This window comes from Pseudomonas sp. QC2, from assembly GCF_002859085.1.
GTDB lineage: Bacteria > Pseudomonadota > Gammaproteobacteria > Pseudomonadales > Pseudomonadaceae > Aquipseudomonas > Aquipseudomonas petroselini.
The window spans coordinates 337,402-795,039 of the sequence record NZ_PKKS01000023.1; the positions used below are offsets into that span (position 1 = coordinate 337,402).

A 457,638-nucleotide genomic window follows, 5' to 3' on the forward strand; every position below is an offset into this window, starting at 1 on the left:
GCGCGCGGCTCACCCATGTAGCGTTCTTTCGGCGGTGGCGTCTGCAGCAGCTGGGTGATGATCGAGATCAGGAAGGCGGCGGTCTTGCCGGTACCGGTCTGGGCGCGACCGATGGCGTCTTTGCCGGCGAGGGTAAAGCCCAGCACCTGCGCCTGGATCGGCGTGCAGTACGGGAAACCCAGGTCTTGGATGGCGTGCATCAGTTCCGGGGCCAGTTTGAAGTCGTGGAAGCGGGTCTTGCCTTCCTGGGGCTCGACGACGAAGTCTTCGAGTTTCCATGGGATCACGGCCGGTTTTGGTGCACGTTCACGGCGTGGCTTGGGCGCGACTGGCGCGGGAGCGGCCTCAACCGGCTCTGCCTGTTCAGGCGGCTTCACGGTCGGCTTCTTCGGCGGGGTGACAGGTGCGGTCCGACCTGGCTGCTGACCGTCATTGCGGCTGCCGGGCGTGGGGGTTGGAGCACTGGAATCAGGCGCGAGCGGCTCAGCCTCGCTTTTGCCGAACATCTTCTTAAGTGCTTTGAGCACGGTGATCTCATTAATTGGTTAAGGAATGTACGCCGGCCAGTGTAATGCAAGAATCGGGCGCGGCGTAGTGCGTCTGTCATACGGCTACATAAACGCCGGGTTTCAGCCCAGGCGCGCGGTCAGCCAGGCGCCGATATCGTGTATCTCCTGGGGTAACACTTCGTGGCCCATTGGGTATTCCTGCCATGTCACGGTGACACCACGGATCTTCAGGTGCTCATACGCCGTGCGACCCATGGCGTTCTGTACCACTTCATCGTACTGGCCGTGCAGACACAGCGTTGGAATGCGCTGCTGGCTGGCAGATAACTCCAGCTCATTATCGAAGGTGGGCGCGTAGGTGGAGAGGGCAATGACGCCACCCAGGGGGCCTTCCCAATTAAGAAACGCCGTGTGGAATACCACCGCACCGCCTTGGGAAAAGCCTGCGAGAAAAATCCGCGAAGCGTCTATTCCGGTTCTCTTCTGTGCCTCGATCAAATCCGTGACCATTTTGGCCGACACTTCCAGCTCTTCCAGGCTGATCGACCGCGCCGGGCTCATGGCCTTGATGTCGTACCAACTGGGCATCTCGTAGCCGCCATTGATTGTCACCGGGCGGGTCGGTGCCTGGGGCAAAACGAAGCGGGTGGTCAGCAAGCTTTCCTGCAACGCTTCGGCCACCGGCAGGAAGTCGTAGCGATCGGCACCCAGGCCATGCAACCAGATTACGCAGGCGTCTGCGGGCTTGGCGGGCTGAAGAATCAAGGGTTCGGTCATGTCTGCTCCATTAATGTGCGTGCGCTCCGATTGGGTGCGTCGGAACGGTGCGCGATGGGTTGATCTGTTAAGAAGATGTCGCACGGTTGAATCTTTTTCTATTGACCGTGGGCTGAATCGACTCAGCCGGCACTCTGGTACGGGCCTTGCTATGTGTTGAACGATGTCAGCGCTATCTCAGGACGGTAACACTATCAGTGACTGCCGCTTGTGGGATAGCAACTGGATTGATCGCAACAACCTCATGCCGCTTGACCCCAAAAAAGCCAACACGGGTCGATATCGCCTCATAAGGGTGCGCTGAGGTTCGAGCTCCGACACAACAAGAGCAACTGGAGGTTTGAATGAAGGTATTGAAATCCACCCTGGCCATCGTTTCCGCGGCGGCTGTACTGGGTGTCAGTGGTTTCGCCCAAGCTGGCGCCACGCTGGACGCCGTGCAGAAGAAAGGCTTTGTGCAATGTGGCGTGAGTGACGGCCTGCCGGGTTTCTCGGTACCGGATGCCAGCGGCAAGATCCTGGGGATCGACGCTGATGTTTGCCGCGCTGTGGCGGCTGCCGTTTTCGGCGACGCGACCAAGGTCAAATTCAGCCAGTTGAACGCCAAGGAGCGTTTCACCGCGCTTCAATCCGGCGAAGTCGACATTCTGTCCCGTAACACCACCATGACCAGCTCCCGCGATGCCGGCATGGGCCTGAAATTCCCAGGCTTCATCACTTACTACGACGGCATTGGCTTTCTGGTAAACAACAAGCTGGGCGTGAAAAGTGCCAAGGAACTGGACGGTGCAACCATCTGCATCCAGGCCGGTACCACCACTGAGCTGAACGTTTCCGACTACTTCCGTGGCAACAACCTGAAGTACACCCCGATCACCTTCGACACCTCCGATGAAAGCGCCAAGTCGCTGGAATCCGGTCGTTGCGACGTACTGACTTCCGACAAGTCCCAATTGTTCGCCCAGCGCAGCAAGCTGGCCGCGCCGAAAGACTACGTGGTTCTGCCGGAAACCATTTCCAAGGAACCTCTGGGCCCGGTCGTGCGTAACGGCGACGACGAGTGGCTGGCCATCGTGCGCTGGGTTGGCTACGCCATGCTCAACGCTGAAGAGGCCGGTATCACCTCGAAAAACGTTGAGGCTGAAGCCAAATCCACCAAGAACCCGGACGTTGCACGTCTGCTCGGTGCTGACGGTGAATACGGCAAAGACCTGAAAGTGAAGAAAGATTGGGTCGTACAGATCGTCAAGCAAGTCGGTAACTACGGTGAAGTGTTCGAGCGCAACCTGGGCAAGAGCACCCCGCTGGAAATCGACCGTGGCCTGAACGCGCTGTGGAACAACGGCGGCATTCAATACGCACCACCTGTGCGCTGATCGCTGATGGTTCTGTCACCCGGTGGGCCAACCGCCGGGTGATGTTCTGTTCCATTATTTCCGGGGCACTTCATGCAAAATCAAATCGGCGCACCAAAGCAGAAGCTCAGCTTCAGCGATCCCAAAGTGCGTGCGTGGCTCTTCCAGATCATCACGATTGTGGCGGTGGTCTCGCTGGGCTGGTACCTCTTCAATAACACCCAGACCAACCTGCAACACCGAGGCATTACCTCGGGTTTCGACTTCCTTGAGCGCAGTGCCGGCTTCGGTATCGCGCAGCACCTGATCGACTACACCGAATCGGACAGTTATGCCCGGGTGTTTGTGATCGGTTTGCTCAACACCTTGCTGGTGACCTTTATCGGCGTGATCCTGGCGACACTGCTCGGGTTCGTGATCGGCGTGGCGCGGCTGTCGCCGAACTGGATGATCAACAAACTGGCGACGGTGTATGTGGAGGTCTTCCGCAACATTCCGCCGCTGCTGCAAATCCTGTTCTGGTACTTCGCGGTGTTCCTGACCATGCCGGGGCCGCGTAACAGCCACAACTTCGGCGATACCTTCTTTGTCAGCAGCCGTGGCCTGAACATGCCGGCAGCGCTTGCCGCTGACGGTTTCTGGCCGTTTGTGGCCAGCATCGTCGTCGCCATCGTGGCAATCGTGCTGATGGCGCGTTGGGCCAACAAACGCTTCGAAGCAACCGGCGTACCCTTCCACAAATTCTGGGCGGGCCTGGCGCTGTTCATCCTGATCCCGGCGCTGTGCGCCTTGATCTTCGGTGCACCGCTGCACTGGGAAATGCCCAAGCTGCAAGGTTTCAACTTTGTCGGCGGCTGGGTACTCATCCCGGAACTGCTGGCACTGACCCTGGCGCTGACTGTCTACACGGCAGCATTTATTGCCGAGATCGTGCGGTCGGGCATCAAGTCCGTCAGCCACGGCCAGACCGAAGCCGCGCGCTCCCTGGGCCTGCGCCCTGGGCCGACGCTGCGCAAGGTCATCATCCCGCAGGCTCTGCGGGTGATCATTCCGCCGCTGACCAGCCAATACCTGAACCTGGCGAAGAACTCCTCGCTGGCGGCCGGTATCGGTTACCCGGAGATGGTTTCGCTGTTTGCCGGCACGGTACTCAACCAGACCGGCCAGGCCATCGAAGTCATTGCCATCACCATGAGCGTGTACCTGGCGATCAGCATCAGCATTTCCCTGCTGATGAACTGGTACAACAAGCGCATTGCGCTGATCGAGCGGTGAGGAAACGCCCATGAGTACGCATACTTTCAAACCTGATATGCCGCCGCCGAACAAAGTGTTCGGGCCGATGGCATGGATGCGCGCCAACCTGTTCTCCAGCTGGCTCAACACGCTGCTGACATTACTGGCGTTCTACCTGATCTACCTGGTGGTGCCGCCGATCCTGAGCTGGGCGATCATCGACGCCAACTGGGTCGGCACCACGCGCGCCGATTGCACGAAGGAGGGCGCCTGCTGGGTGTTTATCCAACAGCGCTTCGGGCAGTTCATGTACGGCTACTACCCCGGCGACCTGCGCTGGCGCGTAGACCTGACCGTGTGGCTGGCCATCGTCGGCGTGGCGCCGTTGTTCGTCTCGCGCTTTCAACGCAAGGCGATCTACGGGCTGAGCTTTTTGGTGCTGTACCCGATCATCGCCTTCTTCCTGCTGCACGGTGGGATCTTCGGCCTGGCCAACGTGGCGACCAGCCAATGGGGCGGCCTGATGCTGACCCTGGTGATCGCCACCGTTGGCATCGCCGGCGCCTTGCCACTGGGCATTATGCTGGCGTTGGGGCGGCGCTCGAATATGCCGGCGATTCGTGTGGTCTGCGTGACCTTCATCGAATTCTGGCGCGGCGTGCCGTTGATCACCGTGTTGTTCATGTCGTCGGTGATGCTGCCGCTGTTCCTGCCGGAAGGCATGGGCATCGACAAGCTGCTGCGCGCACTGATTGGCGTGATCCTGTTCCAGTCGGCCTACGTGGCCGAGGTGGTACGCGGGGGCTTGCAGGCGATTCCCAAAGGGCAGTACGAAGCGGCCGCAGCAATGGGCTTGGGTTACTGGCGCAGCATGGGCCTGGTGATTCTGCCGCAGGCCCTGAAGATGGTCATTCCCGGCATCGTCAACACGTTTATCGCGCTGTTCAAGGACACGAGCCTGGTGATCATCATCGGCCTGTTCGACCTGCTCAACAGCGTCAAGCAAGCCGCCGCCGACCCGAAATGGTTGGGCATGGCCACTGAAGGCTACGTGTTCGCCGCCTTGGTGTTCTGGATTTTCTGTTTTGGTATGTCGCGCTATTCCATTCATTTGGAACACAAGCTCGACACAGGCCACAAGCGTTAGGAGTTGTTGTTATGAGCGAAGCGATCAAACAGCCTGTGAGCCCTGAAGGCATTATCCAGATGCAGGGCGTCAACAAGTGGTACGGCCAGTTCCACGTGTTGAAAGACATCAACCTCAACGTCAAGCAGGGCGAGCGTATCGTGCTGTGTGGCCCGTCGGGTTCGGGCAAATCCACCACCATCCGCTGCCTCAACCGTCTGGAAGAGCACCAGCAGGGCCGCATCGTGGTCGATGGTGTGGAACTGACCAACGACCTCAAGCAGATCGAAGCGATCCGCCGTGAAGTCGGCATGGTGTTCCAGCACTTCAACCTGTTCCCACACCTGACCATCCTGCAGAACTGCACGCTGGCGCCGATGTGGGTGCGCAAGATGCCCAAGCGCAAGGCCGAAGAAATTGCCATGCATTACCTGGAGCGCGTGCGCATCCCGGAGCAGGCCCACAAGTTTCCGGGGCAACTGTCCGGTGGCCAGCAGCAGCGTGTGGCGATTGCCCGCGCCTTGTGCATGAAGCCGAAAATCATGCTGTTCGACGAGCCGACCTCGGCACTCGACCCGGAAATGGTCAAAGAGGTATTGGACACCATGATCGGCCTGGCCGAAGACGGCATGACCATGTTGTGCGTGACCCACGAAATGGGCTTTGCCCGCACCGTGGCCAACCGCGTGATCTTCATGGACAAGGGCGAGATCGTGGAACAGGCGGCACCGAATGACTTCTTCGACAACCCGCAGAATGACCGGACCAAGTTGTTCTTGAGCCAGATTTTGCATTGATCGATGCTTGAAACGATAAACCCGGCCTGGTGCCTAATGCCAGTCAGTTAAGGGTGAGCACCGTACCTGTGGCGAGGGAGCTTGCTCCCGCTGGACTGCGCAGCAGTCCCATTTTTGGGGCCGCTTCGCGACCCAGCGGGAGCAAGCTCCCTCGCCACGGGTTACTTTTCGCTCATGCTGCTTCTTAACTGACTGGCATTAGGCCTGGTGCCGGGTTTATTTTTTGGGGTTAGGACACCTTGAGTGCTTGTGCTTCGTCGTTCACGGTGTAGGTGAAGGCGCCACGCAAATCAGCGCCTTCTGCCAGGATTTTCGCATCCGCAAGCAAATGTGGGTGACGATCCAAAAGCCGCATCAGCAGCACCAACGGTTTAGGGGCAAGCAACTCGCCACGTTCGTAGCGAGAGAATGCGTTGTGGCCGCCACCGGACAGTAATTCCACGGCTTCCTTTTGGGTAAGGTGCAGTTTGCGACGGGTACGTTTCATTTCGGTGCCGATCATTTTTCGGGCGGCGAGTGTCAGTGCATCTTTTGCTGCATCGTAGCGGTCGGTACTGTCGTTGTCTGGGTCCCAGAAACCATCACCGCATACTTTGCACTCCCACCCTGAAAGTTCGTCGACCCGGCGGTCCATACCTTTAATGCTGATGGTTTCGCTGCGGCCCTCGAAATAGGTCAATCCTCTGGGAGCGCCACAAATGTAGCAATCTTTTACCTTCATACGTTTTTCTCCTTGAAGGAGATCACCGGAGGGGCACCGTCTAAGGAGTAAGTGACCTTGATGTAAATCTCCCGATCTTTCACTTGCGTGTGGTACACGTCCTGCCACATTCGATGATTGCCGTAGGCAGTCATCGACTTGTACAACATCCTGTTTTGTAACTCGTAAATCACGATCTGCATTCCCTCGATACTAAAGCCGAGTTTCTCGCCGGACTCCTTTGCTGTCCTCGTGAACGCCCTGCTGCCAAGCCGCCTCACATCCGCCTTTATCACCGCCAAATCGTAATGAGGTGTGTACTTTTCCATAAGACACCTGAGTCCATAATTACCCTCAAAGGGTAATTTTACCAATCGAAAATACTGCTCCTTTACCCACCCAAGAACCCTAGTGCGTTGCCTTTGTAGGCAACTCCGAATAGCCTGTAGGAAAATTCATCCTATGATTGGACGAAAGCGCTGAACCCATGACAGACATCGCCCCGCTGATCAAACGCTCCCTGGTCGACCAGGCCCTTGAGCAGTTACGCCTGCGCATCACTGAAGGCCGATGGGCCATCGGTGAACGCCTGCCCACCGAGCCGGAGCTGTCCGCTGAGTTGGGTATCAGCCGCAACACCGTGCGCGAGGCCATGCGCGTGTTGGCGTTTTCCGGCTTGATCGAGATCCGCCAGGGCGACGGCAGTTATTTGCGTTCCATGACCGACCCGCTGGGCGCCATGCGCGCGTTATCCCACTGCACCCTGGAGCAAGCGCAGGAGACGCGGCAGATTCTCGAAGTAGAGGCCGTCGGGCTTGCGGCGTTGCGCCGTACCGAGGATGACCTCAATGCGTTGCGCGAGGCGCTCGAGACCAGCGGCGAGCTTTATCACGGTCATCTGGAGGCCTACATCAGTGCTGACCTGGTGTTTCACAAACACTTGGTAGACGCGGCGCACAACCCCGCGTTGAGCGAGCTGTACCAGTATTTCTCCCGCATCGTCGCTGCCCAGTTGCGCCAGACTCTGAACATTTCACCGCGTCGCCAGGCCGTATTCGACCTGCACATTGCCCTGCTCGACGCCGTGGAAAACCAAGACCCGGAACGCGCCAAATCCCTCTGCCGGCAGTTGATCAATGAACCTTGAAGCCAAGCGCACACCTGAACTCGACGAACTCTTGATCGACGCCGAAGCGGACGATGAGGTTGTCCAGCACAGCCAGCCGTTGGTGCGCCGCCCATGGTTGTTGCTGCTCGGCCTGATCCTGGTGGCGCTGAACCTGCGCCCGGCGCTGTCGAGCCTGGCGCCGCTGCTGGCTGATGTCTCACAGAGCCTGGGGTTGTCAGCGGCCAAAGCCGGCTTGCTGACGACCTTGCCGGTGCTGTGCCTGGGCTTGTTCGCGCCGCTGGCGCCCGTCCTGGCCCGGCGCTTTGGCGCTGAGCGCGTGGTGCTGGGGATCTTGTTGACGTTGGCTGCCGGGATCATCCTGCGCAGTTCGGTCGGTGAAGTCGGGCTGTTTGCCGGCAGCCTGCTCGCCGGTGCAAGCATCGGCGTCATCGGCGTGTTGCTGCCGGGTATCGTCAAGCGCGATTTCCCCAAGAAGGCGGGCGCCATGATGGGCGTCTACACCATGGCGTTGTGCCTGGGCGCTGCGTTGGCCGCCGGTGCCACGGTGCCGCTGAGCAAGGCCTTCGGCGACAGCTGGAACATCGGCCTTGGCTTTTGGGCGCTGCCGGCCCTGGTGGCGATGCTGTTCTGGTTGCCGCAAGTCGGGCAAAAGCACGGTGCCCATCACGTCGCTTACCGCGTGAAGGGGTTGCTGCGTGACCCGCTGGCCTGGCAGGTGACCTTGTACATGGGCCTGCAATCATCCTTGTCGTACATCGTGTTTGGCTGGTTGCCGTCGATCCTGATCGGCCGCGGCTTGAGTGCCACTGAAGCCGGGTTGGCGCTATCGGGCTCCATCATCGTGCAATTGTTCAGCTCCCTGGCCGCACCGTGGCTGGCCACCCGAGGCAAGGACCAGCGCCTGGCAATTGTGGTGGTCATGCTGCTGACCCTCGGCGGGCTGTTCGGTTGCCTGTACGCACCCCTCGACGGCTTGTGGGGCTGGGCGATTTTGCTCGGCCTGGGTCAGGGCGGCACCTTCAGCCTGGCGCTGACCTTGATCGTGCTGCGTTCGCGCGACGCTCATGTGGCCGCCAACCTGTCGAGCATGGCCCAGGGCTTTGGCTACACACTGGCGTCCCTTGGGCCGTTTGCAGTCGGGCTGGTCCATGACTGGACCGGTGGCTGGAACGCAGTGGGCTGGATCTTTGCGGTGCTCGGCCTGGGGGCGATTATTGCGGGTCTGGGAGCGGGGCGAGCGCGGTACGTCGCCGTCAGCAGCGAAAGCGTTTGAAGCCTGGCGTGGAAGAGGTGCATCACAGGTACACCACTTCCAGCGTCGCCGAACCATCCAGGGGTGTCTCCTCGCTGAGGTCAAGATTTTGCCGGGCGTTGAGGGTGGCTTCCAGTTTGACCGTGGTGCTCAGATTCTGCATCGATGAAGGCCCGGCCGTGCTGCCCTCCAGGTCGGTAAATCCCAGGTAGCTCCTGGAACCGATATCGATGGGATTGCTGTTGGAGGTGCGCCAGGCCAAGCCGCCGGTGGTGGACTCGGTCCCGTAGACCACCGGCAAACCATCGGCGGCGGTCTGTTTGGGGTCGAAGCTCAATGAATACACCCCAAGCTTGTTGCCGCTTCTATCCAGCCCCAGCCCATAGAAAATCTCGCTGTTTACGTGGGCAGTGCCGTCGCGGTTGTCACGCATGCGCAACGCGTAGCGTGTCGCGTTGTTGCAACCGACGGTCAGGCTCAGGTACCGCAGCGGCAGGCGTGTGCCTTTCGTCAGGTTGAGGTCATTACGTGAGATCTTGCCGAAGTCCACCAGCCCACCGCCGACAAACACCGGCGTGCAGGCCGTGGGCGTGATCAAGCCACTCACGCTCAGGTCGATGATGGAGGCGGCCTGTGCGGTGAGGCTGGTGCAGAGCACGGCCAGGGCGCTCAGGGGGATCAGAATCGCGTTCACTATGATGCTCCTACACAATGAGATGATTTCGGCGGTGTCACCCGCCTTACAGGTACTTCATGGACAGGGTCACGGAACCGTCGATGGGCACTTCATTTTCCAGGGACAGCGTGTTTGTCGGAGCGATGGTCGGCGCGATATTCAGCTCTGCATTGAGCACCTGTACCGGCGTTGGGACCAAGGTGCCGATAGCGGCGAATGACGTGAGGAAGTCGGGCGACAGGAGGGCGCTCGGAGCCCAGGTAAAGGGATCAGTCTGGCCGATCGGCCGCAGGGCGATGCCATCGGCAACCAGCGCTTGGAGGCGCAATACCATGTAACCGAGTTTCTGCTGGTCGTTGACCAGCCCCAGGCCGAATTTAAACGGTTTATCACTATCGTAGTTGGAGCCCAGGCGATTATCCCGAGGCTCCAGGGCCAGCAGGGTCAACGCCTCACAGGTGATCGCCATTTGTAGGCTGTAGGTGGGTAACGGTGTGGTCTGGTCGGCATTCAGGTCCCGCGCGGCGATTTTTCCCAAGTCATGCATGCCGCCATTGGACAGGCTGGGTTCACAGGCGCTGGGGGTGATCAGACTGTAGACACTCAAGTCCGTGGTGGACGCAGCCTGGGCCGGCAGAAGACTGCCCAGCCATGCCAATGCGATCAAAGGGGTTAACACTGTTCTGTTCATCGGTGAGTCTCTAGAGATAGATGATTTCCAAGGTGGCCGAACCGTCGAGCACTACATCGGTGCTCAGGTCCAGGGTGTTGGTCGGGGCGATGACCGCCTCCACGGTCACCCGACTCGACAGGTGTTGAATGGCGACCGGGCCCGCCTGGCTGCCGCCGATCGGGCTGAAACCCAGGTAACTGTTGGCACCTACCGGCAAGGGGCTGGCGTTGCTGAGGCTCCAGGCCACGCCAGCGGTGGTGGAGTCGGTGCGATACAGGCGCGGGAAACTGTCGGCTGAGGCGTCGGTGGGGTCGAAGACCAATGAGTACAGGCCGATGCGGTTGGCGCTCTGGTCCAGGCCCAGGCCGTAGTAAATCTCGCTGTTGACCGTGGCGCTGCCGTCGCGATTGTCTTGCATGCGCAAGGCGAACCGCGTCGGGGCATCGCAACCCAGGTTCAGCATCAGTGACTTGGACGGCAGGCGCGTCGATTGCCCGCTGTTCAAGTCGTTGCGTGAAATCCGGCCAAAGTCCACCATCCCCCCGCCTGACAGGCTCAGTTCACAGGCGGTCGGGGCGAAGGTGGCGCGCAATTGCAATTCGCGGCTGGCGGCCCCGGCCGACGCTTCGAACACCCCGGAGGTTTCCCAGACGAGCGCCTCGCGGACCCGCAGTGCCGGTTCCTCGGCCCAGGCACTGATGTCCAGTTGCACGGAGAAGGTCTTACCCTGCACCGGCGCACCTGCGCGCACCGGCACCACACCCACGGTAGGGCGCCAAGCCAACTGTGCGGCGATTTCGCCGGGCGGCTGGCCCTGACCGGCGATCACGCCCAGCTCCACCGCTTGCCCGTCCAACACGCCGTTGCGCAGTCGCAAGGCATATTCGCCGTGCTCGGCAAAACGAAAGCGTTCCGCCCCGTTGCTCACGGCGTTGTAGAACAGGCTCATGTCCGTGACGTGATCGCAGGCGAGGGTCAGGCTCAGGTGTTGCTCCCCCACCGGGTATTGCGTTGCCGGGGTGCTTTGCACGCTTCGATTGAACTGGCCGAAATCCACGGACGACTGGCTCAGGCTCAACCGGCATTCATCGCCCAGCGCCGGCGTGCCGAGGGCTACCCCGGCCAGCCATACAAGCCCGGCCAGCGGGCGACACAAACGGGAAATCACAGGCATTGCTCCTCAAGGGGTACGGCACTGGGCCGCAGCGGTTTCGTAGTACGACTGGGTGTCAGGCTTGGCCTGCAATTGGTAGTGCACTTCGCACGGTGGCTGCCCTGGCGCCTTGACCCACAGTGACGGTTGCTCCAGCGCGTTGGTCAGGAATACCTGGCCACCGTCCTGGACCAGGGTGATGAACTCACCGTCGGCACTGCTGACGGAGGCGCCCCTGGGCAGTGGTTTGCCGTCCACGGTGGTGACGCAGAGCAGGGCGCGGCGTGTCAGGCTGACGCCGAAGTCGACGCGGTCGACGGCACCGCGTCCGGCCGTGATCTGTGCCAGACCGTTGTTGATGTCGGCATTGCGCGGCAGGGTGCGGGTTTCAACTTCCACGGCGGTGCGGCTATAGGCCGACACCTGCGGCACGACGGCCTGGCCTTGCCAGTCGGTCCACACCGGGCCGCTGGGGGTGTTGACCTTGATCCCGGAAATGTCCGCCACCGACAGCACGGCAAACGTGTCGCGCACCGGGTACGGTGACAATGTCACACCGTCGCCATGCATCACTACCGCACCGCGGGCGCTGCCTTGATAGCTGTCGCGCTCGGCGTCATCGCGGCTGTAGTTCAGGTCCAGCTGGGTATAGCGCGGCAGCGCCGAAACCCCGAGGCTCGATTGCAGTTGCCGGTCACGGGAGTCGCGCTCGACGCCGGCGCGGTAGCTCAGTTGATCATTGAGCTGCTCGTTGAGCCCGACACCGATGCGGTGTTCGCCACCGGAGTTGCGCAGCCAGGTGCGGGCGCGACGGTTTTCGCCCAGGGGAATACTCAGGTTCAGGTAGAGGCTGTCGTCGCGACCCTGGCTGCCGCTGACTTGCCATTCGGCGCTGGCCGACACCGAGACATTGCCGACCCGCGTGCCCCAGGTGGCCAGCGCACGGCTGCTGTTGCGTCCGTCGAACAAGGTCGAGCGCGAGTAGCCGGTGCTGAAGGCGCCCATCCAGGGGTGGGACCAGGCCACGCCGGCGCTTTGCTGGTCGCGATAACGCTGATTGCGCTCGTCGGCGTAGCGCTCGGCGATGCTTTCTTGTAACTCGCGATAGCCCTCGGTGCGCTGGGATGTGCCGAGGTAGAACGACCAGCGATCGTTCAGCTGTTGCGACAGCAATAGATCGGTTTGTATGCCTCGTCGTTGTGTGTGGCGGCGCGCGTCGGTAGCGGTCAATGAGGCCTGCACGTCGGTGTTGGTCCACAGTTGGGTACCCAGGCTGATGCCGGCGGCCTGATAGCTGTCGGCGAGCAAGCTGCCACCGGCCAGGTTCACGCCCGGCAGCACGCCGCCGCTCCAGCCGGCGCTGACCACCCAGGGCTCGGCGCTTTGGTCGTGGCTGATATCGCGCACCCGGCCCGCCGCTACGGAATACCCGGGCGCGGGCAGGCCCACGCCGAGCATGGCCGCCGGCACAGTGAAACGGCGCTCGCTGCCGTCTATCTCCTTGACGGTGACTTCGACGTCCGAACGGCTGTCCAGGCGCCTGACATCACTGAGGGAAAACGGCCCGGCCGGCACCACCGTGGAGTGGATCAGCGCACCGTTCTGCCGCACCTCCACCTGGGCCTGGCTGTAGGCGATGCCGTCAATGGTCGAGCCCTGGTTTTCTTCTTGCAGGGCCTGCTCGGTGAGTACCTGCACGCCAGTGATCTGCGCGCCCGCCAGCACCGGGTTGTAGAGGTTGATCTGGCCGGCTTGCAGGACCAGTTGCTGCTGGGCAAAGGTGCGCTGGGCGTAGGCCTCCAGGTGGGTGGTGCGCGAGTCGTCGTCCTGCCAGGTTTGTACTTGGCGGCTGCGCACGATCCAGTCACCGGCGTTGAAGCCGACTTCGGTATTGGCCGAGCCGTAGCGACTGGTTTGATCGCCGTAGTGACTGTACAGCCCGGTCAGGTCGTAGTTGATCAAGCCGGCGAAGCCACCGGTTTCATAGCCTGAAAAATCCCGCACCACGGGGCGCAAGGCATCGGTGGGTACGATCAGCGAGAGGCCGAGGTTGGCGGTGTCCTGTTCGATCTGGGTGGTGGGCCAGCGCGTCATGAAATCATGGCAGCGCAGTGTTTCGTCGCTGTCGGGCACTGTGCCGAGCAGGTTGGCTTTATCCAGCAGCGACTGGTCGAAGCACAGTTCGCCGTCCGCGGTGAAGTGGGCGTTTACCCGTCCTTTCGGGCGGCCGTTGACACTTAACGTGACGGGATGACTGCCGCCGCCGAAACGCGGGGCCTGGACCAACAGCATGGCCAGTCCCGGGTCGATACCTCGTTGTTGCAGTGTGGTGGCGTCGAAGGTAGCTGCCGCTGGCTGGGCCACGGCCTCTGCCAGCCACAGGACGCCGGCCAGCGGGATGACGGACCGGGTTGCCGGGTGGATCAGGCCACGGCGCAGGGCGCGCGGCCGAATGACGGGCAAGGCTTCGCCGTCATGGCAAATCATGACTGTGTTCACAGAACTCACTCGGGTGTGGGCGCTGGTGGCCCAGGTTAGTGCTTGAGGAGGCTAAGGCCGGGCAGGTGTCAGGGGCGCGTCATAGGCGCTGACCGCGAAGCCGTACACGGTGGCGGGTTGAAACCGTACGGTGGTGGCGCCCGCGGCGTTTGCCTGGATCGGAATGTTTTCCCCAGGCAGCACATAGGCTCGCGGCAGCAGTGCCCTGTTGTCGCCGGGCAACAGTTGCAGCTCCTGAGCCAGGCGCACGACGTAGGGTGTGTCGTTGTGCACCCACAGTTGCTCACCTTGCAGCGACCATTTCAGGTCGGTCCAGGGTGTGCGGTTGGTGGCCAGGCCTTTGGGGTGCAGGATCACCGGCAAATTCTGGCGCACCGTGACACCTACACGTGCATGCCCGGCCTTGGCGGGTTTACGGTTGGCAGGTATGCCTTCAAACACCACCCGTTTCAGGCGTTGGGTGGTCAACGGTTGTTTGGTTTGCAGGATAAACCGCACCAGTTGACTCTTGCCGGGCTCCACCCTGGTCAGGGGCGGGGTCACGAACAGCAAGGGTTCAATGTCCTGGGGAATGTCCTCGAGGGTGACGTGCAGCAGGGCCAGGTCGGGGTCGGTGTTGGTGACGGCTACCGAGGTTTCACCGGCCTCCTCGTGCACGATCACCACCGAGGTGTCCGGCACCATGCCGTCAGCGGCAGCCGGCAGCGTCTGGAAACAGGCCAGCAGCGTGCAACCTGCGGCGCTTAAGCGACGCAGAGTAGTGAATAAAGGGGTCATGCAGACGTTCTCCAAATAGTCAGTAGCACGGATTACAGGTAACGCAACTCCAGGGTGATCAAGCCGTCCAGGGGCACTTCTTCCTTCAATGTCAGGTTGTTGGCCGGACTGATCGAGGTGTCCACTCGCAGATTGACCACCAGGTTCCTGAGGGGCACGGGTATCAGGCTGCCCGGTACGGCGAAGGCCATGAATCTGTTCGGGTAGGCGTTGGGCTCCACGTGCCAGGTAGCGCCTTGGTCGGATGAGGTCAAGGTTTGCATCGGTTGTGCGTCGGCCACAGGGCCGCGCAGCGACAGGGCCACCGAGCCCAGCCGCTCGGTGGGTGCCTGGTGGTTCATGCCCAGCCCGTAGAAAAAATCAGGTGCCAGGGACGAGTCGGCTTGATTGTCGACGCCCACGAGGGCGAACAGCACCGCTGCGTTGCAACTCACGCCCAGCGCCATGGGGAAACTCGGCAACACGGTGAACTCATCGAGGTTGAGTCGGCGTGCCGGAATCTTGCCGTGGTCCACCATGCCATCGTCCGACAGCGACACCAGACAGGCGTTGGGGGTAATCAGGCCTTCAACCTGCAGATCGACGCCCGAGGCGGCAAAGGTCAACGGCACACCCACGAGCAAAAACGCGAGTACCAGCGAGCGGAGAAGCATATTCATGACGATCAGTTACCTGGCGTGATTCGGGCTGGGCGGTCGAGGGGTTACAGGTAGCGCACGGTCAGTGTGGCGGAGCCGTCGATCGGGATTTCCGTGCCGCCGGGCAGGGCGTCACTGCGATTGATGATGGTGTAGACGGTCAGCATCGCGGACAGGTTTTGCACCGGGATGGGGGCGGCAAAGGTGGTCAGGCTGGGAGCGATCATGTAATTGGCAACCCATGCATCGTTGATGTCTTGCCAGAACCAACGGTCGCCATCCAGGGAGTAGACGAAGTCAGCGGGGACGGTATCGGCTACGGCCTTGGCGATGGTCAGGTTGAAGTAACCCAGTTTCTGGCTGCCGTTGACCAGGCCAATGCCGTAGCCGCCGTGGATGCCTGAGTCGGCACGGTTGTCAGTGGTTTGCAGAGCCATCAGGGTCTGGGCGTCGCATGCCACGGCCAGGTCGATGGTTTGTGCCTTCAGGTTGGTCGGGGTGGTCGGGTTGAGGTCCTTGAAAGCGATCTTGCCGTGGTCGATGGTGCCGGCGTTGGACAGCGTGGGGGTGCAGGCCGAGGGCACGATCAGCCCCTTGACGGTCAGGTCGACGGTAGACGCGGCAGCTGCCCATGGGCTGGCGATAGCCAGCAGAACAGTAGCGAGGACGCGGGGGGACAGGTTCATTTCAGTGGGGCTCCAGGGATACAGGGGGTTGGGTGAAACACTTGCGGGCTCGGGCTCAGAGGTAGTGCACGGTGATGGTGGCGCTGCCGTCGATGTTCATCTCTTGAGCCACGGGCAGGTTCTGCGCCGGGTTGATGTTGGTGTGGACCGCTAAGTCCATGCTCAGGTTTTGTACCGGGACGGGGATGCGTGGTCCTGCCGCGTCGCCGACCGACAGGAAAAAGTCCCACATATCGCTGTCGTCGGCGCTTTGCCAGGTTGTGCCATTGTCCCAGGACATCAGCATGCGCGGCGTGACGCCATCGGCGAGGACCTTGTCGTAGACCAGCGAATAGCCGCCCAGCTTTTTACCGTCGACCAAGCCGATGCCGTAGTTGTAAAAACCGGTTCCGGACTCCTTGCGATTGTCCGTGGGCATTAACGCCAACAGGGTTTTCGCGTCGCAATCAACCATCAGTTGCACGGTGATTGGGCGCAGGTAAGTGTTGGCGGCAGGCTTAAGGTCACCCACCGAAATTTTGCCGTGATCGACGATGCCGGCGTTGGACAAGCTGGGGGTGCAGGCCGCCGGTACAATCAGCCCCTTGACCGTCAGGTCGGTGGTGGAGGCCGCGAGTGCCGGTGTGGCGAAGCCGATCATCAGGCAAGAGCTGAGCAGGCGCGATAGAGGTTTCATGGTGAGCAGGGTCCAGGGTAGGGAGAACGGATCAGGGATTACAGGTAACGCAATTGAACAGTCACGTGACCGTCCAGAGGGACTTCGTCGACCAGGGTCAGGCTGTCGGAACGCGCGATCATGGTGTTGAGGCGCACGTCGGCATCCAGCTCCTGCACGGCGATCGGGGTGAGGCTGCCGGTGGCCGAGGCCACGGCGGTCATCGCGGTGTGACCCAAATAAGTGCCTTCGACCCAGGTGGCGCCGCCATCGGTAGACACGATGGTGCGCACGGCTTCGGTGTCGGCCACCGCTGTAGAAAGCCTCAGGGAGGCGCTGCCGAGTTTTTCGTCGTTGGCCGTCATCCCCAGGCCATGAAACCGGTCCTGAATGGCTGAGGTGCCTTCACGGTTATCCAAGGTGCTCAGGCTGAAAAGTGTCGGCCCGTCACAGCGCACATTCAGGCGCATCACCTGACGCTGCAGGGACGTGTGAGTGTCTGGGTTGAGGTCGCGGGCGGCCACTTTGCCGTGGTCGATCACGCCGCCGCCGGACAGTCTGGGGCTGCAAGCGCTCGGAATAATCAGGCCGGTTACGGCCAAGTCGGTGCTGCTGGCGGCCTCGGTTTGCGACGTCACGCCAATCAGCAAGGTGACCACTAGGGTCGAAGTACGAACATCCATATTCGGTGATGCCTCGGGTTGAGGAAAAAGGGCTTAGAGGTACTTCACTTCAAGGGTGGCGCTGCCATCGATCGGTACTTCGTTGGTCAGGTCCAGTCCTGAGGCGGGCGCGATAAGCGTCGAGACCTTGAGGTCGGCGGTCAGGTCTTTGATCGGGATCGGCGCCCAGTTGCCGCCGGACTGATTGCCAAAGCTGACCAGGTTCAGGGTCGACCAGACATCGCCGCCCATGGCGTCCCAGGTTTTACCGTCGTCGACGGACTTGAGCGTGGTGGCGGCGGCGGTGTCGGCCGAAGCGTTCAGCAGCTCCAGGGTGTAATGGCCCAGCGGCTGATTGCCGTTGATCAGGCCCAGGCCAAAGCCGTTCGGATTCGTGCTGCCGACGCTGTTTTCGATGCCCTTCAAGGCAAACAGGGTTTGCGCGTCACAGTTCACAACCATCTGCAGCGTGCTGGCGGGGAGCAGGGTCTGGTCGGTGGCACTCAGGTCCTTGGCCGAGATTTTTCCATGGTCCACCACGCCACCGCCGGACAGGCCGGGCGTGCAGGCGCTGGGTGTGATCAGTCCGGTGACGGTGAGGTCCACGCTGCTTGCCGCAAAGGTATGCCAAGGGGACGCGGCCATTAAGGTGGCGACAACTACGGTCAGGGTCTTTCTCATTTTTTGATGATTTCCGGTGCAAGGCCGTGGGCATTTCCCCAGGCGATAACGTTCGCGTTCACTGGGAGGCGGGTGTCCGTCCAAGAGGCCTCAAACACCAAGAGAACGAGGGCCCTCGAAGGACGCCGGGGAATTTATCGGGTGCCTGCAATAGGGGAAATACAACAAATACGACAATGGTTCGTGGCGACTCCGGCTGTCAGATAAAGACGTATTTATGCGTAAGGAGGGAATATTTCGTAGTTGTTGCATGGTTAAAAAATAATCCAAAAGAATATTATTTGACTAAATATGTAATCCATTTGAGTTGTTTTTTCGGGTTGTCGCGGCGGCACAGTGCACCTGCGTAATGGCTCATTCCTGGCCGGTCCATTCCGTAACGAGGTCATCATGCAGCCAGGTAGCCCACCCGGTGGGAACGCAGGGTCTGCGTCACTGCCGCTCGGCCCAATGACCTCTGGGCCCAAGGGATTGAGCGTGTTGGTGGTGGAAGATCATCCAGCCTATCGGATGCTGTTGGGGGGGATGCTGCATAAGCTGGGGTTCGACAGGGAAGTGGTGAACGACGGGCAGGCCGCTTTGACGGCGATGACCGACAGGCACTTCGACCTGATCCTCACGGACTGCCAGATGCCGGTCATGGATGGCTATGCCCTGGCCCGTGAGGTACGCCGTCGTGAGCGCCTGGCCCACACCGCGCCGGTGCCGATCATTGCCCTGACCTCGACCCTTGAGGCTGCCCAGATTCATCGCTGCCTGGAGGCCGGCATCAATGCCTGGCTGGTCAAGCCGCTGACCTTGATACAACTGCGCGAAATCCTGACGTTATGGGTGCCCCAGGCGGACACCCAGCGACCCGAGCCGGTTGCTCAAGACGTGCCCATCACCTGGCCCGCCCGCGCGACCCTGATAGAAACCTTTGGCTGTGCGGCAGTGGTAGAGCGCATGGTGGGGTGCTTGTTGGAGGAGGCGCAGGCGGATCTGGCAGCCCTAGACGACGCCCTCCTTAAACAGGATGCGACGGCGACGAGCCGACACTTGCATCGGTTGGTGGGTGGTCTTGCCTTTTTGGGGGCCGGGCAATTGGAGGACCGCGGCGCCCACTTGATCACTGCGGTGGCGTGTGAGGGCGTCGCGGCGAACTCGCGCTCACTTGGGCTTTTATACGCCGACTTGCGGCGTTACCTGCTGCGCCTGGCCGAGCTATGGCCTCAGGTTTAGTGAAGGAAGTTTCCCTCATCTTTGTAGTTCTATTCTGTAGGTGGCGTCTGTTTTTTCTGTGGGCCTAAAGTCGGGTTTCACTGATTGCTGGCTGAGGCCCGGAAACCGCCAATTTCGGCGGTTGTGGCTGAAAGCCATCAGCGCTATTTTGCCCGGACTCAATTGGCGATCCTGGTGGTGCCCATGCTTCGCGTAATTATTGCTGACGATCATCCCATCGTACGTATTGGTCAAAAAGTGGTCATTGAGGCCAACGGAAAGTGCAAAGTCGTGGGGGAGGCCGATGGACCCGATCAATTGCTGGCGCTGGTCCAGCGCACACCCTGCGACGTCTTGGTGACGGATTTTGCCATGCCGGGTAATCAACAGGCGGATGGCTACGGGTTGTTGGGCTTGCTGCATCGACAACACCCCGATTTGCCGGTGATTCTGGTCACCATGTTCGCCAACGTTGCCACGCTGAGGTCCTCGTTCTCCCATGGCGCGCGCGCCATCGTTGCCAAGAGTGCATCGGCCAGGGAACTGCCGCTGGCGATCAAGGCCGTGTGTGAAGGGCACACCTTTGTCAGCGAATGCCTGCGATTGCAACTTGAGGAGGCGGGCGTCGGTGACCAGCAGGGTATGCCGCAGTTGTCCGGCAAGGAGCGCGAGGTGGTACGCATGCTCGCCAGTGGCATGACCGTCAGCCAGATCGCGGCGCGGGTCAACCGCAGTATCTCGACCATCAGCAAGCAGAAAAGCACCGCGATGAGCAGGCTGTGCATTTCCACCGATGTCGATTTGTTCGCCTATGCGCGCAGCAGTGGCATGGTGCCCTGAGGCGGGCTATTTACCCGGCGAATGTCAGTAGCCTTGGCGGCGTTGACGGCTTATCGTGCGCCTACTCTTTTTCCTCACGCGGAGCCTGCCCATGAGTGATGCCCATAACGCCTTGATCAGCGAGTTTTACACGGCCTTTCAGCGCCTGGATGCCGAAGCCATGGCCGCCTGCTACACCGATGATGTGGTGTTCAGCGACCCGGCGTTTGGCGAGCTGCGTGGCCGTGATGCCGGTGATATGTGGCGCATGCTCACCACGCGGGCCAAGGACTTTTCCCTGACGTTCGACCACGTGCGCAGCGACGAGACCACCGGCAGCGCGCACTGGGTGGCGACTTACCTGTTCAGCGCCACCGGCAATACGGTGGTCAACGATATCGGCGCGCGGTTTGTGTTTCGCGACGGCAAGATCTGCGAGCACCACGACCACTTCGACCTGTGGCGTTGGTCGCGCCAGGCGTTGGGTGTGAAGGGGCTGTTGCTGGGCTGGTCACCTGCGTTGAAAAACGCCGTGCGCGCGCAGGCGCTCAAAGGGCTGAGGGCATTCCAGGCCAGTCGTTGATAAGATTGGCACTCTTCTGGTTTGCCGACATTGACCCGTGACTGATATTCCTGAACCCAAGCCCTGGTTCGTCTACCTGGTGCGTGCCGCCAATGGTTCGCTGTATTGCGGCATCAGCAACGACCCGGTACGCCGTTTTGCCTCGCACCAGAGCGGCAAGGGCGCGCGGTTCTTTTTATCCAGCCCTGCCGTGGCGCTGGTGTACACCGAGCAATGCGCGAGCAAGGGCGAGGCGCTGCGCCAGGAACGCTTGATCAAAAAGCTGAAAAAGAGCGCCAAGGAGTGCCTGGCGGCCAGCGGCTCATTGATTTGACTGATGGGTTCCCATCGCCCCCATGCGCGGTTTCGCAGGCTAAGCTAGTGGCTCATCTATTGAGCGGAGCCTGGCATGTCTGAGTTGATCCTGCACCACTACCCGCAGTCCCCCTTCGCTGAAAAAGCCCGCCTGCTGCTGGGCTTCAAAGGCTTGTCCTGGCGCTCGGTGTTTATTCCACCGGTGATGCCCAAGCCTGATCTGACCGCCTTGACCGGTGGCTATCGCAAGACACCGGTGTTGCAGGTCGGCGCCGATATCTACTGCGACACCGCGTTGATCGCCCGGCGCCTGGAGCAGGAGAAGTCCGGGCCGGCGCTGTTTCCGCAGGGTTTGGAACTGGTGACCCAGGGCTTCGCCGCCTGGGCCGATTCGGTGGTGTTTTCCCATGCCGTGGCGCTGGTGTTCCAGCCGGAATCCCTGGCGGTCAAGTTCGCCAAGGTGCCGCCGCACATGCTGCAGGTGCTGGTGGCCGACCGTACCCAACTGTTCAGTGGCGGCACCGCGACCCGGGTGCAATTGGAGGTGGCCAAGCATCAATGGCCGGCGATTGTCGGCCGAATCGACCAGCAGTTGCAGCACCAATCGGGGGATTTCCTGTTCGGCGAGCCGTCGATTGCCGACTTTGCCCTGGCCCATCCGTTGTGGTTCTTCAAAGGCTCTTCGGTGACCGCGCCGCTGGTGGACGCGTATCCCGCCGTCGCCGCCTGGCTCGACCGGGTACTGAGTTTTGGTCATGGCACCGCCAGTGAGATGAGCGCCGAGCACGCCTTGGACGTGGCGCGCAACGCCACCCCAGCGGCGTTGCCCGATGAAGTGTTCGAGGACTTGAATGGCTTCAAGGCCGGCCAGCTGGTGACCCTTTCGGCCACCGACTACGGCACTGACCCCGTGGCCGGTGAGCTGCTGTTTGTCGGGCGTGAAACCCTGATCCTGCGCCGTAGCGATGAGCGCGCGGGCACCGTGCATGTGCATTTCCCACGCATGGGCTTTCGCATTCAGGCGCAATAACGAAAAATATTTGCAAATAAAGGTGAGGTAAATCCACCGCTCAACCGTGTAGTGCTTGAAACTGCGATCTATTCGCATTAACAGCGTTTTCTACACGGGTTCTCACAGCATGAAGTCGACGGCGGGCGGTTGGATAAAACAGTGGCTGGGAGCCTCGGCATTGGCAGTCTCGGGGCTGGCGTTGTTGCCCCTGAGCGTGGCGCAGGCGCAGGAGCAGCAAAGCGCCCAGTTCAACTTTGCCCTGGCAGCCAAGCCGCTGCCCCAGGCCCTGAGCGATTTTAGCCGGGTCACTGGAATCAGCGTGATCTACACCGATGAAGCGCCCTACGGCCTGAGCGCCCCGGCGGTCAGCGGCCAGATGAGCGCAAACCAGGCCCTGCAACGGTTGCTGAGCAACACCGGCTTTACCTTCCGCCAGATCGACGCCCGTACCCTGGCCCTTGAGCCGGTGCCCACCGACGGCGCGGTGAACCTCGGCGCCACCACGATCAGCGGCGTTGGCCAGCAGGCCCAGGACAGCACCAGCTACCAGCCACCGCCCACCAGTTCGGTGATGCGCTCGGGTGGCTTGCTGCTGGAAACCCCGCAGACTGTCAACGTCGTGCCCGCCCAAGTGCTGCGCGACCAGACCCCGCGCAACCTGGATGACGCCCTGGGCAACATCAGTGGCATCACCCAGGCCAACACCCTGGCCAGCACCCAGGACGCGGTGATGCTGCGTGGCTTTGGCGACAACCGCAACGGTTCGATCATGCGCGATGGCATGCCGATCGTGCAGGGGCGTGCGTTGAACGCTACGGCGGAGCGGGTCGAAGTCCTCAAGGGGCCAGCATCCTTGCTGTACGGCATCCAGGACCCGGGCGGCGTGGTGAATATCGTCAGCAAAAAGCCTGAGCTGGTCCAGTCCACCGCCCTGACCGTGCGCGGCTCCACCTTCGGTGATGGCAAGAACGGTAGCGGCGGCAGCCTAGACACCACCGGCCCGATTGGCGACAGCGGCCTGGCCTATCGGCTGATCGTCGACCATGAAGACGAGGATTACTGGCGCAACTTCGGTACCCACCGCGAGAGCCTGATCGCGCCGTCGCTGGCCTGGTATGGCGACACCACCAAGCTGTTGTTCGCCTACGAGCACCGCGAGTTTCTCACGCCGTTTGACCGTGGCACCGCCATCGACAAGTCCAACCACCCGTTGGACATCCCGGCCACCCGTCGGCTGGATGAACCCTTCAACAACATGGAAGGGCGGTCCGACCTGTACCGCTTTGAAGCCGATCACGACCTCAACGATGACTGGAAGGCCCATTTCGGCTACAGCTGGAACCGCGAAACCTACGACGCCAGCCAAGTGCGTGTGAGTGCGGTGAATGACAACGGCACCCTGACCCGCAGAATGGACGGCACCCAGGGCGCGATCACCACCGACCGTTTCACCACGGCCAGCCTGGAAGGCAAGGTCAAGCTGCTGGGCATGCAACATGACCTGGTGTTCGGCCTGGATGACGAATACCGCAAGATCTACCGCGCCGACCTGATTCGCCAGGGCTCGCGGGGCACCTTCAACTACAACAACCCGGTGTACGGCAATGAAGTGGCGGGCACTACCGTCAGCGCCGTCGACAGCGCCCAGACCGACCTGCTGCGCAGCGACTCGCTGTTCTTCCAGGATGCCATCCACCTCAACGACCAGTGGATTTTTGTCGCCGGTGCGCGCTATCAGATGTACGACCAATACGCCGGCAAGGGCGTACCGTTCAAGGCCAACACCAACGGCAACGGCCAGGCCTGGGTGCCGCGTGCGGGCCTGGTGTATCGCTACACCGATGAATTGTCGTTCTATGGCAGCTACACCGAGTCGTTCAAACCCAACTCCACCATCGCCGCCTTGAACGATGGCAGCACCTTGACTGGCGACCTCACGCCTGAGGAATCCAAGTCCTGGGAACTGGGGGCCAAGCTCGACATCCCTGGGCGCATCACCGCCAGCGCGGCGCTGTTCACCATCGACAAGCGCAATGTGCTGGTGTCGGTCGGTTCCGGCGCGAATACGATCTACAGCATTGCCGGCCAGGTGCGCTCACGCGGCCTTGAACTGGACGCCACCGGCCAATTGACCGACAAGTGGAGCGTGATCGGCAGTTATGCCTACACCGACGCCGAAGACATCAAGGACAACGACCCGACGCTGGAGGGCAACCGCCTGCAGAACGTGGCCAAGCACACCGGCTCGCTGTCGGTGGCCTACGACTTTGGCAACGTCTTTGGTGGCGACCAGCTGCGCGTGGGGACCGGCGCACGGTATGTCGGCGAGCGCGCCGGCGATGCGGCCAACGACTTCAACTTGCCGGGTTATACCGTGGCGGACGCATTTGCTACCTACGACACTAAAATTGATGGGCAGAAGGTCAAGTTCCAACTCAACGTGAAGAACATGTTTGATCGCGTCTACTACACCTCGGCAGCCAGCCGGCTGTTTGTGTCCATGGGCGATGCGCGACAGGTATCGGTGTCGAGCACCCTGGAATTCTAAAGTAGGACATGACGCCTTGTGGCAAGCCCGCTCGCCACAGGGGGAGGGAGCTGGTAGCGTTGCCGCCACTGACAGCTTTGCGGACAACGCTACTGATGTACTTTGGAAAATGCTTACACACCCGCGGCATGCTGGTTGGCTTGAGCCTTTTGCTGGGGGGCTGCGCGAGTGTTTCCCAGACCTCCACCCCAGGCACCCTCGATCACCTGATGGCCGACCCGGCGCTCAACGGCGCCACTGTCTCCCTGATGGTGCGTGACGCCCGCAGCGGCAGCACGCTCTACCAACACAACCCGCGAACACGGGTCATTCCTGCGTCCAACCTCAAATTGCTCACCACTGCGGCGGCGATGGATGTGCTGGGGCCGCAATACCGGTTTTCCACTCAACTGCTGGGTAACGGCACCCAGCAGGGCGAGCGCCTCAGCGGCAACCTCTATTTGCGCGGCTTGGGCGACCCGACCACGCAATTCGCCGACTACCAGGCATTGGCGGCACAACTGGCGGGGCAGGGTGTGCGCCAGGTCCAAGGCGATCTTGTCTTCGACGACACCTGGTTCGACGCCGAACGGCTGGGCGTGGACTGGGCCCAGGACGATGAAAGCACCTACTACGGCGCGCAGATTTCGGCGCTGACCGTGTCACCCAACGCGGATTTTGATGCGGGCACGTTACTCGTCACGGCGAAGGCGCCCATCGCGGTTGGCCAGCCGGTGAGCGTGGTGGTGAGCCCGTCCACCGATTATGTGCAATTGAGCAACCGCGCGGTCAGCGGTCCCGGTAACACCTACGGCATCACCCGCCAGCACGGCACCAACCTGCTGCAACTCACGGGTGCGCTGGCGCCAGGCAAACAAAGCCGGCAGTGGGTGAGCGTGTGGGAGCCGACGCAACTGGTGGCCAATCTGTTTGAGCAGGCGTTGGCGCAGCAGGGCATCCAGGTACTGGGCCGACGCGTGATCGGTGGTACAAGCCCAGCGACGGCCAGGGTGCTGGCCGAGCATCAATCGGCACCGCTGCAGGAACTGATCACGCCGCTGCTCAAACTGTCGAACAACAACATGTCCGAGGCGTTGCTCAAGGCCATGGGGCGCAAGACAGCCAACGCGGGTACGGCGCAGGCCGGTGTCGCGGCAGTTGCGGATTTCATGCGGCGCCAGGGTTTGGACCCGATGACGCTGAGCCAGGTGGACGGTTCGGGTCTGTCGCGGCGTAACTGGGTGTCGTCGCAGAACCTGACCGACCTGCTGCTGGCCGCAGCCAAGCAGCCCTGGTTCGAAGCCTGGTACAACGCCTTGCCGATCGCCGGTGACCCCGACCGCATGACCGGCGGCAGCCTGCGCTACCGCCTGCGCGGCACGGCGGCGCAAAACAACCTGCACGCCAAGACCGGCTCCATGGCGGGGGTTTCCTCGTTGAGCGGCTACATCACCGACGCCGATGGCCGACGCCTGGTGTTTTCAATGATCAGCAATAACTATGTGAGTGACGCCACGCCCATCCGTGCGCTGGAAAACCGCGTGGCACTGGCACTGAGCCAATGGCACGACTAGCTCAGGGCTGATACCCCATCCGCCAACTCACGGCCTGGGTCGCCGCCAGCAAGCGCTGCGCCGCCGGGCCGTCTTCATCGGCGTGGAACAACGAGGTGGGGCCGACCACGGTCATCACCGCCGCCACTTGGCCGACAGCGTTGAACACCGGCGCCGACAACGCATCGACGCCGGGCATCAGCAAACCATGCACAAAGTGCAGGCCACGGCGGCGGATCTGTTCGCAGGCGGTCGCGTAAGCCTGGTCGTCCGCCAGGGCATGGGCGATGCCGGCCTGGATCTCGCGTTCACGCAGCTCTACGGTTTCCCGCGACGGCAGGAACGCACTGAACACCAACCCGGTGGACGAACTGAGCAGCGGCAACACCGAACCCAACTGCGTGACCACCGTCACCGCACGCACCGCCGGTTCGATCTGCACCACGGTCGCGCCCTGGTTACCCCACACCGCCAGGAAGCAGGTTTCATTCAATTCATCGCGCAACTCCGCCAGGGGCATCGCGCCGACCTTGAGCACGTCCATGCTGCCCAGCGCCGCCAGGCCCACACGCAAGGCTTCGCGGCCCAGGCCATAGTGATTGGTGGCGGTGTTCTGTTCGGCGAAACCTGAGGCGATCAGCGCCTGCAGGTAGCGGTGCACCTTGCTGGCCGGCATTTGCACGTGCTCGGCCAGGCGTGAAAGCGAGGTCGCCGGTGACAGTTCGGCCAGGGCCTTGAGGATGTCGGTGCCCACTTCGGCCGAGCGGACTTTCTGTTTACCGGTGTCGCGGGGCTTTTCCATGGAGGGGCGAGAATCCGAGAGATGAATGGGCGTCTTTATAGCTTGACGGTCGTTAGTGATCAAATTACGTTATGCGTAACTGGATTACGATAAAAACAACTTCCGTACAGAGGATGATCCATGAACCTCGAATACCTGTCGGGCTTCGGCAATGAGTTCGCCAGCGAAGCCCTGGTCGGCGCACTGCCGGTCGGCCAGAACTCCCCACAAAAAGCGCCCTATGGGCTGTACACCGAACTGTTCTCCGGCACGGCGTTCACCATGGCGCGCAGTGAAGCCCGGCGCACCTGGCTGTACCGCATTCAGCCGTCGGCCAATCACCCAGCGTTTATCAAGCTTGAACGGCAGTTGGTCGGTGGGCCGTTGGGGGCGGTGACGCCGAATCGCTTGCGCTGGAACCCGTTGGATATTCCAAGTGAGCCGACTGACTTTGTCGATGGGCTTGTAGGGATGGTCGCTAATTCCGGGTCGGAAAAACCCTCGGGCATCAGCATCTACAACTACCGCGCCAATCGTTCGATGGAGCGGGTGTTCTTCAATGCCGATGGCGAATGGTTGATCGTTCCCGAACAGGGCCGTCTGCGTATCGCGACTGAATTGGGCGTGCTGGAAGTCGAGCCGCTGGAAATCATCGTGCTGCCGCGCGGCCTCAAATTCCGCGTCGAACTGCTGGATGCGCAAGCGCGCGGCTACGTCGCCGAGAACCACGGTGCCCCACTGCGCCTGCCGGACCTGGGGCCCATCGGCAGCAACGGCCTGGCCAACCCGCGCGACTTCCTGACCCCGGTCGCCCACTACGAAGACCTGAAACAACCGACAACGCTGGTACAGAAATTCCTCGGCGAACTCTGGGCTTGCGAGCTGGATCATTCCCCGCTCAATGTGGTCGCCTGGCACGGCAACAACGTGCCGTACAAATACGACCTGCGCCGCTTCAACACGATAGGCACCGTGAGCTTCGACCACCCGGACCCGTCGATCTTCACGGTATTGACCTCGCCCACCAGCACCCACGGCCTGGCCAACCTCGACTTCGTGATCTTTCCGCCGCGCTGGATGGTGGCCGAGAACACCTTCCGTCCGCCGTGGTTCCATCGCAACCTGATGAACGAATACATGGGCCTGATCCAAGGAGCCTACGACGCCAAGGCCGAAGGCTTCGTGCCCGGCGGCGCGTCGCTGCACAGCTGCATGAGCGCCCACGGCCCGGACGGCGAAACCTGCACCAAGGCCATCAACGTGGCGCTGGCGCCGCACAAGATCGATAACACCATGGCCTTTATGTTCGAGACCAGCCAAGTGCTGCGCCCGACCCAGTTCGCCTTGGACTGCCCGCAACTGCAAAACACTTATGACGCGTGCTGGGCCTCGTTGCCCGCCACCTTCAACCCGAACCGGAGATAAACCCATGACGCAGCCAACACTCACCCGCAGCTGGGTGGCCTCCGCGAATGGTCACACCGATTTTCCGCTGCAGAACCTGCCGTTGGGCGTGTTCAGCGTCAACGGCTCCGCACCGCGCGCTGGCGTGGCGATTGGGGACTCGATCCTGGACCTGCACGCCGCGATCGATGCGTTCGACGGTGACGCCCGTCGCGCCGTCGAGGCGACCGCTGGTGGCCAACTGAACGCCTTCTTCGAACTGGGCCGTGGCCCGCGCGTGGCCTTGCGCGAGCGCTTGCTGACGTTGTTGGCCGAAGGCAGCACACTGCAGGCGCGTGAAGCGCAGGTGTTGCACCGTGCTGCCGATTGCCAGATGCACGTACCGGCGCGGATCAATGACTACACCGACTTCTACGTCGGTATCGAGCACGCGCAGAACGTCGGCAAACTGTTCCGCCCCGACAACCCTCTGCTGCCCAACTACAAGTACGTGCCGATTGGCTACCACGGTCGCGCGTCGACCATCCGTCCCTCGGGCACCGATGTGCGCCGCCCCAAGGGCCAGACCTTGCCCGCCGGCCAGGCCGAACCGATCTTCGGTCCGTGTGCACGCCTGGACTACGAGTTGGAACTGGGCGTCTGGATCGGCCAGGGCAATGAGATGGGCGATTCGATTGCCATTGGTGACGCGGCTGAACATATCGCCGGTTTCTGCCTGCTCAATGACTGGTCGGCACGGGATATCCAGGCCTGGGAGTACCAGCCGCTGGGGCCGTTCCTGTCGAAAAGCTTTATCACCACCATTTCACCGTGGGTAGTGACGGTCGAGGCACTTGAACCGTTCCGCACAGCGCAACCGGCGCGGCCTGAAGGTGACCCGCAGCCGCTGTCGTACCTGCTGGACCAACGCGACCAGGCAGCGGGTGCCCTGGATATCGAATTGGAAGTCCTGCTGACCACGGCCGCCATGCGTGAGCAAAACCTGCCGGCCTATCGCCTGGCCTTGAGCAACAGCCTGCATATGTACTGGACCGCCGCGCAATTGGTCGCGCACCACAGCGTCAACGGTTGCCAGCTGCAGGCCGGTGACCTGTTGGGTACGGGGACTTTGTCGGGGCCGCAAGCCGGTCAGTTCGGCAGCCTGTTGGAAATGACCGACGGCGGCAAAAAGGCCGTCGAATTGCCCTCCGGCGAGGTGCGCAAGTTCCTCGAAGACGGCGATGAAGTCATCCTGCGCGCTCGCTGCAGTCGTGAAGGATTTGCCTCTATCGGCTTCGGCGAATGCCGCGGCACTGTGGTCGCGGCGCGCTAGAAGGAGAGGGGGATGGAACTCTATACCTACTACCGTTCCACCGCGTCGTACCGGGTTCGCATCGCCTTGGCGCTCAAGGGCCTGGATTTCACTGCCGTGCCGGTCAACCTGCTGGTGCCGGCGGGCGGTGCCAATCGCCAACCCGAGTATTTGGCGATCAACCCGCAAGGACGTGTGCCTGCCTTGCGCACCGATGAGGGTGAGCTGTTGATCCAGTCGCTGGCGATCATCGAATACCTGGAGGAGCGTTATCCACAGGTGCCGTTGCTCTCCAACGACCTTGCGGCCCGTGCCCATGCGCGTGCGGTGGCGTCGATCATCGGCTGCGATATTCACCCGCTGCACAACTCCAGTACCCAGAACCTGCTGCGTCAGTGGGGGCATGACGAGGCAAAGGTGCTGGAATGGATTGGCCATTGGATCAGCCAGGGATTGGGCGCGGTGGAACAATTGATCGGCGATCAGGGGTATTGCTTCGGCGACCAGTCGGGGCTGGCCGACGCGTTCCTGATTCCGCAGTTGTATGCGGCCGAGCGCTTCAAGGTGCCATTGGCGGCGTACCCGCGCATCGGACGGGTGGCGGCGTTGGCGGCACAGCATCCAGCATTTGTGCAGGCACACCCCGCCAATCAACCTGACACGCCTTAGGACCCAATGTGGGAGGGGGCAAAAAATAACCTGTGGCGAGGGAGCTTGCTCCCGTTGGGCCGCGAAGCGGCCCCAGCTCTTTGTTTCAAAAGACTGGGACTGCTGCGCAGTCCAACGGGAGCAAGCTCCCTCGCAACAGGTACAGTGTTTGCCCTTAACTGACTGGCATTAGGGCTTGTCCCCTCCCTCATTTTGACCTTCGCCACCCTTATAAAAATAATAGGTACTTTGCGATGCACAATCAGCTTGCCAGCTTTCGCGCGGCACTCGACGCTCGTCCGGTCTCGCGCTACCAGTGGTTGATTCTTCTGTTGCTGGCACTGTTGCTGGTGACGGATGGCTATGACGCCCAGGTGTTGGGGTATGTAGTTCCAGCGTTGGCTCAGGATTGGGGGCTGGAAAAGGCCGCATTTGGGCCGGTGTTCAGCGCCAACCTGCTTGGGCTGACCTTGGGTTCGCTACTGGTCACGCCATTGGCGGATCGCTTTGGCGTACGACGCATCCTGCTTGGCTGCGTGCTGATCTACGCCAGCCTCACGGTGCTGATGGTGTTCGCCCACTCACTGACCACCTTGATGGCCGCCAGGTTTATCTGCGGTATCGGCATGGGGGGCGCCATGCCCAGTGCCATGGCGTTGATGTCGGACTACTCCCCACCGCGCCTGCGCACGTTGATGGTGACCCTGGCGGCCTGTGGCTTCTCGTTTGGTGGGGCAGCGGGTGGGTTTGTGGCGGCGGGGTTTATCGAAGGCTTCGGGTGGCAGGCAGTGTTTCTGGCGGGTGGCGTAACGCCGCTGCTGTTGTTCCCGTTTCTTGTGCGGTGGTTGCCGGAATCCTTGCCGCGCTTGCTGCGAGATGCGCCGCCGTATGCGCGGCTGCAGGCCGTGACGTCACGCATGTTGCCCGGCTGGCAAGCGCCGCCTGCGAGCGAGGCCGAGAACCAGCAGGAGCAGGGCAGCAAACTGACCGTCGTGGAGTTGTTCCGCAATGGCTATGCGCGTCCGACGCTGCTGATCTGGGCGACCTTTTTTGTCAGCTTGATCCTGCTGTATTTCATGATCAGTTGGTTGCCGTCGCTGCTGTTGGAAAGCGGGCTGGCGTTGAAAGAAGCCAACCTGGTGACGTCGATGTTCCTGTTCGCCGGCACCTTGGGGGCCATCGGCATGGCCTGGTTCGCCGACCGCTTGCAAAGCAAAGTGCGCCTCCTGTCCGGCGTGATGGCGACGGCGGCGGTGTGCACCATTCTGCTCGGTCTCAACCATGACAACCCGCGCTACCTGGTGGCCTGCGTGTTTGCGGCAGGGTTTTGCATCATCGGTGGCCAATTGACCCTCAACGCCTTTGCCAGCAATTTCTACCCGGCGCACGTACGCGCTACCGGAACGGGCTGGGCGTTGGGCGTGGGGCGGTTTGGCTCGATCCTGGGGCCGCTGTTTGGCAGCATACTGCTGGCGATGCATATCCCGGTGGAGCAGATTTTTTTCTTTTGCGCGATACCGGCGGTGATCGCGGCGTTGTTGATTATCCAGGTGCGTTCGCCTGGCGGTGTGAGGCTGAACGCCTCGCTGCCGGGCGATATTTTCAAGGCGCCGGGCAATCACTGAGCCAGCGTCAATCAGCGTGGAAGCGCTCGAGAATCGGGCGTCAGTGCACCACTGAATTGGGCGGCAAATGCCCCAGGCGCTCGGTCAGGCGCAGGCGTTGGATCGGGTCTTCGCTGAGCATCAGCGCGTGTTCCAAGTCAAAACGCTCGGCGTTGGGGCAGTCCAGGCGCTGGTACAGGCTGGCCCGTGCCAGGTAATCGGCGGCACTGGCATTGCCCAGCTCCAGCACGCGCTCGGCGTCGACCAAGGCTTCAAGCGGGGCGTCGTTGGCCAGGTGCAATTGCCGCAGGTTGCGTGACAACCGCTGCAGGATCGAACGTGGATCGGCGGTGTGCAGGTGGTCGGCCTGCAACTTGAGGTTGGGGCCGTATTGGCGTTGCAGCAGGTCACGGCAATCATTGGGGTACAGGCGTCGGCCGCCGCACGGGTCCAGAAGGTGATCGGCGCCGGGGACCCGCAGTAGAAAGTGGCCGGGGAAATTCACGCCGACCATGGGGATATCCAGGCGTCGTGCCAACTCAAGGGCGATCAGCCCCATGGCCAAGGGTTGTCCGCGTTTGCGCTGCAAGACCTTGTCCAGCAGCGCGGCAGCGGGGCGCAGTGGCGTGAACTCATCCTGGGCAAACCCCAAGTCATTCATGCGCCGCAACAACGTCTGGCCCAGTTCATCCGCCGGCACCATGGGCATGCCGAGGCTCACCTGCTGTTGCAGCAACGTCAGCTCCTGCAGGATCAGCAATGGCTGCACTGCCGGGTCATGCTCGGCGGCTATCCACAGCGCGGCTTCAAACAGCGCAGGGGGGGAGCGTTCCAGGCAGGCAAAAAAGGCTTTGCGGGGGTTCATTGCATTCTCCGGCGGATGCCCCCGTTTTAGCCTTGCTGGGAATTTTCGTCCAGTGGCTTAGGCGATAACCTGTGTGCTTATGTCGCAAGGCCTGCGAAATCGAGCGGCTTATTCCAGCGTATTTCGGCAGGTTTCTGCCGCAAGCCTATACTTGGCCCACTACCAGAAGTGATTCGGGAGCTTGACGATGTTTGCTCTCATGCACAGCACCCGCCTTGAATCGCTGCACTTGAGCGTCGACCCGGCTACCGGGCTGAAGGCGGTCATCGCCATCCATAACAGCCGCCTGGGGCCTGCTCTCGGCGGTTGTCGCTATCTCTCCTACCCCGACGACGAAAGTGCCGTGGCCGACGCTGCGCGCCTGGCCCAAGGCATGAGCTACAAGGCGGCATTGGCCGGTTTGCCGGTGGGCGGCGGTACGGCGGTGATCCTGCGCCCCGGCCATGTGGAAAACCGCGCGGCACTGTTTGAAGCATTCGGCCGTTGTATCGAGCAACTCGACGGCCGCTACATCACCGCCACCGACAGCGGCACCTCGGTGGCCGACATGGACTGCATCGCCCAGCACACCCGCTTCGTCACCAGCACCAGCGCGGCAGGCGACCCTTCGCCCCATGCCGCCATGGGCGTTTTCGCCGGCATCCGCACCACCGCCATGGCCCGCCTGGGCAGCGACAACCTAGAAGGTTTGCGCGTCGCCATCCAGGGCCTCGGTAACGTCGGTTACGCCCTGGCCGAACAACTGCACGCCGCGGGTGCCGAACTGCTGGTCAGCGACATCGACCACGGCAAGGTGCAGTTGGCCATGGAGCAACTGGGCGCGCACCCCATCGCCAACGACGCCTTGCTCAGCACCCCGTGCGACATCCTCGCGCCCTGCGGCCTCGGGGCCGTGTTCAACCGCCAGAGCGTCGGCCAACTGCGCTGCGCTGCCGTGGCCGGTTCCGCCAGTGCGCAATTGACCAACCTGCAAGTGGCTGACCAACTGGAAGGGCGCGGCATCCTCTACGCCCCTGACTACGTCATCAACTCGGGCGGCCTGATCTACGTCGCGCTCAAACACAGCGGGGCAGAACTGCCGACCATCACCGCGCACTTATCCAACATCGGCACGCGCCTCACGGAAATCTTCGCCCACGCCCAAGCCGAAAAACGCTCGCCCGCACGGGTCGCGGATGAATTGGCCGAGCGCCTGCTTTACCAATAGCCGGTTATTAAAAAGGCCCTGAATCGATGATTCAGGGCCTGTTCAATTCGGGCTTTATTCCGCCGGTGCGTTCAGCAACTCGGACAACGCGTCCGGCTGACTCTTGAACGCCTTGGCAAATACATCGCGGTTCTTCGCCATGTAGATCCCGGCTTCTTCCACCTGCTGCTCGCTCAGGGACGGCACGGCTTTTTGCAACACTTCTGCCAGCAACTCAGCGAGTTCAAGCATCTTGTCATGACGGTCAGCTTCGGCTTTATCCATGAACAAACGCTCCAGATCTCGGCTGCTGCGGTATACCACTTCGACGGCCATTCACCACCTCACATGCCTTCACGATAGTTGTCTTTCGCTACTACTGTATTCATATACAGTGAAAAGAGTAAGCCAAACCGTGGGGTTTGGGTAGCAGTTTTTTAATGTAGTCGGGAAATAGAGGTTTGCTACAACGGAAATTTCTGACAACACGGCGAGGTTGCCGGGTAATCCTACGGTGACACCCTCTTCAATGTGACCCCCAACGGGAGCAAGCTCCCTCGCCACAGGTTATGTGCCACTTAATGAATCTGTGTCTCATGTCATGCTGCCACCATCTCATTTCCCAGCCCTGGCCTTTTTTCTGCATGCAGAACAACCGTCACGTCCAACCCGCATTATCCGGTCGAGTCGACCTAAGGAAGCATCATCGTGAAAATCAACTGGGCCGAAAGGCTGCGCCAGCAAGTACATGGTCTGGCCGAGTCCCTGGGCAATCTGTTTGTCGAGTCGTTCCACTACCTGGCGCTGTTCGCCATTGGTGCGGTGACCGCGTGGGCGGCGGTGATGGAGTTTCTGGGGATGCTCGAGAATGGGCATATCAAGATCGATGACATCTTGCTGCTGTTCATCTACCTGGAATTGGGCGCGATGGTCGGGATTTATTTCAAGACCAACCACATGCCGGTGCGCTTTCTGATCTACGTGGCAATCACCGCGCTGACGCGTCTGCTGATTTCCAACGTGTCCCACCACAATCCACCCGACATCGGCATCATCTACCTGTGCGGCGGGATTCTGCTCTTGGCGTTTGCGATCCTGGTGGTGCGCTATGCGTCGTCGTCGTTCCCCTCCGTGAAGGTAGAAGGCCCGCGCCGCAAGGGCGAAGCGAGCCTGGAAACCGAGAAAGGTGAGCTTTAAAGCCCGACACTGAAGGGCAGGGGGCGGTTGGGCGGGCGCTGTAGTACTTTGTGATCGCCATCCGTCATCACCGCCAGGATTTCCATGGCGCTGTGACCCTGCTCGATGGCGATGCCGAATTGGATACTCTGCACCAGACGCTTCAGCCGCTTTGGATCATTGCGTTGTTCGGCGCTGATCATACGTTTGGCTACCACCCCTTGCTCGTTGGAGAGGGTCAGCATGATGCTGCCGTCCAGCCGCTGGATGCTCAAGTTGACACGGTATTCTGGCGTGAACGTGTCGGTGATGATCTGAAAAGGATTGTCCATGGTGCGTTACCGCCTGATAAGAACATGCAGTCATTGACGACCGGTGTCGGGTTTAGTTCGCGTCTCCTGACCACCGGCCACTCCGTCGCTGAAGCTTCACAAGATCCGTTTGCTTCAATGCTGTACAGCAAGGGGCGTGCCGTACAGAGATCTTTCAGACAGTGCGATTCCAATGTGGGAGGGGGCTTGCCCCCGATAGCAGTCTTTCCGCCGAGCATTTATTGGCTGACACACCGCCATCGGGAACAAGCCCCCTCCCACCGTTGTTTTGGGTTGCGTTTGAGATCGGTGACCTGTTTCAGGGCAGTACCGAGAAAACGATCGCAGACAGCGCAATCAACCCAATCACCACCACAAACACATTCGACAGCTGACCCGAATACTGGCGCAGAGAGGGCACGCGGCGGATCGCGTACATCGGCATCAAGAACAGCAGGCACGCGATGATCGGCCCGCCCATGGTCTCGATCATGCCCAAAATACTCGGGTTGAAAGTCGCCACGGCCCAGCAGGTCAGCACCATAAACAGCGCGGTGCAGCGTTCCAGCCATTTGGACGACATCGAACGGTTACGCCCGCGCAGGGATTTGACGATCAGGCCTTGGAAGCCTTCGCTCGCGCCGATGTAGTGACCGAGGAAGGATTTGGTGATGGCCACCAGCGCAATCAACGGCGCGGCGTAGGCGATCACCGGGGTCTGGAAGTGGTTGGCCAGGTACGACAGGATCGAGATGTTCTGGGCCTTGGCCGCTGCCAGGTCGGCCGGCGACAACGCCAGTACACAACTGAAGCAGAAGAACATCACGGTCACCACCATCATGCCGTGGGCGGTGGCGAGGATGCCGCTGCTTTTGCGCTCGGCCTGCGGGCCGTACATGCGTTTCTGGTCGACGGCGAACGCGGAGATGATCGGCGAATGGTTGAACGAAAACACCATGACCGGGATCGCCAGCCACAAGGTCTTGAAGAACATCGGCAGCGGCATGCCCTCGCTGGCAGAGGCGAAGAACGCACCGTTCCAGTTGGGGACCAGGCTCACGGCCAGCAGCAACAGGGCGGCAACGAACGGGTACACCAGCACGCTCATGGCCTTGACGATCACGCCCTGGCCGCAGCGCACAATGGCCATCAGTCCGAGGATCAGCACCAGCGACAGGATCGCCCGAGGCGGCGGGGCCATGTGCAGTTGGTGTTCCATGAAACTGCCGAGGGTGTTGGTCAGCGCCACGCTGTACACCAACAGGATCGGGAAGATCGCAAAGAAATACAGCAGGGTGATCAGTTTGCCGGCGCCGACGCCGAAGTGTTCTTCGACCACTTCGGTGATGTCGCCGGATTTGCCCGACAGCACAAAACGCGTCAGCCCACGGTGGGCGAAGAAGGTCATGGGGAAGGCCAGCAGTGCCAGCACGATCAGCGGCCAGAAACCGCCGACGCCGGCATTGATCGGCAAGAACAGGGTGCCGGCACCGATGGCGGTGCCGTAGAGGCCCAGCATCCAGGTGGTGTCGTGTTGGGTCCAGCCGGTGGTCACGGTGTTGTCTGAAACAGGATTTTCGGCAGCAGGTGTACGTACATCGGTCATCGTTATTGCCTCGTTATTATTTTTGCGCGGGCTCACGTTTGGGGCGGGTAGCAGTGCTCCGATCAGCACTCCACCCAGCTGACCGCCAGGCCGCCCCGTGAAGTTTCTTTGTATTTGTCATGCATGTCGGCACCGGTATCGCGCATGGTGCGGATCACCCGGTCGAGGGAAATGAAGTGTTTGCCGTCACCGCGCAGGGCCATTTGCGTGGCGTTGATCGCCTTGACTGCCGCGATGGCGTTGCGCTCGATGCACGGTACTTGCACCAAGCCGCCGACCGGGTCGCAGGTGAGGCCGAGGTTGTGCTCCAGGCCGATTTCGGCGGCGTTTTCCAATTGCTCGGGAGTGGCGCCGAGGATGTCGGCCAACCCCGCAGCGGCCATGGCGCAGGCCGAACCGACCTCGCCCTGGCAGCCGACTTCGGCACCGGAGATCGAGGCATTTTTCTTGCAGAGAATGCCGACAGCAGCAGCGGCCAGGAAGAAATTGACTACGTCGTCGTCAGACGCGTCGGCGTTGAACTTCATGTAGTAATGCAGCACGGCCGGGATGATCCCGGCGGCGCCATTGGTCGGTGCGGTGACCATGCGCCCGCCGGCGGCATTTTCCTCGTTGACGGCGAGGGCGAAGAGGTTGACCCATTCCATCGCCGACAAGGTTGAGGTGATCACATTCGGCTTGCCGATTTCCAGCAGGCTGCGGTGCAGTTTTGCCGCGCGGCGTGGCACGTCCAGGCCACCTGGCAGGATGCCTTCATCGCGCAGGCCTTGCTCCACGCATTCGCGCATCACCGACCAGATATGCAGCAAGCCGCTGCGGATGTCGGCGTCGCTGCGCCAAGCGCGTTCGTTGGCCATCATCAGTTCGGAAACCCGCAAGCCATGCTTGTTGCACAAGGCCAGCAGCTCCACGGCGCTGGAAAAGTCGTAGGGCAAATCAACATCGCTGGTCGGCGCAATGCCGGAGGCGGCTTCTGCCGCTTCGATGATGAAACCGCCGCCCACCGAGTAATAGGTTTGCTCACTCAACAGGCCATTTTCGCCATAGGCGTGCAGGGACATGGCGTTGGGGTGGTAGGGCAGGCTCTCGTCCAGCAGCAGGAGGTCTGTGTGCCAGTTGAAGGCAATGTCTTGTGTGCCTGCGAGTAGCAGACGGCCGGACTCGTGCAATTGCTGGATGCGGGGATTGATCGAGCTCGGATCAACCTGATCCGGCCATTCGCCCATCAGCCCCATCACGCAGGCGCGGTCGGTGGCGTGGCCGACACCGGTGGCGGACAGTGAGCCGTACAGGCGCACTTCCACGCGGCGGGTATCGGTCAGCAATTGTTGGTCGATCAGGGCTTGGGCGAAGGTCGCCGCCGCCCGCATGGGGCCGACGGTGTGGGAGCTGGAGGGGCCAATGCCCACTTTGAATAGATCAAAAACGCTGATAGCCATGCTAAAGCCTTACAAGCAATGGAGTAGAAATCGCTGCCATGTTTTGTAGAGCGAGCGGAATTGGCGCGATACTGAGCCTCTGGATCAGCACTGACCAACGAATTATCCTAAGACACACTTTAGCAGGACTAAACGCTATGACCCGGCCCCTTCATGGCCAGACGTATGTCTGGCTGCACGTTTTTTCCTGCGCTGCGCGGCATTTGTCGTTTACGCGTTGCGCCGAAGAACTGCACATCACGCCGGGTGCGGTGAGCCAGCAGATCCGCCAGCTGGAGGAGCGATTGGGTTTCCGTTTGTTTCATCGACGCGCGCGTGGGGTAGAGCTGAGTGCCGAGGGGCAGCGTTTGGCGACGACGGTGGGTGAGGCCTACGGCAGCATTGATGCCGAACTGCAGCGCTTGGACGCGGGGATGATCAGCGGCACGTTGCGGCTGCGTTCGATCCCGTCGTTTCTCGGCAAGTGGCTGACCCCGCGTTTGCCGCGCTTGCAGCAACGCTTTCCGGATATCCAATTGCGCATGGTTGCCGAGGACAGCAGCATCGCTCTGCATGAGGGCGATTTCGACCTGGCCATCGACTTGAACGACGGCAGCTACCCCGGCCTGTTATCCACAGCCTTGCTCGACGAGCAGATCTTCCCGGTGTGCGCCCCGAGCCTGCTACGCGGCAGGCCACCATTGCATGGCCCGGCCGACCTGGTGCATTTCCCGTTGCTGCACGACATCACCGCCTGGCGTGGGAGTTATGAGTACGCAGAGTGGGAGTTCTACCTGAATGCCATCGGCTATCACGACGCCGACGTGCGCCGTGGGCATACGTTCAATCGCAACCACCTGACCATCGAGGCGGCCATTGCCGGCATGGGCGTGGCCATCGCGCGGCGCACCTTGCTCAACGATGAATTGGAGCGCGGCACCTTGATCGTGCCGTTCGGCCTGGCCGTGCCCAATCACAAACGCTACGTGCTGCTCTATGCGCCGGGTGCACTGAGCCATCCGGGCGTGCGCGCGGTGCATGATTGGCTGGTGGAGGAAGCAGGGATTTTCCGCGGATTGCACCCGTTGGGAGAGGGGCAATTGTAAGGTTGGCTGAGCGTAAGAAGATGTAACCAACTCCCCACCCTAACAGCGTTTTTGCTTGTCGTCAGACTTAATTTGTAATGTGGGATTTATCTTTGCAAAGGGGTTGAATTGTTCTTCGGACTGCTCAATTGTGTAATCAAGAGGTCATGGTTTCACCACCCCGGTGTTGCAGTTTGTGACCTCTCGCGAGCTAGCTGAAATAAGGGAAGAACTATGCAAATCCAAGTCAATAGCGATAACCATATTGAAAGCAGCATCCGACTGGAGGAGTGGGTACGTACTACCATTGAGAGCACGCTCGAACGTTACGAAGAAGACCTGACCCGAGTGGAGGTCTACCTGCGGGATGAGAACGGCGACAAGCCCGGTCCCCACGATTTAAGTTGCCGCCTGGAAGCACGGCCAAAAGGCCATCAACCGCTGTCGGTACTGCACAAGGCCGATACCCTGGAACAGGCGATCGACGGTGCGGCGACCAAGCTGGACCATGCGTTGGAACATCTGTTTGGCAGACTGCAAGGCAAGCCACGCGCTGCCGGGAAAAGTCTGTCGGACACCAAGGTCAACGAAGATGAGCTTGAACAGGAGTTTCTGGAAAAAGAACGTGCTGTGTTTAACAGCTGATCACTGAGAGTTCTTTCATCCCCCACTGAACGGGCCTGCCATTGCAGGCCCGTTTTCGTTTAGTGTCCGCGCCGGAAGAAAGACCTGCTCAACCACGCCAACCCACACGCCCCCCCTCCCGCGAAGAGCATGGCCCAGCCGACGCCATGGCGCAGGGCTGCCTGGGCATCGGTGACGCTAAGGTCCATCGATGAAGCCAGTTTGCCCGCCGCAATGTTCTGGCTGATGGCCGCCCAATCCAGCACGGTGCTTTGGGGCAATACAGCAGCCAGTTGATGGCTGATCCCCAGCAACAGCACCAGCCCCATCAACGCGATGTTGAGCGCGAGGGTGATCAGCCGCGCGCTGAGGTCGATGCCCGAGGCCATGCCTGCACGGTCGGCCGAGACTGAACCGGTGGTGGTGTTGGTGGTGGGGGAGTTGGTCAGCGCCAATCCCACACCGGCCGCGATGCAACTGCTCAGCACCAGCACGATGCTTGGCTGCGCGGCAGCGTTTGCAGCGGCCATGCTCAAGAAACCTGCACCCATCAAACCTAACCCAAGAGGGATGATGCGTTCGGCGCCATAGCGCAGGGCCAGGCGTTCGGCCAGTGGCGGCACCAGCAGTGTCGGCAAGGTATAGGCGAGCAGGGCGCCGCCGGTGGTCAAGGTGTCGTAGCCCAGCCCGGCCTGGAAATACAGTGGCAGGTAGATCATGAACGGCCAGAAGCTGAAGTTCATGCCGATCGAGCCCATCAACGCGCCGTTGAAGCGCTGGATACGGAACACCGAGAAATCAAACATCGGGTGGGCGCTGCGCCGTTCGACAACGATGAACAGCAGCAGTGCGGCCACTGCCAGGCCCGCCCAGCCGAGCATGGCCGGGGTGCCAAAGCCGTGTTCGGTGCCTTGGGTGATGAAGTAGACCAGCGCGAACACCGACAGCGTCAAGGTGAGCATGCCGGCGATGTCCAGGCGATTGCCCGCCGGGTCGCGGGATTCCTGCACGCTGACGTGCAGCAGCACCAGGGTGAACACCGTGAGTGGCACGTGCACGAGAAACACCCAGCGCCAATCCGCCACCGCCAGGATCAACGCGCCCACCATCGGCCCGAAGCCCAGGCCCACGCCGGCAATCACGCCCCAGATCGCGAATGCTCGCGCCCGCGCTGCCGGTTCGCGGAACAAGTGCGACAAAATCGCGAACTGGCAAATCATCATCGCCCCGGCGCCGATGCCCTGGACGAAACGCGCGGCGATCAGCGTCGAAGCATGCTCCGCCAGCCCACAGGCCAGGGACGCTAGCCCGAACAGCCACAGGCACAGCACCAGCATGCGTCGGCGGCCAAAGCGATCGGCCAGGGTGCCGGCCGCCATCAACACGCTGGTGCAGGCCAGGGTGTAGGCATTCATGATCCATTGGGCGTCCTGGAAGCCGGTGCCCAGTTCCCTTTCAAGGGTGGGCAGGATGACCGGCACGCTGGAGATTTCCAGGCCGAACATCAGGGCGACCAGGCACACGGCGGTCAGCGCGAGACCATTTTTGGCGGTGCGCGGTGGGCTGGCGACCGATAACGTGGCAGCGGGTGGCATGGGGACTCTCCTGTCGTTGGGGTATCGGATTATTTTCAGGGGAATCTGGTTCTTTATTCGTGATAAGTTTTCCAGTAATACGGGAACCAAGAGCGACAATCGAGCCTATGACCACTCCACGTTTTGATGGCGTTGAACTCTTTCTGCAGATCGTCGAGAGCGGCAACCTGACCGAAGCCGCCGAGCGGCTGAATGTGACGCGCTCGGCAGTCGGCAAGGGCTTGGCGCGACTTGAGGCCCGCCTGGGCACGTGCCTGTTACAGCGCTCTACCCGTCGCCAACGGTTGACCGAGGACGGGCAGGCCTATTACGAGCATTGCCTGCGGGCGCTGGCGGAACTTGAGGCCGCCGAGTCCGTGCTGGAAAGCGGACGGCAACAACCTCGTGGGCGGTTGCGGGCCAGTCTGCCATTAGCGTTCGGGCACCACTATGCGGCGCCTGCGCTATGGGGGTTGATGGATAGATTTGCCGAATTGGAGATCGAGATTTCTTTCTCTGACCGGCTGATCGACGTTGCCCAGGAAGGCTTCGACCTGGCAGTACGCATTGGCGCGCTGCCCGACACCGACCGCTTGAGCGCCCGTCGCCTGGGCGAGCAGGCGATTGGCCTGTCGGCGTCACCGGCGTACTTGCAGCGCGTGGGTCAAATAGAGCGTATCGAGGACCTGGCCGGGCATCGCGGCATTGCTTATCGCTGCAGTGCCCCGCGCCTGGAGTGGGCGCTCAATGACGAGCAGGGCCGCCCACACCGTGCGCGGGTGGCCTCGCCGCTGATGATGGATGACCTCCAGGCCGTGGCCGATGCCGCCATCGCGGGCGTGGGCCTGGCCTGGTTGCCCAGTTGGCTGATCGCCCACTATGCGCTGCGTGGTCAGTTGCAAGCGGTACTGCCTGGTTACTGCGAGCAGCCCTCGCCGATCCACGTGATCTGGCCCACGGCGGCGCACATGCCGGCCAAGACGCGCTGTGCCATCGACGCGTTGGTGGCCGGCACGCCGTCGTGCCTGGCGGGCAGTTAAAACTCAGGATGAACATAGGCATTGTGGTGAGCGGGCTTGTTGTGGTGAGCGGGCTTGCCCCGCGCTGGACTGCGTAGCAGGCCCATTTTTCAGGGTCGCTGCGCAACCCGGCGCGGGGCAAGCCCACTCACCACAACAGACCTCTCACCACAGCAAGCCCCCTTGCCACAGGTTATTTGTGGCTCGAGCCGTTAGAACGCGATGGAGGTCTGCACATACACCGTGCGTGGCTCACCGACGTATTTGCCTTTGTTGTTATCGTCGAATGAACGTGTGTAGTACTGCTTGTTGAAGATGTTTTTCACTCCCACCGCCACGTTCAAATCAGACAGCTGCGGGCCGAAGTCGTAGGCGGCGCGGCTGCTGAACAGCATGTAGCCGGGGATGCGCCCGTTCGCACCGTCGGCGCTTTCGGCCTGGGTGTTGGCGTTGTCGGCGAACTGGCTGCTCTGGTAGCTGCTGTCCAGGTTGAGCTTCCAGCGGCCTTCGGTGTAGCCCACGCCGAGGGTGCCCTTGTGTTTTGACGAGAAGGGCACGCGGTTGCCTTTGTTCGGGCCGTCTTCGCGGATGGTGGCGTCCACGTAAGCGTAGCTGGCATACACATCGAACCCTGCCAGCGCCGGGCTCAAGCCGTCGAGGGCGTAGTTGATGCTGGATTCGATGCCCTGGTGACGGGTCTCACCACGGGCAATCACCGAATCATTGGTCTGGTTGCTTTCGTACTGGTTGTCGAAGTTGATCAGGAACGCGCCGATTTCCGCGCGCAGGCTGCCGTTGTCGTAGCGTGTGCCGAGTTCCCAGGTCCGCGCTTTTTCCGGTTTGACTTCGCCGCTGGTCACACGGTTGGGCATCTGGCTGTACTGCACGCTACCGAACGAACCTTCGGTGTTCGCGTAGAGGTTCCAGTCTTCGGTGAGGTGATAAAGCACGTTCAGTGCCGGCAGCGCGGTGTTGTAGTCACCCTTGTATTTAACGTTGCTCAGGTTGTTGGTTTGCTGGGACTCGATCATCTCGTAGCGAATGCCCGGGGTGATGGTCCACTTGCCGATATCAATCCGGTCATCGATGAAGAAAGCATTGGCCTCGGTGCCGCCACGGGTGTCGCGGTCATTGCGGCTGTCGGTGGTGGGGATTTGCTGGTTGGCGGCAATCGGCGTGCGGTAGCGCAGTTCGTGGCCGGCCTCGTTGATATAACGGTAGCCGACGCCCACTTCGTGGCTGGTCGGGCCCAGGTCAAAGCCTTGGGCGAAGCGCGTTTCCACGCCGCGCACCCAGTACTCGCGCGGGGACAGCGACAGGAACGTGCCTTGGTCGAGGTAGCCGCTGCGCAGCGTCTTGGTGAAGAAGCTGTTCACGGTGAATTCGCGACGGTCCTGCTCATAGCGATAGCCGACGTTGAACATCGTACGGCGGCCCCAGAACTTGTCGTAGGGACGGGTGGACTGATACGGATCGGCCTTGTAGTCCGCGACGTTCAAACCACCGGGCATATCGGCCTGGCCTTCGTAGTATTGCGCCATGGCGTTGAAGCTGTTGGCATCATCGAGCTGGTATTTACCCTTGAGGATCAAGTCGTCAATGCGCGTGTTGCTGTTCTCGCGCCAGTCGCCGCCTCGGGTGCCGGAGTACAGCAGCGCGCCGCCCAGGCCGTTGTCGGCGGTGCCGCCGGCGAGCAGGTTGCCGGTGGTCTTGAAGCCGTCGTGGCTGGAGGACGGGCTGGTTTCGGTCTGCAGGCCGCCTTTGACCGTGGGCGCATCCGGGATCGCGCGGGTCACGAAGTTGACCACGCCGCCGACGTTCTGCGGGCCGTAGCGCACAGCGCCGCCGCCGCGTACGACGTCTACCGCATTCATGTTGCCCATGCTGATCGGCGCGAATGAAAGCTGCGGCTGGCCGTAAGGCGCGAAAGGCACCGGGATGCCGTCCATCAACACTGTGGAGCGCGAGGCCAGGCGCGGGTTGAGGCCGCGAATGCCAAAGTTCAGCGCCATGTCGTGGCTGCCGGTGCCGTTGTTGTCCGGTGCGTTGACGCCGGGGATGCGGTTGAGCACGTCCTTGGCCTGGGTCGCGCCCTGACGCTCGAACTCTTCGCGGCGGATCACATCACGGGCGCCTGGGTGTTCGAATACGTTGGTTTGCGCCGCATCGCCGAGCCAGTCGCCGACCACGCTGGACGTGCCCAATTCGATACTGGCCGGTGCCGTGACCGGTTGCAGGCTGTAGGCATTGTCGCCCTCGGCGCGGGCTTGCAGGCCGGTGCCTTCCAGCAGTTTTTGCAGGCCGTCTGCGGCGCTGTAATTGCCGGACAGGCCACGGCTCTGTCTACCCGCCGTAACTTCGGAGCCGAAGGAAATCAGCACGCCCGCTTCGCGGCCAAACTGGTTCAACGCAGCTTCCAGCGATGTCGGGGCGATGTGATACGGCTTGGCATCGGCCGCCATCACCGGCGGCAGTACGGTAAGACTCAGGCTGGCGCCGAGTAGGAGTTGGCGCAAGGTGCGGGCGAGAAGCGTCGGTTGCTGGGGCATGAACAGCGGTCCTGAGAAGGAAGGATCAAGGTGGCTTTCCTTCTCTGTCACGCGAGGGGTGGAAAACGGCTCATCGGTTTTGAAATTAATCTCAGGCGCGTGCCTGCACGGTCACCCAATACCGCGTAAAACGCCTTACTTTCACCGGCAGGCTCACTTCCAGCAGGTCGAGAATGCGTTCGCTGTCATCCAGCGGGTAGCTGCCGGAGATCAGCAGGTTGGCCACCTGTGGGTCGCAATTGACCTGGCCACGACGATAACGGCCCAGTTCGCCGAGGAAATCTTCCAGGCGCATGTGGGATGCGACCAGCATGCCGTCGGCCCAGGCGCCGCTGTTGGCGTCGGTGGGGCGCGGGGTGTCCCAGCCTTTGCGGGTGAAGTTGACCTGCCTCGCAGCCTCGACCGTCAGCGGCAGGCCGCTGTAGGTGTTGGGCATCACCTCGGCGCGGCCATCGAAGACCGTCAGTTGGGTGTGATCGTTGAATTGGCGCACATTCAAGCGCGCCGCCTGGCTGGTGAGCAGGCCCTGGCCGGTCAAGACATTCAGCGGCGTATTGCCTGCGAGGCTGGTCAGCAGGATCTCGCCTTCAAGCAGGCGGATCAGCCGCTGCCGGCCATCGAAATGCACGTCTACCGCGCTGCCGGTATTGAGCTGCAATTGGCTGCCATCGGCCAATTGCACCTGGCGACGCTGGCCGACGGGGCTACGATAGTCGGCGGTCAGCGGCGGCAGGATATGTTGCTGGCGCAGGCTCCAGGCGGCGGCCGAACCGGCACCGAGGACCAACAGTAATTTGAGGGCCTGGCGGCGGCTGGTGGAGGTCGGCGCATTCAATGCGGCATGGGCCAGGGGCGAGGGCATGCCGCGCATGCGCTGATTCACGCGCTGCATATGGTCCCACGCGCGCTGGTGTTCGCTGTGGGCGTTCAGCCACTGCTGCCAGGCCGCTTGCTGGCGAGGGTTGAGCGCGCCTTGCTGCATTTCCATCAGCCAGTGCACGGCTTGTTCGGCGACTTGAGTGGAGAAATTCATAGGGCGAAATAGCAGCGCATGGCCGCTTTGTTCAGGTGGCGTTTGACGGTGGCGATGGAGATGCCCAGTTCAGCGCCGATTTGTGCGTAGGTCAGGCCATCCAGCTGGGCCAGCAGGAAAGCGCGTTTGACCTGCACGGGCAGGCCGTCGAGCAGCTGATCCAGCTCCACCAGGGTTTGCAGGATGATTGCGTGTTCTTCTTCCGACGGCGCGACGTGCTCGGGCATGTGCGCCAAGGCGTCGAGGTAGGCGCGTTCCAGGTCCTGGCGGCGGTAGAAGTTGAACAGCACGCGCTTGGCGACGGTGGTGAGAAACGCACGGGGCTCGATCAACGGGGGCGTTTCCCGTGCGGTGAGTACGCGAATGAAGGTGTCCTGTGCCAGGTCGGCGGCACTTTCCGGGCAGCCGAGCTTGCGTCGCAACCAGCCGGTGAGCCAGCGGTGGTGGTCGTTGTACAAAACTTCGACGGTGTTGGACGGGCTCAACGGGGACACTCCACAAGCATCGCCATGCTTTAGAGAACAAGAATTGTTCGCATTGTAGGGTGCGTGAGCGGCTTCGGCAATCCACCTGCGCAGGTGATTCATCCGTTCTGTTTTGCTTATGAGAATATTTATCATTAATATTGCGTACTGATGAACCTGGCGCTTCCCGCATGAAAAGCAAAACCTCGCTGCCTGTCTCCTATCGTCTTGCTGTGACCTCGCGCGTGCTGGCTGCCGTGGTGGGGGGGTACCTGATGGCTTCCCTGGCCAGTATCTGCCTGGCGCTGTGGATGCCTATTTCCCGTGCTGACGCAGTGATCACCGGGATGATGAGTTCGTTCGTGTTCTATCTGCTGGCCGTGCTCTGGTGTTTCGCCTGCCGCAGTGCCGCGCGCGCCTGGTTGGGTGTGATGCTGCCGAGCGCGGCTTTCGCCACGTTGGCGGGTGTGGGGTTCTGGATGGCACGCACATGAAAGAGGGCTTTCGCCAGGCCATGGCTTGGCTGCACACCTGGGCTGGGCTGATCTTTGGCTGGCTGCTGTTTGCGATTTTCCTGACCGGCACCTTGGCGTATTTCAAGGACGAAATCAGTCATTGGATGCAGCCTGAAGTACAGGCCCATCCGCTCGACGACACGCGCAGCCTCACGGTGGCACAGGCGTATCTGCAGCAGCAGGCACCGAATGCCGCGCGCTGGTTCATCACCTTGCCCGACAGCCGCGATCCTGGCCTGTCGGTGATGTGGCAAGACAAGGTCGACCCCGGCAAGCGCGGTAATTTCATCCAGAAAACCCTCGACCCAGTCAGCGGCCAGGCCGTGCAGGCCCGTGAAAGCATGGGCGGCGAGTTCTTCTATCGCTTCCATTTCCAGCTGCAGATGCCTCACCCGTGGGGCCGTTGGCTGTCGACCATTGCCGCGATGGTGATGTTTGTCGCGCTGATCACCGGCATCATTACCCACAAGAAAATCTTCAAGGACTTCTTCACCTTCCGCCCCCGCAAAGGCCAACGCTCCTGGCTCGACGGGCATAATGCGGTGGGCGTGCTGGTGCTGCCATTCCATTTGATGATTACCTACAGCAGCCTGGTGATCTTCATGAGCATGGTGATGCCGGCGCCGATTCTGGCTTCTTATGGCAACGACACCCGCGCCTTTTTCAGCGAGGTGTTCCCCAATACCAACAACGCGCCGGCCTTGGGCCAGCCAGGCACATTGCGGCCGCTGGTGCCGATGTACGAACAGGCACGGGCGCAGTGGGACGGTGGGCATGTGGGGCGCGTGGCGGTGAATAATCCCAGCGATGTAAACGCCTCGGTCAATGTGTTCCGCGCAGGTTCCGACAGCGTGGTGCACGATTTCGGCAGCACCGTTTCCTTCAACGGCAGCACCGGTGAGCTGTTGCGGGTGAGTGGCGGGCAGTCACTGCCGGCGGACATCGGCGGCAGTTTCTACGGCCTGCACATGGGCCATTTCGCCGGTCCGGTCCTGCGCTGGTTGTACTTTATCTGTGGCTTGGCGGGCACGGCGATGATCGGCACCGGGCTGGTGATCTGGCTCGGCAAACGCCAGCTCAAACACGCTAAAGCCGCGGTCATGCCGTTTGAACTGCGCTTGGTGGAAGTACTCAACATCGCCAGCATGTCCGGGCTGATGATCGCCATCGCGGTGTTTTTCTGGGCGAACCGTCTGCTCCCGGTGAGCTTCGCCGAGCGTTCCGACTGGGAAGTGCAAACCTTCTTTATCGCCTGGGGCCTGAGCCTGTTGCACGCCATCCTGCGGCGCGGGCGACAGGGTTGGGTCGAGCAGTTAAGCGTCGGCGCGCTGCTGTTTATCGCCATTCCGCTGCTCAATGCATTGACGACCTCGCACCACCTTGGCGTTTCGCTGGCCACCGGCGATTGGGCCATGGCCGGCTTCGACCTGACCTGCCTGGCCAGCGGTGTGTTTCTCGCCTGGGCCGCCTGGAAGATGCAGCATCGCACCGCGCCTGCGCCCAAGGCTGAACGCGCACGCCCGTTGACGCTCAAGCAGGAGACCAACTGAATGCTGCTCGCTCTGCTGATGTGCTACGCCGGGTTCACGGCGCTGTGCTTGTCCACTGACCGTCACCACGGCGAACTGCTGCACAGCAAACCCTCGCCCCGGCGGCGCCTGGGGTTGCGTGTGACCGGCTGGTTGCTGCTGACGCTGTCGATCTGGCCGGCGGTGAGTGTCGTCGGTTGGGGGCAGGGCCTGGTGGAGTGGTGCGCCGTGTTGATGCTCAGCGCGCTGCTGTTGGTGCTGTTGTTGCCGTATCGGCCAAGGCTGGCCTTGATCCTGGCAGGCGTCGGCCTGCTGGCCAGCCCGGTTGCGGCGTTTGCCATCCTTTGAGCCCACCTTGATGATCAGCACCCCACCCGAATCCCAGGACAGCCAGCACGCTGACGCGGCCGGTGGGCGTGCGCATTTCCTGCAGGTGTTCTTGTCCCAGCGTTCGCAGATGGAAGCCCTGGTAAGTCGACGCGTGGGGTGCCGCGCCACGGCGGCTGACCTGGTGCAGGACCTGTTCCTGCGCTTCTGGCGCCGGCCGCTGGTGCAGGTTGAAGAACTCAGCACCTACCTGTTGCGCTGCGCCGGCAACATCGCTATCGACCACCTGCGCAGCGAAGGCGCACGGGTGCGCAGCAGCGAAGGCTGGCGGCCCGAACAGCAAGACAACCAGGGCTCCGAACCCCAGGCGGCGCTGGAGGCAGGCAACGATCTGCGCCACGTCGAAGCGGCCCTGCGCAGCTTGCCCGAGCGCACGCGGCAGATTTTCCTGCTCAACCGCATCCACGGCCGCAAGTACGCCGAAATCGCCAAGGCCATGGGCCTGTCCCAAAGTGCCGTGGAAAAACATATGATGCGTGCCCTCGAAGCCTGCAAAGCCAGCCTTCGCGAACCTTCATCCCCCCGCACGCCAGGGAAAGCACCGTGAACGTCACCCCCACGCCCGCCCAGGAGCAAGCCGCACTGGCCTGGCTGAGCCTGCTGCACGACCAGCCCAGCAGCGGCGACCAGGCTACGTTCAGCCAGTGGCTGCGGGCCGACCCTGCGCACGTCGCGGCCTATTCCCAGGCGCAGGTGCTGTGGGAGTTGAGCGAAGTACCGGCGCGCAAGTTGGCGGGCGAGGAGGCGTTGGCATTGCAGGGCTACCTTAACGCCATGCATGCCTCAAAGCGTTCGCGGGTGGTGCGCTGGTCCGGGGCGCTGGCCATGGCCGCGTGCCTGGTGGTGATGATGTCGATGGGCGCCGGTTGGCAGCCGTCGCGCTGGGTCGATGACTTTGGCGCGGACTATGTGACGGCGCCCGGAGAAATCAAAACCGTCACCCTGGCCGACAAGTCCCAAATCACCCTCGATGCCGACAGCGCCATTGCTGTGGATTTCAACCATGGCGAACGGCATATCCAACTGCGTCGGGGCGCGGGTTTTTTCAGCGTGACCCACACCGGTGAGTCCTTCGTCGTGGCGGCGGGCAGTGGCGAAGCGCGGGTGCTGGGCACACAGTTTGAAGTCCGTCTGCAACCGGCAGGCGCCCAGGTAACGGTGTTGTCCGGGCGGGTTGGCGTGACGCCGTCAACGCAGGGCCAGCAGCAGATTCTTACGGCGGGCCAGCAAGTGGCCTACACCGATGGCATCGCCGATCAGATGCACGCGGTCGACAGCGAATCACGCCTGGCCTGGCGCGACGGCTGGCTCAACTACTACAAGGCGCCGCTGGCCGACGTGGTCAAGGACCTGGAGCGTTATTACCCTGGTCGCATCCTGTTGCTCAATGACGAGATGGGCGCCAAGCGCGTCAGTGGCAGCTTCCCGAGCCAGGATCCGCAGGCGGTGCTGAATGCATTGCAGGCGGTACTGGGTTTTGAACAGCACCATGTGCTGGGGCGAATGATCGTGGTGCGCTGATTACTTCAGCGCCGCCATGATTTTCTCCGGGCTGTAGTCGCGAATCAGCGTGCCGTTCACGTCCACGAACGGAATCCCGCCGCCGCCCAGCGCCTCGTACGCCTTGCGCGCCTGAGCGTCCTTCTCGATATCGAACGCCTGGTAGGGAATGCCTTTCTGGTCCAGGAACCGGCGGATCTGTTTGCAGTACCCACACCATTCGGTGGAATAGAGCACGACGCGCGCCGACGTGCGCACGTGCTCCGGCACCCCTTGCGAGGGGTTGAACACCCGCTCGATCTTGCCCCAGTTCTGGATCACCACCACGACCAGCAACACCAGCAGGACTTTCTTGAAAACCCCGCCCAGCATCAGTTGCGGCGCTTGAGCTGATCGGTCAGTTGGGTTGGCAGGCCCTTGATGATCAAGGTGCCGGCGGCTTCGTCGTACTCGATCTTGTCGCCCAGCAGGTGCGCTTCAAAGCTGATGGACAAGCCCTCGGCGCGGCCGGTGAAGCGGCGGAACTGGTTGAGGGTACGCTTATCGGCAGGGATCTCCGGCGACAGGCCGTAGTCCTTGTTGCGGATATGGTCGTAGAAGGCTTTTGGCCGATCTTCATCGATCAATCCGGAGAGCTCTTCCAGGCCCATCGGTTCACCGAGCTTGGCCTGGCTGCTGGCGTAGTCCACCAGGGTCTTGGTTTTCTCGCGGGCGGACTCGTCCGGCAGGTCTTCGCTTTCGACGAAGTCGCTGAAGGCCTTGAGCAGGGTGCGGGTCTCGCCCGGGCCGTCGACGCCTTCCTGGCAGCCGATGAAGTCGCGGAAGTATTCCGAAACCTTCTTGCCGTTCTTGCCCTTGATAAAGGAAATGTACTGCTTGGACTGCTTGTTGTTCTGCCACTCGGACACGTTGATGCGTGCCGCCAGGTGCAGCTGACCGAGGTCCAGGTGACGCGAGGGGGTCACATCCAGCTCGTCGGTCACCGCCACGCCTTCGCTGTGGTGTAGCAGGGCGATGGCCAGGTAGTCGGTCATGCCCTGTTGATAGTGGGCAAACAGCACGTGGCCGCCGGTGGAGAGGTTGGACTCTTCCATCAGCTTCTGCAGGTGCTCGACAGCGGTGCGGCTGAAGGTGGTGAAATCCTGCCCACCCTCGAAATACTCCTTCAACCAGCCGCTGAACGGGTGCGCACCGGACTCGGCATGGAAGAAACCCCAGGCCTTGCCTTGTTTGGCGTTGTAGCTCTCGTTGAGGTCGGCAAGCATGTTCTCGATGGCGGCCGACTCGGCAAGCTCGGAGTCGCGGGCATGGAGAACTGCAGGTGTGCCGTCGGGTTTTTTGTCGATCAGGTGGACGATGCAGTGACGGATCGGCATAGGCTTCTCGGCTGGTTGATAGGGGAGCGGTTGGCCTCCCCGAAAAGTCGCCAAGTGTACCGCACCATTGGCCAGGACGTGCTTCGAAGGGTGTTTCGAGCACCCTCCGACGGGCCATATGCCTTTTTTTCACGGTTTAGAGCGATAAAGCTGACCAAATGGGTAGGTAGAAGCGGATATTTCCCCGTCTCTGTGCTAGTTTTGCCCCGTCTTACGCCAAGTCTCGGCGATAAGCGTGCATTCAGCATCTGTCAGGTCGAACCAATCCCCGTTTCAAGCATCTATAACCCCGATCTCCGTGGTTATAGCCGGGGGTGCCAGGCCATGACGGTCGGGCTCGACGGCTGACACTGCACTCTGCAATCCATATGAATTTGATAGGGAAGGAACACCACAATGGCTATTACTAAAGACCAACTGATCGCTGACCTGGCTGAAGCAGTAGACGCACCGAAAACTACCGTGCGCGCTCTGCTGGACCAACTGAGCCAAGTTGTTGCTGACCAGCTGGAAAACGGCGGCGAAATCACTCTGCCAGGCGTTGGCAAACTGAAAGTGACCGAGCGTCCTGCCCGTACTGGCCGTAACCCTTCGACTGGCGCTGCCATCGAAATCGCTGCCAAGAAAGTTATCAAGCTGGTTGTGGCCAAAGGCCTGACCGACGCTGTTAACAAGTAAGACGCAGCAAAAAAACCGTGCTCCGGAGCGATCCGGGCACGGTTTTTTGTTGCCTGCGATTTACTGTGGTTGCGGGGTTACTGTGGCGAGGGAACTTGCTCCCGCTGGGCTGCGCAGCGGCCCCAAAAGTCTGGGAGCGGGAGCAAGCTCCCTCGCCACAATGGATCAGTCGCGCACCCAGCGCTGGCGCCAGATCTGCTGCTCGTTCTTGGTCTGGAAGGTCCAGGCCACGAAACGGCTTTGCTTCTGGCCCTGGGACATTTCCACCACTTGGCTTTCCAGCACGCCGGCTTTTTTCAGGGCTGTCTCGATAGCGGGCAAGTTTGACGCTTTTGACACCAAGGTGCTGAACCACAACACTTTGTGGGCAAAATGCGCGCTCTCGGCAATCAGCTGCGTCACAAAGCGCGCTTCGCCGCCTTCACACCACAGTTCAGCTGATTGGCCGCCGAAGTTCAGCACCGGCAACTTGCGCTTGGGGTCGGCTTTGCCCAGGGCGCGCCACTTGCGCTCGCTGCCCTTGGTCGCTTCGTCCATGGACGCATGGAACGGCGGATTGCACATGGTCAGGTCAAAGCGCTCACCCGGCTCCAGCAGGCTCAGCAGGATCTGCTTGGGGTTGGTCTGCTGGCGCAGTTGGATGACTTTGCTCAGGTCATTGGACTGCACGATTGCCTTGGCGGCGGCCACGGCGATAGGGTCGACCTCCGAGCCGAGGAAGTTCCAGCGGTACTCCATGTAGCCAATCAGCGGGTAGACGCAGTTGGCGCCCATGCCAATGTCCAGCACCTTGACGATCGAACCGCGTGGGATCTTGCCGTCATTGACGCTGGCCAGCAGGTCGGCGAGGAAGTGCACGTAGTCGGCACGCCCCGGTACCGGTGGGCACAGGTAATCGGCCGGGATGTCCCAATGCTGGATGCCATAGAACGACTTGAGCAACGCTCGGTTGAACACCCGCACCGCGTCCGGGCTGGCGAAGTCGATGCTTTCCTTGCCGTACGGGTTGATGATCACGAATTGCGCCAGTTCCGGCGTGGTCTTGATCAGTGCCTGGAAGTCGTAACGGCCTGTGTGGCGGTTGCGCGGGTGCAGGGTGGCCTCTTTACGCGGCACGACGGGTTTGGCCGTGGTTGCGGTTTTAGGCTTCTTGCGCGGAGGTTTTGGCGTGCTGGGGGCGGTCATGATGATTCTGGTGTTGGCTCAAAGTGGTGGGCATTGTCACACATCCTGAGCCTGTCCCGGTCAAATGTGGGAGGGGGCTTGCTCCCGATTGCGGTGGACCCGCCAGTTCATAGGTCGCTGACACACCGCTATCGGGGGCAAGCCCCCTCCCACATTGACTGTATTGTCAGCCTGGCATTGGGAGTCTCCAGGCAAAAAAAGAGGCCCGAAGGCCTAATGCAAGTCAGTTAAGGGCAAACACTGTACCTGTGGCGAGGGAGCTTGCTCCCGTTGGACTGCGCAGCAGTCCCAGTCTTTTGAAACAAAGAGCTGGGGCCGCTTCGCGGCCCAGCGGGAGCAAGCTCCCTCGCCACAGGTTATTTTTTACCCTTTCTACGTCTTAACTGACTGGCATTAGGCCTGAAGGCCTCTTTCTTAAACGCGGTCCACCTTACAGGCTGGAAATCCGCGCATGTTGCTCCGCCAGCTTGCCCAAGGCCTGTTCAGCCTCGGCCAACTTGGCGCGTTCCTTGTCGATCACTTCCGCCGGCGCCTTGTCGACGAACGCCGCGTTGGACAGCTTGCCGCCCACGCGTTGCACTTCGCCTTGCAGGCGGGCGATTTCCTTGTCGAGACGGGCCAGTTCCGCACCCTTGTCGATCAGGCCAGCCATCGGCACCAGCACTTCCATGTCGCCGACCAGTGCGGTGGCAGACAGTGGTGCGTCTTCGCCGGCCGCCAATACGGTGATCGACTCCAGCTTCGCCAGCTTTTTGAGCAGTGCGTCATTCTCGCTGAGACGACGCTGGTCCTCGGCACTGGCGTTCTTCACGAACACCGCCAGTGGTTTGCCCGGCCCGATGTTCATCTCGGCGCGGATGTTGCGCGTGCCGAGCATCAGGGTCTTGAGCCATTCGATATCGCTTTCGGCGGCCTCGTCGATGCGCGCTTCGTTGGCCACCGGCCAAGGTTGCAGCATGATGGTCTTGCCTTCGATACCGGCCAGTGGCGCCAGGCGCTGCCAGATTTCTTCGGTGATGAACGGCATGAACGGATGCGCCAGGCGCAGCGCCACTTCGAGCACGCGTACCAGGGTACGGCGAGTGCCGCGCTGGCGTTCAACCGGCGCGTTTTCGTCCCACAGCACGGGCTTGGACAGTTCCAGGTACCAGTCGCAATACTGGTTCCAGATGAACTCGTACAAGGCCTGTGCAGCCAGGTCGAAACGGAACTGGTCGAGCTGGCGGGTCACTTCGGCTTCGGTGCGTTGCAGCTGCGAGATGATCCAGCGGTCGGCCAGGCTCAACTCGTAGGCCTCGCCGTTCTGGCCGCAGTCTTCGCCTTTATCCAGCACGTAGCGCGCGGCGTTCCAGATCTTGTTGCAGAAGTTGCGATAGCCTTCGACGCGGCCCATGTCGAACTTGATGTCGCGACCGGTGGACGCCAGCGAGCAGAAGGTAAAGCGCAGGGCGTCGGTGCCATAGCTGGCGATACCGTCGGCGAACTCGTCGCGGGTCTGCTTCTCGATCTTCTTCGCCAGTTTCGGCTGCATCAGGCCCGAGGTGCGTTTCTGCACCAGGGTTTCCAGGTCGATGCCGTCGATGATGTCCAGCGGGTCCAGGACGTTGCCCTTGGACTTGGACATTTTCTGGCCCTGGCCATCACGCACCAGGCCGTGCACGTACACGGTCTTGAACGGTACCTGCGGGGTGCCGTCCTCGTTCTTCACCAAGTGCATGGTCAGCATGATCATCCGGGCAACCCAGAAGAAAATGATGTCGAAGCCGGTGACCAGCACGTCGGTGGAGTGGAATTTCTTCAGGAATTCGGTCTGCTGCGGCCAGCCCAGGGTGGAGAAGGTCCAGAGGCCCGAACTGAACCAGGTGTCCAGTACGTCGTTGTCCTGTTGCAGCGCAACGTCCGCCCCCAGGTTGTGCTTGGCGCGCACTTCGGCTTCATCGCGGCCGACGTAGACCTTGCCCGACTCGTCGTACCAGGCTGGAATGCGATGGCCCCACCACAACTGACGGCTGATGCACCAATCCTGGATGTCGCGCATCCACGAGAAATACATGTTTTCGTACTGCTTGGGCACGAACTGGATACGGCCGTCTTCCACGGCGGCAATGGCAGGTTCTGCCAGCGGCTTGGTAGACACGTACCACTGGTCGGTCAGCCACGGCTCGATCACGGTGCCGGAGCGGTCGCCCTTCGGCACTTTCAGGCCGTGGTCGTCAACGCTGACCAGCAAGCCGGCGGCGTCGAAGGCGGCAACGATCTGCTTGCGCGCTTCAAAGCGGTCAAGGCCGGCGTATTCAGCCGGGATCTTGCCGTCGATGCTGTCGTTCAGCGTGCCGTCCAGGTTGAACACCTGGCAGGCCGGCAGAACGGCGGCATTCTTGTCGAAGATGTTCAGCAGCGGCAGGTTGTGGCGCTTGCCGACTTCGTAGTCGTTGAAATCGTGGGCCGGGGTGATTTTCACGCAGCCGGTGCCGAATTCAGGGTCGCAGTAGTCGTCCGCGATAATCGGGATGCGGCGGCCCACCAGCGGCAGCTCGACAAACTTTCCGATCAGCGCCTGGTAGCGTTCGTCGTTCGGGTTAACGGCTACGGCGGCGTCGCCGAGCATGGTTTCCGGGCGCGTGGTGGCGACGATCAGGTAGTCGTTGCCTTCAGCGGTCTTGGCGCCGTCGGCCAGCGGGTACTTGAGGTTCCACAGGAAGCCTTTCTCGTCGTGGTTTTCCACTTCGAGGTCGGAAATCGCCGTGTGCAACTTGGTGTCCCAGTTGACCAGGCGCTTGCCGCGATAGATCAGGCCGTCTTCATGCAGGCGCACGAAGGCCTCTTTCACGGCTTCCGACAAGCCGTCGTCCATGGTGAAGCGCTCGCGGCTCCAGTCCACGGACGAGCCCAGGCGGCGGATCTGACGGCTGATATTGCCGCCGGACTGGTCTTTCCATTCCCAGATCTTTTCCAGGAACTTCTCGCGACCCAGATCATGACGGCTCTGGCCGGTGGCTTCGAGTTGGCGTTCCACGAGCATCTGGGTGGCGATGCCAGCGTGGTCGGTGCCCGGCTGCCACAGGGTGTTGCGGCCCTGCATGCGGCGGAAACGGATCAACGCATCCATGATCGCATTGTTGAAGCCGTGGCCCATGTGCAGGCTGCCAGTGACGTTCGGTGGCGGAATCATGATGGTGTAGGAATCGCCCGCGCCTTGCGGGGCGAAATAATTCTCGGATTCCCAGGTGTTGTACCAGGAAGTTTCGATAGCGTGCGGCTGGTAGGTCTTATCCATGCGCGGCGGGACCCTAGTTGGCATTTATTCAGGAAAGCCGGCAAGTATAACGGGGGCGGACGAGGAGGGCGAGTTGAAGACGGGCTTAAGGCTGATGCAAGACTAATGGGGGAGGGGCTTGTGGTGGTGAGGGGGCTTTTCCCCCGAAAAACCAATGGGACTGCTTCGCAGTCCAGCGCGGGGCAAGCCCGCTCACCACAGCCAGCCCGTTTACCACACAGCAAGCCTGCTCATCACAGCAAGCCCCACAGGGGATTTTGGTGTGGTTTAAGACTGGTACTGGCTCAGCAACCGCTCCATCCGCGCATCCAACCGACGCTTGATCTCGGTTTCGATATGCGGGGCAAAGTCGTCGATCACGTCTTGCATGATCAGTTGCGCGGCGGCGCGCAGTTCGTTGTCCAGGTGCAGCAGCAGGGCGTCGGGGCCTTTTTCGGCCGTTGCAGGGGCGGCGGCCTTGACCACCGGCGCCGGCTCGACCGGCTTGCCACCGACCATATCGAATAACAGCGGAATCTGCGGCTCGCCCTCGGCGGGCTCGGTCAACAGCGGCGGCTGCACGTTATCATCACCCAGCAACTGACGGATCGACTCCAGGTCGTCCAGCAGGTGGTCGTCTTTTTTTAGAGGGTTTGGCGTGTCCATCATTTACTCAAAGTCGTTGTAGCCGGTGATCCTGCAGAGGATAGCCCTGTTCGCGGTAGAAACGGAAACTCTCCCGCGCGGCCTGACGAATAGCCGGATCTTCCACCACCACTTCCGCCACACGGGCGAATGCCTTGGCGAACGGCGGCACTTTCAGGTCCAGGTTGACCAGCAGGTCGTGGTGATCGCCGCAACTGTCGCCTAAACCCAGCACTACCAGGCCTTCAGGTTCAGACTCGGCGGGGCCGTGGGGCACGAAGCTTTCGCCCTTGAAACGCCACAGGCGGGCATCCAGCTCGTCGCGCTGGGCGGCATCGCTGCAATGCAGGTAGATGCGGTGGCCCATGCGCCAGGCTTTTTCGGTGAGTTTGCAGGCAAAGTCCAGGCGCGCGAGCGGGTCGGCGCTGGGCAATATATAGAAGTCGACTTGGGTCATTGCGGTTCCTGGGCGGCCTCAACAAGGGTAAAAGGCAGCTTGTTGTGGCGAGCAAGCGTGCTTGCGCTGGGGTGCGAAGCGCCCCCAAAAAGCTGGGGACTGCTGCGCAGTCCAGCGGGAGCAAGCGCCCTCGCCACATCAAGCCCGCTCCGACCGGGTTAGGCCTTTGCGCGATCCAGCAGGTATTGGGTCAGCAGGGGCACCGGGCGGCCGGTGGCGCCCTTGTCCTTGCCGCCGCTGGTCCAGGCCGTGCCGGCGATGTCCAGGTGCGCCCAGTTGAAGTTCTTGGCAAAGCGCGACAGGAAGCAGGCAGCGGTGATGGTGCCGGCTTTCGGGCCACCGATGTTGGCGATGTCGGCGAACGGGCTGTCCAGCTGTTCCTGGTACTCATCGAACAGCGGCAGTTGCCAGGCGCGGTCGTCGGCGGCCTTGCCGGCGCTGAGCAGTTGTTCGATCAGCTCATCGCTGTTGCCCAGCAGTCCCGACGTGTGGGAGCCCAGGGCAACGATGCAGGCACCGGTCAGGGTGGCGATGTCGATCACGGCCTGTGGCTTGAAGCGCTCGGCGTAGGTCAGGGCATCGCACAGCACCAGACGGCCTTCGGCGTCGGTGTTGAGGATTTCGACGGTCTGGCCGCTCAGGGTGGTGACGATGTCGCCTGGACGGGTCGCGCCGCCGCTCGGCATGTTCTCGGCGCAGGCCAGGATGCACACCAGGTTGATCGGCAGCTTGAGTTCCAGCACGGCACGCAGGGTGCCGAACACGCTGGCGGCGCCGCCCATGTCGTACTTCATTTCGTCCATGCCCAGGCCCGGCTTGAGGCTGATGCCGCCGGTGTCGAAGGTGATGCCTTTGCCGACCAGGGCGTAAGGCTTCTCGGACTTCTTACCGCCGTTGTATTGCATCACGATCAGGCGTGGCGGCTGGTCGCTGCCTTGGCCTACGGCATAGAACGAGCCCATGCCCAGTTCCTTGATCTTCTTTTCGTCCAGCACTTCGACTTTCAGGCCCTTGAACTCTTTGCCCAGTGCCTTGGCCTGTTCGCCCAGGAACGTCGGGTGGCAGATGTTCGGTGGCAGGTTGCCCAGGTCGCGGGTAAAGGACATGCCGTTGGCGATGGCCTGCGCGTGGGTCACGGCGCGCTCGACTTCAGCCTGGGCAGCCTTGATGGTCAGCAGGGTGATTTTCTTCAGCGCACGCGGTTCGGCTTTCTGGCTCTTGAACTCGTCGAAAATATAGCCGCCGTCCACCAGGGTTTCGGCCAGCAGGCGGGTCTTGCCGTAGCTGTCACGGCCTTTTACAACGATTTCATCGAGGGCCAGCGTCGCATCGCTGCCGCCCAGGCCCTTGAGGGTCGTGAGGATACCGCTGATGATCTTGCGGAACGGGCGGTCGCCCAGTTCGGCCTCTTTGCCCACGCCGACCAGCAACACGCGCTCGGCCTTGAGGTTGGGCAGGCTTTGCAGCAGCAGGCTCTGGCCGACTTTGCCGGCCAGGTCGCCGCGCTTGAGCACCGCGCTGATGGCGCCGCCGCTGAGTTCGTCGAGTTGCTTGGCGGCAACGCCGAGCTTGCGGCCTTCGCCGATGGCGACCACGAGGGTGGCGGTTTTCAACGTTTCGGGGCTAACGCTTTTTACAACCAATTCCATTTTCGGGTCCCTTATAAAGGTCTGTTAGCCAAGAGTCTGTACTCCGGCTTTAATACCAGGCAGCTGTGTAAACCGCCGGTGACAAAGGCCGCAGTTTGAACCTCGCCGACGGAGCCTGACAACCCTTGCCACCTGCTTTGTGCATGTGCATGAGGTTGCGCAGTGACAGGCGCGGTCAATCACAGGATAATGCGCCATCTTTTTAGCCGGCCCTGTGTCAATGGGCTGACTCGGTATGCTTGCTTGTTTGGCCGCCTTAGCCTGACAACCCTGGAGTGTCTGGTTTGATCGTCTTCCGTTATCTGTCCCGCGAAGTCCTGTTGACCCTGAGTGCCGTGAGTGCGGTATTGCTGGTCATCATCATGAGTGGTCGTTTCGTCAAATACCTGGCCCAGGCTGCCTCCGGCGCCCTCGATCCGGGCTCGCTGTTCCTGATCATGGGCTTTCGCCTGCCGGGCTTCCTGCAGCTGATCCTGCCGTTGGGCCTGTTCCTCGGGATCCTGCTGGCCTACGGCCGGCTGTACCTCGAAAGCGAGATGACCGTGCTCTCGGCCACCGGCATGAGCCAGCAGCGTCTGCTGGGCATGACCATGATCCCGGCCGCCGGCGTCGCGCTGATCGTGGCCTGGCTGAGCCTGAGCCTGGCCCCTCAGGGCGCCATGCAGTTCCAGCTGGTGCTGAACAAACAGGACGCGATGACCGAGTTCGACACCCTCGAACCCGGCCGCTTCCAGGCGCTCAATGACGGTTCACGGGTGACCTACACCGAAACGCTGACCGACGACCGCGCCAACCTGGGCGGTGTGTTCATCTCCGAGAAGCGTCTGGGCCAAGACAAGAAAGACCGTGGTATTTCCGTGCTGGTGGCTGATTCAGGTCGCCAGGAAGTGCGTCCTGATGGCAGCCGCTACCTGATCCTGGAAAATGGCTATCGCTACGATGGCAGCCCAGGCATGGCGGATTATCGCGCGATCAAGTACGACACCTATGGCGTGATGCTGGCTCGCCCGGACATCAGCGATGAAGTCACCGACCGCGATGCCATTCCGACGATGGACCTGTTCGGCAGCAACGAACTGCGTTCTATCGCCCAGTTGCAGTGGCGCTTATCCTTGCCTCTGTTGGTGTTTATCGTGACCTTGATGGCTGTTCCGTTGGCCCGTGTCAACCCGCGCCAAGGCCGTTTCCTCAAGCTGTTGCCCGCGATCCTGTTGTACATGGCTTATCTGACGATGCTGATCTCTGCCCATGGGGCGGTAGAGAAAGGCAAGCTGTCGCCGACCCTGGGCTTGTGGTGGGTGCACGGGATCTTCCTGGCAATCGGCCTGGGGCTGCTTTATTGGGAACCTATACGTTTGAAAATGAAGAGCCGTCGTGGCCAGAAGGAGTTGGCTCGTGGCTAAGCTCGATCGCTACATTGGTAGCAGCGTACTGATCGCCATCCTGGCGGTACTGGGCATCATCCTGGGCTTGGCCTCGTTGTTCGCCTTCATCGATGAAGTCGGCAACGTCAGCGACACCTACACCGTGTGGGATGTGCTGAGCTACGTGGCCCTTACCGCGCCGCGCCGTCTCTACGACATGATGCCGATGGCCGCGCTGATCGGTTGCCTGATCGGCCTGGGCAGCCTGGCCAGTAGCAGTGAACTGACCATCATGCGCGCCGCCGGCGTGTCCATTGGGCGTATCGTCTGGGCGGTGATGAAACCCATGCTGCTGCTGATGGCCTGCAGCGTGCTGATCGGCGAATACGTGGCGCCACCGGCCGAAACCACCGCCCAGGCCAACCGCGCCCTGGCGCAGGGGTCGGGCGATGCGCAAAGTTCCAAGCACGGCCTGTGGCACCGTCAGGGTGAAGAGTTCATCCACATCAACGCCGTGCAGCCAGGCGGCCTGTTGATTGGTGTGACGCGCTACACCTTTGACAAAGAACGTCACTTGCTGGAGTCGAGCTTCGCCAAACGTGCGCAATACAGTGGCGAAAAATGGCAACTGAGCGACGTCACCACCACGTACTTCCGCAATATTGGCCAAGGCACCAACGCCCGTACCGAAGTGATCAATGTGCCGAGCGAAGAGTGGGATATCGCCCTCAAGCCGGAACTCTTGAATACCGTGGTGATGATCCCGGAAAGCCTGCCGATTTCGGGGCTGTGGAGCTATATCCACTACCTCAAGGACCAGGGCCTGAACAACGGCCGCTACTGGCTGGCATTTTGGGTCAAGGTGTTGCAACCGGTGGTCACCGCGGCGCTGGTGCTGATGGCGATTTCGTTCATCTTCGGCCCGTTGCGTTCGGTAACCCTGGGTCAACGCGTGTTTACCGGCGTGCTGGTGGGCTTCACCTTCCGCATCGCCCAGGACCTGCTGGGCCCGTCGAGCCTGGTGTTTGGTTTCTCGCCGTTGTTTGCGGTGCTGGTGCCGACTGCCATCTGCGCCCTGGCCGGGTTCTGGCTGCTGCGCCGGGCGGGCTAGCCGCGCGCTTATGAACAAAAAATGCCCCGGTCGAGAGATCGGGGCATTTTTGTTCTGGTCAGCAAAGATGACGCCTGGCCTGAGCATCAGGTACAATTCCCGGCTATTTTTCAGCGGGCAATCTGCCTGCAGCCTTTTTGAGTGTTGATCCGTGAGTGATTTGAGTCATATCCGCAATTTCTCCATCATCGCCCACATTGACCATGGTAAGTCGACGCTGGCCGATCGATTCATCCAGATGTGCGGCGGCCTTGCCGAGCGTGAAATGGAAGCCCAGGTACTGGATTCCATGGACCTCGAACGCGAGCGCGGGATCACCATCAAGGCCCACAGCGTGACCCTGTACTACACCGCCAAAGACGGTATCAAGTACCAACTGAACTTCATTGACACCCCGGGCCACGTCGACTTCACCTACGAAGTCAGCCGTTCCCTGGCGGCCTGCGAAGGTGCGCTGCTGGTGGTGGACGCGGGCCAGGGCGTTGAAGCCCAGTCCGTGGCCAACTGCTACACCGCCATCGAGCAAGGCCTGGAAGTGATGCCGGTGCTGAACAAGATCGACCTGCCACAGGCCGATCCGGACCGCGTCAAAGAAGAAATCGAAAAAATCATCGGCATTGACGCCACCGACGCCGTCGAGTGCAGCGCCAAGACCGGCCTGGGCGTCGACGAAGTGCTCGAGCGCCTGGTCAAGACCATTCCCGCCCCCACCGGCAACTACGAAGATCCGCTGCAAGCGTTGATCATCGACTCCTGGTTTGACAACTACCTGGGCGTTGTTTCCCTGGTACGCGTGCGCCATGGCCGTGTGAAAAAGGGCGACAAGATCCTGGTCAAGTCCACCGGCAAGATCCACCTGGTGGACAGCGTCGGTGTGTTCAACCCCAAGCACACGGCTACCACTGATCTGAAAGCCGGTGAAGTAGGCTTCATCATCGCCGGTATCAAGGACATTCACGGTGCACCGGTCGGTGACACCCTGACCTTGAGCTCCACCCCTGACGTCGACGTGCTGCCGGGCTTCAAACGCATCCAGCCGCAGGTCTACGCCGGCCTGTTCCCGGTCAGCTCCGACGACTTCGAAGATTTCCGCGAAGCCCTGCAAAAGCTCACCCTCAACGACTCGTCGTTGCAGTACACCCCGGAAAGCTCCGACGCCCTGGGCTTCGGCTTCCGTTGCGGCTTCCTCGGCATGCTGCACATGGAGATCATCCAGGAGCGTCTTGAGCGCGAGTACGACCTGGACCTGATCACCACCGCGCCGACGGTTATTTTTGAGCTGGCGCTGAAAACCGGTGAAACGATTTACGTCGACAACCCGTCCAAGCTTCCAGACCTGTCTTCCATCGAAGACATGCGCGAACCGATCGTGCGCGCCAATATTCTTGTGCCGCAGGAACACCTGGGCAACGTCATTACCCTGTGTATTGAAAAGCGTGGCGTACAGCACGACATGCTGTTCCTCGGTACCCAGGTGCAAGTGACCTACGATTTGCCGATGAACGAAGTGGTCCTGGACTTCTTTGACCGTCTCAAATCCACCAGCCGCGGCTATGCTTCGCTGGACTACCATTTCGACCGGTACCAATCGGCTAATCTGGTGAAACTGGATGTGTTGATTAACGGCGACAAGGTCGATGCCCTGGCACTGATCGTGCACAAGGACAACGCGCACTACAAAGGTCGCCAGTTGACCGAGAAGATGAAAGAACTGATCCCGCGCCAGATGTTCGACGTTGCGATCCAGGCCGCCATCGGCGGGCAGATCATTGCGCGGACCTCGGTCAAGGCCCTCAGAAAGAACGTGCTGGCCAAATGCTACGGCGGTGACGTAAGCCGTAAGCGCAAGCTGCTTGAAAAGCAAAAGGCCGGTAAAAAACGCATGAAGCAAGTGGGTAACGTGGAAATTCCACAAGAAGCCTTCCTTGCGGTGCTCAGGTTGGATAGTTAGGTCCTATGTCGCTAAATTTCCCGCTGTTGCTGGTCATCGCCGTTGCCGTTTGCGGTCTGTTGGCATTGCTCGATCTGGTCTTCTTCGCCCCGCGTCGTCGGGCGGCTATCGCGTCCTATCAGGGCAGCGTCAGCCAGCCCGATGGCGTGGTCATCGAGAAGCTGAACAAAGAGCCTTTGCTGGTTGAATACGGCAAGTCGTTCTTCCCGGTGTTGTTCATCGTGCTGGTGCTGCGCTCGTTCCTGGTGGAGCCGTTTCAGATCCCGTCGGGCTCGATGAAACCGACCCTGGACGTGGGCGACTTCATCCTAGTGAACAAGTTTTCCTATGGGATCCGCTTGCCGGTGATCGACAAGAAGGTCATCGAAGTCGGTGACCCGCAGCGCGGCGATGTGATGGTGTTCCGCTACCCGAGCGACCCGAACGTCAACTACATCAAGCGTGTGGTCGGCCTGCCGGGCGACGTGATTCGCTACACCAGCGACAAACGCCTGTTCATCAACGGTGAATCGGTGGCCGAGAAACTGATCGGTTCCGAACCGAACAGCCTGGGCAGCGCCGAGCTGTACCAGGAAAAACTCGGTGCGGTCGAGCACGAAATCCGCAAGGAAATGAGCCGCTACCGCGCGACGCCTGATGGTGAATGGAAAGTGCCGGCCGGGCACTACTTCATGATGGGCGACAACCGTGACAACTCCAATGACAGCCGCTACTGGGATGATCCCAATATTCCCAAGGACCTGCTGGGCATGGTTCCCGACCAGAATATCGTCGGCAAGGCCTTTGCGGTCTGGATGAGCTGGCCGGAACCCAAACTCAGCCACCTGCCGAACTTCTCGCGAGTCGGGCTGATCAAGTAATACAAGCGGCGCTGTGAACACAGCGCCGAATGCTTTTCTGGGGCTCGGACATTTCCGGCCTCATGCAGCACCAACCAGGATTTGAATTTGAACACTGCGTCAATCGTCGATGGCCGCCGGTGCCACCAACTAGATATGGATAAACCGTGACCGTTTCTCTAGCACGTCTCGAGCGCCAGCTCGGCTACACCTTCAAGGACCAGGAATTGATGGTCCTTGCCCTCACACACCGCAGCTTTGCAGGGCGCAACAACGAGCGCCTGGAATTCCTCGGTGATGCCATCCTCAATTTCGTCGCCGGTGAAGCGCTGTTCGAGCGCTTCCCCCAAGCCCGTGAAGGCCAGCTGTCGCGCCTGCGCGCACGCCTGGTGAAGGGCGAGACCCTGGCCGTACTGGCCCGTGGTTTTGGCCTGGGCGAATACCTGCGGCTGGGTTCCGGTGAGTTGAAGAGCGGCGGTTTCCGGCGTGAATCGATCCTGGCCGATGCCCTCGAGGCGTTGATCGGTGCGATCTACCTCGATGCAGGCATGGAAGCGGCCAAGGAGCGCGTCACTGCGTGGCTGACTTCCGAGATCGAAAGCCTCACGCTGGTCGACACCAACAAAGATCCCAAGACCCGCCTGCAGGAATTCCTGCAGTCCCGCGGTTGCGAACTGCCACGCTACGAAGTGGTGGATATCCAGGGTGAGCCCCATTGCCGCGTATTCTTCGTGGAATGTGAAATCACCTTACTGAACGAAAAAAGCCGAGGTCAGGGTGTGAGCCGTCGTATTGCCGAACAGGTAGCGGCCGCTGCAGCACTGATTGCCCTGGGCGTGGAGAATGGCCATGACTGATTCAACCGCAACACGCTGTGGCTATGTTGCCATTGTTGGCCGCCCCAACGTGGGCAAGTCCACGCTGCTCAACCACATCCTCGGCCAGAAGCTTGCGATCACCTCGCGCAAGCCGCAGACCACCCGCCACAACATGCTGGGCATCAAGACCGAAGGCACCGTGCAAGCGGTCTACGTCGATACCCCGGGCATGCACAAAGGCGGCGAGAAAGCCCTTAACCGCTACATGAACAAGACCGCTTCGGCGGCGTTGAAAGACGTCGACGTGGTGATCTTCGTGGTCGATCGCACCAAGTGGACCGACGAAGACCAGATGGTCCTCGAGCGTGTGCAGTACGTCACCGGCCCGCTGATCGTCGCGCTGAACAAGACCGACCGCATCGAAGACAAAGCCGAGCTGATGCCGCACCTGACCTGGCTGCAGGAACAACTGCCGAACGCCCAGATCATGCCGATCTCGGCCCAGCACGGTCACAACCTCGAAGCCCTGGAACGCGTGATTGCCGGCTACCTGCCGGAGAACGAACACTTCTTCCCGGAAGACCAGATCACCGACCGCAGCAGCCGTTTCCTTGCCGCCGAACTGGTGCGCGAGAAAATCATGCGCCAGATGGGCGCCGAGCTGCCGTACCAGATCACCGTCGAAATCGAAGAGTTCAAGCAGCAGGGCAAGACCTTGCACATCCATGCGCTGATCCTCGTCGAACGTGACGGCCAGAAGAAAATCATCATTGGCGACAAGGGTGAGCGCATCAAGCGCATCGGCACCGAAGCGCGCAAGGACATGGAATTGCTCTTCGATTCCAAGATCATGCTCAACCTGTGGGTGAAGGTTAAGGGTGGCTGGTCCGATGATGAGCGTGCATTGCGCTCCCTGGGCTACGGCGACTTGTAAGGTCCTGAATATACCGCAGCGCTGAAACTGTGGGAGGGGGCTTGCTGTGGTGAGCGGGCTTGCCCCGCGCTGGGCTGCGAAGCAGCCCAAAACCAGGCACTGAGATCTGCCTGAAAGAACTGCGGTGATTTGTCTGGGGCCGCTGCGCAGCCCAGCGCGGGGCAAGCCCGCTCACCACAGTGGTTCTTCGCTATTTCATGGTTTGTGTTCCGTCATCGAGACTCCCATGTCCCAATCCCCACCCCCCAGCCAACTCGCCTATGTCCTGCACAGCCGCGCCTATCGCGAGACCAGCGCCCTGGTGGATTTCCTCACGCCACAAGGCCGCTTGCGCGCAGTCTTGCGCAGCGCGCGGGGCAAGGCGGGCACGTTGGCCCGGCCGTTCGTGGCCCTGGACGTGGAGTTTCGCGGCAAGGGCGAGCTCAAAAACGTCGGCCGCCTGGAAAGCGTTGGTACCTCCGCCTGGCTGAATGGCGAGGCCCTGTTCAGTGGCCTCTACCTCAATGAGTTGCTGATCCGTCTGCTTCCCGCGGAAGACCCGCACCCGGCGGTCTTCGATCACTACGCCGCCACCCTGATCGCCTTGGCCGAAGGCCGGCCCCTGGAACCGTTGCTGCGCGCGTTTGAATGGCGCCTGCTCGACGACCTGGGCTATGGCTTTGAATTAAACAACGACCTGCACGGCGACCCCATTGCTGCCGACGGTATGTACCGACTGCAAGTCGACGCGGGCCTGGAGCGCGTATACCTGCTGCAACCCGGCTTGTTCCAGGGCACCGAGCTTTTGGCCATGAGCGAAGCCGACTGGACCGCCCCCGGCGCCTTGTCCGCCGCCAAGCGCCTGATGCGCCAGGCCCTGGCCGTGCACTTGGGCGGACGGCCGCTGGTCAGTCGCGAGTTGTTTCGAAAGCCCTGACATCCCCGTGTATGCTGTGCAGCGTTTCTTTCCCCTTTTCAGGAGCGCTTCCGTGAGCACCAGCAATCGCATTCTTCTTGGCGTCAATATCGACCACGTCGCTACCCTGCGTCAGGCCCGGGGCACCCGTTACCCTGACCCGGTCAAGGCCGCGCTGGACGCCGAAGAAGCGGGCGCCGACGGCATCACCGTGCACCTGCGCGAAGACCGCCGCCACATCCAGGAACGCGACGTGCTGTTGCTCAAGGATGTGCTGCAAACGCGCATGAACTTCGAAATGGGCGTCACCGAAGAAATGATGGCCTTCGCCGAGCGCATCCGCCCGGCGCACATCTGCCTGGTCCCGGAAACCCGCCAGGAACTGACCACCGAAGGCGGCCTGGATGTGGCTGGCCAGGAAGCGCGAATCAAGGCGGCGGTAGAGCGCCTGTCGAAGATCGGCAGTGACGTGTCGCTGTTCATCGACGCCGACGAGCGCCAGATCGAAGCCTCGCGCCGTGTCGGTGCCCCCGCCATCGAACTGCACACCGGCCGTTACGCCGACGCCACCACGCCCACCGAAGTGGCTGACGAGCTGCAGCGCATCATCGACGGTGTGAACTGCGGCCTCAACGAAGGCCTGATCGTCAACGCCGGCCATGGCCTGCACTACCACAACGTCGAAGCCGTGGCCGCGATCAAGGGCATCAACGAGCTGAACATCGGCCATGCACTGGTCGCGCACGCGCTGTTCGTCGGCTTCAAAGGCGCCGTGGCCGAGATGAAGGCGCTGATCCTGGCTGCTGCCAAGGCTTAAAAAACGCCGAAAATCCAGTGTGGGAGGGGGCTTGCCCCCGATAGCGGTGTGTCAGTCAGCCTATCTGTAGCTGACCCACTGCAATCGGGGGCAAGCCCCCTCCCACAGTGATTTTCGGTGCATCCAAAGTTGTCGTCATCCAGCCAACCCCTTTGAAATCAGCCATGCGGCAATGCGAAGCCTTACCGTTTAGCCAGTGCAGGTGTATCGTATCTGCCCTTTGCAGGCCCCGAGCCTGCGGCAGATACGTGAGGTTGTTGTGTCCCGATCCTTTTCTCGTCGACAAATCCTGGGTGGTCTTGCAGGCCTGGCCGTAGTGGGGGTGGGGGCCGGTGGCGCCTATCGCTACTGGCTGGGGAAAGTCGCCGAGGCCGAGGCGGGACACGATTACGAACTGATTGCGGCACCGCTGGATGTGGAACTGGTGCCGGGGCACAAGACCGAAGCCTGGGCGTTCGGCCCCTCGGCGCCGGGCACCGAATTGCGCGTGCGCCAGGGCGAGTGGCTGCGCGTGCGGTTTATCAACCACCTGCCGGTCGCCACCACCATTCACTGGCATGGCATCCGCCTGCCGCTGGAAATGGACGGCGTGCCCTACGTCTCGCAATTGCCGGTGCTGCCCGGCGAATACTTCGACTACAAATTCCGCGTGCCCGACGCCGGCAGCTACTGGTATCACCCGCATGTGAACAGCAGCGAAGAACTTGGCCGCGGCCTGGTCGGCCCGCTGATCATCGAGGAGCGCGAACCTACCGGTTTCAAGCACGAGCGCACCCTCAGCCTGAAAAGCTGGCATGTGGACGAAGAGGGCGCTTTCGTGGCGTTCAGCGTTCCCCGTGAAGCGGCGCGTGGCGGCACCGCCGGGCGCTTGTCGACGATCAATGGCGTGTCCCAGGCGGTGATCGATCTCCCCGCCGGGCAGATTACGCGCGTGCGTCTGCTCAACCTCGACAACACCTTGACCTATCGCCTCAATATCCCGGACGTTGAAGCGCAGATCTATGCGCTGGACGGCAACCCCATCGAACCTCGCCCGTTGGGCAAGGAATATTGGCTGGGCCCGGGCATGCGTATCTGCCTGGCGATCAAGGCACCGCCGGCCGGCGAAGAGCTGTCGATCCGCAACGGCCCGGTGCGCCTGGGCACCTTCCGTTCGGTGGCCAACACCGACGCGCCGACCGACTGGCCACCGGCATTGCCCGCCAACCCGATCAGCGAGCCGGACCTGGCCAATGCCGAAAAACTCAACTTCAATTTCGAGTGGGTGGGTTCGGTGTCGGTGGATGACGGCAAGCCGCCGAGCCTGTGGCAGATCAACGGCAAGGCCTGGGACATCACCGACAAGACCTGCGCCGACCGCCCGATTGCCAGGCTTGAGAAGGGCAAGAGCTACATCTTCGAATTGAAAAACATGACCCAGTACCAGCACCCGATCCACCTGCACGGCATGAGTTTCAAGGTGATCGCTTCGAACCGCCACAAGGTGATCCCGTACTTCACCGACACTTACCTGCTGGGCAAGAACGAACGCGCACGCGTGGCGTTGGTGGCGGATAACCCAGGGGTGTGGATGTTCCACTGCCATGTGATCGACCACATGGAAACCGGCCTGATGGCCGCCATCGAGGTGGCGTGATGCGCCAGTTTCGCCCTACGGCGATCATCGACCGCAGTCGCGACCAGGACTTCATGCGCGAGGCCCTGGTGCTCGCCGCCCAAGGTGCCGCGTTGGGTGAAGTGCCCGTGGGCGCGGTACTGGTGCAGGACGGTGAAATCATCGGCCGTGGCTTCAACTGCCCGATCAGCGGCAACGACCCCAGCGCCCATGCCGAAATGGTCGCTATCCGCGCCGCTGCGCAAGCCATCAGCAACTACCGCCTGGTGGGCAGTACGCTGTATGTGACGTTGGAACCGTGCAGCATGTGCGCCGGTTTGATCGTGCACTCACGGATTGCGCGGGTGGTGTACGGCGCGCTGGAGCCTAAGGCCGGGATTGTGCAGAGCCAGGGGCAGTTTTTTACCCAGGGCTTTTTGAATCATCGGGTGGTGTTTGAAGGTGGGGTGTTGGCGGAGGAGTGTGGGACGGTGCTGAGTGAGTTCTTCAGGGCCAGACGCGCCAAGCCTCAGGCCTAGCCAACACCGTATAGCCAATGTGGGGGGAGCAAGCCCCCTCCCACATTGTGATCTCCCTTTATTCAAGGGGGATCGGGGGGTTATTTCTTGGCGATGATCACCGCCCGCATCGGCGCCGGCAGCCCTTCAAGGGTCTTGCTGTGATCCTCCGGATCGAGGAAGTCACTTAACGACTGATACTTCATCCACTCCGTGCCGCGCTGTTCCTCCACGGTGGTCACGCTCACATCCACGCAACGCACGTCACTGAACCCGGCACGGCGTAGCCACAGCATCAACGCCGGCACCGAAGGCAGGAACCACACGTTACGCATCTGCGCGTAGCGATCTTCCGGCACCAGCACTTGCTGCTGATCGCCCTCGACCACCAATGTTTCCAGCACCAGCTCACCGCCCTTGACCAGGGTGTCCTTCAGCGCCAGCAAATGCTCGATCGGCGAACGGCGGTGGTAGAACACACCCATCGAAAATACCGTGTCAAAGCCTTCCAGGTTCGCCGGCAAATCTTCAAATGGGAACGGCAGGTGCCAAGCCTTGGGCTCGGACAGGTAGCGCTGCACCGCCTGGAACTGGCAGAAGAACAGCCAATTCGGGTCCACGCCAATCACACTGTCGGCACCGGCGCCGAGCATGCGCCACATGTAATAGCCGTTGCCGCAGCCTACATCCAGGATGCGTTTGCCTTTGAGGTCCAGGTGCGGCGCGACCCGTGACCATTTCCAATCCGAGCGCCATTCGGTGTCCACATGGACGCCGAACAGGTGGAACGGCCCCTTGCGCCACGGGCACAGCCCCATCAGTGCCGTGCGCATTTGCGCGCGGGTGGCGTCGTCGCAGTCGGTGTCCAGCGCCAGGTCGTTGAGCAAATCGACTTCGCTGGGTTGGATGTTCGGCAGTGCATCCAACGCACTCTGCCAACGGTCCAGGTCGCCATGACCCTTTTCCATCTTGCTATCGAGTTGCGCTTGCAGGCCTTGGGCCCACACGGCCAGGGGAGTGCCGACCAAATGGCGGGCGAGGGGGGACAGATCAATCATGGCAAGGCAATCAACGAGGCAAAGTTAAGACACTGGAACCACGGCACGACTGTCGAGAAACCCGCCGCCAGCAGGCGTTCGCGGTGTTCTTCGAGGCTGTCGGGCTTCATGACGTTTTCGATGGCGCTGCGCTTCTGGGCGATTTCCAGTTCGCTGTAGCCGTTGGCGCGTTTGAACGCGATGTGCAGGTCGTTGAGCAGCGCGTGTTCTTCAGGATCGTTGAAACGCAGCTTCTCCGAAAGAATCAACGCACCGCCCGGCAACAGCGACTGGCGGATGCGCGAGAGCAAGGCCAGGCGTTCATCGGGGGCAATGAACTGCAGGGTGAAATTCAGCGCCACCACCGAGGCCGGCGCAAATTGCAGCGCGAGGATATCGCCCTCGATCACCTCTACCGGCAGCAACTCCTGAAACATCGAGTCCTGGCCATTGAGGTATTCGCGGCAGCGCTCGACCATCGCCGCCGAGTTATCCACCGCAATCACCCGGCAACCGTCGGTGCGCACATGGCGACGCAAGGCCTGGGTCACCGCGCCGAGCGACGAGCCCAGGTCATACAGCACGCTATGGGGCTGGGCAAACTGTGCCGCGAGCACACCGAGGTTCTCGACGATGGTCGGGTAACCCGGCACCGAGCGCTTGATCATGTCCGGGAACACCCGCACCACGTCTTCGTTGAAGGCGAAGTCCGGCACCTGGGGCAGGGGCTGGGCGAATAGGCGATCGGGTTCTTTGCTCACGGTTGTTCCGGCAACGAAGGGGGAAAGGCCGGCATTTTAGCCAAGTTGGCCCTCGGATGCGCGCGTTGTCTGATTTGTGGTCAGCAGGCTTACTGTGATGGGCGGGCCTGCTGTGGTGAGCGGGCTTGCTGTGGTGAGCGGGCTTGCCCCGCGCTGGGCTGCGCAGCAGCCCCAAACTATTGATGTCAGCGCTGCCTCCGGATAAATGCTGATGCAGTGATGCCCCACTGTCCCAGCCAGTAAGTGACGATCAGCAAATACGGCGCCGCCTCGAACGCGACCACAAACCGATTAATACCGATCAGCGTGTCGGAAAACACAAACGACCCTGCCCCCGCCGCCGCCAGCAGTGCCGAGCGTTTCGGCACATCACTGCCCAATCGCGCCAGTGCGCGCCAGAGCATGGCGCTGATCACCAGCGCGTACACCACGACGGGGATCAGCAAATCGCCAAGCCCGTGGGAAATCAAAATGCTCAGCAGCACCGCGCCCACGGCCAGCGCGAGCACCAACGGCAGCAGTGCCAAACGCCGACAGTCGCTGTAATAGGCTTTCAGATAGGCCAGGTGCGCAAACAGGAACGCACCGAGGCCAAAGATAAACAGGTCGCCCGGCCAGGCGAGCAGCACATCGCCGACCAGGGAGAAAATCAGCCCCAGGCTGATCCAGCGTCGATAGTCGGTGGGCGGTGCATCATGCAGCCAGCCCAGCAGGGCCAGTACCGGCAGCGGCTTGACCAGCAGGCACAGCAACGCCGCATGGGTGGTCAAGCCGTAGATAAAGGTGCCGGCGCCCATCAGCGCAAGAATCAGCCATGGCATATCAGTTCACCGTGACGGCGCAGTCAAAGGTTTCGACGGGTTCGGCTTCCGGTTCCCAGGGTTGCTGGGAGGTCAGGCGCAAACGGCCCTGGCCGGCCGCGAAGGCCTGGAAGCGCCAAGTGGACTGGCCGCCGCCTCCGATCACGCCGGATTCCGTGCTGCTATAGACCTCGGGGCTCAACGCACGCAGCACACCGCCGGCGGAGTCCTGGATGGCCCAGCGGTAACCGGTGGTGGGGTTGCTGGGCAGGGTGAGGATCAGGTTTTGCCCGGTTTTAAGCTGAAGCGGGCAGGCGCTTTGGTTGTCCACGCTGACGTTTTGCTTGGGGGCACTGGCGCAGGCGGCCAGCAGGGCAAGGCTCAAGGGGAGAAGCAGGCGGGCTGCGGTCATGGGGGCTCCGTTGATTCACGACGAAGGGCGAGCATAACTGAAGATGAGGCAAGGTGTAGTGAGCGGGCTTGCCCCGCGCTGGGTGGCGAAGCCGCCCTGAACCAAACACCGCGTTCTGTCTGAAAGAATGCGGTGTTTTAACAGGGGCGGCTTCGCCACCCAGCGCGGGGCAAGCTCGCTCATTACAGGGCCGGGCACTACCTGGTGATTAGAACAGCACCTTCGCCACGTCCGCAAAGCGCTTGGCAAAGTGCACGGTCATGCCTTCCTTCAGGTACTCCGGCAACTCCTCGAAGCTACCGCGATTCGGCTCCGGCAAAATCAGCTCATGAATCTTCTGGCGCCGCGCCGCAATCACCTTTTCGCGCACCCCGCCAATCGGCAGTACATGCCCGGTCAACGTCAGCTCGCCGGTCATGGCCACGCCTTTTTTCGGCGGCTGGTTACGCGCCAGGGACAATAGCGCACTGGCCATGGTCACCCCCGCACTCGGGCCATCTTTGGGTGTGGCACCTTCCGGCACGTGCAAGTGCACGAAGGCTTCGTCGAAGAACTTCGGATCACCACCAAACGACTTCAAGTTGGAGCTGATGTAGCTGTAGGCGATTTCGGCGGATTCTTTCATCACTTCACCCAACTGCCCGGTGAGCTTGAAGCCGCGATTGAGCGTATGGATGCGCGTCGCCTCGATCGGCAACGTCGCGCCGCCCATACTCGTCCAGGCCAGGCCGGTGATCACACCGGTGCCGGACAGCACTTGCTCATTGCGGAACACCGGCATGCCCAGCGAGCTTTCCAGGTCCTTGTTGCCGATCTTGATCACCGAGTCCGGCTCATCCAGCAGCTTGACCACGGCCTTGCGCACCAGTTTGCCCAGCTGTTTCTCCAACTGGCGCACCCCGGCTTCGCGGGCGTAGCCGTCGATCAATGCGCGCAGGGCGCCGTCGCTGATGCTCAGGCTGTTTTTCGACACGCCGGCTTTTTCCAGCTGTTTCGGCCACAGGTGACGCTTGGCGATGGCAACTTTTTCTTCGGTGATGTAGCCCGACAGGCGAATCACTTCCATACGGTCGAGCAGCGGGCCGGGGATGGAGTCCAGGGTGTTGGCGGTGCACACGAACAGCACCTTGGACAGGTCCAGGCGCAGGTCCAGGTAATGATCGAGGAATTCGACGTTCTGCTCCGGGTCGAGGGTCTCCAGCAACGCCGACGCCGGGTCGCCCTGGAAGCTCTGGCCCATCTTGTCGATCTCGTCGAGCATGATCACTGGGTTCATCACTTCCACATCCTTGAGCGCCTGCACCAGCTTGCCCGGCAGCGCGCCGATGTAGGTGCGGCGATGGCCCTTGATCTCGGCCTCGTCGCGCATGCCACCCACACTGAACCGGTAGAACGGTCGCCCCAGGGATTCGGCGATGGATTTGCCGACGCTGGTCTTGCCCACGCCCGGCGGGCCCACCAGCAGCACGATGGAACCGGCGACTTCGCCTTTATAAGCGCCCACCGCGAGGAATTCGAGGATGCGACTCTTGATGTCATCCAGCCCCGCGTGGTGTTTATCCAGCACCTTGCGCGCGTGTTTGAGGTCAAGTTTGTCCTCGCCGTACACGCCCCACGGCACCGCGGTGGCCCAGTCGAGGTAGTTGCGCGTCACCGCGTATTCCGGCGAACCGGTTTCGAGGATCGACAGTTTGTTCAGTTCTTCATCAATACGTTTTTTCGCCTGGGCCGGCAGCACTTTGCCTTCCAGGCGTTGCTCGAACTGTTCGACATCCGCGCTGCGGTCGTCCTTGGTCAAGCCCAGCTCTTGCTGGATGACCTTGAGCTGTTCCTTGAGGAAGAACTCGCGCTGGTGCTCGCCGATCTTGCGGTTCACCTCGGCGGAGAGTTCTTTTTGCAGGCGCGCCACTTCCACCTCTTTGCGCAGCATCGGCAGGACTTTTTCCATGCGCTTGAGCATGGGCACGCAGTCCAGCACTTCCTGCAACTCGTTACCGGTGGCCGAAGTCAGCGCGGCGGCGAAGTCGGTCAGCGGCGACGGGTCGTTGGGGCTGAAGCGGTTGAGGTAGTTTTTCAGCTCTTCGCTGTACAGCGGGTTGAGCGGCAGCAGTTCCTTGATCGCATTGATCAGCGCCATGCCGTAGGCCTTGACCTCGTCGGTCGGCTCGCTCGGCTGGTGCGGGTATTCGACTTCCACCAGGTACGGCGGGCGGTGGTGCTTGAGCCAAGTCTTGATGCGCACGCGGGTCAGGCCCTGGGCCACGAACTGCAGCTTGCCGTTCTCGCGGCTGGCGTGGTGCACCTTCACCAGGGTGCCGTACAGCGGCAGGCTGGAGGTGTCGAAGTGGCGCGGATCTTCCGGCGGGGTGTCCATGAAGAACAGGGCCAGGGAGTGGTGGTCGGATTTGCTTACCAGCTCCAGGGTCTCGGCCCACGGCTCTTCATTGACGATCACCGGCAGCACTTGCGCCGGAAAGAAGGGCCGGTTGTGGATCGGGATGATATAGACCTTGTCCGGCAGGTTTTGCCCAGGCAGGGCCAGGCCGGTGTTGGACGAAGGGGTTTCAGCGTTTTCGGGGTCGGCGTAGTCGTTGAGGTCGTAATCAGGGAAATCTTGCTGGTCGCTCATGGGGCACCTGCATAAGGAAGTATGGTGCTTAGATGGGGCGGGGCAGTGGTGGTTTCAATGGGGGGGTGGAGTTAGCAACAAATTGCATGAAATAACGGGAGAGACTCGCTCAGTGTGGGAGGGGGCTTGCTCCCGATAGCGGTTATTCAGATAAAAATTGATGTCTGGCACACCGCCATCGGGAGCAAGCCCCCTCCCACATTTTTTATCGCGTGGCGTCAGCTGATTTTGTGCAGGTAGGCGGGCAAGGGCTGCTCCGGTAACACTGAGAGCACCTTCAAACGCTGCAACATACGTTGCCGTGCCCGCTGTAAATGCTCACGCAGGTTCAGCGCCGCTGCATCAAACGCGCCGTGCAGCAGCAACTCCAGAATCAAACGATGTTCGGCCAGCATGGCGGGATCGGCGCCGATCCCCAGCAAACGGTAGAAAATCCGGCTGATGATCATCGGGCTCTGGCCCTGGCGGATCAGGGCGGCGATCTTGCGGTTTTGCAGGCCGGCCAGGCAGCGTTGGTGCAAGTCCTCTTCAATCTGCTCAATGGCTTCCAGGCTGCATTGGGGGCTGTCTTGCGCTTCCAGCACGCGCTGCAACATCGCTTCAAGCAGCTCGCGGTCGAGGTGGGGCGCGCTCTGGCGCAGGGCTTCAGGCTCCAGGCAGGCACGCAGTTCGTAGTCTTCGGTGACTTCCCGCGCCGTCAAAGGCCCCGCCAGCCATTGGGAGTAGGGCTCCTTTTCGACCAGGCCACGATCGCGCAGGCGCATCAGCGCTTCGCGCACCACCGCGCGGCTGACGCCGTAGTGGTCGGCAGCGGCTTGCTCGTCGAGTCGGTAGTGGCCGAAGGCAATGCAGGTGGACAGCGCCGCGCCGATTTCCTCAACGATGCGCTCGCCCAGCGGCCGCGTGTCCACCAGCTCATCTTCTCCGTTAAGCCCCAGATGCGCATGGCTCAAGGGTAAGCGCAGTGGCTCCATGGCCAAGCCTTCGGGGTTGATCAGGTAACCCCGGCCGTTGAAGCGGCAGATCAGGCCTTCTTCATGCAGCAGGTCCAGCGCCTTGCGCACCGGTACGCGACTGGTGCCGAACAATTCGGCCAGCGGCGCTTCCAGCAACACCAGGCCGTGACGCGCGGTACCGTTGACGATCGCGTCACGCAACACCTGGTGAATCATCGCGTAACGGGAGGCCGAGGCGGACACTGCTTTCATCGCTTTCTCTAGAGGCTGTAGGACGGTGGCCGGGGATTCTCTCATACCTTGCGCCTGTCACTCTGCGCCACGTCGGTGGCACTTTTTTGGGGCCCGAAAGGTGGGACTGTTACTTTTCTGCACCAAAATGTACTTATTAATAAAAGATACATTATTTCATTGAAGGCGCTTTCCCGCGCCCTGGCAAGATTTTATTCCACCGTCTAAAACCATCTATCCCGTAGTTCTGGGCAAAATTCACGCATCGCGCCCCTACGGCCTGACGAAGACTGGCACGAAAGCTGCCTTTGTAAAATGTACATTTTATTAATATGTACGTTTTGTGAGGGTCATCCTGATGTCAGACGCCACTTCAATGGCCGAGGATTTTGCCAGCGGTCGCAGCGACCCGGTGCAAGCCCTCGAACAGGCACTCGAAAAGGCCAGCCAAGCGCCGGCCGTTTTTATCAGCCTGACTGCCGAACGTGCCCGCCGTGAAGCCGAGGCCTCCGCCGCCCGTTGGCGCGCCGGCCAGCCATTGAGCATGTTCGATGGCGTGCCGCTGGCCTGGAAGGACTTGTTCGATGTGGCCGGCAGTATCACCACGGCGGGCGCCGCCTACCGTCGAAACGCGTCCGCCGCGTTGCTTGATGCCCCCATCGTCGGCCTGCTGTGCCGCGCCGGGATGGTCAGTGTCGGCAAGACCAACCTCAGTGAACTGGCCTATTCCGGCCTGGGTCTGAACCCGCATTTCGGCACGCCGCACAACCCTCATGGCACCGACCAACCGCGCATTCCCGGTGGCTCGTCGTCCGGCTCGGCAGTGGCCGTCGCCGCCGCAATTGTGCCGATCGCCATGGGCACCGACACGGCCGGTTCCATCCGTATCCCGTCGGCGTTCAACGGCCTGGTGGGTTACCGCAGCAGCAGCCGACGCTATAGCCGCGACGGTGTCTTCCCCCTGGCCCATACCCTTGACAGCCTCGGCCCGCTGACCCGCAGCGTGCGCGATGCGCTGGCCATCGACGATCTGCTGCACGGTCGTAGCCAAACCCACAGCGCCCGCAGCCTCAAGGGCCAGCGCTTTGTGCTGGCGCAACAGGACGTCGAACCCGCTGTGCGCAACAACCTGTTGCGCGCCGTGGAGCAACTCAAGGCCCAGGGTGCGTTGATCGAAGAACGCGAATGCCCGACCTTCCAGGCAACCCTGGACCTGATCAAACACCACGGCTGGCTCGGTGCTTTTGAAGCCTTCGCCCTGCACGAAGCGTTGCTCGACAGCCCCGACGCCGAACAACTCGACCCCCGCGTGCGTCGCCGCCTCGAAGCCGCGCGTTCACTGCCGGCCAGCCAGCTTATCCACCTGACCGAAGCACGCCGCCGCCTGCAACACCACCTGGTTGAAGACCTCGACGGCGCCATCCTCATCACCCCCACCGTTGCCCACGTTGCACCGGCGTTGGCGCCTCTTGAGGCCGACGACGACCTGTTTGTCAGCACCAACCTCGCCACCCTGCGCCTGACCATGCCCGGCAGTTTGCTCGACATGCCTGGCGTAAACCTGCCCAGCGGCCGCGATGCCCAGGGCCTGCCCACCGGGCTGCTGCTCAGCGCCCCGACGGGAGAAGACGCACGCCTGCTGCGCGCGGCGTTGTCCGTCGAAACCGTACTTAACGTTTAAGGAGACACACCATGGCTAAAGACATCCTCTGTGCATTTGGCGTCGACGTTGACGCCGTCGCCGGCTGGCTCGGTTCCTACGGCGGCGAAGATTCGCCCGACGACATTTCCCGTGGCCTGTTCGCCGGTGAGATCGGTGCGCCGCGCCTGCTCAAATTGTTCGAACGCTACGGCCTGCGTACCACGTGGTTTATCCCCGGCCACTCGATGGAAACCTTCCCCGAGCAGATGAAGGCCGTGGCCGATGCCGGTCATGAGATCGGCGTGCATGGCTACAGCCATGAAAACCCCATCGCGATGACCGCCGAGCAGGAAGAAATCGTCCTCGATAAATCCATCGAACTGATTACCCAAGTCACCGGCAAACGCCCCACCGGCTACGTCGCGCCGTGGTGGGAATTCAGCAAGGTCACCAACGAGCTGCTGCTGAAAAAAGGCATCAAGTACGACCACAGCCTGATGCACAACGACTTCCACCCCTACTACGTGCGCAAGGGCGACAGCTGGACCAAGATCGACTACAGCCAGCACCCCGACACCTGGATGAAACCCTTGGTGCGCGGCGAAGAAACCGACCTGGTGGAGATCCCGGCCAACTGGTACCTCGACGACCTGCCGCCAATGATGTTCATCAAGAAAGCCCCCAACAGCCACGGCTTCGTCAACCCGCGTCACCTCGAAGAAATGTGGCGCGACCAGTTCGACTGGGTCTACCGCGAACACGAACATGCGGTGTTCACCATGACTATCCATCCCGATGTGTCCGGCCGCCCGCAAGTGCTGCTGATGCTGGAGCGCCTGATCGAACACATCCAGAGCCATGCCGGCGTGCGCTTTGTCACGTTCGACGAAATCGCCGACGACTTTATCCGCCGTCAACCGCGTACCTGAACCTTTGCCCCCCACCCCTGAGGCGCGACCCATGTCCATCTACAACAAGCTTGACCTGACTGGCTGGAAACCCCGGCAACTGACTTCCAAGGAGGTGCGTTTCGCCACCTGGATCGCGTTTTTCGCCTGGGTGTTTGCGGTGTATGACTTCATCCTCTTCGGCACCTTGCTGCCGGAAATCGGCCGGCACTTTGGCTGGGGTGAAGTGGAGCAAGCTGAAATCGCGACCTGGGTGGCGGTGGGCACGGCGGTGGTCGCCTTTGCCATTGGCCCCGTCGTCGATAAGTTGGGACGACGCAAAGGCATTATCTTCACCGTGGCCGGTTCTGCGCTGTGTTCGGCGCTGACCGCGATCGGTGGCGCGTGGGGCAAGTCGCCGCTGATTCTGATTCGGTCGTTGGGTGGCCTGGGCTATGCCGAGGAAACCGTTAACGCCACCTACCTGAGCGAGCTGTATGGCGCCTCGGAAGACCCGCGCTTGACCAAGCGCCGTGGCTTTATCTACAGCCTGGTGCAGGGCGGCTGGCCGGTCGGCGCGTTGATCGCCGCCGGGTTGACCGCGCTGTTGCTGCCGATCATCGGCTGGCAGGGGTGCTTCATCTTCGCCGCGATCCCGGCCGTGGTCATCGCGATCATGGCGCGCAAGCTCAAAGAGAGCCCGCAGTTCCAGATCCACCAGCGCATCAGCCAGCTGCGTAAAAGCGGTGCGGTGAAGGAAGCGCAGAACGTCGCGGTGACCTACGGCGTGGACTACGACGAACACAGCAAGGCCGGCCTCAAGGCGGCCTTCCGTGGCCCGGCGCGGCGCGCCACGTTGGTGATCGGCGCGGCACTGTTGCTCAACTGGGCGGCGATCCAGGTGTTCAGCGTGCTGGGGACTTCGGTGATCGTCAGCGTGCATCACATCTCGTTCGAAAATTCGCTGATCATCCTCGTGCTGTCGAACCTGGTGGGCTACTGCGGTTACCTCAGCCACGGCTGGATGGGCGACAAGATCGGCCGCCGCAACGTGATCGGCCTGGGTTGGATGCTCGGCGGCCTGGCGTTCGCCGGGATGCTGTTTGGCCCGAGCAATATGCCGATGGTGGTCGGGCTGTACAGCCTGGGCCTGTTCTTCCTGATCGGGCCGTACTCGGCGGCGTTGTTCTTTATCAGCGAAAGTTTTCCCACCAGCATCCGCGCCACGGGCGGCGCCATCATCCATGCCATGGGCCCGATTGGGGCGGTGGTCGCAGGCTTTGGTGCCACTCAAGTGTTGTCCGCCGGCAGCGACTGGCAGACCGCCGCGCTGTGGTTCGGCGCACTGCCGTGCTTTTTGTCCGGCGCGCTGATGTTTGCCGCACGCCATGTGCGTCCGGAAACCGTTCAGTAAGGAGTGATCGATGAGTCGTAAAGTTGCCTTGATTACCGGCGCCGCCAGCGGCATCGGCCAAGCCCTCGCCGTGGCCTATGCCCGCAACCGCGTGGCGGTGGTGGGCGGGTATTACCCGGCTGATCCCCATGACCCGCAGACCACCGTCAGCCTGGTGGAAGCCGCCGGCGGCGAATGCCTGATGCTGCCGTTGGACGTGGGCAATACCGCCTCGGTGGATGCGCTGGCCGAGCAAGCCATACAGCATTTTGGGCGACTGGATTACGCCGTGGCCAACGCGGGTTTGCTGCGTCGCGCACCGTTGCTGGAGATGACCGACGCGCTGTGGGACGAGATGCTCAATGTCGACCTCACGGGGGTGATGCGCACCTTCCGCGCGGCGACCCGGCATATGCATGCGGGCGGCGCGTTGGTGGCGATTTCATCGATTGCCGGTGGCGTGTACGGTTGGCAGGAACACAGCCATTACGCGGCGGCCAAGGCCGGTGTGCCGGGGTTGTGCCGGTCGCTGGCGGTGGAATTGGCACCGCTGGGTATCCGTTGCAATGCGGTGATCCCCGGGTTGATCGAGACGCCGCAGTCGCTGGATGCGAAGAATTCGCTGGGGCCGGAAGGCTTGGCGAAGGCGGCGCGGGCGATTCCGTTGGGCCGGGTAGGGCGGGCGGATGAAGTGGCATCGCTGGTGCAGTTCTTGACCAGTGAGGCGTCGAGCTATTTGACCGGGCAGAGCATCGTTATTGACGGTGGCCTGACCGTGCGCTGGCCTGACTGATGTACCCGATCCAAATGTGGGAGGGGGCTTGCCCGATGGCAGTGTGTCAGTCACAGGTGCCCTAACTGACACACCGCCATCGGGGGCAAGCCCCCTCCCACATTGGAATTGTGTTTGTCTCTGGAGAATTGATATGCCCCAACTCACCCATCGCCGCGCCGTCATCACCGGCGCCGGCAGCGGCATCGGTGCCGCCATCGCCCGTGCCTACGCCGCTGAAGGCGCGCGCCTGGTGCTGGCCGACCGCAACGCCGCCAGCCTCGCCGAAACCGCGATCACCTGCCGCAACCTCGGCGCCGAGGTGTTCGAATGCCTGGCCGACGTGGGCACCGTCGAAGGCGCCCAGGCCAGTGTCGACCGTTGCGTCGAACAGTTCGGCGGTATCGATATCCTGGTCAACAACGCGGGCATGCTCACCCAGGCGCGCTGCGTCGACCTGTCCATCGACATGTGGAACGACATGCTGCGCGTCGACCTCACCAGCGTCTTCGTCGCCAGCCAGCGCGCCTTGCCGCACATGCTCGCGCAGCGCTGGGGGCGGATCATCAACGTGGCCTCGCAACTGGGGATCAAGGGCGGCGCCGAACTGACGCACTACGCCGCCGCCAAGGCCGGTGTGATCGGCTTTACCAAGTCCCTGGCCCTGGAAGTGGCCAAGGACAACGTGCTGGTCAACGCCATCGCCCCCGGCCCGATCGAGACGCCGTTGGTGGGTGGCATCAGCGAAGACTGGAAGCGCGCCAAGGCCAAGGAGCTGCCCTTGGGCCGCTTTGGCTTGGCGGACGAAGTGGCACCGGTTGCAGTGCTGCTGGCCAGCGAGCCGGGGGGCAACCTGTTTGTCGGCCAGACCCTTGGCCCGAACTCCGGCGACGTCATGCCATGACGGAGGTGTAGCGATGTGCGGACTCTGCGGATTGCTCGGCGAAGACCTGCACTGGAGCGACCCCCTGGGCGACGAACTGCCCCGACGCCGCGAACGCCTGCGCCGGATTGCGGCGATCAACCAAGTGCTGGCGGTGTTCCGGCTCAAGGTCGAAGACTTCCAGGGCGCGTCCTACCTGCTGTTGGGCGCCACCGGTAAACAGGCACTTGCCCATGGCCTGGATCAACTCTGGCAGGCCGCCGAGACCCTGCTCGGCCGCCCGTTGGATCCTCTCGATCCGATACTGCTCGACCATCTTGAACGCTGAACCCGCCCTCTGTGGCGAGGGAGCTTGCTCCCGTTGGAGCGCGAAGCGCTCCGGTTTTCTGGGGGCTGCTGCGCAGCCCAACGGGAGCAAGCTCCCTCGCCACAATGGACGGTTTGGAAACGACTATGAGCATTGCCCTTAATGTCATCACCGGCTTCCTCGGCAGCGGCAAGACCACCTTGCTCAAGCGCCTGCTGCAGGGCGAAAGCCTGGGCGACACCGCGCTGCTGATCAATGAATTCGGCGATGTCGGCATCGACCACCTGCTGGTGGAAGAAGTGGCGCCGGACACTGTACTGCTGCCCAGCGGCTGCGTGTGCTGCTCGATCCGTGGCGAGTTGAAAGACGCGCTGCTCGGCCTGTTGCAGCGCCGCGAGCGCGGTGAAATCCCGGCCTTTAAACGGGTGATCCTGGAGACCACTGGCCTGGCCGACCCGGCGCCGATCCTCGCCACCTTGAACAACGATGTGCAACTGCGCGGGCGTTTCCATATCGGCCTGGTGATCACCCTGGTCGACGCCAGCCACGCCACCCTGCAAGAACGCCTGCACCCGGAATGGCTGGCCCAGGTGGCCGCGGCGGACCGCTTGCTGCTGAGCAAGACCGATCTTGCGGGCGACTGCGCGGCACTGCGCGCGCACTTGCAGGCGCTGAATGCGGGTACGCCGATCCTGAATACCCACGACATCCACAGCGGCGATCAACTGTTGCTGGGTGAGGGCCTGCGCAGCGCCGAACCGGCGGTGGAAGTCAGTCGCTGGCAGCTGCATCGGACCACCACAGCTATCCACGGTAGCGCACAAGTGTGCAGCCTGACCTTCGACCAGCCGCTGGATTGGGTGGGGTTCGGGGTCTGGTTGTCGATGCTGTTAAGATGCCACGGCGAACGAATCCTCCGTGTCAAAGGGCTGCTCAACGTGAACGCCAGTAACGCCCCCATCGTCATTCATGGCGTGCAGCATTGCCTGCATGCGCCGGTCCATTTGCCTGCGTGGCCGGGCAGTGACCGCCAATCGCGGCTGGTGTTTATCCTGCGCGGCCTCGACCCCGCGCTGCTGCGGCGCTCGTTCGAGGCGTTCTCGCGGCGGTTCGCGGCATGATCACCCTTCGCGTCCTCGGCACCTCCGTCACCTTGCTCGAATGCCTGCGTGTACGCGCCGAACAGGAACTGGGCATTCGCCTGGTGTACCAGGTGCATGACGTCGAACAGGCCCAGCGTATCGCGGTGATGCAGCCCGAGAGCTATGACCTGTACGACCAGTGGTTCCACAACGTCGACTTCGTGTGGCCGGCCCGGGCGATCCAGCCCATCGACACCCGGCGCATTGCGCTGTGGCACGAGATCAATGACCTGCCCAAGCGCGGGCGCCTATCCCCCAATGACCGCCTGGGCAGCGGCAGTGTGCCGAGCGAGCGCCTGTTCGTGCAGCACGACGGCAGCCTCGGCAGCACTGTCACCGAGCGCATCAGCATGCTGCCGCTGACCCACAACGCCGACAGCTTCGCCTACCGCCCCGAGCGGCTGCCCGAAGGTTTTTGCCACGGCAACGAAAGCTGGGGCTGGCTCCTCGACCCCGCGTGGCGTGCGCGTACGGCCTTGCAAAGCGACGCCGCCATCGGCGCCCTGGATGCCGCGCTGGCGGTGCAGGGCGCAGGGCTGGCGACGTTCAAGGACATCGGCAATATGAGCATCGAAGAGATCGACGTGCTTGCCGACATCCTCGTGCGCAAACAGAAAGAAGGACACTTCGCGGCGTTCTGGTCCGATGATGAAGAGGCCGCGCAACTGATGCTCAGCCCGAGTATCGATATCCAGAGCCTGTGGTCACCGACCTTGATGCGCCTGCATCGCGCTGGGGTGAAATACCGCCTGGCGGTGCCGAGCGAAGGGTATCGGGCGTGGTTTGGTGGCGTGTCATTGTCGCGGCATGCCAAGGGGCCGGTGCTGGATGCGGCGTATGCGTATCTGAATTGGTGGCTGTCCGGGTGGCCCGGGGCGGTGATGGCGCGGCAGGGGTATTACATCGGCAACCCGGCGCGCAGTCGTGATCACCTGAGCAGTGCGGAGTGGGATTACTGGTATGCGGGTAAGCCGGCGCGGGAGGAATTGCTGGGGAGTGATGGGTTGCCGTTGATTGATATCGGTGAAATGCGTGATGGCGGGTCTTATGAGCAGCGGATGGGGCATATTGCGGTGTGGAATTCGGTGATGGATGAGCATAATTATTTGGTGCGGCGGTGGGGGGATTTTATGCGGGCTCGGGGTGGTTGACCGGGTACCTATCCGTTGCTGCGGTAACGGCTAACCCGGCGTCCTGCCGGGTTAGCCACGCTCCAAAGCCTGCGTTCGGCCAGCGTGCTTGACGGGGCGCCTCAGATCAAGATCTAGATCAAAAGCAAGAGCACGGCGGCCTGGTAGCCGGCCGGTTTCTTACTGTCGATCTCGGTTAAATGTGGGAGGGGGCTTGCTCCCGATTGCGGTGTGTCAGCTAATACATCTGCAACTGCCCCACTGCTATCGGGGGCAAGCCCCCTCCCACAGTTTGATCTCCATGTATCAGGTGCTTACTTTTGGGATCTTCCAGAAGTGAGTCTCAACCCCCCCAAAAAATCAGCCAACCCTCTGTCGCCAATAAACCGGCACTAATATCCCCGGTTTTATTGGGTGCACTTACCCCAACTCCCAGCTAATCTCCTCACACCCAACACTCAAACAAAATAGATGTTTTTTTGACGCCAGGTCAGCGGTCGCAAGGGACGCACATGACAAAGGGACGCCGTGGCAGAGAGAGGCGAACGCTGCCAGAGGGCACTGCAATGAGGTGGCGCCACACGTTCCAAACCCGTATCGCGGGGGTGCTCGCGCTATTGCTGCTGGTCGTCGTTGCCGCTACCTACTTTGCCGTAAAGACCGCGACCTCCCGCGCCGTGGAAAACCAGGCGCGAGTCCAATTGAAAACCGGCAGCCAAGTGTTCGAGCGCCTGCTCGACCTGCGTGGGCATCGCCTGCAAAACGGCCTGGACTGGCTGACCGCTGATCTCCCCTTCAAACGGGCTGTGGCCGAAGGCAAGACCGTGCCGATTCTCGCCGCCCTGCGTCGCCACGGCACCGGTATCCGCTCCAGCGAAGTGTTTGTATTGGGCCTGGACGGCAAGGTCATGGTCAGCACCTTGCCGATCCTCACGCGTGGGCAGTTTTTCCCCTATGACGACGCCCTGCGCCACGCGCGGCGCACGGGGCTGCAGATGCTGATTGTGGCGATGGATAGCCGGCCTTATTTGCTGGTGCAGGATGAAGTGCTCGACCCACTGCCCGTCGCCCGCATCGTCATGGGCTTTCCCATGGACACACTGTTCGCTAACGAACTGCGCTCCATGAGCAACCTGGAGGTGTCGTTCCTCAGCGTGCAAAACGGCAAGCCCGGACCGCTGTTCAGTACGCAGCCGGACGCTTACCACGCCACCACCCTTAGCCTGCTGCGCGAGGGGCACATCAGCCCTGAACCGAAGATCCACCTGTTTTATGGCCGGCGCGTGCTCAGCCAAGTGTTGCCGCTGGCCAACACCGGCGATGGCAACGAAGTGCGCGTGTTGCTGCAAAGCCCGCTCGACCATGCCTTGGAGTCCTTCGCGCCGCTGGACCGGCAGTTCCTTGGAATCGCCCTCGCGGTGCTGCTGGTGTCGTTGGCCGGGGCGTTGTTTTTGGCGCGACGGGTGTCGCGCCCGCTCAATGCCCTGGTGCAGGCGGCCGGGCGGATTGGCGCCGGTGACTATCGCACCCCGGTGCGGGTGCGCAGCCACGATGAGTTCGGGCTGTTGGCCCGTGCCTTCAATGCCATGCAAAGCGGCATCGCCACGCGCGAGCGGCAATTGGCGCACAACGCGCTGCACGACCCGCTCACCGGCCTGCCCAATCGCGCCCTGGCCATGGAGCGACTGGGCAGCGCGATCAGTGCGCGTCGGCCGGTGGTGTTGCTGTACCTGGGGATCGAAAACTACCGGGTGATCAACGAAGGTTTCGGCCCCCAGGGCGTGGAAGAAATGCTGCGCGAAGCCAGCCGCTGCCTGTCCATGAGCCTGTTGGCCAGTGACACGGCGGCACGTATTGCCGGCAGCGAGTTCCTGCTGTTGCTGGAAAACACCGAGGTCGACCGCGCCGTGGCCCGTGCCGACCGCCTCTACACACTGCTCACCGAACCCCAGCGTATCGGCAACGACGAGCTGCGCCACGAAGTGAGCATCGGCATCGCCGCCTACCCAGCCGATGGCCAGCACGTGGAAGAGTTGATCAGCCGCGCCGCCATCGCCCGGCATGACGCCGCGAGCCTGCCGGGGCATTTGCAGATCTACCAGCAGGACCGCGACTTGGCCCATCAGCGCCAGATCACGCTTATCCGTGACCTGCGGCGTGCGGTCATCGAGGGGGAGTTGTTCCTGTGCTACCAGCCCAAACTCGACCTCAAGCACGGGCATGTGCGCCAGGCCGAAGCCTTGTTGCGCTGGCAGCATCCGGCCCTGGGCCAGGTGTCCCCGGACGAATTCATCCCCCTGGCCGAACGCACCGGCAGCATGAGCAGCCTGACCCTGTGGGTGATTGAAGAAGCTATCCGCCAGATCGCCGAGTGGGCGCAGCGCGGCATGCTGATCCAGCTCTCGGTGAATATTTCGGTGGATGATCTGGCCGATGATGAGCTGGCGATCCGCGTCACTGCCTTGTTGATGCAGTACCACGTGGGGGCCGAGCAACTGATCTTCGAGATCACCGAAAGCGCGATCATGCACAACCCGCAACAGGCGCTCAGCGTGTTGGAGCAACTGCGCGGCTGTGGCATCAGCCTGTCGGTGGATGACTTCGGCACCGGCTATTCGTCGCTCGCGCAATTGCAGCGTTTGCCGGTGCAAGAGTTGAAAATCGACCAGTCCTTCGTGCGCAACCTCAACAGCACCAGTGGCGACGGAGTGATCGTGCGCTCGACCATCGAAATGAGCCACAACCTTGGGCTCAAGGTGGTGGCCGAAGGTGTGGAGTTCGAGCCCAGCCTCAAGCTGCTCAAGCTATGGAATTGCGACACCGCACAGGGCTACCTCATCAGCCGGCCATTGAACGCGATGGCGTTCGAGCGTTGGATGCGCCGCGAGCGGGCGCCCATCTAAATAGTCATTCCCGTCGACTACAGATTTTTAGAGCAGGGTCGATAACCTCTACAGAGCTTGACCGATTGCATAGGTTTTCGCCGACCAGCGGTCATGTGTTCCTGCAAGCTGAATGATGGCAATTGGCCTTATTTGCGTCATCATGCCCGCAGTGCAACGCTTCTGTGCCAAGGCTGGCCGCTCTTTTAGCCCATTTTCTGCGGATCGACCATGGCTCGGATTTTCCACCTGTTATCCCGTGCGGCGCTGTTGCTGGCCGCGGCCGGCCCCGCGTCGGCGGCGACGCTCGAGGTGGCGGCTTACCAGGCCGACGGCCGCCCGGTCGCCGATGCCGTGGTGACCCTCCGAGGCCCGGCCGATGCACCGCAGGGTGTGCTCAAGGCCGATATGGACCAGCGCGGTCAACGCTTCGCGCCCCATGTGCTGGCGGTGCATACCGGCACGCAGGTGCGCTTCCCCAATAGCGACAATATTCGTCATCAGGTCTATTCGTTCTCCGCTGCCAAGCGCTTTGAGCTGCGTCTTTACGAAGGCACGCCTACCGACCCACTGCTGTTCGATAAACCCGGTGTGGTGGTGCTGGGCTGCAACATTCATGACTGGATGCTGGGCTATATCTACGTGACCGACGACCCTCGCTTCGGCGTCAGCAATGCCCAGGGCCGGGTGCACCTGGAACAACTGCCGGCCGGCGACTACCACCTCACCCTATGGCATCCGCAACTGGCGGGTATGCAGCCGCTGGATGGCGGCACCTTGCACATCCCCGCGGCCGGCCTCAGCCACCGCGTTGTGTTGAGCCTGGAACCTGCGCCTGCGGAATTGCCGCCGGCACCCAGCGCCTTTGGCGATGCCTTCAATCGAGCCACCCATGAAACTGCGCAATAGTTTCCAGGCGCGGGTCGCCAGTGTGCTGATCCTGCTGTCGCTGGTGGTGATCGGCGCGTTGTATTTCAGCGTCAAGGCCGCGACCCGCTCGGCGGTACGCGGTCAGGCCCTGGCGCAGTTGGACGTGGGGACGCGGGTGTTCGAACGCTTGCTCGACGCGCGCGGCCGACGCCTGGCCGATGGCGTGCAGTTGTTGGCGGCCGACTTCGGCTTTCGCGACGCTGTCGCCAGTGGCGATTCAGCGACGATGCGTTCGGTGCTGCTCAACCACGGTAAGCGTATCAACGCCAATGACATGATCCTGCTGGGCATGGACGGCAACGTCCTGGCCAGCACCGTGGAGGAAGTCCCCGAAGGCTCGACCTTTCGCTACGACCAGGCCCTGCGGGAAGCTCGGCGCAATCGCCAGGCGACGCTGATCGTGCCGTTGCAAGGCGAACCGCACCTGTTGGTGGAGGCTTCGGTGTTGGCACCGTTGCCGATTGCACGGGTGGTGATGGGGTTCAGCATGGACGGTGCGTTCGCCGATGAGTTGCGTTCGTTGAGCAACCTGGAAGTCTCATTTCTGGCGATTGATCGTGGCCGTCCTGGCGAGCTGGTCAGCACCCAGCCGCAGGTACTGCGCGCGAGTATCAGCGCGCTGATGCAGGGCGATTCGACGCGCCGTGGCGTGTCCACCACCGATCACCTTGAGCACCGTTTCCTCAACCAGTCGCTGGTCCTGGCCAGTGATGAAAACGGTAAAGTCCTGGCCCTGCTGCAAAGCCCGCTGGACGCGGCGATGCAGGCGTTTGGACCGCTGGATGAAAAGATCCTCGGCATTGCCCTGGTCGCGCTGATCGCTTCGCTGATCGGTGCGTTGCTGCTGGCTCGCACGGTATCGCGCCCGGTGCAGGCGCTGGCGCTGGCGGCCGAGCGTATCGGCAGTGGCGACTACCAGACCCCGGTCGTGCTGGCGCGCAGTGATGAACTGGGGCGCCTGGCCCTTGCGGTCAACGCCATGCAGAGTGGCATTGCCGAGCGCGAACAACAGCTGGCGCATAACGCCCTGCATGATCGCCTCACCGGCCTGCCGAACCGTGCGCTGGCCATGGAGCGCCTGGGCAGTGCAATTGCGCTGCAGCGGCCGATGGCGTTGATCTACCTGGGGATCGACAACCTGCGCGTCGCCAGCGAAGCCATCGGGCCGCAAGCCGTAGACCAATTACTCTTGACGGTGAGCCAGCGCCTGCAAGCGGCGTTGCGCCCCGGCGATACCCTGGCGCACCTGATCGCCGATGAATTCCTGCTGCTGCTCGAAGGCGCGGGCAGCGACGAAGCTGTGGGCATGGCCGACAAACTGCAACAACTGTTGCTGCGTCCCCAGCGCATCAATGGCCATGATCTGGCCTTGGACTGCCGCCTTGGCATCGCGGCGTACCCGGCCGATGGCGCAAGCCCCATTACTTTGCTGGAGCGGGCGGCGATTGCCATGAAGGACGCCGCACAAATGCCCGGCCGCTTGCAGGTCTACGAGCAGGGGCGCGACCTGGTGCACCGCCGCCAGATCACCCTGATCCGCGACCTGCGCCACGCCCCCAACCTGGGCCAACTGCTGTTGCACTACCAACCCAAGCTGGACATCCGCCAAGGCCATGTGCGCCAGGCTGAAGCGCTGTTGCGCTGGCAGCACCCGCAATTCGGCATGGTCTCGCCGGCGGAATTCATCCCCTTGGCCGAGCGCTCCGGCAGCATCACGTTGCTGACCCAGTGGGTGATCGAGGAGGGCATCCGCCAGTTGTGCGAGTGGAACCGGCGCGGCCTGTCTCTGCAGTTGTCGCTGAACATCTCGGCGGACGACCTGCTTGGCGATGAACTGGCCCATCGGGTCTCGGCATTGCTGCGGCGCTATGGTTTGCCGGCGGAACAACTGCTGTTCGAAATCACCGAAAGCGCGGTGATGCGCGAGCCGGAAAAAGCCCTCAAGGTGCTCAACCTGCTGCGCGACTGCGGCATTGGCCTGTCGGTGGATGACTTTGGCACCGGCTATTCGTCATTGGCGCACCTCAAGCGCCTGCCGGTGCAAGAGTTGAAGATTGACCAATCTTTTGTGCGCAACCTCGATGAAACCAGCGAAGACGCGGTGATCGTGCGCTCCACCATCGAGATGAGTCACAACCTGGGCCTCAAAGTCGTCGCCGAAGGCGTTGAATACGCCCACAGCCTGCGCCTGCTGGAGCGCTGGCAGTGCGACACGGCACAGGGTTACCTGATCAGCCGGCCCTTGAGTGCCGACGCCTTCGAAGCCTGGGTGGCCTTGCCCCTCAGTGCGCAAACTTCCCGGGTTCATTGAGTGGCATGACGGTGCGTGTTTCTTTTCTGATGGGTTGCCTTTGCGCGCTGACCCTACAAACGGCGCTGGCCGATAATGGCCGGCTGATCGCGACCGGCGGCGCCAGCAGCATTGAAGGCGCGGCGGGGGGTGGTATCACACCGTGGGCCGTGCTGGCCGGGTATGGCGAACAGCACGAGTGGGGCGCCACGGCATTCGCCACCACGGTCAACCTTCCGGATTATCGCTTGGACGTGGCCGGTCTGGCGCTGGCCTATGACAACCGTGTCGAGCTGTCTTTCGCCCGCCAGCGCTTCGACCTCGGCACACTGGTGCACAGGCTCAACCTGCCCGAAGACAACCTCGGGCAGGACGTGCTGGGGCTCAAGGTACGGCTGTTCGGCGACGTGATCTACGACGCGTTGCCCCAGGTTTCGCTGGGGCTGGAATACAAGCACCAGACCCACTTCGATATCCCCAGCCTGGTGGGCGCCAAGCGCGACAGCGACGTCGAGGGCTATCTGGCCGCCAGCCGTTTGTTCATGGGCGCCGCGTTTGGTTACAACGTGCTGGTCAACGGCAGCCTGCGCTACAGCCGGGCCAATGAAACCGGCTTGCTTGGCTTTGGCGGTGACCGCCGCGACAGCCGCAGCCTGCTCAAGGAGGGCTCGCTGGCGCTGCTGCTCAACCCGCGGTGGGCCGTGGGCGTGGAGTACCGCGAGAAGCCCGACAACCTGTCGTTTGCCGGCGAAAGTGACTGGGCGGACGTGTTCGTCGGCTATTTCCCCAACAAGCATGTGTCGTTTGTATTGGCCTACGCACGCCTTGGCGAAATCGCCACGCTGGATAACCAGAATGGCACCTACCTGTCGGTGCAAGGGAGTTTCTGATGCGCGTGTTACCGCTATTCCTCGCGCTGTTGCTCAGTGCCTGCGCCCAGCAGCCGCCGAAGGATGACAGCCTCTATCGCGACCTCGGCGCCCTGCCGGGTATCACGCGTATCGTCGAAGGCATGTTGCTCAACATCGCGCGCGATGAACGCATCGTCGAGCGCTTCCGGCGCATTGATATCCAGCGCCTGCGCAACAAGCTGATCGAACAATTTTGTATGGAGGCGGGTGGGCCGTGCACCTACACCGGCGACAGCATGGCCGAGAGCCACAAGGGCCAGAACGTGAGCCGCAGTGATTTCAATGCGTTGGTGGAAGACTTGATCAAGGCGATGGACAGCGAGGGGATTGCAGTGCCGGTACAGAATCGCCTGATTGCGCGGCTGGCGGTGATGCGCGGGGAAGTGATCGAACACTGATCGCAACTGTGGGAGGGGGCTTGTCCTAATGCCAGCCAGTTAAGAAGCAGCAAGAGCGAAAAGTAACCCGTGGCGAGGGAGCTTGCTCCCGCTGGATTGCGCAGCAGTCCCAGTCTTTTGAAACAAAGAGCTGGGGCCGCTTCGCGACCCAGCGGGAGCAAGCTCCCTCGCCACAGGTACGGTGCTCACCTTCAACTGACTGGCATTAGGGCTTGTCCCCTCCCACAGTCTTGTTGTCGGTGTCGCTTAATCCGGCAGTTTGAACGCCATCACATAGTCACCCTGCTTGGTACCCAGGGAGCCATGACCGCCGGCCATGACCAGCACGTACTGCTTGCCGTCCTTGCCGGTGTAGGTCATCGGTGTGGTTTGCGCGCCTGCAGGCAGGCGGCCTTCCCACAGTTGCTTGCCGTTTTTGACGTCGTAGGCACGCAGGTACTGGTCGAGGGTACCGCTGAGGAACGACACGCCACCGGCGGTGGTGAAGGTGCCGCCCAGGCTAGGTACGCCCATGGTCAGCGGGATTGGAACCGGCGAGCTGTCACGCACGGTGCCGTTCTTGTGCATCCAGAGGGTCTTGTGGGTGGTCAGGTCGACCGCCGCCACATAGCCCCACGCCGGTGCCTGGCACGGCAGGCCCATTGGCGACAGCATGGCTTCGAGGATCACGCCGTACGGCGCGCCTTTGTTCGGCTGCACGCCTTCGGTTTCGCTGACGCGTGGACCTTGCTTGGCGATCTCGGCGGCCGGGATCAGTTTCGATTTGAATGCCATGTAGCTTGGGTTCACGAAGGCAATCTGGCGAACCGGGTCGACGGAAATGCCACCCCAGTCGAACACGCCGAAGTTACCTGGGTAAACGATCGAGCCTTGCAGCGATGGCGGGGTGAAAGCACCGTCGTAGCGCATGGATTTGAAATCAATCCGGCACAGCATCTGGTCGAACGGCGTCACGCCCCACATATCGCGCTCTTTGAGCGGCGGCGGCATGAAGTTCAGGTCGGACTTGGGTTGGGTCGGCGACGTGTGGTCGCCCGCGACCGCACCTTGCGGTACCGCCACTTCGTGGATCGGCACAACCGGTTGGCCGGTGGCGCGGTCCAGCACGTAGATGCTGCCTTGCTTGGTCGACGCCATCACCGCTTGCTTCACGCCTTCAGCGGTCTTGATGTCGATGAGCGAAGGCTGGCCGCCCACGTCCATGTCCCACAGGTCGTGGTGGGTGAACTGGAAGGTCCACTTCACGTGGCCGCTGTCGATGTCCAGGGCGGTCAGGCCGGCGCTGTATTTTTCCGAGTCTTCGGTACGGTCGCCGCCGTATTGGTCGGGCATCTGGTTGCCCATCGGCAGGTACAGCATGCCGAGTTTTTCATCCACGGCGAACATGGACCACATGTTCGGCGAGTTGCGGGTGTAGGTCTTGCCCTCGGCCAACGGCGTGGTGTCGTCCGGGTTGCCGCTGTCCCAGTTCCACACCAGCTTGCCGGTGTGCACGTCGAACGCGCGGATCACGCCGCTTGGCTCGTCGGTGGAAACGTTATCGGTGACGTGGCCGCCGATCACCACCAGGTTCTTGGTCACGGCCGGTGGCGACGTGGAGTAGTAACCGCCTGGGGCGAAGCTACCGATGTTGGCACGCAGGTCGACCTGGCCTTTGTCGCCGAAGTCTTCGCACATCTTGCCGGTGTCGGCGTTGAGGGCGATCAGACGGGTGTCGGCAGTCGGTACGAAAATACGTTTCGGGCAGGCATTCGGTGCAGCGGCGGGGCTGGCGCTGCCGGTCGGGCTCTGCTCGGAAGCGTAGGCGGCGTCATCGTGATACGACACGCCACGGCAGGTCATGTGCGCCCAACCCTTGAAGTTCTCGGCACCCTGGCTGCTGATCTTCGGATCGAAGCGCCAGATTTCCTTGCCGGTGTCCGGGTCGAGTGCAATCACCTGGCTGTGCGGCGTGCACACGTAGAGCATGCCATTGACTTTCAGCGGGGTGTTTTCTGCGGTGGTCTCGCCTGGATCATTCGGGCCAGGGATGTCACCGGTGCGGAAGGTCCACGCAGGTACCAGTTTGTGAGCGTTTTCCGGAGTGATCTTTGCCAGCGGCGAGTAGCGATCACCGTAGGCCGAACGGCCGTAGGAGTTCCAGTCGCCATCGGCCTGGGACGGCGCAGCACTGGCCATGCCCGGCACCGCATCGCGGTCCAGTTGACCCTTGATCTCACCGGGGTTGGTGAATTGGCTGGCGACGGCAGCCGCACCGGCCAGCACCACGGCCACGCTCAACGCGCCAGTGCCCAGCGGGGCAGGCTGGCCACGCAGCAACGGACGGCGAAACCACGGGAGCAGCATGACGATACCCAGGGCGAACAGCAGCGCCAGGCGCGGCACCAACTGCCACCAGTCCAGGCCGACTTCCCACAAGGCCCACACGGTGCTGGCGAACAGCACCAGTGCGTACAGGCCCAACGCGGCGCGGCGGGTGGCCAGCAGCAGGACGCCGGTCAAGGTGATGCCGATACCGGCCAGCAGGTAGTACAGCGACCCACCGAGCATGCTCAGCTTGATACCCCCGGCCAACAAGGCCAGGCCCATGATCAGCAGCAAGACGCCTAGCAGCCTGGGCAGCAGGCGACTTGGGCTTGAGGCACCGTCAGTGCTCATAGTTGTGTTTCTCCGTTACGTTGGAATTATGTATCCCCGTGTGTCTTCACTGTAGATGACGATTCGGCACGGGCTTGGTTCAGCGTTAATTCGGTTTTTCCGGGGATAAACGGGGTTATCCATAGGCGGGCGATTTATCCCCAGGCGCAGAGGGGGGTAAGACAGCGCTGTCTTTGCAGGCGGGAAATGTCAGCAAGATGGGGTCGACCGGGGAGTGAAACGTTTCAGGTTATTGCCGGGAAGGATAAAGGCAGTGGGCGCCGAGAGAAAGCGCAAATCGCAAGATGCATCATTTCCGATTTGGTAACAGTGACTAAATGTCGCTGCAAAAAGAGGGGCAGGGCAGGGTTTTTGTAGTGAGCGAGCTTGCCTCGCGCGGGGCAACCCCGCTCACTGCAAGTAGTCAGGCGTACACCTTAGAACGTTGTACGGAGACCGAACTGCACGCTTCTGCCCGGTGCCGGCGCGATATCGCGCAGGATCGAGCTGGCATAGCGCACCGTCTGGTTGGTCAGGTTTTCACCGTTCACAAACGCCAGCCACTGGCTGCCCCCCATGTTGAAGCGATAACCCGCGCTCGCGCCCAGGGTGGTATAGCCATCGGTGCCGCTCTCGTTATCCGGGACACGGCCTTGGCCGGCGGCATGTTCCACGTCGATGCGCGCCTGCCAGCGGTCGAGTTCCCACAGCAAGCCGCTGTTCAAGCGTAACGGTGCAATGCGCGGCAGGGCTTCGCCGGTATCGAGGTTGGTGGCGCGGGTGTAGTCGCCCGACAGTTCCAAGGCGAATTTGCCGTAGGCGCCTTCGCCAAGCTTCCAGTGATCCTGGGCTTCGAAGCCGGCGAAACGTGCACGCACGCCGGAGTATTCGTACTCAGGGATACCGGCTGCGTCCTCTTCACCTTCATCGTTCAATGTGCGACCGGTGCCCAGCAAGCCGATGTAATTGGAGAAGCGGCTGTAGAACACGCCGAAGCTGCCCTTGTGGGTGCCGGTGTCAAAGCGCAGTGCCAGGTCGCTGGACACGGCTTTTTCTTTTTTCAGGTTGGCATCGCCCAATTCGTAAGTGCCGGTGGCGACGTGGGCGCCGTTGGCATACAGCTCGTAGAAGGTCGGCGCGCGCTCGGTGTAGCCCAAGGTCGCGGCCAGGGACCAAATTGGCGTGAGGGTGTACACGGCGCCCGATGACAGGCTGCCGGCGGTGAAGGTGTTGGACCGGTCGGCATTGGCGAAACGCGCATTGCCCTTGGCATCCGGGTCGACGCTGGTGTGTTCCAGGCGCCCGCCGAGGCTGAGTTTCAGGCGCTCGGTGGCCTGCATTTCTTCAAGGATAAACAGTGCGCCGGCGTTGGTATCGGTCTGCGGCACGAAGGCTTCTTCGCCGAGGGCCGAGAACTCGTTGCGGGTCACTTGCGCGCCGACCACGCCGTCGAACGGGCCGATCGGCTGGTGGCGCGCTTCAACCCGCGCTTCATAACCTTTGTTTTTGAAGATCGTGCCGGTTTCGCCGCCTTCGATTTCGCGGTGCTCGTAGTCGGTATAGCCCGCGTCGAGTTTCAGCGAGGTAAACGGGCCTTGCAGGTTGCGGATCTCCGACGCGAAAGCGTAGTGATCCTGCTGCATGCGGATGCGTACATCCTGCTCGGCGGGAGAGCCGTAGTTGGCGTCGTAGTTGCTGTAGGACAGCCCGGCATACCCGTCGTCCCAGGTGTAGGAACCGCCCACGGCGCCGCCGTCCTGGCGCCCATCACTGTTGCCCAGGCGGCCATTTTTCCCGGGCGCGTCGTCGGTTGCCGGGGCGTGTCGGCTGCGGGCCTGGCCAGGGATCTTAAGGTCGTTGAATTCCCGCGCATTGGCATCCAGGTGCAAGGCGAACGTGCCGTTACCGGCTTCCAGTCTGCCGGCGCTGCTGCGGGTGGTGTCGGCGCCGCCGTAGCGCAACTCACCGGCACCGTGGATGCCTTCGATGGCCTCGGTCGGGATGCGGTTGTCGAAGGTGTTGACCACCCCACCGATGGCGCTGCCGCCGTACAACAGGGCCGCGGGGCCGCGCACGATTTCGATGCGGTCGACGTTGACCGGGTCCAGCGGCACCGCATGGTCGTAGGACAGCGACGACGCATCCAGCGCACCGACGCCATTGCGCAGGATGCGAATGCGGTCGCCATCCTGGCCGCGAATGATCGGTCGGCTGGCACCTGGGCCGAAGTACGACGACGACACGCCTGGCTGCTTGTTGAGGGTTTCGCCGAGGCTGCCTTTTTGTTGCAGGGTCAGGTCATCGCCTTCGAGCACGGTGGTGGGCGAGGCGAGTTGTTCGCTGCCCAGCGGGTTGCCGGTGATGACTTGGGGTTGCAGTTCAAGGGCCTGGGCTTCGGAGCAGATCAGCAGGGCGGCAGCGAGCGGGGACAAGCGCCACAGAGAAGAGAGGGACATCGGACATTCCTTGGCAAAACGGGGAAAAGATTTGATATTTATCGTTACAATATAACATCTCTTTTTCGCTGGGAACGGGAACTTTTTATAACCGGGCAGGCGGGTGATAAGGTGTGCACCTTCGTGACCCTTTTTCATAGGCCTGGCATGACCGCGACAAGCAACGACCCCCTCCACGGCGTGACCCTGCAACACGTCCTCACCACGCTGGTGGAACACTACGAATGGGAAGGCCTGGCCGAGCGCATTGATATCCGCTGCTTCAAGAGCGACCCGAGCATCAAATCGAGCCTTACGTTCCTGCGCAAAACCCCATGGGCTCGGGAGAAAGTCGAAGGGTTGTACGTGAAGCTGATGCGCACCAAACGCCCGTTGGATTGATCCCATGAAGCGGTTCGTGGCGGCAGCGGCATTGGCCGGCTGGGCAGGGTTGGCGATTCAGCAATACCTGATTTTCTATTCGCGCTGGACGTCTGGCGCCAGCCTGCTCGGCGGGCTGATCAACTTTTTCAGTTTCTTCACCGTGCTCACCAACACCCTGGCGGTGGTGGTGTTGAGCTATGCCTGGGTGAATCGCGACTCAGCGGCGAAGCAGTTTTTTCTCGCGCCAAGGGTCAGCAGTGGCATTGCTGTGAGCATCGTTGTGGTCAGCCTGGCCTACAACCTGCTGCTACGGCATTTGTGGAGCCCTTCAGGCTTTCAATTCATTGCTGATGAATTGCTGCATGACGTGATGCCGGTGCTGTTTTTGATCTACTGGTGGCGGTGTGTGCCCAAGGGCCATTTGCGCTTCAGGCACATCGGCGCCTGGGTGATCTACCCGTTGGTGTACTTCGCCTACGCGCTGCTGCGTGGGGACTTGCTCGGGCAGTATCAGTACCCGTTCATTGATGTGAGCACCCTGGGTTATCCACAGGTGTTTGTGAATGCCGGGGGGATTCTGTTGGGGTTTGTGTTGATCGCGCTGGCGGTGGTGGGGCTGGATAGGCTCATCAAGCCCCGCACCTGACTTACTCTTCTTCGCTGCCCTCGGCCCGCCAGTAACCGACGGCCTTGAGGAATTCCTCGTTGACCTTGTGCGTGTCCAGCAACACACGTCGTACCTGGCGCGACAGCTTGGTTTCGGTTGCGACAAAGCTGTACAGCGAACCGGCCGGCAGGCTCAGGTTGCGCACTGTTTCGAGCAGGTCATCCTGGCCGCGCACCACCCATTTCACCTGCACATCGGCGGCACTCTGCAGGGCTTGGCGCTCTGCTTCATTGGCGATCTCAATCACCGCCAGCACCGTGCGCCCGGCCGGGAGTTCTTCCAGGCGGCGCGCGATGGCGGGCAGGGCGGTTTCATCGCCGATCAGCAGGTAGCTGTCGAAGATATCCGGCACGATCATCGAGCCCCGTGGCCCGCCGATATACAGGTGTTGGCCGACTTGCACCTGCTCGGCCCAGGTGGACGCAGGGCCATCGCCGTGCAGCACAAAGTCGATATCCAGCTCACCCGCGTCCAGGTCAAAGCGCCGGGGCGTGTAGTCGCGCATGGCCGGTTGCGGGCCTTCGCCTTTGATGCTGAAGGTCGGGCTTTCCAGCGCCGCTTGTTCAGCGGCGTTTTGCGGGAACAGCAGCTTGATGTGATCGTCGCTACCCAGGCTGACAAAGCCCGCCAGCTCAGGGCCGCCGAGCGTGATGCGGCGCATGCGTGGGGTGAGATCAACCACCCGCAGCACTTGCAGGCGGCGACGCTTGATCTCGTGGGTAACGCGATGGATGGCTTGCGTATTCATTGGTCTTTCCCGTCGGCAATGGCTTGAGCGGTGCCGTTGAGCAGCGCCGCGACACGAATGATTTCTTCCGGGCTCCAACGCCCGTGGTGCGAATGCAAGGCGTGACGCAGGTTGTGCACCGCCTCGTGGATTTGCGGTGGACGGTCGTGGCCGCGCAGTGAGCGTTTGCTCACATCGATGCGCATGCGGATGCCGTCGAGGGCAACCGCCTGTTCGCTTATGAAGAGACGACCGGCGTCGGTGATTGTGTAGCGTTTTTTTCCACCTGCGGCGTCGCCAGCGATCAATTCACTTTCTTCAAGAAAGGTCAGGGTGGGGTAAATCACGCCGGGGCTGGGGGTGTAGGCGCCGTCGAACAGGCTTTCGATCCGGCGAATCAAGTCGTAGCCGTGGCACGGTTGCTCGGCGATCAGCGCTGGCAACAGCAGTTTCAAATCGCCGGGGGCAAACACCCGGGGGCCGCGACCGCGGCCGCCGCGGGGGTCAAAACTGTCGCGTGGGTGAGGATGGTCTCGCATTGTAGGAGCCTCTGTGTGTGTCTAGATATAACTTAAGATATATCTTAGATTTCACGCAAGGGCGCCCGACGGACGGTCCGCGTGCCGCCACGGTGTTTTGCACTATTTAGTGGGTCTGCCTAAGTAAACAGTGTTGTTTTTTTGAATATGTAATCCTATTCTTACGGACTCTTCGCAACTAAAGAATTCTCGTTTAGTTCAATGTAATCCCTTTCTTACAGTCGTTCTTAAAGTTTTGGCAAATTGCCATAAACTTCCTATGTGTCTTGGTGTAACAAGGCCACGAGATTCAGGGAAAAAGACGGCTTACTTGCTCGTGCTCGCAGCGGAAACTTGTCGGGTGTCGAACGGCTCCTGATTTGCAATGCAAATAGTTGGAAAAAATCGGCGCTTTTAATAGGTCCTCGCACAACTGCGTCAGGATTTCTAACGATGATTATTGATAGGTGAGTACTTGCAAATGAAATCTAAAATGAAAGCTGCGCTGTTCTCTGTCGGGCTGTTGGCTGCTTCGATGTCCGTTGCTAATGCGGCGGATGGAACCATTACCTTTACCGGCTCGGTGCACTCGGGTGCTTGCTCTATCAAGCCTGAATCCGTCGATCAGACTGTTCCACTGGGTTCGATCGCAAAGCACCAGTTGCAAGATGGCGGTAAGTCCAATGCGCGCCCTGTGACCATCGAACTGGAAGGCTGCGATTTGACCGGCCTCACCGATAACACCGTGACCACCACCTTCACCGGCGCGCCCTCCAGCGCTGTTCCGGGAGCGATCGGTACCGTGGGTGGCGCGGGCGGCGTGGGCGTCATGATGACGCACGGTGGTCGTCCTATTCAACTGGGTGTCGCGACCACCCCGCAGGCCATTTCCGTCGGTGATAACACGTTGGAGTTTGGTGCTTATGTACAAGGCGCCGCCACGGGCACGATCGTCCCGGGTGATTTCAGCGCGGTCACCAACTTTACCTTGGCTTATCAGTAAGTTTTTCCCCCGCCACCCCGGGTGGCGGGGGGACGCTGACGGGAGGTCCAGGTGAAAACATTCATAAGTCTCGCTATTGCCTCTTTATTGACGATCACCAGCGCCCCTGGCGCGCAAGCGTCTTCGCAAGGCGAAGGGGTTGTCACGCTGGGCGGCGTGGTCGTTGACTCAGCCTGCGGGCTGGAAGCGGGCAGTGCCGATCAGACGATCGTGATGCCCCCCGAACCTGTGGGCCGGCTTTTGCGATTGGCAAGGGGCGCACCCCACCCCTTCCAGTTACGTCTCGTCAATTGCTCATTGAGTCGCGAGGACCCCTTGCGCCCAGGTGTACCGCTGCCTGATTGGCAGCATCTGCGGGTGACGTTCGACGGGCCCAGCGATAGGGAAGGGCGCTCCTTTGCCGTGTCGGGTGGCTCACAAGGGGTCGCTTTCCATATTGAGGATGCTGCGGGTCAAGAGAGTGTGCCGGGTCAGCCGATGGCGCTGCTGCCGATAGTGGAAGGCGATATGACACTCCACTACAGGCTTTACCTGGTGGGTAACGGACTACCGCTGGTGGTGGGATCTCACGGTGCCGCAGTGCGATTCAAGTTGGAATACTTCTGAACAGTGATGGGTTGTTTTCATGTTGAATACGTCGAAGGTGAAAAGTGCACTCCGCCCAAGCCTTTTTGGCGGGTTGATGTCACTGGCAGGCACTGTATTGGGTGCCGGAGATATAGAGTTTAATACCGACGTTCTTGATCTTAATGATCGCACGAATATCGACTTGTCTCAGTTTGCGCGCAGCGGCTTTATTCTGCCTGGCACTTACTCGATGGTGGTGCAGATCAATACTCAGGCCATTGCGGAACAATCGGTGGCGTTTTATCCCCCCGATGATGATCCCAAAGGGAGCGAGGCCTGTTTATCACCCGAATTGGTAGAACAGTTGGGCCTGAAAACGTCCGGTGCCGCCAAACTGACTTGGTGGAACGGCGGACGCTGCCTGGATATCACAGGCTTGCCGGGTATGGAGGTGAGTGGAGATTTAGCCACTTCTACGCTGAACATCAGTCTTCCCCAAGCCTACCTTGAGTACAGCGCCATTAATTGGGATCCGCCCTCCCGCTGGGACGAGGGCGTGCCGGGCTTGTTGGTTGACTACAACATGACGGCGCAGTCGAGTTATCAAAAGGATGAGCGCAACCGTAATAACTTCAGTGGGAACGGAACACTCGGTGCCAATGCCGGGGCGTGGCGCCTGAGAGCTGATTGGCAGGGGCGCGTCGAGAGCGGCCGCGAGCGGTCCTACAAGGATCAAAAGCTGGAGTGGAGCCGTTACTACGCTTACCGCGCGGTGCCTGCGTTGAAGGCGCGTTTGGTGGTGGGCGAGGACTATCTGTATTCGGACCTGTTCGACAGTTTCCGTTTTACCGGTGCCTCGCTCAATTCGGATGAAAGCCAGTTGCCGCCTAACTTGCGCGGCTATGCACCTGAAGTGGTCGGGGTGGCCAAGACCAACGCGAAAGTCGTCATCAGCCAGAAGGGACGCGTGTTGTACGAAACCCTGGTGGCGGCAGGGCCGTTTCGCATTCAAGACCTGCGGGATGCAGTATCCGGCACGCTGGATGTGCGGGTGGAGGAGCAGGATGGTTCGGTGCGCAGCTTCCAGATCGACACGGCGGGTGTTCCTTACCTGACGCGCCCCGGGCAAGTGCGTTACAAGCTGGCGACTGGGCGGCCGTCCAACCTTCAGTACGGCGCTGACGGAGATTTTTTCGGCACGGGAGAGTTCTCTTGGGGGGTCAGTAATGGCTGGTCCCTGTTTGGCGGCGGCATGACGGATAACAACTACCGGGCGGTTTCCGTGGGTGCGGGTCGCGACCTGCTGGCATTCGGGGCCATATCGTTGGACGTGACGCAGTCTCGCGCCGAGCTCTGGAACGAGACGCTCTCGGGAAAATCGTACCGCCTTCAATACTCCAAGCACTTTGAACAATACGACAGCCAAGTCACCTTCGCGGGCTATCGGTTTTCCGAGAAGAACTTTTTGAGTATGAGTGAATACCTGGATGCTCGTCATTACGGGTTGAACGGCGAGCTCAGCAGTCGTAGCGAACTCACCGACGGCTGGAAGCCGATTGGCGGCAGCAAGGCGCTGTATACCGCGACGGTTAACAAGCAGTTCCGGGACCTGGGGGCAACTGTCTACGCCAGTTACAGCAAACAAACGTATTGGGAGCGGCCGGCCACTCAGCGCTGGAACATGTCGGTGTCACGCTACTTCAGCGTGGGCTCCGTCAAGAATATGAGCCTGTCCCTGAACCTGTACCGCAGTCAGGAATACAGCCATAAAGATAACGGCATAGCGCTGACCGTCAGTCTGCCGTTGGGACGCAGCGGCACGCTGTCGCTGGATGCCAATAGAGCCGCGGGTGAGAACAACTTTTCCACCCGTTACAGCGATCGCTTCGATGAGCGCAACAGCTACCAGCTCAGTGCCGGCGACACGTCCGCCAGTGGTTATTTGAGTCATATCGGTGACCAGGCGGACATTGATCTCAGTGTCAGCACCCAAGAGGGCAATTACAGCAGCCTGGGTGTGTCTGCGCGCGGGGGGGGCACGCTCACGCCTTACGGTGGGGCACTGCATCGTTCCAGCAGTACCGGCGGAACCCGTTTGATGGTCGACACCGGCGGTGTGCCCGATGTGCCTGTGCGGGCTTACGGCACTCCGACCCGCACTAACGCCTTCGGCAAGGCAGTTATCTCCGACATCGGCAGTTATCAGCGCACGGCGGCCAGTGTTGACCTGGAGAACTTGCCTGGCAACGTCGAAGCCACTCAATCAGTGACGCAACTGACGCTCACCGAGGGCGCTATTGGTTACCGGTCGCTGGAGGTGATTGCCGGTGAGAAGGCCATGGCTGTTCTTCGCCTGCAGGACGGCAGTTCACCCCCCTTCGGCGCGACGGTGAAGAACCTCAAGCAGCAGGACACCGGCATCGTCAACGACGGCGGCAATGTCTACCTGAGCGGTATACAGGCCGGCAAACAGATGATCGTCAGTTGGGGCGGTAGCGAGCAATGCGTCCTTACGCTCCCGGCCATTTTGCCCGCGGATGCGTTGACCAACGCCCTCGAACTGAGCTGCCAGAGCGTCGCCACTGATCAATCCTTGCCCGAACCAGCAACGCTGACCGGGAAGCCAATTAATACGGAGAACACATCCTCATGACGCTGAATACGCGCCGCCTATTCCAGGCATTCGCTTTACTGGTCCTGGGCTTGAGCCAGAGCACTCACGCCGCGGTTGGCCTGGATCGGACCCGAGTGATTTTTGACGGCGGCAAAGAGGCCACCAGTGTGAACATCACCAACAACAATACCCAGCTTCCGTATTTGGCCCAGGGCTGGATCGAGGATGAAGACGGCAAAAAAATCACCACGCCCTTGATCGTACTGCCACCGGTTCAACGCTTGGAGCCTGGCAAGCAAAGCCAGGTGAAGGTTCAGGCATTGCCGGCGGCCAAGATGTTGCCGCAGGACCGGGAGACGGTTTTCTACTTCAACCTGAGGGAAATTCCGCCGCGCAGCGATAAGGCCAACACGCTGCAAATTGCGCTGCAAACCCGCATCAAATTGTTCTACCGACCCCAAGCCATTGCCCCCAGCCAGCAAGACCTGTCCAACCCTTGGCAGGAGAAGCTGACCCTCACCCGCGAAGGCGAGCATTACAAGGTGAATAACCCTACGCCTTACTACGTGACCCTGGTGGATGCGCGCAGCAGCAAGGACGGTAAAACCGTGCCGGGTTTTGAACCCCTCATGGTTCCGCCCAAAGGTGCGCTGGCGTTGGGCCCCACGGCCAAAGCACTCGGTACCACACCCTATTTGTCCTATGTGAATGACTACGGCGGCCGTCCGGTGCTGGCGTTCACCTGCAGTGGCGATACCTGCAAGGTGAACACCCAAGCCTCGCCGCGTAATGAGTAGCACCTGCTGCGGGAGAACATCATGAAGTCGCAACGTATAAGCGCCTGGGCCGGCCTGTTACTGGTCTTGATGGGAAGTGCGCACGCCGAGGATGAGGACATTGAAGGCATGAGCGGGAAGCTGAATATTCTCGGGTCCATGCATGAAGTTCCGTGCAGCCTGGAGATGGCATCAATGGATCAGACGATTGACCTGGGTGCCGTGTCGACGAGCCAGCTCCAGCGGCCCGGCGATCAGGCGACAGCCAAGGCATTCCAACTGCTTTTCAAGGACTGCCAACGCACCGCAGGCAGCATCCGCAATGAGCGCACCGGGAACCTGACATGGAGTGCGCATCAACCGGTGGTGACGGTCATGTTTGTCGGACTTGCCGATGCCGATGATGCACGCCTGCTCAAAGTTCAAGGCATCACCGGGATGGGCTTGCGCATGATCGATGCCCTGGGGCGGGACGTACAGCTGGGCTCAAGGGGCCAACCGTTGTTCTTGCCTGTGGGCAATAGCACGCAGACCTGGAATGTCCAACCCACGCGCACCTCCGCACCTTTGACCAGCGGGGCCTTTCGGGCCGTCGTTGATTTCAGGCTCAAATATGAGTGAGGGCAGAACAATGGCTAAGTCAAAAGGCCCGTGGGCCCTTCTTATCGGCGGCGGCTTACTGTGGGTGGTCAGTCAAGGTGTGCAGGCTGACGTCAATCTGAGCATCCGTGCGGTCATCATTGCGCCTCCGCCGTGCGTCATAAACAACGGCAGTACGCTCGATGTGCCTTTCGGCAATGACCTGCTGACGTCACGGATCGACGGCGTCAACTATCGCCGGGGCGTGCCCTATACCGTCAGCTGTGACTCCCCGTTCAGCAACGCGTTGACACTGGAACTCAGGGGCACGGGGGCTTCGTTTGATGGCCGCGTGCTGTTGACCCGCAAGCCCGACCTTGGGGTAAAGCTGTTCATCAATGGCGCTGACTGGCCTCTGAATACGGCCGTGAATTTTACCTACCCCAACTTCCCGGTCGTGCAGGCGGTACCTGTCAAGCGCGCGGGCAGCACGCTGACGGGAGGTGCATTCGATGCCGCCGCCACCCTTGTGGTCGATTACCAATGAAGAGAAGCGATCCATGACATTTCGGCAGCAGCGAGCGTTGCTCGCCTTGTGCTTCATCGGCTTTTGCAGTGGCGCGTCGGCCAACCTGACGTTCAGCGGAACACTGAATGAGCCGCCCCCTTGCACCATTAATGCAGGAACCACGATTGAAGTCGATTTTGGCGATGTCGGGGTCAAGCAGGTCGATGGTGTGAAATACCGCAGGGCACTCGGTTACCTCATTACCTGCGGCGCCGACACGCTGCCGTGGCAGCTGAAATTGAGCGTTAACGGAACACCAGCGGCTTATGACGCCTCGGCGGTGCAGACCAGCGCCGCTGACCTGGCCATTCGGATTTTTCAGAATAACGCCCCGTTCCTGCTCAATACGCCACTGGATATCGCCCTGTCGTCACCGCCGCTGTTGGAGGCCGTACCCGTCAAACGGCCAGGCGCAATCCTGGCCCCGGCAAGGTTCACGGCGGTGGCCACGCTGTTGGCCGAATACCAGTAGGAGTTGAGTCTATGCACCCTGCAATTGTTCATAAGGCTTGGCCCTGTGCCGGGCTGGCATTACTGCTCACCTTCGGCTTGATCCCCACGGGGCAGGCGGCGGACAACCTGTCTTTCAAGGGCAACCTGGTTGAAGAAGCCTGCACCCTCCGACCGGGTGACGAGGCGATCACCCTGGAGCTCTGGGACGTTACCAGCAAGCACCTCTACATCAACACGCGCACGCAGGGAAAGGGCTTCAAGGTGCACCTGGAAGACTGCGATACCAGTATTGGCAACACCGTCACCATCACGCTCGGGGGGCGAGAAAACATGGCGCTACCCGGCTTGTTCGCGCTGGATGGTGGAAGTATTGCCTCAGGCATCGGCATCGGTCTGGAGACACCGGCTAATAAGCCATTGCCCGTGAATACCGTCAGCGATGAACAGGTGCTGAGTAATGGCAGCAATGTCATTGAACTCAAGGCCTACGTGCAGGGCGAACCGAATGCCATCAAGGATCAAACCATAGGGCACGGCGCCTATAGGGTGACCTCAACGTTCACGTTGGACTACCCGTAACGCGGTACACCGAAACTCATAGGCTGAAAGAAATAGCCTCAGACAAACTTCAACTCGCTTCTGGGCGGCTTAAACGCACGGGCTGCATGTTCGTCGTGCGGTGCCCGTTAAGTGAGCAATGAGAGATCAACATGAAACGACTATATGGAGTCTTGCTGCTTCTGGTCCTGACAGGTATTGCGACGACCGCCAGAGCAACGGATTGCCGTGTGAACGGCGGACCGTGGATATTTGTAGGCGCAGGCGGCACGCTAAACCTGCAAGTCCCCGTCACTGTTCAACTGGGTGCGGACAGAACCCGAATCATGCTGGAAGGGGTGCGGCTAGAGTGCCGGTTTTCCGGCTTTGGGGGGAGCCAACCTTGGTATACGGACTACTGGGCGACGTCGGCCAGAGTAGGACCTGCCTGGGTACCCGGTGCAAAATTTGCCAACCAAGGCACGGGCTTACGGATAAACGGAAGTTACTACAACAACCCCGTTCCGAATGGCATTCGAATGACAACCATGCCGAACAATCTCATCGGCGTCCCGGTCGATGTAACGCCCTATATTCTAGTGCGCAATGATCCTGCCAACCCTATCGACGTTCGCATCGGGGATGTGCTTGGAAGATTGAATCTCGACCAGACAAACAACTACAACTCCGGCAGTTCGGCGCTTGCGGTGACCTACACCGCCGCCAATAACTTCTCCATTTCGCCGTCAACGTGCACGATCAACAATAACAACCCGATTGACATCAACTTCGGCAACGTACACCAGAGAGCGATAGGCACCGACCCGCTGACAACGACCGTGCGCAGCGACCGTCGGCTGACTTACTCATGCCCGGACGGCGGGATTACCACGCCGATCACCATCACTTATAAGGGCGTCCCCTCGACGTTCGACTCACGCCTGTTGGTGATGACCAATCCCGATGTAGGCACGGCGCTTGTCCGTGCAGGGACTGCGGTTCGAGTCGGCAGCTCCTTCCTCACCCAAATCAACAACAGTGTGGGGGGCGATGACGTGACCTTTACGCTGGTCAGGCGTGCGGGCTCCCTACCCACTGCCGGGCCCATCAACGGCAGCGGTGTGCTGGTGATGGGGGTGCCATGACCTAAGGCCCCGCCACACACTGTGAGTGGCTACCCGGTTGCAGGTACGGCGTCAGGATCGGCGCCATGCCCTTGAGCACCTGCACCGGCAGCGCCGAGGTGAACGTGAAGTGCTGCGCCGAGGCACCGGGCACGAAGGCGGTGAGTGTGCCGAAGTGCTGTTCGCCGATGTAGAACACAAAGGTCGCCGTGCGGTTGATCGACTTGGAGCTCAGCACCCGCCCGCCGGCGCCGATGGCTTCAATCCGGTTATCGCCGGTACCGGTCTTGCCCCCCATGGCCAAGGGCGAGCCGTCGGCCAGTTTGAAGCTGCCGGAAACCCGCTTGGCGGTGCCGGCGTCCACCACTTGGGACAAGGCCCCGCGCAATGCGGTGGCCACCTCGGAAGGCATCACCCGTTTGCCGCGGTCGGGGGTGTTGGTCAAGCGGGTTTCGTAGGGCGTGCCTGTGGCGAACTGCAGGCTGTCGATGCGCAGCACCGGCTCGCGCACACCATCGTTAAGAATAATCCCCATCAACTCTGCCAGCGCGGCGGGGCGGTCGCCCGAACTGCCGATGGCGGTGGCCAGGGACGGTACCAGGTGATCAAACGGGTAGCCCACCGCCTGCCAGCGCTGGTGGATATCCAGGAACGCCTCGACCTCCAGCATGGTCCGGATACGGCTGTCCCGGGCGCCTTGATGGCGGCTCTTGAACAGCCAGCTGTACACCTCCTGACGCTCGAATTGACTGGCTTTGACGATCTCGCTGAAGGTCGCTTGCGGGTGGTTCAGCAGGTAGCCCAGCAGCCATAAATCCAAGGGATGGACTTTGGCGATGTAACCTTGGTCGGGCAAGTCGTAGGCGCCGGGGCCGTAACTCTTATAGAGCTTGGCCAGGCGCTCGTCGGTGAGTTTTTCCTGGGGCTTGACGCCGTTCAGGTGCGAGCGCACGAAGCGGTTGAAGGTGTCCTGGTTGGCGTCGGGCAACAGGTAACGGTGCACCGCCGCCAGGCGAATCGGCGTGGGCCGCAGGCTGTCGAGGAAGGTGTCCAGGCGCGCCTGGGTGTCTTTTTTCTGGTATTTCTTCCAGAACTTTTGCAGGAAGGTCGTGCCCTCGCGGTCGGCGAACCGGGCCAGGTATTCCTGGCGACGCGGGTCATCATCGTCCTTGAGCAGCACGGCGCTGTTGTTCGGCCCCGCGTAGGTGCTGTAGCGCACCAGGTCGCGCATCAAGCGGATAAACGGCAGGTTGATCGACTCACGCAAGGCGTCCCGCAGGGTGGGGTTGCGGCCATTGTCTTCGTTGCGAAAGTTATGGAAGTGATGCAGGCCGCCACCGGTGAAAAAACTTTCGCCGGGGTTGGCCGAATACGTGCGGTCCAGGGCCGCGTCGAGCATCGCGGCAAGCGATGTGCCGGGGTTCTGGGCCAGGTAGTCGACGGCCCAGCGGCTGAGACGGTCCTGGTCGTTAATCTCGGCTTTTTTCAGGGCTGCCGGGGTTTGCCCGGCATAGCGTTGATGCAGTTCGGTGATGATTTGCAGGTAAGTCGTGAGTACCCGCAGCTTGGCGGTAGAGCCCAGTTCCAGCTTACTGCCTTCGTTGATGTCGAAGGGTTGGTCGGTGCTGTCGGTCTGGACCCGCACCCGTGAGCTGTCGGGAGTCAGTTCGAACAAGGTGAAGCTGTAGCGCACTTGCGGTGTGCTGTCGGCGGTGAGCAAGCGTGGGCCGATCAGGCCGATCTGACCGGCAAAGGTCGGGTCGGCCAAGTGTTTGAGGTACTCGGTGACCTGGGCTTGCAAGTCACTCTGCAAGGTACTGGTTGCGGACAGATCAAGGCGGTCAAGGTCGTACAGCGGGCGATTGAGCAGGGCGGCCAGACGGCTGCGGGCAACGCTGATGCCTTTGTTGGTTTCAATCGGTTGGATCGTCGGTTGCTGTTGCCAGTCGCGGTACGTGACCTTGGCGGCCAGCGCGGCCGCCGACAACGCCGAGTCGATCACGCCGTTTTGCGTGAGCAGGCGCAGATGGCTGTCGGTCAACTGCGCCAGCTCCTCGCGGCCCTTGCTCAGGTAGTGAGAGGGGCGGCGCTGGGCAATCATCAGCGACAGCACTTCACGCAGCGCCAGGCCACGTTGCTTCAGGCTTTGCGCATCGTGCGTGGTGCTGACCAGCGCCTGGTTGACCTGGGCGAAATCGGCGCCGTACCACACACGCAATCCTTCGGCCATGCCGTGCACCTCACCGTGCCCGGGTACTGCCGACAACGGCACGCTGTTGAGGTAATCGCGCACCACATTCTGTCGGGCCTGTAACGTGTGTGGGCCGGCCTGATAAGCGCGCACGCTGGCGGAAATCATCTGGCGGATTTTCTCACCGCCGGACAGCGTCAGGCCGTCGGGGGAGTGGCGATACTTTTCCAGCTGCGTGGCCAACGTGCTGCCCCCAGCGGTTTGCCCCGGCAGGTGCAGCAGCTTCGCCACCTGCGACCAGGCTGCCTTGGCAAAACGTGGCCAGTCCACGGCTGGGTTGGCCAGGGGCTGCTCGGGGTCGAGCAGGTCACGGTTCTCGATGAACAACAAGCTGTGCACCATCAACGGTGGTATGGCATCGAAACTTGCGTACAGTTGCTGCGGGTAGTTGAACTGGTACAACGGCGCCGCCCGGCAATCGGTGATGGACAGCCCCGCCTGGGTTTTTTCGGCATAGGGCACAAAAAAACCGTGATTGTTGTAATCCATCAACGCGCCAGAGAACCGGGTTTGCGCCTGCACCCTATAATCGCGTTTAAGCAGCCGGGGCAAAAACTCTCCGAGGGCGCTGTAGCCCAGGCGCTTGTCGAATGGCCCGGCACCGGGGTAAACGATGGCCTCGCTGGGGCCGGGCTCAAGCGTATACGTGAGGCTGGCGGCCAGGCGGCTGAGCTCGCGGGCTTGCAGGGCCGAGGTGCGTACCTCCCGGGCGGTGGCGAAGCCGAGGGCAATCAAGGCCATCAACAGGACCAGCCAGAACACCCGTCGCCATAAACGGCGAGGTGCAGGCGTTTTGGGCAAAGATGGCTGATCCACACTGCTTTCTGAAACGGCAGCCTTGGTCGAATCCGATTGCCACAGAGCACCCATAGTCGATTGATCCATTCACGCAGATTGATCGGACTTGTCTGAAGCTTAGACGGTGGCGGGCGATTGCAGCGGCGTTTTTGTATGGCATGTCGACAGAGGAACGCGTGTTGCGTCAGGGCAACGGGTGTTTCAACCCATTATTGAGCAGTGCCAGCCAGTGTTGGTCATTGGCCTGGCCCCAGCGGTAGGTGCCCTGGTCGTTGAAAAACACCGAGATATCCTGCAGAGACCACGCGATCATTTTCTCATTGAGCAGTTTCATGTAGTCCCGCGCCGGGCAGACGATGGCCGCCCATGGGTCGCAGATCCACAGGTCCGCCCAGCCTGCTTCCTTGAAGTCCAGCGTGTGTGTCAGCGTGGCGGTGGGTGCGCCTACCACCACGAAGGCGTGCGCGGGCGGGCTCATGCCCCAGATGTGCGCGTGGCCACCGTTAACCCGGATCAGCTCTCGGGCGACATGAGCCATCTGGTCGCAATTGCCGGCGCCGGTCTTGAGGATCACCTCAGTGTAGTTGGGATGGCCGACGCGGCTGTATTGCCACATCACCAAGGACTCGGCGATGTCCAGCCGGGTCAGTTCGTCAAGGCCGGTGCCCACCACATTGGCTGAGCCGATACCGGTGCTCTTCACCAGGGCCACGGTGCTTGCGTGCGCCTTTTGGGCCAGGTACTGGTTGAGTTTTTCTGCGCTGCCAGCAGCCTGAATGAACGCGGTACGTGGCCAACTCTCCAGTTGCATTGGCCTTGCTGCAATGCTGATCGGCAGGCGTTGCCCTTGATCGCTTGCGTTGAGCAACAACTCGCGTTGCTTGAGCGGGCTCAAGGTGCTGGCCTGCTGGCGAAGGCGCGCAATTTTTTGGGGGCTGAAATCTCGGCGAGCCAGCTGTCCGTACAGCACTTCCAGGGTCGGCAGAGTGACCAGGGGACGGTTGTGGACATAACCTGCCGCCGTTAAATAGTCGAGTTTACGCTGGCTGAATGCGCGGATCAGTTGTTCGTGCTCGCCCCCTTGGCTGAAGTACAACTGATTGCACTCCGACGCGCGGCGACTCACCTCATAGAAAATCCCTGTATCGGCCTCTACGACAATGCGGGGGTTGGGGAGTGTGCCTGGCGGATTAAGGTCGACCGCCATCGCCCGCACGACGCGGCTGTCTTCCACACCCTCAACCAACGCCTGCAATTCAACCACCCGCGTTTCGCGGCTGAGCTTGTTATCCAATTGGTCGTTGGGCAGGCCGAACTGCGGTTCATCGTCGAGCAGGGTGCCGGTGACTTTCGGCTTGTACTTCAAGAGCGGCGGCAGGGCCACTGGCGTGAGGTCGAAGGTGCTCCCCGAGGGTATTGCCTCATACAGCCGGTGGTCATACACCAGTCGTCGCGGGGCCGACCCCACAGTGGGCGCCGCGGTGAGACGGATATGCTCAATCGCCTGCACCCGGCGATGATGAATGGATGAGCGGCTCGTGGAGAGTCTTTTGGTGAAGCACACCAACGGGATCGGGCTGCGTTTTTTTCGGCCGGTGAGGCAAGCCGCGTCCAGCCCTTTTTCGACCCTAAAGTAGGCGGGTGATTGCACATCGTCCAGGTGCGTTGCGGCCTTGTGCTCAAGGCGCAGCAGTTGGTTCTGGTGCAGCAGGTCGGTGGCCTCCGAGCGCGGGATGACCAGCGGCTGGGTGGCGAAAAAACGTTCTGTGACCAACGCCCGGTAACCATTGGCGGCGCGCATCGGTATCACGCCGACGGCACTGGCCAGGCGAAAACTATCCAGCGGCGGCCCATACGGTCGGGTGCTGAAGGGGGAGCAGGCGTGCCAGCGGTTTTTGTGCAGGAGGGCGTTGATACGCACGAAGTCGTTCCCGCGCAGCACCGTGCCGTTGCCGATGTCGGCGCGGGCCAGCAACGTGGGGTAATCCAGCCATAACGCGTTGGCGGTGCTGCGTTGAATTTGCCCGATCGCCGTGTCGAGCACACGTCCTGCTTCGGTCGTCAGCCGGATCGCGCCGCTACCGGCCAGCCTGAACAGGCCGGGAATACCGTCCAGCGGGTTCAGCACGGTATTGAGGAAGGCGCTGCTCAAGCGGCCCAGTTGGATCAGTTTAATCGGCAGCGGTACGGTTCTTTTCAAGATCGCCAGCGAGGCCGTAAGAAACTGTTGGGTGGGAAACAGCAGGGCCAGCAAGTCGATAAAACAGCCATAGGCCCCATCGATGGCGCGGCGCAGGTCTGCGGAGGTGATGTCGGTGGCGCACGACCAAAACGGGACGAGTTTTTTAAGCCGGGCCAGCAACCGATCCCAGCGTTGCTGCAAGTGTTCGTGCCGGGTCGAGCCCCTGGCCTGCACGCGCAAGCCGTCGACTTCGAGGAAGAAGTGTTGCTGCACGATGGCGTGGGCAATGGCGCGATTGACCGACGATCCAAACGTGAACGCCGTCGACGGCAGTGAGTTGTCCGGCGCCGGGGTGGATGACCACAGCAGGTCGATGATCACCTTGGAACGGATCCCCAGCCTCGGCGGGCGCCCATTGGCGTAGGCTTCCCAGTCCACGGACAGCTCATCGCCGACCAGCAACTGCGTGACGGGGTGGGTCGAGTGGGCACCGCCGGTGGTGGCCGAAATCGGCGTGCCTCCCAGGCGAAACGCCAACGGTGGGCCGTCGCGCTTGTGCACGCGGTTCAGCAGAGGGAACAGCTCGTACTCCTCGATGCCGGTGGGCGATGTCGCGCGCAGGATCACACCCGTCCGCGCGGTACGGGCGAGCTCTTCTTCCTTGCTCAGCAGCGTGAGGTCCTTGCCAGGTGGTTTTTTCAGCACCAACAGTTGCAGGTCAGCCTGTTGCAGGTGCGAACGATCAGCCAGGGGCAATTGCGCCAATAGGTCTTCAATCGTGGTGCTGTAGGCCTGTTTCATCGTTGCGATATAGACGCCAAAGGCCGTGTCGAAGCGTTCGTTGATATCCCCTAATTGCCCAAACGATAGACGCAGTTGCGCCAGGTCCAGCTGCGGTTCGATAGACGCCCACCGGGTGTCGTCCAACTGGCCGTCCATGTGCAATTCCACCAGCGAATGCAGGCTGTAGTTCTCGCGATCGTGATGGTGCATCGGAAAGCGCAGGCTGCTGCCGGCCAGCGGTGGAACCGGGCGCCACAGGCAGGCTTTTTCCAGCCACGGCTGCTTTGGAAATACCCGTTTGAGATCCTCCAGGGCGATGCTGCGGCGACTCGGCGGTGTGCTGGCAACGGTGATCAGCGCGTCCTTCAAGGCTTGCAGGCGATGCATCAGGCGGGTTTTAAGGGCGTCGATCTCGTCAGTCAGGTATTCACCGTTCTCGCGCTCGGGCAGTTCGCCTTGGGCGATGGCCCAGTCGAGCAAGGTGCGGGTGGCGGTGTACGCGCGCCACTGTTGCTGCTGGACGGTCTTGGGCGGCTGCGCAGCCAGCGCGATCATGTCGTTGTAGGTCATGTACTGCGGTGATCCAGGCGCCAGTGCGTGCGCAATCATCACGCCCTGCTTGAAGGTCATCCAGGCGATCGATGTGCGAAAACGCAGGGTGTCGGGCAATGCCTGCACCAGAAACTCCGGCGCGGTGCCGGCCAGCAACAAGTGCGCCGCCAGCGGGGCGGCGGCGGTCGAGACCTTGCAGGTGCGCATCACGTGCAGTTCCAGTTCGCGGCGTAAGTCGGCATGGGGTTTGCCCCAGTGCACGTCGGCGACCAGGTTGAAGCCGGCCGGCACGTAGCCTGCTTCACCGGCCGCAGGGTCAAGGTCGAGGATCAGTGCGCTCAGCACCAGCAGGCCCAGGCTTGTCTGGCCGGCGGATTCGTCCGCGTGTTGCCCATACCACTGCAGTGCCGTGATCAGCTGTTGGCCCAACGCACGCGCGGGCTCCAGGCCGAGCAGTTGCTTGAGCAGAGCGTCGGCCTGTGTGCGGATCTGCTCAGGCGTTTTGCCGTTCAGCAGGGCGCCGCATAGCCGATCGAGCAGGCGTGGGCGGTTGTTCTGCCGCCCGGTATTGATCGTCTCGATAATGGTTTTCCGTTGGGCGGTATCCAGTTGCACCGGCGAGCGAGCCGTGGCGCTCAACAGCGCGTGGTAGTCACCGAATGCAGGGGGCCTCGGCAGGTTCATGTGCAGGCTCAGCAGGGTGTCGTCGGCGGCGGCCACCGTGTCGGGTATGTCGAGTTCATGGTGGTGCAACAGCTGCTTGAGGCTGAATGGGCCGCAAGCGGAGCGGGCACTCACGGCGGGATGGCGAGCGCTGTCGGGCTGGCGTGCGCTGGAGTCTGGATCGGGTGTCAGTGGCACGCCGGCGGTGTCGATCAGGCTGTCACTGTCCTTGCCCAGGACCAGGGCCTTCAACGCTTCGGCCATGAGCGCCCGGTCGTGATCCAGCGCCAGCCATTGCAGGTGTTGCATCAGGGCGATGTCGGCGTTGGCCAGGTCGGCGACGGGCAGCATCGTCAGCGCCGTCGACTGGCGCAGGGTGTCGATCAGTGCCCGGGCCTCCTCAGGTGTGTCGGGCACCGGCAGGTCGTGGCACTGCAGGAGCTGGGCAACGCTGAACAGGCCACTCTGGTGGACAAGGGTGCAGAGCTGTTCGGCGACGTCGACCAACTGCTGCAGCTGGGCTTCGGGCAGCAACGCCAGCAACTGTTCGATGCCGATGTCGACCAACATGCCCAGGGCATTCTTGCCGCTGAGCCGGCGCGTGGCGGGGTCGAACGCATACATGCCGGGTTGCAGGCCTTGCGCTGACTCAAGCGCCAAGAATTCTGCCGTGGTGGTAAGGGTTGTAAGCAGCGCTGCGCCGGCTTGCTGGGTCGTGGCCCAAAACGAGCCGGACTCGAGCTTGAGGTAGGTCTTGTAGGTGGAAAACAGATTGAAATCGTCTTCATCCACCAGGTTTCCCAGGCGGTCGGCGAGTTGGTGCAGGTCCTGGTTCAACCGCTTGAGGCTGTCATTCAGGCCCACCTTGGGGTCGGCAAAGGTGTTCAGTTGATCCAGCGCCTGGGTGATCACCCGGCGCTCCCCGTGATGGCGGGGGTGTGGATAACCGTAAAAGTTCAGCACCTGTTCTGCGCCAAGCGCCAGCTGCGTGGTGTCTTGCTGCACGTTCAGGCCAGCCAGGTCCAGTGGCAGTCGTGTGAGCCAAGCCTGCACGTTCGGTCGGCTGAGCGCTTTGCGATAGAGCTGCAGCCAGCAGCCCAGTGACGAACATTCTGGAATGCGCAAGGCGGTGGTGTCGGTGGATTCCAGGTGATTGATCAGCGCGGTTATCAAGCGGTTATCGGCCGCCAGGCGCAGCGCCCGACCCTGCTTGAGTACGTCGAGGGTGTTTTGCATGAGGATGTCCCTTCGGTGTCATTGCCGTCCTGGCAATCGAGGATTGCTGATCGTGAAGGGCCTGCGCTTGAAGCGGTATCGGCACGGTGCGCCTCAAACCGTGGCCGAGTTCGGTGTTGGCGGTGTGATGGGCTGAACAGGCTGAAATAGAGCCTTTTGCCAGGCCCGTCCGATCAGGCGAGGGGCATGACGCTGCACGGCGGCTGTGCAATACTCGCCCGCCTCGCAACACCTGGAAAACGTCTGAACACAGGTCATGCTTTCTCGTAGAAAGTGCATTCGCCCAGACTAATCGCTGAATTTAGTCGTTTATAGAGTGAAAGGCCCCGCGTTCGGGTTTTTATACTGCATGCCCCACCGATCCTGCAGGACGGGCCTGTTTACCCCTCAGGCCCGATCAGAGTCGCCCCGGACCTATCGGTCTTACGGCGGCAAGTTCGGTGGTTCATCCAATAACAAGACGAGGTTGTACCCTTATGCCAGTTGGCAACTCCCTGCCCCATGGCGAGACCGCTCAGGGCGGCCCGCTCAAACGCGAATTGGGCGAACGGCATATCCGCCTGATGGCCCTCGGCGCCTGTATCGGTGTCGGCCTGTTCCTGGGTTCGGCCAAGGCCATTGAAATGGCCGGCCCGGCGATCATGCTGTCCTACATCATCGGCGGTCTGGCGATCCTGGTGATCATGCGCGCCCTCGGCGAGATGGCCGTGCACAATCCGGTCGCCGGCTCCTTCAGCCGCTATGCACAAGACTACCTGGGCCCGTTGGCGGGCTTTCTGACCGGCTGGAATTATTGGTTCCTGTGGCTGGTGACTTGTGTGGCGGAAATCACTGCCGTCGCGGTGTACATGGGCGTCTGGTTCCCCGACACGCCGCGTTGGATCTGGGCCCTGGCGGCCCTGATCAGCATGGGCACCATCAACCTCATCGCGGTTAAGGCGTTCGGCGAGTTCGAGTTCTGGTTCGCACTGATCAAGATCGTCACCATCATTGCCATGGTGATCGGCGGTGTCGGCATCATTGCGTTCGGTTTCGGCAATGACGGCGTGGCATTGGGCATTTCCAACTTGTGGGCCCACGGCGGCTTCATGCCCAACGGCGTGACAGGCGTACTGATGTCGCTGCAAATGGTGATGTTCGCCTACCTGGGCGTGGAGATGATCGGCCTCACCGCCGGTGAAGCGAAGAACCCGCAGAAGACCATCCCCAGCGCCATCGGCTCGGTGTTCTGGCGCATTCTGTTGTTCTACGTCGGCGCGCTGTTTGTGATTTTGTCGATCTACCCGTGGAACGAAATCGGCACCCAGGGCAGCCCCTTTGTGATGACCTTCGAACGCTTGGGCATCAAGACGGCGGCCGGCATCATCAACTTCGTGGTGATCACGGCGGCACTGTCCTCGTGCAACGGCGGCATCTTCAGTACCGGGCGCATGCTTTACAGCCTGGCGCAGAACGGCCAGGCCCCGGCCACCTTCGGCACCACCTCGAGCAATGGCGTGCCGCGCAAGGCCCTGCTGTTATCGATCTTTGCCTTGCTGTTGGGCGTGCTGCTCAACTATCTGGTGCCGGAGAAGGTCTTCGTCTGGGTCACTTCCATTGCCACCTTCGGCGCGATCTGGACCTGGGCGATGATCCTGCTGGCCCAGCTCAGGTTCCGTCGTGGCTTGAGCCCGGCCGAACGTGACGGGCTCAAGTACCGCATGTGGCTGTACCCGCTCAGTTCCTACCTGGCCCTGGCGTTCCTGGTGCTGGTGGTGGGCCTGATGGCGTACTTCCCCGACACGCGCGTGGCGCTCTATGTCGGGCCGGCGTTCCTGGTAATGCTGACGGTGCTGTTCTACGTGTTCAAGTTGCAGCCGACGCAAGCCACCGTGCCCGTCCGATAGGCCCTATCGCCGGAGCGGTCAGTGGACCCTTTGGGCCAACTGCGCCGCTTCGGTCAATTGCCGGACCAGGCGGTATTGCTCCAGTTTTTCTCGCTCTATCAGTGACTGGCGTCGTTCCAGGTATTCGTCGGAGCGTTTGTTCTGCACCTGCTGATCCAGTTCCTGCTGCTTGAGCTTGGATGCATCCCGGACCGTCAGGAACGGCTCCGGGTAGCTGAGTGCCAGGTATTCGATCCAGAATTCGCGCTCCAGTATCGAGTCCTGTAGCGCCGGTGTGCTGCGCAAGGCATTCAGGTGGTCGCGGGCTTCCTGCACGTGCTGTTCGGTCACGCGTTCGTCAATGGCATACAGCATCTGTTCGGGGTGTACCGGCAGGCTGAATTCTTCGGTGAGCCTGACCCTGAAAAACAGCGTGACTTCGGCCGCATCCAGCGGTTCTTCCGGCGTTTCCAGGCGAGCGATGAGGTCCTCGGAAAACTGGTCGAGCTGTTCGATCAGGTAACTGCCTTGCGCCAGCACCAGCAAGTCTTTGTCCCTTTGATGGCTTCCCTGTTGAGACTTGGCCTGGTGCGCCCGGTGCATGAGCTCCATATTGCTGAACGTCAAAATCGCGCCGTCACCGCAGGTGCCTGCGGCGTAAGTGTTGAGGAAGATTGTCTCGCACAGGTGGTTCGAGTTGCCCATGGCAAGCAACAGCGTCCACACCCGCTGAGTCAGGCCGGCCCTGATCCGCCCGCCCTGTCGATAATCGTATGACTGGGTCAAGTCCCTCAGCACCCTGAAGGTGTCGTCGGGGCTTGCCCCTTCGTGCTCGCGCAACGCGTCCCAGAGAAATCGCAGGCTCTCATGTTTATTGGCGTGTACGCCCGACAGCCAGTTATTGAAGTCCTTGGACGGACCCGGCAGGTGCACGATTCCGGGCCTCGCGCCGCGCAGGTTGACCCGGGTTTCGGCGCCGTACCGGGCGAGCCGCTGGCGTGTCTCGAGGGTCAGTGGGTTGTCATGCAACAGCGTACGCCGTTGACGTTCCAGGGCCTGTGGGCTGCTGAAGAGGCTCTCGGGAAGGGTGGTGATGTGGTTCTCCTCCAGGTGCAACAGGCTGAGGTTGGGCAATGCCCACGCGCTGTGTGGCCACTGAGTCAAGCCGGTGTTGCGCAGGTTCAGGGTTTTCAGCTCGGTCAGTGCGGCGAAGTCCGGAACCACCCCCAGCGGGTTATCGCTCATGTTCAGCTCGCGCAGATTGACCAGCCTGCTCAGGCGTTCGGCGGAGGCGGCTGTCAGCACGATACGGTTGTCTGCCAGGTCCAGGTGGGTGAGGTGGGCCATATCGCTGATTGCGCTGGGCAGTTCGCTCAGGTCACAGTCGATTTTCAACGCGCGCAGCTCGCTGAAATGGCGCAGGAAGGCATCCCCTTGGGCGGGGAAAATATCGCCTGCGAGGTGCAGGTATTCGATGTGTTCAAACGTGCGCGAATCGATGCTCAGGGTCGGCAATGTATTGATGGCGTCCAGTTGCAGGGTCAACGAGGACAGGTGAAATAACCCGAAAATGAAGCGCTGAGGGTTTTCCCGTCGGGCGGCTTCGCACAGGCGTAGGGCGAGTGCGCGTCGTGTTGTGAGGTTGCTCCAGGATTGCCTGTCACTGTCGCTATCACTGTCGCTTTCCAGGCTGTCGTCTTGGCTGTAGGTCGCATCGGACCAGCGTTGCAGCTCGGTCGGCAATGCTTGGATTTCGGCCTGGCGCCGATCCAGTTCAATCAGCGCAGCGGGTTCGCTGAGGTTCAGTGAACGAATGAAGCGCCGAGCGTCGTCGTTGGAAAAACGCGGGTAGACCTGCTGGACCCTGGACATCAGGTCGGGCGGGCGATTACCGCCGAAGGGCCACAGCTCACTCCACAGCGGGTAGGCCAGGAACGTTCGATTCACGCCCAGCGGCGGCACCATCCAGGGTTGCACGTGAGGCAGGTCCAGCAGACGTTTGATTTCGACCCGACGTTCCAGGGCAAGGGCGGCGATTTGTTCGCGTAAGTCAGCAATACCCGGTTCGCCCACGCCCCCCAGCGCGGCTTTTTCGCTGTCGGACAGTGTCTTGACGATGACGTCCAGCAGCGCGGGCGATGGGGCACCCAGGTGTGCGCCGTCCGCCGCGTAGCCTTGATAGCCGCGTTGGGTGCGAGCGAGTACGCGGCGCACCGAACCGTCCAAGTGCCCGGCGCGTTCCAGCAGGCGCCCGCGCGAGTCACCTTCGTGGATATCGATACGCAGCCCCTTAGGCCAGGTGGGCAGGGATTTGAGCAGGTGCAGGGTGATTTTGTCGCTGTCGGGGTGGGTCCAGGCGCTCAGGTAAAGCCCTTCATAAGCCCGGTTCAAGCGCAGGTCATGGCTGGACAGGCGCACCTGTTCGGCAAGCCGCAGGCTCACTTGGTGCTTGTCGCGAAGTTGCCTGAGTTCACGCGGGCTGGCGTGTTCGAGTATGGCCTTGACCAGCGGGGTGGGTAGTTCCGGGAACTTGGCTTTGAAGCGTTTATCGCGCAGGTTGCCGGTGGTCTCGCTCTGGGTGTAGAGCGAATTGAAGATGTCGGCTTTTTCGCGTTGGGCAAATTCGACGATTTTCTTAACCAGCTTGAACAGGCGTTCGTCGTGGGACGCGGGTAATTCACCGAGCAGGCCTTGGGTGATGGCGTCGTTTTGACTCAGCACTTCCAGCAGTTTGGCGTCTTTGTAATCGTGCTCGGTGACCTTCACGGCCTGGGCATCGGGTGCCTGGCTGACCGGGTATTGTTGCAGCACCCGGTTCTGTCGATCGACGATCTGCAGCACGTGGCTCGATGGCCAGTCCGGCAGGCTCGATATCACCAACATCTGCAAGTGCGGCTGGGCGCTGCGCGAGGTCGGCTCGGCGCGCATGGCCTCGATGAACCGGTGGATTTCCTGTTCGATCTTCAAGCGTTTGCAGGTGTCTGCCAGCAGCGGCGGTACGGCGCGACCATTGCGGTGGACTTGGCGCAACAGCGGCGCGGAGGTGTCGGTCAGGGCCAGGATTTTAGCGGCCATGTCCCGTGTGAAGGCGTACGCGTGGTTACCCAGCCGATAGAGCAGGCGATGGTCGTCCCAGGTCATCGGGTTTTCGCTCGACAGGCGCCAGGTGCCTTCGCCGTTGTGTTCAAGGGTGGGGGTATCGACGCCGATTTTCGTCGGGTGGTGCAGCCGCCATTTGAGGCGCTTTTTGTCGAAGGCAATCCGGTAGAGCGCATCCAGCAACGGCAGGTAGTGGCGCCCGTCGAGTACGAAAATGCCGTTGGCGGTGGGCGCCAGGTCCGGTGGCAGGTCCAGGCGTTGTTCGTATTGCACCAACGAGCCATTGACCAGGCTGACAAACCCTTCGGTATTGCGCTGGTTGCTCATGTAATCCCCCAGCGTGTTACGCAGGCCTTGGCTATCGCTGGCGCTGTTCATACCCAGTAGCTGGCGCTCATGGGGTTGCAGCACCGAACCGATGGCCAGGTAGAAACTCTCGTTGTCGGGAGATACCGGAATCGTTCCGCCGTTACGCAGGTCGTACGCTTCATAGCGCCCACGGCCGTAATGGCGCAGTTCCACGGTCGGGTCGTCCGAGCCGCTGGACAGGTAAGGGGTGGCGATGTCACCGGCAACCACTTCGGTGATCACGAAAGGCCGTTTAAGCGTGTTGCGCACCAAGGCCGAGGCAAACTCCCGGGCCCATTGGTCAATGTCGTCATTGTGTGCGCGTGGGTGGTACAGCCCGTCTATTGCGGCGTCGATACGCAGCGCCGTGCGGTGGTGATCCAACCATTCGGCAAACGCCGTCGGCAAGGTGCCGGCGTCAAGAAAAGCCTGATGCTGGCGTGGCGTGAGTGGGTTAGCCGTGAGCAGTTGCTCAAGGTGGGCGGGCGACAGCGGCCGGTTCAGGTCGCGCATTTTTTTCAGCAGCGGCGTGACGGCCACCAAGGGAGGCGGTGCCATGAACGGCAAGAACCGTCGCACATCGGCAGGAGGAAGTCGCTCGCCTTTTTCGTAACCCGAAAAGTCGACCACGGCACTGAACAGCGTCATCCGCTCCTGCCGAGCGAGGGCCACGACCTGCTCACGAATGGCGACGACCCGTTGGTCCGGCGAACGGTTGTGGCGAGTTTCCTGGCCCAGGGTCGAACCACTGGGTTGCAGCTGGAGGATGAGTAACAGCAACGTGTCGGCGGAACCGGGCGATACCTGCTGGCCATCGGTGGCCAGGTAGCTGCCGTCCTCACGACGTGTCAGGCTGATCAGGTGAGGCCTGGTCGGCGCGTGTTCAGGTTTGCTATAAATTTCAATCACTTCGCCGGCTTCCTCACGGATGCTCAACAGGGCGTCGACCGGCCAGCCCGCCAATTGCGTCAGCAGGCAAAACACCGTGCTGTCGCCGTGCGGGGGCATGTACCCCGGCTGGTCGAAGTGGTCGATGATTTGCTGGATAACCCGGTCGGCTTGCAGGCGCCTGACCCCTTCGATCAGGTTCAGCGGTGCGCTGTGTCCGGCCCAGACCCGGTCCAGGGTGGCGCGCGGTGTGGCAGTGCTCTTGAGCATGTGCTCCAGGTCGGCCACGGGTGCATGGGAAGAGCCGTTGGGCAGCATGCGCTGCAGCAATTTGATGTCGGACAGCGTGTGGGCGTTATGCAGGTCGAACTTCCAGGCCTGCCAGGCGGGTTCGAAAATGATCGGTGGGTTATAGGTGTCAGCGTTTGCGTGTTTGAGCACGTAACGCATGCTCTGCGAGTCGTGCCGCACTTCCACCACCAGTGCCTGGTCGTCGTGGCGCAGTTTGACGTAGCGTTTGCCCTTGACGGAAAAGACCCCCAGGGCGTCCGGGGTTTTGCCGTTAAGCAGGGCCTGGTTGGCCACCGCGTACGGTTGCGCGTCGGGTTTCCAGAGTGCTTCGACGCCGTCCGGGCGCGTGACTTTGCGTGGGTTGCCCAGCCGGTTCAGGTAGCCGAGCATGCGCTGGCGGTGCAGCCTGCCGGCAGTGGAGATCAGTCGGCCGCTGACGGCCAGGTCGGCGACATCCGCCATGGCGCTGGCGAAACCACTTGCATCACCCTGGATCGCTTCACTCAGGCCTTGGCCGACGCTGTAGGTCAGGCTGCCCATGACGGCCAGTTGCATCATGCGGTTCAGCCCGGTCACGCCGCCGGGCAGTGGTGTCAGCAGCAGTTGCAGGACTTCGCCGGCAATCGCGGCCACGGCGTCCGTGAGGGCCTGCCAGTCGGCTTCGGAACGCGGGGTCGCCAGGGTGTCCAGGTCGGCCTGGAAGCGTTGAATCTGCTGGTGAGTGAACGCTTCGACCAGCGTCAACGGGCGATCCGGGCGCATGGCTGTCGAGAAGCGCACGCTGTCGAGGGTCCGCTGCGGGAAGGCTTTGTGAAAACCGTCATACAGCAATCCAGTCAGCCAATTCATGTCCTTGGGACGCGGCTCTTGGCGCAGCAGCGATTTAAAGGTCGCCAGGCCAATCAGCGGCAGTTGTCGCGACAACCAACCCAGGTCCTGTTGCTGGTGGCTGGCATTGAGTTGCTCTCGCCAGGCGTTTTCGGCCGCCTGCGCGTCAACGTGATAGCGCAGCGCGCCGCCTGGGCGAAAAGGGAAATACGACAACACCCCGAGGCTGGCCACATTGATCAGCAGTAAGGGGATGGGCATTGCGGTGTGCCAGGCGGTGTGCGGCTTGGGGAGGATGGGCGTGCGACTGGACGTCAGGCTCAGCATGTCGAAAGGCGGTTGCGGGCCATCGCCGTTGAGGGCGGCGTGCAGCGTGTCATACATCGGGCGGGTCAAGCCGGTGACGGCGCGGTTGCGCCAGGCGTCGAGCAAGTCGAACAGCAGCAGCGCCTTGGAGGAGGCCTTGATCAGGTTTCGCAGCGTGCCGTCGCTGCTTAACGTCGGGTTGACGAGCGCCCGCAATCGCCCCCCGAGGTTCAGCTTGCGGGCTACGGCGATGAAGTCTTTGACCGGCAGGCTCCGGTCGTCGTTGCCGCCGATGATCTCACTGGCTTCTGCCAGGCTATAACCCGAGGCCTGAATGATCGAGCTGGTGAACCCGAAGTTCAGGCAGGCGGCTTCCCACAGGGTCATGCTTTTGGTGTGCTCGATGTACTGCCATTCATCCAGGGCGCGGCGAGGGCGATACGGCGGTTCAGTGACGCGGGGCTCCCAGGGAAAGGGTTGTTCGCGTTTTTCCAGGTAGGTGGTGTAGAGGCGGTAGTTTTCCGGATCACGCCCGCCGATCTTCTCGCGCAGCTCAGCCAAGCCCTCGACGTTGAAGGCCTGGATCAGGCGGTTTTTTTCGGCTTCGACGGCGTTGACGGCAGCCAGGGCTTCGCGTTGCAGTTTGAGGTAACGGGTTTGCTCTGGCGGCGTCAGGCCTTGCATGGCCTGCGCGACAGTGTGCTGAATCAGTTCGAGGGATTGTTGCCGGGCCCAGGCTGTGCTGGATTGCAGGTTGCCGGATAAGCCGTTGAGCAGTTGGTGGGTGGGCATGTGTTGGGGCCTTTCACAATGGGTGGAAGGCCAAGGGGACCATGGCGCCTTTGGCGCCTGGGGTTAACTATGTACCTGGGTTGCGGACTTCATGGGCGTGTTCAGGCGCTTGTTGAACTCCAGCCACGCGGCCAGCGTCGCCATCAGCGCAGCGCCGGCCAGGGCGGTGAAAACCTGCATGGTGAAGGTATCGCCAGCCAGGGCGTTGACCATGTCAGCCAGCGGCGCCAGCAACACGCCCAGGCAGAACACTTCCAGCGAATAGCGCCCCATCCGGCAGGTTTGCCGTGCCAGCCAGTTTTGCGTCCAGGCACGCCCCGGCAACAGTTTGGCGGTGACATAGGCCAGGGCCAGGAAGTGCAGCAAACGGACCGGCGACAGGTCGGTCTTGCTGATCGGGTAGAGCAGCTCGCTGAGTGCGGAAGGCATCAACGCGTCATGTACGTCGGGCCAGCGCCAGGCAATCGTGATCACGCAGGCCACCAGCGAATAGACCGCTGCGGTGACGAACAGCGGCTGGCGTAGCAGGGGGCGATCATCCTGCGCCCGTGGCGTTTGCCCGTGAATGGCCGCCGCACCGCCCAGTATGAACAGGAACTGCCAGGTGACCGGGTTGAAGTACCACACACCGTCTGCGATCGCCGCCAGGTTCCACCCCAGGTGCGGCGCCAGCAGGTACACCGCCATCGATACCGCGACCACCGCCCAGGTCTTGCGCAGGAGCAACGGCAGCACCAACGGCAGGCCGGCCAGCAGCACGATATACAGCGGCAACGGGTCCATCAGGTTCGGCTTGAAGCGCAGCAGCAATTCATCCACCAGGGCTTGCTGCGGGTGTGTGACGAAATGCGTCAGGCCCATCTCCTCTACCAGGTCGCGGGTTTCCACATGGCTGTTGGTGAAGAACACAATACCCATCAGCATCGCCAGCAAAAAGATATGCACCACGTACAGCACCCACGTGCGCCGCAGGATCTTCAAGCAGGCCATCCAGTAGCCTTCGCGCTGCAGGACCTTGCCGTAGGCCAGCACGGACGCGTAGCCAGCAAGAAACACGAAGACTTCAGCCGCGTCGCTGAAGCCGATATTGCGCAGGGTAATCTGGCCAAGGGGATTGTGGGGGACGTGATCCCAGAAAATGAAGATCAACGCCAGGCCCCGAAAAAAATCGATGCGCGGGTCGCGTCCGTTCAGCATGGCAGCGGGCTCTTGAACAAATAGTTTAGTAATGACAGGCGCGTGGCAGGGATGTCGCACGCCGCACGTCGGGCGGGCGCAGGTTGGCGGTATTTGTAAGCAATTGCAAAGCCGGGATATTACTGAATGTCTCTAGATATCCATGATCACTCACACAGCGTGGTAGCCGGCGAATACGCCATGGGCGCTGCCGGCTTGCACGCAATACGAGCGGCCTAGAAAGCATCCATCAGCAGTACACGGCAGGGCTTTGCCTGGTACTCATTGATTTTCGGTACCAGCCGGGTGAAGTGTTCGGTCTGGCAATGGGTATCCAGTGCGTCCTGGTCGGGCCACTGCTCGATAAAGATAAAGTGTCCGGGGTCTTTTTGATCGACATACAGGTCGTAGGCGATACACAGGGGTTCCTGGCGGGTTTTCTCCACCAGTTCGGCGTACCACGGGCGCACGGTGTCCACGTGTTCGGGCTTGATGAAATCTTCGGCGATGACTTTCAACACGGTATCGCTCCCTTACGCTGCCGCCACTTCATGCGGCTCAAAACTGTCCGCTCGCGCCATCTGCCACATGCGCGAATAAAACTCGCCGTTCACCTCGCCCGTCAGCAACTCGCCCGGCTTGAGGAACACATGCAACTGCGAGAACAGCTTGATCTCAGTCGCCGACATGCGCCGCACCAAGTGCTTGGCCGACAGCTGTGACGGATGATCCAGGCCGGCCGCCGCGAGCATTTCCGCCAGCGCCTTGAGCGTGTTGCGGTGGAAGTTGAACACCCGCTGGGCCTTATCCGGCACCACCAGGGCGCGCTGACGCAGTGGGTCTTGGGTGGCGACGCCGGTGGGGCATTTATTGGTGTGACAGCTTTGCGACTGAATGCAGCCGATGGCAAACATGAAACCGCGCGCCGAGTTGGCCCAGTCGGCGCCGATGGCCAAGACGCTGGCGATATCGAATGCACTGACGATTTTGCCACTGGCGCCGAGCTTGATCTTGTCGCGCAGGTTCAGGCCCACCAGGGTGTTGTGCACGAACAGCAGGCCCTCACGCAGCGGCACGCCGATATGGTCGGTGAACTCCACGGGCGCGGCGCCGGTGCCGCCTTCCTTGCCGTCGACCACGATAAAGTCCGGGAGGATACCAGTGTCGAGCATGGCCTTGGCGATGCCCATGAATTCCCACGGGTGGCCGAGGCAGAACTTGAAACCCACCGGTTTACCACCGGAGAGTTCACGCAGTTGGGCGATGAACTGCATCAGTTCGATCGGCGTGGAAAATGCGCTGTGGCGCGACGGCGAGATGCAATCCTCGCCCATCATGATGCCGCGGGTGTCGGCAATTTCCCGGGTGACTTTGTGCTTGGGCAGGATCCCGCCATGGCCGGGCTTGGCGCCCTGGCTCATCTTGATTTCGATCATGCGCACTTGTGGGTTTTGTGCCTGCACGGCGAAGCGTTCCGGGTCGAAGCGGCCGTCGCTGGTGCGGCAGCCGAAGTAGCCGCTGCCCAGTTCCCAGGTCAGGTCGCCGCCGTGTTCGCGGTGGTAAGGGCTGATGCTGCCTTCGCCGGTGTCGTGGGCAAAGTTACCCAGCTTGGCACCCTGATTGAGCGCGCGGATGGCGTTGGCGCTCAACGAGCCAAAACTCATCGCCGAGATGTTGAACACCGACGCCGAGTAGGGTTGCGTGCACTGTGGGCCGCCGACCATCACGCGAAACGCGTTGGGGTCGCTCAGGGGCGCGGGACGCATGGAGTGGCCGATGAATTCGAAGCCCGACTGGTACACGTCGATCAGGGTGCCGAAGGGTTTGTCCGCTGTTTCGTTCTTGGCGCGCGAATACACCAGCGAGCGCTGGGACCGCGAGAAGGGCAGGGCATCGCTGTCGGACTCAAGCAGGTATTGGCGGATTTCCGGGCGAATGGCTTCCACCAGGTAACGGATATTGCCCAGGATCGGGTAATTGCGGCGCACGGCGTGGGGGCTTTGCAGCAGGTCGAAAATGCCGATCAGGCTCAACACGCCGGTGACCAGGGTGATCGGCCATAGCCATTCATGATGGATAAAAGGGAGGCTGGCGAGGGTGAAAATGACGCACACGGCAAAGAAGGCGTAACGGCTCAGTAACGACAGGCTCATACGGTTTTTTCCTCAGGTTCAACGCTACAGGTCGATCCGCCATTCTGCGCCTGTAGGGAAAGCCGGGACAACCGATAAGGGCATTGAGCTGGGGCTTGTCCTTATTGCAATCGGTTCTCGTTTGGGTGCATTATTTGCGTTACTGTATAACACATTGAATCCACCCAGACGCCCAGGAGGCCTTATGAAAGCTGGTATCCATCCCGACTACCGTACCGTGTTGTTCCACGATACCGCCGCCGACGTGTTCTTCCTGATCGGCTCCACCGCTGACAGCGACCGCACCCATGTACATAGCGACGGCAACACCTACCCGTACATCCCGCTGGACGTCTCCAGCGCCTCGCACCCGATCTACACCGGCCAGCAGCGCAAGACTCAGGTTGAAGGCCGGATTGCCGGTTTCAACAAGCGGTTTGCATCGTTTGGCTCCGGTGCGAAGAAAGCCGAAGCCTGAACCTGATTCGGCGGCGTGCCCTACGCCGCCGTTTGCCGTATCGGCAACACCACCCGAAAGGTCGTTCCCTTGCCCACCTCGCTGCTGACGGAGATGTTGCCATGGTGTTTCTTGATGATGCCGTAGGAGAGTGACAACCCCAGCCCGGTGCCTTCGCCCACCGGCTTGGTGGTAAAGAACGGGTCGAAGATCTTCTGCACGGTTTCGGGTGTAATCCCACAGCCGTTGTCCGCCACTTCCAGCCAGATATTCTCGCCTTCCACACCGTTGCTGATGGTAATGGTGCCGCGTTCCGGCCCCATGGCTTGTGCGGCGTTGATCACCAGGTTCATCACCACCTGGTTGAGCTGCGAGGCCAGGCATTCGATTTCCGGCAATGGGTTGTAGTGTTTGACCACATCGGCCTTGTACTTGAGTTCACTGGCGACGATGTTCAGGGTCGAATCGATGCCCTGTTGCAGGTTGGCAAATTGCCAGGTCTGGTCGTTGTCGACACGGGAGAAGTTCTTCAGGTCCTTGACGATCTGCACCACGCGGCCGATGCCTTCCTTGGACTCCCGGATAAGAATCGGAATGTCTTCCTTGAGAAAATCCAGCTCCAGGCCGGTTCGCAGGACTTTGAGTTGATCGCGCGGTTCTTGCGGGGCAATCAGTTCTTCGGCGCTTTGATAGGCATCGAGCATCTGTTGCAGCTGGTTGAAGTAGCTGTCCAGGGTGCTGAGGTTGGATGAGATAAAACCCACCGGGTTGTTGATTTCATGGGCCACACCCGCCGCGAGTTGGCCAAGCGAGGCGAGCTTTTCCGACTGCACCAGTTGGCTTTCCAGGTGTTTGCGCTCGTCGATTTCCAGTTGCAGCGCCTGGGTGCGTTGTTCCACCAACTGCTCCAGGTGAGTGGTTTGCAGCGTGGCGCGACGGGCCATATCCCATTTATTGGCCAGGGTATTGGCCATTTGCTGGACTTCAATGTTATCGAACGGTTTTTTCAGGATCAGCAAGCGATCATGGCCATTCAGGCGGTCCAGCAGGTCTTCCCAGGAATAGTCCGAGTACGCGGTGCACACCACCACCTGCAGGTCGGGGGCGACTTTCCAGAGTTCCTCTATCGTTTTCGCACCGTCCCAGCCCTGGGGCATACGCATGTCGACGAACGCCAGGGCATAGGGCTGCTGCTGTGCCATCGCCGAGATGAGTAATTGCAGGCCTTCTTCTCCGCCGTAAGCTGAGTGCAGCTCGAAGACCGGAGCCTTGGCTTTGACCGTAGCGCCAAACAGTGCTGACTCCATCTCATCCAGCACTTGGTTGGAATCAACCACGGGCATCAGGATCTTGCGGAAGTCGTCGTGAATCGACGGCGTGTCATCAATCAGCAGGATGCGTCGGTTAGGGGGCTTGTTCATGCGGGACTTCCGGCAAGGGTCAGAGGAATGGTCAAGGTAAATACCGCGCCCCGGCCCGGCCCGTCGCTGTGGGCGGTGAGCTGGCCATTCATCTCCACAGCGGCCAGGGCGCAGCTGTGCAGGCCAAAGCCGTGGCCTTCCTTGCGGGTGGTAAAACCGTGGGTAAAGATGCGGGTCATGTTTTCGGCCGGTATGCCTTCGCCATCGTCCTTCACGCTGATCTGCAGGGTATCGTCATCCCTCTGCTCGACCCTGAGGGTCATCTGCCGTGGCCGGTCGCTGAGGTTGGACATGGCATATTTGGCGTTGCTGATCAGGTTGACCATGATCAACAGCAACCGGTGTTTGTCTGCCAGGATTTCCGGCACCTGGGCGTAGTGCTTGACCACTGTCACATTGTGGCGGCTCAGCGCACCGGCATTCATCCGCAAGGCATCTTCCATCAACACGCTGATATGCACCGGCTCCAGCAGCGTTGACGCCCCGGCATAGGATTGCTGGGTGGAGACGATGTCCTTGATGTGGTCGACGCTTTTGCTCAGTTGCGCCAGTTCGTCGGTCATGCCTTGCTGCTCGACGGCAATCGCCTCCACCAGTTGGTTCAGGTAGCCGGGCAGCAACTTACCCTTTTCATCCTGAGTCAGGAAGGTACCCAGGTCCCCCTGGTGTTCGTTGATCAACTGCATGGCCTTGCCCAGGCCCTGGGCCTTGCTGCTGCGTAATTTGCGCGCAACCATGTCGGCGGAAATGTTCACGCTGTTAAGCACGTTGCCGACGTTGTGCAGCACGTTGGTAGCGATCTCCGCCATGCCGGCCTGACGGGCGCTGTCGAGTAACTCACTCTGGGCATCCTTGAGCTGCTGCGTGCGCCGCTCCACGCGTTGCTCCAGGGTTTCATTGGCGGCCTGCAAGGCCCGATTGACGCGGTTGATCTCGGCAAAGCTGCGCAGCAGGCGCACGGCCAGGTACAGCAGCAAAACCACCAGCAGGGTGGCGAACACCAGCAGGTAACGGTGGTACTTCTGGTCGACGAGGTCGGCCGCCTGTTGATCCTGGTTGAGGTAATTGGTCAGCTCATCCAGGCGGTCGGCCACGGGAATGGCTGCAATCCGTTCGAGCAAATTATTGACCAGCGGTTGTTCGCGCAAAATCAGCTCGATGTGCTTGCTCAGGATCTCAACCGGTGCCTGGAACTCGGTTGGCAACTGTTCCTTGTTCACCGCCAGCTTGCCCAGGCCCACCAGGATATCGGCGGCACGCTCGTCGCTGGTGACCTGGGCGAACTCCAGGCTGCTGAGCAGCAGGTCGTAGGTGTCGGTGGCGACGCTTTGCAATTGCCGCCTGCCGTCCTCGTCATAGCGGCTGAACTGGGCCTGGATATCGTCTTCGGCGGTCGGCAAGAAGGCCAGGGAGTTGCGCAGCACCGCGTTGTGGGATTTGAACTGATCCACCAACCGGGCTTTTTCCTGGATCGCCGCCTGGTAACCCTCCAGGGTGGCTTGCCAGCGGGACAGGTCTTCTGGGGCGTGATAGGTGGGGTGACTCTGCAGAACTGCCCACAGCCGCGTCATTTCCCGCAGGGGGGTAACCAGAGGGTCGTAGTTGTGCGTGACGGCGATCCTGGCCTTGAGCACCTCGCTGTCCCATTGCGCATTGAGTTGCTGCAGTTGGCGGATCAGGTCGCGGGACTGGGTGTAAGTGGCCGTCTGATCGCGGGACGACTTCACGTACAGAAACACCAGGATCGAGGCCAGCAGCAGCGTCATCAGGCTGAGGAGAAACTGGCTGGTACGGCGGCGAGAAAGGGTCATGAGAGTTGGCTCATAGCGGCTTGCCTGCCCATTCGCCGGTCAGGGTCTTGAGAAACTGCACGATCAGCGCCTTGTCTTCGGCGGAGGGCGTGCGGCCCAGTTGGTAGATGAACATCACATCCACCGCTTCTTCCAGTGTTTTGGCCGACGCGTCGTGAAAATACGGCGCGGTGACCGCCACGTTGCGCAGGCTGGGCACTTTGAACACATGGCGATCTTCCTCGTCCTGGGTCAGCAGGTAGCGCCCCAGGTCCGATTCGACCGGGTTGCCGCGCGCCTTGAAGTAGTCCCCCATCACGCCGAACTTCTGGAACATATTGCCGCCGATATTGATGCCCTGGTGGCAGGCGATACAGCCGTACTCCTTGAAGCGCTGGTAGCCGTACTTTTCCTGGATCGTGAGGATATCGGTATTGCCCAACAGGTACTGGTCGAACCGCGAGTTGGGGGTCAGCAGCGTTCGCTCATAAGCGGCCAGCGCATTTTGCACGTTGGCGGCGGTGACGCCGTCGGGGTACGACTGGCTGAAAGCGGCCTGGTAAGCGGGCAGGGCGGACAGGTTCTGCACCACGGTTTTCCAGTCGCTGCCCATCTCCACCGGGCTGATGACCACTTGTTCGATCTGCGCTTCCAGCGTGTCCACCCGGCCGTTCCAGAACTGCTTGAAATTCTGGCTGGCGTTAAACACCGTGGGCGTGTTGATCTCCACCGGGTGGCCATCGAAGCCAATGGAGAACGGTTTGTCATCGGCACCGCCGATGTCCAGTCGATGGCAACTGGCGCAGGACAAGGTGTTATTGGCCGACAGCCGCGGCTCGTTGAACAGCTGGCGGCCCAGTTCGACTTTAGCCGGGTCCAGGGCCGGCGCCGCCGGCAACGGCTTGAGCGGCTCGTCCAACGGGGCGGCCATCAAGGGCGCTGCCGTGACCAGCCAACACGTGAACATCAGGCCAATTCGAGTAGTTGAGACTGCGCTCAAACGAGCACTCCTTGCGTTCGGCTATTGATCGGGCATCAGGGGCGCGGAGCCCACTTGCAGTAACTGGGCGAAATCCTTTGAAGGTACAGCCTTACTGAACAGATGGCCTTGGCCTTCTTCACATTGCTGGGTTTGCAGGAACTTCAGTTGCTCCAGCGTCTCCACCCCTTCGGCGATGATGCTCAACCGCAGGCTCTTGCCCATGCCGATGATAGCGCTGATCAACTGTTCGTCTTGGTTATTCACATTCAGGCCTTGCACAAAAGACTGATCGATTTTCAGCACGTCAATGGGGAAGCGTCGCAGGTAGCTGAGGCTGGAGTAACCGGTGCCGAAATCATCCAGGGCCAGGCGTACGCCCATGGCTTTGATCTTGTTCAGCCTCTCAACGGTGTCGTCGACATTTTGCATCAACACGCTTTCGGTGATCTCCAACTCCAGTCGGTCGGGCGGCAGGCCGCTTTGCTTCAGGATCGCGGCCAGGTTGTCGACAAAATCCCGCTGGCGGAAGTCAATCGCCGAGATATTCACCGAGATGCACAGCGAGGGCAGGCCCATCACGCGCCACGCCTGTGCCTGCTGGCAGGCTTCGCGCAGTACCCATTGGGTCAGGCGCACGATCAGGCCACTGTCCTCAGCCACGGGAATGAAATCCACGGGGCTGACCCACCCTGAGCGGGGTTGAAACCAACGTATCAGGGCTTCTGCTCCTACGATCCGCCCGGATTTCAGGTCCAGCTTCGGTTGGTAGTGCAGCACAAACTCATCGCGCTCCAAGGCCTGGCGGATCGCACTTTCCAGGTTTTGCTGATGCTGGGCGCGCAGGTTCATGGCGTCGGTATAAAAGCTGAAACTGTCGGGGCCGCGCTCTTTACTGGTGTGCATGGCCGTTTCAGCGTGTTTGATCAACTCCACCGCGGTGCCGCTGTCATTGGGGTAAATGCTGATGCCCAGGCTGGCCGTGATGCTCAGGTCATGCCCCGCGACGTGGCGAGTCGCGCTGATGACCTTGAGGAGTTTCTGGGCAACGCCCTGGGTCTGCTGGGGGTGCTGGATATCGTTGAGCACGATCACGAACGCGTCGGAGCCGTAGCGGAACACCGAGTCCGACTCACGCACCGCCGCCACCAGGCTTTGGCTGACCTGCTGCAGCACCTCGTCGCCTACCGGATAGCCCAGGGCATTGTTGATGCGCTTGAAACGGTCCAGTCCGATGAACATGACCGCCAGTTGGGTGTCATGCCGACGGCCCAAGGCCATGGCCTGGGTCAGCCGGTCGCCCAGCAGCGTACTGTTGGGCAATTCGGTCAGCGCGTCGTACTGCAGCAGGTGCGAGACTTTCAGCAGTTCCTGCACACGTTCTTCAACGGTGCGCTCCAGGCTGCTCACTTTGAGCGCGACGTCCTGGGCCAGCTGCCACTTCCACGTCAAGGCGCTGGCCATCTGGCGGATTTCCAGGTTGTCGAAGGGCTTTTTGAGGATCAGCAGCTGGTCGTTGTATTTCAATCGCGCTTCGATGGCCTCGAAGGAGTAGTCGGAATACGCCGTGCACAGGGCAATCTGAAGGTTGGGGTCGGCATTCCAGAGGGCTTCGATGGTTTGCAAGCCATCCCAACCCGGCGGCATGCGCATGTCGAGGAACGCCATGGCATAGGGAGCGCCGGCGGCGAGTGCCTTGTGGACCAGGGCCAGGGCTTCCTCACCCTGGTAGGCGGAGTCCAGCTCAAACACCTGGCGCACTTTGGCCGGGGTGCCGAACAGGGTGTGCTCAAGGGTGTCCAGCGAGGGCTGGGCGTCTGCGTCGGCACAGAGGATCTTGCGAAAGTCCTGGTGGATGGAGGCAGTGTCATCGACGATCAGAATACGACGGTTGGCCTTGACTGAATCCGGGGTCATACGGCGCACAGCGATGGCAAAAGGTGCGACTGCATAATGACTTCTTCCCTGGTTGCACGTCTGAGCGGGTTGCCAGCGGCTATGAGAGCATAGTCGAGCTCCCTTGATATCGACGGCCAGTTGGCGTCAAATCAACCCCACGCCTTAAGCGAGGGAAGACGGCTTGGGACAAGGGCTCAATGTAGCTCAATTTTGTTTAATTTGAAGGCGCAGTCGGCATGGATGAACAACTCGCGAAGCTTTCCACCGAAAAACCCACCATTTTGTTGGTCGACGATGAAGAGTCGATCCTCAATAGCCTGCGCCGTTTGTTGCGCGGCCAGCCCTACGATGTGCTGCTCGCCGGCAGCGGTGCCCAGGCCCTGGAAATCATGGCGGCGCAGCCCATCGACCTGGTCATGAGCGATGCGCGCATGCCGGGCATGGACGGGGCCACGCTGTTGGCCAAGGTGCACGATGTGTATCCCGCCACCAGCCGCATCCTGCTGACCGGGTATGCCGACCTCCCGACGATCATCAAGGCGATCAACGAAGGCCAGATCCACCGTTACATCGGCAAACCCTGGAATGACGATGAACTGAAGCTGATCCTGCAGCAGGCCCTGGAACATCAGCGCCTGGAGCGCCTGACCCAGGTGCAGAACGAGCAGCTCAAGGTACTCAATGCGACCCTTGAAAAGCGCGTGGAGTCGCGCACCGGTGAGCTGCAGCAGACCGCCGACATGCTTGACCTGGCCTACGAAGAACTCAAGCGCAGCTACGTGACGGGCACCGAGGTGTTTTCGCTGTTGGCCAACTTGCGCCTGCCCAAGGACAAGCAGACCAACCGCCAGTTGATCGACCTGATCCGGGTGTACTGCAACGCCCAGGCGATGGACGAGGTCAGCACGCGCGACCTGACCATGGCCGCCGCGCTCTACAACATCGGCAAACTCAGCTGGACCGACAGCATGATGACCGCCCCGGCCGATAGGCTGCACAGCACTGACCGCGATCTGTACCGCGCCTATCCGACGCAGAGCGAGTCGCTGCTGATGACGCTGGAGCCGATGAAGGATGCGGCGCGGATCATTCGTCACCACCAGGAACGCTATGACGGCAGCGGCTTTCCCGATCACCTCAAGGAGGAGGCGATTCCGTTCGGTTCACGCCTGCTGAAACTGGCGGTGGATTTCATCGAGTTGCAGAAAGGCCTGATCCTTGAGCGGCAGATGAACAGTGATGAAGCGCTGCTCTACATCCAGAAGTATGCCGGGCGCCTTTACGACCCAAGCCTGGTCGACGATTTTATTCAGGCCTGCGCCAAGTTCCTCAGTGATGTGACGCTGGGCGATCCCACCGTCAAGGTCCTGACCACCCGTGAACTGGCGGACGGCATGGTCCTGGCGCGTAACCTCAATGCCGATAACGGCATGTTGCTGCTCAACGCCGGCAAGGTGCTGAACCTGCCGCTGGTGGACAAGCTCATTGCGTTCGAGGCAATGGAAGGCGCGAAATACGCCATTTTTATCAAAGTACCCGAAGAGACCGCGAACCTTTCATGAGCACCTCTACTATCCGCATCGCCGCCGCCCTCCTGATCGGCAGCGACGGCCAAACATTGCTTGTACGCAAGCGTGGCACCCAAGCGTTCATGCAGCCTGGTGGCAAGATCGACGCCGGCGAGCAACCTGCCGAGGCCCTGGCCCGCGAGCTGCACGAAGAGCTGAACCTGTGCATCGACCCCAGCCAAGCCCTCTACCTCGGCAACTTCAGCGCACCCGCGGTCAACGAGCCGGGCTTTACCGTCGAAGCTGAGTTGTTCCAGGTACGCATCGATGTGCCGGTCACCCCCGCTGCTGAAATCGAAGAGGTACGCTGGATCGATCCTGCCGGTGATGGCGGCTTGCACTTGGCGCCGTTGACACGCGACCTGATCCTGCCGTTTTACCGTGCGTCACTGACCGCAACGGCCTGAAGCCTATGATCATCCGTGCACTGGGGGCCCACGACGCCGAGGCTTATCGGGCCTTGATGCTGGAGGCGTACGGCGCCTATCCGCAGGCATTCACCTCCAGCGTGGCCGAGCGGGCGGCGATGCCATTGAGCTGGTGGCAAAAGCGCCTCGACAACCCACTGGATCGGCTGTTGGGCGGTTTCGACGGCGATGAACTGGCGGGTATTGTCGGTCTGGCGTACGAGCCACGCGAGAAGGCGCGGCACAAGGTGACCCTGTTCGGTATGTACGTGACCGGGGCCTATCAGCAAAGAGGCCTGGGCCTGCGGTTAGTCGAGGCAGCCCTGGATGAAGCGCGCCGACATCCGCGCTTGAAAGTGATCCAGCTGACCGTCACCGCCGGTAATGACGCCGCGTTTGCGCTGTACCAGCGCTGTGGGTTCACTCAATACGGTCTGGAACCGCTGGCGGTGCGGGTGGGCGTGGATTACTTCGATAAAATCCACATGTGGCGCGAACTGAAAGACCAGTGATACGCCCTGTGGGAGGGGGAAAGCCCCCTTCCACCGGTTGAGCTGAGCCTTTCAACGCACCGCGCTGACCCCATCCAAGGTGGAAAACGAGGTGTCCTTCGCGGTCAGCAGAAAGTCGCGCATATACGGCGCGTCCAGCATGTCCGCGCGAATCCCTGCATACAGCGTCGCAAACAAACCCTTCTCACCCAGCCGCTTGGCTTTCACGTAGCCGCGCGAGCTGTATTCATGCAGCGCCCAGTGAGGCATGCCGCACACGCCACGGCCGCTGGCCACCAGTTGCATCATCATCACCGTCAGTTCCGAGGTGCGCACCTGAGCCGGCTCAACGTCGGCCGGTTCGAGGAAGCGAGTGAAGATGTCCAGGCGGTCGCGCTCCACCGGGTAGGTGATCAGGGTTTCGGTCAGCAGGTCTTGCGGCACGATGTAGGCCTTGTTCGCCAGCGCGTGCTGGTTGGCCACGGCGAGCATGGCTTCATAGGTGAACAGCGGCACATAGGTAATGCCTGGCAGTTCCAGCGGGTCGGACGTCACCACCAAGTCCAGGTCACCACGGGCCAACGCCGGCAGCGGCGCGAAGGCAAAGCCCGAGGCCAGGTCCAGCTCGACTTCCGGCCAGGCATCGCGGAACTGGTCGATGGTCGGCATCAGCCACTGAAAGCAGCTGTGGCACTCGATGGCCATGTGCAAACGCCCGGCGGTGCCGCCGGCCAAGCGTGCAATGTCGCGCTCGGCGCCGCGCAGCAGCGGCAGGGTGGCGTCGGCCAGTTGCAGCAAGCGCAGGCCGGCGCTGGTGAAGCGCAGCGGCTTGGTCTTGCGCACGAACAACGGCATGCCCAGGCGTTCCTCCAGTTCCTTGAACTGATGAGAAAGCGCCGATTGAGTCAGGTGCAGGCGTTCAGCGGCTTCGACCAGGCTGTCGGCTTCGCGCAAGGCGTGCAGGGTCTTGAGGTGGCGGATCTCTAGCACGGGTTATCCATGAGTAAATTTGATGTTTGAGAGGGAATGGTTGAATTTGTCTCATGTTTACAGCCTCTCATTCAACCCCTGCCGAGCGTCACGACGCCGAAACCTCGTCGGCAGCGACCCACAACGGACGGATATGAGGCAGCGCCGAGGATTTTTTGCCGATATCGGAGAACGGCAATGTCGGGTCATCACCGTGAGTCAGGCCCCGATGCTCCGGCAGCTTCAAATGGGCTTTCTCGAACTGATCGAACGTCGCTGCGCGCCGGTTGTAATGAAAGTGCGCGTACCACAGCGGCTTCGGCGGCAAGGCTGTCAGGTCCCAGACTTCATATTCCTGCATGAAATCCGGGCGTCCATCGCGTAATGGGGCCAGGCGTTTCAACCCGCTGTTACGTCGCACCTCGACCACCTTATGGCTGGCCAGGTCATCAAGCATGCCATCGGTGGGCTGTTTACTTGACAGGGAAAACTCAGTCCGCAGGGTACGGCCGGTTGCTTTCAGCTGTGTCGCGCCGTCCTGCAGCTGTTTGAGGGTCATATGATCGGGCGCCAAGGGCGCGATGGTCCGCGCCCGGGTGAGCAGTTCCTCGGCTTCTCTTGCCAGCATCTCCTCCATTTCGACCGGCAGCAGGCCGTGGCGAGCGTAATCACGCACTTTTTTGATGTAAGAAGTGACGGCCCTCAGACGTGCTTGCGCTTCAATGACCAGGGCGTTGAGGTTCTTGGCGGCCACCACCTCGACAATGGGCTCGGGGTTGGTCAGGTAATACCGGCCATTCGCGGTTTGCTCCCAGATCTCGGTACGGCCTTGGGCGCCGGTAATGGTATAGCGACGCACGCCGGTCGAGGGTTCCCAGCTTTCCACGCCGATCAGCAGTGTGTTGTCTTCAGTTTCGAAAATTCTGCGGGGGCTGCTGGTGGGCTTGCGCGGTGCAGGCTCACGCAAGGTTTTACGGGCGCGCTCGGCCATTTTTTCCAGTTCGGCGCGCAGTTGGGGGACGTAAACCGGGTCGAAATGTTGGGGGTAACTGGTTGACCAGCGGTCCAGGTTCATCCGCATGTTTTCGTAGGCATTAATGCAGAAATTGAGGATCGTGTTGCGTTGGTTGAGGTTCGAACTGATTTCCAGCAAGTCGGTTTGCAGATCCAACGCACGCCAGGTCGTGGTTTTGGCGTTCTTCAGCGCACCTTGCAGGTAATGCCAGGAGACGTCCGACAGCGCCTTGCCATGATCGATAACGTCCAGCAAGGCGGCGACCTTGGTGTAGTTACGTTTTCTCTCGGACAGGTGTCGGTTTATCACCTCTGAGGCATTGGTTATTCGTTGTCGTTGCTCACGGAGGGAGACCCGGCTGTTCCAAGTGTTCATGGTCTCCATCGCGGTCTCGGTGTGGCGAAAGTGCTCAAGGTTGGCAATGTGTTTGCCCCTGATCTGTTCCCTGAGGGCCGCCCGTGCCGTCACTTGCTCATAGGGTGTGGCCTCTAGAAGAGCGGTCAGGTTTTCTATGTCATCGGAATGGGTGACCATCCGTTCTCCCCTGAGCTTGATCAGCCATTGGGACTTCCAGACCACTTCATACGCGGCATCACTTTTGGCTCTATTTCCGGTCCTGGCCCGGTTGCCGCGGACCAATGGAATGACTTGGTCGAGTTGCTCATGAAGCTGCTTGGCAAGCTCTATGCCTTGCGCCAGCTCGGTTACTAGATCGTCGAACAAGCCTGTCTCGCCATTTTCATAGCGATTTACCAACGTGCCGACCCGCTGATGGTTTTGATCGAAGTGATGATAAGTCTGTTCGACACTGGCCGTCAGTGCACGCTGCCGACGGTAGACCTGATCGGTCCACCAGCGCGGCAGACGCTCACGAATTGCCAACGGCCACAGCGGGTCCAGCCTATCTGCCAAGTGCCCGAGCGCCGCACCGCCGCCTGCCAGGCCACCGGGGTGTGAGGTGCCGTAGACACCGAAGTGCGTGTCCCATTGCCCGGTTTCATCCAGGGCGATCGGCTGCTTGTAGGTTTTTTTCGAGTTGCCGCTCAGGCGCCAGTGACCATCCTGCAGCTCAACCTGATAGAGCGCATGCCTGCGCAGGATGAAGTCGCCGTCGGCATGCCGGTAGATGTGACGATAAAGGCCGTATGTCGCCGGCTGCAGGTGACCGAGCGAGAGCGCTTTCTCGTATTCGTAACCGCTGAACCGCAGGCCTATATGGGCACTGCGGCTCGGTGGCGGACGCAAATAACCGCTCACGTTGAACGCGTTGCGCAGTTGGCGCGCGGCGGTGCGTGCACGCGCGGCATTCGGGGTGATGAGCACGCCGGTGCCCACGTCGATGGCGGCATCGATCAGTGATTGCAGGACCTGCGTTACCGCCTGTAATCCTTCAACCGGGTCGCCGCGCCGAAACGCACGGACGGCTTCGTTGGCACTGGTCCAACCATCGTGCAGACCGATGGCGGTACCCACAATGGGTACCACACCCATGGCCATCTTGATCCAGGTAAAGGCCTGCTCACCCTTCATCGCATAGCGTTCCCGGTACAGCTCGCTGTTGGAGCGTGAGGTGGCGCGGTGAGCCTCAAGCAAGCGGCCCATGTGGGCGTTGAACACGTGAGTGGCCAGCGACGGTGCGCCTGGCCAGGGTTTGCCGATGGCAATCAGGGCACTATAGTTTTTCAGCACAGCCTGGTTGATCCGGCCGGCATGGCGTTCGACGTCTCCGGGCACCGCGCGTGCGGCCAGGTAACTGACCATGTCGCTGGACAGACACAGGTTGTAGAGGGCCTGGCGGGCTTGCTCGCGGGTATCGAAGCGGCGCACGTATTGGCGGTCCGGGCTGTCGGGCAGGTAGAGGAGGGTCAGCCCGGTGCTTTTTTCTTCAATGAAGCTGATGCCGGACAACGTGCTGGGGCCGTCATCGGTGTCCGCCCCGCCGACACTGAGTACGGCGGGTAGCACAACGAGACCCACCGGCTTGGCCTGCTCGGCGGCCCGGTTGAACACCTGCAGTTCATCCGCCGTGAGGGTGCCGTTCAAGTGCGCCAACCGACCCTGAATCTTCAGTATCAGGCGGTGGGGTTCCATCAGGCATTCCAGGCGAGCGTCGCGAGTAAACGAGGCTTCCCGGTCGGTGCCCAGCCATGTCTCCTTGATCAGGTCCTCATACTGTTGTGCCACGTCCAGCTCGGTGACCATTGTTTTCACGTAGCGCGGGTGAGGGCTGCCGCGAGGACTTCACGCTCATTCGTATCGAGCGTGCTGACGAGCACTTTCATAAAGCCCAGGCGTTCACTGAGTGCGTTATCGATGTTACCCAACGCCAGGTCTTCAAGGCTCAGGCTGACTCGGGCCGTGCTGGGTTCCAGCACGGTTTTGGTCGGGGTTCCCGGTGCGCCGGGCGCGGCGAAAAAGTGCTGCCGGTGGGCAACGGTTTCGGGCAAATCCAGTGTCACGGAAAAGGGCTGTTTGAGGGCGAAATCCCGGTTCAGGCGCTTTTCAAGCTGGGTCTTGCAGTAGGTGTGGCTCAGGGGCAGTTTTTGTTCCAGCGCGTGATCGGCCCTGCGCATGGCCCGCCAATAGTCTTCGATCCATGCCTTGAGCTGGGCTCGGTCTTCGGCGCTGACGGTAGTGAGCCAGGTTGTCAGGTGTTCGGCCAGGGCGCCCGTCTGCTGTCGCTCACGCCACTGGGTATAAGCCAGTTCGCGTGCTTCATTCGCCGGTACGCCCAGTTCGTGCAGCAGTTTTACGCGGATGGCTTGCAGTTCAGTGGCTTGTTGCAGGGCCTGTTCGGGCTCGGATGTGCGGTGCAACAGCACTTCAATCTGCTGCACACCGTTGGAAAGCTGCTGGTGCAAGCTGTAATCGAAGGCCTTCTGGCTCAGCAGACGGGGCTCAAGCGTCAGCGCCGGCTGAGTGGAGGTTTGGACGAAGAACCACGCTTGCAACTGCGCAAAGTTGTCAAAGCGATGCACACCACCATTGTGGCCTGGCCAGTAGAGCAGCAGGCTGTTGGGCGAGGAGGGCAATGCTTTCAAGGTGCTGGCTTGGGTAATCAGCAGCACACCCTCGAGTTCTTTTTGGCTGATGGTTTTTTCGCCGTTCTTCTGCTCGATCATGGACAGGACGAGGCAGGCGACCGCGATGTCCTTGGCGGGTGGTTTGTCGGGGTCCAGCCCATCCATCAACCACTGGTATTCTGGGATGCTGATTTGATTCAACTGTCGTAGCAGCTCGGCTTCCTGCTTCAACCCCTGCCATCGCGCCTGCAGCAGGGCGGTGTATTGAGGGGTGTGCTTCTGCAGTAGCTCCGACAGCATGAGCGCAGGTTTTTGATCGAGCAAAGCGCCGGCTGCTGTGTAGGCCTGCTGCCGGGCCTGATGCAGTGCATCGAATAGAGGGGTGAGTAAGGCCAGGCGCGAGTTGTCCTCGCCCGCGAAGACTTCAAGGGCGTTTTGCTGTTGTTTCAAGGCCTGGCGGCGTAGCCCCAATGGCACATCGGCGGTCAAGCCAGTAAAGGGCGGCGGGTTTTCGGTACTGTCGGGTGCAGCGGGCAGTTCTGGGGCTGCAGCGAACAGTGGCTCCCGTTGCAGGCGGTCGATCCGCTCGGCAGTGTGCAGCGCGCTCGCGCCGTGCTCGGCCAAATCACCGTCGGCCGCAGACGTCAGGGTGTCTTGTTTTTGCTTGATCCAATGCTCCTGAAGGTGTGCCAGCCCTGCCTCCAAGGGGGTCTCAACCGTACGGTACTCGATGCCGTGCTCGCGGGTTATCTGCGTGACGCCGGGGAACAATTCCGGCTGATCACGTAGCCAGGTTTCCAGGCGAACGCGGTCGCCGAATACCATCAGCGCCGGCTGTCGGGTGGGCAAGTACACACACTGAGTCACAGGGTTGTCCTGGTCGGTACGGGTCATGACCAACGCACCCGGCACCTCGACCGTAGGGCCGCTGGCAGACGTCAACAGCAGTTGCTCGACATACAGGGCCTGGCCGTCGGCGGGTTGTTCGCCGGCAGGTGGATCGACCAGCCGTAGGAGCGGGGCCACCTGGTCGGTATTGATCTCGCTCACGGCGACGGCATGTTGGGCGGCGGCCAGGAAATGCTGGCGGTACAGTTGGTTGGCCAGTTCGCGCCGGGCCATCGGGGTGCCGGGCGCGCGGGCAATACACCAGGTGATCCAGTGGCTTCTGATCCCATGCCGCAGGTTCAGCTTCAGCAACCGTTGCAGCAGCGCAACCGGTGTCGTCTCTTCAGAGAGACCAGTGAGTGTGCAGCGTTGGTCGAGGGTGGGGTCTACGCCCGCGAACGCATAGTGTTGTTGAGCGTAGGCCCAGGCGTCCGTGAGCGTGACATCCCGGGCAGGGGCATCACCTTGCGCGGCGAAATGCAGATGTACCTGCTCGCCATCCACGTCCAATTCCTGCCTGATCAGTGTGTTGATCGATGCGCGCACGCTGGGCGCGGTCGCCATCAGGTCAAGCAAGCGCTGGCGACTGTCCTGCCAGCTCTCGCGCGCTTGCAGCAAGAGATGCTCATCCACAGCACGACCAAGAGGGGACGAGGGCCTGCGAATGTCGCTGAGGGTAATGCGTGTGTTGAGTTGTTCCGCCATCAGAATGTCTCGGGATCAATGAAGTAACGGGCATTGAACGTCGGCGTGACTTCTGTGGGGGCTTAGATAGTTGTCGCAGTGACCGTTGAGCGGGCTTCATCAAACTGTCACGCAACTGTGGCAGCGCGCTTGAACAAACTTCATCAGACTCGCGCTCTACTGGGGTTCTGCGTTTCGGTGTTTTTCATGCGCGTGTTGCTTTTACTGGCCGCTCTATTGTTCGGCCTGCCGTCTTTTGCGGCTTCTCGATGTGACGTTAATGTCCCGACCCAAACGGTCGACCTGGCTCAGGTGAGCATCGCCTACCAGAGCATCGGCCGTGCGTCCGACCCGGCCTTGCTGCTGGTGATGGGGCTGGGCGGGCAGTTGATCCATTGGCCCGACGAAGTCGTCGTCGCCCTGTGCCAGCAAGGGTTTCGGGTGATCCGCTATGACAACCGCGACGTCGGCCTGTCCACGTGGCGCCAGGCACCGGCCAATGCCAACCTGACCTTTGAAGTGCTGCGCTACAAGCTCGGCCTGCCGTTGGCGGCGCCGTATACCTTGACCGATATGGCCGACGACGCCATCGGCTTGATGGACGCCTTACAGATCCAGCAATTCCACGTGCTGGGCGCGAGCATGGGCGGGATGATCGCCCAGCACCTGGCGGCCATGGCGCCGCAGCGGGTCGAGAGCCTCACGCTGATCATGACCAGTTCCGGCGCCGAAGGCCTGCCGGCACCGAACGCGGCGCTGGTGCAATTGCTGTCGCGGCGCAGCGCGCCGAATCGTGAAGTGGCCCTGGAGCAGCAAGCCGATCTACTGGCGGCGCTGGGCAGCCCGAACGTGAAGGATGATCGCCAGGTGTTGCTGCACCAGGCGGCGCTGTCCTACGACCGGGCCTTCAACCCGGACGGCGTGAAGCGCCAGATCATGGCGATCCTCGCCGAACCGAGCCGCGTGCCGTTGCTCAACCAACTGCGCGTGCCGACCCTTGTGGTGCACGGTACTGCTGACCCGTTGCTGCCGGTGATGCATGGCGTGCACCTGGCGGCGCATATCCAGGGCAGTCAGTTGAAGCTGATCCCCGGCCTGGCCCATCGTTTCCAGGAAGCGTTCAAGGCGCCGTTGCTGGCGGCGGTGTTGCCGTACCTGCAAGCCCATCGCGAAGATGCCGCGCACTGGGCGCAGATTGACTTGGGCGAGCCTGCAAAGGTGTTGTGACATTGGTGTATCGTGCAACCTTTACGGCACATTACTGCTAGCGAGGTTGCCTGCCATGAGTACCCCCCTGAAAATCGATTTCGTCAGCGACGTGTCCTGCCCCTGGTGCATCATCGGCCTGCGCGGCCTGACCGAAGCCCTCGATCAGCTTGGCGCCGAGGTGCAGGCCGAGATCCATTTCCAGCCGTTCGAACTGAACCCGAACATGCCTGCCATCGGTCAGAACATCGTCGAACACATCACCGAGAAATACGGCTCCAGCGCCGAAGAATCCCAGGCCAACCGTGCGCGTATCCGCGACATGGGTGCCGAGCTGGGCTTTGCCTTTCGCACCGATGGCCAGAGCCGCATCTACAACACCTTCGACGCGCACCGCCTGCTGCATTGGGCCGGGCTGGAAGGGTTGCAGTACAACCTCAAGGAAGCGCTGTTCAAGGCGTACTTCACCGATGGGCAGGACCCGTCCGACCACGCCACCCTGGCGATCATCGCCGAAAGCGTCGGCCTGGATATCAAACGCGCGGCCGAGATTCTTGCCTCCGACGAATACGCCGCCGACGTGCGTGAGCAAGAGCAGTTGTGGATCTCCCGTGGCGTGAGCTCGGTGCCGACCATCGTGTTCAATGATCAGTACGCCGTCAGCGGTGGGCAGCCGGCGGAGGCGTTTGTGGGCGCGATTCGCCAGATCATCAACGACTCGAAAAACTAAAGTCGAACACGGGTCAACCTGTGGGAGGGGGCTTGCTCCCGATAGCGGTGGTTCAGTCAAAACATGTGTTGACTGACACTCTGCTATCGGGGGCAAGCCCCCTCCCACATTTGTTTCTCGGTGTTCTTGAGATAAGTGCTGGCCCGCCCCTTGCATTGACCCCTTAAAGCCTTAGGGGACACTGCCTTGAACATTCTTGACCTCGACCACAGCCTCACCGCCCAGGCACCGATTGCCCGGCGTTTGGCCAATGGCCGCGCCCACCGTATCGACCTGCTGGACCTGGGCCCCAAGCTGCGCTTGTGGTCCACCGAAAAAACCTGGAAGCGCTTCGCCGAACGTCTGGCCCAGCGGCCCCGGCCTACGGATGCGCGGCCGGAAATCCTGTTTGTCGGTTCCGGCGACTATCACCACCTCACACCGGCCTTTCTGGCCGATCTCAAAGAACCGATCAGCCTGATCCACTTCGACAACCACCCCGACTGGGTACGCTTCGCGCCCAAGCGCCACTGTGGTTCGTGGGTCAACCGTGCGCTGAAAATGCCGGCGATCAAACGCATCGTCACCCTCGGCCCGTGCAGCGACGACCTGCATAACCCGCAACTGCGCGGCGGCAACCTTGGCGCCCTCAAGCGCGGGCACTTGCAGCTGTTTCCCTGGCAGCACGCGCCGTCGAAAGTCTGGGGGCGGGTAGGCGATGGCGCCGGCCATCGTCAGCAGGAAGACCACCTGCACTGGCGCAACCTGGCCGAGCTGGATTGGACGGCGTTTCTCGAGCAGATGATCAGCAGCCTGCCCACCGAAGCGATCTGGATCACCGTCGACAAAGACGTGCTCGCCAGTGAAGACGCGGCGACCAACTGGGACCAGGGCGGCATGCGCCTGACTCACCTGCTGCAAGCCCTGCGGGCGTTGGCGGCGCGCAAGCGCATCATCGGCATCGATGTGTGCGGCGAGTTCGCCCAGCCTGCCTTCAGCAACGCGTTCAAGCGCTGGGAAGCCAAGTCCGACCAGCCGCCACCCGAGCGTTGGAGCGCGCAAGACCTGCAGCGCAACGCCGCCACCAATGAAGCCTTGATTGATCTGTTTGAGGAACTGTTCCCGTGACCTTGACCGTGGTGTTGCTGGTGGCGTTTTCCATCGTGCTCGATGTGATCGGCCAGCTGTGTTTCAAGATCGGCCTGGACCGGTTGCCCGAGCTGGACGGCGGCTTTCGCCTGAATGCGTTCTGGGGCCAAGTGTTTAATGCGCCGTTGCTGTGGGCCGGGATCGGCGCCTATGCGATCGAATTTTTCGTGTGGCTCGAGGCCTTGTCCCGCGCGCCGTTGAGCCTGTTGTTTCCGGCCGCCGCGCTGGCGTATTGCGGGGTCGTGCTGGCGGGCAAGGTGGTGCTGGGCGAGACCGTCAGCCGCCGCCGTTGGGCGGGCACGCTGGTGATTACCTTAGGTGTGATGTTGGTGGCGATTGCAGGGAGCCAGGCATGAGTACGCAAACGATGAATACCGGATGGCTGCACGGGCGCTTCGGCACGGTGGTGCTGTGGGCCTTGTTGATCTGCACCGAAAGCGCGGGCCAGCTGTTTACCAAAGTGGCCGGGGATCAATTGGGGCAGATGGATTTCAATTGGCAGTGGCTGGGTGAGGTGGCGCGCAACCCTGGGATCCTGGCGGCGATCGCCAGTTATATCGGCGCGTTTTTCGTCTGGATGCTGATCCTGCGGCGCAGCAGCCTGTCCCTGGCGTTTCCGCTGAGTTCGCTGGTGTTTGTGGTGGTGTTGCTGGGTTCGTGGCTGGGGCTGGGGGAACATATCAGCCCGCTGCACTGGGTGGGGGTGGCGGTGATCATTGGCGGGATTGTGTTGTTGGCCGAAGGTGAAGAGAACTGATCGGCTTGGTTTTTGTAGTGAGCGGGCTGGCCTCGCGCGGGGCAAGCCCGCTCACTACAAGGTCGGGGTTAGCCGCGGAATTTGCGGTGTGCGACTAAAAATCCTAATCCATGGGACACCGGAAGCGTTTTCACTCCAGCCGCACGCTGCTGCTCGGCAATCTCTCGATGAAACGCCTTCACTTTCGTCCAGTGCATCTTCGGCCGGTAGTGGTGCTCGGCGTGGTAGCCGTTGTTCATCCAGATCAGGTTGTACAGCACACCGTAGGCGCTTACGCCCCAGGCAATCGGCAGGTCCGGGTTGCCGCCGAAGTGCTCGTAGTAGCCATTGAGCGATGACAGGCACTGGCCCAGGTACCAGAACGGCAGCAACCACACTACCGCCTGCCAGTTGTAGAAGGCCAGGGCGAGATAGAACGCCACTGTCACGCCGATCTCGACCTTGACCCAACGCGCATCCGCCGGACGTTTGCGCTTCATTTCGTCATAGAAGGGCTTGGGATCGTCGCGGAAAAAACTCAGGAAGGTATAGGCCCACGGGTTCTCCGGCTGGCCATCGTGGCCGCGCTGGTAGATCGACAGCGGGTCGATGGTTTTGCCATCCGGCCCCGGCAGGTCGGCGTTGCCACGGTGATGGCGGTTGTGGATATCGCGGTAGAGCGTCTGGGAAAAACCGATGGTCACCGACAGCAACAGGTCGAAGGCCCGGTTCATCGCGCGATGGCTGAAGTAGGCGTTATGGATCTGGTTGTGGGAGATGCTGTTGATGCTCCACGACAGACTGATCGCGTAGACCAGCGCCAGGGGCACCAAGGCCCACCAGTCCAGGCTGTGGAAAGCGCCAACCAGCCAGACGACAAAGGCGAAATGCGCCAGGCCCAGCGCGATGGGCACCAGGTCCCAGAGTGAATGATGCAGCAGGCGGTAAGCGGGGCGAGCCATGAAGAATGTCCTGGAAAAATGGATTCCAGCACCTCATTGCAAAGCCCAGACCAACCTCAATCGAACTTATAGCTGATAGCCGTCTGCACCTGGCCCTGGTTCACGTCGCCGGTTTCCTTGACGATGCTGCTGTTGGCGGCCGAGCCTACCAGGTGGACCCAGCTGGCGCTGGTCAACAGCGACCAGTTGGCCGCCAGGGGGAATTCAAAGCTCTGGGTCAGCGTCATGTTCTGGAAGCCACCACTGGCGTTGTAGGGACGGATTCCGGAATCCGCGGACTCATTGGCATCAACCCCGAAAAAGGTCTGGGTCTGGCGGGCGTCGGCAAAGTGCGCCATCAGGCCGGTGCTGCCAATGATGCCGCCACCCAGGGGATAACCCAGCTCACCGCCGACCTTGCCCAGCACACCGCTTTGATCTCGCCCGCCGCCGACGGCCTGGCCCAACTGGGCGTATACCCGCCAGAAATCAGCCGGCGCATATTGGATAAAACCGCCCACCTCGGCCATGTCCGACACATTGCGCAGCCCCTGCAGCGAGCCGTTCGAGGTGCGCCCCTGCAGGTAATTGATATACGGGCCTGCGGTAAAACCGTGGGTGTCCAAGGCGCTCCAGGTCAAGCCGTCATCGGTACTCAGGCTGACGGAGCCCCAGTCCAGATCGAAATAGGGCACCGGCCGCGTTTCGTAGCGGCTGCCGGTAGGGTCATGGGGCTGGTAGCTGACGCCTGCGCCGACTTCGCCGGTGATACCGTCGGCCAGTGCCAGGCTTGAAACACTCCACAGGCCAAGTAACCCGGCGAGTGCAGCGCATGTGATCCTCAACATGGTCACAGTTCCTTGATTGAATACGTGCGCATGAACGCGCAAAGCGCCGTGCCCACGCAAGCACTCATCTTGTTTGTAGCAAGCTACAAAAATTGTAGCTCCTACGACACAAATCGCCCTCCATTCCGAGCAAAGCCCCAGCCCCGCTGGGCCTGCGCCAGTTGGCACACTCCCTGCTCTACCCCTTGTTGCAAGCGCACACAGCGCGCTCCTCCAAGGTAAACAACGATGATCCACTGGCATATCGTGTGTGACTTCGACGGGACCATCACCCCCACCGATGTCATCGACAACGTCCTCCAACGCTTCGCCGGCCCCGAGTGGGAAACCATCGAACAGGAATGGCTGGATGGGCATATCGGTTCACGCGAATGCCTGAGCCGCCAACTGGCACTGATCAAGGCCACCCCCTCCGAACTGCTGGCGTATTTCGACAGCGTCGAGATCGACCCGGACTTCCCCGACTTCGTCGATCACGTGATCGGCCTGGGTGCGTCCATCGAAGTCGTCAGCGACGGCATCGAGCAGGGCATCGCGCGGATCCTGTCACGCAACTACGTGACCCTGCTGCCGATCCTCGCCAACCGTCTGCGCCAGGTCGACCAGAACAGCTGGCGCATAGACTTCCCGTACGCCAGCGATGCCTGCCGTGCCGCTTCCGGCAACTGCAAGTGCAAGTCCACGCCGCGCAACAAGCGCGTGCTGGTGATCGGCGACGGCAAGTCCGACATGTGCGTGGCCTCCACCGCCGACTTCGTGTTTGCCAAGGGCAGCCTCGCCGACTACTGCGTGGCCAACCACATTCCGCACGCGCGCTTCGACACCTTTGCCGAAGTGCCTGCATTGCTGGCGCTGCTGCCACAGGGCATCGCCGCCAACGCCACCACCTTCAACAGCTCTTCTGACAATCAGGAACTCTTCCACCATGTCTGATATCCGTATCGCTACCGCCGAAGACCAGATCCTTCTGGATAAAGAAGCCAAATACTGCTCCTACGGCGACACCGTCCACTACATCGAGCCGCCACGTATTTTCAGCCGTTGCGAAGGCTCCTACGTATGGGACACCGAAGACCAGGCCTACCTCGACCTGCAAATGTGGTACTCGGCGGTCAACTTCGGCTACGCCAACCCACGCTTGAACAACGCGCTGAAACAGCAGATCGACACCCTGCCGCAAATCGCCAGCCAGTACCTGCACAAAGGCAAGATCGAGCTGTCGGAAATGATCGCGGTCGACGCCAAGAAGAAATTCGGCCTCGACGGTCGTGTGCACTTCAACGTCGGCGGTTCGCAGTCCATCGAAGACTCCCTGAAAGTGGTGCGTAACGCCACCAACGGCAAGAGCCTGATGTTCGCCTTCGAAGGCGGCTACCACGGGCGTACCCTCGGCGCGTCGTCGATCACCTCCAGCTACCGCTACCGTCGCCGCTACGGTCACTTCGGCGAGCGCGCGCAGTTCATCCCGTTCCCGTACCACTTCCGCGGCCCTAAAGGCATGACCAAGGAAGAGTACGGCAGCCACTGCGTGCAGCAATTCGCCCGCCTGTTCGAGACCGAATACAACGGCGTGTGGGACCCGAAAGTCGGCCAGAGCGAATACGCCGCGTTTTACGTCGAGCCGATCCAGGGCACCGGCGGCTACGTGATCCCGCCGATGAACTTCTACCGCGAACTCAAGCAGGTGCTGGACCAGCACGGCATCCTGATGGTGTCCGACGAAATCCAGATGGGCTTCTACCGCACCGGCAAGTTGTGGTCGATCGAGCACTTCGACGTGCAGCCGGACGTGATCGTGTTCGGCAAGGCCCTGACCAACGGCCTCAACCCGTTGGGCGGCATCTGGGCCCGTGAAGAATTGATCAACCCGAAGATCTTCCCACCAGGCTCGACCCACTCCACCTTCGCCTCCAACCCGTTGGGCACGGCGGTCGGCCTGGAAATGTTCAAGATGACCAACGAAGTCGACTACGGCGCGATGGTCATGGCCAAGGGCAAATTCTTCCTCGAAGGCCTGCAAGACCTGCAGAAACGTTTCCCGATCATCGGCGACGTCGACGGCCTGGGCCTGGCCCTGCGTTGCGAAATCTGCGGCCCGGATGGTTTCACGCCGGACAAGGCGACCCTGGACTACATGGTCGAAGAAGGCATGAAGGGCGACATGGTAGTGGATGGCCAAAAACTCGGGCTGATCCTCGATGTGGGCGGTTACTACAAAAACGTGATCACCCTGGCACCGTCCCTGGAAATCAGCTACCCGGAAATCGAACTGGGCTTGAAGCTGCTTGAGCAACTGCTGGTGCGGGCGACCAACCGGTGAACACGGCAGAGATCGACCTCGGTGAAGGTGATGCCGGCTTCGTTCTCGGTGAAGGTCCGGTCGGGATCCTGTTGATCCACGGCCTGACCGGCACTCCCACGGAATTGCGCCAGGTCGCCAAGGGCCTGGCCAAGGCGGGCAACTGCACGGTGTACGTGCCTACCCTGGCCGGGCATTGCGGCGACAACAGCGACCTGCAAGCCACCGGTTGGCGTGACTGGTACGAAGGCGTGCGCAAGACCTTCGTGGGCGTGAAGCAGCGCCACGAGCAGGTGTTTGTCGGTGGCTTGTCGATGGGTGCGGTGATGTCGATGTACCTGGCGTCGGAGCATCCGGGCCAGGTGGCCGGGTTGCTGATGTATTCCACCACGCTCAAGTACGACGGTTGGAGCATCAACAAAATGGCGTTCATCACGCCGTTGCTGATCCGTATCCCGTTCGGCGTGCGCCTGTTCCGCTTTACCGAGAAGCCGCCCTACGGCATCAAGAATGAACGCCTGCGTGCCATCGTTGAACGGCAGATGAAGGAAGGCGAAAGCAGCGAGGCGGGCCTGTTGACGATGGAGGGCGTGACGGTGCGTGAATTGCACTGGATGAACGCCGTGGTCAAAAAACGCATGCCGTCGATCAACGTACCGGCGCTGGTGCTGCACTCCATCGAGGACGACATCACCAGCCGCTGGAACGCCGATTACGTGGAGCGCCATCTTGGCGGGCCGGTGACCAAGATCCTGTTGGACAACTGCTACCACATGATCACCGTCGACCTGCAATACCGCCGAGTCATCGAGCTAAGCGCCGCTTTCATCAGCGAACGAACTCTATGTAGTGAGCGGGCTTGCCCCGCGCTGGGTGGCGAAGCCGCCCCATTTCCGGCACTGAGTTTTTCCAGTTAAACCGCAATTGCAGTTTTTAGGGCGGCTTCGCCCCCCAGCGCGGGGCAAGCCCGCTCACTACAGAAATAAGGGACCGAAGTGATTACCGCCCAAGCCTTCCCGACCATCCGGGCCATCCAGCGCAGTGCCTGGAACGACTGCTTCCCCGGTGCCCTGGAGGACTGGGACTATTACGTCGCCGTGGAAAACGCCGCTATCGATGATTTCCAGTGGCGCTACCTGGCGGTTTACCAGGATGGAACGCTGGTGGCCGTGGCCGCCGCGTTCATCACTCATTATCGCCTCGACACCACGGTGTCGGGCGCCGGCAAGCGCTTGACCGAGCGTGTGGAGCGACTGTGGCCGGGGCTGTTGCAACTGGGGCTGTATGCCCTGGGTTCGCCGGTGGCCGAACGCTGCGACGCTGGTTTCGCCAGTGGCGTGCCGCAGGCGAGTCGTGCGCTGTTGCTCCAGCACCTGCTGCAAGCTGCACGCCGGGATGCCGATGACTTTGGTATCGGCCTGGTGGCGGTCAAGGACGCGCCGAGCAAAGACCCGCACTGGCTTGAGAGTTGCCGGGCGGCGGGCTTCCAAAGCATGCCGAGCTTGCCCACGGGCGTGTTGCCGCTGCCCTATGGGTCGGTGGACGCCTACCTGGGCTCGCTGGGCAAGTCCACGCGCAAGGACCTGCGCCGCAAACTGCGCGCACCAGGGCCGCGGGTGGAGTGGCGGCGCACTATCGACGACGTGCTGCCCGACGTGATGCGCTTGTACGAGGCCACGCTGACGCGTGCCGAATTGCAGTTCGAGCGACTGCCCGCCAGCTACTTCACTGGGGTGCTCGAACGGCTGGATGAGCGCGCGGTCTGTGTTCTTTACTGGGTGGACGAGCAATTGGTCGCGTTCAACCTGATCCTGGTGGACGAACACCGGCTGGTGGACAAATTTTTCGGGCATGACGTCGCGTTCACCCGCGACTACAACCTGTACTTCCGCAGCTGGCTGACCAACGTCGACTACTGTATTCAACACAATATTGCGTTGTATGAGTGCGGACAGGCCGGGTATGCCAGTAAGCTGCGCCTGGGCTGCGAGTTTCAGGGTAACAGCGTGTTTTTCCGCCACCGCAACCGGCTGGTCAACGGCCTGCTCAAGCTTGTAAAACTGTTTATTCGACCGGATCGTTCCGACCCTGCCATGGCTGCTGCGATGAGCGAAACCTGATGATCACCAAGACCCGCCAGAAAGCCCGCCCCTTTGCCATTTCGCGTTGGAGCGTCCAGCGCAAGCTGGTGCTGGCCTTCTGGTTGGTCAGCGTGATTCCCACCATGATCGCGGCCGAATTGGCGGCGACCACGTTGTCGCAGATCTTCGACAGCAACGTGCGCATCTGGCTGCAGGAGTCGACCAAGATCGTCAAGGACGAGATCGGCGACATCCTTCACGACAACGCGCGCATGGCCAAATTGTTCCTGCGTTACACCAGCCCGCCGTCGAGCCGGCAAGCCGCCAAGCACGACCGGCTGACTGCCGACATTGCCGACGCCACCGATATCGACGTGGTGGCGCTGATCCGCGTCAGTGACCACAAGCTGGTGTTCAGCACCGCCGCCGATGACATCGTCAAGCAGATCAGCCTGGCCAACAACACGGTGTTGCAGACGGTGCAGGTGGGGGGCGTATCCACCGGCATTGTGGTCTCGACCTTCGAGACGACCCAGGACGGCGTCGACTATTTGCTGCTGGTCGGGACCTACCTGGACAGCAGTTTCCTCACCAGTGTGGCCGATGTGCATTCCCTCGACCTGCGCCTGTACCTGGCCAACCCCGACGGGTTCTCCGAGATCTTTTCGACCCAGCGCTTCGAGGACCATCCTTCGCGCATTCCCAAGAACGTCGAAACCGCGATGCGCAGCACCAAGCAGCCCAGCGAGCAGTTCACCAATAACTACAGCGGGTTGTACTGGCCGATCTTCAACGACGCCGGCGACTTGCAGGGCGTGATTTTCAGCGGCCTGCTGCGCCACACCAGCCTGGTCGGGCTGGTGAACCAGAGCAATCTGTTCGTGTTGATCTTCCTGCTCAGTTCGGCACTGTCGCTGGCAGCGGGGGTGTTGGTGTCGCGGCGCCTGACCAAGCCGCTGCGGGACCTGTCCCAAGGCGTGAGCGCAGTGATCTCCGGCGATTACGCGCACCGCGTGGTGGTGAGCGGCGGCGACGAGCTGGCGCAGCTGAGCAGCACTTTCAACCACATGACCGAGCGCCTGGGGGAGTTGCATCACCTCGAAGCGCAGTTGCGTCGGCGTGATCGCCTGCACGCCTTGGGCGAGGTCGCCATGGGCCTGGCCCACGAGATCCGCAACCCGCTGGGCATCATCAAGACCGCAACGCAGCTGCTGCACCGCCGCGCGGATCTGGCGGACACCGACAAGCGCCACCTGGAATACGTGATCAGTGAAGTCAGCCGCATCAACGACCTGATCACCGAATTCCTCGACTTCGCCAAGCCCAACCCACCGCTGCGGGTGTTGCAGCCTGCGCGACCCTTGGTGGAAGAAATCCTCGGCTTCTGCGCCCCGGAACTGGCCACCCATAACATCGACGCGCACATCGATGACCAGGCGCCGGGGGCGACGATCTACGCGGATGCCAAGCAACTCAAGCAGGCGTGCCTCAACCTGATTATCAACGCCATCGACGCGATGCCCGAAGGCGGGCGCCTGACCCTGGGCATTCGCACGCTGGACGACACTACCGTGATCAGCATCGCCGACACCGGCCAGGGCATTCCGGCAGACATGATCGAGCGTATCTTCACGCCATTCGTCACCACCAAGGCGTCCGGCACCGGCCTGGGCCTGGCCAAAGTCTATTCGATCATGGAAAGTCACGACGGCAGCATCGAATGTGCCAGCGAGAAAGATGCCGGCGCCACCTTCAGCCTGTACATTCCGGCGATGGGCGAAGACGACGAGGACAGTCATGACGCATAACATTCTGGTAGTCGACGACGAACCCAAGCTCTGCGACCTGCTGGCGTCGGCCCTGGGCCAGAACAACGTGCAGGTGTTTATCGCCGGCAACGGCCTGCACGCGCTCAAAGTGCTGGAGCAGGAAGACATCGACCTGGTGATCAGCGACTGGCGCATGCCAGGCATGGACGGGCCGGCGCTGCTGGCCGAGATCAAGGTGCGTTACCCGCATGTGCCGGTGATCGTGATGACCGCCTACAGCACCGTAAAAAACGCCGTGCAGTCGATGCGCAACGGCGCCTACGACTACATCGCCAAGCCGTTCGACATCGACGAGCTGGACATCACTGTGGCCAAGGCCCTGCAGTTTCGCGACATCATGCGCGACAACGCGCGCCTGCGTGCCGAGCTGGACGAGCACGCACAGTTCGACAGCCTGGTGGGCGACAGCCCGGCGTTTCGCAAAGTGCTGCAAGCGGTGGACTCGGTGCGCGACAGCAGCGCCACCATCCTGCTGACCGGCGAAAGCGGCACCGGCAAGGAAATGGTCGCCCGCGCGATCCACAAGCACGGCAGCCGTGCCGACAAACCGTTCGTGGCGGTCAACTGCGCGGCCATCCCGGAAGGGCTGCTGGAAAGCGAAATGTTCGGCCATCGTAAAGGCGCGTTCACCGGCGCCGTGGCCGACCGGGTAGGGCGCTTCCAGCAGGCCGACAAGGGCACGCTGTTTCTCGACGAAGTGGGCGACATGCCCCTGGCGCTGCAGGCCAAGATCCTGCGTGCGTTGCAGGAGCGGGTGATCGAACCGGTGGGCGATCCTCGCGAGCGCAAGGTGGACGTGCGGGTCATCGCCGCCACCAATAAGAATTTGCTCGAGGCGGTGGCCAACAAAGAGTTTCGTGAAGACCTGTATTACCGCCTCAACGTGTTCCCGATCCCGCTGCCGGCCTTGCGCGAGCGCGTGGAAGACATCGCGCCACTGGCCCGCCACTTCGCCCAGACCCTGAGTGCCACCGCCGGCAAACGTATCACCGGTTTCAGCCCGGAGGCCCTGCAGGCCATGGCCGCGTATCACTGGCCGGGCAATATCCGTGAGCTGCAGAATTGCGTGGAGCGCGCGACCATCGTGGCCGCAAAGCCGGTGATCGAGGACATCGACTTGCCGGGTTACCTGTTTGCGTCCAGGCCGAGTGAGGGCGGCGTGACGGCGATCCTCAGCGACGGGCCGGGCATTCCCCAGGATTTGGACGCGGCGCTGGCGGAGGTGGAGAAGGCCTATATCCTGGCGGCGTTGCAGGAGAGCAACGGCGTGCAGGCTGCGGCGGCGGCGAAGATCGGGATATCCGAGCGAAGCTTTTGGTATCGCCTGAAGAAGCTGGGGATTCAAGTGGACAAAATAGTCCGCTGACCTATCTGACACACCTCAATTCAAATGTGGGAGCTGGCTTGCCTGCGATTGCGGTATGTCTGGGCCAGATGAGTTGACTGATACACCGCTATCGCAGGCAAGCCAGCTCCCACAGTTTGATCGAGTTGTGTCAGGTGTGGACGCGTACCCAGATGCTGACCAGGACGGTTGCGGCCATCAACCAGGCGACAGCCGCAACGGCGAGTGACGCTTCCAACCGCATCCGATCCACCATCACATACAACGTCGCCAGGTACACAAAGTACGGAATGATCGACCACATCCCAAACAGGATCGTGGTCTTCAAGTCGTCCACCGAACGGCCCTTGCCGACGATGTAGTGGGCGATCAGCGCAAAGGTCGGGAACAGCGGCACCAAGCCTGCGATGTAATAGTTTTTGGTTTTGGCCAGCGCGGCCAGGATCAACACCACTGCCGCGCCCAGGGCGGCCTTCAATACCAGGTCCATCAGTGGCTCAGTCCGTATTTCTTGACCTTGTCGAACAGCGTGGTCTTGGCCATCCCCAGTTCCTGGCTGGCCTGGGTCAGGTTGCCGCCGCTGCGTTGCAGGGCATCGTTGAGCAGGTTGCGCTCGAAGGCTTCCACCGCTTCGGTAAACGCCAGGCCTTGGCTGCCGCTGCTGGCGCCGCTTTTCTTGAAGGCGGGCAGGCCGAGGGCGAAGCGTTCGGCGACGTTGCGCAGTTCGCGCACGTTGCCGGGCCAATCGTGGCTCATCAGGCTGGACAGGGTCTGGTTGTCCAGTTCAGGCGCGGTGCGGTCGAAACGCAGGGACGACTGCTGCAGGAAGTGTTCGAACAGTTGCAGGATGTCTTCGCGGCGCTCACGCAGCGGCGGCAGTTCCAGGGTCACCACGTTGAGACGGTAGTACAGGTCGCTGCGGAACTGGCTGGCGCGGCTCAGTTCATCGAGGTCGGACTTGGTGGCGGCGATCACCCGGCAATCCACTGCCACGCTCTGGTTCGAACCCAGGCGTTCCAGGGTGCGTTCCTGCAACACCCGCAGCAACTTGATTTGCAGGTTGATCGGCATGCTTTCCACTTCGTCGAGGAACAGCGTGCCTTCGTGGGCGTGTTCGATCTTGCCGATACGACGCTTGCCCGCGCCGGTAAAGGCGTTGGCTTCGTGGCCGAAAATCTCGCTTTCGAAGAGGTTCTCCGGCAGCCCGCCGCAGTTCAGGGCGACGAACTGGTGCGAGTGACGCCGACTGAAATCATGCAGGCAGCGCGCGACCAGTTCCTTGCCCGTTCCGGTCTCGCCTTCGATCAGCACGTTGGCCGAGGTGTCGGCGACGTTGGCGATCAGCTCGCGCAGGTTCTGCATGGCCGGCGAGCGGCCAATGATGCGGCCTTCCAGCGAATCACGCTCGGCCAACTGGCGGCGCAGCGACCAGACTTCCCGCGCCAGCCCGCGCTGCTCCAAGGCACGACGGGCGACGTCGACCAGGCGTTCGGGGGAGAAGGGCTTTTCCATGAAGTCGTACGCGCCGTTGCGCATCGCGCCGACGGCCATGGAGATGTCGCCATGCCCGGTGATCAGCACCACCGGCAGGCTTTTATCCAGGGCCTTGAGGCGTGTGAGCAACTCCAGGCCGTCGATGCCCGGCAGGCGGATATCGCTGATCACAATGCCGGCGAAGTTCTCGCCGATGCGCTTCAACGCCTCTTCGGCACTGCCCACGCCGACGCTGGGAATATCTTCCAGGGCCAGGGCTTGCTGGCAGCCGAGCAGCACATGGGGGTCGTCTTCGACGATCAACACGGTGAGGTCGTCTTTCAGGGCTGTAGCGTCTGTATTCATGTCGACTCAGCTTTTTGAGCGCCCGCCAACGGCAGACACAAGACAAAGGCCGTTCCACCACTGGCCGGGTGTTCCACGGCAAGGTTACCGCCGGTGGCCGCCGCGAGGCTGGCGGACAGGGTCAGGCCCAGGCCCAGACCTTGCTCGCCGGGTTTGGTGGTGAAGAACGGTTCGAACAAATGCTTGCGGGCCTCGGGGTCGATGCCATGGCCATTGTCGCGCACTTGCAGGCGGTATTTGCCATCGACGGTGCTGCCTTCCAGCCACAGTTCCGGGGCTGGTTGGGCTTGCATGGCGTCGAGGGCGTTGCCGATCAGGTTGACCAGGATCTGCTCCAGGCGCGTCTGGTCGATTTGCAGTTGGGCATTGGAAAAGTCGCGATGCAGGGTCAGCGGCAGGTTGTCCAGGCGTGCGCCGAGTACCTGGAACGCGGCGTCCACCGCCTTGGCCAGGCTCGCTTCGCCTTGATCGTCACCGCGTCGGGCAAAGGAGCGCAGGCTGGCGGTGATGCGGCCCATGCGGTCGATCAGTTCGTTGATGGTCTTCAGGTTGGCGCTGGCGGTGTCCAGGGCGCCGCGCTCAAGGAAACGCACGGTGTTGCCGGACAAGGTACGCAACGCGGCCAGGGGCTGGTTCAGTTCATGGGCAATACTGGTCGACATCTGGCCGATAGCCGCCAGCTTGCCGGCCTGCACCAGCTCATCCTGGGCGCGACGCAGGGTTTCCTCGGCCTGGCGCCGTTCGCGGATCTGACCCTTGAGCCGTTCGTTGCTGGCGCGCAAGTCGGCGGTGCGTTCGGCAATCCGTCGTTCCAGCTGGCTGTTGGCTTCCTGCAGGGCTTCGCGCGCGGCGAGGCGCGTGGCGATGACTTTACGCCGCTCGTTCCAGGCAATCAGCAAAAACGCCACCAGGCCAAACGCGACGGCTACCAGGATGCCCTGATTGATCGCGGCGCGGCGCAGGTCGTTGAGCGGGGTGAGCAGGGTGAAATTCCACGGCGTGTCGTTGAGCGGTCGGGTTTGCGCCAGGTAGCTGACTTCATGCTCGTCATTGACCACTTCGCTGTTGGCCGGGAAGGTCAGTTTCTCGCTGACTTCGTTGAGGCGCTCGCGGGCCAGGGGTTCCAGCTCGTTCAAGGTTGCCCAGTAATATTGCAGGCTGTGGGCCAGGCGTTCCTTGGTGTCATCGCTCAGCGGGCGTACGGCCTTGAGGCGGCGGGCCGGGTCGCTGGAGAGGATGATGATGCCGTTCTCGTCGCTCACAAACGCTTCGAGGCGGGCGCGTTGCCAGCGTTCTTCCAGGGCTTCGAGGCGCACCTTGACCACGGCGACGCCGATGATCTTGCCGTGCTCTTCCAGGCCGTGGGCCAGGTAATAACCGGGTTCGCCGTTGGTACTGCCGATGCCATAGAAGCGGCCGGGCTGGCCACGCACGGCGTTCTGGAAATAGGCACGGAAGGACAGGTCTTCACCTTGGTAACTGTCGGCATCGCGCCAGTTACTGGTGGCCAGCACGCGGCCGGTGGTGTCCATCACGTAGATGGCCCGACTGCGACTGCGTCGGTTCAGGCCTTCGAGGTAATCGTTGACGGTCTTGCGGGTTTCCTGGTTCGGGTCGGCCAGCAGCGTGGAGACGCTGGACTCCAGCTCCAGCAAGCTGGGCAGGTAGGTGTATTTGCTCAGTTCGCTTTCGACGGTACGGGCATGCAGCTCCAGCTGGCGTTCGCCGGTGTCGCTGAGGGTGCGGATGCCGTAGTACTCGCTGATCCAGAAGCCGATATAACCCAGGCCAATCATCAGGGCGACGATCAACGGCGGCAGGAACAGTTGGCGGATCAGACGTGGTTTCACGGCAAGTGATGGCGGTGCGGCGCGAAATTGGTTGGGGTCGCATTTCATCACAGATGCCTTGGGTCAGCTACCAATGTGAATACAGGGATCTTTGGTTGGGAAGGCTGATTGTGGCGAGGGAGCTTGCTCCCGCTGGGCTGCATAGCAGCCCTGAAAACTGACGAGCGCAATTCTTCAATGGAAAAATCAGTCGCCTGTTTTGGGGCCGCTTCGCGTCCCAGCGGGAGCAAGCTCCCTCGCCACAGACAAGCCTCTCAGCACTGCCTGTATTCACCGCACTTAGTGCTGCAGGATTTTCTCAAGGAAGTGCTGCGCGCGTTCGGAGCGGGCGCTGATGTCGCCGAAGAATTCTTCCTTCGGGCAGTCTTCGATGATCTTGCCGGCGTCCATGAAGATCACGCGGTCGGCCACTTTGCGGGCGAAGCCCATTTCGTGGGTCACGCACATCATGGTCATGCCTTCGTGGGCCAGTTGCACCATCACGTCGAGCACTTCGTTGACCATTTCCGGGTCGAGGGCCGAGGTCGGTTCGTCGAACAGCATGACGATCGGGTCCATGGCCAGGGCGCGAGCAATCGCCACACGTTGTTGCTGACCACCGGAGAGCTGGCCCGGGTGTTTGTGGGCATGTGCCGACAGGCCGACGCGCTCCAGCAGTTGCAGGCCCTTCTTGGTGGCTTCTTCCTTGCTGCGGCCAAGCACCTTGATCTGCGCGATGGTCAGGTTCTCGGTGATGGTCAGGTGCGGGAACAGTTCGAAGTGCTGGAACACCATGCCCACGCGCGAGCGCAACTGCGGCAGGTTGGTCTTCGGGTCGGCAATCGAGGTGCCGTCGACGACCACGTCGCCCTTTTGGAACGGTTCCAGCGCGTTGACGCACTTGATCAGGGTGGATTTACCCGAGCCAGACGGCCCGCACACCACGATCACTTCGCCTTTTTTAACCTCGGTGCTGCAATCGGTCAGCACCTGGAAGTCGCCATACCACTTGTTGATGTTCTTGATAGAGATCATACGGCAAACCTTTTTTGCAGACGCTTGACCAGCAGCGAGGCGGAAAAGCTGATGATGAAGTAGACGACACCGGCGAAGATCAGGAACTCATTGGAGCGGCCGATGATGTCGCCGTTGGAACGGGCGGAGTTGAGGAAGTCCACCAGGCCCACGGTGTAGACCAGCGAGGTGTCCTGGAACAGGATGATGCTCTGTTGCAGCAGCAACGGGGTCATCTTGCGGAACGCCTGGGGCAGGATGATCAGGCGCATGGTCTGGCCATAGGTCATGCCCATCGCCTGTGCCGCCGCCATCTGGCCCTTGGGGATCGACTGCACGCCGGCCCGCACGATTTCGCAGAAGTACGCGGCTTCGAACATCATGAAGGCCACGACGCAGGAGGTGAACGCACCGATCGGGGTGTCTTCGCCGGTGATCCAGCGCAGTACGAACGGCACTGCCAGGTAGAACCAGGTGATCACCAACAGCAGCGGGATCGAGCGGAAGTAGTTCACATAAGCGCCGGCCACCCGCGACAGCAGTTTGCTGGAAGACAGGCGCATCAGCGCCAGGATCGTACCCAGCGCGATACCGCCGACCACGCCCATGACCATCAACTGCAAGGTCATGACCATGCCGTTCCACAGGCCCGGGATGGCGGGGATGATGCCGCTGAAATCGAATTCCATTATTTACCCCCCACGGAGATCAGGCCGGGCACGGCGACTTTCTTCTCGACCACGCGCATCAGCAGCATCAGGCTCATGTTCAGGGTGAAGTAGATCAGCGTAGCCAGGGTGAAGGCTTCAAACAGGTTGGCCGAGAACTCGGCGGTCTGTTTGGTTTGCGCCAGCAGTTCCATCAGGCCGATCAAGGACGCCACGGAGGAGTTCTTGAAGACGTTGAGGAATTCCGAGGTAAGCGGCGGAATGATGATCCGGTAGGCCTGGGGCAGCAGCACGTTCCAGTAGATCTGCGGCAGCTTGAAGCCCATGGCGCGCGCGGCGGATTCCTGGCCACGTGGCAGCGCCTGGATGCCGGTACGCACTTGTTCACACACACGGGCGGCGGTGAACAGGCCCAGGCACACGACAACGCTCAGGTAGGCCGAGGTGGTCGGGTTGAGGTCTTGTTTGTACCAGTCCTGCAGGTTCTGCGGCAGCATGTCGGGTACCAGGAAGTACCAGATGAACAGCTGAACCAGCAGCGGCACGTTACGAAACAGTTCCACGTAGCAGGTCGCGATGCCTGATACGAGGCGGTTTGGCACCGTGCGCATGACCCCCAGAATGGAGCCCAGCAGCAAGGCGATAATCCATGCCACGACGGCAATGGCGATGGTCCAGCCCAAGCCGGCGATGTACCAGTCGAGATAAGTCTCGCTGCCCACGCCGGTGGACTTGAAGAACACGCCCCAGTCCCAGTTGTAATTCATTAGGGTCTCCCCTCGAGATCGATCGATGTACAAGCACCCGCTTGGGGAAAATCCATTCCCGCCCGACGATGAACGCCAGGCACACGCGATCGGCTCGAAAACCGCCAGGTCGAGTGTTCCAAAAATAAAGCCAGCAGGTAGTAACAGACGCCTGAGGGAGGGTTGGCTCCCTCAGGAGATAAGCTTAGTCAGGTATCAGATTTTTACGTCAGGCGCCGGCTTGTCGCTTGGGTTAGCGATCAGCTCCTTAACCTTGTCGCTCATCGGGAAGTTCAGGTTCAGGCCTTTTGGTGGGATCGGGCTCTCGAACCACTTGCTGTAGATCTTGTTGATTTCGCCGGATTTGTACAGGGCAACGATGGCGTCATCGACCGCTTTCTTGAAGGCCGGGTCGTCTTTACGCACCATGCACGCGTAGGCTTCGAAGGACTGCGGAGTACCGGTGATGACCCAGTCGTCCGGCTTCTTGGCCTTGGCTTCTTCACCGGCCAGCAGGGCGTCGTCCATCATGAAGGCAACGGCGCGGCCGCTTTCCAGCATCTGGAAGGATTCGCCGTGGTCTTTGGCGGAGATGACGTTCATGCCCATCTGCTTGTCGGCGTTCATCGCTTTGATGATGCGCTCGGACGTGGTACCGGCGGTGGTCACGACGTTTTTGCCTTTCAGGTCAGCGAAGTCGGCGTAGCTCGGCTTGCCGTCCTTGTCTTTCTTGACCAGCAGACGGGTACCGATTTCGAAGATGTTGACGGTGAAATCAACTTGCTGGGCGCGTTCGGCGTTGTTGGTGGTGGAGCCGCACTCGAGGTCCGCAGTGCCGTTCTGGATCAGCGGAATACGGGTTTGCGAAGTGACCAGGTTGTACTTGGCCTTCAGGTCGGGCTTGTTCAGGTCTTTTTTCAGTTGCTCGACGACGGCCAACTGAATGTCGTGGGAGTAGCCCACGGGTTTGCCCGAACCATCCGCGATGTAGGAAAACGGAATGGAGCTGTCGCGGTGAGCGAGAGTGATGGTGCCGGAGTCGTTGATCTTCTTCAGCGTGCCGGTGAGTTCAGCGGCAAACACTGGCGTGCTGATCAGAGCGGCAGCGATAGCTGCGCCCAGAATATGGGGAACGATGCGCATCAATACTTCCTCGACATTTGTTTTTTTTATGAAGCCGGCTAAACGGCTCTCTTGTACAGCGAATGCCCGTGACGGCTCCTGAGGCGTCTCAGGCAATCGTCCAAGAGTGTAGAGCATGAGTCGTGCCAGGCCAGGATTAAAAGGTTAATTGGTTGATTTTTAAGAGGATTAACTTTGTATGACAGGTAATTTTTAATCCTTGGGTCCGGCAAACCGAATACGCCGGGGTGCGGTGTTCGGAAAACCGAATGCCAAAAAAAGCCCCTGGACCTTACGGCGCAGGGGCTTTTGTGGGCGTGAGCTGTCAGGCAGCTTCAATCTTGCTGCGGTTCTGCTCAACTTTGGACAGGTAGCGCTGCACGTTGTCCTGCTCTTGCGGGGTGGTGAACAGGCCGAGCTTGGTACGGCGCCACAGTACGTCCTGAGGGTGGGTTACCCATTCTTCGGCGCAGAGGTAATCGACCTCACGGGTGTACAGGCCGCCACCCAAGTGGTCGCCCAGGTCGGCCAGCGATTGCACGCCTTCCAGCAGGCGCCAGGTGCGGCTGCCGTAGGTGGTGGACCAGCGACGGGCAATCTCGCTCGGTACCCAGTCAAATTTGTCGCGAATGGCTTCGGCCAGGGCTTCGGGCGTGGTCATGTCTTCGCCACCGGGCAGGCTGGCCTTGGCGGTCCAGCTTGGACGCATCTGAGTGAAGTACGGGGCCAATTGCGCCATCGCCGACTCAGCCAGCTTGCGATAAGTGGTCAACTTGCCGCCAAACACCGACAGGATCGGTGCCTCGCCCGTGCCGCCGGACAGCGCCAGGGTGTAGTCGCGCGTAATAGCCGACGGGTTGTCCGACTCGTCGTTGCACAGCGGGCGCACGCCGGAGTAGGTGTGGACGATGTCGTCGCGGCTCAGTTGTTTCTTGAAGTGAGCGTTGACCACCTTGAGCATGTAGTCGGTTTCACCTTCGGTAATCGCCACTTTTGCCGGGTCGCCGGTGTATTCACGGTCGGTGGTACCGATGATAGTCAGGTGATTCAGGTACGGAATGGTGAAGACGATGCGCTGGTCTTCGTTCTGCAGGATATGCGCGTGGGCGCCTTCGTACAGTTTCGGCACGATCAGGTGGCTGCCTTGGATCAGGCGGATGCCGTACGGTGAGTCCAGCTTCAGGTCGTCCTTGATGAACTTGGCGACCCACGGGCCGGCGGCGTTTACCAGGGCGCGGGCGCGGATCGAGAACAGGCTGCCGTCGGCGCGTTCCATGTTCATTTCCCACAGGCCCTTGCTGCGGTGTGCGCTCACGCAGCGGGTCTGGGTATGGATGTGCGCGCCTTTTTCGCGGGCGGCCATGGCATTCAGCACCACCAGGCGGGCGTCATCGACCCAGCAGTCGGAATATTCGAAGCCTTTGGTGATTTCGCTTTTGAGCGGGCTGTCAGGGCCGAACTTGAGGCTTTTCGAACCGGCCAGTTTCTCGCGCTTGCCCAGGTGGTCGTAAAGGAACAGGCCGGCGCGGATCATCCACGCCGGGCGCAGGTGCGGGCGGTGTGGCAACACAAAGCGCATCTGCTTGACGATGTGCGGTGCTTTGGCCAACAGCACTTCGCGTTCGGCCAGGGCTTCGCGCACCAGGCGGAATTCGTAATGTTCGAGGTAGCGCAGGCCGCCGTGGATCAGCTTGCTGCTGGCGGAAGAGGTGTGGCTGGCCAGGTCGTCCTTTTCGCAAAGGAATACCGACAAACCGCGACCGGCTGCGTCTGCTGCAATGCCGACGCCGTTGATCCCGCCACCGATTACGGCAACGTCGTAGACTTCGGCAAGCGGTGGAGCAGGCAAGGTAGAAGGGTTCATCGGCTGGCCTCGCGATCTTTTTCGTATTGGAATTCGAACATTAATGTTCATTTGCGAAAATGGTAGCTGATAAACGCGGGCACAGCCACCCAAGTTCGATTGAAAAAACTCATCGAAGGGCGGGAAAAGGAAAATTTGTGAACATCAATGGGGGGTGGAGCTACTTTTGTAGTGAGCGGGCTTGCCCCGCGCTGGGTGGCGAAGCCGCCCTAAACCCAGGCGTCGCCGTCGCTCAGATGCACTGCGGTGGCCTTATTGGGGCGGCTTCGCCACCCAGCGCGGGGCAAGCCCGCTCACTACAGGTCACACTACTTCCAATCTGACCTTATGCTCATTCAACAATTGCACCAGCGCTGGCACCGGCTGTTGATCGGTCACCAGACAATCCACCAAACTGATCGGCCCCAGGCGAATCATGGCGTTGCGCCCGAATTTGCTCGAGTCCGCCGCCAGGATCACCTGACGGGCATTGGCGATAATCGCCTGGGAAACCCGCACTTCCTGGTAGTCGAAATCCAACAGGCTACCGTCTTCATCGATCCCGCTGATGCCCACCAAGGCAAAGTCGACCTTGAACTGGTTGATGAAGTCGACACTCGCCTGGCCCACCACACCGCCATCACGGCGCACATTGCCGCCGGTCAACAACACATCGAAGTCGTCCTTGGCGCTGAGCATGGTGGCGACGTTGAGGTTGTTGGTGATGATTTTCAGGTGGTTGTGGTTGAGTAACGCACGCGCGATGGATTCGGTGGTGGTGCCGATATTGATGAACAGCGAGGCGTGATCAGGGATTTGCGCGGCGATGGCTTCGCCGATGCGCTGTTTCTCGTCGCGCATCTGGTCGGCACGCATAGCGTACGCGGTGTTTTCGACACTGGAGTCATAGGCCGCGCCGCCGTGGTAGCGGCGCAGCAGATTGGCGTCCGCCAGCTGGTTGATATCGCGGCGGATGGTTTGCGGGGTGACAACGAACAGCTGCGCCATTTCCTCGATACTGACGTAGCCGCGTTCGCGGACCAGCTCGAGGATTTGTTGTTGGCGGGGAGGCAGATTCATGGGGCGTCCTTTGGGCTGCCATACAAAAGTGGCCCATGATGACGCAGGAATCCGCTCCCTGCCAGTTACAACCTGACGTTGGCTTATTCAGCGCCTTCGTGCGGCTCCCAGTCACGGGTGCGGCTGACCGCTTTTTGCCAGCCGGCGTAGAGCTTCTCCTTGGCGCCCTCGTCCAGCTGCGGTTCGAACTCGCGCTCGATCACCGCCTTGCCGCGCAACTCATCCAGGCTGCCCCAGAAGCCGCACGCCAGGCCGGCCAGGTAGGCCGCGCCCAATGCGGTGGTTTCGCGCATTTGCGGGCGCTCGACCTGGGTGCCGAGGATGTCGGCCTGGAACTGCATGAGGAAGTTGTTGGCCACCGCGCCACCGTCCACGCGCAGGGCCTTGAGGCGTTCGCCCGAATCCTGCTGCATGGCGTCCAGTACATCGCGGGTCTGGTAGGCAATCGACTCCAGGGCGGCACGAATGATGTGATCCACGCGTACGCCACGGGTCAGGCCGAACAACGCGCCACGGGCGTAGGGGTCCCAGTACGGAGCGCCCAGGCCGGTGAAGGCCGGGACCAGGTACACGCCGTTGCTGTCCTTGACCTTGCCGGCGAAGTATTCGGTGTCGGTGGCATCGGCGATGATCTTCAGCTCGTCACGCAACCACTGTACGGTGGAGCCGCCGTTGAATACCGCGCCTTCCAGAGCGTACGCCACTTCGCCACGCGGGCCGCAGGCGATGGTGGTGAGCATGCCGTGGTTGGATTTCACCGCTTTGTCGCCGGTGTTCATCAGCAGGAAGCAACCGGTGCCGTAGGTGTTCTTGGCTTGGCCGGCTTCGACGCACATCTGGCCGAACAGCGCAGCCTGTTGGTCACCCGCGATGCCGCCGATGGCGATGCCGCTTTTGGTACGGCCGTAGATTTCCGAGGACGACTTCACTTCCGGCAGCATTTCGCGCGGTACGTCGAGGATCTCCAGCATCTTCGCATCCCACTCCAGCGTGTGGATGTTGAAGAGCATGGTGCGCGAGGCGTTGGTGTAGTCGGTGACGTGGGTCTTGCCGCCGGTAAATTTCCAGATCAGCCAGCTGTCGATGGTGCCGAACAGCAGTTCACCGTTACGCGCACGCTCGCGGCTGCCTTCGACGTTGTCGAGGATCCACTTGAGCTTGGTGCCGGAGAAGTACGGGTCGGTGACCAGGCCGGTGGTGTCATTGATGTATTGCTCGTGGCCGTCGCGTTTGAGCTGCTGGCAGATCTCAGTGCTGCGGCGGCATTGCCAGACGATCGCGTTGTAGATCGGGCGGCCGGTGACTTTGTCCCACACTACGGTGGTTTCACGCTGGTTGGTGATGCCGATGGCGGCGACCTGGTCATGGTGCAGGCCGGCCTGCGCCAGCGCTTCGACCATCACTGCGCTCTGGGTCGCGAAGATTTCCATCGGGTCATGCTCTACCCAGCCCGCTTGCGGGTAATGCTGAGTGAATTCACGCTGGGCGGTGCAGACCACGTTGGCGTCGCGATCGAAGATGATCGCGCGGGAACTGGTGGTGCCCTGATCGAGGGCAATGATGTAGTTCTTATTCTGAATGTCGGTCATGTCGATTGCCTTAGACGGAAAATAAGGAAGTAAGGAATCAGCCGGGTCCGCAAAGGGGCAGTGCGGGCCCGGCCGGCGGTATCAGGAAATACGCGTCTTGCCGTTGACAGCCGTGTCAGGTGTTTCTTCAGCTATAGCAGGTGCGGCGCTCGGCAGGTGACGGGCAATCAGCCCGCGATACGCTGCGGCGCCGAGGCATGCGCCGACGATCGGTGCAAAAATCGGTACCAGGAAGTAAGGAATGTCACGACCGCCAGTAAAGGCCATTTCACCCCAGCCCGCGAAAAAGGTCATCAGCTTGGGCCCGAAATCCCGCGCCGGGTTCATCGCAAAGCCCGTCAGCGGGCCCATGGCGCTGCCGATCACGGCAATCAACAGGCCGATCAGCAGCGGGGCCAATGGGCCGCGTGGCAGACCGTTGTTGTCATCGGTAAGGGCCATGATTACGCCCATCAGGATGGCGGTGATGACCATTTCCACCAGGAACGCCTGGGCAGTGCTCAGCAGCGCATGGGGGTAGGTGGAGAACACCGACGCCAACTCCAGGCTGGCTTGGGAGCCGCGCACCATGTGGTGAGTTTGTTCGTAATCGAAAAACAGATTGCTGTAGAGCGTGTACACCAAGGCCGCCGAGCAGAAGGCGCCAGCGATCTGGGCGAGGATATAGAAGGGCAGTTTGCGTTTTTCGAAGTCGGCGAAAATACACAACGCGATGCTGACAGCCGGGTTGAGGTGGGCTCCGGAAATACCGGCGCTCAGGTAGATCGCCATGCTGACGCCGACCCCCCAGATGATACTGATCTCCCACAAGCCAAAGCTGGCACCCGCGACCTTGAGCGCAGCGACACATCCTGTACCGAAGAAGATCAGAAGCGCAGTCCCCAGGAATTCGGCCATGCATTGGCTCGAAAGTGAAGGCTGTTGAAGAGCAGTTGTCATGGAAAACCTCATTTGTTGTTCTTGTCTGGCGCACGACCTCAACGGGCGGTTGCGCGATTTTCACCCTGGCAAGGATCCCCATCCCGGCCACGGCTCACTGCGTGAATGCTGCAGGTGTATTCCTACAGTATTCGGAAACGAAAAAATATAGACAAGAATGACGGCTGTCAAAGGTCGAAAGTGAACTGTCGGTCACTTTCAAACTATTGGTCTGGTGAATGATCACACTTGTCACATGGCACGTGCACCTTAGGAGTGGGCGGACTAGAGCGTTTTGTGCGGGCTTGGCCTAGAATTGGCGATCTGTTTGCCTCGCTCCGGAGACGTCATGACCCCCGCATTGGATTTGTTGAAAAAAGTTCGCGCCGAACATCGAATCCACAGTTACGAACATGATCCCAAGGCTGCTTCGTATGGGCTGGAGGCCGCGGAAAAATTGGGCCTCGACCCGGCGCAGGTGTTCAAGACCTTGCTGGCCAGCAGCGAGAAGGGCGAATTGTTGGTGGCGGTGGTGCCGGTCGTCGGAAGTCTGGATTTAAAAGCCCTGGCTCACGCGGCAGGCGTCAAGAAAGTTGAAATGGCTGACCCGGCAGCGGCGCAGCGTTCCACCGGCTATCTGTTAGGTGGCATCAGCCCGCTGGGGCAGAAGAAGCGTTTGCGCACGTTTATTGATGTGACGGCGCAGCCATTCGCAACGATTTTTGTGAGCGCGGGGAGGAGGGGCTTGGAGGTTGAATTGCCGGCGGTGGTGCTGGCGGAGCATACCCAGGCCAAGTTCGCGCCGATTGGTCGCGCCTGAGACCCGCCTTCGAAGGCTACCGAGGTCCAATGTGGGAGGGGGCTTGCTCCCGATGGCAGTCTATCAGCCAGCTTATCTGTGACTGATACACCGCTATCGGCAGCAAGCCCCCTCCCACATGTTTGACCTGGTTTCGTCAGTGAGCGGCGCTGTGGCGCCGCACGCCGGACTCGCTCTGAGGAATCTGCGCCGCCGTGCTGCCGGACGCCTGGAACAACACCAAGTGTTCGGCCGCCACCCGAATCCCCACATCCGCGCCCACCTGATGGTCTGCATGGCTGGGGAAAATCGATTCCAACTGTGCGCCCGTCGGCAGTTGCAGGCGGTACAACGTCGAAGCACCGAGGAAGGTCTTGCCGACGATCCGTGCTTTCAACGCGCTGTCCGGTGCGTAGACGATGTCATCCGGGCGCAGTAGCACGTCCACCGCGCCGCCGGTAGGCCAGGTGTAGGCCCGGTTGCCGCGCAGCTCACCCAGTTCGGTGCTGACCGATTCCGGCGAGCTCAATTGGCCACGAATGAAGTAACCCTGGCCGATAAAACTCGCGACGTAGGGTGTCTGCGGTTCGTGATACAGGTTGTAGGGCGTGTCCCACTGCTCAAGCCGGCCTTCCTTGAACACACCCACCTGGTCGCTGACGGCAAAAGCTTCTTCCTGGTCATGGGTGACCAGGATCGCACTGGTGCCGCGCGCCTTGAGGATGTCGCGCACCTCGTGGCTGAGCTTGCGCCGCAGCTCGCCATCCAGGTTGGAGAAGGGTTCATCCAGTAGCAGCAATGCGGGCTCCGGCGCCAGGGCGCGGGCGAGGGCTACACGTTGTTGCTGACCACCAGAAAGCTCATGGGGGAAACGCTTGCCCAGGTTCTTCAGGTTTACCAGTTCGAGCAATTCAGCGACCACGCGGTCTTTTCGCGGGTGTTTGCGAATGCCGAAGGCAATGTTGTCAGCGACGCTGAGGTGAGGAAACAGCGCGTAGTCCTGAAACACCATGCCAATACGACGTTTCTCCGGTGCCAGGGTGAACCCGGCACTCGAGATGACTTCACCGGCCAGGCTGATTTCGCCCTCGTGCACCGGTTCAAAGCCGGCAATCGCGCGCAGGGTGGTGGTTTTGCCGCAGCCCGAGGAGCCCAGCAGGCAACCGATATCACCCGCATTGAGGTGCAGGTTGAGGTTCTGCACCACCCGTTGATCTTGATAGCCGCATGCCAGATTGCGCAGGTTCAGCAGTAATTCATGGCTCATGCGTGGTGGTAAGACGGCGGGACGAGAAATTCGAGCAACGCCTTTTGCGCATGCAGGCGGTTTTCAGCCTGGTCCCAGGCGACCGAACGTGGGTCGTCGAGCAGGTCGAGGCTGATTTCCTCGCCACGGTGGGCGGGCAGGCAGTGCATGAACAGTACGTCCGGCGCGGCCAGGTCGAGCAGTTCGCGGGTGACCTGGTACGGCGCAAACAAGGCCAGGCGCTTGGCGGTTTCGTCTTCCTGGCCCATGGAGGTCCAGACGTCGGTGCTGACCAGGTGCGCGCCGACAACGGCGTCCTTAGGATCGCGCAGCAATTGTACGCGACCGTCTGCCTTGGCGAGGAATTCGGCGCTGGGCTCAAAACCTTCGGGGCAGGCGACGCGCAGGTGGAAGTCGAACTGGATCGCCGCTTCTATATAGCTGTTGCACATGTTGTTGCCATCACCGATCCAGGCGACGGTCTTGCCCTGGATCGAGCCACGGTGCTCAAGGAAGGTTTGCATGTCGGCCAGCAACTGGCACGGGTGCAGGTCGTCGGACAGGCCGTTGATGACGGGAACGCGCGAATGAGCGGCAAATTCGGTCACGGTGCTGTGGGCAAAGGTTCGGATCATCACCGCATCCAGCATGCGTGACATGACCCTGGCGCTATCGGCGATAGGCTCGCCACGGCCCAGTTGGGTATCACGCGATGACAAGAAGATGGCTTGGCCACCCAGTTGGATCATGCCGGCTTCGAAGGACACGCGGGTGCGGGTCGACGACTTCTCGAAAATCATCCCGAGCACGCGATTTTTCAAAGGCTCGAACAGTACGCCGCGGTTACGCAGGTCTTTAAGCTCAATGCCTCGACGGATCACGCTGACCAGCTCTTCGGGCGTGCAATCCATCAGGGAGAGAAAGTGCCTTGCGCTCATCATTAACTACCTTTTGCAACAGACCGCAGATACTCAAAGCCTTGTTTATTGTGACAACGGGCGAGACCTGCGGCGAAAGCCGCACGGGGCGACGAAATAGGGGAAGGCGCGATCTTATAATTAAATGTCGCGTCTTACCAATAGGGCTACGGTTTTTAAGGGCGTTCAAGCAGGGCGCCGAGGCGCTTTTGAAGACGAATTCCAGACAGCAGCGGTTCATTTGTACACTGGCGTCGCAACCTTTTGCAATGTGCGGAGGCGGCTGCAGGCCAGGCTGCGTCGGTTTCAGCGCGCGCCTGCGAGGTTTCTGAAACATTTGCTCATGCTTAGCCATGGCCTGGCCTGATGCTTGTCGATTCACGGCACTGACGTTGGTGGTGCCTTGGCCGTCCGCGGGCCATAGTTAGGCCAAAGCCCTGATAAGAGACTGGCCATGACCAAGACTCTCCACCACCGTGCCTGCCATCTGTGTGAAGCCATCTGTGGCCTGACGCTGGAAACCACCCAAGCCGAGGACGGCAGCCTGGCGATCACTTCGATCAAGGGCGACGCCCAGGACAGTTTCAGCCGTGGGCATATCTGTCCCAAGGCCGTCGCGCTGCAAGACATCCAGAATGATCCCGACCGCCTGCACCAGCCCATGCTGCGGGTGGGCAACGAATGGCAGCCGATTGCCTGGGACGAGGCCTTTGCCCTCATCGCCGAACGGCTGGCGGGGATTCAGGCGCGGCATGGGCAGAATGCGGTGGCGGTGTATCAGGGCAATCCCAGCGTGCATAACTATGGGCTGATGACCCACAGCAACTATTTTCTGGGGCAGTTGAAGACGCGCAATCGGTTTTCGGCGACCTCGGTGGACCAGTTACCCCATCACCTCACCAGCTACCTCATGTACGGCCATGGCCTGTTGCTGCCAATCCCCGACATCGACCACACCGACTTCATGCTGATCCTGGGGGGCAACCCGCTGGCGTCCAACGGCAGCATCATGACCGTGCCGGATGTGGAAAAGCGCCTCAAGGCGATTCAGGCACGCGGCGGCAAAGTGGTGGTGGTCGACCCCCGGCGCAGCGAGACGGCAGCCATTGCCGATCAGCATCTGTTCGTGCGGCCAGGCGGTGATGCGGCGTTGTTGTTTGGGGTGCTCAACACCTTGTTCAGCGAAAACCTGACCCGCGACAGCCATCTACCCATTGAAGGCCTGGAGGATGTACGCCGCGCCATTGCAGGGTTCAGCGCTGAGGCCATGAGTCGCCAGTGTGCGGTGCCTGCTGAACAGATCCGAAAGCTGGCGCGGGACTTTGCCGCCGCCGACAAGGCGGTGTGCTACGGGCGCATGGGGGTGTCGACCCAGGCGTTCGGCACGCTGTGCCATTGGCTGGTGCAATTGATCAACCTCGTGACTGGCAATCTGGACCGTGTCGGTGGCGCGCTGTGCACCACGCCGGCGGTGGATTTGGTGGCAGCGACCGGCGGCGGGCATTTCAATCGTTGGCAGAGCCGGGTTTCCGGGCGCCCGGAGTACGGCGGGGAGCTGCCGGTGTCGGCCTTGGCTGAGGAAATGCTCACCGAAGGTGAAGGGCAAATCCGGGCATTGGTGACGGTGGCCGGTAATCCGGTGTTGTCGACGCCTAACGGCCGCCAGTTGGAACAGGCGCTGGATGGTCTGGAGTTCATGGTCAGCATCGACCTTTATATCAACGAAACCACGCGCTATGCCGACCTGATCCTGCCGTCCACGTCGGCGCTCGAAAACGATCACTACGACACCACGTTCAATATGTTCGCGGTGCGTAATGTCACGCGATTCAATCGCGCGATTTTGCCCAAGCCGGAAGGCGCGCTGCATGACTGGGAGATTTTCGTCGGCCTGGCCAAGGCGTTCGCGGCGCAGACGGGGGTTGCGCTCAAACCCACCCTGCCGCCTGCACAGATGATCGACTTTGGCTTGCGTGCCGGGGTGTACGGTGACGCGTCCAGCCATAAGCTGTCCGTGGCAATGCTGGCAGATCATCCCCACGGCGTGGACCTCGGGCCGCTCCAGCCCAACCTTGCCGCTCGTTTGAAGACCGCCGATGGCAAGGTGCAAGCGGCGCCGGCGGTGATCCTCGCCGACCTGGCGCGGTTTGCGGCGCAGCCGGTGCCTGTGGCCGACGAACTGCTGCTGATTGGCCGCCGCCATGTGCGCAGCAATAATTCCTGGATGCATAACTATCACCGGCTTGTGAAGGGCAAGCCGCGCCATCAATTGTTGATGCATCCGGATGACCTGGCCCGTCGGCAACTGAGCGATGGCCAGCGCGTGCGCGTCAGTTCGCGCATCGGCATGATCGAAGTGGAAGTGCTGGCCAGCCTGGACATGATGCCCGGCGTGGTCAGCCTGCCTCACGGTTGGGGGCATGGACGCCCAGGTGTCCAGATGACGATCGCCAGCGAACAACCAGGCGCGAGTGCCAATGACTTGACCGACGAGCGGCAGTTGGATGAGTTATCGGGCAATGCTGCGTTGAACGGCGTTCCCGTGCAGGTAGCAGCCGCCTGAGCACCGCGCGGGAATTTTGCGTTACAATGCGCCACCGTGCCGACCTGTGAGTCGCAAAGTTCCAGCCGAGGTGTTCCATGGATATCATCGAAACGATCAAAGAGCAGATTGCCAACAACACCATTCTGCTTTACATGAAGGGCGCGCCCAACGCTCCTCAGTGCGGTTTCTCCGCGAAGGCGTCCCAGGCCATCATGGCGTGTGGCGAGAAATTCGCTTACGTGGATATCCTGCAAAACCCTGAAATCCGCGCCAACCTGCCGAAGTACGCCAACTGGCCTACGTTCCCACAGCTGTGGGTAGCCGGTGAGCTGGTCGGCGGTAGCGACATCATCGTTGAGATGGCCGCTGATGGTTCGCTGCAAACGCTGGTCAAAGAAGCAGCGGCAAACGCCGCAGCCAAGACTAACGCTTGATGCTTCTGTAAAAAGCCGTGCAATAAAAAGCCCCGCATCTCTAAGAGAGCGGGGCTTTTTCGTACCTGCGTGCTGGGGCTTATTCGCCCATCTGCGATTGCAGGTAGTTTTCCAGGCTGACTTTGTCAATCAGGCCCAGTTGGGTTTCCAGCCAGTCGATGTGTTCTTCCTGGTCTTCCAGGATGTCTTCCAGCAGCTCACGGCTGCCGAAGTCGCCTTTGGTTTCGCAGTGAGCAATGGCGGCCTTGAGGTCGCTGTGGCTCTTGCGCTCAAAACCCAGGTCGCTGCTGATCATTTCCTGGGTGTGCTCGCCGATGTTCAGCTTGCCCAGGTCCTGCACGTTCGGCAGGCCTTCCAGGAACAGGATGCGCTTGATCAGCGCGTCGGCGTCTTTCATGGCCTTGATGGATTCTTTGTATTCACGCTTGCCGAGCTTTTCCAGGCCCCAATCGTCATACATGCGCGCATGCAGGAAGTACTGATTGATCGCGACCAGTTCATTGGCAAGGATTTTGTTGAGTTGCTGGATGACTGAGATGTCGCCTTTCATGACTGGGGTCCTGCCCTGTAATAGCTGTGTATAAGGCGGAGTTTGAGCGGCGAATTCCTTAGTGTCAAACCTAAGTTATTGAATAATAAATGAAAATTAATCGGAATAAGAATGTTTGTGTTCCGCGTCTTGGCGCTAACTAATTGAATTGCGGGCATAAAAAAACCGGACGTTAAGTCCGGTTCTTTAAAACACGCCCAATCAGGCGTGTGTAAATTCTGCTGAATAGGGGAGCGCGGCCTGGGCTGTCTGCAGCTGCGTCAGGGTTTCCCGTACCACTTGCTTGGCGAGGCAAGCACATTTGCCACATTGGCTGGCAACGCCGGTGGTTTCACGCACTTCCTTGTAGCTGCAGCAACCTTCATAGATTGCTTCGCGGATTTGTCCGTCGGTGACGCCAGTACAGAGGCACACATACATAAGGGAGAACCATCGCGGGTTTAAGGCTTAAGTGCGATGGATCTTAATGTTAACGAGAATGATTGTCAAAGTAGATTCGTAGGGTATTGGCTGGCACCGCGCCCGCACTGACGAACGGTTTTTTCAGTGTATGATGGTCGGTCTTCACGAAGCGTGACTGCGTCACAGGGCTGTCGCTTAAACACGGCAGACTCGGGCCGGTCCTTTTACTTCAATCGTCACCCTCACATCAGGAGATATCCAATGAGCGTACTCGTCGGCAAACAAGCCCCGGATTTCGACGTACCCGCCGTCCTCGGCAATGGCGAAATCGTTGACAGCTTCAAACTGTCTGAAGCCATCAAAGGCAAATACGGCCTGGTGTTCTTCTACCCGCTGGACTTCACCTTCGTCTGCCCGTCCGAGCTGATCGCCCTGGACCACCGCATGGACGATTTCAAGGCGCGCAACGTTGAAGTGGTCGCCGTTTCCATCGACTCCCATTTCACTCACAACGCTTGGCGCAACACCGCCATCAATGATGGCGGCATCGGCAAAGTCAAATACACCATGGCTGCCGACATGAAGCACGACATCGCCAAGGCTTACGACGTTGAATCCGAAGGCGGCGTGGCTTTCCGTGGCGCGTTCCTGATCGACGACAAAGGCGTGGTTCGCTCCCAGATCATCAACGACCTGCCACTGGGTCGTAACATGGAAGAGCTGATCCGCCTGGTCGACGCCCTGCAATTCCACGAAGAGCACGGCGAAGTCTGCCCTGCCAACTGGAAAAAAGGCGACAAAGGCATGAACGCTTCGCCGGAAGGTGTTGCGGCTTACCTGACCGAGAACGCTGGCAAGCTGTAAGCCAGAGTCGAGGTACAAAAAAACCGGCCTGTGAAAGGGCCGGTTTTTTTATGTGGAGGAAAAGCCCCTGGGGCAAGCGTGCTTTTTGTGGTGAGCGGGCTTGGTGTGGTGAGCGGGCTTGCCCCGCGCTGGGCTGCGAAGCGGCCCTAAAACCTGCCTGCGAGGTCTAGCTGAATAAATGCGCTCCCTGGATTGGGGCTGCTGCGCAGCCCAGCGCGGGGCAAGCCCGCTCACCACAGTAAGCCCTTTCACCACAACAAGCCCCTTCACCACACTAAGCCCTTTCACCACAGTAAGCCCGCTCACTATAGCGAGTCCGCTCACCACAAAAGCGCTGTTAGTCGTTGAAGTCTTCCCAGCCGCCCATCTGCTTCCAACGGTTGACGATGCCGCAGAACAGCTCGGCAGTCTTCTCGGTGTCGTAGCGGGCCGAGTGCGCCTCGCGACCGTCAAAGTCGATTCCAGCCGCTTGGCAGGCCTTCGCCAGTACGGTCTGGCCATAAGCCAGGCCAGCGAGGGTCGCGGTGTCGAAGCTGGAGAACGGGTGAAACGGGTTACGCTTCATGTCCAGCCGCGCCACGGCGGCATTCAGGAAGCCCAGGTCGAAGCTGCTGTTATGGCCGACCAGGATCGCGCGTTTGCAGCCATTGGCCTTCAACGCCTTGCGCACGCCACGGAAGATATCGGTCAGTGCCGCTTCTTCACTCACCGCCATGCGCAGCGGGTGATCGAGCTTGATCCCGGTGAACTCCAGGGCAGCGGCTTCGATGTTGGCGCCTTCGAATGGCTCCACCCTAAAGAAGTGGGTGTGTTCCGGGAACACAAAACCCTGTTCGTCCATGCCGATGGTGGTCGCCGCGATTTCCAGCAGCGCGTCGGTGGCGCAGTTGAAACCACCGGTTTCTACGTCGATGACAACCGGCAGATAGCCGCGGAACCGCTCGGCCATCGGGTGACGGGAACCGCCACCACTGTGCTCGTGTTCGTCATCGTAATGGTCTTCACTCACTTGCTTTCCTCCAGCAGGCGCCAGCGCAGTGTTTCACCGGCGCGCAGCGGGATAACAGTCAGCTCGCCAAACGGCAGGCTGGCAGGGGCGGTCCAGTCTTCACGGACCAGGGTGATGCGGTCGGTATTCGCCGGCAAGCCGTAGAAGCGTGGGCCATTGAGGCTGGCGAAGCCTTCGAGCTTGTCCAGCGCGTTGCGCTGTTCGAATGCTTCGGCATACAGCTCGATGGCGGCAAACGCGGTATAGCAACCGGCACAGCCGCACGCGGCTTCTTTTGCATGCTGGGCGTGGGGTGCCGAGTCGGTGCCGAGGAAAAACTTCGGATTGCCGCTGGTCGCCGCATCCAGCAAGGCCACCTGGTGGGTGTTGCGCTTGAGGATCGGCAAGCAATAGAAGTGCGGCCGAATCCCGCCCACCAGCATGTGGTTGCGGTTGTACAGCAGGTGATGCGCGGTGATTGTCGCGCCGACGTTGGCCGAGGCCTCGGTAACGAACTGCACGGCATCGGCGGTGGTGATGTGCTCGAACACGACCTTGAGGGTCGGGAACAGCTCGACCACACGGCGCATATGCTCGTCGATGAAGATCTTCTCGCGATCGAACACGTCCACGTCGCCACGGGTGACTTCACCGTGGATCAGCAGCGGCATGCCGACTTCCGCCATGGCTTCGATGGCCGGCAGGATTTTGTCGATACTGGTCACGCCGGAATCGGAGTTGGTGGTCGCGCCGGCCGGGTACAGCTTGGCGGCGTGCACGAAACCGCTGGCCTTGGCCTCACGAATTTCTTCGGGCTGGGTGCGGTCGGTGAGGTAGAGCACCATCAACGGTTCGAAGCGGCTGCCGGCCGGCCGCGCAGCGAGGATACGCTGGCGATAGGCGTCGGCTTGCGCGGCGTTACGCACCGGAGGTACCAGGTTAGGCATGATGATGGCGCGGCCAAAGGTGCGCGCTACATCGGCCACGGTGTGGGGTAACGCAGCACCATCGCGAAGATGAATATGCCAGTCGTCGGGACGCAGCAGGGTCAGGCGGTCGGACATTGGGGATTCCAGGCGGGTCAATCTGGTGGGAATGCTACCGGAAAAGACTCTTGCAGGCACTCGCTATCAAGTTTTGCAGGATGCAACCGATAGCCTTTTGTATGCCTTATCGATGTATGACGCTTTGAAGTGTTGTAGAAACCAGTGGAGCCTCCCGTGCGCCAGCATTATCTAGCCCTGCTCAGTGTGTTCGCCAGCCTGCCTGCGATGGCCCTCACGTTCCAGACACGTCTGGAGAATATTGAGTGGAAGGTAGAAGGCGATCAGTTCGAGTGCCGCCTGACCCAACCGATCACCGACTTCGGCTCGGGTGAGTTCGTGCGTCGGGCCGGCGAGCAGGCGACGTTTCGCCTGAAAGCCTATAACGGCTCGCTGGGTGTGGGCTCGGCCACGTTGTTGGCGGCTGCCGCCCCTTGGCAGCCGGGCCGAGGTGATATCAACCTCGGCGCCGTGCGTGCCGGCAGTGGCGACGTCTTGTTCAACAGCTCCCAAGCCCAGGCCGGGCGCCTGTTTACGGGATTGCTGGAAGGGCGCAGCCCGACCGTCCGACACTACGGGCGTGAGGGCGGCTATTCGGAAATCCGCTTATTGCCGGTGAAATTCAACAAGGCCTACAACGACTACCAGCTGTGCACCACCAAGCTGTTGCCGATGAATTACGACCAGGTCAAGCAGACCGAAGTCGGGTTCCCGGGGGGCGGTATCGAACTGGACGCGGCGGCCAAGAAGAAACTCGACGTGATTCTCGCGTTCATGAAGGCCGACCCCACCGTCAACCATATCGAGTTGAACGGCCATTCGGACAACGGCGGTAACCGCCTGACCAACCGTGACGTCTCGCGCCGTCGTGGCTTGGCGGTGATGGACTACTTCAAGGCCAACGGTATTCCGGAATCGCAGATCACCTTGCGTTTCCACGGCGAAAGCTACCCGCTGGCGCCTAATACCAATGCGGCCAACCGCGCGCGCAATCGTCGGGTGAATATTCAGCTCGAACGCGTCGCAGCCCCCGAGAAACCGGCGCCCCAGGCCAGCGGCCCGAGCAACCCTGCACACACGTCATAACGTGCAGCCTAAGGTGCGACCATCGGTCGCCCTCTCGACATAATCTGTCGCTTTATCTTCATTTGCTGTCGCGCCCCTGTAAATCCACGGTTTTGGTCGGTAGAATCGACGCCTTTCCGTACAACCCCGTGGAGTGATGGCATGGCCGACGTAAACAAGGTCGTTCTCGCGTATTCCGGCGGCCTGGACACTTCGGTGATCCTCAAGTGGCTGCAGGATACTTATAACTGTGAAGTGGTGACCTTCACCGCTGACCTGGGTCAGGGCGAAGAGGTCGAACCTGCACGTGCCAAGGCGCAAGCCATGGGCGTGAAAGAGATCTACATTGACGACCTGCGCGAAGAGTTCGTCCGCGATTTCGTCTTCCCGATGTTTCGCGCCAACACCGTCTACGAAGGCGAGTACCTGCTGGGTACCTCCATCGCACGTCCGCTGATCGCCAAGCGCCTGATCGAAATCGCCAACGAAACCGGCGCCGACGCCATTTCCCATGGCGCCACCGGCAAGGGCAACGACCAGGTACGTTTCGAGCTGGGCGCCTACGCGCTCAAGCCAGGCGTGAAAGTGATCGCGCCTTGGCGTGAATGGGACCTGCTGTCCCGTGAAAAGCTGATGGATTACGCTGAAAAGCACGCGATCCCGATCGAGCGTCATGGCAAGAAGAAGTCCCCGTACTCGATGGACGCCAACCTGCTGCACATCTCCTATGAAGGCGGCGTGCTGGAAGACACCTGGACCGAGCACGAAGAAGACATGTGGAAGTGGACCGTCTCCCCGGAGAACGCTCCCGACAAGCCGCAATACCTGGAACTGACCTACCGCAACGGCGACATTGTCGCGTTGGACGGCGTCGAAATGACCCCGGCCACCGTTTTGGCGACGCTGAACCGTATCGGTGGCGAACACGGTATCGGCCGCCTCGACATCGTCGAGAACCGTTACGTGGGCATGAAGTCCCGTGGCTGCTACGAAACCCCAGGCGGCACCATCATGCTGCGCGCTCACCGCGCCATCGAGTCCATCACCCTGGACCGCGAAGTCGCTCACCTCAAAGACGAGCTGATGCCCAAGTACGCCAGCCTGATCTACACCGGCTACTGGTGGAGCCCTGAGCGCCTGATGCTGCAACAGATGATCGACGCGTCCCAGGCCCACGTGAACGGCGTTGTGCGCCTGAAGCTGTACAAGGGCAATGTGATCGTTACCGGTCGCAAATCTGATGATTCCCTGTTCGACGCCAACATCGCCACCTTCGAAGAAGACGGCGGCGCCTACAATCAGGCGGACGCGGCAGGCTTTATCAAGTTGAATGCATTGCGCATGCGCATTGCGGCCAACAAAGGTCGCTCGTTGTTCTAAGTTTCAGCCTGTCGTGAAGAATGGCCCCTTGTTCAAGGGGCCATTTTTTTTGCCGGTGTATTTTATAGAATGTCGCGATGTTTATAGTGATTAAACATATGTTGATATTTTTCATCCCCACCTTTCCCAAACAGGGGACTTGAATTGGCTGTTGTTGGAAGTGTGTAGGGGGAATGAATTTTTTACACCTGTGTAGGAACTGGTCTTACAGAAAATTCACTCATGCAGATACAGCGAATATATAAAGCGCTGAATAGTCTGTAGGAATTAAGGATGTAAGTGAATATGTTAAATGGAACTAAAACAGCCGGATCTTTCCTGCTCGTTCACTCGGCCAACGGCGAGAGGCAAAGGGCATTTCCTGAGAGTTACGTGCGGTACGTTTACCCGACCCCTGATATCCCATGGATATTTCACTCAAAATATGTAAGTCCCCAGAAAGGTCTGAAAGGATCCATAAAGCTTGATAAGTCCGAGATGGCGTTTTTTTGTAGGGTAATTCCTTTATCGCTGTGGGGTGGGTCTCTGCTTGCTGTTGCTTGGGGGGGAATGCTATGCCAACTAGGAAACGACTAGGCTATTGTGCTTGCTCTAAATAATTCGAACAGCGAAATTGGACTTTCTCATGAATAAAGTGCTGATCGTGGATGATCATCCCGTCATTCGTCTTGCTGTGCGTATGCTAATGGAACGTCATGGTTATGAGGTCGTTGCCGAGACCGATAACGGTGTCGATGCGTTGCAACTTGCACGGGAGCATATGCCGGACATTGTCATACTGGATATTGGGATACCCAAACTTGATGGCCTGGAAGTTATTTGCCGCCTGTCTTCGACCAAGCAGGCTGCACCGTTCAAGGTGCTGGTGCTGACGTCCCAGGCCCCTGGTCATTTTTCCATGCGCTGCATGCAGGCGGGGGCTGCCGGCTATGTGTGCAAGCAACAGGACCTGACCGAGTTACTGAGTGCGATCAAGGCCGTCTTGTCGGGCTACAGCTACTTCCCGAACCAGGCGCTCAACTCGGTACGCTCCACCATGGGCAATGCCAGTGAGGCAGATATGGTCGAGCGTCTGTCCGGCCGGGAAATGATGGTATTGCAGCAATTGGCCAGGGGCAGGACCAACAAGGAGATTGCCGACGGCATGTTCCTCAGCAACAAGACCGTCAGCACCTACAAGACGCGTTTGCTGCTCAAGCTCAACGCCCGCTCTCTCGTCGACCTGATCGAACTGGCACAGCGTAACGGCTTGGTATAGAGGAGGGGACGCCACCGCGTGTTGCCCGGGCAACCGGCAGAAAAAAGCCTCCGTCAGGGAGGCTTCCGGCCGTCGACCTCTCAATCAGAGATCGAAGTCGTAATCGGCCAGTTGTTTTTGCAAGCGTCGTTCTTCCAGAAGATTGTCGATGGTACGGCGTTTGCTCAAATTGGTCTTGGCGACCTCTGCCACAGGCGTCTCCGCCCCATCGTCATCCGATTCAACGAGGTCGTCTTCCACTTCCAGTTGTTCTTTGCCAGTGCTCATAAGGTTCACTCCGGGCTAAGACTGCCGTTGGCGCTCCTTATAACGATAATCCATGACCGGGTAAAAAAGATTTTTTCAATCGACCGATCAATAAAACCAATGGTCCCTCAATCGTCGGATGTCTTGTCCTTGTATTCGCACAGGTCTTCTATCCGACAGCTGCCGCAACGCGGCTTGCGGGCCTGGCAAACATAGCGTCCATGAAGGATCAGCCAGTGGTGGGAATCGAGCAAATACGGCTTGGGCACGAATTTCATCAACTGCTTTTCCACCTCCACCACGTTTTTCCCACGGGCAATGCCGGTTCGGTTACTGACCCGGAAAATGTGGGTGTCCACCGCCATCGTCAGTTGACGGAAAGCGGTGTTGAGCACCACGTTGGCAGTTTTACGGCCAACGCCTGGCAGGGCTTCCAGGGCTTCGCGGGTTTGTGGCACTTCACTGCCGTGCAGTTCCACCAGCAGGCGACAGGTTTCGATGACGTTCTTGGCCTTGCTGTTGTACAAGCCGATGGTTTTGATGTATTCCGACAACCCCTCCACACCCAGGGCATAGATTGCCTCCGGCGTGTTCGCCACGGGATAGAGCTTGGCTGTGGCCTTGTTGACGCCCACGTCGGTGGATTGTGCCGACAGGATCACCGCAATCAGCAATTCGAAGGGCGAGGTGTAAGCCAGTTCGGTCTTGGGTTCCGGATTGTCTTCGTGAAGCCTGCGGAAAATTTCCAAGCGTTTTGCGGCGTTCATGGGGCGGTGGTTTCCTTACAGGCGTTCGGCATCAATGTGAAGAGTGGGTCCAGGCTTGGGGTTCTGTGAGCAATTATCTCGGACAGGATAAACGATCGTTACGGCGCCCGGCAGCGCTCGTAGCGGGTCACGCGTCGACGTAGGCGTCCACCTGGCGCTGCGTTTCCTCAAGCCTGTGTTGTGCGGCTTTCAGTTGATCTGCATTTACGCCCGCTTGGCGTTGTAATTTGCTCACCTCCGCCCGGGCGTACGCCAGGGCGGTTTTCAGCTGGCGCAGTTGAGCGTCGATGGGGCGTTTTTCCACGCGCTGCAAATCGGGCCGAGGCTGCTGACTGTCAGCCTCTGCATCGTGCAAGGCTTGCTCCGCGCTGGACAGCGCAGCGCTCAGGAGTGCCAGTTGCTGTTCGTCAGCGTTCTGGTCCTGGGCTTTTTTCAATTCGGCGCGCCGCATGGCCAATTGGATTTTTGCGCGTTTGAGTGCGGGGTCTTTCGGCGGCGGCAGGGTCGTCGGGGTGATGACTTCCAATGCTGCAAGTGCCTGCTCTGCTGCTTCGAACTGCTGCTGCAGAACGATCAACTGCGACTGCTGCTCAAAGGTCGGCGGGTGGCCGAACGCCTTCAAGGATTTATGCAGTTGGGCACGGCTCATGGCGAGCGTGATTTTAGCCTGCTTGACCGCTGCCTCTTGGGCTGCCTGAGCCGCATCGGCCGGCACGGGCTGTGTTGGCGCCGAGCGCTTGGCCCGTGCCAGGCGTTCGGCGAGTTTGTGGGCTTCTTCCCGTTGCAGGCGCGCGTTGCGTTGTTCAAAGCGCCGCCGCGCCCGGTCACGTTTCAGGCCGCGTTCATGATGCTCACGATCATTGGTCGCCAAGCCACCCACAATCGGTAGCACGCGGGTCGCTGGGTGCATCTCAATGCAATCGACAGGGCAGGGCGCAACGCACAGGTCACAACCGGTGCACTCATCAATGATGACGGTGTGCATCAGCTTGGCGGCGCCGACAATAGCGTCCACCGGGCAGGCCTGGATGCACTTGGTGCAGCCGATGCACTCGGCCTCGCGGATATACGCTACCTGGGCTGGCGCTTCCCCGCGATGGGTGTCGAGGTCCAGCACCGGCACGCGCAGCAACAGTGCAAGGCCGGCGATGGTTTCCTGCCCGCCGGGCGGACACTTGTTGATTGCCTCGCCTCGTGCGATGCCCTCGGCGTAAGGCTTGCAGCCCGGGTGCCCGCATTTGCCGCATTGGGTCTGCGGCAGCAGCGCGTCGATACGTTGAATCAGGTTCATGCTGTGATCACGGGTATGCCGATTAAGCGAACAGGCGTGTAATGGATTTGTAGGAGCGCGACTTGCCGGCGATAGCGTCCTTGAGATCGCCATTGCCGGCAAGCCGGGCTCCTACAATAGGCCTAATTTACTCGCCACAGGCCCATAGGCTTACTTGATGCGTTGACCCGGCTTGGCACCGCTGTCAGGGCTCAGCAGGTAGATCTCTTCGCCACCAGGGCCGGCCGCCATCACCATGCCTTCGGAGATACCGAACTTCATTTTCCGTGGCTTGAGGTTGGCGATCATCATGGTCAAGCGACCATCGAGCTTGGACGGGTCCGGATAAGCGCTCTTGATCCCGGAGAACACGTTGCGTTGCTCGCCGCCGAGGTCCAGGGTCAGGCGCAGCAATTTGTCGGCACCTTCCACGGCTTCGGCCTTGACGATCAGCGCGACACGCAGGTCCACGGCGGCAAAGGCGTCGAACTCTATTTCCGCAGAAATCGGGTCCTTGGCCAGCTCGCCGTTACCGGCCGGTGCCGATTCGCCGGTGTCGGTCTGGCTGGCAACCAGGTCTTCTTTCGAAGCGTCGGTCATGGCCTGGACTTTCACCGGGTCGATACGGGTCATCAGCGGCTTGAACTCGTTCAACTGATGGTTGCTGAGCAGAGTGGCGTGATCGTTCCAGGTCAGCGGCGCGACGTTGAGGAACGCCTCGGCATCGGCGGCCAGCAACGGCAGCACCGGTTTGAGGAAGATCACCAACTGGCGGAACAGATTGACGCCCGTGGCGCAGATCGCCTGGACTTCCGCCTGTTTGCCTTCCTGCTTGTTCAGCGACCACGGCGCCTTGTCGGCGATCCAGGCGTTGGCGCGGTCGGCCAGGCCCATGATCTCGCGCATGGCGCGGGCAAAATCGCGGGCTTCATAGGCGTCGGCGATGCTTGGCGCAGCGGCCAGGAACGCGTCGGTCAGTTCCGGCGCAGCATTCTCGGCCACCAATACACCGGCGTTGCCCTTGTGGATAAAACCGGCGCAACGGCTGGCGATGTTGACGACTTTGCCGACCAGGTCCGAGTTGACCTTCTGTACGAAGTCTTCCAGGTTCAGGTCGAGGTCGTCGACGCCACGGCCCAGCTTGGACGCGTAGTAGTAGCGCAGGTATTCCGGCGACAGGTGGTCCAGGTAGGTGCGCGCCTTGATAAAGGTGCCACGGGACTTGGACATCTTCTGGCCGTTGACCGTCAGGTAGCCGTGCACGGCAATGCCGGTGGGCTTGCGGTAGCCCGACCCTTCAAGCATCGCCGGCCAGAACAGGGCGTGGAAATTGACGATGTCCTTGCCGATGAAGTGGTACAGCTCGGCGGTGGAATCCTTGGCCCAGAATGCGTCGAAATCCAGTTCCGGCGTGCGGTCGCACAGGTTCTTGAAGCTGGCCATGTAGCCGATCGGCGCGTCCAGCCACACGTAGAAATACTTGCCCGGCTCGCCCGGGATCTCGAAGCCGAAGTACGGTGCATCGCGGGAAATGTCCCACTGTTGCAGGCCGGCATCCAGCCATTCGGCGATTTTGTTGGCCACGGCGTCCTGCAGGGTGCCGCTGCGCGTCCAGGTTTGCAGCATTTGCTGGAAATCCGGGAGCTTGAAGAAGAAGTGCTGGGAGTCCTTGAGCACCGGGGTGGCGCCGGAGATTGCCGACTTAGGGTTCTTCAGGTCGGTGGGTGCGTAGGTGGCACCGCATTTCTCGCAGTTGTCGCCGTACTGGTCCTCGGTGCCGCATTTCGGGCAGGTGCCCTTGATGAACCGGTCGGCCAGGAACATTTTCTTTTCCGGGTCGAAATACTGGGTGATCGAGCGCGTGGCAATGTGCCCGGCTTCCTTCAACCGCAGGTAGATCTGGCTCGACAGCTCGCGGTTTTCGTCGGAGTGGGTCGAGTGGAAGTTGTCGAAGTCGACCAGGAACTCGGCAAAGTCGGCGCTGTGTTCAGCCTGCACATTGGCGATCAGTTGTTCCGGGGTGATGCCTTCCTTTTCGGCGCGCAGCATGATGGCCGATCCGTGGGCGTCGTCCGCGCAGACATAAATGCATTGGTTGCCGCGATGCTTCTGGAAGCGCACCCACATATCGGTCTGGATGTACTCAAGCATATGGCCAAGGTGGATTGAACCATTGGCATAGGGCAGGGCGCTGGTGACGAGGATCTTGCGTGGCTCGGACATGGGGCTCGGCTACTTGATGAAACGGAGGTCGGCCACTATAAAGCGCCGGGAAATTTATTTCACCCCGTGGCGCTGTTTCCGAATCTTCCCAACCTGCGAAAGCATGCCGTTAAGCCGCTGGAACGGTTAGGATAGCCGCCTGTTTCAGTCAGTCTTTTTTCGGGAGTAGCCCATGAGCGCCGTCAATCGCGCAGCGGTGGAAGCCGTCCTTCGCCAGTACACCGACCCCTATTTGAACCAAGACCCGGTCAGCGCCGGCTGTGTACGTGCCATCGAAATCCAGGGCGACCAGGTGTCGGTCCACATGGAGCTGGGCTATGCCGCAGGTCTGTTCAAGAGCGGTTGGGCGCAGATGCTGCAAATGGCCATTGAGGGCCTCGAGGGCGTGCGTTCCGCCAAGGTCGACATCCAATGCGTGATCGCTGCGCATAAGGCCCAGGCGCAGATCCCGGGTTTGGCCAACGTCAAGAATGTGGTCGCGGTGGCGTCTGGCAAGGGCGGTGTGGGTAAGTCCACCACGGCGGCCAACCTGGCCTTGGCCCTGGCCCGTGAGGGCGCGCGCGTGGGCATTCTCGACGCGGATATCTATGGCCCGAGCCAAGGCGTGATGTTCGGCATCGCCGAAGGCACGCGGCCGAAGGTCAAGGACCAGAAGTGGTTCGTGCCCATCGAGTCACTGGGCGTGGAAGTGATGTCCATGGCCTTTCTTACCGATGACAACACGCCAATGGTCTGGCGCGGGCCGATGGTTTCCGGCGCTTTGCTGCAACTGGTCACCCAGACTGCCTGGGGCGACCTGGACTACTTGGTGATCGACATGCCGCCAGGCACCGGTGATATCCAGCTGACCCTGGCGCAAAAGGTGCCGGTGGCCGGCTCGGTGATTGTCACCACGCCCCAGGACCTGGCGCTACTCGACGCGAAGAAAGGCGTGGAGATGTTCCGCAAGGTCAATATCCCGGTGCTGGGCGTCGTGGAGAATATGGCGGTACACATCTGCTCCAACTGCGGCCACGCCGAGCATCTGTTCGGCGAAGGCGGCGGCGAGAAGCTGGCGACCCAATACGGCGTGGAGCTGCTGGCTTCACTGCCGCTTTCGATGTCGATCCGCGAGCAGGCTGACGGCGGTAAGCCCACCGTCATGGCTGAGCCGGATAGCCAGATCGCCATGATCTATCAGGAGTTGGCGCGTCATGTGGGCGCGCGGATCGTCCTGCAAGAGGCGGCGACGCCCGCGATGCCGACCATTACCGTCAGCGACGACTGAGGTTAATGAAGGGAAAAAGCCTCGACTGTGTCGGGGCTTTTTCATGCGTGGAGAGTGGTCAAGCAGTCGCGACGGCGCTTTTACGCAGTGGGTGGTGTAAGCATTTGCTTACTTTTCCGTAAGTGTTTGGTTTTTTCATCCGCCATGTACGTCCCAAAATCCTGAGAGACTTTTCTATCTAATTGAAATATAACAATTAATTGTTCTTTGTTTGACGCGAAAGGTTGCCGGCCGGCGGCGTGCATCCCGTTGAACTTACTTTGGAACTCTCTAAGATCAGCCCTGTGTCCACGGATTGGCACAGCCATCAAGGAACGATGGTTCGAAGGAATGTCGCAGGATGCGATTCATCAGGATGATGAAAAGGAATACAGGGACTAGGGAAAAATGTGGGCGGGTCATACCGCCCCTTTTTTTTGCCTGTAGAAAAGTGAAACCCGCCCTCCAGAAACGCAAAAAGGCCCGCAAGGGGCCTTTTAGGGGGGGCAACGCTATCAGCGTTCGAGGTCTGCAATCTTACCTTTTTTGCCATCCCACTCCGCTGCATCCGGCATCGGGTCTTTGCGTTCAGTGATATTCGGCCAGATTTCCGCCAGCTCGACGTTCAACTGAATAAATTCCTGCATTTCTGCCGGGACTTCGTCCTCGGAGAAAATAGCGACGGCCGGGCATTCAGGCTCACACAGGGCGCAGTCAATGCACTCGTCCGGGTGGATAACCAGGAAGTTCGGGCCTTCGTAGAAGCAGTCCACCGGACACACTTCGACGCAGTCGGTGTACTTGCACTTGATGCAGTTGTCGGTAACGACGAAGGTCATTTCTAATTTTCTCCTCAGGCGGCGGCAGCGAAACCCTTTGTGGCAGGGCTCGCGAGGTTCGGGAGCGATAGTCTGCAGGCCAGGCTAAAAGCCCACAGCATCCCAAACCGCGCGAGAGTCTACCAGCTTGCAAGCGTCTGCGTTATATCCGAACCTGCAGTGCATATAACATTTCGAGCGCTTTACGGGGCGTCAAGCCGTCCAGGTCAAGTTTTGCCAACTCATCCAGCACCGGATGGGGCAGGCTGGCGAACATGTCACTCTGATGCGGTGCGGCCGGTTTGCTGGTGGCTTTGGTTGGGCTGGCGACCACGGTTTCATGGGGCAAGGCCGTGGTTTCCAGGCGGCTGAGGTGTTCGCGGGCGCGGGTAATCACATCGTTTGGCACGCCGGCCAGTTGTGCCACGGCCAGGCCGTAACTCTGGCTGGCAGGCCCCGGCAGCACGTGATGCAAGAACACGATGCGCTCGTTGTGCTCGGTGGCATTCAGGTGCACGTTGGCCACCAGTGGCTCACTTTCCGGCAACACCGTCAGCTCGAAGTAGTGTGTGGCGAACAGCGTATAGGCACGCAAGTGCGCCAGGCGCTCGGCCGCCGCCCACGCCAGGGACAGGCCGTCAAAGGTGCTGGTGCCACGGCCCACTTCGTCCATCAGCACCAGGCTGCGCTCGGTGGCGTTGTGCAGGATGTTGGCGGTTTCGCTCATTTCCACCATAAAGGTCGAACGGCCACCGGCGAGGTCATCGCTGGAACCGATCCGGGTGAAAATCCGGTCCACCAGTGACAGCTCGCAGCTGGCCGCCGGCACGAAGCTGCCGATATGCGCCAGCAGCACGATCAAAGCGGTCTGGCGCATGTAGGTGGATTTACCGCCCATGTTCGGACCAGTGATCACCAGCATGCGGGTATCGTCGTCCAGCGACAGGTCGTTGGCGACGAACGGCGTGGTCAACACTTGCTCTACCACTGGGTGGCGACCTTGCACGATGCGCATGCACGGCTCGCTGACAAAACGCGGGCAGTTCAAGTCAAGGTTCAGTGCACGCTCGGCCAGGTTGCTCAGCACGTCCAGTTCGGCCAGGGCTGCCGCAGTGTCCTGCAGCGGCGCCAGTTGGCTGATCAAGTCCTCAAGCAACGCCTCGTAAAGCATTTTTTCCCGCGCCAGGGCACGGCTCTTGGCCGACAGGGCCTTGTCTTCGAACGCTTTGAGTTCCGGGGTGATAAAGCGCTCGGCGCCCTTGAGGGTCTGGCGACGTTGATAGTCGATCGGTGCCGATTCAGCCTGCTTGCTCGGCAACTCAATAAAGTAGCCATGCACGCGGTTGTAGCCGACTTTCAAGTTGGCCAGGCCGGTGCGGGCCTTTTCGCGGGCTTCCAGATCGATCAGGAACTGCCCGGCGTTTTCGCTCAGGGATTGCAGCTCGTCCAGCTCGCTGTCGTAACCGGTCTTGAGTACGCCGCCGTCGCGGATGATCGCCGGCGGGTTGTCGATGATGGCTTTTTCCAGCAGTGCCGCGAGTTCCGGGTAGGTACCTGCGGTAACCGCAAGCTGTTGCAGGTGTGGCGTATCCAGCTCGGTCATCGCCACTTGCAGTTGTGGCAAGGCCCCAAGAGCGTCGCGCAAGCGTGCCAGGTCACGCGGGCGCGCGTTACGCAGGCCAATCCGCGCCAGGATGCGCTCGATATCGCCGATTTCCTTCAGCTGTGGCTGCAGCTTTTCAAAGCGATAGCCGTCGAGCAGGCAGGTAATAGAGGTCTGTCGCGCTTGCAGTACAGTCAGGTCGCGCAGTGGACGGTTCAACCAGCGGGTCAGCAAGCGACTGCCCATGGCCGTCTGACAGCGGTCAACCACCGATTGCAGGGTGTTATCGCGCCCGCCGGCCAGGTTGGTGTCCAGCTCCAGGTTGCGACGGCTGGCGCCATCGAGCACCACGGTATCGTCGAGACGCTCGTGACGCAGGCTGCGCAAATGCGGCAGGGCGGTGCGCTGGGTTTCCTTGGCGTAGCCAAGCAGGCAACCGGCGGCACCGATAGCGAGTGTCAACGTTTCACAACCGAAGCCTTTAAGGTCCTGCACCGAGAACTGCTGGCATAGACTTTTCAACGCCGAGTCACGTTCGAAATCCCACGGCGCGCGACGCTTTGTCCCACGGCGTTTTTCCGCCGGCAGATCCTTCGGCCAATCATCCGGAATCAACAACTCCACCGGATTAATGCGCTCCAGCTCCGCCAGCAGGTTCTCCCAGCCCTTGATCTCCAGCACAGTAAAGTTGCCACTGGTGATATCCAGCACTGACAGCCCGAACAAACGCTCATCGCCCAGCACCGCGGCGATCAGGTTATCGCGACGTTCGTCCAGCAGCGCCTCATCACTCACCGTCCCCGGCGTAATAATGCGCACCACCTGACGTTCAACCGGCCCCTTGCTGGTGGCCGGATCGCCGATCTGCTCACAGATCACCACTGACTCGCCCAGCTTGACCAGCTTGACCAGATAACCTTCCAACGAATGGTAAGGAATCCCACACATCGGAATCGACTGCCCCGCCGACTGCCCACGCGCGGTCAGGGTGATGTCCAGCAACTTGGCAGCCTTCTTCGCGTCTTCATAGAAGATCTCGTAGAAGTCGCCCATGCGATAGAACATCAACTGATCAGGGTGCTGGTTTTTCAGGCGCCAGTACTGCTGCATCATTGGCGTGTGGGAGGATAGGTCTGAAATTGCTTTATTCATCAGTAGGTTAGGTGTTTTCTTGAGAATGGCTGGGGCAGAAATGGGGCATCTTGGTAACCAAATTAGCTTTGATCCCTTAGAGAAATAAGGTATCAAAAGGCTATCGTTGCCGAGCTTTGCAAATGCGTTGAGGTTACCATGTCGCATTAGTATTCCTCTCCCCCCCATTTTTCACAGTGGCGTCTGTGCGCGCCACTGTGCCGATTACCACCTTCGTAATCGGCTAAGCATCATCAAGGAATTGAAATGGCAAGAAAGCCGATTAGCCGTACGCTGCAGCTCAAACCGATACATTTTTCTCAAGTCAAATCTGGGCCCAAGATTGTGCTTGCTGATTTGATGCGTGAGCTGCGTGATCGTTGCCCAACTGTCGGATCGCGCATCTGGGAGCAGATGGTACGTCTCGCTGACGGTACCCAAGTTCCTCAGCAATGCTATTTTTTCAATAATTTTGAGGAATTGGACGACGATACTTGTGTATTTGAGGTTTGGTCTTACGAGCCCGGAGCAATTCCTCCAACTCTGACGCCTGATCCACACCAGGCTAACGCTGTAATAGATGAGCGAGCAGGCGCGGAGGGAGATGAGGCTCGTGAGCTTATCTATATATCTTATATTTTAGTTTACGGTCAGGCAGCAGTTGTTGAGAGTACTCGCGGTGCTGGCGGTATTATGTACATTGAGCGTTATTTGAACAAATTGGTTCGTCAGTTCAGTTTGGGGCGCGGTTATAATTTTTATTTTACAGATGCAGTGTCTTCAGGTTTGCGTGGGGAGATTGCTCGTGGGGGAGGAGCCAAGGGCTTCACCTTGGGGCTCAGTGAATCGGTTCCTAATACCGATAGTGAATTACTGGGTATGCTTTCGGGTGTAAAAAGATATATGCCCAGCACTGGAATGATGACGGTTGAGTGGAAATCTAAGGATACACTCCCAACCGAGAAGGTTATCGCGGCATACGACGAAGCGAGGGAGCAAGAAGAGATCGACGGTGTTATTATTCATCTGGCTGACGGTTCCTCCATTCGTGGTGCAGCGAAATTTAAGATTAAGAAGACGATTGAAGTCGCTGACGTTGGTGGTAAGAATCCTGATAGAGCGGAACTGATCAGGAAAATGCTCGTCTATCTTGAGGAGCTATGTACGCCCGGAGATAACGGAAAAAGGATTTTGGACGAATCTGGAGCGCTAGCCGACAATGAAATATTTATACCTAATTCCCGAAGAACTAAAGAACGCAAAGCTAGTAAATGATGAGCTTGGGGACGTTGCGCGCGCCTCCGCTAGCAACGTAGCATACCTGGTCTTCAATATGGTTATATTGACTTTGGGGTGTGTGCTTGGCTTTTTTTGTATGGATAAAGTTGATGATAATCTTTTAAACGCTGTGATCACGTTCAGTGGTGTGATTATTGGTTTCGTGATCACTGCTATGCTTTTTTCTGGGCGTAGTCAGTACGTAGGTAAAATGACTTATGAGCAAACTTATCTTTATGGTTTGAAAGTTAAGTATATGCTCATGTCTCAAATGAATACGTTGTTTTCTTTTTTGATTTGTCTTGGCTTTAGTTTGCTTTCGATGCTGGCAATTAAGATGAATGTTTTCTATGGTAAGAGCATTCCTCTTGTTATGTCGTCCGGCTTTTTTGTTCTTGGTTGTTATCGGATGATGCTTCTGCCTTTCCAGATTTATGACGTTCATTCTTTGGCTCTTGATAGTCTTCTTGATGAAAGTCGTGGTGACGTAAAATCCGCTGTTAAATCAGCGAGCGAGGCTAGGCTGAGAAAAGTCATCTAGTGTTGGCTGGTTCTTTTGTTTTGTTTATGCTATTCCAGATGTTTGCAAGCTTGGTGGGTGATTCGTCATCCATCCATTTGGCATAAACTTCCACCAGCATGGTGAAGTCTTTATGTCCCATCTGCTTAGCAATGAATGCAAGGTTGCCGTGCGCAGTGAGACACCAGCACGCATAGGTATGGCGCGTCTGGTGGCACTTTGTTATCTCCTGTTCCACATTCCGAATGAAATTGATGGAGCATTTCATGAAGTCTTTGTTTCCAAGTCACTTTGCTAGCGACGCCCAAAAGCTAGAGAAGCTATGGGGAGAGTGCATCTTTGTTTTCGATACGAATGTTCTTACTGGATTATATAAATACTCTGATGAGACGCGGGACGCGTTATATAGAGTGATTGAGTCGCTGGGTGAGCGGCTTTGGATTCCCTATCAAGTTATCTTTGAATACTTAGATAATCGCGCAAAAATAGTTCACGATCAGTCAAAGCTGTATGATTCTGCAATTACAAAGTTGGAGGGGTTGAAGTCCGAAATCGATATTCCTAATCGTGCCCCTTTCGTGGCAAAAGATATTTATGAAGAGTTTTGTCTGTCAACGGAACGCGTGCTTGCTGATCTGAAAAGTCGACGTGACTTACATGTGTCGAGGATCACAAATGATGATGTCAAGGCTCACCTGGCTGATTTGCTCGATGGGAAGGTTGGGCCGGCGTATCCTGAAGAAGTATTAGTTGCTTTGTCTGCTGAAGGTGAACTTCGGTATTCTCAGAAAATACCACCTGGGTTTGAGGATAGAGATAAGCATAAAGGTTCGTTGCTTTTAAAGGAGGTGAACAAGCGTTACGGAGATTTTATTTTTTGGAGGCAAATTCTAGATAAGTCGAAAGACTCTGGTAAGTCAGTGATTCTTGTTACAGGGGAGAATAAGGAGGACTGGTGGTCGGTTTGCGCTGGCAAGACCATTGGGCCGTTACCTGAGCTGATGGAGGAGTTCTTGTCAGTAACTGGGAACGATTTTTATATCTATTCAACTCACAGTTTCTTGCAGTTTGCTAACGATTATCTCCAACAAAATACTTCTCTCGCCGCTGTGGATGAGGTAAGAGATACCTTCGTTAACGAGAAGGAGAATTGCGACAGGGAAGCAGTAGAAGAGGAGTCGTTTCTGGATGAGGCGTCCGAGAAGGGGAGTGTAGTTGCTCCCCTGGCAGCGCGTTTTGATGTTGGTTATTATCAACAGATTGGATTGACTATTCAGTCACAGATTGACAAATTGGAATCAATGATTCAGAACGTTCGTCAGAAAATAGTTGAAGCGGAAATGGTTTCATCTATTACGGTCGTAAATATCCAAAAAGCACATCTGTCACACCTTGTTCAGCGTCGTAAAGTTCTTAAGGTCAGGCATAGGCGCTGCTCTCGAAAGGTGTCCCAAATGCTGGATGATGAGGTGCTTTAGATTGCTAATAAAACAGCACCCGTTACTTCGAGTGCTGGTTGGTTTTTTGGTTGTTAATATTCTGCCAAATGTTTTTCAATTCGGAAGGTGATTCGTCGTCCATCCATTTGGCGTAGACCTCGACAAGCATAGTGAAGTCCTTGTGTCCCATCTGTTTTGCAATGAACGCAAGATTGCCACGAGCAGTTAGGCACCAACATGCATAGGTGTGACGAGTTTGATATGGTCGGCGCGGACGGATGCCTGAACGATTTTGGATCGCTGCCCACTTGGTATTCCAAGCGGTGGGTACGTACCAGGGATTTATGATCTTCTTGCGCGCCTGAGTAGAAGGCGATAGTACTGGGGTGACCGTCTCTTTTCGGCTCTCGTGCCTGTTCTGAAACACCTCAATGGATCGTGCAGGGTGATCACCAACTAGTGCCATTAATACCCGGCAGGCTTCGACCGCTGGCGGCATTAATAACACTGAGCGAGGCTTTCCTGTTTTGGGAACTTTGAACGTTCCGTTGGCGGTTATGGCGCGGGTGATGGTGATCTGCCCCGCGTCAAGGTCAATGTCTTCGACAGCCAGCCCACACAATTCACCTGGTCGAAGCCCGGTATATACGGCCAAGGTAATCGCAGCTGCGTCCTGGGGGTGAAGGCATCCTTTATCAACCAGCAACTGGAACTCCTGACGAGTAAGCGGATCCGGCTCTTGGTTTTGCATTGCGAACCGATTGCACGCTTCTGATAATCCCTTGCGGCAATATCCATTGGTCTCGCACCAGGCCAAGAAACCGGCGAATGTCGCCAGGTAATGATTAACGGTTGACGGCGCTCGATCTGCAATCAGCAGGGTCCTCAATAATTGGATATCTTCGGGCAGCAAAACACCGGCTAGGCGATCAATTCCGACCAAGGAAGTGCAGATGTCCAATGCATAGCCATATTTCTCCTCGGTCATCGGCGTGATGTCGACAGCCTTTAGCGGTTTGTACCGGGTCAGCAGAGCCCCAAGCTTTTCGTCCTTGGCACTGCTGTAGTTGGTCGCGTGCTTCGAGTCGGGAAAGTGTCGGCCATAGTCAAAGTGGCCGGTTTTGATCTCATGAAGAATTGCCGCCCTTAATAGGGCGGCATGTTTGATGTTGGCTTTGGTGATCGGAAGGCCTAGGGACTCGCGGCAGCGTATACGACGCCACATGAACACGACGCGCAGATTGCCGCCGTGTATCTCTATCCCCTTGTGCTTTGCCAGCTCGGTTTCTAGGCCGCTTCCTGAGGTGCGCTCTCGGCCCACTTGTCATACTCCGTCATGTTGATAGCGATGCGGCCATCGGGCGTCTTGCGCCAGATGCGGCCTTGGGCCCAGGTGCCGTTTTTCACTTTGTGGCGGATGGCGTCTTCGCTGTAGCCCGTCAGTTCAGAGGCGCGGCTGATCATTACCCATCTAGGAAGACTCATTGAGTGGCGTCCTGTTTGGTGTTTAGACTTGGGCTTTGGTTACAGAGCCCCTGAATGCGTACCGCATCAATCTCTTTTTCTAGTGCCTCTTCTCGGGCTAACGCTTTGGAATGTCTAACTTTGAGAAGATCAAGCTCATCTCTTAGCGCAATTTCACGACGATGTGCGGCATCACGCTGCTCGATTGAATTCCCATATGACGTTGTGACGAAGTAGTCCTTGTCTCGAATTGCGTCTAGAAATGCATCTGGAGGGGCATAGAGAACTATGGTTATTTCGCTCATGAACTCACCTTCGTCCACGGTCCAGGTACGCGAGGTGGTTTTTGTTTCTTTTGGAAGGCATCCAGTTCTTTCGTTCGCAGCTTTCGGGCGTTGTTCAAAAGTACGAAAAGACGGTCACGTTCCGCGCTTTTTATGGCTTTAAAATCAACACTCGCGGCTAGATATCCGACGAAAAAACGCTCAGCGCTTAACAGTTCAACCGCCGTTTCAGCCGTCCTGATACTTGAGGCCATGTAGCGCAGGTACCAATAGTCAACTCCAACATGTCTGGTCATAGGGGACTCCCGGTAATCAGGTGAGAGAGCGTATACCCCACGGCAGGCTGCGCGAGCGGGCGTATCTGAGCGTTTAGCGTTGCATCAACGAGCGCTGCCCCGCGCAGCTTTTCTTGGGGTATAAGTGCCTCGGTAGTGGCGCTGGAAGAGGCAATAATGCCTGCTGCTGCGCAGCAGAGACTGTTTGTTTCTAGCGTGTCGACGCCCCCTGTAGGGCGGAGCAAAGCGGGCAGGGTATTGGCGTTGTCCTGGTGGTTCTTCATGCCGCTTTCCTCCGATGTTCGATAGCGAGTTGGTCCATCAGGCGCTGGTGATAGGTGATTCGGGCTTCTGCGGCAGGCCATGGGCGGATGATTTCAACCGTGGGTTCGATGCCGACTAAGCAATCCCAGATAGCCGGATCGGTTGGCATGAGGTCGCGGCGTTCGGTCGCCAGCGCAATCAGGTCGGCTAGGTGCACGCTGGCAGGAAGATCCCTGGCAAGATCGAAGCGCTCGCAAACGCGCATCCAGATCACGTCCTCGAAGCCCCGGTAGTCTGGCATCCACTGCTTGAGTGGGCGGGTGATGTCACCCAGGTATGCCTTGGTGGCATCGTGAAGCAAAGCCGCGAGCTTGTGTTCTTCCGGCACCAGCTCGGCGACGATGCAGCTGTGTTGGGCCACGCTGTAGAACTCGTGGGTGTGGCCGTTGAAGCGGCACAGGTGGGCCAGCGCGTGTGAGATGTCACGCGGGTCGATCATGTCGGCCTGGGGTTCGAACAGATCGAAGTGCTTGCCAGTGGATGTGAGGATCCAGTTCATGCTGCTTCCCTCACCAGGTCGGCCAGCAGCAAGGCGTTGTCGGTCGCCTTGTGCAATTGGCGCAGAGCTTCGTAGCCGATCAGTGCTTTCAATTGGCGGTCGAACTCTTCGGTGTAGCGGGTCAGGGCGCGAAGATCCTTGGTGGCTTTTGCATGTTGCTGTTGCAGTGTGCCGGCGGCCTGGGGCGTTAGGCGCAGCATCGGAATGGCCTGGTTCATACGTCACCGCCACAAGCTTTGTTTTGTTGGGCGACGGCATCTTGGTGAGTTGATCGAAAATAAAGAGCCGCTTTTTCGGCCTCTTTCGGACACATTTTTATCTTCGGGCTTTCTCCGATCACTAGTCGGCGAGTCTGGGCCTCAGTGGTCGAATTATTCACTTCAGTCGCGGCCATTTCTGGTGCTGCTGGGTCCAGCAAAGCTGCCATGGCGAGCGCTTGGTCGCGGAGGGTAAGTGAGTCGCGCTCGAGCTTTTTTCCGGTGCGAAACGCACTGAAGGTTTCCGCCGCAATCCGCAGTTTGTCGGCAATGTCCAGCAGCGTCTGGCGGGCCGGCTCCCCCAGCTTCGATGCATCCAATGCCCGCTTGTAGTGGGCAAACAGTTGTTTGTGGTGAGTCTGGGCTTGCTCAGCCAATAGCTCCTGGTTACGGATGGCGCCCGAGCTATCTGATTGCTGAATAGCCTTGCCTTCGTCGATGCCTTCGATGCGTCCATCAATCAGGCCTCCCCGATAGCCGACCCAATAAAGGATCGCGGCTGCGAAAATGATGCTGATCAATGCGCAGATTTGAATTGCGGTCATGTGGTGTGCTCCTGGTGGTGTGTTGGCTGGTGGTGGCAGCCAATTGGTGTGTTATTCGTCGTCTGGGTCTGGTGGATCTGCCAGGCCACACATCAGCTTGGCCTGATAGGGCATGTAACCTTCCTCTCGCAGGGCGTCATAGCGCTGATAATCGGCGGCAAAGTAACTGCATTCATCACACAGTCGGCTGGTCTTTTCTTCGGCAGATAACGGCGTATCGCAGTGTCGGCATTGATCGAGCAGTGACATGTCACACCTCGTCTTCGACGGCTTCTGGTCGCGGCATATTTTCATCCGCCTTGTAGGCGCGAATGTCGATTAGCGAGGCCACATGCTTGATGTGAGCGTACTTCGGCGCCTTGCGGCTGTTGACCAGCGTTGTCACGGGCAGTTGAATTCGGCCTGTGGTAATTGCGTCGGCAAAAGATCCTTCGTTGAGGTTCCGGAAGTACCGTTCGCGCAACTTTTCCACAGGAATCAGAACGTCACCGAAGGTCCGGTACAGCAGTTCGACTGTCGCCGGATCTGGTGCGGGCAGCAGCCGCAGTAGCTGCTGGTCAGCGTGTGCAGTCATTGGGTTTCCTCCGTTGAAGATGATTCCAGGCATTCACGCAATGGCGTTTAGTCAGCTCCCGCAGATGCTCCGGCACTTCGAGGAGCGCGGCGTTGCGCTCCTCGCGTGTGCGCATGGCGACGATCTGGCGGGCGTATTCCCTAGGCCACGTCACGGTTGTCTTCCGGGATGGCTGGCATTTCGAGTCCCAATTGATCGACAAGCCAGCGCATGCCCGCTTGCCTGACCTTGGTCGACTGGCTGTATTGCATGCCCGCGGTCTCGTGGTACCAATTGCCGTTCTTGATCCGCAGGTACTCGCGATCACGAATGGGGAAGGCTGGAAGGCGGCTGTCATTGAGCAGGCCTTTCTCGCGCATCAGGGCGATCAATTTGGGGCGTGTAAGTCCGAAGTACTTGGCAGCTTGTTCGAGGTTGCGTTCCATGTCGTCCTCCTAGGCGGCCATTGCCAGGCGGTGGCCAGCGACGAAGCGCTCAAGATGCTCTACCAGGACGGCATAGGCTTCGTGAGGGGCGCGTGGCAGTAGAATCTGAGCGCTTGCGTCGTCAGTTTCGAGGGTTGCGACTATCGCGCCACGTTGCGTTGACGCGACGATGAGTCGTAGATCTTCGAACCCGGCGATACGGGGGTAATAGCTACCTTTCCCGGTCCGGACTGCATGGCGAAGCATGATCTCTGTATCTGTTACCAGCTCATGTTCGTCCGCGCCATCCAGCGTAAGTGATTCGACCCCACCATTCGCGCTCGCTTCGATAAAACGAGCAGCTCTACGGCCGTTGTTGCGGTGCTTGCGATCCAGCGTAATGCTGTTGCGAGTGCCGCTAATGGCGACTGACAGGTGGATCGCCGAAGTGCATTGGTCGAACTCCGCGGTGGCCTGGACGTTCGTCCCTGCTGCAGTTTTGAGGTCGTGGTGGAACGTGCCCGTCAAACGGACTTGTGCCGCCAACAGTTGTTTGGACTGATTGCTGAGTTTCAACCGGCTCATGCTGCGCGTCCTCCATCGTTAGGATCGAATGAAGTGAAGGTATTCCGGGCTTTGGGTTTGGGTTTGCTGGTGAAGAAAGCGCAGCCGAGATCGCGGGCCAACTGCCGCACTTCGAAGACGCGGTTCAAGTCAGCTACGGCTGGATGGACGTGGAGAGATGCTGTGGTGTGCATGGTGTTTCCTCGCTCTGTGGTGGAAGAGTGAGTAAAATATCAACCAATGGTTGCGTAATGTCAATATCTGGTTGATTTTCAGAGCGACGTGCTGCGGAGGCTAGGTGGAATGTTTAGTGGCAAATGGATAGCATGTGCCAAGCGATCATAATAATGGAATGAGTGATGAGTGCAGATAAGATATCTAGGGCCTATAAAAAAGCAAAATATGGTTCTTATTCACAACGACTGATGAGGTGGATTTATCAATCCGTAACTGAGTCAGTTTTTGGAACTGTGTTGATGTTGGCAAGTATCATATTGATAGCTTGTGTCGGAAGTTTTATTCTGATGAAGGTTTCTTTCGGTGTGGATCTGCCTTTCTTTGGTTTTAATTTTGTTAGTCAACTCTCAAGTTTGGGTCAGTTTGGGGATTTTTTTGGGGGTGTTTTAAATCCAATGCTGAGTTTCATGGCGCTGCTGGGCGTGCTTTATACTGTCCGTACGCAAGGGCGCGAGCTTAAGGAGGCTAGAGAGGAGAACCGTATTGCAAATAGAATTCAGGATAAGCAAACAGCTGTATTTGAAAGACAGAATTTCGAGTCTGTTTTTTTTAGATTGATAGATGTTCACTCTCAAATTGCCGAAAGGATAAGGTCAAGAGTTGATAAATATGGTGCGACGGGGTTTGCAATAGTTGTTGCTGATGTCATGGATCGGTTTTCAAGTGCTTGTAGTTCACATGAGTTCGATGAGCTCCTTAAGCCAGAACCTCAATACAAACAAGTCAAATCGCACCTTGAGTCACTAGAGGTCGAGTGGTTCAAGGAAGCAGCCGAACATGGTATTGTAGGCGAGAACAGGGTGCTCTTATCGCAGTATTATCGAAATTTTTACCAAATATTTAAACTTATTGACGGCTATAAGGTTTACTTCGATAGCGAGTCTTCTGATAGGTCGCGCCGTCGCCGTAGTCGGGTTGAGTATTTTCAACGCCGGCAGTATTGCAATATTCTGCGGGCGCAGCTCTCTGACGATGAATTGAAGTTGTTATTTTTTAATTGTGTTACTAGCTCTGGCGATGGGCTTAAACGCTATGTTGAGCAATACTCTTTGCTGAAGCATTTGCGGACGACAGAGATTTTTAAAGGCAGGGAACATCTACTTTCGATGTACGATGAGGCTGCTTATGCTGATTACGAAAAAATCAGCGATGAGCAAATTCATAATTTTGACAGAGCGCGTAGTCGTTCTCAGTTTAGAAATGTGTTTATCACGCTCGAGTAAATTTTCGAGTTATTCAGGGATGAATGATCCGACTACCTTTCCACATATGTGTGTCTCTTCCGTAATATCAATGATTGGATACTGCGGATTGATCGGCCTTAAAAATATTCGTCCAGCATCCTCTACCAAAACCTTAAAAGTAGCTTCATTAGTGCGCGGAACGCGAGCAATCACTCTATCGCCGGCATTAGTGTCTGCCTCCGGATCGACAAAAATGATACAGCCCGCCGGGTAGCTTCTACCTGGTCCTGGATTGGTCATCGAATCGCCACGAACCTCCAGCGCATAACCGCTGCTGCTGATCGCCACAGGGCAAGACAGCCATGTATCTGCATGGTAGGGCTCGAAATTTGCAATGGCCTCACACCATGCACCAGCCTGCACCCAGGAAATCAATGGGACTTTGCCGAAGCGTTCGAGTATCGGGTCGACGTTGCTATCACCACCGGTAGGCGTCTGTGCAGTACTACCCTCCAGCTCCTTCGGCAACACACCGTACTCAAGCCACTCGCGGCGTACCTTCAGCCACGAACTCAGCGCCATTATGCTATCGGCTTCTGCCATGGATTCGCCGTTCAGCCACTTACTGATCGCCTGAGTCGTCTTCTCGACGCCCATCGTCTTGAGTTGCTTGTGGATGTCCACACCGCGTCCACGGGTGCGAACGCCGGAATCGTCGAGTGCTTCATGTAGGCGCGCGGAAAATGCGGCGCGCAAATCGTTTTTATCAACCATGAGTTGAGAGTGACACGAAGCTTGCGCAATAGTCAGTTGATGTTTAATATCAACTGCGAGTTGATAAAAGGAGGTTGCCATGTTGGACCCCGCAGATTTTCCGAATGCCATCGCTTTCGCTTTTGAGGCCGTAGGCGGCATCGGTGCCGCCGCTAAAGTTTGTGACAGGAGCTATCAGGCCCTAAATAAGTGGCGACTTGCCGCTTGCTTGCCTCGGACTGATTACACAGGTGAAACCCGCTACGCATCGCTTCTGGCGGTTGCTGCCGGGCAGAAGGGTAATCCCTTCGACGCCGTTTGGTTGCTGAGCGCCTCGGCACCTCAGAAAGCGGCGGCTTAGTTAGAAAAAAGGCGACCCAAGGGCCGCCTAATTTCTCCCGGCACACACCACCACAGTGCTGTCGGGTCGCGACAAAGGTAGGAGGGCACACCACATGCAAACCACCTCCCTTTATCGCGCTGCCAAGACACGGATGTCTTGGGTTGCTGCCTTTTCCACCACAGATTGGGCAGCTGTTGCGCCAGAGGTGAGCAACGGATTGTTCGCCTCGGCACGGTGCCGGTTTCGATCCCTAGATCTAGCCGGCGTTTGGGCCCTTTCAAGCCACGCGGCAAATGTAACACCACTGCATGTCGCGGGGCACTGGCAACTTAGTAGGATTAATGCCATGAGCCGAGTAGCTTTAAGCTGTGTTGATCGAGCGCAAAGGGAAGTCCTGACGCTCGAATTAGCGCTTTACCACGCCGCACGGGATTATCCGGGTGGCGCCGCTGCAATCGCCGCCACCACCGGGCGCAATGCCACAACGCTGCAACACAAGTTGTCTCCTACGCACCCCTCGCACACGGTCAATATCCAAGAATTTGGCGAGATCCTCGAACTGACCAAGGACCGTCGGATTCTCGATGCTGTGCACGGCCTTGTTGGCGACACGATCTGGCAGGAGCTGGCCGAGTCGTACACCAATGACATGCCTGAAACCCTTACCACCGGGATTGCGCAGTTCTTCCGGCAGGTAGCGGATCTGTCCGAAACTTGGGCCAAGCATATTGGCGACGGCAAGGTCGACGACGGTGAGTTGGCCGAGATCCGCCAGTTGGTGTTTCGCGGCATCCAGGGTTTGTTGGGTATGTACAACCGTGCTCGTTACGTCAACCAGACGACTCGTGGGGTGGAACGTGGCTGATATTGCTGATTTTGCAAATGACCTGGTGCAGGAACGACTTGATCAGGCTTTGGCTGTTCGCGCAGCCCAGCTTTCCACCACGACCCTACATTCGCTGATGTTCTGTGATGAATGCGATGAGCCAATCCCAGAAGCTCGTCGGCTGGCACAACCCGGTTGTACCCACTGTGTTGATTGCCAATCCGCAGACGATCTGAGGGCTTCTCGTTATGCTCGATGAGGTAATCAATCAGTTCGCGGATTATGGCCTTGAGCCTGATCAGCCGTTGGTTTTCGGCAAGCTCACTCGCTGCAAAACTACCCAGGATAAGGGCAAGGAAAAAAACGGCTGGTACGTGGTCCATGAACACCGGACTGAAAAAAACGAGATGCTGATCTTTGGCAGCTTCGGTGACTGGCGCTCCGGCGACACCCAAAAGATCAAGGTCAAGGCCGGGCGTATGAGCCCTGAAGAGCGCGAAGTCATGCGCGCTCGCCAAGAAGATGCCAAGCGCAAGGCCGCCGAGATCGCGGCCAACGCATCACGCCGAGCGGCCAACCGTGCTGCCAGCCTGTTCAAGCGCATGCCCGAAAAGGGTAAAAGCGCCTATCTGGATCGAAAGCAGATCGTAGGCTTCAGGGTTCGCTATGCGCCACGTACCGGCGCACTTCTAGTCCCCATGTGCAATGTGCGCGACCAAACTGTCGGCCTGCAGGTGATCTTCCCAGTCAAGCAAGAAGACACTGGCCGAGATAAGCAGTACTGGCCGCCTGGTATGTCTAAAGAGGGCGCCTTCCATTTAATCGGCCCGCACCCTGAGCCTGGCGAGCCGGTGCTGGTATGTGAGGGCTACGCCACGGGCGCAAGCCTGCACATGGCGACTTCGCTCCCTGTCGCCATCGCCTTCGACGCGGGCAACCTGCTTCCGGTCTCCAAAGCGATGCGCGAGCGCTTTCCTGGCTGTCCGCTGATCATCTGCCGGGACGACGACTGGAAAACTAAGCGTCCCAACGGTGACCCTTGGAACCCAGGCGAAGAGAAAGCAAACAACGCCGCGCTGGTCGTTGGTGGTCAGGTAGTCGGCCCTGTGTTCTCCGGCGAGCGCGAGATCAAGTGGACTGACTTCAACGACCTGCATGTTGCCGAGGGATTGGAGGCTGTCCGCCGCCAGGTGTTGGCGGTGGTCAAGCCTCCTGCAGCTGGTGGTTGGAAAGATCAATTGGCCCGAACTGAAAACGGCTCCCTGATAGCGCACATGCAGAACGTCGAATTAATCCTCGGCAACGATGAGCGTTGGGCTGGAGTGATCGGCTTCAGCGCCTTCAGCTCAAAAATCGTGAAGTTACGCGCCGCCCCATACGGTGGCGGTGTCGGCGACTGGGCAGATATCGACGACATGCTTGTAATGAAGTGGCTCGCACAACAGTACAACCTTCGGGTCAAGGCCAGCAGCGTGATCGAAGCGGTCAGTGTGGTTGCTCATGATCATGCTTTCCATCCTGTACGCAATTACCTCCATGGTCTGGAATGGGACCGTGTTCCACGGCTGGCTACCTGGTTGACTGACATCATGGGCGTTGAAGCAACTGACTACAGTTCGAAAGTTGGTAAGCGCTGGATGGTGTCAGCGGTCGGGCGCGTGATGCAGCCAGGTTGTAAGGCTGACTCTGTGATGATCCTCGAAGGGGCACAGGGTGCCGGTAAATCAACAGCAATGTCTGTGCTTGGCGGTGCCTGGTTTATGGATACACCTTTCGCCCTGGGCGATAAGGATGGCTTCCAGGCGATCCGTGGTAAGTGGATCATTGAGCTGGGGGAGCTGGACAGTTTCAACAAAGCTGAGTCGACCAAGGCGAAGCAGTTCTTCTCTGCGTCGACTGACACCTATCGCGAGAGCTATGGCCGAAGAACGATGGACGTGCCACGCCAGTGTGTATTTGTGGGTACGACGAACCAAGACGAATATCTCAAAGACGCCACGGGTAACCGGCGTTACTGGCCTGTCGCGTGTACCAAGGTCGATTTGGAACAGTTGCGCGAAGTCCGCGACCAGCTCTGGGCCGAAGCGATGTTCTGTTATCAGTCCGGTGACATTTGGTGGGTCAATCGGGATGAGTCGACACTATTCGCCGAGGCACAGGAATCGCGCTTTGTGGTGGACGAGTGGGAAGGTCCGGTCGTCAAGTGGTTGGAAGAATCTCAGATCGGCGCAACGGCGAGCGGCGAGGATATTTTGGCTGGTGCGTTGAAACTCGATTACGGCCACTGGGGAAAGCCTGAGCAGATGCGTGTCGGTGCGATCATGCATCGACTCGGATGGCGAAAGGTGCGACTGGCGCCGTTGCCGAAAAGTGGCATTCGTCCATACGCCTACAAGAAGCCAGATCATTGGGGCAATGCATCAGCGCTGCAGGTTGAGCCCGCACGGGATGAGGAGCCTTGCTTTGATTAAGCGAATCGATGAAATGCTCAAGCTCTGGGCGCAGGATTTGCATTCGCCAGTGCCGGAAGGCTCCGGTGGGCCTAGTGGCGGCAACATGATTGCCATGCTGATGGAGTGCAAAGGGGAGTTGATACGCGGCACGCGTGGCAGTCGGGTACTGTTAGATGAATCGGCCGACATCGAGCTCATCGTCAACAAGCACTTGCCGCCGCAGCTGTCGGTCGTCGTGCGTGAACACTACTGCAACCACGAAAGCTTCCTGTCGCAGAAGTACACCCACTGTGGGTGTAGTCGCGATACCTACTATCAGCGCCTGCATGAAGCGCACCTGCACATTGCCGGCATGCTGATGGGGAAGGCTGCGTGACCTTTCGCACACTTGCGCCTACAACTGTCTTACTGTCCGGCCTTGCCCTACCTCAAATTTGCAAGGTAGGACTGCTGGAGGCCGCGCATTCCGTGGCCTGTCCTACCTCCCTACCTAATATCGCACGACGCACACATGAGCGTAGCGCGTCGCATCACGCGCCGCTGGCGCGCATGCGTTTTTTTAGTTTTCTCTCTTTACACGAGAAAAAGTTAAAAGAGGTAGGGCAGTAGGGCAAGGCCCCGAATTCAGCGGGCTCTAGCTGTCCTACCTCTCTTTTGAATAGTGGGGCAGGTAGGACAGCGCCGGAGGCGCTGGAAGCCGAAATAAAGATATTCACCGACATTGCCTAGACGTAGACCAGACATTCGCCGGGTGGCATTAAAACAGGGTTGCTGCCACCGGAATCCACCTGTAAAAAGTAGTCATCTTCGATAGGTGCGACCGCGAGCAGCGGGACACACCACCACACTGAACCCGGCCATTGCGCCGGGTTTTTGCGTTTATGGGGTAGGGCGATGACGAACGAGCAGCAGGCACTAATTGAGATGCCGATCTGGATGGTGATCTTACTGTCCTTGATCGGCGGCATTTCCGGCGAAGCATGGCGGGCCGACAAGGCGGGGGTGAGCGGCTGGTCATTGGTTCGCCGCTTGCTGCTTCGATCCGGGGCCTGCGTCGTCTGCGGGCTTTCGACCATGATGTTGCTGCACGCTTCGGGCATGTCGGTCCTGGCGGCGGGGAGCATCGGCTGCCTCACTGCGATGGCCGGCGCCGATGTAGCCATCGGCCTGTACGAACGCTGGGCTGCCAAGCGCCTGGGCGTATGCGATGTGCCGCCCTCGGGCAGTGGTCAGGCGTGATCCGCTGGAGGCCATGTAATACGTGGCCTGTAGCGTTTCGCACCAAAATGAAGCGCCGAAAATTCGCCGGGGACCCTGGGTGTATTCGAGGGACACGGGGCATGAAACCCGCGGGAAAGCGTTAGCGGGTGGGCTGCCAGCTTACTGAAATTCAATCCATTGAAATTGAAAGGTTTCCATTGAAAAGCCGTTGAAAAGGAGGGCTTATGACGGATCCACTCTTTCTGTCAAAAAGCGCTTTCGCGGCTCGCATCGGCAGGACGCCCAGTTACATCACTTGGCTCAAAGGCAACAATCGCCTGGTCCTGTCGCCGGACGGCAAGATGGTCGACGTGCTGGCAACTGAAGCGCTGATCGTCGAAACCGCCGACCCCAGCAAGGCCGCCGTCGCTGCTCGACACCAGCAGGACCGGATCCAGCGTGACGTTTACAGCCAACTGTCCCCCCTGGTCGAGCCGACTAACACGGCTGCGCCGCCGCAGCCTATGACTGTCGGCGCCAAGGGCCACGACTTCCAGAAGGCTCGCGCCATGCGCGAACACAACCTGGCGCAGCTGGCCGAGATCGAGCTGCACAAGGCGCAGGGCTCACTGGTAGCTAGGGATGCTGTCGAGATGGGGGCGTACAACGCGGGGCGCCATCTGCGCGACCAGCTGTTCGGCCTGTTGCCCCAGCTGTCCCACAAAGTTGCAGCCATGACCGATCCCTGGGACATCGAGAAACACCTGGCGGCGACACTTCGTAAATCACTGGAAGAGGCTGAGCGCATGTCCTCGACCGACCTTGAACGAGCAATGACAACGAGCTGACCTATGACCACGGAATTTCCTGACGGTGACCGTGCGTACCGTGAGGCGTATTTCCGTGGACTACGTCCTGACCCTGACCTCTGGATCGACGAATGGGCCGACGAGTACATGCGCATCCCGCGAGATACCGGCGCCCCTGAGCCCGGCCAGTACCGCACGGATCGGACGCCGTACGCTCGCGAACCCATGCGCTGCCTGTCACCGGCTCACCCTTGCCGGCGAGTCATCACCATGGTGGCCTCGCAGCTGATGAAAACCCAGATCGCCTTGAATTGGATGGGCGGACTTATCCACATGGCACCGTCCAACATCCTGGCGCTGTTGCCCAGTCTGAGCCTGTCCAAGCGGGTGTCCGGGCGGATCAGCAAGACGATCAAGGCGACCCCAGAACTGTCGAAGCGAGTAGCGGCCAGTCGCTCACGGGACGCCCGCAACACCATGGACACCAAGGAGTTCGAGGGCGGCGCCTTGTACGTCACCACGGCGGGCTCGGCAGCCAACCTATCCGAATTGTCGGCACGCTACATCTACGGCGATGAGGTCGACCGGTGGGAGAATGACGTCGGCCAGGAGGGTGATCCCATCGTGCTGGCAGAAACGCGGGCGACCAACTTCGGGCGCAATGCCAAGATCTACTTTTCCAGCTCGCCGACGATCAAAGGCGCCTCGCGGATCGCGGACCTGTTCGAGTCCAGCGACCAGCGTTACTACTACGTGCCGTGCCCTTCATGCGGGCATATGCAGGTCCTGGAGTGGGAGCGGCTGCTCTACAGCAAGGACTACCGCACGGTTCACTACCAGTGCGCCGCGCCTGAATGTGACGTCCTGATCGAGGAGCATCACAAGACCGACATGCTCGCCCGTGGTGAGTGGCGTGCCCATGGTCGCGGCGATGGCAAAACGGTGGGTTTCCACCTGAACGCGCTCTACTCGCCGATTGGCTGGAAGGACTGGGCCTCGCTTGCGGAGGAGTTCGAAGACGCCAAGAAGGCCCAGGCCAAGGGCGACATGGGGCTGATGCAGGTGTTCTACAACACCCGTCTCGCCAAGGTCTGGGACAGCGCGCAAGAGCAGACCAAGGCTGAAGTGCTGATCGCTCGGGCACGGCTGGAGACCTACACCCTTGGCAGTATGCCGGTGGGCGTGCTGATGCTGACCGGCGCCGTCGACGTCCAGGCCAACCGCCTGGAATTGATGGTGATGGGCTTCGGCGTGGGCATGGAACGTTGGGTGGTCGACCACCAGGTGATCTGGGGCGACCCTGCCGATGAGCGCACTTGGGCGGTGTTGGATGAAAAACTCAAGGTTCGCTACCGGCATCCCTGCGGTGTCGCGCTGGCGATCCTGGCGACGGGCGTTGACTCCGGCGGTCACCACACCGACGAGGTGTATCAGTTCTGCCGTGTGCGGCGCTGGCGAAACATCTTCGCGATCAAAGGCGCGAGCAAGCCCGGTAGACCGGTGATTGCTCAGCGGCCGTCCATGGTCGACGTGACTTGGAAGGGCCAAACCGAACGCGGTGGCGCCGAGCTGTGGTTTGTCGGTACCGACACCGCGAAGGACTGGATCTACAACCGCTACGCCTTCGAGGACGGACCCGGTTCGCTGCACTTTGCCAACGACTTGCCGGACGAGTTCTTCGCCCAGTGCGTGGCCGAGCGCAAGGTCGCCCGGTACGTCAAAGGCTACAAGCGTATCGAGTGGGTCAAGGGCAAGGCCGAGCGCAACGAAGCGCTCGACCTGATGGTGTACTGCCTGGCGATGGCGCATTACCTGGGCATCAATCGCTACCAAGAACACGACTGGGAGCGGGTACGCCAAGCGCTGGCTCAGTCCGGTTTGTTCGACGATGTGTTGGGCGTCAAGCCCGTACAAGGCGAGCGCGTCGATTCTGACGAAACACCAGCACCGGTTGCGGCGCGTCAGTCGCAACCTGCACCGGCACCTGCAGCACAACCTGCAGCACCTGTGGCCCAGCCGCGACCCGCCGCCCCCCCACAACGCCGCAGCACCACCAGCGGTTACCTGAAGAGACGCTGATATGTCGTTTACCCAGAAGCACCTCGAAGTCATCGAGCGCGCCATTGCACGCGGTGAAAAGACCGTGCGCTACAGCGACCGCACGGTGGAGTACCGCTCCATCGACGAACTGCTCAAGGCCCGCGACGAGATCCGCACGTCGCTGAGTCAAGCCGCCGGGCCGCGTTCTCGCGTGATCCGGCTTACCCACGGAGGAAAGGGAATCTAATGGCCCGACATTATCCGACGCTGACCCGTAACGGATTCTTGCTGCCGTCGAACATCAAGGCCAGTTACGAAGGCGCCGGTGAGGGCCGACGTTCGGCCAGTTGGGAGGCCACCGACAACGGCATCAACAGCATCAACACCCCGGCCTTGCGCAACCTACGGGCTCGCTCGCGGGCGGCGGTACGCAATGATCCGTACGCGTTCAACGTCATCGACAAGCGTGTCAGCAACCTGATCGGCACCGGCATCACGCCCAGGCCAACCACGGACGACGCCGAGCTGCGCAAGCTCAAGCAGCAGCTGTGGGACGACTGGGTGGATGAAGCGGATGCCGATGAGCTGACTGACTTCTACGGCATGCAGGCCCTGGTGGCGCGCACCGTGGAGACGGCTGGTGAGTGCTTTGTGCGATTGCGACCCCGCAGCCCGAGCGAAGGTTTGGCAGTGCCGCTGCAACTGCAGGCGCTGGCCCCTGAATTTGTCCCTCACGATAAATTCGAGATGGCCAAAAACGGCAACGTGATCCGCGCCGGTATCGAGTTCAATCCGGCGGGCAAGCGTGTGGCGTACTACATGTACCTATCGCATCCCCGCGACTCGTCGTCGTTGACCGCTGGCTACAACCAGTTGGTGCGCGTACCGGCAACACAGGTGCTGCACATCTTTGAACCAATGGAGCCAGGGCAACTGCGTGGTGTGCCGCGCTTGGCGCCTGTATTGAAGCGCTTGCGCAGCCTGGACAACTACGACGACGCGGTGCTGTTCCGGCAGGAAGTGGCGAACCTATTTGCAGGCTTTATCAAGCGCCCGGCACCGGAGGCTATGCAGCAGCCTCGCGATCCCACTACAGGTATGCCACTGGTCCTTGATCGCGACGGCTTCACGCCGATGGTCGCCCTGGAACCCGGCACCATGCAGGAGCTGGGGCCCGGTGAAGAGGTGGAGTTCTCCAAGCCACCGGACGCTGGCAACAACTACCCGGACTTCATGCGGCAGCAGTTGATGGCTGCGGCGGCGGGTTCGGGCACGCCCTACGAGATCCTCACCGGCGACATGCGCGAGGTCAATGATCGTGCGTTGCGGGTGGTACTCAACGAGTTCCGGCGGCGCCTTGAGCAACTGCAGTTCGGTGTGTATGTGCACCAACTTTGCCGCCCGGTGCGGGCGGCCTGGATGGACATGGCGGTGTTGTCCGGCGCCCTGGTGCTTGAGGACTACGCGCAACGCCGTCGCGAATACCTGCGCACCCGTTGGGTACCGCAAGGCTGGGCCTACATCCAGCCGGTACAGGACGTACAGGCGCGACGCATGGAGGTGCAGGCGGGCTTTTCGTCGCGCAGCGAGATGGTGCTTCGAACCGGCTACGACGCGGAAACGGTCGACGCAGAAAACGCCGCCGATCTCGCTAGAGCCGCGGGCCTCGGCCTCAACTACACGACTCTTGAAGCCATCGAGACGATTGATGACAAGGAACAACCATGAGCAAAAAAGCGAAACCTCGCGTTTACGACAAAGCTGGTAAGCAGGTAAGCGTCGCGGACAAAAGCTGGTACACGCTCCAGGCCAGCGGCGAAGCCGAGCAGCGCAATATCGAGATCTTCGTTTATGGCGAGATCGGCGCTTGGGGCGTCACCGCCAATCAGTTCGTGCAGGATCTGCGCGCCATGGATGACGGCGAGTCACCGGTGATTGTTGCGTTCAACAGTATCGGCGGTGACCTGTTTGACGGTCTGGCGATCCACAACGCGCTGTCGCGCTTGGGCGAGCGTTGCACCGGTCGTATTGATGCCCTGGCGGCCAGCGCGGCCAGTGTCGCGGTCTGTGGCGCTCACCGGGTGGTGATCGCTGCCAACGCGATGTTGATGATTCACAACCCCTACACCTTCACCGGTGGCGATGCGGAAGATTTCCGTCGCGTTGCAGATGTACTGGACCAAACGCTGGAAGCGATCATCGCGGCCTACAAGGCCAAGGCGCCGGACATCGACGAGGCCGAGCTTCGGCGCATGGTTAACGCTGAAACCTGGCTCACGGCCAACGAGGCGGTGGCACTTGGCCTGGCCGATGAAGTGGGGGATGGCCTCAAGGTCAGTGCCTGCCTCGGCCAGGGCAGTGTGCTGCAGCGGTTTCAGCATGCTCCGCCGGAACTGCTCGCCCAGCTCGATGAAGAGCCAGAGGTGGAATTGCCAGAGCCAAACGATCCACCGGCGCCGGCTCCCGTGGTGGACGCGGCAAAACTGGCGCTGATGGTCACGCAAGGCTGTGCGGCGACGGGCATCAGCAACCTGGTGGAGCCACTGCTGGCCGCCACCAAGCTCGAAAGCGAAGCGGTAATCCAGGCGGCACTGACCAATGCAAAAGCCCTGCACGATTTGTGCGTTGCCGCACGACTGCCCGAGCTGACCGGTGAATTCATCACGGCTGGCCTGGACGAAGCTGCAGTCAGGGCGCGACTGTTCGACAAGCTGGTGGGCAGTGGCGGCGGCTTTGAAATCAACAACAGCCTGCCGCTGGACAATGACCCTGAACCCACGGTCAAGGCCAAGCAGGTCGACACCCACGCAATCTGGAGCTCCCGTCAGGCGGCTCAGAACGGAAACTCGAAAGGAGCAAGAGCATGAAAATTGAATCGATGCACGCAGGCGAGTTCCTGCTGTCCGAGGGTGCTGGCAACATTTCCCGCGAAGCGATCAATGTCGCCGCCGGCGCCGCGCTCGAACCAGGCCAGATCCTGGGCCTGATCACCTCAACCAGCGAATTTGCGCCGTATAAGCCTACTGCAGAGGATGGCACTGAAAATGCCATCGCGATCCTCTACGGGCCGTTGGGCGAATCGGATGTGGTAAGGCGGGGTCGTGCCATTGTGCGGCTCGCCGAAGTCAGCGAAGCGCACTTGACCGGCCTCGATCCCGCCGCCGAGAAGGCCCTGGGCGTTAATCACATCATCGTCCGTTAAGACGATCACCCTGTTTTTTCATCCCGCCAAGTGCGGGATTTTTCGTTTCTGGAGAGTACCCATGGCCGATATCGCCATTTTTGAAGATGACGCGTTCAGCGTTTCCTCCCTGACCGCTGCAATCAATGATCAGGAATACTTGCCGGGCCGCATCAGCAGCCTGGGTCTGTTTCGCGAAGAGGGCATCAGCACGATCACCGTTCAGATCGAGAAGGACGGTGACACCCTGGCCCTGGTGCCAGCGGGTGAACGCGGTACCTCTGGCCTGGTGGTCGGCGCGACCAAGCGTCATTTGATCCCTTTCAACACCGTGCACCTGCCGGAACGATTCACCATCAAGGCTGATGAGATCCAGGGCATTCGCGCTTTTGGCTCGCGTACCGAGTTGCAGTCTGTACAGGATGTGGTCAACAAGCGTCTGGCAAAGGCTCGCCGTCAACTGGATGCCACTCACGAATTCCAGCGTATGGGAGCCTTGAACGGCCAAGTGTTGGATGCCGATGGCAAGACGGTGTTGTTGGATATCTACAAAACCTTCGGTGTATCCCGCAAAAAGCTACGAATGGAACTGAATAATCCCGACACGAAGGTTCGAGTTAAATGCGGTGAAGCGCTTGATATGCAGGAGGATGCGCTTGGAAGCATCACCAGCACGGGGTCCCGTGCTCTTTGCGGGAAAACGTTCTGGAACGAACTGATCACCCACAAGTCGGTGGAGGAAACCTACCTCAATACCCAGCAGGCTGCGGCATTGCGCGGCGATGCCCGTGAAAGCTTCGAGTTCGGCGGGATCGTCTGGGAGCGCTATCGCGGCAAGGTGGCCGGCATTTCGTTCGTCCATGACGATAAGGCTCTGCTGATTCCCGAAGGTGTTCCTGATCTGTACATTTCGTCCTTCGCACCGGCTGACTACATGGAAACGGTCAACACCCAAGGCATCCCGTACTACAGCAAGATCGAGCCGCTGCCCTTCAACAAGGGTGTAGCAGGTGAAGCCCAGTCCAACCCGCTGCACCTGTGCACGCGTCCCCTGGCGCAGATCCTGCTGGAACTCTGATCGTGGCGTTTCGCGATCTGATCGAGGACATCGACGACGTGGTCTTCGAAACCCTGGGCGATTCCGCCCAGATCGAAGGTCGCACCGAGCCGGTGCTGGGCATGTTCATGGCGCCATGGAAGTCGCCGCAGTTTGGCAAGACCCAAACGGCCATCCGAGAGCCGCGCTTTGAGATCCGCGTACGTGATTCGGACGGCCTGATCAAAGGCCTGCGCGTCACTGTCGATCTGCCGGTCCTGGACGGCGGCGGGGAATATGACCTGCTGCAGCTGGAGCCTGGTGGTGACGGCCTGGTGGCCCTGATCTTGAGGAAGCGTCCATGAGTGTCGGCAGCTACGCCCAGCAAAAACGCGACGGTGGGTTGATCAACATTCAGCCGTCACTGGCAGACCTGAAGCGCTTTCAGGACTTCGGGCGGCTGGTGCCAAAGGCAGCAGCTGCTGCACAGCGGCGAGCGATCAACAAAACCCTTGGGTGGCTGCGTACCCACATCGCCAGGGCAGTGGGTAAGCAAGAGCGCATCGCCATTGGCGCCGTCCGGCAACGTTTGCGGGCTTACCCCACCAGCGGCGGTGCGATGCGCGGCAAGCTGTGGTTCGGCCTCAACGCGATTGAGGCCAGCCGCATCGGTCGGGTGCGTCAGACCGGCCGGGGTGTGTCGGTGGCGGGGCGTCGGTATCAGGGTGCATTTTACAAGCAGGTGTACGGCGGTAGCGCCGATATCTGGATCCGTACTGCGAGCAAGCACTTCAACAGCGATGATTACCCTGAGGCGACTCAGGGCCGTCGGCGAAGTGGTTTCGTTGAGGAAAACGACAACCGCTTTCCTCTGGCGAAAGCCAAGGTATCGCTGGAGCAAGCCCGGCCGCACTTTGAGGCGTGGATCAAACGCGCCGATGAACAGCTGCTGGTTGTCCTTGAGCAAGAGCTCAACTACGAACTGCAGAAGTATCTGAAGGGGAGCGCCAATGTCCGATGAGCCGTTCAGCCTGAGTCAGCTGTACCAGGCTATCGAGCAACACCTGACGGAGCATCTGTCGGGCATCAAGGCGGTTGTGTTTTGGCCGGATATACAGGAAAACCAAGGCATTCCACTGCCGTCTGTTTTTCTCGAAATGGCTGAGTTTGAACCGGGTATCGATATCGGTACTGGCGAATCCAGCCTGGTCTGCAAGTTTGAGGCCCGGATCATTGTTGACCCGATACAAGCCAATCACCATGAGCAAGCTGTACACCTGGTGTCGCAGTTGGCGGTGCTGCTCCGACAGCAAAGCTGGGGCCTGGAGATCAACGTCGCGCAATTTGAGCGAGCCACTCAGGATTGGACCAAGCCTGAGCTGGATGGCTATGTTGTGTGGGTAGTCGAGTGGACTCACCAAGTCTATTTGGGGGTTGAGGTTTGGCCTTTCCCTGAAGAGAAGCCCAGCATGCTTAGACTGAACCTTGAAGCGTACCCGGCCATTGACATTCCAGGGGGCGCGCCATGAGTTATCAGACGGGCGAGCATGACCGGATGATCGCGGCCATGTTGATGCCGTGTGTGGTGGTCGGGGTGGATTTGATGGCCCCGGCCGTGCGGGTCAAGTCGGGTGAGTGGGTGAGTGCCTGGGTGCGCTGGCACAGCCAGGCGGCAGGGAAGGCTCGACACTGGCGTGCGCCGAGCCTGGGCGAGCAGGGGATCCTGTTCAACCCCAGCGGCCAAGCCGGAATGGGTACGTTTGTACCTGGGCTATATGGCGGCGCCGGTGCTCCACCGGATAACCGGGATCACGTCGAGGTCTGGCGATTTGATGATGGTGGTTCTCTGGTCTACGACTGGAAGGCCAACAGCTACTCGATCACGTTGCCCACGGGTACCGTTCGCATCAAGGTAGGGGCGACTGAGGCGCTTGTTACGGATAACGCGGTGACGGTCACGACGGCCAACGTCAAGTTGATTGCAGACGTTGCCATTGAAGGTTCTTTGTCCGTCACGAAAAACGTAGCGGTCCAGGGCGCCTTGCATGCGGTGAAGGACATCACCAGTGCCGGCAAGATCATCGACGCCGGCGGCAACAGCGCTAACCACAAACACTAGTCGTTCAATTTCACAGGCCCGCCGCGTGCGGGCTTTTTTGTGCCCGGGGGAAACCATGGCCAAGACTTCTGAAACACCTGTTGCCAGCGCTGGGTCTGGCTCAACGTTCCGCGACAAGCTCTATACCTCTCGCACCCTGATCCTGCCCGACAGCGGCCGCACTCTGGCAGTTCTCAAGGCGCAGGTGTCGGTACAGGCAACGGACGCCGAGGCGCTGGAGTACCTCAAGGCCCATGAGGAATTCGAACTGCTGCAGGAGTGAACTAAATGATCGGAATGGACCGCCACACCGGCCAGCCCATTTCGGGTATTGCTCATTTGCGGCAATGCATCGGGGACATTCTAAGCACCCCGCTGGGAAGCCGTCGGGAGCGGCCGTTGTACGGCAGTAAGTTGCGCCGTTACGTGGATCTGCCAGTAAACGAAGGCTGGAAGGGAGCGGTTCAGGCTGAGGCGAGCAGGGCGCTAGACCGCTGGGAGCCTCGCCTGGAGCTGGAGCGCGTACAGGCCGTCTCTGTCGTGGGCGGACTGATCAAAATCCAAGTCACCGGTAGTTACGAGGGCGAAAACGTACTGCTAGAGGTAAGTGTATGAGTATCGTTGACTTGTCGGAATTGCCGGCGCCGGACGTGCTTGAGCCCCTGGACTTTGAAGATGCTTATGCAGAAAGGCTCAGTGTCTTTCGGGGATTCATGGGCGACAACTGGAGTGCGCCGCTCGAGAGCGATCCAGTGGTCAAGCTGTTGGAGGTCAGTGCCTATGTGGGCATTGGCGATCGCGCCCGGGTCAACGATGCCGCCAAGGCGTTGCTGCTCGCGCATGCGATTGGTAGTGACCTCGATCAATTGGGTGCGAACGTCAACACGCCGCGCCTGGTGATCCAGGCGGAAGACCTGCGCGCAGTGCCGCCGGTGGAGAAGATCACAGAAGGCAACGATGCCTACCGCGAACGGATCCAGTTGGCCTATGAGGGCCTGACCACGGCGGGGCCGCGCAACAGCTACAAGCTGCATGCGCGCAATGCGTCTGCCCTGGTGGCGGATGCGTCGGCGGAAAGCCCGTCGCCGGCGTGCGTTACGGTAACGGTGCTGGGGTTGGAGGGGGATGGAGCGGTAGGCCCTGAGTTATTGGCCGTGGTAGCCCGTGCGCTCAATGACGAAAACGTTCGGCCGTTGGGCGACCGGTTGACGGTGCAAAGCGCCCAGGTGCTGCCGTATCGCATTGACGCGGTGCTGCACATGAAAGGCCCAGGCCCTGAAAGCGCTGTCGCTCTGGCCGAAGCGGAAAGGCGCCTCGCTGCGTGGGTCAACCCGCGCAAACGCCTTGGCGTCGAGGTGGCGCGTTCCGCTGTAGACGCGCAACTGCACGTTCCAGGGGTTTCACGCGTTGAGTTGATCGACTGGCAGGATCTTGCTCCCACGCAGGCACAGGCGGCGTTCTGCACGGGCTACAGCGTCAAGCTGGGGGAGTGACATGAAGAGCCTACTGCCGATCAATAGCACTCAGCTGGAACGGGCGATTGAGGCGGCGAGCGCGGATCGAACCGTGATCCCGCTGCGCTCTCTCTACAACCCTACGACGTGCCCCGTTCATTTGCTGCCTCACCTTGCGTGGGCCTGGTCTGTTGATCGCTGGGACGACCGCTGGACGGAGGCAGCCAAGCGCAATGCCATACGGGCTTCGTTTTACATCCACTCCCGCAAAGGAACCATTGGCGCACTGCGCCGTGTGGTGGAGCCGCTTGGCTACCTGCTGGAGGTGATCGAGTGGTGGCAGACGGTGCCCGAAGGCCCGCCGGCGACGTTCGCCCTTAGGGTTGGCGTACTCGATACCGGCATCACTGAAGAAATGTTCAGCGAGCTCGAGCGCCTGATTGACGACGCCAAGCCCGTGAGCCGGCATATGACCGGGCTCGACATCACGCTTGAAACGCGCTTGGACGCCTATACCGGCTTCGCTGTTTATGACGGCGACGAGATCGACGTTTACCCCTGGACTAACCCCGATATCGACGTAGTGATTCAGGGCTATACGGGCGTTAGCGAATACACCCTAGACGAACTGGATGTGTACCCACATGGTTGATAAAAACTCTATTTTCGGCGGCATGATCACCACGCTGGGGGCCGCCAAGAAAACCAACTGCGATGCGCTTGGCGTTCCGTGGGAGCCGCGCTACATGTTGATCGGTGACGCCAACGGCGCCGATCCCGTGCCCAGCCCGACGCAAACGAAGCTGATCAATCAGGTCTACCGGGCGCAGCTCAATCAGCTTCGGGTTTCTCCCACTGACGCCAATGTGCTGATTGCTGAGGTGGTGTTACCGCCCGACGTGGGCGGCTGGCATATCCGCGAGCTCGCCCTGGAGGACAAGGACGGTGTGTTTAGCGCGGTGGCTAATGTGCCGCCGAGCTATAAGCCGTTGCTCTCTCAAGGGTCGGGGCGTAACCAGGTCGTGCGGATGCACATCATCACCAGTGGCACCTCGAACATTCAGTTGAAAATCGATCCATCGGTGGTCCTGGCAACCCGGCAGTATGTCGATGAGTCGGTGAACGGCCTTCTGCCGGCAAACAAGCCAGCTGGCACCTACACAAAGGTCACGGTCAATGATCGTGGAGTCTTCGTGTCTGGATCTAACCCGACCACGTTGGCCGGGTATGGCATCACAGACACGTATACCAAGGACCAAATCACGGCCATGATCGCCCAGGCTTCGGCGCTTCCCGTCGGCTCGATGATCGGGTTTCCCGTGGACAAGGTCGCGCCGGGCTTTCTGGAGCTGGATGGTAGCGTCAAGAGTGAGTCGGCTTATCCAGACCTTGCGACGTTCTTGGGTGGTACGTTCAACAAGGGCGATGAGGGCGGCGGAAACTTTCGACTGCCCGAGTCGCGTGGTGAGTTCCTGCGGGGTTGGGACCATGGGCGGGGGGTAGATGTCGGTCGGGCAATCGGTAGCGCGCAGCTCGATACCGTGCAGAACATTGTCGGCAACGTTGCGGCAGACCCGAGTGGCGGTTACCAGTTTCTTGGTGAAGGTACTCTCGCTGCAACTGGTGCATTTGGGGTCACGTACAGGACGTCTTCTGGTGTTAGCGATGCTATCAACACTCAAATGGCGGCAACTCTGAATTTCGATGCTTCGCGCACGGTTCGTACTTCGACAGAAACGCGCGGTCGAAATTTAGCGGTGATGTGGTGTATCAAAGCCTGGAATGCGCCTATCAATCAGGGAAACATCGACGTTGCGGCGCTGGTGCCTTTGGCGGCGCACGCGACGGAAATCAATCAGGGAACGGCAAAGGTCGCGACCCAGATTCAGACGGATGCGGGCGCTGATGACACCACGATCGTGACGCCAAAGAAGATGCGTTTTGGGTTCCAGTTCATTAAGGGGGTTAACGGGGCCATTGTTTTTCCCACATGGCTGGGTGGTTTCATCTTCCAATGGGGGCAGGCTTCTGATGTGGGTAGAGCCGGGAGTGGCCTTGGCCCTACGCGTGATGTGACCCTACCAGTTGCATTTCCGACTGCCGCCCTGTCCGTATGGGCAACCAACGCTTTCGACAATATGACGTCGACCAGTGCCTATAGCCCTGGATCATCGATCATTTCGAAATCCGTTATTCGCGTACAAAACAACTACACAAGTTCAGCTGGCGAAATTCGCTGGTTTGCCATTGGCTATTAATCGGTAGGAATAGAATGGATATTTATTACAGTCCGTCCACGCCTGGTTTTTTCAGTGCGGTGATCTACCGAAAAGAGCAGATGCCGGCGGACGTGGTGCCAATTTCTCTTGAGCATCACCAAGCATTGATGCTGGGTGAGTCATTGGGGAAGGTGATCACGTTGAACGATAAAGGTGTGCCTGTGCTTTCGGAGCCCGTGGAGACGCCTGTCGATGTTTCGGCGAAAGAACGAGAGTGGCGGGATGCTCAGTTGCAATCGGCCATGTGGTTGCGCGAGCGGCACCGTGACCAGCAAGAAATTGGTGGCAGTACCACGCTATCGGATGATCAGTTCGCCGAGCTACTGGTGCACATGCAGGCGCTGCGCGATTGGCCACAATCGCCGGCCTTCCCTGCTAGCGAATATCGCCCCGTAGCGCCGGCCTGGATCGCCGAACAGACCCAATAACGCCTCGCACTGACGGCGTTTTCTTTTCCGTTACCCATAACACGAACATCCCACAGCCTCGCTTATGCGGGGCTTTTTCGTTTCTGGAGATTGCCCTATGAGTTTCTTTCACGGTGTGACCGTCACCAACGTGGACACCGGCGCCCGTACTATCTCGCTGCCGTCGTCCTCGATCATCGGTCTGTGCGACACCTTCACACCGGGGCCGAAGGTGACGGCCAAGCCTAACCAGGTGCTGCTGATCACCCGCGAAAGCGAGGCGGTGGCGGCCTGGGGCGAAGACGCGGCGATCACCAAATCCATCAAGGCGATCTACATGCGCGCCAAGGCGGTGATCGTGGCGTGCGGAGTCGAGAAGCTGGCAACTCCAGCCCTGCAGACATCGGCCATCATCGGCGGCGTTCTGGCGGACGGTCAGCGTACTGGCATGCAGGCGCTGCTGGACGGTAAGAGCCGTTTCAATGCTCAGCCCCGTTTGCTGATTGCCCCAGGTCACAGCGCGACCCAGGCGGTCGCCACATCGATGGATGCACTCGCCGGCAAGTTGCGCGGCCTGGCCATCGTTGATGGCCCTAACACCACCGATGAGGCGGCCATTGCCTATGCCGAAAACTTCGGCAGTAAGCGCGTTTTTCTGGTCGACCCGGGCGTGCAGACCTGGGACACCGTTCTCAGCGAGACCATTGATGCCACGGCCTCCGCCTGGGTGGCGGGTCTGTTTGCCTGGACCGATAACGAATACGGCTTCTGGGCCTCGCCGTCGAACAAGGAGTTTGTCGGCATCACCGGTACCACGCGCCCGATTGAGTTTTTGGACGGCGATGCAACGTGCCGGGCCAACCTGCTGAACAACGCGAACATCACCACGATTATCCGTGACGACGGCTACCGACTGTGGGGCAACCGCACCTGTTCCAGCGATCCAAAGTGGGCCTTCGTCACGCGTGTGCGCACGCAGGACATCGTCATGGACGCGATCCTTTACGGGCACAAGTGGGCGGTTGACCGCTCGATCACCAAGACCTACGTCAGCGATGTGACCGAAGGCCTGGAGAACTTCATGCGCGACCTGAAAAAGCAGGGCGCGGTGATCAACTTCGAAGTGTTCCCGGACGACGAGCTGAACACTGCCAGTCAGCTGGAGCAGGGCAAAGTCTATTGGCGCATCCGTTTCACGGACGTGCCGCCGGCTGAGAACCCCACTTTCCTCGTTGAAGTCACGAATCAGTGGATCACCGAAGTCATCGAAACCAAAGCCTAAGGAGGCTTCGCAATGTCCATGATTCCCCAAACGCTGTTCATGATGAACATGTTTGTCGACGGCATGAGCTTCGCCGGCGACGTGCCCACCTTGAGCTTGCCCAAGCTGAAAATCAAAACCGGCGAGTATCAGGGCGGGGGCATGGATGCCCCCATCGATATGGACCAGGGCATGGAAAAGCTGGAGGCGTCTTTCAGCACCAAAGGTGTGCGCCGTGAGGCAATGAAGTTCTTTGGCCTGGCTGATCAGACCGCGTTCAACGCCGTATTCCGCGGCTCGTTCAAGGGACAGAAGGGGGCAACTACCGCAGTCGTCGCCACCATTCGCGGGATGGTCTCGGAGCTGGACCCTGGTGAGTGGAAGCCGGGCGGCGACGCTGAATTCAAGTACGCGGTCAGCGTCAGTTACTACAAGCTGGAAGTCGCTGGTGTGCGTATGTTTGAAATTGATCCTGTTAACGCGGTTCGCGTCATCAACGGCGTTGACCAACTCGCTGGCGTGCGCCGCGATCTGGGCTTGTAAGGAAAATACCCATGGCTAAAGACATCGAAAAAATCCCTGAATGGCTGACGATCACCGCTGACTCGGCAACCATCAAACTGTCCAAAACTGTCAAGGTCAATCAGATCGAAACTGATCAGCTGACCATGCGTTCCCCTACCGTTCGTGAGGTTCGTGCCGCGACCAAAGCTGCCCCGCACGATGAGGAGGAAAGCGAAATGATCCTGTTCGCCAGCCTGACGGATGCGGGCCCAAACGATCTGGGGGACCTGAGCGTGCGTGATTACACACGCCTGCAGGCCGCCTATTTTCGCCTGGTGCGCGAAGACCGGGTTTAACGAGGAAATACAGAGGAAGCTGGCTCAGCGGCTGGCCCGGGAAATGTCTTTCTCGGCCAGCGAGATCGAGTCTATGTCTTTCTCAACGATGATCTGGTGGCTCAAGGAGTGAGCCGCCTGGACCTTTTCGGAGTGACCCCATGGCGAACAACCTGGCGCTTGGCGTCGTCATCGGCGGTGCTATCAGTTCGACCGTCGGCGCTGCCTTCAAGGATGTTGAAGGGCGCATCAAGAAACTCAGTGACCAGGGCACCAAGGCCCGGGTACTTCAAAGCACCATTGGCGACACCATCCGCCTGCGTGATGAGTGGAGAAAAGCCCATGACACCGGCTCTGCCTCTGCAGATGGCCTGCTGAAAAAGTTGGAGACCAACCTCAGAACCCTCAAGGATCAGGGCGTCGAGGTCGGAAAGTTGCGTAACGAGTACCAGAAATTGGGTCAGGTGGCCCGTGGGGCTGAGCTTAAGGCGCTCGGCCACACTCAAATTAAGCAGGGCAAAGAGGGGCTGAAGAGTTCGCTCGGTCAGGCAACGGCATTGTCAGCGGCGGTTGCTATTCCCACCAAGATATCCGGCGACTACCAAGCGCAGGTCCGTCAGATGTCGCTGTGGGCGCACACAGCCGGCACAGATGACGAAGGCAAGATGGCCGCGATGGTCTCGACCATTGCGGACGACAAAGGCATGAGCCGTCAGCTGCTCGCCAAGGCGGTGGGTGGTCTGATCGAAAAGGGCGTTGATTGGCAAGAAGCCAGTGCCTATGCCGGCCAGATTGCCGATCTGATCGATGGGCAGGGCATGGAAGCCGAAACCATCGCCACTTTGATCAACTCTTTCAAGGAGGCCGGGGTTAAGAAAGAGGACATGGCCGGCATGCTGGGCCAGGTCGCTGCAGCTGGAGATATCGGCGCCTTCGGTCCTAAGGACATGGCTCGGTATCTGCCGTCCATGCTCGGTAACATCAAGCGCCTGGGCATGGAAGGCCCGGAGGCGGTGCGCTTTCTGGGTGCCAGCTTGCAGTCGCAATACTCGCAAACGCAGGACTCTGCCGCCGCTGCGACCAACATGAGCAACCTGTTGAACGCGGTGATCAGCAGTACCAGCCAGGAGCGCTTTGCCAAGGAAGGTTACGACCTGGCCGGCTCAATCCTGGCCGCGACGAAAAGCGGCAAGGCGGCCAACCCGGTTGATGCGTTCATCATGCTCAGCCAGGAAATGATCAAGCGTCAGGATCCGGCGAAGGCCAAGAAGATCGAGGCCCTCAAGGCCAAGATTAAGGCGGCAGCGGACGGCAGCGCCGAGGAACAGCAGGCCATGGTGGCCCTGACTGAAGCCGCTGGCCTGGCCAACATCGTCAGCGATCAGAGCTCCAGTGCGGGTTTGCTCGCGCAGATCAAATACGGCGACAAGATCAAGGCCGACATGGTCACGATCGAGAAAACCGACGGCAAGACCAAGATCGAGTCGGACGCCGCCAAGGCCCGCGAAACGTCCAACCGCAGATGGGCGGAGGCCACGGCGGGCATGGAAGCCTCCATGATCAGCCTGGGTGATGGTTTGCGGCCTTTGACCGATAAGGTTGCGGACGGCCTCGGCAAGGTTGGCTATGCGCTGGCTGACCTGGCTAACAAGTACCAGCCAGTTACGGCGGTGATTGCTGCGGTTGCTGCAGGCGCAGTCACGTTGGGCGCCTCGCTGAGTGCGCTCAAGATCGGTAAGGGCCTGCTGAACGTCGGCCGTGGTTCGCTGATGGGCAATCCGAACATACCGCAAAAGGTAATCGTCACCAATCTGCCAGCAGGTGGCTTGGGCGGCCTGGATGGTGGTGTAGATGGCAGCGGCAAACGTAGGAGGGGCGGCAAGGCGGGTGGTCGCGGTTTGGGCTTACCCAAGGGCGCCAAGCTGCCTGCGGCCCTGGCGGTCATTGAGGCTGGTTACAAGATCAAAGATACCTATGACAACGCCACGACCCGCGATGAAAAAGCCGAAGGCTATGGCGAGGCTGCAGGGGGCTTGGCAGGCACGCTTGCCGGCGCTGCGGCCGGTGCGGCGATTGGCTCAGCGGTACCGATAATCGGCACGGTTGTCGGTGGGTTGCTGGGTGCCTACCTGGGCAGCCTGGGTGGCGACGCTCTGGGCGGATATTTGGGTAAGTCCTTCTTCGGCGGCGACGATGGGCTGAAGAAAATGCCCGATGCCGGTCCGCTGATGATGGTCAATGCCGGCAAAGACATCCCGCCTGTGCTAGGCGATATCGCGACGTCTTTCGCGCCTAAAGGTGATGGCTCTCTGTTGATGCCTGGAGCCGTCAAGGTGCCAGGGCCGGTGGGGGGCGATGTGGTGCGCTCGTTGGCGTCACAACCGGCCTCGAGCACCCCAGCGGCTGTGTCGCTGATGGCGGTACCGCCGACACCGCCGGCGCCGAAGATCGAGCAAAAGGTCGATATCAGCGCGCCGATTCAGGTGACCGTGCAGGGCGATGTGAAGGATCCGGCGCAGCTCGCCCGTGAGCTTCAGCCATACATCGCACAGCAACAGCGCGAAATCACTCAACAGCTGGAAAGCCGAAAGCTCTACGACGAAGCGCATCTTTGACCTGGGGGATATATGGGCTATATGGAGCAGCTGCAATCAAGCGTGAAGTCCCTGGCGGCGGCGGGTGAGACTGGTCGCCGTAGCCTGGATGGGATGATCGCGCCGGTAGACGGGGCGATCAGTGAACTCAGCGGCGCGGCCTCGGAGTTGGAAGGCATTCCGTTTGTGGGACCGGCCGTTGGCGAAAAGCTTCAGCGCGTTATGCGTGGGGTGACGGCGGCCCAGGCGAAGGTTGGCCAGGTGGTCTCGGTGTACAGCGCAGCCACCCGGGCGGCGTCTCAGATTGATGAGCGCTTGGGTGCGCTGAAGGAACAGGCGGGGCGGGCGGCGACGGCGATCAACAACATCGCCGGCAAGGTCAGCCCCTCGCTGTCGGGCATTCTCCCGACTGGGGCCTTTGCTGCTGATGCCACACCGGCGCCGGAGGCGGTGAAACCCTTCCCGCACCTGATGATCATGCAGCCGCGTGATCCGAAACAGCAGCCGTACTTCTTCAACCTGGACACGGCGGCCTTCGATGAATTGCGGCGCTCGACAGCTTTCCGCTGGGCCTCTCAGGAGCGCCTGACGCGTCGACCAGCCCAGCAAGCTATCGGTATGGGTGACGAAAAGCTGACGTTGAAGGGCGCCATCTTCCCGGGCTTCAGGGGTGGCATCAAGCAACTGGACACCCTGCGAACCCTGGGGGGCAAGTTGCAGCCCATGACGCTGACCACCGGCTACGGCGACGTGTTGGGCACCTGGTGCATGACCAGTGTCGAGGAAGAACAAAGCGCGCTGCTGGGCGGCGGCATCCCGCGTAAGCAAGGCTTTACCCTGGAGTTTGTACGCTATGGCGACGACATGCAGAACGTCTGACGGTGATCTGTTGGACACCATCTGTCACAACTACTACGGCCATCTGAGCGGCACGGTGGAGTCCGTGCTCGATGCCAATCAGGGGCTGGCCGATGAGGTTCAGCCGTACCGAGCTGGTGTGGTGATTGTCCTGCCGGACATGCCGGCACCCACTGAAGAACTTGTGATGCTTTGGGACTAGCCAGGCCTGGCTATCCTTTTCTTCCGTTATGCGTAACGGCCGCCAACATTCCCCCGCGTTGGCGGGGTAACTGGGTGAACCATGACCCCTCGCTTTCGCGTCGTTGCAGACGGTAAAGACATTACTGCGCTGATCAATGACCGTCTGTTATTGCTGAAAACCACTGACAAGCCCGGAATGGAGTCTGACGACTTCGAGCTGCGCATTGATGACCGCGACAGCGCCGTGGCACTGCCCAAGCGCGGCGCCGGCATTGAGATTTACCTGGGTTATGCCGAGGCGTCCATGGTGCGCCTGGGCCGTTACATGGTGGATGAGGTCGAGATATCCGGCCCGCCTAACACCATCGTTGTGCGCGGCAAGGCCGGTGACATGCGCGGTACCGGGAAGACGGTACGCAGCGGTAGCTGGGAAGATGTGCCACTGTCCAAGATCGTTGCCGACGTGGCTGCACGCAACGGCTGGACGCCGGTGTGCAACGTCTCCACGAACGTGCCCCGGGCTGACCAGCTCAGCGAGTCTGATTTCAACTTCATCACCCGCATTGCCAAGCAGCACGACTGCACGGCGAAGGTGGCCGATGGGAAGTTGATTGTCATGACACGCGACGGCGGCACCAGTGCGAGCGGTAAGGCCTTCGGCGCCGTCACCATCACACCCGCCGATGTCAGTCGGTGGCAGTTCCGCTTAGGCGATCGCAACACGCACAAGGCGGTGGCCACCAAGCACCAGGACAAGAAAAGCGGTGAGCTGAAGCTGATCAGCCTGGACAACACGGATGCGCCCGACGGGCTGCCGGCGGTGCACACAGACCGTCATATCTACCCCAACAAGACCGCTGCGGCCCAGGCCGCTAAGGCCCGCCTGACCGCCTTCAATCGATCTTCTGCAGGCGTTCGTCTTGAAATGCCTGGGCGTACCGATCTGTTTGCCGAGCGGTCGGTAAACGCCACGGGCTTCAAGGTCGGCATCGATGGCGAGTACCTGGTCGACTCAGTTGAGCAGGTATTCACCCAGGCAGGCTGGTCGACCACCGTCGAGTGCAATGGCGGCAAAAAGGGCAAGGCCAAGGCCAAGGGTAAAAAGGCGAAAAAAACCAAGGAGGTCAAGGTTCTACAGCTTTGACGTGACTCACTGAACCCCCCGTTCAACCAGAGACCGCCGCCGTTTGGCGGCTTTTTTTGCCTGGAGAAAACATGTCTATCACCCTGCAGCAGTTACTGTTGATCCTCCCGAACGCTGGCCGTCAAGCCGGGCTTTTTGTCGGTGTCTTGAATACTGCGATGAGCAAGTACGGCATCGTCACGCACAAGCGAATCGCGGCCTTCATCGCCCAAGTCGGGCATGAATCCGGCCATTTGACGCGCCTGGTCGAGAGCTTGAACTACAGAGCGGACCGAATCATAGCCTTGGGTAATGCCGCGAGCCCGGGTTCCCGCTGGCGATCCCTGGTGCCGCGTGCCGCAGAGCTGGCGGGCAGTTCGGCACGTATGGGGAATGCCGTCTATGGCGGCCGTATGGGCAATGGCGCTGAGGCGTCGGGCGAGGGCTATATCTACCGAGGGCGCGGCTTGATCCAGATTACTGGCAAGGACAACTATCGTGCGTGCGGTGAAGCCCTGGGCGTCGACCTGATTAATCACCCCGAGCTGCTGGAGCAGCCGCAATATGCAGCGCTGTCGGGGGCCTGGTACTGGTCCGTGAACGGGCTGAACACGCTGGCCGACGCCGGCGACATCCAGAACATCGGGAGCCTCATCAACACGGGCAGCAAGCGCAAGATCCCGAATGGCGCAGCTGATCGCCTGGCGCTGTATCAGACGGCATTGCGGGTGCTGGCATGACGCCCGTGCAGAAGCTGGCCGGCCTGGTGCTGCTGATCATGGCGGCCATGGCCGTGAGTTTCGGCATTGCGTGGCAGGTGCAGGATTGGCGCCTCCGGAAGGTTCTGGCAGAGCAGGGCGCCCAGTTCGAGGCGGACCTGGCCGCGATCAGCAATACCGCAGCAGCCCAGGCCCGTGCCGAGCAAGACAAGCGGCTGGCCACCGAGCAGCAGCTGGCCGCCTCCGACCAACAACACATCAAGGAATTATCCGATGCCCAGCGCAACCAGGCTCTACTGCGTGACCGCCTTGCTACTGCTGATGTGCGGCTGTCAGTCCTTCTCGACGCCACGGATTCAGCCAGTGGCTGCGACGTGCCTACCACTCCCGGCGCCGTCGGCGTGGTTCATGCAACCCGTCGAGCCCAACTTGACCGAGCGCATGCTCAACGAATTATCGGCATCACCGATGGCGGCGATCAAGGATTGATCGCCCTACGGGCCTGTCAGGCCTACGCAAAAGAAGTCTCTACACCGAAGTAAAAGGAGCGGCCGGGCAGGATGCGTCAACATCCTACCCTGCCACCTTCCCCGCAGATCGTCCCTGCAAGTCCAGCCAAGGCTCCTGCTTCGTGCACAAAGCGGAGCGAGCCTAGCACTGTTTATTCATACAGCAAAGGTCTTGCTTTTATATGTCTACACCCATCATCCCTTGGATGGGCGGCAAACGCCGCCTGGCCGACCGCCTTATCCCGCTCTTTCCACCCCACGAATGCTACGTTGAAGTCTTTGCCGGAGGCGCCGCGCTCTATTTCATGCGGCCCCAGGCCGCGCCCGTTGAAGTCCTCAACGACATTAACGGCGACCTGGTGACGCTGTACCGCGTGGTGCAGAACCACCTGGAAGAATTTGTGCGCCAGTTCAAGTGGGCGCTCAGCTCGCGCCAGGTGTTCGAGTGGCAGAAGATGACCCGCCCCGAAACCCTCACCGACATCCAGCGCGCCGCGCGATTTTTCTATCTGCAGCATCATGCCTTCGCCGGCAAGGTGACCGGGCAAACGTTCGGTACCGCCACCACCGGCCCGGCCATCAACCTGCTGCGGATTGAGGAGAACCTCTCTGCAGCATGGCAGCGTCTGTCCGGCACCTACGTTGAGAACCTGCCCTGGCTGGACTGCGCTGAGCGCTACGACCGTCCCCATACCTTCCACTACATGGATCCGCCTTACTGGCAGACGGCCGGTTATGGCGTGGATTTCCCCTTTGAAAACTACGAGCGCATGGCCGACTTCATGCGACGGTGTAAAGGCAAGGTGATGGTCAGTATCAACGATCATCCCGATATCCGGCGGGTGTTTGATGGCTTCCATTTTGAGACGTTGGGCATCCGCTACACCACAGCCAACCAGCGACAGGGGAAGGCTGAGGTGAGCGGCGAGTTGGTGATCATGAACTGGCAGCCAGATGCCTTGGGCTCTCTGTTTTAGCGTCTCAGAAGGGGGAGTCCTTTACTTGGACTACATGGGTTTCATGGCTTAAATAGCTCCCAGACTTTGCGTAGGGCAACTAGAGCGTTTGCAACGGCGATAACTAATGCGATCCGCTTCATAAAATGATCTCTGTGGTGGCGTCAGCCTCCATTGGGGCTGATTTTTAATGTCAAAGTTTAGCGTCTAGGAGCGTCGGGCTCTCGATCAAGCTAGTCGTGCTTTTGCATTTGTTAGGCACAGAAGTGCGCCACAAATATTGCATTGCTTTAATCTTGGTCGAGAGTTTATTGCCATTCGGCAAGTGCTTTTTAGACTAAGTCGGAGGCGGCTTTTAAGTCAATACTGCGTAGCTTTTTTATTTTTGCCTTCGTAAGTTTTAGTTCTTGCTGGCCGGTGGAGTGTTAAGTGGAGAAACCCTGAGTGGTTTGGTCGTGGTGAGCACTATGATGCCTGATTTTACTGGGTGTGAGTGCTTTTGCGTGAGGTGACCGTGTCTACGTAAATACGTATTAGCGTATCCACGTACCTACGCATTTGCGTTGTTACGTATTTGCGCATTTACGTTTTTACGTACGCTCACTTGAGTGGGATGGCGGTACCAAGGTACAAAAGTGCGAAGGTGCAAAGTGCATAAGTGTGCAAAATCATAAAGTCACAAAATCATAACGTCACAACGTCACAACGTCACAACGTCACAACGTCACAACGTCACAAAGTAGCGAATTAACGAATTAGCGAATTAACGAATTAGCGAAATGAAGGAATGAAGGAATGAAGGAGTGAAGGAGTGAAGGAATTGTTCAGGCAGCGTTGAGTTTGCTGCAAGGTTTAGCTTAACTTGTCCATGGACAATGATAGAGCAATTTTAGCGGCTAAAATTTCTAATGCTGCTTGTGCTGCTGATAACGAGGGTCTGCCTAATGTTTATCCAGTGGGAGAATCAAGGCGGGCCCCTGATTTCTAACGTTACCCACCTCTTTGCCTACGGGGTACCACTCAAAATCACCAGTTGGTTGGCAGCATTCGCGCGCTATTTCTTCAGCCCGCTCGGGGCTAAGGTTTGGATCAAGCCATTTGTTGGCGCAGGCCGGTGATAGCACGAGTGGCTTTCGGTCATGGATATCCACCATGCCCTGATCACTGGCGGCGGTGATGATCACAAACCCATCGTCCATGTGGGGATCCAGGCGAGGGTGAACTTGGGCGAGCGCGCCAAAGAACATAGGCTTCTGACTCTTCAGGCGAATGAAGTAGGGCTGCTTTCTCTTCGGATCGTCAGGGTCTTTGACCCACTCATACCACCCTTCACTCGGCACCAGGGCTCGACCACTCGGCCAGAGCTGTTTAAAGAACTTCCCCGTGGTGACCGTCTCGACCCGAGCGTTAATCGGATCCGGGCGCTTACCCTTCGCCCAGAACGGCGCCCATCCCCATTTGACTGCATCGATATGCAGCCCATCCTCATCTGTGTGTAGAACCTGCACCCGCGTTGACGGTGCGACGTTGTAGCGATCAATAGGCTGAGCGTCATACCCGCTGAACAGGTCTATCTGTGGGCTCAGCTCTTCAATGAAGATCGCCATCCCTTCGTACTGCACGAATCGCCCACACATACGCACCTCTCCGCTTGTCGAAATCCCCTACAGAAAAATTGACCGCAAGCGTCCTACAACGTTAACTGTACATTCATACAGTAAATGTAAAAGGGCGCATCATGAGCTTCACCATTCTAGGTCCCATCGCTGAGGTCGGCGCGAAGTTGCCGTTGTGTTCGTTTCAGGTCCCGGCTGGATTTCCATCGCCGGCAGCGGATCACATTGAGCAGCACATCTCCTTGGATGAGGTCCTGAATATCCGTGCGCCCCACGTGTACCTGGTAGCAATCACCGGTGAGAGCATGCAGGGCGTCGGGATCTTCGATGGTGACCTGGCCGTAGTGGACCGTGCCATCGAGCCGATCCACGGGCATGTGGTGGTGGCACTGCTGAACAATGAGCCCGTATGCAAGCGCCTATGCAAGCGTGGCCGGGAGGTGGTCCTCCTTTCCGAAAACCCCAAGTTCCCGGCACGCTACGTTCTCGAAGGCGACGAGCTATCTATCTGGGGCGTGATTACCAGCACCGTGCGCAGTCATGTCTAAGCAGCAGCCAACCTTCGCACTGATCGACTGCAACAGCTTCTATGCCAGTTGCGAACGGGTATTCCGGCCCGACCTGGCGAAGGTGCCCATCGTGGTGCTGAGCAACAATGATGGTTGTGTCATCGCCCGTAGTTACGACGCCAAGCCCTTTATCAAGATGGGCGAGCCGTATTTCCAGATCAAGCACAAGCTCAAGCAGCACGGCATTGTCCCGTTCTCTTCCAACTATGCGCTGTACGGCGACATGAGCGAGCGTGTGATGAGCCTGATCGAGGCGATGGTACCGGCAGTTGAGGTGTACAGCATCGATGAGGCGTTCGCCGATCTGACTGGCATCGGTGGGCTGGATGCCTTAGGCCGGCAGATCCGCGCCCAAGTGCTTCGCTGCACTGGTATCCCTGTCGGTGTTGGTATCGCTCACACAAAGACCCTGGCGAAGCTGGCAAACCACACCGCAAAGCGCCTGCAGTCCCAAACCGGTGGGGTGGTCAACATCACCGATCCGGTCAAGCGTGACTGGGTGCTACGCAATACGGACGTTGCGGAAGTGTGGGGTGTCGGTCGCAAGATGAAACTCCATCTTGATGCCATGGGGATCAAGTCGGCTATGGACCTGGCAAAGGCCGATCCGTGCACGCTCCGTAAGAAGTTCAGCGTTGTGATTGAGAAGACGGCCAGGGAGTTGGGCGGCACACCTTGCCTGGAGCTGGATGAGCCGGATCCTCCAAAGCAGGAGATCTGCTGCAGTCGTATGTTCGGCAAGAGGCTGACGGAGCTGCCGCCCATCAAGGAGGCGGTGGCCACCTACATGATGCGTGCCTCTGAGAAGCTCCGCGCTCAGAACTCGCTGTGCAAGAAGGTGCGCGTGTGCATCCGCACCGGGATGTTCAACCCGGAGGAGGCGAAGTATGCCAATGGGGTGGTGGTGGATATGCCGTATCCCACTGATGACGTTCGGCTGCTAACGCAGGCAGCAGTGGGGGCACTTGATCGGATATTTCGAACAGGCTTTAAGTACAGCAAGGCTGAGGTAATGTTGCTCAACCTTTGCCAGCATGGGGAGTACACCGATGATCTGTTTGCTACGTCACAGCCGACAGAGGCGACCCGGGTGATGACGGTGCTGGATCAGATCAACGAACGATGGGGCAGGGGGACTCTGCGTTCGGCCAGCGTGCCTGTGCATCCTGACTGGGGGATGCGGCGTGCAATGATGAGTCAGAGCTATACGACGAAACTTGATCAACTGTGGCTAGTAGAATGCCGATAGCATCGGCTAAGGCACACCTGGTTTCAGCGCATGGCTTACCACTACATATAGTGGTGCTCACTTTCTTCCCCGATCATTAGGCCCAGGATTTTGTGTATAAGTCTTGGATGTCATGAAAAAGATCAAAAAACGTACTATTTTTTTCTTAGGCCCTTATTTACGGCCTATGGCGCATTTGCATATTTTTTGTATGGTTATCTTATCCACAGCTTTATGCACAGGAGGTGTGCATAAGATTAGTTAAAATAGGTGTTGATTTCTCTTATAAGAGATGGTTACTATCCATCTGTCGGTTCTAGATGTAGTGACTGACATTTTGATGGTGGCTTTATTGACGCCATTAAAAAAGTCCCGAGTGCTTTCGCACGCGGGACTTCCAGGCTGAATCTGGGGACGATTTTGCAGACCTTCCCAATTCAGAAACCATAGCCGAAAAGCAGCTACAGGCTTATTGATTCTATATGCGTTAGCGTTTTAGCGCAACGTAGAGGTTGTTATCGATGGTTTGTAGGTCCTTTAGGCATTATTGCCAAGAAGGAGAATCTCCATGGCAGCAGGTAAAAAGCCCGGTCAAACCACCGGCAAAGAAGGCGGTATCTTTCAAGAGCAAGGGCCACGTGGCGGCTTGAAGGATAATTTTGCGGCGGTCCCAGATGGTAAGCCGTTACCTCCTACTAGTAAGCCAGGTAGTACGTGGATTCCAACCCACACAACTCCTGATAGTAAGCGCTAAAAAGAAAGGCCGCGGATTTCATCCGCGGCCTTTTTTATGCATTTTTGCCTCAGGCTGTTCGCATTGCATGTGTGAAACGAAGCTTTCTTTCAGATCTTAATGCAGGTTTGGCTCACACAAAAAAATGCCCCAGCATTTGACCGGGGCATTTTTTATTTTGTATCTACAAGATCAGGCGCAAGCTTCTTCTGTGCGATGAGATACGACCTTCGACATACCTACACCTAGCGCCTGGAGTACTTTGAGAATGGTGGAGAGCTTTGGATCTCCGCCAACCGCAATGGATCTGTAGAGGTTGCCTCGTGCTAAGCCAGTGCTTTGAGAAAGGCTAACCATTCCACCTCTAGCTTCTACTAGGCGGCGGATGGCAACGAGAAACGCATCCTCTCCACCGACTTCGTCAATTTCTTCAAGTGCGACAGAAAGATACTCGATGGCAAATGCTTCGTCGTCTCTAAGCATTTCGAGAACGCTGTCTTCATGAGAACGAGTACGAATTGTCATTTTCTTTTCACCTTAAGAGAGTTCCAGAGAGCCTTGGCCTGATCGATGTCGTTTTGCTGTTTGTCCTTTGAGCCTCCGCCCAACAGGAAAACTACCTTTCGATCCTCGACTGCATAGTAGATGCGAAAGCCAGGACCAAAATTCAACTTCATCTCAAAGACCCCATCACCAACCGGCTCGGTATCGCCAAAGTGCCCGAGGGAAGCTCGGTCCACTCTGGTGGTGATTCTTGCTTTGAATCGCGTGTCTCGCACGGTGTCGAGCCAAGCTTGGTAGATATCCACTCCATTGGCAGATAGTACGTGTTCCACTTCGTACGTCACAAATGTACCTTAAAAGAGACACTGCATTGATTGAATTTTTGTATCGGGTTCGATGAGTTACCGAAATTAGGTCCGATTTTTATACGTAGTGGCAAGGTGAAATGACAGTGTATCTGTAATGAATTGGGATTGGGAGGCGCTTGACCCTGGATATGGTGGATCCAGGTATCGTCTTCGGACGGAAGGAACCTTGCTGGGTTGAATGGGGCAAAAATGGGGCAAGCCGTACGCCAATCTATGCCATTCAATGCCCTTTATGCATTTATGCAACTTGATGCGGGTGGGTGCTATAGCCAGTAACCACGGGCCTCCCTCCCAAAATCCAACAAATACTCCTACACAATTGGCGTGTGGGAGGACAGATCGGACGTATTTTTACTCATTGGGTCGTAGGCAAATTCGTTGAAGGAGTGGGGCAAATGTGGGGCATTCCGCCCTGCGATTTTGCAATGGGCGCAAGGTTAACACGCGAGGTCGGGGCTTCGCAGGTCGCAAACGGGTAGGTAAAACGCAGGCCGAAAGCCAGAGGTGGGGAGCAGGCTCCAGGCGCCGCTATTTTGCCCTGCGGCCACTGGCGGGGAACAAGCCTCGGATAACCCCGAGAAAAGCGGCAAACAAGTTGATGGAGGTTGCGGTGGTGATAGCGATCAACACGTTGTCGGAAAACGGAGCTTTGCCGGAATAGTAAGTTGACCAACCATTCCACACGAGCAAAACGGCCCAAAAGATCACGCCGCAGGCAGCAAACCAGAAAGCACGCCCCGCATACTTCTTGCGCAGCTGCCTTTCGGCCTTCTGATCCTTCAGGTTTTGGTTTCTTTCATCGTCAGCACCCACTGCCTGCTCGCCCCCAGGTTGGGAGTCCTGGTCGGGCCCTGATGCGGGGGGCAGTGTCAGCTCAAGGTTGTCGAGTTCCTCACTCACGGTTGCGGCTCTTTGGGTGAATGAACTCCGCCATTTCCTTCCAGTCAATGGCGGAACCATCCGCTCCCCTGAGTGCCCAGGCGGTACCTTCCTCGTGGGAGAGGTTGGACAGTTGAGTCCCTGACCACTTGCCGTATTTATTGATAATGCGGTCAATCAGACGCTGGGCGTAGGTATCGCTTTCAGGAATTCTCGGTGTCACGAAGACGATGTCTTCGACGTCGGGTTTAAGGTTGCTGAGCAGCGACGTCACAGGGCGGCTGCCGTAGGACTTCAACTCATGATAGAGCGATGGAATGACCGGGCCGTATTGCCAGCGGGCAAAGTGATCATCCATAAGGGGTAGCTCCCTTTCACGCAGATGCCAGGACTGCGTGTAAAACAGCAGCTTTTGAAGCTTCATTGGAGTCAAGCCTGAAAGCTTGCCTTCTTTGGCGCGTTCAATGAAGGCGTTAGCAACAGCTAGAGCTGAATAAGCCATGAGCACCTCCGAAATGGCTGGCTACGTTGTTATAGAGTTTCATATATAGGCTCGGGATTGTCGACATGCAATGGCGTCGGTTGACGGGCGCCGTGTCGTATCCCGGGCAGGCTGGAAAAGTTGAATCAAGTCTGGCGGATAATAGTGGGCTGAATACTGTTTGTATAGACAGTGTTTCGTGAGGATTTTAGCGGAATACTGATAAATGCATAGATTATGCAAATTAGCATTTGCCAACCCCAAAATCTCCCGCCATTATCCCCGTTATGCAAAAACGCAACGTTTCTATCGTCTTAAGAGAACTGCTGGACCGCGACCGGATCTCCCCCACGGAGCTTCACCGGCGTACCGGCGTGCCTCAATCCACGTTGTCCCGGATTCTCAGCGGCAAGATCGTTGATCCGTCGGACAAGCACATCTCCCGTATCGCCGAGTACTTTCGTGTCAGCACCGACCAGTTGCGCGGGCGCGCGGCGGTGGGCGCCCTGCGCGATGACGGGCGCGACCCGATGCATTCGGAACTCAAGGACATAAGCCTGTGGGATGACGACACGCCCGTTAATGATGACGAGGTGTCGATCCCCTTTCTGCGCGAGGTTGAATTGGCTGCTGGATCAGGAAGATTCGTCATCGAGGAAAGCGAGAAGGCCAGCCTGCGGTTCGGCAAGCGCAGCCTGCGGCATAACGGTGTGCAGTTCGATCAGGCCAAGTGCGTGACGGTGCGTGGCAACAGTATGTTGCCGGTACTGCGTGATGGCGCGACGGTCGGGGTGAACGCGGGCAAGAGTGGCATTGGTGACATCGTTGATGGCGACTTGTATGCCATCAACCACAATGGTCAATTGCGCGTGAAACAGCTCTATCGCTTGCCTTCCGGGATTCGCCTGCGCAGTTTCAATCGCGACGAACACCCGGATGAGGACTACAGCTTCCAGGATATCCAGGATGAGCAGATCAGCATCCTCGGTCATGTGTTCTGGTGGGGCATGTACGCCCGTTAACCTCCTTGCGTAAGACAAAGCCCGCCCATGAGCGGGCTTTTTTTCGCCTGCGGCAAATCACCGAACCCTTGGCCTGCAAGGCTGAAAATGCATTTGTGCAATTCACGTCAAAAAATAAATGCACTTGTGCATTGACTGTATATGCATACATGCATATTCTTCGTCTCAAGCCAGCCAACAAGGTGGTGGAGGCGGCAAGGATGCTGCCAAGGAAGACAAGGAAGGCACGCAACATCGGCAAGGACGCCATCTGAGCGATGGCAGGGATGCCAAGCAACACCGGCAAGGATGCCGACGCTCTTTAGTGTTACCGCTTCAAGAACAGGCAGCGATGAACCGGCCTTAACGGTTCAGAGGGTTGGCAACTGACCCGGGTGTGCAGCGTAAAGCACCAGAAGCAGTTATCCGGCAGACAGGGATCGTGGTCGGAAAAACATTGAGGAAAGGTCCGTACCGCGCCAGTAGCGCCGAAAGACCGAGGACATCATTACTGAAAAGCCCGGGCAACCGGGCTTTTTGGAATGCCTACCTACACATGGATTTACCCAAGAGCCGGCTCTGTGCCGGTAGTGCTCAGCCAGGAGGCGTGACATGACAAACGAGCAGCAAGCGTTAGCGGAAATGCCTATCTGGCTGGTGATCGTACTGGCCCTGATCGGCGGGGTGTCTGGCGAGATGTGGCGCGCCGACAAAGAGGGAGCCCGTGGTTGGTCGCTGGTACGGCGCCTGGCGCTGCGTTCCGGGGCATGCATGGTCTGCGGCGTGTCGGCATTGATGCTGTGCTACGCCGCCGGCATGTCGATCTGGACCGCCGGGGCCATCGGTTGCCTGACCGCCATGGCCGGTGCGGACGTGGCCATCGGCCTTTATGAACGCTGGGCGGCCAAGCGCATCGGGGTCAACGAGGCCCCGACCTCTCGCCCGGATCAGCAGTAACCGCTGCAAGGACGCAAGCAGATGACGCTTCTTGAAAAACCTTCCCAATTGCCCATCGCGATTGGGGACGCACTGAAAAGCGCGTTCCCACAGCTGCGCGTTGGCAATCACCATGATTTTCCCGACACGGGCGATAAAACCGGCATCTTGATCAGCGTGGAGCGCAACGGCCCTGGCGTTCGCTCCCTTGCTGGGCGTAAGGCCCATGCCTTGTCGGTGTCACTCAGGGCCACGGTGGCCAACGGGTCGGCACCGTTTGACGCGTGCGACCTGGCCAGCCAAATGATGGACCTGGCCCTGGATAACCGCTGGGGCCTGCCGCCAGACCAGTGCGACCTGCCCACCGCGATTGTCGCGGCACCTTCCGCACTCACCGGCGCGGAAACGGACTACGACACCTGGAGCGTGTCCTTTACCCAAAACCTCTACCTCGGCCCGTCACTGCTCGACGATCCCACAGGCAAACCGCTGTTTGCCTGCACGTGGGAGGTCACGAACATCGACGATCCGGACCAATATCGCCCGCTGCAGGAGTAGCCCATGTTCGATGCACTGCTACGCATGCAACTGGGGCCGATCGTCGAACGCCTGGCGGAAATGGAAACTCAGCTGGAAGACCTGTATCGACGCGCAGAGAGCTTTTGCCGGATTGGCGTGTGCCAGGAGGTCGACGCCGCCAGCAATACCTGCAAGGTCAGCCACGGTGATTTGCTCAGCCCGGCGATCCGATTCTTCAACCCAAGCGCTGGAGCGCAAACCGAAACGCGCATTCCTTCAGTGGGCGAACAATGCCTGCTGCTCAATTACGGCGGTGGGGAAGGGGGCGCGCAGTCGGTGGCGTTGTTTGGCCTCAACAGCAGTCTCTTTCCGTCGGTGTCCGCCGTTGCGTCGCTGACGCGGCGTCGCTACCAGGACGGCACCCAAAGCGACTACGACGACGCCAGCCACCTGTTCAATTGGGTTAACGGCCCGACCACGTTCAGCGGCTCCCGCGAGCAGGTCGACGTCAAGGTCGGTGCCGCCAGCCTGACCATGAATACCCAAAGCATCACCCTGCAACTCGGCGCCACCGGCGTGTTGCTGGATGCCGCCGGCGTGCATTTGAGCGGCCCGGTGGTGGATCACCAAGGCCGCGTGATCAGCAGCGCATAAGGATTTGCCATGATCGGAATCGATAGGAACACCGGGGCAGCCGTCGATGACTGGCTGCAATTCGTGCAGCGCGCCACCCGAGCGCTGACCACCCCGCTGGGCACTCGGCAGAAACGCCCACTGTACGGCTCGATGATCCCGCAACTGCTCGGCCAGAACCTCGGCGACGACCTGTTGATCCTCGCCCAAAGCCACGCCGCGCAGGCGTTCTACAACGCCCAGAACGGCATCGCCGACTTTCAACCCCAGGTCATCGTCGCCACCCGCCAGGGCGCCGGTTTGTTGCTGCGTTTTGCCGGCACCTGGAAAAACCGCCAACAATCCTTCGAGGTCGTGACATGAGCATGTTGATCCCTGGCCAGAACCAACTGGCGGAACCGACCCTCATCGCTGTCGATGAGTTCGAACCCTTGTTGGCCGAGTTCAAGGCCTTCGTGGTCGACTACGTCGCCATCCGCGCGCCGCAAAGCGCGGCCAAACTCAGGGTCAGCCTCGACAATGAAAGCGAACTGCTGACCCTGGCCCTGGAAGCGTTTTGCGTGCGCCTGCAAACCCACGAGCGCAAGTACAACGCTCGCATCAAACAGATGCTGGCGTGGTGGGCCACCGGCAGCAACCTGGATGCACGCCTGGCCGACATGGGCCTGGAGCGCCAGGTGCTCGACCCCGGTGACCCGGCCGCCTTCCCGCCGGTGCTGCCGGTGCTGGAAAGCGACGACGACGCCCGCCTGCGTTACTACCTGGCCCCACACGCCCCGGCTGCGGGTTCGCGCATGCAATATCGCCGCGAGGTGTTCACCCTGGGCGAGCGGCCGTCGGTCAAGGTGCAAAGCGCCACGCCGGGTGTGGTCACCGTCAGCTACACCTTTGACCCGGACGGCTATGCGGCTCAGGTCAAGGACGGCAACGGCCGACGCATCGCCGCCGGCGAGGTGATGGTCACTGTGCTTTCAAGAGACGGTGATGGCACCGCGTCTGCCGATTTGCTTGACGGCGTACGGCGACATTTCGCACGACCCGATGTAAGGCCGGAAACCGATCTTGTCACCGTCCAAGGGGCACAGATCCAGCGCTATAAAATTCGTGTGGTCGCCAAGATCAACGCCGGTCCTGATTCGGGGTTGACCCAAGTGGCTGCTCAGCAACTGCTGCAAACCTACGCCGACTCCTGCCATCGCCTGGAAGGCCGAGTCGACCCAAGCTGGATCGACTACGCCATCCACAGCGCCGGCGCCGCGCAACTGCAGATCCTCGAACCGCTGGAGCCGATCATCAGCTCGGCATTCCAGGCTCCGTACTGCACGGGCGTCGAGGTGGAGGTGCGTACGCTATGAGTGAACCCAAAGCGAGCCTGTTGCCTGCCAACAGCTCACCGCTGGAAAAGGCGTTGGACCTGGGCTTCGGCTATTTGCTGGAACGGGTGACGCCACCCTTCCCTCAACTGATGGACCCGGATCACACACCGGCGGCGTTCTTGCCCTACCTGGCAGCGGACCGCGCGGTGAACGAATGGAGCACCACGGCCCCCGAGGCCGAGAAGCGCCTGACCGTCAAACTCGCTTGGCCTACCGCCCGGCAGGCCGGCACCCGCCAAGCCCTGGAAAACGCCGCCAAGGGCCTGCAACTCAGCCCCGAAGTGCGCGCCTGGTACGAGCAAAAACCGCCCGGCGTGCCCTACAGCTTTGCCGTACGCGCCTGGACCGAATTGCCCTACAGCGAAACCATCGACGCCCGACTCGACCGCCGCCTGGCCGACGCCAAAAGCGAGCGCGACATCCTGTCGATCTCCGTGGGCCTGAGCGCCTCCGGTCGCCACAGCATCGGCGCCGCCACGCTGTGCGGCGAACTCACCACGATCTATCCCAACGTGCTGGCAGGGGTCGAGGCCTCAGGGCGCACCTTTATGGCGGCCGGCCTCTACACCGTCGAAACCACCACCCTTTATCCACAGGAGCACTAAATGGCTGACTATTACACCCTGCTCACCGACGCGGGGATCGCCTACGAAACCGCCTGCAAGGCTGCCGGCGTGCCGATCAAACTGGCGCAGATCTCCGTCGGCGACGGCAATGGCGCCGTCTATAACCCTGATGCCAGCGCAAAAGCGCTGAAACGCGAAGTCTGGCGCGGGCCGTTGAACGCTTTATTCCAGGATGAGAAAAACGCCAACTGGTTGATGGCCGAAGTCACCATCCCGTCGGATGTGGGTGGCTGGTATGTGCGCGAAGCCGGGTTGTGGACGGATACCGGGATTTTGTATGCCATCGTTAAATACCCGGAGTCGTATAAGCCGGTGTTGGCGACGTCGGGGTCGGGGAAGGAGTTTTATATTCGCTCGATTTTCGAGACGAGTAATGCGGCGATTGTGACGTTGTTGATTGATGACACGGTGGTGAAGGCTACTCGGGCTTGGGTGATGGATTATCTGGGTCGGCAGTTGGCTGAGGGAACGTATACCAAGGCTGAGATTGAGATGCTGATTGCTCAGTCTTCAGCGTTGCCTGTGGGGTCTATGGTTGCGTTTCCAATCGATAAAGTCCCGGTAGGGTTCCTGGAAATTGACGGTAGCGTGAAGAGTGCCACGGCCTATCCTGATTTGGCGAAGTTTCTGGGTACGGCCTTCAATAAGGGTGATGAGGGCGCGGGCAATTTCAGACTGCCAGAGTCGCGTGGGGAGTTTTTGCGTGGGTGGGATCATGGGCGTGGAGTCGATGTTGGCCGTACCATCGGTGGCTTTCAACTCGATCAGATGCAGGGCCACCTTCATGCTCCGCCTAAGGGGGCTACGGCATATGCCGCGTTTGGTCCGGGTGGTTCAGCTCTAGCGAGCGGTAGCGGAATCATAAATCCTGCTGCTTCCGGTTCGTCAATGACGGACGGTGTTAACGGTGAGGTTCGCTCTGGCGCGGAGACGCGTCCGCGCAACCTTGCCGTGATGTGGTGTATCAAAGCCTGGAACGCACCTATCAATCAGGGAAGTATTGATGTTGCAGCGCTCGTCAGTGAACTCGATGCGTTGAAATCTGCTGTTCCAGTCGGTTCGATTATTCCATTCCCCAAAGCTGCGGTGCCGCCAGGCTATTTGGAATTGGATGGTAGCGTACAAAGCGTCGCAACTTACCCAGACCTAGCGGTCTATCTAGGCACTACGTTCAACACAGGGGGCGAACCTGTTGGGTTCTTCCGCTTGCCTGATTCGCGTGGCGAGTTCCTACGAGGTTGGGATCATGGGCGGGGCATAGACTCAAATCGGACAATTGGTAGTTGGCAGAAAGGCACAGCAGTTACTCATGACTCTGATCGCGGTCCCGCCTTGACACCAATTGTTATTGGGGCGGCGCTCTCTGGAGGTGCTTCGGGTAGCGAAGCTATCGGTGCTGACTCATATCAGATTCAAGCTGGAAATTATGTATTGCAATCTGCTTGGGCGGGCACCCCGTCACCTGTTGCGACGGTGGACACGTATCTGGGCGTAACACGTCCTCGAAATCTGTCAGTCATGTGGTGCATCAAGGCTTGGAACGCCCCCATCAATCAGGGGCAGATAGACATTAGTGCACTGGCTCTTGAGGTTTCCAACCTGGCAAACATGGCTGACTTCACTGTTATTTATCCGGGAGGTGGTAACAAGACCAGTCCGGGAGGCGTGGCGACCAATAGTCGCTACATCGCGGCAAACCCTTTTCCTGGATATCACGTGTTTTGCACCGCGCAAGTTCTCTACAACGGAGAGTGGGCAAACCCTGAGTTTGGCGATCATTTCAGCGGCATAGGCGGGCCTGACCGTTACGGTCATGGTGTTCAAGCAAATCAGATGGGTAACTCGATTATTGTTCAAACGGGGGTTAACGGCCTCGTCTATCCGAATGCCTTGTCTGGTGCTCCGTTTTTGCTATCGGCAACGACTGGTGTTTCTCCGTTGCCTTGTCGTGTTCTTGTGTGGCGATTGAAGGGGGTGATTGCATGACCGTTTATGCAGCGTTGGGGAGTGGTTTTCAGCAGGTGGGAGGCGTTTGCCCAGAGGGCTGGGTGGTTATGCAGGGCGATCGCCCTTCTCCCATTCATATTGCCTCGCAGGAGGGTGTCTGGATTGTTCCTGTTCCTTCACCTGACGATATCCAAGTTGCCCTGAAGAACGCCGAAAGAACTTGGCGGGGCAGCGTGCTGACGGCGGTTATATGGTTGCGTGAACGTCACCAAGACCAGCGGGAAATTGGCGGAGACACAGCATTGTCCGGCGAGCAATTCGCTGAGTTGTTGGCCTATATGCAGGCACTGCGCGACTGGCCCCAATCCCCCGACTTTCCGAATAGCGAACATCGACCGATAGCACCGGCCTGGATCGCTGGCCAAACCGAATAAACGCTCCGCGCTGACGGGGCGTTTTCTTTATCAATCTGAACACCCGCCGCCTTGAGCGGCTTTTTTGTGCCTGGAGATCCTACCTATGCCCACCCGCCAAACCTACACCGTCCTCATCCCATTCCCCACCGGCGCCGGCCATTGGTCCACCGTCGGTCAGGAATTGGAGTTGCTGGACGTTGAAGCATCCGCCCTGCGCACCGCTGGCCGTCTGGAACTCACCAGCGTCCTTAACGCCACCCCGGCCAAAAAGGCCACTACCAAGAAGGTTGACTAACCATGGCTGAGGTTCTGAACTTCGAGCACAACGGCATCACCGTGAATGCCACTGAATCTCCCGAGGCCATGGGTGGCCTGGGTGACAACGTGATTGGCCTGGTCGGCACTGCGCCGAAGGCCCATGCGTCGATCCCGAAAAACGCGCCGTTCCGTATCAACAGTTTCACCACCCAGGCACTGCTGGACCCCACCGGTACCGAGTCGGGCACGCTGTTCCACGCGGTCTACCAGATCCTCAAGGTGGTCAAGGTGCCGGTCTATGTGGTGATCGTGGAGGAGGGCGCCACTCCGGCGGATACCCTCAACAATGTAATCGGCGGTGACGAGCCGGTTACCGGTCGCAAGCTGGGCCTGGCTGCACTGGCCAGCGTGCCGGAAGACCTGACCATCATCGGGGCTCCGGGCTTCACCGGTACCAAGGCTGTGGCCGGCGAGTTCGCCTCGTTCGGCAAGCGCATCAAGGCCCGCGTGGTGCTGGACGGCAAAGACGTAAGCGTTGCCGACCAGGTGACCTACAGCGGCGAACTGGGCGGTGCCGACCTGGGCTTCGACCGATGCCTGCTGGTGCACAACATGCCGTCGGTGTACTCCAAGGCGGCGAAGAAAAACGTGTTCCTCGCGCCATCGTCCCTGGCTATCGCGGCGCTGGCCAAGGTCAAGCAATGGGAAAGCCCGGGCAATCAGGTGACGTTCGCCGAGGACGTTTCCCGCGTGGTTGAGTACAACATCCTCGACACTTCGACCGAAGGCGACCTGCTCAACCGTTATGGCGTGAGCTACTACGCCCGCACCATTCTCGGCGGTTTCTCGCTGCTGGGTAACCGCTCCATCACCGGCAAGTTCATCAGCTACGTCGGCCTCGAAGACGCCATCAGCCGCAAGCTGGTCAAGGCCGGCCAGAAAGCCATGGCCAAGAACCTCACCAAGTCCTTCATGGACCAAGAGGTCAAGCGCATCAACGATTGGCTGCAAACCCTGGTCGCCGACGAAACCATCCCCGGCGGCAGCGTGTACCTGCACCCGGAGTTGAACAGTGTCGAGAAGTACAAGAACGGCACCTGGTTCATCGTCATCGACTACGGCCGCTACGCGCCAAACGAACACATGATTTATCAACTCAATGCCCGCGATGAAATCATCGAGCAGTTCCTGGAGGACGTTCTCTAATGTTTACCAACCGAGTCAGACAGGCCATTGCGGCCACCCTTCAAGGCCTGCCGTTGTCCGCGACAGTGGACTCCTTCACGCCGCCGAAGATCGAGTTCGAAATGGAAGCCATGACCGGCGGCCGTTTCATTGCCGAAGAAATGGCCAAGAGTGGCAAGCCTTTGACCGCCACCTTGATCCTGCAGGGTGCCGGCCCGGAAATCATGCTGGCCCTGGGCGTGCGCCTGGGCGATGACATCCTGCTCAACGTGCGTGAAGCCGGCCAGGACCAGGACGGCAAGACTTATTTCACCTACCACACCGTTGGCGGCAAGCTCAAATCCTTGAGCGAGGCGGCGATGGTGATGAATACCAAGGCCACCACCACGCTGGAGCTGTCCTGCCGCACCTACAACCGCCTGGAAAACGGCATTCCGGTGATCGACATCGACGTGCGCACCCAGAAGTTCGTGCTCAACGGCGTCGACATTCTTGGCGATGCCCGCCGCGCCGTGCTGATGCCGTAATCCCCCGGGGGCGGGTTCGTTCGCCCCCCTACTTCACCAAGGAGCTGCCCCATGGCCTGGATGCCACCGCTGCACCGCCTGCTCTCGCCGATCAACGCCGACACCGGCGCGACGATCGAACAGGTGCAACTCAAGCCGCTGTACTACGCCGCGCAAAAAGAAGCGCTGGCCCGGGCCGGTGATGACGAGGACGACCAGTTCTTCGAACTGGCGAAACTCGCCACCGGCCTGTCGGAAAAAGAGCTCGACCAACTCAAGCGCCCGGACTACGTGACCATTGCCCAATACGTACACGAGATGTCGACACGTCCCGCGTCGTTTTTCCTCGGCACGCCGGCGGAATCGGGCCACGACCAGCCCGTCCACTTGCTGCTGCCCCTCGATGCTGCCGGCCGTACCTTTACCGAGTTGTCCTTGGAAATGCCCGCCCTGCGCGCGACCAAGGTGATGAAGAAACTCGCCACCAACAAAGAACGCGCCGAGTTCATCACCGCTCACTGCAGTGGCTTGATGATCCCTGATCTTGCCGGCTTGACCGTACCCGACTGGACCGAACTGCAGGCGCGCATCGACGATTTTTTAAATCAACCGGCGGCCTTCTTTCGCAACGCGACATCGAAGTGATCCTCGATGTGGTGCCGCTGGTTTACTCGGTAACTGAAGCGGAGATCCTCGACTGGGATGCCGCCAAAGCATTGCGCCGCTACGACATCGCGATCACTCGCCTTGGGGTTAAACAGGAGTAGAGCGGGATGCAGGAAACTAAATATGGGATCAAGCTCGCCCAGGAGGACTTCCGCTGGATGATCGGCGAGGCCGATCTCGGCAATGTGCTCGCACCGTTTTCCACCCGTGCCGCGGCACCTGTGAGCCTGGAGGCTGCCTCGCAGCCACAGTTGGAGCTGCGCTCTACGCTGGTCACACTCAGTGTGGACATCAACGCCTTGACCCAAGAGCAAGTGCGACTGCGCGAGACGTTGGAGACGCTTAACAGTACGTTGTTCATCAACAGCGATTCCCTGGCGCCCAGGGCGGCTGATGTCGCCACGAGTGCGTTGAAAGATGAACCCAAGGCGCCCGCTGACGGGGCTGTGATGGGCATGGTCAAGGCCGTTGGCGGCGAATTGTGGGATGCGCTGAAAGGCAAGCTCGCAGACAAGGCCATTGATGGGCTCCTGGACCCGATCAGCAAGAAGGTCAAAGGTCGCAAAAAAATCGGTGGGGGTGGTTCAGGCCTACTTAACCTGTTCGGGCAAGCCCGCCAGGCCCTGGGTGGCTCGCCACCAGGCATTCAGTGGGGTGTGACCTCGCAAGGCTTTCAGTCCTTTGCCGGGGCAAGCGTCGCAGCGCCAAGGCTCAGCCTGCCAAATGGCCCCTCCGGTGCCTTGACCGATACCGTTGCCACACTCGGAACCGTCGGCATCCGGCGGCTCGCCCCCTTGAGAACCGCAGACGCCGCCCTGGACGTGATCCAGGGCGTGCGCCACGGCGATGCCAACGCCATCGGTTCCGGCCTGAGTACCGCCGGTGGAGCCTGGGCCGGCGCCTCTGCCGGCGCAGCCATCGGCACTCTGGTTTTACCCGGCGTAGGCACTGCCGTCGGCGGCGCGATCGGTGGTCTGCTGGGCAGTGAGGCGGGCGCCTGGTTGGGGGACAAACTGTTCGGTTCGAGTGATCGCTTGCCGTCACCGAACGCGGTCAGCAAAGAACTCAACCATGCACGCCCGGACAACGTTCAAGTCTCGATCGCCCCCAGTATCCAGATCACCGGGGTCAATCCTGCCGACGCCCAGCAGGTGGTCAACCAGGTTATCCAGGCCCTGCAATTCCAATGTGTGCCGATGCTCACCGATGCGTTGGGGATCCGGCGCAACGCGGCTTTGGCTGATCCAGGAGGTGATTGATGCGACAGCAAATGGTACTGGGCGCCTTTATTTTTGGCCTCTCCCGAGGGTTTGCCTATTCCACGTTGGCCCGTAGCAGCGATGGCGGCTGGAGCGACCTGGCGATAATCGCCAGCAAGCCGCAGTCGCGGCAGAGCGGCCAGAAGCTGGAAAAACTTACGTTCAGTGGCACGGCCATGTACGGCATCGGTATGCAGCGACTGGATGAATTGCGCGCGCTGCAAAATCAGCGCACGCCGTTGCCGCTGGTGGATGGGATCGGCCGTAACTGGGGCTTGTGGCGGATCAACTCGGTGATGGAAACCCAGAACAATGTGATCGATGACGGCACCGCCATGGTCATGACCTGGAGCCTTGAACTGGAGGAATTCGTCAATGCGTAGAGTGCGAAGTATCGCCGGTGATTCGGTCAACCTGCTGCTCTACCGCGAGCTTGGGCGTTGCGATGATGGCGCCGAAGAAACCTTGTGGCGCCTGAACCCGGACCTTGCCGAGTACGGCCCGGTACTTCCGGCCGGTGTGTGGGTGAGCGTGCCTGAAATGCAATCGCGGCCGACTGCGTTGCAGCCTGTTCTGGCATGGGATTGAGGAGGTTTTATGGCACAGGGATTTACGCCGATCGTGGAGTTTTACGGCGCCAACGCGGCGTTGCTCAATCAACGCATCATGCGTTGGAGTCACACTGACGCGGCGGGCATAGAGTCTGACCGGCTGGAACTGACGCTCAATATCGAAGGCCTTGAAGGCCTGCCAAGCTTGAGCGGCAAGGTCGGCATGCGCGTGGGTTACTCGGAGTCGGGGCTGGTAGAGAAGGGCGAGTTCGTCATTACCCAGCGAACCCCCGTGCTGTTTCCCATGCGCCTGATGATCGTGGCGACGGCCGCGCCGTTTAGCGTGGGCGACCCACACGGCTACCGTCAGCGTCGTTCCGCCAGTTACGGGCCTACCACCCTGGGGGCGCTGTTTCGGCAATTGGTCGGCCGGCATGGTTTTTCACCGCGTGTGGCGCCGTCGCTGGAGGGCATTCCGATTGCCCACATCGACCAATCCAACGAAAGCGATATGGCCTTTATCACGCGTCTGGCCAGGCGCTATAGCGCGGTGACCAAACCGTTCAACGAACTGTATGTGCTGGCAGAGGCCGGGCAAGTCAAATCGCTGTCCCTTCAACAACTGCCGGAGGTGAAATTGTCCGTGACCCAGGACAACCGCCCCGGTGACCACGCCTTCATCACCGCCACGCTCAACGACAACGCGCGCTCCAAATACGGGGGCAGCCGTGTCACCTGGTGGGATGTTGCCGGGGGCAGGCAGCGCGTGGTTGAGATCGGGGTCGCGCCGTTCAAGACCGTGCGCCAGCGGTGTCAGAACGCAGAAGAAGCGCGTGCCGTCGCCGAAGGTGAGTTGCGCCGTGTGGGGCGGGAGGGGCTGGAGCTGTTGATCGATTGCCCCGGCAACCCGTTGTTGGCCGCCGAAGGGCTGTTGCGCCTGGACGACACCTGGCCGGCATACATGCAGGGGCAGTGGTCGATAACCAAGGTCATCAATGTGGGCGACCCGGTGACGGGGTATCGCAGTTCGATCACGGCCGGTGGTTTGTCCACCTAGGGGATTTTCAAGGTGAGTGTGGTGGTGATAACTCAGCCTCAATTGATTCAAATCATGCCAGGAGCCCGCCGTGTAGCGGGCCTTTTTTTACCCGCGTTGAATGCGGCTTTCATTCGTTACGAAATCAACAGCGTACAGCGTGCCGCTGCTTTTCTCGCGCAGATCGGCCACGAGTCCGGCGAACTGCACTACGTGCGCGAACTTGGCAGTGACGCCTATTTGAGCAAGTACGATACCGGTGCATTGGCTGCGCGCTTGGGCAACACGCCCGAGCCGGATGGCGATGGCCAAAAGTACCGAGGCCGCGGGCTGATCCAGATCACCGGTCGGCGCAATTACCTGGCTTGCAGCCAGGCGCTGTTCGGTGATGAACGATTATTGCGTGAGCCGGTGTTGCTGGAGCAACCCCAATGGGCCGCCGAGTCCGCCGCCTGGTTCTGGCAGAGCAATGGCCTGAACGAGCTGGCGGATAAGGATCAGTTCACCACCATCACGCGGCGTATCAACGGCGGGCTCAATGGCCTGGAAGACCGTTTGCGCTTGTGGGCGCGGGCGAAGGCGGTGTTATGCGCTTCTTAGGCGTATGCCGCCTCATCGGCGCGTGCTTGCTGGTGGCGCTGACCTGGCAGGTGCAGGCCTGGCGCCATGCTGCGCAGCTTGAACATGTGTTGATGGCGCAGGCGCAGGCGCTATCTGCGCAAAGCCAGGCAGCCTTGCATCAACAGCAGGCTGAACACGCCAAACGGCTGGCCCTAGAGCAACAGCTCAACGCCAGTGACCAACACCATGCGCGGGAGTTAAGCGATGCCCAACGTCACCAAGCTGCTCTGCGCGACCGCCTGGCCACTGCTGATGTGCGGTTGTCAGTCCTTCTCGACGCCACCGAGTCCACCAGTGGCTGCACAATGCCAGCCTCCGCCCCCGCCGGCAGCGTGGTTCATGCAGCCACGCGAGCCCGACTTGACCCGGCGCATGCTCAGCGAATTATCGGCATCACCGACGACGGAGACAACGCCCTGATTGCCTTGCGGGCCTGTCAGGCCTATGTGCGCGCGGTCGCCCGTTAATCTCTTGTTCCAGTCTGTCGCTTGCATGAGCGATTTGCTCCTGTAGGGTAGGCAAATCCCCGCCCACTTCTGGAGACGACCGTGAAGGAAATCACTCAATTGGCTGCCGAACTGGGTCGCCGCTTGCAGGTGCTCAATGCGCATGTCACCACGGCCGAGTCCTGCACCGGCGGCGGTATCGCGGAAGCCATCACGCGGGTCCCGGGAAGCTCGGCCTGGTTCGAGGCGGGTTACGTCACGTATTCCAACCGCCAGAAGACCCGGCAGTTGAATGTGCCGGAAACGTTGTTTCCAAAAGTCGGCGCGGTCAGCCAGGAAGTGGTGGAGGCGATGGTCCGTGGCGCACAGGAAAAAAGCCTCGCGCGATTTGCCGTAGCGGTCAGCGGCGTGGCTGGGCCGGACGGTGGTTCGCCGGACAAACCGGTGGGTACTGTATGGCTGGCCTTTGGCGTTGGTGACGAGTTGACGGCCGAGCTGCAGCACTTCCCCGGCAACCGCGACGAGGTCCGCCGACAAACGGTAAAGGCCGCGTTAGAGGGCTTGTTGCGACGAGCTGCAGCAGAAATAGAAAATCAGGGGTAGGCGATCTCCGATCTTTGTGGAACAATACTGTCTACTTATACAGGTGTTGGCCGCCCCGGCCTTATTGATTACGTGAGGACTTTAATGGACGACAACAAGAAGAAAGCCTTGGCTGCGGCCCTGGGTCAGATCGAACGTCAATTCGGCAAGGGTGCCGTAATGCGTATGGGCGATCACGACCGTCAGGCGATCCCGGCTATTTCCACTGGCTCTCTGGGTCTGGACATCGCGCTCGGCATTGGCGGCCTGCCAAAAGGCCGTATCGTTGAAATCTACGGTCCTGAATCTTCCGGTAAAACCACCTTGACCCTGTCGGTGATTGCCCAGGCGCAGAAAATGGGCGCCACCTGCGCGTTCGTCGACGCCGAGCACGCCCTCGACCCTGAATACGCCGGCAAACTGGGCGTCAATGTTGACGACTTGCTGGTTTCCCAGCCGGACACCGGTGAGCAAGCCCTGGAAATCACCGACATGCTGGTGCGCTCCAACGCCATCGACGTGATCGTGGTCGACTCCGTGGCAGCCCTGGTACCCAAGGCTGAAATCGAAGGCGAAATGGGTGACATGCATGTGGGCCTGCAAGCCCGTCTGATGTCCCAGGCGCTGCGTAAAATCACCGGTAACATCAAGAACGCCAACTGCCTGGTGATCTTCATCAACCAGATCCGTATGAAAATCGGCGTGATGTTCGGTAGCCCGGAAACCACCACCGGTGGTAACGCGCTGAAGTTCTACGCTTCGGTCCGTCTGGATATCCGCCGTACCGGCGCGGTGAAAGAAGGTGACGAGGTGGTGGGTAGCGAAACCCGCGTTAAAGTCGTGAAGAACAAAGTGGCACCGCCTTTCCGTCAGGCTGAGTTCCAGATTCTCTACGGCAAGGGTATCTACCTGAACGGCGAGATGATCGACCTGGGCGTGCTGCACGGTTTCGTCGAGAAATCCGGTGCCTGGTATGCCTACAACGGCAGCAAGATCGGCCAAGGCAAGGCCAACTCGGCCAAGTTCCTGGCGGACAACCCGGACATCGCTGCCACGCTTGAAAAGCAGATTCGCGACAAGCTGCTGACTGCAGCACCAGACGTGAAAGCTGCCGCCAACCGTGAACCGGTTGCAGAAGTTGAAGAAGCTGACACTGACATCTGAAGCAAACGATGACTGTTGTACTGGATACACTCGTCGCCGTTCGGCGCACCGCAATGGACCTGCTCGCTCGCCGCGAGCATGGTCGAGTCGAGCTGACGCGTAAATTGCGTCAGCGCGGCGCGGAGCCCGAGATGATCGAAACTGCCCTCGACCGCTTGACGGAAGAGGGGCTGCTTTCCGAGTCTCGTTACCTTGAAAGTTTTGTCTCCTACCGAGCCCGCTCCGGCTACGGCCCAGCGCGCATCCGTGAAGAGCTGAGCCAACGTGGTCTGCAACGTGCGGACATCGACCTTGCCCTGCGTGAGTGCGGTATCAGTTGGCAGGCGCAGCTGGAAGACACCTGGCGACGCAAGTTCTCTGGCCATCTTCCGATTGATGCCAGGGAGCGTGCGAAGCAGGGGCGATTCCTGAGTTATCGCGGGTTTTCGATGGAGATGATCAGCCGCTTGCTGAGCGGTCGGGATATGGACGACTGAGTATCTCGGTGTACAGGCCGTTGTGGTGAGCGGGCGTACCGTGGCTAAGGCGCTTGCTGTGGCAAGGGAGCTTTGTTGTGGCAAGGGAGCTAGCTGTGGCGAGGGAGCTTGCTCCCGCTGGGCTGCGAAGCAGCCCCATCGCAGCCCCATCACCCCCACTGAGACACCACCCAAAAGACCCACTATGAAAATAGTGGGTCTTTTTTTTTGCCCTCAAAAAATCAAGCCGGCTCCGGTGCCACCCGCTGCTGCGCCTTCCCCTGAGCCTGCGCCCAGTTCTCCGGCGAGTTGATGTAATCCACCAACTCGCGCAACCGCCCCTGATCGCGACCATTGAAGTTGAACACCAACCGCGTCAAATGGCCGAACCTCGGCTCATCATGCTCCTCGCCGGTGTACGCAAGCTGCTGAAACTCCCCGCTCAACCGCAGGCTGGCAAACTCACTCTGCAGATGGGCCAATGCCCGGTCACTGAGTGGGTGATGCATGCGCACCACAAACTCCCGCTTCAACCAGCGTGTGGAGTGGAAGTTGGCATAAAACTGGTTGATCTCTTCAACCGCCTCTTCGGCGCTGTACACCAGGCGTACCAGCTTGAGGTCGGTGGGCAGGATGTAGCGGTTGGCTTCCAACTGGCTGCGGATAAAGTCCAGGGCGCCTTGCCAGAACCCGCCGCCTGGCGCGTCCAGCAGCACCACCGGCACCAGCGGGCTCTTGCCGGTCTGGATCAGTGTCAGTACTTCCAGCGCTTCATCCAGGGTGCCAAAACCACCCGGGCACAAGACCAATGCATCGGCTTCCTTGACGAAGAACAGCTTGCGGGTAAAGAAGAAGTGGAAAGACAGCAGGTTCTCCGTGCCATCGATGGTCGGGTTGGCATGCTGCTCAAACGGCAGCGTGATATTGAACCCCAAGCTATGTTCCAGGCCCGCGCCTTCGTGGGCGGCGGCCATGATGCCACCACCGCCGCCGGTGATCACCATCAGGTCCGAGCGCGCCAGTGCAGCGCCAACTTCTCGGGCCAGGGCGTACAGCGGGCTTTCCACCGGGGTGCGTGCCGAACCGAACACGGTGACCTTGCGTCGGCCCTTGAACTGTTCCAGCACGCGGAAGGCGTGGTCGAGTTCGCGGATGGCTTGCAGGGTGATTTTGGCGTTCCAGCGGTTGCGGTCGTCCTGGGCCATGCGCAGCACGGTGAGGATCATGTCGCGATACAGAGGGATATTAGGGCTGTTGGGAGCGATCAGCTGGAGTTGGGCTTCGACCTGCTGTGTAAGGTCGGCGCCGTTTTCTTCAAAATGCCGGAGCAGGCTGTCATTCGGTTCGTAAGGCATTCAACTTCTCCTTCTTCACAGAGGCGGGGCCTGCGGCGAGAAATTCGTCCGGCGGCCGCGACACTGCATGTGTCGCTGCATGCCCAAGGCATTGCACATGTTCGCCAGGCGGCAAACGGGCTCTGTATGTTCCTTGTGATTTAAAAACCTTTGCACTGCACGTCGCAGGAGGGCAACCCTCTTTTGCCCTGAAAATGTTACAGAACGGCGTGAAAACCGTTGTGAACGGGCGGTTGGGATGGCTTGATCATGGGCCGAAAAACCCTTGGCTGGCAACCGCTTATTGGTCACTCATCAGGGAGTTTAGCCGCGTACAGGGCGTTGAAGCGGGGGGAGTGCGCGCCACCGGACAGCAGCGCGCGACGGTCAGGCCAAGGTTACTTTTTCTTCTTCGCCGCAGCCGGTGCCGGGCAATCCGCTTCGACGAACTTTACCGATGCCACAGGACGGTTGGTCTTGTTCTCGGTGATTTCGTAGCGCATCACCGCGCCCTTGGCCATCAGCTCGCGGTAGCCTTTGTTCAGGCACACGCTCTGGCCCAGTTGGAAATACACCGCCTTGGGGTTGGCGCGCATCTGTTCGGCGCGGTCGGGCAAGACGCTGAGGTGATCGATCAGCTGCATGCCTTCTACGGTGTAGGCGACTTCCAGGGTTTTTTCGTCGATTTCCCGGGGCAGGTCCTTGTTGCTCTCCGCCGCGACGCTTTGCAGCTTGCGGTTCATTTGGGCCTCCAGCAGCGAGGCCGCCTGGGCGCACACGGGCAATACCAGCGCGAGGGCGACGGATGGGGCGACAAAACGCAGCATGGAACGCAGCATGAAACTCTCCTGATTCGGTTACTGGTGCATAGACCAGCCACTGCGCTGTGCGTTCAGTGGCGCGCAATTATAGGTGAGCCCCTGCCACTACAGCCAGGCGTATCGCTGGTAAACTGCGGCCACTTCCGCCTTCCACGAGTTTTTACCGTGTCGATTTACCCGTTCCCACGGCGCATCCGATGAGCCACGCCGTTTCCCGCCTGCGCACCCAGCGCCTGGCCCGCGCCGTCCGGCCGTTCCTCAACCGTGGTTCGCGTGCCGAGCGTTGCCCTGGCTGCCGGGTCATCCCTGAATACTGCCTGTGTGCCTGGCGGCCCAAGGTCGCGGCGAAATCCGCCATGTGCCTGCTGATGCATGACGTTGAGCCGATGAAACCCAGCAACACCGGCTGGCTGATCGCCGATGTCATCGACGACACCACGGCGTTCGCCTGGTCGCGTACCGAAGTTGACCCTGAATTGCTCACTTTGCTGGCCGACCCACAATGGCAGCCCTATATCGTGTTCCCCGGCGAATTCGTCGCGCCCGAGCGTGTCGTCAGCGAAGTGACGGTGGCAGAGGGCAAGCGCCCATTGTTCATCTTGCTCGATGGCACCTGGAGTGAAGCGCGCAAGATGTTCCGCAAAAGCCCCTACCTGGAGCATCTACCGGTACTCAGCCTGGCGCCGGAACAGCTGTCACGCTACAAACTGCGTCGTTCCAAGCGCGACGACCACTTCTGTACCGCCGAAGTCGCCGCCCTGTGCCTTGAGCTGGCGGATGACCAGGCCGCCTGCGAAGTACTCGACGCCTACCTGGACGTGTTCAGCACCCATTACCTGGCGGCCAAGTTCCAATTACCCCTGGACCCGACGGACATCGTCCATACTCGTCTTGCGCCCTATGTAACGGCGGTATAACCAGACGACGTTTGCATGATGGCACCCTAAACCCGCACGCCGCTAAAATGCCCATGGGCGTAGTGCTTGACCCCCCAGGCTACGCTGGGCATGCTGGGCGCCGATTGGGGGGCAACCGTGAATTTTTCGACGTCGTTCCAGGGGCTTTTGACGTTGAGCGTGCCCTGTGGCGATAGCTGCCTGGCTGTCGCCTTGTGTACTGGCGAACCCTGAACCCATCAGGGCTCCCATAAAAAACAGGATCATTTAATCAATGGCCACATACGAAATCCTGATAGCCGACGACCACCCGCTGTTTCGCAGCGCGCTGCACCAAGCAGTGACCCTGGGCCTTGGCCCGGACGTGCGCCTGGTCGAAGTGGCCAGCATTGCCGAGCTGGAAGCCCGCCTCACCGAAAAATCCGACTGGGACCTGGTGCTGCTCGATCTGAACATGCCCGGCGCCTACGGTTTCTCCGGGCTGGTGCTGTTGCGTGGGCAATACCCGCAGATCCCCGTGGTAATGGTCTCCGCCCAGGAAGAGGCCGATGTGGTGGTGCGCTCCAAGGAGTTTGGCGCCAGCGGTTTCATTCCCAAGTCCAGCGCGATGGAAGAGATCCAGAAAGCGGTGCGCGCCGTGCTGGATGGCGATGTGTCCTGGCCGCCGCAGGCGTTTGAAGAAATCAATGTGTCCGACGAGGCCAAGGCCGCCCGTGATGGCCTCGCCAGCCTGACGCCCCAGCAGTTCCGGGTGCTGACCATGGTCTGTGAGGGCTTGTTGAACAAGCAGATTGCCTACGAACTGAGCGTGTCGGAAGCGACAATCAAGGCCCATGTGACGGCGATTTTCCGCAAGCTGGGCGTGCGTACACGTACCCAGGCGGCGCTGCTCTTGCAACAACTTGAGTCAATTTCGCAGCACTAGGCGTTCACCGCTTCACGCTTTTTTGACTTTGCGTGATCTAGTTTCCCCACTCCTTTGGTTCAGTTGCCTATCTCTATGTCGCCTTTCAAGGGTCAAACCGGTATCAAACGTATTTTCAATGCAGGGGGATATTCCCTGGACGGCCTGCGCGCAGCGTTCACCGGCGAGGCGGCGTTCCGCCAGCTGGTGCTGCTCAACGTGATCCTGATCCCGGTGAGCTTTTTCCTGAATGTCAGTCGGGTCGAGCGGGCCTTGCTGATCGCCGTGTGCCTGCTGGCGTTGATCGTCGAGTTGCTCAACTCGGCGGTGGAGGCGGCGATCGACCGCATCTCCCTGGACCGCCATCCACTGTCGAAAAACGCCAAGGACATGGGCAGCGCCGCCCAGTTCGTCGCGCTGACCATGATCACTCTGGTGTGGGCCGTGATCCTGGTCTGACCCTCAGGCAATGCTCGGCAGCACGATCTCGTCGCTGCGCTGGACCCCGGCGGTGAAGGCGCGGCACAGCTCCAGGAACTCACGCATGGCCGAGGTCTGGTACTTCTGTTTATGCCAGATGAAGTAGAACTGCCGGGCCAGGTCCAGGTCCGGGGTTTCCACCGGCACCAGGCTGCCACGGCGGAATGCATCGCGCAGCGCCAGCCGCGAAATGCAGCCGATCCCCAACCCCGACTCCACCGCACGCTTGATTGCCTCGGTGTGTTCCAGCTCCAGGCGGATATTCAGTGTGCTGCGGTGGTGGCGCATGGCTTGATCGAACGTCAAGCGCGTGCCCGAACCCTGTTCACGCAGGATCCACGCTTCGTGGGTCAACTCATCCATGCTCGCCATGCCACGCTTGGCCAGATGATGCTGCGGCGCACAAAACACCACCAATTCATCCTCGACCCAGGTTTGCACCTCGATATCCGGGTGGCTACAGTCGCCTTCGATTAGACCCAGGTCAATTTCGTAATGCGCGACCTGGTGCACGATATGGGCAGTGTTCTGCACATGCAGCTTCACCTGGCTCTCGGGGTGCTGTTGCATGAAGCTGCCGATCAGCAGGGTGGCCAAATAGTTGCCGATGGTGAGGGTAGCGCCGACCGCCAGGGAGCCAAATCCGGACTTGCCGTTCAGCAGGTCCTCGATCTCCTTGGCCTGGTCCAGCAGCGCCACGGCTTGAGGCAGCAACTGGTGGCCGAGGGCGTTGAGGCTCAGGCGTTTACCGGCGCGGTCGAATAATTGGCAGCTGGATTGACGCTCCAGCTCGGTAATTGAAGTGCTGGCGGCGGATTGAGATAAGGCCAGAAGGCCAGCAGCGCGTGAGACGCTTTCCTGCTGGGCGACGGCGACGAAGACTTGCAGTTGACGGAGAGTAAATCGCATATCGATATAACCGATAACCCTTATCTTAATAATCCAGTTAACAGATATTGTCGCCGCCATTAGAATGCTGTGCAATTGCGCATCCACACCTTTGGCGCAGACCCATTTCCAGGAGTCCCCCGTACATGAGCAACATGAACCACGAGCGTGTCCTCAGTGTTCATCACTGGAACGACACTCTGTTCAGCTTCAAGTGCACCCGCGATCCGGGCCTGCGCTTCGAGAACGGTCAGTTCGTGATGATCGGCCTGCAACAGCCCAACGGCCGCCCGCTCATGCGCGCTTACTCCATTGCCAGCCCGAACTGGGAAGAGCATCTGGAGTTCTTCAGCATCAAGGTGCCGGATGGTCCGCTGACCTCCCAATTGCAGCACTTGAAGGAAGGCGACGAGATCATCATCAGCAAAAAACCGACAGGCACCCTGGTGCTTGACGATTTGAAGCCGGGCAAACACCTGTACCTGCTCAGCACCGGTACTGGCCTGGCGCCATTTATGAGCGTGATCCAGGACCCGGAAACCTACGAGCGTTTCGAAAAAGTGATCCTGTGCCACGGCGTGCGTTACGTCAACGAAGTCGCTTACCGCGAGTTCATCACCGAGCACCTGCCGCAGAACGAATTCTTCGGCGAGGCCCTGCGTGACAAGTTGATCTACTACCCGACCGTGACCCGCGAGCCGTTCGAAAACGAAGGCCGCCTGACCGACCTGATGCGCAGCGGCAAGTTGTTCAGCGACATCGGCCTGCCGCCGATCAATCCTGAAGATGACCGCGCCATGCTGTGCGGCAGCCCAAGCATGCTGGACGAAACCAGCGAAGTGTTGAACAGCTTCGGTCTGAAGGTTTCGCCGCGCATGCGTGAGCCGGGTGATTACCTGATCGAGCGCGCGTTCGTCGAGAAATAAACACCGGTCAAAAAAATGTGGGAGGGGGGCAATCCCCCTCCCACATTTTGTTTCCGGTTTATTCAGTTAGCTGGCAGCACTTCAAGCACACAAATCACCCCAGCCTCCGGATAGTGCCAACGCACATCCACATCCCAGAATTGCGCACCGTATTCCCGCTCTGGTCCCGGTGTCTGGTACGCCGGCCGTGGATCCTGCGCCAAACACTGATCGATCAATTCCACTAGTGGCTCGCCAAGGCGCTGGGCATGGCCTTGTGCCTGTTGCAGGGCGGTCTTCAGCCACTGCACGGGGATCAACTGCGGCGCACCGCTGGCGATGTCATTGGTGGCCGTGTCGACGATGTCGGCATACGGCACATACGGCTTGATATCCAGCACCGGCGTGCCATCCAGCAAGTCGATCCCGGAAATCCACAACCGCCCCGGTTCCACCTTGTCCAGCTTCACCACCGACTGGCCAATGCCATTGGGTCGATGGGTCGCGCGCGTGGCAAACACGCCCATGGACGTGTTGCCGCCCAGGCGGGGAGGGCGCACTTTCAGGCGGGGTTTGTCTTCCAGCGCCTGGTGGAACAGGAACAGCAGCCATACATGGCTGACCTGTTCCAGGCCCTGCACCGCGTCACCGCCGTCGAACGGCGCCACCAGCTCCAACACACCACGGGCGGCGGGCGCCAGCTGTGGTTGGCGTGGGATGGCAAACTTCTCCTTGAAGCAGGAGCGCACGAACCCGACGGGCGAGACGTTGTAACTCATGGCTTACGCACGAACCCGCAGCGTCAGGCCCTTGAGGAAGTTACGCAGCAGCTGGTCGCCACAGGTCCGGTAGTTGGTGTGGCCGAACTTGCGGAACAGCGCGCTCAGCTCAGGCTTGGACACCGGAAACTCGGCGGCCTTGAGGATCGCATGCATGTCGTCTTCCTTCAGTTCGAAGGCCACGCGCAGTTTCTTGAGGATGATGTTGTTGGTCACCGGGGTCTCGATCGGCTGCGGCGGGCGGCTTTCGTCCTTGCCGCGCTTGAAGATCACCAGGCCATCGAGGAAGTGGGCCATGACCTCATCCGGGCAGAACACGAAGCCTTCTTCCTCATCTTTCTTGAGGTAGGTCAGCAGGTCTTCTTTGGTGACTTCCATGCCGCCGAGCTGGGTGATCTCGACCATCTTGTTGTCGCTGATGTCGAGCATGTAGCGCACGCTGCGCAGTACGTCATTGTGAATCATGGTGGGCAATCCTGGTTTTCAACGGTGGACACCGCCCAGGCAGGCGATGTCGATAATAGGGGAGCGGCTTAGAACTTCTCTTTGCCGGACAGGTACCGCCATTGGCCCACTGGCACTTTGCCGATGGACACGCCGCCGATGCGGATGCGGCGAATAGCGATAACCTTGAGGCCGACCGCTTCGCAGAACAGCGCGATGACACCCGGCTGCGGGTTCTTCATCGCAAAGCGCAGGCGGTTCTCGTTCTGCCAGCTGGCTTTGACCGCCGGCAGCTCTTTGCCTTTGTAGGTCAGGCCGTGGTTAAGGCGGTTGAGGCCGTGGGCAACCATGTCGCCTTCGACCTCCACCACATATTCCTGCTCGATCTTGGCGGCATCGGCGGTCAACTTGCGCAGAATCTTCCAGTCCTGGGTAAATACCAGCAGGCCGCTGGCCTTGGCTTGCAGGTCGGCGCTGGCGGTCAGGCGCAGGAAGTGGCCCTTGAGCGGGCGCTTGCTGAAGCGGTGCTCTTCGGACAGGGTCTCGGCGCTGATCGAGGCCATCGCCGTTTCTGCGTCCATACCTGCTGGCGCGTGCATCAGGATGGTCACCGGCTCGGGCACGGTGGCCTTCGCTTCGGGGTCGAGTTCGACTTTCTGGGTGGTGACCTTGAACTGCGGCTCGTCGATCACTTCACCGTCCACCGAGACCCAGCCGCCTTCAATGAACAGCTCAGCCTCCCGACGGGAGCAACCGACCAGTTCGATAAGGCGTTTGGAGAGGCGTATGGGGTCAGTCATGACAAGGGCCGTAACAAAAGGGGGCGGCTATTGTACCTGCCTGGCGCCGGTTAATCCCGGCCCCATTTCAGTGCTTTGTCTTTTTGTGGGCGCTGTGTTTCGTCAGCCACTGCGCTGTTGCTGCTGGCACAAACGCATACGCAGTAACGGATACGGCTGTCCCAGGCCATCATGCTCCGTGCGTCCGATCACCTCGAACCCCTGTTTGAGGTAAAAGCCCAGCGCCTGGGGGTTCTGCTCGTTCACTTCCAGCTCGTCGGCGTTCATATGCTCGATCGCATAGCGCAGCAATTGCCGGCCAAGGCCCTGGCCCCGGTATTTCGGGTCGATAAACAACATTTCGACTTTACCTGTGGCCACCCCGGCAAACCCGGTGATGCGTTGGTGCGAGTCTTTGGTGCAAATCAGCATCACCGTGTCCAGATAGTGAGTCAGCACCAGGTGCCTCAGGTGCTCGATGTAGCTATCCGGCAAAAAATCATGGGTCGCCCGCACGGAGGACTCCCATATTTCAGTCAGTTTTTGATAATCGCTGGTTTTAGGTGTGTGGATAACCGAATGCCGACGCATGCTCGCTGCCCCTGCCGATGATTGGCGATGGGCAAACGATAGACCTAAAAAAGCCCCACATCTTGATCAGATGCAGGGCTTTTTACAGGGTTACCGATCAGTCGCGCTTTTCAGCCCACAGGTCGTATTCGTCGGCGTCGGTCACGGTGCACCAGACCTTGTCGCCCGGCTTCAGGCCGCTGGCGTCGTCGATAAACACGTTACCGTCGATTTCCGGCGCATCGAAGAAGCAACGGCCGACGGCGCCTTGCTCGTCGACTTCATCGATCAACACTTCGATTTCCTTGCCGATACGCAGCTGCAGACGCGCCGAGCTGATGGCCTGCTGGTGTGCCATGAAGCGCTCCCAGCGGTCCTGCTTGACGTCGTCCGGCACCACGGCCAGGTCCAGCAGGTTGGCCGGGGCACCTTCGACCGGCGAGTACTGGAAGCAGCCGACGCGGTCCAGTTGGGCTTCGGTCAGCCAGTCCAGCAGGTACTGGAAGTCCTCTTCGGTTTCGCCGGGGAAGCCAACGATGAAGGTCGAACGGATGATCAGTTCCGGGCAGATCTCGCGCCAGTTCTTGATGCGCGCCAGGGTTTTGTCTTCGAAGGCCGGGCGTTTCATGGCCTTGAGCACCTTCGGGCTGGCGTGCTGGAACGGGATGTCCAGGTACGGCAGGATCTTGCCGGCGGCCATCAGCGGGATCAGTTCGTCCACGTGCGGGTACGGGTAAACGTAGTGCAGGCGCACCCACACACCCAGGCTGCTGAGGGCTTCGCACAGTTCGGTCATGCGGGTTTTCACCGGCGCGCCGTTCCAGAAACCGGTGCGATACTTCACATCGACGCCGTAGGCGCTGGTGTCCTGGGAGATCACCAACAGCTCTTTGACGCCGGATTTGACCAGGCGCTGGGCCTCATCGAGCACGTCACCGACCGGACGGCTGACCAGCTTGCCGCGCATCGACGGGATGATGCAGAAGCTGCAACTGTGGTTGCAGCCTTCGGAAATCTTCAGGTACGCATAGTGGCGTGGGGTCAGCTTGATGCCTTGCGGCGGCACCAGGTCGATCAGCGGGTTGTGGTCCTGGCGCGGCGGCACTACATCGTGCACGGCGTTGACCACCTGCTCGTACTGCTGCGGGCCGGTCACCGCCAGCACGCTCGGGTGCACGTTGCGGATAGCGCCTTCTTCCACGCCCATGCAGCCGGTCACGATGACCTTGCCGTTTTCCTTGATGGCTTCGCCGATCACTTCCAGGGACTCTGCCTTGGCCGAGTCGATGAAGCCGCAAGTGTTGACCACCACCACGTCGGCGTCCTGGTAGGTGGACACAACGTCATAGCCTTCCATACGCAGTTGCGTGAGGATGCGCTCGGAGTCGACCAGAGCCTTCGGGCAACCCAGGGAAACAAAGCCAACCTTGGGGTTGGCTTTTGCGGTGGTGGTGGACATGTCTAACCTCGGTATTGAATGACGCCGCCAGTCGGGCACGACAGGGCTGCGGATGGGCACTTGGTGTGCCTCTGATCAAAAAGTGCGCAATTCTAGCGACGGGCAGCGCACTTGACCAGCTTTATGCAGGGAAATGCGACGAGTGCTGCAGTGGGTCATTCGCACGGCCCTTGCCCCGCTCTTAAACCCGGATGTCTTGCTCCGCGCGGTGCGAGACAACTTTAGACATGCCTACACCTAACGCCTGAAGCACTTTCAGGAGGGTGGAGAGCTTTGGATCGCCGCCGACAGCGATGGATCTGTAGAGATTTGCTCTATTTACCATTCAGTCAAGGGTGAACACTGTCCTGTGGCGAGGGAGCTTGCTCCCGTTGGGCTGCGTAGCAGTCCCTGCATTCTCAAACAATGTGCTGGAGCCGCTTCGCGGCCAACGGGAGCAAGCTCCCTCGCCACAAGGTACTTTTTACCCTTTCTACCTCCTAACTGACTGGCATTATCAAAAATGCCCTGTTCTCCAAATCACTTCAACAGCGAAATGCGACGAGTGCTGCGCTATGCTTCGCGCCGTTGCGGGTAGGTAAAATCCTAAGGTCAACAAAACGTCTGTTACGAGAAGTAAAACAGCGCATGCTAGGGTCAGCTTAGATGCGTTGTTTATAAAAGACCTCAGGTCAAAGGGCAGGAGTGGTTGATGGGTCAGGCAAGTAATCAGGCAGCAGGTGCCGAGCAGTCAAACGCCAAGCCGATTGGCATGCTGGTGGCAGCGGTCGGGGTGGTGTATGGCGATATCGGGACCAGCCCGCTCTACACCCTTAAAGAGGTGTTCAACGGCGGTTATGGAGTTCAGGTCAACCACGACGGTGTGCTGGGGATCCTGGCGCTGATCTTCTGGTCACTGATCTGGGTGGTCTCGATCAAATACATGCTGTTCGTGCTGCGCGCCGATAACCAGGGTGAGGGCGGGATCATGGCCCTGACTGCACTGGCACGACGGGCAGCGGGGGAGCGCAAGAAGCTGCGCAGTTTCCTGGTGGTGTGTGGCCTGTGCGGCGCGGCGCTGTTCTACGGTGACAGCATGATCACCCCGGCGATTTCCGTGTTGTCCGCGGTTGAGGGCCTGGAGTTGGCCTTCGACGGTCTGGAAAAATGGGTCGTGCCCATCGCCCTGGTGGTACTGGTGGCGCTGTTCCTGATCCAGAAGCACGGCACCGACCACATCGGCAAGCTGTTCGGGCCGGTGATGGTGACCTGGTTCCTGGTGCTGGGCGGCCTCGGTGTGTATGGGATCACCCTGCACCCTGAGGTGCTCAGTGCCATGAACCCGATGTGGGCCGTGCGATTCTTCGAGGCTCACCCTGGCATTGGCGTGGCCATCCTCGGCGCGGTGGTGCTGGCGTTGACCGGTGCCGAAGCGTTGTACGCCGACATGGGCCACTTCGGCCGCAAACCCATCGCTCGGGCCTGGTTCATCTTGGTGCTGCCGGCGCTGGTGCTCAATTATTTCGGCCAGGGCGCGATGCTGCTCGGCGACCCTGAAGCCGCGCGCAACCCGTTCTACCTGCTGGCGCCGAGCTGGGCGCTGATCCCGCTGGTGGTGTTGTCCACCCTGGCGACGGTGATTGCCTCCCAGGCGGTCATCTCCGGCGCATTCTCGCTGACCCGCCAGGCGATCCAGCTGGGTTACATCCCGCGTATGCATATCCAGCACACCTCCAGTGCCGAGCAAGGCCAGATCTATATCGGCGCGGTGAACTGGTCGCTGATGGTCGGCGTGATCCTGCTGGTGCTGGGCTTCGAGTCCTCCAACGCCCTGGCGTCGGCCTACGGCGTCGCGGTGACCGGCACCATGCTGATGACCACCATCCTGGTGTCGGCGGTGATGCTGCTGCTGTGGAAATGGCCGCCGGTGCTGGCCGTGCCGGTTCTGGTCTGCTGCCTGTTGGTCGACGGGCTGTACTTTGCCGCCAACGTGCCGAAAATCATCCAGGGTGGCGCCTTCCCGGTATTGGCCGGGATCGTGTTGTTCGTGCTGATGACCACCTGGAAGCGCGGCAAGCAATTGCTGGTGGAGCGTCTTGACGAAGGTGGCCTGCCGCTGCCGATCTTCATCAGCAGTATCCGTGTGCAACCGCCCCATCGGGTGCAGGGCACCGCCGTGTTCCTCACCGCGCGCCCGGACGCCGTGCCTCACGCGTTGTTGCACAACCTGCTGCATAACCAGGTATTGCATGAGCAAGTGGTGCTGCTGACCGTGGTCTACGAAGACATTCCGCGCGTTCCGGCCGCACGGCGGTTTGAGGTGGATGCCTATGGCGAAGGTTTCTTCCGCGTCATCCTGCACTTTGGTTTCACCGACGAGCCGGATGTGCCCCAAGCGCTGAAGTTGTGTCACCTCGATGAGCTGGACTTCAGCCCGATGCGCACCACTTACTTCCTTAGCCGCGAGACGGTCATCGCCTCGCGAATCAAGGGCATGGCCCGTTGGCGCGAAGCTTTATTTGCCTTCATGCTGAAGAACGCCAACGGCAACCTGCGCTTCTTCAAACTCCCGGTAAACCGCGTGATCGAGTTGGGTACCCAGGTCGAAATGTAGGCTTTTGCAGCACGGGAGCCGGCAATCGGCTCCCGCTTTCCTTTCTGAACCCTGTGCAATCCAGCGTTGTCGACTAGGCTCTAAGCACTGTTTAAATAGTGCCCACAGAACCCAGAAGAGGTGCGCCATGAGTCAGCTGCTCGAACCCTACACCCTGCGCCAATTGACCCTGCTCAACCGCATCGCGGTTTCGCCCATGTGCCAATACTCAAGCGTCGATGGCCTGGCCAATGACTGGCACCTCGTCCACCTCGGCAGTCGTGCCGTCGGCGGCGCCGGGTTGATTTTCACCGAAGCCACCGCCGTGACCGCTGATGGCCGCATCACCGCCGAAGACCTCGGCCTGTGGAAAGATGAGCAGATCGAACCGCTGCAACGCATCACGCGTTTCATCGCGGCCCAAGGCGCGGTGGCCGGCATTCAACTGGCCCACGCCGGGCGCAAAGCCAGTACCCATCGGCCCTGGATCGGCAAGCACGGCAGCGTCAAGCCGGAAGACGGCGGCTGGGTGCCGGTAGGGCCATCGCCGATTGCCTTCGACCCTCAGCACACCCAACCCAAGCCTTTGGACGAAGGGCAGATCCAGCAAGTGATCGCCGATTTTGTCGCCGCCGCCAAGCGTGCCCTGACCGCAGGTTTTGAAGTGGTGGAAATCCATGCGGCCCACGGTTACTTGCTGCACCAATTCCTCTCGCCCATCAGCAATCAGCGTCAGGACCAGTACGGTGGCTCGTTTGAAAACCGCATCCGGCTGGTGTTGCAAGTCACCCAAGCCGTGCGCGAAGTCTGGCCCCAGGAACTGCCGCTGTTTGTGCGGGTGTCGGCCACCGACTGGGTGGAGGATGGCTGGAACCCGGATGAGACCGTGGAACTGGCACGTCGCCTGAAGGACCTGGGGGTCGACCTGATCGACGTCTCGTCCGGGGGCACGGCCGCCAACGCCGAGATCCCCACCGGCCCCGGCTACCAGACCCGCTTCGCCGAGCGCGTGCGCAAAGAGTCGGGGATGGCCACCGGCACCGTCGGCATGATCACCGAACCCGCCCAGGCCGAGCACATACTGCGCACCTGTCAGGCCGACATCATCTTCCTCGCCCGTGAGCTGCTGCGTGATCCGTACTGGCCGCTGCATGCCGATGATGACCTGGGCGGGCGCAAGGCCACCTGGCCTGCGCAGTATCAGCGCGCCACCCATCGTGACCAGCCGATCCATGAGTCTGACTTGAGGGATTGAGCCGCTGCGCGCTTCACCAGAGCCCACCCTGACCCGGTGGGTTTTTTTACGGCTGTAGCGTGGGAAATGGCTGTAGGTCTTTGTTACCGCGATACTTTTTTAAGTGAATACTCTAAAAAAATCCCACAGATTTCGAGATCGTTTCTACGCTTAGGGTAAAGCTGACTTCTGGCCCAGGAAGTCAGTCGGTTTGCTCACTGAGGCATTGCGCTTCATGGGAGGCGGGTAATGGGCAACAGGAGTTTTTGATGGATATCAGGAGAAGCAGTCCATGGCCAAGTCCTATGGTGTAGCGGGTGTGGTGGTGTGTTTTCTGACGCGCAGGGTGTCTCTACGGGGGCGAAGGTTGAGTTCGGATGAAGTGGAATTGCTGGCGCAGTACCGCGCCCTGACCGAGAACGATCAAGTGGCAATGCGGTATCTGATTGGGGCGATGAAGAGTGTGTCGCGGTTCTGATGCCTACCTTTGAGCCCTGTGGGAGCGGCGGTGCGCCGCTCCCACAGTTGGCATCATGTGTATTTACGCGCCTCGGGTGCCGGCGGGAAATACTGATACAGCCAGGTTTCACTCAAGGTGCGGTCTTGCGTGCGGATAAACAGGCGCAGTTCCACCGGTTCCACGCTGTCGCTGGTCGGGTACCAGTCAAACAGGATGCGGTAGCCCTTGATGTTGTCGAGTACCAGCACGCTGAAGTCCTTCACTTCGCCGTGGGAACAGGTCACCACCGGCTCGATTCCGGTGCCCGCTGGCAGGCGATCCAGGCCGCCCCCCTTGAAGTCCACGGCAAATCGGCGGGCCCAGACTTCCGGGTAGTGCTCACCCGGTGCCCAGCCTTCGGTAAAGCCGCCCATGCCGGAACGGGTGGCATCGACCTGCGCCAGCGGCGTGCTCACCGGTGGCAGCGCGCTCCAGTACAGCTTGTAGCCGTAGTTCAGCGAATCGCCGGCCGCCACGGGTTTTTTCGGGGTCCAGAAGGCCACGATGTTATCGAGGGTCTCGCCGGTGGTAGGAATTTCCAACAGGTCGATCGAGCCTTCGCCCCAAGCGGTGGTCGGTTCGACCCACAGGCTCGGGCGCTTGCTGTACCAGTCCACCGTGTCCTGGTAGCTGGCGAACTCATGGTCGGTCTGCACCAGGCCGAAGCCTTTCGGGTCTGTATCGGCAAACGCGTTGAATTGCAGCTTGGCCGGGTTATTCAGCGGACGGCAGATCCACTCGCCGTTACCGCGCCACATCGCCAGGCGGTCCGAGTCGTGGATTTGCGGGTGGATGGTGTCGCACATGCGGCGCTCGTGGGTGCCGCAGCTGAACATGCTGGTCATCGGCGCGATGCCCAGTTGTTCGATGGTGGTGCGCGCATTGATATGGGCGTCGATGGCCATCACCACCTGGTTGGCCTGGCAGTCGATGTCGAAGCGATAGGCGCCGGTCGCGCTGGGCGAGTCGAGCAGGGCGTAGACCACGAAGCGAGTGGCGTTCTTGTCCGGGGTTTCAAACCAGAACTGTGTGAAGTCGGGGAATTCTTCGCGTTTTTTCGCGTAAGTGTCGATGGCCAGGCCACGGGCCGACAGGCCGTACTGGCCGGTTGAATCCACCGCACGGAAGTAGCTGGCGCCGAGGAATGACAGCACGTCATGCCGGTCCAGTTCGGGTGCCTTGAACAGCTTGAAGCCGGAGAAACCGAGATCGCCGGTCAGTTGCTGGGTGTCGACCGTGGTTTTTTCATAATTGAACAGCGAGGGGCGGAAATGCACCTCACGCGCTTCACGGGTCTTGGGGTCGACGCTGTGCATGCGCACCGGCGTCTTGAAGCCCATGCCGACGTGGAAGAATTGCACGTCGAGTTGGCCGTTCAATTCCTTCCACAGCGAATGGTTGCCGTCGTAGCCGATGGCGTTGAAATTCTGCGGGGTCATGGTCGCCAAGGTCGGCGGCAGAACCTGTCGGGTGTCTTTGTAAGCGGTTCCGGCGAGTTGTTTGGCCTGGGCCTTGAGCGATTCGAAATCGAACGCCACGGCCTTGCCATCGGCGGCACGGTTCCCGGCCCAGGCCTGGGCGGCGAGCAGGCCGCTGGCGGATAAACCGGTGTAAGCCGCAATGGCCATGGACGCTTTGAGCAAATTCCTGCGGTGCATAGAGACAACCTGTCGTGAGCAAATCCCGCGCCGTTCCTGGCACGTGCTGGATCAGAAATTACGGTTCGGACATGCCTTCGGCCAAACGCAACGGACATTAAACAGACGCCGGATAGCTTAAGCGGTTCGATGACGTAGGAAAATTGATTGATAGCGGGGTGATGGCGTTGCAAATGCGACAAGACATTTCCACAAGACATTTGCAATTGTCAGGCAGCCCTGTCGTGAGCGGGCTTGCCCCGCGCTGGGCGGCGAAGCAGCCCCAAATCCAGGCGCCGCGAAATACCTGAAGGCATGCGGTGATCCGGTTAGGGCCGCTTCGCTGCCCAGCGCGGGGCAAGCCCGCTCACTACAAGTCCTCAGTTCAGCTCACTTCACCCACTGCGCGGTAAGCCTCATCAATCGCTGCATGCGCATACGCACTCCACGCCGCGTCCGAGTTGGCGATGCTCACGTGCCCCACCGGCTTGCGCGCCAGGTTCATCCACGCTTCGCTTTCATCGGCGTCATCAAACAGACTGTTAGAGAAGCTCGCATACCCATGTGACCAGCGGTTGACAGTGATCGCCAGAATATCGGTCTCATGGTTGAACCCTCCCGGCCCCAGCATGCGCTGCAACTGATCACGCAACTGCGCTTCCAACTGTTCGAACGTCTGCCCATACAACTTGCCCCGCCCGGCACGGGCCTGGTCGCGGGCGTTCATGCCGCTGTTGGGACTGGTGGGCACGTAGACCATGTGCAAGCCAATCGGCTGCATCGGGTCACGCGGGTGGTCGTAGCCGCCCATGCTCACCGGGTAGTCCAGCTTGATCCGGCTGTAAGGCTGGGTCGCCGCATAAATCTCATGCACGCCGAGTGTCTGGAACGACTGCCAGTTGCGGATCACCACCTTGGTGTACACCAGCGGGTACTTCACGTTCTGGCTCAGCGCGTGGGCTTGCGGCGCCGGTAAATCCTTCAACAGATACGGAATCATCATGTTGTAGCAGGCCAGGATGCAGCGTTTGCCGCGTACCTGTGCGAGTTGTCCGCCACGGCTGTAGCCGATGTGCACGCTATCGCCGACGTTACGCACGCTGACCGCCGTGCTGTTCAGGCGCAACCGCACGGCCGCCTTGGGCTGGTCGAGCTTGGCGTAGTCAAACGCCGCCAGCACGATATCGTCCATGGTGTGCCCCGGCGCCACACCTGGGATCAGGCTGCGCACCAGCAACCGCGCCACCGACGCATTGCCATCCGGGAAGTGGTAGATGTAGGGCTCTTCCATTTCCGCCGCCGCTTCTTCGCTGATAGGCGCCAGGTTCATCCCGGCAAAGCCCGGGAAACCCACGCTGTAGGCATCGGACGAGGCGACTGCATCGATGCTCAGGGCCATGAAGTCATTGGTACGGCTCTGGAAATACTTCACTGCACCTTCCGACAACCCTACGTTCTTGAGCAGGAAATCGCGGTAGCTGGTGGCCGCCAGGTAGTCGGCCTTTTCTTCGGCAGACTTGCCCGGTAGGTAGTCCTTGGGCGCCGTGTGCAGGGCGATCAGGGCCTGGCGGTCTGCCGGCGGCAATGGGAAGTCATTGATAAAATCGCTGATGGCCCGCGCATTCAGTTGGTCCGGCGCGATGTCATCGGCGACCATCGGCGTCGGGTCGCCGGTCACCAGTTTGTCTTCGCCGAAGTTTTCCTGGTCGAAAAACACCCCGCGCGACAACCCAAGGCTTGGGTAGAACTGGCGGTCAAAGGCGGTTTCGAAGCGTTTGATGTTTACCCCGAGTTTCTTCAACAGCCCGTTCACTTCCTTGCTGTACAGGTGGTTGGGCGACTGGAACGCCTCGCTGCCGCCGTAGCCGATGAGCATGCGGCCACCGGCCTGGAACTCATTGCGCTTGGCATGGCCGCCGAAGTCGTCGTGGTTTTCCAGGATCAGGATCTTCGCTTTGGGGTGCTTCTCACGGTAGAACCACGCCGCCGACAAACCGCTCAAGCCGCCGCCGACGACCACCAGGTCATAGTCCTCGGTGATCGGCAGCTTATCGGTGTCGAACACCTTCTTCTCCCAACCCATCTGGTGCGCCACTTCGAACGAGCCGACATGGCTGCCGCGCAAGCCGGTGAGGGCGGGTGGGTAGTAGCGGCCGTCGGGGGCGGCGTGCAGGATTTGCAGCGGGGTCATACCGGCGGCAATAGTGACAGCGACGCCGTTGAGGAAGTCGCGGCGGGTGATATCCATGGGGGAGAACCTGAGTTTTATTGTTATGAGAGCGGCGTTGTCGGAGCGCATTGTTATGGCGAGGGAGCAAGCGCCCTCGCCACAGTAAGCTCGCTCCTCGTCAGTGCTTGAACATCACATGGCGAACGGTGGTGTAGTCCTCCAACCCGTACATGGACATGTCCTTGCCATACCCCGACAGTTTCTGACCGCCGTGGGGCATTTCGCTGACGAGCATGAAGTGGGTGTTCACCCAGGTGCAGCCGTACTGCAGGCGCGCGGCCAAGCGATGGGCGCGTCCTACGTCGGCGGTCCACACGGATGACGCCAGGCCGTAGTCCGAATCATTGGCCCAGCCCAGCACCTGCGCTTCATCGGTGAACTTGGTCACCGATACCACCGGGCCGAACACCTCGCGGCGCACGATCTCGTCGTCCTGCTGAGCGTCGGCCAGCACGGTCGGTTCAAAGAAGTAGCCATTACCTTCCACCGCCTGGCCGCCGGTGACCAGGCGGATGTGCGGCTGTGCCACGGCGCGCTCGACAAACCCGGCGACACGGTCGCGATGTTGCGCGGTAATCAAAGGGCCCAACTCGGTGGCCGGATCATCCTGCAAGCCATATTTGATGCTGGCGACCGCTGCGCCGAGCTTCTCGACAAACGCATCGTAGATCTGCGCTTGCGCGTAAATCCGGCACGCAGCGGTGCAATCCTGGCCGGCGTTGTAGAAGCCGAAGGTGCGAATGCCTTCCACGGCCGCGTCGATATCCGCGTCGTTGAAGATGATCACCGGCGCCTTGCCGCCCAGTTCCATGTGCATGCGCTTCACGCTGTCGGCGGTGCTGGAGATGATATTCGCGCCGGTGGCGATGGAGCCGGTCAGTGACACCATGCGCACTTTAGGATGAGTCACCAGCGGGTTGCCCACTGTCGGCCCACGGCCGAACACCAGGTTGAGCACGCCGGCCGGGAAGATATCCGCCGCCAGTTCGACCATCCGCAGCGCGGTCAGCGGGGTTTGTTCCGACGGCTTGAGCACCACGGTATTACCGGCGGCCAGGGCCGGGGCGATTTTCCAGGCGACCATCATCAACGGGTAATTCCACGGTGCGATGGACGCGATCACGCCCACCGGGTCGCGGCGGATCATCGAGGTGTGGCCGGGCAAATATTCACCGCCCGCCGAACCGCTCATGCAACGGCTGGCGCCGGCAAAGAAGCGGAACACGTCGGCAATCGCCGGGATTTCATCATTGAGCGCGGCGCTGTAGGGCTTGCCGCAGTTGTCCGACTCCAGCTTGGCCAACTCTTCACCGTGGGCTTCGATCGCATCTGCCAATTTCAGCAGCAGCAGCGAGCGATCCTTGGGCGCGGTTTGCGACCAACCTTCGAACGCCGCATCGGCGGCGCGCACGGCGGCGTCGACCTGGGCTTCGCTGGCTTCCTTGATTTCTACCAGTACGCGGCCGAGGGCCGGGTTGAATACGGCTTGGGCCGGGCCTTCGCCTTCGATCAGTTGGCCGTTGATCAGTAATTTGGTTTGCATGGTTCAGCTCTCCACAAACTATTGTTATTTCCTTGAATAAACTGGCTCTAAATGTGGGAGGGGCTTGCCCCCTCCCTCATTTGAACTGTGTTCCTTCAATGGCAACGTTATTTACCGCCACTACCGGCCACGCTTTCACCGCCGCGCGTCAGGTAATAGGCACCGAGAATCGGGAACATCGTCACCAACATCACCAGCATCGCCACCACGTTGGTCACCGGCACATCCCGTGGGCGGCTTAACTGGTTGAGCAGCCACAGCGGCAAGGTGCGCTCGTGGCCGGCGGTGAAGGTGGTGACGATGATTTCGTCGAACGACAGCGCAAAGGCGAGCATGCCGCCGGCCAGCAGCGCCGAGCCCAGGTTGGGCATGATGATGTAGCGGAAGGTCTGCCAGCCGTCGGCGCCCAGGTCCATCGAGGCTTCGATCAGGCTGTGGGACGTGCGGCGCAAACGCGCGATGACGTTGTTGTAGACGATCACCACGCAGAAGGTCGCGTGGCCGACGATGATGGTGAACATCCCCGGCTCGATGCCCAGTGTCTTGAAGGTCGCCAGCAGCGCGATACCGGTGATGATCCCCGGCAGTGCAATCGGCAGGATCAGCATCAACGACACGCCTTGCTTGCCGAAGAACTCGCGGCGATACAGCGCAGCCGAAGCCAGGGTGCCGAGCACCATGGCGATCAGGGTGGCGATGGCCGCAATCTGCAACGACAGCTTGATCGCTTCCAGCACGTCCGGCCGGGCGAAGGCCACGCTGAACCACTTCAGGGTGAAGCCCTGGGGCGGAAAGCTGAACGCGGCTTCTTCGGTGTTGAAGGCGTAGAGGAAGATGATCAGGATCGGGAAATGGAGAAAAACCAGTCCACCCCATGCTGCGATCTTCAGCCCCATAGACGATTTTTCAGAGTGCATCGAAGGCCCCCAGGCGTTTGACGATGGACAGGTAAACCGCGATCAGCACGATCGGCACCAGGGTGAACGCCGCGGCCATGGGCATATTGCCGATGGCGCCTTGCTGCGCGTACACCATGCCGCCGACGAAGTAACCCGGCGGGCCGACCAGTTGCGGCACGATGAAATCGCCCAGGGTCAGCGAGAACGTGAAGATCGAACCGGCGGCAATCCCCGGCACCGACAGCGGCAGAATCACCTGCATAAAGGTCTGGCGTGGCTTGGCGCCCAAATCCGCCGAGGCTTGCAGCAACGAGGGCGGCAAGCGTTCCAGGGAGGCCTGGATCGGCAGGATCATGAACGGCAGCCAGATATAGACGAACACCATGAACCGCCCCAGGTGCGAGGTGCTCAAGGTGCTGCCGCCCACACCGGGAATGCCCAGCACGAACTGCAACACCGGCTCCAGCCCCAGGTGTTGCACGAACCACTGCGCCACGCCGCCCTTGGCCAGCAGCAAGGTCCAGGCATAGGCCTTGACGATGTAGCTGGCCCACATCGGCATCATCACCGCGATATAGAAGAACGCCTTGGTCTTGCCCGTGGTGTAGCGCGCCATGTAGTAGGCGATGGGGAAGGCGACGATGGCGCTGGCGATCGACACCACAATCGCCATGCTCAAGGTGCGCACGATGATGTCGAAGTTTGACGGCTGGAACAGCGCGGCGAAGTTGGCCAGGGTCAGGTCCGGCGTGACCGCCATGGTGAAGTCGTCGAAGGTATAGAAACCTTGCCACAGCAGGGTCAGCAGCGAGCCGAGGTAGATGGCACCGAACCAGATCAGCGGCGGCACCAGCAGCATCGCCAGGTAGAGGTTGGGCTTGCGGTACAGCAGGTTGGAAAACCTGCGCATCGGCGGATGGGAAAGGGCCAGGCTCATGTCACACCTCGCCTGCGCTGTCGGTCAGCGGGGTCATGGCTTCCCGCGCCCAACGGGCGGTGATGGACTGGCCGACCTGATGGCCGCTGCTGATGTCCAGCCACTGATTGTTGGCCTGGCTGATGTTCAACGCCTGGCCGTTTTCCAGCTTCAGTTCATAGCGGGTGGCGCTGCCCTGGTATTGAATATCGTGGAGCAGACCGCTGATTTCTACCTCGCCGGCGCCCAGCGGGCCGTCGGCAAAGCGCACGTGTTCCGGGCGGATCGAGAACGGCTGCGCGCTGCCGCTGAGGCGCTGGGCCAGCTCGCCGCGTATCACGTTGGAGGTGCCGACAAACTCGGCGACGAACGCGGTGGCCGGTTTCATGTAGAGGTTGCGCGGGGTGTCGACTTGCTCGATGCGACCTTTGTTGAACACCGCCACACGGTCGGACATCGACAGTGCTTCGGTCTGGTCGTGGGTCACGAAGATAAACGTGATGCCCAGCTGGCGCTGCAGCTTCTTGAGCTCGCTTTGCATCTGCTCGCGCAACTTGAGGTCAAGGGCGCCCAGTGGTTCATCCAGCAGCAATACCCGCGGGCGATTGACCAAGGCGCGAGCCAGGGCCACCCGTTGGCGTTGGCCGCCGGAGAGCTGCACCGGCTTGCGGTCGCCGTAGCCGCCGAGGGCGACCATGGCCAGGGCTTCCTCGGCACGGTTCAGGCGTTCGGCCTTGCCGACGCCCTTGACCTTGAGGCCGTAGGCGACGTTGTCGCGCACATTCATATGGGGGAACAGCGCGTAATCCTGGAACACGGTGTTTACGTCACGCTGATACGGCGGCAAGCCGGCGGCTTCCTCGCCATGAATGCGGATCGAGCCTGCGCTCGGCTGCTCGAACCCGGCGATCAGGCGCAGGCAGGTGGTCTTGCCTGAGCCGGAAGGGCCGAGCATGGAAAAGAACTCGCCGTCCTGGATATCGATGGAAACCCGGTCAACGGCTTTCACTTCGCCGAACTGACGGGAAACGTGGGTGAATTGGACTGCAAGCGTCATGGTGCGGTGCTCCGAAAAGGCGCGGGTCGTCGCAGCGGCCCGGCCTGGACTTCTGAAAAAACAAAACATCTATGAGTGCGGTCAATGTAGGAGGGGGGTTGCCCTCTCCCACAGGGGACCTAGGTCGTTTGGAAGGCCTTACCTGCCGCCCATGATCGCGATGTAATCCTGGGTCCAGCGGCTGTACGGCACGAACTTGCCGCCTTCAGCTTGCGGGGTTTTCCAGAAGGCGATTTTTTCGAACTGGTCGAAACCATTGGTCTTGCAACCCTCGGCGCCGAGCAGTTCACTTTCCTTGCAGGCCGCAGGCACGGCCGGCAACGAACCGAACCAGGCGGCGACATCGCCCTGGACCTTCGGCTGCAGCGACCAGTCCATCCACTTGTAGGCGCAGTTCGGGTGCTTGGCCTCGGTGTGCAACATCGTGGTGTCGGCCCAGCCGGTGGCGCCTTCCTTCGGAATCGTCGAAGCAATCGGCTGCTTCTCGTTCTGCAGGCCGTTGACCTGATACGGCCAAGCGCTGGAGGCCACCACGCCTTCGTTCTTGAAGTCACTCATTTGCACGGTGGTGTCGTGCCAGTAGCGGTGGATCAGCGGTTGCTGGGCGCGCAACAGATCGAGCACGGCCTTGTACTGGGTTTCGGTCAGTTCGTATGGGCTTTGAATGCCCAGTTCCGGCTTGGTCGACTTAAGGTACAGCGCCGCGTCGGCGATGTAGATCGGCCCGTCATACGCCTGCACGCGGCCTTTGTTCGGCTTGCCGTCCGGCAGGTTCTGCGCGTTGAACAGCACGTCCCAGCTGGTGGGCGCGGTCTTGAACACGTTGGTGTTGTACATCAACACGTTCGGGCCCCACTGGTACGGGGTGCCGTAGGTTTGCTGGCCGACCACGTACCACGGCGCATCCTTCAGGCGCGGGTCGATGTTCTTCCAGTTGGGGATCAGCGCGGTGTTGATCGGCTGCACGCGCTTGCCGACGATCAGGCGCAGCGATGCGTCGCCCGACGCGGTGACCAGGTCATACCCGCCCTTGGCCATCAGGCTGACCATTTCGTCCGAGGTGGCGGCGGTTTTCACATTCACCTTGCAGCCGGTTTCCTTCTCGAAACCGCTGACCCAGTCGTAGGCCTTGTCGCTTTCGCCACGTTCTATATAGCCGGGCCAAGCGACGATATCCAACTGGCCTTCACCCGCGCCAACGGCTTTGAGCGGTTCGGCGGCCTGGAGACTGACGCTGGCCAGCAACGCTGTGGTCAGGGCACTGAGCAGTGCGGTCTTGTGCGCAGACATGGGGGTTCCCTCTTCTTTAATTATGGTCGGGGCAGTTGTGTGCAACCGGTAACGCAAGAGCTTAGTTGTTGTTTTAAAGATGTTGGCCGTGGCGCGCCATGATGTGCCGTACCACGCTGTAGTCCTGCAGCGAATCGCTGGACAGGTCTTTCCCGTACCCCGAGCGCTTCAAGCCGCCGTGGGGCATTTCGCTGACCAGCATGAAATGGCTGTTGATCCAGGTGCAGCCGTATTGCAGGCGCGCGGCCACTTGCATGGCCTTGTCGAGGTTCTGGGTCCACACCGACGAGGCCAGGCCGTATTCGGAGTCGTTGGCCCAGTCCACCGCCTGTTCCAACTCGTCGAAGCGCGTCACCGTGACGACCGGGCCGAACACTTCGCGCTGCACGATTTCGTCGTTCTGTTTGCAGCCGGCGAGCAGGGTAGGTTGGTAATAGAAACCCGCACCGGAATGTACGGCGGCGCCGGTGATGCGTTCGATATGCGGCTGGCCGAGGGCCCGTTCGACAAAACTGGCGACGCGGTCGCGCTGGCGCGTACTGATCAGCGGGCCGAGTTCGTTATCGGCATCGCGTTTGCCGGCAAAACGCAGGCTGCTCACGGCCGCGCCCAGTTCGGCGACCAGTTTGTCGTGGATTCCGGCCTGGGCGTAGATGCGGCACGCGGCGGTGCAATCCTGGCCGGCGTTGTAGTAACCATAGGCGCGCACGCCCTCGACCACGGCTTGCAGGTCGGCATCGTTGCATACGATCACGGGGGCTTTGCCGCCGAGTTCCAAGTGCGTGCGTTTAAGGGTTTTGGCGGCGGCCTGCAGGATCTTCTGCCCGGTGACGATATCGCCGGTCAGCGACACCATGCGCACCTTGGGGTGGCTGACCAGATGGCTGCCAACACCTTCGCCGCCGCCACACAGAATGTTGATCACGCCGCGCGGCAGCAGATCTTTAAGCACCGGGGCGAGGGCCAGGATCGACAGCGGCGTGTGTTCCGACGGCTTGAACACCAAGGTATTACCGGCAGCCAGGGCCGGGGCGATCTTCCACGCGGCCATCATCAGCGGGTAATTCCACGGCGCGATGGAGGCCACCACACCAATCGGATCGCGGCGCACCATGCTGGTGTAGCCCGGCAGGTACTCGCCGCTCAGTTGCCCGGTCTGGCAGCGCACGGCCCCGGAGAAGAAGCGGAACACATCGACGGTGGCGCTCAAGTCATCCTGGCGCGCCAGGTGCAACGGCTTGCCGCAATTCAGTGATTCCAGGCGGGCCAGGTAGTCGGCTTGTTTTTCGATGGCGTCGGCGATGCCCAGCAGGATGTTCGAGCGTTGCTGCGGCGTGGTCCGTGACCAACCGGCAAAGGCGCGGTGGGCGGCGAGGATTGCGCTTTCGACCTGCTCGGTACTGGCTTCGGCGATCTGGGTGAGCACTTCACCGGTGGCCGGGTTGAGGATCGGCTCGGCAAAACCCTGGCCCTGGACCAGTTCGCCGTCGATCAGCAACGCAGTGAGCAGCGGGGTGGGCGCGCCGGACATTTTTCGCGATCTCTTTTCTTGTGTGGCCATGGGCGTTCTCTTACAAGGCGCCCGGCCTTCTCTTATGGATTAGCTGAGAGTAGAGGCCAGGCGCGAGGTCAACAAATACTAAATACTGAATGCAGCATTCGATTAAATAGATGGCTTGCGCGGGTGCGGCTGTTCGCGGGCCACGGTCAGGAAGGGGTCGACCAGCGCCGGACGCGCGGTGCCACGGCGCCAGGCCAGGCCCACGTCGAGGGTCTGGCTGAGGTCGGCAATCGGCCGTGCTTCAATAATGTCGCCTTCCAGGGACCAGGGCCGGTAGGTCATGTCCGGCTGAATCGACACGCCGAGACCCGCCGCCACCAGGCTTCGCACCGCTTCGGTCGACGCGGTGCGCAAGGTCACCCGAGGTTGTAACCCGGCTCCAGCCCATAGGCGTTGGGCGTTGTGGCCCATTTCATCGACATTCAGCTGGATCAACGGCTCACGCGCCACATCGGCCAGGTTGATGCTGTCGTGTTCCAGCAATGGGTGTTGCGCCGGCAGCCACAAACGGTGGGGCGAGTGGGTCAACACTTCGGTCTGCAACGCGTGGCGGTCCTCGAGATTGGAGAGGATCAGCACGCCAACGTCGATCTCGCCGCTGACCAGTAAATGCTCGATATACGGACGTTCGTCCTCCATCACGCGGATTTCCACGTTGGGGTAGGCACGTTGGAAGCGCGTCAGCAGATCGGCCAGGTAATAGCCGGCCACCAGGCTGGTCACGCCGATGATCAACTGGCCCGCCACTTGGTCGGTGCTCTGTTGCAGGCTGCGCTTGGCGTTATCGACGGTGGCGAGGATCAGGTGCGCCTGGCGCAGGAATTGATGGCCCTGGTGGGTGAGGGTCATGCCCTTGGCATGCCGGTTAAACAGGTTGACGCCGATTTCCTGTTCCAGTTGCTGGATGGCCAGGGTCAGTGTCGACTGGGAAATAAACGCGGTCTGCGCGGCGGCGGAGATCGAGCCGGTCTCGGCCACGGCGATAAAGTGCCGGATTTGACGCAAGGTCATCATGCTGGAATTACCAGTGAGGTGTTTTTATAGATTCACTCGAGTGTATATCGGTTTTTGCGAAGGGCGCCCGCGTTACATCTGGAAGCAGTCTAGATCGAGGCTTTTTGGCACTTAGTTTTACGCTGGGGGCCTATTGGTCCTATGAACCCAAGTGTCTGGAGGCTACGAATGAATACCCGTGGATTGCTCGATCAACTGCTCAAGTCTGGCCAGGACATGTTGCAAAACAAGGCTGGCGGCCAACGCAAGCAGGATGACAAAGGCGCGCTCGGCGGTTTGCTGGGCGGTGGCGGGCTGGGGAGTTTGCTCGGTGGAGCGGGCGGCGGCGCCCTGGCGGCTGGCGCCATGGGCTTGCTGATGGGCAACAAGAAGGCGCGCAAATTTGGCGGCAAGGCCCTGACTTACGGCGGCTTGGCGGCCTTGGGGGTGATTGCCTATAAAGCCTATGGCAACTGGCAGGCCAATCAAGCCAATGCGCCGCAGGGCGAACCGCAGACCATCGACCGCCTGCCACCGGCCCAGGTCGAGCAACACAGCCAGGGCATTCTCAAGGCCCTGGTCGCCGCCGCCAAGGCCGACGGCCATGTGGATGCGCGCGAACGCGAGCTGATCGAAGGCGAGTTCACCAAGCTGGATAACGACCGCGAGCTGCAAAGCTGGCTGCACGCGGAACTGAACAAGCCCCTGGACCCGGCCGATGTAGCACGGGCGGCCAGTACCCCGGAGATGGCGGCTGAGATGTACATCGCCAGTGTGATGCTGGTGGATGAGGAGAACTTTATGGAGAAAGCGTACCTGGATGAGCTGGCACGCCAACTGAAACTTGAGCCTGGTTTGAAGCAGGAGCTGGAAAAACAGGTGCGTCAGGCGACAGAGTGATGACCGTCCCCATGGCTGGGAACGATCAGGGTCGTGTTCTCGGTATCAGCTGACTCTGTCGACCATAGAGTGGCCGCCGCCTATGTCTATTTCAAAACGACGATGGAAGGGTAGGTAATAGTCAACGGCGGCCTGCTCTGCGAGTGCATCCGCCCTCGGAAAAATGACGCCGGCTCGCGCGTTGTTACCGATCGTTTCGCTGAGCCCGTAGTAGTCGGGCCGGCTTTTCTTCAAGACATCGTTAAAGACGTCAGGCCCCGTTACTTCAAATATCTTGCTCTCATACTCATTGAATTCCCGTATGGCCTCAGGGCTGGGATTTTCCCTCTCAAGATAAGGTCGGTGTGTGTCCAGCCATGGTTTGTTTTCCCGGAATCGTTTGTAGGATTCCTCACTGATCTCTTTGAGGACCCGGTTGTTGGGATGGCTGGCGAACACGTTAGTGTTGTAGCCCGAGAACGAGAGTTCGGAATGCTTCACATGGGAGTTGAGCAATAGGTCATCGGTACCTGCTTTGAGCTCGATATCTCCAATCTGCTTGGTGATCAAGTCATCACTGTCCAGGTAGATGCCGCCCCGGTGGTTGATCAGCGGATAGCGCAGAGCATCTGAAGCCGCCGCGTAGTTGTGGGTTTTGCCCTGACGAAAATACTGGTACATCTCACCGGCTTGCGTGGTCTTGAACTCTTGGAAGAAAGGATCTTCATTCAGATTTCGCACTTCCAGGTTGGGCGTTTTTTTGTCCAGGGCCGCTTTGATCGATGCAAACTTTTCCGGGCTGTCTGCGTCGACATGGACCACTGATTGGAAACCGGGTGTCTTACGTGCATTCTCCAGAATCAGGCTGAGCCGATCATCCGGAATCATGGCGCCAGCCCATATGTAGTTGATTTCCTTCTTGATCGGCGTAACGGCCGTGGGAACGGGGGGAAGGGCTGCGTGAATTGTTTCAAAGGTGGTTGGCTTGGGCAGTGTCGCCTTGACCCGCAAGAACTCGTCCAGGCTGCCACTTTTCCACTCGTAGGGGCCTGTTCGCCAAAAAGGGGCACCCAGGGTTTTACCGTCGCCTAGCTTGCGCCAAACGTCATTGGCTACATCAAACTCTACTAAAACGCAAAAATTGGCATAAAGCCTTGTCTTGCCATCATCACTAAGTACGCGGTTGACTTCGTCCATGGGGACTTCATAGCTTTTATAAGGCATTCCCTCGACACCGCCCGGCAGCCCCAGGCGTTGCCATTGATCGGCGCCGGTTTTGTTTAATATGAATTCAGTTTGTCGGTAGGTCTTGGGGTTGATGACACGAACCTGCACCGGACTCATGGGGCTACCGCCCGAAGCTTCTCGAACCTGATAGACAGAAGCCTTGCCAGATTTGTCGACGTGGCGGATGTATTGACTCTGGCCATCGAGGCTGTGGTAAACCCCTTGGCTATCCGGGCTCAGGCCGACGAGGCGCGAGGGTGAAACTGTGTATTTTTCGACCACTGCGAGTTCACCCGGCAGGCCGGGTGGATGCTTCAACTTGAACGTGCGAGCAGCCGTTGAAAGCATTTGGCGCGTGCCTTGACCCAAACCCTCGGCCAGCGCGCCAAGGCCGTCCGCCGGGTTAAGGGCGCCGACTGCCGCGGCGCCGATTATTTTGGCCCCGGTGAACAGTTTTGTTCCGAGTTTTCCAGTGAGCTTGGTCGCCTGGCTGACCGCCTTGCCCACCGGAATAACAAAACCCAGCAGGTCCAGAGCGAAGTCCCCAACGGCCCCCCATACGTCGCCTTTTACTGCCTTTTCAATACCGCTTTTCAGGGGCAGGAAGTCCATGACGGCGCCCAGTTCATCCACCAACTGTTTTTCTTGCTCTTCAACAGCATTGGTTCCACTGGCGTAGGTCTTGAGCGCGTCGCGGCCATAGAGGACAAACTTTTCGATCTCGTTGGCCAAGTGTTGCTCACGCTCACTGGCCCATGGCGCTGTAGGCGAACGGTCTTGCCCGGTCTTTTCTCCCCATGCCTTTGGAAAAGAAAAAGGCACCGGATCAATGGAAAGGCCTGAAGACACGACCTCCTTTGGCGGCGCGCCGGTTTTGTAGGCGTCCAAGTCAATGTCGAGCGACTTGCCTTTGGCCTTTTCAAGAAAGTAATCATCCGGGTCATCGTAGCCACGTAGGGGCGTTTGATGAACGCTGCTGCCCCATAGCTGATGGTTGCGGCGAACGAGCCCCTGCATCGGCAACACTTCGTAAATCCGCACGTCACCTTTGTTTTTTACACACATCAGTAGACCGTGACGTGCTCTGGAAGCGTCGACTTGAGCGGGTGTCTCAGTGTCGCCGTTGGCTTCGCGCACAGAGTGGAAGGTGATGTCGCCGACCGCGATATGTTGGCGTTCATCAAGAGACAGTTGGGAAAATTGGTATTGCATCGCGGTGTTTATGCCTGTCCTCAATCCCTTGATGTAGGCATCGAACTGCTCATTGAAAATGGCCGTGATGTCCGGAAGGGGTCTGACCCCCGTGCGGCGGGTCGGGCTCAATACGACGCTCTGGTCAACGATACGGTCCATCTTCCCTGCCGTATAAATGTCCACCAGTGCATGCTTGGTCTCACTGCCGTCAAGGTTGACGATGGGGGTCAGCGGCTGCTCGAAGTCATAGTCGCCATATACCTTCTTCAATTCTGCGCAGGCCAATGCCCTGCGCGTAGGCAGAAAGGCGGTGAGGCCTTTATTGGCAGTGCCTAATGTTTCTAGCAATGCGTTGAATTTGTCTCGCGCAACGGTGATCTGTTCGGGCGTAAACGCATCATCGTTAGCCTTATTCAGGACGTCATTGGCGATGGCCCAATCGATGACGGCATGTGTCTGAGCCCCCGCCTCAATGCCAGCATCCTTAAGCGTGACCGGGCTTCTGTTGCCAAAACTCATGACTTGGCCAAACGTCATGTTACGGGTGGCGCCCGGCTCCAGCGCCTCAATGCGCGCGACAGCGGTGCTCAGGCTGGCCCAGGTGTGGGACCCATACACCAAGCCGCCAGGGAGGTCCTTGACCAGGAACGCAGGGGCTGCACTGGCGAGCAATAGCTGTGCCGCCGCAGGGGCCAGGTCGTGATCGACTCGGCCTTGCTGCTTAAGATGCTCGACGAGTCGCGCTGTTATAGCGGCAGGTGACAAGCCCCGGTGAGCTGCCTGGGCCAGGTCGTAACCGGCGACGACGTTGCGTTGGGTGCCCACGGCGGGGTCCAGGTCGAGCGCCAGCGCGGTCATCGCCCAGTCGCTGGCTGTGCTGGTTGACCAGGTGTCCGCGAACGCGCTTTGCAGGCGCTTACCCAGCGCCTGTGCCTGCGGACTGGCAATCAGAGCCTGCAGGCGTTGCGCGGGGCTATCAGCGGTGGTGAGATCGGGAGTTTTTTTAGCCAGGTGGTTGAGAAGGCAGGTGCCCCCCTCCAACCCATTTTGTGCCTCTTCACTGACGATGTTCTGGACGCGTTCGCGCTCGTCACGTCCGAGTTGGCGCGTGTCCGACAGCAGTCCCCAGTGCCTCGAGTTGTCAGGCGGTTGTGGTACCGGGTCTGACAGAACGGCAATAAGGTTCGACAGCTCGGCCTTGTCCTGGGGAATCATCAAGCCGTGCGCATGCAAAAACGGCTCAAGCTTCAAACCGCTTTCCGGCATGCCTGGGTAAGTCTTCGCGAATACGGAATCCGGGTGGACGGGGACACGGTGCGAATCGATGTGTTCGGCCAGCGTCGTGTTTGAATTCGTTGAGGCCAGCACACTGATACGGGTGAGCGTATGGATAAGGCTTAGTCGGTTGCGTCTGTCACCCAGGTTTTGTTTCTGAAGCTCGAGGGCTTCAGGGGTGCGTGTATGGGGAGGTCTTAACCCATCCGAGGGGGCGAGTGGTCGGAAACCCTGGCCTTCATTCAATTGTGCAACACGCGTTGCCACCTGGGCCCGGCTGAGGTTGTCGAGGTTTTCCCCATAGAACCGCCCGATAAGCTCAAAGGGCGCGCTGTGTACAGGTAGCATTGCGGGGTTCCTGATACTGAAGGTATCGGGCGCGATCACCTTGCCTGCGTCGAGTATGGGCCCGGCCACCGCCGCCCAGCGCGCATTGTTGTTGAGGGTAAAACTGACCACGCTCTGGTCGGCTTTTCGCCTGGCGTGTAAGGCGCCTTTGGAGGGAATGATCTCGACAGTGCTGCTATCAAGGCCCTCCGAAAGCATCCAGGCGGTGAAGTCCGCGCTATTCAACGTCTCCCGAAAGTATTGCCACCATTTTCCGAACGTCGAGTCGGGGGGAATGCCGGCAACAATCACCTCTCGTTGGCTGTCCCCGCCGCGCGCGCGTGCCAGCGCGTCGCCGTAGTAACCTGCCAGGAGCTTGTCCGGGTAACCCATCGCTAAAGCATTGCCTGCGGCGATGCTGGCTTTCGCTCTATTTGAAGGCAGCAGACTCAACGGCAACGGCGACTTTGCTGGCGTCTTGGCGGTCTCGGGCACGGAATCTGTGGAGGCTCTGTCGCTGCGATGCTGGCTGAATGGGTTGCCGGTGGTAGGAGGGGCGATCCTTGTGTTTGGCGGCGGGGTAATGGCTAGCGGGGTAGAGGGGGCGGAAATATTCAATGGCTATGCTCCTTGCAGGGATAGGCGCTGAAGCGCCAGGCGTGGGCAGGCAGTTCTACGCCCTCGTCGCTGTCTCGCAGAGTGCGTTTGTTTTTTCGGGTGTTTCCGAGCGGCTCCGGCCTGCGTAAAACCTGGGTGCGAGGGTTGTATCTTCTATTGTCCACTGTAAAAAAAAGAACACGGCTTGACGTTGCGGAGGTGGGTCCCCGCCTTCCGATTTCGGATTCGACCCGTCCTGATATTCAGCGAGGAGCACGTCAGTGGAGGCGGTGTTGAGGTAGGAGGGGGCGGCAATCACCCCGCGAGGATTTTTTGCCTGTCGAGCGTTCTATCCGATAACCCATTGATAAACGATGGCACTGCCTCAGCTATACTCCCCTCCATTTGAATGGCCCTTCGAGGAATTACTGTGAAGAACTGGACCTTGCGCCAACGCATCTTGGCAAGTTTTGCGGTCATTATCGCCATCATGCTGTTAATGGTCGTGGTCTCCTATTCACGGTTGCTGAAGATCGAAACCAGCCAGGAAGCCGTCCGGGACGACGCGGTGCCGGGCGTTTACCTCAGCTCGATGATCCGCAGCGCCTGGGTCGACAGCTATTTGCAGACCATCGACATCATCGGCCTGCGCGACGACAAAACCTTCACCAATACCGATAAGAACGACTACAAGTCGTTCGAAGCGCGTATTGAACAGCAGATGGCCAACTACGAAAAAACCATTCATGGCCAAGCTGACCGCATGGAGTTCGATAACTTCAAGGCGGCGCACATCAACTACAACAAAGTGCTGGCCCAGGTGCTGGAACGCGTTGAAGCCAATGACCTGCCGGGCGCGAATCAATTGCTCGAGGAGCAATTGACGCCGATCTGGACCGAAGGGCGCATGAAGCTCAACGACATCATTACTGAAAACAAGAACGTGTCTGACCGGGCAACGGCGGCGATCGACGAGGCGGTACTGTCGGCCAAGATCAGTATGGCCGTGTCGCTGCTCATCGCCATCTTGGCTGCTGGGCTGTGCGGCCTGTTGCTGATGCGTGCGATCATGGCGCCGATGCAACGCATCGTCGATATCCTCGAAACCATGCGCGACGGCGACCTGAGCAAACGCCTTAACCTGGAGCGCAAGGACGAGTTCGGCGCCGTCGAAACCGGCTTTAACGACATGATGACCGAGCTCACGGCCCTGGTGTCCCAGGCCCAGCGCTCGTCGGTGCAGGTCACCACCTCGGTGACCGAAATTGCCGCCACGTCCAAGCAGCAACAGGCCACCGCGACTGAAACGGCCGCGACGACCACTGAGATCGGTGCTACGTCGCGCGAAATCGCGGCCACCTCCAAGGACTTGGTTCGCACCATGACCGAAGTGTCCACCGCCGCCGACCAGGCGTCGGTGGCTGCCGGCTCCGGCCAGCAAGGACTGGCGCGCATGGAAGAGACCATGCACTCGGTGATGGGCGCGGCCGACCTGGTCAACGCCAAGCTGGCGATCCTCAATGAGAAGGCCGGCAACATCAACCAGGTGGTGGTGACCATCGTCAAGGTGGCCGACCAGACCAACCTGCTGTCGCTCAACGCCGCCATCGAAGCGGAAAAAGCCGGCGAGTACGGTCGCGGTTTTGCCGTGGTCGCGACCGAAGTGCGCCGCCTCGCGGACCAGACCGCCGTGGCCACCTATGACATCGAGCAGATGGTGCGCGAGATCCAGTCCGCAGTGTCTGCGGGGGTGATGGGCATGGACAAGTTCTCCGAAGAAGTGCGCCGCGGCATGTTCGAAGTGCAGCAAGTGGGCGAGCAGTTGTCGCAGATCATCCACCAGGTACAGGCGCTGGCGCCGCGGGTGTTGATGGTCAACGAAGGCATGCAGGCCCAGGCCACCGGCGCCGAGCAGATCAACCACGCCCTCGTGCAACTGGGCGATGCCAGCAGCCAGACGGTGGAGTCCCTGCGCCAGGCCAGCTTTGCCATTGATGAACTGAGCCAGGTTGCGGTGGGTCTGCGCAGCGGCGTGTCGCGTTTCAAAGTCTGATGAGCGAACTCGCGGCTAAACGCGGCGCCGTCCCGGCAGCGAAAAAGGCGTTGTTCCTGGTGTTCCATATCGGTCAGGAACGCTATGCCCTCAAGGCTACCGAAGTGGCCGAAGTGCTGCCGCGCCTGCCTTTGAAACCCATTGCCCATGCACCGCTGTGGGTCGCCGGGATCTTTGCCCATCGTGGGGCGCTGGTGCCGGTCATTGACCTCAGCGCCTTGACCTTCGGCAACCCGGCCCAGGCCCGCACCAGCACGCGGCTGGTGCTGGTCAATTACCAACCCGACGCCGGGTCCCAAGCGCGTTGGCTGGGACTGATCCTGGAGCAGGCCACCGACACCCTGCGTTGCGACCCCGCCGAGTTCCAGCCCTACGGTCTGGCCAACCGCCAGGCACCCTACCTGGGGCCGGTGCGCGAAGATGCGCTGGGCCTGATGCAATGGATCGGTGTAAACGACCTGCTGACCGATGACGTGCGCGCCGTGCTGTTTTCTGCCGAGCTGAGCGTATGAGCAACGACCCGCGTTTTTTTGCCTTTCTTAAAGAGCGCATCGGCCTGGACGTCGCGTCGGTGGGCGAAGCCATCATCGAGCGCGCCGTGCGCCAGCGCAGCCAGATCGTCCAGGCACCCACGCCGGGCGAATACTGGCAGCACCTGCAAAGCTCCCAGGACGAACAGCAAGCGCTGATCGAAGCAGTGATCGTCCCCGAAACCTGGTTTTTCCGTTACCCCGAATCCTTTGCGACCCTGGCGCGCCTGGCGAAGGCCCGCCTGGTCGATATCAAGCAGATGCGCGCATTGCGTATCCTCAGCCTGCCGTGCTCCACCGGCGAAGAACCCTATTCGATTGCCATGGCGCTGCTCGATGCGGGCCTCGCGCCGCATCAGTTCAAGGTACAGGGGATGGACGTCAGCCCGCTGTCGGTGGAGCGTGCGCGACGCGGGGTGTACGGCAAGAACTCCTTTCGCGGCGGCGATATTGCCTTCCGTGACCGACACTTCACTGAATACGGCGACGGCTTCCACATCGCCGATCGGGTGCGCGAACAAGTGCGCCTGCAAGTCGGCAACCTGCTCGACCCGGCGCTGCTGGCCAATGAGGCCGCCTACGACTTCGTGTTCTGCCGCAACCTGCTGATCTACTTCGACCAGCCCACCCAGAAACAAGTCTTCGACGTGCTCAAAGGCCTCACCCACGTGGACGGTGTGCTGTTTATCGGCCCGGCCGAAGGCAGCCTGCTGGGGCGCCACGGCATGCGTTCGATTGGGGTGCCGCAGTCCTTTGCGTTCAGCCGGCAGGGCTCGCCGCAGCTGCCCGAGCCAGCGTTTATACCGACGCCTGCTCCCACGCCTCCACGCAGCACTGCGCCGATTTCAGCTAAACCACGGCCGTTCAGCACCGTCAGCGCCCACGTCTTGCCGATCAAGGCTGCGCCCTCCGATGCAGGCACCTTGCTCAGCCGGATCGCCACCCTGGCCAACGAAGGCAAAAGTGCCGGGGCCCGGGCCGCGTGTGAAGACTATTTGAACAGCCACCCGCCGGCCGCGCAGGTGTTTTACTGGCTGGGGCTGCTCAGCGACGTGGCCGGCAGTGCCCTGGAAGCCCAGGGCTATTATCGAAAAGCCTTGTACCTGGAACCCCAGCACCCGCAGGCCTTGATGCACCTGGCCGCGTTGCTCGAGTCCCGGGGCGACAGTGCGGGGGCGCGCCGTCTGCAGGCGCGAGCCGCCCGTAGCGAGCGAGCCGACAGTGAGTCCAAACCATGAGTAACACCGAGGCGCTCGACACCACCGGCCTGGACCTGACCCTGGCCGACACTCAAGCCATCGACGACTGCTGGAACCGCATCGGTATCCATGGCGATAAGTCCTGCCCACTACTGGCTGACCATATCCATTGCCGCAACTGCTCGGTGTATTCCGCCGCCGCCACGCGTCTGCTGGACCGCTACGCCTTGCAGCAGGACGACCGACGCCCGCAGGCGGCCGAAGTCGACACGGAGGTGGTCACCCGTTCGCTCTTGATGTTCCGCCTCGGCGAAGAATGGCTGGGCATCGCTACACGCTGCCTGGTGGAAGTCGCGCCGTTGCAACCGATCCATTCCCTGCCGCATCAACGTTCCCGCGCCTTGCTCGGCGTGGCCAACGTGCGCGGCGCGCTGGTGGCGTGCTTGTCGCTGGTGGAACTGCTGGGCCTGGACGCCACCAGCAGCGGCGCCACCGGCGGGCGCATCATGCCGCGCATGTTGATCATTGCCGCCCAGGATGGCCCGGTGGTGGTGCCGGTGGATGAAGTCGACGGCATCCATGCCATCGATGAGCGCACCTTGAAGGCCGCATCGGCGTCCGGCACCCAGGCCAGCGCGCGCTTTACCCAGGGTGTATTGCCGTGGAAAGGCCGCAGCCTGCGCTGGCTGGACGAGGCGCAATTGTTGTCCGCCGTGACCCGGAGCCTCTCATGACCCCCGACCAGATGCGTGATGCCTCGCTGCTGGAATTGTTCAGCCTGGAAGCCGATGCGCAGACCCAGGTGTTGAGCGCGGGCCTGCTCGCCCTGGAACGCAACCCGACCCAGGCGGACCAGCTCGAAGCCTGCATGCGCGCGGCGCACTCGCTCAAGGGCGCCGCGCGCATCGTTGGGGTGGATGCCGGGGTCAGCGTGTCCCACGTCATGGAGGATTGCCTGGTCAGCGCCCAGGAAAACCGCCTGTACCTGCAACCCGAACATATCGATGCGCTGCTGCAGGGCACTGATCTGCTGATGCGCATCGCCACGCCAGGCAATGACGTCGGGCCGGCGGATGTCGAGGCCTACGTCGCGTTGATGGAGCGTCTGCTGGATCCGTCCCAGGCGCCTGTCAACGTCGCGCCGTCGCCGGAGCCAGCGCCCGTCGTCGAAGAACTGCCGCCGGAACCCGAACCCGCGCCGCCTGTGACCAGCGAGCCGCCGCGTCAAGGCAAGCGCATGACCGAAGGCGGCGAACGCGTACTGCGCGTCACCGCCGAGCGCTTGAACAGCCTGCTGGACCTGTCGAGCAAATCCCTGGTGGAAACCCAGCGGCTCAAGCCTTACCTGGCCAGCCTGCAACGCCTCAAGCGCATTCAAAGCCAGGGGATACGGGCGCTGGATACGCTGGACGGGCAACTCAAGACCCAAGTCCTGAGCCTCGAGGCCCAGGAAGCCCTGGCCGACACGCGCCGTTTGTTGAGCGAAGCCCAGGCCTTGCTGGCGGAAAAGCACGCCGAGCTGGACGAGTTCGGCTGGCAGGCCGGGCAGCGCGCCCAAGTGTTGTATGACACTGCACTGGCCTGCCGCATGCGCCCGTTTGCCGATGTATTGGCTGGGCAAGTGCGCATGGTGCGCGACCTCGGCCGCAGCCTCGGCAAGCAAGTGCGCCTGGAGATCGAGGGCGAAAAGACCCAGGTCGACCGTGACGTACTGGAAAAACTTGAGGCGCCGCTCACCCATTTGTTGCGCAATGCCGTCGACCACGGCATCGAAATGCCTGAGCAACGCCTGCTGGCGGGCAAGCCGGCTGAAGGCTTGATCCGCCTGCGTGCCTCCCATCAGGCCGGTTTGCTGGTGCTGGAGCTCAGTGATGACGGCAATGGCGTCGACCTGGAGCGGCTGCGCGGCACCATCGTCGATCGGCACCTGTCGCCGGTCGAAACCGCCCTGCGCCTGAGCGAAGAAGAGTTGCTGACGTTCCTGTTCCTGCCGGGGTTCAGTCTGCGTGACACGGTCACCGAAGTGTCCGGGCGCGGCGTGGGCCTGGACGCGGTGCAGCACATGGTCCGCCAACTGCGCGGCGCGGTGGTGCTGGAGCAGACGGCGGGGCAGGGCAGTCGTTTCCACCTTGAGGTGCCGTTGACCCTGTCGGTGGTACGCAGCCTGGTGGTGGAAGTCGGTGAGGAAGCCTATGCGTTCCCGCTGGCGCATATCGAACGCATGTGTGACCTCGCGCCCGATGACATCGTGCAACTGGAAGGTCGCCAGCATTTCTGGCACGAGGGCCGGCATGTTGGCCTGGTCGCCGCCAGCCAGTTGTTGCAGCGCCCGGCGGGGCAGAGTCCGTCAGAAACGCTGAAAGTGGTGGTGATCCGCGAGCGCGATACGGTGTACGGGATTGCCGTGGAGCGCTTTATCGGTGAGCGTACGCTGGTGGTGTTGCCGCTCGATGATCGCCTGGGCAAGGTCCAGGATATTTCCGCCGGTGCCTTGCTGGATGATGGCTCGGTGGTGTTGATCGTCGACGTTGAAGACATGTTGCGTTCGGTGGACAAACTGCTGAACACCGGCCGATTGGAACGTATTGCGCGGCGCAGCCAACAAACCACCGAGGCACCGCGTAAGCGCGTGCTGGTGGTCGATGACTCGCTGACCGTGCGTGAGCTGCAACGCAAATTGCTCCTTAATCGTGGTTATGAAGTGGCCGTGGCGGTCGATGGCATGGACGGCTGGAACGCCTTGCGCTCCGAAGACTTTGACCTGTTGATCACTGATATTGATATGCCCCGCATGGACGGTATTGAATTGGTCACACTCTTGCGCCGTGACAGTCGCCTGCAATCGTTGCCGGTGATGGTGGTGTCCTACAAAGATCGCGAAGAAGACCGACGTCGAGGACTCGACGCCGGTGCGGACTATTATTTAGCCAAAGCCAGTTTCCACGATGACGCCCTGCTGGACGCCGTGGTGGAACTGATCGGAGGCGCACGGGCATGAGGATTGCGATCGTCAATGACATGCCCCTGGCAGTGGAGGCCTTGCGCCGCGCCTTGAGCTTCGAGCCTGCGCACCAAGTGGTGTGGGTGGCCAGCAATGGGCTGGAAGCGGTGCAACGCTGCGCCGAACTGACGCCGGACCTGATCCTGATGGACCTGATCATGCCGGTGATGGACGGCGTGGAAGCCACTCGCCAGATCATGGCCGAGACGCCGTGCGCCATCGTTATCGTGACCGTCGACCGCCAGGCCAACGTGAGCCGGGTGTTCGAGGCCATGGGCCACGGCGCCCTGGACGTGGTGGACACCCCGCCGCTCGGCGTGGGCAACCCCAAGGATGCGGCGGCGCCGTTGCTGCGCAAGATCCTCAATATCGGCTGGCTGATCGGCCAGCGCGGCACCCGCGTGCGCGCCGAAACCGTGCCGGCGCGCGCATCCGGCAAACGTCAAAGCCTGGTGGCTATCGGCTCCTCGGCGGGTGGTCCGGCTGCCCTGGAAATCCTGCTCAAGGGTTTACCTCGCGACTTTCCAGCCGCCATCGTACTGGTGCAGCATGTGGACCAAGTGTTCGCGGCGGGCATGGCCGAGTGGCTGAGCAGCGCCTCGGGCCTGCCGGTACGCCTGGCCCGCGAAGGCGAGCCGCCGCAAAGCGGCGTGGTGCTGCTGGCCGGCACCAACCACCACATTCGTTTATTGAAGAATGGCACGCTAGCCTATACGGCAGAGCCGGTGAACGAAATTTACCGGCCATCGATCGATGTGTTTTTCGAAAGCGTGGCCAGCCACTGGAATGGCGATGCCGTCGGTGTGCTGCTGACCGGCATGGGGCGCGACGGGGCCCAGGGCCTCAAATTGTTACGTGAACAAGGTTATTTGACCATCGCCCAGGATCAGCAAAGCTCGGCGGTGTATGGCATGCCCAAAGCGGCGGCGGCGATCGATGCTGCTGTTGAAATTCGCCCACTGGATAGAATTGCGCCCCGGTTGCTGGAGGTCTTTGCCAAATGAACATGACCTCTCGCGGCTGGCTTGCAGGCAGTAATTCAGGTGACTGCACATGAATGATTTACAGATCGACGACATCAAGACCGACGAAAACGCCGCCATGGTGTTGCTGGTCGACGACCAGGCCATGATCGGTGAAGCCGTGCGGCGTGGCCTGGCCCATGAAGAAAATATCGACTTCCACTTCTGCGCCGACCCACACCAGGCGATTGCCCAGGCGATCCGTATCAAGCCGACCGTTATCCTGCAGGATCTGGTGATGCCAGGTCTGGACGGCCTGACGCTGGTGCGCGAGTACCGCAACCACCCGGCCACGCAGAACATCCCGATCATCGTGCTTTCCACCAAGGAAGACCCGCTGATCAAGAGCGCGGCGTTCTCGGCCGGGGCCAACGATTATTTGGTCAAGCTGCCGGACAACATCGAGCTGGTGGCGCGCATCCGCTATCACTCGCGCTCCTACATGACCCTGTTGCAACGGGATGCGGCTTATCGCGCGTTGCGGGTCAGCCAGCAGCAGCTGTTGGACACCAACCTGGTGCTGCAGCGGTTGATGAACTCCGACGGTCTCACCGGGCTTTCCAATCGTCGTCACTTTGATGAATACCTGGAGCTGGAATGGCGGCGTGCTATGCGTGACCAGACTCAGTTGTCGTTGTTGATGATTGATGTGGATTTCTTCAAGACCTACAACGATAGTTTTGGGCATGTCGAAGGTGACGAGGCTTTGCGCAAGGTTGCGGCGACCATTCGTGAGGCCAGCAGTCGCCCTTCGGACCTGCCGGCGCGTTATGGGGGGGAAGAGTTTGCACTGGTATTGCCTAATACCTCGCCGGGCGGGGCGCGGTTGGTGGCTGAAAAGCTGCGGATGGCGGTTGCCGCGCTGAAAATTCCGCATATCGCGCCGACTGAGGGGTCGAGTCTGACCATCAGTATTGGGCTGTCAACCATGACGCCGCAGCAGGGGACGGATTGTCGGCAGGTAATAGTGGCGGCGGATAAGGGGTTGTATACGGCTAAGCATAATGGGCGCAATCAGGTGGGGATTGAGTAGGGCTGAGTGCTTCTGTGTACATATCCGTTGCTGCGGTCACGGCCACTAATGGTTCCGCTCTTACAGCGGGTCACTTTTTGAAAAGCGCAAAAAGTAACCAAAAACGCTTCGCCCCAACACTCGGCACCTCGCCTAGGCTCGGTGTACCCTCACTCCGGCTTGAATCCGTGGGTAACCCGGCGTCCTGCCGGGTTACCCACGGATTCAATCCTGCGTTCGGCCAGCGTGTTTGACGGGGCGCCTCAGATCAAAAGCAAAAGCGCGGCGGCCTTAGAGCCGACCGGGGTTGGGGGGGCGTTACTGGGTTAAAAATGTGGGAGGGGGCTTGCCCCCGATGGCGGTGTGTCAGTTGATGCATCTGTGGCTGTCACACTGCCATCGGGGGCAAGCCCCCTCCCACAGTTTGAACTGCATACATCAGGTAGATATCAGCCTGCTTTTGCCCTGCTTTGCCCTACTTTTGATCTGGCTTTTGATCTTGATCTTAGGCGCCCCCCAAATCACTGTCGGATTACGGGCACACCGAGCCTAGGCGAGGTGCCGAGTGTTGGGGCAAGAGCCTTTTGCTTACTTTTGGGCTTTTCAAAAGTGAGCCGCTGTAAGAGCGGAACCATAAGCCGCCGTTACCTAAGAAACGGATATGTACTCCAATGATCCAGCCCCGCGCCTTTTCGCCCAGCGGACTGCCGCTCCCCCCCGTTTGCCGTTATACTCGCCGGCTTTCAAAAGTTCGCCAACGAGTGCTGCCCGCCATGGAAATCAACCCGATCCTTAACACCATCAAGGACCTGTCCGAGCGCTCCGAAACTATTCGGGGGTATCTTTGACTACGATCAAAAGCATGAGCGTCTGACCGAAGTCAATCGCGAGCTTGAAGATCCGGCTGTCTGGAACAAACCTGAATACGCCCAGGAGCTGGGCCGCGAGCGCGCTGCGCTGGCACAGATCGTCGACACCCTCGATGAGCTGAACACCGGCCTGGGTGATTGCCGTGACCTGCTGGACATGGCCGTCGAAGAAAACGACGAAGGCGCAGTGGGCGATGTCGTCGCCGAGCTGGCCCGTCTCGAGGAAAACCTCGCCAAGCTTGAATTCCGTCGCATGTTCAGCCATGAAATGGACCCGAACAACGCGTATCTGGACATCCAGGCCGGTTCCGGCGGCACCGAGGCCCAGGACTGGGCCAACATCCTGCTGCGCATGTACCTGCGCTGGGCCGACAAGCGCGGTTTCGACGCGACCATCATGGAGCTGTCGGCCGGTGAAGTCGCGGGTATCAAAGGCGCGACCGTGCACATCAAGGGTGAGTACGCCTTTGGTTGGCTGCGGACCGAGATCGGCGTTCACCGTCTGGTGCGCAAGAGCCCGTTCGACTCCGGCAACCGTCGCCATACCTCGTTCTCCGCCGTGTTCGTCTCGCCAGAGATCGACGATAAGGTGGAAATCGAGATCAACCCGGCCGACTTGCGTATCGACACCTACCGCTCCTCTGGTGCCGGTGGTCAGCACGTAAACACCACTGACTCGGCCGTACGGATTACCCACGTACCGACCAACACCGTGGTCAGCTGCCAGAACGAACGTTCCCAGCACGCCAACAAGGACACCGCCATGAAAATGCTGCGGGCCAAGTTGTACGAGCAGGAAATGCAGAAGCGCAACGCCGCTTCCCAGGCGCTGGAGGACACCAAGTCGGATATCGGCTGGGGTCACCAGATCCGTTCTTATGTGCTCGATGCGTCGCGGATCAAGGATCTGCGCACTAACATCGAACGCAGCGACTGTGACAAGGTGCTCGACGGCGATATCGACGAATACCTGGAAGCCAGCCTTAAATCGGGCCTGTAAAAAGACTGTAGGAGCCGGGGGGACGCAGCGTCCCTGCCCGGCGATCCCCAGCCGAAGGCTGGGGGCAACGAACCTGTGATGGAATTTCAAAAGACATGAGCGACCAACAACTCGACCCGCAAGCCCTGCAACAGGAAGAAAACTCCCTGATCGCCCTGCGCAAGGAAAAGCTGGCTGCCGAGCGCGCCAAGGGCAATGCCTTCCCCAACGACTTCCGCCGCGAAAACTACTGCGATGCCTTGCAGAAGCAATACGCGGACAAGACCAAGGAAGAGCTGGCAGAGGCTGCGATTCCGGTCAAGGTGGCAGGTCGCATCATGCTTAACCGTGGCTCGTTCATGGTGATCCAGGACATGACCGGGCGTATCCAGGTCTACGTCAACCGCAAGACCCTGTCCGAAGACACCCTGGCCTCGGTGAAAACCTGGGACATGGGCGACATCATCGCCGCCGAAGGCACCCTGGCCCGTTCCGGCAAGGGCGACCTGTACGTGGAAATGACCAGCGTGCGGCTGCTGACCAAATCCCTGCGCCCGCTGCCGGACAAGCACCACGGCCTGACCGACACCGAACAGCGCTATCGCCAGCGCTACGTTGACCTGATCGTCAACGAAGACGTGCGCCAGACCTTCCGCGTGCGTTCGCAAGTCATCGCCCACATCCGCAGCTTCCTGATGCAGCGTGACTTCCTGGAAGTGGAAACCCCGATGCTGCAAACCATCCCCGGTGGTGCCGCAGCCAAGCCGTTCGAAACCCACCACAACGCGCTGGACCTGGAAATGTTCCTGCGTATTGCGCCTGAGCTGTACCTCAAGCGCCTTGTTGTTGGCGGCTTCGAGAAGGTGTTCGAGATCAACCGCAACTTCCGTAACGAAGGCGTCTCGACCCGTCACAACCCAGAATTCACCATGTTGGAGTTCTACCAGGCCTACGCCGACTACGAAGACAACATGGACCTGACCGAAGAACTGTTCCGCGAGCTGGCACAGCTGGTTCTGGGCAGCACCGACGTGCCGTACGGCGACAAGGTGTTCCACTTCGGCGAGCCGTTCGTGCGTCTGTCGGTATTCGATTCGATCCTCAAATACAACCCTGAGCTGACCGCCGACGACCTGAACGACATCGACAAGGCTCGTGCGATCGCCAAGAAAGCCGGCGCCAAGGTGCTGGGCTTCGAAGGCCTGGGCAAATTGCAGGTGATGATTTTCGAAGAGCTGGTGGAGCACAAGCTGGAGCAGCCGCACTTCATTACTCAGTACCCGTTCGAAGTGTCGCCGCTGGCCCGTCGCAACGATGACAACCCGAACGTCACCGACCGTTTCGAGCTGTTCATCGGCGGCCGCGAAATCGCCAACGCCTACTCCGAGCTCAACGACGCGGAAGACCAGGCCGAGCGCTTCATGGCCCAGGTGGCCGATAAGGACGCCGGCGATGACGAAGCCATGCACTACGATGCTGACTTCGTACGCGCCCTGGAATACGGCATGCCGCCCACCGCCGGTGAAGGTATCGGCATCGACCGCCTGGTGATGCTGCTGACCAACTCGCCGTCGATCCGTGACGTGATCTTGTTCCCGCACATGCGGCCGCAAGCGTAACCGTAGCGAAATCCGAAGCCGCCTTTTATAAGGCGGCTTTTTTATGTGGCGTTTATAAGCGTCAAGCAAACAGCGCCAGGTTTTGATCTATTCAAGGATGTGTGTCGTGAACCGCGTAATGGCTCAAGAAGGTGCCGCCGGCATTGCTGCTGCCGTGGCTGAAAGCGTCCAGTACCAGGGCCGCAAGGCCAGCCGTCGGGGCAGCGAGCAGCGCAGGCAAGACATTCTCGATGCCGCCATGCGCATCGTGGTGCGTGACGGCGTACGGGCTGTGCGCCATCGGGCAGTGGCGGCGGAGGCGGGGGTGCCGTTGTCGGCCACCACCTACTATTTCAAGGATATCGATGACCTGCTCACCGATACGTTTGCCCAATACGTTGAACGCAGCGCCGCGTTCATGGGCAAGCTGTGGGTGCGTAACGAAGGTCTGCTGCGTGAAATGGTCGCCTATGGTGACGGCAGCCCCGCCTCGCGCTCGCAGTTGGCCGATGACATTGCGCGGCTGACCGCCGACTATGTGCTACGCCAATTGACCAACCGTCGCGAACACCTGATGGCCGAACAGGCTTTTCGCCAGGAAGCCTTGCTCAACCCGCGCCTGGCGGAACTGGTGCGCTCCCATCAGCAAATTCTGTTGCAGGGCACCGGGCAGTTTTTCCAGGTGTTGGGCTCCCGCGAGCCGCAACAGGATGCCAAAGTGTTGACGGCGATAATCAGTCGGATGGAATATCAGGGCCTGTTGGGCGGCGCAGAGCCTCTGACCGGTGAAGAAATGCTTGAGATCCTCAAGCGTTACATGCATTTGGTGTTGGCCTCGGTCTGACACCGGGGGATGTCCAATGAAAACCTGGCGTTTGGTTGTAATCGCCTTGTCGTTCCTGCTGCTCAGCGGTTGCCTGGTGACCTTCAAGGAGCCGCTGCCGGCCCATGAAGCCGCGCCGCCGGCCCTGCTGGGCCAATGGACCAGCAAAAACGCCTGGGGCGAGCCGCTCAACCTGCACATCACCCGCGTCGGCGAGCACCGTTATAAAGCCGTGAGCTACCCTACAGCCAAGCCAGGCCAGCGTGACGAGTACCTGTTCAGTGTGTCGCGCCATGGCAACCGCTGGTACCTGTCAGCGCCGTTGCCGGCCAAACTGGGCGGGCATTTCATCCTGGCGGGTTTTGAAATCAGCGAAAAGCACGAATTGGTGGTCTACACCCTCGACCTTGAGCAGATTCATCAAGCGATAGGCCAAAAAAACTTGCATGGCAGTACTGTGGAAACCGTCGAAGGCGCCGGGGTGCTGGTCGACAGCCCCTTGGACCAGGTGTTTGCCTACCTGGATGACCCGGCCAATGCCGATGTATTCGTAGAGGCCGTGCGCTACCGGCGTGCGGGCAAATAACGTTTAAAGAGGAAGCACCGGGTGGACGATTACCAGCAGACGATACGCACCTTGTCTGATCGCATTGTGCTGGCGCAAACACCGATTCGCGTCCTCGACGCCGTGAAGTGGGACGAGAACATTCGTCAGGGGTTCCTCAAGGCCAAAGGTAAGGAAATGCCGGCGGTTGACCGTGATTACTATCTCAACCGGCCACTGGCGTTCGACTCCAGCGCGGTGAAGCTGGAGTTCCAGAACATCGAGCGCGACATCACCCGCCGGCTCGGCCAGTTCAGCCCGGTGGGGCAGATCATGCGTCGCATGTGCCGGGAATATCGCATGGTGGTGCGCATGCTCGAAGCGCGTGGCACCGAGGATTTCGGCCTGATTTCCCAGGAACTGTACGGCGCCGCCTCTGATGCGTTCCACGCCGGCGACCCGACCCTGGCCGACCTGGGCCTGATGCTGTCCGACTACCTGAACAATATCGACGGCCGTGGCGACCTCAAGGACGAAGCCAAGACGCTCACCGCCAAGGACGCCGTCGCTCTGCTGCAAACACGCCTGAATAAAGTATTCGGCGAGGCTGAAGAAACCATCCGCGTGTTCGAGTCCGACGGTATCGTCGCCGACGCGGCGGCGGGCGCGGATTACATCAAGATCCGCGCCGACGCGATGTTCAACGATCGCGACGTGCGTGCCCTGGAAGTGCATGAAGGCCTGGTGCACGTGGGCACCACCCTCAATGGCCAGAACCAGCCCATCTGCACCTTCCTGTCCAAGGGCCCGCCGTCGTCCACTGTGACCCAGGAAGGCTTGGCGATCCTGATGGAAATCATCACGTTTGCCTCCTACCCGAGTCGTCTGCGCAAGCTGACCAACCGCACCCGCGCGATCCATATGGTGGAGGAGGGTGCCGATTTTCTGCAGGTGTTCGAGTTCTTCCGCGAGCAAGGCTTTGAGATGGCCGAAAGCTACGGCAATGCCAGTCGCGTATTCCGAGGGTCGGTGCCGACCGGTCTGCCGTTTACCAAGGATCTGTCCTACCTCAAGGGCTTTATCATGGTCTACAACTACATCCAGCTGGCCGTGCGCAAAGGCAAGTTGGAACAAGTGCCGCTGCTGTTCTGCGGCAAGACCACCCTGGAAGACATGCGCACCCTGCGCCAACTGGTCGACGAAGGCCTGGTGGTGCCGCCCAAGTACCTGCCCGAGCAGTTTCGCGACATGAACGCGCTGGCGGCGTGGATGTGCTTCTCCAACTTCCTCAACCACCTGAGCCTGGATCGGATCGAGGCGGATTACTCCAATATCCTTTAAACCGTGGTATTCGCGAGGCTTCAACGGATGAGAATCCTCGGCATTCTATGCCTGCTCCTCACATTGAACGGCTGCAGCTCATTGCTGTTCTACCCCGAACCCGGCCTGCCGTTCACGCCGGAAAAAGCGCACCTGCAATACCGCGACGTCACCCTCACCACCGCCGACGGTGTGAAGCTCCACGCCTGGTGGCTGCCGGCCAAGCCTGGTGTGCCGCTCAAGGGCACGGTGCTGCACCTGCACGGTAACGGTGGCAATCTGGCCTGGCACTTGGGTGGCAGTTGGTGGCTGCCCGAACAGGGCTACCAGGTGCTGCTGCTGGATTATCGCGGTTACGGCTTGTCGCAAGGCAAGCCCTCGCTGCCCGCGATCTATCAGGATGTGGATGCGGCCTTCACCTGGATCGACAAAGTGCCTGAAACCCAAGGCCAGCCACTGATCGTGCTGGGCCAAAGCCTGGGCGGTGCGCTGGCGGTGCACTACCTGGCCGCGCACCCGGAGCGCCAATCCCGGCTCAAGGCGCTGGTGCTGGACGGCGTGCCTGCCAGTTATCGTGACGTAGGACAATTCGCCCTGAGCACCTCCTGGTTAACATGGCCGTTTCAGGTGCCGTTGTCCTGGCTGGTACCGGACGCCGACAGTGCGATCCATGCCATGCCTCAGCTGACCGGCGTGCCGAAGCTGTTGTTCCACAGTCTGGATGACCCGATCGTGCCCGTGGCCAATGGCATTCGCCTGTACCAGGCCGCACCGCCGCCCAGGGTGCTGCAGTTGACCCGAGGCGGTCATGTACAGACCTTTGCCGACAAGACTTGGCAAACCGTGATGCTGCGTTACCTCGATGACCCGCAGCACTTCAACGGCCTGCGGCGGCTGGGCGAAATTCCGAACTACCCCACTCCTAACGTTGATTCATCAGAGAGCCCGCAATGAGCGAAGAACGCAACATGATCCCGCTGATCCTCACCGGTATCGGCACCATCATCGGTACCGTCGGTTGCCTGTGGTACTACGGTTACCTGCACTTCGCCAAGCCGGAAGATGCGCTGTTGCTCAGCGATTTCACCCTGCTCAAGACCGTGCCGGGCGAGGACTACAAGATCTCGCTGACGCCGGCCGCGCAAGTGGCGCAGTGCGTCGATGGGGTGCTGGTCATGTTCGATACCGAGCAGAAAGGCCTGAGCGGCGTGCTGGTCAACAACAAGAAGCAGGCCGTGCGTTGCATGGGGCAGGAAACCCCTAAATTGCAACAATGAACGCGGTTTTTATCGGTGTGGGAAAGCTCCGTTTTGCTTACCGATTAATGATTTAACGCCTGTCAGGCGCTCGGCCGGCCGGAACCAGCCTCGCTTGCTCACCACTGATAATGGACTGATTGGCAATGCTGATCAGTCCATTTTTTTATGAGTCTGGAGTGAGCATATATGGCAGGTATAAACGGAATATCGGGCGTAGGCAGCATGGGTAACGGTGGTAATGTCGGCGGTGGCGCCCCGTCAAGTCAAGGCCTTGATCAGCAGATCCAGGACGTTCAAAGTAAAATTAAAGACCTGCAGTCACAAAGTGCTAAAGGCGGACAGGGCAGCCAGGGCGGAGGTGAGCTCGAGGAACTGATGAAGCTGCTGGAAAAGCTGCTTAAACAAAAAAATGATCAAGGTGCACAGGGTGCGCAGGGCGATCAAGGCGCGCAGGATGGTCAAGGTGGCGCTCAGGGCCAGGGCCAGATCCAAATGCCGGAGACTCAGGGCACAGGCAAGGTGGGCGGTTAAACAGCGGCCCTTTTGAACCGCCCTTTTGGGGCGGTTTTTTCATTTTGATACAACTATTCAGCCTGTCGCGAAATGTGTGGCGCAGCACTTCATGCAGTTGCTGTGGAAATTTCGGAACCGTTTCTTCTCAAATGCCACAAAAAATGCGGCAACCTACATAGATTGGGTCGAGGATGAAAATACATATTCCTGTATTGGAAAACATGTTGGCCATGGCAAGGCAGCATGTAGCGCTGGAACAGGAAGCCGCTCGCAGGTACAAGCGCGATCAACAAATGGATGAGCAGGCGGGCGCGAAGATTGAAATGCCAGCCGAGGACACGAATCGCACTATTCAGTTTGATGAGTCGAAAAAAAACCCACCGTGAGGTGGGTTTTCTTATATTGCGCTAATCAATCAGTTAGCAACGGAAGACCGTGGCTTGACCGGCTGGTTGTCGTTGGAGATGGTCACTTCAACGCGGCGGTTCATGGCACGGCCCGATACGCTGCCGTTGTCGGCAACCGGGTATTCCTTGCCATAGCCCTGGGTCACGATGCGGGAAATATCCACACCCTGTTGGGCCAGTGCGCGTTGTACCGAAGCCGCACGGCGCTCGGACAGGCTCTGGTTGTACGAATCGGAACCGGTGCTGTCGGTGTAGCCTTCGACGATCACTTTACGGTCCGGGTTGTCGCGCAGGAACTGAGCCAGTTTGGTGATGTTCACCAGGCCGCTGGATTTCAGGTCGGACTTGTTGGTAGCGAACAGCACGTCACCGAATGTTACCAAGGTGCCGCGATCAGTCTGCTTGGCATTCAGGCTGTCTTGCAGTTGCTTGATCTGTGCATCACGGGCGTCCAGCAGGGCGCGGGCGCGTTCGTCACCGGCGTTTTTCAGCTTGGCTTCGGATTCGCGCAGCACGATGGTGTCTTTGGCCACTTCAACGCGCTGGTTGGTCAGGTAGGCCAACTGGTCGACTTTCTTCTCGTCTTCCTTATCGCGGTAGGCCTTGTCAGCCTTGTCCAGCCATTCGCTGGCGTCCTTGGTTTCCAGCGCCGCCAGCTTGGTGGCTTGCGGGTTGGTTTGCAGGGCCGAAAAGTTGGTCCGTGCGTTTTCCAGGTTCGCGTTCGGCGGGGTGGAGCAGGCCGCCAGTGCAACGCTCATCGCCAGCAGGGCAGGGATCATCAATTGTTTACGCATAGTCGTGTCGTCCTTTCAATTCGATATCAGGTGCGATGCGGTCAAGGGGTGCGTCTTACTTCTGCTGGATAGCAGCCGGGCGCATGCCTTCCTTACGCAACTCATCAACAGCCTTCTGGGAATCCTTCACAGCCTGTTCAGCCTTGGCGGCCTGGGACTTACGCTCGGCGACGCGAGCATCCCACTCGGCTTGTTCAGCCAGGCGACGGGCTTCGTCGTAGTTCTTGTCGTGCATGGCAATCTCGGCTTGCTTGAGCTTGTCCTGGGCCGACTTCATTTCTACAGCTGCGTACTCGGTGCCGCCGGCGCTGACAGCGCTGTTGACTGCGGACTGGGTCACCGCGTACTGCTCGGTCGGAGGATTGCCGGCGCAACCCGCCAGAACGAAGCTGGTGCCGATTGCCAGCGCGGCCAATTTGAGCCCGCGCAGGTGGTTAAACGAGGATTTGGCAGTGCTGGTCTTCATCGTCTTCAACTCCATTGGATAACTCCTGAAAAACATTTAAATCCATGTCACTGGAGTGCGGCTGAGGACCTGGCGATAAAGCAGCAGAAGCCCTTTCAAACGGCCGTTCCAAGTGATGGCTTACTGGCTGTGACCGGAGGCTTTTTTCAAAAGTTCAGAGAAGATGGCGATTTGCCTAAAAAAATATCTGACTGATCGGTCAGTGTAAAAAACTTGGAACTTCTGCGTTGCGCAGCGGTACGCCGGGCGCGTAAAGTGCCCGGCGTACAAGGGTTTGGCAGGGTCGTATCAGTGCTTCTGTTCGTCGCTGCTGGCGGACATATCATGCAGATAACGCCGCGACAGCGTCAGGAAGCGAGGGGTAGGACCGACGTCTTCATACAACGGATCGCCCTCTTCATCGGTGGCAATCACCTGCTGGCCCTTGATGTACGGAAAGCTGGCTTCCAGCTCTTCGAGGGCGGCGCCGATCAGCTCGCCGAGCAGTTCTTCAGTGTGGCGCTTGGGGTACATTTCGGCGATGGCCGCCAGCCTCGCGGCAGACTCCACATCCAAGTGGATGGCGTACTCGGTCTTGGTCAAGCGACCCTTGGCGTTTTCTTCCCAATGCTGGGCCAGTTCTCGGATTTTCATGGCAACCTCAATAAAGCCCGTGATGGCAGGCGGTGATGAGTGACCAGTCGCTGCATGGATAAACGCAGGCGACTCAGTGTTGAGACTAGCTGCAACTCACAAGGTTTAAAGTCTTGTCATAAATCGACGCCAGCGGCACTCTGACAGACCTGCGCGTCCCGGATTTCTGGCTGGAGATTGGCTGATGAGTGATATCGATGCACGCTTGCGTGAGGATGTTCACCTGCTGGGTGAGCTGTTGGGCAACACCATTCGAGAGCAGTACGGCGATGCTTTTCTCGACAAAATCGAGCAGATCCGCAAAGGCGCGAAGGCCGACCGACGAGGGGCCGGCGATGAATTGAGCGCGAGCCTCAATCAGTTGCAGGAAAACGAACTGCTGCCGGTCGCCCGGGCTTTCAACCAGTTCCTCAACCTGGCCAATATCGCCGAGCAATACCAACTGATTCACCGACGCGATGAGTCGCAACCGGCACCCTTTGAGTCCCGCGTATTGCCGGAATTGCTCGCCCGCCTGCAAAGCGAAGGGCACAGCAACGAGTCCCTGGCCCGCCAGTTGGGGCGCCTGGAAATTGAATTGGTCCTCACCGCGCACCCGACCGAGGTGGCGCGCCGCACCTTGATCCAGAAATACGATGCCATTGCCGCCCAACTGGCGCTGCAGGATCACCGTGATCTCACCACCGCAGAGCGCGAGCAGATTCGCCAGCGCCTGCAACGCTTGATCGCCGAAGCCTGGCACACCGAAGAAATCCGCCGCACCCGGCCCACCCCGGTAGACGAGGCCAAGTGGGGCTTTGCGGTGATCGAACATTCCCTGTGGCACGCCATTCCCAATTACCTGCGCAAGGCCGACCAGGCCCTGCACGCCGCCACTGGCCTGCGCTTGCCGCTCGAGGCGGCGCCGATCCGCTTCGCTTCGTGGATGGGCGGCGACCGTGACGGCAACCCGAATGTCACCGCGCCGGTCACCCGTGAAGTGCTGTTGCTGGCACGCTGGATGGCGGCCGACCTGTACCTGCGTGATATCGATCACCTGGCGTCCGAGCTGTCGATGCAGCAAGCCAGCCCGGCATTGCAAGCCAAGGTCGGCGACAGCGTCGAACCCTATCGCGCTCTGCTCAAGCAACTGCGCGAACGCCTGCGGGCCACGCGCCAGTGGGCACATACGGCGTTGAGCAGCAGCACGCCAGCGCCCGCCGAGGTGCTGCAAAACAATCGCGACCTGCTGGAGCCGCTGGAGTTGTGCTACCAGTCGTTGCACGAGTGCGGCATGGGCGTGATCGCCGACGGGCCGCTGCTCGACTGCCTGCGGCGTGCGGTGACGTTCGGTTTGTTCCTGGTGCGCCTGGATGTGCGCCAGGACTCCAGCCGTCATTCGGCGGCCATGACTGAAATCACTGATTACCTCGGCCTGGGGCGTTACGAAGACTGGGATGAAGAGGCGCGCATCAGCTTCTTGATGAAAGAGCTGGCCAATCGTCGACCGCTGCTGCCGGGGTATTTCAAGCCGTCGGCGGATACTGCCGAAGTGCTCAACACCTGCAAGGAAGTCGCCGCCGCCCCCGCCGCATCGTTGGGCTCGTACGTCATCTCCATGGCCGGCGCTGCGTCGGACGTGTTGGCGGTGCAACTGCTGCTTAAAGAGTCGGGCGTGCAACGGCCGATGCGCGTGGTGCCGCTGTTCGAAACCCTGGCCGACTTGGATAACGCCGGCCCGGTGATCGAGCAACTGTTGCTGCTGCCGGGCTATCGCACGCGTTTGCAGGGCCCGCAGGAAGTGATGATCGGCTACTCGGACTCGGCCAAGGATGCCGGCACCACCGCCGCCGCCTGGGCGCAGTACCGGGCGCAGGAGCGGCTGGTGGATATCTGCCGCGAGCAGCAAGTGGAACTGTTGTTGTTCCACGGTCGCGGTGGCACCGTCGGTCGTGGCGGTGGCCCGGCCCACGCGGCGATCCTGTCGCAGCCGCCGGGTTCGGTGGCAGGACGGTTCCGGACCACTGAACAGGGCGAGATGATCCGCTTCAAGTTCGGTTTGCCGGATATCGCCGAGCAGAACCTCAACCTCTATTTGGCGGCGGTACTGGAAGCGACGCTGTTGCCACCACCGCCTCCTGAACCGGCCTGGCGCCATTTGATGGACGAATTGGCGGCAGACGGTGTCAGTGCTTACCGCGCCGTGGTGCGGGAAAATCCGCAGTTCGTCGAGTATTTCCGTCAGTCCACGCCGGAACAGGAGCTGGGCCGCTTGCCGCTGGGCAGTCGCCCGGCCAAGCGACGTGCGGGCGGGATTGAAAGCCTGCGCGCGATCCCGTGGATCTTCGGCTGGACCCAGACCCGCCTGATGCTGCCGGCCTGGCTTGGCTGGGAGGCGGCGCTGAGCAAGGCCCTGGAGCGCGGCGAAGGCGAACTGCTGGGGCAGATGCGCGAGCAGTGGCCGTTCTTCCGTACCCGCATCGACATGCTGGAAATGGTGCTGGCCAAGGCCGACGCCGATATCGCCCGCCTGTATGACGAGCGCCTGGTGCAGCCAGACCTGCTGCCATTGGGGACGCATTTGCGCGACCTATTGTCGCAGGCATGCAGCGTGGTGCTTGGCCTGACTGGCCAGTCGCAATTGCTGGCGCACAGTCCGGACACCCTGGAGTTCATCCGCCTGCGCAACACCTATCTCGACCCCTTGCACTTGTTGCAGGCCGAGTTGCTGGCGCGCTCCCGTCAGCAGGAAGCGGCACAAGACAGCCCTCTGGAACAGGCGCTGCTGGTCTCCGTGGCCGGTATTGCTGCCGGTTTGCGTAACACCGGCTAAGGTTTTTTGCGTGTTCTCAACGGCTTGCAGATAAACCACGACGGCCGCCCTGAAAAGGGCGGTCGGCGTTTACGAGGCCGGGTTGCACTCAGGCACACCCTACCTATGACGCATGCACGGCGCGGGTTCCTGCGACTTTTGGCGGCTTGTGTGGTTAAGGCCTGCTGTGTATCTTGATCAGCCTTTGGCCGTTTGGGCGGCCCGAATTCTATTTTTACGCGATTGGCCCCCCGCGGCGAATCCGAGCGTCATCTCTATAAAAAAATTGAGGAGCACATCGATGCGCGTCATTCTGCTGGGAGCTCCCGGGGCCGGTAAAGGTACTCAGGCAAAGTTCATCACTGAAAAATTCGGCATTCCGCAAATCTCCACCGGCGACATGCTGCGTGCGGCCGTCAAGGCGGGCACCGAGCTGGGCCTGATCGCCAAGAGCGTGATGGACAGCGGTGGCCTGGTTTCCGATGACTTGATCATCAACCTGGTCAAGGAACGCATCAGCCAGGAAGACTGCAAGAACGGTTTCCTGTTCGACGGCTTCCCGCGCACCATTCCCCAGGCTGAAGCCCTGGTGAAGGCCGGCGTCGAGCTGGACGCCGTGGTTGAAATCGCGGTTGAAGATGAAGAGATCGTCCAGCGCATTGCCGGTCGTCGTGTTCATGAAGCCTCGGGCCGCGTGTACCACACCGTCTACAACCCGCCAAAAGTTGAAGGCAAGGACGATGTGACCGGCGACGACCTGGTGCAGCGCAAAGACGACACTGAAGAAACTGTGCGTCATCGTCTGTCGGTCTACCACTCCCAGACCAAGCCGCTGGTGGATTTCTACCAGAAGCTGTCCGCTGCCCAGGGCAAGCCGAAGTACAGCCACATTCCTGGCGTCGGCTCGGTCGAAGCGATCACTGCCAAGGTGCTGCAAGCACTGAGCTGATCCCTCGGCGGCTTCACGGATAACGGCCCGCTTGCGGGCCGTTGTTGTTTATACTGGCGCACTTTTTTCGACTTGGACACCTACACCGATGAGCACCCTGCTGGCCCTGGACACCGCGACTGAAGCTTGCTCGGTTGCCCTGCTGCACGATGGCAAGGTAACGAGCCACTACGAGGTGATCCCGCGCCTGCACGCGCAAAAGCTGTTGCCGATGATCAAGCAACTGCTCGAAGACGCCGGTACTACGCTGGCTGCGGTCGATGCCATTGCCTTCGGCCGTGGGCCGGGTGCCTTTACCGGCGTGCGTATCGCCATCGGCGTGGTTCAGGGCCTGGCATTTGCGCTGGAGCGTCCGGTGTTGCCGGTGTCCAACCTCGCCGTGCTGGCCCAGCGCGCCTTGCGTGAACATGGCGCCCAGCAGGTTGCGGCAGCCATCGATGCGCGCATGGATGAAGTGTATTGGGGTTGCTACCGCGAAACAGCGGGAGAGATGCGCCTGGTCGGTGTTGAAGCCGTGCAGCCGCCGGAGTCATCGGTGCTGCCTGCCGACGCCAGCGGCGACTGGTTCGGTGCGGGCACCGGTTGGGGTTATGGTGAGCGCATCGCGGTGCCGTTGGCGGGCCAGGACGCTGCGATGTTGCCTCATGCCGAGGACCTGCTGACGTTGGCTCGTTTTGCTTTTGAGCGTGGCGAGGCGATTCCCGCAGATCAGGCCGCACCAGTGTACCTGCGCGATAAAGTGGCGCAGACCAAGGCCGAACGCGGCCTGTAACTGTCGTGAGCGGGCTTGCCCCGCGCCGGGCTGCGAAGCGGCCCTAAACATCCCGAACACGCCTCTAATCTGCACCAATCGTCAGAATTTGCCCCCCGTTTTAAACCTTTTTCAAATTATGTGTTCTAGTTATCACCAGAGCATTTGCGCGCTACGGATTGCGCCACTAAAATGCCATCACCGATACCGAGTTCGCATCGATGCGTATAGACGGCTTTTCCTCACAGTCCTACCCCATCAAGCGTAAGCCGCGTAAGGCCAACGTCACGGTAGACGAGTCCGTCGAAGATTCACCGGACTTCATCGAAGTCCAACCCGATGCGCAGTCCAACGCTCAATCACGTATCAGCGGTCTTCCCGCCCGTCAGCAAGACATGGTCTTCCCACGCTCAATGAGCAGAAGTGTCGCCACCGCCCTGGCCAGCTACCTGACCACCGCCGGCTTTGTCGAATGGGATATGGAAGTGCTGGGCCTCGACATCCACATCTGATGCGTCTGCCTTACTACCTGGGTTGCCCGTCCTGGAGTGAAAACGCTTGGCGCGAGTACCTGTACCCCGCCGATGCCCGTTCCAGCGACTACCTTGCGCTCTACTCCCAGGTTTTCAACGCCGTTGAAGGCAACACCACGTTTTATGCCCGCCCGTCGGCCGCCACCGTGCAACGCTGGGCCGAGATCATGCCCGAGGATTTTCGCTTCACGGCCAAGTTTCCCGGTGATATCAGCCACAGCGGCAACCTGATTGAGCAGCTCCCGGCAGCGGAAAGCTTTGTGGGCTTGATGAGTCCTTTGGGTGAGCGGGTATCGCCGCTGTGGTTGCAGCTGCCCGCGACGTTCACACCGCAGCGTCTGGGGGAATTGGCCGGTTTCATTGATGGCCTGGAGCGGCCAATGGCCGTAGAAGTACGGCATCAGGAATTCTTCGCCAAGGGCGATGCCGAGCGCATGCTCAACCGCTTGTTGCGTGACCGGGGCGTGGAACGCATCTGCCTGGACCCTCGTGCACTCTTCAGTTGCACGTCGACTTCAGCCGCCGTGCTGCACGCCCAATCGAAAAAGCCCAAGGTGCCACCACGGCCGGCGGCGCTGACGCAGTTCCCCCAAGTGCGTTTTATCGGCCATCCCGAACTCGAAGCCAACGATCCGTTTTTGGTCCCCTGGGTGGAAAAAGTCGCCGGCTGGATCGAAGAAGGCCGCACGCCCTATGTGTTCCTGCACACCTCGGATAACCGTCTCGCCGCGCAGTTGGCCCTGCGTTTCCACGACCAGTTGATGGCGCGCCTACCTGGGCTGCCGCCACTGCCCACGTTGGATCGTACCCCCGAAGTGGAGCAACTGGGGTTACTCTAGGGCTCCTTTTCCCGCCAGGAGCCAGACATGGATGCGCAAACCCTTCGCGCCGAAACCTTCAAGGCCTTGCATGAGCGTGACCGCGCCTTCGTAATGCCTAACCCGTGGGATGCAGGCTCCGCCGTGATGCTGGCCAGCCTGGGTTTTGAAGCGCTGGCCACCACCAGTGCGGGCTACGCGTTCAGCTTGGCGCGCCCGGATGCGGAAGGGGCGCTGTCCCTGGAAGACACGTTGATCAATGCCGGCATGATCGCCAAGGCCACGGCGCTGCCGGTGGCGGCTGATCTCGAAAACGGCTTCAGCGACACCCCCGAAGGTTGCGCCCAGACCATCCTGCGTGCCGCCGCCACGGGGATCGTCGGTGGCTCCATCGAGGATGCCACGGGCGTCGCCGTCGACCCGATCTATCCCTTTGACCTTTCCGTAGAACGTGTGGAAGCGGCCGTTGCCGCCGCCCGTAGCCTGCCATTCCCCTTCACCCTGACGGCCCGTGCGGAAAACCTCCTGCACGGCCGCCTGGATCTGCCCGACACCATCCGCCGCCTGCAGGCCTACGCCGAGGCCGGTGCCGACGTGCTGTATGCGCCGGCCTTGCGCAGTGCCGAGGAAGTGCTGGCGGTGGTCAAGGCGGTGGCGCCCAAGCCGGTGAATGTGTTGATGTCCGGCGGCTTGAACCTGAGCGTCGCGCAGCTCAGCGAGATGGGCGTGCGACGGATCAGCGTCGGCTCGGCCCTGGCGTTGGCGGCCTACGGTGAGTTCTATCGTGCAGCCCAGGAAGTGTATGAGCTGGGCACGTTCACCTTTACCGAGCGCAAGATGCCGTTCAGCCAGGCCAACCAGTTCTTCAAGGACTAAGCCGTGCGTTTTTTCAACGTGATGGGCTTGCTGCTGATCCTGGCGAGCGCCGTTGCCGTGGGCGTCTGGCGTGGCTGGGTGCCAATACCGGCCGATTGGAACCCCTGGGCACCGCTGGACGTACGTGCCAGCCCCAACCTGCTGACCCGTTACAAGCTGGGGCGCCTGCAGGATGACCCGGCGCTGTGTGATCAAGTGCTGGAAACCTCGGGCCTGCGCGTCAGCCATCAGGCGGACTCGCCCGCCGATGCCGCTTGCCCCTTGCGTAATACCTTGCGCGTCCAGGGCGCAGCGGTCGGGCTGAGCAGCAGCTTCCTCGCCAGTTGCCCACTGGCGGTGGCCTTCGCCCTGTTCGAGCGGCACAGCCTGCAACCGGCGGCCCAGGCGGTATTCGGCCAGGCGGTGACACGGGTTGACCATCTGGGCAGTTTTGCCTGTCGCAATATGTATAACCGTGCCGAGGGGCGACTGAGCCAGCATGCGTCGGCCAATGCGCTGGACATTGCCGGCTTTCGTCTGGCGGATGGGCGCAGTATCAGCGTGCTCAAGGATTGGCCGGGGGAGGGCGATAATGCGCGGTTCCTGCGCCAAGTACGCGATAGCGCCTGTGATGATTTCAATGTGGTGCTGAGCCCGGACTACAACGCCGCGCACCGCAACCATTTCCATCTGGATATGGGGCGTTGGTGGGTGTGTCGCTGAGTGTCAGGCGGCCAGGCGCAGGTTGTGGGTGACCAGCGGGCGTGCCCAGTAATAATCGAAGTCCAGGGCTTTCTGTTGCGCGACCAGTTCTTCGGTCGGGTACGGCGTGGCGGCCGGTGGCAGCAGGTCCAACTCGAATTCGGCGATGGGCAGGTGCAGTGGGCGTGGCTCCGGTGCCGGGCCTGGCTCCGGCAGCGCTTGGCCAGCGGTCAGTACGATCGGGCGCACCCAACCGCTTTCGAAGTTCTGCTGGCGTTGCTGGGCGACGATTTCTTCTTCCGGGAACGGTGTGGCGGCGGGTGGCAGCAAGTCGGTCTCGAACTCGGCGATCGGCAGGAACAGCGGCTCCGGCGGCGCGATTTCGGTGTCTTTCACGTCACACCCACGCTGCGTGAGGATCTGCGACAACAGGTCGGCGCCAGCACTCGGTTCTACCGCTGGGTCTGCCGGTGCAGGCGCCTGCACCGCGAGCGCGTCCGGCGTATCGCCAAGCTGCTCGGCCAACGCCCGGGCGAAGAAGTCCTGCCACACATGGCTCACCCCGGCCAGCGCTTGGGTATTGCGCAGGCCGTAGTGGTTGTGGGTCGGCAGTACACCGATGGTTAGGGGAAGAATGTCTGACATTTTTCTCGGTCGACGCTCAGCTCTGGCAAAATACCTGACTGTTGTTTTTATCGGCCGGTAGTTGCCGATCCTTAATATTTTTGAGCGTAGCGATTGATGAGCGAACAACCAGCGGCCAGCCGCATCCAGGTCGAGGCCTTGGGCGACGGTTTCAAGGCCCGTGCCGAGCAGTGGGCGTCACTGTTGGGGCTGCCGTTGCAGCTGGCGGATGCGGACTTTTCCCTGCAAGTCGGCGAACATGGCCTGCAGTTGCAACAGCTTGGGCCTGACGCGCCTGGGCCGGTGCGGGTGGACTTTGTCGAAGGCGGAGCGGCGCATCGGCGCCTGTACGGTGGTGGCAGCGGGCAGATGATCGCCAAGGCCGTGGGCATTGCCCAAGGCGTGCGTCCACGGGTGCTGGACGCCACGGCCGGCCTGGGCAAGGACGCTTTCGTGCTGGCCAGCCTGGGCTGCGAGATGAGTTTGATCGAGCGCCAGCCGCTGATCGGCGCGTTGCTTGAAGATGGGTTGGCGCGTGGCGCGGATGATTTTGAGGTGGCGCCGATCGTGGCGCGCATGCAGTTGCTCAAGGGCAACTCCATCGACGTGATGCGCAATTGGGAAGGTGAGCCGCCCCAGGTGATCTACCTTGACCCGATGTTCCCGCACCGTGAGAAAACTGCGCTGGTGAAGAAGGAGATGCGCCTGTTCCGGCCGCTGGTGGGAGATGATCCGGACGCCCCGGCGCTGTTGGCTGCCGCGTTGGCCCTGGCCAGCCACCGTGTGGTGGTCAAGCGCCCGCGCAAGGCGCCGTGCATTGACGGGCCCAAGCCAAGTCATGCGCTGGATGGCAAGTCCAGTCGGTATGACATCTACCCCAAGAAAGCGCTCAAGCCTTGATCGTGGACCTGTGGCGAGGGAGCTTGCTCCCGCCGGCGGCCTTACAGCCGACCGCTATTTACCTGTTGCCCAGCGATCAAAATGTGGGAGCTGGCTTGCCAGCGATGAGGCCCGTCCATGCAACGAGCCTTTAAGGCCTGTACGCCCGCATAAACAACCCCACCACCTCCTGTACATGTTCTTCGGCGGCTTCTTCGCTCAGTTGCCCGCCGCAGCCATACAGCAAGCAAAAGTTCGCCGTGCCTTTGAGCAGGCAGAAGAAGTGCTCGGCTGCGGTAAACGGTTTGTCGATGCTCAGCGCGCCGCTCTGATCGATCTTGCTCAACAAGCGCTCCATGCCTTGCAACATGCGCATGGGGCCGGCCTCGAAGAAAATCTGTGAGAGTTTCACGTCTTGATTGCCCGTGGTCATCATCAGGCGATGCAGGTTGACCGACTCTTCGCTGTTGATCAGGCGATGGAACCCTCGCGCGATGTTCAGCAACACAGTTTCTACGGGCACACCCACGGGCAGCTCGAAGTACATCACCGGCAGTTGTTCTTCGCACTTAGCCACTACGGCGGCGGTGAATAACGTCTCTTTATCGTTGAAATGGCTGTAGACGGTCAATTTCGACACGCCCGCTCCCAGTGCAACGGCATCCATGCTGGTACTGGCGTAGCCATTGCTCAAAAACAGGATTTTCGCGGCTTCAAGGATTGCCTGGCGTTTTGCCATGTCCTTGGGACGCCCGGGACTATTGGTGTTTACAGGATTGTCGGACATTTTCACCTTTAATACTGGACTGGTGAGTTTGGTATTAATAACATACCCGTCAGTATAATTATTCCTAGCTCCATTAGCGAAAAGGTCCTACAGCATGCGCAGCATTTTCCTGCCCTTTGCGTTGCCTGTCAGTCTGGTCCTCCTATTGGCCGCCTGTGGCCATGAAGAAGCGACCCAGACCACCATCCGACCGGCCATGGTGGTGCAGCCACAGCCTTCTGCGCAGTCGATGGACAGCTACCCCGGCGAAGTGCGCGCACGCTATGAGCCGGACCTGGCGTTTCGCATTGGCGGCAAAGTCAGTAAGCGGCTGGTGGAGGAGGGCGAACGGGTCAAGGCCAACCAGGCGCTGGCGGAGCTCGACCCTCAGGACGTGCGCCTGCAACTCGAAGCGACCCGTGCCCAAGTCGCCGCCGCCGAGGCCAACCTGAGCCTGGTGCGTGCCGAGCGCGATCGCTACAAGACCCTGATGGACCGTCAGATGGTCAGCCGTTCCCAGTACGACAATTCTGAAAACCTCTATAGATCCGGAGAAGCACGCCTCAAGCAGATCAAGGCCGAGTTTGACGTGGCCAGCAACCAGGCTGGCTACGCCGTGCTGCGCGCACCCCAGGACGGTGTGGTGGCCAAGCGCGCGGTCGAAGTCGGCCAGGTGGTGTCTGCCGGCCAGACGGTGTTCACCCTGGCCACCGATGGCGAGCGCGAAGTGCTGATCAGCCTGCCCGAGCAAGGTTTTGGTCGCTTCAAGATCGGCCAGCCGGTGTCGGTCGAGCTGTGGAGCCAGCCCGACCAGCGCTTCAGCGGGCGTATTCGCGAGCTGTCACCGGCGGCCGATCCGAAGTCGCGCACGTTCGCGGCCCGCGTGGCGTTCACTGGCGGCAAGGTGCCGGCGGAACTGGGCCAGAGCGCCCGCGTATTCATACAGGCTGACGGCATTATTCCGCTGTCGGTGCCGCTCTCTGCCCTCAGTGCGGAGAACGGTGCGTCCTACGTCTGGCGCGTACAGTCCGACAACACCCTCAAACGCGTGCCGGTCCGTATTGGCGCCTTTGGTGAAAAAACCGTCCCGGTACTGGAAGGCTTGAGCCCGACCGATTGGGTCATTGCCGCCGGTGTGCATGTGCTCCACGAAGGCCAGCAAGTGCGTCCGGTGGATCGCGCCAACCGCGTGGTGAATCTGGCGGCCAAGGAGTAGTCCCCGATGGGTTTCAATCTTTCCGAATGGGCGTTGCGTAATCGCCAGATCGTACTGTTCCTGATGATTCTGCTGGCAGTGGTCGGTACTTTGTCCTACTCCAAGTTGGGGCAAAGCGAAGACCCGCCGTTCACCTTCAAGGCCATGGTGATCAAGACCAATTGGCCCGGCGCTACAGCCCAGGAAGTCTCGCGGCAAGTCACCGAGCGTATTGAAAAGAAACTGATGGAGACCGGTGAGTACGAGCGCATCGTCTCTTTCTCGCGCCCCGGTGAATCCCAGGTGACCTTTATAGCGCGCGACTCCCTGCATTCGGCGCAGATCCCCGAGCTGTGGTACCAGGTGCGCAAGAAGATCAGCGACATCCGCCAGACGTTGCCGCCGGACATCCAGGGGCCGTTTTTCAATGATGAATTCGGCACCACCTTCGGCAACATCTACGCGCTGACCGGCGATGGCTTTGACTACGCCGTGCTCAAGGACTACGCCGACCGTATCCAGATTCAACTGCAGCGGGTGCCGGATGTGGGCAAGGTCGAGTTGCTCGGCCTGCAGGATGAGAAGATCTGGATCGAGCTGTCCAACCTCAAGCTCGCCACCCTCGGTTTACCCCTGGCGGCGGTGCAGCAGGCTTTGCAGGAACAGAATGCGGTCTCGACGGCGGGTTTCTTTGAAACCCCGAGCGAGCGTGTGCAACTTCGGGTATCGGGCAATTTCAAGACCGTTGAAGAGATCCGCAGCTTTCCGATTCGCGTGGGTGACCGCACCTTCCGTATCGGCGATGTGGCCGACATCCACCGTGGCTTCAACGACCCACCGGCCCCGCGCATGCGCTACATGGGCGAGGACGCCATCGGCCTGGCCGTCGCCATGCGTGACGGCGGCGATATCCTGGTCCTGGGCAAAGCCTTGGAAGTCGAATTCGCACGCTTGCAGAAGAACCTTCCTGCGGGCATGGAGCTGCGCAAGGTCTCGGACCAACCGGCGGCAGTGAAAACCAGCGTCGGCGAATTTGTGCAGGTACTGGCCGAAGCGCTGGCCATCGTGTTGCTGGTGAGTTTCTTTTCCCTCGGCGTGCGCACCGGCATGGTGGTAGCCCTGGCAATTCCGCTGGTGCTGGCGATGACCTTTGCCACCATGTATTACCTCGGGATCGGCCTGCACAAGATTTCCCTCGGTGCCCTGGTGTTGGCGTTAGGCCTGCTGGTGGACGATGCCATCATCGCAGTGGAAATGATGGCGATCAAAATGGAGCAGGGTTACGACCGACTCAAAGCCGCGAGTTTCGCCTGGACCAGCACGGCGTTCCCGATGCTCACCGGTACATTGATCACCGCCGCCGGATTCCTGCCGATTGCCACTGCGCAGTCGAGCACCGGTGAATACACGCGTTCGATCTTCCAGGTGGTGACCATCGCGTTGCTGGCCTCGTGGGTCGCCGCCGTGGTGTTTGTGCCTTATCTGGGGGAAAAACTCCTGCCGGACCTGGCGAAAATTCATGCGGCCAAGCACGGCACTGATGGCCCTGATCCCTACGGAACACCGTTCTATCAACGTGTAAGACGCTGGGTGGAGTGGTGCGTACGGCGACGCAAAACCGTAATCGTCCTGACGCTGCTGCTGTTTATCGGCTCGGTCGCGCTGTTTCGTTTTGTGCCACAGCAGTTCTTCCCGGCCTCCGGCCGCCTGGAGTTGATGGTCGACCTGAAGCTGGCCGAAGGCGCCTCCCTGAGCAATACTGCCGACCAGGTCAAGCGCCTGGAAGCCTTGCTCAAGGATCACGCCGGTATCGATAACTACGTGGCCTACGTCGGCACAGGCTCGCCGCGTTTCTACCTGCCGCTGGATCAACAGCTGCCGGCCACCAGCTTCGCCCAGTTTGTAGTATTGGCCAAAACCATCGAGGAGCGCGAAACCCTGCGCACCTGGTTGATCGAAACCCTCAACGAACAATTCCCCGACCTGCGTTCACGCGTCACACGTCTGGAAAACGGCCCACCTGTAGGCTATCCAGTGCAGTTTCGCGTGACCGGCGAACATATCGAAGAGGTCCGCGCCCTCGCACGTAAGGTTGCGGCCAAGGTTCGCGAAAATACCCATGTGGTCAACGTGCACCTGGACTGGGAAGAACCGAGCAAGATCGTCTACCTCAACATCGACCAGGACCGCGCCCGTGCCCTCGGTGTGAGCACCGCCAACCTGTCGAAATTCCTGCAGAGTTCGTTGACCGGTTCCACCGTCAGCCAATACCGCGAGGACAACGAGTTGATCGAAATCCTCTTGCGCGGCACCGTGCACGAGCGCACCGAACTGTCGCTGCTGCCAAGCCTGGCCGTGCCTACCGACAATGGTAAAAGCGTAGCGCTGTCGCAGATAGCCACCCTCGAATACGGCTTCGAAGAGGGTGTCATCTGGCACCGCAACCGCTTGCCCACCGTGACTGTTCGCGCGGATATCTATGGCAAGGAACAACCGGCGACGTTAGTCCAACAGATCCTGCCGACCCTCGAAGGCGTACGCGCTGAGCTACCGGATGGCTATTTGCTGGATGTCGGCGGTACGGTCGAGGACTCTGCCCGTGGCCAGAATTCGGTCAAGGCCGGTGTGCCCTTGTTCATTGTGGTGGTGCTGACCCTGCTGATGCTGCAACTGCGCAGCTTCTCGCGCACCGCCATGGTGTTTCTGACTGCCCCGCTGGGACTGATCGGTGTGACATTGTTCCTGCTGGTATTCCGTCAACCTTTCGGCTTCGTGGCCATGCTGGGAACCATCGCACTGTCGGGGATGATCATGCGTAACTCGGTGATCCTGGTTGACCAGATCGAACAGGACATCAAGGCGGGACTGGCACCCTGGCAGGCGATTATTGAAGCCACCGTCCGACGTTTCCGCCCGATTGTGCTGACAGCCCTGGCGGCCGTACTGGCGATGATTCCGTTGTCGCGCAGCGTGTTTTTCGGGCCAATGGCCGTGGCGATCATGGGCGGGCTGATTGTGGCCACGGCGTTGACGCTGTTGTTTTTGCCGGCGTTGTACGCCGCATGGTTCCGGGTCAAACCGCAGGCCGTGTAAAACCTTGTCGTAGGGATAATCACAAACGTATTACGGAGCCAGGAACGTTTATTCGGCGAGGGGCCACTCATGAATTACCTGATTGCCAGGTCTTTTGCCACCAGGGTTTTATCCCTGTCGGCAGAAGCATAAATCTGATGATTCAAGGAGTATTTATGAAAATAGGTATTAATTTTAATGCTTGGAAGCCCGGCTGCGGCAGCAACTCCTGTGCGCCTGCCAAGCCTAACCCCCCTTGCTCCAAATCCCCTTCCTGCAATAAGCCTGAAGACCCTTGCAAGCCCAAGAGCGGCGCGGCAATTGGCTTCGGTGTCATGCCCTTGGGCATGATCGCCTTCGGTGGTTTTGGTATAGGGAAGTTCTTCTAATTACGCCAGAACTGCTTGAATCCGGGCAGGTGAGCCTCCCCCACCTGTCCGGGCTCAGAGCGCGAGCTTACAGGGCGCCGAAGACTTTCTTCGCCAGGCTGGTCGCGGCAGCCGCTGGGTTCTCGCGAATGGTTTCTTCTTGCTTGGCAATCATCTTGAACAACCCGTCCAGTGCCTGCTCGGTCACGTAGTTTTCGACGTTGGCGCTCTTGGCATCCACCGCACCAAAGGCTGCGGCTTTACCGGCCAGGGCATTGTACTGCTGAGCCACGCCGACCTTGTCGGTAGCGGCCTTGACGATCGGCAGGAACTTGGCGCGGATGGCCTCGCGACTGCTTTTGTTCAGGTACTGGGTGGCGGAATCCTGGCCGCCGCTGAGGATGCCCTTCGCGTCAGTCACACTCATGTTCTTGACGGCGTTGACCAGGATCGGCTGGGCCTGGGTCACGGCGGTTTCGGCGGCCTTGTTCATGCTGGTTTCCAGCTGGGTGACCTGGTCACCCATGCCGAACATTTTCAGTTTGTCGGCCACTTTGCCCAGCTTGCCAGGCAGGCCGATCTTCACTTCCGGGTTGTTGCTGAAACCACCGGGGACGCCCAGTTGCTTCACGGCGATCTGCGCGCCTTGGGTCAGGGCGTCCTTGAGGCCGCCGCTGGCGTCACCCTGGGACAGGCTGCTCAAGTCCAGGGCCATGGCGTTGGCACCGAGCAACAAACCAGCACACAGGGCAGTAAAGCGAAGGGAGTTACGGAGCATGGGCGCTTCCTTTTAATAGGGCTTATGTTCTAGAGACGACTCAGTGGGCTACAGCGTCGACGCGCAGGCGCAGGGGGTGTGGGTCCTGGCCATTGAGCTGCACGGAGTACCGTTCGGTGGTGATAAACAGTAGCTTGCCATCCAGTTCGATGCGAGCGCTCACCGAATAACTGTGGCCGGGTTTGACTTGCGCGGGGTCGTAGCTCAGGTGGAAGGGCAGCGGCACTTGGCCTTTGACCGGGCCTTTCTGCTCGGCGAGGGTCACGGCGGGTGCATCCGCCAGGGACACGTCTTGCAGGCTGACGCTCAAGGTCGCGGCCGGCGGCAGGGCGATACGTTGCAGGTAGAAGACTTCGCCGTCGAGGCTGGCCTTGGGAGCGGGCGTCATGGATTGGCAGGCTCCGAGCAGGGCGGTAAGGCCCAGGAGGATGATCTTTTTCAAGGTGCAGCTCCTTTTCAACGGCGCCGGATTCCATCCGGCGCCTGCTTAAATCTAGCGGCTTTCTTCAGGTTTTGGCGGTTGCGGTTCGACCGAGGCTTCGGCGGCCCCATCCACGCGATGCAAGGCGACCTGACGGATCGACAGGCGAATCTCCGCCGGTAACACGCGCTTGGCCGCGCCTTCGGCCAGTTCGCCGAGCAGGTCGTGGTAGCTCAACTTACCGGCTTCGTCGCGGCGCAGCACATCTTGCTCCAGTAAGGTCTGGATGAAATGTCGGAAAAGGCTCTTGTCGAAGAATTCCGGGGCGTTGAGGCCATGCAGGATCGACAGGCGTTGGGCCATGATCGTGCACAGGTCTTCCAGCTCTTCGGCGCTGATGCTGTTCTGGCCGCTGTTGAGCAGCAGCGAAATCGCCATGTAGAAGCGTTGCAGGGTCTGGGCGACAGTCTTGGACAGCAGCGTCAGCAGCACAAAGTGCCGCGAGCTCGGCGCCGGGCGCAGGTACACGTTGTTCTCGAAACGCAGCAGGCCTTGCTCGACAAAGGCCTCCAGCCATTGGTCGACCACGGTGTCCAGCTCGTCCAGCGACCAGCGGATAAACAGCTCCGATTGCAGGTACGGGTACAGCGCGTGGGTATAGCGCAGGATCTGATCGCGGCTCATCCGCGAGCTGCTTTGGAAGAAACTGGCCAGCAGCGCCGGCAGCGCAAAAATGTGCAGCACGTTGTTGCGGTAGTAGGTCATGAGGACGGCATTCTGCTCGTCCAGGTACAAAATCTTACCCAGCGCATCACTCTGTTCCGACAGCAGATCCATGTCCTTGACGTGCTTGATCAGCGCCAGGCCATCGCCGTCGGGCAGGGTGGTATGGGGCGAGTAGGGCACGCGGCGCAGCAGCGCCAGGTACAAATCCAACTGGCGCGCCATGGCTTGTTCGTCGAGGGCCAGGCGCGTGGTGGACAGCAATGCCAGCGCCACCAGGTTCACCGGGTTCACTGCCGCAGCTTCGTTCAAGTGGCGCGCCACCTGTTCGCCGAGGCGGTTGGTGGTTTCATTCAGCCAGGCGGGTTTGTAGTTCGGGCCCAGCTCCTGGGAGCGCCAGTCCGGTTGCTCGGCGTCGAGGAACTCAGCCAGCTTGATCGGCTCGCCGAAATTGACGGCGACTTGGCCGAAGCGCTGCTTGAGCGCGCCAACCACTTTGAAAATATCGAAGATCGACTCTTTCTTCTTGCTCGCGCCACGTAGCTCGCCCAGGTAGGTGCGGCCTTCGAGTACGCGCTCGTAGCCGATGTACACCGGCACAAACACGATGGGCATGCGCGAAGAGCGCAGGAAACTGCGCAGTGTAATCGCCAGCATCCCGGTCTTCGGCTGCAGCATGCGCCCGGTGCGTGAGCGTCCGCCTTCGACGAAGTACTCCACCGGGAAGCCCTTGGTGAACAAGGTGTGCAGGTACTCGTTGAACACCGAGGTGTACAGCGGGTTGCCCTTGAAGGTGCGGCGCATGAAAAACGCACCGCCACGGCGCAGCAGGCTGCCGATCACCGGCATGTTCAGGTTGATCCCGGCGGCGATGTGCGGTGGGGTCAGGCCATTCTTGAACAGCAAATACGAGAGCAACAGGTAATCGATATGGCTGCGGTGGCAGGGCACGTAGATCACCTCGTAGCCCTGGGCAACCTTTTGCACACCTTCGATGTTATTGACCTTGATGCCGTCGTAGATCTTGTTCCAGAACCAGCTCAGCACCACTTCGAGGAAGCGGATCGCCGTGTAGGTGTAGTCCGAGGCGATTTCGTTGCCGTAGCGCAGGGCCTGGGCCTTGGCTTTTTCCGGGGTGATCTTTTCCCGTTCGGCTTCGTCGGCAATGGCCTGGCGCACCAGCGGCATGTTGACCAGGCCCTTCACCAGGTTGCGCCGGTGTGACAAGTCGGGGCCGATCACGGCGGTCTTCAGGTTACGAAAGTGCACACGCAAGATGCGCTGGGCCATTCGCACGGTGCGTTCGTGCCCTTTATTGTGCTCGATCAATTCACGCAAGTTGATAGGCGCGGAGAATTGCACGCGGGTCTTGCGGCCCAGGATCAGGATGCTCAACAGGCGGCGTAGACGCCCGGTGACCGCCCAGCTGTCGGCAAACAGCAGCTTCCACGGGCTGGACTCGCTCTCCGGCGACTGCCCCCAGAACACGCTGACCGGAATGATTTGTGCATTCTCTTCGGCGTGCTCGCTGAGGGTATTGACCAGGCGGGTCAGGGTCGGTGGTGCGCCGCGCTTGTCCTGGCGTCCGAGCCAGTCCGGTTCCGGCGTGAGGTAGAAGAACGCCGCCGGTTCCATCAACGGGCCGACCGATACCGGCAGCACCGGGCGCGGCAGGCCGGCCTTGGTGCACTCGGCATCGACCACGGCCAATTCGCTGAGGGAGGGCGATTGCAGGACGTAGAACACCGGCCGGCTGCGGTCCAGGTTAAGGGTTAAGGACGACTGGTTGATCGTCTCTGAGCGAACCCAGAGGTACAACAGTCGGCGCAAGGTGCCAAACACTAGACGGCGGAACGGAGAGCGGGTCATAGGCGTGCTGCTTCAAGTGGAAAAAACCGAGCAGGCGCTCGGGCGGGTAGTGTGCCGTATTCACCGAAAATCGGCAAAAAAGCAGCGATGTAAACTTGAGTTGATCGTTTTTGAGCCTGTCTTATACTCGGCAGTTCAACGCGACCGACTCAACAATAACAATCAGGTGGGAGTGAACAGATGGCAACGCGCGAAACCGGTAATGTGAAGTGGTTCAATGACGCAAAGGGCTATGGCTTTATCCAGCGTGAAGACGGCAAGGATGTGTTTGTGCACTACCGCGCCATTCGCGGTGAGGGCCATCGTTCCTTGGCCGAGGGCCAGCAGGTGGAGTACGCCGTGGTGACTGGCGAGAAGGGGTTGCAGGCGGAGGATGTGGTGGGGCTGTAAGCCCACCGCTGTACAGATGTGGCAAGGGGCTTGCTGTGGTGAGCGGGCTTGCCCCGCGCTGGGCTGCGAAGCGGCCCTAAAACATTACGCCGCGGCGTTCTTGTTGGGGCTGCTACGCAGCCCAGCGCGGGGCAAGCCCGCTCACCACACAAGCACTTCCCACCTATTTTCAGGATTATGCGGTTTTCCAGGTGATCTGCTCTTCACCGTCTTCACTGATGCGAATCCAGGTGTCAGCGCTTTCTTCACCTTCTTCCTCAACCCAGGTGCCCGGTGCGCAACGCACTTCGACGTTCAGCGCGGCAAAGGCTGCGCGGGCACAGGCGATGTCGTCGTCCCACGGCGTCTGGTCGCTTTCCAGGTACAGGCTGTTCCATTTGCCTACAGCTTTCGGCAGCCAGGTAACGGGTACGTTGCCGGCCTTGCACTTGTAGGTCTGGCCCTTCTGGACCCAGTCGGTGCAGGGGCCCAGGGCGGCGCCGAGCCAGGCCGCGATGGCCTTGTAGTCGACGTCGGCGTCCTTCAGGTAAATCTCTATATCGGGTTGGCGCATGGATGTTCCTCGTTGCGGGATTCGAAAATCCATTCGCGGATACTGGAAAGTCTGTTATTGAAGCACGAAATAGTCGTAGCGCATCGATACCGTGACCAGCAGCGGCTCGGCCGCCTCGATCACGTCGGCGCGGCGCTCGGCACTGGCGCGCCAGCCGTGGGGTGTCATCGCCAGCAGGTTGGCACGGTCCTGGGGTTCGGCCAGGCTCAGGGCGAATTCCAGTGTTTCGCTGTGCGCCAGGCTCATGCCGTCCGGCACCAGGGCCAGGTGCTTGTCGTCGGTGTATTCGCGCACTTCGTCGTATAAACGCTCACGCAGTTCCATCAGGTGGCCGGCGGTAGGGCCGACCTTCATCAAGCCGCCGCCGGGGCTGAGCAGGCGCTTGGCCTCTTCCCAATCCAATGGGCTGAAAACGCTGGCGAGAAACTGGCAACTGCCTGAGGCCAACGGCACACGGGCCATGCTGGCGATCAACCAAGTCAGCGCCGGGTTGCGCTTGCAAGCGCGTTTGACCGCTTCCTTGGAGATATCCAGCGCGTAGCCATCGGCGTGGGGCAGGGCTTCGGCGATTTGCGCGGTGTAGTAACCCTCGCCACAACCGATGTCCACCCAGCGCTGCGGCGCACGTTCGGCGGCCAGTTCAGCCAGGCGCTTGGCCACCGGGGCGTAGTGCCCGGCGTTGAGAAAGTCGCGGCGCGCCTCGACCATGGCCAGGTTATCGCCGGGGTCGCGGCTGTTCTTGTGTTGTACCGGCAACAGGTTCAGGTAACCCTGGCGCGCGCGGTCGAAACGGTGTCCGGCCGGGCACGCCACGCCATTGTCCACCGCATTGAGCGGCGCGCTGCAAATGGGGCAGGCGAGCATCAGGCGAGCAACTTGATCAGGGTCTGGTAGTAGATTTCGGTCAGCACATCGAGATCGCTGGCCAGGATGCGCTCATTGACCTGATGGATCGTTGCGTTGACCGGGCCCAGCTCGACCACCTGGGTGCCGAGGGTCGCGATGAAACGTCCATCGGAGGTACCGCCGCTGGTGGACGCCTGGGTCTCACGCCCGGTGATCGCCTTGATGCTCGCCGAGACCGCATCCAGCAACGCGCCCGGTTCGGTGAGGAAGGGCAGGCCCGACAACGCCCACTCCACGTGCCAATCCAGGCCATGTTTGTCGAGAATCTCGGCCACCCGTTGTTGCAAGCCTTCGACGGTGGATTCGGTGGAAAAGCGGAAGTTGAACACCGCTGTCAGGTCGCCGGGGATCACGTTGGTCGCGCCGGTGCCGGAATTGAGGTTGGAGATCTGGAAACTGGTGGGCGGGAAGAAGCTGTTGCCGTCATCCCAATGCTCGGCAGCCAGTTCCGCCAGGGCCGGTGCAGCCAAGTGGATCGGATTCTTCGCCAGGTGCGGGTACGCCACGTGGCCCTGTACACCGCGTACGGTCAGGGTCGCGCCGAGGGAGCCACGACGGCCGTTCTTGACCACATCGCCCACCAAGGTGGTGCTTGATGGCTCGCCGACGATGCACCAGTCCAGACGCTCCTTGCGTGCGGCCAGGCGTTCGATCACGGCTTTGGTGCCGTGGTGCGCCGGGCCTTCTTCATCGCTGGTGATCAGGAAGGCGACCGAGCCCTTGTGGTCCGGGTAGTCGCTGACAAAGCGCTCGGCCGCCACGAGCATCGCCGCCAGGCTGCCTTTCATGTCCGCCGCGCCACGCCCGCAGAGCATGCCGTTTTCGTCGATCAACGCGTCGAACGGGTCGTTCTGCCAGGCTTGCACCGGGCCGGTCGGCACCACGTCGGTGTGGCCGGCGAAGCACAGCACCGGACCGTCATGCTTGCCATGGGTGGCCCAGAAGTTGTCCACGTCTTCGATGCGCATCGGCTCGAGCGCAAAACCGGCGTCGCCCAGGCGCTGCATCATCAGCTTCTGGCAATCGGCGTCGATCGGCGTCACTGAGGGGCGACGGATCAGGTCGATAGCGAGTTGAAGGGTCGGCGAAAGGTCGGCATGGGCCGTCATGGGAAACTCCGGAAGCATGTGATGGGCGCAGGACGTAAGGGGCGTAGATTCAGTGTGGGAGGGGGCTTGCCCTCGATGGCTGAGTGTCAGTCACTGCATCTGTTGACTGGCCCACCGCCATCGGGGGCAAGCCCCCTCCCACACAAAGCATTGGCCTGGGCCAAGACTCATAAAACGGCCGTTATCTTATAGCAAAACGGCGGCCAGAGGCCGCCGTTTAGTGCATTGCGCAAGTTTTTACTCAGCGGTTGCCAGCTCGACCTTCGGCGCCGGTTTCGGCAGCGACGACAGGAAAGCCATCACCAGCGCCGCCACATACGGCAGCGACTGGACCAGCAGCATCACCACCCAGAAGCGGATGTCATTGCTGGGCAGGCCCTGCACCAGGTAGATCCCCAGCGCCGCGCCCCACAACAGCAGCATGATGAACATCTCTTCGCGGGCTTCGGAAATCGCGACCCAGAAGCCGTGGTTATCCGCGTTTTTCGGTGTACGAAAGAACGGAATGCTGGTGGTGAAGAAGCCATACAGCACCGCTTTGGCGATGGTGTGGGACAACGCCAGACCGGCCAGGGCTGCGCAGAATGCATCCTTCAAGTTCACGCCTACCGCACGGCGGTAGAGGAAGATGATCTTGCCGACCTTGAACACAAACAGCGCCAATGGCGGAATCGCGAAAATCAGCAACGGCGGGTCGACCCGCGTCGGTACGATGATCATCGCCGCCGACCACAACAGGGCGCCCACGGTGAAGAAGATGTTCATGCCGTCCGCCACCCACGGCAACCAGCCCGCGAGGAAGTGGTAGCGCTGGCCACGGGTCAGCTCGGTGCCCTTGCCACGCAACAGGCTCGCGGTGTGGCGCTTGATGATCTGGATCGCCCCGTAGGCCCAGCGGAAACGCTGTTTCTTGAAGTCGATAAAGGTATCCGGCATCAGGCCCTTGCCGTAGCTGTCGTGGTAATACGCCGCCGACAGGCCTTTCTCGAACACGCGTAGGCCCAGTTCGGCATCTTCGCAGATGCACCAGTCGGCCCAGCCCAGTTCTTCGAGCACCGAGCGACGGGTCATGGTCATGGTGCCGTGCTGGATGATCGCGTCACGGTCGTTGCGCGTCACCATGCCGATATGGAAGAAGCCTTTGTATTCCGCGTAGCAGAGCTTCTTGAAGGTGCTTTCGTTCTGGTCGCGGTAATCCTGCGGCGACTGCACCACGGCGATTTTCGGGTCGGCGAAGTGCGGCACCATGTGTTTGAGCCAGTTCGGCGACACGCAGTAATCCGAGTCGATCACCGCGATCACTTCGGCGTCCTTGGCGGTGTGCGGGATCAGGTAGTTCAGTGCACCACCCTTGAAACCCGCCAGCGGCGCGACGTGGAAGAACTTGAAGCGCGGGCCGAGGGTTTCGCAGTAGTCGCGTACCGGCTCCCACACGGCCGGGTCCTTGGTGTTGTTGTCGATGATCAGGACTTCGTAATCCGGGTAATCGAGGGCGGCCAAGGCGTCGAGGGTCTGTTTGACCATCTCCGGCGGCTCGTTGTAACACGGCACATGGATCGACACTTTCGGGCGGTAGTCCGAATCTCCCTCCACGGGTAGGAATTCACGCCGGCGCTTGTGGGTCCATACCGCTTCCGCCAGTTCGTGGGCTTCGGTCAGCAACACGATAAACACGCCGAGGGCGCCAAGGGCCAGGAGGATCCCCACGGTGACACTGAACCAGGTGCTGTATTGCTGGCTGTAGTCGTAGCCGATCCACACCAGCACCGAACCGCAGAGAAACGCGATAAAGGTCAGGAAGGTGCGGCCACGCTGGCGCAGGGATGAGCCATCGATCATCAGCAGGGTCAGGGACAGCAGCGCGAGCACCACCGAACCGATGGCCAGCACGCGCCATTGCGGAATCGCCACCACCGGCCCGTCAAAGTTGAATTTCTGCTGGCGCGCAGCGTTGTATACACCCCAGTAAGCGCCGGCCGAGCCTTCGTCACTGACTTTCCACGGCTGATCGAACGCCTCGATCACGAAGTAGTTGAAACCCTGGCGATTGAGCTTGTTCACCAGTGTGCGCAGATAAATCGCCTGGTCGGCAGGCGACGTTTCATTGCCACCGCGCATGCGGCCATTACTCGGCCAGCCCACTTCCGACAGCAGCAACGGCTTTTTCGGGAACAGTTTCTTCAGGTCCCTGGCGCGGTCGAGTACGTACTGGCCGGCCTTGTCCATCGGAATGTATTCCCAGAACGGCAGGATGTGCGCGGCGATCAGGTCGACGTGCTTGGCCAGTTGCGGGTTCTTTTCCCAGATGTGCCATTGCTCGGACGTCGTCACCGGCACTTTCACGGCGGCGCGGACCCTGTCGAGCAGCACAATCAGCGCTTCAGGGGTGATTTCCTCACGGAACAGGGCTTCGTTACCGACCACTACCCGTACCACACTGCGCGAGCTGTTGGCGATTTCGATGGCGCGCTGGATTTCTCGCTCGTTGCGCTCAAGATCCGGGCTGATCCAGATCCCTAGCGTCACACGCAGGCCGAACTCCTCGGCCAGCTTGGGGATATCCCCCAGCGTGCCGTCGACCGAGTAGGTACGGATGTTGTCCGTCAGCTTGCTCATGATCTCGAGGTCGCGACGCATCTGGTCGTCGGTCGGGTACTGGTCTTTCTGTGGGTACTGGCCTTGCTGGAACGGCGAGTAGGAAAAACCGGAGATCTGTTCAGGCCAGTTGGGGGCGGTGACCGGGCGGTTGATCAGCGCCCAGAAACCGCTGAATAGCGCGGCAATTGCCAGCACTATCACTAGGTTGAGTCCAAATTTACGCGATGCCATGGCTATTTCGGGTTCCAAAGGGTGTGGAACGAAAAGAGGTGTCGGCCTACGCCGAACGGCGCGCATCCTACACCGGCCCTTCCCTGACCGTACAGCAAGCCGAGAAAAACCGGACATTGGGCAGCGAAAGTACATCTAAGTTCTTTACTTGTAACTTGTAGCTTAAAACTTGCCGCTGCGTAGCCCATAATGCGCGCCGGTTTTTGGGGTAATGGTCATGAGTACAGAAGATCCGCGGTTTGCAGGCGTCGCCCGCTTGTATGGCATTGAAGGCTTGGAACGCTTGAAAGCGGCCCATGTGGCGATTGTCGGCGTCGGCGGCGTGGGCTCGTGGGCGGCGGAAGCCATGGCCCGTTGCGGGGTGGGCGAGATTTCGCTGTTTGACCTGGATGACGTCTGCGTCAGCAACAGCAACCGCCAGTTGCACGCGCTGGACAGCACCGTCGGTAAACCCAAGGTCGAAGTGATGGCTGAGCGCCTGCGCGCGATCAACCCGGATTGCACGGTGCATGCGGTGGCGGACTTCGTGACCCGCGACACCATGGCCGAGTACATCACCCCCAACATCGACTGCGTGATCGACTGCATCGACGCGGTCAACGCCAAGGCGGCACTGATCGCCTGGTGCAAGCGCCGCAAGATCCAGATCATCACCACCGGCGGCGCGGGCGGGCAGATCGACCCGACGCTGATCCAGGTCTGCGACCTGAACCGTACCTTCAACGACCCGCTGGCGTCGAAAGTGCGCTCCACCTTGCGCCGCGACTATGGTTTCTCCCGCACCGTGACCCGCCATTACAGCGTGCCGTGCGTGTTTTCCACCGAACAACTGCGCTATCCCAAGCCGGATGGCAGCATTTGTTTGCAGAAGAGTTTCGTCGGGGACGGGGTGAAGCTGGACTGCGCCGGTGGGTTTGGCGCGGTGATGATGGTGACGGCCACCTTCGGCATGGTGGCGGCGACCAAGGCAGTGGATAAAATTGTGGCAGGGGTGCGGCGGCCGTCGGAGCGGGTCAAGCCCACTTAAATCTCGGAACCCTACACAATTCAAATGTGGGAGGGGGCTTGCCCCCGATAGCGGTGGATCAGCCAACTTGTTCAGTGACTGACACCCTGCAATCGGGGGCAAGCCCCCTCCCACATTTAGCTTTGTGTATGGCTGAGTTCGCGCATGCGTTGCAGGACCGCGTTGAGGCCATTGCTGCGCGAGGGTGAGAGTTGACGGGAAAGCCCCAATTGATTGAACCAGTCGGGCAGGTCCACGGCCAGTAGCTCGGCAGCAGAAAGCCCATTGACCCGCGCCAGCAGCAATGCGACTAACCCACGAATCATCCGTGCATCGCTGCTCGCAGCAAACTGCCAGCGACCGTCCTCCAAACGCCCCACCAACCACACCAGGCTTTCACAGCCCTGCACCAGGTTGGCCTCGGTCTTATCTTCATCCGCCAATGCTGGCAGCCGCTCGCCCCATTGCATCAGCATCCGCGCGCGCTGCTCCCAACTGCCCACGGCTTGAAAAGCCTCCAGTGCGGCAACGGCCTCTACCGGCAGGCTCATCGCAGCATGTCCAGCGCCTGGTCCAGCGCTTCAAAGAAGCGCTCCAGGTCATCGGAATCGTTATACAGCGCCAGGGACACGCGAATCGCCCCCGATAGATGCATCGCCTTGAGCAGCGGCATTGCGCAGTGATGGCCGGCGCGCACGGCAATGCCTTGCTCGGTGAGCAGGTGCGCGAGGTCCGCGTTGTGCACGCCATCGACGACAAAACTGACCAGCGCGACCTGTGGCGACCCCAGCACGCGCACGCCATTGCGCGCTTTGAGGCCACGTAACAGGTAGTCATGCAGCGCCGCCTCATGGGCGACGATCGCGGGCTGGTCCAGCGAACCCAGGTAATCCAGGCTGGCGCCCAGGCCGATCACACTGGCAATCGGCGGGGTGCCCGCCTCGAAACCCAACGGTGCCGGGCGGAAGCTGGCGCTGTGGTAGTCCGCCTGTTGCACCATCTCGCCGCCAAACTGCCAGTGGCGCAGGTGATGCAAGGCTTCGTTGCGCCCGAACAGCACGCCGACGCCATCCGGGCCATACAGCTTATGGCTGGAAAACACATAGAAATCGCAGCCCAAAGCCTGCACGTCGTGACGGCCATGGACGATGCCCTGGGCGCCATCGACCACCGTCAGGGTGCCGTGTGGCTGGGCGAGCGCCAGCAGGGCCTCCAGCGGCTGCCAGGCGCCGAGCACGTTGGACAACTGGCTCACCGCCAGCAAGCGTGTGCGTGGGCCGATCAGCTCGGCGGCGGCCGGCAGGTCGATCACGCCGTCATCGTTCAGCGGCAATACCACCAGCGTGGCGGCGCGACGTTTGGCCAGTTGCTGCCAGGGCAGCAGGTTGGCGTGGTGTTCCAGGGCGCTGATGACAATCTCATCGCCCGCATTGAATAAGTGCTCTAGGCCATAGGCCAAGAGGTTCAGCGCTGAGGTCGCGCCGTGGGTGAAGACGATCTGCCCGCTGTCGCCTGCATTCAACCACTGCGCGACCTTGCTGCGACTGTCTTCGAAGGCTTGCGTCGCATGGGCGCCTGGCAAATGCTGGGCACGGTGCACATTGGCTGCGCCATTGGCGTAGTAATGGCTGATGGCATCCAACAGGGCCTGGGGTTTTTGCGTGGTGGCGGCGTTGTCCAGGTAAGTCTGGTCTTGCCGTTGCAGCGTGGCGATGGCCGGGAAATCGGCGCGCCAGGGGGAGGGCACTAGCATGGTGTTCAAGACTCGTATAAGCGAGCCCCAGGGTCGGGGCCCGCTAGTGGCATCGAGTGGCTGCTTAGTTGTGAGCGTGCAGCGCTTCGTTCAGTTCGATGGCCGATTTGTGGGTTTTGCACTCCACCGCACCGGTCTCCGAGTTGCGGCGGAACAGCAGGTCCGGCTGGCCGGCCAGCTCACGTGCCTTGACCACTTTGACCAGTTGGTTTTGTTCGTCCAGCAGCGCAACCTTCGTGCCGGCAGTGACGTACAAGCCCGACTCCACGGTGTTGCGGTCGCCCAACGGGATACCGATACCGGCGTTGGCGCCGATCAGGCAGCCTTCGCCCACCTTGATCACGATGTTGCCGCCGCCCGACAGGGTGCCCATGGTAGAGCAACCGCCGCCCAGGTCCGAGCCCTTGCCGACGAACACGCCCGCCGATACACGGCCTTCGATCATGCCCGGACCTTCGGTGCCGGCGTTGAAGTTGACGAAGCCTTCGTGCATCACGGTGGTGCCTTCGCCCACGTAGGCGCCCAGGCGGATACGCGCGGCGTCAGCGATACGTACGCCGCTTGGTACGACGTAGTCGGTCATTTTCGGGAACTTGTCCACCGAGAACACTTCCAGCAGCTCGCCGCGCAGGCGGGCCTCCAGCTGGCGCTCGGCCAATTCCGCGATGTCGATCGCGCCCTGGCTGGTCCAGGCCACGTTCGGCAACTGCGGGAACACACCGGCCAGGCTCAGGCCGTGCGGCTTGACCAGGCGGTGGGACAGCAGGTGCAGCTTGAGGTAGGCCTCGGGGGTGGAGGTCAGTGCCGCGTCTTCGGCCAGCACGGTGGCGACCAGCGGGGTGTGGCTTTCAGCCAGGCGGCTCAGCAGCGCGGCTTGGGTGGCATCAACACCTTTGAGCGCGTCTGCCAGTTGCAGGGCCTGGGTGACGGTGAAGGTAATCGCCTGGTTGCCTTCGCTGTAACCGAGGATCGGTGCGATGGCGGCGACAATTTCAGCCGATGGATTGAGCAACGGTTGTGCGTAAAACACTTCCAGCCAAGCACCTTGGCGGTTCTGAGTGCCGACGCCGAAGCCCAGGCTGAACAGGGAATTGGACATGCTGTTACCTCTACAAAATGGAAAGGGCTGGCCTACTTGAGGGCCGCCGAATAACTATCTGGCTTGAAGCCAATCAGGGTTCTGTCACCGAGATCGAGCACTGGGCGCTTGATCATCGAGGGTTGTGCGAGCATCAATTCAATGGCTTTCGACTGTTCGAGATCGGCTTTGCGTTCGTCTTCGAGTTTGCGAAAGGTGGTGCCCGCACGGTTCAAAACCACCTGCCAACCGTGCTCGTTGCACCATTGGGTCAAGTGTTCGCGGTCGATACCGGCCGTTTTGTAGTCGTGAAACTCATAGTTGACGCCGTGCTCATCGAGCCAGGTACGCGCCTTTTTCATGGTGTCGCAGGCTTTGATGCCGAAAAGGTGCAACGTTTTGCTTGAAGCGGTCAAGGAATTGCCCCCCTTTGGGCTGCTTAAAACGAAAGATCACGGATTATGCCACGACCAGCGGGTTTGGGTGCCGCTCGTCAGCGCTGTGCGACTTTTGTGCAAAAGCCACTACGCGGCATAGCCGCTAACATAGCCGGGTAATATGGCACTTCAACGGCCACTTGTTGCCTGATGTGTGTCGTTGCAAGTCGATTGTCCGGGAAACCTGTTTTATGCAAACCGCCTACACCGTTCTTATCCTGCTGATGCTGGTCAGCGTTTCGCGTCTGGTCGGGCGTATCATCCCTCTGCCGTTACCGCTGGTGCAAATTGCCGCCGGTGCCCTGCTGGCCTGGCCGACGCTGGGGTTGCATGTGGCGTTGGACCCGGAGCTGTTCCTGTTTCTGTTCCTGCCGCCTCTGCTGTTTTCTGATGGCTGGCGCATGCCCAAGCGCGAGTTATGGCGCCTGCGTGGGCCGATCCTGACGCTGGCGGTGGGGCTGGTGCTGTTTACGGTGGTCGGTGCCGGCTACTTCATTCACTGGCTGTTGCCTACGATCCCGTTGCCGGTGGCCTTCGCCCTGGCGGCCGTGTTGTCGCCGACGGACGCCGTGGCGGTGTCGGCCATTGCCCAGAACCGCTTGCCGACGCCGCTGATGCATATGCTCCAAGGCGAGGCGCTGATGAACGATGCCTCGGGCCTGGTGACCTTCAAGTTCGCCCTGGCGGCGGCGCTGACCGGGGTGTTTTCCCTGGCCGATGCGAGCCTGACCTTTGTCCTGGTGGCGGTCGGCGGCCTGGCTGTCGGTGTGGCGCTCAGCTGGCTGGTCGGCCGTCTGCGCGCCTGGATGATTGCGCGGGGCTGGGATGATCCGGCCACCCACGTGGTCTTCATGTTGCTGCTGCCGTTTGCGGCCTATGTGCTGGCCGAACGCCTGGGCGCATCGGGCATCCTGTCGGCGGTGGCGGCGGGCATGATGCAAAGCTGGCTCGACCTGCTGCCACGCCAGACCAGTACGCGCTTGCTCAATCGCAGCGTGTGGTCGTTGTTGGAGTTTGCCTTCAACGGCCTGATTTTCCTGCTGCTGGGACTGCAGCTGCCGGACATCATCAAGGCCGTGGTCAGTCATGAGCCGACGCTGTGGCCCACGCTGTTTTATCGCTGCCTGGATGTAATCGCGATTTTCCTGGTGCTGGTGGTGCTGCGGTTTATCTGGGTGCAGAGCATCTGGCGGCTGTCGGGTTTATTGCGGCGGTTACGTGGGAAAAGCGAGCTGACCCTGGTGCCCACAGCCCGCTCCTGCTGGCTGTTGACGGTGGGGGGTGTGCGCGGTGCGGTCACTCTGGCCGGTGTGATGTCGGTGCCCTTGCTGTTGGCGCCGGGCCAGGATTTCCCCGAGCGTGACCTGCTGATCTTCATCGCCGCCGGGGTGATCCTCCTGTCGTTGATCGCCGCTTGCATCGCATTGCCGCTGTTGTTGCGCGGCATTGAGAAAAGCCCGGATGAGAAGCGTCATAACGAAGTCCGCGAAGCCTGGAAGAAAACAGCCGTTGCCGCGATTCATGCCCTGGAGGCCGAGGAGCCCGTTGAAACGGAAACCCAGGACGCTGCCCAAGCCGCACTCGCCGCCGAGTTGAAGGCACGGTTGATGTCGGAGTATCGCCATCAACTGGACGTGTTCAACGACTCGGCGGAAGCCCAGGCGCTGGCGCGGCAAATGGATCTGCTTGAGCGGAAGCTGCGTCTCAAGGCGCTGCGGGCGCAGCGGTTGGAGTTGTATAGCTTGAGCCGTCATCACCAGATTGGTGATGACGTCTTGAGGGAGGTATTGGCGGAGTTGGATATGAGTGAGGCGAATCTGGGACATCTGAAATGACCCGTCAGGCGCTTATCAGCGCCGCTGAATGAAATCCCGAATCCGCTCAGCTGCTTCCACGCATTCCCCCAGCGGCGCAACCAAGGCCAGGCGCACGCGCCCCGCGCCTGGATTGACACCGTCCACCTCCCGCGACAGGTACGAGCCCGGCACCACGGTCACGTGTTCTTCGACGAACAAGTCGCGGCAGAAGGCCGCATCGTCGCCCTTTACCTTTGGCCACAGGTAGAACCCGCCATCCGGGCTTTGTACGTCCAGCACCGGCTTGAGGATCGCCAGTACGGCGTCGAATTTTTCCCGGTACAGGTCACGGTTAGCCTGCACGTGGGCTTCATCTTGCCAGGCCGCGATGCTGGCCAGTTGGGTTTGCACCGGCATCGCGCAGCCGTGGTAGGTGCGGTACAGCAGGAACCCCTTGAGGATGTCGGCGTCGCCGGCCACGAACCCGGAGCGCAGGCCTGGCAGGTTGGAGCGCTTGGACAGGCTGTGGAACACCACGCAACGCTTGAAGTCCTGGCGGCCCAGCTCGACGCAGGCGCTGAGCAAGCCCGGTGGCGGCGTTTGCTCGTCGAAGTACAGCTCGCTGTAGCACTCGTCGGCGGCAATAACGAAGTCGTATTCGTCGGCCAGGGCGATGAGTTTTTTCAGGGTGTCGACCGGGATCAGCGCGCCGGTCGGGTTGCCGGGGGAGCACAGGAACAGGATCTGGCAGCGTTTCCAGATGTCCGGCGTCACGGCGTCGAAATCCGGGTTAAAGCCATTGGCATCCAGGCAAGGCAGGTAATGCGGCTTGGCCCCGGCCAGGAACGCGGCGCCTTCGTAGATCTGGTAGAACGGGTTCGGGCTGACCACCAGCGCGTCGTCACCGCGATTGACCACGGTCTGGGTGAAGGCGAACAGCGCCTCGCGGGTGCCGTTGACCGGCAGGATATTGCGCGCCGGGTCGAGCCAGCCCTTGGGCACGTCAAAGCGGCGTTCGCACCAGGCGCCGATGGCCTCGCGCAGGGCCGGGATGCCCAGGGTGGTGGGGTACACCGCCATTTGATCGAGGTTGTTGCTCAGCGCTTCGGCGACAAACGTCGGGGACTTATGCTTGGGCTCACCGATGGACAGCGCGATAGGGCGTTTGTCCGGGTTCGGCGTGACGCTGCCGAGCAGGGCGCGCAGTTTCTCGAACGGATAAGGCTGCAGCTGGTTCAGGGCGTTGTTCATGAGGGCCTCGATCAGGATGAGGACGGCTTTTTGTGGGCGCTGGCTTGCCTGCGATGCGTGCACTCGGTGTATCAGCCATACCGAGTCGATGCCATCGCAGGCCAGCCAGCTCCCACAGGGACCGTGCCCACTGGGACGTTAAATTAATTCAAATGGTCAGTCTGGTCAGCTCGACGCCAGGTTCCTGGGTCACGCTCAATTGCTGGACGATAGCGTCCTGCAGGCGGCGACACAGTTCCGGGTCGGACAGCGGCTGGTTATCGGCATCGGTAATGAAGAACACGTCTTCCACCCGCTCGCCCAAGGTCGCAATCTTGGCATTCTGTAGTGACAAATCGAACTCCAGGAAAATCCCGCCGATCCGCGCCAGCAGGCCAGGGCGGTCCGGTGCGCTGAGCTCCAGCACGGTTACCGGGCGCTGGGCGTCATTGGAAATGGTCACTTGGGGCGCAAACGCAAAGTGCTTGAGCTGGCGCGGGACCCGGCGCTGGATGATGGTCGGGTAGTCGTCCGGGTTGCGCAGGGCCTCGGTCAGGCCTTCGCGGATCTTCTTCACCCGCACCGGGTTATCGCCGATGGATTCGCCTTCGGTGTCGAGCACGATGTAGGTGTCGAGGGTGAACTGGCTGCTGGAGGTGATGACCCGAGCGTCATGGATGTTCAGGTTGAGTTGGTCCATGGCCGCCACGGTCACGGCGAAGAAGTCGTGCTGGTCGGGGGCATAGATGAAGATCTGCGTGCCGCCTTCGAATTCGCGCTGGGTGGTTTCCTTGATCAGCACCAGCGGGCCGCCATCGGCGGGCTGTTGCAGGATCGCGTCACTGTGCCAGGCCACGTCGCCGGCGGTGTGGCGCAGGAAGTAGTCGTCACCCAGTTGCGACCACAGTTGCTCGACATCATCCGGGTCGTTGCCGCCGCGAACGAGGATATCCAGGGCGGCGCTCTGGGTGCGGCGGATCTGCTCTTCGCGGTCCACCGGGTTTTCCAGGCCGCGGCGCAGGGCACGCTTGGTCTCGGTGTAGAGCTGGCGCAGCAGGCTGGCGCGCCACGAGTTCCATAACGTCGGGTTGGTAGCGTTGATGTCGGAAACGGTCAGTACGTACAGGTAGTCCAGGCGTGTTTCATCCTCGACTATTCCGGCGAAGTCATGGATCACCTGCGGGTCGGACAAGTCCTTGCGCTGGGCGGTAGTCGACATCACCAGGTGGTTTTGCACCAGCCAGACGATCAGGCGGCTGTCCCACAGCGGCAGTTGGTGACGTTGGCAGAACGCTTCAGCGTCGACCGCGCCGATCTCTGAGTGGTCGCCATGCCGGCCTTTGCCGATATCGTGGTAGAGGCCGGCGAGGTAGATCAGCTCGGGCTTGGGCAGCTTGGCCATGAGTTTGCTGGCCAGCGGGAATTTCTCTGACACCTGGGTGTACTGCAGCTTACGCAGGTGTTTGATCAGGTTCAGGGTGTGGGCGTCCACGGTATAGATGTGGAACAGGTCGTGCTGCATCTGCCCGACGATAAAACCGAACTCCGGCAAGTAGCGCCCGAGGATGCCGTAACGGTTCATGCGCCGCAGGTTGCGGTGGATGCCGATCTTGCACTTGAACAGCTCGATGAACAGGCTGGTGTTACGGATATCGTTGCGGAAATCGTCGTCGATCAGGTGACGGTTTTCCCGCAGCAGGCGGATGGTGTCGGCGCGCACGCCTTTGATTTCCGGCTGCTGGGCCATCAGCACGAAGATCTCCAGCATGGCGAACGGCGTGCGGCGGAATACATTGTCGTTGCGCGCCTCGATGTAACCGTCGTGCAACTGGAAGCGCGAATTGATCGGTTGCGGCGGCGCCTCGTCTTCGGGGGCCAGGATCACTTCTTCGAAGTGCTGGATGATCAGGTCGCTGAGCTGGGCAATGCTCATGACCACCCGGTAGTACTGCTGCATGAAGCTTTCGATGCTGGTCTTCGCGTCTTCGCCCTCAAAGCCCAGCAGGGTGGCGATGGAGCGCTGGTGGTCGAACAGCAGGCGGTCTTCGGAGCGCCCGGCGAGCATGTGCAGGGCGTAGCGCACTTTCCAGAGGAACTCTTGGGACGAGGCCAGCAGGGCGTTTTCGCTCTCCACCAGGAAGCCTTCGCCAGCCAGGGCGCGAAGGTTCAGGGTGCCGTACTGGCGACGCGCTACCCACAGAATCGTCTGGATATCCCGCAGCCCGCCCGGCGAGCCCTTGACGTTGGGTTCCAGGTTGTATTCGGTGTCGTTGTATTTGTGGTGCCGGGCCTTTTGCTCGGCACGCTTGGCCAGGAAGAAGTCTTTGCTCGGCCACATGTGTGCAGTGCTGGTCACTTCAAGCATGCGCTGGCGCAGGCGCTCGGGGCCGGCGATGGTACGGCTTTCCATCAGGTTAGTGATCACCGTGAGGTCGGCACGGGCTTCTTCGGCGCATTCATCCACCGAGCGCACGCTCTGGCCGACTTCCAGGCCGATGTCCCACAGCAACGTCAGAAAACGCTCGATGGAATCGCGAAAGATCTCATGATCGGCGCTGTCCAGCAGGATCAGCAGGTCGATGTCGGAGTAGGGGTGCAACTCACCACGGCCGTAGCCGCCGACCGCCACCAGGGCGATGTCGGCGTCTTCGCTCCAACTGAACTGTTCCCAGGCCTTTTGCAGGATGTTATCGACGAACCAGGCGCGGTCCTCGATCAGCCGGCGGATATCCCGGCCACTGCGAAAGCGCCCATCGAGCACCTCGCGGGCCTGGCGGATAGCTTTCTTGAACGCAGCGATAGGGCTCGCCTTCAGGGCCAGTTCGGCCTGGAACTGGCCGCGGTCGAAGAGTTCGGGATCCACCTGGGGCATCGATCGGCTTTCCTTTCTATCTATCAGTCAGTCACAACACGGTTGGGGAAAACCTGGGTGATCCTTACGCGGAAACGCGCGGGATCGTGTCGTCCGCACGCAGGGTGAAGATCTCGTAGCCGGTTTCGGTGACCAGCAGGGTGTGTTCCCACTGGGCCGAGAGCTTGCGGTCCTTGGTGATGGCGGTCCAGCCGTCGCCCAGTACCTTGGTGTCGGCCTTGCCCTGGTTGATCATCGGTTCGATGGTGAAGGTCATGCCTGCCTTGAGTTCCATGCCGGTGCCGGCACGGCCGTAGTGCAGGATCTGTGGCTCTTCGTGGAAGACGGTGCCGATGCCGTGGCCGCAGAATTCGCGCACCACCGAGAAACCGTTCTTTTCCGCGTGCTTCTGGATCACTTCGCCGATGTCGCCCAGGCGGCAGCCGGGCTTGACGATTTCGATGGCCTTGTACATGCACTCCTGGGTGACCTGCGACAGGCGCTCGGCCCAGACCGGTACGGTGCCGACGTGGAACATGCGGCTGGTGTCGCCGAAATAGCGGTCCTTGATGACGGTGACGTCGATGTTCAGGGTGTCGCCGTCCTTCAACGGCTTGTCACCCGGAATCCCGTGGCAGACCACGTGATTGACCGAGGTGCAGATCGACTTGGGGAAGCCTTTGTAGTTCAGCGGCGCAGGAATGGCGCCCTGCACATTGACGATATAGTCATGGCAGATCTGGTTCAGGGTTTCGGTGGTAACGCCAGGCTTGACGTGCTCGGCGATCATTTCCAGCACGTCGGCAGCCAGTTTGCCGGCGATGCGCATGCCAGCGATGTCTTCGGCGGTTTTCAAGCTAACGGTCATACAGGCTCTCTCTAGCGCGACGCGCTGAAATCAATACGGTTTACGGGCGTGCGACAAAAGGTTACAGAATTCGCACAAGCCTCAAAAAACGCGATTCTAACAGACCATGGCGTCAAATCATGAGCCTCTGATGATCGCTTCTCTCTATAAGGTGGGGGGTTGTTGGCTCTATTCAAAGGGTTGCATGAAAGAGGCTCGCGGCAAATGTGATTGCGGGTTCCGTTTTCGCCCTTGCTGTGGTATAAAATGCGCCGCTTTCCGGGGATACCCCGCAAAGCTTAAATCCACACACGTGTCGACACGATGACCTGGGTGCCGGAGGCCTTGATGCCGCTGGTTGGTCATTGGGATACGTGGAGGCCAAACCCGACTTATTAAGGAACTATCATGTCCCAAGTCAACATGCGCGATATGCTGAAGGCCGGTGTGCACTTCGGTCACCAGACCCGTTACTGGAACCCGAAAATGGGTAAATACATTTTCGGCGCGCGTAACAAGATCCACATTATCAACCTTGAAAAAACCCTGCCGATGTTCAACGAAGCACTGACTTTCGTAGAGCGCCTGGCCCAGGGCAAAAACAAGATCCTGTTCGTCGGCACCAAGCGTTCCGCTGGCAAGATCGTTGCTGAAGAAGCAGCACGTTGCGGTTCGCCGTACGTCGATCACCGCTGGTTGGGCGGCATGCTGACCAACTTCAAAACCATCCGTGCTTCCATCAAGCGTCTGCGTGACCTTGAAGTGCAAGCCGAAGACGGTACTTTCGCCAAGCTGACCAAGAAAGAAGCGCTGATGCGCTCCCGTGACCTGGAAAAGCTCGATCGTTCCCTGGGTGGTATCAAGGACATGGGCGGTCTGCCTGACGCACTGTTCGTTATCGACGTTGATCACGAGCGCATCGCGATCACCGAAGCCAACAAGCTGGGCATCCCGGTTATCGGCGTAGTCGATACCAACAGCAGCCCGGAAGGCGTTGACTACATCATCCCAGGCAACGATGACGCAATCCGCGCTATCCAGCTGTACATGGGTTCGATGGCTGACGCTGTAATCCGTGGTCGCAACCACGTTGCTGGTGGTGCCGAGCAGTTCGTTGAAGAAGCTCCGGTAGCTGCCGCTGAGTAATTGACGCCCTGGCGTTGACTCAGTAAGCAAAAAGGGGGCTTGGCCCCCTTTTTGCCACCTCGAAAACCATTTGTCGGCTCCCACTTGTGGCAGCGCAACCTAGCGACTGTAACGTGCAGCAGCCTACAAGGGTTATTCGGGAAGAATTGATCGCCCGTTTGATCGGGTGGAATGGTTGAAAACCTATCCAAGAGGATTTTGAAATGGCAGAGATTACTGCAGCGTTGGTTAAAGAACTGCGTGAGCGTACCGGCGAAGGCATGATGGATTGCAAAAAGGCCTTGACCAAGGCCGGCGGCGACATCGAAAAAGCCATCGACGACATGCGTGCCTCCGGCGCCATCAAGGCTGCCAAGAAAGCAGGCAACGTAGCTGCTGAAGGCGCAATCGCTCTGAAAGAAGACGGTAAGTCCGCTGTTCTGCTGGAAGTGAACTCGCAGACCGACTTCCTGGCTCTGCAGGACGACTTCAAGGCATTCGTTGCTGCCAGCGTTGAAAAAGCATTCGCTGACAAGCTGACTGACGCCGCTCCGCTGATCGAAGCTCAAGAAGCTGATCGCCTGGTACTGGTCGGCAAGGTTGGCGAAAACGTCAACATCCGTCGCCTGGTTCGCGTTGAAGGTGATGTTGTCGGCGGTTACCTGCACGGCAACAAAATCGGTGTAGCGGTTGTTCTGAAAGGCGGCAACGTTGAGCTGGCCAAAGACATCGCTATGCACGTAGCGGCCAGCAACCCTGAGTTCCTGCTGCCATCGGAAGTGTCTGCTGACGCAATCGAACGTGAAAAAGCGGTGTTCCTGAGCCTCAACGCTGACAAAATCGCTGGCAAGCCAGAGAACATCGTTGAAAACATGATCAAGGGCCGTATCAGCAAGTTCCTGGCTGAAGCAAGCCTGGTTGAGCAGGCGTTCGTCAAGAATCCTGAAATCAAGGTCGGCGAACTGGCCAAGAAAGCCGGTGCTGAAATCGTTTCCTTCACTTACTTCAAAGTAGGCGAAGGCATCGAGAAGCCGGTCGACAACTTCGCTGAAGAAGTTGCTGCCCAGCTGGCTGCCGCCAAGCAATAAGACAGTCTTCAACTGTCGCCCGAAAGAGGCTGCCCGCTCACGCGCGCAGCCTCTTTTCAAATGGGAAGGTCGATTTTATTTGGCTTCCCCTCGGAACTGGCTTACAAAGCCGTGTTCCGATGGCGCTGTGACAGCGTCCAGCTAGAGTGAACGCAAGCCGTAAAACGGCTCGCCAAGAATTTTTAAAAATACGCCGCAGGAGAGATTCGCAATGGCTCAGCAGGGCAGTGGTTATCAGGCTCGCTATAAACGCATTCTACTCAAGCTTAGCGGCGAGGCCCTGATGGGCTCGGAAGAGTTCGGGATCGATCCCAAAGTACTCGACCGCATGGCGCTGGAAGTCGGCCAACTGGTCGGTATCGGCGTACAGGTCGGCCTGGTGATCGGCGGCGGTAACCTGTTTCGCGGCGCGGCACTGAGTGCGGCCGGCATGGACCGGGTCACCGGCGATCACATGGGCATGCTGGCCACTGTGATGAACGCCCTGGCCATGCGCGACGCCCTGGAGCGCGCTAATATCTCGGCTATCGTGATGTCGGCTATTTCCATGGTCGGCGTGACCGATCACTATGACCGCCGCAAAGCCATGCGCCACCTGAACGCCAAGGAAGTGGTGATCTTCGCCGCCGGCACGGGTAACCCGTTCTTCACCACCGACTCGGCAGCGTGCCTGCGCGCCATCGAGATTGATGCTGACGTGGTGCTCAAGGCGACCAAGGTAGACGGCGTTTACACCGCAGACCCATTCAAAGACCCGCATGCCGAGAAGTTCGATCATCTGACCTACGATGAAGTCCTGGATCGCAAGCTGGGCGTGATGGACCTGACGGCTATTTGCCTGTGCCGCGACCACAAGATGCCGCTGCGCGTATTTAACATGAACAAGCCCGGCGCCCTGCTGAACATCGTACACGGCGGCGCAGAAGGGACTCTGATCGAGGAAGGCCAACAATGATCAACGAAATCAAGAAAGACGCCCAGGCGCGTATGCAGAAATCCCTGGAATCGCTGAGCCATGCATTCGGCCAGATCCGTACCGGCAAGGCGCACCCGAGTATCCTGGGCAGCGTAATGGTGCCTTACTACGGTTCTGATACCCCTATCAGCAGCGTTGCCAACATTACCGTTAAAGATTCGCGCACCCTGCAAGTCGTGGCCTTCGAGCGCAACATGCTCGGTGCCGTCGACAAGGCCATCCAGAGCGCTGGCCTGAACCTCAACCCAACCAACCTGGGTGAGTTGCTGCTGATCTCCATGCCGGCCCTGACTGAAGAAACCCGTAAGGGCTTCACCAAGCAGGCGCGCAGCGCTGCCGAAGATGCGCGCGTCGCCGTGCGTAACATCCGTCGCGATGCCCTGGGTGACCTGAAGAAACTGGTCAAGGACAAGGAAATCAGCGAAGACGAAGAGCGTCGTGCCACTGCTGATATCGATAAGCTGACCAAGGATGCCGAGGCCCAGATCACTAAGGCCACGGAAGAAAAAGAAAAGGACCTGATGGCCGTATAAGGGGTCAGGACGCCTTCATGGAAAAGACCAAGCAGACTGTGCCCTCTGTGGTGCCGCGCCATGTCGCGATCATCATGGATGGGAATAATCGCTGGGCGAAGAAACGCTTTATGCCGGGTGTGGCCGGGCATAAAGCGGGTGTCGATGCGGTGCGGGCGGTGATCGAGGTATGCGCCGAAGCCAAGGTCGAAGTGTTGACCTTGTTCGCGTTCTCCAGTGAAAACTGGCAGCGGCCCGCCGAAGAAGTCAGCGCCTTGATGGACTTGTTCTTCCGGGCGTTGCGTCGTGAGGCCAAGCGCCTCAATGACAACAACATCTGTCTGCGCATCATTGGTGATCGCTCGCGCTTCCATCCGGAATTGCAGGCGGCCATGCGCGAAGCTGAGGCCATTACTGCCGGCGCCAACCGTTTTGTGCTGCAGATCGCAGCCAACTACGGTGGCCAGTGGGATATCGCCCAGGCCGCGCAGCGGCTGGCCCGCGAAGTGCAGGCCGGTCATCTGCGACCCGACGACATCACGCCCGAACTCTTGCAAACCTGCCTGGTGACCGGTGACCTGCCGTTGCCTGACTTGTGCATCCGTACCGGTGGCGAGCACCGCATCAGTAATTTCCTGTTGTGGCAGCTGGCCTACACCGAGCTGTACTTCTCCGACCTGTTCTGGCCGGACTTCAAACACGATGCCATGCGTACTGCGCTGGCCGATTTCGCTTCCCGTCAGCGTCGCTTCGGTAAAACGAGTGAGCAGATCGAAGCTGGAGCCCGGGTTTAAATGCTTAAACAACGAATCATCACAGCACTGATCCTGTTGCCGATCGCCTTGTGTGGGTTTTTCCTGCTCGAGGGTTCCGGCTTTGCGCTGTTTATCGGCCTGGTCGTCACCCTGGGTGCCTGGGAATGGGCGCGCCTGGCAGGTTTCAATGCACAGTTGCCGCGGGTGGCCTATGCCGCCGTGGTGGCCGCCTTGGCGTTTCTCTTGTACATCCTGCCCGACATTGCACCTTGGGTGTTGGGTGCGGCAGTACTGTGGTGGGCGCTGGCGACATTCCTGGTGTTGACTTACCCGCGCACCAGCAGTCAATGGTCGAGCGTGGCCTGCAAGTTGGTGATTGGTTTATTGATCCTGCTGCCGGCGTGGCAGGGGCTGATTGAGATCAAGCGTTACCCGATGGGTAACTGGCTGATCCTGGCGGTCATGGTGCTGGTCTGGGGGGCGGATATCGGTGCCTACTTCTCCGGTCGGGCCTTTGGCAAGCGCAAGCTGGCACCGGCGGTCAGTCCGGGCAAGAGCTGGGAGGGTGTATACGGTGGTTTGGCGTTGACGCTGGTGATCGCACTGGTCGTCGGTGTTGTGCGTGGCTGGGCGGTGAAGGACATCTTCCTGGCGCTGGTGGCTACAGCCATTGTCGTGTTTATCTCGGTGGTGGGTGACCTCACCGAAAGCATGTTCAAGCGCCAGGCCGGGATCAAGGACAGCAGCAACCTGCTGCCGGGTCACGGCGGTGTGCTGGACCGCATCGACAGCCTGACCGCTGCCATTCCGATCTTTGCCGTGCTGTTGTGGATGACGGCGTCGTGAGCCGCCTGCAACAAGTGACCGTGCTGGGTGCAACCGGCTCGGTAGGGTTGAGCAGCCTGGATGTGATTGCGCGCCATCCTGATCGCTACCAGGTTTTCGCCCTCACCGGGTTTACCCGCATGAGCGAGCTGCTGGCCCTGTGCGTACGCCATGCGCCGCGATTTGCGGTAGTGCCTGAAGCCGCTGCGGCGCGGACGCTGCAGGATGACCTGCGGGCTGCCGGGCTTGCGACTCAGGTGTTGGTCGGGGAGGAGGGGCTGTGCCAAGTCTCGGCCGACGCCGAAGTTGACACGGTGGTCGCCGCCATTGTCGGTGCTGCGGGGTTGCGTCCAACTCTGGCGGCCGTCGACGCTGGCAAGAAGATCCTGTTGGCCAATAAAGAAGCGCTGGTCATGTCCGGCGCGCTCTTCATGCAGGCGGTGCGCAAAAGTGGCGCGGTACTGCTGCCACTCGATAGCGAACACAATGCGATCTTCCAGTGCATGCCCGGCGACTATGCCCGTGGCCTGAGTCAGGTGGGTGTGCGTCGGATCCTGCTGACCGCCTCCGGAGGGCCGTTCCGGAAAACCCCGCTCGCGGAGCTGGAACAGGTGTCGCCCGACCAGGCGTGCGCTCATCCGAACTGGTCCATGGGGCGCAAAATCTCTGTGGATTCGGCGAGCATGATGAACAAGGGGTTGGAACTGATCGAGGCGTGCTGGCTGTTCGATGCGCGGCCTGACCAGGTCGAGGTGGTGATTCACCCGCAAAGTGTGATTCATTCCCTGGTCGACTACGTGGACGGTTCGGTCCTGGCGCAGTTGGGCAACCCCGATATGCGCACCCCGATCGCCAATGCCCTGGCCTGGCCCGAGCGGATCGATTCCGGCGTGGCGCCTTTGGACCTGTTTGCCGTGGCTCGTCTGGACTTCGAAGCGCCCGACGAGCAGCGCTTTCCGTGCCTGCGCCTTGCCCGGCAAGCTGCCGAAGCGGGCAATAGCGCGCCGGCGATGCTGAATGCGGCCAATGAGGTGGCGGTGGCGGCGTTTCTCGAACGGCGCATCCGCTTTCCGCAGATCGCGAGTATCATCGAGGACGTCCTGGCGCTTGAGCCTGTTGTGACGGTGAGCGATCTGGGGGCAGTATTCGAGGCCGATACCAAGGCCCGGGCCCTGGCGGAACAATGGTTGAACCGCAACGTGCGTTAGCCTGTGGGCAGGTTTGAGCCTTGAGGCACTGGATAGGAATGCGGAGAACTTAGATGAGTGCGCTTTACATGATTGTCGGCACCCTGGTTGCTCTGGGTGTGCTGGTTACCTTCCACGAATTCGGCCACTTCTGGGTGGCGCGTCGTTGCGGCGTCAAGGTATTGCGCTTTTCCGTCGGTTTCGGCATGCCGCTGTTGCGCTGGCACGACCGCCGTGGCACCGAGTTCGTGATCGCGGCTATCCCGTTGGGTGGCTACGTCAAGATGCTCGATGAGCGCGAAGGTGAAGTGCCGGCAGACCAACTGGACCAATCTTTCAATCGCAAGACCGTTCGTCAGCGTATCGCCATTGTTGCCGCCGGTCCGATCGCCAACTTCCTGTTGGCGATGGTGTTCTTCTGGGTCTTGGCCATGCTGGGCAGCCAGCAGGTGCGTCCGGTCATCGGCGCGGTCGAGTCGGACAGTATCGCCGCCAAGGCTGGGTTGGTTGCTGGGCAAGAAATTGTTTCCATTGATGGCGAACCCACCACGGGGTGGGGCGCGGTCAATTTGCAGTTGGTGCGTCGCCTGGGTGAAAGCGGCACCGTCAACGTGGTGGTGCGCGAGCAGGATTCCACCACCGAAACCCCGCGCGAGCTGGCTCTTGACCACTGGCTAAAGGGTGCTGATGAGCCTGATCCGATCAAGTCTCTGGGCATACGGCCCTGGCGTCCGGCCTTGCCGCCGGTGCTCGCGGAGCTGGACCCGAAAGGCCCGGCCCAGGCTGCAGGCCTGAAAACGGGCGACCGCTTGTTGGCCCTCGATGGCCAGTCGCTGGGTGACTGGCAGCAAGTGGTTGACTTGGTGCGTGTACGTCCTGAAACCAAAATTGTGCTGAAAGTTGAGCGCGATGGTGCTCAAATCGACGTCCCTGTGACGCTGTCCGTTCGCGGGGAAGCCAAGGCGGCCGGGGGTTACCTGGGTGCCGGGGTCAAAGGTGTCGATTGGCCGCCATCGATGGTGCGCGAAGTCAGCTTCGGGCCGTTGGCTGCCATTGGCGAGGGCGCAAAACGCACTTGGACCATGAGTGTACTGACCCTCGAATCGCTCAAGAAAATGTTGTTCGGCGAGCTCTCGGTAAAAAACTTGAGTGGGCCGATAACCATTGCTAAAGTGGCGGGCGCTTCTGCCCAGTCGGGTGTCGCGGATTTCCTGAATTTCCTGGCTTATCTGAGTATCAGCCTGGGTGTTCTGAATTTGCTGCCCATTCCGGTATTGGATGGGGGGCATCTGTTGTTTTATCTGGTCGAGTGGGCGCGTGGTCGCCCCTTGTCGGATCGGGTGCAGGGTTGGGGGATACAGATCGGTATCAGTTTGGTGGTCGGGGTGATGTTATTAGCCTTGGTCAACGATCTGGGTCGACTGTAACGCTTCGCTGAATTGCGAATCTGCCGCATTTTGCGGCAGTTTGTTTATTGCCAGTTGGAATAAGAAAGGACTTCATGAAACGTCTGCTGCTAACTGCGGTTCTCACCGTATTGATGATCGCCGAAGTTCACGCCGAGTCCTTCACCATCTCCGATATTCGCGTCAACGGCCTCCAGCGGGTTTCCGCGGGTAGCGTCTTTGGTGCCTTGCCGTTGAACGTTGGGGAACAGGCTGATGACCGTCGCCTGGTGGAATCCACTCGTGCGTTGTTCAAAACCGGTTTCTTTCAAGACATCCAACTGGGTCGCGAAGGCAACGTCCTGGTCATCACCGTCGTCGAGCGACCCTCCGTCGCCAGTATCGAGATCGAAGGCAACAAGGCGATCTCGACTGAAGACCTGATGAAGGGCCTCAAGCAATCCGGCCTGGCCGAGGGCGAGATCTTCCAGCGTGCCACCCTTGAAGGTGTGCGTAACGAACTGCAACGCCAGTACGTTGCCCAGGGCCGCTACTCCGCGACCGTGGAAACGGAAGTGGTGCCGCAGCCGCGCAACCGTGTTGGCCTCAAGGTCAACATCAACGAAGGCACCGTGGCCGCGATTCAGCACATCAACGTGGTGGGCAATACCAAGTTTGCTGATGAAGACCTGATCGACCTGTTCGAACTCAAGACCACCAACTGGCTGTCGTTCTTCAAGAACGATGACAAGTACGCCCGTGAAAAACTTTCCGGTGACCTGGAACGCCTGCGTTCCTACTACCTGGACCGTGGCTATATCAACATGGATATCGCTTCGACCCAGGTGTCCATCACCCCGGACAAGAAACACGTCTATATCACTGTCAACGTGAACGAAGGCGAGAAGTACAAGGTTCGTGACGTGAAGCTGAGCGGCGACCTGAAAGTGCCTGAAGACCAGGTCAAGGCGCTGCTGCTGGTGCAGAAAGACCAAGTGTTCTCGCGCAAGCTGATGACCACCACGTCCGAACTGATCACCCGTCGCCTGGGTAACGAAGGCTATACCTTCGCCAACGTCAACGGTGTGCCGACCCCGCATGATGATGACCACACTGTGGACATCACCTTCGTCGTCGATCCAGGCAAGCGTGCCTACGTGAATCGTATCAACTTCCGTGGCAACACCAAGTCTGCGGACGAAGTGCTGCGTCGTGAAATGCGCCAGATGGAAGGTGGCTGGGCGTCGACTTACCTGATCGACCAGTCCAAGACCCGTCTTGAGCGCCTGGGCTTCTTCAAGGAAGTCAACGTCGAAACCCCGGCCGTACCGGGCGTGGATGACCAGGTTGACGTGAACTACGCCGTTGAAGAACAAGCGTCGGGCTCCATCACCGCGAGCGTCGGCTTCGCACAGAGTGCCGGTTTGATCCTTGGTGGTTCGATCACCCAGAACAACTTCCTCGGTACCGGTAACCGAGTGTCCATCGGCCTGACCCGAAGCGAATACCAGAGCCGATATAACTTCAGTTATACCGACCCTTACTGGACTGCCGACGGTGTGAGCCTGGGCTACAACGCCTTCTACCGCACCACCGACTACAAAGACCTCGACGTTGACGTAGCAAGCTACGCAATCGACAGCCTCGGTGCCGGTGTCAACGTGGGTTACCCGATCAGTGAGACCTCGCGTCTGACCTTCGGCCTGACCGCGCAGCAGGATGAGATCAAGACCGGTGTGTACACCGTGGACGAGATCTTCGACTTTACCCGTCGCGAAGGCGACAAGTTCCTGAACTTCAAGGCGTCTGCCGGCTGGTCCGAGTCGACCCTGAACAAAGGCGTACTGGCGACCCGTGGCCACTCCCAGAGCCTGACCCTGGAAACCACCACGCCGGGCAGCGACCTGTCGTTCTTCAAACTCGACTACCGTGGCCAGCTGTTCCAGCCATTGAGCGACAACTACACCATGCGCCTGCACACTGAGCTGGGCTATGGCGATGGTTATGGTTCTACCAATGGCTTGCCGTTCTATGAAAACTACTATGCTGGTGGTTTCAACTCGGTACGTGGCTTCAAGGACAGCACCTTGGGTCCGCGTGGTACGCCAAGCCGTGGTGTGGGTGTGACCGGTAACCAAGGCACTGTGGCCGACTCCGACAACGACCCGCTGCCGTTCGGTGGTAACGTCTTGATCCAGGGTGGCGCGGAAATCCTGTTCCCACTGCCGTTCGTGAAAGATCAGCGTTCACTGCGTACGTCGGTCTTCTGGGACGTGGGTAACGTGTTCGATTCCAAGTGCGAGCAGATCAAAAACCCGAGTGGCGTGAAGTCCAACACTCAGTGCAACGACGTGAGCCTCAGCAACCTGGCAAGCTCCGTGGGTGTGGGTGTGACTTGGGTGACTGCACTTGGCCCATTGAGCTTTGCTCTGGCCATGCCGATCAAGAAACCGGACAACGCTGAAACCCAGATTTTCCAATTCTCCCTCGGCCAGACGTTCTAAGCGTCTGACCCAAGATAACGACAACGGATTCTGTAGGAGTGCATCGTGCGTAAGTTGACTCAATTGGTTCTGCTGGCAACCGTGCTGGTAGCGACCCCGGCCTTCGCCGAAATGAAAATCGCCGTCCTGAACTATCAGATGGCCCTGCTGGAATCGGACGCGGCCAAGAAGTACGCCGTGGATGCCGAGAAAAAATTCGGTCCGCAACTGACCAAGCTCAAGACTCTGGAAAGCAGCGCCAAGGGCATCCAGGACCGCCTGGTAGCCGGTGGCGACAAGATGCAACAAGGCGAGCGCGAGCGTCTGGAGCTTGAATTCAAGCAAAAGGCCCGTGACTACCAGTTCCAGTCCAAAGAGCTGAACGAAGCCAAAGCGGTTGCTGACCGTGAAATGCTGAAACAGTTGAAGCCGAAACTCGACAGCGCTGTGGAAGAAGTCATCAAGAAAGGTGCCTTTGACCTGGTGTTCGAGCGTGGCGCGGTAATCGACGTCAAGCCTCAATACGACATCACCCGCCAGGTGATCGAGCGCATGAACCAGCTGAAGTAAGCCATGACCGCGACTATCAAGCTCGGCGAGTTGGCCGAGTTCCTGGGGGCCACCTTGCGTGGCTCTCCGGAGAAGGAAATCACTGGGCTAGCCACCTTGCAGGAGGCTGGCCCAGCTCAGTTGAGCTTCCTCGCAAACCCCCAATACCGTAAATACCTGGTCGACAGCCAAGCCGCCGCCGTGTTGCTGAAAGCGGCTGACGCCGAAGGGTTTGCCGGGGATGCGCTGGTGGTGTCTGACCCGTACCTGGCGTATGCCCGGGTGTCGCACCTGTTCGATCCTAAGCCCAAGGCAGCGGCCGGTGTTCATCCGTCTGCGGTGATCGCCGATGATGCCCAGGTTGACCCAGCGGCCAGCATCGGTGCCTTTGCGGTGGTCGAGAGCGGCGCGCGCATTGCGGCGGGTGTCACCGTTGGGGCCCATTGCTTTATCGGTGCGCGCTGCGAGATCGGCGCCGACGGTTGGCTGGCGCCGCGCGTGACCCTGTACCACGATGTGCGTATCGGTGAGCGGGTGGTCATCCAGTCGGGTGCCGTGATCGGCGGTGAAGGCTTTGGCTTTGCCAACGCCAAGGGCATCTGGAACAAAATTGCCCAGGTCGGCGGCGTATTGATCGGCGACGACGTGGAAATTGGCGTGAACACCGCTGTCGATCGCGGGGCCCTGGCCGATACCGTGATCGGTAACGGCGTGAAGCTCGACAACCAGATCCAGATCGCCCACAACGTGCAGATTGGCGATCACACCGCCATGGCCGCGTGCGTGGGCATCTCCGGCAGCACCAAAATTGGTAAGCATTGCATGCTCGCCGGTGGCGTAGGGCTGGTGGGGCATATTGATATTTGCGACAACGTCTTCATCACCGGGATGACCATGGTGACCCACTCGATTACCGAGCCAGGTGCCTATTCTTCCGGTACCGCCATGCAGCCTGCGGCTGAATGGCGCAAGAGTGCAGCGCGGTTGAGGCAGCTCGACGACATGGCTCGGCGTCTCAAACAGCTGGAAAAGCGTGTTGGGGACGTGACCCCTGGCGGTAATGCTTCATCAGAAGGCTGATACCATTTCCATATCAAGTGTGCACAGCCGCTAGACTGCCTCCTTGATTTGCTAGCGGGGCGTGCGTTTAGTTCGCCCGCCCCCAATCTTTATTACAGGCTTCCCCCCGAAATGATGGACATCAACGAGATTCGCGAATACCTGCCTCACCGTTACCCGTTCCTGCTGGTGGACCGCGTAGTGGACCTCAATGTCGAGGAAAAGCGCATTCGTGCCTACAAGAATGTCAGCATCAACGAGCCGTTCTTCAATGGTCACTTTCCTGCACACCCCATCATGCCGGGCGTGTTGATCATCGAAGCGATGGCCCAGGCTGCCGGTATCCTTGGTTTCAAAATGCTTGACCTCAAGCCTGCCGACGGCACGCTTTACTATTTCGTGGGCTCCGACAAGTTGCGTTTCCGCAATCCGGTTACCCCGGGTGACCAGCTGATCCTGGAAGCCAAGTTCATCAGCTGCAAGCGCCAGATCTGGAAGTTCGAATGCCAGGCCTCGGTGGACGGCAAGCCGGTGTGCTCCGCTGAGATCATCTGCGCGGAACGCAAACTATGAGTTTGATTGACCCTCGCGCAATCATCGATCCGTCGGCCGTACTGGCCGCCGACGTTGAGGTCGGCCCTTGGTCGATCATCGGCGCAGGTGTGGAAATCGGCGAGGGGACTGTCATCGGGCCGCACGTGATCCTCAAAGGTCCGACCCGCATTGGCAAACACAATCGCATCTACCAGTTCTCCTCGGTAGGCGAAGACACCCCGGACATGAAGTACAAGGGTGAAGAGACGCGCCTGGTAATCGGTGATCACAACATCATCCGTGAAGGCGTGACCATTCACCGTGGTACCGTGCAGGATCGGGCCGAAACCACGCTGGGTGATCACAACCTGGTCATGGCCTATGCCCATATCGGCCACGACAGCGTCATCGGCAACCACTGCATCCTGGTCAACAACACCGCGTTGGCGGGCCATGTGCACGTTGACGATTGGGCGATCCTGTCCGGATTCACCCTGGTGCATCAGTATTGCCATATCGGCGCCCACAGCTTTTCCGGCATGGGCACCGCTATCGGTAAGGATGTTCCGGCGTTCGTCACGGTATTCGGCAACCCGGCCGAAGCCCGCAGCATGAACTTCGAAGGCATGCGCCGTCGCGGTTTCAGCGAAGAAGCCATCCACGCCCTGCGCCGCGCCTACAAGGTGGTTTACCGCCAAGGGCTCACGGTTGACCAGGCATTGACCCAACTGCTCGAGCCGGCAGCGTTGTTCCCGGAAGTCGCGGTGTTCCGTGACTCGATCCAGGCGTCGACTCGCGGCATCACCCGCTAATCATGGCTAATCTGCGTATCGCGCTGGTGGCCGGGGAAGCTTCCGGCGACATTCTGGGCGCAGGTCTTATGCGGGCCCTCAAGGCCCAGCATCCGGCGGTGCAATTTATCGGTGTCGGCGGCCCGCTGATGCAGGCTGAAGGGCTTACGTCCTACTTCCCCATGGAGCGCTTGTCGGTCATGGGGTTGGTTGAGGTGCTGGGGCGCCTGCGCGAACTGTTGGCGCGTCGCAAGCTGCTGATCCAGACCCTGATCGAAGAAAAGCCTGATGTGTTCATCGGGATCGACGCGCCGGACTTCACCCTCACTCTCGAACTCAAGTTGCGTCAGGCCGGCATCAAGACCGTGCACTACGTCAGCCCCTCCGTTTGGGCGTGGCGGCAGAAGCGCGTGCTCAAGATCCGTGAGGGCTGCGACCTGATGCTGACCCTGCTGCCGTTCGAAGCCCGGTTCTATGAAGAAAAGGGCGTGCCGGTACGGTTTGTCGGGCATACCCTGGCCGACACCATTCCCTTGCAGGCTGACCGCACGGCAGCACGTGCCGAGCTGGGCTTGCCAGACGGCCCGTTGGTAGCGTTGATGCCAGGCAGCCGTGGCGGTGAAGTTGGCCGCCTGGCCTCGGTGTTTTTCGACGCCGCCGAGCGTCTGCAGGCGCTGAAGCCAGGCGTACGTTTCGTGCTGCCCTGCGCCAGCCCGCAACGTCGTGTGCAGATCGAAGCACTGCTGGAAGGTCGCAACCTGCCGTTGACCTTGCTCGATGGCCAGTCGCACCTGGCCCTGGCGGCCTGCGATGCGGTACTGATCGCTTCGGGCACGGCCACCCTCGAGGCCTTGCTGTACAAGCGCCCGATGGTCGTGGCCTACCGCCTGGCGCCGCTGACTTTCTGGATTCTCAAGCGCATGGTCAAAAGCCCCTACATCTCCTTGCCCAACCTGCTGGCCCAACGCCTGTTGGTGCCGGAGTTGTTGCAGGACGATGCAACGCCGGAGGCCCTCGCGCAAACCCTACTACCCTTGATCGACGGTGGCGAAGAGCAGACCCGTGGTTTCGACGACATCCACCGCACCCTGCGTCGTGATGCGTCGAACCAGGCGGCCGACGCCGTGTTGAGCTTGATCGGCCAGAAACAGGAAGCCTTATGAAGACGCAAATGGGCCTGGATTTCAGCCTGGTTGCCCAAGCCCACGAGCTGGTGGCCGGTGTTGACGAAGTAGGGCGCGGGCCTTTGTGTGGTGCGGTGGTCACGGCGGCGGTGATTCTTGATCCGAACCGTCCGATCCTCGGCCTCAACGACTCGAAGAAGCTCACTGAAGCACGCCGCGAAAAGCTCTACGACGAGATCTGTGAGAAAGCACTGAGCTGGCATATCGCGCGGGCCGAAGTCGAAGAAATCGACGAACTGAACATTCTGCACGCCACCATGCTGGCCATGCAGCGTGCGGTCGAGGGGCTGCACATCACCCCGAAAATGGCGATGATCGACGGCAACCGCTGCCCCAAGCTGGCCATGCCTTCCGAAGCGGTGGTCAAGGGAGATAGCAAGGTGCCGGCCATCGCCGCTGCCTCGATCCTGGCCAAAGTCAGCCGTGACCGGGAAATGGCCGCGTTCGAATTGATCTACCCCGGCTACGGCATGGGCGGTCATAAAGGCTACCCGACGCCCGTTCATCTGGAAGCCCTGGCTCGCCTTGGCCCGACGCCGATCCACCGCCGCTCGTTCGCCCCTGTGCGCCAGGCCTACGAGCTGCGCGAGAGCCTCAGCGAGGTGTAGTCGCGTAGGCTGATGTTTTGCTCAAGGCCCGGTACAATCCCGGGCCTTGTTGTTTCTAAGTTTCTAGACAGGATCACTATGCCGGCTTCATTCGTTCACCTACGCCTGCACACTGAATACTCCCTGGTCGACGGCCTGGTACGGATCAAACCGCTGGTCAAAACCCTGGTGGGCATGAACATGCCTGCGGTCGCGGTTACCGATCAGAACAACATGTGTTCCCTGGTCAAGTTCTACAAGAACGCCATGGGCGCCGGCATCAAGCCGATCTGTGGCGCCGACCTGTGGCTGTCCAACAAAGACCCGGATAACCCCCTGAGCCGCATCAGCCTGTTGGCGATGAACGGCGTGGGCTATCGCAACCTCACCGAACTGATTTCCCGGGGTTTCATCGACGGCCAGCGCAATGGCTCGATCATCATCGAGCGTGAATGGGTCGCCGAGGCCAGCGAAGGCCTGATCATGCTGTCGGCCGCCAAAGAGGGCGAGATCGGTATCGCGCTACTGGGCGGCAACCCGCAGGAAGCCGAAGTGCTGGCGCGCGAATGGATGCAGGTCTTCCCGGACCGTTTCTACCTGGAAATCCAGCGCACCAATCGCCCCAACGACGAAGAACACCTGCACGCCGCGGTAGCCCTGGCCGACAAGCTGGGCGCGCCGCTGGTGGCGACCAACGATGTGCGCTTCATCAAGAAGGAAGACTTCGAAGCCCACGAAACCCGCGTGTGCATCGGCGAAGGCCGGGCCCTGGATGACCCGCGTCGCTCGAAGAACTACAGCGAGGAGCAATACCTCAAAAGCGCCGACGAGATGGCAGAGCTGTTCAGCGACCTGCCCGAGGCCCTGGAAAACTCGGTCGAGATCGCCAAGCGCTGCAACATCGAGGTCAAGTTGGGCAAGCACTTCCTGCCCAACTTCCCGATTCCCGATGGCATGACCATCGATGAGTACTTCCGCAAGGTCTCGTTCGATGGCCTGGAAGAGCGTTTGTCTGTCCTGCTGCCCAAGGACACCACCGAGGATTACGACGCCAAGCGCCAGGTTTATGTCGACCGGCTGAATTTCGAGCTGGATATCATCATCCAGATGGGATTCCCCGGTTACTTCCTGATCGTAATGGACTTTATCCAGTGGGCCAAAAGCAACGGCGTACCGGTTGGTCCGGGCCGGGGGTCAGGTGCCGGCTCGCTGGTCGCCTATGTGCAGAAGATCACCGACCTTGACCCGCTGGAATATGACCTGCTGTTCGAACGGTTCCTGAACCCGGAACGGGTCTCCATGCCCGACTTCGACGTCGACTTCTGCATGGACGGCCGTGACCGCGTGATCGAATACGTGGCCGAGAAATATGGCCGCAACGCGGTCAGCCAGATCATCACCTTCGGTTCCATGGCGGCCAAGGCTGTAATCCGCGACGTAGCGCGGGTGCAGGGCAAGTCCTACGGCCTGGCGGATCGCCTGTCGAAGATGATCCCGTTCGAAGTCGGCATGACCCTGGAGAAAGCCTACGAGCAGGAAGAAATCCTGCGCGACTTTATCAAGGTCGACGAAGAAGCCGCCGAAATCTGGGACATGGCGCGCAAGCTCGAAGGTGTGGTGCGTAACGTCGGTAAACACGCCGGTGGCGTGGTTATTGCGCCGACCAAGCTCACGGACTTTTCGCCGATCTATTGCGACGAAGAGGGCGGTGGCCTGGTTACCCAGTTCGACAAAGACGACGTGGAGGCGGCCGGCCTGGTGAAGTTCGACTTCCTCGGCCTGCGGACCCTGACGATCATCGACTGGGCGCTCAAGACCATCAACCGTGACCGCGCCAAGGTCAATGAAGAGCCGCTGGATATCGCGTTTATCCCGTTGGACGACAAGCCAACCTACAGCCTGCTGCAAAAAGCCGAAACCACGGCCGTGTTCCAGCTTGAATCACGGGGTATGAAAGAGCTGATCAAAAAGCTCAAGCCCGACTGCCTGGAAGACTTGATCGCACTGGTGGCCCTGTTCCGTCCGGGCCCGCTGCAATCGGGCATGGTGGATGACTTCATCAACCGTAAGCACGGTCGCGCCGAACTGGCCTACCCGCACTCGGACTACCAGTACGAAGGTCTCAAGCCGGTACTGGCGCCGACCTACGGCATCATCCTGTATCAGGAACAGGTGATGCAGATCGCCCAGGTGATGGCCGGTTATACCCTGGGCGGTGCGGACATGCTGCGTCGCGCCATGGGTAAGAAAAAACCCGAGGAAATGGCCAAGCAACGTGGCGGTTTCATCGAAGGTTGCGCGACCAACAATATCGACGCCGATCTTGCGGGTAACATCTTCGACCTGGTAGAAAAATTCGCCGGTTATGGTTTTAACAAATCCCACTCCGCCGCCTACGGCCTAGTGTCGTACCAGACCGCCTGGCTGAAAGCCCACTACCCGGCGCCGTTCATGGCCGCGGTACTCTCGGCGGATATGCACAACACCGACAAGGTCGTGACCTTGATCGAGGAAGTGCGCACCATGAAGCTGCGCCTCGACGCGCCGGACGTGAACGCCTCGGAGTTCAAGTTCACCGTGAACGACGAAGGCCGCATCATTTACGGTCTGGGTGCGATCAAAGGCGTGGGCGAAGGCCCGGTGGAAGCCATCACCGAAGCGCGTCAGGACGGGCCGTTCAAGGACCTGTTCGACTTCTGCGCACGGGTTGACCTCAAGCGCATCAACAAGCGGACACTCGATGGCCTGATCCGCAGCGGCGCACTCGACCGTCTCGGTCCGTATTTCCATGATGAGCCCAAGGCTTACCAGGCGAATATCGACCGTAACCGCGCAGTGCTGCTCGCCGCCATGGAAGAAGCGATCAAGGCCGCCGAGCAAACCGCCCGAACCCACGACAGCGGCCACGCTGACCTGTTTGGCGGTTTGTTCGTCGAAGAAGATGCGGACGTATACGGCAACCATCGCAAGGCCAAGGACCTGACCCTCAAGGAGCGCCTCAAGGGCGAGAAAGACACCTTGGGCCTGTACCTCACCGGTCACCCGATTGACGAATACGAAGGGGAAATCCGCCGGTTCGCCCGTCAACGCATCATCGACCTGAAGCCGGCGCGGGACACTCAGACCGTTGCCGGCATGATCATCGCCCTGCGGGTGATGAAGAATAAAAAGGGCGACAAGATGGGCTTTATCACCCTCGACGACCGTTCGGGCCGTATCGAAGCGTCGCTGTTTGCCGACGCGTTCCACTCCGCGCAGTCGCTGCTGCAGACCGACGCGATGGTGGTGGTGGAAGGGGAGGTCAGCAACGATGACTTCTCCGGCGGCCTGCGCCTGCGCATCAAACGGGTGATGAGCATGGAAGATGCGCGCACCAATTTGGCCGAAAGCCTGCGTTTGAAGGTGAAAACCGAAGCGCTCAAGGGCGATCAGCTACGCTGGTTGGGCGACCTGCTCAAACGCCACCGTGGCGCGTGCCCGGTGACCATGGAGTACACCGGCAATGACGCCAAGGCCATGTTGCAGTTCGGCGAGAGCTGGCGAATTGATCCCGCTGACGGCTTGATTCAAGCTTTGCGTGACCAGTTCGGGCGAGACAACGTCTTCCTCCAATACCGTTGACGGTCAGATGTGTCTGATCTCGACTAAACATTTAATCTCGACCTAAACGCGCCTCTCCCTTAAGGTAGGGCGCGAATAGACAACCGGCTGGCCAGGCACGCCCTGGCCGTCGACCCAAGACGGACGCTTATGAACCCGAATTTTCTTGATTTCGAACAGCCGATCGCTGACCTGCAAGCCAAGATCGAAGAACTGCGCCTGGTCGGCAATGACAATTCGCTGAACATCGGCGATGAGATCGCTCGCCTGCAAGACAAGAGCAGCACGCTCACCGAAGACATCTTCGGCAAGTTGACCAGCTGGCAGATCGCGCGCCTGGCCCGCCACCCGCGCCGTCCGTACACCCTGGACTACATTCAGCACATCTTCACCGAGTTCGACGAGCTGCATGGCGATCGCCACTTCTCCGACGACGCCGCCATCGTGGGCGGTATCGCTCGCCTGGACGACCAGCCGGTGATGGTGATTGGTCACCAGAAAGGCCGTGAAGTGCGTGAGAAAGTCCGCCGTAATTTCGGCATGCCGCGCCCGGAAGGCTACCGCAAGGCGTGCCGCCTGATGGAAATGGCCGAGCGCTTCAAGATGCCGATCCTGACCTTCATCGACACCCCGGGTGCCTACCCAGGTATCGACGCCGAAGAGCGCAACCAGAGCGAGGCTATCGCCTGGAATCTGCGCGTCATGTCACGCCTGAAAACCCCGATCATCGCCACCGTAATCGGCGAAGGTGGTTCCGGCGGCGCCCTGGCCATTGGTGTTTGCGACCAACTGAACATGCTGCAATATTCGACCTACGCGGTGATTTCGCCGGAAGGTTGCGCTTCGATCCTGTGGAAAACCGCCGAAAAGGCGCCGGACGCTGCCGAAGCCATGGGGATCACCGCCGATCGCCTCAAGGGCCTGGGCATCGTCGATAAAGTCATCGCCGAGCCATTAGGTGGCGCACACCGCGACCCGGCTGCCGCTGCCGCAACTATCCGTGGTGAGCTGGCTTCGCAACTGGCGATGCTCAAGAAGCTGGATAACGAAGCCTTGCTGGCCCGTCGTTATGAGCGCCTGATGAGCTACGGTCTCTAAGACCAACGCACTACCAAAATGTGGGAGGGGGCTTGCCCCCGATTGCTGAGTGTCAGTCAATGTATCCAGTGACTGACCCACCGCTATCGGGAGCAAGCCCCCTCCCACATTTGCTTTGTGTATGCTTGGTCAACGTATTCCAGATTTGCGGCGGTAATGTTTGATGAAGCCAACCCTGCCCGCCAAGCTCCTGCAAGCCCTGGCCCCCTGGCGCAGCGCCCCGGCCTGGCGCATCGCATTCTCCGGTGGCCTTGATTCCACCGTCCTGCTGCACCTCCTGGCCAATCTTGCCAACACCGACATCCTGCCGCCCCTCAGCGCTGTCCATGTCCACCATGGCCTGCAAACCGCCGCCGACGCGTGGCCTGCTCACTGCCAGTCGATATGCGACAACTTGGGTGTGCCTCTGCGCGTGATGCGCGTGCAGGTGCAACCCGGCGCCAGCCTTGAGCGTGCCGCCCGTGACGCGCGTTACCAGGCTTTTATCGAGGTGACCGGGGCAGGGCAGGTGTTGCTGACGGGCCAGCATCGCGACGATCAAGCGGAAACCCTGTTATTCCGCCTGCTGCGTGGTGCTGGGGTGCGCGGGCTGTCGGCGATGCCGGCGCAGCGCCCATTGGCGGCCGGCTATCTGGTGCGGCCCTTGTTGGAGGTCTCGCGGGCAGAGCTGGAAGCCTATGCCGAGGAGCATCAGCTCGAATGGATCGAAGACCCTTCCAACGCTGATTCGCGGTTTTCCCGTAATTACCTGCGTCACCGGGTGTTGCCGACGCTGACGGAGCGCTGGCCGCAAGCTGTCTCAAGCCTGGCCCGCACCGCTGAGCACTTGAGCGAAGCCCAGGGCCTGCTTGACGAGTTGGCAGTCATGGACCTGCTGGCCGCCGACCAGCCGTCAGCGTTTCCCTGGCTGAGATTGCGGTCATTGACCCTCGCCCCCTTACGCGAGCTTTCCGACGCTCGCCAGCGCAATGCCCTGCGCCATTGGCTGACGCCACTGACCCGTCTGCCTGACAGCGACCACTGGGCCGGCTGGCATTCCCTGCGTGATGCCAAGGCCGATGCACAGCCCCTGTGGCGCCTGGCCGATGGCGAGCTGCACCGTTGTGGTCAGCGCATCTGGTGGCTGCCCTCGATAGGGTCGGAATTTTCCGACGCAACGGTGAGCTGGCCCGATCCGCAAAAACCCCTAGAGTTAGCCGGCAATGGTCAGTTGATACTCAGTGGTGAGGCGCCTGATGGTCCGTTGCAGGTTCGTTACCGCCAAGGCGGCGAAATCATCGAAGTGCCAGGTCGCGGTCGACGTGACTTGAAGCGCCTGCTTAACGAAAGTGGCTTGCCGGGCTTCGTCCGTGGCAGATTGCCGCTGCTGTATCAGGGCGAGCAATTGCTGGGTGTGCCCAGCCTTGCGGGACTTTGGCCAGCACCGAGCCATGACTGGCAATTACATTGGATGCCACAGACCTGCGATCAAGGTTTGAGCTGATAGAGCCTTTCCGGTAGACTACGCTCCCTTCTTGATACAACTTCTGTGGATTCGACTGAATCGCAGCAGTTGCCGATTACCAAGCAGTCTTTGCTGGGCGATTCCAAAAAATGTGTAGCGATCAACGTACCGGTGTTTCATTGCTGGTCTGTCACCACGCGGCGGTTTTTTTGAAAGGTGCACTGTGATTAATGCAGGTGATCGGGGGCTTCGGCCTTCCTTCGCTTTCCCCGGCGGCTCGGACCGCTTTAACGCAGACTTCTAGGGTTTTTCATGACGCGCTACATATTCGTCACGGGCGGTGTTGTTTCTTCATTGGGGAAAGGCATTGCCTCCGCTTCATTGGCGGCCATCCTGGAGGCGCGGGGACTTAAGGTCACCATGCTCAAGCTGGACCCGTACATCAACGTTGACCCGGGCACCATGAGCCCGTTCCAGCACGGTGAAGTGTTCGTCACCCACGACGGCGCCGAAACCGACCTGGACCTGGGCCACTACGAGCGGTTCATCCGCACGACCATGACCCAGAACAACAACTTCACCACCGGCCGTGTCTACGAGCACGTGCTGCGCAAAGAGCGTCGTGGTGACTACCTGGGTGCAACCATCCAGGTGATCCCGCACATCACCGACGAAATCAAGCGCCGTATCATCAAGGGTGCCGGCGATGCTGACGTGGCAATGGTCGAGATTGGTGGCACCGTGGGTGACATCGAGTCCCAACCGTTCCTCGAAGCCATCCGCCAGTTGCGTTTCGAAGTCGGCGCCAAACGCGCGATGCTGATGCACCTGACCCTGGTACCGTACATCGCCACCGCCGGCGAGACCAAGACCAAGCCTACCCAGCACTCGGTCAAGGAACTGCGTTCCATCGGCCTGCAACCGGACGTGCTGGTGTGCCGCTCCGATCACCCGATCGACATTTCCTCGCGTCGCAAGATCGCGCAATTCACCAACGTTGAAGAACGTGCGGTGATCGCGCTGGAAGACGCCGACACCATCTACAAGATCCCGGGCATCCTGCACTCGCAAGGCCTGGACGATTTTGTCGTCGAGCGTTTCGGCCTGCAATGCAATGGCGCGGACCTGTCCGAGTGGGAAGCCGTGGTCGACGCCAAGCTCAACCCTGAGCACGAAGTCACCATCGCCATGGTCGGCAAGTACATGGAACTGCTGGACGCGTACAAATCGCTGATTGAAGCGATGAGCCACGCCGGTATCAGCAACCGTACCAAGGTCAACCTGCGCTACATCGACTCAGAAGACATCGAGAACCAGGGCACCGCGCTGCTCGAAGGGGTTGATGCGATCCTCGTGCCTGGCGGTTTCGGCCTGCGTGGCGTGGAAGGCAAGATCACGGCCGTGCAATACGCTCGCGAGAACAAGGTGCCGTACCTGGGCATCTGCCTGGGCATGCAAGTGGCCGTTATCGAGTTCGCCCGTAACGTGCTGGGCTGGAAAGACGCCAACTCCACTGAATTCGACAGCAAGAGCGGCCACCCCGTCGTCGGCCTGATCACCGAGTGGGAAGATGCCACCGGTGCCGTCGAGACCCGTACCGAAGCTTCCGACCTGGGCGGCACCATGCGCCTCGGCGCGCAGGACTGCCTGCTGGAGCAAGGCTCGCTGGTTCATGATTGCTACGGCAAGGACGTGATCGTCGAGCGTCACCGTCACCGCTACGAAGTGAACAACAACCTGCTGCCGCAAATCAAAGAGGCCGGCCTGAAAATCTCCGGTCGCTCCGGTGATGGCGCGCTGGTTGAAGTGGTCGAGGCGCCGGATCATCCATGGTTCGTCGCGTGCCAGTTCCACCCTGAGTTCACCTCGACGCCGCGTGACGGTCACCCGTTGTTCAGCGGCTTCGTCAAAGCAGCACTGACGCAACATCAGAAGAAGGCGTAACCCTGATGGCCCAGAAGATCATTCGCGTAGGCGACATCGAGATTGCCAACGACAAGCCCATGGTGCTGTTCGGTGGCATGAACGTGCTGGAAAGCCGTGACATGGCGATGCAGGTCTGTGAAGAGTTCGTAAAGGTGACCGAGAAACTCGGTATCCCTTACGTGTTCAAGGCCAGCTTTGACAAGGCCAACCGTTCGTCCGTGACCTCCTATCGCGGCCCGGGTCTTGAAGAAGGCATGCGGATCTTCCAGGACATCAAGCAAGCCTTCGGCGTGCCGATCATCACCGACGTCCACGAGCCTGAACAGGCTGCCGTGGTCGCCGAGGTGTGCGACATCATCCAGTTGCCGGCCTTCCTGTCGCGCCAGACTGACCTGGTCGTCGCGATGGCCAAGACCGGCGCTGTGATCAACATCAAGAAAGCCCAGTTCCTCGCACCCCAGGAGATGAAACACATCCTGAACAAGTGCGTGGAAGCGGGTAACGACCAGTTGATTCTCTGCGAGCGTGGTTCGAGCTTCGGCTACAACAACCTCGTGGTGGACATGCTCGGTTTCGGCATCATGAAACAGTTCGAATACCCGGTGTTCTTCGACGTGACCCACGCGCTGCAAATGCCGGGTGGTCGTGCCGATTCCGCTGGTGGGCGCCGTGCCCAGGTGCTGGACCTGGCCAAGGCGGGCATCAGCCAGTCCCTGGCGGGCTTGTTCCTGGAGGCCCACCCGGACCCGGACAACGCCAAATGCGACGGCCCATGCGCCCTGCGCCTGGACAAACTGGAGCCATTCCTGGCCCAACTCAAGCAGTTGGACGAACTGGTCAAGAGTTTTCCGACGGTAGAGACCGCGTAAGCGCCATTTCTCCGGTAAAGTATCCCACGCTAAAAGCTCAGGCCCTCGGGCCTGGGCCTTGTCGCCTGCAAGCCTGCCCCGTTGTTCCACCCTTGCGGTCGGTCAAAAGATTTCCTTCAGCTGCGTCGTTTTCGTCAACTTTGGAGTGTTTACAACAATGGCAAAAATCGTCGACATCAAAGGTCGTGAAGTTCTCGACTCCCGTGGCAACCCCACCGTCGAAGCCGACGTGCTTCTCGATAACGGCATCATCGGCAGCGCCTGCGCGCCGTCCGGTGCTTCCACCGGTTCGCGCGAAGCGCTGGAACTGCGTGATGGCGACAAGAGCCGTTACCTGGGCAAGGGTGTTCTCAAGGCTGTAGCCAACATCAATGGCCCGATCCGTGACCTGTTGCTGGGCAAGGACCCGCTGGACCAGAAAGCCCTGGACCACGCGATGATCAAGCTCGACGGCACTGAAAACAAAGGCAGCCTGGGTGCCAACGCTATCCTCGCCGTGTCCCTGGCCGCCGCCAAGGCCGCTGCTCAGGACCAGGACCTGCCGCTGTACGCTCACATCGCCAACCTGAACGGTACCCCGGGTGTCTACTCGATGCCGGTGCCAATGATGAACATCATCAACGGTGGCGAGCACGCCGATAACAACGTCGACATCCAGGAATTCATGGTGCAGCCGGTGGGCGCCAAGTCCTTCTCCGAAGGCCTGCGCATGGGCACCGAGATTTTCCACCACCTCAAGGCTGTTCTGAAGGCCCGTGGCCTGAGCACTGCGGTGGGTGACGAAGGTGGTTTCGCTCCGAACCTGGCGTCCAACGAAGACGCACTGAAAGTGATCTCCGAAGCCGTGGCCAACGCAGGCTACAAGCTGGGCACCGACGTGACCCTGGCCCTGGACTGCGCGGCCAGCGAGTTCTACGAGGACGGTAAATACAACCTGTCTGGCGAAGGCCAGGTGTTCAACTCCGAAGGTTTCGCTGAATACCTGAAGGGCTTGACCCAGCGCTACCCGATCATCTCGATCGAAGATGGCCTGGACGAGTCCGACTGGGACGGCTGGAAAATCCTCACCGACAAGATCGGCGAGAAAATCCAACTGGTGGGCGACGACTTGTTCGTGACCAACACCAAGATCTTGAAAGAAGGCATCGATAAAAAGATCGCCAACTCGATCCTGATCAAGTTCAACCAGATCGGCACCCTGACCGAAACCCTGGAAGCCATCCAGATGGCCAAGGCGGCGGGCTACACGGCCGTGATCTCGCACCGCTCCGGCGAAACCGAAGATTCGACCATTGCCGACCTGGCCGTGGGCACTTCGGCGGGCCAGATCAAGACCGGTTCCCTGTGCCGTTCCGATCGCGTTTCCAAGTACAACCAATTGCTGCGTATCGAAGAGCAACTGGCTGGCAAGGCCAAGTACAACGGTCGCGGCGAGTTTCGCGGCTGATCGCTACATGGTAAAAATGGTAAAAGGTCGGCGGATTGCGTCGGAAAACTCACGACAGTGTGTATTTCGACGCTAATCTGATGGCTATCAAGCACAAGCCTGGTTCTTCCAGGCTTCGTGCTATCAGTTGCTGCAAAAGTTTTGCATGGCTGTTTTTTTTCACTGGATACCCGATATTCGATGCGCAGTCCCAATTGGTTGTTCCTCGTCTTGCTCTTGTTGCTGGCTGGCCTGCAATACCGCCTATGGGTGGGTAATGGCAGCTTTGCGCAGGTGAAAGACCTGACCGAGCAAATTGCTGCACAGCACGCCGAAAACGAGATCTTGCTGGAGCGCAACCGCGTCCTCGATGCCGAAGTGCTTGAGCTGAAAAAAGGCACGGAGACCGTTGAAGAGCGGGCTCGTCATGAACTGGGCATGGTCAAGGAGGGCGAAACCCTCTACCAGTTGGCCCAATGAGTGAGCGTTTGCCGGCCTTCTGGGCCGTGATTCCTGCCGCGGGCGTCGGTGCCCGTATGGCCGCGGACCGTCCCAAGCAGTACCTGCAATTGGGCGGGCGCACTATTCTCGAACACAGCCTCGGCTGTTTTCTCGACCATCCATCGCTCAAGGGCGTGGTGGTTAGTCTTGCTGCTGATGATCCCTACTGGCCCAGCCTGGCCTGTGCTGCCGACCCGCGTATCCAGCGTGCGGAGGGTGGTTCTGAGCGCTCTGGTTCAGTACTTAATGCACTGCTGCAACTCAATGCCTTGGGTGCCGGCGATGACGACTGGGTGTTGGTGCACGATGCTGCACGACCGAACCTGAGTCGCGATGATCTGGACAAGTTGCTCGCCGAACTGGCGGACGACCCGGTCGGCGGCTTGCTGGCCGTGCCGGCCCGCGACACCCTCAAGCGCGTCGACAAATATGGCCGTGTGATCGAAACCGTCGATCGCAGCCTGATCTGGCAGGCCTATACCCCGCAGATGTTCCGCCTCGGCGCCTTGCATCGCGCGTTGGCCGATAGCCTGGTGGCGGATGCGGTGATTACCGATGAAGCTTCGGCGATGGAATGGTCTGGTCAGGCGCCACGATTGATCGAAGGGCGCTCGGACAACATCAAGGTGACCCGGCCCGAAGATCTGGAATGGTTACGGCTGCGGTGGGCGAATCGCAGGTAGTCGCCTGTATCGTGTCGACTTCATCGGGGGCAAGCCCCCTCCCACATTTTGACCTGTGAACATATTCAAAGGTGGGAGGGGGCTTGCCCCCGATGAGGTCCGCCCAAACAACAATACAGTCAACTGCTGTACTCCGGCCGCCCAGCCAACCCCTCCTTCAAGAAATCCACCAGCTTCCTGACCTTCGGCGACAAATGCCGTTGCTGCGGATACAGCGCCCACACCGCCGTATTCGGCGGTTGATGTGCCTCCAGCAACGACACCAGCGCGCCACTGTGCAGATGCTCCAGCACATAGTAGTCCGGCAACTGGCACAACCCGACGCCTTGTAGCGCTGCATCCAGCACCGCTTGACCACTGTTGCAGCGCCAGTTTCCCTGCACACGCTGGGAAAATTCCCGCCCGTCCTGGGCCAGTTGCCAGATATCCGAGCTGCCGATCAGGCAGTTATGCCGACTCAACTCCGACAAACTATGTGGCCGACCATACCGCGCCAGGTAGGACGGCGACGCGCACAGGTACATGCGTCTCGGCGCCAGCCGGCTGGCAACCATGCGCGAATCCTGCAGGCGCCCCAGGCGAATCGCGAGGTCGAGGCCTTCGTGCACCAAGTCCAATGGGCGGTTGCTCAGCTCGATATCCACCCGCAGTTGGGGGTAGAGCGCCATGAAGCGTGTCACCAGCGGCACGATAAAGCGCTCGCCGTACGCCACGGCGCAGGTCATGCGTAACATGCCTTTGGGTTCGCTGGTGAGGTCGCCGACCGCGCGCAGAGCCTCTTCGCGACCATCCTGCAGGCGCTGGCAATGCTGCAGAAAGGTCTGGCCCGCTTCGGTCAGGGTCACCTTGCGCGTGCTGCGATACAGCAGGCGCGTTTGCAGGCGCTCTTCCAGGCGTGCCACCTGCCGGCTGATATGGGACGACGACACGCCTAACCGCTCGGCCGCCGCCGTAAATTGGCTGCATTCAGCCACGGCGACAAACTCATCGATGCCTTCCCAGCGGTTTTCCAGCATGGCAATTATCCCTGTACAGCAATAAAGTTTTGCTTTTGTCTGGATTATTAATCAGATGGCCATGTTTTACACTCTACGTCTCAGTTTTTAACTCCCTGGAGAAACCTGGATGATCAAGTCCCGCGCTGCCGTAGCCTTCGAAGCCAAGAAGCCCCTTGAGATCGTAGAAGTGGATGTCGCCATGCCCAAGGCTGGCGAAGTGCTGTTGCGGGTGGTCGCGTCCGGTGTGTGCCATACCGACGCCTACACCCTGTCGGGTGCCGACCCGGAAGGCATCTTCCCGTCGATCCTCGGCCATGAAGGCGGTGCCGTGGTTGAAGCCATCGGCGAGGGTGTGACTTCCGTTGCGGTGGGCGATCATGTAATTCCGCTGTACACCCCGGAATGCGGCAAGTGCAAATTCTGCCTGTCGGGCAAGACCAACCTCTGCCAGGCCATCCGCGCCACGCAGGGCAAAGGCTTGATGCCGGACGGCACTACACGCTTTTCCTACAAAGGTCAGCCGATTTTCCACTACATGGGCACCTCGACCTTCTCCGAATACACTGTGCTGCCGGAAATTTCCGTGGCCAAGATTCCTAAAGAAGCGCCGCTGGAAAAAGTCTGCCTGCTGGGCTGTGGCGTTACCACCGGCATCGGTGCGGTGATCAACACCGCCAAGGTCAAGCCGGGCGACACCGTGGCCATTTTCGGCCTCGGCGGTATCGGTCTGTCGGCTATTATTGGCGCGGTAAAAGCCAAGGCTGGCCGCATCATTGCCATCGATATCAACCCGGCCAAGTTCGAGATCGCCAAGCAACTGGGCGCCACTGACTGCATCAACCCGAAAGACTACGATCGCCCGATCCAGGACGTGATCGTCGACCTGACTGACGGTGGCGTGGACTTTTCCTTCGAATGTATCGGTAACGTGCAGCTGATGCGCGCTGCCCTCGAGTGCTGCCACAAAGGTTGGGGCGAGTCGGTGATCATCGGCGTGGCCGGTGCCGGCCAGGAAATCGCCACCCGTCCTTTCCAGCTGGTGACCGGTCGCGTCTGGCGCGGTTCGGCATTCGGTGGCGTGCGCGGCCGGACCGAGCTGCCAAGCTACGTGGAAATGGCCCAGACCGGCGAGATCCCGCTGGACACTTTCATCACCCACACCATGGGCCTGGAAGACATCAACAAAGCGTTTGACCTGATGCATGAAGGCAAGAGCATTCGTACCGTCATCCACTTCTGAGGTCGGCCATGAGTCTGGAAAACCTGTCGTGCCAGAAAAGCTTCGGCGGCTGGCATAAACGCTACAAGCATCATTCCGATGTGCTCGACTGCGACATGACGTTTGCCGTCTACCTGCCGCCGCAAGCGGAGCAGGGCGGCAAGCTGCCGGTGCTGTACTGGTTGTCCGGTCTCACCTGCACCGATGAGAACTTCATGCAGAAGGCCGGCGCCCAGCGCATGGCCGCTGAACTGGGGTTGATCATTGTTGCACCGGACACCAGCCCGCGTGGGCCGGGTGTGCCGGGTGACCCGGATAACGCCTGGGATTTCGGCCTCGGCGCCGGTTTCTATCTGAATGCCACCCAGGAACCTTGGGCCAAGCACTATCGAATGCATGACTACGTGGTGCAGGAATTGCCGGCATTGGTTGAAGCGCATTTCCCGGCTTCGGCTAAACGGGGCATCAGCGGCCACTCCATGGGCGGTCACGGTGCGTTGGTGTGTGCATTGCGCAACCCAGGGCGTTACCAATCGGTGTCGGCATTTTCGCCGATCAACAACCCGATGGATTGCCCTTGGGGTCAGAAAGCGTTCTCCCGTTACCTGGGTGAAGAACGTTCGAAATGGCGTGAGTGGGACGCCTGTGTGCTGATCAGCGAAGCGTCCGAAAAGCTGCCACTGCTGGTGGACCAGGGTGACCGCGACGATTTCCTCGCCGTGCAACTCAAGCCTGAAGCCTTGCAGCAAGCGGCCAAGGCGGCCAACCATCCGTTGGAACTGCGCCTGCAACCCGGCTACGACCACAGCTACTTCTTTATCGCCAGCTTCATCGAAGATCATTTGCGACACCATGGCCGTGCTTTGCTCGGTTAATGTGAGGCAAAAGTAGGTAGAATCACGCCCTGAATTAAATCGGGGCGTTTTTTTATGCGTATTGGCCACGGCTACGATGTGCACCGTTTCGCTGAAGGCGATTTCATCACCCTGGGCGGCGTGCGCATTGCGCACCACCATGGGTTGCTGGCTCATTCCGACGGCGACGTTGTGTTGCATGCCTTGAGCGATGCCTTGCTCGGCGCGGCGGCGTTGGGCGATATCGGCAAGCACTTTCCGGACACAGACCCGACCTTCAAAGGCGCGGACAGCCGTGTATTGCTGCGCCACGTTGTGGGCTTGATCCATGCCAAGGGCTGGAAAGTCGGTAACGTCGACAACACCATCGTGGCCCAGGCGCCGAAGATGGCGCCCCATATCGAATCGATGCGCGCACTGATTGCCGCTGACCTGCAAATTGAACTGGATCAAGTCAACGTGAAAGCCACCACTACCGAAAAACTCGGGTTTACCGGTCGTGAAGAGGGCATTGCGGTGCACTCCGTTGCCTTGTTGCTGCGCGCATGAACGACTTGGAACTGCTGGGCCCACGGGCGTATGGCGAGGCGTTGGGCAGCGCGGTGCTGAAGGCCACGGCTGAAGACTTCCAAGTCGACGAAGTGTTGGATATTCCGTTGACCGGCGAAGGCGAGCACCTGTGGTTATGGGTCGAGAAGCGCGGTCTCAATACCGAGGAAGCAGCACGTCGGATCGCCAAGGCGGCCGGTGTGCCGTTGCGCACCGTCAGCTATGCCGGGCTCAAGGATCGCCAAGCGTTGACCCGCCAATGGTTCAGCGTGCAGCTACCGGGCAAGGCTGATCCGGACATGAGCGCGGCAGAAAACGACACGCTCAGGATCCTCAAGACCGGTCGCCACAAGCGCAAGCTGCAGCGCGGCGCGCATTCGGCCAATGGTTTCACCTTGCGCCTGACGCAGTTGGTCGGCGATACCGCCGCCATCGACGCGCGGTTGCAGCTGATCGCCCAGCACGGCATTCCGAACTACTTCGGCACCCAGCGCTTTGGCCATAACGGCGGCAACGTCGTCGACGCCCGCGAGTGGGCCGTGCGCAAGGCGTTGCCGGAGCAGCGCAATGTGCGTTCGCGCTTGTTGTCGACTGCGCGCAGTTATCTCTTCAACAAAGTGCTGGCGGCGCGGGTTGCCGAGGGTTCCTGGCAGCGCGCCCAGGTCGGCGACTTGCTGGCGTTTACCGACAGCCGCAGTTTTTTTCCGGCGGGAGAGGCTGAATGCAGCGACCCGCGCCTGGCGATTCTGGACCTGCACCCCACCGGTCCGCAGTGGGGCGAAGGCGATTCACCTGCCAGTGGTGCAACCTTTGAGCTGGAACAGGCCGTTGCCGCCGGCGAGGCCGACCTGCGCGATTGGCTGGTGAATGCCGGCATGAGCCAGGAACGTCGCATTCTGCGACTGCCCATTGGCGGTTTGACGTGGCATTATCCCTCGCTGGACATTCTGCAATTGGAATTCGTCCTGCCGGCCGGATGCTTCGCCACTGTCTTGGTGCGCGAGCTTGTTGATCTGGTGCCGGTGGGGCAGACGGACAACCCATGCGTATTCTGATATCAAACGATGACGGTGCCACCGCACCCGGTCTTGCTGCGCTCTATGCTGCGCTGGAAGATTATGCCGAGTGCGTGGTGGTCGCCCCCGACCAGGACAAGAGCGGCGCCAGCAGTTCGCTGACGCTCGACCGTCCGCTGCACCCGAAGGTCCTGGCCAATGGCTTTATCAGCGTGAACGGCACCCCCACCGATTGCGTCCACCTCGCCATCAACAGCCTGCTGGATCACGAGCCGGACCTGGTGGTGTCGGGTATCAATCTGGGCGCCAACCTGGGCGATGATGTGCTGTATTCCGGCACCGTGGCGGCGGCCCTTGAAGGGCGCTTCCTGGGGCGTACCGCGTTCGCTTTTTCGTTTGCTTCGCGCCAACTGGATAACCTGCCCACTGCGGCGTATTTCGCGCGCAAGCTGGTGGAGGCCCATGCCACCCTGGACTTGCCGCCGCGCACGGTGCTCAACGTCAATATCCCCAATTTGCCCCTCGATCATATTCGCGGCATCCAGCTGACGCGCCTGGGTCATCGTGCCCGTGCGGCGGCGCCGTTGAAGGTAGTCGACCCGCGTGGCAAGGAAGGCTATTGGATCGCCGCAGCGGGTGATGCCGAAGATGGCGGTGAGGGCACGGACTTTCATGCGGTGATGCAGGGTTATGTGTCGATTACTCCATTGCAATTTGATCGCACCTTCAGTGATGCCTTCAGTGGTCTCGATGGCTGGCTGGAGGGGCTGCGCTGATGGGCCGTGAACAAGACGACTTGCTGCGCCGGGGTATCGGGATGACGTCCCAGCGTACCCGTGAACGCTTGATCCAGCGCTTGTACGAAGAGGGTCTGTCCAACGCCCAAGTGCTGGAAGTGATCCGGCGTACGCCTCGGCACTTGTTTGTCGATGAGGCTCTGGCCCACCGCGCTTATGAAGACACGGCGCTGCCCATCGGCCATAACCAGACCATTTCCCAGCCGTACATGGTGGCACGCATGAGCGAGCTGCTGCTGGCGGCGGGGCCGTTGGACAAGGTGCTCGAAATCGGCACCGGCTCCGGCTACCAGACCGCCGTGCTTGCGCAGTTGGTCGAACGGGTGTTCTCGGTGGAGCGCATCAAGGTATTGCAAGACCGCGCCAAGGAGCGCCTGGTGGAACTGAACCTGCGCAACGTGGTGTTCCGCTGGGGCGATGGCTGGGAAGGTTGGCCGGCGCTGGCACCGTACAACGGCATCATCGTGACGGCGGTGGCCACCGATGTGCCGCAAGCATTGCTCGATCAACTCGCTCCCGGCGGACGCCTGGTGATCCCGGTAGGCTCCGGTGAAGTGCAACAATTGATGCTCATTATTCGTGAGGACGAAGGTTTTTCCCGGCATGTGCTGGGGGCCGTGCGTTTTGTGCCGTTGCTCAATGGCCCGCTGGCGTGATCAATTTTTGCCGGCGGTGAATTCTGCTGGCGGGGATGTGTCTTACGGCGGGGTCTATTGAGTCAACATGACTGGCACGACGTTTAAATACGCTGAATGATTCGTTTCAGTCGTGTGCCGGTAAAACTTCAATGCCCAGTTATACTTGCGACATATTTCAAGCCTGATACAGGCATTCATGTTCAGCCACCACAAAGGGAGCGGCGGGTGAGTCTCACAGGTCTTGCGCAGCGTATGAGTAAAACAAGCTTTCATCGACTGGTGCTTGGCCTCGTCTTCAGTTCGGTGTTGGTAGGGTGCTCAAGCTCGCCAAGCAGCGGGGCGCGGGTGGTAGATCGTAATAACGCCGCACCGCAAAAGCCGACGGTAACCACCGGGCAGTATGTGGTGCGCAAGGGCGATACGATGTTCTCGATCGCCTTCCGTTATGGCTGGGACTACAAGGCGCTTGCAGCTCGTAACAATATTCCTGTGCCCTACACGATACATCCGGGTCAGACGATCCGTTTCGATGGACGTACCGGTTCAGCGCCTACGGCAGTTGTGACAAATACCGGATCTTCGCCCTCGTCTTCGAGCAAGACCACCATCATTACCCGGCCTGCCGGCACCGCCGCGCCGACGGTTGCGAACAAGCCCGCGCCTGCGCCTTTACCGCCTGCCGGGCCCGCGCCGACCGGTTGGGGATGGCCTTCAAATGGAGTGCTGATTGGAAAATTCTCTTCAAACGGTAGTTTGAATAAAGGCATTGATATCGCCGGGGATTTGGGACAGCCTGTTTTAGCTGCGTCTGATGGGACGGTGGTGTACGCCGGGAGTGGTTTACGGGGCTACGGCGAGCTGGTCATCATCAAACACAGCGATACCTACGTCAGTGCTTACGGTCACAACCGTAGGCTGTTGGTTCGGGAGGGGCAGCAGGTCAAAGTCGGACAGACAATTGCCGAAATGGGGTCAACGGGTACAGACCGGGTGAAACTGCACTTTGAGATTCGCCGTCAAGGGAAGCCTGTAGATCCGCTGCAATTCCTACCCCGTCGTTGATGTGTTGCACAGCCTGTTCCCTCGCGTAGAAGGAACAGGCTCCAGCGTTGCCAAGGATAAAGGCGCCGCTTGAGCTTGAGGTCGAACTCACCAAAGGACTATAACAATGGCTCTCAGTAAAGAAGCGCCGGAGTTTGACATCGACGATGAGGTTCTCCTTATGGAGACCGGCATCGCTACGGAATCGATGTCGAATGAGGGACCTGCTGTACCTTCAGTTCGCGCCAAATCCAAGAACTCCACCGCGTTAAAGCAACATAAGTACATTGACTACACTCGGGCGCTTGATGCGACCCAGCTGTACCTCAATGAAATCGGCTTTTCCCCTCTGCTGACCCCCGAAGAAGAAGTCCATTTTGCGCGCTTGTCGCAAAAGGGTGATCCGGCTGGGCGCAAGCGCATGATTGAAAGCAACCTGCGCCTGGTGGTGAAAATCGCCCGACGCTATGTCAATCGTGGGCTGTCCCTGTTGGACTTGATCGAGGAAGGCAACTTGGGCCTGATCCGGGCCGTGGAGAAGTTCGACCCCGAGCGGGGCTTCCGCTTTTCAACCTATGCGACCTGGTGGATCCGCCAGACCATCGAACGGGCGATCATGAATCAGACCCGTACGATCCGGTTGCCGATCCATGTGGTCAAAGAGCTTAACGTCTACCTGCGGGCAGCACGTGAGCTGACCCAAAAACTCGATCACGAACCCTCGCCCGAAGAAATCGCCAACCTGCTGGAGAAACCGGTAGCGGAGGTGAAACGCATGCTCGGCTTGAACGAGCGCGTGTCTTCGGTTGACGTCTCGCTGGGTCCGGATTCGGATAAAACCCTGCTGGACACCCTGACGGATGATCGCCCTACAGATCCTTGCGAGCTGTTGCAGGACGATGATCTTTCCCAAAGCATTGACCAGTGGCTGTCGGAGCTTACGGACAAGCAGCGTGAAGTGGTGATTCGCCGCTTCGGCCTGCGTGGCCATGAGAGCAGCACCCTGGAGGACGTAGGCCTGGAGATCGGTCTGACCCGTGAGCGGGTGCGACAAATCCAGGTGGAAGGGCTCAAGCGCTTGCGTGAGATCCTGGAGAAGAATGGCTTGTCGAGTGAGTCGTTGTTCCAGTAAAACAACGCAGCTTGAATGCTTGAATGTGGGAGGGGGCTTGCTCCCGATGGCGGTGGGTCAGTCGATACATCCAGTGACTGAACGATTGCCATCGGGAGCAAGCTTCCTCCCACATTTTTTGTGCCCGGTATTACCAAATCCCAGGCATAAAAAAACCCCGCTTTTAAGGGCGGGGTCTTTTCGACTAAGTCAGTACAAGTTAGATAACTTGAACTTCTTCAGCTTGCATGCCTTTCTGACCGCGGGTAGCGATGAAAGAAACCTGTTGGCCTTCTTTCAGGCTTTTGAAGCCGTCGGATTGGATAGCTTTGAAGTGAACGAACAGGTCGTCACCGGATTGTGGAGTGATGAAGCCGAAGCCTTTTTCATCGTTGAACCACTTAACGGTACCAGTTTGGCGATTAGACATGGTGTATCTCCTTGGACAAAGTTAACTGCGACTCAGGAAAAGCCCTGGCCGAGACTGAGTGCAAAGAGCAGGAAAAATTCTTGGAGATGGTTGGATCGAAATTCAACATATCGTGTAGAGATTCTCAGTGACACAAGCAGCACAGTGGCGCCACCTTAACCCTTTTTCCGGAACGTGCCAATGGTATTTCCGAAGGTTTCTCTAAATTCGTGACTGACGGTGGTATCCACGGTCGCCCTGCGCGGCAATATTAACCCCGGCCCCGCTGGCTGCGGCTTATAGCCGCCGGCGCATTCATCAAGAAAAGCCTTGTGACCTTTGAACCCCAACGCCGGCCCCGGTAAGATGCCCCACAGTATTTTTCCACCTCGCTATTCAGGACACCCGCCATGAGCATCAAATCGGACAAGTGGATTCGCCGCATGGCGCAAGAGCACGGCATGATCGAACCGTTCGTTGAGCGGCAGATTCGTGGCGAAGGCGACGAACGTGTGATTTCGTACGGGGTTTCCAGCTACGGCTACGACGTACGCTGCGCCGATGAATTCAAGGTGTTCACCAACATCAACTCGGCGATCGTCGATCCGAAGAACTTCGACGAGAAGAGCTTCGTCGACGTTAAGAGCGACGTGTGCATCATTCCGCCCAACTCCTTCGCCCTGGCGCGCACCGTGGAGTTCTTTCGTATTCCCCGTGACGTGTTGACCATCTGCCTGGGTAAGAGCACCTACGCGCGTTGCGGCATCATCGTCAACGTGACGCCACTTGAACCCGAGTGGGAAGGCCATGTGACCCTGGAGTTCTCCAACACCACCACCTTGCCGGCGAAGATCTATGCCAACGAAGGTGTGGCGCAGATGCTGTTCCTGCAGTCCGATGAGGCCTGTGAAGTGTCCTATAAGGACCGCGCAGGCAAGTACCAGGGCCAGCGCGGCGTCACCCTCCCACGCGCTTGATCGAAAGGTCTTACGCGTAAAGGGAATTAGTCTGCGGAAAGTGACTCTATCTAGGTGTACTGCCTCGGTGCGTGTAAAACGCACCGAGCCACGCTTGAGGAGTACCTTATGAAGATCGACCCGCGAATCAGCGCAGAGCTTGCCCGGCTTGAACCCAACCAGATTGGCGTTCTGGCCTGGTCCTTGATGGCAAACCCTGCATTTGAAGGTGGCGTCCCTGGACAACCGGATCCAGACCCCGCGCCCGGCCAGCCCGAGCAGCCCGACGAGCAAGGGGTGCCAACCCTTCCAGACGAGCCGCCACCCGCTCCCGTTGCTTGATGCCAGGCAGCAGGTTGGGAAATGGTCAGTCCCTCAGCGTACTGGCCATACTTCCTGATCGCCGATCACAAAGAGTTGGTGATCTTCTCGCTGTTCCACCGCATACCCCCCTGTAAACGCCCCAAACGCCGGCAGCAAGCTGACCCGCGTACCGATCTGAAAGCACGGCAGGCGCAAACTCTGCCGGCCTTTGCCGCGCAAGCGATACACCGGATGCACATGCCCCGCCAGGACATGATGGCTGGGATGGGCATGCGGTTCATGCTGCAGGGCGAAAGGGCCCATCAGCAGCGGCTCCGGGACAACCTCAATCCTCAAGTCGACAGGCGGGTCACCCGCGCGCTTATCGTGATTGCCGCGAATCAACGTCATCGGCAGGTCAGGGATAAGCGCTCGCCAGGCTCTCAGCGCGCTCAGCGTGCCACTGGCGTGAGACCCTGGGCCGTGCAGGAAATCGCCGAGAAAGATCACCTGCGCGCACGGTAGGGCCGAGAGCAATCGATCCAGACGCTGTAAGTTCTCGCTCGTGGTGCCTTGCGGCACCGGCTGGCCCAGGCTGCGATACGCCGATGCCTTGCCGAAATGCGCATCGGCAATCAACAGGCAGCGGCGCGCCGGCCAATACACCGCCTTGTCTGCCAGCAACCACAATTCTTCTCCCTCAAGCCTCACCGAACACACCATCAGCGTTTCCCGTTATCCGCGACTTTTTCCAAATCCTTGACCATTCGCGCAATACGCTCCGAGAGTTTTTCCGAGCTCATGCTTTCGCGCATCCGCTCAACCAGCAGCGGAAAGGCCAAAGGCGTAGGCCGTTCGATCACGTGCACGTCCAATTGCAGCGCCGCCATGTGCAGCAATGTCTCCTCCAGCCGACGAATATCCAGTTCATCACGCAAGACTTCTTCCCCAGCCTGCGTCAGCAGCAGGTTCTGTGGGTCATATTGCTTGAATACCTCGAAGAACAATCCGCTGGAGGCCTGTACCTGGCGCGTACTTTTCGGCGCACCGGGGTAACCGGCAAACACCAGCCCGGCGATCCGTGCGATTTCACGAAAACGCCGCAGGGCCAGCTCTCCGGCATTCAGGCTGGCCGCCACATCGTGCAGCAGATGTTCTGGCCCCAGCAGTGTCGGGTCCAGCAACTCCGGCCACTCCACCTCGGTGGCACTCAGTAGCTCCAGCCCATAATCGTTGACCGCGATCGAGAACGTCACAGGCTGCCGCTGGCTGACCCGCCACGCCAGCAGGCTCGCCAGCCCCAAGTGCACCTGGCGCCCGGCGAACGGATAAAGAAACAGGTGCCACCCCTCCCGCGATTTCAGGGCTTCGGCCAGCAAGTGCTTGCGCGTCGGCAAGCCGGACCAGCGCAACTGCGTCTGCAACAGGGGTTGCACCGCCTGCATCTCCGGGCCGTCGTAGTGCCCATGCGCCGCCGCATCAAAACGTTCCACCACCGCCTGGGCCAGCTCATTGGAAAGGGGCATACGCCCGCCATTCCAGCGCGGTACGGCGGCCTTTTTCGCGGTGCTGCGCCGCACATAAGCGGTCATGTTTTCCACGCGCACCAGTTCCAGCAAACGTCCTGCAAACAGGAAGCCGTCGCCGGGTTTGAGCCGGGCGATAAACCCTTCCTCGACACTGCCCAGATTCTTGCCACCACCGCCCTTGCTCCAGTATTTCAAATGGATACTCGCGTCACTGACGATAGTGCCCACGCTCATCCGATGACGGCGTGCCAGCCGCGCATCGGGTACGCGCCAGATGCCGTGCTCGTCCGGCTCCACGCGGCGGTAATCCGGGTAAGCGGTCAGCGACAGACCGCCATGGCGCACAAACCCCAGCGCCCAGGCCCAGTCTGCATCCGTCAGCTCGCGATACGCCCAAGCGCCACGTACTTCCGCCAGCAGCGCATCCGGCGTAAAGCCACCGCCCAGGGCCATGCTCACCAAATGTTGTACGAGCACATCCAAGGGTTTGTGAGGCGATTCCCGTGCTTCGATACGCCGCTGGGCAATCGCATCCTGGGCGGCGGCGGCTTCCACCAGTTCCAGGCTGTGGGTCGGCACCAGCGTCACCCGCGACGGCCGTCCCGGTGCATGCCCTGAACGTCCGGCACGCTGCATCAGGCGCGCCACACCCTTGGCCGAGCCAATCTGCAGCACCCGCTCCACCGGCAGAAAATCCACCCCCAGGTCCAGGCTGGACGTACACACCACCGCCTTGAGATGGCCGTCTTTGAGCGCCCGCTCCACCCAGTCGCGGGTCTCGCGTGACAGCGAGCCATGGTGCAGGGCGATCACCCCGGCCCAATCGGGGCGGGCGTCCAGCAGCGCCTGGTACCAGATTTCCGATTGCGCCCGTGTATTGGTAAACACCAGGCAGCTGCGGCTGGCGTCGACCTCGGCCACCACTTGGGGCAGCATTTTCAAGCCGATATGCCCAGCCCAGGGAAAGCGCTCGGCGACGGGCGGCAGCAAGGTGTCGACTTCCAGCCGCTTGACCGTTTGCCCCTGCACATTGATCCCACCCCCTTGTGGGACCAAAACTTCCAGGGCGTGGGATTGGTTGCCCAAGGTCGCCGAAATGCCCCACACCATCAATTCCGGATGCCAACGCCGCAGCCGCGCCAGCGCCAGTTGCAACTGCACGCCGCGCTTGTTGCCGATCAATTCATGCCATTCATCCACGACCACCATGCGCAGGTGCGCAAGGCTCGCTTCGCTGTCGGCGCGGGCGAGCATCAAGGTCAGGCTTTCCGGGGTGGTGACCAGTGCGGTGGGTTGGCGACGGGTCTGACGGGCGCGCTCGCTGCTGCTGGTATCGCCGGTACGCAGGCCGATGCTCCAGGGGATCTGTAAAGCCTCAAGCGGTGCTTCGAGGGCGCGCGCAGTGTCGGCCGCAAGGGCTCGCATGGGCGTGATCCACAGCACCGTCAGCGGTTCGGCGGGTGGCTTGCGCTTACCCGTCACCGGCGGGCGAGTGAGGGCGAAGCGATTAAGCGCCGCAAACCACAGCGCGTAGGTTTTACCCGCGCCGGTACTGGCATGCAGCAATCCTGACCGGCCGTCCTTGACCGCCGCCCACACGTCTTTTTGAAAGGCGAACGGCTTCCAGCCTTTGGCGGCAAACCATTGTTTGGCGAAGTCGATGGGTTTTGCCATACGGCGGCTGACACTCTGGAAGGCCTATTCCACAGACCTTCCAGAGCGGGCAAAGGTTTACTTCAAGTTGCCACTCAGGAACTGCTGCAGGCGTTCGCTCTTCGGATTGCCCAGCACGTCTTCCGGCGCGCCTTGCTCTTCCACCAGGCCCTTGTGCAGGAACAGCACCTGGCTCGACACCTTGCGCGCAAAGCTCATCTCGTGGGTCACCATGATCATGGTGCGGCCTTCCTCGGCCAGTCCCTGGATCACCTTCAACACTTCGCCCACCAACTCCGGGTCGAGGGCCGACGTGGGTTCGTCGAACAGCATCACCTCCGGTTCCATCGCCAACGCCCGGGCGATGGCCACCCGTTGCTGCTGGCCGCCGGACAGGAACGCCGGGTATTGATCGGCCACGCGCGCCGGCAACCCCACCTTGTCCAAGTAGCGACGGGCGCGGTCTTCGGCGTCCTTCTTACTGCAACCCAATACCCGGCGCGGGGCCATGGTGATGTTTTCCAGCACGCTCATGTGGCTCCACAGGTTGAAGTGCTGGAACACCATTGCCAGCCGCGTGCGCAGGCGCTGCAATTCGGCGTCATCGGCCACGCGCATGCCGTGGCGGTCGCTGACCATGCGGATCGGCTGCCCGTCGAGGGTCATCGCGCCGTCGTTGGGGGTTTCCAGGAAGTTGATACAGCGCAAAAAAGTGCTTTTGCCCGAGCCGCTGGCGCCGATCAGGCTGATCACGTCGCCGGTCTTGGCCTTGAGCGAAACACCTTTGAGCACCTCATTGTCGCCATAGCTTTTATGCAGGCCTTCAACGGTCAATTTGTACATGGGGCGTGCATCCTCAAGGCGAAAGTAGGTAGCCGCTGCGGTAGGCCTCGGCGCCTGCGACATGGCCGATGACCATCCCGGCAGTGGCCATGCGGCGCAGCGAACGGGCGTAAAGCAGGCCGGCCTGTCGGCAGTGCACGGGCGTTACGCGGTCGGAAATGGGGTCGATGATTTCGGCGATCAGTTGCCCGGCTTCCAGGTATTCACCGGGCAGGGCGCTGAACACCAGCAGGCCGCCCACCGGCGTTGCCACCGGTTCGACGCCGGCCAGCGGCGTGGCCGGGTAGGGCAGGTCGGGCAGCGGTGCTGCATCGCCCGCAATGGCGCCGAAGTGAATCAAGTAATCGATGATCGCCTGGCAGTCGAGCGCCGCCAAGCCGTGGTTGACGTCGCCCTGGCCGCGCAGTTCGACGGTTACCGAAAAACTGCCCATGGGGATCGGGAAGCGCTTGCCGAAGCGTTGCTGCAACTGCCACCACACCAAGGTGAAACACTCATCGAAGGACTGCCCACCGGAATCGGTCGCGAGCAAATTCGCTTCCGAACCGATGTACCGCGCCAGCGGCTCCACCTGCGGCCACGCCTCGGGCGTGGTGTACAGGTGCGCCACGGCTTCGAAGTCGCAATGCAGGTCCAGCACCATATCGGCGTCGCAGGCCAGGCGTTGCAGCACCAGGCGCTGGGATTGCAACTGGGTGTCGGCACTTTGCGCGGCGAGCGCGGTGGACAGCGCCGTGCGGATCAGTTCGGTGTTGTGCCGGGGATCATCCCCGAGCAAGTCTTCGATCTGGTTGCCGACGGCTTCACTGAGGTCGACAAACAGGCGATTGAAGTTCTGCCCGCTCTCCAGCTCATAGCGACCCAACGGGATATCCATCAACACCTGTTCCAGGCCCACTGGATTGGCGATGGGCACCAGCACGATCTCGCTGCGCAGGCGGCCTGCCGCTGCCAGCTTCGCCAGCTGCACCTTGAGGTGCCACGCCACCAGCATGCCCGGTAGCTCGTCGGCATGCAGCGATGACTGGATGTAGATCTTGCCCTCGGCCTGCTCCGGGCCGAAGTGAAAACTGTGAATCTGCCGCGCCGTGCCTGGCACCGGCGCAATCAGCTCATGGACGTGATGCCGCATGAATGCTCCTTAATGGCTCGGCCCGAGGAAAGCCAGCCAGCGGCGTTCCGCCAGACGAAACAGACCGACCAGCGCAAAGGTCACGGTCAGGTAGATCAGCGCAGCGATACCGAATGATTGAAAGGTCATGAAGGTAGCCGAGTTGGCATCCCGTGCCACTTTCAGGATGTCCGGAATCGTCGCGGTAAAGGCTACCGTGGTCGAGTGCAGCATCAGAATCACTTCGTTGCTGTAGTACGGCAACGAGCGGCGCAACGCCGATGGCATGATCACGTAGGCGTACAACTTCCAGCCGCTCAAGCCGTAGGCCTTGGCCGCTTCGACTTCACCGTGGGCCATGCTGCGTATGGAACCGGCGAAAATCTCGGTGGTGTAGGCGCATGTGTTGAGGGCGAACGCCAGGATGGTGCAGTTCATCGCATCGCGAAAGAACGCATCCAACACCGGTTGCGCCCGCACGGCGGCGATGCTGTAGATGCCGGTGTAGCAGATCAGCAACTGGATATAGAGCGGCGTGCCCCGGAACAGGTAGGTGTAGAACTGCACCGGCCAACGTACCAGCGGGTTGCGCGATACCCGGGCGATGGACAGCGGGATCGACACCACGAAGCCGATGACGAGTGCGGCCGTGAGCAACCACATCGTCATGGCCAGGCCGGTGATGTGCTGGCCGTCGCTATAAAGGAAAGGGCGCCAGTATTCCTGCAAGAGCTCAATCATCGCACTGCCTCCCGGGAGCCTGCGGAGTAGCGACGTTCAAGACGGCGCAGGACAAAGTTGGACGCGCTGGTGATCAGCAAATAGATGAGTGCAGCGAGCACCAGGAAATAGAACAGTTGGTAAGTGCTCTTGCCCGCGTCCTGGGCGGCCTTGACCAGGTCGGCCAGGCCGATGATCGACACCAGTGCCGTGGCCTTGAGCATCACCATCCAGTTATTGCCGATACCCGGCAAGGCAAAGCGCATCATCTGCGGGAAGGTCACGTAGCGAAACCGTTGCCCGCGCTTGAGGCCGTAGGCCGTGGCGGCTTCCAGTTGGCCGCGCGGCACGGCAAGGATGGCGCCACGGAAGGTCTCGGTGAAATACGCACCGTAGATAAAGCCCAGGGTGATCACCCCGGCGCTGAAGGGGTCAATCTCGATGTATTCCCATTCCATGAAATCAGTCAGGCCGGTGAGCCAGGTTTGCAGGCTGTAGAAAATCAGCAGCATCAGCACCAGGTCGGGCACGCCGCGGATCAACGTGGTGTAGAGCTGGGCGGGGATACGCAGCAAGCGCAGGCTGGACAGTTTGGCGCTGGCGCCGAGCAGGCCCAGCAACACGCTGACGGCCAGGGACAGCACCGACAACTTGATAGTCATCCAGGTGCCTTGCAGCAACAGCGGGCCGAAACCCTTCAAGCTGAGCGCGCTCAACCCGAGGGTTTGCAACAATTCTTCGAACATAAATCAGGACCTATGGCGATAAAAAAGCGCCCCTCCCATGGAAGGGCGCTCCAGGCATTATTTGCCGCTGTACAGGTTCAGATCGCCAAAGTGTTTCTTCTGGATAGTGGCGTAGGTGCCATCATCGTGTAACGCTTTGATACCTTTATCCAAAAGCGCCTTCAGTTCAGTGTTACCTTTTTTGATACCGATGGCGGTTTTCGACGGCAGCAGTGGGTCGTCGATGGCTGCGCTGACTTCATAACCAGCACCGGCTGGCGACTTCAGGAAGCCCAGTTCGGCTTGCAGCATGTCCTGCACGGAAGCGTCGAGGCGCCCGGAAGTCAGGTCGGCATACACCTGGTCCTGGTTGGCGTAGGCCTTGGTGGTCACACCGGCTTTATCCAGTACGGCCTTGGCGTAGGCTTCCTGGATGGTGCCTTGCTCGTAGCCCACGGATTTGCCCTTGAGGGACTCAGGCGTCGAGTAGCCAGCGCCTTTCTTGAACACCAGCGACGTCGGGCCGGAGAACAGCTCGTTGGAGAAGTCGATAGCCTTTTCGCGCACCGGGGTCACGGTCATGGACGAAATCACGCCGTCGAACTTGTTGGCTTTCAGGCCTGGAATCATGCCGTCGAAATCGCTTTCGACCCATTTGCACTTCACTTTCAGCTCAGCGCAGATCGCATTGCCCAGGTCGATATCGAAGCCTACCAGGCTGCCGTCGGCGGCCTTGGATTCGAACGGCGCGTAAGACGGATCGACACCAAAACGCAATTCCTTGTATTCCTTGGCCAGCGCGGAACCGGCGGCCATGCACAGAGCCAGTGCAGAAAGGGTCAGCAATGCTTTTTTCATTATGTAATCCCTGGAAACCAAGATAAGCGCTTGTGGCGCGTTTAGGACTGTTACTGAACGGTGTCAGACGGATCACAAGTAGCAATTTCTGCACCATAGTTCCGAATGTAGTTCCGAATGATCGTTTTAAAAGGTGGGACAAGGGCGTTCTGAGTGTAGGTGATGCCCGAAAATGGGCATTGAAAATTCAGTGCATCATTTAAGGTCATGTTGGTCGGTGTCAGGTCAGGAGGTCTTGCAGGGTGGCGAGGTTGTCAGCTTCTTCCACGGATTTATCCTGCCGCCAGCGCAACATCCGTGGAAACCGCACCGCAATCCCGCTCTTATGCCGCTTGGACAGGGCAATCCCTTCAAACCCCAATTCAAACACCATGCTCGGCGTCACGCTGCTCACCGGGCCGAACTTTTCCACCGTGGTCTTGCGCACAATCGCGTCGACCTTGCGCATCTCTTCGTCGGTCAGCCCTGAGTAGGCCTTGGCAAAGGGCACCAGCGTACGTTCGCTGCCGGACGGGCCGTCCCACACCGCGAAGGTGTAGTCGCTGTAGAGACTGGCGCGTCGGCCGTGGCCACGTTGGGCGTAGATCAACACCGCGTCGACGCTGAACGGGTCGACCTTCCACTTCCACCACACGCCCATGTCCTTGGTACGGCCCACGCCGTACAGTCCATCACGCGCCTTGAGCATCATGCCTTCCACGCCGAGGCTGCGGGAGGCTTCGCGCTGTTCTGCCAGGTCCTGCCAACTGTTTGCCGTCAGCAGAGGGGACGCCAGCAATACAGGCTGGTTACACCCGGCAATCACCTGCTCAAGCTGGGCGCGGCGCTCGGCCTGGGTGTGGTTGCGCCAGTCGTCACCCTGATGTTCCAGCAGGTCGTACGCCAGGACCGCGACCGGGGCATCCTCCAGTACCTTTTTGCTCAGGGTTTTGCGGCCGATGCGCTGTTGCAACTGAGCGAAGGGTTGCACCGCGTCTTTCCACACCACGATCTCGCCGTCGATCACCGTGCCGTCGGGCAAGCCGCTCACCAGGCTGTGGAGTTCGGGGAAGCGCTCGGTCACCAGCTCTTCCCCCCGTGACCAGATCCACAGACGGCCGTCACGCTTGACCAACTGCGCACGGATGCCATCCCACTTCCACTCGACCTGCCAATCGGCGGGAGAACCCAGCAAGGTGTCGAACTGCTCCACCGGTTGCGCCAAGCCGTGAGCGAGAAAAAACGGATAAGGCTGCCCGCCCCGTTGCGCATGTTCGTCGGACGATTCAGGGGCGATCAGCTTGAGGTAGCCCTCAGGCGTAGGGCGATTGGACAGATCGGTGTAGCCCACCAACCGCTGGGCCACGCGCTTGCTGTCGAGTTCGGCCATCGCGGCAAGGGCGCGGGTGACCAGCAACTTCGACACACCCACACGAAAACTGCCGGTGATCAACTTGATGCACACCATCAGGCTCGGCTGATCCAGTTGCGCCCATAACGCAGGGAGCCGTGCTGCCAAGTCCAGCGGAGGCAGGCCACGCAGAGGCAAGAGTTTTTCCTCCAGCCACACCGCCAGGCCGTCTTCTGAGGTGTAGGGGGATTCCGGCAGCAGCAGGGAAATGGTCTCCGCCAGGTCGCCCACCGACTGGTAGCTCTCTTCAAACAGCCACGGCTCGATGCCGGACGCTTCGGTGGCCATGTCCCTCAACAGACGCGTGGGTACCAATTGCCGCGGCCGTCCGCCGGACAGAAAGTACACGGCCCAGGCTGCATCTTCCGGCGCGGCATGGCGAAAATACGCCTGCAGCGCCGCCAGCTTGGCGTTGCTCGAGGTGGTGGCGTCGAGGTTGGCGTACAGCTCGGCGAAGGCCTTCATGCGCTGGCCTCCTCTTCGTCATCGCCGTATTCAGTGGTGAAACCCATGGCATCCAGGCCTTTTTCCCGCAGATGGCGTACCAATACGCCGACAGAACCGTGGGTCACCATCACCCGTTCCGCGCCGGTTTGCTCGATGGCCCACAACAGGCCCGGCCAGTCGGCGTGGTCCGACAGCACAAAACCACGGTCGACCCCGCGTCGTCGGCGGGTGCCGCGCAAGCGCATCCAGCCGCTGGCGAAGGCGTCGCTGTAGTCGCCGAAGCGCTTGATCCAACTGCTGCCGCCCGCAGACGGGGGGGCGATGATCAGGGCCTGGCGTAACAGCGGATCGGTCTTCTTGAAGTCACCGGCGTAAAGCGTTTCAGGGATGTAGATGCCAGCCTCGCGGTACACCCGGTTCAACGGCTCGACCGCGCCGTGGCTGAGGATCGGGCCGATGCTGGCGTCGATACCATGCAGGATGCGCTGGGCCTTGCCGAAGGAATAACAGAACAACACGCTGGCTTTGCCGGCGGCGATGTTCGCCTGCCACCAGTCGTTGATCCCGGCGAAGATCTGCGCCTGGGGCTGCCAGCGGTAGATCGGCAGGCCGAAGGTGGATTCGGTGATAAACGTGTGGCAACGCACCGGTTCGAAGGGCGCGCAGGTACCGTCGGGCTCGACCTTGTAGTCGCCGGACGCGACCCAGACTTCACCCTGGTATTCCAGGCGCACCTGGGCCGAGCCGAGCACATGCCCGGCCGGGTGGAAACTTAGGGTGACGCCATGGTGTAGAAGTTTTTCGCCATAGGCCAGGGTCTGCAGGTTGATGTCCTGGCCCAGGCGTGAACGCAGGATACCTTCGCCGGGAGCGGCCGCCAGATAGTGCTGGTTGCCGGTGCGAGCATGGTCGCCGTGGGCGTGGGTGATGACCGAGCGTTCCACCGGGCGCCAGGGGTCGATGTAGAAATCTCCGGCGGGGCAGTAGAGGCCTTCGGGGCGGGCGATGACGAGGTCCATGGGGTGACCGGGGGAGGTGGGCTTATCAGGTAGGAGGCGGGCGGAGGAGGAGAAGTTCGATTAACTATTTGGGGTGAGCGGGCTTGTGTGGTGAGCGGGCTTGCCCCGCGCTGGGCTGCGAAGCAGCCCTAAAACCAGGCGACCTGTTTCTGACTGGAAACACGTGGTAACTGGGTTGGGGCCGCTTCGCGCCCCAGCGCGGGGCAAGCCCGCTCACCACAACAAGCCACCCCACACGTTGACCCGGTTATTTACCGGGCGTCAGGGTCAGCCTCGCCTTCCCATACACCTTCTCGAAATTCTGCGGTTGCATCGGGAAGCTCAGGTATTGCGCCTTGAGCGACGGGTCGATGCCAGTGGCATAGTTCGGGCTGGCCGGGTTGCCGGACTGGCCGATGCCGCCCTGGCCCATCATCGGTTCCGCCTGGCCGAAGTCGACAATCATGCGCAGCGCCGGCACTTGGGTGGTGGTGAAGTCCTGGCCCCAGCTGTAGGGCGCCGGGTTCAAGGTGTTGTGGTCACCACCGGACGCCAGTGGGCCGCGAATCACCTGGCCATTGATGTTTTTCCAGGTGGTGGTGTGCAGTTTGCCCCATTGCCAGGCCTTGTGATCGGCACCCAACTGGCTGTCACCGACGCTGATCGCGGCGGCGAGGCTGCGGGCTAGAATGGCCGGTTTGTCTTCTTTCTGTGGGGTGCGCACGTCATCCCAGAATGGGCTGTCTTCACGGTCCAGCAAGTGGTCGGCCTGGGCGGCATAGGACAGGCTGGCGTTGCTGACAAATGCCTTCCAGCTGGCGCTGTTTTCCGGGCCGAGTTCGTCGAGGAAGATCTGCTTGGTGCTTTCCTGCAGGAACAGTTCGTAGAGCGCGGCGTCGGCGGAAGTGGCCACCAGGCGACCGTCAAAAGCCATCAGGCGGCTCAGCGCTTCACGGGCCTTGGCCTGTTCGGCCGCTGGCAGCGCATCAATCGCCTGTTTCAGCGGCTGGGCCATGCCGGGCGCCTGGAACATAGTCTTGAGCTTGGCGGCGAACGTGGTGGTCTGGTCGTACTGCATGGCGATCATGCTACGGCTGTCATGCTTGCCGGCATTGGCCAGTTGCGCCAGGCGCTCGCTGCGCTCCGGGGCGTCCCAGGAGTTGGATAACTGCATGCCGTAACCGCGCGGCGCGGTGCGTTGGTTGGCAGTGCCGATCCAGCCTTGCGGCGGGTCCTGGTCATAGGGGTGCAGCATCGCGTCGGCGTAACCGTCCCAGTCGAAGCGTGTGTCCCAGCCCGGTGACGGCAACAGGCCTTCGCCTTCGCGGCGGTTGGGGAAGCGGCCGGTGACTTGCCAGCCAATGTTGCTGGCGTCGGCGAACACCATGTTCAGCGCGATGGCGCGAATCTCGCGGGTCGCGTCCGAGGCTTTACCGGCGTTTTGTGCGCGGGACAGGTCGAAGAACGCGTCCAGGCTCTTGTCGTCCTTGAAGTCGGCGGTTTGCAGGGCCAGGCCCAGGCCAGTGGTCAGCGCTTGGCTGCTGTTGAGCAGGGCACCGTGGCGGGTTTCGTACACCACTTCGCGAATCGAGCGTTGGCCTTTGACGAAGAAGGTTTCGTTGCGCACGCCCGCCGGTAGCCATTTACCGTTGTTCTCGTAGTACAACGCGCTGCCCTGGCGTCTGACTTTTTCCAGGAACAGGTCCTGGGTGTCGCCCTTGACGGTGCTCATGCTCCACGCGACTTTGCCGTTGAAGCCGGACAACAGCGTCGGCAGGCCGGCAATCGAGGCGCCCACGGCCTGGTACTTGGGTGCGCGGATCTGCACGTAGCTCCAGGGCGACGGCGCTTGCGGCTGGGCGGCGAGGTCGCCCGCCAGCAGGCTTTTACCGCTGCGGCTGCGTTGCGGGCCGATCGCCCAGTTGCTCGAGGTGGTGACCGCCAGTGAATTGAGACTGCTCAGTTGCTGGCCAACCGCGTCCAGCCCGGCGAGCCCGGTGACCTGGCCCAGGTTGACGCCCTTGAGTTTCTCGGCCTCGGCCAGCGGGATCGCTTCATCCGGCGCGCTTGGCGTGAGCCAGGCCAGCTTGTCGACGCCGACTTTCTGCGCCAGCACCAGCGATGAAATTTCTTCCTGCAGGTTGGCCGACTCGCTGAAATTCAGCAGGCAGAACAGCAGCGCCGAATCTTCCGGCTTCCAGTACTCGGGCTTGTAGCCGGTCTGGGCCAGGTCCGGCGGCAGCTTGTCGCGGTAGCGGAACAGGTAGGCGTTGACGCCACGCGCATACACTTCAAAAAAGCGCTTGAGGCGTGGGCTGGAGGCGTTATACAGCTCGCCGGCGCTTTTCTTAAGGTTGACCGCCCGCATGAAGCGGTCGACATCCAGTACGTCGGGTCCGGACATTTCCGCCAGGCGACCCTGGGCCAACAGGCGCAGGGTGACCATTTGGGTGATGCGGTCGCTGGCGTGCACGTAACCGAGGCTGAACAGCGCGTCATGGAAGGTGTTGCTTTCGATCAGCGGCATGCCTTGGGCATTGCGGCGTACCGATACGTTCTGCGCCAGGCCTTTGATCGGCTGTACGCCGGCAACAGGGGTCAGGGTGTCCTGGGTGCTCTGGAGCTGGCAACCGGCCAGGCTTAATGCACTGGCCACTGCCGCGGCAACGCCGAACCGGGGAAGAAAATGTGAGAGGGCTGGCGAGGCCATGGCAAAGCTCCTGCGGGGGTAGCGTCAGTAAAGGCGCTACGTTAGTGAGCGCGGCGGGACGACGCAAGCGGGAGTTTTGGCAATTGCGTGAGATCGTGAGACGGACACACAACAATGTGGGAGAGGGCACGCCTCCTCCCACATTTGAACGAGTGGAATGTAAAAATGGTGATCAGGCCTTTGGCGGGTTCACTTTCTGCACCAGTTCATACGCCCGAACCGTCGCCGGCCGTTCCTTGATGCTGTTGAACCAGCGTTGCACGTGTGGGAAATCTTCCAGGCGCTGGCTCTGCCACTTGTGGGAAACAATCCATGGGTAGATCGCCATGTCGGCAATGCTGTAGTCCTCACCCGCCACGAACGCACGACCGGCCAGACGCCGGTCCAGCACGCCGTAAAGACGCGCGGTTTCCTCCACATAGCGCTTGATCGCGTAAGGAATCTTCTCCGGCGCGAACTGGCTGAAGTGATGATTCTGGCCCGCCATCGGCCCCAGGCCGCCCATTTGCCAGAACAGCCATTGCAGCGCTTCCTGGCGACCGCGCAGGTCTTTTGGGATGAACTGGCCGGTTTTTTCCGCGAGGTACAAAAGGATCGCGCCGGATTCAAACAGCGAAATCGGCGCGCCGCCGTCGGTCGGGTTCTGATCGACGATGGCGGGAATGCGGTTGTTGGGAGCGATCTTCAGGAAGTCAGGCTTGAACTGGTCGCCCTGGCCAATATTGATCGGGTGCACCTTATAGGGCAGGCCGGCTTCTTCCAGGAACAACGATACTTTGTGGCCGTTGGGGGTGGTCCAGTAATACAAGTCGATCATGAAGCTCTCCAAAAGTGGTGATGCTTGAGCGGATGCCTGTAGGTATAGGTAATGTTGGGTGTGCGAAAATTCAATGAAACATTTGCGCATACCCTTAGAAGCCAATCACACGGCGCCATCCACCAACACCTGCAGCGACCGCTGCGAGCACCGCTCGATACGCACCTGCACGCCATACACCTCGGCAAACAGCGCCGGGTCCGGCAGCATCACCTGGGGACGACGCGCAAGGCCGCGCACTGCTGGCTGAACGTTCGGCTAGTGGGTGGGAAGTGGGGTTGTTTTTGCGGCGAGCGGGCTTGCTGTGGTGAGCGGGCTTGCCCCGCGCTGGGGCGCGAAGCGGCCCTAAAACCTGAGGTTGGGTTGTGTCTGAGAGACCGCGTTGAATGTGTTGGGGCTGCTGCGCAGCCCAGCGCGGGGCAAGCCCGCTCACCACAGGAAGCCCGCTCACCACAGCAAGTCCGCTCCTACAGGGTCAGGGCATTAAGCCCCGTGGCACTTCTTGAATTTCTTCTCGCTGCCGCAGGGGCAAGGATCGTTGCGACCAACGTCCTTCAAGGCATTGCGCACCGGCTCCTGGTGGGCGTGGCCGCAGTTCGGGCCGTGGACATGGCCGTGGTCGTGATCATGGTGATCGTGATCGTGATCGTGATCGTGGTTGCAGTCAGGACCATGGACATGGGGTTGCTGAGTCATCGATGTCGCTCCGGAATAAAATCGCCGGGGATTATCTCGCCATTGTGGTTCACCTGCACGTCATAACCGATGAATAATCCGGTTTTCAGCTCACCCTCCAGGCGATAGGGCACGGGCCGGTCGGGTTTTTTCAACATCTGCACCACATCACGGATCTGCGGCCAGAGGTTAGTGCGCACCGACACCCGGAAAAACTTATGACTGCGCGGCGGTACGGTCAGCCATTCGTCAGACTCACCCTCGGTGAGCACGAAGTCGCCCAGGGTGACCTTGTAGATCAGGCCGCGCACGGTCAGGTCGGCGTCGTCGCGGTTGTCCACGCGAAAGTACAGCTTGAACTTCTGCTCCAGCAGCTTGGCGCGCACCACCTCGACTTTCACCAAGGAGACGTGAGGAGGGGGCGAATCGTCTTCGAACCACGACGCGCAGCCGGTGAGGGTGAGGGTTAACGCCAGCATCAAGCTGTACATTCGAAGCATGGCGTGAGTCCTGTCGTGGTTAGAGGTAGCTGGAGCAGCACTTCTTGAATTTCTGCCCACTGCCGCACAGGCAGGCATCATTGCGCCCGACCTTCACTTCCACCGTCGGGTCGATGAAGTACCAGCGCCCGTCATTCTGTACGAAAGAGGACTGCTCGCGGTGGCTATGTTCACCGGTGCTGTCATGCCAGCGCGCGGTGAAGGTCACGAACGCGTGTTCCGGCTGGCCGCCGAACACCTCGGAGCTTTCCACCTCAAGGCCGAGCCAGGTGCTCTGGGCACTCCAGGCACCGATGGCATGGCGGTCCAGGCCCGCCTGTTGCGCGGGCAAAGTAGTAGCCACTAGATAGTCGACCAGGCCCAGCACATAGGCGCTGTAGCGCGAGCGCATCAACGCGGTGGCGCAGGGCGCCGGGTGCCCGGCGTGATAATGGCCGCAGCAGGCATCCAGCAGGTTGCCACTGCCGCAGGGGCAAATGGATGTACTCATCGGGTTACCACCAATACTTTCCAAAGTTTTCCGGGTTGGCCCAAAAGCGGGCGTTGAGCCAGTCCGGCACCTGTTTATAGTCAAGCAGATCGTAGGTAAACAGCGTCAGAACCTGCTCGTCACGCTGGAAACGCTCGCCGGCCTGCAGGGCCAGGGAGAAGAAGTCGGTGTCCTTCCAGTCGCAGGCGCCCAGGTCCACCAGCACCGCAATGCGGCTGGCGTTGAGGTTACGGATGCCGCCCAGCAGGGTCAGGCCTTGCGGTTTTGACAGGTGCTCAAGGCAATCGACCACCAGTGCCAGGTCAAAACGCTGCGCCGCCAGCTCCGCCGGCAGTGGCCCGGGTGGGGCGAGGGCTACTTGGGTGTCGGGGTGCGCCGCTTGAAACGCCTCCAGCGCCGGGAATTGGCTGGCGCCCAACAGCAGCAGGCGTTTGGGCTGGTGCAAGTCGAGCAAGGCGGCCAGGGCTTGCTGGGGTGTACGGGCAGAAATACCGGCGGTCATCAGAGATCCTCACATCAGGACCGTAGAGACTAGCGCGGCTGAGCGTGTGGGCCTAGAGCGGGTGGCAGTGAAAAGTCCTACAAAAGCGACGAGCCTCAATGAATACGGGGCCGCGGCGTAGTGGCGCAGATGAAAAGAGCCGTCTTTACTCCACCCATCGGCCCCCGCCGATCCCCTCAGGAGAAATCAGATGAGCATCATGCGGACAGCTCTACCCTTGGTTCTGCTAACCGGAGTATTGACAGGTTGCGCAGGCTTGCAAAAAACCGATTGGCCCACCTGCGCCGCGGTTGGCGGCGTGACCGGCGCGGCGATCGGTGCCACTGAAAGCTCGGCCTACGCAGGCTACGGCGCGTTGCTGGTCGGCGGCATGGCCGGTGCCTATTGCTGGGTGCACGGCGATGGCGACGAGGACGGCGATGGCGTGCCGGACAGCCGCGATAAGTGCCCGGGCACGCCGAAAGGTGTGCAGGTGGACGCCGACGGTTGCCCACCCGCACCGCCACCGGTGGTGGTTGAGGAAGTCGTGGTGGTCAAGGAGGAAACCATCGTGATTCGTGATGTGCACTTCCAGTTCGATTCGGCCCAGTTGACGGCGGCGGATAAAACCAAGCTCGATACCGTCGCCACGCGCTTGAAACAGGAAGCCCCTGGCGCCCAACTGCGGGTCAGTGGCCACACCGACAGCGTCGGCAAAGATGCCTACAACCAAAGGCTCTCGGAAAAACGCGCCCATTCGGTCACCGATTACCTGATCGGCGCCGGTGTGCCGCGCAGCAACTTTGTCTCGGTGACCGGCGCGGGCGAGAGCCATCCGGTAGCCGACAACAAAACCGCTGAAGGCCGCGCCTTGAACCGCCGCACGGAAATCCAGATCAACCGCTGACGGCCCTTGCCCCTGTGGGATCCACAGGGGCATTGCTGCCAATCCTCCCCCTTTATTAACTTTTTTGATCCTTCACTGGCAAAGCGCCCGTGGAAGTCGTTACTGTGCGTCCAAAGAAAAAATCAGAAATAAGTCAGGAGCCCCATGATGCGTAAGGTTTTTCTGTTGGCCCTGTTGGTCAGCCCCGTTGCCCTGGCCCAGAGCGTCAGTGTTGAAACCAACTCGCTGATGCGCCTGCCCAGCAGCACCAGTGTGTTGCAGCTGGAGCGCCTGGACGTGGCGGACTACGGCACCTTGCTGATTCCGGCCACCATCAGCCAGGTCACGGTGGATGAGCTGCATTTGGGCCGCGACGCCCGCATCGCCATTGTGCCCGGCAACACCGCACTGCAATTGCAGGTGCGCCATGCGCAGTTGGACCACGGCAGCCAGATCACCTCACGCGGCGCTCCCGGTACCCATGAAAAACCTGCCAAGGCCGGGCGTGACCTGACCTTGCGCATCAATTCCCTGGCCGCTGAAGAACTCTCGGTAGACGCCCGTGGCGGTGCCGGTGCCCAAGGTTATGCCGGTCTGGATGGCGCCAATGGCGAAGATCCGGGTTGCACGTGGGGCTCGGCCGGTCGTGGTGCCAATGGTGATAACGGCGGCGATGGTTTGCCCGGCGCGGCCGGTGCGCAGGTGCGGGTTGAGTTGCCGCAGGACTTCCCCGCGCAGCAGATCAAGGTGTGGGTGGACGGTGGCCCCGGTGGCCTGGCGGGCACGGCGGGTAAACCGGGTCGCGGCGGCGCGTCCAAGGGCTGCCTGGTGTACCGCGCCGACGGTGGCGAGAAAGGCCGCCCAGGGTTGGAAGGGCAGCCGGGGCCTGCTGGGCCAGCGGGCACTGTGACTATCCAGCGGCTCTAAATCGGCTGGCCTGGCGCTATCGGGAGCAAGCCCCCTCCCACATTGGAATGCATTCCAAATGTGGGAGGGGGGGTGCTCCCGATAGTGGACTAATGGTTGCCTCAGAACATCGGCCGGGCTGAAGCAATTGCCACCACCAACAACCCCACGATCAGATTGATTCCCACCAGCTTGCGAATCTGACCCAACGCAGCTGCACCCGCCGGCCAATCTTCGGCCGCCACCGCCTTGCGCAGTTCCGGGAATTTCAAGGCCTGAATGCGGATAAACAGCGCCGTCATCACTAGGTACAAACCCATCATCACCTGCACATAACGCGGCGCCGTCTCAAAACCGCTGAAACGCAGTTGCAGCAGGCCCACACCGCTGATCGGCAAAACCAGCACCGCCACCCACACCCACACGAAAAAACGTTGAAACACATTCGCCCACAGTTTGAGCCGGGCAGGGCCTTCAAGTGCCGCCACTGCGGCGGGGCGCAGGATCATCCAGGCGAAAAACATACCGCCGACCCACACCAGGGCGGCCAATACATGCAGGGTGTAAGCGAGGCTAAACGCGGTCATTGTGGTACTCCGTTCTGCGCGGGATTAATTAGCGGGGTATGATAGCGGCCGATCCGAACCACTGAAAATTTATCCAGCGTTTTTTGCGCCCGACTATCCATGATCAGCACTGAACTCAAAACCACGATCCAGGGCGCCTATTCGCGTTTTCTCGAAGCCAAGAGCTTGAAACCGCGTTATGGCCAACGCCTGATGATCGCCGAAGTGGCCAAGGTCCTCGGGGATATCGACACCGACGACGAAGGTCGCCGCGAGGGTGAGCCCGCGGTCGTGGCCGTCGAGGCCGGCACCGGTACCGGCAAGACCGTGGCCTACAGCCTGGCCGCGATCCCGACCGCCAAGGCCGCCGGCAAGCGGCTGGTGATCGCCACCGCCACCGTCGCCCTGCAAGAGCAGATTGTCTACAAAGACTTGCCCGACCTGATGCGCAACAGCGGCCTCAACTTCACCTTCGCCCTGGCCAAGGGCCGTGGGCGCTACATGTGTCTGTCCAAGCTTGACGTGCTGTTGCAGGAAGGCCACGCGCAAACCGCTACGGCGTCGCTGTTTGAAGAAGAAGGCTTCAAGATCGAGGTGGATGAAGTCAGCCAGAAGCTGTTCACCAGCATGATCGAGAAACTGGCCGGTAATAAATGGGACGGTGACCGCGACAGCTGGCCCACCGCCCTGGAAGACGCCGATTGGGCGCGCTTGACCACCGACCACAGCCAATGCACCAACCGCCATTGCCCCAACTTCGGTCAATGCGCTTTTTATAAAGCCCGCGAAGGCATGGGCAAGGTCGATGTGATCGTCACCAACCACGACATGGTCCTGGCCGACCTGGCCCTGGGCGGCGGCGCTGTACTGCCCGACCCGCGCGATACCCTCTACGTCTTCGACGAAGGGCATCACCTTCCCGACAAGGCCATCGGCCACTTCGCCCACTACACACGCCTGCGCTCCACCGCCGACTGGCTGGAAACCACCGCCAAGAACCTCACCAAGTTGCTGGCCCAGCACCCGCTGCCCGGCGATCTGGGCAAGCTGATCGAACAGGTGCCGGAACTGGCGCGGGAGATCAAGACCCAGCAGCAGTTCATGTTCAGCGCCTGCGAGCAGGTAGCCGACTTCAAGCCCGGCGAAGACGTCGAGGGCCGTGAGCGGCCGCGTCACCGTTTCGTCGGCGGGTTGATCCCCGAGCACATGCGCGAAATGGGCATTGAGCTGAAGAAGGGCTTTTCACGCCTGACCGACTTGTTCACCCGCCTCACTGACCTGCTCAAAGAGGGCATGGACGGCGAGGTCAACATTGGTATCGCCAGCAACCAGGCCGAAGAATGGTATCCGCTGTTCGGCAGCCTGTTGTCGCGTTCCCAAGGTAACTGGGAGTTGTGGACCGCCTTCACCGTCGAAGACCCGGAAGACAACCCACCCATGGCGCGCTGGCTGACCCTGTCGGAAAGCGGCGCGTTGTTCGACATCGAGGTCAACGCCAGCCCGATCCTCGCGGCCGAAATGCTGCGGCGCAACCTGTGGAACGTAGCCTACGGCTGCCTGGTGACCTCGGCCACGCTGACCGCACTGGGTACCTTCGACCGTTTCCGCATGCGCGCCGGCCTGCCGAAAAAGGCCGTCACCGCGGTGGTGCCGAGCCCGTTCCATCACGCCGATGCGGGTGTGCTGCGGGTGCCGGACCTCAAGGCCGACCCACGGGATGCGCCAGCGCACACGGCGGCAATCATTCGTGACCTGCCGGGATTGGTGGAGGGTTCGCGCGGCACCCTGGTGCTCTTCTCTTCACGCAAACAGATGCAGGACGTGTTCGACGGCCTTGACCGTGACTGGCGCAAGCAGGTGTTTATCCAGGGCAACCTGTCCAAGCAGGAGACCCTGAACAAACACAAGGCGCGGGTGGATGGTGGGGACTCCAGCGTGTTGTTCGGCCTTGCGAGTTTCGCCGAAGGTGTCGACTTGCCCGGCGCCTACTGCGAACACGTGGTGATCGCCAAGATCCCGTTCTCGGTACCGGATGACCCGGTCGAGGCGGCCTTGGCCGAGTGGATCGAGGCTCGGGGCGGTAATCCGTTCATGGAAATCTCGGTGCCGGATGCTTCCTTGAAGCTGGTCCAGGCCTGCGGTCGCTTGCTGCGTACCGAAGAAGACCGGGGCACCATCACCTTGCTCGACCGCCGTCTGGTCACCCAACGCTATGGCAAGGCTATCCTCAATGCCTTGCCGCCGTTCAGGCGCGAAATTTCTTAAGCCACCGTGGGCGGATTCGCCCACTTCGTGGTCTATCTCAATTATGTCATCAGGCCATTCACCGGCCGTCTGGGAGAACCTTGTTCGTATGATTCGCACGCTGCCCGCCCTTTTTGCCTTGCTGTTCGCCGCGCCCTTGATGGCCGCGCCTGCTGGGCAACAGACCTTGTTCAACTTCGTCCGGCCTGCCGATGTGGTCAAGGTGGCGACCCAGGACGCCAGCCTGCCGCAGTACAACGCCGAACAAACGCCCGAAGGCGAAGTGCTGCGCCGCATCACCTTCAACGCGGCCGCCGAACCGAGCCTGGTCCTCAGCCCGCAAACCGGTACCTGGGACTGGTCCCAGTCGGGGGCCATGAGCCTGCGCATCCAGAGTGCGATGGACTGGGCGCTGACGCTCTACGTCAAGGTGCAGAGCAGTGATGGCCGTACCTTGGTCAGTCGCGTCGACCTGCCCGCCGGCCCGGCGCAGACGCTGTTGGTACCGCTGCAGGCCAACTCGCCGCTGAGCCAGGGCATGAAGGCCGGTCCGCCGATGCCGATCACCGTGGACGGCCAGCGCGTATTGCTCGCCAGCAGCGCGGGTGAGATCGACCGCAGCCAGGTGGTTTCGGTGACGTTGTCGATGATCAAGCCCAACGCCGCCCAAAGCATCCTGCTGGAGCGTTTCGGCGTGCAGGACAGCGAGCCGGTGCTGAAGGCCGCCTACAGCGAACTGGTGGATGCCTACGGTCAATCCACCCGCGCGCGCTGGCCGGAAAAAGTCAGCAGCGACGAGCAACTCAAGTCCGCCGCCGCCAAGGAGCAACAGCAACTGCAGGGCTGGCTGGCCACGCGGGATAAATCCGCCCTGGACCAATATGGCGGCTGGAGCAAAGGCCCGGCGTTCGACGCCAGCGGGTTTTTCCGCACCGAGAAGCGCGATGGGCGCTGGTACTTGGTGACGCCGGAGGGGCATCCGTTCTACTCCCTGGGCGTCAATACCGTGGCCCCGGACAACAGCCAGACCTACGTCGCCGGCCGTGAATGGATGTTCGGCGCGCTGCCTAAAGGCGGCGAACCCTTCGACAAGTATTACGGCAGCAGCGACAACCGCACCGGCAACGGCGCGGGCGAAGGGCGCAGCTTTGGCGCCGGGCGTTGGTATGATTTTTACGGCGCCAACCTGCAGCGCACTTATGGCGGTGAAGGGTTTGACCAGAAACGCTGGATGACGCACACCCTCGACCGCCTGCAAGCCTGGGGTTTCAACACCGTCGGCAACTGGAGCGACGAGAGCCTGGCCAGCGCTGACCGTGTGCCCTACACCTTGCCGCTGTCGATTGTCGGCGACTACGCCAGCATCAGTACCGGCACCGACTGGTGGGGCGGCATGCCCGACCCGTTCGACCCGCGCTTTGCCATGGCCACCGAACGCGCCGTGGCCATTGCGGCCCGCGATCATCGTGATGACCCGTGGTTGATTGGCTTCTTTGCCGACAACGAACTGGCCTGGGCCGGCCCTGGTGACGATCCCAAGTCCCGTTACGCCTTGGCCTACGGCACCCTGCGCATGACCACCGATGTGCCGGCCAAGCGTGCCTTCCTCAAGCAGCTGCGCGACAAGTACCGCAACGAAGAAGGCCTGTCGAAAGCCTGGGGCATCGAGTTGAAGGGCTGGGAGCTGATGGAAGACCCCGGCTTCGAGCCGCCGGTACCCAACCCCGAGCACCCGGAAATCGAAGCTGACTTCAAGTACTTCCAGAAGACGTTCGCGGATGCTTACTTCAAGACCCTCTCCGACTCGCTGAAATGGCACGCCCCCAACCACCTGCTGTTGGGCGGCCGGTATGCGGTCAGCACGCCGGAAGCCGTGGCCTCCTGCGCGCAGTACTGCGATGTGTTGAGCTTCAACATGTACACCCTCAAACCCCAGGACGGTTATGACTTCGCCGCGTTGCGGGCGTTGGACAAACCCGTGCTGATCACCGAATTCAACTTCGGCTCGGCCGACCGTGGGCCGTTCTGGGGCGGCGTGACGCAGTTGGCCAAGGAAGAAGACCGCGGCGCGGCCTATGGCAATTTCCTCAAGCAGGCCATGGCCGAACCCTCGATTGTCGGTGTGCACTGGTTCCAGTACCTGGACCAGCCGGTGACCGGGCGTTTGCTCGACGGCGAAAATGGCCACTTCGGCCTGGTGGGCATCACCGATGTACCGTTCCAGGGGTTTGTCGACAGTGTGCGCAAAAGCAATCTGGCGGCGGTTGATCAACTGGGCAAGGAAGCGGAAAAGGCCAAGGCGGCCGGCGCCGTGCGTGAAAACGAAGGCGGCAGGGACGGGCACGACGGCAAAGGCGCGGGGCAGGGCGCCGGACATGCAGGCGGACACGCTGGGAATGGCCATTGATTGAGGGTTGACGGGTTCACAAAACCCGCCGGGGCTGGAACAATGTCGGCCACTTTTTGCTGTGTTTTCCGAGGGTGTTCAGGTGCAGATCCAGGGTCATTACGAACTCCAGTTCGAAGCGGTACGTGAAGCTTTCGCCGCGTTGTTCGAAGACCCGCAGGAGCGTGGTGCCGCGCTTTGCATCCAGATCGGCGGTGAAACCGTTGTCGACCTGTGGGCCGGCACCGCCGACAAGGACGGTGCCGAGGCCTGGCACAGCGATACCATCGTCAACCTGTTCTCCTGCACCAAGACCTTCACCGCCGTCACGGCCCTGCAATTGGTGGCCGAAGGCAAATTGCAACTTGATGCACCGGTCGCCCACTACTGGCCGGAATTTGCTGCGGCCGGGAAAGAGGCGATCACGCTGCGCCAGTTGCTCTGCCACCAGGCCGGGTTGCCGGCGATCCGCGAGATGCTGCCCACCGAAGCGCTCTACGACTGGCAACTGATGGTCGATACCCTGGCGGCCGAAGCCCCGTGGTGGACGCCAGGTCAAGGCCATGGCTACGAGGCGATCACCTACGGCTGGCTGGTCGGTGAGTTGTTGCGTCGTGCCGATGGGCGCGGGCCGGGAGAGTCCATCGTCGCGCGGGTTGCGCGGCCATTGGGGCTGGACTTCCATGTGGGCCTGGCGGATGAAGAGTTTTATCGCGTCGCCCATATAGCGCGCAGTAAGGGCAACATGGGCGATGAAGCCGCGCAACGTTTACTGCAAGTAATGATGCGTGAACCTGCGTCCATGACGACGCGTGCTTTTGCCAATCCCCCGTCTATTCTGACCAGCACTAATAAACCTGAATGGCGTCGCATGCAGCAGCCAGCGGCAAATGGTCACGGTAATGCGCGCAGCCTGGCGGGTTTTTATAGCGGATTGTTGGACGGTAGTTTGCTCGAAGCCGACATGCTTGAACAATTGACCCGCGAACACAGTATCGGGCCGGATAAAACATTATTGACCCAGACCCGTTTTGGCCTGGGCTGCATGTTGGACCAACCGCAACTGCCCAACGCCACCTTCGGCCTTGGCCCGCGTGCTTTCGGGCATCCCGGTGCCGGTGGTTCGGTCGGCTTTGCCGACCCTGAGCATGATGTAGCATTTGGTTTCGTGACTAATACATTGGGGCCTTACGTACTTATGGACCCACGGGCACAGAAGTTGGTCGGAATATTGGCCGGTTGTCTGTAAACCCCTTGCTGTTTCACGTTTTTTTGTTACAAAGGCAAGTATAAGAAGGCGCTGAACGAAATGATGTAACTTTAATGTTCTGTAAGCGTCTGTTTAATGGGTCACACAGACCCCCGTTTCTTTTCTCATTTTGTGGATATCTCATGTTATCGAACAAGTCCTTGGCACTGGCGCTATGCCTCACTATTACCGGCTGCGCACAAACTCCACAAAATGATGCCGAGGGCGGGCATTGGTGGTCATTTGGGTCTGATAAGGCCGCGACCAAAGATACAGTGACCCAAACCGACGCCAAGCCGGATGCCAAACCGGACGCCAAGCCAGCTGCTGGCGCCAAGCCTGCCGCACCGGTAGCAGCTGCCGCTGCTGCGCCGGCTCCGGCGCCTGCTGCCAAGGCCGATACCGGCTCCAGCTGGTGGCCGTTCTCTTCCAAGACCGCCGACGAAAAGGCCGCCGATGCCAAGGCCGACCTGAAAGCCGACCTCAAGGCCGCGGAACCTGCCCCTGCGGTCGCTAAGAACGACACTGAAACCCACTGGTGGTGGCCGTTCGAAAGCAAGCCCAAGCCACTGGCCAAGGTCGATGTGACCAACGTGCCGATGCCCGATCCGAAAATCACCCAAGCCTGGCTGGACGACTATGAGCCGCGTCTGCGCGCCGCCATCAAGGACAGCAACCTGCAACTTGAGCGTCGCGACAACGTGCTGGTGGTGATTGCCCCGGTAGACGGTTCCTACAACCCGAAACGTCCAGCGATGTTGCTGCCGGTCACCCTCGGTCCCTTCACTCGCGTCGCCAAGGCCGTTGAAGCCGATCCGAAGACCGCCGTACTGGTATTGGGCCACGTCGATGCCACCGGCACCGCCCCGGCCAGCCAGGCGCTGACCAAGGAACGTGCGCAATCCATCGCCTCGATCTTCAGCCTCAGCGGCTTGAAGCAGGATCGTCTGATGCTGCGTGGCATGGGCGACCTGATGCCACGTGCCGCCAACGACAGCAACCAGGGCCGTGCCCTGAACCGTCGTATGGAAATCATGTTCACCCAGCGCACCACCATGCTGGCGCTGCTGAGCAAGTATCAATCGGGCAAGACCCCGCCTGCCGCCGAAATGGTTGCGGTGCAGGACGTTCCAGCCCCGGCTCCGGCCGCCAAGGCCCCGGCCAAAAAGGCGCCTGCCAAGAAAGCCGCCGCCAAGCCAGCCGCTAAAAAAGCCCCGGCCAAGCCCGCTGCGAAAAAACCGGCTCCAGCCAAAGCCAAGGCCGCTGCACCGGCCACTGACCAGGCAAAAAACTGAGCCGCTGAACCACAAGGATAAAGCCGCATGACCCAGGCACTGGCCGATATGCGCCGTGACTACACACGGGATGGTTTGAGCGAGGCCCAGGCCCCGGACGAGCCGTTTGCCTTATTCCACCAGTGGTTTGCTGACGCGGTTAAGACCGAGCAGCCACCGGTGGAGGCCAATGCCATGACCTTGGCCACGGTCGACCAGGACGGTCGCCCGCACTGTCGCATCCTGTTGCTCAAGGGCCTGGACGCGCAGGGCTTTACCTTCTTCACCAACTATCAGAGTGCCAAGGGCCAACAGCTTGCGGCACGGCCGTTTGCGGCCATGACGTTTTTCTGGCCGACCCTGGAGCGCCAAGTGCGCATCGAGGGTCGGGTGGTCAAGGTGACCCCTGAGGAGTCGGACGCTTATTATCAGGTCCGTCCGCTGGGCAGCCGCCTGGGGGCATGGGCTTCTCCGCAGAGCCAGGTCATTCGTGACCGGGAAGAACTGCAGGACCTGCTCAAGGCCACCGAGCAACGTTTCAGCGATACCCAGCCCGATTGCCCGGAGCATTGGGGTGGCTATCGTTTGTTGCCCGAGCGCATCGAGTTCTGGCAAGGCCGCGCCAGCCGCCTGCATGATCGCCTGAACTACCGCCTGCAAGACTCCCAGTGGACGCGCGAGCGTCTGGCACCCTGAGCTGCACCTTTCGTCACTTCGCTTGAATGTTGCCCATCACCCTGAAGTCTCTTGGACAGAGACTTCAGGCGTGTATTGCTGTGCGGCATTCTTCAACCAGTGCGGCAAGTCTGCCCGTTTGATTTTCAACGTGCGGGCCCTCTCCAGCTGCTTGAGCATGAAGGCACGCTTGTGTAGATCATTGCCTGCCATGGACAGTGCGAGATCACGGTCCATCCAGCGCTTGATGCGCAGGTACAGCCAGCCGTGGAAATACAGGCCGGCAAGGGTTGTGACTACAATGATGAAGTAATCCATGAAGGTCCTGGCTACGAGAGAAGTGCTACCGTTCGTCGAGTTTTCTGGTGCGGGCAGTCTGTACTAAGGCTGAATGAAAGCAATTTTCTGTGGGGCTTGCCGTGACAGGCGTCAAGCCGCAGCGTTTAATGAACACCTGTCCTTTGGAGTTGATGCTATGCGTAAGTCCGTTTTACTGGTTGCCTGCTTTACCACCCTGTCGTTGCTGCTGGGTGGCTGCGCCTCGAGTCTGACCGGCGACTCGTACTCCCGTGACGAAGCGCGTCGTGTGCAGACCGTGCGCATGGGCACCATCGAATCCCTGCGTCCGGTGAAAATCGAAGGAACCAAGACCCCAATCGGCGGCGCTGCAGGCGCAGTCATCGGCGGCGTTGGCGGCAGCGCCATCGGCGGTGGCCGTGGCAGCATCGTGACCGCCGTGATCGGCGCCGTCGCCGGCGGCCTGCTGGGTTCGGCCACCGAAGAAGGCCTGACCCGCACCCAAGGTGTGGAAATCACCGTTCGCGAAGACGATGGCAGCATGCGCGCCTACGTGCAGGCCGTGCAGGAGAATGAAATCTTCCGCATTGGTGACCGCGTACGCATCATGACCGTTGATGGTACCAGCCGCGTTACGCGTTAAACGCTGGTTGTAGAAACACAAAACCCCAGCCGGGTGACCGGTTGGGGTTTTTGGTTTTATGGGGTGTGGCCGGGCTGAACTGCAAAAAATGCAGGCAATAAAAAACCGCCTTGGTAAGGCGGTTTTTTATTGCGAACCCCATTATTGACGGGGCTGCGACTTCAAAGATGCATTGACCTGCATCCAAGGGCTCACGTGTTTCGGTAAGTGCGCTGGAGGTAAGGCCCAGCGTTAGGAGGGCCGAGTATGTCCAAGTTTGCACGACCTGTGGCGAGGCAGCTTGCTCCCGCTGGGGCGCGAAGCGGCCCCTGTTGGGTAAGCGATATAGCACCACAATCGCGGTAAACGCTCTGGGGCCGCTGCGCAGCCCAGCGGGAGCAAGCTCCCTCGCCACAGTGAGTATGCTTCGTCGGGCGTATCAGGCCTTCTTGCGACTCGCCATTGCCGTCACCGCATAACCCATACACGCCGCCAGTATCGAACCGGTCAAAATCCCCATCCGGTCCTCACCCGCGAACTCGCTGGCACCCGGCACAAATGCCAGCGAACCCACAAACAGGCTCATGGTAAAGCCGATACCGCACAGGATCGCCACACCAAACACCTGGCCCCAGTTTGCGCCGTTGGGCAGGGCGGCGATGCCGGTCTTGATGGCCAGCCAAGTGAGCCCGAACACACCAACGGTCTTGCCGATCAACAGGCCCGCGGCGATGCCCATAGGCACATGGTGAGTGAAGCTTTCCAGGCTGACGCCGGTCAGGGACACCCCGGCGTTGGCGAAGGCGAACAGCGGCAGGATGGCGTAGGCCACCCACGGGTGCAGGGCGTGCTCCAGCGTGAGCAATGGCGACGGCTCGGCGTTCTTGGTGCGCATCGGGATGCAGAACGCCAATGTGACACCCGCCAGTGTGGCGTGAACACCGCTCTTGAGTACGCACACCCACAGGATCAGCCCAATAATCAGGTACGGTCCGAGCTTGATCACACCCAGGCGGTTCATCGCGATCAAGGCAATCAAGCAAGCACCTGCACCTGCCAGGGCGGCACCGGACAGGTCGGCGGAGTAGAAAATGGCGATCACGATGATCGCGCCCAGGTCGTCAATGATCGCCAGGGTCATCAGGAACAGTTTCAGCGACACCGGCACGCGCTTGCCCAGCAGGGCGAGGACGCCGAGGGCGAATGCAATGTCGGTGGCCATGGGGATCGCCCAGCCGGAAAGCGCAGCCGGGTAGTCCTTGTTGATCGCCCAATAGATCAGGGCCGGCACGACCATGCCGCCGATGGCCGCTGCGCCTGGCAACACCACTTGCGAGGGTTTCGACAGGTGGCCATCGAGCAACTCGCGCTTGACCTCCAGGCCGATCAACAGGAAAAACAAGGCCATCAGGCCATCGTTGATCCATAGCAGGGCTGGCTTGGCGATTTTCAACGCGCCAATCTGTGCCACCACCGGTACATCGAGAAACGCGTTGTACAGATGTGACAAAGGCGAGTTGTTAATAATCAGCGCCAGCGCCGCAGCCGCGATCAATAACAGGCCACTGGCGGCTTCCAGCTGGAAGAAACGGGTGAAAGTGCTACGCAGAGCCAAGGGATGCTCTCCAATCCGGATTCAATAGGTGGGTACCCTAACCCGTACCGTTAGTTGTTAAAACAAAAGTTATATTCTTATTTGTTATAAACGGCGCGCTGGGATGAGGTTGTGCTTAAGCCTAGCAATTGTGTGTCCAAACGTGCCGTTACTGTACCTGTGTGGCGTGTAGGAAACCCCCTAGAATCGAAGCCGAAATCCTTAGAGAAAACCTCCATGAGCGACCACCGTCCCTGGGCCCGCGAAGCCATTCGCATCATTGAAGCCGACTTCCAGCGCAGCGCCGACACGCACCTGATCCCCTTGCCGTTGCCGGGATTGCCGGGTATCGAGTTGTATTTCAAGGACGAGTCCAGCCACCCCACCGGCAGCCTCAAGCATCGACTCGCGCGCTCGCTGTTCCTGTATGCGCTGTGCAATGGCTGGCTCAAGCCGGGGGCGCCGGTGATTGAGGCGTCCAGCGGGTCGACGGCGATTTCCGAAGCCTACTTTGCGCGCCTGCTGGGTTTGCCGTTTATTGCGGTGATGCCGGCCACCACCTCCCAGGAAAAAATCGCGCAGATTGCCTTCTATGGCGGCAAGAGCCACCTGGTGCAGGATCCGACGCAGATCTACGCTGAGTCCGAACGCCTGGCCCAGGAAAGCGGCGGGCATTTCATGGACCAGTTCACCTACGCCGAGCGCGCCACCGACTGGCGAGCGAACAACAATATCGCCGAGTCGATCTTCCAGCAGATGCGCTTCGAGCAGCATCCGGAACCGAGCTGGTTGATCTCCAGCCCCGGCACCGGCGGCACCACCGCGACCCTCGGTCGCTACGTGCGCTACCGCCAGCATTGCACCCGCGTGCTGTGCGCCGATGCCGAGCGATCGGTGTTTTTTGATTTTTATCAGAGTGGCGATGCGAGCTTGCGCCTGGACTGCGGTTCGCGCATCGAAGGCATTGGCCGGCCACGGGTCGAGGCGTCGTTTTTGCCCAAGGTGATTGATGCGATGGTCAAGGTGCCGGATGCGTTGTCGCTGGCGGCCATGCATTACCTGGCCGAGCGGCTGGGGCGACGGGTTGGCGGTTCCAGCGGGACCAACCTGGTTGGCGCGCTGGTGGCGGCGCAGCAAATGAAAGCGGCAGGGGAGTCGGGTTCGATCGTGGCGATCTTGTGTGATGGGGGCGAGCGCTACGCCACGACCTACTACGACCCGGCGTGGCTGGCGGGGCAGGGGTATGAATTGGACGGTTTGATTGCGGCTGTTGCGGCCAGTGTTGAGCGGGGTGAGCCGTTGCCCGACACGATCTTGCGCGCAAATATCTGACCCGATACAAAGCAAAATGTGGGAGGGGGCTTGCCCCCTCCCACATTTGGATCGCGGTGTTTTAGGCTTCGATGCCCAACATATCCCGGGCCAATGCCTCGGCAGTCCGAATCCCATCCACACCCGCCGACAGAATCCCACCGGCATAACCCGCACCTTCACCGGCCGGGAACAGGCCTTTCACGTTCAAGCTCTGCATCGATTCGTTGCGGGTAATCCGCAGCGGCGATGAGGTACGCGTCTCGATACCGGTCAACACCGCATCGTGCAGCGAGTAGCCCTTGATCTGCTTCTCGAACGCAGGCAACGCTTCGCGGATCGCCTCGATGGCGAAGTCCGGCAAGGCCAGGGCGAGGTCACCCAGGGACACGCCGGGTTTGTAGGACGGTTCCACGCTGCCAATCGCCGTGGACGGCTTGCCGGCGATGAAATCACCGACCAACTGCGCGGGCGCCTCATAGGTGCTGCCGCCGAGAATGTAGGCGTGGGACTCCAGGCGCTCCTGCAATTCGATACCTGCCAGCGGGCCACCCGGATAATCCACCTCAGGCGTGATGCCGACCACGATGCCGGAGTTGGCATTGCGCTCGTTACGCGAGTACTGGCTCATGCCATTGGTCACGACGCGGTTCGGCTCTGACGTGGCTGCCACCACGGTACCGCCTGGGCACATGCAAAAACTGTAGACCGAACGGCCGTTCTTGGCGTGGTGCACCAGCTTGTAGTCGGCAGCGCCGAGCTTCGGGTGCCCGGCATACTTACCCAGGCGTGCGGCGTCGATCAGCGATTGCGGGTGTTCAATGCGGAAGCCCACCGAGAACGGCTTGGCTTCCATGTACACGCCACGACCATGGAGCATGCGGAAGGTGTCGCGGGCGCTGTGGCCCAGGGCCAGGATCACGTGCTTGGAGAGGATTTGCTCGCCGCCATCGACGACCACGCCGTTCAATTGGCCGTCTTCGATCAGTACGTCGGTCACCCGCTGTTCGAAGCGCACTTCACCGCCGAGGGCGATGATTTGCTCGCGCATGTTTTCTACCACGCCGGTCAGGCGGAACGTGCCGATGTGTGGTTTGCTGACGTAGAGGATTTCTTCCGGCGCGCCGGCCTTGACGAACTCGTGCAGGACTTTGCGACCGTGGAATTTCGGGTCCTTGATCTGGCTGTACAGCTTGCCGTCGGAAAAGGTCCCGGCGCCGCCTTCACCGAACTGCACGTTGGACTCGGGGTTGAGCACACTTTTGCGCCACAGGCCCCAGGTGTCCTTGGTGCGCTGGCGCACTTCCTTGCCGCGCTCGAGGATGATCGGCTTGAAGCCCATCTGCGCCAGCAACAGCCCGGCGAAGATCCCGCAGGGGCCGAAGCCGACGACGATAGGGCGTTCTGTCAGGCCTTGCGGCGCATGGCCCACGACTTTGTAGCTGACGTCCGGTGCGGTGTTGACGTTGCGGTCATCGGCGAACTTGAGCAACAGGGCGGCTTCGCCTTTCACGTTCAAGTCGATGGTGTAGATGAAGCACAACTCCGACGACTTCTTGCGGGCGTCGTAGCTGCGCTTGAACAGGGTGAAGTCGAGCAGGTCATCGCTGGCGATGCCTAGGCGTTGCACGATGGCAGGCCGCAGGTCCTCTTCAGGATGGTCGATGGGCAGCTTGAGTTCGGTGATTCGTAACATGACAGGATCCGGTGGGCGGCGGGCAATGAGGCCGGCTGTTTTGCAAACCGGCGATTATAAGCCCCAAAGGCCGTTTCCCGTCAGGTTAAAAAAGCACAGGGGCCCAGTCAGTCGTCGCGCGAACCGCCAAACGCTGCGCAACCCCGTTGCACCTGGCCGTTGACGCGCAACTCGGCGCTCATGTGCTGCAGGCTGCCGCTGACCGGGTCGACGCAACGCTGCGGGGCTACCCACAGTTCGACTTTCTGGTTGTTGGCTTCGGTCATGAGGTTGAAGCGGCCTTCGCCGATTTGCTCTTCCACATAAGGCACCGCCAGTGGCGGCTGGCCTTCGCGCTGCAGCACCATGCCCTTGGCGGTGACATTCATCGACCAGGCCGGGTTGTGGCCATTGGCACGCAGGATCGTGCGTTTGAAGTCCGGGTCGTTGCAGGCCGAGGTCGAGCGCTCCATGCGGTAGAGCTGTTGCAGGTCCACGCTGCCCTGGGTGCCGCTGGCAACGCCGGAGAACTGGCCACGCAGGTCAGCGAACAGCGCACCTTGCTGGCCGGCCAAGGAGGCCGCCTCCTGCAGGACGCTGGTGCCGCTGGTGTCGTTGACCACGTAGTTGCGTTTGTCGTTGCACGGCTGGAACAACAGTTTGCCGCCGACCGCCGTGAGTTCGCCCTGCATACGGGTCAGTCCCGCGAGAGAGGGCTTTGCCGGCTCGCTGTCGAACATCTGGCAGGCGGCGAACAGGGGAAGCAAGGCAAACAGGGCAAGGCTATGGGCGGCACGCATTATCGGGTCTCCAGACAAGTGCCGCCACGTTACGCAGACCTGCGTTGCATCACAACCCCGGTCGCCAGCTTCAGTCAATTCCGACAGGCATCCGATTTAACCAACGATAAAGGTCTGACCCGTCTGCAAGCCTTCGACACTTTTCGCGTAGGCCAATGCCACCTCGGCGCCGGGCGCCGGTTTGTAGCCACGAAAGTACGGCGCATAGCTGCCCATGGCTTCCAACAGCACGGTCGGGCTGACGGAGTTGACGCGCAGGCCGCGCGGCAATTCGATTGCGGCGGCTTTTACGAAGGCGTCAATGGCGCCATTGACCAACGAAGCCGAAGCGCCTGTGCGGATCGGGTCGCGGTTGAGAATGCCGCTGGTGAAGGTAAACGAGGCGCCGTCGTTGGCATATTCACGCCCGATCAGCAGCAGGTTGACTTGGCCCATCAGCTTGTCACGCAGGCCCAGCTCGAAGTCGCTTTCGCGCATGTCGCCCAGCGGCACGAAGTTCACGCTGCCGGCTGCGCAGATCAGGGCATCGAACTTGCCGGTCTGTTCGAACAGTGTACGGATTGAGGCGCTGTCGCTGATATCCACCCGGAAGTCGCCGCCGCTGCGGCCGATGCTGATCACTTCGTGACGCTGAGAGAGTTCGGTCTTGACCGCCGAGCCAATCGTGCCGCTGGCGCCAATCAATAGGATTTTCATGGTGCTGTTCCTCCAGGGGTTAAGTGAAGGGTCAGTCTAGAGTGGCTTTTTGGGTGGATAAACGTGCTAATAGGCAACCTTTGGTTTTCAAATGGAAACAATCCATGAGCGAGATGGATGATCTGGCGGCCTTTGCCGTACTGATAGAAGCCGGTAGTTTCACCCTGGCCGCCGAGCAACTGGGCTGCAGCAAAGGGCAGCTGTCCAAGCGGATCAGCCAGTTGGAGGCGCAGTTTTCCGTGGTATTGCTGCACCGCACCACGCGCAAACTCAGCCTGACTGCTGCGGGTGCGGCATTGCTGCCCCAGGCCCAGGCATTGGTGGTGCAAGTGGATCGCGCCCGCCAGGCACTGGCTCGGCTTAAGGATGACCTGGCCGGGCCTGTGCGTATGACGGTTCCGGTGTCGCTGGGCGAAACCTTTTTCGATGGCTTGTTATTGGAGTTTTCCAAACAGTATCCGCAGGTGCAGATCGAGCTGGAGCTCAACAACCGCTACCGTGATCTGGCCCGGGACGGCTTTGACCTGGGCGTACGCTCAGGCGCGATTGAAAACGAGCGCCTGGTGGCCAAGCCGCTGCTGGCCTGGCATGAGATGACCTGCGCCAGCCCGGCCTACCTCGAGCACTATGGTGAACCCGAGACGCCGGCTGACCTGGCCGCGCATATCTGCCTGCTCAACAGTCACTACAGCGGTCGCGAGGAATGGTTGTACCACCAGCAGCACGAATTGTTGCGGGTGCGGGTCAGTGGCACCTTTGCCTCCAATCACTACAACCTGTTGAAAAAGGCCGCGCTGGTGGGCGCGGGTATCGCGCGCCTGCCATCCTATGTACTGCCGGCGGAATTGGCTGACGGCCGATTGCGTTGGCTCCTGCGCGATTATCAGACGCGGAGCATGCCGATGTACCTGGTGCACCCCTATCAGGGCGGCCTGCCGCGTCGCACCCAGGTGTTGGCCGACTACCTGGTGGATTGGTTCAAGCGCAGTGGCGAGGCGTTGGATCGGCTTTAAGCGTAGCGACGGGCGATCAGGTGATCGATGGATACGCGCCCCGGCCCTTTGGCCACCAGCAGTAACAGCAGCGCAATCCAGGTGCCATGAGTCGGGTAGGCGTCCGGGTAGACAAACAGCTGAATCACCAGGGTCATGCCGATCAGGGCCAAGGCCGAAAAGCGCGTGGCGAACCCGACGAGGATCAGCACCGGGAAAAAGTGCTCGGCAAACGCAGCCATAGGTGCCGCCACTTCAGGCGAAAGCAGCGGCACATGGTATTCACTGCGAAACAGCGGCAGTGTCGAAGCCGCCAGTTTCGGTGTGCCGAGCTGGAAAGTACCGCTGATCAAATCAATGGCAAAGCCTTCGACTTTGGTTTGCCCGGATTTCCAGAACACCGCGGCAATGGAAAAGCGCGCGACAAAGGCAATCAGGCTGTAGGGGATTTGCTCGAAGAGTTGTATGACCCGTTTGATCAGGTATGAAGGGTGAGTGTTCATGGCGATACCTTGTGTTTTAGATGCAAATGAGTGATGGCGCTGTGGCTGATCAGCAGCGTGAGGCATCGGTGCAGATCGAAGTCGGGTGACGCATCGAGCGCGTGTTCCACGGCTTTTTCTAAGGTCAGGCCTTGGGCCAGGCTGTTGATAAACGCCACTGAACTTCGATTGATGGCGAAAACCTTGACCTCCAGGCCGTGGCGCAATACCAGCGCACTCTGGGCGTTCCACGGGTCCAGGGTCGCCAGGCAGCCCTCGGTCTGGTGCGCCGCCCACACCGTCACGACCGCATACGCGGAGTCCAGGGTGCCCACGGACGGGTGCAGTTGCAGGCGCAGCGCTCCCAGGTCTGCTTGATCTTGCAATGCCAGCAGCACGGCCTGTTGATCCAAGGGGTGGCTGTCGCTCGCGTGATACGCGCAAACCCGCAAGCGTTCCAGACGGGCAATATCTGCCAGGTAGGGCACGCTGGCTGCCGGTTCGAAGCCCTGGATGAAATCGGCGAGCGTGCTGCCGTACTCACTGATCAATGGGCTGGTCGGCGCGTGCCCCTGGACGTAGACGCCGGCCATTGCGCGAAAGAATTCATCGCCCACCAGTTGCAGCGTCACCGGGTATGCCACCACCAATGCGTTGATCAGCGCGCTGTGCACATTGTTGCGGTACACCGCGAAGCGGCTGGCTGGATCGGCACCGTTACTGCTGAACAAACCATCCGGACACGCCTGTTCCGGCGCCAGCAAGGCCGCGGTGAAGTCGTCATGAAGGCTCATGGGATCACCTGTGAAAGATGCCAGTCGGCCTGTTCAGCTTCCGTCAGCAGCACGCTGAACGCCGGCAACTGATTGTCCCGTTCGATCAGCGTCGCCATCGGGCCGATGCGTGCCAGTACCTGTTCGTAGAGCTGCCACACGGCGTTATCGATGGGCGAACCGTGGTCATCGATCAACAGGCGGTCGCCCAGGCTGTCAGCGTCTTCGGCGAAACCGGCCAGATGAATTTCACCCACGGCGTGCAACGGCAGGGCATCGATGTAGGCGAGTGGGTTGAGCTGGTGGTTGATGCACGACACGTAGACGTTGTTCACATCCAGCAACAGGCCGCACCCGGTACGGCGAATGATCTCGCTTATGAAATCGGTCTCGTCCAGGGTTGAGCGTTGGAACTGCAGGTAGGTCGACGGGTTCTCCAGCAGCATCGGCCGCTTGAGGGTGCTCTGTACCTGGTCCACGTGTTCGCACACCCGTTGCAGGGTGGCGCTGTCGTAGGCCAGGGGCAACAGGTCATTGAGGAACACCGGGCCGTGGCTGGACCACGCCAGGTGTTCGGAAAAGGAGTGGGGTTGATAGCGCTCGATCAGCGTGGCCAACCGCGTCAAGTGCTCACGGTTCAGCGGTCCTTCGCCCCCGATGGACAGGCCTACGCCGTGCAATGACAGCGGGTACTGCTCGCGGATCAGCCCCAGGTAGTGATGAAACGGGCCGCCGGCCACCATGTAGTTTTCGGCATGCACTTCAAAAAAACCGATATCGGGTGCGGTTTCGAGCACTTCAACGAAGTGCTCGTGCTTGAGCCCTAGCCCGGCCCTGCGTGGGAGGCCGGGCGCCTGAGCCTGGGAGACGGCTTGCAGGGATGAAAGAGTCATCATCAGTACTCAGGTTTCGCGAGGGATCAGGACTTGGCGGTAAAGGCTGCTTCCTGGCCGAAGCCGGTCGGCGAGGTGGAGCTTGGGGTCTTGAGGCAGGTGCCGGCTGGGACCAGTTTCCAGGCGTTGGCCTGGTCTTTGGTTTTCGAGGTGCCGGCGCAGGAAGTGCCGGCGCCTGCGGCGCAATCGTTTTTGCCCGCTTCGGCGACACCGAAGCATTTCTGCATGTCGTCGGCTGCGTGTGCGGTGGTGGTCAGCGCGGACAGGCTCAAGGCCGAACCGAGTGCCAGTACGAGGGTAGCGGCGGACAGTTTGGTAGTCATGGTGTATCTCCAGCAGTGGGTTGAGGTGGCAGGCATGGGTGCCTGCGTACACCTCTAGAGACGGTACGGAGAAAATCGTTACAAGCCTGTAGGGAAAATCTTTTGTTTTTCCGCAAAAAAAAGAGGAGCGGGTTTCCCGGCTCCTCTCATGGTTTTTTCCGATCGGCTTTATCAGCCGCCCAGGTACGCCTCACGCACTTTCGGATCCGTCAGCAACTGCTCGCCCGTACCCTGCATCACCACCCGACCGTTTTCCAGCACATAGGCACGGTCAGCGATTTTCAGCGCCTGGTTGGCGTTCTGCTCCACCAGGAACACCGTCACACCGTCCTTGCGCAGTTGTTCGATGATGTCGAAGATCTGCTGGATGATGATCGGCGCCAGGCCCAGTGAAGGTTCGTCCAGCAGCAGCAGCTTGGGCTTGCTCATCAGCGCACGGCCGATGGCGAGCATTTGCTGCTCGCCGCCGGACATGGTGCCACCGCGCTGGCTGAAGCGTTCCTTGAGGCGTGGGAACAGGTGCAGCACCTTGTCCATCTGCTCCTGGTAGTCGCCCTTGTCGGTAAAGAACCCGCCCATGGCCAGGTTCTCTTCCACGGTCAGGCGCGAGAACACCCGACGGCCTTCCGGCACCACCGCAATGCTCTTGCGCATGATCTGCGACGACTGCTGGCCCACCAGTTCTTCACCCATGTAGCGGATGCTGCCGCTGTGGGCCTGGGGCGAACCGCACAGGGTCATCAGCAAGGTCGATTTGCCGGCGCCGTTGGCACCGATCAGCGTGACGATTTCACCTTGGCGCACTTCCACGTTGACGCTGTGCAGGGCCTGGATCTTGCCGTAGAAAGTGGAAACGTTTTCGAATTGCAGCATTTTACGCTTCCCCCAAATAGGCTTTGATCACTTCAGGATTGTCGCGGATCTGCTCCGGCGTCCCGTCGGCCAGCGGCGTGCCCTGGTTGATCACCACGATGTGGTCGGAAATGCTCATGACCAGTTTCATGTCGTGTTCGATCAACAACACCGTGGCGTTGTTTTCCTCACGCAACACGCCGATCAGCGCCTTGAGGTCTTCGGTTTCCTTGGGGTTCAGGCCGGCCGCTGGTTCGTCGAGCATGAGGATCCGTGGGCGGGTCATCATGCAACGGGCGATTTCCAAGCGGCGTTGCTGACCGTAGGCCAGGGTGCCGGCCGGGCGGTTGGCAAACTCGGTCAGGTTGACCTTGTCCAGCCAGTACTCGGCGTACTCCATGGCCTCGCGCTCGCTTTTGCGGAACGCGGGGGTCTTGAACAGGCCGGCGAAGAAGTTGGTGTTCAAGTGACGGTGCTGGGCGATCAGCAGGTTCTCGACCGCCGTCATGTCCTTGAACAAGCGCACGTTCTGGAAGGTCCGCACCACGCCCTTACGGGCGATCTCGTGACCGGCCAGGCCCTGGATCGGCTGGCCGTCGAGCAGGATGCTGCCACCGCTCGGCTTGTAGAAACCGGTGAGGCAGTTGAACACCGTTGTCTTGCCGGCGCCGTTCGGGCCGATCAACGCGACCACTTGTTTCTCTTTCACGGTCAGGGCCACGCCATTGACCGCCAGCAAGCCGCCGAAGCGCATGCTCAAGTTTTCGACTTTCAGGATCTCGCGGCTCATTTGCGCAGCTCCATGTGTGGACGTTGCATGGGCAGCAGGCCTTGAGGACGCCAGATCATCATCAGCACCATCATGGCGCCGAACATCAACATGCGGTATTCGCTGAACTCACGCATCATTTCCGGCAGCAGGATCATCACGATCGCGGCCAGGATCACGCCCAGTTGCGAGCCCATGCCACCCAGTACCACGATGGCGAGGATGATCGCCGACTCGATAAAGGTGAACGACTCCGGCGTGACCAGACCTTGCCGAGCGGCGAAGAAGCTGCCGGCGAAACCGGCGAACGCAGCACCCAGGGTAAAGGCGGAGAGCTTGATGATGGTTGGGTTCAGGCCCAGGGCGCGGCAGGCGATTTCATCTTCGCGCAGTGCTTCCCAGGCGCGGCCGATCGGCATGCGCAGCAGGCGGTTGATCACGAACAGTGCCGCCAGTGCCAGCAGCAGCGCCACCAGGTACAGGAACACCACTTTGCTCACCGGGTTGTAGTCGATCCCGAAATATTCGTGGAACGTCTGCATGCCCTCGGCGGCGGTACGGTCGAACGACAGCCCGAAAAACGTCGGCTTGGGAATGCTGCTGATGCCGTTCGGCCCACCGGTGATATCGGTGAGGTTACGCAGGAACAGCCGGATGATTTCACCGAAGCCCAGGGTCACGATCGCCAGGTAGTCACCGCGCAGGCGCAGTACCGGGAAGCCCAGCAGGAAGCCGAACGTGGCCGCCGCCATGCCTGCCAGCGGCAGACAGATCCAGAAGCTCCAACCCAGGTAGTGCGACAGCAGTGCGTAGGTGTAGGCACCCACGGCGTAGAAGCCGACATAACCGAGGTCAAGCAGACCGGCCAGGCCCACCACGATGTTCAGGCCCAGGCCCAGCAACACGTAGATCAGGATCAGGGTGGCGATATCAACCGCACCGCGCGAGCCGAAGAATGGCCAGATCAACGCGGCGACGATCAGGCCGATGATGATGTAGCGCTGGGTGCGTGGCAGCGTCAGGAATTGGCTGACCTTGGGCGACACCAGTGGGCCACGGTTGGACTTGAACAGTGCACCGACCTGCTGGGTGAACAGCACGCGCAGGAACATCAACACCGAGCACAGGGCGATGATGGTCAGGGTCACGGGACCGGTGCCATGCACTTCCAGGTTGATGCCGACAATGCTCAGCTTGAGGCCCAGTACCGGGAACGCCACGGCCCAGACCAGCAAGGCGCTGAAAAACGCCGATTTAAGATATCTGCTCATACTTTCTCAACCTCCGGACGGCCCAGGATGCCGGTCGGACGGAACAACAGCACCAGAACCAACAGGCCGAACGCCACGACGTCCTTGTACTGGTCGCCGAAGATATCGGCACCAAAGGCTTCGGCCACACCCAGCACCAGGCCACCGAGCATGGCGCCCGGAATGCTGCCGATGCCGCCCAATACCGCTGCGGTAAAGGCCTTGAGGCCCACCAGGAAACCGGCGTTGGGGTTGATCACGCCGTACTGCATGCTCAGCAGCACCGCCGCAACGGCTGCCAGCGCAGCGCCGATCACGAAGGTCAGGGCGATGATGTTGTTGGTGTTGATGCCCAGCAGGTTGGCCATCTTGATGTCTTCGGCACAGGCCCGGCAGGCGCGTCCCAGACGGGAGCGGGAGATGAACAGGGTCAGGCCCAGCATGGCCACCAGGGTGACGACGAAGACCAGGATCTGCATGTAGGAAATCAGGACTTCTTCCGCACCGCCCGGGCCGAAGGAGAAGCTCCCCGGAATCAGGTTGGGAATGGATTTGTCCTTGGAGTCCTGGGACAGCAATACGGTGTTCTGCAGGAAAATCGACATGCCGATGGCGGAAATCAGCGGGATCAAACGGTTGCTGCCACGCAAGGGGCGGTAGGCAACGCGCTCGATACTGTAGCCATAGGCACTGGTTACGACGATCGACGCAAGGAACGCAGCGGTCATCAACAGCGGCAGGGAGTGGATACCCATCATGGCCAGCCCGGCAAGGGCGATGAAGGCCACGTAGGAACCAATCATGTACACCTCGCCATGGGCGAAGTTGATCATTCCAATGATGCCGTAAACCATTGTGTAGCCAATGGCTATCAAGGCATAGGTGCTGCCAATGGTCAGGCCATTAACCAGCTGTTGGAAAAAATGATAGATCTCAGGCATTACAGCGCTCCTAAAAACCCGATACGCATTTCACTGGTGGAGTCATGTTCCGGCCCCGTGCTGTGTTCTGTGAGCACATTTGCACAAAGCGTTTGCCAGCGAACCGCTGGTGACGGTTTTAAGATTTTCAGGTGAGCCAGCGCCCGGATCGCGGGTGTCAGGCCCATAAACCTCGTAAAACAAAGCCCACTGCTCTCACAGTGGGCTTGTTGGACCAGTAACGCCTGGCTTACTGAGGGGAAACTTCGGTTTTTGGTTTACCGAAGTGCCATTCGTAGACCACGAATTTGAAGTCCTTCAGGTCGCCCTTGGCGTCGAAGCTCAGGTCGCCAGTAGGGGTCTTGAAGGTGCCCGCGTGGATGGCGGCTGCCACTTTGCCGGTGTCTTCGCTCTTCGCAGCGGTGATGCCGGCAGCGATCACTTCAACAGCCGAGTAGGCTGGGAACACGAATGGACCGGTTGGGTCCTGCTTGTTCTTGGCGAACTCTTCAACGATGGCTTTGTTGGCCGGGTCGGTGTCGAAGGATTTCGGCAGGGTTACCAGCAGGCCTTCGGAAGCGCCCTGGGCGATTTGCGAGATGGAGTCGTTACCGACACCTTCTGGGCCCATGAACTTGGCGTTCAGGCCTTTTTCCTTGGCTTGGCGCAGGATCAGGCCCAGCTCAGGGTGGTAGCCGCCGTAGTAGACGAAGTCGACGTTGGCTTGCTTGAGTTTCTGGATGATCGAGGAGAAGTCTTTGTCGCCGGCGTTCAGGCCTTCGAAGACGGCAACCTTGGTGCCTTTTTTCTCGAGGGTCTGTTTGACGGCAGTGGCGATGCCTTCACCGTATTGCTGTTTGTCGTGCAGGACGGCAACGATTTTCGGCTTCACGTGGTCGGCGATGTAGTTGCCGGCCGCTGGGCCTTGCGCGCTGTCCAGGCCGATGGTGCGGAAGATCAGCTTGTAGCCACGTGCGGTGATTTCCGGGCTGGTAGCCGCCGGGGTAATCATGATCACGCCTTCATCTTCATAGATGTCGGAGGCTGGCTGAGTGGAGCTGGAGCACAGGTGACCGACCACGAACTTGACGCCGTCGTTGACCACTTTGTTGGCGACGGCGACGGCTTGTTTTGGATCGCAAGCGTCGTCGTATTCCTTGGCTTCAAGCATTTTGCCGTCGACGCCGCCCTTGGCGTTGATGTCGGCGATGGCTTGCTTGGCACCCATGAATTGCATGTCGCCGTATTGCGTCACGGGGCCGGTCTTAGGCCCGGCGATGCCGATCTTGATGGTGTCGGCTGCGAACGAATGGCCGGCAACCCCAGCCAGGACCATAGCGGCAAACAGTTTGGAAATCTGCTTAGTAGCCTTATTCATAGTGCTCCACTCTTGCTGTTGTCTTTTTTATAGTTCTAGCGGCCTTGTGAGCTGCAGAACCGGATCAGATATCTCGGATATCCCCCCCGGCAGTGCCCTGGCAACTGTACCGGTACAGTGTAGAGCGCCGGTTGATCGGTTGAAAAGCTGGCTGCTGGGGGCAAAAGCCGGGTGTGTCGCTTAAATGAAAGAAAAAGACAGAATTGCGGCGGGGTGATGCCAGAGTTTCGGGCAATCCTTGGCGTTCCTGACACTTTCTCTCGATGACTCATTTGCAACTGGGTTTTTCTGCTTGAGGCGTGACGCTATGATTGCGCCGATTTTTCCCCAAGGTGAACACCCATGACGCAAGAACCTAGCACCCTCTATGCCAAGCTGCTCGGAGAAACCGCCGAAATTTCCTGGAAGGAGCTTGAGCCGTTCTTTGCCAAGGGTGCCCTATTGTGGGTCGACGCCGGCCTGGATTTGATCGAGGCTGCCGAGGGAATGGCTGAGGACAACCGCGACAAAGTCGCTGCCTGGCTGGCCGCAGGGAGCCTTGGCGAGGTGTCTGCGACGCGGGCATTGGACCTGGTTGAACGTGATCCGAGCCTATGGGCGGTGGTGGTATCGCCGTGGATTCTGATCCAGGAAAGGGCAGTGTAAGAAAGGGCTGCACGAAAAAGGTGCGTGTTTTTTTGCTGTGGCAAGTGTGTAGCGGAGTAACTGCTGACGCCGTGATGGCATGTTGCCGTGGAGAAAGGTCACAGGTGAGGGTGACGTGCATGGCATGGGAACAGTTAGGGCGCTGGTGGAATCGCTGCGCAATTGTTTCCAAGTGTGCCGGGACCGTAGATATCTGTTGTCTGGACTGCCGCACACGCGAGCAAACCCGCTCCCACCGTTGACCGTGCGCATCCTGCGGAAATGCGGTCAACTGCGGGCTTGCTCGCGAAGAGGGCAACGCGGCCTAGGCGGTTTTCCCGGTATGGTTATTCAACGAAATAACCTTGGTCTTGCCAATGCGGTGACGATAAATCTCGCGCAGGTACTTGATCGCTTTCTTCACGCAGTCCCGTGACAGGCGAATGTCATTGATCGACACGAACTTGTCTTTGTCGTTGATCAGCTCGCGGTACTTCTTCTCATACATCGGCTTGATCGCGTACCAGTTGGTATCGAGGATCTTTGCCGGGTTTTCGAACTCGTTGAGCAACTCGTCGATGCGGTCTTCATCGAAGTCTTCGTGGATGATGAAGTCCAGGATCGAGTTGTCCAGCGTGTCATCGAAGCGGTACGGGTTACGTGCAAAGCAGCGCTTGATAAAGGCCACGATCAACGTGAGGAAGTCATCCGATAGGCACGGGCTTTTCGCGATCAGGGTGGTCAACGACAGGTTGGCCGAGGCTCCGATCACCAGCGCGTAGCGCTTGAGGGTGGTGTTGGGGAACAAGCTGTTGAGGTGGGTCTTGAGCCGGTTCAGGTCCATGTAGGACAGCTTGTAGTCCTTGGGCAGCGACACGATGGACACCACCGACGAGCAGTTTTTGAAGAAATGCAGGTCATGCAGCGCGGCCGCGTCGTAGCCGGAGTTCTTGTACTGCTCCAGGGAGGCCTTGTAGCGCTTGGATTCGATCGGCAGCAAGCTGATGCCTTCGATGGCCTGGGTGACCTTGTTGAAGTGCGGCAGGTCGATGGAGCGGAAGAACAGGTCGTCGATGTTCAGGCGCTGGGGCTCTTTCTCGAAGACCTTGAATTTGTCATTCGACGGTGCCGGCGTTTCCGGGACCACTGACTCGGCGTAGGCAATCGCCACCGGGCCGGCCAGGCTCATGAACAGGTCATTGGCATCCAGGCGAATGGTTTCGCCGATGTCGATACCGGCGCGGCGGAAGTAGTTCTGGTCGTAGTCGGTGGTCACGGCCTGGGCCGTGAGGATGTTGAAGATCTGCTGGGAAATATACTGGTTGGCGTGTTTTTCCATGGCATTGACGTCAATGTTCTGGATATTGCCGTCATCGCTTTCTTCGGCATAACGCATGATGTCGTTGGAGATCAGCATCATCGCGTTCCACGGCCGGATACGGCCCTTCACACTGGCTTCGCTGCTGTCTTCATTGGCGAAGTTGTACGAGAAATCCCATTCTTCCGACAGGTATTTGCACAGCAGCCGTCCGGCGTTGATGTGCAGCGCCTCGGACATTTCGCTGCGGTGGTCGGAGATATTCGGTAGCACGCAAATGCCGCTGGTGAAGATCGGCTCGAACACAAAGGCGTGGCCGCTCTTGCTGTCGTGCTCGTCGGCGGGCTTGGTGTCGAACGTCTTGTTCATGTACGAGTGCTGCTGGGCCAGGCCGAACTCCGAGGCCATGCCTGAGCCGGTACCGCCGCCGGCGCTGAAGATTGAGAAGTACAGGCGCGACTGGTTGGCCTTGATGCCGCAGGAGTCGATCAAATACGAGTGGATCATCTTCCAGTCGGGGCTGGAAAAACGCTGGGTGTCTTTGTTGAGGATGATCTTGGCCAGGTACTGGCCGAGGATCGGCGCGTTACCGGCGCCACCGGCGTGGACCTCCGACAGGTCCATGATTTTCATCTTGCTGTAGTCACGCAGGAAACCGCTTTTCTCGCCCTTGCGCGAAAAACGGATGCGCCCGGCGATGTCCTTGTCCAGGTCGCCGAGCATCACCAGCGGTTCTACCAGGAACACCGGTTTGCTGGCCTTGCCGCTGCCCAGGCGCAGGTTGTTGCGGATCCACTGGGCCGGGCTGTAACCCTTGTCCTGTGATTTATCTTCGTTGCTGAACTCGTTCAAGTAGAACTTGCGGGCGTTGTACACCAGCTCCGCTACATCCAGCGCGATGTTCGAACCGCAACGGCCCAGGCCGATCAGGCACACCGACGGGAATTCCTGCTCGGTGCGCGGATCGCTGTCGCCTTCCAGGTGGGGCGGGCGAGGGAACACCATGTCGCGCAGGCCATCAAGGTTGTCGAGGATGCGGTCGGTATTGGTTTCGGTGAAATACAGGTATTGCTGAGTGGCCAGCGGGCGGGCGGTGCTCAATGACTTTGAACCTGAGGGTTTTTCCGCAGGAGCTGGGAGCAACACGTCGGATACCACGGTGGCAGAGTTATTTTTAGAAGTCATTGTGCGCCATGTGCCTGGGCGGATGGCTGAAAAGTATCAAATGGCCATCACGGAATGGGAGTTCGCGACTTTGCAGTGCGTCCTTGTCCGGGACGATCGGGCTTGACCCTGTTGTGCTCAGGGAAAACCTGGCCGGACTCTGATGAATCGGCCGTTCGTCGGCGTTCTTTAGGCAAATGATGGCGAAATGCCAAAGTTTAGGCGTCAGCGAATTGGCCTGACGATGGACGTGTTGCCTTTGCGCGTGGGAGCAGGCTCTTTCGGTGCGCTGCTGTCTTTGGCGCCCACCAGGCTGTGCGGATAGAGTGGGTTGCGCAAGTTGATACCCTGCATGACACCGATGATGTCGCTGGCGGGCACTGCCGGGCTCAAGAGGTAGCCTTGGACGAAATCACAGCCATGCTTGAGCAACAGCTCGAACTGCGCCTGGGTTTCCACGCCTTCGGTGACGACCTCCAGGTGCAGGGTATGGGCCATGCCAATAATCGCCTGGACAATCTCGATATCGGCGGTGGACTTGGGAATGTCCTGGATAAACGAGCGGTCGATCTTCAAGGTGTTGAGGGGAAGGCGCTTGAGGTAGGCCAGGGACGAATAGCCGGTACCAAAGTCGTCGATGGCCAGCGACACGCCTAGCGCGCGGATTTGCCGCAGCAGCGCCAGGGTGCTGCTGATGTTGCCCATCAGCGCGTTTTCGGTGACTTCCAGTTCCAGGCGGTTGGCGGCAATTGCACTGAAACGCAGCGCATCCTCGATTTCGTCCGCTAGTTCATCCCGGGCCAGGTTAAGGGCCGAGCAGTTCACCGCCATGGTCAATTCGGTATAGCCCCGGTCAGACAGCAGGCTCAGGTCATGACAGGCTTGGCGCAGCACCCAGTGGTCCAATTCGGCAATCAGCCCGTTGCTTTCGGCGATACCGATAAACCGGTCCGGCGCCAGCAGCCCATGCTGTGGGTGTTGCCAGCGCACCAGGGCTTCCAGCCGTGTGACCTTGCCCAGTTTCATGTCAAATATCGGTTGGTAGAACAGCACCAGTTGGTTACGGGTGCGCAGGGCGCCGCGCAGTTCTTCTTCCAGTTGCAGTTCGAGGAAGGCTCGGGTTTTCAGGTTGGAACTGAAGAAGTTCAGGCTGTTGCGCCCCGCGTCCTTGGACTGGTACAGCGCCAGGTCAGCGGTTTTGAGCAACTCTTCGCAGGTCAGGCCGTCATCGGGATACAGGCTGATGCCGATGCTGGTGGTCATCACCATACGGCGGCCAGCCAGTTCGATGGGCTCCTTCATCTTTTGCATGATGCGCTGGGCCAGGTGCCGGGCTTCGTCGCGGTGGTGAATGCTGATCAGAATGCAGAACTCATCACCGCCAAACCGCGCCACCACATCCGCATGGCTGCGCACCGAGCCCTTGATATGCGCGGCCAGCACGGTGAGTAATTGGTCACCGGCGTCATGCCCGAGGCTGTCATTGATGCGCTTGAAGTGGTCGATATCGAGGAAGATCACTGCCATCATGCCGTTTGACGCGGCTTTTTCGGCGAGTTTCTCCGCGAAGATCTGATTGAAACCCCGCCGATTGAGCAGGCTGGTCAAGGCGTCGTAATGGGCTACCTGTTGCAGGGAGGCGCGGGCCTGGTCCAGTTCGCTGAGCAGGGCATTGACCCGGCGCAGGTCGCGTTCTTTGTGTTGCAGCTTCTTGTCGGCCAGGGCGGCGCTGATGCTGCTGCCAATGACCAGCAGGGTAATGACCGCCACCGACAACCCCAGTTGAATGGGGTTGTTATCCGAAGGCAGTGAGAGGTCAGCGCCGGCGGGGACGATCAACTGCAGGGCCGCCATGCCCGTAAAATGCATGCTCAGGATTCCCGCGCCCAGGACCAGGCTGGCGGCGTATTTGAGCAGTTGATGAAACACGCCGGTGCCCGTGCGCAAGTGACTCGACAGCAACAACGCGGCCAGGCTCGCACCCATGGCGATGCCCACCGAGGCCAGGAACAATCCCGAGTCGAAATACAGTTGGGCCTGGGAACGCATGGCCGACATGCCCACGTAGTGCATCAAGGCGATGCCGATCCCCATCCATATAGACGCCAGCACATACTGGTGGAAGCGTAGGCTGGAATGACTGAGCGTTTGCATGGCAAACAGCGACGCGATCAGGGCGATCATCAAGGACGCGAACGTCATCAACAGGTCGTAGTGAATCGCGATTGGCGCCTGGAAGGCCAGCATGCTGATGAAGTGAGTGGACCAGATCCCGCCTGCCAGGCAGCCGGCGCCGAGCCAGCGCCAGTGGCGTCTTGCGGTAGGGTCCTCGACGTGGCCGACGCGCTCGGCCATGTCCAGCGTGCCGAAACCCGCCGCGCAAGCGACCAGGTAGGCCAGGAGTACCAGGAAGGGGTTATGACTGCAATTGAGTAATAAGTGCCCGCTCTCTGGAAGTCCGGTAAAAAAATGCAGACCTAGCCATTCCATAGCATGTCCCGTCATAGAGTCACGTCACTGCCTACGGCGATGACCTATGAGGTCCAGTATAGAAGCCTCGCGGAATTTGCCACGAATAATGGCACATTGCTGTGAACCATTTTGGCATGCCTCCCATAGCTTTTGATGCTAAGCGCTGATGGGCAGTGTCAACTCGAAGGGGGCTTCCAGGGGGGCCAGGCCAAACGCTGCGCGTGCGGCATCGCAATCGACGTTTTGTACGCCTTGGTACCACGAGGACTCGAATTCGCGGCATACGCTCGAACGCTGCTCGTAGATCGTGCAACGGGTGGCCTGGCCCACTTCACCCTCAAGGCTGCAACAGCGCGCAGGTTTCTGGTCGGTGCCGATCATTGCCACGCGGGTCGGGTTGATTTGCACCACCAAGTCATCGGGCACCGTGCCTCCCGACGAGGCGCATTCACCCCAGAAGAAAGACACACGAAAGTGTGAACAACAGGCACCGCAATTCAGACACGGACTGGCTTCGGACATGGGCGTCATCGATAAGAAAAGTAGAATGGGGTGTTACAGGAAGGCTCGCCATTCTATCCGTGCCATGGCCATTGGGAAGAGGGGACAGAACTTATATTTTCCGTAGGGAAAGTCCCAGGATGCCGGGTGAAATCATGCCCTATCAGCTTTACGAATCATTACAGACAAGCCTCGCCCGCCTGACTATGTTGCAGGTACCGGGCAGGATGCATCGGGCATCGCAGCTCTCATAACAATAAAAGAGACGGACCCATGCAGAACTCGACCCAAGCGGCGAATGCCTGGCGCATTCTGTTCCTGCTGTTCCTCGCCAATCTGTTCAACTTCTTCGATCGCACCATTCCCGCGATCATCATCGAGCCAATCCGCATGGAATGGCACCTGAGTGACTTCCAGCTCGGCATCATCGGCACCGCTTTCACCATCGTCTACGCCATTGCCGGCCTGCCGCTCGGGCGACTGGCCGATACCGGCTCGCGCAGCAAACTGATGGGGTGGGGCCTGTTCGCCTGGAGCGGGCTGACGGCGGTGAACGGTCTGGTCGGCAGTTTCTGGACGTTTTTGCTGGTGCGCATGGGCATTGGCATTGGCGAAGCCAGCTATGCGCCAGCCGCCAACTCATTGATTGGCGACCTGTTCCCGGCGCACCGCCGCGCGCGGGCCATGGGGATTTTCATGCTGGGGCTGCCGTTGGGTCTGTTGCTGGCGTTCTTCACCATCGGTTGGATGGTCAAGGCGTTCGACAGCTGGCGTGCACCCTTCTTTATCGCGGCGGTGCCGGGGCTGATCCTTGCTGTGTTCATGTTCTATATCAAGGAGCCCAAGCGCGGCGCGGCGGAAACCGTGCAGGTTTCACAGGAACGCGTCGACCGCCCGATCCGCCGCGTGCTGGCGGTGCCGACCTTCCTGTGGCTGGTGCTGGCCGGGTTGTGCTTCAACTTCGCGACCTATGCCTGCAACTCATTCCTGGTGCCGATGTTGCAGCGTTATTTCCTGATGCCGTTGCAGGATGCCGCCGTGGCAACCGGGGTGATCGTCGGCCTGACCGGCCTGGTGGGCCTGACCCTGGGTGGCTGGATCGCCGACAAGATCCATCAGCGTGTCGCCAACGGCCGGCTGCTGTTCGCTGCGTTCAGCCTGATCATCTCCACCGTGACCACGGCCTGGGCGTTGCACGCCGGGCGCATTGAGATTGGTGTGTTTGTGGCGTTGTTCAGTGTGGGCTGGCTGTTCGCCTATAACTTCTACACCTGCGTGTACACGGCGATCCAGGATGTGGTCGAACCGCGCCTGCGGGCCACGGCGATGGCGCTGTTTTTTGCCGGGCTGTATTTGTTGGGTGGCGGCATGGGGCCGATCGTTGTAGGGGGCTTGTCCGACCATTTTGCTCATTCGGCGATGTATGCGGCGGGGGCGGAGCAGATGACCGAGGCTTACAAGGCGGTGGGGTTGCATGACGCCATGTACCTGATTCCGGTGGCGTTGTTCCTGACCATGCTGTTTCTGTTCCAGGCGTCGCGCAGCTTTGTGCGGGATGCCAAGAAGATGAAAGAGGGGTTGAGCGGGGTGGAGGTACCTGCTGCGGCGGTTGCTGTTTGAGACCGCAGTGACGCCATCGGGGGCAAGCCCCCTCCCACATTTGACTGCGTTCACAAATCAACGTGTGGGAGGGGGCTTGCCCCCGATGAGGCCCTCAAGACAAAGAAAGAAGGTAGCTATTAACCGGCGACCAGAACCCGAATCGCTTCCAAGCGCAGCGCCGCCTTATCCAGCATGGCCAGGCCTTGCTCGCGTTGGGTGCGCAGGGCAACCAGCTCGCTGTCGCGTACGGTCGGGTTGACCGCTTGCAGCGCGGTCAGGCGCGCCAGCTCTTCGTCGGTGTCTGCCGCCAGGCGGCGTTTGGCCTCGGCTACGCGCTCGGCGTGGCGTGGGGTGATCTTCTCTTCACCGGCGTTGATCCGCGGCGTCAGCTGGTCGCGCTGGGCCTGGATGAACTTGTTGGCGCTGGCACGTGGCACGCTTTCCAACTGGTCGTTGAGGGTTTCGAAGGTCACACGGCCGGACAGGTCGTTGCCATTGGCATCCAGCAGGCAGCGCAGGGCGGCCGGTGGCAGGTAGCGGCCCAGTTGCAGTGAGCGCGGGGCAACCACTTCGCTGACGTAGAGCAGTTCCAGCAACACGGTGCCCGGCTTGAGCGCCTTGTTCTTGATCAACGCCACGGCGGTGTTGCCCATTGAACCGGACAGCACCAGGTCCATGCCGCCCTGCACCATCGGGTGTTCCCAGGTGATGAACTGCATGTCTTCGCGCGACAGTGCCTGGTTACGGTCGTAGGTGATGGTCACGCCTTCGTCGTCGCCCAGAGGGAAGCTGGCGTCGAGCATTTTTTCGCTGGGCTTGAGGATCAGCGCGTTTTCCGAATGGTCTTCACTGTCGATGCCGAATGCGTCGAACAGGGTTTCCATGTAGATCGGCAGGGCGAACTGATCGTCTTGCTCGAGGATGTCTTCCACCAGCGCATCACCTTCGCCTGCGCCGCCGGAGTTGAGCTCCAGCAGACGGTCGCGGCCGGTGTGCAGCTCCTGTTCCAGACGCTCGCGCTCGGCACGGGCCTCGTCGATCAGGGCTTGCCACTCGCCGTCGTCGGCGTTTTCCAGCAGCGGCAGCAGGCGTGGACCGAACTGATGCTGCAAGGCGTTGCCGGTCGGGCAGGTGTTGAGGAACGCGTTCAGCGCTTCGTGGTACCACTGGAACAGGCGCTCTTGCGGGCTGGTTTCCAGGTACGGCACGTGCAGTTCGATCACGTGTTTCTGGCCGATCCGGTCCAGACGGCCGATCCGCTGTTCCAGCAGGTCGGGGTGGGACGGCAGGTCGAACAGCACCAAGTGGTGGGAGAACTGGAAGTTACGGCCTTCACTGCCGATTTCCGAGCAGATCAGCACCTGGGCGCCGAATTCTTCATCGGCGAAGTAGGCGGCGGCGCGGTCACGCTCGAGGATGTTCATGCCCTCGTGGAACACTGTGGCCGGGATGCCGGAGCGCACGCGCAGGGCGTCTTCCAGGTCCATGGCGGTTTCGGCGTGGGCGCAGATCACCAGGACCTTGGTGCGCTTGAGCATTTTCAGCTGGTCGATCAGCCACTCGACCCGTGGGTCGAAGCGCCACCAGCGGTGTTCTTCTTCGACGTCCGGCTGCGACTGGAAGCTGACTTCCGGGTACAGCTCGGCGTGTTCGCCCAGCGGCAACTCCATGTACTCGTCCGGGTTCGGCAACGGGTAGGCGTGCAGCTTGCGCTCCGGGAAGCCTTGCACGGCGGCGCGGGTGTTGCGGAACAGCACGCGGCCGGTGCCGTGGCGGTCGAGCAGCTCACGCACCAGGCGCGCGCTGGCTTCGGTGTCGCCATCGTTGACGGCGGTCAGCAGTGCTTCGCCTTCATTGCCGAGGAAACCCTGGATAGTCTCGTGGGCCTTGGGGGACAAGCGGCCCTTGTCGAGCAACTCCTGCACGGCTTCGGCCACCGGGCGATAGTTCTCGCTCTCGGCGCGGAAGGCGTGCAGGTCGTGGAAACGGTTCGGGTCGAGCAGGCGCAGGCGCGCGAAGTGGCTGTCCTGGCCGAGTTGCTCGGGGGTAGCGGTGAGCAGCAGCACGCCGGGAATCACTTCGGCGAGTTGTTCGACCAGCGAATATTCGGCGCTGGCTTTGTCTTCATGCCACACCAAGTGGTGGGCTTCGTCGACCACCAACAGGTCCCAACCGGCCGCGAACAGCGCGTCCTGGGCCTTTTCGTCGTCGACCAGCCATTCCAGGGCCACCAGGGCCAACTGGGTGTCTTCGAACGGGTTGGTCGCATCGCTTTCGATAAAGCGCTCTTCATCGAACAGCGCGACCTGCAGGTTGAAGCGGCGGCGCATTTCCACCAGCCACTGGTGCTGCAGGTTTTCCGGTACCAGGATCAACACGCGGCTGGCGCGGCCCGACAGCAATTGGCGATGGATCACCAGGCCGGCTTCGATGGTCTTGCCCAAGCCGACTTCGTCAGCCAGCAATACCCGTGGCGCGATACGGTCAGCGACTTCACGGGCGATGTGCAATTGGTGAGCGATAGGTTGCGCACGCACGCCACCCAGGCCCCACAACGAAGACTGCAATTGGCGGCTGGTGTGTTCCAGCGTGTGGTAACGCAGCGAGAACCAGGCCAGCGGGTCGATCTGCCCGGCGAACAGGCGGTCGCTGGCCAGGCGGAACTGAATGAAGTTGGACAGTTGGGTTTCCGGCAGGGTGACCTGCTCGTGCTGCCCATTGAGGCCGTGGTACACCAGCAGGCCGTCGACATCGTCGACTTCCTGCACGGTCATTTTCCAGCCTTCGAAATGGGTGATGGAGTCACCCGGCGAGAACCTCACGCGGGTGAGGGGCGCATTCCGTAGCGCATACTGGCGGGTGTCGCCAGTGGCCGGATAGAGCACGGTCAACAAGCGGCCGTCCTGTGCCAGAACGGTGCCTAACCCCAGCTCTGCTTCGCTGTCACTAATCCAGCGTTGCCCCGGTTGATACTGCTGCGCCATGCTGCCTGACTCCCGCCGTGAAAAAGCCGACTATCTTAACGGAACAAGCCCCCACGCCCAAGGACTCTGACAAAAACTACTCCCTGGGGGTGGCACATCGGAAGCTGAATCGACGGGTGGCGGGCACTTGCGAGTGTCGACTGGGTCACAGGTTGGCGAGCTTGCGCTCAAGTCACCCTGCAACCCGCCGACAGCCTGTTGATCAGGAGAATAATCACTATGCTGCCACCCATGCTGCCCGTCAGCGTTGTGCCGGTCACGTCACAACTCGATCCGGTACGTCAGAAGCCGGATATCCCGCCCGTGGTGCCAGTGCAACCGGGCTCCAACGAAAGCACCATCGACCTGAAAAAGGGCGATGCCGAGACGTCGACGTTTTTGCTGCGTGAAGAACAACGTCGCCAGCAGGAACAACAGAAACGCCGGCGTGAAGCCGAGGACGACCCGGAGCAGCACCTGGCCATTCCGGGGGATGTGCTCAACGCCGACAATACGGTGCCGGTGATACCGCTGATCGAAGATGCGCCACGCCAGGGCCTGTGGGTGGACGTCGAGGTTTAGTCGTGCAGTGCCCGCAGGGCCGTTATCAGCACCTCGATCTCGTGTTCGGTATTGAGCGGGCTGACAGAAATCCGCGCCACGCTTTCAAGGCCCCGCGCCTGCATATCCAGCGGCGTATAGGCGACACCGTTGGCCCCGATGTTGATGCGCTTCAACCCCAGGCGCCGCTTGAGTTCAAAGGCGTCCCAACCCGCCAGGTTGAAGGCGATCAAGCCTGACTGGTGAGTGCCCAAGTCATGCAGGGTAATGCCCGGAACCCCACGCAACGCTTCGCGGATTCGCTCGCTGGTCTGCGAAACCCTTTCCCATAGGCGCTCGATTCCCAGCCTGTTCATCTCGTGCAACGCATTGCCCAGCCCCGCCAGCAAGGCGAAGGATGTTTCGCTGGTTTCAAAGCGCCGTGCGTCCTGGCGCAGGTCGAACCCCTGGGCGGTCCAGGGCGCTGAAAACACGTCACGCTGAACAGGGTTCAAGCGCTCAAGAAAAGCCGGTCGCACATACAACAGCGCGGTGCCTCGTGGCCCACGCAGGTGTTTGCGCCCGGCTGACTTGAGCACGTCACAGTGCAGCGCTTGCACATCCACCGGCAGTTGGCCGACGGCTTGGCCGGCGTCGATGAAGTAGGGGATGGCGTGACGCCTGGCCACTTCGCCGATGGCCTGGGCGGGGTTGATCAGGCCGCCGTTGGCCGGGAGCCAGGTGAGGTCGATCAACTTCACGCGAGCGTCGATCATCGACTCCAGCGCCACTGGGCAGACTGCGCCGCTGTCGTCGCAGGGGATGACCTCCACCCGAGCGCCTGCTTGCACCGCCCCTTCCATGCTGGCCAGGTTACCGCCCCATTCGTGGCGGCCGACCAGAATGCGATCGCCCGGCTGCCACGGCCCCAAGGCTTGGAACGCCATGCTCCATGCGGTCGAGCCACTGCCGGCAAACGCGATGGATGAGACCGGGGCGTTAAGCAGTTGCGCGGCGGCACGGCGGGCTTTTTCCACCAAGACGGCGCCATGCTCGGCGGCTTCCATTGGGCCCTCGCGGGCTTCCCGTTGCAGGTGTTCGATGATCGCATCGAGGGTCGCCTGGCTCGGCAGCGAGGCACCGGCGTGGTTGAAGTGCACGATGCCGGACTGGCAACCAGGCGTGTTGTCCCGCAGGTGCTGAACGTCGAGCGGGCTCATGGGCGCAGCTCGAAAATGGCATCGACCTCCACCGCCACGCCGGCCGGCAGGCTGGAAACGCCTACGGCGGTGCGCACATGCCGGCCCTTTTCGCCAAGGGCGTTGACCAGCAAGTTGGAGGCGCCGTTGGCGACCACGCTCTGTTGTTTGAAGTCAGCGCCGCTGGCGATAAACACCCCCAGGCGCACGGTGCGTACCAGTCGTGAGAGGTCATCACCGAGGGCATCGCTCAACTGCCCCAGCAGGCCCAGGGCCGCGAGTTCTGCCGCGTATGCGCCTTCCTCATCGCTGATGGACTCGCCCAACCGGCCGACGTAGGCCGGTTTGCCGTCCACCAGCGGAATCTGACCGGAGACGAACAGGTGGTTCTGGCTGACGACGTGGTTGATGTAATTGGCAATCGGCTGGCTGGGCGTAGGCAGCGCGAGGCCGAGGGCGTGCACGCGTTGGCGGAGGGAGTCGCTCATGATCAATCCTCTGGGTTCAAGAGGTTTCAGCATGTTGGCTGTATCGAAGGGCGACAAACGGATAGATCTCACGCGACCTATCGAAATAACTCACGCGTCGGCGCAGGCTTCCTTCAACCACTGGCTGAAACACGCGGCAGCTTCACTGGCGGGACCTTGAGGGGCGATGAGCCAGTAACCGATGTCGCTGTGGTAGGGCGGCCAATCGAACGCTTCTACCAGGCTGCCGTCCTGCAGCCTGCGTTCGATCAGGCGATGACGGCCCATGGCGATGCCTTGGCCGGCCACGGCGGCTTCGACCACGATGTTGTAGTCGTGCATCATCACGCGGGGATGGTGGGCGAGGTCGACTTGGTAGTGCTCGGACCAATCGGTCCATTCAAAAGGGCGGTGCGACGTCGCCATCAGCAGCGGGCTGTCCTGCCGTACCTTGAACGCAGGGCTGCACACCGGGGAGATGACTTCCGGCATCAGTCGCGTGGCCTGCACGTCGGGCCAATCACCCTTGCCATAGCGGATGGCCAGGTCGACCTCAGCGCCAGCGACGTTCGCGAGTTGAATGGCCGGCAATAGCTCCACCTGGATAGGGGGGTAGCGATTGAGGAACCCAGCCAGACGCGGCGCCAGCCACAAGGTGGCGAAGGACGCCAGCAAGCCGATGCGTAACACGCTGGCGCTGGGGGTGGCCCGTTGGGCGCGGGTGGCCGCGGCGATGGCGTCGAGCGCCGGGCGGATTTCGTCGTAGTACTGTTGGCCGTCGGCGGTCAGGTCGATCGCGCGCGTGCGTCGGATAAACAGCGGTTTATCCAAGTACTGCTCAAGTTTCTGCACCTGGTGACTCAGGGCACTCTGGGTCACCGACAACTCGTTCGCGGCCTTGATAAAACTCAAATGCCGCGCCACGGCTTCGAAGGCGCGCAGGGCCAGCAACGGCGGAAGGTCCTTGTGCAGTGCCACCTGGGTGCGTCTCCGGGTCTGGAAAAGTAGCGATTTTGGGCGATGGCCTGCCTTTTGTCGCTGGCTGATTTGCCGTTGGGCGGGGGAGGCCGCATTATTGGGCCATTCCCTCCACGACGTAAGCCAAGCCATGAGTGAAGACGACAAGCTGATCGACCTGAATGCCGAACGCGCCAAGCGCGTGCATGACCTCAATGACAAGCGCCTGAATGAAGTGCGCCAGGCCTTCGAACAGGCAATGCCGCTGGGTAAAGTGAAGAAGAAACCGAAGAACAAGCCGAAAAAGCGTTGAAACAGCCTGCATCCATTGATGCAGGTCAGTTATTGCCCTTCTTTACGCTCCGTCGTGGGCGACATTGATCCCCGTCAATTTTCCAATCCGCCTTCTGCATTAACTTAGCCCTATCGCAACAGGGCAAGTGCAGGAGGCCGGTCATGTTTATCGATAATGTGGTGTTTGCCGGAGTGCTGACTGTGAGCCTCATGGTGATGTTTTTTGTAGGGTTTGGAATTTTTATCTGGAAAGACGCGAACAAGCGTAAAAAACCATAGGTTTTTCCGGGTTACATGAGCACGCAAGGCATTTTGGGCGACTTCGGTCGCCCTTTTTTTGCCTGCGATTTGATAATCAACACAGGGACAATAGGTGGGTTTGGAATTGGGCAATAAAAAAGGTGCGAACCTCGCGGATCGCACCTTTTTTTGTGCAGGCGGCTATCAGCTGCCGAGTGCCTTGGACGCCAACCAGAACAACCCGGCCGATAGGGCCACGGTGGCTGGCAGGGTCAGCACCCAGGCCATCAGGATCGTTTTAACGGTGCCGCCTTGCAGGCCGCTTTTATTGGCGACCATGGTACCGGCCACACCCGACGACAGCACGTGGGTGGTGGACACCGGCAGTGCGAAGATATTGGCAAAGCCAATCATGGTCGCAGTGGTGATCTGCGCCGACATGCCTTGGGCATAGGTCATGCCCTGCTTGCCGATCTTCTCGCCGATGGTCAGTACCACACGCTTCCAGCCCACCATGGTGCCCAGGCCCAAGGCCAGTGCGACGGCGAGGATTACCCAGAACGGTGCGTATTCGGTGGTGGCGGTCAGGTCTTTGCGCAACTTGTCGAGGTCGGACTTCTCACGTGCCGGCAGGCCTGGCAATTTGCCGACTTTCTTCGCGGTGTCGTCCAGGCAGAGCAGGTAGCGGCGTACTTCGATACGGTGATCGGCCGTCAGCGAATGGTAGTCGGAGACACCTTTCAACGTACCCAGCAACGCATTGATGGTCGGCTCGGTCTGTTGCGGGTTGCAACGGAATTTGCCCGGCAGGTCGTCCTTCACGCTTTTGCCCAAGGCCAGGAATTCACCCAGGGTCTCATGGTTGCGCTGGTAGAACTGGTTCAGGTGCAAGGTGGCGTCGCGGGTACGCTCGATCTGGTAGGTGGTGCTGCCCAGGTCGAGTACGAACTGCGCCGGCACGATACCGATCAGCACCAGCATGATCAGGCCGATGCCTTTCTGACCGTCGTTGGAGCCGTGCACGAAACTCACGGCCATGGCGGAAATCACCAGGACCAGGCGGTTCCAGAACGGCGGGTGCTTCTTGTCATCAAGCTTGCGGCGCTGGTCCGGGGTCTTGTGCATCTTGGACAGCGGACGCCACCACTTCAGGCCGAGCAGCACCAGGGCTGCGACCAGGAAGCCGGCCATCGGCGAGAACACCAGCGATGCGCCGATATCCACCGCTTTCTGCCAGTTCACACCGTCAGCCAGGGGGATGTCGTTGATCAGGGCGTTGGCCAGGCCGACACCGAGGATCGAGCCGATCAGGGTGTGGGAGCTGGAGGCTGGGATACCGAAGTACCAGGTGCCCAGGTTCCAGGTGATCGCCGCAGCCAATAAAGAGAAGACCATCGCCAAGCCATGGCCGGTGTTCACATTGATCAGCAACTCCACCGGCAGCAAATGCACGATGGCGTAGGCGACACCGACACCACCGAGCAATACGCCGAGGAAGTTGAACACCCCGGAGAAGAACACGGCCAGGTGCGGCGGCATGGCTTTGGTATAGATGACTGTGGCCACCGCGTTAGCGGTGTCATGAAAGCCATTGATGAACTCGAAGGCGAGGACAAAGGCCAGGGCGAGCAGCAGGCTCACGAGAACCCAAGCATCCAGTCCGCTGAATAAATCGATCATGAAGGTTTTCTGACCCGGTCGTAAGGGGGCGCGATTATGCCAGAAAACCTCAGTAATCGATGCACTAGCTGCTCATCGGTAAGCATCTTCCCTGAAAAAAACCTCGGGAAAGGGGTGCATCCCAGGGTTTTCGGGGCTTTGGCAAGTCTTTGATTTATAAAGCAGAGGGCCCGCAGGGCGGGTGATTGTCACAAAATCGTCACGCCAGAAACATTTGTATGAAATTTTACTGTTAGTGGTGGGATGCAGGGTGGCTGACTGCTAGCTATGTGCCAGCAGTCAAGACCATAACCTTGGGGTCAAACCGAATCGCTTATGGCTCTTCGGATTTGAGTTCCTGTTCAATCTTTTGGATTTCCTGGGCAAATGCCTGGTCGAGCAGGCTGGCTCGTTTGCGCCATGGTTTGCGTTCAGGTTCAGGCTGGGCGGCGTAGGTGGTGACTTCCCCGCCGTAAACGTCCTTGTAACGTTGCTCCTGGCGCTCAAGTTCCGCGCGCAGTTCATCTTTCGTCACATCGTTACCTAATTGAGTTGAGTGTAAATACGTTGCAGCGTTATGCCGGAATGCGCCCTCGGGGTGTTTCAAGTTGACCCGTGGAAACGTTCAACTTTGGACCCTGCAGGGGCGGCACTTGTTTAGTGCAGACATTCGAGACAGATAGTTGCGACCGATAATGCACGGCCTGTGCATCATCTAGTGGGCGCCGGTTCCGATACTGCAAACCGGGCGAACCTGCGCATAGAGTGCATTATAGCGATGCATTTGAATAACACTATCGGCATAAAGTTAAAAACCGTCAACTTTGTGTGAGTGTTTTGTTACACGGACGCGCCGGTAATTGCGCAAATTCTGGCGTCATAAATTCCACCTAAGTTCAGGCATTATGTTCGCCGCTCTTTTAATGTCACTGCAGCCTGGTATGGCTGGGTGCCAGAAAATTGCGATAATCGAATGATCGTCCGATAATCGCACAATGTTATCGGCACTGTCTTGTGCAGGCCGGCTGACGCGGCTTGTAATAGCCATCTAACCTCCCCAGCGGTCGACAATAAGAGAAAGGATCCCGACATGAACGATCAATTGCGCAACTCTTTCGCGTCAGCGGCGCCGCCGATCGTTGCCTCTCCGGCCAAGCGTATCCAAGCGTTTACCGGTGATCCGGACTTCATGACCTCCCTGGCCCGTGGCCTGGCCGTGGTGCAGGCGTTCCAGGAACGCAAGCGCCACCTCACCATCGCCCAGATCAGCCACCGAACGGAAATCCCCCGCGCCGCCGTGCGCCGTTGCCTGCACACCTTGATCAAGCTCGGTTACGCCACCACCGACGGGCGGACCTATTCGCTATTGCCCAAAGTCCTGACCCTGGGCCATGCCTACCTGTCGTCCACACCGCTGGCGGTGTCGGCCCAACCCTACCTGGATCGCATGAGCGAGCAGCTCCACGAAGCCTGCAACATGGCGACACTCGAAGGTGACGACATCCTCTATATCGCCCGTTCGGCCACCACCCAGCGCCTGATTTCCGTGGACCTGTCGGTGGGAGGGCGGCTGCCGGCCTATTGCACCTCCATGGGCCGCATTTTGCTCGCGGCGTTGGACGATGCCTCGCTGCAGGACTACCTCGACCACGCCGACCTGCAAACCAAGACCAGCCGTACCCTCACGACGCCTGAGGCGCTGTTCGAATGCCTGCAACAAGTGCGTCAACAGGGCTGGTGCATCGTCGACCAGGAACTGGAGCAGGGCCTGCGTTCCATTGCGGTGCCGGTCTACGACGCGTCGGGCCAGGTGTTGGCCGCGCTGAACGTCAGCACCCATGCCGGGCGTGTCAGCCGCAGTGAGCTGGAACAGCGCTTCCTGCCGAGCATGCTCAGTGCCAGCCGCGAGTTGAGTGCGCAGCTGTTTGCCTAAGCTGTTCGGTGACCGCACAGAACCCGGGTTGATGAATTGACGGTGTTTCCCCTGGCTTATTAATGTGCGGCAGCGCTCGAAGGGGCGCCGAATAATAACGACGGCCCCAGGTCGTCAGCCCGCCATCGGTGTGGAAATAAAAATAATGAATCAGCCCTCTGTCGGTACTCCGTTGGACGTCCAGTCCTTCATCAATACCCAGCCTCTGTCACGTTATCAGTGGCGCGTGGTGATCCTGTGTTTCCTGATTGTTTTCCTTGATGGCCTCGACACCGCCGCCATGGGCTTTATCGCGCCTGCATTGTCCCAGGACTGGGGCATCGACCGCGCCAGCCTCGGCCCGGTGATGAGCGCCGCATTGATCGGCATGGTGTTCGGCGCGCTGGGCTCCGGCCCGCTGGCGGATCGTTTCGGGCGCAAGGTGGTGCTGGTAGGGGCGGTGCTGGTGTTTGGCGCGTTCAGCCTGGCGTCGGCCTACAGCAGCAACGTCGATCAGTTGCTGGTGCTGCGCTTTCTCACCGGGCTGGGTCTGGGCGCCGGCATGCCGAATGCCACGACCCTGCTGTCCGAATACACCCCGGAACGTCACAAGTCGTTGCTGGTGACCAGCATGTTCTGCGGCTTCAACCTTGGCATGGCCGGCGGCGGGTTCATCTCGGCCAAGCTGATCCCGGCGTTCGGCTGGCACAGCCTGCTGCTGATCGGCGGCGTCCTGCCATTGATCCTGGCGTTGGTATTGCTGGTGTGGCTGCCCGAATCGGCGCGTTACCTGGTGGTGCGCAATCGGGGGACCGACAAGGTGCGCAAAACCCTGTCACCCATCGAGCCCTCCATCGTCGCCCAGGCCACCCATTTCAGCGTGCCCGAGCAGAAAACCGTCAAGGCCCGTAACGTATTCGCGGTGATCTTTTCCGGTACCTACAGTGCCGGCACCTTGCTGTTGTGGCTGACCTACTTCATGGGCCTGGTGATCGTTTACCTGCTCACCAGCTGGCTGCCGACCCTGATGCGCGACAGCGGCGCCAGCATGGAGCAGGCGGCATTTATCGGCGCATTGTTCCAGTTCGGTGGTGTGTTGAGTGCAGTGGGTGTGGGGTGGGCGATGGACCGATTCAACCCGCACAAGGTCATCGGCACGTTCTACCTGTTGGCCGGGGTGTTTGCCTATGCGGTGGGGCAGAGCCTGGGCAATATCACCTTGCTTGCCACCCTGGTGCTGATCGCCGGCATGTGTGTCAACGGTGCGCAATCGGCGATGCCGTCCCTGGCCGCACGCTTCTACCCGACCCAAGGCCGCGCCACCGGCGTGTCGTGGATGCTCGGCATCGGTCGCTTCGGCGCGATCCTGGGGGCATGGATGGGCGCGACCTTGCTGGGACTGGGCTGGAACTTCGAGCAGGTGCTCACGGCGTTGGTGATTCCCGCCGCGTTGGCCACGGCCGCTGTCGTGATCAAAGGCATGGTCAGCCACGCTGACGCTACCTGACGGTGGCCGCTTCGCTTGTGGGCGCTGGCTTACCTGCGATGCAGACGACTCGGTATGCCAGTGACACTGCGGCGATGCCATCGCAGGCAAGCCAGCTCCCACATTGACCGTGTTCCTCCAGATTATTAGCTAAGCAACAATTCGTTCGATAATCGAACACTGAGTCGATTATCGGATTGTTTGGCCCGTTTCCCCGGCTTAATCTTCAAGCACTTCGGCGCCACCTCAGCGCCTTTTTCGATCCACACCGGGAGCCCGAACCCCATGGCTGAAATCCTCGCGCTGCGTGACGCGGTGAAGCAATTTGTGAACGACGGCGATACCGTCGCTCTGGAAGGCTTTACCCATCTGATCCCTACGGCAGCGGGTCATGAAATCATTCGTCAGGGCAAGAAAGACCTGACGCTGGTGCGTATGACGCCTGACCTGATCTACGACCAGTTGATCGGTGCCGGCTGCGCCCGCAAGCTGATTTTCTCCTGGGGCGGCAACCCGGGTGTGGGCTCCCTGCATCGCCTGCGCGACGCGGTCGAGAAGCAATGGCCGCAACCGTTGGAAATTGAAGAGCACAGCCATGCCGACCTGGCCAATGCCTACGTCGCGGGTGCCTCGGGCCTGCCGTTCGCGGTACTGCGCGCCTACGCCGGTTCCGACCTGCCCAAGGTCAACCCGCTGATCAAGACCGTGACCTGCCCGTTCACCGGTGAAGTGCTGGCGGCGGTGCCGTCGGTGCGTCCGGACGTCACCGTGATCCACGCACAAAAGGCCGACCGCAAAGGTAACGTGTTGCTCTGGGGCATCCTCGGCGTACAGAAGGAGGCGGCCCTGGCGGCCAAGCGCTGCATCGTCACCGTCGAAGAAATCGTCGATGACCTCAATGCACCGATGAACAGCTGCGTGCTGCCGACCTGGGCCCTGACTGCGGTGTGCCATGTACCGGGTGGCGCGCATCCGTCCTACGCCCACGGCTACAACGAACGTGACAACCGCTTCTATCAGGCGTGGGACCCGATCGCCCGCGACCGTGGGACCTTCACCGCGTGGATCAATGAATACATCCACGGCACTGCCGATTTCACCGAATTCCAGGCCAAGCTGGCCACCGCGCAGGAGGCCAAGTGATGGCTTACTCGACCAATGAAATGATGACCGTCGCCGCCGCGCGCCGCCTCAAGAACGGCTCCGTCTGCTTCGTCGGCATCGGCATGCCGTCCAAGGCGGCCAACCTGGCGCGCCTGACCTCGTCGCCGGATGTGGTACTGATCTATGAGTCCGGCCCGATTGGCGCCAAGCCCTCGGTGCTGCCGCTGTCCATCGGCGATGGCGAGTTGGCGGAAACCGCGGACACCGTAGTGCCCACTGGTGAGATCTTTCGCTACTGGCTGCAAGGTGGACGCATTGACGTCGGCTTTCTCGGCGCGGCCCAGGTCGATCGTTTCGGCAACATCAACACCACGGTGGTCGGTGACTATCACCAACCCAAAGTGCGCCTGCCGGGTGCTGGCGGTGCGCCGGAGATCGCCGGTTCGGCCAAGAGCGTGCTGATCATCCTCAAGCAGTCGTCGCGTTCGTTTGTCGACAAGCTGGACTTCATCACCTCGGTCGGCCACGGCGAAGGCGGCGACTCGCGTAAACGCCTGGGCCTGCCGGGCGCCGGGCCTGTAGGGATTATTACCGACCTGTGCATCATGGAGCCGGAAGCGGGCACCCATGAGTTCGTGGTCACCGCGCTGCACCCTGGCGTCACCCGTGAGCAAGTGGTGGCTGCCACCGGTTGGGCCATTCGTTTTGCCGATCAGGTCGACACCACCGCCGAACCGACGGATGTTGAACTGACTGCGCTGCGTGACCTTGAAGCACGCACCGCGGCCGCCCATGGCCAAGCACCGGGAGAAGCCTGATGCGCGATGTCTTTATCTGTGATGCCATTCGTACCCCCATCGGCCGTTTCGGGGGAGGGCTGTCCAGCGTGCGTGCCGATGACTTGGCCGCGCTCCCGATCAAGGCACTGATCGAACGCAACCCGTCGGTGGACTGGAATGCGGTCGATGAAGTGTTCCTCGGCTGCGCCAACCAGGCCGGTGAAGACAACCGCAACGTGGCGCGCATGGCGCTGTTGCTGGCGGGCTTGCCGGACAGCGTTCCGGGCGTGACCCTCAACCGCTTGTGCGCCTCGGGCATGGACGCGATCGGCACGGCTTTCCGGGCGATTGCCAGCGGCGAAATGGAGCTGGCGATTGCCGGTGGCGTCGAGTCGATGTCCCGTGCGCCCTTCGTCATGGGCAAGGCCGATGCGGCGTTCTCGCGCAACATGAAGCTGGAAGACACCACCATTGGCTGGCGTTTTATCAACCCCTTGATGAAAGAGCAGTACGGCGTGGATGCGATGCCGCAGACCGCTGACAACGTCGCCGACGATTACAAGGTGTCCCGCGCCGACCAGGACGCCTTTGCCCTGCGCAGCCAGCAACGCACCGCTGCGGCCCAGGCCGCCGGCTTTTTCGCCGAAGAAATCGTACCGGTGCGGGTCGCCCATAAAAAAGGCGAAACCGTGGTGGAACACGATGAGCACCCACGGGACACCACCCTGGAAGCCTTGGCCAAACTCAAACCGGTCAATGGCCCGGACAAGACCGTCACCGCCGGCAACGCTTCGGGTGTGAATGACGGTGCGGCAGCGCTGATCCTGGCCTCCGCCGAGGCCGTCAAGAAACACGGGCTGACCGCACGCGCCCGCGTATTGGGCATGGCCAGCGCTGGTGTTGCACCGCGTGTGATGGGCATCGGTCCGGTGCCCGCGGTGCGCAAACTGGTGGAGCGTCTGGGCCTGGCGGTCACTGATTTTGACGTCATCGAACTGAACGAAGCCTTCGCCAGCCAAGGCTTGGCGGTGCTGCGCGAACTGGGTATCGCCGACGACGCTCCCCAGGTCAACCCGAACGGCGGCGCCATCGCCCTCGGCCACCCGCTGGGCATGAGCGGCGCGCGGCTGGTGCTGACGGCCCTGCATCAACTTGAGAAAACCGGCGGCCGTAAAGGCCTGGCGACCATGTGCGTGGGGGTAGGCCAAGGCCTGGCCCTGGCGATTGAACGCATCTAATAAGAGAGGATTGCTCCATGAGTGACAAGCCCGGATACCGGCGCCCGCAAGCGGGCACTCAACCGGATTACCTGCACCCGGCCTACCAGTCGACGAACCTGCGTTCGCCGTCCAAACCGTTGGTGTTCCTGCCCCATTCCTTGTCGGAAATCACCGGCCCGACCATCGGCGCCGAACGTGTCGACCCGAAGGACAACGACCTCACCGCCCAGCATGAAGGCGAGCCTCAGGGCGAGCGCATCATCATTCATGGCCGTGTGCTCGATGAAAACGGCCTGCCGGTGCCTGGCATCCTCGTGGAAATCTGGCAGGCCAACGCCGCCGGCCGCTACAACCACAAGCGCGACCTGCACGACGCGCCACTGGACCCGAACTTCACCGGCACCGGCCGCACCGTCACCGACGCCGAGGGCTGGTACCAGTTCCAGACCATCAAGCCCGGCGCCTACCCGTGGGGCAACCACCACAATGCGTGGCGCCCGGCGCATATCCACTTTTCGCTGTTCGGCCCGAGCGTGCTGACGCGGTTGGTGACGCAGATGTACTTCCCCGGCGACCCGCTGCTGGAATACGACCCGATCTACAACTGCGTACCCGATACCCGCGCCAAGGAACGCTTGATCGCCCGTTTCGACCTGGAAAAAACCATTCCTTCCTATGCGCTCGGCTACCGCTGGGACATCGTCCTGCGCGGCCGCGACGCCACGCCGATGGAGAAATGAGATGACACTCAACGCGACCACGTCCCACACCGTCGGGCCGTATTACCACATCGGCCTGACTTGGCTGAACCGTGAAGACCTGACCGTCGCCGCCACCCTCGGCGAGCGCGTGGCGATCAGCGGGCAAGTGGTGGATGGCAACGGCGATGTCGTCAACGACGCCATGCTCGAAGTCTGGCAGGCCAACGCCGCCGGCAAGTACGACCATCCGGAAGACGACCAGGACAAAGCGCTGGACCCCAATTTCGAAGGTTTCGGACGGGTGCCGGTGGACGCTGAAGGGCGGTTTCGCTTTACCACCATCAAGCCGGGTGCCGTGCCGGGCCTGAAGGGCAGCACCCAGGCGCCGCACTTGGTGGTGCTGGTGTTCGCCCGTGGGTTGGTGAAGCACCTGCTGACGCGGATTTATTTCGAGGGTGAGGCCTTGAATGGCGATGACCCGTTGCTGGCGTGTGTGCCTGCAGAGCGGCGGGGTACTTTGATTGCCAAGACGGATGCGGACGGTGTGCATCAGTGGAATGTGATTTTGCAAGGGACAGACAAGGAGACGGTGTTCTTCGATTACTGAGTCGTTTGTCAGGGCCCCATCGGGGGCAAGCCCCCTCCCACATTTGATAGGCGGTGTGGGAGGGGCTTGCCCCCGATGGGGCCGGTTCAGGCACTACCTACCCAAAAGTCTGCTTGCGGAACGAGGTTATTGCAAAGTATGTCTAGGCTATAACCGTTCCCACTGAGTGAAAACACATGACAACAACGACCAGTCACTACACCGGAGAAGAACGCAGCAAACGGATTTTTGCGATTGTCGGGGCTTCTTCCGGCAACCTCGTCGAATGGTTCGACTTCTACGTCTACGCCTTCTGCGCCATTTACTTTGCCCCGGCGTTCTTCCCGTCGGATGACCCTACGGTGCAACTGCTCAATACCGCCGGTGTGTTCGCCGCCGGATTCCTGATGCGCCCCATCGGCGGCTGGCTGTTTGGCCGTGTGGCCGACAAGCACGGGCGAAAGAACTCGATGATGATCTCGGTGCTGATGATGTGCGCCGGTTCCCTGGTCATCGCCTTCCTGCCCACCTACAAAGACATTGGCGCCTGGGCCCCGGCATTGCTGCTGGTGGCGCGGTTGTTCCAGGGTTTGTCGGTAGGGGGCGAATACGGCACCACCGCGACCTACATGAGCGAAGTCGCGCTCAAGGGCCAGCGTGGTTTCTTCGCGTCGTTCCAGTACGTGACGCTGATCGGCGGGCAACTGCTGGCGGTGCTGGTGGTGGTGATCCTGCAACAGATCCTCACCGAAGAAGAATTGCGCGCCTGGGGCTGGCGGATCCCGTTCGTGATCGGCGCGATTGCGGCGGTGATCTCCCTGCTGCTGCGTCGCACCTTAAAGGAAACCACCAGCAAGGAAATGCGCCAAGACAAGGATGCCGGCAGCATTGCCGCGCTGTTCCGCAACCATAAGGCCGCGTTCATCACCGTGCTCGGCTACACCGCCGGCGGCTCGCTGATTTTCTACACCTTCACCACTTACATGCAGAAGTACCTGGTGAACACCGCCGGGATGCACGCCAAGACCGCCAGCTACATCATGACCGGCGCGCTGTTTGTGTACATGTGCATGCAGCCGTTGTTCGGCATGCTCTCGGACAAGATCGGCCGCCGTAACTCGATGCTCTGGTTCGGCGCTCTCGGCACCCTGTGCACCGTACCGATCCTGCTGACCCTGAAAACCGTGACCAGCCCGTTCCTGGCCTTTGTGCTGATCTCCCTGGCCCTGGCCATCGTGAGTTTCTACACCTCGATCAGCGGCCTGGTGAAAGCGGAAATGTTCCCGCCTCATGTACGCGCCCTGGGCGTGGGCCTGGCGTACGCGGTGGCCAACGCGATCTTCGGCGGTTCGGCGGAATACGTGGCCTTGGGCCTCAAGTCCATGGGCATGGAAAACACCTTTTATTGGTACGTCACCGGCATGATGGCGGTGGCCTTCCTGTTCAGCTTGCGTCTGCCGAAACAGGCGGAGTACTTGCACCACGATCTGTAAGGGATGAGCTATGACACTGCGCACGAGCAATCAATTGTTCGACGCTTACTTCACGGCAGGCAGCATGGCCGAGGTGTTCTGCGACCAGGGCCGCTTGCAGGGCATGCTGGATTTTGAAGCCGGGTTGGCCCGGGCCCAGGCCCAGGTCGGGTTGATTCCCCAGGCCGCCGTCGCACCGATTGCCCAGGCGTGCCTGGCCTCGTTGTATGACGTGGATGCCCTCGGCGTGGCGATTGCCACGGCGGGCAATTCGGCGATTCCACTGGTGAAGGCGCTGGGCAAGTTGATTGCCAGTGAAGATGCCGGGGCCGAACGCTATGTGCACCTGGGCGCCACCAGCCAGGATGTGATGGACACCGGCCTGGTACTGCAACTGCGGCGAGCGGTGGCGCTGATCGAAGCGGACCTGACGCACCTGGGCGACATTCTTGCCGCCCAGGCCCGGCGTTATGCGGGTGTGCCGTTGGCTGGGCGTACCTGGCTGCAACATGCGACGCCGGTCACCCTGGGGATGAAAATCGCCGGGTGGCTGGGGGCGGTAACCCGCAGTCGCCAGGGTCTGGCAGAGCTGAAACCGCGCCTGCTGGTGCTGCAATTCGGCGGTGCCTCCGGCACCCTGGCAGCGCTGGGCGAGCAGGCCATGCCGGTGGCTGAGGCGCTGGCAGCGGAGTTGCAACTGAACCTGCCCGAGCAACCCTGGCACACCCAGCGCGATCGCCTGGTGGAGTTCGCCAGCGTGCTCGGTTTGATCGCGGGCAGCCTGGGCAAGTTGGGGCGCGATATCAGCCTGTTGATGCAGACCGAAGCGGCAGAGGTCTTCGAACCTTCGGCGCCGGGCAAGGGCGGCTCGTCCACCATGCCGCACAAACGTAACCCGGTGGGCGCGGCGGTGCTGATCAGCACCGCCACCCGTGTGCCGGGCCTGGTATCGACGATGTTCAGTGCCATGCCCCAGGAGCACGAGCGCAGCCTGGGCCTGTGGCATGCCGAATGGGAAACCCTGCCGGAGATTTGCCGCTTGGTGTCCGGTGCGTTGCAACAGGCCTTGCTGGTGAGCGAAGGCTTGGAAGTCGACCCGCAACGCATGGCGCAAAACCTCGACCTGACCCAAGGGCTGGTGCTGGCCGAAGCCGTCAGCATCGTGCTCGCTCAACGGCTGGGGCGCGAAACGGCGCACCATCTGCTGGAGCAATGTTGCAAACGCGCCGTCGCCGATGGGCGCCATTTGCGCGCGGTGCTGGCAGATGAACCGCAGGTCACCGCCGAGCTGTCGGCGGCCGAACTGGACCGCCTGCTCGACCCGGCCCATTACTTGGGCCAGGCGCACACCTGGGTGACCCGCGCTGTGACCGAACACTTTGCATTGACCGCCTAAGGAGGCCGCTGTGGCATTTGTACAACTCGCCGAGGGCGAACTGCATTACCAATTGGATGGGCCCGTGGATGCGCCAGTGCTGGTGCTGTCCAACTCGTTGGGCACCGACCTGCATATGTGGGACATCCAGATCCCGGCCTTCATCAAGCATTTTCGCGTGTTGCGTTTTGACACCCGTGGCCATGGCAAATCCCTGGTCACGGCGGGGCCCTACAGCATCGAGCAACTGGGGCACGATGTGCTCGCGCTGCTGGATGCGCTGGCTATTCAACGCGCGCATTTCTGCGGCCTTTCCATGGGCGGCCTGATCGGCCAATGGCTGGGCATCAACGCCGGCGAGCGTCTGCAGCGCCTGGTGGTGTGCAACACCGCCGCCAAGATCGGTACGCCGGAGGTGTGGAACCCGCGCATCGAAACGGTGTTGCGTGATGGCGCGGCGGCGATGGTCGCGCTGCGCGATGCATCGATTGCGCGCTGGTTCACCGCCGATTTCGCGGCGGCCAACCCGCACCAGGCCAAGCAGATTACCGACATGCTCGCGGCGACGTCGCCTGAAGGTTATGCCGCCAATTGCGCAGCGGTGCGCGATGCGGATTACCGTGATCAATTGGCTCGGATCAAAGTACCGACGCTGGTGGTCGCCGGCACCGAAGATGCGGTCACCCCGCCTGCAGGCAGTCACTTTATCCAGAACCATGTGCAGGGCGCCGAATACGCCGAGTTTTATGCGGCACACCTGTCGAATGTGCAGGTCGGCGCGGCGTTCAGTGACCGTGTGCTGGCATTTTTGCTGGCGCACTAAACCTGTGGCGAGGGCGCTCACCACCAGTAATCGATTTGAATACGGAGAGTTTTTTTTGGACGAAAAACAACGTTATGCCGAAGGCCTGCAGGTGCGCCGCGAAGTGCTGGGCGACGCCCATGTCGACCGCAGCCTCAATGCCCTGACCGAGTTCAACAGCGAGTTCCAGGAAATGATCACCCGCCACGCCTGGGGTGATATCTGGACCCGCCCCGGCCTGCCGCGGCACACCCGCAGCCTGATCACCATCGCCATGCTGATCGGCATGAACCGCAGCGAAGAACTCAAGCTGCACCTGCGCGCCGCCGCGAGCAACGGCGTGACCCGCGCCGAGATCAAGGAAGTGTTGATGCAAAGCGCGATCTACTGCGGGATTCCGGCGGCGAATGCCACGTTCCACCTGGCGGAGTCGGTGTGGGATGAGCTGGGCGTCGAGTCGCGCCAACCAGACTGAATTGAAGTGCAGTCAACCTGTGGGAGAGGGCTCCAGACGTCAGTGAGAATCGGCGTCCCACACCCAATTCCACACACCCGGCAGATGCACAGGCTCGCTGACATCCTTTACCGTCCTCGCCAGCGCCGCGCGCTGAAGCTGGGCAGTGTTGGTATAGAACGGTTCAACGGCGGTCTTCATGCCGTTGATCCGCGCGCTGTCCAGCAGGATCTGCAAATATTCCTGCATATGCCTGGCGGTGTAGCGGTTGATGTCGTGGAAGGTCACCACCACGGGTATCACCCCGTCCACCGTGGGCAACTCCCCCAGGGCGATGCGCTCGCGCACCACCGAGAGTTGCCGGTACACGTTGGCCCGGCGGCGGGGGCTGCCGTTGAAGCCCCAGATCTTGCCGTCATTGGCGCTCAAGTCCGTCAGCAACACCTGCATGCCATGACGCTGGTAAGCGGCGAAGGTACGGCGGTCGTAATTCCAGAACGGCGGTCGGACCAGTACGGGCGGTGAGCCCGTGATCGCGGCAATGTCGGCGGCGCCCTGGGTGAGGGTGCGTTCCAGCTCAGCGTTGCTCAGCCAGCGGTGGTTGGTATGAAACGCGGTGGCGGTGTGGAAAGCCAGGATGTGGCCGGCCGCATACTCGCGCTGCATGGTCTTGTGGCCCCGTGAACTGCCGCCGGAGCGTGAGGCTTCGGTCTGCAAAAAGAACACCGCCTTGATCCCCGGCAGCACGGGGTTTTGCGCCAGGTCAGCCACAACTGAGCGGCTCGGGTTGTTATAGCCCGAGGCGCTGGGACCGTCGTCGAAGGTCAGCAGGAAACGGATCGGCGCCTGGTTTTGCAGGCGTTGTGCGGTCTGCGGGGTAAGCGCGATGGGCGCGCTTATGCAACCGCTGAGCAGAATCGACAGAATGACAATCAGGTATTTCATGGCGGCCTGGGTAAAAAGGTGGTCATCCGTGTCGCTAAGTTCCCTGTGCCGGGTAAAGGGCGCGTGCACGATACAGCATGATTGCGCCTGTCATCATCGGTAAATCCCGCCGTTGGTCTTAAGGCGGGGCGGGCCGCTGCGTGAGCCCGCTTTCAGGTGTCAGTAGCGTTGTCGCAATGGCGTGCCCATTTCGTGGTTAAGCGAGTTCTCAGTAAACGGCGCGGGGTTGGTCGAGGTGGGAGGCGTGGAGGGGTCGTTATCGAAGTCGAACGGCGGCGCATTGGTTGCCAGGCCCACGGCTTGCTGTTCCGAGTTGGGTGGGCCGGGAAGCTCAGGATGCGCTGCGGTCGGATCGCTCAGGCCTGGCAGGAATGTGCCATTGGCGCCGTTCCAGGCGTGCGCCATCTCATGGTAAAGGAGCAACAGCGGCAAGAGCAGGTCGCCGCCCTCGTAGATATGAGCTGGGTTGTAGGAAATCGTGGCTCTATTCGCGCGCGCTCCGGCTACCCCGTCCTTGATGAAACCGTACATTGGGGCATTTGGCTCACAGGTAAGCTGATGAGCGTCTTTCAATGTTTGCAGATCAGTGTTCCAGTAATCGTAGTAATCGTTGCTCTCTGCGAATGGCACAATGTATACGGGGGCACCATTTTGCACCGCGGCCTTGTCCAAAGCCTCGAGCATTTTTTGCCCTTGGGGCGATGCGCGAAGCAGCGCCAGGTCGTCTTCGACTCGCTGAATGAAATCGGGTGCCCCGTCGATGACGAAGGCGAGTTGTCCCGCGTCGGAAGGCTTCACGTAGGTGACAGTTGAACCTTGGGTGCCGATCAGACGATCCGTCTCTTGTGCATAGATACGTGCCTGAGTGGTGTTGGTCACGACTGTGTCGCTTCCCTCACCGGTGTAGAAGGTGGTGTGGGTGTAGCCAACCAACGTGTCGTCACCCTGGCCGCCATTGAGTACCGAATACCCGTCGCCCGCGTAGAGCTTGTCGTCGCCCGTACCGCCATCGAGGTGGCTGTGTTTACTGTTCGGTCCGTGGCTTGCGTACAGGCGATCGTTGCCATTGTTGCCGTACATGACCGCGTGGCCGGTGCCTCCAATTATCGTGTCGTCGCCCTCATTGCCTTCTGCATAGCCTATGCCGCTGCCAAGGCGGATATGGTCATTGCCGCGCCCGCCATAGATGCTGGTGTTGCCGCCACCTGCCTGGATAACGTCATCGCCGTCTTCGGCTTCGATCTCCACGGGTACGGTGACAGTGGGGTCGATGGTAATACGGTCGTCACCCGCCCCGGTTTTGATGTGGAGAAAGGTCGGAACGTTTGAATGGCCGTCACCGGTATTGAAGGTGTAGTCGCGACCGTTCACTTGCGCGTACAGCTGGCCGTCAGGGCGTTGGCTGATATGGATCTGGTCCGATTTTTCGCCGGTTTCGAGGTACAAAATGTTAGCCAGCGTTTCTGGCCGTTCAGGGTTCTTGAGACCCTGGGTCAACAGCTGCCCTGCACGGAGGTTGCCGTCATCCACCAGCATTTTTCTTTGGGTTTGAGTACGGGGTGCGTCGGGGGGGTCAGAGGGGTGATTGCTGGCAGAAGGGTGGGGGGATGGTGGCATAGAGTGGTTTTGAGGTGGGTTTATTGCGCTCACGGACGGTCACCTTTCTGTCAGATTATGTGATCTTTGTCGCCAGCATTTACCGCGCAGGCGCACCTATCCTTCTGTCGAGCGAGCACAGGTAAATGTTCCTATTCCAATTGAGGCCAGTTGCTACAAAAGCAGCCGCGATCAATCAGGGTGTGATTGTACGTGGGCAGCCCAGTCCGCCGGCGCGGGCGCTGCGGTCTTCCTTGCCGCAGAAAAAACCGAGGTTGGCGTCCAGGGTCCAGTCGCCGATGGGCTGACAAACGCCATCGGGTTCATCCTGCGTATTGTTTGCGCAGCGGCCTACCCATTTCTTTATTCAACGCGTTTTCGGTGAAGGCCTTGGGGTTGCTCGCGGTCGGTGGGGTGGCCGGGTCATTGTCGAAATCAAACGGTTGCGCGGTAGTGGGCAGCCCCACCGCTTGGCGTTCACTGTTGTGGATGTCGTGGGGCTGGCCTTCAACGTCTTCCTGCGTGGTGCCTGTGAAGGTTGTGCCATTGCCGGCGTTATAGGCGTGGACCATTTCGTGGTAGAGCCCGACGATGGGCAGCTGAGTCACGCCTGCCAATACGTTCAGGTGTGACCGGTTGTAGTGAATCTGAGCGCGGTCCGCACGAGACCCCGGCACACCGTTGATCATGAATCCCCATTTTGGATCCTCGTCGGACACGGGCGCGCGTTCGTCCTGCAGCAACGCCTTGAGTTCCTGGCTGCCATAGACGTAGCTGGACTCCGTGTCGCTCGGGTCTTCCACGATTGTCACCGGGGCGCCATTGCGCAGCGCAACGGCCTCCATCTCGGCGAGCATCTGCTGGCCTTGGGGGGAGGTGCGAAGTAACGCCAAGTCGTCTTCGACGCGTTGGATGAAGTCGGCAGACCCGTTGATCACAACACCCAGGATCGGGCCGTCATGGGCAGATACAGCGGTCAACACCGATCCATTGAGGTGCTTGATCGTGTCGCTGGCTTTAGCGTAGATCGCGTCGCCTGGGCGATTGGCGATGACGGTATCGGCGCCGATGCCGGTGTAGAAGGTCGTCTGGTCGTGGCCGATCAACCGATCATTTCCGGTGCCACCCTGCAAGACGGTATGGCCGTTGCCGGCGTAGAGCTGGTCGTTGCCATTGCCACCGTCCATATAGCTCTTTTTGTGGCGGGGGCCCGCACCGGCATAGAGGCGGTCATTGCCATTATTGCCATAGACCACGTTATCGCCGGGGCCGCCCATGATGATGTCGTCACCGTCGTTGCCTTCGGCGTATCCCATGCCGCTGCCCAGGCGCACGACATCGTTACCGTTGCCGCCGAACACGCGGGTATAGCCGCCACCGGCCCTGACCCAGTCATCGCCGTCACCGGTTTCAATCGTGATGGGCTGCATGACGTTGGCGTCAATGCTCACGTTGTCATTGCCGCCGTGGGTTTTCAGGTGGAACTTCAACGCTTGGCCTTCTTTATCGTGGCTGGCGAAGTGGTACAACTGGTCGTTGACCCGAATATTCAACTGACCGTAGTGAGTTTGGCTGATGTGGACCTGGTCCGCCTGATCGCCGGTTTCAAGCACCAGGCGTTGGTTGAGGGGGGAGGGATAACCTTGTTCCCATAAGGATTGCCCACTGGCTTTCACATTGCCGTCATTCAGAAACACATGTTGATGGGCCTGGATCGGCGGGACCGTGTGAAATTTTAGATGGGGTGGTTTGGCGAGCCCGTAGTGACGGTCGTCAAAGGTCGCTACGGGGGCTTGCGATACGCGCACGTTGCCGTGCGCAAGGGGCGAGGGAGAGCGGGTAAGGCCGTTCGAAACGTCCATGGGTGATCCTACGTTGAGAGACCGGTGTTATTCATGCCCATCGACAGTGGCCGCCCGCGCCAAAACGTTCCCTCCAAGCTGTCAGTCGGCTTTACAACAGACTGATCGGGTAACTGACGATCAACCGGTTCTCATCGAACTCGTTGTTGCTGTAGTCGCGACGCATGCTGGAATTGCGCCAGCGCACGTTTAGGTTTTTCAGGCTGCCGCTTTGCACGGTATAGCCCAGTTCGCTTTCGCGGCCCCATTCCTTACCGTCGGTGATTGAACCTGTGTGCACGTTGCTGCCGCTGATATAGCGGTTCATCAGGGTCAGGCCAGGCACGCCGAGGGCGACGAAGTTGTAGTCGTGGCGCACTTGCCAGGATTTCTCCTGGGCGTTGTCGTAGCTGGCGTTGTAGCTGTCGTTGGCCAGGGTGCCGCCGCTGGTGCCGTTGACGCGCATCCAGGCGCTGCTGCCGGTGAGTTTTTGCAGGCCGACGTAGAAGGTGTTACCGCCGTATTTGGCCGAGAACAGGCCGGACCAGGTCTTGTTGTCCAGGTCGCCGGCGCGGGCGCTGCCGTCTTCCTTGCCGTAGAAAAAGCCGAGGTTGGCGCCCAGGGTCCAGTCGCCGATGGGCTGGCTGTGGATCAAGTTGACGAACTGTTGGCTGTAGATGTCCTTGAGTTGCGCGTTCCATAGGCCGATCTGGGTGCGCTTGTCGTTGAACGCGTATTCGCCGCCCTGGAAGTTGAAACGGTCGGAGGTGAAGGCGGTTTTACCGACCATCGACATGTCCGTCATGCTGCTGTCGTCACGCGGGCTGTTGGCGCGGAACTGGCCGCCGTAGAGGGTCAGGCCGTCTATTTCCTTGGACGTTATCTGGCCGCCGCGCAGGGTTTGCGGCAGGGAGCGGCCGTCGTCCGAACGCAGGATCGGCAGCACCGGCATCCATTCGCCAACCTTCACTTCGGTCTTGGACATACGCGCCTTGAACGCTACGCCCAGACGCCCGAACTCATCGGCGGGGCGGCCGTCACGGTCCAGCGGCAACAGTTGGGTACCCCCGGTGCCGCGCCCGCCATCCAGCTTCAACGCGTACAGACCGAGCACATCCACACCGAAACCCACGGTGCCTTGGGTAAAGCCGGACTTGGCGTCGAGGATAAAACTCTGCGTCCACTCCTGCGCGCCGCCCTGGGCCTTGGTGGGGTTGGTGAAATTGCGGTTGAAGAAGAAATTGCGCAGGTTGAGGTTGGCGCTGGCGTCCTCGAGAAAGCCGTGCTCTTCAGCGACGACGGGCAAGGCAAGGCTGGCGACAGCGGTGGCCAGCAGGAGCCGGCGCGGGTGGAAAGTACTCATGGCGTAAGGACCTGTTGTTATTGGGTTTATGCAGGTGGCGGCCATGGTGCGGGGCGGTGCGGGGGCGATGAAAGTGGGGCGGGGCGGGTTGTGGGCGATGATCGAACGAAAGTTGCCGGGCCGGACTCATGAGGTTCGGCCCGGTTTTCGGGGCTCAGTGCAGGGTGTTCAAACTGGTCCACGGGATGGCGGGCAGAAATTTCTGGCAGGCGAGGGTTGCGGCCACCATTGCCATCAAGAACACCACTTGCAGCGGGCTCCAATAAGCCCAGTGCAACCCTTTGATCCACGGAATCCTGGCATTGAAGTTTTCGTTGACCTTGCCGATTCGCCGCGAGTGGAACAGGCTGATCAGGATCATGCCCAGGTAGGTCAGCATGCCCATGACCCCGAGAATGTAGCCAAACACCAGTAGCATCACCAATTGGGGAATACCATGGCGTAGCACGAGTCTGAACTGGCGGACGCTGAGCCGCTTGGGCAACAGGCGTTCGCTGAGCCACAGGTCCTGGACGATCAGGCGTGAGGTGAAGTCGGCCCATAATTGGGCGCCGCGCAAGGCGCAGAGCGCGGGAATGACCGACAGCAGGATAAACAAAAAGAATTTGGCCGGCAGTGAGGTGTCGAGGACTTGATGAAAGGCCAGGCCGTTGGCCAGGGCTAATCCGGCCCAGACTCTGATCCAGCTATCAAGGGTCACCCCACGCGGCAGGAATTTTCGCCAGAAGAAAACGTGCGAATCCGGCAGTCGTTCCAGCAAGTCCGGGTAGCGCCAGGTCAGCACTTCAGACAGGTGTCGAGTGGCATTCCACGCATTCTCATCAAAGCCTGCGACCAAGCGGTATTGTTCCTTCACGCTCATCGGCGTAAGCAACAGGCGCGCCGCCAACGCATCGGCAGAGGTGCGGCGGGTGTCGTTTGCCGTGTCTTGCAGGTTGACGAAGAAACTTTCCTGCTCACAGCGCGACACCAATTCGCGCCACATCCAAGCCGGCTCCGGGTACACACCTTTCTGGTCGTCCCAGCTGAACGCCTGGCACACGCGTTCGAACAGCGGCACGCTCCACTGTGTGTCATGCAGCAGCTGCAGGAGGATGCGTTGCCACTGCTGCTGCAGGTCGAACACCCGCAGCCAGGGCTGGTTGTTGTACTGCGTCAGTTGGGTGATGAACTCGCGCTCGGCCTTTTGCTCCAGCAGTTCCTGCAAGGTGCGGCGGTAGTCCTGCAGCAGTTCGCCGCTCAGCGCGTCGTGCTGCCACGGCGTCATGGCGACCTGTTGCCAGGGCGTCAGCCATTCCAGGTGGTTTGCTGCCCAACGGGCGATGGCGCTGCGTTCGCCTGGTGCTTCGAAACAATGGCGCAACAGGCCGGCCTGGAACGCATCGGCACAATTTTGTTGCCGGGCCTGGGCCCAGCGTTCATCGAGGTTGTGCGCGTTAAGGCCGTCGAGCAACGCCAGGGCCGGGTCCGGTGCAGGCGTCTGGAAAGGCGCAGGGCTGACGGGGCTGATGTTCATCAGCTCGGCCAGGTCATTCAGGTTGCCGTAGGTTGCTTCGACCACGGGCGCCTGGACGCTCTCTTGCTCTTCTTCACAGTCAGCCCGCCAGCGTGCGTAGCCCAGTGCTTGTTCATAGGCTTCGCGCAGTCGCTGGAAGCCGGCCGCATCGTCATCCGGGCGGCAGTTTTTCAACAGCCGCGCATAGGTGCGCTTGATGGTGCGCTCGTCAGCGTCTTCCGGCAGTTGCAGTACGGTCCAACACTCCATGTCGTATTCCCTCAGCGCCAGAACCCGTTGTCGAGCTGCTCAAGTTGTCGGGTCAGTTCGCTGCGGGCTTCGCGGATGCGGCGTTCGTCCTGGGTGTCGAGCACTTGCTGGAACTGTGCGGCCCAGTGCCCGAGCTGCTCGCGCAGTTCGCCGAGATTTTCCTGGTAGAGGCGCTCGAGGCGCGCCGTCAGCACGGTGTTGACCTGCTGGTCGCGCGGGTGAACCTTCAACTGCGCCAGCGCTTGCAGGCGTTGCTGGATCTCGTCGGGGCTGAGCACGCCGGGGTTGTTCTCGATCACCAGCGAGTGCTGCTCGCCGGTCAGCGGGATATTCACCTGCGCTTCCAGCAGACCGTTGTTGTCGTAGGTGAAGCGCACGTCCAACGACACTTCACCGGCTTTGCGCTTGGGCACTGGGATGTCCAGTTGGCCCAGCTCGATGTTGTCTTTGACCAGGCGACTTTCGCCCTGGTAGATCTTCAGCAGGACGCGGGTCTGGTCGTCGTACAGGGTGACCACGCTTTTGACCCGGCTCACCGGCACGCTGCTGTTGCGTTCGATCAGCGGCAGGTAGTGGCCGCTTTCGATATGGCCACCGTACTGGTTCGAGGTTTCGATGCCGAGGGTATAGGGGCAGACGTCGGTCAGCACCACTTCTTCCAGTGCCGCGGAGCGCGCCTTGAGTGCCGCTTGGATCGCGGCGCCGTGGGCGACCACCTGGTCCGGGTCGAGGCTGATGGACGGGAAGCGGCCGAACAGACCGGCGGCGAGCTTGCGCACCAACGGCATGCGCGTGGTGCCGCCCACCAGCAGGATTTCATCCAAGTCGCTGACACGAATCCGCGCATCCCGCAGGGCCCGCTCGATCGGCGCACGCAGGCGCTCCAGCAGCGGCGTGTAGAGCTTGGCCAGCTCCTGCTGGGTGATGGTTTTTACCCACTGCTGGCCGTCGACACGCAGGGCGAACTCGGCGCTGTCATCCTGGCCAAGGGCTTTGCGCACGCGTTCGGCTTCGCGGCGCAGGGCTTGCAGCACGCTGCTGGTGGGCGGGAAGCCTTGGGCATTGCGTTGGCTGTCGACGAAGTGTTCCAGCAACAGGGTGTCGAAGTCTTCGCCGCCGAGGAAGTTGTCACCGGCGCTGGCGCGCACTTCCATCACGCCGTCGAACAGCTCGATGATCGACACGTCGAAGGTGCCGCCGCCGAGGTCGAAGACCAGGAACGAGGTTTCTTTATCGCGCTGATGCAGGCCGTAGGCGAGGGCGGCAGCGGTGGGTTCGTTGATCAGTTTTTCAACGTTGAGCCCCGCCAGTTCACCGGCAATGCGTGTGGCTTTGCGTTGGCCGTCGCTGAAATAGGCGGGCACGCTGATCACGGCGTCGGTGACGGTGTGGCCGTAGGTGCGCTCGATGTCTTCCTTGAGGCTTTTGAGCACCAGCGCGGAGAGTTCTTCCGGGCGAAACGAGCGATCGCCCAGGCGCACTTCGGTGGCACTGCCCATGTAGCGCTTGAACAGCGAAGTGGTCAGGTGCGGGTGGGTGTGCAAGCGCTCTTTGGCTGCCTGGCCTACCAGGACACGGCCTTGATCATCCAGCCCGACCACGCTGGGGGTCAGCAACTGGCCAAGGGCATTGGGCACTAATTCGGCGGCATCACCGCGCCAGACGGCCGCGAGACTGTTGGTGGTCCCCAGGTCGATTCCTACGATCATTACGACAAGCTCCCTCTGTGGTCTGTAAGAATCTGTAACCAATTTTATCCTGAAAGCTTGGGCGGAAAGCAAGGCAACCTGCGTTCGCGCCAAAAACGGGCATAAAAAAACCGCTTCCGGTGAGGGAAGCGGTTTTTTGTTTACGCCAGCATCAGAACAACTTCAGTGCCGGTGCTTCTTCTTTCAACGGCTCGTTCTTCGCGGTCTGCTCGTTCCAGCCACCGCCGAGGGCCTTGTACAGGTTGACCTCGCTGGTCAGCTGCGCCAGGCGGTCGGTGATCAGCGATTGCTGGGCACTGAACAGTTGGCGCTGGGCATCGAGGAACGTCAGGTTGCTGTCGACGCCGATGCGGTAGCGACGCTCGGCCAGGCGGTAGTAATCCTGGTTGGCCGCGACGAAGCCACGCTGGGCCTCCAGCTGCTGCTTGTAGGTTTCACGCGAGGCGAGACCGTCGGAGACTTCCTGGAAGCCGGTCTGGATCGCCTTCTCGTAGTTCGCCACGTTGATCTCTTTCTGGATCTTCGAGTAGTCCAGGCTGGCGCGCAGGCTGCCGGCGTTGAAGATCGGGATGTTGATCTGCGGGGCGAACGACCAGGTGCCCGAGCCGCCTTTGAACAAGCCGCCGAGGTCCGGGCTCAGGGTGCCGGCGTTGGCCGTCAAACTGATGCTCGGGAAGAACGCGGCACGGGCCGCGCCGATATTGGCGTTGGCGGCCTTGAGGTTGTACTCGGCCTGCAGGATGTCGGGACGACGTTGCAGCAAGTCCGACGGCAACCCGGCCGGTACTTCGCTGAGCAGGTCATCCGACAGCGGCTTGCTGGCGATATTCGCCGGCAGGCCGGTGCCCAGCAGCAGGGTCAGGCTGTTTTCGTCCTGGGCGACCTGGCGGGTATACCGGGCAAGCTGCACGCGGGCGTTTTCTACCGAGGTACGCGCCTGGCTCAGATCGAGGGCCGAGGCCACGCCGACTTCGTTGCTGCGCGAGGTGAGCTTGAAGCTCTGCTCGAACGCGCCCAGGGTGTCCTGGGTCAGCTTGAGCAGTTCCTTGTCGGCTTGCCAAGTCAGGTAGGCGTTGGCCACGCTGGCCACCAGGCTGATCTGGGTGCTGCGGCGTGCTTCTTCAGTGGCGAAGTACTTCTGCAGCGCTTCTTCACTCAGGCTGCGCACACGGCCGAACAGGTCCAGCTCATAGGAGCTGATCCCGAGGGTGGCCGAATACTGGCTGGTGATGTTCGCTTCGCCGGTCTGCGAGGCACGTGCCGGCACACGCTGGCGGCTGCCGCTGCCATTGGCCGACACGGCCGGGAACAGGTCGGCACGCTGGATGCGGTACTGCGCGGCATACGCGTCGATGTTCAGGGCTGCGACGCGCAGGTCACGGTTATTCACCAGTGCGATCTGGATCAGCTGTTGCAGGGCAGGGTCATGGAAAAACTGCTTCCAGCCCTGCTCGGCAGCGGCCTGGCTCGGCGCCTGGGCCGACGAATACGCCGGCCCCTGCGGGAACTGTGCCGCTACCGGCGCTTCAGGGCGCTGGTAGTCAGGTATCAGCGAGCAGCCACTGAGCACGAATGCCGTGACGGCTAGGGAAAGTAGCGACTTGCTCATTGGCCAGCCTCTTTAGGAGTTTGCTTGGTTTCTTTCGGTTTACGGTCGCCGATGGCGGACACGGTTGCGAAGAACAACGGTACCCAGAAGATCGCCAACACAGTGGCCGTGATCATACCGCCAATTACGCCAGTACCGATTGCGTGCTGGCTGCCTGAACCGGCGCCCGAGGAGATCGCGAGCGGCAGTACGCCGAGGATGAACGCCATCGACGTCATGATGATCGGCCGCAGACGCATGCGGGACGCCTCGATGGCCGCCTCGACGATGCCTTTGCCTTGTTCGTGGAGTTCTTTGGCGAACTCCACGATCAGGATGGCGTTCTTCGCCGCCAGGCCCACCGTCACCAATAGGCCCACCTGGAAGAACACGTCGTTGGACAACCCACGCATGCTGGTCGCGATCAACGCGCCCACGACACCCAGTGGCACGACCAGTACGACCGCAATCGGGATCGACCAGCTTTCGTACAGTGCTGCGAGGCACAGGAACACCACCAGCAGCGACAAGGCGTACAACGCAGGTGCCTGGGAGCCGGACAAACGTTCTTCGTACGACAGGCCGGTCCACGCATAACCAATGCCCGCAGGCAGTTGCTTGGCGATACGTTCGACTTCGGCCATGGCGTCACCGGTACTGTAGCCCGGTGCCGGAGTGCCGAGGATTTCCATCGCCGCTACCCCGTTGTAGCGCGAGAGTTTCGGCGAACCGAAGATCCACTTGCCCGACGCGATGGCCGACAACGGCACCATCTTCCCGGAGTCGCTGCGCACGTACCATTTGTTCAGGTCTTCAGGCGACATGCGGCTGGCGGCTTCACCTTGCACGTACACCTTCTTCACTCGACCACGGTCGATGAAGTCGTTGACGTAGCTGCCACCCAGGGCAATTGCCAGGGTCTGGTTGATGTTCGACAGCGTGATGCCTTGGGCGCTGGCCTTCTCGTCGTCGACGGTAAGCTCGTATTGCGGCTCATCGTTTACGCCGTTGGGGCGCACACCGGCCAGGATCTTGCTCTGGGCCGCCATGCCCAGGAACTGGTTACGGGCCGCCATCAACTTCTCATGGCCGACACCGCCCTGGTCTTGCAGGAACACGTCGAAACCGGTGGCGTTGCCCAGTTCCAGTACAGACGGTGGAACGATGGCAAATACCATGGCGTCCTGGAATGTCTGCATGAAGTAGCCCTGGGCGCGCTTGGCGATTTCAAATACCGAGGTGGACGCATCGCGTTCATCCCACGGCTTGAGCATCACGAAGGCCAGGCCCGAACTTTGGCCACGACCG

The 457,638-nt window shown here is 60.5% G+C and carries 428 protein-coding genes and 3 pseudogenes (2 of these 431 cut by a window edge); 246 read left to right on the plus strand and 185 right to left on the minus strand.

From position 1 onward, the window contains the following. A protein-coding gene (rhlB, locus tag QCBJ_RS22325) for an ATP-dependent RNA helicase RhlB (protein ID WP_163825655.1) crosses the window boundary here: on the minus strand, positions 1-533 show its start. 937 nt of this gene lie to the left of the window's left edge; the window shows 533 of its 1,470 coding nt (coding positions 1-533); the start codon lies at positions 531-533; the stop codon falls past the left edge of the window. A 96-nt stretch (positions 534-629) separates the two neighbouring features. Beyond that, positions 630-1,286 (minus strand): alpha/beta hydrolase, encoded by a 657-nt coding sequence (locus QCBJ_RS22330; RefSeq protein WP_102061610.1) that lies wholly within the window; start codon positions 1,284-1,286, stop codon positions 630-632. 344 nt (positions 1,287-1,630) lie between these two features. On the opposite strand from QCBJ_RS22330, the gene QCBJ_RS22335 reads away from it, so the two are divergent. The 4 genes from QCBJ_RS22335 to QCBJ_RS22350 all read left to right on the plus strand — a co-directional run bounded on the left by QCBJ_RS22335 (position 1,631) and on the right by QCBJ_RS22350 (position 5,800). Beyond that, a complete protein-coding gene (locus QCBJ_RS22335) occupies positions 1,631-2,662 on the plus strand; it encodes an amino acid ABC transporter substrate-binding protein (RefSeq protein ID WP_010212954.1) in 1,032 nt (343 codons plus the stop codon). 72 nt (positions 2,663-2,734) lie between these two features. Then, complete coding sequence (locus QCBJ_RS22340) at positions 2,735-3,916, plus strand: amino acid ABC transporter permease (protein WP_046034359.1); 1,182 nt, start codon at positions 2,735-2,737, stop codon at positions 3,914-3,916. Between the two features lie 10 nt (positions 3,917-3,926). Beyond that, positions 3,927-5,024: an amino acid ABC transporter permease gene (locus tag QCBJ_RS22345; protein ID WP_012722346.1), complete on the plus strand. Its 1,098-nt coding sequence runs from the start codon at positions 3,927-3,929 to the stop codon at positions 5,022-5,024. 11 nt (positions 5,025-5,035) lie between these two features. Next, complete coding sequence (locus QCBJ_RS22350; RefSeq protein WP_003171943.1) at positions 5,036-5,800, plus strand: amino acid ABC transporter ATP-binding protein; 765 nt, start codon at positions 5,036-5,038, stop codon at positions 5,798-5,800. 229 nt (positions 5,801-6,029) lie between these two features. Here QCBJ_RS22350 and QCBJ_RS22355 read toward each other — a convergent pair whose 3' ends face one another. Together QCBJ_RS22355 and QCBJ_RS22360 are read right to left on the minus strand one after the other, a co-directional pair. Continuing rightward, positions 6,030-6,521, minus strand: a complete 492-nt coding sequence (locus QCBJ_RS22355; RefSeq protein ID WP_012722347.1) for a type II toxin-antitoxin system MqsA family antitoxin — start codon at positions 6,519-6,521, stop codon at positions 6,030-6,032. Further along, positions 6,518-6,829, minus strand: coding sequence for a type II toxin-antitoxin system MqsR family toxin (locus QCBJ_RS22360; protein WP_012722348.1), 312 nt, complete (start codon positions 6,827-6,829; stop codon positions 6,518-6,520). Before QCBJ_RS22360 ends, QCBJ_RS22355 begins: the two co-directional genes overlap by 4 nt. Before the next feature lie 158 nt (positions 6,830-6,987). Between QCBJ_RS22360 and QCBJ_RS22365 the strand changes: the two genes are divergently transcribed. Together QCBJ_RS22365 and QCBJ_RS22370 are read left to right on the plus strand one after the other, a co-directional pair. Further along, positions 6,988-7,647, plus strand: coding sequence for a FadR/GntR family transcriptional regulator (locus QCBJ_RS22365; protein ID WP_102061611.1), 660 nt, complete (start codon positions 6,988-6,990; stop codon positions 7,645-7,647). Then, positions 7,637-8,902, plus strand: a complete 1,266-nt coding sequence (locus QCBJ_RS22370; protein WP_102061612.1) for a CynX/NimT family MFS transporter — start codon at positions 7,637-7,639, stop codon at positions 8,900-8,902. Before QCBJ_RS22365 ends, QCBJ_RS22370 begins: the two co-directional genes overlap by 11 nt. A 22-nt stretch (positions 8,903-8,924) precedes the next feature. On the opposite strand, the gene QCBJ_RS22375 is transcribed toward QCBJ_RS22370, so the two are convergent. From QCBJ_RS22375 to QCBJ_RS22420, 10 genes are read right to left on the minus strand one after another with little or no spacing between them, the layout of a single operon-like run. After that, on the minus strand, positions 8,925-9,575 hold the full coding sequence (locus QCBJ_RS22375; RefSeq protein WP_371916684.1) for a DUF1120 domain-containing protein: 651 nt from the start codon (positions 9,573-9,575) through the stop codon (positions 8,925-8,927). 46 nt (positions 9,576-9,621) lie between these two features. After that, positions 9,622-10,236 (minus strand): DUF1120 domain-containing protein, encoded by a 615-nt coding sequence (locus QCBJ_RS22380; RefSeq protein ID WP_371916685.1) that lies wholly within the window; start codon positions 10,234-10,236, stop codon positions 9,622-9,624. 22 nt (positions 10,237-10,258) lie between these two features. Further along, positions 10,259-11,404, minus strand: a complete 1,146-nt coding sequence (locus QCBJ_RS22385; RefSeq protein WP_102061614.1) for a DUF1120 domain-containing protein — start codon at positions 11,402-11,404, stop codon at positions 10,259-10,261. A gap of 6 nt (positions 11,405-11,410) precedes the next feature. Next, entirely contained in the window at positions 11,411-13,882 is a 2,472-nt protein-coding gene (locus QCBJ_RS22390) for a fimbria/pilus outer membrane usher protein (RefSeq protein WP_371916686.1), read from the minus strand. Between the two features lie 51 nt (positions 13,883-13,933). Beyond that, positions 13,934-14,659: a fimbria/pilus chaperone family protein gene (locus QCBJ_RS22395; RefSeq protein ID WP_043204818.1), complete on the minus strand. Its 726-nt coding sequence runs from the start codon at positions 14,657-14,659 to the stop codon at positions 13,934-13,936. Positions 14,660-14,691: 32 nt separating this feature from the next. After that, a complete protein-coding gene (locus QCBJ_RS22400; RefSeq protein WP_012722355.1) occupies positions 14,692-15,318 on the minus strand; it encodes a DUF1120 domain-containing protein in 627 nt (208 codons plus the stop codon). 44 nt (positions 15,319-15,362) lie between these two features. Then, on the minus strand, positions 15,363-15,983 hold the full coding sequence (locus QCBJ_RS22405; protein ID WP_102061616.1) for a DUF1120 domain-containing protein: 621 nt from the start codon (positions 15,981-15,983) through the stop codon (positions 15,363-15,365). Between the two features lie 55 nt (positions 15,984-16,038). Next, on the minus strand, positions 16,039-16,659 hold the full coding sequence (locus QCBJ_RS22410; RefSeq protein ID WP_102061617.1) for a DUF1120 domain-containing protein: 621 nt from the start codon (positions 16,657-16,659) through the stop codon (positions 16,039-16,041). Positions 16,660-16,697: 38 nt separating this feature from the next. Then, positions 16,698-17,321, minus strand: coding sequence for a DUF1120 domain-containing protein (locus QCBJ_RS22415; protein WP_102061618.1), 624 nt, complete (start codon positions 17,319-17,321; stop codon positions 16,698-16,700). Between the two features lie 33 nt (positions 17,322-17,354). After that, on the minus strand, positions 17,355-17,981 hold the full coding sequence (locus QCBJ_RS22420) for a DUF1120 domain-containing protein (protein ID WP_102061619.1): 627 nt from the start codon (positions 17,979-17,981) through the stop codon (positions 17,355-17,357). Between the two features lie 390 nt (positions 17,982-18,371). Here QCBJ_RS22420 and QCBJ_RS22425 point away from each other — a divergent pair, with 390 nt between their 5' ends. The 7 genes from QCBJ_RS22425 (at position 18,372) to dacB (ending at position 25,990) form a co-directional block, all read left to right on the plus strand. Continuing rightward, positions 18,372-19,202 (plus strand): response regulator, encoded by an 831-nt coding sequence (locus QCBJ_RS22425; protein WP_102061620.1) that lies wholly within the window; start codon positions 18,372-18,374, stop codon positions 19,200-19,202. 183 nt (positions 19,203-19,385) lie between these two features. Further along, positions 19,386-20,021, plus strand: a complete 636-nt coding sequence (locus QCBJ_RS22430; RefSeq protein ID WP_012722361.1) for a response regulator transcription factor — start codon at positions 19,386-19,388, stop codon at positions 20,019-20,021. A 91-nt stretch (positions 20,022-20,112) separates the two neighbouring features. Then, on the plus strand, positions 20,113-20,583 hold the full coding sequence (locus QCBJ_RS22435; RefSeq protein WP_012722362.1) for a nuclear transport factor 2 family protein: 471 nt from the start codon (positions 20,113-20,115) through the stop codon (positions 20,581-20,583). 37 nt (positions 20,584-20,620) lie between these two features. After that, positions 20,621-20,896, plus strand: a complete 276-nt coding sequence (locus QCBJ_RS22440) for a GIY-YIG nuclease family protein (RefSeq protein WP_012722363.1) — start codon at positions 20,621-20,623, stop codon at positions 20,894-20,896. 75 nt (positions 20,897-20,971) lie between these two features. Beyond that, a complete protein-coding gene (locus tag QCBJ_RS22445; protein WP_102061621.1) occupies positions 20,972-21,907 on the plus strand; it encodes a glutathione S-transferase family protein in 936 nt (311 codons plus the stop codon). A 109-nt stretch (positions 21,908-22,016) separates the two neighbouring features. Then, the gene (locus QCBJ_RS22450) at positions 22,017-24,437 is read left to right on the plus strand and encodes a TonB-dependent receptor (protein WP_102061622.1); all 2,421 of its coding nucleotides are present in this window, start codon (positions 22,017-22,019) and stop codon (positions 24,435-24,437) included. Between the two features lie 95 nt (positions 24,438-24,532). Next, the gene (dacB, locus tag QCBJ_RS22455; protein WP_102061623.1) at positions 24,533-25,990 is read left to right on the plus strand and encodes a D-alanyl-D-alanine carboxypeptidase/D-alanyl-D-alanine-endopeptidase; all 1,458 of its coding nucleotides are present in this window, start codon (positions 24,533-24,535) and stop codon (positions 25,988-25,990) included. Between the two features lies 1 nt (position 25,991). Here the strand turns inward: dacB and QCBJ_RS22460 are convergent, their stop codons facing one another. Further along, a complete protein-coding gene (locus tag QCBJ_RS22460) occupies positions 25,992-26,771 on the minus strand; it encodes an IclR family transcriptional regulator (protein ID WP_046034370.1) in 780 nt (259 codons plus the stop codon). A 120-nt stretch (positions 26,772-26,891) separates the two neighbouring features. On the opposite strand from QCBJ_RS22460, the gene hmgA reads away from it, so the two are divergent. The 4 genes from hmgA to QCBJ_RS22480 all read left to right on the plus strand — a co-directional run bounded on the left by hmgA (position 26,892) and on the right by QCBJ_RS22480 (position 31,718). Beyond that, on the plus strand, positions 26,892-28,175 hold the full coding sequence (gene hmgA / locus QCBJ_RS22465; RefSeq protein WP_012722368.1) for a homogentisate 1,2-dioxygenase: 1,284 nt from the start codon (positions 26,892-26,894) through the stop codon (positions 28,173-28,175). A 4-nt stretch (positions 28,176-28,179) separates the two neighbouring features. Continuing rightward, the gene (gene fahA / locus QCBJ_RS22470) at positions 28,180-29,466 is read left to right on the plus strand and encodes a fumarylacetoacetase (RefSeq protein WP_102061624.1); all 1,287 of its coding nucleotides are present in this window, start codon (positions 28,180-28,182) and stop codon (positions 29,464-29,466) included. A gap of 12 nt (positions 29,467-29,478) precedes the next feature. Beyond that, positions 29,479-30,114, plus strand: a complete 636-nt coding sequence (gene maiA, locus QCBJ_RS22475) for a maleylacetoacetate isomerase (protein ID WP_102061625.1) — start codon at positions 29,479-29,481, stop codon at positions 30,112-30,114. Positions 30,115-30,347: 233 nt separating this feature from the next. Next, positions 30,348-31,718, plus strand: coding sequence for an aromatic acid/H+ symport family MFS transporter (locus QCBJ_RS22480; protein ID WP_102061626.1), 1,371 nt, complete (start codon positions 30,348-30,350; stop codon positions 31,716-31,718). A gap of 40 nt (positions 31,719-31,758) precedes the next feature. Here QCBJ_RS22480 and QCBJ_RS22485 read toward each other — a convergent pair whose 3' ends face one another. Further along, the gene (locus QCBJ_RS22485) at positions 31,759-32,562 is read right to left on the minus strand and encodes a SirB1 family protein (protein ID WP_012722372.1); all 804 of its coding nucleotides are present in this window, start codon (positions 32,560-32,562) and stop codon (positions 31,759-31,761) included. 187 nt (positions 32,563-32,749) lie between these two features. On the opposite strand from QCBJ_RS22485, the gene QCBJ_RS22490 reads away from it, so the two are divergent. Further along, a complete protein-coding gene (locus QCBJ_RS22490) occupies positions 32,750-33,769 on the plus strand; it encodes a Glu/Leu/Phe/Val dehydrogenase dimerization domain-containing protein (RefSeq protein ID WP_043204825.1) in 1,020 nt (339 codons plus the stop codon). Between the two features lie 54 nt (positions 33,770-33,823). Here QCBJ_RS22490 and QCBJ_RS22495 read toward each other — a convergent pair whose 3' ends face one another. Beyond that, positions 33,824-34,084, minus strand: a complete 261-nt coding sequence (locus tag QCBJ_RS22495; RefSeq protein ID WP_012722374.1) for a YebG family protein — start codon at positions 34,082-34,084, stop codon at positions 33,824-33,826. 372 nt (positions 34,085-34,456) lie between these two features. Here QCBJ_RS22495 and QCBJ_RS22500 point away from each other — a divergent pair, with 372 nt between their 5' ends. After that, positions 34,457-34,945 carry a phosphate-starvation-inducible protein PsiE gene (locus QCBJ_RS22500; protein ID WP_012722375.1) on the plus strand — a complete coding sequence of 163 codons (489 nt, stop codon included), beginning with the start codon at positions 34,457-34,459 and terminating at the stop codon, positions 34,943-34,945. On the opposite strand, the gene QCBJ_RS22505 is transcribed toward QCBJ_RS22500, so the two are convergent. From QCBJ_RS22505 to QCBJ_RS22515, 3 genes are all read right to left on the minus strand, one after another. Further along, positions 34,942-35,256 carry a DUF3509 domain-containing protein gene (locus QCBJ_RS22505; RefSeq protein ID WP_012722376.1) on the minus strand — a complete coding sequence of 105 codons (315 nt, stop codon included), beginning with the start codon at positions 35,254-35,256 and terminating at the stop codon, positions 34,942-34,944. The genes QCBJ_RS22500 and QCBJ_RS22505 overlap by 4 nt on opposite strands. 298 nt (positions 35,257-35,554) lie before the next feature. Further along, positions 35,555-36,841 (minus strand): serine/threonine transporter, encoded by a 1,287-nt coding sequence (locus QCBJ_RS22510; RefSeq protein WP_102061627.1) that lies wholly within the window; start codon positions 36,839-36,841, stop codon positions 35,555-35,557. 62 nt (positions 36,842-36,903) lie between these two features. Beyond that, positions 36,904-38,280, minus strand: coding sequence for an L-serine ammonia-lyase (locus QCBJ_RS22515; protein WP_046034377.1), 1,377 nt, complete (start codon positions 38,278-38,280; stop codon positions 36,904-36,906). Positions 38,281-38,417: 137 nt separating this feature from the next. Here QCBJ_RS22515 and QCBJ_RS22520 point away from each other — a divergent pair, with 137 nt between their 5' ends. Both QCBJ_RS22520 and QCBJ_RS22525 read left to right on the plus strand, forming a co-directional pair. Then, positions 38,418-39,365 (plus strand): LysR substrate-binding domain-containing protein, encoded by a 948-nt coding sequence (locus QCBJ_RS22520; RefSeq protein WP_012722379.1) that lies wholly within the window; start codon positions 38,418-38,420, stop codon positions 39,363-39,365. Between the two features lie 213 nt (positions 39,366-39,578). Next, a complete protein-coding gene (locus tag QCBJ_RS22525) occupies positions 39,579-39,989 on the plus strand; it encodes an HPF/RaiA family ribosome-associated protein (RefSeq protein WP_012722380.1) in 411 nt (136 codons plus the stop codon). A 59-nt stretch (positions 39,990-40,048) separates the two neighbouring features. Here the strand turns inward: QCBJ_RS22525 and QCBJ_RS22530 are convergent, their stop codons facing one another. Then, positions 40,049-41,563: an MFS transporter gene (locus QCBJ_RS22530; protein ID WP_102061628.1), complete on the minus strand. Its 1,515-nt coding sequence runs from the start codon at positions 41,561-41,563 to the stop codon at positions 40,049-40,051. Positions 41,564-41,670: 107 nt separating this feature from the next. Between QCBJ_RS22530 and QCBJ_RS22535 the strand changes: the two genes are divergently transcribed. Next, positions 41,671-42,582: a LysR family transcriptional regulator gene (locus QCBJ_RS22535; protein ID WP_102061629.1), complete on the plus strand. Its 912-nt coding sequence runs from the start codon at positions 41,671-41,673 to the stop codon at positions 42,580-42,582. A gap of 191 nt (positions 42,583-42,773) precedes the next feature. Here QCBJ_RS22535 and fecA read toward each other — a convergent pair whose 3' ends face one another. The 3 genes from fecA to QCBJ_RS22550 form a co-directional block, all read right to left on the minus strand. Beyond that, the gene (fecA, locus tag QCBJ_RS22540; protein ID WP_102061630.1) at positions 42,774-45,110 is read right to left on the minus strand and encodes a TonB-dependent Fe(3+) dicitrate receptor FecA; all 2,337 of its coding nucleotides are present in this window, start codon (positions 45,108-45,110) and stop codon (positions 42,774-42,776) included. Positions 45,111-45,201: 91 nt separating this feature from the next. Next, positions 45,202-46,143, minus strand: a complete 942-nt coding sequence (locus QCBJ_RS22545; protein ID WP_102061631.1) for a FecR domain-containing protein — start codon at positions 46,141-46,143, stop codon at positions 45,202-45,204. Next, positions 46,140-46,628: a sigma-70 family RNA polymerase sigma factor gene (locus tag QCBJ_RS22550; protein WP_102061632.1), complete on the minus strand. Its 489-nt coding sequence runs from the start codon at positions 46,626-46,628 to the stop codon at positions 46,140-46,142. The genes QCBJ_RS22545 and QCBJ_RS22550 overlap by 4 nt, the downstream gene beginning before the upstream one ends. A 170-nt stretch (positions 46,629-46,798) precedes the next feature. Here QCBJ_RS22550 and QCBJ_RS22555 point away from each other — a divergent pair, with 170 nt between their 5' ends. Genes QCBJ_RS22555 through QCBJ_RS22575 form a run of 5 tightly spaced genes read left to right on the plus strand, consistent with a single transcriptional unit; the run spans position 46,799 to position 50,559 of the window. Then, positions 46,799-47,101 carry a DUF3649 domain-containing protein gene (locus QCBJ_RS22555; RefSeq protein ID WP_102061633.1) on the plus strand — a complete coding sequence of 101 codons (303 nt, stop codon included), beginning with the start codon at positions 46,799-46,801 and terminating at the stop codon, positions 47,099-47,101. Next, positions 47,098-48,672, plus strand: a complete 1,575-nt coding sequence (locus QCBJ_RS22560; RefSeq protein ID WP_102061634.1) for a PepSY domain-containing protein — start codon at positions 47,098-47,100, stop codon at positions 48,670-48,672. The genes QCBJ_RS22555 and QCBJ_RS22560 overlap by 4 nt, the downstream gene beginning before the upstream one ends. Beyond that, positions 48,673-48,999: a DUF3325 domain-containing protein gene (locus tag QCBJ_RS22565; protein WP_093542077.1), complete on the plus strand. Its 327-nt coding sequence runs from the start codon at positions 48,673-48,675 to the stop codon at positions 48,997-48,999. It abuts the gene before it with no gap. A gap of 7 nt (positions 49,000-49,006) precedes the next feature. Then, positions 49,007-49,585, plus strand: coding sequence for an RNA polymerase sigma factor (locus tag QCBJ_RS22570; protein ID WP_177410677.1), 579 nt, complete (start codon positions 49,007-49,009; stop codon positions 49,583-49,585). Next, positions 49,582-50,559: a FecR family protein gene (locus QCBJ_RS22575; RefSeq protein ID WP_102061636.1), complete on the plus strand. Its 978-nt coding sequence runs from the start codon at positions 49,582-49,584 to the stop codon at positions 50,557-50,559. Before QCBJ_RS22570 ends, QCBJ_RS22575 begins: the two co-directional genes overlap by 4 nt. Here QCBJ_RS22575 and QCBJ_RS22580 read toward each other — a convergent pair whose 3' ends face one another. Both QCBJ_RS22580 and yejK read right to left on the minus strand, forming a co-directional pair. Further along, positions 50,560-50,910, minus strand: a complete 351-nt coding sequence (locus tag QCBJ_RS22580) for a glutaredoxin family protein (RefSeq protein WP_064054842.1) — start codon at positions 50,908-50,910, stop codon at positions 50,560-50,562. Continuing rightward, the gene (gene yejK, locus QCBJ_RS22585) at positions 50,910-51,914 is read right to left on the minus strand and encodes a nucleoid-associated protein YejK (RefSeq protein WP_012722392.1); all 1,005 of its coding nucleotides are present in this window, start codon (positions 51,912-51,914) and stop codon (positions 50,910-50,912) included. Before yejK ends, QCBJ_RS22580 begins: the two co-directional genes overlap by 1 nt. A gap of 396 nt (positions 51,915-52,310) precedes the next feature. Between yejK and QCBJ_RS22590 the strand changes: the two genes are divergently transcribed. After that, complete coding sequence (locus QCBJ_RS22590; RefSeq protein WP_003188840.1) at positions 52,311-52,592, plus strand: HU family DNA-binding protein; 282 nt, start codon at positions 52,311-52,313, stop codon at positions 52,590-52,592. 165 nt (positions 52,593-52,757) lie between these two features. Here the strand turns inward: QCBJ_RS22590 and rlmF are convergent, their stop codons facing one another. The 5 genes from rlmF to QCBJ_RS22615 form a co-directional block, all read right to left on the minus strand. Continuing rightward, positions 52,758-53,777 (minus strand): 23S rRNA (adenine(1618)-N(6))-methyltransferase RlmF, encoded by a 1,020-nt coding sequence (gene rlmF, locus QCBJ_RS22595; protein ID WP_064054843.1) that lies wholly within the window; start codon positions 53,775-53,777, stop codon positions 52,758-52,760. A gap of 430 nt (positions 53,778-54,207) precedes the next feature. After that, the gene (locus tag QCBJ_RS22600; RefSeq protein WP_012722394.1) at positions 54,208-57,054 is read right to left on the minus strand and encodes a valine--tRNA ligase; all 2,847 of its coding nucleotides are present in this window, start codon (positions 57,052-57,054) and stop codon (positions 54,208-54,210) included. Positions 57,055-57,321: 267 nt separating this feature from the next. Beyond that, the gene (locus QCBJ_RS22605) at positions 57,322-57,699 is read right to left on the minus strand and encodes a hypothetical protein (RefSeq protein WP_043204835.1); all 378 of its coding nucleotides are present in this window, start codon (positions 57,697-57,699) and stop codon (positions 57,322-57,324) included. A gap of 7 nt (positions 57,700-57,706) precedes the next feature. After that, positions 57,707-58,135 (minus strand): DNA polymerase III subunit chi, encoded by a 429-nt coding sequence (locus tag QCBJ_RS22610; RefSeq protein WP_012722396.1) that lies wholly within the window; start codon positions 58,133-58,135, stop codon positions 57,707-57,709. A 158-nt stretch (positions 58,136-58,293) separates the two neighbouring features. Beyond that, complete coding sequence (locus QCBJ_RS22615) at positions 58,294-59,784, minus strand: leucyl aminopeptidase (RefSeq protein WP_012722397.1); 1,491 nt, start codon at positions 59,782-59,784, stop codon at positions 58,294-58,296. Between the two features lie 284 nt (positions 59,785-60,068). Between QCBJ_RS22615 and lptF the strand changes: the two genes are divergently transcribed. From lptF to tadA, 10 genes are all read left to right on the plus strand, one after another. Continuing rightward, complete coding sequence (gene lptF, locus QCBJ_RS22620) at positions 60,069-61,187, plus strand: LPS export ABC transporter permease LptF (protein WP_012722398.1); 1,119 nt, start codon at positions 60,069-60,071, stop codon at positions 61,185-61,187. Further along, positions 61,180-62,259, plus strand: a complete 1,080-nt coding sequence (gene lptG / locus QCBJ_RS22625) for an LPS export ABC transporter permease LptG (RefSeq protein WP_012722399.1) — start codon at positions 61,180-61,182, stop codon at positions 62,257-62,259. Before lptF ends, lptG begins: the two co-directional genes overlap by 8 nt. Positions 62,260-62,410: 151 nt before the next feature. Beyond that, complete coding sequence (gene lepA, locus QCBJ_RS22630; protein ID WP_003210439.1) at positions 62,411-64,210, plus strand: translation elongation factor 4; 1,800 nt, start codon at positions 62,411-62,413, stop codon at positions 64,208-64,210. A gap of 5 nt (positions 64,211-64,215) precedes the next feature. After that, positions 64,216-65,070 (plus strand): signal peptidase I, encoded by an 855-nt coding sequence (lepB, locus tag QCBJ_RS22635; protein WP_012722400.1) that lies wholly within the window; start codon positions 64,216-64,218, stop codon positions 65,068-65,070. 146 nt (positions 65,071-65,216) lie between these two features. Further along, on the plus strand, positions 65,217-65,906 hold the full coding sequence (rnc, locus tag QCBJ_RS22640) for a ribonuclease III (protein ID WP_012722401.1): 690 nt from the start codon (positions 65,217-65,219) through the stop codon (positions 65,904-65,906). Continuing rightward, the gene (era, locus tag QCBJ_RS22645; protein WP_043204836.1) at positions 65,899-66,801 is read left to right on the plus strand and encodes a GTPase Era; all 903 of its coding nucleotides are present in this window, start codon (positions 65,899-65,901) and stop codon (positions 66,799-66,801) included. Before rnc ends, era begins: the two co-directional genes overlap by 8 nt. Positions 66,802-67,027: 226 nt before the next feature. Further along, on the plus strand, positions 67,028-67,717 hold the full coding sequence (recO, locus tag QCBJ_RS22650) for a DNA repair protein RecO (RefSeq protein ID WP_012722403.1): 690 nt from the start codon (positions 67,028-67,030) through the stop codon (positions 67,715-67,717). A 52-nt stretch (positions 67,718-67,769) separates the two neighbouring features. After that, positions 67,770-68,513, plus strand: coding sequence for a pyridoxine 5'-phosphate synthase (gene pdxJ, locus QCBJ_RS22655; protein WP_102061637.1), 744 nt, complete (start codon positions 67,770-67,772; stop codon positions 68,511-68,513). A gap of 259 nt (positions 68,514-68,772) precedes the next feature. After that, on the plus strand, positions 68,773-70,149 hold the full coding sequence (locus QCBJ_RS22660) for a multicopper oxidase family protein (protein ID WP_102061638.1): 1,377 nt from the start codon (positions 68,773-68,775) through the stop codon (positions 70,147-70,149). Next, a complete protein-coding gene (gene tadA / locus QCBJ_RS22665; protein WP_046034395.1) occupies positions 70,149-70,646 on the plus strand; it encodes a tRNA adenosine(34) deaminase TadA in 498 nt (165 codons plus the stop codon). Before QCBJ_RS22660 ends, tadA begins: the two co-directional genes overlap by 1 nt. Positions 70,647-70,726: 80 nt before the next feature. On the opposite strand, the gene cmoB is transcribed toward tadA, so the two are convergent. The 6 genes from cmoB to QCBJ_RS22695 all read right to left on the minus strand — a co-directional run bounded on the left by cmoB (position 70,727) and on the right by QCBJ_RS22695 (position 77,472). Beyond that, positions 70,727-71,683, minus strand: a complete 957-nt coding sequence (gene cmoB, locus QCBJ_RS22670) for a tRNA 5-methoxyuridine(34)/uridine 5-oxyacetic acid(34) synthase CmoB (protein ID WP_012722407.1) — start codon at positions 71,681-71,683, stop codon at positions 70,727-70,729. Beyond that, positions 71,680-72,423 (minus strand): carboxy-S-adenosyl-L-methionine synthase CmoA, encoded by a 744-nt coding sequence (gene cmoA / locus QCBJ_RS22675; protein ID WP_102061639.1) that lies wholly within the window; start codon positions 72,421-72,423, stop codon positions 71,680-71,682. Before cmoA ends, cmoB begins: the two co-directional genes overlap by 4 nt. A gap of 185 nt (positions 72,424-72,608) precedes the next feature. After that, a complete protein-coding gene (locus QCBJ_RS22680; RefSeq protein WP_102061640.1) occupies positions 72,609-73,244 on the minus strand; it encodes a lysoplasmalogenase in 636 nt (211 codons plus the stop codon). Position 73,245: 1 nt separating this feature from the next. After that, positions 73,246-73,635 (minus strand): protease inhibitor I42 family protein, encoded by a 390-nt coding sequence (locus tag QCBJ_RS22685; protein ID WP_012722410.1) that lies wholly within the window; start codon positions 73,633-73,635, stop codon positions 73,246-73,248. A gap of 208 nt (positions 73,636-73,843) precedes the next feature. Then, positions 73,844-76,264, minus strand: a complete 2,421-nt coding sequence (lon, locus tag QCBJ_RS22690) for an endopeptidase La (protein ID WP_012722411.1) — start codon at positions 76,262-76,264, stop codon at positions 73,844-73,846. A gap of 218 nt (positions 76,265-76,482) precedes the next feature. Further along, on the minus strand, positions 76,483-77,472 hold the full coding sequence (locus tag QCBJ_RS22695; protein ID WP_046034401.1) for a GntR family transcriptional regulator: 990 nt from the start codon (positions 77,470-77,472) through the stop codon (positions 76,483-76,485). A 337-nt stretch (positions 77,473-77,809) separates the two neighbouring features. Here QCBJ_RS22695 and QCBJ_RS22700 point away from each other — a divergent pair, with 337 nt between their 5' ends. The 13 genes from QCBJ_RS22700 to QCBJ_RS22760 all read left to right on the plus strand — a co-directional run bounded on the left by QCBJ_RS22700 (position 77,810) and on the right by QCBJ_RS22760 (position 93,018). Beyond that, entirely contained in the window at positions 77,810-79,132 is a 1,323-nt protein-coding gene (locus tag QCBJ_RS22700; RefSeq protein WP_012722413.1) for an amidase, read from the plus strand. A gap of 11 nt (positions 79,133-79,143) precedes the next feature. Beyond that, positions 79,144-80,022: a polysaccharide deacetylase gene (locus QCBJ_RS22705; protein ID WP_003234086.1), complete on the plus strand. Its 879-nt coding sequence runs from the start codon at positions 79,144-79,146 to the stop codon at positions 80,020-80,022. Positions 80,023-80,053: 31 nt separating this feature from the next. Further along, positions 80,054-81,394 carry an MFS transporter gene (locus QCBJ_RS22710; RefSeq protein ID WP_046034403.1) on the plus strand — a complete coding sequence of 447 codons (1,341 nt, stop codon included), beginning with the start codon at positions 80,054-80,056 and terminating at the stop codon, positions 81,392-81,394. Between the two features lie 10 nt (positions 81,395-81,404). Continuing rightward, complete coding sequence (locus QCBJ_RS22715) at positions 81,405-82,166, plus strand: SDR family NAD(P)-dependent oxidoreductase (RefSeq protein ID WP_012722415.1); 762 nt, start codon at positions 81,405-81,407, stop codon at positions 82,164-82,166. Between the two features lie 133 nt (positions 82,167-82,299). Then, on the plus strand, positions 82,300-83,049 hold the full coding sequence (locus QCBJ_RS22720; RefSeq protein WP_102061641.1) for an SDR family NAD(P)-dependent oxidoreductase: 750 nt from the start codon (positions 82,300-82,302) through the stop codon (positions 83,047-83,049). Positions 83,050-83,062: 13 nt separating this feature from the next. Then, complete coding sequence (locus QCBJ_RS22725) at positions 83,063-83,356, plus strand: hypothetical protein (protein ID WP_043204842.1); 294 nt, start codon at positions 83,063-83,065, stop codon at positions 83,354-83,356. Positions 83,357-83,481: 125 nt separating this feature from the next. Beyond that, the gene (locus QCBJ_RS22730; RefSeq protein WP_043204844.1) at positions 83,482-84,456 is read left to right on the plus strand and encodes a GTP-binding protein; all 975 of its coding nucleotides are present in this window, start codon (positions 83,482-83,484) and stop codon (positions 84,454-84,456) included. Continuing rightward, positions 84,453-85,628: a PotD/PotF family extracellular solute-binding protein gene (locus QCBJ_RS22735; protein ID WP_012722419.1), complete on the plus strand. Its 1,176-nt coding sequence runs from the start codon at positions 84,453-84,455 to the stop codon at positions 85,626-85,628. Before QCBJ_RS22730 ends, QCBJ_RS22735 begins: the two co-directional genes overlap by 4 nt. 545 nt (positions 85,629-86,173) lie before the next feature. Then, on the plus strand, positions 86,174-88,510 hold the full coding sequence (locus QCBJ_RS22740; RefSeq protein ID WP_102061642.1) for a bifunctional diguanylate cyclase/phosphodiesterase: 2,337 nt from the start codon (positions 86,174-86,176) through the stop codon (positions 88,508-88,510). Positions 88,511-88,720: 210 nt separating this feature from the next. Further along, entirely contained in the window at positions 88,721-89,398 is a 678-nt protein-coding gene (locus QCBJ_RS22745) for a methylamine utilization protein (RefSeq protein WP_102061643.1), read from the plus strand. After that, positions 89,382-91,730 (plus strand): bifunctional diguanylate cyclase/phosphodiesterase, encoded by a 2,349-nt coding sequence (locus QCBJ_RS22750; RefSeq protein WP_046034409.1) that lies wholly within the window; start codon positions 89,382-89,384, stop codon positions 91,728-91,730. Before QCBJ_RS22745 ends, QCBJ_RS22750 begins: the two co-directional genes overlap by 17 nt. Positions 91,731-91,735: 5 nt before the next feature. Then, positions 91,736-92,599, plus strand: coding sequence for a DUF3034 family protein (locus tag QCBJ_RS22755; protein ID WP_043204846.1), 864 nt, complete (start codon positions 91,736-91,738; stop codon positions 92,597-92,599). Then, entirely contained in the window at positions 92,599-93,018 is a 420-nt protein-coding gene (locus QCBJ_RS22760) for a group 1 truncated hemoglobin (protein ID WP_046034410.1), read from the plus strand. The genes QCBJ_RS22755 and QCBJ_RS22760 overlap by 1 nt, the downstream gene beginning before the upstream one ends. A 246-nt stretch (positions 93,019-93,264) precedes the next feature. Here QCBJ_RS22760 and QCBJ_RS22765 read toward each other — a convergent pair whose 3' ends face one another. Both QCBJ_RS22765 and QCBJ_RS22770 read right to left on the minus strand, forming a co-directional pair. Next, the gene (locus QCBJ_RS22765) at positions 93,265-95,676 is read right to left on the minus strand and encodes a glucose/quinate/shikimate family membrane-bound PQQ-dependent dehydrogenase (protein ID WP_102061644.1); all 2,412 of its coding nucleotides are present in this window, start codon (positions 95,674-95,676) and stop codon (positions 93,265-93,267) included. Between the two features lie 416 nt (positions 95,677-96,092). After that, a complete protein-coding gene (locus QCBJ_RS22770) occupies positions 96,093-98,111 on the minus strand; it encodes a TonB-dependent receptor (protein ID WP_012722426.1) in 2,019 nt (672 codons plus the stop codon). 147 nt (positions 98,112-98,258) lie between these two features. On the opposite strand from QCBJ_RS22770, the gene QCBJ_RS22775 reads away from it, so the two are divergent. Together QCBJ_RS22775 and QCBJ_RS22780 are read left to right on the plus strand one after the other, a co-directional pair. Continuing rightward, positions 98,259-98,492 (plus strand): VF530 family DNA-binding protein, encoded by a 234-nt coding sequence (locus tag QCBJ_RS22775; protein WP_012722427.1) that lies wholly within the window; start codon positions 98,259-98,261, stop codon positions 98,490-98,492. A gap of 4 nt (positions 98,493-98,496) precedes the next feature. Continuing rightward, positions 98,497-99,120, plus strand: coding sequence for a Pr6Pr family membrane protein (locus QCBJ_RS22780; RefSeq protein ID WP_012722428.1), 624 nt, complete (start codon positions 98,497-98,499; stop codon positions 99,118-99,120). 1 nt (position 99,121) lies between these two features. Here QCBJ_RS22780 and QCBJ_RS22785 read toward each other — a convergent pair whose 3' ends face one another. Both QCBJ_RS22785 and QCBJ_RS22790 read right to left on the minus strand, forming a co-directional pair. Beyond that, positions 99,122-99,889: a siderophore-interacting protein gene (locus QCBJ_RS22785; protein ID WP_093542041.1), complete on the minus strand. Its 768-nt coding sequence runs from the start codon at positions 99,887-99,889 to the stop codon at positions 99,122-99,124. Next, positions 99,886-100,407 (minus strand): PadR family transcriptional regulator, encoded by a 522-nt coding sequence (locus QCBJ_RS22790; protein ID WP_102061645.1) that lies wholly within the window; start codon positions 100,405-100,407, stop codon positions 99,886-99,888. The genes QCBJ_RS22785 and QCBJ_RS22790 overlap by 4 nt, the downstream gene beginning before the upstream one ends. A 472-nt stretch (positions 100,408-100,879) precedes the next feature. On the opposite strand from QCBJ_RS22790, the gene QCBJ_RS22795 reads away from it, so the two are divergent. The 9 genes from QCBJ_RS22795 to QCBJ_RS22835 all read left to right on the plus strand — a co-directional run bounded on the left by QCBJ_RS22795 (position 100,880) and on the right by QCBJ_RS22835 (position 108,628). Beyond that, positions 100,880-101,389 carry a fimbrial protein gene (locus QCBJ_RS22795; RefSeq protein ID WP_043204847.1) on the plus strand — a complete coding sequence of 170 codons (510 nt, stop codon included), beginning with the start codon at positions 100,880-100,882 and terminating at the stop codon, positions 101,387-101,389. A gap of 51 nt (positions 101,390-101,440) precedes the next feature. Beyond that, positions 101,441-101,995, plus strand: coding sequence for a fimbrial protein (locus tag QCBJ_RS22800; protein ID WP_012722432.1), 555 nt, complete (start codon positions 101,441-101,443; stop codon positions 101,993-101,995). A gap of 19 nt (positions 101,996-102,014) precedes the next feature. Further along, positions 102,015-104,609 (plus strand): outer membrane usher protein, encoded by a 2,595-nt coding sequence (locus tag QCBJ_RS22805; RefSeq protein WP_158242100.1) that lies wholly within the window; start codon positions 102,015-102,017, stop codon positions 104,607-104,609. Continuing rightward, entirely contained in the window at positions 104,606-105,367 is a 762-nt protein-coding gene (locus tag QCBJ_RS22810; protein WP_102061646.1) for a fimbria/pilus periplasmic chaperone, read from the plus strand. The genes QCBJ_RS22805 and QCBJ_RS22810 overlap by 4 nt, the downstream gene beginning before the upstream one ends. Positions 105,368-105,388: 21 nt before the next feature. Beyond that, complete coding sequence (locus QCBJ_RS22815) at positions 105,389-105,967, plus strand: fimbrial protein (RefSeq protein WP_012722435.1); 579 nt, start codon at positions 105,389-105,391, stop codon at positions 105,965-105,967. A gap of 10 nt (positions 105,968-105,977) precedes the next feature. Then, complete coding sequence (locus QCBJ_RS22820) at positions 105,978-106,472, plus strand: fimbrial protein (protein ID WP_102061647.1); 495 nt, start codon at positions 105,978-105,980, stop codon at positions 106,470-106,472. Positions 106,473-106,485: 13 nt separating this feature from the next. Continuing rightward, positions 106,486-106,965 (plus strand): fimbrial protein, encoded by a 480-nt coding sequence (locus QCBJ_RS22825; protein ID WP_012722437.1) that lies wholly within the window; start codon positions 106,486-106,488, stop codon positions 106,963-106,965. 11 nt (positions 106,966-106,976) lie between these two features. Beyond that, positions 106,977-107,525, plus strand: coding sequence for a fimbrial protein (locus tag QCBJ_RS22830; protein ID WP_046034414.1), 549 nt, complete (start codon positions 106,977-106,979; stop codon positions 107,523-107,525). 131 nt (positions 107,526-107,656) lie between these two features. Continuing rightward, the gene (locus QCBJ_RS22835) at positions 107,657-108,628 is read left to right on the plus strand and encodes a fimbrial protein (RefSeq protein ID WP_102061648.1); all 972 of its coding nucleotides are present in this window, start codon (positions 107,657-107,659) and stop codon (positions 108,626-108,628) included. A gap of 1 nt (position 108,629) precedes the next feature. On the opposite strand, the gene QCBJ_RS22840 is transcribed toward QCBJ_RS22835, so the two are convergent. After that, positions 108,630-111,728 carry a transglycosylase domain-containing protein gene (locus tag QCBJ_RS22840; protein ID WP_102061649.1) on the minus strand — a complete coding sequence of 1,033 codons (3,099 nt, stop codon included), beginning with the start codon at positions 111,726-111,728 and terminating at the stop codon, positions 108,630-108,632. Between the two features lie 112 nt (positions 111,729-111,840). After that, complete coding sequence (locus QCBJ_RS22845) at positions 111,841-117,072, minus strand: hypothetical protein (protein ID WP_102061650.1); 5,232 nt, start codon at positions 117,070-117,072, stop codon at positions 111,841-111,843. A 476-nt stretch (positions 117,073-117,548) separates the two neighbouring features. Here QCBJ_RS22845 and QCBJ_RS22850 point away from each other — a divergent pair, with 476 nt between their 5' ends. Then, on the plus strand, positions 117,549-118,958 hold the full coding sequence (locus tag QCBJ_RS22850; RefSeq protein ID WP_102061651.1) for an amino acid permease: 1,410 nt from the start codon (positions 117,549-117,551) through the stop codon (positions 118,956-118,958). An 18-nt stretch (positions 118,959-118,976) separates the two neighbouring features. Here QCBJ_RS22850 and QCBJ_RS22855 read toward each other — a convergent pair whose 3' ends face one another. The 4 genes from QCBJ_RS22855 to QCBJ_RS22870 all read right to left on the minus strand — a co-directional run bounded on the left by QCBJ_RS22855 (position 118,977) and on the right by QCBJ_RS22870 (position 128,818). Continuing rightward, a complete protein-coding gene (locus QCBJ_RS22855; RefSeq protein ID WP_102061652.1) occupies positions 118,977-125,489 on the minus strand; it encodes an NEL-type E3 ubiquitin ligase domain-containing protein in 6,513 nt (2,170 codons plus the stop codon). 63 nt (positions 125,490-125,552) lie between these two features. After that, entirely contained in the window at positions 125,553-126,686 is a 1,134-nt protein-coding gene (locus QCBJ_RS22860; protein WP_102061653.1) for an OpgC family protein, read from the minus strand. A 215-nt stretch (positions 126,687-126,901) separates the two neighbouring features. Continuing rightward, the gene (locus QCBJ_RS22865) at positions 126,902-127,186 is read right to left on the minus strand and encodes a putative quinol monooxygenase (RefSeq protein ID WP_102061654.1); all 285 of its coding nucleotides are present in this window, start codon (positions 127,184-127,186) and stop codon (positions 126,902-126,904) included. Positions 127,187-127,198: 12 nt separating this feature from the next. After that, entirely contained in the window at positions 127,199-128,818 is a 1,620-nt protein-coding gene (locus QCBJ_RS22870) for an FMN-binding glutamate synthase family protein (RefSeq protein ID WP_012722446.1), read from the minus strand. Positions 128,819-129,002: 184 nt separating this feature from the next. On the opposite strand from QCBJ_RS22870, the gene QCBJ_RS22875 reads away from it, so the two are divergent. Next, positions 129,003-129,275: a type B 50S ribosomal protein L31 gene (locus QCBJ_RS22875; protein ID WP_064054876.1), complete on the plus strand. Its 273-nt coding sequence runs from the start codon at positions 129,003-129,005 to the stop codon at positions 129,273-129,275. Positions 129,276-129,295: 20 nt separating this feature from the next. On the opposite strand, the gene QCBJ_RS22880 is transcribed toward QCBJ_RS22875, so the two are convergent. Genes QCBJ_RS22880 through QCBJ_RS22895 form a run of 4 tightly spaced genes read right to left on the minus strand, consistent with a single transcriptional unit; the run spans position 129,296 to position 135,361 of the window. Beyond that, on the minus strand, positions 129,296-130,675 hold the full coding sequence (locus tag QCBJ_RS22880; RefSeq protein WP_102061655.1) for an ATP-binding protein: 1,380 nt from the start codon (positions 130,673-130,675) through the stop codon (positions 129,296-129,298). Next, a complete protein-coding gene (locus QCBJ_RS22885) occupies positions 130,672-132,486 on the minus strand; it encodes a DAHL domain-containing protein (protein ID WP_102061656.1) in 1,815 nt (604 codons plus the stop codon). Before QCBJ_RS22885 ends, QCBJ_RS22880 begins: the two co-directional genes overlap by 4 nt. Before the next feature lie 10 nt (positions 132,487-132,496). Then, positions 132,497-133,432, minus strand: coding sequence for a cytochrome-c peroxidase (locus QCBJ_RS22890; protein ID WP_102061657.1), 936 nt, complete (start codon positions 133,430-133,432; stop codon positions 132,497-132,499). 54 nt (positions 133,433-133,486) lie between these two features. Then, the gene (locus QCBJ_RS22895; RefSeq protein WP_102061658.1) at positions 133,487-135,361 is read right to left on the minus strand and encodes a bifunctional diguanylate cyclase/phosphodiesterase; all 1,875 of its coding nucleotides are present in this window, start codon (positions 135,359-135,361) and stop codon (positions 133,487-133,489) included. A gap of 218 nt (positions 135,362-135,579) precedes the next feature. On the opposite strand from QCBJ_RS22895, the gene QCBJ_RS22900 reads away from it, so the two are divergent. Genes QCBJ_RS22900 through QCBJ_RS22910 form a run of 3 tightly spaced genes read left to right on the plus strand, consistent with a single transcriptional unit; the run spans position 135,580 to position 137,830 of the window. Then, positions 135,580-136,905, plus strand: a complete 1,326-nt coding sequence (locus tag QCBJ_RS22900; RefSeq protein WP_102061659.1) for an HD domain-containing phosphohydrolase — start codon at positions 135,580-135,582, stop codon at positions 136,903-136,905. Beyond that, on the plus strand, positions 136,902-137,318 hold the full coding sequence (locus QCBJ_RS22905) for an NUDIX domain-containing protein (RefSeq protein WP_012722455.1): 417 nt from the start codon (positions 136,902-136,904) through the stop codon (positions 137,316-137,318). Before QCBJ_RS22900 ends, QCBJ_RS22905 begins: the two co-directional genes overlap by 4 nt. Positions 137,319-137,323: 5 nt before the next feature. Next, complete coding sequence (locus QCBJ_RS22910; RefSeq protein WP_093542016.1) at positions 137,324-137,830, plus strand: GNAT family N-acetyltransferase; 507 nt, start codon at positions 137,324-137,326, stop codon at positions 137,828-137,830. A gap of 51 nt (positions 137,831-137,881) precedes the next feature. Here QCBJ_RS22910 and metR read toward each other — a convergent pair whose 3' ends face one another. The 3 genes from metR to QCBJ_RS22925 all read right to left on the minus strand — a co-directional run bounded on the left by metR (position 137,882) and on the right by QCBJ_RS22925 (position 144,409). Beyond that, positions 137,882-138,799 carry a transcriptional regulator MetR gene (metR, locus tag QCBJ_RS22915; RefSeq protein WP_012722457.1) on the minus strand — a complete coding sequence of 306 codons (918 nt, stop codon included), beginning with the start codon at positions 138,797-138,799 and terminating at the stop codon, positions 137,882-137,884. Positions 138,800-138,887: 88 nt separating this feature from the next. Further along, positions 138,888-141,995: an exodeoxyribonuclease VII small subunit gene (locus QCBJ_RS22920; protein ID WP_102061660.1), complete on the minus strand. Its 3,108-nt coding sequence runs from the start codon at positions 141,993-141,995 to the stop codon at positions 138,888-138,890. Between the two features lie 5 nt (positions 141,996-142,000). After that, entirely contained in the window at positions 142,001-144,409 is a 2,409-nt protein-coding gene (locus tag QCBJ_RS22925) for a dermonecrotic toxin domain-containing protein (RefSeq protein WP_145994241.1), read from the minus strand. A 186-nt stretch (positions 144,410-144,595) separates the two neighbouring features. Here QCBJ_RS22925 and QCBJ_RS22930 point away from each other — a divergent pair, with 186 nt between their 5' ends. From QCBJ_RS22930 to QCBJ_RS22950, 5 genes are all read left to right on the plus strand, one after another. Beyond that, positions 144,596-145,615, plus strand: coding sequence for an alpha/beta fold hydrolase (locus QCBJ_RS22930; RefSeq protein ID WP_102061662.1), 1,020 nt, complete (start codon positions 144,596-144,598; stop codon positions 145,613-145,615). A 55-nt stretch (positions 145,616-145,670) separates the two neighbouring features. Continuing rightward, positions 145,671-146,324 (plus strand): DsbA family oxidoreductase, encoded by a 654-nt coding sequence (locus QCBJ_RS22935; RefSeq protein ID WP_102061663.1) that lies wholly within the window; start codon positions 145,671-145,673, stop codon positions 146,322-146,324. A gap of 186 nt (positions 146,325-146,510) precedes the next feature. Continuing rightward, positions 146,511-147,431 (plus strand): arginase, encoded by a 921-nt coding sequence (locus QCBJ_RS22940; RefSeq protein WP_102061664.1) that lies wholly within the window; start codon positions 146,511-146,513, stop codon positions 147,429-147,431. Beyond that, positions 147,428-147,808 carry a hypothetical protein gene (locus QCBJ_RS22945; protein ID WP_064054885.1) on the plus strand — a complete coding sequence of 127 codons (381 nt, stop codon included), beginning with the start codon at positions 147,428-147,430 and terminating at the stop codon, positions 147,806-147,808. The genes QCBJ_RS22940 and QCBJ_RS22945 overlap by 4 nt, the downstream gene beginning before the upstream one ends. Next, positions 147,805-148,209 (plus strand): EamA family transporter, encoded by a 405-nt coding sequence (locus QCBJ_RS22950; protein ID WP_043204854.1) that lies wholly within the window; start codon positions 147,805-147,807, stop codon positions 148,207-148,209. The genes QCBJ_RS22945 and QCBJ_RS22950 overlap by 4 nt, the downstream gene beginning before the upstream one ends. Before the next feature lie 68 nt (positions 148,210-148,277). On the opposite strand, the gene QCBJ_RS22955 is transcribed toward QCBJ_RS22950, so the two are convergent. Together QCBJ_RS22955 and QCBJ_RS22960 are read right to left on the minus strand one after the other, a co-directional pair. Continuing rightward, entirely contained in the window at positions 148,278-149,150 is an 873-nt protein-coding gene (locus tag QCBJ_RS22955; RefSeq protein ID WP_093542009.1) for a fatty acid desaturase, read from the minus strand. Positions 149,151-149,206: 56 nt separating this feature from the next. Beyond that, positions 149,207-149,977 (minus strand): MipA/OmpV family protein, encoded by a 771-nt coding sequence (locus QCBJ_RS22960; protein ID WP_102061665.1) that lies wholly within the window; start codon positions 149,975-149,977, stop codon positions 149,207-149,209. A 228-nt stretch (positions 149,978-150,205) separates the two neighbouring features. Here QCBJ_RS22960 and QCBJ_RS22965 point away from each other — a divergent pair, with 228 nt between their 5' ends. The 6 genes from QCBJ_RS22965 to QCBJ_RS22990 all read left to right on the plus strand — a co-directional run bounded on the left by QCBJ_RS22965 (position 150,206) and on the right by QCBJ_RS22990 (position 157,552). Next, positions 150,206-150,910 (plus strand): MtnX-like HAD-IB family phosphatase, encoded by a 705-nt coding sequence (locus QCBJ_RS22965; RefSeq protein WP_102061666.1) that lies wholly within the window; start codon positions 150,206-150,208, stop codon positions 150,908-150,910. Next, positions 150,903-152,297: an aspartate aminotransferase family protein gene (locus QCBJ_RS22970; RefSeq protein WP_046034430.1), complete on the plus strand. Its 1,395-nt coding sequence runs from the start codon at positions 150,903-150,905 to the stop codon at positions 152,295-152,297. The genes QCBJ_RS22965 and QCBJ_RS22970 overlap by 8 nt, the downstream gene beginning before the upstream one ends. Then, positions 152,294-153,193, plus strand: coding sequence for a carboxylesterase (locus tag QCBJ_RS22975; protein WP_093542007.1), 900 nt, complete (start codon positions 152,294-152,296; stop codon positions 153,191-153,193). The genes QCBJ_RS22970 and QCBJ_RS22975 overlap by 4 nt, the downstream gene beginning before the upstream one ends. 78 nt (positions 153,194-153,271) lie before the next feature. After that, positions 153,272-154,396: a GNAT family N-acetyltransferase gene (locus QCBJ_RS22980; protein WP_102061667.1), complete on the plus strand. Its 1,125-nt coding sequence runs from the start codon at positions 153,272-153,274 to the stop codon at positions 154,394-154,396. After that, the gene (locus QCBJ_RS22985) at positions 154,396-156,165 is read left to right on the plus strand and encodes a HAMP domain-containing sensor histidine kinase (protein WP_012722470.1); all 1,770 of its coding nucleotides are present in this window, start codon (positions 154,396-154,398) and stop codon (positions 156,163-156,165) included. Before QCBJ_RS22980 ends, QCBJ_RS22985 begins: the two co-directional genes overlap by 1 nt. Next, positions 156,155-157,552 carry a sigma-54 dependent transcriptional regulator gene (locus tag QCBJ_RS22990; protein ID WP_012722471.1) on the plus strand — a complete coding sequence of 466 codons (1,398 nt, stop codon included), beginning with the start codon at positions 156,155-156,157 and terminating at the stop codon, positions 157,550-157,552. The genes QCBJ_RS22985 and QCBJ_RS22990 overlap by 11 nt, the downstream gene beginning before the upstream one ends. A gap of 130 nt (positions 157,553-157,682) precedes the next feature. Here QCBJ_RS22990 and QCBJ_RS22995 read toward each other — a convergent pair whose 3' ends face one another. The 11 genes from QCBJ_RS22995 to QCBJ_RS23045 all read right to left on the minus strand — a co-directional run bounded on the left by QCBJ_RS22995 (position 157,683) and on the right by QCBJ_RS23045 (position 170,200). Continuing rightward, on the minus strand, positions 157,683-158,021 hold the full coding sequence (locus QCBJ_RS22995; protein WP_012722472.1) for a GlpM family protein: 339 nt from the start codon (positions 158,019-158,021) through the stop codon (positions 157,683-157,685). Further along, positions 158,021-159,370 (minus strand): sigma-54 dependent transcriptional regulator, encoded by a 1,350-nt coding sequence (locus QCBJ_RS23000; RefSeq protein WP_012722473.1) that lies wholly within the window; start codon positions 159,368-159,370, stop codon positions 158,021-158,023. The genes QCBJ_RS22995 and QCBJ_RS23000 overlap by 1 nt, the downstream gene beginning before the upstream one ends. Beyond that, entirely contained in the window at positions 159,367-161,268 is a 1,902-nt protein-coding gene (locus tag QCBJ_RS23005) for a sensor histidine kinase (RefSeq protein WP_043204857.1), read from the minus strand. Before QCBJ_RS23005 ends, QCBJ_RS23000 begins: the two co-directional genes overlap by 4 nt. A 231-nt stretch (positions 161,269-161,499) precedes the next feature. Further along, positions 161,500-162,234: an amino acid ABC transporter ATP-binding protein gene (locus tag QCBJ_RS23010; protein WP_012722475.1), complete on the minus strand. Its 735-nt coding sequence runs from the start codon at positions 162,232-162,234 to the stop codon at positions 161,500-161,502. Beyond that, a complete protein-coding gene (locus QCBJ_RS23015) occupies positions 162,231-162,902 on the minus strand; it encodes an amino acid ABC transporter permease (RefSeq protein WP_012722476.1) in 672 nt (223 codons plus the stop codon). The genes QCBJ_RS23010 and QCBJ_RS23015 overlap by 4 nt, the downstream gene beginning before the upstream one ends. Further along, positions 162,902-163,648: an amino acid ABC transporter permease gene (locus tag QCBJ_RS23020; protein WP_046034435.1), complete on the minus strand. Its 747-nt coding sequence runs from the start codon at positions 163,646-163,648 to the stop codon at positions 162,902-162,904. Before QCBJ_RS23020 ends, QCBJ_RS23015 begins: the two co-directional genes overlap by 1 nt. Positions 163,649-163,843: 195 nt before the next feature. Continuing rightward, positions 163,844-164,770, minus strand: a complete 927-nt coding sequence (locus QCBJ_RS23025; protein ID WP_010212760.1) for a glutamate/aspartate ABC transporter substrate-binding protein — start codon at positions 164,768-164,770, stop codon at positions 163,844-163,846. A gap of 304 nt (positions 164,771-165,074) precedes the next feature. Further along, positions 165,075-166,613, minus strand: coding sequence for a glycerol-3-phosphate dehydrogenase (gene glpD, locus QCBJ_RS23030; protein ID WP_102061668.1), 1,539 nt, complete (start codon positions 166,611-166,613; stop codon positions 165,075-165,077). A 303-nt stretch (positions 166,614-166,916) separates the two neighbouring features. Then, positions 166,917-167,672 carry a DeoR/GlpR family transcriptional regulator gene (locus QCBJ_RS23035; RefSeq protein WP_017526345.1) on the minus strand — a complete coding sequence of 252 codons (756 nt, stop codon included), beginning with the start codon at positions 167,670-167,672 and terminating at the stop codon, positions 166,917-166,919. Positions 167,673-167,755: 83 nt separating this feature from the next. Continuing rightward, positions 167,756-169,261 (minus strand): glycerol kinase GlpK, encoded by a 1,506-nt coding sequence (gene glpK / locus QCBJ_RS23040; RefSeq protein WP_046034437.1) that lies wholly within the window; start codon positions 169,259-169,261, stop codon positions 167,756-167,758. 81 nt (positions 169,262-169,342) lie between these two features. Next, positions 169,343-170,200 (minus strand): MIP/aquaporin family protein, encoded by an 858-nt coding sequence (locus QCBJ_RS23045; protein WP_012722481.1) that lies wholly within the window; start codon positions 170,198-170,200, stop codon positions 169,343-169,345. Positions 170,201-170,528: 328 nt separating this feature from the next. Here QCBJ_RS23045 and ybaK point away from each other — a divergent pair, with 328 nt between their 5' ends. Next, entirely contained in the window at positions 170,529-170,999 is a 471-nt protein-coding gene (gene ybaK, locus QCBJ_RS23050) for a Cys-tRNA(Pro) deacylase (RefSeq protein ID WP_012722482.1), read from the plus strand. A 136-nt stretch (positions 171,000-171,135) separates the two neighbouring features. Here ybaK and QCBJ_RS23055 read toward each other — a convergent pair whose 3' ends face one another. Then, on the minus strand, positions 171,136-172,245 hold the full coding sequence (locus QCBJ_RS23055) for an ABC transporter ATP-binding protein (RefSeq protein ID WP_012722483.1): 1,110 nt from the start codon (positions 172,243-172,245) through the stop codon (positions 171,136-171,138). After that, positions 172,242-173,162 carry an ornithine carbamoyltransferase gene (gene argF, locus QCBJ_RS23060; RefSeq protein ID WP_012722484.1) on the minus strand — a complete coding sequence of 307 codons (921 nt, stop codon included), beginning with the start codon at positions 173,160-173,162 and terminating at the stop codon, positions 172,242-172,244. The genes QCBJ_RS23055 and argF overlap by 4 nt, the downstream gene beginning before the upstream one ends. A 433-nt stretch (positions 173,163-173,595) precedes the next feature. Between argF and QCBJ_RS23070 the strand changes: the two genes are divergently transcribed. Together QCBJ_RS23070 and grxD are read left to right on the plus strand one after the other, a co-directional pair. After that, a complete protein-coding gene (locus QCBJ_RS23070) occupies positions 173,596-175,704 on the plus strand; it encodes a molybdopterin oxidoreductase family protein (RefSeq protein ID WP_102061669.1) in 2,109 nt (702 codons plus the stop codon). A 77-nt stretch (positions 175,705-175,781) separates the two neighbouring features. Next, positions 175,782-176,120 (plus strand): Grx4 family monothiol glutaredoxin, encoded by a 339-nt coding sequence (gene grxD, locus QCBJ_RS23075; RefSeq protein WP_012722486.1) that lies wholly within the window; start codon positions 175,782-175,784, stop codon positions 176,118-176,120. Positions 176,121-176,199: 79 nt separating this feature from the next. On the opposite strand, the gene bfr is transcribed toward grxD, so the two are convergent. Both bfr and QCBJ_RS23085 read right to left on the minus strand, forming a co-directional pair. Then, complete coding sequence (bfr, locus tag QCBJ_RS23080) at positions 176,200-176,670, minus strand: bacterioferritin (RefSeq protein ID WP_012722487.1); 471 nt, start codon at positions 176,668-176,670, stop codon at positions 176,200-176,202. Positions 176,671-176,871: 201 nt separating this feature from the next. After that, on the minus strand, positions 176,872-177,090 hold the full coding sequence (locus QCBJ_RS23085) for a bacterioferritin-associated ferredoxin (RefSeq protein WP_010564137.1): 219 nt from the start codon (positions 177,088-177,090) through the stop codon (positions 176,872-176,874). 243 nt (positions 177,091-177,333) lie between these two features. On the opposite strand from QCBJ_RS23085, the gene QCBJ_RS23090 reads away from it, so the two are divergent. Next, complete coding sequence (locus QCBJ_RS23090; protein WP_003172097.1) at positions 177,334-177,936, plus strand: peroxiredoxin; 603 nt, start codon at positions 177,334-177,336, stop codon at positions 177,934-177,936. 337 nt (positions 177,937-178,273) lie between these two features. Here QCBJ_RS23090 and rnt read toward each other — a convergent pair whose 3' ends face one another. After that, positions 178,274-178,945: a ribonuclease T gene (gene rnt, locus QCBJ_RS23095; protein ID WP_010564138.1), complete on the minus strand. Its 672-nt coding sequence runs from the start codon at positions 178,943-178,945 to the stop codon at positions 178,274-178,276. Then, entirely contained in the window at positions 178,942-179,988 is a 1,047-nt protein-coding gene (pyrC, locus tag QCBJ_RS23100) for a dihydroorotase (RefSeq protein ID WP_102061670.1), read from the minus strand. The genes rnt and pyrC overlap by 4 nt, the downstream gene beginning before the upstream one ends. 156 nt (positions 179,989-180,144) lie before the next feature. Here pyrC and QCBJ_RS23105 point away from each other — a divergent pair, with 156 nt between their 5' ends. The 3 genes from QCBJ_RS23105 (at position 180,145) to QCBJ_RS23115 (ending at position 183,670) form a co-directional block, all read left to right on the plus strand. Next, entirely contained in the window at positions 180,145-181,053 is a 909-nt protein-coding gene (locus QCBJ_RS23105) for an OmpA family protein (protein WP_064054898.1), read from the plus strand. A 141-nt stretch (positions 181,054-181,194) separates the two neighbouring features. Beyond that, positions 181,195-182,412 carry an argininosuccinate synthase gene (locus QCBJ_RS23110; protein WP_012722490.1) on the plus strand — a complete coding sequence of 406 codons (1,218 nt, stop codon included), beginning with the start codon at positions 181,195-181,197 and terminating at the stop codon, positions 182,410-182,412. Between the two features lie 625 nt (positions 182,413-183,037). Continuing rightward, positions 183,038-183,670 (plus strand): response regulator transcription factor, encoded by a 633-nt coding sequence (locus tag QCBJ_RS23115; protein ID WP_012722491.1) that lies wholly within the window; start codon positions 183,038-183,040, stop codon positions 183,668-183,670. An 84-nt stretch (positions 183,671-183,754) separates the two neighbouring features. Here the strand turns inward: QCBJ_RS23115 and QCBJ_RS23120 are convergent, their stop codons facing one another. The 4 genes from QCBJ_RS23120 to metG form a co-directional block, all read right to left on the minus strand. Next, the gene (locus QCBJ_RS23120) at positions 183,755-183,937 is read right to left on the minus strand and encodes a PA3496 family putative envelope integrity protein (RefSeq protein WP_012722492.1); all 183 of its coding nucleotides are present in this window, start codon (positions 183,935-183,937) and stop codon (positions 183,755-183,757) included. A gap of 107 nt (positions 183,938-184,044) precedes the next feature. Further along, on the minus strand, positions 184,045-184,683 hold the full coding sequence (gene nth / locus QCBJ_RS23125; protein ID WP_102061671.1) for an endonuclease III: 639 nt from the start codon (positions 184,681-184,683) through the stop codon (positions 184,045-184,047). 127 nt (positions 184,684-184,810) lie between these two features. After that, entirely contained in the window at positions 184,811-186,067 is a 1,257-nt protein-coding gene (gene rsxB, locus QCBJ_RS23130; RefSeq protein ID WP_255611015.1) for an electron transport complex subunit RsxB, read from the minus strand. A 57-nt stretch (positions 186,068-186,124) separates the two neighbouring features. After that, complete coding sequence (gene metG, locus QCBJ_RS23135) at positions 186,125-188,176, minus strand: methionine--tRNA ligase (protein ID WP_012722495.1); 2,052 nt, start codon at positions 188,174-188,176, stop codon at positions 186,125-186,127. Between the two features lie 172 nt (positions 188,177-188,348). Between metG and apbC the strand changes: the two genes are divergently transcribed. Beyond that, on the plus strand, positions 188,349-189,443 hold the full coding sequence (gene apbC, locus QCBJ_RS23140) for an iron-sulfur cluster carrier protein ApbC (protein WP_012722496.1): 1,095 nt from the start codon (positions 188,349-188,351) through the stop codon (positions 189,441-189,443). Between the two features lie 494 nt (positions 189,444-189,937). On the opposite strand, the gene fdxA is transcribed toward apbC, so the two are convergent. Continuing rightward, positions 189,938-190,261, minus strand: a complete 324-nt coding sequence (gene fdxA, locus QCBJ_RS23150; protein WP_003208688.1) for a ferredoxin FdxA — start codon at positions 190,259-190,261, stop codon at positions 189,938-189,940. Positions 190,262-190,403: 142 nt separating this feature from the next. Then, a complete protein-coding gene (gene mutS / locus QCBJ_RS23155; protein WP_177410684.1) occupies positions 190,404-192,983 on the minus strand; it encodes a DNA mismatch repair protein MutS in 2,580 nt (859 codons plus the stop codon). A 258-nt stretch (positions 192,984-193,241) separates the two neighbouring features. Between mutS and QCBJ_RS23160 the strand changes: the two genes are divergently transcribed. Further along, positions 193,242-194,249 (plus strand): hypothetical protein, encoded by a 1,008-nt coding sequence (locus QCBJ_RS23160; protein WP_102061674.1) that lies wholly within the window; start codon positions 193,242-193,244, stop codon positions 194,247-194,249. Next, the gene (locus QCBJ_RS23165) at positions 194,194-194,793 is read left to right on the plus strand and encodes a hypothetical protein (RefSeq protein ID WP_145994242.1); all 600 of its coding nucleotides are present in this window, start codon (positions 194,194-194,196) and stop codon (positions 194,791-194,793) included. Before QCBJ_RS23160 ends, QCBJ_RS23165 begins: the two co-directional genes overlap by 56 nt. Here the strand turns inward: QCBJ_RS23165 and QCBJ_RS23170 are convergent. Beyond that, positions 194,786-195,040, minus strand: a complete 255-nt coding sequence (locus QCBJ_RS23170) for a tyrosine-type recombinase/integrase (RefSeq protein WP_218273960.1) — start codon at positions 195,038-195,040, stop codon at positions 194,786-194,788. The two genes, QCBJ_RS23165 and QCBJ_RS23170, sit on opposite strands and share 8 nt — an antisense overlap. Here QCBJ_RS23170 and QCBJ_RS23175 point away from each other — a divergent pair. Further along, positions 195,039-196,250 carry a PIN-like domain-containing protein gene (locus tag QCBJ_RS23175; protein WP_102061676.1) on the plus strand — a complete coding sequence of 404 codons (1,212 nt, stop codon included), beginning with the start codon at positions 195,039-195,041 and terminating at the stop codon, positions 196,248-196,250. The two genes, QCBJ_RS23170 and QCBJ_RS23175, sit on opposite strands and share 2 nt — an antisense overlap. Before the next feature lie 22 nt (positions 196,251-196,272). Here the strand turns inward: QCBJ_RS23175 and QCBJ_RS23180 are convergent, their stop codons facing one another. From QCBJ_RS23180 to QCBJ_RS23235, 11 genes and pseudogenes are all read right to left on the minus strand, one after another. Then, positions 196,273-197,532 (minus strand): site-specific integrase, encoded by a 1,260-nt coding sequence (locus QCBJ_RS23180; protein WP_102061677.1) that lies wholly within the window; start codon positions 197,530-197,532, stop codon positions 196,273-196,275. Next, positions 197,499-197,696: a hypothetical protein gene (locus QCBJ_RS23185; protein WP_042944248.1), complete on the minus strand. Its 198-nt coding sequence runs from the start codon at positions 197,694-197,696 to the stop codon at positions 197,499-197,501. The genes QCBJ_RS23180 and QCBJ_RS23185 overlap by 34 nt, the downstream gene beginning before the upstream one ends. Continuing rightward, the gene (locus tag QCBJ_RS23190; RefSeq protein WP_102061678.1) at positions 197,693-197,980 is read right to left on the minus strand and encodes a hypothetical protein; all 288 of its coding nucleotides are present in this window, start codon (positions 197,978-197,980) and stop codon (positions 197,693-197,695) included. Before QCBJ_RS23190 ends, QCBJ_RS23185 begins: the two co-directional genes overlap by 4 nt. After that, complete coding sequence (locus QCBJ_RS23195) at positions 197,977-198,255, minus strand: hypothetical protein (RefSeq protein WP_102061679.1); 279 nt, start codon at positions 198,253-198,255, stop codon at positions 197,977-197,979. Before QCBJ_RS23195 ends, QCBJ_RS23190 begins: the two co-directional genes overlap by 4 nt. Before the next feature lie 259 nt (positions 198,256-198,514). Further along, a complete protein-coding gene (locus QCBJ_RS23205) occupies positions 198,515-199,057 on the minus strand; it encodes a phosphohydrolase (RefSeq protein ID WP_102061681.1) in 543 nt (180 codons plus the stop codon). Then, a complete protein-coding gene (locus QCBJ_RS23210; protein WP_102061682.1) occupies positions 199,054-199,275 on the minus strand; it encodes a hypothetical protein in 222 nt (73 codons plus the stop codon). Before QCBJ_RS23210 ends, QCBJ_RS23205 begins: the two co-directional genes overlap by 4 nt. Positions 199,276-199,442: 167 nt before the next feature. Beyond that, positions 199,443-199,859: pseudogene (locus QCBJ_RS23215) on the minus strand (hypothetical protein); the annotation flags it as partial. Positions 199,860-199,910: 51 nt separating this feature from the next. Then, the gene (locus tag QCBJ_RS23220; protein ID WP_102061683.1) at positions 199,911-200,108 is read right to left on the minus strand and encodes a hypothetical protein; all 198 of its coding nucleotides are present in this window, start codon (positions 200,106-200,108) and stop codon (positions 199,911-199,913) included. Position 200,109: 1 nt separating this feature from the next. Then, the gene (locus QCBJ_RS23225) at positions 200,110-200,433 is read right to left on the minus strand and encodes a pyocin activator PrtN family protein (protein ID WP_102061684.1); all 324 of its coding nucleotides are present in this window, start codon (positions 200,431-200,433) and stop codon (positions 200,110-200,112) included. Between the two features lie 140 nt (positions 200,434-200,573). Beyond that, positions 200,574-200,858: a phage antirepressor KilAC domain-containing protein gene (locus QCBJ_RS23230; RefSeq protein ID WP_102061685.1), complete on the minus strand. Its 285-nt coding sequence runs from the start codon at positions 200,856-200,858 to the stop codon at positions 200,574-200,576. Between the two features lie 9 nt (positions 200,859-200,867). Further along, positions 200,868-201,422, minus strand: a complete 555-nt coding sequence (locus QCBJ_RS23235; RefSeq protein ID WP_102061686.1) for a hypothetical protein — start codon at positions 201,420-201,422, stop codon at positions 200,868-200,870. 338 nt (positions 201,423-201,760) lie between these two features. Here QCBJ_RS23235 and QCBJ_RS23240 point away from each other — a divergent pair, with 338 nt between their 5' ends. Beyond that, positions 201,761-202,861 (plus strand): putative phage abortive infection protein, encoded by a 1,101-nt coding sequence (locus QCBJ_RS23240; protein WP_102061687.1) that lies wholly within the window; start codon positions 201,761-201,763, stop codon positions 202,859-202,861. Positions 202,862-202,870: 9 nt separating this feature from the next. Here the strand turns inward: QCBJ_RS23240 and QCBJ_RS23245 are convergent, their stop codons facing one another. Then, positions 202,871-203,596, minus strand: a complete 726-nt coding sequence (locus QCBJ_RS23245; RefSeq protein ID WP_102061828.1) for a LexA family transcriptional regulator — start codon at positions 203,594-203,596, stop codon at positions 202,871-202,873. Positions 203,597-203,675: 79 nt separating this feature from the next. On the opposite strand from QCBJ_RS23245, the gene QCBJ_RS23250 reads away from it, so the two are divergent. The 33 genes from QCBJ_RS23250 (at position 203,676) to QCBJ_RS23410 (ending at position 230,764) form a co-directional block, all read left to right on the plus strand. Continuing rightward, complete coding sequence (locus QCBJ_RS23250; protein ID WP_102061688.1) at positions 203,676-203,936, plus strand: hypothetical protein; 261 nt, start codon at positions 203,676-203,678, stop codon at positions 203,934-203,936. A 328-nt stretch (positions 203,937-204,264) separates the two neighbouring features. Continuing rightward, on the plus strand, positions 204,265-204,783 hold the full coding sequence (locus QCBJ_RS23255) for a phage regulatory CII family protein (RefSeq protein ID WP_177410678.1): 519 nt from the start codon (positions 204,265-204,267) through the stop codon (positions 204,781-204,783). Then, on the plus strand, positions 204,776-205,003 hold the full coding sequence (locus QCBJ_RS23260) for a TraR/DksA family transcriptional regulator (protein ID WP_102061689.1): 228 nt from the start codon (positions 204,776-204,778) through the stop codon (positions 205,001-205,003). The genes QCBJ_RS23255 and QCBJ_RS23260 overlap by 8 nt, the downstream gene beginning before the upstream one ends. Further along, positions 204,993-207,215: a VapE domain-containing protein gene (locus QCBJ_RS23265; protein ID WP_102061690.1), complete on the plus strand. Its 2,223-nt coding sequence runs from the start codon at positions 204,993-204,995 to the stop codon at positions 207,213-207,215. Before QCBJ_RS23260 ends, QCBJ_RS23265 begins: the two co-directional genes overlap by 11 nt. Further along, entirely contained in the window at positions 207,208-207,573 is a 366-nt protein-coding gene (locus tag QCBJ_RS23270) for a hypothetical protein (RefSeq protein WP_069672305.1), read from the plus strand. Before QCBJ_RS23265 ends, QCBJ_RS23270 begins: the two co-directional genes overlap by 8 nt. A gap of 518 nt (positions 207,574-208,091) precedes the next feature. Further along, complete coding sequence (locus tag QCBJ_RS23275; protein WP_003172128.1) at positions 208,092-208,436, plus strand: phage holin family protein; 345 nt, start codon at positions 208,092-208,094, stop codon at positions 208,434-208,436. Between the two features lie 206 nt (positions 208,437-208,642). After that, positions 208,643-209,245, plus strand: coding sequence for a terminase small subunit (locus QCBJ_RS23280; protein ID WP_102061691.1), 603 nt, complete (start codon positions 208,643-208,645; stop codon positions 209,243-209,245). A 3-nt stretch (positions 209,246-209,248) separates the two neighbouring features. Further along, a complete protein-coding gene (locus tag QCBJ_RS23285) occupies positions 209,249-211,285 on the plus strand; it encodes a phage terminase large subunit family protein (protein ID WP_102061692.1) in 2,037 nt (678 codons plus the stop codon). Between the two features lies 1 nt (position 211,286). After that, complete coding sequence (locus tag QCBJ_RS23290) at positions 211,287-211,493, plus strand: phage head-tail joining protein (RefSeq protein ID WP_102061693.1); 207 nt, start codon at positions 211,287-211,289, stop codon at positions 211,491-211,493. Next, positions 211,493-212,974, plus strand: a complete 1,482-nt coding sequence (locus QCBJ_RS23295) for a phage portal protein (RefSeq protein ID WP_102061694.1) — start codon at positions 211,493-211,495, stop codon at positions 212,972-212,974. The genes QCBJ_RS23290 and QCBJ_RS23295 overlap by 1 nt, the downstream gene beginning before the upstream one ends. Then, on the plus strand, positions 212,971-214,113 hold the full coding sequence (locus QCBJ_RS23300; protein WP_102061695.1) for a head maturation protease, ClpP-related: 1,143 nt from the start codon (positions 212,971-212,973) through the stop codon (positions 214,111-214,113). The genes QCBJ_RS23295 and QCBJ_RS23300 overlap by 4 nt, the downstream gene beginning before the upstream one ends. After that, positions 214,110-214,448, plus strand: a complete 339-nt coding sequence (locus QCBJ_RS23305) for a head decoration protein (RefSeq protein WP_102061696.1) — start codon at positions 214,110-214,112, stop codon at positions 214,446-214,448. The genes QCBJ_RS23300 and QCBJ_RS23305 overlap by 4 nt, the downstream gene beginning before the upstream one ends. 61 nt (positions 214,449-214,509) lie before the next feature. Then, positions 214,510-215,505 carry a major capsid protein gene (locus QCBJ_RS23310; RefSeq protein ID WP_102061697.1) on the plus strand — a complete coding sequence of 332 codons (996 nt, stop codon included), beginning with the start codon at positions 214,510-214,512 and terminating at the stop codon, positions 215,503-215,505. Positions 215,506-215,507: 2 nt separating this feature from the next. Next, the gene (locus tag QCBJ_RS23315; protein ID WP_102061698.1) at positions 215,508-215,828 is read left to right on the plus strand and encodes a hypothetical protein; all 321 of its coding nucleotides are present in this window, start codon (positions 215,508-215,510) and stop codon (positions 215,826-215,828) included. Next, positions 215,825-216,484 carry a hypothetical protein gene (locus tag QCBJ_RS23320; RefSeq protein WP_102061699.1) on the plus strand — a complete coding sequence of 220 codons (660 nt, stop codon included), beginning with the start codon at positions 215,825-215,827 and terminating at the stop codon, positions 216,482-216,484. Before QCBJ_RS23315 ends, QCBJ_RS23320 begins: the two co-directional genes overlap by 4 nt. Then, positions 216,474-216,992, plus strand: coding sequence for a hypothetical protein (locus QCBJ_RS23325; protein ID WP_102061700.1), 519 nt, complete (start codon positions 216,474-216,476; stop codon positions 216,990-216,992). The genes QCBJ_RS23320 and QCBJ_RS23325 overlap by 11 nt, the downstream gene beginning before the upstream one ends. Continuing rightward, positions 216,989-217,582: a phage baseplate assembly protein V gene (locus QCBJ_RS23330; protein WP_102061701.1), complete on the plus strand. Its 594-nt coding sequence runs from the start codon at positions 216,989-216,991 to the stop codon at positions 217,580-217,582. Before QCBJ_RS23325 ends, QCBJ_RS23330 begins: the two co-directional genes overlap by 4 nt. 55 nt (positions 217,583-217,637) lie before the next feature. Next, the gene (locus QCBJ_RS23335; protein WP_102061830.1) at positions 217,638-217,844 is read left to right on the plus strand and encodes a hypothetical protein; all 207 of its coding nucleotides are present in this window, start codon (positions 217,638-217,640) and stop codon (positions 217,842-217,844) included. Positions 217,845-217,849: 5 nt separating this feature from the next. Continuing rightward, a complete protein-coding gene (locus QCBJ_RS23340) occupies positions 217,850-218,176 on the plus strand; it encodes a GPW/gp25 family protein (RefSeq protein WP_102061702.1) in 327 nt (108 codons plus the stop codon). Continuing rightward, on the plus strand, positions 218,173-219,054 hold the full coding sequence (locus tag QCBJ_RS23345) for a baseplate J/gp47 family protein (protein WP_102061703.1): 882 nt from the start codon (positions 218,173-218,175) through the stop codon (positions 219,052-219,054). The genes QCBJ_RS23340 and QCBJ_RS23345 overlap by 4 nt, the downstream gene beginning before the upstream one ends. 1 nt (position 219,055) lies before the next feature. Continuing rightward, positions 219,056-219,667 (plus strand): phage tail protein I, encoded by a 612-nt coding sequence (locus QCBJ_RS23350; RefSeq protein WP_102061704.1) that lies wholly within the window; start codon positions 219,056-219,058, stop codon positions 219,665-219,667. Further along, positions 219,660-221,273: a phage tail protein gene (locus QCBJ_RS23355; RefSeq protein WP_102061705.1), complete on the plus strand. Its 1,614-nt coding sequence runs from the start codon at positions 219,660-219,662 to the stop codon at positions 221,271-221,273. The genes QCBJ_RS23350 and QCBJ_RS23355 overlap by 8 nt, the downstream gene beginning before the upstream one ends. 14 nt (positions 221,274-221,287) lie before the next feature. Beyond that, positions 221,288-221,722, plus strand: coding sequence for a phage tail assembly chaperone (locus QCBJ_RS30140; protein ID WP_256581556.1), 435 nt, complete (start codon positions 221,288-221,290; stop codon positions 221,720-221,722). Positions 221,723-221,819: 97 nt separating this feature from the next. After that, positions 221,820-222,983: a phage tail sheath family protein gene (locus QCBJ_RS23365; protein ID WP_102061706.1), complete on the plus strand. Its 1,164-nt coding sequence runs from the start codon at positions 221,820-221,822 to the stop codon at positions 222,981-222,983. An 18-nt stretch (positions 222,984-223,001) separates the two neighbouring features. Further along, positions 223,002-223,505 (plus strand): phage major tail tube protein, encoded by a 504-nt coding sequence (locus QCBJ_RS23370; RefSeq protein WP_102061832.1) that lies wholly within the window; start codon positions 223,002-223,004, stop codon positions 223,503-223,505. An 11-nt stretch (positions 223,506-223,516) separates the two neighbouring features. Next, entirely contained in the window at positions 223,517-223,822 is a 306-nt protein-coding gene (locus QCBJ_RS23375) for a phage tail assembly protein (protein ID WP_102061707.1), read from the plus strand. Between the two features lie 140 nt (positions 223,823-223,962). After that, positions 223,963-226,416: a phage tail tape measure protein gene (locus QCBJ_RS23380; RefSeq protein WP_102061708.1), complete on the plus strand. Its 2,454-nt coding sequence runs from the start codon at positions 223,963-223,965 to the stop codon at positions 226,414-226,416. Positions 226,417-226,428: 12 nt separating this feature from the next. Next, positions 226,429-227,274 (plus strand): phage tail protein, encoded by an 846-nt coding sequence (locus tag QCBJ_RS23385; protein WP_102061709.1) that lies wholly within the window; start codon positions 226,429-226,431, stop codon positions 227,272-227,274. Further along, positions 227,249-227,455 carry a tail protein X gene (locus QCBJ_RS23390; protein ID WP_102061710.1) on the plus strand — a complete coding sequence of 69 codons (207 nt, stop codon included), beginning with the start codon at positions 227,249-227,251 and terminating at the stop codon, positions 227,453-227,455. Before QCBJ_RS23385 ends, QCBJ_RS23390 begins: the two co-directional genes overlap by 26 nt. A gap of 81 nt (positions 227,456-227,536) precedes the next feature. After that, positions 227,537-228,580, plus strand: a complete 1,044-nt coding sequence (locus QCBJ_RS23395; RefSeq protein ID WP_102061711.1) for a phage late control D family protein — start codon at positions 227,537-227,539, stop codon at positions 228,578-228,580. Between the two features lie 71 nt (positions 228,581-228,651). Further along, positions 228,652-229,299: a glycoside hydrolase family 19 protein gene (locus tag QCBJ_RS23400; protein WP_102061712.1), complete on the plus strand. Its 648-nt coding sequence runs from the start codon at positions 228,652-228,654 to the stop codon at positions 229,297-229,299. After that, positions 229,296-229,820 (plus strand): lysis system i-spanin subunit Rz, encoded by a 525-nt coding sequence (locus QCBJ_RS23405; protein ID WP_102061713.1) that lies wholly within the window; start codon positions 229,296-229,298, stop codon positions 229,818-229,820. Before QCBJ_RS23400 ends, QCBJ_RS23405 begins: the two co-directional genes overlap by 4 nt. 149 nt (positions 229,821-229,969) lie before the next feature. Then, positions 229,970-230,764 (plus strand): DNA adenine methylase, encoded by a 795-nt coding sequence (locus QCBJ_RS23410; RefSeq protein ID WP_102061714.1) that lies wholly within the window; start codon positions 229,970-229,972, stop codon positions 230,762-230,764. A 920-nt stretch (positions 230,765-231,684) separates the two neighbouring features. Here the strand turns inward: QCBJ_RS23410 and QCBJ_RS23415 are convergent. Beyond that, complete coding sequence (locus QCBJ_RS23415) at positions 231,685-232,380, minus strand: SOS response-associated peptidase family protein (RefSeq protein ID WP_102061715.1); 696 nt, start codon at positions 232,378-232,380, stop codon at positions 231,685-231,687. Between the two features lie 101 nt (positions 232,381-232,481). Between QCBJ_RS23415 and QCBJ_RS23420 the strand changes: the two genes are divergently transcribed. The 3 genes from QCBJ_RS23420 (at position 232,482) to QCBJ_RS23430 (ending at position 234,910) form a co-directional block, all read left to right on the plus strand. Continuing rightward, entirely contained in the window at positions 232,482-232,907 is a 426-nt protein-coding gene (locus tag QCBJ_RS23420) for a LexA family transcriptional regulator (RefSeq protein WP_044286813.1), read from the plus strand. After that, entirely contained in the window at positions 232,900-234,177 is a 1,278-nt protein-coding gene (umuC, locus tag QCBJ_RS23425) for a translesion error-prone DNA polymerase V subunit UmuC (protein WP_102061716.1), read from the plus strand. Before QCBJ_RS23420 ends, umuC begins: the two co-directional genes overlap by 8 nt. 547 nt (positions 234,178-234,724) lie before the next feature. Beyond that, entirely contained in the window at positions 234,725-234,910 is a 186-nt protein-coding gene (locus QCBJ_RS23430; RefSeq protein ID WP_102061717.1) for a hypothetical protein, read from the plus strand. Positions 234,911-235,081: 171 nt separating this feature from the next. On the opposite strand, the gene QCBJ_RS23435 is transcribed toward QCBJ_RS23430, so the two are convergent. The 4 genes from QCBJ_RS23435 to QCBJ_RS23450 form a co-directional block, all read right to left on the minus strand. Next, a complete protein-coding gene (locus tag QCBJ_RS23435) occupies positions 235,082-235,414 on the minus strand; it encodes a DNA-binding protein (protein ID WP_102061718.1) in 333 nt (110 codons plus the stop codon). Beyond that, the gene (locus QCBJ_RS23440; protein WP_102061719.1) at positions 235,411-235,737 is read right to left on the minus strand and encodes a type II toxin-antitoxin system RelE/ParE family toxin; all 327 of its coding nucleotides are present in this window, start codon (positions 235,735-235,737) and stop codon (positions 235,411-235,413) included. Before QCBJ_RS23440 ends, QCBJ_RS23435 begins: the two co-directional genes overlap by 4 nt. A gap of 552 nt (positions 235,738-236,289) precedes the next feature. Next, positions 236,290-236,661, minus strand: coding sequence for a hypothetical protein (locus QCBJ_RS23445; protein WP_046034443.1), 372 nt, complete (start codon positions 236,659-236,661; stop codon positions 236,290-236,292). Beyond that, complete coding sequence (locus QCBJ_RS23450; RefSeq protein WP_043204860.1) at positions 236,654-237,142, minus strand: Panacea domain-containing protein; 489 nt, start codon at positions 237,140-237,142, stop codon at positions 236,654-236,656. Before QCBJ_RS23450 ends, QCBJ_RS23445 begins: the two co-directional genes overlap by 8 nt. 266 nt (positions 237,143-237,408) lie before the next feature. Here QCBJ_RS23450 and QCBJ_RS23455 point away from each other — a divergent pair, with 266 nt between their 5' ends. From QCBJ_RS23455 to recX, 23 genes are all read left to right on the plus strand, one after another. After that, positions 237,409-238,143, plus strand: coding sequence for an XRE family transcriptional regulator (locus QCBJ_RS23455; protein ID WP_005785382.1), 735 nt, complete (start codon positions 237,409-237,411; stop codon positions 238,141-238,143). A 591-nt stretch (positions 238,144-238,734) separates the two neighbouring features. After that, positions 238,735-239,079, plus strand: coding sequence for a phage holin family protein (locus QCBJ_RS23460; protein ID WP_012722501.1), 345 nt, complete (start codon positions 238,735-238,737; stop codon positions 239,077-239,079). A gap of 21 nt (positions 239,080-239,100) precedes the next feature. Beyond that, the gene (locus QCBJ_RS23465) at positions 239,101-239,616 is read left to right on the plus strand and encodes a hypothetical protein (protein WP_102061720.1); all 516 of its coding nucleotides are present in this window, start codon (positions 239,101-239,103) and stop codon (positions 239,614-239,616) included. A 3-nt stretch (positions 239,617-239,619) separates the two neighbouring features. Then, on the plus strand, positions 239,620-240,231 hold the full coding sequence (locus QCBJ_RS23470) for a phage baseplate assembly protein V (protein WP_043204862.1): 612 nt from the start codon (positions 239,620-239,622) through the stop codon (positions 240,229-240,231). A gap of 9 nt (positions 240,232-240,240) precedes the next feature. Next, entirely contained in the window at positions 240,241-240,573 is a 333-nt protein-coding gene (locus tag QCBJ_RS23475) for a phage baseplate protein (protein WP_046034446.1), read from the plus strand. Further along, the gene (locus QCBJ_RS23480) at positions 240,570-241,565 is read left to right on the plus strand and encodes a baseplate J/gp47 family protein (RefSeq protein WP_102061721.1); all 996 of its coding nucleotides are present in this window, start codon (positions 240,570-240,572) and stop codon (positions 241,563-241,565) included. Before QCBJ_RS23475 ends, QCBJ_RS23480 begins: the two co-directional genes overlap by 4 nt. Beyond that, the gene (locus QCBJ_RS23485; RefSeq protein WP_102061722.1) at positions 241,562-242,191 is read left to right on the plus strand and encodes a phage tail protein I; all 630 of its coding nucleotides are present in this window, start codon (positions 241,562-241,564) and stop codon (positions 242,189-242,191) included. Before QCBJ_RS23480 ends, QCBJ_RS23485 begins: the two co-directional genes overlap by 4 nt. Then, on the plus strand, positions 242,192-244,198 hold the full coding sequence (locus QCBJ_RS23490; protein ID WP_102061723.1) for a phage tail protein: 2,007 nt from the start codon (positions 242,192-242,194) through the stop codon (positions 244,196-244,198). Beyond that, positions 244,195-244,593 (plus strand): phage tail assembly chaperone, encoded by a 399-nt coding sequence (locus QCBJ_RS23495; RefSeq protein WP_256581559.1) that lies wholly within the window; start codon positions 244,195-244,197, stop codon positions 244,591-244,593. Before QCBJ_RS23490 ends, QCBJ_RS23495 begins: the two co-directional genes overlap by 4 nt. Positions 244,594-244,678: 85 nt before the next feature. Then, positions 244,679-244,870, plus strand: a complete 192-nt coding sequence (locus QCBJ_RS23500) for a hypothetical protein (protein WP_043204866.1) — start codon at positions 244,679-244,681, stop codon at positions 244,868-244,870. A 2-nt stretch (positions 244,871-244,872) separates the two neighbouring features. Beyond that, the gene (locus QCBJ_RS23505; RefSeq protein ID WP_078047138.1) at positions 244,873-246,039 is read left to right on the plus strand and encodes a phage tail protein; all 1,167 of its coding nucleotides are present in this window, start codon (positions 244,873-244,875) and stop codon (positions 246,037-246,039) included. Continuing rightward, complete coding sequence (locus tag QCBJ_RS23510) at positions 246,039-246,545, plus strand: phage major tail tube protein (protein ID WP_012722511.1); 507 nt, start codon at positions 246,039-246,041, stop codon at positions 246,543-246,545. Before QCBJ_RS23505 ends, QCBJ_RS23510 begins: the two co-directional genes overlap by 1 nt. A gap of 51 nt (positions 246,546-246,596) precedes the next feature. Next, positions 246,597-247,169, plus strand: coding sequence for a phage tail assembly protein (locus QCBJ_RS23515; protein ID WP_046034451.1), 573 nt, complete (start codon positions 246,597-246,599; stop codon positions 247,167-247,169). Further along, positions 247,166-247,291, plus strand: a complete 126-nt coding sequence (locus QCBJ_RS30480; RefSeq protein WP_012722513.1) for a hypothetical protein — start codon at positions 247,166-247,168, stop codon at positions 247,289-247,291. The genes QCBJ_RS23515 and QCBJ_RS30480 overlap by 4 nt, the downstream gene beginning before the upstream one ends. 6 nt (positions 247,292-247,297) lie before the next feature. Beyond that, the gene (locus QCBJ_RS23520) at positions 247,298-248,449 is read left to right on the plus strand and encodes a glycine zipper domain-containing protein (protein ID WP_012722514.1); all 1,152 of its coding nucleotides are present in this window, start codon (positions 247,298-247,300) and stop codon (positions 248,447-248,449) included. Then, entirely contained in the window at positions 248,449-248,832 is a 384-nt protein-coding gene (locus QCBJ_RS23525) for a phage tail protein (protein WP_046034453.1), read from the plus strand. The genes QCBJ_RS23520 and QCBJ_RS23525 overlap by 1 nt, the downstream gene beginning before the upstream one ends. Continuing rightward, positions 248,825-249,037, plus strand: coding sequence for a tail protein X (locus QCBJ_RS23530; protein WP_012722516.1), 213 nt, complete (start codon positions 248,825-248,827; stop codon positions 249,035-249,037). The genes QCBJ_RS23525 and QCBJ_RS23530 overlap by 8 nt, the downstream gene beginning before the upstream one ends. Before the next feature lie 9 nt (positions 249,038-249,046). Then, complete coding sequence (locus tag QCBJ_RS23535) at positions 249,047-250,057, plus strand: contractile injection system protein, VgrG/Pvc8 family (protein WP_102061724.1); 1,011 nt, start codon at positions 249,047-249,049, stop codon at positions 250,055-250,057. Between the two features lie 21 nt (positions 250,058-250,078). Next, positions 250,079-250,636: a glycoside hydrolase family 19 protein gene (locus QCBJ_RS23540; protein WP_046034455.1), complete on the plus strand. Its 558-nt coding sequence runs from the start codon at positions 250,079-250,081 to the stop codon at positions 250,634-250,636. Further along, on the plus strand, positions 250,624-251,124 hold the full coding sequence (locus QCBJ_RS23545) for a lysis system i-spanin subunit Rz (protein ID WP_012722519.1): 501 nt from the start codon (positions 250,624-250,626) through the stop codon (positions 251,122-251,124). The genes QCBJ_RS23540 and QCBJ_RS23545 overlap by 13 nt, the downstream gene beginning before the upstream one ends. Positions 251,125-251,205: 81 nt before the next feature. Continuing rightward, positions 251,206-251,706 carry a CinA family protein gene (locus QCBJ_RS23550; RefSeq protein WP_012722520.1) on the plus strand — a complete coding sequence of 167 codons (501 nt, stop codon included), beginning with the start codon at positions 251,206-251,208 and terminating at the stop codon, positions 251,704-251,706. 84 nt (positions 251,707-251,790) lie between these two features. Next, the gene (gene recA / locus QCBJ_RS23555; RefSeq protein ID WP_012722521.1) at positions 251,791-252,849 is read left to right on the plus strand and encodes a recombinase RecA; all 1,059 of its coding nucleotides are present in this window, start codon (positions 251,791-251,793) and stop codon (positions 252,847-252,849) included. A gap of 8 nt (positions 252,850-252,857) precedes the next feature. After that, the gene (recX, locus tag QCBJ_RS23560) at positions 252,858-253,325 is read left to right on the plus strand and encodes a recombination regulator RecX (RefSeq protein WP_012722522.1); all 468 of its coding nucleotides are present in this window, start codon (positions 252,858-252,860) and stop codon (positions 253,323-253,325) included. A 221-nt stretch (positions 253,326-253,546) separates the two neighbouring features. On the opposite strand, the gene QCBJ_RS23565 is transcribed toward recX, so the two are convergent. Then, a complete protein-coding gene (locus QCBJ_RS23565; RefSeq protein WP_102061725.1) occupies positions 253,547-254,659 on the minus strand; it encodes a TIGR00730 family Rossman fold protein in 1,113 nt (370 codons plus the stop codon). Between the two features lie 377 nt (positions 254,660-255,036). Next, the gene (locus tag QCBJ_RS23570; protein WP_034102440.1) at positions 255,037-255,477 is read right to left on the minus strand and encodes a PA3611 family quorum-sensing-regulated virulence factor; all 441 of its coding nucleotides are present in this window, start codon (positions 255,475-255,477) and stop codon (positions 255,037-255,039) included. Between the two features lie 179 nt (positions 255,478-255,656). Between QCBJ_RS23570 and QCBJ_RS23575 the strand changes: the two genes are divergently transcribed. From QCBJ_RS23575 to QCBJ_RS23585, 3 genes are all read left to right on the plus strand, one after another. After that, positions 255,657-256,376 carry a tRNA-uridine aminocarboxypropyltransferase gene (locus QCBJ_RS23575; protein ID WP_012722525.1) on the plus strand — a complete coding sequence of 240 codons (720 nt, stop codon included), beginning with the start codon at positions 255,657-255,659 and terminating at the stop codon, positions 256,374-256,376. Positions 256,377-256,629: 253 nt separating this feature from the next. Next, positions 256,630-257,280, plus strand: a complete 651-nt coding sequence (gene erdR, locus QCBJ_RS23580) for a response regulator transcription factor ErdR (protein WP_012722526.1) — start codon at positions 256,630-256,632, stop codon at positions 257,278-257,280. Positions 257,281-257,349: 69 nt separating this feature from the next. After that, on the plus strand, positions 257,350-257,718 hold the full coding sequence (locus QCBJ_RS23585) for a diacylglycerol kinase (protein WP_173390397.1): 369 nt from the start codon (positions 257,350-257,352) through the stop codon (positions 257,716-257,718). Positions 257,719-257,721: 3 nt separating this feature from the next. Here QCBJ_RS23585 and QCBJ_RS23590 read toward each other — a convergent pair whose 3' ends face one another. Then, complete coding sequence (locus QCBJ_RS23590; protein WP_012722528.1) at positions 257,722-258,648, minus strand: LysR family transcriptional regulator; 927 nt, start codon at positions 258,646-258,648, stop codon at positions 257,722-257,724. A gap of 125 nt (positions 258,649-258,773) precedes the next feature. Here QCBJ_RS23590 and fpr point away from each other — a divergent pair, with 125 nt between their 5' ends. Next, the gene (fpr, locus tag QCBJ_RS23595; RefSeq protein WP_003189055.1) at positions 258,774-259,553 is read left to right on the plus strand and encodes a ferredoxin-NADP reductase; all 780 of its coding nucleotides are present in this window, start codon (positions 258,774-258,776) and stop codon (positions 259,551-259,553) included. Between the two features lie 62 nt (positions 259,554-259,615). On the opposite strand, the gene tsaA is transcribed toward fpr, so the two are convergent. The 6 genes and pseudogenes from tsaA to QCBJ_RS23625 form a co-directional block, all read right to left on the minus strand. Beyond that, positions 259,616-260,311: a tRNA (N6-threonylcarbamoyladenosine(37)-N6)-methyltransferase TrmO gene (gene tsaA / locus QCBJ_RS23600; RefSeq protein WP_012722529.1), complete on the minus strand. Its 696-nt coding sequence runs from the start codon at positions 260,309-260,311 to the stop codon at positions 259,616-259,618. Positions 260,312-260,314: 3 nt separating this feature from the next. Continuing rightward, complete coding sequence (locus tag QCBJ_RS23605) at positions 260,315-260,776, minus strand: DUF1456 family protein (protein ID WP_012722530.1); 462 nt, start codon at positions 260,774-260,776, stop codon at positions 260,315-260,317. A gap of 68 nt (positions 260,777-260,844) precedes the next feature. Continuing rightward, a complete protein-coding gene (locus tag QCBJ_RS23610) occupies positions 260,845-261,555 on the minus strand; it encodes an rRNA pseudouridine synthase (protein WP_012722531.1) in 711 nt (236 codons plus the stop codon). A 102-nt stretch (positions 261,556-261,657) separates the two neighbouring features. Further along, on the minus strand, positions 261,658-262,125 hold the full coding sequence (locus QCBJ_RS23615) for a GNAT family N-acetyltransferase (RefSeq protein WP_012722532.1): 468 nt from the start codon (positions 262,123-262,125) through the stop codon (positions 261,658-261,660). A gap of 97 nt (positions 262,126-262,222) precedes the next feature. Further along, positions 262,223-263,563, minus strand: a complete 1,341-nt coding sequence (gene rimO / locus QCBJ_RS23620; RefSeq protein ID WP_012722533.1) for a 30S ribosomal protein S12 methylthiotransferase RimO — start codon at positions 263,561-263,563, stop codon at positions 262,223-262,225. Positions 263,564-263,744: 181 nt separating this feature from the next. Then, positions 263,745-263,879 (minus strand): annotated as a pseudogene (locus QCBJ_RS23625) (DNA-binding protein); the annotation flags it as partial. Between the two features lie 375 nt (positions 263,880-264,254). On the opposite strand from QCBJ_RS23625, the gene QCBJ_RS23630 reads away from it, so the two are divergent. From QCBJ_RS23630 to QCBJ_RS23640, 3 genes are all read left to right on the plus strand, one after another. Further along, positions 264,255-266,156: a potassium transporter Kup gene (locus tag QCBJ_RS23630; RefSeq protein WP_012722534.1), complete on the plus strand. Its 1,902-nt coding sequence runs from the start codon at positions 264,255-264,257 to the stop codon at positions 266,154-266,156. A gap of 127 nt (positions 266,157-266,283) precedes the next feature. Further along, positions 266,284-267,390, plus strand: a complete 1,107-nt coding sequence (locus tag QCBJ_RS23635; RefSeq protein ID WP_012722535.1) for an NADH:flavin oxidoreductase/NADH oxidase — start codon at positions 266,284-266,286, stop codon at positions 267,388-267,390. A gap of 271 nt (positions 267,391-267,661) precedes the next feature. Further along, positions 267,662-267,847, plus strand: a complete 186-nt coding sequence (locus QCBJ_RS23640; protein WP_012722536.1) for a hypothetical protein — start codon at positions 267,662-267,664, stop codon at positions 267,845-267,847. Between the two features lie 53 nt (positions 267,848-267,900). Here QCBJ_RS23640 and QCBJ_RS23645 read toward each other — a convergent pair whose 3' ends face one another. From QCBJ_RS23645 to QCBJ_RS23685, 9 genes are all read right to left on the minus strand, one after another. After that, entirely contained in the window at positions 267,901-269,526 is a 1,626-nt protein-coding gene (locus QCBJ_RS23645; RefSeq protein ID WP_102061726.1) for a glucan biosynthesis protein D, read from the minus strand. 364 nt (positions 269,527-269,890) lie between these two features. Continuing rightward, positions 269,891-271,753 (minus strand): FAD/NAD(P)-binding protein, encoded by a 1,863-nt coding sequence (locus QCBJ_RS23650; protein ID WP_102061727.1) that lies wholly within the window; start codon positions 271,751-271,753, stop codon positions 269,891-269,893. A gap of 100 nt (positions 271,754-271,853) precedes the next feature. Next, the gene (locus QCBJ_RS23655; RefSeq protein ID WP_102061728.1) at positions 271,854-273,278 is read right to left on the minus strand and encodes a gamma-aminobutyraldehyde dehydrogenase; all 1,425 of its coding nucleotides are present in this window, start codon (positions 273,276-273,278) and stop codon (positions 271,854-271,856) included. A gap of 107 nt (positions 273,279-273,385) precedes the next feature. After that, positions 273,386-274,195 (minus strand): ABC transporter permease, encoded by an 810-nt coding sequence (locus QCBJ_RS23660; RefSeq protein ID WP_012722540.1) that lies wholly within the window; start codon positions 274,193-274,195, stop codon positions 273,386-273,388. Beyond that, positions 274,185-275,114: an ABC transporter permease gene (locus QCBJ_RS23665; RefSeq protein ID WP_012722541.1), complete on the minus strand. Its 930-nt coding sequence runs from the start codon at positions 275,112-275,114 to the stop codon at positions 274,185-274,187. Before QCBJ_RS23665 ends, QCBJ_RS23660 begins: the two co-directional genes overlap by 11 nt. Before the next feature lies 1 nt (position 275,115). Next, complete coding sequence (locus QCBJ_RS23670) at positions 275,116-276,150, minus strand: ABC transporter ATP-binding protein (protein WP_012722542.1); 1,035 nt, start codon at positions 276,148-276,150, stop codon at positions 275,116-275,118. 138 nt (positions 276,151-276,288) lie between these two features. Further along, on the minus strand, positions 276,289-277,440 hold the full coding sequence (ydcS, locus tag QCBJ_RS23675; protein WP_102061729.1) for a putative ABC transporter substrate-binding protein YdcS: 1,152 nt from the start codon (positions 277,438-277,440) through the stop codon (positions 276,289-276,291). A 73-nt stretch (positions 277,441-277,513) separates the two neighbouring features. Beyond that, complete coding sequence (locus tag QCBJ_RS23680) at positions 277,514-278,971, minus strand: gamma-aminobutyraldehyde dehydrogenase (protein ID WP_177410679.1); 1,458 nt, start codon at positions 278,969-278,971, stop codon at positions 277,514-277,516. Positions 278,972-279,103: 132 nt separating this feature from the next. Next, positions 279,104-280,015, minus strand: a complete 912-nt coding sequence (locus QCBJ_RS23685; RefSeq protein WP_012722545.1) for a LysR family transcriptional regulator — start codon at positions 280,013-280,015, stop codon at positions 279,104-279,106. A gap of 168 nt (positions 280,016-280,183) precedes the next feature. Between QCBJ_RS23685 and QCBJ_RS23690 the strand changes: the two genes are divergently transcribed. Then, positions 280,184-280,894 (plus strand): tellurite resistance TerB family protein, encoded by a 711-nt coding sequence (locus QCBJ_RS23690; RefSeq protein ID WP_012722546.1) that lies wholly within the window; start codon positions 280,184-280,186, stop codon positions 280,892-280,894. Positions 280,895-280,939: 45 nt separating this feature from the next. On the opposite strand, the gene QCBJ_RS23695 is transcribed toward QCBJ_RS23690, so the two are convergent. Next, positions 280,940-285,514, minus strand: coding sequence for a glycosyltransferase (locus tag QCBJ_RS23695; protein ID WP_145994244.1), 4,575 nt, complete (start codon positions 285,512-285,514; stop codon positions 280,940-280,942). A gap of 409 nt (positions 285,515-285,923) precedes the next feature. Here QCBJ_RS23695 and QCBJ_RS23705 point away from each other — a divergent pair, with 409 nt between their 5' ends. The 16 genes from QCBJ_RS23705 (at position 285,924) to QCBJ_RS23785 (ending at position 302,601) form a co-directional block, all read left to right on the plus strand. Then, on the plus strand, positions 285,924-287,546 hold the full coding sequence (locus QCBJ_RS23705) for a methyl-accepting chemotaxis protein (RefSeq protein ID WP_012722548.1): 1,623 nt from the start codon (positions 285,924-285,926) through the stop codon (positions 287,544-287,546). Next, complete coding sequence (locus QCBJ_RS23710; protein ID WP_012722549.1) at positions 287,546-288,058, plus strand: chemotaxis protein CheW; 513 nt, start codon at positions 287,546-287,548, stop codon at positions 288,056-288,058. The genes QCBJ_RS23705 and QCBJ_RS23710 overlap by 1 nt, the downstream gene beginning before the upstream one ends. Next, on the plus strand, positions 288,055-289,314 hold the full coding sequence (locus QCBJ_RS23715) for a protein-glutamate O-methyltransferase CheR (protein WP_102061733.1): 1,260 nt from the start codon (positions 288,055-288,057) through the stop codon (positions 289,312-289,314). Before QCBJ_RS23710 ends, QCBJ_RS23715 begins: the two co-directional genes overlap by 4 nt. Further along, on the plus strand, positions 289,311-290,009 hold the full coding sequence (locus QCBJ_RS23720) for a chemotaxis protein CheW (protein WP_012722551.1): 699 nt from the start codon (positions 289,311-289,313) through the stop codon (positions 290,007-290,009). Before QCBJ_RS23715 ends, QCBJ_RS23720 begins: the two co-directional genes overlap by 4 nt. Next, the gene (locus QCBJ_RS23725; RefSeq protein ID WP_102061734.1) at positions 290,006-292,273 is read left to right on the plus strand and encodes a hybrid sensor histidine kinase/response regulator; all 2,268 of its coding nucleotides are present in this window, start codon (positions 290,006-290,008) and stop codon (positions 292,271-292,273) included. The genes QCBJ_RS23720 and QCBJ_RS23725 overlap by 4 nt, the downstream gene beginning before the upstream one ends. Beyond that, on the plus strand, positions 292,270-293,280 hold the full coding sequence (locus QCBJ_RS23730; RefSeq protein WP_093541953.1) for a chemotaxis response regulator protein-glutamate methylesterase: 1,011 nt from the start codon (positions 292,270-292,272) through the stop codon (positions 293,278-293,280). Before QCBJ_RS23725 ends, QCBJ_RS23730 begins: the two co-directional genes overlap by 4 nt. Before the next feature lie 49 nt (positions 293,281-293,329). After that, complete coding sequence (locus tag QCBJ_RS23735; RefSeq protein ID WP_012722554.1) at positions 293,330-294,331, plus strand: diguanylate cyclase; 1,002 nt, start codon at positions 293,330-293,332, stop codon at positions 294,329-294,331. A gap of 752 nt (positions 294,332-295,083) precedes the next feature. Then, a protein-coding gene (gene prfB, locus QCBJ_RS23745) for a peptide chain release factor 2 (RefSeq protein WP_096236834.1) occupies positions 295,084-296,179 on the plus strand; the annotation gives its coding sequence in 2 pieces (ribosomal slippage) (positions 295,084-295,155 and positions 295,157-296,179; 1,095 coding nt in all). A gap of 95 nt (positions 296,180-296,274) precedes the next feature. Continuing rightward, a complete protein-coding gene (gene lysS / locus QCBJ_RS23750) occupies positions 296,275-297,777 on the plus strand; it encodes a lysine--tRNA ligase (RefSeq protein WP_012722555.1) in 1,503 nt (500 codons plus the stop codon). Positions 297,778-297,883: 106 nt separating this feature from the next. Beyond that, positions 297,884-298,600 carry a TetR/AcrR family transcriptional regulator gene (locus QCBJ_RS23755; protein WP_080567166.1) on the plus strand — a complete coding sequence of 239 codons (717 nt, stop codon included), beginning with the start codon at positions 297,884-297,886 and terminating at the stop codon, positions 298,598-298,600. 16 nt (positions 298,601-298,616) lie between these two features. Further along, complete coding sequence (locus QCBJ_RS23760) at positions 298,617-299,165, plus strand: hypothetical protein (protein WP_046036623.1); 549 nt, start codon at positions 298,617-298,619, stop codon at positions 299,163-299,165. 21 nt (positions 299,166-299,186) lie between these two features. Beyond that, positions 299,187-300,464, plus strand: coding sequence for a flavohemoglobin expression-modulating QEGLA motif protein (locus QCBJ_RS23765; RefSeq protein WP_012722558.1), 1,278 nt, complete (start codon positions 299,187-299,189; stop codon positions 300,462-300,464). Between the two features lie 27 nt (positions 300,465-300,491). Then, positions 300,492-301,397: an alpha/beta hydrolase gene (locus tag QCBJ_RS23770; RefSeq protein ID WP_102061735.1), complete on the plus strand. Its 906-nt coding sequence runs from the start codon at positions 300,492-300,494 to the stop codon at positions 301,395-301,397. After that, on the plus strand, positions 301,394-301,720 hold the full coding sequence (locus QCBJ_RS23775) for a hypothetical protein (RefSeq protein WP_043204887.1): 327 nt from the start codon (positions 301,394-301,396) through the stop codon (positions 301,718-301,720). The genes QCBJ_RS23770 and QCBJ_RS23775 overlap by 4 nt, the downstream gene beginning before the upstream one ends. 168 nt (positions 301,721-301,888) lie before the next feature. Continuing rightward, on the plus strand, positions 301,889-302,233 hold the full coding sequence (locus QCBJ_RS23780) for a hypothetical protein (RefSeq protein ID WP_177410680.1): 345 nt from the start codon (positions 301,889-301,891) through the stop codon (positions 302,231-302,233). 173 nt (positions 302,234-302,406) lie between these two features. Then, positions 302,407-302,601, plus strand: coding sequence for a hypothetical protein (locus tag QCBJ_RS23785; protein ID WP_012722562.1), 195 nt, complete (start codon positions 302,407-302,409; stop codon positions 302,599-302,601). A gap of 29 nt (positions 302,602-302,630) precedes the next feature. Here QCBJ_RS23785 and QCBJ_RS23790 read toward each other — a convergent pair whose 3' ends face one another. The 3 genes from QCBJ_RS23790 to QCBJ_RS23800 all read right to left on the minus strand — a co-directional run bounded on the left by QCBJ_RS23790 (position 302,631) and on the right by QCBJ_RS23800 (position 304,515). Then, the gene (locus tag QCBJ_RS23790) at positions 302,631-303,416 is read right to left on the minus strand and encodes an OmpA family protein (protein ID WP_012722563.1); all 786 of its coding nucleotides are present in this window, start codon (positions 303,414-303,416) and stop codon (positions 302,631-302,633) included. A 55-nt stretch (positions 303,417-303,471) separates the two neighbouring features. Next, positions 303,472-303,882 carry a DUF4398 domain-containing protein gene (locus QCBJ_RS23795; RefSeq protein WP_173390380.1) on the minus strand — a complete coding sequence of 137 codons (411 nt, stop codon included), beginning with the start codon at positions 303,880-303,882 and terminating at the stop codon, positions 303,472-303,474. 288 nt (positions 303,883-304,170) lie between these two features. Then, positions 304,171-304,515, minus strand: a complete 345-nt coding sequence (locus QCBJ_RS23800; RefSeq protein ID WP_012722565.1) for a hypothetical protein — start codon at positions 304,513-304,515, stop codon at positions 304,171-304,173. A gap of 184 nt (positions 304,516-304,699) precedes the next feature. On the opposite strand from QCBJ_RS23800, the gene ppc reads away from it, so the two are divergent. The 7 genes from ppc to QCBJ_RS23835 all read left to right on the plus strand — a co-directional run bounded on the left by ppc (position 304,700) and on the right by QCBJ_RS23835 (position 311,935). Then, positions 304,700-307,327, plus strand: coding sequence for a phosphoenolpyruvate carboxylase (gene ppc, locus QCBJ_RS23805; protein WP_012722566.1), 2,628 nt, complete (start codon positions 304,700-304,702; stop codon positions 307,325-307,327). A gap of 280 nt (positions 307,328-307,607) precedes the next feature. Beyond that, complete coding sequence (adk, locus tag QCBJ_RS23810) at positions 307,608-308,255, plus strand: adenylate kinase (RefSeq protein WP_012722567.1); 648 nt, start codon at positions 307,608-307,610, stop codon at positions 308,253-308,255. Positions 308,256-308,343: 88 nt separating this feature from the next. Next, positions 308,344-309,027, plus strand: coding sequence for a tRNA (adenosine(37)-N6)-threonylcarbamoyltransferase complex dimerization subunit type 1 TsaB (gene tsaB, locus QCBJ_RS23815; RefSeq protein ID WP_012722568.1), 684 nt, complete (start codon positions 308,344-308,346; stop codon positions 309,025-309,027). 200 nt (positions 309,028-309,227) lie between these two features. Next, on the plus strand, positions 309,228-309,518 hold the full coding sequence (locus tag QCBJ_RS23820) for a hypothetical protein (protein WP_012722569.1): 291 nt from the start codon (positions 309,228-309,230) through the stop codon (positions 309,516-309,518). Further along, positions 309,518-310,378, plus strand: coding sequence for a DUF72 domain-containing protein (locus QCBJ_RS23825; RefSeq protein ID WP_012722570.1), 861 nt, complete (start codon positions 309,518-309,520; stop codon positions 310,376-310,378). Before QCBJ_RS23820 ends, QCBJ_RS23825 begins: the two co-directional genes overlap by 1 nt. 27 nt (positions 310,379-310,405) lie before the next feature. Beyond that, positions 310,406-311,233 (plus strand): oxaloacetate decarboxylase, encoded by an 828-nt coding sequence (locus QCBJ_RS23830; protein WP_012722571.1) that lies wholly within the window; start codon positions 310,406-310,408, stop codon positions 311,231-311,233. Positions 311,234-311,236: 3 nt separating this feature from the next. Continuing rightward, positions 311,237-311,935, plus strand: coding sequence for an extensin family protein (locus QCBJ_RS23835; RefSeq protein ID WP_102061736.1), 699 nt, complete (start codon positions 311,237-311,239; stop codon positions 311,933-311,935). A gap of 3 nt (positions 311,936-311,938) precedes the next feature. Here QCBJ_RS23835 and QCBJ_RS23840 read toward each other — a convergent pair whose 3' ends face one another. After that, positions 311,939-312,559, minus strand: coding sequence for a hypothetical protein (locus QCBJ_RS23840; protein WP_043204893.1), 621 nt, complete (start codon positions 312,557-312,559; stop codon positions 311,939-311,941). Positions 312,560-312,655: 96 nt separating this feature from the next. Between QCBJ_RS23840 and QCBJ_RS23845 the strand changes: the two genes are divergently transcribed. Beyond that, positions 312,656-313,438 (plus strand): class I SAM-dependent methyltransferase, encoded by a 783-nt coding sequence (locus QCBJ_RS23845; RefSeq protein WP_012722574.1) that lies wholly within the window; start codon positions 312,656-312,658, stop codon positions 313,436-313,438. Between the two features lie 130 nt (positions 313,439-313,568). On the opposite strand, the gene QCBJ_RS23850 is transcribed toward QCBJ_RS23845, so the two are convergent. Continuing rightward, entirely contained in the window at positions 313,569-314,204 is a 636-nt protein-coding gene (locus tag QCBJ_RS23850) for a TetR/AcrR family transcriptional regulator (protein ID WP_102061737.1), read from the minus strand. Between the two features lie 94 nt (positions 314,205-314,298). Between QCBJ_RS23850 and QCBJ_RS23855 the strand changes: the two genes are divergently transcribed. From QCBJ_RS23855 to QCBJ_RS30075, 3 genes are all read left to right on the plus strand, one after another. Beyond that, a complete protein-coding gene (locus QCBJ_RS23855) occupies positions 314,299-315,399 on the plus strand; it encodes an efflux RND transporter periplasmic adaptor subunit (RefSeq protein ID WP_102061738.1) in 1,101 nt (366 codons plus the stop codon). Positions 315,400-315,405: 6 nt separating this feature from the next. Further along, positions 315,406-318,471, plus strand: coding sequence for an efflux RND transporter permease subunit (locus QCBJ_RS23860; protein ID WP_093544159.1), 3,066 nt, complete (start codon positions 315,406-315,408; stop codon positions 318,469-318,471). Between the two features lie 155 nt (positions 318,472-318,626). Next, positions 318,627-318,839 (plus strand): hypothetical protein, encoded by a 213-nt coding sequence (locus QCBJ_RS30075; protein ID WP_122809887.1) that lies wholly within the window; start codon positions 318,627-318,629, stop codon positions 318,837-318,839. Between the two features lie 67 nt (positions 318,840-318,906). Here QCBJ_RS30075 and QCBJ_RS23865 read toward each other — a convergent pair whose 3' ends face one another. The 3 genes from QCBJ_RS23865 to plsB are packed head-to-tail and all read right to left on the minus strand — an operon-like array spanning position 318,907 to position 322,609. Next, positions 318,907-319,596 carry a DUF4197 domain-containing protein gene (locus QCBJ_RS23865; RefSeq protein WP_012722579.1) on the minus strand — a complete coding sequence of 230 codons (690 nt, stop codon included), beginning with the start codon at positions 319,594-319,596 and terminating at the stop codon, positions 318,907-318,909. Between the two features lie 40 nt (positions 319,597-319,636). Further along, on the minus strand, positions 319,637-320,038 hold the full coding sequence (locus QCBJ_RS23870) for a YbaY family lipoprotein (RefSeq protein ID WP_043204895.1): 402 nt from the start codon (positions 320,036-320,038) through the stop codon (positions 319,637-319,639). 51 nt (positions 320,039-320,089) lie between these two features. Next, positions 320,090-322,609, minus strand: coding sequence for a glycerol-3-phosphate 1-O-acyltransferase PlsB (plsB, locus tag QCBJ_RS23875; RefSeq protein WP_102061739.1), 2,520 nt, complete (start codon positions 322,607-322,609; stop codon positions 320,090-320,092). A gap of 180 nt (positions 322,610-322,789) precedes the next feature. Between plsB and QCBJ_RS23880 the strand changes: the two genes are divergently transcribed. Further along, positions 322,790-322,999, plus strand: coding sequence for a cold-shock protein (locus QCBJ_RS23880; RefSeq protein WP_003219353.1), 210 nt, complete (start codon positions 322,790-322,792; stop codon positions 322,997-322,999). A 175-nt stretch (positions 323,000-323,174) separates the two neighbouring features. Here QCBJ_RS23880 and QCBJ_RS23885 read toward each other — a convergent pair whose 3' ends face one another. The 4 genes from QCBJ_RS23885 to QCBJ_RS23900 form a co-directional block, all read right to left on the minus strand. Next, positions 323,175-323,552, minus strand: a complete 378-nt coding sequence (locus QCBJ_RS23885; RefSeq protein WP_012722582.1) for a hypothetical protein — start codon at positions 323,550-323,552, stop codon at positions 323,175-323,177. A gap of 54 nt (positions 323,553-323,606) precedes the next feature. Next, on the minus strand, positions 323,607-324,416 hold the full coding sequence (locus QCBJ_RS23890; protein ID WP_012722583.1) for a putative RNA methyltransferase: 810 nt from the start codon (positions 324,414-324,416) through the stop codon (positions 323,607-323,609). Next, positions 324,416-325,567, minus strand: coding sequence for a succinyl-diaminopimelate desuccinylase (dapE, locus tag QCBJ_RS23895; RefSeq protein ID WP_102061740.1), 1,152 nt, complete (start codon positions 325,565-325,567; stop codon positions 324,416-324,418). The genes QCBJ_RS23890 and dapE overlap by 1 nt, the downstream gene beginning before the upstream one ends. Positions 325,568-325,804: 237 nt before the next feature. Then, positions 325,805-328,396 carry a glycosyltransferase gene (locus QCBJ_RS23900; RefSeq protein WP_012722585.1) on the minus strand — a complete coding sequence of 864 codons (2,592 nt, stop codon included), beginning with the start codon at positions 328,394-328,396 and terminating at the stop codon, positions 325,805-325,807. Between the two features lie 217 nt (positions 328,397-328,613). On the opposite strand from QCBJ_RS23900, the gene tcdA reads away from it, so the two are divergent. Continuing rightward, on the plus strand, positions 328,614-329,423 hold the full coding sequence (gene tcdA, locus QCBJ_RS23905; RefSeq protein ID WP_046036662.1) for a tRNA cyclic N6-threonylcarbamoyladenosine(37) synthase TcdA: 810 nt from the start codon (positions 328,614-328,616) through the stop codon (positions 329,421-329,423). Positions 329,424-329,539: 116 nt separating this feature from the next. On the opposite strand, the gene QCBJ_RS23910 is transcribed toward tcdA, so the two are convergent. From QCBJ_RS23910 to QCBJ_RS23925, 4 genes are all read right to left on the minus strand, one after another. Further along, complete coding sequence (locus tag QCBJ_RS23910) at positions 329,540-329,953, minus strand: SufE family protein (protein ID WP_102061741.1); 414 nt, start codon at positions 329,951-329,953, stop codon at positions 329,540-329,542. Further along, positions 329,950-331,155: an aminotransferase class V-fold PLP-dependent enzyme gene (locus QCBJ_RS23915; protein WP_043204901.1), complete on the minus strand. Its 1,206-nt coding sequence runs from the start codon at positions 331,153-331,155 to the stop codon at positions 329,950-329,952. The genes QCBJ_RS23910 and QCBJ_RS23915 overlap by 4 nt, the downstream gene beginning before the upstream one ends. Positions 331,156-331,219: 64 nt before the next feature. After that, complete coding sequence (gene dapD / locus QCBJ_RS23920; protein ID WP_012722589.1) at positions 331,220-332,254, minus strand: 2,3,4,5-tetrahydropyridine-2,6-dicarboxylate N-succinyltransferase; 1,035 nt, start codon at positions 332,252-332,254, stop codon at positions 331,220-331,222. A gap of 32 nt (positions 332,255-332,286) precedes the next feature. Then, complete coding sequence (locus QCBJ_RS23925; protein ID WP_371916689.1) at positions 332,287-332,595, minus strand: arsenate reductase; 309 nt, start codon at positions 332,593-332,595, stop codon at positions 332,287-332,289. A 266-nt stretch (positions 332,596-332,861) separates the two neighbouring features. Between QCBJ_RS23925 and QCBJ_RS23930 the strand changes: the two genes are divergently transcribed. Beyond that, the gene (locus QCBJ_RS23930) at positions 332,862-334,505 is read left to right on the plus strand and encodes a Na+/H+ antiporter (protein WP_043204902.1); all 1,644 of its coding nucleotides are present in this window, start codon (positions 332,862-332,864) and stop codon (positions 334,503-334,505) included. A 15-nt stretch (positions 334,506-334,520) separates the two neighbouring features. On the opposite strand, the gene dapC is transcribed toward QCBJ_RS23930, so the two are convergent. The 3 genes from dapC to map all read right to left on the minus strand — a co-directional run bounded on the left by dapC (position 334,521) and on the right by map (position 339,415). Continuing rightward, positions 334,521-335,717, minus strand: a complete 1,197-nt coding sequence (gene dapC / locus QCBJ_RS23935) for a succinyldiaminopimelate transaminase (protein ID WP_012722592.1) — start codon at positions 335,715-335,717, stop codon at positions 334,521-334,523. A 148-nt stretch (positions 335,718-335,865) separates the two neighbouring features. After that, positions 335,866-338,568 (minus strand): [protein-PII] uridylyltransferase, encoded by a 2,703-nt coding sequence (locus QCBJ_RS23940; protein WP_012722593.1) that lies wholly within the window; start codon positions 338,566-338,568, stop codon positions 335,866-335,868. Positions 338,569-338,632: 64 nt separating this feature from the next. Further along, positions 338,633-339,415: a type I methionyl aminopeptidase gene (gene map / locus QCBJ_RS23945; RefSeq protein ID WP_012722594.1), complete on the minus strand. Its 783-nt coding sequence runs from the start codon at positions 339,413-339,415 to the stop codon at positions 338,633-338,635. 387 nt (positions 339,416-339,802) lie between these two features. Here map and rpsB point away from each other — a divergent pair, with 387 nt between their 5' ends. The 23 genes from rpsB (at position 339,803) to ispD (ending at position 365,981) form a co-directional block, all read left to right on the plus strand. Further along, positions 339,803-340,540 (plus strand): 30S ribosomal protein S2, encoded by a 738-nt coding sequence (rpsB, locus tag QCBJ_RS23950; protein WP_102061743.1) that lies wholly within the window; start codon positions 339,803-339,805, stop codon positions 340,538-340,540. Positions 340,541-340,743: 203 nt separating this feature from the next. Next, on the plus strand, positions 340,744-341,607 hold the full coding sequence (gene tsf, locus QCBJ_RS23955; RefSeq protein WP_012722595.1) for a translation elongation factor Ts: 864 nt from the start codon (positions 340,744-340,746) through the stop codon (positions 341,605-341,607). A gap of 211 nt (positions 341,608-341,818) precedes the next feature. Beyond that, positions 341,819-342,562: a UMP kinase gene (pyrH, locus tag QCBJ_RS23960; protein WP_003172271.1), complete on the plus strand. Its 744-nt coding sequence runs from the start codon at positions 341,819-341,821 to the stop codon at positions 342,560-342,562. Then, a complete protein-coding gene (gene frr, locus QCBJ_RS23965; protein WP_012722596.1) occupies positions 342,559-343,116 on the plus strand; it encodes a ribosome recycling factor in 558 nt (185 codons plus the stop codon). Before pyrH ends, frr begins: the two co-directional genes overlap by 4 nt. 17 nt (positions 343,117-343,133) lie before the next feature. Beyond that, positions 343,134-343,889, plus strand: coding sequence for a polyprenyl diphosphate synthase (gene uppS / locus QCBJ_RS23970; RefSeq protein ID WP_012722597.1), 756 nt, complete (start codon positions 343,134-343,136; stop codon positions 343,887-343,889). After that, complete coding sequence (locus tag QCBJ_RS23975) at positions 343,890-344,696, plus strand: phosphatidate cytidylyltransferase (RefSeq protein WP_012722598.1); 807 nt, start codon at positions 343,890-343,892, stop codon at positions 344,694-344,696. Next, positions 344,693-345,883: a 1-deoxy-D-xylulose-5-phosphate reductoisomerase gene (ispC, locus tag QCBJ_RS23980; RefSeq protein ID WP_012722599.1), complete on the plus strand. Its 1,191-nt coding sequence runs from the start codon at positions 344,693-344,695 to the stop codon at positions 345,881-345,883. The genes QCBJ_RS23975 and ispC overlap by 4 nt, the downstream gene beginning before the upstream one ends. Before the next feature lie 53 nt (positions 345,884-345,936). Then, positions 345,937-347,289 (plus strand): sigma E protease regulator RseP, encoded by a 1,353-nt coding sequence (gene rseP, locus QCBJ_RS23985; protein ID WP_012722600.1) that lies wholly within the window; start codon positions 345,937-345,939, stop codon positions 347,287-347,289. Between the two features lie 74 nt (positions 347,290-347,363). Further along, positions 347,364-349,751, plus strand: a complete 2,388-nt coding sequence (gene bamA / locus QCBJ_RS23990) for an outer membrane protein assembly factor BamA (RefSeq protein ID WP_012722601.1) — start codon at positions 347,364-347,366, stop codon at positions 349,749-349,751. A gap of 45 nt (positions 349,752-349,796) precedes the next feature. Beyond that, positions 349,797-350,300 (plus strand): OmpH family outer membrane protein, encoded by a 504-nt coding sequence (locus tag QCBJ_RS23995; RefSeq protein ID WP_003219314.1) that lies wholly within the window; start codon positions 349,797-349,799, stop codon positions 350,298-350,300. A 3-nt stretch (positions 350,301-350,303) separates the two neighbouring features. After that, positions 350,304-351,359 carry a UDP-3-O-(3-hydroxymyristoyl)glucosamine N-acyltransferase gene (lpxD, locus tag QCBJ_RS24000; protein ID WP_102061744.1) on the plus strand — a complete coding sequence of 352 codons (1,056 nt, stop codon included), beginning with the start codon at positions 350,304-350,306 and terminating at the stop codon, positions 351,357-351,359. Between the two features lie 111 nt (positions 351,360-351,470). After that, on the plus strand, positions 351,471-351,911 hold the full coding sequence (fabZ, locus tag QCBJ_RS24005; protein WP_003172281.1) for a 3-hydroxyacyl-ACP dehydratase FabZ: 441 nt from the start codon (positions 351,471-351,473) through the stop codon (positions 351,909-351,911). After that, positions 351,908-352,684, plus strand: coding sequence for an acyl-ACP--UDP-N-acetylglucosamine O-acyltransferase (gene lpxA, locus QCBJ_RS24010; RefSeq protein ID WP_012722603.1), 777 nt, complete (start codon positions 351,908-351,910; stop codon positions 352,682-352,684). Before fabZ ends, lpxA begins: the two co-directional genes overlap by 4 nt. Before the next feature lie 2 nt (positions 352,685-352,686). After that, positions 352,687-353,826, plus strand: a complete 1,140-nt coding sequence (gene lpxB / locus QCBJ_RS24015) for a lipid-A-disaccharide synthase (RefSeq protein WP_102061745.1) — start codon at positions 352,687-352,689, stop codon at positions 353,824-353,826. Further along, a complete protein-coding gene (gene rnhB, locus QCBJ_RS24020; RefSeq protein WP_102061746.1) occupies positions 353,823-354,455 on the plus strand; it encodes a ribonuclease HII in 633 nt (210 codons plus the stop codon). Before lpxB ends, rnhB begins: the two co-directional genes overlap by 4 nt. Before the next feature lie 78 nt (positions 354,456-354,533). Further along, positions 354,534-358,055 (plus strand): DNA polymerase III subunit alpha, encoded by a 3,522-nt coding sequence (gene dnaE / locus QCBJ_RS24025; RefSeq protein WP_046036638.1) that lies wholly within the window; start codon positions 354,534-354,536, stop codon positions 358,053-358,055. A gap of 129 nt (positions 358,056-358,184) precedes the next feature. Continuing rightward, on the plus strand, positions 358,185-359,132 hold the full coding sequence (locus QCBJ_RS24030) for an acetyl-CoA carboxylase carboxyltransferase subunit alpha (protein WP_012722607.1): 948 nt from the start codon (positions 358,185-358,187) through the stop codon (positions 359,130-359,132). Between the two features lie 163 nt (positions 359,133-359,295). Continuing rightward, positions 359,296-360,615, plus strand: a complete 1,320-nt coding sequence (tilS, locus tag QCBJ_RS24035; protein WP_102061747.1) for a tRNA lysidine(34) synthetase TilS — start codon at positions 359,296-359,298, stop codon at positions 360,613-360,615. 273 nt (positions 360,616-360,888) lie between these two features. Further along, entirely contained in the window at positions 360,889-362,520 is a 1,632-nt protein-coding gene (locus QCBJ_RS24040) for a CTP synthase (RefSeq protein WP_012722609.1), read from the plus strand. Between the two features lie 5 nt (positions 362,521-362,525). After that, a complete protein-coding gene (kdsA, locus tag QCBJ_RS24045) occupies positions 362,526-363,371 on the plus strand; it encodes a 3-deoxy-8-phosphooctulonate synthase (protein WP_102061748.1) in 846 nt (281 codons plus the stop codon). A 157-nt stretch (positions 363,372-363,528) separates the two neighbouring features. After that, the gene (eno, locus tag QCBJ_RS24050) at positions 363,529-364,818 is read left to right on the plus strand and encodes a phosphopyruvate hydratase (protein ID WP_003189193.1); all 1,290 of its coding nucleotides are present in this window, start codon (positions 363,529-363,531) and stop codon (positions 364,816-364,818) included. Between the two features lie 180 nt (positions 364,819-364,998). Continuing rightward, positions 364,999-365,277 (plus strand): cell division protein FtsB, encoded by a 279-nt coding sequence (gene ftsB / locus QCBJ_RS24055; RefSeq protein WP_003231201.1) that lies wholly within the window; start codon positions 364,999-365,001, stop codon positions 365,275-365,277. Next, a complete protein-coding gene (ispD, locus tag QCBJ_RS24060) occupies positions 365,274-365,981 on the plus strand; it encodes a 2-C-methyl-D-erythritol 4-phosphate cytidylyltransferase (RefSeq protein WP_102061749.1) in 708 nt (235 codons plus the stop codon). Before ftsB ends, ispD begins: the two co-directional genes overlap by 4 nt. A gap of 119 nt (positions 365,982-366,100) precedes the next feature. Here ispD and QCBJ_RS24065 read toward each other — a convergent pair whose 3' ends face one another. Beyond that, positions 366,101-366,997 (minus strand): LysR substrate-binding domain-containing protein, encoded by an 897-nt coding sequence (locus QCBJ_RS24065; protein WP_012722611.1) that lies wholly within the window; start codon positions 366,995-366,997, stop codon positions 366,101-366,103. A gap of 109 nt (positions 366,998-367,106) precedes the next feature. Between QCBJ_RS24065 and QCBJ_RS24070 the strand changes: the two genes are divergently transcribed. From QCBJ_RS24070 to rpoS, 8 genes are all read left to right on the plus strand, one after another. Continuing rightward, positions 367,107-368,219, plus strand: coding sequence for an S-(hydroxymethyl)glutathione dehydrogenase/class III alcohol dehydrogenase (locus tag QCBJ_RS24070; RefSeq protein WP_012722612.1), 1,113 nt, complete (start codon positions 367,107-367,109; stop codon positions 368,217-368,219). Positions 368,220-368,227: 8 nt separating this feature from the next. Then, a complete protein-coding gene (gene fghA, locus QCBJ_RS24075) occupies positions 368,228-369,073 on the plus strand; it encodes an S-formylglutathione hydrolase (RefSeq protein ID WP_064054969.1) in 846 nt (281 codons plus the stop codon). Between the two features lie 54 nt (positions 369,074-369,127). After that, positions 369,128-369,601, plus strand: a complete 474-nt coding sequence (gene ispF, locus QCBJ_RS24080) for a 2-C-methyl-D-erythritol 2,4-cyclodiphosphate synthase (RefSeq protein WP_012722614.1) — start codon at positions 369,128-369,130, stop codon at positions 369,599-369,601. Continuing rightward, the gene (gene truD / locus QCBJ_RS24085) at positions 369,598-370,656 is read left to right on the plus strand and encodes a tRNA pseudouridine(13) synthase TruD (protein ID WP_093544031.1); all 1,059 of its coding nucleotides are present in this window, start codon (positions 369,598-369,600) and stop codon (positions 370,654-370,656) included. The genes ispF and truD overlap by 4 nt, the downstream gene beginning before the upstream one ends. After that, on the plus strand, positions 370,644-371,393 hold the full coding sequence (gene surE, locus QCBJ_RS24090; RefSeq protein WP_012722616.1) for a 5'/3'-nucleotidase SurE: 750 nt from the start codon (positions 370,644-370,646) through the stop codon (positions 371,391-371,393). Before truD ends, surE begins: the two co-directional genes overlap by 13 nt. A gap of 41 nt (positions 371,394-371,434) precedes the next feature. After that, positions 371,435-372,070: a protein-L-isoaspartate(D-aspartate) O-methyltransferase gene (locus QCBJ_RS24095; protein WP_010563544.1), complete on the plus strand. Its 636-nt coding sequence runs from the start codon at positions 371,435-371,437 to the stop codon at positions 372,068-372,070. A 207-nt stretch (positions 372,071-372,277) separates the two neighbouring features. Continuing rightward, positions 372,278-373,114: a peptidoglycan DD-metalloendopeptidase family protein gene (locus QCBJ_RS24100; RefSeq protein WP_012722617.1), complete on the plus strand. Its 837-nt coding sequence runs from the start codon at positions 372,278-372,280 to the stop codon at positions 373,112-373,114. A 106-nt stretch (positions 373,115-373,220) separates the two neighbouring features. Beyond that, positions 373,221-374,225: an RNA polymerase sigma factor RpoS gene (gene rpoS / locus QCBJ_RS24105; protein WP_012722618.1), complete on the plus strand. Its 1,005-nt coding sequence runs from the start codon at positions 373,221-373,223 to the stop codon at positions 374,223-374,225. 199 nt (positions 374,226-374,424) lie between these two features. On the opposite strand, the gene QCBJ_RS24110 is transcribed toward rpoS, so the two are convergent. Next, on the minus strand, positions 374,425-374,634 hold the full coding sequence (locus tag QCBJ_RS24110) for a cold-shock protein (RefSeq protein ID WP_002554837.1): 210 nt from the start codon (positions 374,632-374,634) through the stop codon (positions 374,425-374,427). Positions 374,635-375,023: 389 nt separating this feature from the next. Between QCBJ_RS24110 and dcd the strand changes: the two genes are divergently transcribed. Beyond that, entirely contained in the window at positions 375,024-375,590 is a 567-nt protein-coding gene (gene dcd / locus QCBJ_RS24115; RefSeq protein WP_003189215.1) for a dCTP deaminase, read from the plus strand. A gap of 108 nt (positions 375,591-375,698) precedes the next feature. Then, on the plus strand, positions 375,699-375,911 hold the full coding sequence (locus QCBJ_RS24120) for a hypothetical protein (protein WP_043204916.1): 213 nt from the start codon (positions 375,699-375,701) through the stop codon (positions 375,909-375,911). Positions 375,912-375,944: 33 nt separating this feature from the next. Here QCBJ_RS24120 and pdeM read toward each other — a convergent pair whose 3' ends face one another. The 16 genes and pseudogenes from pdeM to QCBJ_RS24200 form a co-directional block, all read right to left on the minus strand. Continuing rightward, on the minus strand, positions 375,945-376,595 hold the full coding sequence (pdeM, locus tag QCBJ_RS24125) for a ligase-associated DNA damage response endonuclease PdeM (protein ID WP_012722619.1): 651 nt from the start codon (positions 376,593-376,595) through the stop codon (positions 375,945-375,947). Then, a complete protein-coding gene (locus QCBJ_RS24130; RefSeq protein WP_102061750.1) occupies positions 376,595-379,075 on the minus strand; it encodes a ligase-associated DNA damage response DEXH box helicase in 2,481 nt (826 codons plus the stop codon). Before QCBJ_RS24130 ends, pdeM begins: the two co-directional genes overlap by 1 nt. A 57-nt stretch (positions 379,076-379,132) precedes the next feature. Then, positions 379,133-379,897: an ABC transporter ATP-binding protein gene (locus tag QCBJ_RS24135; RefSeq protein WP_012722621.1), complete on the minus strand. Its 765-nt coding sequence runs from the start codon at positions 379,895-379,897 to the stop codon at positions 379,133-379,135. 13 nt (positions 379,898-379,910) lie between these two features. Continuing rightward, on the minus strand, positions 379,911-381,029 hold the full coding sequence (locus QCBJ_RS24140; RefSeq protein WP_102061751.1) for a succinylglutamate desuccinylase/aspartoacylase family protein: 1,119 nt from the start codon (positions 381,027-381,029) through the stop codon (positions 379,911-379,913). Positions 381,030-381,038: 9 nt separating this feature from the next. After that, positions 381,039-381,749: an ABC transporter permease gene (locus tag QCBJ_RS24145; RefSeq protein WP_046036646.1), complete on the minus strand. Its 711-nt coding sequence runs from the start codon at positions 381,747-381,749 to the stop codon at positions 381,039-381,041. After that, a complete protein-coding gene (locus QCBJ_RS24150; protein ID WP_012722624.1) occupies positions 381,746-382,474 on the minus strand; it encodes an ABC transporter permease in 729 nt (242 codons plus the stop codon). Before QCBJ_RS24150 ends, QCBJ_RS24145 begins: the two co-directional genes overlap by 4 nt. 57 nt (positions 382,475-382,531) lie before the next feature. Next, the gene (locus QCBJ_RS24155) at positions 382,532-383,311 is read right to left on the minus strand and encodes a transporter substrate-binding domain-containing protein (protein ID WP_012722625.1); all 780 of its coding nucleotides are present in this window, start codon (positions 383,309-383,311) and stop codon (positions 382,532-382,534) included. 220 nt (positions 383,312-383,531) lie between these two features. Continuing rightward, positions 383,532-385,166: an ATP-dependent DNA ligase gene (locus QCBJ_RS24160; protein WP_093544027.1), complete on the minus strand. Its 1,635-nt coding sequence runs from the start codon at positions 385,164-385,166 to the stop codon at positions 383,532-383,534. Next, entirely contained in the window at positions 385,163-386,167 is a 1,005-nt protein-coding gene (locus QCBJ_RS24165; protein WP_012722627.1) for a ligase-associated DNA damage response exonuclease, read from the minus strand. The genes QCBJ_RS24160 and QCBJ_RS24165 overlap by 4 nt, the downstream gene beginning before the upstream one ends. 247 nt (positions 386,168-386,414) lie before the next feature. Continuing rightward, complete coding sequence (locus tag QCBJ_RS24170) at positions 386,415-388,856, minus strand: penicillin acylase family protein (protein WP_102061752.1); 2,442 nt, start codon at positions 388,854-388,856, stop codon at positions 386,415-386,417. Positions 388,857-389,028: 172 nt separating this feature from the next. Beyond that, positions 389,029-389,673 (minus strand): glutathione S-transferase N-terminal domain-containing protein, encoded by a 645-nt coding sequence (locus tag QCBJ_RS24175; RefSeq protein WP_012722629.1) that lies wholly within the window; start codon positions 389,671-389,673, stop codon positions 389,029-389,031. A 105-nt stretch (positions 389,674-389,778) separates the two neighbouring features. Continuing rightward, positions 389,779-389,874: pseudogene (locus tag QCBJ_RS24180) on the minus strand (ABC transporter ATP-binding protein); the annotation flags it as partial. Between the two features lie 282 nt (positions 389,875-390,156). Then, the gene (locus QCBJ_RS24185; RefSeq protein ID WP_102061753.1) at positions 390,157-390,369 is read right to left on the minus strand and encodes an SEC-C metal-binding domain-containing protein; all 213 of its coding nucleotides are present in this window, start codon (positions 390,367-390,369) and stop codon (positions 390,157-390,159) included. Beyond that, a complete protein-coding gene (locus QCBJ_RS24190) occupies positions 390,366-390,848 on the minus strand; it encodes an LEA type 2 family protein (RefSeq protein WP_064054977.1) in 483 nt (160 codons plus the stop codon). Before QCBJ_RS24190 ends, QCBJ_RS24185 begins: the two co-directional genes overlap by 4 nt. A 19-nt stretch (positions 390,849-390,867) precedes the next feature. Then, the gene (locus QCBJ_RS24195; protein WP_012722631.1) at positions 390,868-391,338 is read right to left on the minus strand and encodes a YchJ family protein; all 471 of its coding nucleotides are present in this window, start codon (positions 391,336-391,338) and stop codon (positions 390,868-390,870) included. 4 nt (positions 391,339-391,342) lie between these two features. Next, complete coding sequence (locus QCBJ_RS24200; protein ID WP_012722632.1) at positions 391,343-391,840, minus strand: DUF6231 family protein; 498 nt, start codon at positions 391,838-391,840, stop codon at positions 391,343-391,345. 190 nt (positions 391,841-392,030) lie between these two features. On the opposite strand from QCBJ_RS24200, the gene QCBJ_RS24205 reads away from it, so the two are divergent. Further along, positions 392,031-392,726 (plus strand): OmpA family protein, encoded by a 696-nt coding sequence (locus QCBJ_RS24205; protein WP_064054979.1) that lies wholly within the window; start codon positions 392,031-392,033, stop codon positions 392,724-392,726. Between the two features lie 147 nt (positions 392,727-392,873). Beyond that, entirely contained in the window at positions 392,874-393,632 is a 759-nt protein-coding gene (locus QCBJ_RS24210; RefSeq protein WP_102061754.1) for a collagen-like protein, read from the plus strand. A 101-nt stretch (positions 393,633-393,733) separates the two neighbouring features. Here QCBJ_RS24210 and QCBJ_RS24215 read toward each other — a convergent pair whose 3' ends face one another. After that, positions 393,734-394,198, minus strand: coding sequence for a CopD family protein (locus QCBJ_RS24215; protein WP_046036647.1), 465 nt, complete (start codon positions 394,196-394,198; stop codon positions 393,734-393,736). A gap of 99 nt (positions 394,199-394,297) precedes the next feature. On the opposite strand from QCBJ_RS24215, the gene dinG reads away from it, so the two are divergent. The 5 genes from dinG (at position 394,298) to pdxH (ending at position 402,026) form a co-directional block, all read left to right on the plus strand. Further along, complete coding sequence (gene dinG / locus QCBJ_RS24220; protein WP_012722636.1) at positions 394,298-396,442, plus strand: ATP-dependent DNA helicase DinG; 2,145 nt, start codon at positions 394,298-394,300, stop codon at positions 396,440-396,442. An 88-nt stretch (positions 396,443-396,530) separates the two neighbouring features. Next, the gene (locus QCBJ_RS24225) at positions 396,531-398,828 is read left to right on the plus strand and encodes a beta-galactosidase (protein ID WP_102061755.1); all 2,298 of its coding nucleotides are present in this window, start codon (positions 396,531-396,533) and stop codon (positions 398,826-398,828) included. An 82-nt stretch (positions 398,829-398,910) separates the two neighbouring features. Next, positions 398,911-400,056, plus strand: a complete 1,146-nt coding sequence (locus tag QCBJ_RS24230) for an EstA family serine hydrolase (RefSeq protein ID WP_012722638.1) — start codon at positions 398,911-398,913, stop codon at positions 400,054-400,056. A 143-nt stretch (positions 400,057-400,199) separates the two neighbouring features. Further along, a complete protein-coding gene (locus QCBJ_RS24235) occupies positions 400,200-401,351 on the plus strand; it encodes an OmpA family protein (protein WP_093544019.1) in 1,152 nt (383 codons plus the stop codon). Positions 401,352-401,378: 27 nt separating this feature from the next. Then, complete coding sequence (gene pdxH / locus QCBJ_RS24240) at positions 401,379-402,026, plus strand: pyridoxamine 5'-phosphate oxidase (protein WP_012722640.1); 648 nt, start codon at positions 401,379-401,381, stop codon at positions 402,024-402,026. Between the two features lie 36 nt (positions 402,027-402,062). Here the strand turns inward: pdxH and QCBJ_RS24245 are convergent, their stop codons facing one another. Next, complete coding sequence (locus QCBJ_RS24245) at positions 402,063-402,323, minus strand: hypothetical protein (RefSeq protein WP_012722641.1); 261 nt, start codon at positions 402,321-402,323, stop codon at positions 402,063-402,065. Positions 402,324-402,480: 157 nt separating this feature from the next. On the opposite strand from QCBJ_RS24245, the gene QCBJ_RS24250 reads away from it, so the two are divergent. After that, complete coding sequence (locus tag QCBJ_RS24250) at positions 402,481-402,945, plus strand: glycine zipper 2TM domain-containing protein (RefSeq protein ID WP_003189251.1); 465 nt, start codon at positions 402,481-402,483, stop codon at positions 402,943-402,945. Between the two features lie 418 nt (positions 402,946-403,363). Here the strand turns inward: QCBJ_RS24250 and nhaA are convergent, their stop codons facing one another. Then, positions 403,364-404,539, minus strand: a complete 1,176-nt coding sequence (gene nhaA / locus QCBJ_RS24255; protein WP_102061756.1) for a Na+/H+ antiporter NhaA — start codon at positions 404,537-404,539, stop codon at positions 403,364-403,366. A gap of 216 nt (positions 404,540-404,755) precedes the next feature. On the opposite strand from nhaA, the gene QCBJ_RS24260 reads away from it, so the two are divergent. Further along, complete coding sequence (locus tag QCBJ_RS24260; protein ID WP_093544013.1) at positions 404,756-405,850, plus strand: PLP-dependent cysteine synthase family protein; 1,095 nt, start codon at positions 404,756-404,758, stop codon at positions 405,848-405,850. A gap of 61 nt (positions 405,851-405,911) precedes the next feature. Here the strand turns inward: QCBJ_RS24260 and QCBJ_RS24265 are convergent, their stop codons facing one another. From QCBJ_RS24265 to QCBJ_RS24275, 3 genes are all read right to left on the minus strand, one after another. Continuing rightward, a complete protein-coding gene (locus QCBJ_RS24265; protein WP_102061757.1) occupies positions 405,912-407,525 on the minus strand; it encodes an NAD(P)/FAD-dependent oxidoreductase in 1,614 nt (537 codons plus the stop codon). Between the two features lie 107 nt (positions 407,526-407,632). Further along, complete coding sequence (locus tag QCBJ_RS24270) at positions 407,633-408,304, minus strand: COG3650 family protein (RefSeq protein WP_012722645.1); 672 nt, start codon at positions 408,302-408,304, stop codon at positions 407,633-407,635. 96 nt (positions 408,305-408,400) lie between these two features. Beyond that, positions 408,401-409,000: a short chain dehydrogenase gene (locus QCBJ_RS24275; RefSeq protein ID WP_012722646.1), complete on the minus strand. Its 600-nt coding sequence runs from the start codon at positions 408,998-409,000 to the stop codon at positions 408,401-408,403. Positions 409,001-409,104: 104 nt separating this feature from the next. Here QCBJ_RS24275 and QCBJ_RS24280 point away from each other — a divergent pair, with 104 nt between their 5' ends. Beyond that, positions 409,105-410,013 (plus strand): LysR family transcriptional regulator, encoded by a 909-nt coding sequence (locus tag QCBJ_RS24280; RefSeq protein WP_012722647.1) that lies wholly within the window; start codon positions 409,105-409,107, stop codon positions 410,011-410,013. On the opposite strand, the gene QCBJ_RS24285 is transcribed toward QCBJ_RS24280, so the two are convergent. The 9 genes from QCBJ_RS24285 to QCBJ_RS24325 all read right to left on the minus strand — a co-directional run bounded on the left by QCBJ_RS24285 (position 410,010) and on the right by QCBJ_RS24325 (position 417,632). Then, the gene (locus QCBJ_RS24285) at positions 410,010-410,495 is read right to left on the minus strand and encodes a DoxX family protein (RefSeq protein ID WP_012722648.1); all 486 of its coding nucleotides are present in this window, start codon (positions 410,493-410,495) and stop codon (positions 410,010-410,012) included. The two genes, QCBJ_RS24280 and QCBJ_RS24285, sit on opposite strands and share 4 nt — an antisense overlap. Next, entirely contained in the window at positions 410,492-411,268 is a 777-nt protein-coding gene (locus QCBJ_RS24290) for a DNA-binding domain-containing protein (protein WP_102061758.1), read from the minus strand. The genes QCBJ_RS24285 and QCBJ_RS24290 overlap by 4 nt, the downstream gene beginning before the upstream one ends. Next, positions 411,265-412,143 carry a DUF692 domain-containing protein gene (locus tag QCBJ_RS24295; protein ID WP_102061759.1) on the minus strand — a complete coding sequence of 293 codons (879 nt, stop codon included), beginning with the start codon at positions 412,141-412,143 and terminating at the stop codon, positions 411,265-411,267. The genes QCBJ_RS24290 and QCBJ_RS24295 overlap by 4 nt, the downstream gene beginning before the upstream one ends. A 23-nt stretch (positions 412,144-412,166) precedes the next feature. After that, entirely contained in the window at positions 412,167-412,463 is a 297-nt protein-coding gene (locus QCBJ_RS24300; protein ID WP_012722651.1) for a DUF2282 domain-containing protein, read from the minus strand. Positions 412,464-412,634: 171 nt separating this feature from the next. Beyond that, a complete protein-coding gene (locus QCBJ_RS24305) occupies positions 412,635-413,336 on the minus strand; it encodes an ABC transporter ATP-binding protein (RefSeq protein WP_010212366.1) in 702 nt (233 codons plus the stop codon). Position 413,337: 1 nt separating this feature from the next. Next, positions 413,338-414,105 carry a high-affinity branched-chain amino acid ABC transporter ATP-binding protein LivG gene (gene livG / locus QCBJ_RS24310; RefSeq protein WP_012722652.1) on the minus strand — a complete coding sequence of 256 codons (768 nt, stop codon included), beginning with the start codon at positions 414,103-414,105 and terminating at the stop codon, positions 413,338-413,340. Further along, the gene (locus QCBJ_RS24315) at positions 414,102-415,355 is read right to left on the minus strand and encodes a high-affinity branched-chain amino acid ABC transporter permease LivM (protein ID WP_012722653.1); all 1,254 of its coding nucleotides are present in this window, start codon (positions 415,353-415,355) and stop codon (positions 414,102-414,104) included. Before QCBJ_RS24315 ends, livG begins: the two co-directional genes overlap by 4 nt. Continuing rightward, complete coding sequence (gene livH / locus QCBJ_RS24320) at positions 415,352-416,275, minus strand: high-affinity branched-chain amino acid ABC transporter permease LivH (protein WP_003172375.1); 924 nt, start codon at positions 416,273-416,275, stop codon at positions 415,352-415,354. Before livH ends, QCBJ_RS24315 begins: the two co-directional genes overlap by 4 nt. 229 nt (positions 416,276-416,504) lie before the next feature. Then, positions 416,505-417,632: a branched-chain amino acid ABC transporter substrate-binding protein gene (locus QCBJ_RS24325; protein WP_012722654.1), complete on the minus strand. Its 1,128-nt coding sequence runs from the start codon at positions 417,630-417,632 to the stop codon at positions 416,505-416,507. Between the two features lie 342 nt (positions 417,633-417,974). On the opposite strand from QCBJ_RS24325, the gene QCBJ_RS24330 reads away from it, so the two are divergent. After that, positions 417,975-418,277, plus strand: a complete 303-nt coding sequence (locus tag QCBJ_RS24330; RefSeq protein WP_010212359.1) for a DUF2288 domain-containing protein — start codon at positions 417,975-417,977, stop codon at positions 418,275-418,277. 304 nt (positions 418,278-418,581) lie between these two features. Here the strand turns inward: QCBJ_RS24330 and QCBJ_RS24335 are convergent, their stop codons facing one another. The 3 genes from QCBJ_RS24335 to QCBJ_RS24345 form a co-directional block, all read right to left on the minus strand. Further along, the gene (locus QCBJ_RS24335; protein WP_012722655.1) at positions 418,582-420,759 is read right to left on the minus strand and encodes a hypothetical protein; all 2,178 of its coding nucleotides are present in this window, start codon (positions 420,757-420,759) and stop codon (positions 418,582-418,584) included. Positions 420,760-420,963: 204 nt separating this feature from the next. After that, positions 420,964-423,228, minus strand: a complete 2,265-nt coding sequence (locus QCBJ_RS24340) for a bifunctional diguanylate cyclase/phosphodiesterase (RefSeq protein WP_102061760.1) — start codon at positions 423,226-423,228, stop codon at positions 420,964-420,966. Between the two features lie 138 nt (positions 423,229-423,366). Further along, positions 423,367-423,732 (minus strand): YkgJ family cysteine cluster protein, encoded by a 366-nt coding sequence (locus tag QCBJ_RS24345; RefSeq protein ID WP_012722657.1) that lies wholly within the window; start codon positions 423,730-423,732, stop codon positions 423,367-423,369. A gap of 252 nt (positions 423,733-423,984) precedes the next feature. Between QCBJ_RS24345 and QCBJ_RS24355 the strand changes: the two genes are divergently transcribed. Then, the gene (locus QCBJ_RS24355) at positions 423,985-425,331 is read left to right on the plus strand and encodes an MFS transporter (protein WP_012722658.1); all 1,347 of its coding nucleotides are present in this window, start codon (positions 423,985-423,987) and stop codon (positions 425,329-425,331) included. Positions 425,332-425,450: 119 nt separating this feature from the next. Here QCBJ_RS24355 and rapA read toward each other — a convergent pair whose 3' ends face one another. Beyond that, on the minus strand, positions 425,451-428,297 hold the full coding sequence (gene rapA, locus QCBJ_RS24360; RefSeq protein WP_012722659.1) for an RNA polymerase-associated protein RapA: 2,847 nt from the start codon (positions 428,295-428,297) through the stop codon (positions 425,451-425,453). Between the two features lie 219 nt (positions 428,298-428,516). On the opposite strand from rapA, the gene QCBJ_RS24365 reads away from it, so the two are divergent. Further along, entirely contained in the window at positions 428,517-428,858 is a 342-nt protein-coding gene (locus tag QCBJ_RS24365; protein WP_043204931.1) for a hypothetical protein, read from the plus strand. On the opposite strand, the gene QCBJ_RS24370 is transcribed toward QCBJ_RS24365, so the two are convergent. From QCBJ_RS24370 to QCBJ_RS24380, 3 genes are all read right to left on the minus strand, one after another. Further along, the gene (locus QCBJ_RS24370) at positions 428,855-430,036 is read right to left on the minus strand and encodes an aminotransferase class V-fold PLP-dependent enzyme (protein WP_102061761.1); all 1,182 of its coding nucleotides are present in this window, start codon (positions 430,034-430,036) and stop codon (positions 428,855-428,857) included. The genes QCBJ_RS24365 and QCBJ_RS24370 overlap by 4 nt on opposite strands. Next, complete coding sequence (locus QCBJ_RS24375; RefSeq protein WP_102061762.1) at positions 430,033-430,503, minus strand: RidA family protein; 471 nt, start codon at positions 430,501-430,503, stop codon at positions 430,033-430,035. Before QCBJ_RS24375 ends, QCBJ_RS24370 begins: the two co-directional genes overlap by 4 nt. A gap of 90 nt (positions 430,504-430,593) precedes the next feature. After that, positions 430,594-431,460 carry a LysR substrate-binding domain-containing protein gene (locus QCBJ_RS24380; RefSeq protein WP_102061763.1) on the minus strand — a complete coding sequence of 289 codons (867 nt, stop codon included), beginning with the start codon at positions 431,458-431,460 and terminating at the stop codon, positions 430,594-430,596. A gap of 130 nt (positions 431,461-431,590) precedes the next feature. Here QCBJ_RS24380 and QCBJ_RS30235 point away from each other — a divergent pair, with 130 nt between their 5' ends. Together QCBJ_RS30235 and ccoM are read left to right on the plus strand one after the other, a co-directional pair. Continuing rightward, a complete protein-coding gene (locus QCBJ_RS30235) occupies positions 431,591-431,752 on the plus strand; it encodes a hypothetical protein (RefSeq protein ID WP_017137225.1) in 162 nt (53 codons plus the stop codon). 143 nt (positions 431,753-431,895) lie between these two features. Then, positions 431,896-432,012, plus strand: coding sequence for a cytochrome c oxidase subunit CcoM (gene ccoM, locus QCBJ_RS30580; protein ID WP_010212341.1), 117 nt, complete (start codon positions 431,896-431,898; stop codon positions 432,010-432,012). Between the two features lie 165 nt (positions 432,013-432,177). On the opposite strand, the gene QCBJ_RS24385 is transcribed toward ccoM, so the two are convergent. Next, positions 432,178-433,653, minus strand: coding sequence for an inorganic phosphate transporter (locus tag QCBJ_RS24385; protein ID WP_012722665.1), 1,476 nt, complete (start codon positions 433,651-433,653; stop codon positions 432,178-432,180). Between the two features lie 313 nt (positions 433,654-433,966). Next, positions 433,967-434,167 (minus strand): hypothetical protein, encoded by a 201-nt coding sequence (locus tag QCBJ_RS24390; RefSeq protein ID WP_043204933.1) that lies wholly within the window; start codon positions 434,165-434,167, stop codon positions 433,967-433,969. A 555-nt stretch (positions 434,168-434,722) separates the two neighbouring features. Between QCBJ_RS24390 and pcaR the strand changes: the two genes are divergently transcribed. The 11 genes from pcaR to pcaC all read left to right on the plus strand — a co-directional run bounded on the left by pcaR (position 434,723) and on the right by pcaC (position 445,544). Then, positions 434,723-435,565 (plus strand): pca regulon transcriptional regulator PcaR, encoded by an 843-nt coding sequence (gene pcaR, locus QCBJ_RS24395; RefSeq protein ID WP_012722667.1) that lies wholly within the window; start codon positions 434,723-434,725, stop codon positions 435,563-435,565. 145 nt (positions 435,566-435,710) lie between these two features. After that, positions 435,711-437,051 (plus strand): MFS transporter, encoded by a 1,341-nt coding sequence (locus tag QCBJ_RS24400; RefSeq protein ID WP_012722668.1) that lies wholly within the window; start codon positions 435,711-435,713, stop codon positions 437,049-437,051. A gap of 264 nt (positions 437,052-437,315) precedes the next feature. Then, entirely contained in the window at positions 437,316-438,173 is an 858-nt protein-coding gene (locus QCBJ_RS24405) for a CoA transferase subunit A (protein ID WP_010212331.1), read from the plus strand. Next, positions 438,170-438,952 (plus strand): CoA-transferase subunit beta, encoded by a 783-nt coding sequence (locus QCBJ_RS24410; protein WP_177410681.1) that lies wholly within the window; start codon positions 438,170-438,172, stop codon positions 438,950-438,952. Before QCBJ_RS24405 ends, QCBJ_RS24410 begins: the two co-directional genes overlap by 4 nt. Then, positions 438,949-440,151 (plus strand): 3-oxoadipyl-CoA thiolase, encoded by a 1,203-nt coding sequence (gene pcaF, locus QCBJ_RS24415; RefSeq protein ID WP_173390398.1) that lies wholly within the window; start codon positions 438,949-438,951, stop codon positions 440,149-440,151. The genes QCBJ_RS24410 and pcaF overlap by 4 nt, the downstream gene beginning before the upstream one ends. Before the next feature lie 17 nt (positions 440,152-440,168). Beyond that, entirely contained in the window at positions 440,169-440,873 is a 705-nt protein-coding gene (gene pcaH, locus QCBJ_RS24420; RefSeq protein ID WP_012722671.1) for a protocatechuate 3,4-dioxygenase subunit beta, read from the plus strand. 1 nt (position 440,874) lies between these two features. Next, positions 440,875-441,441: a protocatechuate 3,4-dioxygenase subunit alpha gene (gene pcaG, locus QCBJ_RS24425; protein ID WP_102061765.1), complete on the plus strand. Its 567-nt coding sequence runs from the start codon at positions 440,875-440,877 to the stop codon at positions 441,439-441,441. A 176-nt stretch (positions 441,442-441,617) separates the two neighbouring features. Beyond that, positions 441,618-442,913: an MFS family transporter gene (locus QCBJ_RS24430; protein ID WP_012722673.1), complete on the plus strand. Its 1,296-nt coding sequence runs from the start codon at positions 441,618-441,620 to the stop codon at positions 442,911-442,913. 10 nt (positions 442,914-442,923) lie between these two features. Then, on the plus strand, positions 442,924-444,288 hold the full coding sequence (locus QCBJ_RS24435) for a 3-carboxy-cis,cis-muconate cycloisomerase (RefSeq protein ID WP_102061766.1): 1,365 nt from the start codon (positions 442,924-442,926) through the stop codon (positions 444,286-444,288). A gap of 10 nt (positions 444,289-444,298) precedes the next feature. After that, positions 444,299-445,090 (plus strand): 3-oxoadipate enol-lactonase, encoded by a 792-nt coding sequence (gene pcaD / locus QCBJ_RS24440; RefSeq protein ID WP_102061767.1) that lies wholly within the window; start codon positions 444,299-444,301, stop codon positions 445,088-445,090. Between the two features lie 55 nt (positions 445,091-445,145). Then, positions 445,146-445,544, plus strand: a complete 399-nt coding sequence (pcaC, locus tag QCBJ_RS24445; RefSeq protein WP_012722676.1) for a 4-carboxymuconolactone decarboxylase — start codon at positions 445,146-445,148, stop codon at positions 445,542-445,544. Between the two features lie 39 nt (positions 445,545-445,583). Here pcaC and QCBJ_RS24450 read toward each other — a convergent pair whose 3' ends face one another. The 8 genes from QCBJ_RS24450 to QCBJ_RS24485 all read right to left on the minus strand — a co-directional run. Next, a complete protein-coding gene (locus tag QCBJ_RS24450) occupies positions 445,584-446,468 on the minus strand; it encodes a polysaccharide deacetylase family protein (protein WP_102061768.1) in 885 nt (294 codons plus the stop codon). A 159-nt stretch (positions 446,469-446,627) separates the two neighbouring features. Next, a complete protein-coding gene (locus QCBJ_RS24455; RefSeq protein WP_256581563.1) occupies positions 446,628-448,004 on the minus strand; it encodes a M91 family zinc metallopeptidase in 1,377 nt (458 codons plus the stop codon). 383 nt (positions 448,005-448,387) lie between these two features. Beyond that, entirely contained in the window at positions 448,388-449,926 is a 1,539-nt protein-coding gene (locus QCBJ_RS24460) for a M91 family zinc metallopeptidase (RefSeq protein ID WP_052958856.1), read from the minus strand. A gap of 91 nt (positions 449,927-450,017) precedes the next feature. After that, positions 450,018-451,268, minus strand: a complete 1,251-nt coding sequence (locus QCBJ_RS24465; RefSeq protein WP_102061770.1) for an OprD family porin — start codon at positions 451,266-451,268, stop codon at positions 450,018-450,020. A 154-nt stretch (positions 451,269-451,422) separates the two neighbouring features. Continuing rightward, complete coding sequence (locus tag QCBJ_RS24470; protein ID WP_102061771.1) at positions 451,423-453,033, minus strand: J domain-containing protein; 1,611 nt, start codon at positions 453,031-453,033, stop codon at positions 451,423-451,425. A gap of 11 nt (positions 453,034-453,044) precedes the next feature. Continuing rightward, positions 453,045-454,742, minus strand: a complete 1,698-nt coding sequence (locus QCBJ_RS24475) for a molecular chaperone HscC (RefSeq protein WP_064055010.1) — start codon at positions 454,740-454,742, stop codon at positions 453,045-453,047. A gap of 151 nt (positions 454,743-454,893) precedes the next feature. After that, positions 454,894-456,351: an AdeC/AdeK/OprM family multidrug efflux complex outer membrane factor gene (gene adeC, locus QCBJ_RS24480; protein WP_102061772.1), complete on the minus strand. Its 1,458-nt coding sequence runs from the start codon at positions 456,349-456,351 to the stop codon at positions 454,894-454,896. Continuing rightward, a protein-coding gene (locus tag QCBJ_RS24485) for an efflux RND transporter permease subunit (protein ID WP_102061773.1) crosses the window boundary here: on the minus strand, positions 456,348-457,638 show its 3' end. It continues 1,871 nt past the right edge of the window; only the last 1,291 of its 3,162 coding nucleotides appear in the window; the start codon falls outside the window, past its right edge; its stop codon occupies positions 456,348-456,350. Before QCBJ_RS24485 ends, adeC begins: the two co-directional genes overlap by 4 nt.

Coding starts and splice junctions, on each gene's coding strand:
- QCBJ_RS30235 (WP_017137225.1), top strand. CDS start 431,591: ATGAGTGAAGACGACAAGCTGATCGACCTGAATGCCGAACGCGCCAAG.
- QCBJ_RS24145 (WP_046036646.1), bottom strand. CDS start 381,749: ATGATTGAGCTCTTGCAGGAATACTGGCGCCCTTTCCTTTATAGCGAC.
- QCBJ_RS22505 (WP_012722376.1), bottom strand. CDS start 35,256: ATGGACAATCCTTTTCAGATCATCACCGACACGTTCACGCCAGAATAC.
- QCBJ_RS23345 (WP_102061703.1), top strand. CDS start 218,173: ATGAGTATCGTTGACTTGTCGGAATTGCCGGCGCCGGACGTGCTTGAG.
- lpxD (WP_102061744.1), top strand. CDS start 350,304: ATGACCGCGACTATCAAGCTCGGCGAGTTGGCCGAGTTCCTGGGGGCC.
- QCBJ_RS22385 (WP_102061614.1), bottom strand. CDS start 11,404: ATGCCTGTGATTTCCCGTTTGTGTCGCCCGCTGGCCGGGCTTGTATGG.
- pdeM (WP_012722619.1), bottom strand. CDS start 376,595: ATGGTGTGTTCGGTGAGGCTTGAGGGAGAAGAATTGTGGTTGCTGGCA.
- QCBJ_RS24030 (WP_012722607.1), top strand. CDS start 358,185: ATGAACCCGAATTTTCTTGATTTCGAACAGCCGATCGCTGACCTGCAA.
- QCBJ_RS23110 (WP_012722490.1), top strand. CDS start 181,195: ATGGCCGACGTAAACAAGGTCGTTCTCGCGTATTCCGGCGGCCTGGAC.
- QCBJ_RS22405 (WP_102061616.1), bottom strand. CDS start 15,983: ATGAACCTGTCCCCCCGCGTCCTCGCTACTGTTCTGCTGGCTATCGCC.
- QCBJ_RS24300 (WP_012722651.1), bottom strand. CDS start 412,463: ATGACTACCAAACTGTCCGCCGCTACCCTCGTACTGGCACTCGGTTCG.
- QCBJ_RS24305 (WP_010212366.1), bottom strand. CDS start 413,336: ATGCTGCAATTCGAAAACGTTTCCACTTTCTACGGCAAGATCCAGGCC.
- QCBJ_RS23290 (WP_102061693.1), top strand. CDS start 211,287: ATGTCGTTTACCCAGAAGCACCTCGAAGTCATCGAGCGCGCCATTGCA.
- QCBJ_RS23865 (WP_012722579.1), bottom strand. CDS start 319,596: ATGCTCCGTAACTCCCTTCGCTTTACTGCCCTGTGTGCTGGTTTGTTG.
- QCBJ_RS24455 (WP_256581563.1), bottom strand. CDS start 448,004: ATGCTGGTGGATGACGGCAACCTCCGTGCAGGGCAGCTGTTGACCCAG.
- QCBJ_RS24110 (WP_002554837.1), bottom strand. CDS start 374,634: ATGTCTAATCGCCAAACTGGTACCGTTAAGTGGTTCAACGATGAAAAA.
- QCBJ_RS22745 (WP_102061643.1), top strand. CDS start 88,721: ATGGCTCGGATTTTCCACCTGTTATCCCGTGCGGCGCTGTTGCTGGCC.
- QCBJ_RS24325 (WP_012722654.1), bottom strand. CDS start 417,632: ATGAATAAGGCTACTAAGCAGATTTCCAAACTGTTTGCCGCTATGGTC.
- QCBJ_RS22565 (WP_093542077.1), top strand. CDS start 48,673: ATGCTGCTCGCTCTGCTGATGTGCTACGCCGGGTTCACGGCGCTGTGC.
- QCBJ_RS23020 (WP_046034435.1), bottom strand. CDS start 163,648: ATGAATTACAACTGGGACTGGGGCGTGTTCTTCAAGTCCACCGGCGTG.
- QCBJ_RS24315 (WP_012722653.1), bottom strand. CDS start 415,355: ATGAGCAGATATCTTAAATCGGCGTTTTTCAGCGCCTTGCTGGTCTGG.
- QCBJ_RS22820 (WP_102061647.1), top strand. CDS start 105,978: ATGGCTAAGTCAAAAGGCCCGTGGGCCCTTCTTATCGGCGGCGGCTTA.
- QCBJ_RS23635 (WP_012722535.1), top strand. CDS start 266,284: ATGAGTCAGCTGCTCGAACCCTACACCCTGCGCCAATTGACCCTGCTC.
- fabZ (WP_003172281.1), top strand. CDS start 351,471: ATGATGGACATCAACGAGATTCGCGAATACCTGCCTCACCGTTACCCG.
- QCBJ_RS23225 (WP_102061684.1), bottom strand. CDS start 200,433: ATGACTGCACACGCTGACCAGCAGCTACTGCGGCTGCTGCCCGCACCA.
- QCBJ_RS30140 (WP_256581556.1), top strand. CDS start 221,288: ATGGATATTTATTACAGTCCGTCCACGCCTGGTTTTTTCAGTGCGGTG.
- QCBJ_RS23610 (WP_012722531.1), bottom strand. CDS start 261,555: ATGACTGACCCCATACGCCTCTCCAAACGCCTTATCGAACTGGTCGGT.
- QCBJ_RS22825 (WP_012722437.1), top strand. CDS start 106,486: ATGACATTTCGGCAGCAGCGAGCGTTGCTCGCCTTGTGCTTCATCGGC.
- QCBJ_RS22855 (WP_102061652.1), bottom strand. CDS start 125,489: ATGCCCACCCACCAACTGCTCAACGGCTTATCCGGCAACCTGCAATCC.
- QCBJ_RS24330 (WP_010212359.1), top strand. CDS start 417,975: ATGACGCAAGAACCTAGCACCCTCTATGCCAAGCTGCTCGGAGAAACC.
- QCBJ_RS22365 (WP_102061611.1), top strand. CDS start 6,988: ATGACAGACATCGCCCCGCTGATCAAACGCTCCCTGGTCGACCAGGCC.
- QCBJ_RS22950 (WP_043204854.1), top strand. CDS start 147,805: ATGAGTACGCAAACGATGAATACCGGATGGCTGCACGGGCGCTTCGGC.
- QCBJ_RS23690 (WP_012722546.1), top strand. CDS start 280,184: ATGAATACCCGTGGATTGCTCGATCAACTGCTCAAGTCTGGCCAGGAC.
- QCBJ_RS23265 (WP_102061690.1), top strand. CDS start 204,993: ATGCTCGATGAGGTAATCAATCAGTTCGCGGATTATGGCCTTGAGCCT.
- QCBJ_RS22795 (WP_043204847.1), top strand. CDS start 100,880: ATGAAAGCTGCGCTGTTCTCTGTCGGGCTGTTGGCTGCTTCGATGTCC.
- dapD (WP_012722589.1), bottom strand. CDS start 332,254: ATGTCCAATTCCCTGTTCAGCCTGGGCTTCGGCGTCGGCACTCAGAAC.
- QCBJ_RS23650 (WP_102061727.1), bottom strand. CDS start 271,753: ATGGATATCACCCGCCGCGACTTCCTCAACGGCGTCGCTGTCACTATT.
- QCBJ_RS24295 (WP_102061759.1), bottom strand. CDS start 412,143: ATGATGACTCTTTCATCCCTGCAAGCCGTCTCCCAGGCTCAGGCGCCC.
- QCBJ_RS23455 (WP_005785382.1), top strand. CDS start 237,409: ATGCAAAAACGCAACGTTTCTATCGTCTTAAGAGAACTGCTGGACCGC.
- dapE (WP_102061740.1), bottom strand. CDS start 325,567: ATGACGGCCCATGCCGACCTTTCGCCGACCCTTCAACTCGCTATCGAC.
- ydcS (WP_102061729.1), bottom strand. CDS start 277,440: ATGTCTGCGCACAAGACCGCACTGCTCAGTGCCCTGACCACAGCGTTG.
- QCBJ_RS22895 (WP_102061658.1), bottom strand. CDS start 135,361: ATGACCCCGGATTCAGTCAAGGCCAACCGTCGTATTCTGATCGTCGAT.
- QCBJ_RS24475 (WP_064055010.1), bottom strand. CDS start 454,742: ATGATCGTAGGAATCGACCTGGGGACCACCAACAGTCTCGCGGCCGTC.
- QCBJ_RS23510 (WP_012722511.1), top strand. CDS start 246,039: ATGTTTACCAACCGAGTCAGACAGGCCATTGCGGCCACCCTTCAAGGC.
- QCBJ_RS22750 (WP_046034409.1), top strand. CDS start 89,382: ATGAAACTGCGCAATAGTTTCCAGGCGCGGGTCGCCAGTGTGCTGATC.
- glpK (WP_046034437.1), bottom strand. CDS start 169,261: ATGACCGACATTCAGAATAAGAACTACATCATTGCCCTCGATCAGGGC.
- QCBJ_RS24275 (WP_012722646.1), bottom strand. CDS start 409,000: ATGAAAATCCTATTGATTGGCGCCAGCGGCACGATTGGCTCGGCGGTC.
- QCBJ_RS23840 (WP_043204893.1), bottom strand. CDS start 312,559: ATGTCAGACATTCTTCCCCTAACCATCGGTGTACTGCCGACCCACAAC.
- glpD (WP_102061668.1), bottom strand. CDS start 166,613: ATGAACCCTTCTACCTTGCCTGCTCCACCGCTTGCCGAAGTCTACGAC.
- uppS (WP_012722597.1), top strand. CDS start 343,134: ATGGAAAAGACCAAGCAGACTGTGCCCTCTGTGGTGCCGCGCCATGTC.
- lon (WP_012722411.1), bottom strand. CDS start 76,264: ATGAGCGACCAGCAAGATTTCCCTGATTACGACCTCAACGACTACGCC.
- QCBJ_RS22860 (WP_102061653.1), bottom strand. CDS start 126,686: ATGCTGAACGGACGCGACCCGCGCATCGATTTTTTTCGGGGCCTGGCG.
- QCBJ_RS22580 (WP_064054842.1), bottom strand. CDS start 50,910: ATGCTGGGCGGGGTTTTCAAGAAAGTCCTGCTGGTGTTGCTGGTCGTG.
- QCBJ_RS23925 (WP_371916689.1), bottom strand. CDS start 332,595: ATGAAAAAGGCGCGTACCTGGCTCGATGAGCACGGCGTCAACTATGAG.
- QCBJ_RS23500 (WP_043204866.1), top strand. CDS start 244,679: ATGCCCACCCGCCAAACCTACACCGTCCTCATCCCATTCCCCACCGGC.
- tadA (WP_046034395.1), top strand. CDS start 70,149: ATGCGCCAGTTTCGCCCTACGGCGATCATCGACCGCAGTCGCGACCAG.
- QCBJ_RS23385 (WP_102061709.1), top strand. CDS start 226,429: ATGGGCTATATGGAGCAGCTGCAATCAAGCGTGAAGTCCCTGGCGGCG.
- QCBJ_RS23035 (WP_017526345.1), bottom strand. CDS start 167,672: ATGAATCTGCCTCCCCGCCAACAACAAATCCTCGAGCTGGTCCGCGAA.
- QCBJ_RS24460 (WP_052958856.1), bottom strand. CDS start 449,926: ATGGACGTTTCGAACGGCCTTACCCGCTCTCCCTCGCCCCTTGCGCAC.
- QCBJ_RS23335 (WP_102061830.1), top strand. CDS start 217,638: ATGGCCAAGACTTCTGAAACACCTGTTGCCAGCGCTGGGTCTGGCTCA.
- QCBJ_RS23310 (WP_102061697.1), top strand. CDS start 214,510: ATGGCCGATATCGCCATTTTTGAAGATGACGCGTTCAGCGTTTCCTCC.
- QCBJ_RS22780 (WP_012722428.1), top strand. CDS start 98,497: ATGAAGCGGTTCGTGGCGGCAGCGGCATTGGCCGGCTGGGCAGGGTTG.
- QCBJ_RS23025 (WP_010212760.1), bottom strand. CDS start 164,770: ATGCGCATCGTTCCCCATATTCTGGGCGCAGCTATCGCTGCCGCTCTG.
- QCBJ_RS22900 (WP_102061659.1), top strand. CDS start 135,580: ATGGATGAACAACTCGCGAAGCTTTCCACCGAAAAACCCACCATTTTG.
- QCBJ_RS22490 (WP_043204825.1), top strand. CDS start 32,750: ATGTTTGCTCTCATGCACAGCACCCGCCTTGAATCGCTGCACTTGAGC.
- QCBJ_RS23930 (WP_043204902.1), top strand. CDS start 332,862: ATGCAAACCGCCTACACCGTTCTTATCCTGCTGATGCTGGTCAGCGTT.
- surE (WP_012722616.1), top strand. CDS start 370,644: ATGCGTATTCTGATATCAAACGATGACGGTGCCACCGCACCCGGTCTT.
- QCBJ_RS23355 (WP_102061705.1), top strand. CDS start 219,660: ATGGTTGATAAAAACTCTATTTTCGGCGGCATGATCACCACGCTGGGG.
- QCBJ_RS23910 (WP_102061741.1), bottom strand. CDS start 329,953: ATGAGCCTGCCGGTAGAGGCCGTTGCCGCACTGGAGGCTTTTCAAGCC.
- QCBJ_RS22535 (WP_102061629.1), top strand. CDS start 41,671: ATGACCACTCCACGTTTTGATGGCGTTGAACTCTTTCTGCAGATCGTC.
- QCBJ_RS22615 (WP_012722397.1), bottom strand. CDS start 59,784: ATGGAATTGGTTGTAAAAAGCGTTAGCCCCGAAACGTTGAAAACCGCC.
- QCBJ_RS22340 (WP_046034359.1), top strand. CDS start 2,735: ATGCAAAATCAAATCGGCGCACCAAAGCAGAAGCTCAGCTTCAGCGAT.
- tsaB (WP_012722568.1), top strand. CDS start 308,344: ATGAGCACCCTGCTGGCCCTGGACACCGCGACTGAAGCTTGCTCGGTT.
- QCBJ_RS23770 (WP_102061735.1), top strand. CDS start 300,492: ATGAGAATCCTCGGCATTCTATGCCTGCTCCTCACATTGAACGGCTGC.
- QCBJ_RS22480 (WP_102061626.1), top strand. CDS start 30,348: ATGCACAATCAGCTTGCCAGCTTTCGCGCGGCACTCGACGCTCGTCCG.
- QCBJ_RS24235 (WP_093544019.1), top strand. CDS start 400,200: ATGTTATCGAACAAGTCCTTGGCACTGGCGCTATGCCTCACTATTACC.
- QCBJ_RS22810 (WP_102061646.1), top strand. CDS start 104,606: ATGACGCTGAATACGCGCCGCCTATTCCAGGCATTCGCTTTACTGGTC.
- QCBJ_RS22610 (WP_012722396.1), bottom strand. CDS start 58,135: ATGACCCAAGTCGACTTCTATATATTGCCCAGCGCCGACCCGCTCGCG.
- erdR (WP_012722526.1), top strand. CDS start 256,630: ATGGCCACATACGAAATCCTGATAGCCGACGACCACCCGCTGTTTCGC.
- QCBJ_RS23470 (WP_043204862.1), top strand. CDS start 239,620: ATGTTCGATGCACTGCTACGCATGCAACTGGGGCCGATCGTCGAACGC.
- QCBJ_RS23250 (WP_102061688.1), top strand. CDS start 203,676: ATGTTGGACCCCGCAGATTTTCCGAATGCCATCGCTTTCGCTTTTGAG.
- fghA (WP_064054969.1), top strand. CDS start 368,228: ATGAGTCTGGAAAACCTGTCGTGCCAGAAAAGCTTCGGCGGCTGGCAT.
- QCBJ_RS24430 (WP_012722673.1), top strand. CDS start 441,618: ATGACAACAACGACCAGTCACTACACCGGAGAAGAACGCAGCAAACGG.
- lpxA (WP_012722603.1), top strand. CDS start 351,908: ATGAGTTTGATTGACCCTCGCGCAATCATCGATCCGTCGGCCGTACTG.
- QCBJ_RS22715 (WP_012722415.1), top strand. CDS start 81,405: ATGAGTCGTAAAGTTGCCTTGATTACCGGCGCCGCCAGCGGCATCGGC.
- QCBJ_RS23710 (WP_012722549.1), top strand. CDS start 287,546: ATGAGCGAACTCGCGGCTAAACGCGGCGCCGTCCCGGCAGCGAAAAAG.
- QCBJ_RS23475 (WP_046034446.1), top strand. CDS start 240,241: ATGATCGGAATCGATAGGAACACCGGGGCAGCCGTCGATGACTGGCTG.
- QCBJ_RS22705 (WP_003234086.1), top strand. CDS start 79,144: ATGGCTAAAGACATCCTCTGTGCATTTGGCGTCGACGTTGACGCCGTC.
- lpxB (WP_102061745.1), top strand. CDS start 352,687: ATGGCTAATCTGCGTATCGCGCTGGTGGCCGGGGAAGCTTCCGGCGAC.
- QCBJ_RS22870 (WP_012722446.1), bottom strand. CDS start 128,818: ATGAGCCTGTCGTTACTGAGCCGTTACGCCTTCTTTGCCGTGTGCGTC.
- QCBJ_RS22510 (WP_102061627.1), bottom strand. CDS start 36,841: ATGACCGATGTACGTACACCTGCTGCCGAAAATCCTGTTTCAGACAAC.
- dapC (WP_012722592.1), bottom strand. CDS start 335,717: ATGAACAACGCCCTGAACCAGCTGCAGCCTTATCCGTTCGAGAAACTG.
- QCBJ_RS23685 (WP_012722545.1), bottom strand. CDS start 280,015: ATGATGACCTTGCGTCAAATCCGGCACTTTATCGCCGTGGCCGAGACC.
- QCBJ_RS23375 (WP_102061707.1), top strand. CDS start 223,517: ATGGCTAAAGACATCGAAAAAATCCCTGAATGGCTGACGATCACCGCT.
- QCBJ_RS23010 (WP_012722475.1), bottom strand. CDS start 162,234: ATGATCTCTATCAAGAACATCAACAAGTGGTATGGCGACTTCCAGGTG.
- truD (WP_093544031.1), top strand. CDS start 369,598: ATGAACGACTTGGAACTGCTGGGCCCACGGGCGTATGGCGAGGCGTTG.
- QCBJ_RS22545 (WP_102061631.1), bottom strand. CDS start 46,143: ATGAATTTCTCCACTCAAGTCGCCGAACAAGCCGTGCACTGGCTGATG.
- QCBJ_RS22925 (WP_145994241.1), bottom strand. CDS start 144,409: ATGGCGGAACAACTCAACACACGCATTACCCTCAGCGACATTCGCAGG.
- QCBJ_RS22840 (WP_102061649.1), bottom strand. CDS start 111,728: ATGGGTGCTCTGTGGCAATCGGATTCGACCAAGGCTGCCGTTTCAGAA.
- recA (WP_012722521.1), top strand. CDS start 251,791: ATGGACGACAACAAGAAGAAAGCCTTGGCTGCGGCCCTGGGTCAGATC.
- QCBJ_RS22520 (WP_012722379.1), top strand. CDS start 38,418: ATGACCCGGCCCCTTCATGGCCAGACGTATGTCTGGCTGCACGTTTTT.
- QCBJ_RS24355 (WP_012722658.1), top strand. CDS start 423,985: ATGCAGAACTCGACCCAAGCGGCGAATGCCTGGCGCATTCTGTTCCTG.
- QCBJ_RS23490 (WP_102061723.1), top strand. CDS start 242,192: ATGGCTGACTATTACACCCTGCTCACCGACGCGGGGATCGCCTACGAA.
- QCBJ_RS22815 (WP_012722435.1), top strand. CDS start 105,389: ATGAAGTCGCAACGTATAAGCGCCTGGGCCGGCCTGTTACTGGTCTTG.
- QCBJ_RS22555 (WP_102061633.1), top strand. CDS start 46,799: ATGAAAAGCAAAACCTCGCTGCCTGTCTCCTATCGTCTTGCTGTGACC.
- QCBJ_RS24070 (WP_012722612.1), top strand. CDS start 367,107: ATGATCAAGTCCCGCGCTGCCGTAGCCTTCGAAGCCAAGAAGCCCCTT.
- QCBJ_RS22530 (WP_102061628.1), bottom strand. CDS start 41,563: ATGCCACCCGCTGCCACGTTATCGGTCGCCAGCCCACCGCGCACCGCC.
- QCBJ_RS24465 (WP_102061770.1), bottom strand. CDS start 451,268: ATGAGTACTTTCCACCCGCGCCGGCTCCTGCTGGCCACCGCTGTCGCC.
- QCBJ_RS23170 (WP_218273960.1), bottom strand. CDS start 195,040: ATGAAATGCTCCATCAATTTCATTCGGAATGTGGAACAGGAGATAACA.
- QCBJ_RS23725 (WP_102061734.1), top strand. CDS start 290,006: ATGACCCCCGACCAGATGCGTGATGCCTCGCTGCTGGAATTGTTCAGC.
- QCBJ_RS24225 (WP_102061755.1), top strand. CDS start 396,531: ATGATTCGCACGCTGCCCGCCCTTTTTGCCTTGCTGTTCGCCGCGCCC.
- QCBJ_RS23845 (WP_012722574.1), top strand. CDS start 312,656: ATGAGCGAACAACCAGCGGCCAGCCGCATCCAGGTCGAGGCCTTGGGC.
- apbC (WP_012722496.1), top strand. CDS start 188,349: ATGAGCGCCGTCAATCGCGCAGCGGTGGAAGCCGTCCTTCGCCAGTAC.
- QCBJ_RS22485 (WP_012722372.1), bottom strand. CDS start 32,562: ATGAACCCCCGCAAAGCCTTTTTTGCCTGCCTGGAACGCTCCCCCCCT.
- pcaH (WP_012722671.1), top strand. CDS start 440,169: ATGAGTGACAAGCCCGGATACCGGCGCCCGCAAGCGGGCACTCAACCG.
- QCBJ_RS22370 (WP_102061612.1), top strand. CDS start 7,637: ATGAACCTTGAAGCCAAGCGCACACCTGAACTCGACGAACTCTTGATC.
- QCBJ_RS23090 (WP_003172097.1), top strand. CDS start 177,334: ATGAGCGTACTCGTCGGCAAACAAGCCCCGGATTTCGACGTACCCGCC.
- QCBJ_RS24345 (WP_012722657.1), bottom strand. CDS start 423,732: ATGTCCGAAGCCAGTCCGTGTCTGAATTGCGGTGCCTGTTGTTCACAC.
- livG (WP_012722652.1), bottom strand. CDS start 414,105: ATGAGCCGCGAGATCCTGAAAGTCGAAAACTTGAGCATGCGCTTCGGC.
- tsaA (WP_012722529.1), bottom strand. CDS start 260,311: ATGAGTTACAACGTCTCGCCCGTCGGGTTCGTGCGCTCCTGCTTCAAG.
- QCBJ_RS23300 (WP_102061695.1), top strand. CDS start 212,971: ATGAGCAAAAAAGCGAAACCTCGCGTTTACGACAAAGCTGGTAAGCAG.
- rpoS (WP_012722618.1), top strand. CDS start 373,221: ATGGCTCTCAGTAAAGAAGCGCCGGAGTTTGACATCGACGATGAGGTT.
- QCBJ_RS24120 (WP_043204916.1), top strand. CDS start 375,699: ATGAAGATCGACCCGCGAATCAGCGCAGAGCTTGCCCGGCTTGAACCC.
- QCBJ_RS23220 (WP_102061683.1), bottom strand. CDS start 200,108: ATGTCACTGCTCGATCAATGCCGACACTGCGATACGCCGTTATCTGCC.
- QCBJ_RS23210 (WP_102061682.1), bottom strand. CDS start 199,275: ATGAACCAGGCCATTCCGATGCTGCGCCTAACGCCCCAGGCCGCCGGC.
- QCBJ_RS24370 (WP_102061761.1), bottom strand. CDS start 430,036: ATGAGCCCGCTCGACGTTCAGCACCTGCGGGACAACACGCCTGGTTGC.
- lysS (WP_012722555.1), top strand. CDS start 296,275: ATGAGCGACCAACAACTCGACCCGCAAGCCCTGCAACAGGAAGAAAAC.
- QCBJ_RS23900 (WP_012722585.1), bottom strand. CDS start 328,396: ATGGCATCGCGTAAATTTGGACTCAACCTAGTGATAGTGCTGGCAATT.
- QCBJ_RS23450 (WP_043204860.1), bottom strand. CDS start 237,142: ATGGCTTATTCAGCTCTAGCTGTTGCTAACGCCTTCATTGAACGCGCC.
- QCBJ_RS22495 (WP_012722374.1), bottom strand. CDS start 34,084: ATGGCCGTCGAAGTGGTATACCGCAGCAGCCGAGATCTGGAGCGTTTG.
- QCBJ_RS24400 (WP_012722668.1), top strand. CDS start 435,711: ATGAATCAGCCCTCTGTCGGTACTCCGTTGGACGTCCAGTCCTTCATC.
- QCBJ_RS24335 (WP_012722655.1), bottom strand. CDS start 420,759: ATGACTTCTAAAAATAACTCTGCCACCGTGGTATCCGACGTGTTGCTC.
- QCBJ_RS23885 (WP_012722582.1), bottom strand. CDS start 323,552: ATGCGCCAACCCGATATAGAGATTTACCTGAAGGACGCCGACGTCGAC.
- fecA (WP_102061630.1), bottom strand. CDS start 45,110: ATGCCCCAGCAACCGACGCTTCTCGCCCGCACCTTGCGCCAACTCCTA.
- QCBJ_RS23005 (WP_043204857.1), bottom strand. CDS start 161,268: ATGAAATGCGACCCCAACCAATTTCGCGCCGCACCGCCATCACTTGCC.
- QCBJ_RS23645 (WP_102061726.1), bottom strand. CDS start 269,526: ATGCACCGCAGGAATTTGCTCAAAGCGTCCATGGCCATTGCGGCTTAC.
- QCBJ_RS24290 (WP_102061758.1), bottom strand. CDS start 411,268: ATGAGCCTTCATGACGACTTCACCGCGGCCTTGCTGGCGCCGGAACAG.
- QCBJ_RS23070 (WP_102061669.1), top strand. CDS start 173,596: ATGACCAAGACTCTCCACCACCGTGCCTGCCATCTGTGTGAAGCCATC.
- QCBJ_RS22430 (WP_012722361.1), top strand. CDS start 19,386: ATGCTTCGCGTAATTATTGCTGACGATCATCCCATCGTACGTATTGGT.
- QCBJ_RS24140 (WP_102061751.1), bottom strand. CDS start 381,029: ATGCGGCATCACGTCCATGAGCTGATTGCGCCGGTGCCAGGCACGGCG.
- QCBJ_RS23480 (WP_102061721.1), top strand. CDS start 240,570: ATGAGCATGTTGATCCCTGGCCAGAACCAACTGGCGGAACCGACCCTC.
- pyrH (WP_003172271.1), top strand. CDS start 341,819: ATGGCTCAGCAGGGCAGTGGTTATCAGGCTCGCTATAAACGCATTCTA.
- QCBJ_RS23120 (WP_012722492.1), bottom strand. CDS start 183,937: ATGAGCACTGGCAAAGAACAACTGGAAGTGGAAGACGACCTCGTTGAA.
- QCBJ_RS22775 (WP_012722427.1), top strand. CDS start 98,259: ATGACCGCGACAAGCAACGACCCCCTCCACGGCGTGACCCTGCAACAC.
- fpr (WP_003189055.1), top strand. CDS start 258,774: ATGAGCAACATGAACCACGAGCGTGTCCTCAGTGTTCATCACTGGAAC.
- QCBJ_RS23275 (WP_003172128.1), top strand. CDS start 208,092: ATGACGAACGAGCAGCAGGCACTAATTGAGATGCCGATCTGGATGGTG.
- QCBJ_RS22985 (WP_012722470.1), top strand. CDS start 154,396: ATGATCACCAAGACCCGCCAGAAAGCCCGCCCCTTTGCCATTTCGCGT.
- QCBJ_RS22590 (WP_003188840.1), top strand. CDS start 52,311: ATGGCTATTACTAAAGACCAACTGATCGCTGACCTGGCTGAAGCAGTA.
- QCBJ_RS22790 (WP_102061645.1), bottom strand. CDS start 100,407: ATGCGAGACCATCCTCACCCACGCGACAGTTTTGACCCCCGCGGCGGC.
- QCBJ_RS22930 (WP_102061662.1), top strand. CDS start 144,596: ATGCGCGTGTTGCTTTTACTGGCCGCTCTATTGTTCGGCCTGCCGTCT.
- QCBJ_RS23545 (WP_012722519.1), top strand. CDS start 250,624: ATGCGCTTCTTAGGCGTATGCCGCCTCATCGGCGCGTGCTTGCTGGTG.
- map (WP_012722594.1), bottom strand. CDS start 339,415: ATGACCGTTAGCTTGAAAACCGCCGAAGACATCGCTGGCATGCGCATC.
- QCBJ_RS22335 (WP_010212954.1), top strand. CDS start 1,631: ATGAAGGTATTGAAATCCACCCTGGCCATCGTTTCCGCGGCGGCTGTA.
- QCBJ_RS24065 (WP_012722611.1), bottom strand. CDS start 366,997: ATGCTGGAAAACCGCTGGGAAGGCATCGATGAGTTTGTCGCCGTGGCT.
- QCBJ_RS22920 (WP_102061660.1), bottom strand. CDS start 141,995: ATGGTCACCGAGCTGGACGTGGCACAACAGTATGAGGACCTGATCAAG.
- QCBJ_RS22415 (WP_102061618.1), bottom strand. CDS start 17,321: ATGGATGTTCGTACTTCGACCCTAGTGGTCACCTTGCTGATTGGCGTG.
- QCBJ_RS23495 (WP_256581559.1), top strand. CDS start 244,195: ATGACCGTTTATGCAGCGTTGGGGAGTGGTTTTCAGCAGGTGGGAGGC.
- QCBJ_RS24450 (WP_102061768.1), bottom strand. CDS start 446,468: ATGAAATACCTGATTGTCATTCTGTCGATTCTGCTCAGCGGTTGCATA.
- grxD (WP_012722486.1), top strand. CDS start 175,782: ATGGATATCATCGAAACGATCAAAGAGCAGATTGCCAACAACACCATT.
- QCBJ_RS22400 (WP_012722355.1), bottom strand. CDS start 15,318: ATGAATATGCTTCTCCGCTCGCTGGTACTCGCGTTTTTGCTCGTGGGT.
- QCBJ_RS22770 (WP_012722426.1), bottom strand. CDS start 98,111: ATGTCCCTCTCTTCTCTGTGGCGCTTGTCCCCGCTCGCTGCCGCCCTG.
- ispD (WP_102061749.1), top strand. CDS start 365,274: ATGAGTGAGCGTTTGCCGGCCTTCTGGGCCGTGATTCCTGCCGCGGGC.
- QCBJ_RS23465 (WP_102061720.1), top strand. CDS start 239,101: ATGACGCTTCTTGAAAAACCTTCCCAATTGCCCATCGCGATTGGGGAC.
- QCBJ_RS23485 (WP_102061722.1), top strand. CDS start 241,562: ATGAGTGAACCCAAAGCGAGCCTGTTGCCTGCCAACAGCTCACCGCTG.
- QCBJ_RS24210 (WP_102061754.1), top strand. CDS start 392,874: ATGCGTAAGGTTTTTCTGTTGGCCCTGTTGGTCAGCCCCGTTGCCCTG.
- QCBJ_RS23240 (WP_102061687.1), top strand. CDS start 201,761: ATGAGTGCAGATAAGATATCTAGGGCCTATAAAAAAGCAAAATATGGT.
- QCBJ_RS24470 (WP_102061771.1), bottom strand. CDS start 453,033: ATGGAGTGTTGGACCGTACTGCAACTGCCGGAAGACGCTGACGAGCGC.
- tcdA (WP_046036662.1), top strand. CDS start 328,614: ATGAGTACAGAAGATCCGCGGTTTGCAGGCGTCGCCCGCTTGTATGGC.
- QCBJ_RS23790 (WP_012722563.1), bottom strand. CDS start 303,416: ATGCGTAAACAATTGATGATCCCTGCCCTGCTGGCGATGAGCGTTGCA.
- QCBJ_RS24150 (WP_012722624.1), bottom strand. CDS start 382,474: ATGTTCGAAGAATTGTTGCAAACCCTCGGGTTGAGCGCGCTCAGCTTG.
- QCBJ_RS23775 (WP_043204887.1), top strand. CDS start 301,394: ATGAGCGAAGAACGCAACATGATCCCGCTGATCCTCACCGGTATCGGC.
- QCBJ_RS22805 (WP_158242100.1), top strand. CDS start 102,015: ATGTTGAATACGTCGAAGGTGAAAAGTGCACTCCGCCCAAGCCTTTTT.
- QCBJ_RS22740 (WP_102061642.1), top strand. CDS start 86,174: ATGAGGTGGCGCCACACGTTCCAAACCCGTATCGCGGGGGTGCTCGCG.
- QCBJ_RS22345 (WP_012722346.1), top strand. CDS start 3,927: ATGAGTACGCATACTTTCAAACCTGATATGCCGCCGCCGAACAAAGTG.
- QCBJ_RS23720 (WP_012722551.1), top strand. CDS start 289,311: ATGAGTAACACCGAGGCGCTCGACACCACCGGCCTGGACCTGACCCTG.
- livH (WP_003172375.1), bottom strand. CDS start 416,275: ATGCCTGAGATCTATCATTTTTTCCAACAGCTGGTTAATGGCCTGACC.
- QCBJ_RS22890 (WP_102061657.1), bottom strand. CDS start 133,432: ATGTTCACGTGTTGGCTGGTCACGGCAGCGCCCTTGATGGCCGCCCCG.
- fdxA (WP_003208688.1), bottom strand. CDS start 190,261: ATGACCTTCGTCGTTACCGACAACTGCATCAAGTGCAAGTACACCGAC.
- bamA (WP_012722601.1), top strand. CDS start 347,364: ATGAAACGTCTGCTGCTAACTGCGGTTCTCACCGTATTGATGATCGCC.
- eno (WP_003189193.1), top strand. CDS start 363,529: ATGGCAAAAATCGTCGACATCAAAGGTCGTGAAGTTCTCGACTCCCGT.
- QCBJ_RS23205 (WP_102061681.1), bottom strand. CDS start 199,057: ATGAACTGGATCCTCACATCCACTGGCAAGCACTTCGATCTGTTCGAA.
- QCBJ_RS22885 (WP_102061656.1), bottom strand. CDS start 132,486: ATGACCCTTTCTCGCCGCCGTACCAGCCAGTTTCTCCTCAGCCTGATG.
- QCBJ_RS23590 (WP_012722528.1), bottom strand. CDS start 258,648: ATGCGATTTACTCTCCGTCAACTGCAAGTCTTCGTCGCCGTCGCCCAG.
- QCBJ_RS22875 (WP_064054876.1), top strand. CDS start 129,003: ATGAAAGCTGGTATCCATCCCGACTACCGTACCGTGTTGTTCCACGAT.
- QCBJ_RS23285 (WP_102061692.1), top strand. CDS start 209,249: ATGACCACGGAATTTCCTGACGGTGACCGTGCGTACCGTGAGGCGTAT.
- QCBJ_RS24435 (WP_102061766.1), top strand. CDS start 442,924: ATGACACTGCGCACGAGCAATCAATTGTTCGACGCTTACTTCACGGCA.
- QCBJ_RS23730 (WP_093541953.1), top strand. CDS start 292,270: ATGAGGATTGCGATCGTCAATGACATGCCCCTGGCAGTGGAGGCCTTG.
- QCBJ_RS23015 (WP_012722476.1), bottom strand. CDS start 162,902: ATGGAATTCGATTTCAGCGGCATCATCCCCGCCATCCCGGGCCTGTGG.
- QCBJ_RS23760 (WP_046036623.1), top strand. CDS start 298,617: ATGAAAACCTGGCGTTTGGTTGTAATCGCCTTGTCGTTCCTGCTGCTC.
- QCBJ_RS23330 (WP_102061701.1), top strand. CDS start 216,989: ATGAGTTATCAGACGGGCGAGCATGACCGGATGATCGCGGCCATGTTG.
- QCBJ_RS22600 (WP_012722394.1), bottom strand. CDS start 57,054: ATGGATAAGACCTACCAGCCGCACGCTATCGAAACTTCCTGGTACAAC.
- QCBJ_RS22460 (WP_046034370.1), bottom strand. CDS start 26,771: ATGGAAAAGCCCCGCGACACCGGTAAACAGAAAGTCCGCTCGGCCGAA.
- QCBJ_RS23195 (WP_102061679.1), bottom strand. CDS start 198,255: ATGACCAGACATGTTGGAGTTGACTATTGGTACCTGCGCTACATGGCC.
- bfr (WP_012722487.1), bottom strand. CDS start 176,670: ATGAAAGGCGACATCTCAGTCATCCAGCAACTCAACAAAATCCTTGCC.
- QCBJ_RS30075 (WP_122809887.1), top strand. CDS start 318,627: ATGAAAATAGGTATTAATTTTAATGCTTGGAAGCCCGGCTGCGGCAGC.
- QCBJ_RS22955 (WP_093542009.1), bottom strand. CDS start 149,150: ATGGCTCGCCCCGCTTACCGCCTGCTGCATCATTCACTCTGGGACCTG.
- QCBJ_RS22990 (WP_012722471.1), top strand. CDS start 156,155: ATGACGCATAACATTCTGGTAGTCGACGACGAACCCAAGCTCTGCGAC.
- pyrC (WP_102061670.1), bottom strand. CDS start 179,988: ATGTCCGACCGCCTGACCCTGCTGCGTCCCGACGACTGGCATATTCAT.
- QCBJ_RS23795 (WP_173390380.1), bottom strand. CDS start 303,882: ATGAAGACCAGCACTGCCAAATCCTCGTTTAACCACCTGCGCGGGCTC.
- frr (WP_012722596.1), top strand. CDS start 342,559: ATGATCAACGAAATCAAGAAAGACGCCCAGGCGCGTATGCAGAAATCC.
- QCBJ_RS22525 (WP_012722380.1), top strand. CDS start 39,579: ATGCAAATCCAAGTCAATAGCGATAACCATATTGAAAGCAGCATCCGA.
- QCBJ_RS23400 (WP_102061712.1), top strand. CDS start 228,652: ATGTCTATCACCCTGCAGCAGTTACTGTTGATCCTCCCGAACGCTGGC.
- QCBJ_RS23320 (WP_102061699.1), top strand. CDS start 215,825: ATGAGTGTCGGCAGCTACGCCCAGCAAAAACGCGACGGTGGGTTGATC.
- QCBJ_RS22760 (WP_046034410.1), top strand. CDS start 92,599: ATGCGCGTGTTACCGCTATTCCTCGCGCTGTTGCTCAGTGCCTGCGCC.
- QCBJ_RS23115 (WP_012722491.1), top strand. CDS start 183,038: ATGAATAAAGTGCTGATCGTGGATGATCATCCCGTCATTCGTCTTGCT.
- QCBJ_RS23655 (WP_102061728.1), bottom strand. CDS start 273,278: ATGCAAACCAAATTACTGATCAACGGCCAACTGATCGAAGGCGAAGGC.
- QCBJ_RS24185 (WP_102061753.1), bottom strand. CDS start 390,369: ATGACTCAGCAACCCCATGTCCATGGTCCTGACTGCAACCACGATCAC.
- QCBJ_RS22765 (WP_102061644.1), bottom strand. CDS start 95,676: ATGAGCACTGACGGTGCCTCAAGCCCAAGTCGCCTGCTGCCCAGGCTG.
- QCBJ_RS24170 (WP_102061752.1), bottom strand. CDS start 388,856: ATGGCCTCGCCAGCCCTCTCACATTTTCTTCCCCGGTTCGGCGTTGCC.
- QCBJ_RS22695 (WP_046034401.1), bottom strand. CDS start 77,472: ATGAAAGCAGTGTCCGCCTCGGCCTCCCGTTACGCGATGATTCACCAG.
- QCBJ_RS23975 (WP_012722598.1), top strand. CDS start 343,890: ATGCTTAAACAACGAATCATCACAGCACTGATCCTGTTGCCGATCGCC.
- QCBJ_RS24205 (WP_064054979.1), top strand. CDS start 392,031: ATGAGCATCATGCGGACAGCTCTACCCTTGGTTCTGCTAACCGGAGTA.
- cmoB (WP_012722407.1), bottom strand. CDS start 71,683: ATGATTGATCTGTCCCCCCTCGCCCGCCATTTGGTCGGCACTCCCCTG.
- QCBJ_RS23505 (WP_078047138.1), top strand. CDS start 244,873: ATGGCTGAGGTTCTGAACTTCGAGCACAACGGCATCACCGTGAATGCC.
- QCBJ_RS23175 (WP_102061676.1), top strand. CDS start 195,039: ATGAAGTCTTTGTTTCCAAGTCACTTTGCTAGCGACGCCCAAAAGCTA.
- QCBJ_RS22435 (WP_012722362.1), top strand. CDS start 20,113: ATGAGTGATGCCCATAACGCCTTGATCAGCGAGTTTTACACGGCCTTT.
- QCBJ_RS22845 (WP_102061650.1), bottom strand. CDS start 117,072: ATGCAAAACACCCTCGACGTACTCAAGCAGGGTCGGGCGCTGCGCCTG.
- QCBJ_RS22685 (WP_012722410.1), bottom strand. CDS start 73,635: ATGACCGCAGCCCGCCTGCTTCTCCCCTTGAGCCTTGCCCTGCTGGCC.
- rapA (WP_012722659.1), bottom strand. CDS start 428,297: ATGGCGCAGCAGTATCAACCGGGGCAACGCTGGATTAGTGACAGCGAA.
- rsxB (WP_255611015.1), bottom strand. CDS start 186,067: ATGGCGATCTCAAGGACGCTATCGCCGGCAAGTCGCGCTCCTACAAAT.
- QCBJ_RS23055 (WP_012722483.1), bottom strand. CDS start 172,245: ATGAGCCATGAATTACTGCTGAACCTGCGCAATCTGGCATGCGGCTAT.
- QCBJ_RS23085 (WP_010564137.1), bottom strand. CDS start 177,090: ATGTATGTGTGCCTCTGTACTGGCGTCACCGACGGACAAATCCGCGAA.
- QCBJ_RS22395 (WP_043204818.1), bottom strand. CDS start 14,659: ATGACCCCTTTATTCACTACTCTGCGTCGCTTAAGCGCCGCAGGTTGC.
- QCBJ_RS23365 (WP_102061706.1), top strand. CDS start 221,820: ATGAGTTTCTTTCACGGTGTGACCGTCACCAACGTGGACACCGGCGCC.
- QCBJ_RS23435 (WP_102061718.1), bottom strand. CDS start 235,414: ATGACAATTCGTACTCGTTCTCATGAAGACAGCGTTCTCGAAATGCTT.
- adk (WP_012722567.1), top strand. CDS start 307,608: ATGCGCGTCATTCTGCTGGGAGCTCCCGGGGCCGGTAAAGGTACTCAG.
- QCBJ_RS23045 (WP_012722481.1), bottom strand. CDS start 170,200: ATGACAACTGCTCTTCAACAGCCTTCACTTTCGAGCCAATGCATGGCC.
- lepB (WP_012722400.1), top strand. CDS start 64,216: ATGTCGCTAAATTTCCCGCTGTTGCTGGTCATCGCCGTTGCCGTTTGC.
- recX (WP_012722522.1), top strand. CDS start 252,858: ATGACTGTTGTACTGGATACACTCGTCGCCGTTCGGCGCACCGCAATG.
- pdxH (WP_012722640.1), top strand. CDS start 401,379: ATGACCCAGGCACTGGCCGATATGCGCCGTGACTACACACGGGATGGT.
- QCBJ_RS23915 (WP_043204901.1), bottom strand. CDS start 331,155: ATGCTAGTGCCCTCCCCCTGGCGCGCCGATTTCCCGGCCATCGCCACG.
- QCBJ_RS23825 (WP_012722570.1), top strand. CDS start 309,518: ATGCGTCTGCCTTACTACCTGGGTTGCCCGTCCTGGAGTGAAAACGCT.
- QCBJ_RS24040 (WP_012722609.1), top strand. CDS start 360,889: ATGACGCGCTACATATTCGTCACGGGCGGTGTTGTTTCTTCATTGGGG.
- QCBJ_RS24340 (WP_102061760.1), bottom strand. CDS start 423,228: ATGGAATGGCTAGGTCTGCATTTTTTTACCGGACTTCCAGAGAGCGGG.
- QCBJ_RS23165 (WP_145994242.1), top strand. CDS start 194,194: ATGAAATATTTATACCTAATTCCCGAAGAACTAAAGAACGCAAAGCTA.
- QCBJ_RS23460 (WP_012722501.1), top strand. CDS start 238,735: ATGACAAACGAGCAGCAAGCGTTAGCGGAAATGCCTATCTGGCTGGTG.
- QCBJ_RS23735 (WP_012722554.1), top strand. CDS start 293,330: ATGAATGATTTACAGATCGACGACATCAAGACCGACGAAAACGCCGCC.
- QCBJ_RS23415 (WP_102061715.1), bottom strand. CDS start 232,380: ATGTGTGGGCGATTCGTGCAGTACGAAGGGATGGCGATCTTCATTGAA.
- rseP (WP_012722600.1), top strand. CDS start 345,937: ATGAGTGCGCTTTACATGATTGTCGGCACCCTGGTTGCTCTGGGTGTG.
- QCBJ_RS23670 (WP_012722542.1), bottom strand. CDS start 276,150: ATGACGCTTGCAGTCCAATTCACCCACGTTTCCCGTCAGTTCGGCGAA.
- QCBJ_RS24160 (WP_093544027.1), bottom strand. CDS start 385,166: ATGAAGGCCTTCGCCGAGCTGTACGCCAACCTCGACGCCACCACCTCG.
- QCBJ_RS23230 (WP_102061685.1), bottom strand. CDS start 200,858: ATGGAACGCAACCTCGAACAAGCTGCCAAGTACTTCGGACTTACACGC.
- QCBJ_RS23780 (WP_177410680.1), top strand. CDS start 301,889: ATGGCAGGTATAAACGGAATATCGGGCGTAGGCAGCATGGGTAACGGT.
- QCBJ_RS22755 (WP_043204846.1), top strand. CDS start 91,736: ATGACGGTGCGTGTTTCTTTTCTGATGGGTTGCCTTTGCGCGCTGACC.
- dinG (WP_012722636.1), top strand. CDS start 394,298: ATGATCAGCACTGAACTCAAAACCACGATCCAGGGCGCCTATTCGCGT.
- QCBJ_RS22420 (WP_102061619.1), bottom strand. CDS start 17,981: ATGAGAAAGACCCTGACCGTAGTTGTCGCCACCTTAATGGCCGCGTCC.
- umuC (WP_102061716.1), top strand. CDS start 232,900: ATGTCTAAGCAGCAGCCAACCTTCGCACTGATCGACTGCAACAGCTTC.
- QCBJ_RS23255 (WP_177410678.1), top strand. CDS start 204,265: ATGAGCCGAGTAGCTTTAAGCTGTGTTGATCGAGCGCAAAGGGAAGTC.
- era (WP_043204836.1), top strand. CDS start 65,899: ATGACTGATTCAACCGCAACACGCTGTGGCTATGTTGCCATTGTTGGC.
- QCBJ_RS22680 (WP_102061640.1), bottom strand. CDS start 73,244: ATGCCATGGCTGATTCTTGCGCTGATGGGCGCCGGCACCTTTATCTAC.
- QCBJ_RS22730 (WP_043204844.1), top strand. CDS start 83,482: ATGAGCATTGCCCTTAATGTCATCACCGGCTTCCTCGGCAGCGGCAAG.
- QCBJ_RS22560 (WP_102061634.1), top strand. CDS start 47,098: ATGAAAGAGGGCTTTCGCCAGGCCATGGCTTGGCTGCACACCTGGGCT.
- QCBJ_RS24260 (WP_093544013.1), top strand. CDS start 404,756: ATGAGCGACCACCGTCCCTGGGCCCGCGAAGCCATTCGCATCATTGAA.
- QCBJ_RS24270 (WP_012722645.1), bottom strand. CDS start 408,304: ATGCGTGCCGCCCATAGCCTTGCCCTGTTTGCCTTGCTTCCCCTGTTC.
- QCBJ_RS22725 (WP_043204842.1), top strand. CDS start 83,063: ATGTGCGGACTCTGCGGATTGCTCGGCGAAGACCTGCACTGGAGCGAC.
- QCBJ_RS23715 (WP_102061733.1), top strand. CDS start 288,055: ATGAGCAACGACCCGCGTTTTTTTGCCTTTCTTAAAGAGCGCATCGGC.
- QCBJ_RS23185 (WP_042944248.1), bottom strand. CDS start 197,696: ATGAGTCTTCCTAGATGGGTAATGATCAGCCGCGCCTCTGAACTGACG.
- QCBJ_RS24265 (WP_102061757.1), bottom strand. CDS start 407,525: ATGTTACGAATCACCGAACTCAAGCTGCCCATCGACCATCCTGAAGAG.
- argF (WP_012722484.1), bottom strand. CDS start 173,162: ATGAGCGCAAGGCACTTTCTCTCCCTGATGGATTGCACGCCCGAAGAG.
- QCBJ_RS23340 (WP_102061702.1), top strand. CDS start 217,850: ATGATCGGAATGGACCGCCACACCGGCCAGCCCATTTCGGGTATTGCT.
- QCBJ_RS23605 (WP_012722530.1), bottom strand. CDS start 260,776: ATGATTCACAATGACGTACTGCGCAGCGTGCGCTACATGCTCGACATC.
- QCBJ_RS23575 (WP_012722525.1), top strand. CDS start 255,657: ATGAGCCACGCCGTTTCCCGCCTGCGCACCCAGCGCCTGGCCCGCGCC.
- QCBJ_RS22700 (WP_012722413.1), top strand. CDS start 77,810: ATGTCAGACGCCACTTCAATGGCCGAGGATTTTGCCAGCGGTCGCAGC.
- QCBJ_RS24175 (WP_012722629.1), bottom strand. CDS start 389,673: ATGATCGACTTGTATTACTGGACCACCCCCAACGGCCACAAAGTATCG.
- QCBJ_RS23570 (WP_034102440.1), bottom strand. CDS start 255,477: ATGCTGCGTTCCATGCTGCGTTTTGTCGCCCCATCCGTCGCCCTCGCG.
- QCBJ_RS22355 (WP_012722347.1), bottom strand. CDS start 6,521: ATGAAGGTAAAAGATTGCTACATTTGTGGCGCTCCCAGAGGATTGACC.
- QCBJ_RS22965 (WP_102061666.1), top strand. CDS start 150,206: ATGATCCACTGGCATATCGTGTGTGACTTCGACGGGACCATCACCCCC.
- QCBJ_RS22710 (WP_046034403.1), top strand. CDS start 80,054: ATGTCCATCTACAACAAGCTTGACCTGACTGGCTGGAAACCCCGGCAA.
- QCBJ_RS23830 (WP_012722571.1), top strand. CDS start 310,406: ATGGATGCGCAAACCCTTCGCGCCGAAACCTTCAAGGCCTTGCATGAG.
- QCBJ_RS23520 (WP_012722514.1), top strand. CDS start 247,298: ATGCAGGAAACTAAATATGGGATCAAGCTCGCCCAGGAGGACTTCCGC.
- QCBJ_RS23860 (WP_093544159.1), top strand. CDS start 315,406: ATGGGTTTCAATCTTTCCGAATGGGCGTTGCGTAATCGCCAGATCGTA.
- QCBJ_RS22970 (WP_046034430.1), top strand. CDS start 150,903: ATGTCTGATATCCGTATCGCTACCGCCGAAGACCAGATCCTTCTGGAT.
- QCBJ_RS23630 (WP_012722534.1), top strand. CDS start 264,255: ATGGGTCAGGCAAGTAATCAGGCAGCAGGTGCCGAGCAGTCAAACGCC.
- ccoM (WP_010212341.1), top strand. CDS start 431,896: ATGTTTATCGATAATGTGGTGTTTGCCGGAGTGCTGACTGTGAGCCTC.
- QCBJ_RS23785 (WP_012722562.1), top strand. CDS start 302,407: ATGAAAATACATATTCCTGTATTGGAAAACATGTTGGCCATGGCAAGG.
- QCBJ_RS23820 (WP_012722569.1), top strand. CDS start 309,228: ATGCGTATAGACGGCTTTTCCTCACAGTCCTACCCCATCAAGCGTAAG.
- QCBJ_RS22330 (WP_102061610.1), bottom strand. CDS start 1,286: ATGACCGAACCCTTGATTCTTCAGCCCGCCAAGCCCGCAGACGCCTGC.
- dacB (WP_102061623.1), top strand. CDS start 24,533: ATGTACTTTGGAAAATGCTTACACACCCGCGGCATGCTGGTTGGCTTG.
- QCBJ_RS22835 (WP_102061648.1), top strand. CDS start 107,657: ATGAAACGACTATATGGAGTCTTGCTGCTTCTGGTCCTGACAGGTATT.
- QCBJ_RS24280 (WP_012722647.1), top strand. CDS start 409,105: ATGAGCGAGATGGATGATCTGGCGGCCTTTGCCGTACTGATAGAAGCC.
- QCBJ_RS22880 (WP_102061655.1), bottom strand. CDS start 130,675: ATGAACAAGCCCCCTAACCGACGCATCCTGCTGATTGATGACACGCCG.
- QCBJ_RS22960 (WP_102061665.1), bottom strand. CDS start 149,977: ATGTTGAGGATCACATGCGCTGCACTCGCCGGGTTACTTGGCCTGTGG.
- hmgA (WP_012722368.1), top strand. CDS start 26,892: ATGAACCTCGAATACCTGTCGGGCTTCGGCAATGAGTTCGCCAGCGAA.
- QCBJ_RS23000 (WP_012722473.1), bottom strand. CDS start 159,370: ATGAATACAGACGCTACAGCCCTGAAAGACGACCTCACCGTGTTGATC.
- QCBJ_RS22350 (WP_003171943.1), top strand. CDS start 5,036: ATGAGCGAAGCGATCAAACAGCCTGTGAGCCCTGAAGGCATTATCCAG.
- QCBJ_RS22910 (WP_093542016.1), top strand. CDS start 137,324: ATGATCATCCGTGCACTGGGGGCCCACGACGCCGAGGCTTATCGGGCC.
- QCBJ_RS23800 (WP_012722565.1), bottom strand. CDS start 304,515: ATGAAAATCCGAGAACTGGCCCAGCATTGGGAAGAAAACGCCAAGGGT.
- QCBJ_RS24365 (WP_043204931.1), top strand. CDS start 428,517: ATGCTGCCACCCATGCTGCCCGTCAGCGTTGTGCCGGTCACGTCACAA.
- nth (WP_102061671.1), bottom strand. CDS start 184,683: ATGAACGCCGCAAAACGCTTGGAAATTTTCCGCAGGCTTCACGAAGAC.
- QCBJ_RS24385 (WP_012722665.1), bottom strand. CDS start 433,653: ATGATCGATTTATTCAGCGGACTGGATGCTTGGGTTCTCGTGAGCCTG.
- QCBJ_RS23430 (WP_102061717.1), top strand. CDS start 234,725: ATGGCAGCAGGTAAAAAGCCCGGTCAAACCACCGGCAAAGAAGGCGGT.
- QCBJ_RS23295 (WP_102061694.1), top strand. CDS start 211,493: ATGGCCCGACATTATCCGACGCTGACCCGTAACGGATTCTTGCTGCCG.
- yejK (WP_012722392.1), bottom strand. CDS start 51,914: ATGCCGATCCGTCACTGCATCGTCCACCTGATCGACAAAAAACCCGAC.
- QCBJ_RS22935 (WP_102061663.1), top strand. CDS start 145,671: ATGAGTACCCCCCTGAAAATCGATTTCGTCAGCGACGTGTCCTGCCCC.
- pcaR (WP_012722667.1), top strand. CDS start 434,723: ATGAACGATCAATTGCGCAACTCTTTCGCGTCAGCGGCGCCGCCGATC.
- rimO (WP_012722533.1), bottom strand. CDS start 263,563: ATGTCCACCACCACCGCAAAAGCCAACCCCAAGGTTGGCTTTGTTTCC.
- rlmF (WP_064054843.1), bottom strand. CDS start 53,777: ATGACCGCCCCCAGCACGCCAAAACCTCCGCGCAAGAAGCCTAAAACC.
- ybaK (WP_012722482.1), top strand. CDS start 170,529: ATGACCCCCGCATTGGATTTGTTGAAAAAAGTTCGCGCCGAACATCGA.
- QCBJ_RS24135 (WP_012722621.1), bottom strand. CDS start 379,897: ATGTACAAATTGACCGTTGAAGGCCTGCATAAAAGCTATGGCGACAAT.
- QCBJ_RS23615 (WP_012722532.1), bottom strand. CDS start 262,125: ATGCGTCGGCATTCGGTTATCCACACACCTAAAACCAGCGATTATCAA.
- QCBJ_RS24190 (WP_064054977.1), bottom strand. CDS start 390,848: ATGCTTCGAATGTACAGCTTGATGCTGGCGTTAACCCTCACCCTCACC.
- QCBJ_RS23305 (WP_102061696.1), top strand. CDS start 214,110: ATGAAAATTGAATCGATGCACGCAGGCGAGTTCCTGCTGTCCGAGGGT.
- QCBJ_RS23325 (WP_102061700.1), top strand. CDS start 216,474: ATGTCCGATGAGCCGTTCAGCCTGAGTCAGCTGTACCAGGCTATCGAG.
- recO (WP_012722403.1), top strand. CDS start 67,028: ATGTCCCAATCCCCACCCCCCAGCCAACTCGCCTATGTCCTGCACAGC.
- QCBJ_RS23350 (WP_102061704.1), top strand. CDS start 219,056: ATGAAGAGCCTACTGCCGATCAATAGCACTCAGCTGGAACGGGCGATT.
- QCBJ_RS23395 (WP_102061711.1), top strand. CDS start 227,537: ATGACCCCTCGCTTTCGCGTCGTTGCAGACGGTAAAGACATTACTGCG.
- QCBJ_RS22785 (WP_093542041.1), bottom strand. CDS start 99,889: ATGAATACGCAAGCCATCCATCGCGTTACCCACGAGATCAAGCGTCGC.
- QCBJ_RS23565 (WP_102061725.1), bottom strand. CDS start 254,659: ATGCCTTACGAACCGAATGACAGCCTGCTCCGGCATTTTGAAGAAAAC.
- QCBJ_RS22450 (WP_102061622.1), top strand. CDS start 22,017: ATGAAGTCGACGGCGGGCGGTTGGATAAAACAGTGGCTGGGAGCCTCG.
- QCBJ_RS23190 (WP_102061678.1), bottom strand. CDS start 197,980: ATGAGCGAAATAACCATAGTTCTCTATGCCCCTCCAGATGCATTTCTA.
- QCBJ_RS23940 (WP_012722593.1), bottom strand. CDS start 338,568: ATGCCCCAGGTGGATCCCGAACTCTTCGACCGCGGCCAGTTCCAGGCC.
- maiA (WP_102061625.1), top strand. CDS start 29,479: ATGGAACTCTATACCTACTACCGTTCCACCGCGTCGTACCGGGTTCGC.
- QCBJ_RS24195 (WP_012722631.1), bottom strand. CDS start 391,338: ATGAGTACATCCATTTGCCCCTGCGGCAGTGGCAACCTGCTGGATGCC.
- plsB (WP_102061739.1), bottom strand. CDS start 322,609: ATGACCCGCTCTCCGTTCCGCCGTCTAGTGTTTGGCACCTTGCGCCGA.
- ppc (WP_012722566.1), top strand. CDS start 304,700: ATGAGTGATATCGATGCACGCTTGCGTGAGGATGTTCACCTGCTGGGT.
- QCBJ_RS23420 (WP_044286813.1), top strand. CDS start 232,482: ATGAGCTTCACCATTCTAGGTCCCATCGCTGAGGTCGGCGCGAAGTTG.
- QCBJ_RS23880 (WP_003219353.1), top strand. CDS start 322,790: ATGGCAACGCGCGAAACCGGTAATGTGAAGTGGTTCAATGACGCAAAG.
- QCBJ_RS23890 (WP_012722583.1), bottom strand. CDS start 324,416: ATGCTCGCCTGCCCCATTTGCAGCGCGCCGCTCAATGCGGTGGACAAT.
- rpsB (WP_102061743.1), top strand. CDS start 339,803: ATGTCCCAAGTCAACATGCGCGATATGCTGAAGGCCGGTGTGCACTTC.
- QCBJ_RS23410 (WP_102061714.1), top strand. CDS start 229,970: ATGTCTACACCCATCATCCCTTGGATGGGCGGCAAACGCCGCCTGGCC.
- pcaG (WP_102061765.1), top strand. CDS start 440,875: ATGACACTCAACGCGACCACGTCCCACACCGTCGGGCCGTATTACCAC.
- QCBJ_RS23855 (WP_102061738.1), top strand. CDS start 314,299: ATGCGCAGCATTTTCCTGCCCTTTGCGTTGCCTGTCAGTCTGGTCCTC.
- QCBJ_RS24155 (WP_012722625.1), bottom strand. CDS start 383,311: ATGAAAAAAGCATTGCTGACCCTTTCTGCACTGGCTCTGTGCATGGCC.
- QCBJ_RS22410 (WP_102061617.1), bottom strand. CDS start 16,659: ATGAAACCTCTATCGCGCCTGCTCAGCTCTTGCCTGATGATCGGCTTC.
- QCBJ_RS23370 (WP_102061832.1), top strand. CDS start 223,002: ATGATTCCCCAAACGCTGTTCATGATGAACATGTTTGTCGACGGCATG.
- QCBJ_RS23850 (WP_102061737.1), bottom strand. CDS start 314,204: ATGTCCGACAATCCTGTAAACACCAATAGTCCCGGGCGTCCCAAGGAC.
- QCBJ_RS22515 (WP_046034377.1), bottom strand. CDS start 38,280: ATGGCTATCAGCGTTTTTGATCTATTCAAAGTGGGCATTGGCCCCTCC.
- fahA (WP_102061624.1), top strand. CDS start 28,180: ATGACGCAGCCAACACTCACCCGCAGCTGGGTGGCCTCCGCGAATGGT.
- QCBJ_RS24130 (WP_102061750.1), bottom strand. CDS start 379,075: ATGGCAAAACCCATCGACTTCGCCAAACAATGGTTTGCCGCCAAAGGC.
- QCBJ_RS23640 (WP_012722536.1), top strand. CDS start 267,662: ATGGCCAAGTCCTATGGTGTAGCGGGTGTGGTGGTGTGTTTTCTGACG.
- dnaE (WP_046036638.1), top strand. CDS start 354,534: ATGCCGGCTTCATTCGTTCACCTACGCCTGCACACTGAATACTCCCTG.
- QCBJ_RS23245 (WP_102061828.1), bottom strand. CDS start 203,596: ATGGTTGATAAAAACGATTTGCGCGCCGCATTTTCCGCGCGCCTACAT.
- QCBJ_RS24245 (WP_012722641.1), bottom strand. CDS start 402,323: ATGGATTACTTCATCATTGTAGTCACAACCCTTGCCGGCCTGTATTTC.
- QCBJ_RS23660 (WP_012722540.1), bottom strand. CDS start 274,195: ATGCACTCTGAAAAATCGTCTATGGGGCTGAAGATCGCAGCATGGGGT.
- QCBJ_RS23390 (WP_102061710.1), top strand. CDS start 227,249: ATGGCGACGACATGCAGAACGTCTGACGGTGATCTGTTGGACACCATC.
- QCBJ_RS22905 (WP_012722455.1), top strand. CDS start 136,902: ATGAGCACCTCTACTATCCGCATCGCCGCCGCCCTCCTGATCGGCAGC.
- QCBJ_RS23380 (WP_102061708.1), top strand. CDS start 223,963: ATGGCGAACAACCTGGCGCTTGGCGTCGTCATCGGCGGTGCTATCAGT.
- QCBJ_RS24215 (WP_046036647.1), bottom strand. CDS start 394,198: ATGACCGCGTTTAGCCTCGCTTACACCCTGCATGTATTGGCCGCCCTG.
- QCBJ_RS22425 (WP_102061620.1), top strand. CDS start 18,372: ATGCAGCCAGGTAGCCCACCCGGTGGGAACGCAGGGTCTGCGTCACTG.
- QCBJ_RS24165 (WP_012722627.1), bottom strand. CDS start 386,167: ATGGACCTCGTCATCGCCCGCCCCGAAGGCCTCTACTGCCCCGCCGGA.
- QCBJ_RS23405 (WP_102061713.1), top strand. CDS start 229,296: ATGACGCCCGTGCAGAAGCTGGCCGGCCTGGTGCTGCTGATCATGGCG.
- metG (WP_012722495.1), bottom strand. CDS start 188,176: ATGTCCGAGCCACGCAAGATCCTCGTCACCAGCGCCCTGCCCTATGCC.
- QCBJ_RS24095 (WP_010563544.1), top strand. CDS start 371,435: ATGACGTCCCAGCGTACCCGTGAACGCTTGATCCAGCGCTTGTACGAA.
- QCBJ_RS23235 (WP_102061686.1), bottom strand. CDS start 201,422: ATGAGCCGGTTGAAACTCAGCAATCAGTCCAAACAACTGTTGGCGGCA.
- QCBJ_RS22360 (WP_012722348.1), bottom strand. CDS start 6,829: ATGGAAAAGTACACACCTCATTACGATTTGGCGGTGATAAAGGCGGAT.
- ispF (WP_012722614.1), top strand. CDS start 369,128: ATGCGTATTGGCCACGGCTACGATGTGCACCGTTTCGCTGAAGGCGAT.
- adeC (WP_102061772.1), bottom strand. CDS start 456,351: ATGAGCAAGTCGCTACTTTCCCTAGCCGTCACGGCATTCGTGCTCAGT.
- ftsB (WP_003231201.1), top strand. CDS start 364,999: ATGCGCAGTCCCAATTGGTTGTTCCTCGTCTTGCTCTTGTTGCTGGCT.
- QCBJ_RS22850 (WP_102061651.1), top strand. CDS start 117,549: ATGCCAGTTGGCAACTCCCTGCCCCATGGCGAGACCGCTCAGGGCGGC.
- rnhB (WP_102061746.1), top strand. CDS start 353,823: ATGAAGACGCAAATGGGCCTGGATTTCAGCCTGGTTGCCCAAGCCCAC.
- kdsA (WP_102061748.1), top strand. CDS start 362,526: ATGGCCCAGAAGATCATTCGCGTAGGCGACATCGAGATTGCCAACGAC.
- QCBJ_RS24375 (WP_102061762.1), bottom strand. CDS start 430,503: ATGAGCGACTCCCTCCGCCAACGCGTGCACGCCCTCGGCCTCGCGCTG.
- QCBJ_RS23680 (WP_177410679.1), bottom strand. CDS start 278,971: ATGTCCGGCGCGCCCACCCCGCTGCTCACTGCGTTGCTGATCGACGGC.
- QCBJ_RS23280 (WP_102061691.1), top strand. CDS start 208,643: ATGACGGATCCACTCTTTCTGTCAAAAAGCGCTTTCGCGGCTCGCATC.
- QCBJ_RS23515 (WP_046034451.1), top strand. CDS start 246,597: ATGGCCTGGATGCCACCGCTGCACCGCCTGCTCTCGCCGATCAACGCC.
- QCBJ_RS24250 (WP_003189251.1), top strand. CDS start 402,481: ATGCGTAAGTCCGTTTTACTGGTTGCCTGCTTTACCACCCTGTCGTTG.
- tsf (WP_012722595.1), top strand. CDS start 340,744: ATGGCAGAGATTACTGCAGCGTTGGTTAAAGAACTGCGTGAGCGTACC.
- QCBJ_RS24405 (WP_010212331.1), top strand. CDS start 437,316: ATGGCTGAAATCCTCGCGCTGCGTGACGCGGTGAAGCAATTTGTGAAC.
- QCBJ_RS23525 (WP_046034453.1), top strand. CDS start 248,449: ATGCGACAGCAAATGGTACTGGGCGCCTTTATTTTTGGCCTCTCCCGA.
- QCBJ_RS23665 (WP_012722541.1), bottom strand. CDS start 275,114: ATGAGCCTGGCCCTTTCCCATCCGCCGATGCGCAGGTTTTCCAACCTG.
- QCBJ_RS22605 (WP_043204835.1), bottom strand. CDS start 57,699: ATGGACACGCCAAACCCTCTAAAAAAAGACGACCACCTGCTGGACGAC.
- QCBJ_RS22720 (WP_102061641.1), top strand. CDS start 82,300: ATGCCCCAACTCACCCATCGCCGCGCCGTCATCACCGGCGCCGGCAGC.
- QCBJ_RS22735 (WP_012722419.1), top strand. CDS start 84,453: ATGATCACCCTTCGCGTCCTCGGCACCTCCGTCACCTTGCTCGAATGC.
- dcd (WP_003189215.1), top strand. CDS start 375,024: ATGAGCATCAAATCGGACAAGTGGATTCGCCGCATGGCGCAAGAGCAC.
- QCBJ_RS23160 (WP_102061674.1), top strand. CDS start 193,242: ATGGCAAGAAAGCCGATTAGCCGTACGCTGCAGCTCAAACCGATACAT.
- QCBJ_RS22830 (WP_046034414.1), top strand. CDS start 106,977: ATGCACCCTGCAATTGTTCATAAGGCTTGGCCCTGTGCCGGGCTGGCA.
- QCBJ_RS23535 (WP_102061724.1), top strand. CDS start 249,047: ATGGCACAGGGATTTACGCCGATCGTGGAGTTTTACGGCGCCAACGCG.
- QCBJ_RS22995 (WP_012722472.1), bottom strand. CDS start 158,021: ATGGACCTGGTATTGAAGGCCGCCCTGGGCGCGGCAGTGGTGTTGATC.
- QCBJ_RS24285 (WP_012722648.1), bottom strand. CDS start 410,495: ATGAACACTCACCCTTCATACCTGATCAAACGGGTCATACAACTCTTC.
- QCBJ_RS22445 (WP_102061621.1), top strand. CDS start 20,972: ATGTCTGAGTTGATCCTGCACCACTACCCGCAGTCCCCCTTCGCTGAA.
- QCBJ_RS24200 (WP_012722632.1), bottom strand. CDS start 391,840: ATGACCGCCGGTATTTCTGCCCGTACACCCCAGCAAGCCCTGGCCGCC.
- QCBJ_RS23530 (WP_012722516.1), top strand. CDS start 248,825: ATGCGTAGAGTGCGAAGTATCGCCGGTGATTCGGTCAACCTGCTGCTC.
- tilS (WP_102061747.1), top strand. CDS start 359,296: ATGAAGCCAACCCTGCCCGCCAAGCTCCTGCAAGCCCTGGCCCCCTGG.